466 protein-coding genes, 4 tRNA genes, 1 other RNA gene, 8 pseudogenes and 1 riboswitch (2 of these 480 only partly in view) are annotated in these 454,296 nt (G+C 55.5%); of the genes and pseudogenes, 285 read left to right on the plus strand and 194 right to left on the minus strand.

Annotation, left to right across the window (positions count from 1 at the left end; genetic code table 11):
* Together LBF07_RS18105 and LBF07_RS18110 are read right to left on the minus strand one after the other, a co-directional pair.
* Positions 1-1,986, minus strand: the 5' portion of a protein-coding gene (locus LBF07_RS18105; RefSeq protein WP_126327545.1) for a glycoside hydrolase family 31 protein. Its footprint begins 378 nt before the window's first position; 1,986 of the gene's 2,364 nt are visible here — the first part of the coding sequence; its start codon is at positions 1,984-1,986; its stop codon lies off the left edge, out of view.
* Positions 1,987-2,003: 17 nt separating this feature from the next.
* Positions 2,004-3,305 (minus strand): MFS transporter, encoded by a 1,302-nt coding sequence (locus LBF07_RS18110; protein ID WP_094934345.1) that lies wholly within the window; start codon positions 3,303-3,305, stop codon positions 2,004-2,006.
* A 288-nt stretch (positions 3,306-3,593) separates the two neighbouring features.
* Between LBF07_RS18110 and LBF07_RS18115 the strand changes: the two genes are divergently transcribed.
* Entirely contained in the window at positions 3,594-4,667 is a 1,074-nt protein-coding gene (locus LBF07_RS18115) for a LacI family DNA-binding transcriptional regulator (RefSeq protein ID WP_094934344.1), read from the plus strand.
* Here LBF07_RS18115 and LBF07_RS18120 read toward each other — a convergent pair.
* The 4 genes from LBF07_RS18120 to LBF07_RS18135 all read right to left on the minus strand — a co-directional run bounded on the left by LBF07_RS18120 (position 4,664) and on the right by LBF07_RS18135 (position 10,388).
* Entirely contained in the window at positions 4,664-5,920 is a 1,257-nt protein-coding gene (locus LBF07_RS18120) for a DUF1479 domain-containing protein (RefSeq protein WP_094934343.1), read from the minus strand. The genes LBF07_RS18115 and LBF07_RS18120 overlap by 4 nt on opposite strands.
* 149 nt (positions 5,921-6,069) lie before the next feature.
* Positions 6,070-6,885 (minus strand): Cof-type HAD-IIB family hydrolase, encoded by an 816-nt coding sequence (locus LBF07_RS18125; RefSeq protein ID WP_047061452.1) that lies wholly within the window; start codon positions 6,883-6,885, stop codon positions 6,070-6,072.
* Between the two features lie 166 nt (positions 6,886-7,051).
* Positions 7,052-9,484 carry a formate C-acetyltransferase/glycerol dehydratase family glycyl radical enzyme gene (locus LBF07_RS18130; protein WP_094934342.1) on the minus strand — a complete coding sequence of 811 codons (2,433 nt, stop codon included), beginning with the start codon at positions 9,482-9,484 and terminating at the stop codon, positions 7,052-7,054.
* 4 nt (positions 9,485-9,488) lie between these two features.
* The gene (locus LBF07_RS18135; RefSeq protein ID WP_094934341.1) at positions 9,489-10,388 is read right to left on the minus strand and encodes a glycyl-radical enzyme activating protein; all 900 of its coding nucleotides are present in this window, start codon (positions 10,386-10,388) and stop codon (positions 9,489-9,491) included.
* Positions 10,389-10,516: 128 nt separating this feature from the next.
* On the opposite strand from LBF07_RS18135, the gene fsa reads away from it, so the two are divergent.
* Entirely contained in the window at positions 10,517-11,179 is a 663-nt protein-coding gene (gene fsa, locus LBF07_RS18140; protein ID WP_033145019.1) for a fructose-6-phosphate aldolase, read from the plus strand.
* An 89-nt stretch (positions 11,180-11,268) separates the two neighbouring features.
* On the opposite strand, the gene moeB is transcribed toward fsa, so the two are convergent.
* On the minus strand, positions 11,269-12,021 hold the full coding sequence (moeB, locus tag LBF07_RS18145) for a molybdopterin-synthase adenylyltransferase MoeB (RefSeq protein ID WP_094934340.1): 753 nt from the start codon (positions 12,019-12,021) through the stop codon (positions 11,269-11,271).
* 1 nt (position 12,022) lies between these two features.
* Positions 12,023-13,255 (minus strand): molybdopterin molybdotransferase MoeA, encoded by a 1,233-nt coding sequence (moeA, locus tag LBF07_RS18150; RefSeq protein ID WP_094934339.1) that lies wholly within the window; start codon positions 13,253-13,255, stop codon positions 12,023-12,025.
* Positions 13,256-13,443: 188 nt separating this feature from the next.
* Between moeA and iaaA the strand changes: the two genes are divergently transcribed.
* The 5 genes from iaaA to gsiD are packed head-to-tail and all read left to right on the plus strand — an operon-like array spanning position 13,444 to position 19,666.
* Complete coding sequence (iaaA, locus tag LBF07_RS18155; RefSeq protein ID WP_094934338.1) at positions 13,444-14,382, plus strand: beta-aspartyl-peptidase; 939 nt, start codon at positions 13,444-13,446, stop codon at positions 14,380-14,382.
* An 11-nt stretch (positions 14,383-14,393) separates the two neighbouring features.
* Complete coding sequence (gene gsiA / locus LBF07_RS18160) at positions 14,394-16,265, plus strand: glutathione ABC transporter ATP-binding protein GsiA (protein ID WP_094934337.1); 1,872 nt, start codon at positions 14,394-14,396, stop codon at positions 16,263-16,265.
* A 23-nt stretch (positions 16,266-16,288) separates the two neighbouring features.
* Positions 16,289-17,827, plus strand: coding sequence for a glutathione ABC transporter substrate-binding protein GsiB (gene gsiB, locus LBF07_RS18165; RefSeq protein WP_033145024.1), 1,539 nt, complete (start codon positions 16,289-16,291; stop codon positions 17,825-17,827).
* A 5-nt stretch (positions 17,828-17,832) separates the two neighbouring features.
* On the plus strand, positions 17,833-18,753 hold the full coding sequence (gene gsiC / locus LBF07_RS18170) for a glutathione ABC transporter permease GsiC (RefSeq protein WP_023310911.1): 921 nt from the start codon (positions 17,833-17,835) through the stop codon (positions 18,751-18,753).
* Position 18,754: 1 nt separating this feature from the next.
* Positions 18,755-19,666, plus strand: coding sequence for a glutathione ABC transporter permease GsiD (gene gsiD / locus LBF07_RS18175; RefSeq protein ID WP_024908682.1), 912 nt, complete (start codon positions 18,755-18,757; stop codon positions 19,664-19,666).
* Positions 19,667-19,729: 63 nt separating this feature from the next.
* On the opposite strand, the gene rimO is transcribed toward gsiD, so the two are convergent.
* The gene (rimO, locus tag LBF07_RS18180) at positions 19,730-21,055 is read right to left on the minus strand and encodes a 30S ribosomal protein S12 methylthiotransferase RimO (protein WP_058841665.1); all 1,326 of its coding nucleotides are present in this window, start codon (positions 21,053-21,055) and stop codon (positions 19,730-19,732) included.
* A gap of 376 nt (positions 21,056-21,431) precedes the next feature.
* On the opposite strand from rimO, the gene LBF07_RS18185 reads away from it, so the two are divergent.
* The 5 genes and pseudogenes from LBF07_RS18185 (at position 21,432) to LBF07_RS18205 (ending at position 25,323) form a co-directional block, all read left to right on the plus strand.
* Entirely contained in the window at positions 21,432-22,820 is a 1,389-nt protein-coding gene (locus LBF07_RS18185) for an S-type pyocin domain-containing protein (RefSeq protein ID WP_232062878.1), read from the plus strand.
* A complete protein-coding gene (locus tag LBF07_RS18190; protein WP_126802266.1) occupies positions 22,817-23,074 on the plus strand; it encodes a hypothetical protein in 258 nt (85 codons plus the stop codon). Before LBF07_RS18185 ends, LBF07_RS18190 begins: the two co-directional genes overlap by 4 nt.
* Positions 23,068-23,323 (plus strand): annotated as a pseudogene (locus LBF07_RS18195) (bacteriocin immunity protein). Before LBF07_RS18190 ends, LBF07_RS18195 begins: the two are co-directional and overlap by 7 nt.
* Positions 23,324-23,714: 391 nt before the next feature.
* Positions 23,715-24,098: a biofilm formation regulator BssR gene (gene bssR / locus LBF07_RS18200; RefSeq protein ID WP_023310914.1), complete on the plus strand. Its 384-nt coding sequence runs from the start codon at positions 23,715-23,717 to the stop codon at positions 24,096-24,098.
* Between the two features lie 106 nt (positions 24,099-24,204).
* Positions 24,205-25,323, plus strand: coding sequence for a PQQ-dependent sugar dehydrogenase (locus LBF07_RS18205; RefSeq protein WP_094934335.1), 1,119 nt, complete (start codon positions 24,205-24,207; stop codon positions 25,321-25,323).
* Here the strand turns inward: LBF07_RS18205 and LBF07_RS18210 are convergent, their stop codons facing one another.
* A complete protein-coding gene (locus tag LBF07_RS18210) occupies positions 25,324-25,950 on the minus strand; it encodes a glutathione S-transferase family protein (RefSeq protein ID WP_039261465.1) in 627 nt (208 codons plus the stop codon).
* A gap of 240 nt (positions 25,951-26,190) precedes the next feature.
* On the opposite strand from LBF07_RS18210, the gene dacC reads away from it, so the two are divergent.
* A complete protein-coding gene (gene dacC / locus LBF07_RS18215) occupies positions 26,191-27,396 on the plus strand; it encodes a serine-type D-Ala-D-Ala carboxypeptidase (protein ID WP_032661393.1) in 1,206 nt (401 codons plus the stop codon).
* Between the two features lie 66 nt (positions 27,397-27,462).
* On the opposite strand, the gene deoR is transcribed toward dacC, so the two are convergent.
* From deoR to LBF07_RS18230, 3 genes are all read right to left on the minus strand, one after another.
* Positions 27,463-28,221: a DNA-binding transcriptional repressor DeoR gene (deoR, locus tag LBF07_RS18220; protein ID WP_094934334.1), complete on the minus strand. Its 759-nt coding sequence runs from the start codon at positions 28,219-28,221 to the stop codon at positions 27,463-27,465.
* 67 nt (positions 28,222-28,288) lie between these two features.
* A complete protein-coding gene (ybjG, locus tag LBF07_RS18225) occupies positions 28,289-28,897 on the minus strand; it encodes an undecaprenyl-diphosphate phosphatase (RefSeq protein WP_087822247.1) in 609 nt (202 codons plus the stop codon).
* A 7-nt stretch (positions 28,898-28,904) separates the two neighbouring features.
* Positions 28,905-29,633, minus strand: a complete 729-nt coding sequence (locus tag LBF07_RS18230) for a phosphatase PAP2 family protein (protein WP_094934333.1) — start codon at positions 29,631-29,633, stop codon at positions 28,905-28,907.
* 168 nt (positions 29,634-29,801) lie between these two features.
* Here LBF07_RS18230 and LBF07_RS18235 point away from each other — a divergent pair, with 168 nt between their 5' ends.
* On the plus strand, positions 29,802-31,034 hold the full coding sequence (locus LBF07_RS18235) for an MFS transporter (RefSeq protein WP_032661345.1): 1,233 nt from the start codon (positions 29,802-29,804) through the stop codon (positions 31,032-31,034).
* 67 nt (positions 31,035-31,101) lie between these two features.
* Here the strand turns inward: LBF07_RS18235 and LBF07_RS18240 are convergent, their stop codons facing one another.
* Positions 31,102-31,914 (minus strand): Cof-type HAD-IIB family hydrolase, encoded by an 813-nt coding sequence (locus LBF07_RS18240; protein ID WP_094934332.1) that lies wholly within the window; start codon positions 31,912-31,914, stop codon positions 31,102-31,104.
* Complete coding sequence (locus LBF07_RS18245; RefSeq protein WP_094934331.1) at positions 31,904-33,118, minus strand: MFS transporter; 1,215 nt, start codon at positions 33,116-33,118, stop codon at positions 31,904-31,906. Before LBF07_RS18245 ends, LBF07_RS18240 begins: the two co-directional genes overlap by 11 nt.
* A gap of 81 nt (positions 33,119-33,199) precedes the next feature.
* Here LBF07_RS18245 and LBF07_RS18250 point away from each other — a divergent pair, with 81 nt between their 5' ends.
* Positions 33,200-33,751 carry a TetR/AcrR family transcriptional regulator gene (locus tag LBF07_RS18250; protein ID WP_033145035.1) on the plus strand — a complete coding sequence of 184 codons (552 nt, stop codon included), beginning with the start codon at positions 33,200-33,202 and terminating at the stop codon, positions 33,749-33,751.
* On the opposite strand, the gene LBF07_RS18255 is transcribed toward LBF07_RS18250, so the two are convergent.
* From LBF07_RS18255 to LBF07_RS18275, 5 genes are all read right to left on the minus strand, one after another.
* A complete protein-coding gene (locus LBF07_RS18255; RefSeq protein WP_094934330.1) occupies positions 33,748-34,518 on the minus strand; it encodes an SDR family NAD(P)-dependent oxidoreductase in 771 nt (256 codons plus the stop codon). The genes LBF07_RS18250 and LBF07_RS18255 overlap by 4 nt on opposite strands.
* Positions 34,519-34,636: 118 nt before the next feature.
* Positions 34,637-35,068, minus strand: a complete 432-nt coding sequence (gene arsC / locus LBF07_RS18260) for a glutaredoxin-dependent arsenate reductase (protein ID WP_094934329.1) — start codon at positions 35,066-35,068, stop codon at positions 34,637-34,639.
* 12 nt (positions 35,069-35,080) lie between these two features.
* Positions 35,081-36,370: an arsenic transporter gene (locus tag LBF07_RS18265; RefSeq protein WP_094934328.1), complete on the minus strand. Its 1,290-nt coding sequence runs from the start codon at positions 36,368-36,370 to the stop codon at positions 35,081-35,083.
* Positions 36,371-36,410: 40 nt separating this feature from the next.
* Positions 36,411-36,731 carry a metalloregulator ArsR/SmtB family transcription factor gene (locus tag LBF07_RS18270; RefSeq protein WP_087822251.1) on the minus strand — a complete coding sequence of 107 codons (321 nt, stop codon included), beginning with the start codon at positions 36,729-36,731 and terminating at the stop codon, positions 36,411-36,413.
* A gap of 254 nt (positions 36,732-36,985) precedes the next feature.
* Positions 36,986-38,671, minus strand: coding sequence for an aspartate:alanine antiporter (locus LBF07_RS18275; protein ID WP_029739442.1), 1,686 nt, complete (start codon positions 38,669-38,671; stop codon positions 36,986-36,988).
* Positions 38,672-38,944: 273 nt separating this feature from the next.
* On the opposite strand from LBF07_RS18275, the gene LBF07_RS18280 reads away from it, so the two are divergent.
* A complete protein-coding gene (locus tag LBF07_RS18280; protein ID WP_033145040.1) occupies positions 38,945-39,319 on the plus strand; it encodes an inner membrane protein YbjM in 375 nt (124 codons plus the stop codon).
* A 30-nt stretch (positions 39,320-39,349) separates the two neighbouring features.
* Here the strand turns inward: LBF07_RS18280 and LBF07_RS18285 are convergent, their stop codons facing one another.
* Positions 39,350-39,619, minus strand: a complete 270-nt coding sequence (locus LBF07_RS18285; protein ID WP_006809455.1) for a GrxA family glutaredoxin — start codon at positions 39,617-39,619, stop codon at positions 39,350-39,352.
* Between the two features lie 184 nt (positions 39,620-39,803).
* On the opposite strand from LBF07_RS18285, the gene nfsA reads away from it, so the two are divergent.
* The 11 genes from nfsA to LBF07_RS18340 all read left to right on the plus strand — a co-directional run bounded on the left by nfsA (position 39,804) and on the right by LBF07_RS18340 (position 50,650).
* Complete coding sequence (gene nfsA, locus LBF07_RS18290) at positions 39,804-40,526, plus strand: nitroreductase NfsA (protein ID WP_033145041.1); 723 nt, start codon at positions 39,804-39,806, stop codon at positions 40,524-40,526.
* Between the two features lie 69 nt (positions 40,527-40,595).
* Positions 40,596-41,498 carry a 30S ribosomal protein S6--L-glutamate ligase gene (gene rimK, locus LBF07_RS18295; RefSeq protein WP_033145042.1) on the plus strand — a complete coding sequence of 301 codons (903 nt, stop codon included), beginning with the start codon at positions 40,596-40,598 and terminating at the stop codon, positions 41,496-41,498.
* 188 nt (positions 41,499-41,686) lie between these two features.
* Entirely contained in the window at positions 41,687-42,163 is a 477-nt protein-coding gene (locus LBF07_RS18300; protein ID WP_014169308.1) for a YbjN domain-containing protein, read from the plus strand.
* 351 nt (positions 42,164-42,514) lie between these two features.
* On the plus strand, positions 42,515-43,627 hold the full coding sequence (gene potF / locus LBF07_RS18305) for a spermidine/putrescine ABC transporter substrate-binding protein PotF (protein WP_023335062.1): 1,113 nt from the start codon (positions 42,515-42,517) through the stop codon (positions 43,625-43,627).
* Positions 43,628-43,770: 143 nt separating this feature from the next.
* Positions 43,771-44,904 carry a putrescine ABC transporter ATP-binding subunit PotG gene (gene potG, locus LBF07_RS18310; RefSeq protein WP_024907855.1) on the plus strand — a complete coding sequence of 378 codons (1,134 nt, stop codon included), beginning with the start codon at positions 43,771-43,773 and terminating at the stop codon, positions 44,902-44,904.
* Positions 44,905-44,914: 10 nt separating this feature from the next.
* Positions 44,915-45,868 carry a putrescine ABC transporter permease PotH gene (gene potH / locus LBF07_RS18315; RefSeq protein WP_033145043.1) on the plus strand — a complete coding sequence of 318 codons (954 nt, stop codon included), beginning with the start codon at positions 44,915-44,917 and terminating at the stop codon, positions 45,866-45,868.
* Positions 45,865-46,710, plus strand: coding sequence for a putrescine ABC transporter permease PotI (potI, locus tag LBF07_RS18320; protein WP_094934327.1), 846 nt, complete (start codon positions 45,865-45,867; stop codon positions 46,708-46,710). Before potH ends, potI begins: the two co-directional genes overlap by 4 nt.
* 65 nt (positions 46,711-46,775) lie before the next feature.
* A complete protein-coding gene (locus LBF07_RS18325) occupies positions 46,776-47,249 on the plus strand; it encodes a YbjO family protein (RefSeq protein ID WP_023310935.1) in 474 nt (157 codons plus the stop codon).
* A gap of 40 nt (positions 47,250-47,289) precedes the next feature.
* On the plus strand, positions 47,290-48,417 hold the full coding sequence (gene rlmC / locus LBF07_RS18330; protein WP_064672194.1) for a 23S rRNA (uracil(747)-C(5))-methyltransferase RlmC: 1,128 nt from the start codon (positions 47,290-47,292) through the stop codon (positions 48,415-48,417).
* A gap of 72 nt (positions 48,418-48,489) precedes the next feature.
* A complete protein-coding gene (locus LBF07_RS18335) occupies positions 48,490-49,197 on the plus strand; it encodes a response regulator transcription factor (protein WP_033145045.1) in 708 nt (235 codons plus the stop codon).
* The gene (locus tag LBF07_RS18340; RefSeq protein WP_047061477.1) at positions 49,181-50,650 is read left to right on the plus strand and encodes an ATP-binding protein; all 1,470 of its coding nucleotides are present in this window, start codon (positions 49,181-49,183) and stop codon (positions 50,648-50,650) included. Before LBF07_RS18335 ends, LBF07_RS18340 begins: the two co-directional genes overlap by 17 nt.
* An 80-nt stretch (positions 50,651-50,730) precedes the next feature.
* Here the strand turns inward: LBF07_RS18340 and artJ are convergent, their stop codons facing one another.
* The 6 genes from artJ to LBF07_RS18370 all read right to left on the minus strand — a co-directional run bounded on the left by artJ (position 50,731) and on the right by LBF07_RS18370 (position 55,272).
* Positions 50,731-51,462, minus strand: coding sequence for an arginine ABC transporter substrate-binding protein ArtJ (gene artJ, locus LBF07_RS18345; RefSeq protein WP_021240923.1), 732 nt, complete (start codon positions 51,460-51,462; stop codon positions 50,731-50,733).
* A gap of 194 nt (positions 51,463-51,656) precedes the next feature.
* Positions 51,657-52,325, minus strand: coding sequence for an arginine ABC transporter permease ArtM (gene artM / locus LBF07_RS18350; RefSeq protein WP_033145048.1), 669 nt, complete (start codon positions 52,323-52,325; stop codon positions 51,657-51,659).
* Positions 52,325-53,041 (minus strand): arginine ABC transporter permease ArtQ, encoded by a 717-nt coding sequence (gene artQ, locus LBF07_RS18355; protein ID WP_023310941.1) that lies wholly within the window; start codon positions 53,039-53,041, stop codon positions 52,325-52,327. The genes artM and artQ overlap by 1 nt, the downstream gene beginning before the upstream one ends.
* 6 nt (positions 53,042-53,047) lie before the next feature.
* Entirely contained in the window at positions 53,048-53,779 is a 732-nt protein-coding gene (artI, locus tag LBF07_RS18360) for an arginine ABC transporter substrate-binding protein ArtI (protein WP_033145049.1), read from the minus strand.
* A 19-nt stretch (positions 53,780-53,798) separates the two neighbouring features.
* Entirely contained in the window at positions 53,799-54,527 is a 729-nt protein-coding gene (gene artP / locus LBF07_RS18365; protein WP_023310942.1) for an arginine ABC transporter ATP-binding protein ArtP, read from the minus strand.
* A 226-nt stretch (positions 54,528-54,753) separates the two neighbouring features.
* Entirely contained in the window at positions 54,754-55,272 is a 519-nt protein-coding gene (locus LBF07_RS18370; RefSeq protein ID WP_045403666.1) for a lipoprotein, read from the minus strand.
* A gap of 97 nt (positions 55,273-55,369) precedes the next feature.
* Here LBF07_RS18370 and LBF07_RS18375 point away from each other — a divergent pair, with 97 nt between their 5' ends.
* From LBF07_RS18375 to LBF07_RS18385, 3 genes are all read left to right on the plus strand, one after another.
* On the plus strand, positions 55,370-55,693 hold the full coding sequence (locus LBF07_RS18375) for a heavy metal-binding domain-containing protein (RefSeq protein WP_023310944.1): 324 nt from the start codon (positions 55,370-55,372) through the stop codon (positions 55,691-55,693).
* On the plus strand, positions 55,690-56,520 hold the full coding sequence (locus tag LBF07_RS18380; protein WP_094934325.1) for an N-acetylmuramoyl-L-alanine amidase: 831 nt from the start codon (positions 55,690-55,692) through the stop codon (positions 56,518-56,520). Before LBF07_RS18375 ends, LBF07_RS18380 begins: the two co-directional genes overlap by 4 nt.
* A gap of 260 nt (positions 56,521-56,780) precedes the next feature.
* Positions 56,781-57,404 (plus strand): helix-turn-helix domain-containing protein, encoded by a 624-nt coding sequence (locus LBF07_RS18385; RefSeq protein ID WP_033145052.1) that lies wholly within the window; start codon positions 56,781-56,783, stop codon positions 57,402-57,404.
* An 18-nt stretch (positions 57,405-57,422) separates the two neighbouring features.
* On the opposite strand, the gene LBF07_RS18390 is transcribed toward LBF07_RS18385, so the two are convergent.
* Together LBF07_RS18390 and LBF07_RS18395 are read right to left on the minus strand one after the other, a co-directional pair.
* Positions 57,423-58,037, minus strand: coding sequence for a hypothetical protein (locus LBF07_RS18390; RefSeq protein ID WP_094934324.1), 615 nt, complete (start codon positions 58,035-58,037; stop codon positions 57,423-57,425).
* Complete coding sequence (locus tag LBF07_RS18395; protein WP_094934323.1) at positions 58,037-59,611, minus strand: ExeA family protein; 1,575 nt, start codon at positions 59,609-59,611, stop codon at positions 58,037-58,039. Before LBF07_RS18395 ends, LBF07_RS18390 begins: the two co-directional genes overlap by 1 nt.
* 300 nt (positions 59,612-59,911) lie before the next feature.
* On the opposite strand from LBF07_RS18395, the gene gspC reads away from it, so the two are divergent.
* From gspC to LBF07_RS18470, 15 genes and pseudogenes are all read left to right on the plus strand, one after another.
* Entirely contained in the window at positions 59,912-60,643 is a 732-nt protein-coding gene (gspC, locus tag LBF07_RS18400) for a type II secretion system protein GspC (RefSeq protein ID WP_094934322.1), read from the plus strand.
* A gap of 13 nt (positions 60,644-60,656) precedes the next feature.
* Positions 60,657-62,582, plus strand: a complete 1,926-nt coding sequence (gene gspD / locus LBF07_RS18405; protein ID WP_094934321.1) for a type II secretion system secretin GspD — start codon at positions 60,657-60,659, stop codon at positions 62,580-62,582.
* Positions 62,583-62,594: 12 nt separating this feature from the next.
* Entirely contained in the window at positions 62,595-64,073 is a 1,479-nt protein-coding gene (gene gspE / locus LBF07_RS18410) for a type II secretion system ATPase GspE (protein WP_023310951.1), read from the plus strand.
* The gene (gene gspF / locus LBF07_RS18415; RefSeq protein WP_094934320.1) at positions 64,073-65,281 is read left to right on the plus strand and encodes a type II secretion system inner membrane protein GspF; all 1,209 of its coding nucleotides are present in this window, start codon (positions 64,073-64,075) and stop codon (positions 65,279-65,281) included. Before gspE ends, gspF begins: the two co-directional genes overlap by 1 nt.
* Before the next feature lie 2 nt (positions 65,282-65,283).
* Positions 65,284-65,733, plus strand: coding sequence for a type II secretion system major pseudopilin GspG (gspG, locus tag LBF07_RS18420; RefSeq protein WP_072196680.1), 450 nt, complete (start codon positions 65,284-65,286; stop codon positions 65,731-65,733).
* Entirely contained in the window at positions 65,733-66,218 is a 486-nt protein-coding gene (gene gspH, locus LBF07_RS18425; RefSeq protein ID WP_023310954.1) for a type II secretion system minor pseudopilin GspH, read from the plus strand. The genes gspG and gspH overlap by 1 nt, the downstream gene beginning before the upstream one ends.
* Positions 66,211-66,594 (plus strand): annotated as a pseudogene (gene gspI / locus LBF07_RS18430) (type II secretion system minor pseudopilin GspI). The gene gspH and the pseudogene gspI overlap by 8 nt, the downstream one beginning before the upstream one ends.
* Entirely contained in the window at positions 66,587-67,267 is a 681-nt protein-coding gene (gene gspJ / locus LBF07_RS18435) for a type II secretion system minor pseudopilin GspJ (RefSeq protein WP_039261518.1), read from the plus strand. The pseudogene gspI and the gene gspJ overlap by 8 nt, the downstream one beginning before the upstream one ends.
* Entirely contained in the window at positions 67,264-68,283 is a 1,020-nt protein-coding gene (gene gspK / locus LBF07_RS18440) for a type II secretion system minor pseudopilin GspK (protein ID WP_039261521.1), read from the plus strand. Before gspJ ends, gspK begins: the two co-directional genes overlap by 4 nt.
* A 15-nt stretch (positions 68,284-68,298) precedes the next feature.
* Positions 68,299-69,444 carry a type II secretion system protein GspL gene (gene gspL / locus LBF07_RS18445; RefSeq protein ID WP_094934432.1) on the plus strand — a complete coding sequence of 382 codons (1,146 nt, stop codon included), beginning with the start codon at positions 68,299-68,301 and terminating at the stop codon, positions 69,442-69,444.
* The gene (gene gspM / locus LBF07_RS18450) at positions 69,441-69,926 is read left to right on the plus strand and encodes a type II secretion system protein GspM (RefSeq protein ID WP_094934319.1); all 486 of its coding nucleotides are present in this window, start codon (positions 69,441-69,443) and stop codon (positions 69,924-69,926) included. The genes gspL and gspM overlap by 4 nt, the downstream gene beginning before the upstream one ends.
* Entirely contained in the window at positions 69,923-70,720 is a 798-nt protein-coding gene (locus tag LBF07_RS18455; RefSeq protein WP_094934318.1) for an A24 family peptidase, read from the plus strand. The genes gspM and LBF07_RS18455 overlap by 4 nt, the downstream gene beginning before the upstream one ends.
* 257 nt (positions 70,721-70,977) lie before the next feature.
* Positions 70,978-73,743 carry a glycosyl hydrolase family 18 protein gene (locus LBF07_RS18460; RefSeq protein WP_094934317.1) on the plus strand — a complete coding sequence of 922 codons (2,766 nt, stop codon included), beginning with the start codon at positions 70,978-70,980 and terminating at the stop codon, positions 73,741-73,743.
* Between the two features lie 133 nt (positions 73,744-73,876).
* Positions 73,877-74,329, plus strand: coding sequence for a type III secretion system invasion protein IagB (iagB, locus tag LBF07_RS18465; protein WP_029739471.1), 453 nt, complete (start codon positions 73,877-73,879; stop codon positions 74,327-74,329).
* 142 nt (positions 74,330-74,471) lie between these two features.
* Positions 74,472-76,301, plus strand: a complete 1,830-nt coding sequence (locus LBF07_RS18470; RefSeq protein ID WP_029739472.1) for a chitinase — start codon at positions 74,472-74,474, stop codon at positions 76,299-76,301.
* Between the two features lie 78 nt (positions 76,302-76,379).
* Here LBF07_RS18470 and LBF07_RS18475 read toward each other — a convergent pair whose 3' ends face one another.
* From LBF07_RS18475 to poxB, 4 genes are all read right to left on the minus strand, one after another.
* Positions 76,380-77,393 carry an NAD(P)-dependent oxidoreductase gene (locus tag LBF07_RS18475; protein ID WP_094934431.1) on the minus strand — a complete coding sequence of 338 codons (1,014 nt, stop codon included), beginning with the start codon at positions 77,391-77,393 and terminating at the stop codon, positions 76,380-76,382.
* A gap of 92 nt (positions 77,394-77,485) precedes the next feature.
* Positions 77,486-78,922: an SDR family oxidoreductase gene (locus LBF07_RS18480; protein ID WP_094934316.1), complete on the minus strand. Its 1,437-nt coding sequence runs from the start codon at positions 78,920-78,922 to the stop codon at positions 77,486-77,488.
* Between the two features lie 10 nt (positions 78,923-78,932).
* On the minus strand, positions 78,933-79,934 hold the full coding sequence (ltaE, locus tag LBF07_RS18485; protein WP_033145067.1) for a low-specificity L-threonine aldolase: 1,002 nt from the start codon (positions 79,932-79,934) through the stop codon (positions 78,933-78,935).
* 38 nt (positions 79,935-79,972) lie between these two features.
* A complete protein-coding gene (gene poxB, locus LBF07_RS18490) occupies positions 79,973-81,691 on the minus strand; it encodes a ubiquinone-dependent pyruvate dehydrogenase (protein ID WP_039261536.1) in 1,719 nt (572 codons plus the stop codon).
* Between the two features lie 151 nt (positions 81,692-81,842).
* On the opposite strand from poxB, the gene LBF07_RS18495 reads away from it, so the two are divergent.
* On the plus strand, positions 81,843-82,277 hold the full coding sequence (locus LBF07_RS18495; RefSeq protein ID WP_033145069.1) for a DoxX family protein: 435 nt from the start codon (positions 81,843-81,845) through the stop codon (positions 82,275-82,277).
* A 90-nt stretch (positions 82,278-82,367) separates the two neighbouring features.
* On the opposite strand, the gene hcr is transcribed toward LBF07_RS18495, so the two are convergent.
* The 4 genes from hcr to aqpZ all read right to left on the minus strand — a co-directional run bounded on the left by hcr (position 82,368) and on the right by aqpZ (position 86,920).
* Entirely contained in the window at positions 82,368-83,336 is a 969-nt protein-coding gene (gene hcr / locus LBF07_RS18500) for an NADH oxidoreductase (protein ID WP_094934315.1), read from the minus strand.
* 10 nt (positions 83,337-83,346) lie between these two features.
* Positions 83,347-84,999 (minus strand): hydroxylamine reductase, encoded by a 1,653-nt coding sequence (gene hcp / locus LBF07_RS18505; RefSeq protein WP_094934314.1) that lies wholly within the window; start codon positions 84,997-84,999, stop codon positions 83,347-83,349.
* 144 nt (positions 85,000-85,143) lie between these two features.
* The gene (locus tag LBF07_RS18510; protein WP_094934313.1) at positions 85,144-86,043 is read right to left on the minus strand and encodes a lysine exporter LysO family protein; all 900 of its coding nucleotides are present in this window, start codon (positions 86,041-86,043) and stop codon (positions 85,144-85,146) included.
* 181 nt (positions 86,044-86,224) lie between these two features.
* Positions 86,225-86,920, minus strand: a complete 696-nt coding sequence (gene aqpZ / locus LBF07_RS18515; protein WP_033145073.1) for an aquaporin Z — start codon at positions 86,918-86,920, stop codon at positions 86,225-86,227.
* Between the two features lie 372 nt (positions 86,921-87,292).
* On the opposite strand from aqpZ, the gene LBF07_RS18520 reads away from it, so the two are divergent.
* Positions 87,293-88,951, plus strand: a complete 1,659-nt coding sequence (locus LBF07_RS18520) for an ATP-dependent endonuclease (protein ID WP_033145074.1) — start codon at positions 87,293-87,295, stop codon at positions 88,949-88,951.
* Here LBF07_RS18520 and LBF07_RS18525 read toward each other — a convergent pair.
* Positions 88,948-89,904, minus strand: coding sequence for a VirK/YbjX family protein (locus LBF07_RS18525; protein ID WP_033145075.1), 957 nt, complete (start codon positions 89,902-89,904; stop codon positions 88,948-88,950). The genes LBF07_RS18520 and LBF07_RS18525 overlap by 4 nt on opposite strands.
* A gap of 159 nt (positions 89,905-90,063) precedes the next feature.
* Between LBF07_RS18525 and macA the strand changes: the two genes are divergently transcribed.
* Both macA and macB read left to right on the plus strand, forming a co-directional pair.
* Entirely contained in the window at positions 90,064-91,179 is a 1,116-nt protein-coding gene (gene macA, locus LBF07_RS18530) for a macrolide transporter subunit MacA (RefSeq protein WP_045887634.1), read from the plus strand.
* Complete coding sequence (gene macB / locus LBF07_RS18535) at positions 91,176-93,116, plus strand: macrolide ABC transporter ATP-binding protein/permease MacB (RefSeq protein WP_094935402.1); 1,941 nt, start codon at positions 91,176-91,178, stop codon at positions 93,114-93,116. The genes macA and macB overlap by 4 nt, the downstream gene beginning before the upstream one ends.
* Positions 93,117-93,186: 70 nt before the next feature.
* Here macB and cspD read toward each other — a convergent pair whose 3' ends face one another.
* Positions 93,187-93,408, minus strand: coding sequence for a cold shock-like protein CspD (cspD, locus tag LBF07_RS18540; RefSeq protein ID WP_006809408.1), 222 nt, complete (start codon positions 93,406-93,408; stop codon positions 93,187-93,189).
* 267 nt (positions 93,409-93,675) lie between these two features.
* Here cspD and clpS point away from each other — a divergent pair, with 267 nt between their 5' ends.
* The 3 genes from clpS (at position 93,676) to LBF07_RS18555 (ending at position 97,229) form a co-directional block, all read left to right on the plus strand.
* Positions 93,676-93,996, plus strand: coding sequence for an ATP-dependent Clp protease adapter ClpS (gene clpS, locus LBF07_RS18545; RefSeq protein WP_006174393.1), 321 nt, complete (start codon positions 93,676-93,678; stop codon positions 93,994-93,996).
* A gap of 27 nt (positions 93,997-94,023) precedes the next feature.
* Positions 94,024-96,303 (plus strand): ATP-dependent Clp protease ATP-binding subunit ClpA, encoded by a 2,280-nt coding sequence (clpA, locus tag LBF07_RS18550; protein WP_008499992.1) that lies wholly within the window; start codon positions 94,024-94,026, stop codon positions 96,301-96,303.
* Between the two features lie 488 nt (positions 96,304-96,791).
* Positions 96,792-97,229, plus strand: coding sequence for a hypothetical protein (locus LBF07_RS18555; protein WP_224435048.1), 438 nt, complete (start codon positions 96,792-96,794; stop codon positions 97,227-97,229).
* A 157-nt stretch (positions 97,230-97,386) separates the two neighbouring features.
* On the opposite strand, the gene LBF07_RS18560 is transcribed toward LBF07_RS18555, so the two are convergent.
* A complete protein-coding gene (locus tag LBF07_RS18560; protein ID WP_126327549.1) occupies positions 97,387-98,661 on the minus strand; it encodes an IS1 family transposase in 1,275 nt (424 codons plus the stop codon).
* Between the two features lie 122 nt (positions 98,662-98,783).
* Between LBF07_RS18560 and LBF07_RS18565 the strand changes: the two genes are divergently transcribed.
* Together LBF07_RS18565 and LBF07_RS18570 are read left to right on the plus strand one after the other, a co-directional pair.
* Positions 98,784-100,337 carry a bifunctional UDP-sugar hydrolase/5'-nucleotidase gene (locus LBF07_RS18565; RefSeq protein ID WP_033145078.1) on the plus strand — a complete coding sequence of 518 codons (1,554 nt, stop codon included), beginning with the start codon at positions 98,784-98,786 and terminating at the stop codon, positions 100,335-100,337.
* A 22-nt stretch (positions 100,338-100,359) separates the two neighbouring features.
* Positions 100,360-101,886, plus strand: coding sequence for an aryl-sulfate sulfotransferase (locus LBF07_RS18570; RefSeq protein ID WP_047061489.1), 1,527 nt, complete (start codon positions 100,360-100,362; stop codon positions 101,884-101,886).
* A 170-nt stretch (positions 101,887-102,056) separates the two neighbouring features.
* Here LBF07_RS18570 and infA read toward each other — a convergent pair whose 3' ends face one another.
* The 5 genes from infA to trxB form a co-directional block, all read right to left on the minus strand.
* Complete coding sequence (gene infA / locus LBF07_RS18575) at positions 102,057-102,275, minus strand: translation initiation factor IF-1 (protein ID WP_002211347.1); 219 nt, start codon at positions 102,273-102,275, stop codon at positions 102,057-102,059.
* Positions 102,276-102,559: 284 nt separating this feature from the next.
* Positions 102,560-103,264 (minus strand): leucyl/phenylalanyl-tRNA--protein transferase, encoded by a 705-nt coding sequence (gene aat / locus LBF07_RS18580; protein ID WP_033145080.1) that lies wholly within the window; start codon positions 103,262-103,264, stop codon positions 102,560-102,562.
* A gap of 45 nt (positions 103,265-103,309) precedes the next feature.
* The gene (gene cydC, locus LBF07_RS18585) at positions 103,310-105,031 is read right to left on the minus strand and encodes a cysteine/glutathione ABC transporter ATP-binding protein/permease CydC (protein ID WP_047061490.1); all 1,722 of its coding nucleotides are present in this window, start codon (positions 105,029-105,031) and stop codon (positions 103,310-103,312) included.
* Positions 105,031-106,797 carry a cysteine/glutathione ABC transporter permease/ATP-binding protein CydD gene (cydD, locus tag LBF07_RS18590; protein WP_094935405.1) on the minus strand — a complete coding sequence of 589 codons (1,767 nt, stop codon included), beginning with the start codon at positions 106,795-106,797 and terminating at the stop codon, positions 105,031-105,033. The genes cydC and cydD overlap by 1 nt, the downstream gene beginning before the upstream one ends.
* A 114-nt stretch (positions 106,798-106,911) precedes the next feature.
* Positions 106,912-107,880 (minus strand): thioredoxin-disulfide reductase, encoded by a 969-nt coding sequence (gene trxB, locus LBF07_RS18595; protein ID WP_032638969.1) that lies wholly within the window; start codon positions 107,878-107,880, stop codon positions 106,912-106,914.
* A gap of 544 nt (positions 107,881-108,424) precedes the next feature.
* Here trxB and lrp point away from each other — a divergent pair.
* From lrp to LBF07_RS18630, 7 genes and pseudogenes are all read left to right on the plus strand, one after another.
* Positions 108,425-108,919, plus strand: a complete 495-nt coding sequence (gene lrp, locus LBF07_RS18600; RefSeq protein WP_000228469.1) for a leucine-responsive transcriptional regulator Lrp — start codon at positions 108,425-108,427, stop codon at positions 108,917-108,919.
* Between the two features lie 135 nt (positions 108,920-109,054).
* On the plus strand, positions 109,055-112,765 hold the full coding sequence (locus LBF07_RS18605; RefSeq protein ID WP_094935406.1) for a DNA translocase FtsK 4TM domain-containing protein: 3,711 nt from the start codon (positions 109,055-109,057) through the stop codon (positions 112,763-112,765).
* A gap of 128 nt (positions 112,766-112,893) precedes the next feature.
* Positions 112,894-113,508 carry an outer membrane lipoprotein chaperone LolA gene (gene lolA / locus LBF07_RS18610; RefSeq protein ID WP_023310983.1) on the plus strand — a complete coding sequence of 205 codons (615 nt, stop codon included), beginning with the start codon at positions 112,894-112,896 and terminating at the stop codon, positions 113,506-113,508.
* 9 nt (positions 113,509-113,517) lie between these two features.
* Complete coding sequence (rarA, locus tag LBF07_RS18615; protein WP_033145084.1) at positions 113,518-114,861, plus strand: replication-associated recombination protein RarA; 1,344 nt, start codon at positions 113,518-113,520, stop codon at positions 114,859-114,861.
* Positions 114,862-114,953: 92 nt separating this feature from the next.
* Positions 114,954-116,246 (plus strand): serine--tRNA ligase, encoded by a 1,293-nt coding sequence (gene serS, locus LBF07_RS18620; protein ID WP_008499983.1) that lies wholly within the window; start codon positions 114,954-114,956, stop codon positions 116,244-116,246.
* A gap of 210 nt (positions 116,247-116,456) precedes the next feature.
* Positions 116,457-118,901, plus strand: a complete 2,445-nt coding sequence (gene dmsA, locus LBF07_RS18625; RefSeq protein WP_094935407.1) for a dimethylsulfoxide reductase subunit A — start codon at positions 116,457-116,459, stop codon at positions 118,899-118,901.
* A 10-nt stretch (positions 118,902-118,911) separates the two neighbouring features.
* Positions 118,912-119,040, plus strand: a pseudogene (locus LBF07_RS18630) (4Fe-4S binding protein); the annotation flags it as partial.
* 30 nt (positions 119,041-119,070) lie between these two features.
* Here LBF07_RS18630 and LBF07_RS18635 read toward each other — a convergent pair.
* Positions 119,071-120,191, minus strand: a protein-coding gene (locus LBF07_RS18635; RefSeq protein WP_087451024.1) for an IS3-like element ISSen4 family transposase whose coding sequence is annotated in 2 segments (ribosomal slippage) — positions 119,071-119,933 and positions 119,933-120,191 — 1,122 coding nt in all. Because the reading frame shifts where the segments join, the coding sequence is not laid out codon by codon here.
* A gap of 71 nt (positions 120,192-120,262) precedes the next feature.
* Between LBF07_RS18635 and LBF07_RS18640 the strand changes: the two are divergent.
* The 4 genes and pseudogenes from LBF07_RS18640 to LBF07_RS18655 all read left to right on the plus strand — a co-directional run.
* Positions 120,263-120,754: pseudogene (locus LBF07_RS18640) on the plus strand (4Fe-4S dicluster domain-containing protein); the annotation flags it as partial.
* A 1-nt stretch (position 120,755) separates the two neighbouring features.
* Positions 120,756-121,619 carry a dimethyl sulfoxide reductase anchor subunit family protein gene (locus LBF07_RS18645; protein ID WP_094935408.1) on the plus strand — a complete coding sequence of 288 codons (864 nt, stop codon included), beginning with the start codon at positions 120,756-120,758 and terminating at the stop codon, positions 121,617-121,619.
* 275 nt (positions 121,620-121,894) lie between these two features.
* The gene (locus LBF07_RS18650; RefSeq protein WP_094935409.1) at positions 121,895-123,043 is read left to right on the plus strand and encodes an MFS transporter; all 1,149 of its coding nucleotides are present in this window, start codon (positions 121,895-121,897) and stop codon (positions 123,041-123,043) included.
* A 123-nt stretch (positions 123,044-123,166) separates the two neighbouring features.
* Positions 123,167-123,688, plus strand: coding sequence for an anti-virulence regulator CigR family protein (locus LBF07_RS18655; protein ID WP_023310990.1), 522 nt, complete (start codon positions 123,167-123,169; stop codon positions 123,686-123,688).
* 35 nt (positions 123,689-123,723) lie between these two features.
* Here LBF07_RS18655 and pflA read toward each other — a convergent pair whose 3' ends face one another.
* The 4 genes from pflA to ycaO all read right to left on the minus strand — a co-directional run bounded on the left by pflA (position 123,724) and on the right by ycaO (position 130,027).
* A complete protein-coding gene (gene pflA / locus LBF07_RS18660) occupies positions 123,724-124,464 on the minus strand; it encodes a pyruvate formate lyase 1-activating protein (RefSeq protein WP_023310991.1) in 741 nt (246 codons plus the stop codon).
* Between the two features lie 204 nt (positions 124,465-124,668).
* The gene (gene pflB / locus LBF07_RS18665; protein ID WP_033145088.1) at positions 124,669-126,951 is read right to left on the minus strand and encodes a formate C-acetyltransferase; all 2,283 of its coding nucleotides are present in this window, start codon (positions 126,949-126,951) and stop codon (positions 124,669-124,671) included.
* A 51-nt stretch (positions 126,952-127,002) separates the two neighbouring features.
* On the minus strand, positions 127,003-127,860 hold the full coding sequence (gene focA / locus LBF07_RS18670; protein ID WP_008499974.1) for a formate transporter FocA: 858 nt from the start codon (positions 127,858-127,860) through the stop codon (positions 127,003-127,005).
* 406 nt (positions 127,861-128,266) lie between these two features.
* A complete protein-coding gene (gene ycaO, locus LBF07_RS18675) occupies positions 128,267-130,027 on the minus strand; it encodes a 30S ribosomal protein S12 methylthiotransferase accessory factor YcaO (protein ID WP_094935410.1) in 1,761 nt (586 codons plus the stop codon).
* A gap of 127 nt (positions 130,028-130,154) precedes the next feature.
* On the opposite strand from ycaO, the gene LBF07_RS18680 reads away from it, so the two are divergent.
* From LBF07_RS18680 to LBF07_RS18740, 13 genes are all read left to right on the plus strand, one after another.
* Positions 130,155-130,847: a DUF421 domain-containing protein gene (locus tag LBF07_RS18680; protein ID WP_023310994.1), complete on the plus strand. Its 693-nt coding sequence runs from the start codon at positions 130,155-130,157 to the stop codon at positions 130,845-130,847.
* Between the two features lie 162 nt (positions 130,848-131,009).
* On the plus strand, positions 131,010-132,098 hold the full coding sequence (gene serC / locus LBF07_RS18685) for a 3-phosphoserine/phosphohydroxythreonine transaminase (RefSeq protein ID WP_029739497.1): 1,089 nt from the start codon (positions 131,010-131,012) through the stop codon (positions 132,096-132,098).
* A 69-nt stretch (positions 132,099-132,167) separates the two neighbouring features.
* A complete protein-coding gene (gene aroA / locus LBF07_RS18690; RefSeq protein WP_032658201.1) occupies positions 132,168-133,451 on the plus strand; it encodes a 3-phosphoshikimate 1-carboxyvinyltransferase in 1,284 nt (427 codons plus the stop codon).
* Positions 133,452-133,636: 185 nt separating this feature from the next.
* Positions 133,637-134,320, plus strand: coding sequence for a (d)CMP kinase (cmk, locus tag LBF07_RS18695; RefSeq protein WP_013097305.1), 684 nt, complete (start codon positions 133,637-133,639; stop codon positions 134,318-134,320).
* 111 nt (positions 134,321-134,431) lie between these two features.
* The gene (gene rpsA / locus LBF07_RS18700; RefSeq protein ID WP_008499966.1) at positions 134,432-136,105 is read left to right on the plus strand and encodes a 30S ribosomal protein S1; all 1,674 of its coding nucleotides are present in this window, start codon (positions 134,432-134,434) and stop codon (positions 136,103-136,105) included.
* A gap of 170 nt (positions 136,106-136,275) precedes the next feature.
* Positions 136,276-136,563: an integration host factor subunit beta gene (gene ihfB / locus LBF07_RS18705; protein WP_008499965.1), complete on the plus strand. Its 288-nt coding sequence runs from the start codon at positions 136,276-136,278 to the stop codon at positions 136,561-136,563.
* A gap of 214 nt (positions 136,564-136,777) precedes the next feature.
* Positions 136,778-139,036, plus strand: a complete 2,259-nt coding sequence (locus tag LBF07_RS18710; protein WP_094935411.1) for a ComEC family protein — start codon at positions 136,778-136,780, stop codon at positions 139,034-139,036.
* 36 nt (positions 139,037-139,072) lie between these two features.
* Positions 139,073-140,821 (plus strand): lipid A ABC transporter ATP-binding protein/permease MsbA, encoded by a 1,749-nt coding sequence (gene msbA / locus LBF07_RS18715; protein ID WP_033145094.1) that lies wholly within the window; start codon positions 139,073-139,075, stop codon positions 140,819-140,821.
* A complete protein-coding gene (gene lpxK, locus LBF07_RS18720) occupies positions 140,818-141,795 on the plus strand; it encodes a tetraacyldisaccharide 4'-kinase (RefSeq protein ID WP_094935412.1) in 978 nt (325 codons plus the stop codon). Before msbA ends, lpxK begins: the two co-directional genes overlap by 4 nt.
* A gap of 44 nt (positions 141,796-141,839) precedes the next feature.
* Complete coding sequence (locus tag LBF07_RS18725; RefSeq protein ID WP_094935413.1) at positions 141,840-143,069, plus strand: winged helix-turn-helix domain-containing protein; 1,230 nt, start codon at positions 141,840-141,842, stop codon at positions 143,067-143,069.
* A gap of 45 nt (positions 143,070-143,114) precedes the next feature.
* Positions 143,115-143,297: a protein YcaR gene (gene ycaR, locus LBF07_RS18730; RefSeq protein WP_006174474.1), complete on the plus strand. Its 183-nt coding sequence runs from the start codon at positions 143,115-143,117 to the stop codon at positions 143,295-143,297.
* Positions 143,294-144,040 (plus strand): 3-deoxy-manno-octulosonate cytidylyltransferase, encoded by a 747-nt coding sequence (gene kdsB, locus LBF07_RS18735; RefSeq protein ID WP_023311001.1) that lies wholly within the window; start codon positions 143,294-143,296, stop codon positions 144,038-144,040. The genes ycaR and kdsB overlap by 4 nt, the downstream gene beginning before the upstream one ends.
* A gap of 142 nt (positions 144,041-144,182) precedes the next feature.
* Positions 144,183-145,076 (plus strand): YcbJ family phosphotransferase, encoded by an 894-nt coding sequence (locus LBF07_RS18740; protein WP_094935414.1) that lies wholly within the window; start codon positions 144,183-144,185, stop codon positions 145,074-145,076.
* Here the strand turns inward: LBF07_RS18740 and elyC are convergent.
* The gene (gene elyC, locus LBF07_RS18745; RefSeq protein ID WP_048979731.1) at positions 145,053-145,832 is read right to left on the minus strand and encodes an envelope biogenesis factor ElyC; all 780 of its coding nucleotides are present in this window, start codon (positions 145,830-145,832) and stop codon (positions 145,053-145,055) included. The two genes, LBF07_RS18740 and elyC, sit on opposite strands and share 24 nt — an antisense overlap.
* 123 nt (positions 145,833-145,955) lie before the next feature.
* On the opposite strand from elyC, the gene cmoM reads away from it, so the two are divergent.
* The 7 genes from cmoM to LBF07_RS18780 all read left to right on the plus strand — a co-directional run bounded on the left by cmoM (position 145,956) and on the right by LBF07_RS18780 (position 156,593).
* Positions 145,956-146,735: a tRNA uridine 5-oxyacetic acid(34) methyltransferase CmoM gene (cmoM, locus tag LBF07_RS18750; RefSeq protein ID WP_023311004.1), complete on the plus strand. Its 780-nt coding sequence runs from the start codon at positions 145,956-145,958 to the stop codon at positions 146,733-146,735.
* A gap of 3 nt (positions 146,736-146,738) precedes the next feature.
* Positions 146,739-148,061: a chromosome partition protein MukF gene (gene mukF, locus LBF07_RS18755; RefSeq protein ID WP_033145101.1), complete on the plus strand. Its 1,323-nt coding sequence runs from the start codon at positions 146,739-146,741 to the stop codon at positions 148,059-148,061.
* Positions 148,042-148,746, plus strand: coding sequence for a chromosome partition protein MukE (gene mukE / locus LBF07_RS18760; RefSeq protein WP_206462031.1), 705 nt, complete (start codon positions 148,042-148,044; stop codon positions 148,744-148,746). Before mukF ends, mukE begins: the two co-directional genes overlap by 20 nt.
* Positions 148,746-153,197 (plus strand): chromosome partition protein MukB, encoded by a 4,452-nt coding sequence (gene mukB / locus LBF07_RS18765; protein ID WP_094935416.1) that lies wholly within the window; start codon positions 148,746-148,748, stop codon positions 153,195-153,197. Before mukE ends, mukB begins: the two co-directional genes overlap by 1 nt.
* 178 nt (positions 153,198-153,375) lie before the next feature.
* Positions 153,376-155,199, plus strand: coding sequence for a L,D-transpeptidase (gene ldtD, locus LBF07_RS18770; RefSeq protein WP_033145103.1), 1,824 nt, complete (start codon positions 153,376-153,378; stop codon positions 155,197-155,199).
* A gap of 174 nt (positions 155,200-155,373) precedes the next feature.
* Entirely contained in the window at positions 155,374-155,925 is a 552-nt protein-coding gene (locus tag LBF07_RS18775) for a YcbK family protein (RefSeq protein ID WP_033145104.1), read from the plus strand.
* Positions 155,926-155,945: 20 nt separating this feature from the next.
* Positions 155,946-156,593: an MBL fold metallo-hydrolase gene (locus LBF07_RS18780; protein WP_033145105.1), complete on the plus strand. Its 648-nt coding sequence runs from the start codon at positions 155,946-155,948 to the stop codon at positions 156,591-156,593.
* A 48-nt stretch (positions 156,594-156,641) separates the two neighbouring features.
* Here the strand turns inward: LBF07_RS18780 and aspC are convergent, their stop codons facing one another.
* From aspC to LBF07_RS18860, 15 genes are all read right to left on the minus strand, one after another.
* Positions 156,642-157,832, minus strand: a complete 1,191-nt coding sequence (aspC, locus tag LBF07_RS18785; protein ID WP_069303891.1) for an aspartate transaminase — start codon at positions 157,830-157,832, stop codon at positions 156,642-156,644.
* A 184-nt stretch (positions 157,833-158,016) separates the two neighbouring features.
* Entirely contained in the window at positions 158,017-159,120 is a 1,104-nt protein-coding gene (locus tag LBF07_RS18790) for a porin (protein ID WP_047651295.1), read from the minus strand.
* Positions 159,121-159,726: 606 nt separating this feature from the next.
* Positions 159,727-161,127, minus strand: a complete 1,401-nt coding sequence (asnS, locus tag LBF07_RS18795; protein WP_048976866.1) for an asparagine--tRNA ligase — start codon at positions 161,125-161,127, stop codon at positions 159,727-159,729.
* Between the two features lie 166 nt (positions 161,128-161,293).
* Entirely contained in the window at positions 161,294-162,496 is a 1,203-nt protein-coding gene (gene pncB / locus LBF07_RS18800) for a nicotinate phosphoribosyltransferase (RefSeq protein WP_094935417.1), read from the minus strand.
* A gap of 184 nt (positions 162,497-162,680) precedes the next feature.
* Entirely contained in the window at positions 162,681-163,973 is a 1,293-nt protein-coding gene (locus LBF07_RS18805; protein WP_127851174.1) for a site-specific integrase, read from the minus strand.
* 44 nt (positions 163,974-164,017) lie between these two features.
* Positions 164,018-164,275, minus strand: a complete 258-nt coding sequence (locus LBF07_RS18810; RefSeq protein WP_013097283.1) for an excisionase family protein — start codon at positions 164,273-164,275, stop codon at positions 164,018-164,020.
* Positions 164,259-164,630: a hypothetical protein gene (locus tag LBF07_RS18815; RefSeq protein WP_224435049.1), complete on the minus strand. Its 372-nt coding sequence runs from the start codon at positions 164,628-164,630 to the stop codon at positions 164,259-164,261. The genes LBF07_RS18810 and LBF07_RS18815 overlap by 17 nt, the downstream gene beginning before the upstream one ends.
* Before the next feature lie 2 nt (positions 164,631-164,632).
* Complete coding sequence (locus LBF07_RS18820) at positions 164,633-165,376, minus strand: ORF6N domain-containing protein (protein ID WP_094935419.1); 744 nt, start codon at positions 165,374-165,376, stop codon at positions 164,633-164,635.
* An 11-nt stretch (positions 165,377-165,387) separates the two neighbouring features.
* Positions 165,388-165,966 carry a hypothetical protein gene (locus LBF07_RS18825; RefSeq protein ID WP_094935420.1) on the minus strand — a complete coding sequence of 193 codons (579 nt, stop codon included), beginning with the start codon at positions 165,964-165,966 and terminating at the stop codon, positions 165,388-165,390.
* Positions 165,966-166,388 carry a hypothetical protein gene (locus LBF07_RS18830; protein WP_206462033.1) on the minus strand — a complete coding sequence of 141 codons (423 nt, stop codon included), beginning with the start codon at positions 166,386-166,388 and terminating at the stop codon, positions 165,966-165,968. Before LBF07_RS18830 ends, LBF07_RS18825 begins: the two co-directional genes overlap by 1 nt.
* A 217-nt stretch (positions 166,389-166,605) precedes the next feature.
* Positions 166,606-166,959: a hypothetical protein gene (locus tag LBF07_RS18840; protein WP_206462034.1), complete on the minus strand. Its 354-nt coding sequence runs from the start codon at positions 166,957-166,959 to the stop codon at positions 166,606-166,608.
* On the minus strand, positions 166,952-167,173 hold the full coding sequence (locus tag LBF07_RS18845; protein ID WP_033146318.1) for a hypothetical protein: 222 nt from the start codon (positions 167,171-167,173) through the stop codon (positions 166,952-166,954). Before LBF07_RS18845 ends, LBF07_RS18840 begins: the two co-directional genes overlap by 8 nt.
* Positions 167,174-167,279: 106 nt before the next feature.
* Entirely contained in the window at positions 167,280-167,654 is a 375-nt protein-coding gene (locus tag LBF07_RS18850) for a S24 family peptidase (RefSeq protein WP_206462035.1), read from the minus strand.
* A gap of 66 nt (positions 167,655-167,720) precedes the next feature.
* The gene (locus LBF07_RS18855) at positions 167,721-168,152 is read right to left on the minus strand and encodes a helix-turn-helix domain-containing protein (RefSeq protein WP_006811077.1); all 432 of its coding nucleotides are present in this window, start codon (positions 168,150-168,152) and stop codon (positions 167,721-167,723) included.
* 175 nt (positions 168,153-168,327) lie between these two features.
* Positions 168,328-169,113, minus strand: a complete 786-nt coding sequence (locus LBF07_RS18860) for a helix-turn-helix transcriptional regulator (protein ID WP_102135191.1) — start codon at positions 169,111-169,113, stop codon at positions 168,328-168,330.
* Between the two features lie 49 nt (positions 169,114-169,162).
* On the opposite strand from LBF07_RS18860, the gene LBF07_RS18865 reads away from it, so the two are divergent.
* The 44 genes from LBF07_RS18865 (at position 169,163) to LBF07_RS19080 (ending at position 201,297) form a co-directional block, all read left to right on the plus strand.
* Positions 169,163-169,393, plus strand: coding sequence for a transcriptional regulator (locus tag LBF07_RS18865; RefSeq protein WP_113787975.1), 231 nt, complete (start codon positions 169,163-169,165; stop codon positions 169,391-169,393).
* Between the two features lie 25 nt (positions 169,394-169,418).
* On the plus strand, positions 169,419-169,715 hold the full coding sequence (locus LBF07_RS18870) for a transcriptional regulator (RefSeq protein WP_113787974.1): 297 nt from the start codon (positions 169,419-169,421) through the stop codon (positions 169,713-169,715).
* Positions 169,712-170,623, plus strand: coding sequence for a helix-turn-helix domain-containing protein (locus LBF07_RS18875; protein ID WP_113787973.1), 912 nt, complete (start codon positions 169,712-169,714; stop codon positions 170,621-170,623). Before LBF07_RS18870 ends, LBF07_RS18875 begins: the two co-directional genes overlap by 4 nt.
* Positions 170,624-170,638: 15 nt before the next feature.
* Positions 170,639-171,520, plus strand: coding sequence for an ATP-binding protein (locus LBF07_RS18880; protein WP_113787972.1), 882 nt, complete (start codon positions 170,639-170,641; stop codon positions 171,518-171,520).
* Complete coding sequence (locus LBF07_RS18885) at positions 171,517-172,896, plus strand: replicative DNA helicase (protein WP_206462037.1); 1,380 nt, start codon at positions 171,517-171,519, stop codon at positions 172,894-172,896. The genes LBF07_RS18880 and LBF07_RS18885 overlap by 4 nt, the downstream gene beginning before the upstream one ends.
* 27 nt (positions 172,897-172,923) lie before the next feature.
* Positions 172,924-173,727: an antitermination protein gene (locus LBF07_RS18890; protein WP_206462038.1), complete on the plus strand. Its 804-nt coding sequence runs from the start codon at positions 172,924-172,926 to the stop codon at positions 173,725-173,727.
* Between the two features lie 131 nt (positions 173,728-173,858).
* Positions 173,859-174,410 carry a hypothetical protein gene (locus LBF07_RS18895; protein WP_206462039.1) on the plus strand — a complete coding sequence of 184 codons (552 nt, stop codon included), beginning with the start codon at positions 173,859-173,861 and terminating at the stop codon, positions 174,408-174,410.
* A complete protein-coding gene (locus LBF07_RS18900) occupies positions 174,404-175,345 on the plus strand; it encodes a hypothetical protein (protein WP_206462040.1) in 942 nt (313 codons plus the stop codon). The genes LBF07_RS18895 and LBF07_RS18900 overlap by 7 nt, the downstream gene beginning before the upstream one ends.
* Complete coding sequence (locus tag LBF07_RS18905) at positions 175,251-175,865, plus strand: methyltransferase domain-containing protein (RefSeq protein ID WP_206462041.1); 615 nt, start codon at positions 175,251-175,253, stop codon at positions 175,863-175,865. Before LBF07_RS18900 ends, LBF07_RS18905 begins: the two co-directional genes overlap by 95 nt.
* A gap of 144 nt (positions 175,866-176,009) precedes the next feature.
* Complete coding sequence (locus LBF07_RS18910; RefSeq protein WP_172703114.1) at positions 176,010-176,351, plus strand: phage holin, lambda family; 342 nt, start codon at positions 176,010-176,012, stop codon at positions 176,349-176,351.
* On the plus strand, positions 176,338-176,778 hold the full coding sequence (locus tag LBF07_RS18915) for a lysozyme (RefSeq protein ID WP_206462042.1): 441 nt from the start codon (positions 176,338-176,340) through the stop codon (positions 176,776-176,778). Before LBF07_RS18910 ends, LBF07_RS18915 begins: the two co-directional genes overlap by 14 nt.
* Positions 176,775-177,245 carry a lysis protein gene (locus LBF07_RS24620; protein ID WP_206462043.1) on the plus strand — a complete coding sequence of 157 codons (471 nt, stop codon included), beginning with the start codon at positions 176,775-176,777 and terminating at the stop codon, positions 177,243-177,245. Before LBF07_RS18915 ends, LBF07_RS24620 begins: the two co-directional genes overlap by 4 nt.
* Before the next feature lie 138 nt (positions 177,246-177,383).
* Complete coding sequence (locus LBF07_RS18925) at positions 177,384-177,941, plus strand: hypothetical protein (RefSeq protein WP_206462044.1); 558 nt, start codon at positions 177,384-177,386, stop codon at positions 177,939-177,941.
* A 217-nt stretch (positions 177,942-178,158) separates the two neighbouring features.
* Positions 178,159-178,344: a hypothetical protein gene (locus LBF07_RS18930; protein ID WP_094934640.1), complete on the plus strand. Its 186-nt coding sequence runs from the start codon at positions 178,159-178,161 to the stop codon at positions 178,342-178,344.
* A gap of 66 nt (positions 178,345-178,410) precedes the next feature.
* Complete coding sequence (locus LBF07_RS18935; RefSeq protein WP_135942603.1) at positions 178,411-179,415, plus strand: tyrosine-type recombinase/integrase; 1,005 nt, start codon at positions 178,411-178,413, stop codon at positions 179,413-179,415.
* A gap of 246 nt (positions 179,416-179,661) precedes the next feature.
* Complete coding sequence (locus LBF07_RS18940; RefSeq protein WP_165556467.1) at positions 179,662-180,264, plus strand: hypothetical protein; 603 nt, start codon at positions 179,662-179,664, stop codon at positions 180,262-180,264.
* 198 nt (positions 180,265-180,462) lie between these two features.
* On the plus strand, positions 180,463-182,085 hold the full coding sequence (locus LBF07_RS18945; protein WP_206462045.1) for a TerL protein: 1,623 nt from the start codon (positions 180,463-180,465) through the stop codon (positions 182,083-182,085).
* Positions 182,085-183,554, plus strand: coding sequence for a DUF1073 domain-containing protein (locus tag LBF07_RS18950; RefSeq protein WP_001567575.1), 1,470 nt, complete (start codon positions 182,085-182,087; stop codon positions 183,552-183,554). Before LBF07_RS18945 ends, LBF07_RS18950 begins: the two co-directional genes overlap by 1 nt.
* A gap of 13 nt (positions 183,555-183,567) precedes the next feature.
* A complete protein-coding gene (locus LBF07_RS18955; protein ID WP_066018920.1) occupies positions 183,568-184,176 on the plus strand; it encodes a phage minor head protein in 609 nt (202 codons plus the stop codon).
* A gap of 14 nt (positions 184,177-184,190) precedes the next feature.
* Positions 184,191-185,423: a DUF2213 domain-containing protein gene (locus tag LBF07_RS18960; RefSeq protein ID WP_000873161.1), complete on the plus strand. Its 1,233-nt coding sequence runs from the start codon at positions 184,191-184,193 to the stop codon at positions 185,421-185,423.
* Positions 185,424-185,427: 4 nt separating this feature from the next.
* Positions 185,428-185,931 (plus strand): hypothetical protein, encoded by a 504-nt coding sequence (locus LBF07_RS18965; protein WP_206462046.1) that lies wholly within the window; start codon positions 185,428-185,430, stop codon positions 185,929-185,931.
* Between the two features lie 11 nt (positions 185,932-185,942).
* Positions 185,943-186,884, plus strand: a complete 942-nt coding sequence (locus LBF07_RS18970; protein ID WP_001515079.1) for a DUF2184 domain-containing protein — start codon at positions 185,943-185,945, stop codon at positions 186,882-186,884.
* Between the two features lie 41 nt (positions 186,885-186,925).
* A complete protein-coding gene (locus LBF07_RS18975) occupies positions 186,926-187,315 on the plus strand; it encodes a hypothetical protein (protein WP_001040703.1) in 390 nt (129 codons plus the stop codon).
* A complete protein-coding gene (locus tag LBF07_RS18980; protein ID WP_001125674.1) occupies positions 187,281-187,688 on the plus strand; it encodes a DUF4054 domain-containing protein in 408 nt (135 codons plus the stop codon). The genes LBF07_RS18975 and LBF07_RS18980 overlap by 35 nt, the downstream gene beginning before the upstream one ends.
* Positions 187,685-188,272, plus strand: a complete 588-nt coding sequence (locus LBF07_RS18985) for a hypothetical protein (protein WP_032177174.1) — start codon at positions 187,685-187,687, stop codon at positions 188,270-188,272. Before LBF07_RS18980 ends, LBF07_RS18985 begins: the two co-directional genes overlap by 4 nt.
* Positions 188,259-188,648 (plus strand): hypothetical protein, encoded by a 390-nt coding sequence (locus LBF07_RS18990; RefSeq protein ID WP_016239880.1) that lies wholly within the window; start codon positions 188,259-188,261, stop codon positions 188,646-188,648. The genes LBF07_RS18985 and LBF07_RS18990 overlap by 14 nt, the downstream gene beginning before the upstream one ends.
* Positions 188,623-189,186: a hypothetical protein gene (locus tag LBF07_RS18995; protein WP_032238369.1), complete on the plus strand. Its 564-nt coding sequence runs from the start codon at positions 188,623-188,625 to the stop codon at positions 189,184-189,186. The genes LBF07_RS18990 and LBF07_RS18995 overlap by 26 nt, the downstream gene beginning before the upstream one ends.
* 3 nt (positions 189,187-189,189) lie before the next feature.
* Positions 189,190-190,350: a DUF3383 family protein gene (locus LBF07_RS19000; RefSeq protein ID WP_096149942.1), complete on the plus strand. Its 1,161-nt coding sequence runs from the start codon at positions 189,190-189,192 to the stop codon at positions 190,348-190,350.
* 11 nt (positions 190,351-190,361) lie between these two features.
* On the plus strand, positions 190,362-190,802 hold the full coding sequence (locus LBF07_RS19005; RefSeq protein ID WP_000257260.1) for a DUF3277 family protein: 441 nt from the start codon (positions 190,362-190,364) through the stop codon (positions 190,800-190,802).
* Between the two features lie 3 nt (positions 190,803-190,805).
* Entirely contained in the window at positions 190,806-191,258 is a 453-nt protein-coding gene (locus LBF07_RS19010) for a phage tail assembly chaperone (RefSeq protein WP_096149941.1), read from the plus strand.
* A gap of 23 nt (positions 191,259-191,281) precedes the next feature.
* Positions 191,282-191,446: a hypothetical protein gene (locus LBF07_RS19015; RefSeq protein WP_023229521.1), complete on the plus strand. Its 165-nt coding sequence runs from the start codon at positions 191,282-191,284 to the stop codon at positions 191,444-191,446.
* Positions 191,436-193,445 carry a transglycosylase SLT domain-containing protein gene (locus LBF07_RS19020; protein WP_096149940.1) on the plus strand — a complete coding sequence of 670 codons (2,010 nt, stop codon included), beginning with the start codon at positions 191,436-191,438 and terminating at the stop codon, positions 193,443-193,445. The genes LBF07_RS19015 and LBF07_RS19020 overlap by 11 nt, the downstream gene beginning before the upstream one ends.
* A complete protein-coding gene (locus LBF07_RS19025; RefSeq protein ID WP_016247449.1) occupies positions 193,445-194,032 on the plus strand; it encodes a phage baseplate protein in 588 nt (195 codons plus the stop codon). Before LBF07_RS19020 ends, LBF07_RS19025 begins: the two co-directional genes overlap by 1 nt.
* Positions 194,032-194,334, plus strand: coding sequence for a hypothetical protein (locus LBF07_RS19030; RefSeq protein WP_032666013.1), 303 nt, complete (start codon positions 194,032-194,034; stop codon positions 194,332-194,334). Before LBF07_RS19025 ends, LBF07_RS19030 begins: the two co-directional genes overlap by 1 nt.
* A 2-nt stretch (positions 194,335-194,336) precedes the next feature.
* Entirely contained in the window at positions 194,337-195,404 is a 1,068-nt protein-coding gene (locus tag LBF07_RS19035) for a hypothetical protein (RefSeq protein ID WP_048030025.1), read from the plus strand.
* Positions 195,404-195,757 carry a hypothetical protein gene (locus LBF07_RS19040; RefSeq protein ID WP_087450042.1) on the plus strand — a complete coding sequence of 118 codons (354 nt, stop codon included), beginning with the start codon at positions 195,404-195,406 and terminating at the stop codon, positions 195,755-195,757. The genes LBF07_RS19035 and LBF07_RS19040 overlap by 1 nt, the downstream gene beginning before the upstream one ends.
* Before the next feature lie 137 nt (positions 195,758-195,894).
* The gene (locus LBF07_RS19045; protein ID WP_206462047.1) at positions 195,895-196,680 is read left to right on the plus strand and encodes a hypothetical protein; all 786 of its coding nucleotides are present in this window, start codon (positions 195,895-195,897) and stop codon (positions 196,678-196,680) included.
* Entirely contained in the window at positions 196,661-197,056 is a 396-nt protein-coding gene (locus tag LBF07_RS19050) for a hypothetical protein (RefSeq protein ID WP_224435050.1), read from the plus strand. The genes LBF07_RS19045 and LBF07_RS19050 overlap by 20 nt, the downstream gene beginning before the upstream one ends.
* Positions 197,057-197,119: 63 nt before the next feature.
* Positions 197,120-197,872, plus strand: a complete 753-nt coding sequence (locus LBF07_RS19055; RefSeq protein WP_224435051.1) for a Gp138 family membrane-puncturing spike protein — start codon at positions 197,120-197,122, stop codon at positions 197,870-197,872.
* Positions 197,872-198,225 carry a hypothetical protein gene (locus LBF07_RS19060; protein WP_094935658.1) on the plus strand — a complete coding sequence of 118 codons (354 nt, stop codon included), beginning with the start codon at positions 197,872-197,874 and terminating at the stop codon, positions 198,223-198,225. The genes LBF07_RS19055 and LBF07_RS19060 overlap by 1 nt, the downstream gene beginning before the upstream one ends.
* Positions 198,226-199,425 carry a baseplate J/gp47 family protein gene (locus LBF07_RS19065; protein ID WP_023150238.1) on the plus strand — a complete coding sequence of 400 codons (1,200 nt, stop codon included), beginning with the start codon at positions 198,226-198,228 and terminating at the stop codon, positions 199,423-199,425. It abuts the gene before it with no gap.
* Positions 199,422-200,057, plus strand: coding sequence for a DUF2612 domain-containing protein (locus LBF07_RS19070; RefSeq protein ID WP_206462002.1), 636 nt, complete (start codon positions 199,422-199,424; stop codon positions 200,055-200,057). The genes LBF07_RS19065 and LBF07_RS19070 overlap by 4 nt, the downstream gene beginning before the upstream one ends.
* A gap of 44 nt (positions 200,058-200,101) precedes the next feature.
* Positions 200,102-200,863 carry a phage tail protein gene (locus LBF07_RS19075; RefSeq protein ID WP_206462001.1) on the plus strand — a complete coding sequence of 254 codons (762 nt, stop codon included), beginning with the start codon at positions 200,102-200,104 and terminating at the stop codon, positions 200,861-200,863.
* Between the two features lie 2 nt (positions 200,864-200,865).
* Complete coding sequence (locus LBF07_RS19080; RefSeq protein ID WP_206462000.1) at positions 200,866-201,297, plus strand: tail fiber assembly protein; 432 nt, start codon at positions 200,866-200,868, stop codon at positions 201,295-201,297.
* 42 nt (positions 201,298-201,339) lie between these two features.
* Here LBF07_RS19080 and LBF07_RS19085 read toward each other — a convergent pair whose 3' ends face one another.
* Positions 201,340-201,606, minus strand: a complete 267-nt coding sequence (locus tag LBF07_RS19085; RefSeq protein ID WP_023292714.1) for a DinI family protein — start codon at positions 201,604-201,606, stop codon at positions 201,340-201,342.
* A gap of 424 nt (positions 201,607-202,030) precedes the next feature.
* Here LBF07_RS19085 and pepN point away from each other — a divergent pair, with 424 nt between their 5' ends.
* A complete protein-coding gene (gene pepN / locus LBF07_RS19090) occupies positions 202,031-204,643 on the plus strand; it encodes an aminopeptidase N (protein WP_094934903.1) in 2,613 nt (870 codons plus the stop codon).
* 96 nt (positions 204,644-204,739) lie between these two features.
* On the opposite strand, the gene ssuB is transcribed toward pepN, so the two are convergent.
* Genes ssuB through ssuE form a run of 5 tightly spaced genes read right to left on the minus strand, consistent with a single transcriptional unit; the run spans position 204,740 to position 208,980 of the window.
* Positions 204,740-205,510, minus strand: a complete 771-nt coding sequence (gene ssuB / locus LBF07_RS19095) for an aliphatic sulfonates ABC transporter ATP-binding protein (RefSeq protein ID WP_032658179.1) — start codon at positions 205,508-205,510, stop codon at positions 204,740-204,742.
* Positions 205,507-206,298, minus strand: coding sequence for an aliphatic sulfonate ABC transporter permease SsuC (gene ssuC, locus LBF07_RS19100; protein ID WP_023311016.1), 792 nt, complete (start codon positions 206,296-206,298; stop codon positions 205,507-205,509). Before ssuC ends, ssuB begins: the two co-directional genes overlap by 4 nt.
* A 9-nt stretch (positions 206,299-206,307) precedes the next feature.
* Positions 206,308-207,453 carry an FMNH2-dependent alkanesulfonate monooxygenase gene (gene ssuD, locus LBF07_RS19105; RefSeq protein ID WP_039261601.1) on the minus strand — a complete coding sequence of 382 codons (1,146 nt, stop codon included), beginning with the start codon at positions 207,451-207,453 and terminating at the stop codon, positions 206,308-206,310.
* Positions 207,450-208,412: a sulfonate ABC transporter substrate-binding protein gene (locus LBF07_RS19110; protein ID WP_094934904.1), complete on the minus strand. Its 963-nt coding sequence runs from the start codon at positions 208,410-208,412 to the stop codon at positions 207,450-207,452. Before LBF07_RS19110 ends, ssuD begins: the two co-directional genes overlap by 4 nt.
* Positions 208,405-208,980, minus strand: coding sequence for an NADPH-dependent FMN reductase (gene ssuE, locus LBF07_RS19115; protein ID WP_094934905.1), 576 nt, complete (start codon positions 208,978-208,980; stop codon positions 208,405-208,407). Before ssuE ends, LBF07_RS19110 begins: the two co-directional genes overlap by 8 nt.
* Before the next feature lie 248 nt (positions 208,981-209,228).
* Here ssuE and pyrD point away from each other — a divergent pair, with 248 nt between their 5' ends.
* Positions 209,229-210,239 carry a quinone-dependent dihydroorotate dehydrogenase gene (gene pyrD / locus LBF07_RS19120; protein WP_023311019.1) on the plus strand — a complete coding sequence of 337 codons (1,011 nt, stop codon included), beginning with the start codon at positions 209,229-209,231 and terminating at the stop codon, positions 210,237-210,239.
* A 165-nt stretch (positions 210,240-210,404) separates the two neighbouring features.
* Positions 210,405-210,947, plus strand: a complete 543-nt coding sequence (gene zapC, locus LBF07_RS19125; protein ID WP_023311020.1) for a cell division protein ZapC — start codon at positions 210,405-210,407, stop codon at positions 210,945-210,947.
* On the opposite strand, the gene LBF07_RS19130 is transcribed toward zapC, so the two are convergent.
* Positions 210,944-212,053 (minus strand): YcbX family protein, encoded by a 1,110-nt coding sequence (locus tag LBF07_RS19130; RefSeq protein ID WP_094934906.1) that lies wholly within the window; start codon positions 212,051-212,053, stop codon positions 210,944-210,946. The genes zapC and LBF07_RS19130 overlap by 4 nt on opposite strands.
* Before the next feature lie 98 nt (positions 212,054-212,151).
* Between LBF07_RS19130 and rlmKL the strand changes: the two genes are divergently transcribed.
* From rlmKL to rmf, 6 genes are all read left to right on the plus strand, one after another.
* The gene (gene rlmKL, locus LBF07_RS19135; protein ID WP_094934907.1) at positions 212,152-214,260 is read left to right on the plus strand and encodes a bifunctional 23S rRNA (guanine(2069)-N(7))-methyltransferase RlmK/23S rRNA (guanine(2445)-N(2))-methyltransferase RlmL; all 2,109 of its coding nucleotides are present in this window, start codon (positions 212,152-212,154) and stop codon (positions 214,258-214,260) included.
* Between the two features lie 12 nt (positions 214,261-214,272).
* Entirely contained in the window at positions 214,273-216,180 is a 1,908-nt protein-coding gene (locus LBF07_RS19140) for an ABC transporter ATP-binding protein (protein WP_033145115.1), read from the plus strand.
* Between the two features lie 13 nt (positions 216,181-216,193).
* Positions 216,194-217,447: a membrane integrity-associated transporter subunit PqiA gene (pqiA, locus tag LBF07_RS19145; protein ID WP_048979354.1), complete on the plus strand. Its 1,254-nt coding sequence runs from the start codon at positions 216,194-216,196 to the stop codon at positions 217,445-217,447.
* Between the two features lie 4 nt (positions 217,448-217,451).
* Positions 217,452-219,092 (plus strand): intermembrane transport protein PqiB, encoded by a 1,641-nt coding sequence (pqiB, locus tag LBF07_RS19150; RefSeq protein ID WP_033145117.1) that lies wholly within the window; start codon positions 217,452-217,454, stop codon positions 219,090-219,092.
* Entirely contained in the window at positions 219,089-219,655 is a 567-nt protein-coding gene (pqiC, locus tag LBF07_RS19155; RefSeq protein WP_033145118.1) for a membrane integrity-associated transporter subunit PqiC, read from the plus strand. Before pqiB ends, pqiC begins: the two co-directional genes overlap by 4 nt.
* A gap of 255 nt (positions 219,656-219,910) precedes the next feature.
* On the plus strand, positions 219,911-220,078 hold the full coding sequence (gene rmf, locus LBF07_RS19160; RefSeq protein ID WP_013097261.1) for a ribosome modulation factor: 168 nt from the start codon (positions 219,911-219,913) through the stop codon (positions 220,076-220,078).
* A gap of 71 nt (positions 220,079-220,149) precedes the next feature.
* On the opposite strand, the gene fabA is transcribed toward rmf, so the two are convergent.
* Positions 220,150-220,668, minus strand: coding sequence for a 3-hydroxyacyl-[acyl-carrier-protein] dehydratase FabA (gene fabA / locus LBF07_RS19165; RefSeq protein ID WP_008499931.1), 519 nt, complete (start codon positions 220,666-220,668; stop codon positions 220,150-220,152).
* Between the two features lie 68 nt (positions 220,669-220,736).
* A complete protein-coding gene (locus LBF07_RS19170; protein WP_094934908.1) occupies positions 220,737-222,497 on the minus strand; it encodes a Lon protease family protein in 1,761 nt (586 codons plus the stop codon).
* 186 nt (positions 222,498-222,683) lie between these two features.
* Here LBF07_RS19170 and matP point away from each other — a divergent pair, with 186 nt between their 5' ends.
* A complete protein-coding gene (gene matP / locus LBF07_RS19175; RefSeq protein WP_032658161.1) occupies positions 222,684-223,136 on the plus strand; it encodes a macrodomain Ter protein MatP in 453 nt (150 codons plus the stop codon).
* Between the two features lie 63 nt (positions 223,137-223,199).
* Here matP and ompA read toward each other — a convergent pair whose 3' ends face one another.
* Positions 223,200-224,255 carry a porin OmpA gene (gene ompA, locus LBF07_RS19180; RefSeq protein WP_023311028.1) on the minus strand — a complete coding sequence of 352 codons (1,056 nt, stop codon included), beginning with the start codon at positions 224,253-224,255 and terminating at the stop codon, positions 223,200-223,202.
* Positions 224,256-224,609: 354 nt separating this feature from the next.
* Positions 224,610-225,119: an SOS-induced cell division inhibitor SulA gene (gene sulA / locus LBF07_RS19185; protein WP_033145120.1), complete on the minus strand. Its 510-nt coding sequence runs from the start codon at positions 225,117-225,119 to the stop codon at positions 224,610-224,612.
* 217 nt (positions 225,120-225,336) lie between these two features.
* Here sulA and LBF07_RS19190 point away from each other — a divergent pair, with 217 nt between their 5' ends.
* A complete protein-coding gene (locus LBF07_RS19190) occupies positions 225,337-225,963 on the plus strand; it encodes a TfoX/Sxy family DNA transformation protein (protein WP_033145121.1) in 627 nt (208 codons plus the stop codon).
* Here LBF07_RS19190 and yccS read toward each other — a convergent pair.
* Together yccS and LBF07_RS19200 are read right to left on the minus strand one after the other, a co-directional pair.
* Entirely contained in the window at positions 225,920-228,082 is a 2,163-nt protein-coding gene (gene yccS, locus LBF07_RS19195; RefSeq protein WP_094934909.1) for a YccS family putative transporter, read from the minus strand. The genes LBF07_RS19190 and yccS overlap by 44 nt on opposite strands.
* A gap of 19 nt (positions 228,083-228,101) precedes the next feature.
* Positions 228,102-228,548, minus strand: a complete 447-nt coding sequence (locus LBF07_RS19200) for a YccF domain-containing protein (protein WP_023311032.1) — start codon at positions 228,546-228,548, stop codon at positions 228,102-228,104.
* 123 nt (positions 228,549-228,671) lie between these two features.
* Between LBF07_RS19200 and helD the strand changes: the two genes are divergently transcribed.
* A complete protein-coding gene (helD, locus tag LBF07_RS19205) occupies positions 228,672-230,726 on the plus strand; it encodes a DNA helicase IV (protein WP_094934910.1) in 2,055 nt (684 codons plus the stop codon).
* A 58-nt stretch (positions 230,727-230,784) separates the two neighbouring features.
* On the opposite strand, the gene mgsA is transcribed toward helD, so the two are convergent.
* Both mgsA and LBF07_RS19215 read right to left on the minus strand, forming a co-directional pair.
* Positions 230,785-231,243, minus strand: coding sequence for a methylglyoxal synthase (gene mgsA, locus LBF07_RS19210; protein ID WP_094934911.1), 459 nt, complete (start codon positions 231,241-231,243; stop codon positions 230,785-230,787).
* Positions 231,244-231,323: 80 nt separating this feature from the next.
* Positions 231,324-231,986, minus strand: coding sequence for a DUF2057 family protein (locus LBF07_RS19215; protein WP_033145125.1), 663 nt, complete (start codon positions 231,984-231,986; stop codon positions 231,324-231,326).
* A 173-nt stretch (positions 231,987-232,159) separates the two neighbouring features.
* On the opposite strand from LBF07_RS19215, the gene LBF07_RS19220 reads away from it, so the two are divergent.
* The gene (locus LBF07_RS19220; RefSeq protein WP_023311036.1) at positions 232,160-232,573 is read left to right on the plus strand and encodes a CoA-binding protein; all 414 of its coding nucleotides are present in this window, start codon (positions 232,160-232,162) and stop codon (positions 232,571-232,573) included.
* 36 nt (positions 232,574-232,609) lie between these two features.
* Here LBF07_RS19220 and hspQ read toward each other — a convergent pair whose 3' ends face one another.
* Together hspQ and rlmI are read right to left on the minus strand one after the other, a co-directional pair.
* Positions 232,610-232,927: a heat shock protein HspQ gene (hspQ, locus tag LBF07_RS19225; protein WP_094934912.1), complete on the minus strand. Its 318-nt coding sequence runs from the start codon at positions 232,925-232,927 to the stop codon at positions 232,610-232,612.
* Between the two features lie 60 nt (positions 232,928-232,987).
* A complete protein-coding gene (gene rlmI / locus LBF07_RS19230; RefSeq protein ID WP_094934913.1) occupies positions 232,988-234,178 on the minus strand; it encodes a 23S rRNA (cytosine(1962)-C(5))-methyltransferase RlmI in 1,191 nt (396 codons plus the stop codon).
* A gap of 173 nt (positions 234,179-234,351) precedes the next feature.
* Here rlmI and LBF07_RS19235 point away from each other — a divergent pair, with 173 nt between their 5' ends.
* From LBF07_RS19235 to yccX, 3 genes are read left to right on the plus strand one after another with little or no spacing between them, the layout of a single operon-like run.
* On the plus strand, positions 234,352-234,909 hold the full coding sequence (locus LBF07_RS19235) for a kinase inhibitor (protein WP_094934914.1): 558 nt from the start codon (positions 234,352-234,354) through the stop codon (positions 234,907-234,909).
* Positions 234,910-234,919: 10 nt separating this feature from the next.
* On the plus strand, positions 234,920-235,708 hold the full coding sequence (locus LBF07_RS19240) for an AraC family transcriptional regulator (RefSeq protein WP_094934915.1): 789 nt from the start codon (positions 234,920-234,922) through the stop codon (positions 235,706-235,708).
* A gap of 11 nt (positions 235,709-235,719) precedes the next feature.
* Positions 235,720-236,001 carry an acylphosphatase gene (gene yccX / locus LBF07_RS19245; protein WP_032658146.1) on the plus strand — a complete coding sequence of 94 codons (282 nt, stop codon included), beginning with the start codon at positions 235,720-235,722 and terminating at the stop codon, positions 235,999-236,001.
* Here yccX and tusE read toward each other — a convergent pair.
* The 7 genes from tusE to LBF07_RS19280 form a co-directional block, all read right to left on the minus strand.
* The gene (tusE, locus tag LBF07_RS19250) at positions 235,998-236,327 is read right to left on the minus strand and encodes a sulfurtransferase TusE (protein ID WP_094934916.1); all 330 of its coding nucleotides are present in this window, start codon (positions 236,325-236,327) and stop codon (positions 235,998-236,000) included. The genes yccX and tusE overlap by 4 nt on opposite strands.
* A 69-nt stretch (positions 236,328-236,396) precedes the next feature.
* Positions 236,397-236,948: a LuxR C-terminal-related transcriptional regulator gene (locus tag LBF07_RS19255; protein WP_047061513.1), complete on the minus strand. Its 552-nt coding sequence runs from the start codon at positions 236,946-236,948 to the stop codon at positions 236,397-236,399.
* Positions 236,949-236,958: 10 nt separating this feature from the next.
* Positions 236,959-238,116, minus strand: coding sequence for a CfaE/CblD family pilus tip adhesin (locus LBF07_RS19260; RefSeq protein ID WP_087822289.1), 1,158 nt, complete (start codon positions 238,114-238,116; stop codon positions 236,959-236,961).
* Position 238,117: 1 nt separating this feature from the next.
* Positions 238,118-239,026 carry a CS1-pili formation C-terminal domain-containing protein gene (locus tag LBF07_RS24625; protein ID WP_232926327.1) on the minus strand — a complete coding sequence of 303 codons (909 nt, stop codon included), beginning with the start codon at positions 239,024-239,026 and terminating at the stop codon, positions 238,118-238,120.
* Positions 238,989-240,836, minus strand: a complete 1,848-nt coding sequence (locus tag LBF07_RS24630) for a TcfC E-set like domain-containing protein (RefSeq protein WP_232926328.1) — start codon at positions 240,834-240,836, stop codon at positions 238,989-238,991. The genes LBF07_RS24625 and LBF07_RS24630 overlap by 38 nt, the downstream gene beginning before the upstream one ends.
* 72 nt (positions 240,837-240,908) lie before the next feature.
* Positions 240,909-241,415, minus strand: coding sequence for a CS1 type fimbrial major subunit (locus LBF07_RS19275; protein WP_021240847.1), 507 nt, complete (start codon positions 241,413-241,415; stop codon positions 240,909-240,911).
* Between the two features lie 75 nt (positions 241,416-241,490).
* Positions 241,491-242,234 (minus strand): fimbrial protein, encoded by a 744-nt coding sequence (locus LBF07_RS19280; protein ID WP_165356693.1) that lies wholly within the window; start codon positions 242,232-242,234, stop codon positions 241,491-241,493.
* 309 nt (positions 242,235-242,543) lie between these two features.
* On the opposite strand from LBF07_RS19280, the gene LBF07_RS19285 reads away from it, so the two are divergent.
* Complete coding sequence (locus tag LBF07_RS19285; protein ID WP_094934918.1) at positions 242,544-243,299, plus strand: winged helix-turn-helix domain-containing protein; 756 nt, start codon at positions 242,544-242,546, stop codon at positions 243,297-243,299.
* Positions 243,296-243,772 carry a hypothetical protein gene (locus LBF07_RS19290; RefSeq protein WP_033145135.1) on the plus strand — a complete coding sequence of 159 codons (477 nt, stop codon included), beginning with the start codon at positions 243,296-243,298 and terminating at the stop codon, positions 243,770-243,772. Before LBF07_RS19285 ends, LBF07_RS19290 begins: the two co-directional genes overlap by 4 nt.
* A gap of 54 nt (positions 243,773-243,826) precedes the next feature.
* On the opposite strand, the gene yccA is transcribed toward LBF07_RS19290, so the two are convergent.
* On the minus strand, positions 243,827-244,486 hold the full coding sequence (yccA, locus tag LBF07_RS19295) for an FtsH protease modulator YccA (RefSeq protein WP_023335168.1): 660 nt from the start codon (positions 244,484-244,486) through the stop codon (positions 243,827-243,829).
* 269 nt (positions 244,487-244,755) lie between these two features.
* Between yccA and LBF07_RS19300 the strand changes: the two genes are divergently transcribed.
* Both LBF07_RS19300 and LBF07_RS19305 read left to right on the plus strand, forming a co-directional pair.
* The gene (locus tag LBF07_RS19300) at positions 244,756-246,384 is read left to right on the plus strand and encodes an ABC transporter substrate-binding protein (RefSeq protein WP_094934919.1); all 1,629 of its coding nucleotides are present in this window, start codon (positions 244,756-244,758) and stop codon (positions 246,382-246,384) included.
* Between the two features lie 130 nt (positions 246,385-246,514).
* Positions 246,515-246,602 (plus strand) — tRNA-Ser (locus LBF07_RS19305).
* Positions 246,603-246,849: 247 nt separating this feature from the next.
* Here the strand turns inward: LBF07_RS19305 and LBF07_RS19310 are convergent.
* The 6 genes from LBF07_RS19310 to LBF07_RS19330 form a co-directional block, all read right to left on the minus strand.
* Positions 246,850-247,686, minus strand: a complete 837-nt coding sequence (locus LBF07_RS19310; protein WP_094934920.1) for an alpha/beta fold hydrolase — start codon at positions 247,684-247,686, stop codon at positions 246,850-246,852.
* Positions 247,687-247,936: 250 nt separating this feature from the next.
* The gene (locus LBF07_RS19315) at positions 247,937-248,155 is read right to left on the minus strand and encodes an acyl carrier protein (RefSeq protein ID WP_008499867.1); all 219 of its coding nucleotides are present in this window, start codon (positions 248,153-248,155) and stop codon (positions 247,937-247,939) included.
* A gap of 17 nt (positions 248,156-248,172) precedes the next feature.
* A complete protein-coding gene (locus tag LBF07_RS19320) occupies positions 248,173-249,606 on the minus strand; it encodes an AMP-binding protein (protein ID WP_094934921.1) in 1,434 nt (477 codons plus the stop codon).
* Complete coding sequence (locus tag LBF07_RS19325; protein WP_112778113.1) at positions 249,603-250,721, minus strand: MBOAT family O-acyltransferase; 1,119 nt, start codon at positions 250,719-250,721, stop codon at positions 249,603-249,605. Before LBF07_RS19325 ends, LBF07_RS19320 begins: the two co-directional genes overlap by 4 nt.
* 9 nt (positions 250,722-250,730) lie before the next feature.
* Positions 250,731-250,853, minus strand: coding sequence for a hypothetical protein (locus LBF07_RS24635; protein ID WP_255640238.1), 123 nt, complete (start codon positions 250,851-250,853; stop codon positions 250,731-250,733).
* Positions 250,850-251,986 (minus strand): D-alanyl-lipoteichoic acid biosynthesis protein DltD, encoded by a 1,137-nt coding sequence (locus tag LBF07_RS19330; protein ID WP_033146519.1) that lies wholly within the window; start codon positions 251,984-251,986, stop codon positions 250,850-250,852. The genes LBF07_RS24635 and LBF07_RS19330 overlap by 4 nt, the downstream gene beginning before the upstream one ends.
* 276 nt (positions 251,987-252,262) lie before the next feature.
* Here LBF07_RS19330 and LBF07_RS19335 point away from each other — a divergent pair.
* Positions 252,263-252,350 (plus strand) — tRNA-Ser (locus tag LBF07_RS19335).
* A 44-nt stretch (positions 252,351-252,394) separates the two neighbouring features.
* Here the strand turns inward: LBF07_RS19335 and LBF07_RS19340 are convergent.
* From LBF07_RS19340 to hpxO, 3 genes are read right to left on the minus strand one after another with little or no spacing between them, the layout of a single operon-like run.
* Positions 252,395-253,330, minus strand: coding sequence for a PDR/VanB family oxidoreductase (locus tag LBF07_RS19340; protein ID WP_094934968.1), 936 nt, complete (start codon positions 253,328-253,330; stop codon positions 252,395-252,397).
* 11 nt (positions 253,331-253,341) lie between these two features.
* On the minus strand, positions 253,342-254,376 hold the full coding sequence (gene hpxD, locus LBF07_RS19345) for a molybdenum cofactor-independent xanthine hydroxylase subunit HpxD (protein WP_094934923.1): 1,035 nt from the start codon (positions 254,374-254,376) through the stop codon (positions 253,342-253,344).
* Positions 254,377-254,393: 17 nt separating this feature from the next.
* Complete coding sequence (gene hpxO, locus LBF07_RS19350) at positions 254,394-255,548, minus strand: FAD-dependent urate hydroxylase HpxO (RefSeq protein WP_094934924.1); 1,155 nt, start codon at positions 255,546-255,548, stop codon at positions 254,394-254,396.
* Positions 255,549-255,787: 239 nt separating this feature from the next.
* Here hpxO and uraD point away from each other — a divergent pair, with 239 nt between their 5' ends.
* A complete protein-coding gene (gene uraD, locus LBF07_RS19355) occupies positions 255,788-256,288 on the plus strand; it encodes a 2-oxo-4-hydroxy-4-carboxy-5-ureidoimidazoline decarboxylase (RefSeq protein ID WP_094934925.1) in 501 nt (166 codons plus the stop codon).
* A complete protein-coding gene (gene uraH, locus LBF07_RS19360) occupies positions 256,285-256,608 on the plus strand; it encodes a hydroxyisourate hydrolase (RefSeq protein ID WP_048976712.1) in 324 nt (107 codons plus the stop codon). The genes uraD and uraH overlap by 4 nt, the downstream gene beginning before the upstream one ends.
* On the opposite strand, the gene guaD is transcribed toward uraH, so the two are convergent.
* Positions 256,588-257,907, minus strand: a complete 1,320-nt coding sequence (gene guaD, locus LBF07_RS19365) for a guanine deaminase (protein WP_094934926.1) — start codon at positions 257,905-257,907, stop codon at positions 256,588-256,590. The two genes, uraH and guaD, sit on opposite strands and share 21 nt — an antisense overlap.
* A 99-nt stretch (positions 257,908-258,006) precedes the next feature.
* The gene (locus LBF07_RS19370; protein ID WP_029741848.1) at positions 258,007-259,503 is read right to left on the minus strand and encodes an NCS1 family nucleobase:cation symporter-1; all 1,497 of its coding nucleotides are present in this window, start codon (positions 259,501-259,503) and stop codon (positions 258,007-258,009) included.
* A 144-nt stretch (positions 259,504-259,647) separates the two neighbouring features.
* Here LBF07_RS19370 and LBF07_RS19375 point away from each other — a divergent pair, with 144 nt between their 5' ends.
* The 3 genes and pseudogenes from LBF07_RS19375 to puuE all read left to right on the plus strand — a co-directional run bounded on the left by LBF07_RS19375 (position 259,648) and on the right by puuE (position 262,055).
* Complete coding sequence (locus LBF07_RS19375) at positions 259,648-260,364, plus strand: GntR family transcriptional regulator (RefSeq protein WP_010429412.1); 717 nt, start codon at positions 259,648-259,650, stop codon at positions 260,362-260,364.
* Positions 260,364-261,238, plus strand: a pseudogene (hpxA, locus tag LBF07_RS19380) (allantoin racemase). The gene LBF07_RS19375 and the pseudogene hpxA overlap by 1 nt, the downstream one beginning before the upstream one ends.
* A complete protein-coding gene (puuE, locus tag LBF07_RS19385) occupies positions 261,156-262,055 on the plus strand; it encodes an allantoinase PuuE (RefSeq protein WP_224435153.1) in 900 nt (299 codons plus the stop codon). Before hpxA ends, puuE begins: the two are co-directional and overlap by 83 nt.
* 48 nt (positions 262,056-262,103) lie before the next feature.
* Here the strand turns inward: puuE and hpxZ are convergent, their stop codons facing one another.
* From hpxZ to hpxW, 4 genes are read right to left on the minus strand one after another with little or no spacing between them, the layout of a single operon-like run.
* Positions 262,104-262,490 (minus strand): oxalurate catabolism protein HpxZ, encoded by a 387-nt coding sequence (gene hpxZ, locus LBF07_RS19390; protein ID WP_045354537.1) that lies wholly within the window; start codon positions 262,488-262,490, stop codon positions 262,104-262,106.
* Positions 262,487-263,884 (minus strand): AtzE family amidohydrolase, encoded by a 1,398-nt coding sequence (locus LBF07_RS19395; protein WP_094934927.1) that lies wholly within the window; start codon positions 263,882-263,884, stop codon positions 262,487-262,489. Before LBF07_RS19395 ends, hpxZ begins: the two co-directional genes overlap by 4 nt.
* Entirely contained in the window at positions 263,881-264,069 is a 189-nt protein-coding gene (gene hpxX / locus LBF07_RS19400; protein ID WP_033145148.1) for an oxalurate catabolism protein HpxX, read from the minus strand. The genes LBF07_RS19395 and hpxX overlap by 4 nt, the downstream gene beginning before the upstream one ends.
* A 10-nt stretch (positions 264,070-264,079) precedes the next feature.
* Positions 264,080-265,663, minus strand: coding sequence for an oxamate amidohydrolase (hpxW, locus tag LBF07_RS19405; RefSeq protein ID WP_094934928.1), 1,584 nt, complete (start codon positions 265,661-265,663; stop codon positions 264,080-264,082).
* 143 nt (positions 265,664-265,806) lie between these two features.
* On the opposite strand from hpxW, the gene hpxU reads away from it, so the two are divergent.
* From hpxU to hpxK, 7 genes are all read left to right on the plus strand, one after another.
* The gene (gene hpxU / locus LBF07_RS19410; protein ID WP_094934929.1) at positions 265,807-266,646 is read left to right on the plus strand and encodes a MurR/RpiR family transcriptional regulator HpxU; all 840 of its coding nucleotides are present in this window, start codon (positions 265,807-265,809) and stop codon (positions 266,644-266,646) included.
* Between the two features lie 191 nt (positions 266,647-266,837).
* Entirely contained in the window at positions 266,838-267,620 is a 783-nt protein-coding gene (locus tag LBF07_RS19415; RefSeq protein ID WP_023311064.1) for a transporter substrate-binding domain-containing protein, read from the plus strand.
* 4 nt (positions 267,621-267,624) lie between these two features.
* Positions 267,625-268,290, plus strand: a complete 666-nt coding sequence (locus LBF07_RS19420; protein ID WP_087822307.1) for an amino acid ABC transporter permease — start codon at positions 267,625-267,627, stop codon at positions 268,288-268,290.
* Positions 268,290-268,946, plus strand: coding sequence for an amino acid ABC transporter permease (locus tag LBF07_RS19425; RefSeq protein WP_071884868.1), 657 nt, complete (start codon positions 268,290-268,292; stop codon positions 268,944-268,946). The genes LBF07_RS19420 and LBF07_RS19425 overlap by 1 nt, the downstream gene beginning before the upstream one ends.
* Positions 268,927-269,664: an amino acid ABC transporter ATP-binding protein gene (locus LBF07_RS19430; RefSeq protein ID WP_032638731.1), complete on the plus strand. Its 738-nt coding sequence runs from the start codon at positions 268,927-268,929 to the stop codon at positions 269,662-269,664. Before LBF07_RS19425 ends, LBF07_RS19430 begins: the two co-directional genes overlap by 20 nt.
* A gap of 13 nt (positions 269,665-269,677) precedes the next feature.
* Positions 269,678-270,919, plus strand: coding sequence for an alanine--glyoxylate aminotransferase family protein (locus LBF07_RS19435; RefSeq protein ID WP_094934931.1), 1,242 nt, complete (start codon positions 269,678-269,680; stop codon positions 270,917-270,919).
* The gene (hpxK, locus tag LBF07_RS19440) at positions 270,916-272,178 is read left to right on the plus strand and encodes an allantoate amidohydrolase (RefSeq protein ID WP_094934932.1); all 1,263 of its coding nucleotides are present in this window, start codon (positions 270,916-270,918) and stop codon (positions 272,176-272,178) included. Before LBF07_RS19435 ends, hpxK begins: the two co-directional genes overlap by 4 nt.
* Here the strand turns inward: hpxK and LBF07_RS19445 are convergent.
* A complete protein-coding gene (locus tag LBF07_RS19445; protein WP_029741838.1) occupies positions 272,144-273,145 on the minus strand; it encodes a magnesium transporter in 1,002 nt (333 codons plus the stop codon). The two genes, hpxK and LBF07_RS19445, sit on opposite strands and share 35 nt — an antisense overlap.
* Positions 273,146-273,205: 60 nt before the next feature.
* Positions 273,206-273,375: riboswitch (M-box (ykoK) riboswitch) on the minus strand.
* Between the two features lie 159 nt (positions 273,376-273,534).
* On the opposite strand from LBF07_RS19445, the gene LBF07_RS19450 reads away from it, so the two are divergent.
* The gene (locus LBF07_RS19450; protein ID WP_039261670.1) at positions 273,535-274,038 is read left to right on the plus strand and encodes a DedA family protein; all 504 of its coding nucleotides are present in this window, start codon (positions 273,535-273,537) and stop codon (positions 274,036-274,038) included.
* A 1-nt stretch (position 274,039) separates the two neighbouring features.
* Here LBF07_RS19450 and LBF07_RS19455 read toward each other — a convergent pair whose 3' ends face one another.
* Positions 274,040-274,789: an SDR family oxidoreductase gene (locus tag LBF07_RS19455; RefSeq protein WP_094934933.1), complete on the minus strand. Its 750-nt coding sequence runs from the start codon at positions 274,787-274,789 to the stop codon at positions 274,040-274,042.
* 100 nt (positions 274,790-274,889) lie between these two features.
* Here LBF07_RS19455 and LBF07_RS19460 point away from each other — a divergent pair, with 100 nt between their 5' ends.
* Complete coding sequence (locus LBF07_RS19460) at positions 274,890-275,249, plus strand: helix-turn-helix domain-containing protein (RefSeq protein WP_047061537.1); 360 nt, start codon at positions 274,890-274,892, stop codon at positions 275,247-275,249.
* Between the two features lies 1 nt (position 275,250).
* Here the strand turns inward: LBF07_RS19460 and LBF07_RS19465 are convergent, their stop codons facing one another.
* Both LBF07_RS19465 and LBF07_RS19470 read right to left on the minus strand, forming a co-directional pair.
* On the minus strand, positions 275,251-276,045 hold the full coding sequence (locus tag LBF07_RS19465) for an SDR family oxidoreductase (RefSeq protein WP_033145158.1): 795 nt from the start codon (positions 276,043-276,045) through the stop codon (positions 275,251-275,253).
* Between the two features lie 125 nt (positions 276,046-276,170).
* Positions 276,171-276,614 carry a helix-turn-helix domain-containing protein gene (locus LBF07_RS19470; RefSeq protein ID WP_032658095.1) on the minus strand — a complete coding sequence of 148 codons (444 nt, stop codon included), beginning with the start codon at positions 276,612-276,614 and terminating at the stop codon, positions 276,171-276,173.
* 152 nt (positions 276,615-276,766) lie between these two features.
* Here LBF07_RS19470 and agp point away from each other — a divergent pair, with 152 nt between their 5' ends.
* Positions 276,767-278,008 (plus strand): bifunctional glucose-1-phosphatase/inositol phosphatase, encoded by a 1,242-nt coding sequence (agp, locus tag LBF07_RS19475; protein WP_033145159.1) that lies wholly within the window; start codon positions 276,767-276,769, stop codon positions 278,006-278,008.
* A gap of 33 nt (positions 278,009-278,041) precedes the next feature.
* Here the strand turns inward: agp and LBF07_RS19480 are convergent, their stop codons facing one another.
* Together LBF07_RS19480 and wrbA are read right to left on the minus strand one after the other, a co-directional pair.
* A complete protein-coding gene (locus LBF07_RS19480) occupies positions 278,042-278,269 on the minus strand; it encodes a YccJ family protein (RefSeq protein ID WP_008499832.1) in 228 nt (75 codons plus the stop codon).
* Positions 278,270-278,289: 20 nt separating this feature from the next.
* Positions 278,290-278,886 carry an NAD(P)H:quinone oxidoreductase gene (wrbA, locus tag LBF07_RS19485; protein ID WP_094934934.1) on the minus strand — a complete coding sequence of 199 codons (597 nt, stop codon included), beginning with the start codon at positions 278,884-278,886 and terminating at the stop codon, positions 278,290-278,292.
* Between the two features lie 390 nt (positions 278,887-279,276).
* Here wrbA and LBF07_RS19490 point away from each other — a divergent pair, with 390 nt between their 5' ends.
* Both LBF07_RS19490 and LBF07_RS19495 read left to right on the plus strand, forming a co-directional pair.
* The gene (locus LBF07_RS19490) at positions 279,277-279,447 is read left to right on the plus strand and encodes a general stress protein (RefSeq protein ID WP_023311077.1); all 171 of its coding nucleotides are present in this window, start codon (positions 279,277-279,279) and stop codon (positions 279,445-279,447) included.
* A 117-nt stretch (positions 279,448-279,564) separates the two neighbouring features.
* Positions 279,565-280,488, plus strand: a complete 924-nt coding sequence (locus tag LBF07_RS19495) for a DMT family transporter (protein WP_094934935.1) — start codon at positions 279,565-279,567, stop codon at positions 280,486-280,488.
* Here the strand turns inward: LBF07_RS19495 and rutG are convergent.
* Genes rutG through rutA form a run of 7 tightly spaced genes read right to left on the minus strand, consistent with a single transcriptional unit; the run spans position 280,476 to position 285,910 of the window.
* The gene (rutG, locus tag LBF07_RS19500) at positions 280,476-281,798 is read right to left on the minus strand and encodes a pyrimidine utilization transport protein G (protein WP_048979074.1); all 1,323 of its coding nucleotides are present in this window, start codon (positions 281,796-281,798) and stop codon (positions 280,476-280,478) included. The genes LBF07_RS19495 and rutG overlap by 13 nt on opposite strands.
* Positions 281,799-281,819: 21 nt before the next feature.
* Positions 281,820-282,314 (minus strand): NADH-dependent FMN reductase RutF, encoded by a 495-nt coding sequence (rutF, locus tag LBF07_RS19505; protein ID WP_094934936.1) that lies wholly within the window; start codon positions 282,312-282,314, stop codon positions 281,820-281,822.
* 9 nt (positions 282,315-282,323) lie between these two features.
* Positions 282,324-282,914, minus strand: a complete 591-nt coding sequence (locus LBF07_RS19510) for a malonic semialdehyde reductase (protein ID WP_094934937.1) — start codon at positions 282,912-282,914, stop codon at positions 282,324-282,326.
* A gap of 9 nt (positions 282,915-282,923) precedes the next feature.
* Positions 282,924-283,724: a pyrimidine utilization protein D gene (gene rutD / locus LBF07_RS19515; RefSeq protein ID WP_094934938.1), complete on the minus strand. Its 801-nt coding sequence runs from the start codon at positions 283,722-283,724 to the stop codon at positions 282,924-282,926.
* A 7-nt stretch (positions 283,725-283,731) separates the two neighbouring features.
* Positions 283,732-284,118, minus strand: coding sequence for a pyrimidine utilization protein C (gene rutC, locus LBF07_RS19520; RefSeq protein ID WP_010429508.1), 387 nt, complete (start codon positions 284,116-284,118; stop codon positions 283,732-283,734).
* Between the two features lie 11 nt (positions 284,119-284,129).
* Entirely contained in the window at positions 284,130-284,819 is a 690-nt protein-coding gene (gene rutB, locus LBF07_RS19525; protein WP_033145167.1) for a pyrimidine utilization protein B, read from the minus strand.
* Positions 284,819-285,910 (minus strand): pyrimidine utilization protein A, encoded by a 1,092-nt coding sequence (rutA, locus tag LBF07_RS19530; RefSeq protein ID WP_094934939.1) that lies wholly within the window; start codon positions 285,908-285,910, stop codon positions 284,819-284,821. The genes rutB and rutA overlap by 1 nt, the downstream gene beginning before the upstream one ends.
* 245 nt (positions 285,911-286,155) lie before the next feature.
* Here rutA and rutR point away from each other — a divergent pair, with 245 nt between their 5' ends.
* The gene (gene rutR, locus LBF07_RS19535; RefSeq protein ID WP_023311087.1) at positions 286,156-286,794 is read left to right on the plus strand and encodes an HTH-type transcriptional regulator RutR; all 639 of its coding nucleotides are present in this window, start codon (positions 286,156-286,158) and stop codon (positions 286,792-286,794) included.
* Positions 286,795-286,867: 73 nt separating this feature from the next.
* On the opposite strand, the gene LBF07_RS19540 is transcribed toward rutR, so the two are convergent.
* Both LBF07_RS19540 and putA read right to left on the minus strand, forming a co-directional pair.
* Positions 286,868-287,260, minus strand: a complete 393-nt coding sequence (locus tag LBF07_RS19540; protein WP_094934940.1) for a lysozyme inhibitor LprI family protein — start codon at positions 287,258-287,260, stop codon at positions 286,868-286,870.
* Between the two features lie 51 nt (positions 287,261-287,311).
* On the minus strand, positions 287,312-291,274 hold the full coding sequence (putA, locus tag LBF07_RS19545; RefSeq protein ID WP_094934941.1) for a trifunctional transcriptional regulator/proline dehydrogenase/L-glutamate gamma-semialdehyde dehydrogenase: 3,963 nt from the start codon (positions 291,272-291,274) through the stop codon (positions 287,312-287,314).
* Positions 291,275-291,696: 422 nt separating this feature from the next.
* Here putA and putP point away from each other — a divergent pair, with 422 nt between their 5' ends.
* Positions 291,697-293,205, plus strand: coding sequence for a sodium/proline symporter PutP (putP, locus tag LBF07_RS19550; protein ID WP_039261698.1), 1,509 nt, complete (start codon positions 291,697-291,699; stop codon positions 293,203-293,205).
* 116 nt (positions 293,206-293,321) lie between these two features.
* A pseudogene (locus LBF07_RS19555) lies at positions 293,322-293,742 on the plus strand (DUF3574 domain-containing protein).
* A gap of 70 nt (positions 293,743-293,812) precedes the next feature.
* Here LBF07_RS19555 and LBF07_RS19560 read toward each other — a convergent pair.
* Positions 293,813-294,997: a NupC/NupG family nucleoside CNT transporter gene (locus LBF07_RS19560; protein WP_029740188.1), complete on the minus strand. Its 1,185-nt coding sequence runs from the start codon at positions 294,995-294,997 to the stop codon at positions 293,813-293,815.
* A gap of 251 nt (positions 294,998-295,248) precedes the next feature.
* Here LBF07_RS19560 and efeU point away from each other — a divergent pair, with 251 nt between their 5' ends.
* The 4 genes from efeU to phoH all read left to right on the plus strand — a co-directional run bounded on the left by efeU (position 295,249) and on the right by phoH (position 299,828).
* The gene (gene efeU / locus LBF07_RS19565) at positions 295,249-296,082 is read left to right on the plus strand and encodes an iron uptake transporter permease EfeU (protein ID WP_033145172.1); all 834 of its coding nucleotides are present in this window, start codon (positions 295,249-295,251) and stop codon (positions 296,080-296,082) included.
* Positions 296,083-296,122: 40 nt separating this feature from the next.
* Positions 296,123-297,250 (plus strand): iron uptake system protein EfeO, encoded by a 1,128-nt coding sequence (efeO, locus tag LBF07_RS19570; RefSeq protein ID WP_094934942.1) that lies wholly within the window; start codon positions 296,123-296,125, stop codon positions 297,248-297,250.
* Between the two features lie 5 nt (positions 297,251-297,255).
* Positions 297,256-298,539, plus strand: coding sequence for an iron uptake transporter deferrochelatase/peroxidase subunit (gene efeB, locus LBF07_RS19575; protein WP_094934943.1), 1,284 nt, complete (start codon positions 297,256-297,258; stop codon positions 298,537-298,539).
* Positions 298,540-299,039: 500 nt separating this feature from the next.
* On the plus strand, positions 299,040-299,828 hold the full coding sequence (phoH, locus tag LBF07_RS19580; protein WP_008503509.1) for a phosphate starvation-inducible protein PhoH: 789 nt from the start codon (positions 299,040-299,042) through the stop codon (positions 299,826-299,828).
* A gap of 221 nt (positions 299,829-300,049) precedes the next feature.
* Here the strand turns inward: phoH and LBF07_RS19585 are convergent.
* From LBF07_RS19585 to LBF07_RS19595, 3 genes are all read right to left on the minus strand, one after another.
* Positions 300,050-300,137, minus strand: a tRNA-Ser gene (locus tag LBF07_RS19585).
* A 137-nt stretch (positions 300,138-300,274) separates the two neighbouring features.
* Positions 300,275-300,952, minus strand: a complete 678-nt coding sequence (locus LBF07_RS19590) for an isochorismatase family protein (RefSeq protein ID WP_025755865.1) — start codon at positions 300,950-300,952, stop codon at positions 300,275-300,277.
* Positions 300,953-300,973: 21 nt separating this feature from the next.
* Positions 300,974-301,834 carry a pirin family protein gene (locus LBF07_RS19595; protein WP_094934945.1) on the minus strand — a complete coding sequence of 287 codons (861 nt, stop codon included), beginning with the start codon at positions 301,832-301,834 and terminating at the stop codon, positions 300,974-300,976.
* A 109-nt stretch (positions 301,835-301,943) separates the two neighbouring features.
* Between LBF07_RS19595 and LBF07_RS19600 the strand changes: the two genes are divergently transcribed.
* A complete protein-coding gene (locus tag LBF07_RS19600) occupies positions 301,944-302,849 on the plus strand; it encodes a LysR family transcriptional regulator (protein ID WP_094934946.1) in 906 nt (301 codons plus the stop codon).
* Positions 302,850-303,165: 316 nt separating this feature from the next.
* On the opposite strand, the gene LBF07_RS19605 is transcribed toward LBF07_RS19600, so the two are convergent.
* Positions 303,166-303,303: non-coding RNA, RtT sRNA (locus LBF07_RS19605), on the minus strand.
* A 45-nt stretch (positions 303,304-303,348) separates the two neighbouring features.
* A tRNA-Ser gene (locus tag LBF07_RS19610) sits at positions 303,349-303,436 on the minus strand.
* A 232-nt stretch (positions 303,437-303,668) separates the two neighbouring features.
* Between LBF07_RS19610 and ghrA the strand changes: the two genes are divergently transcribed.
* The 4 genes from ghrA (at position 303,669) to LBF07_RS19630 (ending at position 306,584) form a co-directional block, all read left to right on the plus strand.
* On the plus strand, positions 303,669-304,607 hold the full coding sequence (ghrA, locus tag LBF07_RS19615) for a glyoxylate/hydroxypyruvate reductase GhrA (protein WP_094934947.1): 939 nt from the start codon (positions 303,669-303,671) through the stop codon (positions 304,605-304,607).
* 84 nt (positions 304,608-304,691) lie between these two features.
* A complete protein-coding gene (locus LBF07_RS19620) occupies positions 304,692-305,429 on the plus strand; it encodes a phosphatase (protein ID WP_033145179.1) in 738 nt (245 codons plus the stop codon).
* 21 nt (positions 305,430-305,450) lie between these two features.
* Positions 305,451-306,005, plus strand: coding sequence for a molecular chaperone (locus LBF07_RS19625; RefSeq protein WP_094934948.1), 555 nt, complete (start codon positions 305,451-305,453; stop codon positions 306,003-306,005).
* Between the two features lie 96 nt (positions 306,006-306,101).
* Complete coding sequence (locus tag LBF07_RS19630; RefSeq protein ID WP_075203910.1) at positions 306,102-306,584, plus strand: DUF1097 domain-containing protein; 483 nt, start codon at positions 306,102-306,104, stop codon at positions 306,582-306,584.
* A gap of 43 nt (positions 306,585-306,627) precedes the next feature.
* Here the strand turns inward: LBF07_RS19630 and csgG are convergent, their stop codons facing one another.
* From csgG to csgD, 4 genes are read right to left on the minus strand one after another with little or no spacing between them, the layout of a single operon-like run.
* The gene (gene csgG / locus LBF07_RS19635) at positions 306,628-307,461 is read right to left on the minus strand and encodes a curli production assembly/transport protein CsgG (protein ID WP_025755858.1); all 834 of its coding nucleotides are present in this window, start codon (positions 307,459-307,461) and stop codon (positions 306,628-306,630) included.
* Between the two features lie 26 nt (positions 307,462-307,487).
* A complete protein-coding gene (gene csgF, locus LBF07_RS19640) occupies positions 307,488-307,901 on the minus strand; it encodes a curli production assembly/transport protein CsgF (RefSeq protein WP_008500846.1) in 414 nt (137 codons plus the stop codon).
* A gap of 23 nt (positions 307,902-307,924) precedes the next feature.
* Entirely contained in the window at positions 307,925-308,314 is a 390-nt protein-coding gene (gene csgE / locus LBF07_RS19645; RefSeq protein WP_033145182.1) for a curli production assembly/transport protein CsgE, read from the minus strand.
* A 4-nt stretch (positions 308,315-308,318) separates the two neighbouring features.
* The gene (csgD, locus tag LBF07_RS19650) at positions 308,319-308,969 is read right to left on the minus strand and encodes a biofilm master transcriptional regulator CsgD (protein WP_021240790.1); all 651 of its coding nucleotides are present in this window, start codon (positions 308,967-308,969) and stop codon (positions 308,319-308,321) included.
* 764 nt (positions 308,970-309,733) lie between these two features.
* On the opposite strand from csgD, the gene csgB reads away from it, so the two are divergent.
* From csgB to ymdB, 5 genes are all read left to right on the plus strand, one after another.
* Positions 309,734-310,189, plus strand: a complete 456-nt coding sequence (gene csgB / locus LBF07_RS19655; protein WP_033145183.1) for a curli minor subunit CsgB — start codon at positions 309,734-309,736, stop codon at positions 310,187-310,189.
* A 41-nt stretch (positions 310,190-310,230) separates the two neighbouring features.
* On the plus strand, positions 310,231-310,683 hold the full coding sequence (gene csgA, locus LBF07_RS19660) for a curli major subunit CsgA (protein WP_039261729.1): 453 nt from the start codon (positions 310,231-310,233) through the stop codon (positions 310,681-310,683).
* Positions 310,684-310,744: 61 nt separating this feature from the next.
* Positions 310,745-311,077: a curli assembly chaperone CsgC gene (csgC, locus tag LBF07_RS19665; protein ID WP_033145185.1), complete on the plus strand. Its 333-nt coding sequence runs from the start codon at positions 310,745-310,747 to the stop codon at positions 311,075-311,077.
* Positions 311,078-311,241: 164 nt separating this feature from the next.
* Positions 311,242-311,562 (plus strand): type 1 fimbrial protein, encoded by a 321-nt coding sequence (locus tag LBF07_RS19670; protein WP_094934949.1) that lies wholly within the window; start codon positions 311,242-311,244, stop codon positions 311,560-311,562.
* 106 nt (positions 311,563-311,668) lie between these two features.
* On the plus strand, positions 311,669-312,211 hold the full coding sequence (gene ymdB / locus LBF07_RS19675) for an O-acetyl-ADP-ribose deacetylase (protein ID WP_023311113.1): 543 nt from the start codon (positions 311,669-311,671) through the stop codon (positions 312,209-312,211).
* A 33-nt stretch (positions 312,212-312,244) separates the two neighbouring features.
* Here the strand turns inward: ymdB and mdoC are convergent, their stop codons facing one another.
* A complete protein-coding gene (mdoC, locus tag LBF07_RS19680; protein ID WP_094934950.1) occupies positions 312,245-313,384 on the minus strand; it encodes a glucans biosynthesis protein MdoC in 1,140 nt (379 codons plus the stop codon).
* A gap of 254 nt (positions 313,385-313,638) precedes the next feature.
* Between mdoC and mdoG the strand changes: the two genes are divergently transcribed.
* The 3 genes from mdoG (at position 313,639) to LBF07_RS19695 (ending at position 318,025) form a co-directional block, all read left to right on the plus strand.
* Positions 313,639-315,192: a glucans biosynthesis protein MdoG gene (gene mdoG / locus LBF07_RS19685; protein ID WP_021240787.1), complete on the plus strand. Its 1,554-nt coding sequence runs from the start codon at positions 313,639-313,641 to the stop codon at positions 315,190-315,192.
* Complete coding sequence (mdoH, locus tag LBF07_RS19690) at positions 315,185-317,713, plus strand: glucans biosynthesis glucosyltransferase MdoH (protein ID WP_094934951.1); 2,529 nt, start codon at positions 315,185-315,187, stop codon at positions 317,711-317,713. The genes mdoG and mdoH overlap by 8 nt, the downstream gene beginning before the upstream one ends.
* 84 nt (positions 317,714-317,797) lie before the next feature.
* The gene (locus LBF07_RS19695) at positions 317,798-318,025 is read left to right on the plus strand and encodes a YceK/YidQ family lipoprotein (RefSeq protein WP_094934952.1); all 228 of its coding nucleotides are present in this window, start codon (positions 317,798-317,800) and stop codon (positions 318,023-318,025) included.
* Positions 318,026-318,031: 6 nt separating this feature from the next.
* Here LBF07_RS19695 and LBF07_RS19700 read toward each other — a convergent pair whose 3' ends face one another.
* The 3 genes from LBF07_RS19700 to LBF07_RS19710 all read right to left on the minus strand — a co-directional run bounded on the left by LBF07_RS19700 (position 318,032) and on the right by LBF07_RS19710 (position 320,788).
* Entirely contained in the window at positions 318,032-318,406 is a 375-nt protein-coding gene (locus LBF07_RS19700; RefSeq protein WP_023311118.1) for a MysB family protein, read from the minus strand.
* A 97-nt stretch (positions 318,407-318,503) separates the two neighbouring features.
* Positions 318,504-319,721 carry a multidrug efflux MFS transporter MdtG gene (gene mdtG / locus LBF07_RS19705; RefSeq protein ID WP_094934953.1) on the minus strand — a complete coding sequence of 406 codons (1,218 nt, stop codon included), beginning with the start codon at positions 319,719-319,721 and terminating at the stop codon, positions 318,504-318,506.
* Between the two features lie 140 nt (positions 319,722-319,861).
* Positions 319,862-320,788 carry a Kdo(2)-lipid IV(A) acyltransferase gene (locus LBF07_RS19710; protein WP_023311120.1) on the minus strand — a complete coding sequence of 309 codons (927 nt, stop codon included), beginning with the start codon at positions 320,786-320,788 and terminating at the stop codon, positions 319,862-319,864.
* A 221-nt stretch (positions 320,789-321,009) separates the two neighbouring features.
* On the opposite strand from LBF07_RS19710, the gene LBF07_RS19715 reads away from it, so the two are divergent.
* The gene (locus LBF07_RS19715; protein WP_094934954.1) at positions 321,010-322,059 is read left to right on the plus strand and encodes a rhodanese-related sulfurtransferase; all 1,050 of its coding nucleotides are present in this window, start codon (positions 321,010-321,012) and stop codon (positions 322,057-322,059) included.
* A 41-nt stretch (positions 322,060-322,100) separates the two neighbouring features.
* Here the strand turns inward: LBF07_RS19715 and LBF07_RS19720 are convergent, their stop codons facing one another.
* From LBF07_RS19720 to mdtH, 9 genes are all read right to left on the minus strand, one after another.
* Positions 322,101-322,679 carry a YceI family protein gene (locus tag LBF07_RS19720; RefSeq protein WP_033145193.1) on the minus strand — a complete coding sequence of 193 codons (579 nt, stop codon included), beginning with the start codon at positions 322,677-322,679 and terminating at the stop codon, positions 322,101-322,103.
* A gap of 1 nt (position 322,680) precedes the next feature.
* Complete coding sequence (locus LBF07_RS19725) at positions 322,681-323,247, minus strand: cytochrome b (protein ID WP_094934969.1); 567 nt, start codon at positions 323,245-323,247, stop codon at positions 322,681-322,683.
* Between the two features lie 207 nt (positions 323,248-323,454).
* Complete coding sequence (locus LBF07_RS19730; protein ID WP_032638658.1) at positions 323,455-323,568, minus strand: YceO family protein; 114 nt, start codon at positions 323,566-323,568, stop codon at positions 323,455-323,457.
* 59 nt (positions 323,569-323,627) lie between these two features.
* The gene (gene solA / locus LBF07_RS19735) at positions 323,628-324,746 is read right to left on the minus strand and encodes an N-methyl-L-tryptophan oxidase (RefSeq protein WP_094934955.1); all 1,119 of its coding nucleotides are present in this window, start codon (positions 324,744-324,746) and stop codon (positions 323,628-323,630) included.
* Positions 324,747-324,862: 116 nt separating this feature from the next.
* Complete coding sequence (gene bssS, locus LBF07_RS19740) at positions 324,863-325,117, minus strand: biofilm formation regulator BssS (protein WP_008500827.1); 255 nt, start codon at positions 325,115-325,117, stop codon at positions 324,863-324,865.
* Between the two features lie 274 nt (positions 325,118-325,391).
* Positions 325,392-325,637: a DNA damage-inducible protein I gene (gene dinI, locus LBF07_RS19745; RefSeq protein ID WP_008500826.1), complete on the minus strand. Its 246-nt coding sequence runs from the start codon at positions 325,635-325,637 to the stop codon at positions 325,392-325,394.
* Positions 325,638-325,711: 74 nt separating this feature from the next.
* Positions 325,712-326,758 carry a dihydroorotase gene (gene pyrC, locus LBF07_RS19750; protein WP_033145198.1) on the minus strand — a complete coding sequence of 349 codons (1,047 nt, stop codon included), beginning with the start codon at positions 326,756-326,758 and terminating at the stop codon, positions 325,712-325,714.
* A gap of 126 nt (positions 326,759-326,884) precedes the next feature.
* Positions 326,885-327,445 (minus strand): lipoprotein, encoded by a 561-nt coding sequence (locus tag LBF07_RS19755; RefSeq protein ID WP_023311126.1) that lies wholly within the window; start codon positions 327,443-327,445, stop codon positions 326,885-326,887.
* Between the two features lie 123 nt (positions 327,446-327,568).
* Positions 327,569-328,777: a multidrug efflux MFS transporter MdtH gene (mdtH, locus tag LBF07_RS19760; RefSeq protein WP_039261870.1), complete on the minus strand. Its 1,209-nt coding sequence runs from the start codon at positions 328,775-328,777 to the stop codon at positions 327,569-327,571.
* 236 nt (positions 328,778-329,013) lie between these two features.
* Here mdtH and rimJ point away from each other — a divergent pair, with 236 nt between their 5' ends.
* The 4 genes from rimJ (at position 329,014) to murJ (ending at position 332,855) form a co-directional block, all read left to right on the plus strand.
* Entirely contained in the window at positions 329,014-329,598 is a 585-nt protein-coding gene (gene rimJ, locus LBF07_RS19765; protein ID WP_094934956.1) for a ribosomal protein S5-alanine N-acetyltransferase, read from the plus strand.
* A 9-nt stretch (positions 329,599-329,607) separates the two neighbouring features.
* Positions 329,608-330,264 (plus strand): YceH family protein, encoded by a 657-nt coding sequence (locus tag LBF07_RS19770; protein ID WP_094934957.1) that lies wholly within the window; start codon positions 329,608-329,610, stop codon positions 330,262-330,264.
* Between the two features lie 2 nt (positions 330,265-330,266).
* Positions 330,267-331,190, plus strand: coding sequence for a Gfo/Idh/MocA family protein (locus LBF07_RS19775; protein WP_033145201.1), 924 nt, complete (start codon positions 330,267-330,269; stop codon positions 331,188-331,190).
* Positions 331,191-331,319: 129 nt separating this feature from the next.
* Complete coding sequence (gene murJ, locus LBF07_RS19780; RefSeq protein WP_023311131.1) at positions 331,320-332,855, plus strand: murein biosynthesis integral membrane protein MurJ; 1,536 nt, start codon at positions 331,320-331,322, stop codon at positions 332,853-332,855.
* A 59-nt stretch (positions 332,856-332,914) separates the two neighbouring features.
* On the opposite strand, the gene flgN is transcribed toward murJ, so the two are convergent.
* From flgN to flgA, 3 genes are all read right to left on the minus strand, one after another.
* Entirely contained in the window at positions 332,915-333,340 is a 426-nt protein-coding gene (gene flgN, locus LBF07_RS19785) for a flagella biosynthesis chaperone FlgN (RefSeq protein ID WP_008500818.1), read from the minus strand.
* A 4-nt stretch (positions 333,341-333,344) separates the two neighbouring features.
* Positions 333,345-333,638, minus strand: coding sequence for a flagellar biosynthesis anti-sigma factor FlgM (gene flgM / locus LBF07_RS19790; protein WP_023311133.1), 294 nt, complete (start codon positions 333,636-333,638; stop codon positions 333,345-333,347).
* Between the two features lie 93 nt (positions 333,639-333,731).
* Positions 333,732-334,391 (minus strand): flagellar basal body P-ring formation chaperone FlgA, encoded by a 660-nt coding sequence (flgA, locus tag LBF07_RS19795; RefSeq protein WP_023311134.1) that lies wholly within the window; start codon positions 334,389-334,391, stop codon positions 333,732-333,734.
* A 157-nt stretch (positions 334,392-334,548) separates the two neighbouring features.
* Between flgA and flgB the strand changes: the two genes are divergently transcribed.
* The 11 genes from flgB (at position 334,549) to flgL (ending at position 344,445) form a co-directional block, all read left to right on the plus strand.
* Positions 334,549-334,965 carry a flagellar basal body rod protein FlgB gene (gene flgB, locus LBF07_RS19800; RefSeq protein WP_023311135.1) on the plus strand — a complete coding sequence of 139 codons (417 nt, stop codon included), beginning with the start codon at positions 334,549-334,551 and terminating at the stop codon, positions 334,963-334,965.
* Between the two features lie 3 nt (positions 334,966-334,968).
* Complete coding sequence (flgC, locus tag LBF07_RS19805) at positions 334,969-335,373, plus strand: flagellar basal body rod protein FlgC (RefSeq protein ID WP_008500814.1); 405 nt, start codon at positions 334,969-334,971, stop codon at positions 335,371-335,373.
* Positions 335,374-335,384: 11 nt separating this feature from the next.
* Positions 335,385-336,095, plus strand: a complete 711-nt coding sequence (gene flgD / locus LBF07_RS19810) for a flagellar hook assembly protein FlgD (RefSeq protein WP_029740349.1) — start codon at positions 335,385-335,387, stop codon at positions 336,093-336,095.
* A gap of 26 nt (positions 336,096-336,121) precedes the next feature.
* A complete protein-coding gene (gene flgE / locus LBF07_RS19815; protein ID WP_039261882.1) occupies positions 336,122-337,372 on the plus strand; it encodes a flagellar hook protein FlgE in 1,251 nt (416 codons plus the stop codon).
* A 20-nt stretch (positions 337,373-337,392) separates the two neighbouring features.
* Complete coding sequence (locus LBF07_RS19820; RefSeq protein WP_033145205.1) at positions 337,393-338,148, plus strand: flagellar basal body rod protein FlgF; 756 nt, start codon at positions 337,393-337,395, stop codon at positions 338,146-338,148.
* Between the two features lie 11 nt (positions 338,149-338,159).
* Positions 338,160-338,942 carry a flagellar basal-body rod protein FlgG gene (flgG, locus tag LBF07_RS19825; protein WP_008500810.1) on the plus strand — a complete coding sequence of 261 codons (783 nt, stop codon included), beginning with the start codon at positions 338,160-338,162 and terminating at the stop codon, positions 338,940-338,942.
* Between the two features lie 57 nt (positions 338,943-338,999).
* Entirely contained in the window at positions 339,000-339,698 is a 699-nt protein-coding gene (flgH, locus tag LBF07_RS19830) for a flagellar basal body L-ring protein FlgH (RefSeq protein ID WP_024909015.1), read from the plus strand.
* A gap of 12 nt (positions 339,699-339,710) precedes the next feature.
* Positions 339,711-340,808 (plus strand): flagellar basal body P-ring protein FlgI, encoded by a 1,098-nt coding sequence (locus tag LBF07_RS19835; protein WP_029740346.1) that lies wholly within the window; start codon positions 339,711-339,713, stop codon positions 340,806-340,808.
* Complete coding sequence (gene flgJ, locus LBF07_RS19840) at positions 340,808-341,761, plus strand: flagellar assembly peptidoglycan hydrolase FlgJ (protein ID WP_094934958.1); 954 nt, start codon at positions 340,808-340,810, stop codon at positions 341,759-341,761. The genes LBF07_RS19835 and flgJ overlap by 1 nt, the downstream gene beginning before the upstream one ends.
* Positions 341,762-341,836: 75 nt before the next feature.
* Positions 341,837-343,477: a flagellar hook-associated protein FlgK gene (gene flgK, locus LBF07_RS19845; RefSeq protein WP_094934959.1), complete on the plus strand. Its 1,641-nt coding sequence runs from the start codon at positions 341,837-341,839 to the stop codon at positions 343,475-343,477.
* 14 nt (positions 343,478-343,491) lie between these two features.
* Positions 343,492-344,445: a flagellar hook-associated protein FlgL gene (gene flgL / locus LBF07_RS19850; RefSeq protein ID WP_033145208.1), complete on the plus strand. Its 954-nt coding sequence runs from the start codon at positions 343,492-343,494 to the stop codon at positions 344,443-344,445.
* A 75-nt stretch (positions 344,446-344,520) separates the two neighbouring features.
* Here the strand turns inward: flgL and LBF07_RS19855 are convergent, their stop codons facing one another.
* Entirely contained in the window at positions 344,521-345,735 is a 1,215-nt protein-coding gene (locus tag LBF07_RS19855; RefSeq protein ID WP_094934960.1) for an MFS transporter, read from the minus strand.
* A gap of 145 nt (positions 345,736-345,880) precedes the next feature.
* On the opposite strand from LBF07_RS19855, the gene LBF07_RS19860 reads away from it, so the two are divergent.
* Entirely contained in the window at positions 345,881-346,786 is a 906-nt protein-coding gene (locus LBF07_RS19860) for a LysR family transcriptional regulator (RefSeq protein WP_370642430.1), read from the plus strand.
* 41 nt (positions 346,787-346,827) lie between these two features.
* On the opposite strand, the gene rne is transcribed toward LBF07_RS19860, so the two are convergent.
* Entirely contained in the window at positions 346,828-349,941 is a 3,114-nt protein-coding gene (gene rne, locus LBF07_RS19865) for a ribonuclease E (protein WP_094934962.1), read from the minus strand.
* A gap of 572 nt (positions 349,942-350,513) precedes the next feature.
* On the opposite strand from rne, the gene rluC reads away from it, so the two are divergent.
* Positions 350,514-351,461 (plus strand): 23S rRNA pseudouridine(955/2504/2580) synthase RluC, encoded by a 948-nt coding sequence (gene rluC / locus LBF07_RS19870; RefSeq protein WP_024909023.1) that lies wholly within the window; start codon positions 350,514-350,516, stop codon positions 351,459-351,461.
* A gap of 132 nt (positions 351,462-351,593) precedes the next feature.
* Here rluC and LBF07_RS19875 read toward each other — a convergent pair whose 3' ends face one another.
* Complete coding sequence (locus LBF07_RS19875) at positions 351,594-352,178, minus strand: nucleoside triphosphate pyrophosphatase (protein ID WP_094934963.1); 585 nt, start codon at positions 352,176-352,178, stop codon at positions 351,594-351,596.
* 140 nt (positions 352,179-352,318) lie between these two features.
* On the opposite strand from LBF07_RS19875, the gene yceD reads away from it, so the two are divergent.
* From yceD to LBF07_RS19990, 23 genes are all read left to right on the plus strand, one after another.
* A complete protein-coding gene (gene yceD / locus LBF07_RS19880; RefSeq protein ID WP_014883375.1) occupies positions 352,319-352,840 on the plus strand; it encodes a 23S rRNA accumulation protein YceD in 522 nt (173 codons plus the stop codon).
* A 16-nt stretch (positions 352,841-352,856) separates the two neighbouring features.
* Entirely contained in the window at positions 352,857-353,030 is a 174-nt protein-coding gene (gene rpmF / locus LBF07_RS19885) for a 50S ribosomal protein L32 (protein WP_003857964.1), read from the plus strand.
* A gap of 80 nt (positions 353,031-353,110) precedes the next feature.
* A complete protein-coding gene (gene plsX / locus LBF07_RS19890; RefSeq protein ID WP_060568787.1) occupies positions 353,111-354,145 on the plus strand; it encodes a phosphate acyltransferase PlsX in 1,035 nt (344 codons plus the stop codon).
* Between the two features lie 6 nt (positions 354,146-354,151).
* The gene (locus LBF07_RS19895; protein ID WP_023311150.1) at positions 354,152-355,105 is read left to right on the plus strand and encodes a beta-ketoacyl-ACP synthase III; all 954 of its coding nucleotides are present in this window, start codon (positions 354,152-354,154) and stop codon (positions 355,103-355,105) included.
* 15 nt (positions 355,106-355,120) lie between these two features.
* Positions 355,121-356,050, plus strand: a complete 930-nt coding sequence (gene fabD / locus LBF07_RS19900; protein ID WP_094934964.1) for an ACP S-malonyltransferase — start codon at positions 355,121-355,123, stop codon at positions 356,048-356,050.
* 12 nt (positions 356,051-356,062) lie between these two features.
* Complete coding sequence (gene fabG, locus LBF07_RS19905) at positions 356,063-356,797, plus strand: 3-oxoacyl-ACP reductase FabG (RefSeq protein WP_008500795.1); 735 nt, start codon at positions 356,063-356,065, stop codon at positions 356,795-356,797.
* Between the two features lie 277 nt (positions 356,798-357,074).
* Positions 357,075-357,311 carry an acyl carrier protein gene (gene acpP, locus LBF07_RS19910; protein ID WP_003857954.1) on the plus strand — a complete coding sequence of 79 codons (237 nt, stop codon included), beginning with the start codon at positions 357,075-357,077 and terminating at the stop codon, positions 357,309-357,311.
* A 91-nt stretch (positions 357,312-357,402) separates the two neighbouring features.
* Positions 357,403-358,644 carry a beta-ketoacyl-ACP synthase II gene (gene fabF / locus LBF07_RS19915; protein ID WP_094934965.1) on the plus strand — a complete coding sequence of 414 codons (1,242 nt, stop codon included), beginning with the start codon at positions 357,403-357,405 and terminating at the stop codon, positions 358,642-358,644.
* A gap of 120 nt (positions 358,645-358,764) precedes the next feature.
* A complete protein-coding gene (gene pabC, locus LBF07_RS19920) occupies positions 358,765-359,574 on the plus strand; it encodes an aminodeoxychorismate lyase (protein ID WP_094934966.1) in 810 nt (269 codons plus the stop codon).
* A 2-nt stretch (positions 359,575-359,576) separates the two neighbouring features.
* The gene (gene yceG, locus LBF07_RS19925; RefSeq protein WP_064672281.1) at positions 359,577-360,599 is read left to right on the plus strand and encodes a cell division protein YceG; all 1,023 of its coding nucleotides are present in this window, start codon (positions 359,577-359,579) and stop codon (positions 360,597-360,599) included.
* On the plus strand, positions 360,589-361,230 hold the full coding sequence (gene tmk / locus LBF07_RS19930) for a dTMP kinase (protein WP_087822338.1): 642 nt from the start codon (positions 360,589-360,591) through the stop codon (positions 361,228-361,230). The genes yceG and tmk overlap by 11 nt, the downstream gene beginning before the upstream one ends.
* Positions 361,227-362,231: a DNA polymerase III subunit delta' gene (gene holB / locus LBF07_RS19935; protein ID WP_094934967.1), complete on the plus strand. Its 1,005-nt coding sequence runs from the start codon at positions 361,227-361,229 to the stop codon at positions 362,229-362,231. Before tmk ends, holB begins: the two co-directional genes overlap by 4 nt.
* 10 nt (positions 362,232-362,241) lie before the next feature.
* The gene (locus LBF07_RS19940; protein WP_029739870.1) at positions 362,242-363,036 is read left to right on the plus strand and encodes a metal-dependent hydrolase; all 795 of its coding nucleotides are present in this window, start codon (positions 362,242-362,244) and stop codon (positions 363,034-363,036) included.
* Between the two features lie 297 nt (positions 363,037-363,333).
* Positions 363,334-364,767: a PTS glucose transporter subunit IIBC gene (gene ptsG, locus LBF07_RS19945; protein ID WP_023311158.1), complete on the plus strand. Its 1,434-nt coding sequence runs from the start codon at positions 363,334-363,336 to the stop codon at positions 364,765-364,767.
* 149 nt (positions 364,768-364,916) lie between these two features.
* Positions 364,917-366,037, plus strand: a protein-coding gene (locus tag LBF07_RS19950) for an IS3-like element ISSen4 family transposase (RefSeq protein WP_087451024.1) whose coding sequence is annotated in 2 segments (ribosomal slippage) — positions 364,917-365,175 and positions 365,175-366,037 — 1,122 coding nt in all. Because the reading frame shifts where the segments join, the coding sequence is not laid out codon by codon here.
* Between the two features lie 202 nt (positions 366,038-366,239).
* A complete protein-coding gene (hinT, locus tag LBF07_RS19955) occupies positions 366,240-366,599 on the plus strand; it encodes a purine nucleoside phosphoramidase (protein WP_033145218.1) in 360 nt (119 codons plus the stop codon).
* Position 366,600: 1 nt separating this feature from the next.
* Positions 366,601-366,975 carry a YcfL family protein gene (locus LBF07_RS19960; RefSeq protein ID WP_023311159.1) on the plus strand — a complete coding sequence of 125 codons (375 nt, stop codon included), beginning with the start codon at positions 366,601-366,603 and terminating at the stop codon, positions 366,973-366,975.
* 10 nt (positions 366,976-366,985) lie between these two features.
* The gene (gene lpoB / locus LBF07_RS19965; RefSeq protein ID WP_023311160.1) at positions 366,986-367,633 is read left to right on the plus strand and encodes a penicillin-binding protein activator LpoB; all 648 of its coding nucleotides are present in this window, start codon (positions 366,986-366,988) and stop codon (positions 367,631-367,633) included.
* The gene (gene thiK, locus LBF07_RS19970) at positions 367,614-368,438 is read left to right on the plus strand and encodes a thiamine kinase (protein ID WP_094935717.1); all 825 of its coding nucleotides are present in this window, start codon (positions 367,614-367,616) and stop codon (positions 368,436-368,438) included. The genes lpoB and thiK overlap by 20 nt, the downstream gene beginning before the upstream one ends.
* Positions 368,439-368,449: 11 nt before the next feature.
* Positions 368,450-369,475, plus strand: coding sequence for a beta-N-acetylhexosaminidase (nagZ, locus tag LBF07_RS19975; RefSeq protein WP_069303902.1), 1,026 nt, complete (start codon positions 368,450-368,452; stop codon positions 369,473-369,475).
* 34 nt (positions 369,476-369,509) lie between these two features.
* A complete protein-coding gene (ycfP, locus tag LBF07_RS19980) occupies positions 369,510-370,052 on the plus strand; it encodes an alpha/beta hydrolase YcfP (RefSeq protein ID WP_008500781.1) in 543 nt (180 codons plus the stop codon).
* Positions 370,053-370,290: 238 nt separating this feature from the next.
* Positions 370,291-371,595 carry an NAD(P)/FAD-dependent oxidoreductase gene (locus LBF07_RS19985; RefSeq protein WP_023335290.1) on the plus strand — a complete coding sequence of 435 codons (1,305 nt, stop codon included), beginning with the start codon at positions 370,291-370,293 and terminating at the stop codon, positions 371,593-371,595.
* A 193-nt stretch (positions 371,596-371,788) separates the two neighbouring features.
* Entirely contained in the window at positions 371,789-372,328 is a 540-nt protein-coding gene (locus tag LBF07_RS19990; RefSeq protein ID WP_008500779.1) for a glycine zipper 2TM domain-containing protein, read from the plus strand.
* A gap of 60 nt (positions 372,329-372,388) precedes the next feature.
* On the opposite strand, the gene LBF07_RS19995 is transcribed toward LBF07_RS19990, so the two are convergent.
* Entirely contained in the window at positions 372,389-373,024 is a 636-nt protein-coding gene (locus tag LBF07_RS19995) for a TetR/AcrR family transcriptional regulator (RefSeq protein ID WP_029739866.1), read from the minus strand.
* 244 nt (positions 373,025-373,268) lie between these two features.
* On the opposite strand from LBF07_RS19995, the gene bhsA reads away from it, so the two are divergent.
* Positions 373,269-373,526 carry a multiple stress resistance protein BhsA gene (bhsA, locus tag LBF07_RS20000; RefSeq protein ID WP_023616599.1) on the plus strand — a complete coding sequence of 86 codons (258 nt, stop codon included), beginning with the start codon at positions 373,269-373,271 and terminating at the stop codon, positions 373,524-373,526.
* A gap of 74 nt (positions 373,527-373,600) precedes the next feature.
* On the opposite strand, the gene LBF07_RS20005 is transcribed toward bhsA, so the two are convergent.
* From LBF07_RS20005 to LBF07_RS20015, 3 genes are all read right to left on the minus strand, one after another.
* Positions 373,601-374,566, minus strand: a complete 966-nt coding sequence (locus tag LBF07_RS20005) for a L,D-transpeptidase family protein (RefSeq protein WP_029739865.1) — start codon at positions 374,564-374,566, stop codon at positions 373,601-373,603.
* A 583-nt stretch (positions 374,567-375,149) separates the two neighbouring features.
* Entirely contained in the window at positions 375,150-378,596 is a 3,447-nt protein-coding gene (gene mfd, locus LBF07_RS20010; protein ID WP_094935718.1) for a transcription-repair coupling factor, read from the minus strand.
* Positions 378,597-378,745: 149 nt separating this feature from the next.
* Positions 378,746-379,819, minus strand: a complete 1,074-nt coding sequence (locus LBF07_RS20015; RefSeq protein WP_094935719.1) for an acyltransferase family protein — start codon at positions 379,817-379,819, stop codon at positions 378,746-378,748.
* 256 nt (positions 379,820-380,075) lie between these two features.
* Here LBF07_RS20015 and lolC point away from each other — a divergent pair, with 256 nt between their 5' ends.
* The 5 genes from lolC to cobB are packed head-to-tail and all read left to right on the plus strand — an operon-like array spanning position 380,076 to position 385,014.
* The gene (gene lolC, locus LBF07_RS20020) at positions 380,076-381,275 is read left to right on the plus strand and encodes a lipoprotein-releasing ABC transporter permease subunit LolC (RefSeq protein WP_032668182.1); all 1,200 of its coding nucleotides are present in this window, start codon (positions 380,076-380,078) and stop codon (positions 381,273-381,275) included.
* A complete protein-coding gene (lolD, locus tag LBF07_RS20025; RefSeq protein WP_094935720.1) occupies positions 381,268-381,969 on the plus strand; it encodes a lipoprotein-releasing ABC transporter ATP-binding protein LolD in 702 nt (233 codons plus the stop codon). Before lolC ends, lolD begins: the two co-directional genes overlap by 8 nt.
* Positions 381,969-383,213 (plus strand): lipoprotein-releasing ABC transporter permease subunit LolE, encoded by a 1,245-nt coding sequence (lolE, locus tag LBF07_RS20030; RefSeq protein WP_032657985.1) that lies wholly within the window; start codon positions 381,969-381,971, stop codon positions 383,211-383,213. Before lolD ends, lolE begins: the two co-directional genes overlap by 1 nt.
* Before the next feature lie 53 nt (positions 383,214-383,266).
* Positions 383,267-384,178 (plus strand): N-acetylglucosamine kinase, encoded by a 912-nt coding sequence (gene nagK, locus LBF07_RS20035; RefSeq protein WP_094935721.1) that lies wholly within the window; start codon positions 383,267-383,269, stop codon positions 384,176-384,178.
* A gap of 14 nt (positions 384,179-384,192) precedes the next feature.
* Positions 384,193-385,014, plus strand: a complete 822-nt coding sequence (cobB, locus tag LBF07_RS20040) for a Sir2 family NAD+-dependent deacetylase (RefSeq protein WP_045888802.1) — start codon at positions 384,193-384,195, stop codon at positions 385,012-385,014.
* A 45-nt stretch (positions 385,015-385,059) separates the two neighbouring features.
* On the opposite strand, the gene LBF07_RS20045 is transcribed toward cobB, so the two are convergent.
* On the minus strand, positions 385,060-386,991 hold the full coding sequence (locus LBF07_RS20045) for a methyl-accepting chemotaxis protein (RefSeq protein WP_094935722.1): 1,932 nt from the start codon (positions 386,989-386,991) through the stop codon (positions 385,060-385,062).
* Between the two features lie 236 nt (positions 386,992-387,227).
* On the opposite strand from LBF07_RS20045, the gene LBF07_RS20050 reads away from it, so the two are divergent.
* The gene (locus tag LBF07_RS20050; RefSeq protein WP_094935723.1) at positions 387,228-388,457 is read left to right on the plus strand and encodes an EAL and HDOD domain-containing protein; all 1,230 of its coding nucleotides are present in this window, start codon (positions 387,228-387,230) and stop codon (positions 388,455-388,457) included.
* Positions 388,458-388,503: 46 nt separating this feature from the next.
* Here LBF07_RS20050 and potD read toward each other — a convergent pair whose 3' ends face one another.
* The 4 genes from potD to potA are packed head-to-tail and all read right to left on the minus strand — an operon-like array spanning position 388,504 to position 392,312.
* Complete coding sequence (gene potD / locus LBF07_RS20055; protein WP_094935724.1) at positions 388,504-389,538, minus strand: spermidine/putrescine ABC transporter substrate-binding protein PotD; 1,035 nt, start codon at positions 389,536-389,538, stop codon at positions 388,504-388,506.
* Positions 389,535-390,326 carry a spermidine/putrescine ABC transporter permease PotC gene (potC, locus tag LBF07_RS20060; RefSeq protein WP_094935725.1) on the minus strand — a complete coding sequence of 264 codons (792 nt, stop codon included), beginning with the start codon at positions 390,324-390,326 and terminating at the stop codon, positions 389,535-389,537. The genes potD and potC overlap by 4 nt, the downstream gene beginning before the upstream one ends.
* Complete coding sequence (gene potB / locus LBF07_RS20065; RefSeq protein ID WP_033145229.1) at positions 390,323-391,180, minus strand: spermidine/putrescine ABC transporter permease PotB; 858 nt, start codon at positions 391,178-391,180, stop codon at positions 390,323-390,325. Before potB ends, potC begins: the two co-directional genes overlap by 4 nt.
* Positions 391,164-392,312 carry a spermidine/putrescine ABC transporter ATP-binding protein PotA gene (gene potA, locus LBF07_RS20070; RefSeq protein WP_176690097.1) on the minus strand — a complete coding sequence of 383 codons (1,149 nt, stop codon included), beginning with the start codon at positions 392,310-392,312 and terminating at the stop codon, positions 391,164-391,166. Before potA ends, potB begins: the two co-directional genes overlap by 17 nt.
* Before the next feature lie 237 nt (positions 392,313-392,549).
* Here potA and pepT point away from each other — a divergent pair, with 237 nt between their 5' ends.
* Positions 392,550-393,773 (plus strand): peptidase T, encoded by a 1,224-nt coding sequence (pepT, locus tag LBF07_RS20075; RefSeq protein ID WP_032665021.1) that lies wholly within the window; start codon positions 392,550-392,552, stop codon positions 393,771-393,773.
* A gap of 41 nt (positions 393,774-393,814) precedes the next feature.
* Here pepT and LBF07_RS20080 read toward each other — a convergent pair whose 3' ends face one another.
* The 8 genes from LBF07_RS20080 to rluE all read right to left on the minus strand — a co-directional run bounded on the left by LBF07_RS20080 (position 393,815) and on the right by rluE (position 401,622).
* The gene (locus LBF07_RS20080; RefSeq protein WP_023311180.1) at positions 393,815-394,936 is read right to left on the minus strand and encodes a cupin domain-containing protein; all 1,122 of its coding nucleotides are present in this window, start codon (positions 394,934-394,936) and stop codon (positions 393,815-393,817) included.
* Between the two features lie 91 nt (positions 394,937-395,027).
* Entirely contained in the window at positions 395,028-396,491 is a 1,464-nt protein-coding gene (phoQ, locus tag LBF07_RS20085; protein WP_033145232.1) for a two-component system sensor histidine kinase PhoQ, read from the minus strand.
* Positions 396,492-397,163: a two-component system response regulator PhoP gene (phoP, locus tag LBF07_RS20090; protein ID WP_028019015.1), complete on the minus strand. Its 672-nt coding sequence runs from the start codon at positions 397,161-397,163 to the stop codon at positions 396,492-396,494.
* A 123-nt stretch (positions 397,164-397,286) separates the two neighbouring features.
* Positions 397,287-398,657, minus strand: a complete 1,371-nt coding sequence (purB, locus tag LBF07_RS20095) for an adenylosuccinate lyase (RefSeq protein ID WP_008500757.1) — start codon at positions 398,655-398,657, stop codon at positions 397,287-397,289.
* Positions 398,658-398,676: 19 nt separating this feature from the next.
* Positions 398,677-399,306: a high frequency lysogenization protein HflD gene (hflD, locus tag LBF07_RS20100; RefSeq protein WP_032657965.1), complete on the minus strand. Its 630-nt coding sequence runs from the start codon at positions 399,304-399,306 to the stop codon at positions 398,677-398,679.
* Between the two features lie 26 nt (positions 399,307-399,332).
* Positions 399,333-400,445, minus strand: coding sequence for a tRNA 2-thiouridine(34) synthase MnmA (gene mnmA, locus LBF07_RS20105; protein WP_032657963.1), 1,113 nt, complete (start codon positions 400,443-400,445; stop codon positions 399,333-399,335).
* A 40-nt stretch (positions 400,446-400,485) separates the two neighbouring features.
* Positions 400,486-400,959 carry an NUDIX hydrolase gene (locus tag LBF07_RS20110; RefSeq protein WP_033145233.1) on the minus strand — a complete coding sequence of 158 codons (474 nt, stop codon included), beginning with the start codon at positions 400,957-400,959 and terminating at the stop codon, positions 400,486-400,488.
* A gap of 9 nt (positions 400,960-400,968) precedes the next feature.
* Positions 400,969-401,622, minus strand: a complete 654-nt coding sequence (gene rluE, locus LBF07_RS20115; RefSeq protein WP_094935561.1) for a 23S rRNA pseudouridine(2457) synthase RluE — start codon at positions 401,620-401,622, stop codon at positions 400,969-400,971.
* A 117-nt stretch (positions 401,623-401,739) separates the two neighbouring features.
* On the opposite strand from rluE, the gene icd reads away from it, so the two are divergent.
* The 3 genes from icd to LBF07_RS20130 all read left to right on the plus strand — a co-directional run bounded on the left by icd (position 401,740) and on the right by LBF07_RS20130 (position 403,735).
* On the plus strand, positions 401,740-402,990 hold the full coding sequence (gene icd, locus LBF07_RS20120) for an NADP-dependent isocitrate dehydrogenase (RefSeq protein ID WP_032657958.1): 1,251 nt from the start codon (positions 401,740-401,742) through the stop codon (positions 402,988-402,990).
* A 77-nt stretch (positions 402,991-403,067) separates the two neighbouring features.
* Complete coding sequence (locus LBF07_RS20125) at positions 403,068-403,415, plus strand: DUF1304 domain-containing protein (protein WP_094935562.1); 348 nt, start codon at positions 403,068-403,070, stop codon at positions 403,413-403,415.
* A gap of 74 nt (positions 403,416-403,489) precedes the next feature.
* Positions 403,490-403,735 carry a DUF2543 family protein gene (locus tag LBF07_RS20130; protein ID WP_058840812.1) on the plus strand — a complete coding sequence of 82 codons (246 nt, stop codon included), beginning with the start codon at positions 403,490-403,492 and terminating at the stop codon, positions 403,733-403,735.
* A gap of 290 nt (positions 403,736-404,025) precedes the next feature.
* Here the strand turns inward: LBF07_RS20130 and LBF07_RS20135 are convergent.
* The 3 genes and pseudogenes from LBF07_RS20135 to LBF07_RS20145 form a co-directional block, all read right to left on the minus strand.
* A pseudogene (locus LBF07_RS20135) lies at positions 404,026-405,294 on the minus strand (EAL domain-containing protein); the annotation flags it as partial.
* Positions 405,293-405,990 (minus strand): IS1-like element IS1B family transposase gene (locus LBF07_RS20140; RefSeq protein ID WP_103178130.1). Its coding sequence is split into 2 segments (ribosomal slippage): positions 405,293-405,741 and positions 405,741-405,990, totalling 699 coding nucleotides; the frame shifts between segments, so codons are not numbered across the junction. The pseudogene LBF07_RS20135 and the gene LBF07_RS20140, both read right to left, overlap by 2 nt.
* A gap of 33 nt (positions 405,991-406,023) precedes the next feature.
* Entirely contained in the window at positions 406,024-406,302 is a 279-nt protein-coding gene (locus LBF07_RS20145) for a hypothetical protein (protein WP_342707345.1), read from the minus strand.
* Between the two features lie 235 nt (positions 406,303-406,537).
* Here LBF07_RS20145 and LBF07_RS20150 point away from each other — a divergent pair, with 235 nt between their 5' ends.
* From LBF07_RS20150 to LBF07_RS20160, 3 genes are all read left to right on the plus strand, one after another.
* The gene (locus LBF07_RS20150; RefSeq protein ID WP_094935584.1) at positions 406,538-408,058 is read left to right on the plus strand and encodes a cyclic diguanylate phosphodiesterase; all 1,521 of its coding nucleotides are present in this window, start codon (positions 406,538-406,540) and stop codon (positions 408,056-408,058) included.
* A gap of 113 nt (positions 408,059-408,171) precedes the next feature.
* Positions 408,172-409,656 (plus strand): diguanylate cyclase, encoded by a 1,485-nt coding sequence (locus LBF07_RS20155; RefSeq protein WP_370642431.1) that lies wholly within the window; start codon positions 408,172-408,174, stop codon positions 409,654-409,656.
* A gap of 285 nt (positions 409,657-409,941) precedes the next feature.
* Positions 409,942-410,190 carry a GlsB/YeaQ/YmgE family stress response membrane protein gene (locus LBF07_RS20160; RefSeq protein ID WP_006174788.1) on the plus strand — a complete coding sequence of 83 codons (249 nt, stop codon included), beginning with the start codon at positions 409,942-409,944 and terminating at the stop codon, positions 410,188-410,190.
* A gap of 130 nt (positions 410,191-410,320) precedes the next feature.
* Here LBF07_RS20160 and LBF07_RS20165 read toward each other — a convergent pair whose 3' ends face one another.
* Together LBF07_RS20165 and LBF07_RS20170 are read right to left on the minus strand one after the other, a co-directional pair.
* On the minus strand, positions 410,321-410,419 hold the full coding sequence (locus LBF07_RS20165) for a YoaK family small membrane protein (RefSeq protein ID WP_029739841.1): 99 nt from the start codon (positions 410,417-410,419) through the stop codon (positions 410,321-410,323).
* Positions 410,420-410,464: 45 nt separating this feature from the next.
* Entirely contained in the window at positions 410,465-411,493 is a 1,029-nt protein-coding gene (locus LBF07_RS20170; protein WP_094935585.1) for a sensor domain-containing diguanylate cyclase, read from the minus strand.
* A gap of 310 nt (positions 411,494-411,803) precedes the next feature.
* On the opposite strand from LBF07_RS20170, the gene LBF07_RS20175 reads away from it, so the two are divergent.
* Both LBF07_RS20175 and LBF07_RS20180 read left to right on the plus strand, forming a co-directional pair.
* Positions 411,804-412,058 carry a DUF333 domain-containing protein gene (locus tag LBF07_RS20175; protein ID WP_039262011.1) on the plus strand — a complete coding sequence of 85 codons (255 nt, stop codon included), beginning with the start codon at positions 411,804-411,806 and terminating at the stop codon, positions 412,056-412,058.
* An 80-nt stretch (positions 412,059-412,138) separates the two neighbouring features.
* Positions 412,139-412,444 carry a hypothetical protein gene (locus LBF07_RS20180; RefSeq protein WP_023311247.1) on the plus strand — a complete coding sequence of 102 codons (306 nt, stop codon included), beginning with the start codon at positions 412,139-412,141 and terminating at the stop codon, positions 412,442-412,444.
* Here LBF07_RS20180 and LBF07_RS20185 read toward each other — a convergent pair whose 3' ends face one another.
* Positions 412,445-412,789, minus strand: a complete 345-nt coding sequence (locus LBF07_RS20185) for a DUF488 domain-containing protein (RefSeq protein ID WP_058840809.1) — start codon at positions 412,787-412,789, stop codon at positions 412,445-412,447.
* A 101-nt stretch (positions 412,790-412,890) separates the two neighbouring features.
* Here LBF07_RS20185 and LBF07_RS20190 point away from each other — a divergent pair, with 101 nt between their 5' ends.
* Positions 412,891-413,598 carry a CTP synthase gene (locus tag LBF07_RS20190; protein WP_033145239.1) on the plus strand — a complete coding sequence of 236 codons (708 nt, stop codon included), beginning with the start codon at positions 412,891-412,893 and terminating at the stop codon, positions 413,596-413,598.
* A gap of 32 nt (positions 413,599-413,630) precedes the next feature.
* Here LBF07_RS20190 and LBF07_RS20195 read toward each other — a convergent pair whose 3' ends face one another.
* On the minus strand, positions 413,631-414,818 hold the full coding sequence (locus LBF07_RS20195) for a CynX/NimT family MFS transporter (RefSeq protein WP_094935564.1): 1,188 nt from the start codon (positions 414,816-414,818) through the stop codon (positions 413,631-413,633).
* A 99-nt stretch (positions 414,819-414,917) separates the two neighbouring features.
* On the opposite strand from LBF07_RS20195, the gene LBF07_RS20200 reads away from it, so the two are divergent.
* Positions 414,918-415,709, plus strand: a complete 792-nt coding sequence (locus LBF07_RS20200; protein WP_047061599.1) for a helix-turn-helix transcriptional regulator — start codon at positions 414,918-414,920, stop codon at positions 415,707-415,709.
* On the opposite strand, the gene LBF07_RS20205 is transcribed toward LBF07_RS20200, so the two are convergent.
* The gene (locus tag LBF07_RS20205) at positions 415,693-416,139 is read right to left on the minus strand and encodes a DUF441 domain-containing protein (RefSeq protein WP_024908579.1); all 447 of its coding nucleotides are present in this window, start codon (positions 416,137-416,139) and stop codon (positions 415,693-415,695) included. The genes LBF07_RS20200 and LBF07_RS20205 overlap by 17 nt on opposite strands.
* A gap of 145 nt (positions 416,140-416,284) precedes the next feature.
* Here LBF07_RS20205 and yoaI point away from each other — a divergent pair, with 145 nt between their 5' ends.
* The gene (gene yoaI, locus LBF07_RS20210) at positions 416,285-416,389 is read left to right on the plus strand and encodes a small membrane protein YoaI (protein ID WP_087822389.1); all 105 of its coding nucleotides are present in this window, start codon (positions 416,285-416,287) and stop codon (positions 416,387-416,389) included.
* A 21-nt stretch (positions 416,390-416,410) separates the two neighbouring features.
* Here the strand turns inward: yoaI and LBF07_RS20215 are convergent, their stop codons facing one another.
* The 16 genes from LBF07_RS20215 to LBF07_RS20290 form a co-directional block, all read right to left on the minus strand.
* On the minus strand, positions 416,411-416,911 hold the full coding sequence (locus tag LBF07_RS20215) for a YbaK/prolyl-tRNA synthetase associated domain-containing protein (RefSeq protein WP_033145243.1): 501 nt from the start codon (positions 416,909-416,911) through the stop codon (positions 416,411-416,413).
* Between the two features lie 262 nt (positions 416,912-417,173).
* Entirely contained in the window at positions 417,174-418,316 is a 1,143-nt protein-coding gene (locus LBF07_RS20220) for a phage integrase Arm DNA-binding domain-containing protein (RefSeq protein WP_206462082.1), read from the minus strand.
* Entirely contained in the window at positions 418,291-418,554 is a 264-nt protein-coding gene (locus LBF07_RS20225) for an excisionase (protein WP_008500733.1), read from the minus strand. The genes LBF07_RS20220 and LBF07_RS20225 overlap by 26 nt, the downstream gene beginning before the upstream one ends.
* A 32-nt stretch (positions 418,555-418,586) precedes the next feature.
* Positions 418,587-418,856 carry a hypothetical protein gene (locus LBF07_RS20230; RefSeq protein WP_032675115.1) on the minus strand — a complete coding sequence of 90 codons (270 nt, stop codon included), beginning with the start codon at positions 418,854-418,856 and terminating at the stop codon, positions 418,587-418,589.
* Between the two features lie 66 nt (positions 418,857-418,922).
* The gene (locus tag LBF07_RS20235; RefSeq protein WP_045406579.1) at positions 418,923-419,060 is read right to left on the minus strand and encodes a hypothetical protein; all 138 of its coding nucleotides are present in this window, start codon (positions 419,058-419,060) and stop codon (positions 418,923-418,925) included.
* Positions 419,057-419,569, minus strand: coding sequence for a hypothetical protein (locus tag LBF07_RS20240; protein WP_206462081.1), 513 nt, complete (start codon positions 419,567-419,569; stop codon positions 419,057-419,059). Before LBF07_RS20240 ends, LBF07_RS20235 begins: the two co-directional genes overlap by 4 nt.
* Positions 419,570-419,704: 135 nt before the next feature.
* Positions 419,705-421,240: an IS66 family transposase gene (locus tag LBF07_RS20245; RefSeq protein WP_016239903.1), complete on the minus strand. Its 1,536-nt coding sequence runs from the start codon at positions 421,238-421,240 to the stop codon at positions 419,705-419,707.
* A gap of 49 nt (positions 421,241-421,289) precedes the next feature.
* The gene (tnpB, locus tag LBF07_RS20250; RefSeq protein WP_000609174.1) at positions 421,290-421,637 is read right to left on the minus strand and encodes an IS66 family insertion sequence element accessory protein TnpB; all 348 of its coding nucleotides are present in this window, start codon (positions 421,635-421,637) and stop codon (positions 421,290-421,292) included.
* The gene (locus tag LBF07_RS24765; protein WP_001201739.1) at positions 421,634-422,017 is read right to left on the minus strand and encodes a transposase; all 384 of its coding nucleotides are present in this window, start codon (positions 422,015-422,017) and stop codon (positions 421,634-421,636) included. The genes tnpB and LBF07_RS24765 overlap by 4 nt, the downstream gene beginning before the upstream one ends.
* 305 nt (positions 422,018-422,322) lie before the next feature.
* Positions 422,323-422,733: an ead/Ea22-like family protein gene (locus LBF07_RS20260; RefSeq protein ID WP_206462071.1), complete on the minus strand. Its 411-nt coding sequence runs from the start codon at positions 422,731-422,733 to the stop codon at positions 422,323-422,325.
* Entirely contained in the window at positions 422,730-422,951 is a 222-nt protein-coding gene (locus LBF07_RS20265; protein WP_164954845.1) for a hypothetical protein, read from the minus strand. Before LBF07_RS20265 ends, LBF07_RS20260 begins: the two co-directional genes overlap by 4 nt.
* Positions 422,948-423,778 (minus strand): chromosome partitioning protein ParB, encoded by an 831-nt coding sequence (locus LBF07_RS20270; RefSeq protein ID WP_206462072.1) that lies wholly within the window; start codon positions 423,776-423,778, stop codon positions 422,948-422,950. The genes LBF07_RS20265 and LBF07_RS20270 overlap by 4 nt, the downstream gene beginning before the upstream one ends.
* Complete coding sequence (locus tag LBF07_RS20275; RefSeq protein ID WP_224435053.1) at positions 423,778-424,137, minus strand: hypothetical protein; 360 nt, start codon at positions 424,135-424,137, stop codon at positions 423,778-423,780. The genes LBF07_RS20270 and LBF07_RS20275 overlap by 1 nt, the downstream gene beginning before the upstream one ends.
* 102 nt (positions 424,138-424,239) lie before the next feature.
* Positions 424,240-424,560 (minus strand): hypothetical protein, encoded by a 321-nt coding sequence (locus tag LBF07_RS20280; protein WP_206462073.1) that lies wholly within the window; start codon positions 424,558-424,560, stop codon positions 424,240-424,242.
* Between the two features lie 395 nt (positions 424,561-424,955).
* On the minus strand, positions 424,956-425,336 hold the full coding sequence (locus LBF07_RS20285) for a hypothetical protein (RefSeq protein WP_152921628.1): 381 nt from the start codon (positions 425,334-425,336) through the stop codon (positions 424,956-424,958).
* A gap of 149 nt (positions 425,337-425,485) precedes the next feature.
* The gene (locus LBF07_RS20290; RefSeq protein ID WP_047716542.1) at positions 425,486-426,118 is read right to left on the minus strand and encodes a LexA family transcriptional regulator; all 633 of its coding nucleotides are present in this window, start codon (positions 426,116-426,118) and stop codon (positions 425,486-425,488) included.
* Positions 426,119-426,218: 100 nt separating this feature from the next.
* Between LBF07_RS20290 and LBF07_RS20295 the strand changes: the two genes are divergently transcribed.
* From LBF07_RS20295 to LBF07_RS20350, 12 genes and pseudogenes are all read left to right on the plus strand, one after another.
* A complete protein-coding gene (locus LBF07_RS20295) occupies positions 426,219-426,419 on the plus strand; it encodes a Cro/CI family transcriptional regulator (RefSeq protein ID WP_047716596.1) in 201 nt (66 codons plus the stop codon).
* Positions 426,420-426,534: 115 nt separating this feature from the next.
* Positions 426,535-426,852: pseudogene (locus LBF07_RS24770) on the plus strand (YmfL family putative regulatory protein); the annotation flags it as partial.
* A gap of 307 nt (positions 426,853-427,159) precedes the next feature.
* Entirely contained in the window at positions 427,160-427,372 is a 213-nt protein-coding gene (locus LBF07_RS20305) for a DUF4222 domain-containing protein (RefSeq protein ID WP_046091673.1), read from the plus strand.
* Entirely contained in the window at positions 427,329-428,270 is a 942-nt protein-coding gene (locus tag LBF07_RS20310; protein WP_049015364.1) for a conserved phage C-terminal domain-containing protein, read from the plus strand. Before LBF07_RS20305 ends, LBF07_RS20310 begins: the two co-directional genes overlap by 44 nt.
* A complete protein-coding gene (locus tag LBF07_RS20315) occupies positions 428,267-428,761 on the plus strand; it encodes a hypothetical protein (RefSeq protein WP_045281485.1) in 495 nt (164 codons plus the stop codon). The genes LBF07_RS20310 and LBF07_RS20315 overlap by 4 nt, the downstream gene beginning before the upstream one ends.
* Entirely contained in the window at positions 428,761-429,420 is a 660-nt protein-coding gene (locus tag LBF07_RS20320; RefSeq protein ID WP_049015366.1) for an MT-A70 family methyltransferase, read from the plus strand. Before LBF07_RS20315 ends, LBF07_RS20320 begins: the two co-directional genes overlap by 1 nt.
* A complete protein-coding gene (locus LBF07_RS20325) occupies positions 429,417-429,644 on the plus strand; it encodes a hypothetical protein (RefSeq protein WP_049015371.1) in 228 nt (75 codons plus the stop codon). The genes LBF07_RS20320 and LBF07_RS20325 overlap by 4 nt, the downstream gene beginning before the upstream one ends.
* The gene (locus tag LBF07_RS20330; RefSeq protein ID WP_086527745.1) at positions 429,641-429,961 is read left to right on the plus strand and encodes a LexA family transcriptional regulator; all 321 of its coding nucleotides are present in this window, start codon (positions 429,641-429,643) and stop codon (positions 429,959-429,961) included. Before LBF07_RS20325 ends, LBF07_RS20330 begins: the two co-directional genes overlap by 4 nt.
* Positions 429,958-430,365 (plus strand): RusA family crossover junction endodeoxyribonuclease, encoded by a 408-nt coding sequence (locus tag LBF07_RS20335; RefSeq protein ID WP_206462074.1) that lies wholly within the window; start codon positions 429,958-429,960, stop codon positions 430,363-430,365. The genes LBF07_RS20330 and LBF07_RS20335 overlap by 4 nt, the downstream gene beginning before the upstream one ends.
* Before the next feature lie 70 nt (positions 430,366-430,435).
* Positions 430,436-431,239, plus strand: coding sequence for a KilA-N domain-containing protein (locus LBF07_RS20340; protein ID WP_181367663.1), 804 nt, complete (start codon positions 430,436-430,438; stop codon positions 431,237-431,239).
* A gap of 7 nt (positions 431,240-431,246) precedes the next feature.
* On the plus strand, positions 431,247-432,236 hold the full coding sequence (locus tag LBF07_RS20345) for a DUF968 domain-containing protein (protein WP_206462075.1): 990 nt from the start codon (positions 431,247-431,249) through the stop codon (positions 432,234-432,236).
* 14 nt (positions 432,237-432,250) lie between these two features.
* Positions 432,251-432,616 (plus strand): antiterminator Q family protein, encoded by a 366-nt coding sequence (locus tag LBF07_RS20350; protein ID WP_045888779.1) that lies wholly within the window; start codon positions 432,251-432,253, stop codon positions 432,614-432,616.
* Positions 432,617-432,653: 37 nt separating this feature from the next.
* Here LBF07_RS20350 and LBF07_RS20355 read toward each other — a convergent pair whose 3' ends face one another.
* Complete coding sequence (locus LBF07_RS20355; protein ID WP_045888745.1) at positions 432,654-433,166, minus strand: hypothetical protein; 513 nt, start codon at positions 433,164-433,166, stop codon at positions 432,654-432,656.
* A gap of 21 nt (positions 433,167-433,187) precedes the next feature.
* Complete coding sequence (locus tag LBF07_RS20360) at positions 433,188-434,255, minus strand: hypothetical protein (protein WP_045888746.1); 1,068 nt, start codon at positions 434,253-434,255, stop codon at positions 433,188-433,190.
* 705 nt (positions 434,256-434,960) lie between these two features.
* On the opposite strand from LBF07_RS20360, the gene LBF07_RS20365 reads away from it, so the two are divergent.
* From LBF07_RS20365 to LBF07_RS20405, 9 genes are all read left to right on the plus strand, one after another.
* Positions 434,961-435,356, plus strand: a complete 396-nt coding sequence (locus LBF07_RS20365; protein ID WP_032624437.1) for a phage holin family protein — start codon at positions 434,961-434,963, stop codon at positions 435,354-435,356.
* Positions 435,343-435,624, plus strand: a complete 282-nt coding sequence (locus LBF07_RS20370) for a phage holin family protein (protein WP_022648766.1) — start codon at positions 435,343-435,345, stop codon at positions 435,622-435,624. Before LBF07_RS20365 ends, LBF07_RS20370 begins: the two co-directional genes overlap by 14 nt.
* Positions 435,624-436,250: a glycoside hydrolase family 19 protein gene (locus LBF07_RS20375; RefSeq protein WP_049015383.1), complete on the plus strand. Its 627-nt coding sequence runs from the start codon at positions 435,624-435,626 to the stop codon at positions 436,248-436,250. Before LBF07_RS20370 ends, LBF07_RS20375 begins: the two co-directional genes overlap by 1 nt.
* On the plus strand, positions 436,247-436,471 hold the full coding sequence (locus LBF07_RS20380; RefSeq protein ID WP_049015387.1) for a hypothetical protein: 225 nt from the start codon (positions 436,247-436,249) through the stop codon (positions 436,469-436,471). Before LBF07_RS20375 ends, LBF07_RS20380 begins: the two co-directional genes overlap by 4 nt.
* Entirely contained in the window at positions 436,468-436,740 is a 273-nt protein-coding gene (locus LBF07_RS20385; protein ID WP_049015390.1) for a hypothetical protein, read from the plus strand. The genes LBF07_RS20380 and LBF07_RS20385 overlap by 4 nt, the downstream gene beginning before the upstream one ends.
* Positions 436,741-436,848: 108 nt before the next feature.
* Positions 436,849-437,004 (plus strand): hypothetical protein, encoded by a 156-nt coding sequence (locus tag LBF07_RS20390; RefSeq protein WP_158002600.1) that lies wholly within the window; start codon positions 436,849-436,851, stop codon positions 437,002-437,004.
* A gap of 106 nt (positions 437,005-437,110) precedes the next feature.
* A complete protein-coding gene (locus LBF07_RS20395) occupies positions 437,111-437,338 on the plus strand; it encodes a hypothetical protein (protein WP_045888911.1) in 228 nt (75 codons plus the stop codon).
* 176 nt (positions 437,339-437,514) lie between these two features.
* On the plus strand, positions 437,515-437,874 hold the full coding sequence (locus tag LBF07_RS20400) for a cell envelope integrity TolA C-terminal domain-containing protein (protein ID WP_045888909.1): 360 nt from the start codon (positions 437,515-437,517) through the stop codon (positions 437,872-437,874).
* 242 nt (positions 437,875-438,116) lie between these two features.
* The gene (locus LBF07_RS20405; RefSeq protein ID WP_045888937.1) at positions 438,117-438,755 is read left to right on the plus strand and encodes a hypothetical protein; all 639 of its coding nucleotides are present in this window, start codon (positions 438,117-438,119) and stop codon (positions 438,753-438,755) included.
* Positions 438,756-438,765: 10 nt separating this feature from the next.
* On the opposite strand, the gene LBF07_RS20410 is transcribed toward LBF07_RS20405, so the two are convergent.
* Positions 438,766-439,269 (minus strand): hypothetical protein, encoded by a 504-nt coding sequence (locus tag LBF07_RS20410; RefSeq protein WP_001472855.1) that lies wholly within the window; start codon positions 439,267-439,269, stop codon positions 438,766-438,768.
* A gap of 290 nt (positions 439,270-439,559) precedes the next feature.
* Between LBF07_RS20410 and LBF07_RS20415 the strand changes: the two genes are divergently transcribed.
* The 17 genes from LBF07_RS20415 to LBF07_RS20495 all read left to right on the plus strand — a co-directional run.
* Positions 439,560-440,129, plus strand: a complete 570-nt coding sequence (locus LBF07_RS20415) for a hypothetical protein (RefSeq protein WP_000210383.1) — start codon at positions 439,560-439,562, stop codon at positions 440,127-440,129.
* Positions 440,071-442,194 carry a phage terminase large subunit family protein gene (locus LBF07_RS20420; RefSeq protein WP_001515591.1) on the plus strand — a complete coding sequence of 708 codons (2,124 nt, stop codon included), beginning with the start codon at positions 440,071-440,073 and terminating at the stop codon, positions 442,192-442,194. The genes LBF07_RS20415 and LBF07_RS20420 overlap by 59 nt, the downstream gene beginning before the upstream one ends.
* 8 nt (positions 442,195-442,202) lie before the next feature.
* Positions 442,203-442,466 carry a gpW family head-tail joining protein gene (gene gpW, locus LBF07_RS20425; RefSeq protein ID WP_000483309.1) on the plus strand — a complete coding sequence of 88 codons (264 nt, stop codon included), beginning with the start codon at positions 442,203-442,205 and terminating at the stop codon, positions 442,464-442,466.
* Entirely contained in the window at positions 442,466-444,103 is a 1,638-nt protein-coding gene (locus LBF07_RS20430) for a phage portal protein (RefSeq protein WP_001045359.1), read from the plus strand. The genes gpW and LBF07_RS20430 overlap by 1 nt, the downstream gene beginning before the upstream one ends.
* Positions 444,100-444,966: a S49 family peptidase gene (locus LBF07_RS20435; RefSeq protein ID WP_001052909.1), complete on the plus strand. Its 867-nt coding sequence runs from the start codon at positions 444,100-444,102 to the stop codon at positions 444,964-444,966. The genes LBF07_RS20430 and LBF07_RS20435 overlap by 4 nt, the downstream gene beginning before the upstream one ends.
* Position 444,967: 1 nt before the next feature.
* On the plus strand, positions 444,968-445,558 hold the full coding sequence (locus tag LBF07_RS20440; protein WP_206462076.1) for a hypothetical protein: 591 nt from the start codon (positions 444,968-444,970) through the stop codon (positions 445,556-445,558).
* A complete protein-coding gene (locus tag LBF07_RS20445; protein ID WP_000371937.1) occupies positions 445,558-445,962 on the plus strand; it encodes a head decoration protein in 405 nt (134 codons plus the stop codon). The genes LBF07_RS20440 and LBF07_RS20445 overlap by 1 nt, the downstream gene beginning before the upstream one ends.
* Positions 445,963-446,059: 97 nt before the next feature.
* Positions 446,060-447,109 carry a major capsid protein gene (locus tag LBF07_RS20450; protein WP_001472190.1) on the plus strand — a complete coding sequence of 350 codons (1,050 nt, stop codon included), beginning with the start codon at positions 446,060-446,062 and terminating at the stop codon, positions 447,107-447,109.
* A gap of 1 nt (position 447,110) precedes the next feature.
* Complete coding sequence (locus LBF07_RS20455; RefSeq protein ID WP_001118869.1) at positions 447,111-447,491, plus strand: hypothetical protein; 381 nt, start codon at positions 447,111-447,113, stop codon at positions 447,489-447,491.
* A 4-nt stretch (positions 447,492-447,495) separates the two neighbouring features.
* On the plus strand, positions 447,496-447,855 hold the full coding sequence (locus LBF07_RS20460; RefSeq protein ID WP_000537794.1) for a hypothetical protein: 360 nt from the start codon (positions 447,496-447,498) through the stop codon (positions 447,853-447,855).
* Positions 447,852-448,397, plus strand: coding sequence for an ATP-binding protein (locus tag LBF07_RS20465; RefSeq protein ID WP_206462077.1), 546 nt, complete (start codon positions 447,852-447,854; stop codon positions 448,395-448,397). Before LBF07_RS20460 ends, LBF07_RS20465 begins: the two co-directional genes overlap by 4 nt.
* Positions 448,398-448,400: 3 nt before the next feature.
* Complete coding sequence (locus LBF07_RS20470; protein ID WP_000497745.1) at positions 448,401-448,598, plus strand: DUF2635 domain-containing protein; 198 nt, start codon at positions 448,401-448,403, stop codon at positions 448,596-448,598.
* Positions 448,595-450,097: a phage tail sheath subtilisin-like domain-containing protein gene (locus tag LBF07_RS20475; protein ID WP_001568795.1), complete on the plus strand. Its 1,503-nt coding sequence runs from the start codon at positions 448,595-448,597 to the stop codon at positions 450,095-450,097. Before LBF07_RS20470 ends, LBF07_RS20475 begins: the two co-directional genes overlap by 4 nt.
* A gap of 3 nt (positions 450,098-450,100) precedes the next feature.
* Positions 450,101-450,472 carry a phage tail tube protein gene (locus LBF07_RS20480; protein WP_000896638.1) on the plus strand — a complete coding sequence of 124 codons (372 nt, stop codon included), beginning with the start codon at positions 450,101-450,103 and terminating at the stop codon, positions 450,470-450,472.
* Position 450,473: 1 nt separating this feature from the next.
* Entirely contained in the window at positions 450,474-450,752 is a 279-nt protein-coding gene (locus tag LBF07_RS20485; protein WP_000807719.1) for a phage tail assembly protein, read from the plus strand.
* Between the two features lie 141 nt (positions 450,753-450,893).
* Entirely contained in the window at positions 450,894-452,822 is a 1,929-nt protein-coding gene (locus LBF07_RS20490; RefSeq protein ID WP_001568796.1) for a hypothetical protein, read from the plus strand.
* Positions 452,823-453,237: 415 nt separating this feature from the next.
* Positions 453,238-454,296 (plus strand): IS3-like element ISSen4 family transposase gene (locus LBF07_RS20495; RefSeq protein ID WP_087451024.1). Its coding sequence is split into 2 segments (ribosomal slippage): positions 453,238-453,496 and positions 453,496-454,296, totalling 1,122 coding nucleotides; it runs 62 nt beyond the window's last position; the frame shifts between segments, so codons are not numbered across the junction.

Consider the following 454,296-nt stretch of genomic DNA (forward strand, 5'->3'; position numbering starts at 1 on the left):
CTGGCCGCCCGCATACCACGCGTGGGTGTAAAAATCATACCAGCCGGTGTCGTTATCCGGCAGCCAGACGCGGCGCTCGCGCTGCCCGGATTCGACGACGCTGGCCACCAGCAGGTCGCGGCCCAGCAGGAAGTCATCGCACTCCTCAAACGTCTGCGCATCATGCTCGTGGTCGAGGAAGGTCGGGCGCAGCATCGGCTCGTCGTCGGCGTGCGCCTGCCAGAGCAGGGTATAGAGGTACGGCAGCAGGCGGTAGCGCAGCTCAACCGCGCCGCGAATGGCTGGCGTGACGCCCGGGTACATCCACGGCTCGTTCACGGTGTGGTCATCGTTCCACGAGTGAATGGTAAAGCGCGGGTGCATCACGCCGTTCTGCACCCAGCGCACGAACAGCTCGGCGTCCGGCTTGTCGCCGGAGAAACCGCCGACGTCGTGACCGACGTTGAACAGACCGGACAGGCTCATGCCCAGACCCATGCGGATGTTATAGCGCAGGGTGTCCCAGCTGGTGCGGTTGTCGCCGCTCCAGGTCTGAACGTAGCGCTGCATCCCGGCGCAGCCGGAGCGGGAGATCAGGTACGGACGTTTTTCCGGCGCGAAACGCTGCTGCGCTTCCAGCGAGGCGCGCATCATCAGCAGCGGCATCACCGGGCGAATATGCTTGATGGCGATCTCTTTGCCGAAGCCAAAGCAGCGCGCCTCCCCGTCCCACACTTCATATTCGTTGTTGTCGTTCCAGGTAGAGTCGATGCCCATCTCCAGCAGCTGCGTGGTGACGCCGTTCTGCCACCACTGCACCGTCTGCGGGTTGGTAAAGTCGAGGTGCGAGCCTTCGTCATCCCAGAAGCTGGAACGTTCCGGTGCATCGGTTTCTGAATCGCGAATGAACAGACCGCTCTCCGCCACTTTGTTATAGCGCGGATGGTCCTGCAGCAGGCACGGCTTGATGTTTGCCGCCAGCTTCAGCCCAGCGTCGTGGAAGGCCTGGCTCATCACCTTCGGCTGCGGCACCTTGTCATAGTTCCAGTTAAATACGTAGCGCTTGCCGTTGATAGAGGTATAGCCGGAGGAGAGCTGGAACGAGTCGCACGGAATGGCGTGCTCTTCGCACAGGCGGATGAAGTTCATCAGCTGGTTTTGCGCGTCCGGCGCGTCGGTGTAGTGCATGGTCGAGCCGCTGTAGCCCAGGCTCCATTTCGGTCCGAACAGCGTTTTCCCGGTCAGGCGCACGAAGGCTTTGGTGACGTCCAGCACGCGCGTGCCGGTAAAGATGTAGTAATCGATGTCGCCCGCTTCCGCCTGCCAGCGACGATAGGCGGTGTGGTAGTTGTCGATTTCGTTACCCAGATCCAGCCAGCAGCTGCTCAGGTTGTCGTAGAACAGGCCGTAGCTGACGTCGTCGCGGCGGGCGATAGTGAACGGAATATGCTTGTAGAGCGGGTCGGTGCTGGCCGCGTTGTACCCCATGGCGTCGAGGTTGCGCATCTCATAGCGCTTGCCGTTGCGCTGCAGATCGCCCGCTTTTTCGCCCAGGCCATAGAAACGCTCGTCCTTGCGGCGGCTGAGGTAGTGCGCCACGCCGTCGCCGTGGGCGTTCAGCAGGTAGGCGCTGGTTGGACGGTCGTTGACCAGCGGCTGCCACTCGCCCGCCTCATTGCGGTAGTGCCACTCCAGCCACAGCGGCTGGTGGACCGTTACGCGCAGCTGTTCGGTTGCCACGGTGAGCGTCTCTTCCTGCTGCGTCAGGGTCCAGGCCGGGCAGGAGAAACCGCTTATATCGTCACGACGGCGGCCTTCCCACGGCACGTCTTTTTCCGGCGCGATGCTCCAGGTGCGGTCCAGCGCCAGCTCGCCTTTGCGTTTGATCAGCACGCGGAACAGGTTCTCTTCCAGCACATACAGGCACAGGCGGTGCTGGTTATCGACCAGCAGTTCCAGATGGTTTGCCGACTGCGTATCAAGGGTCCAGTTTTTCAGGGTTTTCATATGCAATACATCCACTATCAGGCGCGCTTGGCGCGACGTTCAGCAATAAATGCTACCAGGAAGACAGCGCCAATCAGGTCAAAGAAGCCCATGGCAATAAAGAGCGGGTTAAAGCCGATTTTGTCGGCGGTCACACCGATTAACAGCGAGAACAGGAAGCTGGCGATCCACGCCGCCGAGCCGCGCATGCCGTTGACGGTCGCCATCTGGCCTTTGTCGAACGACTCAACGACCAGGGCGCTCAGCATGCAGGAGATAATCTGGTGCCCGAAGCCGCCGATGGAGATCAGCACGATGGTGATATACGGGTCGCGGGTAATGGCCACGATGCCCAGCGAGATCATCAGGAACGCGCCCGTCACGGAGCTGGCAACGACCGAGTTAACGCGCGAGCAGCCGAACAGACGGGTGAACAGACGCGTCAGGTAGCCGCTCGCCACGCTGCCGAGGTCGGCGGCGAGGAACGGAAGCCAGGCAAACATCGCAATCTGCTTCAGATCCATGCCGTGCTCTTTGGCGAGATACAGCGGCACCCAGAAGCTCAGCACTGCCCAGGCCGGTTCCGCCATAAAGGCCGGGATGGCGATACCGTAAAAGCGTTTGTTTTTCGAGACGGTTTTCAGCGCGGTCAGGAAGGGCAGTCTCACCGCAGGCGGTTCGTTATCCTGCTTGATGAACGCCAGCTCGTCCTTGCTCAGGTTCGGGTGCTGCTCCGGGTTGTGGTAGAACGCCCACCACAGGATCACCCACAGCAGCGCCAGCACGCCGGTAAACATAAATGCGCCCTGCCAGCCGAACGACGCGTGAGCGAAATAGATGATGGGCGGGGCCAGCATCGCGCCGATGGAGAAGCCTACGCCCGCCCAGCCGGCGGCAACGGGTCGCTCTGATTTCGGGAACCATTCGCCGATGGTTTTGGCGTTTGCCGGGGTAGCGGCGGCCTCAGAGGCACCCATAAAGAAGCGCAGAATAGCGAGGTGCAGCCAGCTTCCGGCGCCCGCGTGAAAAATACACATCAGCGCCCAGATCCCGGCGCAGACCATAAAGCCAATCTTCAGGCCGATGACGTCAATCAGCCAGCCGCACAGGGGCTGGAAAATGGTATAGGCGATCTGGAACGCACCGACGATCCAGGAGTATTGCTCGGTGGTGATCCCGAGGCTCTCTTTCAGTTCCGGGGCGAGGATCCCGAGTGAGTTACGGGTGATGTAGTTAACGGTGACGCCAAGTAAGAACAGCACCAGCACGTACCAGCGCAGGTTCTTGATGACGCGACGGGTTTTGCTTGTCGCTACGGTGTTATTGATGTCCTGACTCATTTTACTCTCCACAAGACGGACGGTAAGGGGACGGAGGTTCAGGTGTCACACGGATTTTTATGCCTTTGATTTATATCCGTTTAAAATGCTTAAGTTGGTATACAACTAGTATGGAAGTTGTGTGACAAGTTCACCTTAAGGAAGAAAATGAGTGGGCAAAAGTGGATTTTGTGCAAAATTTCTCATAACTGACGTATACCCTCTGGCATGATGGCCTTTATGTCAGCTATTGTCTGACCAATACGCTATGAAAATTTTTTCATTCCGCAAATGGAGCCAGATCACAAAATGGACAAAAGGCTAAAAATCACCGAAATCGCGGCCCGGACGCAGCTCTCGATCAGCACCGTGTCGCGAGTGCTGGCGGGAAAAGCGAATACCAGTGAAAAAGCGCGCGCAAAGGTGCTGGCGTGCGCGCGGGAGCTGGGGGTGATGGACGGCATGGCGGCAGGGCGTCTGCTGCTTAACAGCCTGGTGGTTTTTGCCCCGCAGCGGGCGTTTGACGAGCGGTCCGACATCTTTTACTACCGCGTGATCCAGAGCGTGAGTAAAGGACTGGCGTCCCACGATGTGCGTCTTCGCTACTGCGCGCTGGAGGAGAACGACAGCGACGCCCAGCTGTTTCTGGCACGCATGAACGAAGCGGACACTCAGGCGGCAATCCTTCTTGGCATCGACGATCCCCATATCCACGATCTGGCGGTGGACGTGGGTAAACCCTGCATGCTGATTAACTGCCGCGACCGGCACATGCGTCTGCCTGCCGTCGCGCCGGATCATCGCGCTATCGGCGAGCGGGCGGCGGAATATCTGTTCGAGATGGGACACCGTGAGGTGATGAACGTGCTGTGCCTGCGCCGCTACACCATGGAGCTGCGCCTGGCGGGGATCCGCGACGCGTGGCAGTCTCACAACATGAAATTCAACGATAAACGCGATCTGCTTGTAGTGCCCAGCTTCAGCGCGCGCGAAACGGAACAGATGGTCAGCGGCTGGCTCAGTGAAGTGCAGGGGAAGGATTTACCGACCGCGTTCCTGGTCGGCGGCGACTTTATGGCGGCGGGCACCATTAGCGCATTACAAAACCACGGCCTGCGCGTGCCGCAGGACGTGTCGGTGATGAGCATTGACGGCTTTAACCTGGCGGCGATTCAGGATGTTCCATTAACGGCGGTGCACGTTCCGCGCGATGAGCTGGGAACCGAAGCGGTATATATGCTCCAGCAGCGGCTGATGCGCCCGGACGCGCCGGTGGGAACCTTGCTGCTTAACGGCACGCTGGCCGTGCGGGAATCGGTACGGCGGATACGTCAGGGGAAACGACGCACCGCCGTGGAGCGGGAAGGGCTGTACGACAGTTAAACCATGCCCAGCGCGCGCTTACCGTGGATGTTGAGATCGTTCACGGTAAAGCGGTCCTGCCAGCTTTTTTCATAATCCTCGCGCGGGAAGTCTCCCGGCGACGCGCCGGTTTCAAGCGCTTCCTTGACCTTTTTCGCGTAGGCGAGGTTTTTCTCGCACATCGGCGCGGCAGGAATGTACATCACGTTGCCCCAGCCCTGCTGATTTTCCACCGGCGCGACGGAATGGATCACATCGCAGTGCCACCACACGGAATCGCCCGCATCGAGTGCCGGAATGCTGGTCAGCGCCTCGATCAGCAGCGGGTGCCATTTCTCTGAAACCGGCAGGACGCGCCCCGGCGCCACGCCGCACAGCTCGTCTTCCGGCACGTCGTCCAGCAGCGGCCGCAGCAGAATGTAGGCCATCGCTTCCGGGATTGGCACCACGTGCAGCAGCCCCTGACCTGGGATCATATCCGACAGCGCCGTCCAGCCCTGGAAGGTGCGGAACACCGAGCATTTGGTGGTGTTATCGACGGTGTACTCTTCCACTTCGGTACGGTGCGCGGCGTTCCACGGATCGTATTTCTCGACGTTGCCGTCAAACACGCGGGCGAACACCTGTTGATAAGCCGGAAGCAGCCAGCGCTCCAGCGCGCCGGAGTCGGTATGCGCGCCCAGTCCTTTCGAGGTCGTTCCCGGCGGGCGGCGGCGGATACGGTCCGGGTAAATCACGCTCACGTCCGGGTTGAACCACTGCTTGCCGTTGCTCTCGAATGTCCATAAACGGTTCAGGAACGACTGCACCTGCGCCATCTCTTCGCTCTGGCGCGCCTGCATCTGCGCCTGAGACCAGTAAATCGGGTAAATCTCCGGACGAGAGGCCGTCAGGGTGCCGAAGAAGTTATCGCCCGGGCCTTTGTAGACCTCGTCAAACTTATTCAGATCGAGGTAGTCGAGCATCGACTGATCCCACGCCAGCGCCTGCTCGCACGGGAAGTGACCTTTAATCACCGCGCAGCCGCGGCGTTTAACGGCCTCGCGCTGTGAGTCGGTAATGGTGCCGTTTTTCACATCCGCAAACGGGATCACCGGCCAGACGGATTCACCTTTGTTCTTAAGCGCGTTGATTTCCGCCACGCGGGTGGCAATTTTGTCGCTGAGCTTATTAAACACTGCCTGCACGTCGCCGATCTGCGCGCGCAGCTCACGTTTTAACTGACGGATTGCCGCTTTGTGATCCGCTGGCAAAGTTTCACTGGTAAAGGTCATAACTGCCTCGCATCTTTCATTCGAAAGTAAAAGTGTCTACAAGTGATACTTTAAGTTAAAAATAAGTTAATGCAAGTTTAAAAACTTGACGCAAGCCACAGGACGGAAAAAGAGTGAGAGGCCGGAGCGACGCTCCGGCGAGGAAAGGATCAGACGTCGAACGGGGAATGGTTGTCGAGCACGGCCTGGATGACGTTCAGCGCGCCCTGATGGTTGTTGTCGTCGGTGCCGTAGCGGCTGATTTCTTTGATGCTCTCTGCCGCGTTGCCCATCGCAAAGGAATATTTCACCAGCTTAAGCATCTCGGCATCGTTGCCGCTGTCGCCAATGGCCACGCACTCCTGCGGGGAGATTTTCCAGCGTTTCAGCAGACGGCTAATGCCGTTGGCCTTGTGCAGGCCGGGGATAATCAAATCCACGAATCCAAAGCCGCTGGTGACCGGCTTCATGATGCCGTCCAGGGAGACGTGCAGTTTATCCACCAGATTAGGGATATCGCTGTCCGGCAGGTTCAGGGAGAACTTAAACAGTACGTCGTCAATTTCGCGGTAATCGCTGATGCGCTTTAAGCGGTGATAGTGCTTTGACATCAGCGCCACGAATTCTTCAGGAGCCTGGTCGCTGACCCAGGCGCTCTCCAGCCCGCAGGCCACGAAGTTCAGCCCTTTGTCCTTCAGCAGTTCGCCAATCACGATCTGCGATTCATGACGCGTCAGCTCGCCGTGGAAAATTTGTTCGCCGCGATCGAACACCAGCGCGCCGTTTTCCGCCACGAAGGAGATCCTGTCTTTCAGCGCCGGAAAGAAGGAGATGAGCTGGTAATACTGGTTGCCGCTGGCGACAACGAATTCAATATCGCGGGCTTTAAGCTGTTCAAACTGTGCCTGGAAGCGGTCACGATCGTACTGCTTGGCATCATCAAGGAAAGTTCCGTCCATATCGGTGACGATAACTTTAACGGTCATACTGTGCTCCTGGGTCACTGCGTTTTGAAACATTCTAATAACAAGGTGACGGGGAGCACAAATTTAATTTCATTCGAAAGTAAAAGCAAAACGGCAACCGTGGTTGCCGTTGTTAGTGTTTTCTCCCTCTCCCCGTGGGAGAGGGGCGGGGTGAGGGGATATGCCGTTACAGCGTATGCTCAGTACGGGCGATAATATCGTCCTGCGCATCCGGCGACAGGGCGGTGAAGAACGCCGAGTAGCCCGCGACGCGCACCACCAGGTCACGATACTGGTCAGGATGTTTCTTCGCTTGCAGCAGCGTTTCGCGCGAGACGATGTTGTACTGGATATGCCAGCCTTTATGCACCTCGAAGAAGGTGCGCAGCAGCACCATTAGCTTCTGGCGATCGCTGTCGTTTTCCAGCGTCGACGGGTTCAGCTTCTGGTTCAGCAGCACGCCGCCGAGAATCGCTTCCGTCGGCAGTTTACCCACCGAGCCAATTACCGCCGTCGGGCCGAGGTGGTCCGTACCGGAGGCCGGGCTTGCTCCTTCCGCCAGCGGGGTGTGCGCCTTACGTCCGTCCGGCGTGGCCATCGTTGCCGCGCCAAACGGCACGTTTGCGGAGATGGAAGAGGTGCCCGCGTAGTAGTTACCTCCAATCGGGCCGCGGCCGTAGCGCGGGTTGTGGTACTGCTTCAGCTCTTCGATGTAGGTCTGATAGGCGCGCGTCAGCAGCATGTCCACGCTGTCGTCGTCGTTGCCGTACTTCGGCGCGCCGTTGATCAGGCGCTGACGCAGCTGCTCGTGGGTCAGCCCGTCGAAGTCATCCGCCAGCGCCGCCGCCAGCTGCTGTTGACCAATAGTGCCCTGTTCGAACACCAGCTTTTTCACTGCAGCCAGGCTGTTGCCGAGGTTAGCGATGCCCACCTGCAGGCCGGAGACCCAGTCGTACTTCGCGCCGCCCTGCTTGATGCTTTTCGCGCGCTCGATGCAGTCGTCCACCAGCGCCGAGCAGAGAATGTCGTGGACGTTCTCTTCCAGCATGGTATCCACCACGTACTCAATCTCGATAGATTTGCGGGTGTAGTAGCGGATCTGGCTGTCCCACGCCGCCATCACTTCGTCGAAGTTGTCGAAGTTACCGGCGGAGAGCGCTTTCTCCTGCGGCAGGAACACCTTGCCGCTGGTGGCGTCGCGGCCGCCTTCCAGCGCGGCCAGCATCACGCGGGCGAAGTTGATAAAGCTCATGCCGGTGCAGCGATAGCCCGACTTGCCGCCCACCGCGGTTTCGATACAGCCGATGGCCGCGTAGTCGTAGGCGTCGTCTCGTTCAACGCCGAGCTTGATGAATTCCGGAATGACGATTTCATCGTTGTTGAACGCGGGCATCCCGAAGCCGCAGCGGATCACCTGCACGCAGGCGTCGAGGAAGTCGTTGCTCATGCCCGCGTGGTAGCGCACGCTCAGGTTTGGCTGGGTGGAGCGCAGGCGACCGCACGATTCCAGAATCGCGTAGGAGAGCGGGTTCACCGCGTCCATCGGCTCACCGTTGACCAGCTTCTGGCCGCCGATGGTGACGTTCTGGTACAGCGGGCTACCGGCGGAAGCCTTGGAGTGCGAGCCGGAGCGGATTTTGTTCACTTCCAGCAGCTTCAGCCAGCAGCTGTGCAGCAGCTCGATAGCGTGTTCGCGGTCGAGGCTCTGGTTCAACTCGACGTCGCGGCGGTAGTACGGATAGAGATACTGGTCCATACGCGCGAAGGAGACGGAGTGGCCGTTTGACTCAATCTGCAGGATCAGCTGAATGAAGTAGCACAGCTGCAGCGCCTGCCAGAAGGTTTTTGGCGGCTCGTGGGCAATGATGTCGCAGTTTTCCGCCATCGCCAGCAGCTCGTCGCGGCGGCTTTCGCGGGTTTCGGTGGACGCCATTTCACGCGCCAGATCGGCAAAGCGTTTGATGTGCAGGCTTACGGCTTCCAGCACGATATCGATCGCCTTCAGGAACTGATCGCCGTGCAGGTCTTCCAGCACCGTCAGGTTGATGCGCGTGCGGCGCTCGGCCACCTTAGCGCGCAGGCCGTCGAGGCCTTTCTCCAGCACCAGCGGGAAGTTAACGGCCAGGTGCGCGTCGCCGGAGGTCATGTTGCCTTCGGCTTTGATAATGCCGGTTTCCAGCAGGCCTTTCTGCTCGTCGGTGAACATGCCATAGCAGCGGTCCTGCACCGTCTGGCCGCGCCACCACGGGCAGATGTCGTGCAGCACGCGCTTGTTCTCTTCGCTCACCGCAAAGCCCGCGCCCGGGCGGTCCGCCAGATCGTCAATCTCTTTCTCAATCCAGGATACGGTGTATTCCGGGAAAATCGGCGCGGCGCGCACTTCGCTTGCCTGGTTACCGATAATCAGCTCGTCGTGTTTGATCCAGATGGTACGCTCAGCCAGGTGATGCGCCAGCGCCAGAGCGCGGCGTACCGGGATCGGCTTGTCCATGTGCTGCTGGTACATTTCGGTGTAATGCTGGGCGCGCTCGGTACAGACCGGCGGCTTAACGATATGCACCAGCGCCGTTTTGTGCGCCTTAATGCGCTCGCTGAGGGTGTTGAGATTCAGGGTCGTCATAGGTTTATCCTCGTAAGGTCGCGGTTAACCCTTTCTGGCAGGCGTATTGCTGCGCGAAGTCCAGCAGGGCAGGGTTATCCAGCGGTTTGTCAGGGGCAGAGTAAGGTTGGCCGAGCAGGGTGTATTTGTTCATGCCCAGCGTGTGATACGGCAGAAAATGAATATCGTCGACGCCGAGCTCGTCGGCGGCGAAGTTGGTAATGGCGGTGATGGACGCTTCGTCAGCGTTAAAGCCCTGGATCAGCGGCACGCGGATGGTGATTTTTTTTCCGGCGACGGCAAGGCGTTTCAGGTTATCCAGGATCCGCTTAGCCGAACCGTCCGTCCACTGTTTGAACACCTCACCGTCGACGTGCTTCAGGTCGGCGAGGAACAGATCGACGTACGGTAATGACGGCTCGATATAGTGCCACGGCACGTGAAGGCAGGTTTCCACGGCGGTGTGGATCCCCTGTTCGTGGCTGGCTTTAAACAGGGCGTGCGCCAGCTCAGGGTTCATAAACGGCTCGCCGCCGGAGAGGGTGATCCCGCCGCCGCTGCGGTCGTAGAAGGGTTTATCGCGCAGTACGGTCGCCATGATCTCCTCGACCTGCTGCTCTTCACCGCAGACGGTCAGCGCCTGCGTCGGGCAGCAGTCGGTAAGGGCGTAGAGCGTGGCTTCATCAAGCTTCTCGCGGTGGATAACCAGGCCATTCAGCGCGCGTTCGATACAGCCCGGTGCCGCCTGCTGGCACAGGTCGCAGCCGTCAAGGCACAGGCGCGGGTCAAACAGCACGTCCCGGCTGCGGGAGCGGCTTTCCGGGTTCTGGCACCAGCGACAGCCCAGCGAGCAGCCTTTCAGGAACACCACGGTTCTAATACCGGGGCCATCGTGGGTAGAGTAACGCTGAATATTGAAGATCATGATTTCGCCTCTCGTATTGCATATGAAGATTAAATTACTTTCGAATGAAAGTTATCTTGATGCAGGTCAACTACTGAGCAGGTTTTGTCGTGATAGGGTAAGTGCAGGCTAAATTTGAGGGTGACATCATGGAACTTTATCTCGACACATCTGACGTTGCGGCAGTCAAAAAGCTGGCGCGCATCTTCCCGCTGGCGGGCGTAACCACCAACCCAAGCATTGTGGCGGCAGGTAAAACGCCGCTGGACGTTTTGCTGCCAGCGCTGCACGACGCGCTGGGCGGCAAAGGCCGTCTTTTCGCGCAGGTGATGGCGACCACCGCCGAAGGGATGGTGGAGGACGCGCGCAAGCTGCGCGCCATCATTAACGACCTGGTAGTAAAAGTGCCGGTGACCGCCGAAGGGCTGGCGGCAATCAAGATGCTGAAAGCGGAAGGGATCCCGACGCTGGGTACGGCGGTTTATGGTGCTGCGCAGGGGATGCTCTCCGCGCTGGCGGGTGCAGAGTATGTGGCGCCTTACGTTAACCGCGTGGACGCGCAGGGCGGGGACGGGATCCAGACAGTGGTTGAGCTGCAACAGCTGCTGACGCTGCACGCCCCGCAGTCAAAGGTGCTGGCCGCGAGCTTCAAAACGCCGCGTCAGGCGCTGGACTGCCTGCTGGCAGGCTGCGAGTCCATCACGCTGCCGCTGGACGTGGCGCAGCAGTTTATTACCTCTCCGGCCGTGGATGCGGCGATTGTGAAGTTTGAGCAGGACTGGCAGGGGGCGTTTGGACGGATGTCGATCTGACGGGTGCGGCCTGATGCCCTCACCCCAACCCTCTCCCACAGGGAGAGGGAGCAAACACTAAAACGGCAACCTGAAGGTTGCCGTTTGCTTTAACCTCCGCAAACCTCACACCCCGGGTTACGCATCAGCTTCATCTCGCGGAACTGGCAGGTCATCGCGTCATACATTACGATTTTCCCCGCGGCAGGTGTGCCGTAGCGCGCCAGCACTTTGATCGCTTCCATCGCCTGCAGCGAGCCAATCACGCCGACCAATGGCGCCATTACGCCCGCCTCAACGCAGGTCAGGGCGTTCTCGCCGAACAAGCGGCTCAGGCAGCGGTAGCAGGGTTCGCCTTCCCCGTACGTGAAGACGCTGATTTGCCCCTCCATGCGGATCGCCGCGCCGGAAACCAGCGGGATTTTGTGGGCAAAGCAGCCCGCGTTCAGCTGGTTACGGACCGTGACGTTATCGGTGCAGTCCAGCACCAGGTCATGCTGCGCAATCTGCGCGGACAGCGCCTCGTCATCCAGCATCGCGTCAATCAGGGTGAACTGAACGTTGGGGTTGATGCGCGCCAGCGCCGTGCGGGCAGAATCCACCTTCGGCTGTCCAACCGTCGCATCGCTGTGCAGCGTCTGGCGCTGGAGATTTGACACCGACACGGTATCAAAATCCAGCAGCGTCATCCTGCCCACGCCCGCCGCCGCAAGATACTGCGCGGCGGCGCAGCCCAGGCCGCCGAGCCCAACAACCAGCACGCTTGCTGCCTTAAGCGCTTCCTGACCTTCGAAATCAAACCCGCGCAGCACAATCTGGCGGTTGTAGCGCATTATCTCCGGGTCGCTCAGCTCCACCGTCATGTCAGCCTCCGAACAGGTGGTTAAAACGCTCGATCTCAACCCACTCGCCTGCTTCCACATTGCCGCGCTCGCGCTCCAGGACGATAAAGCAGTTACCCTGGCTGAAGGAGCTGAAAATGTGTGAGCCCTGGTGCCCGGTGGTGCTCACTTCGAGCTCTCCGTCCGCGTTGCGCGCCAGAATGCCGCGCTGAAAATCGAGGCGGCCCGGCAATTTTTTCAGGCGCGTGGCGGCGCGCACGCGCTGGCGTTCCGGCAGCGGGCTGGCGCTGTTGCCGGAAAGCTTCGCCAGCAGCGGGATCACCAGCTGGTAGAAGGTGAGTGCCGCCGAGACTGGATTACCCGGCAGGCCACAGAACCAGCTGTGTTGAAGCTTGCCAAACGCGAACGGTTTGCCCGGCTTGATGGCCAGCTTCCAGAAGGCGATCTCGCCCAGCTCTTCAAGGATGGTTTTGGTGTAATCCGCTTCGCCCACGGAGACGCCGCCGGAGCTGATAACCACGTCGGCAGCGTTATCCGCCTCGATAAACGCGGCGCGCAGTTTTTCCGGATCGTCAGGAATAATGCCGAGGTTAATCACCTCGCAGCCCAGCTGCTCCAGCATCAGGTGTACCGCCAGGCGGTTGGTGTCGTATATCTGACCGTCCTGCAGCGGCTGGCCCGGAAGCTGCAGCTCGTCGCCGGTGGAGAAAACGGCCACGCGCACTTTACGGATAACGTCGATTTCAGCCACGCCGAGCGACGCCAGCACCGGCAGCTCACCTGCCGTCAGCTTCTGCCCGGCAGAAAAGACCGTCGCGCCAAGGGTGATATCTTCGCCCTTGCGGCGGATGTTCTGGCCCGCTTTGACGTTCGCGGTAAAACGCACGCCGTCGTCGGTCTGTTCGGTCTCTTCCTGCATTACCACGGCGTCGCAGCCAGCCGGAACCGGCGCGCCGGTCATGATGCGCACGCAGGTGCCCGCAGGCCATTCACCGTTAAACGGCTGGCCCGCAAAGGCTTTACCCGCCACCGGCAGGGCGTTACCCGTCTGGAGATCCGCCAGGCGTACCGCGTAACCGTCCATCGCGGAATTATCAAACCCCGGCACGTTAAGCGGAGAGACGATATCGCGCGCGGCAATACGGCCAAAACAGCGCACGAGGGGCAGCGTCTCAACGTCATGCAGCGGGGAAACTCGGTCAAGCATCTGCGTGAGTGCCGTCTCAAGCGGCATCAGTCCGGCGGTAAAATCCATGGTGGGCTCCTGCGGAGTAACAACGAAAGCGGCCATTATGGCAGAAAAGTGCGGCTAACTGTATGACCCGATGGGTGTACGCTTTACATCACAGTTACGTCTTTCTATATTCAAAAATCATCTGAAGTTTCATCGACGATAATGATATTTATAGAAAAAGCCGCAAATCAGGCTAACGGGTGATGCGAATGGTTAATGCGGTAATCGCAATTCATGGTGGCGCCGGGGCAATCACCCGAGCACAGCTCAGTCCCGAGCAGGAAAAGCGCTATATCGACGCGCTGTACGCCATTGTGGAAACGGGCCAGAAAATGCTGGAAGCGGGCGAAAGCGCGCTGGACGTGGTCACCGAGGCGGTGCGCCTGCTGGAAGAGTGCCCGTTATTTAATGCGGGGATCGGTTCGGTCTTTACCCGGGATGAAACGCACGAGCTGGATGCCTGCGTGATGGACGGCGTCACCCTGAAAGCGGGCGCCGTGGCGGGCGTGAGCCATCTGCGCAATCCGGTGCTGGCGGCGCGTCTGGTGATGGAGGCGAGTCCGCACGTCCTGCTCACAGGGGCCGGGGCGGAGGCGTTTGCCTTCGGGCACGGGATGGAACCGGTATCGCCGGATCTGTTTTCCACGGAGGAGCGCTATCAGCAGCTGCTGGAGGCCCGTTCGGCGGGCATGACGCAGCTTGACCACAGTGCGCCGCTGGATGAAACCACCAAAATGGGCACGGTCGGCGCGGTGGCGCTGGATAAGGCCGGGAACCTCGCGGCGGCGACCTCAACGGGCGGGATGACCAACAAGCTGCCCGGGCGCGTCGGCGATAGCCCGCTGCCGGGCGCGGGCTGCTATGCCAATAACGCGACGGCGGCGGTGTCATGTACCGGAACCGGAGAAGTGTTTATCCGCGCCCTCGCGGCCTACGACATCACCGCGCTGATGGATTACGGCGGTTTAAGCCTCAGCGAAGCCTGCGAGCGCGTGGTGATGGAGAAACTGCCCGCCCTGGGCGGCGTCGGCGGGCTCATTGCGGTGGATCGTGAGGGCAACGTGGCCCTGCCGTTCAACAGCGAAGGTATGTACCGCGCCTGGGGCTATGCCGGTGATGAACCGAGCACGGGCATCTATCGTGAATAAGGGGGCAGCGCGTGCCGCACAGTGAAGAACTGGACAACCGCGAAGTGCTGGCTGTCCATCAGCTCAATATTGCGTTTCAGGAAGAGCGGCAGTTCATCCCCGCAGTAGAGAATTTATCGTTCACGCTCAGGCGCGGCGAGACGCTGGCGATTGTTGGTGAATCCGGATCCGGTAAATCGGTCACGGCGCTGGCGCTGATGCGCCTGCTGGAACAGACGGGCGGGCAAATCAGCAGCGAGAAAATGCTCCTGCGCCGCCGTAACCGTCAGGTCATTGATTTAAATGAGCTGAGCGGTTCGCAGATGCAGGGCGTGCGCGGGGCGGACATTGCTATGATCTTCCAGGAGCCGATGACCTCCCTGAACCCGGTTTTCCCGGTCGGGGAACAAATCGCCGAGTCCATCCGCCTGCATCAGGGGCTGAGCGGCGATGAAGCGCTCAAAGAGGCCCGACGGATGCTGGAGCTGGTGCGCATCCCGGAGGCGCAGGCCATTCTGGGTCGCTACCCGCATCAGCTTTCCGGCGGCATGCGCCAGCGGGTGATGATTGCCATGGCGCTCTCCTGCCGTCCGGCGGTGCTGATTGCCGATGAACCGACGACGGCGCTGGACGTGACGATTCAGGCGCAGATCCTGCAGCTCATCAAAGTGCTGCAGCAGGAGATGGAGATGGGGGTGATATTCATCACCCACGATATGGGCGTAGTCGCCGATATCGCCGATCGGGTGCTGGTGATGCACAAGGGCTGCGCGGTGGAAACCGGCCCGGTTGAGCAGATTTTTCACGCGCCCGTGCATCCTTACACCAAAGCGCTGCTGGCGGCGGTTCCGCGCCTGGGGGCGATGAACGGCAGCGATTTGCCGCGCCGCTTCCCGCTGATTTCTCTTGAGGCGTCTGAGCTACAGGAGGAGGAGCGCGAGCAGGACACCGTGGTGCCGGGTAAGCCCATTCTGGAAGTGCGCGATCTGGTCACCCGTTTTCCGCTGCGCAGCGGCGTACTGAACCGCGTTAAGCGCGAAGTGCACGCGGTGGAAAACGTCAGTTTCGATCTTTGGCCGGGCGAAACGCTGGCGCTGGTGGGGGAGTCCGGCTGCGGTAAATCCACCACCGGGCGCGCGTTGCTCCGTCTGGTGGAATCACAGGAAGGCAGCATTACCTTTAACGGCGAGCGCATTGATACCCTTCCGGACAGCAAGCTGCAGGCGGTGCGGCGGGATATTCAGTTTATTTTCCAGGACCCGTATGCCTCCCTCGATCCGCGCCATACGGTGGGGTATTCGATCATGGAGCCGCTGCGGGTACATAACCTGCTCGACGGCGAAGCGGCCCAGCGTCGCGTGGCCTGGCTGCTGGAGCGCGTCGGCCTGAAGCCGGAGCACGCATGGCGTTATCCGCACGAGTTTTCCGGCGGACAGCGGCAGCGTATCTGCATCGCCCGCGCGCTGGCGCTGAACCCGAAAGTGGTGATTGCCGATGAGTCCGTCTCGGCGCTGGATGTCTCTATCCGGGCGCAAATCATCAACCTGCTGCTGGATTTACAGCGGGATATGGGCATTGCCTTCCTGTTTATCTCGCACGATATGGCGGTGGTCGAGCGCATCAGCCATCGCGTGGCGGTGATGTTTATGGGGCAGATCGTGGAGATTGGGCCGCGAAGGGCGGTGTTTGAAAACCCGCAGCACCCGTACACCCGCAAGCTTATCGCGGCGGTCCCGGTTGCCGATCCCGCGCATCGTCACGGCCAGCGCGTGCTGCTGCAGGATGAAATGCCGAGCAATATTCATAAACGCGGCGAGGCCGTGGAGCGCGTGACGCTGCGCGAGGTCGGGCCGGGTCATTTCGTCGCTCCCCCGCGTCAGGACAACGCTTTTTCGCGGTTATAACTTACAACAGGCAGGAGAACACAATGGTTACATTTGTAGCGCGTAGATGGTTGTTAGCCGCGAGCGTGACGGCAGCCCTGGCCGCTGCCCCCGCGTTCGCTGCCAAAGACGTGGTGGTCGCCGTCGGCTCCAATTTCACCACGCTCGATCCGTATGACGCCAACGACACGCTCTCTCAGGCGGTGGCGAAATCGTTCTATCAGGGCCTGTTTGGCCTCGATAAAGAGATGAAGCTCAAAAACGTGCTGGCGGAGGGGTACACCGTGTCCGACGACGGGCTGGTGTATACCATCAAGCTCAGGACCGGCGTGAAGTTCCAGGACGGGACAGACTTCAATGCGGAGGCGGTGAAGGTTAACCTGGACCGCGCCAGCAATCCGGAAAATAGCCTCAAGCGCTATAACCTGTATAAAAATATCGCCAGCACCGAGGTGGTCGACCCGGCGACGGTCAAAATCACCCTGAAAGAGCCGTTCTCCGCGTTTATCAATATCCTGGCGCATCCGGCAACGGCGATGATTTCCCCTGCCGCGCTGAAAAAATACGGCAAGGAGATCGGTTTCCACCCTGTTGGCACCGGCCCTTACGAACTGCTCACCTGGAACCAGACCGATTTTGTGAAGGTGAAGAAATTCGCGGGATACTGGCAGCAGGGGCTGCCGAAGCTCGACACCATCACCTGGCGCCCGGTGGTGGACAACAACACCCGCGCGGCGATGCTGCAAACCGGCGAGGCGCAGTTTGCCTTCCCGATCCCGTACGAGCAGGCCGCCATTTTGCAGAAAAACAGCAAGCTGGAGCTGGTCGCCAGCCCGTCAATCATGCAGCGCTACATCAGCATGAACGTCACGCAAAAGCCGTTCGATAACCCGAAGGTGCGTGAAGCCATCAACTACGCCATTAACCGTCAGGCGCTGGTGAAGGTCGCTTTTGCCGGCTATGCCACTCCGGCCACCGGCGTGCTGCCGCCGGCGATCGCCTATGCGCAAAGCTATCAGCCGTGGCCGTACGATCCGGCTAAAGCGCGCGAGCTGCTGAAAGAGGCGGGCTTCCCGAACGGTTTCAGCACCACGCTGTGGTCCTCGCATAATCACAGTACCGCCCAGAAGGTGCTGCAGTTTACCCAGCAGCAGCTGGCGCAGGTGGGGATCAAGGTACAGGTCACCGCAATGGATGCCGGACAGCGTGCGGCAGAAGTGGAGGGGAAAGGGCAGAAAGAGAGCGGCGTGCGGATGTTCTACACCGGCTGGACGGCGTCGACCGGTGAAGCCGACTGGGCGCTGTCGCCGCTGTTTGCCTCGCAGAACTGGCCGCCAACCCTGTTCAACACCGCGTTTTACAGCAACCCGCAGGTGGACAAAGACCTTGCCGATGCCCTGAAAACCACCAAACCGGAAGAGAAGGCGCGTCTCTATAAAGACGCGCAGGATATTATCTGGAAAGAGTCACCGTGGGTGCCGCTGGTGGTGGAGAAACTGGTGTCAGCCCATAACAAAGCGTTGACGGGGTTCTACATCATGCCGGACACGGGCTTTAGCTTTGACGATGCGGATTTAAAATAAACCTCATGCTGAATTATGTTTGTAAACGCCTGCTGGGGCTTATTCCGACGCTGCTGATTGTGGCGGTCCTGGTGTTTTTGTTTGTCCATATGCTGCCGGGCGATCCGGCGCGTCTGGTCGCCGGGCCTGAGGCGGATGCCACCGTTATTGACTTGGTGCGTAAGCAGCTTGGCCTCGACCAGCCGCTGTATATGCAGTTCATCCATTACATTTGCAACGTTCTGCAGGGCGATTTTGGTATCTCGATGGTGTCGCGCCGTCCGGTGTCGGAGGAGATTGCCAGCCGCTTTATGCCGACGTTCTGGTTAACGATAGCCAGCATGAGCTGGGCGGTCGTGTTCGGGCTTGGCGCCGGGATTATCGCGGCCGTATGGCGCAACCGCTGGCCGGACAAGCTCGGCATGGCGCTGGCGGTGACCGGCATCTCCTTCCCGGCGTTCGCGCTGGGGATGCTGCTGATGCAGATCTTCTCCGTCGAACTGGGCTGGCTGCCGACCGTCGGGGCCGATACCTGGAAGCATTACATCCTGCCTTCCATGACGCTGGGCGCTGCCGTTTCGGCGGTAATGGCCCGCTTTACCCGCGCCTCGTTCGTTGACGTGCTGAGTGAAGATTATATTCGCACCGCGCGGGCGAAAGGGGTCAGCGAGAAGTGGGTCATTCTCAAGCACGGATTCCGCAATGCGATGATCCCGGTAGTGACGATGATGGGGCTGCAGTTTGGCTTTCTGCTCGGCGGCTCGATCGTCGTGGAAAAGGTCTTCAACTGGCCGGGGCTGGGACGCCTGCTTGTTGATTCCGTCGAGATGCGCGACTACCCGGTGATTCAGGCGGAAGTCCTGCTTTTCTCGCTGGAGTTTATTCTTATCAACTTAGTGGTGGACGTGCTCTACGCCGCCATTAACCCGGCCATCAGGTACAAGTAAGATGCGATTGTTGAACTGGCGACGTCAGGCCGTTTTAAACGCCATGCCGGGGCTAAAACCGGACCACGTCCGCACCCCGTGGTCTGAATTCTGGCGGCGTTTCCGCCGTCAGCCGGTCGCGATGACCGCGGGGCTGTTTGTGCTGCTGCTGATTGCGGTGGCGGTGATTGCGCCGTGGGTGGCGCCGTTTGATGCGGAAAACTATTTTGACTACGACCGTCTGAACGACGGACCGTCGATGCTGCACTGGTTCGGCGTGGACTCCCTCGGGCGCGATATCTTTAGCCGCGTGCTGGTGGGGGCGCAGATCTCGCTTGCCGCCGGGGTGTTCGCGGTGCTGATTGGCGCGGCCATCGGTACCGTGCTGGGCCTCGTTGCCGGGTATTACGAAGGCTGGTGGGACCGCATCATCATGCGCATCTGCGACGTGCTGTTTGCTTTTCCCGGCATTCTGCTGGCGATTGCCGTGGTGGCGATCATGGGCAGCGGCATGGCGAACGTCATCATTGCGGTCGCGGTCTTTTCGATTCCGGCGTTCGCGCGGCTGGTGCGCGGCAATACGCTGGTGCTGAAACAGCAGACGTTTATCGAATCAGCCCGCAGCATGGGGGCCAGCGATGCCACCATCCTGTTCAGCCATATTCTGCCGGGTACGGTGTCGTCCATCGTGGTCTATTTCACCATGCGCATCGGCGTGTCGATTATTTCGGCGGCCAGCCTGTCGTTTCTGGGGTTAGGCGCGCAGCCTCCGACCCCGGAGTGGGGCGCGATGCTGAACGAGGCGAGGGCGGATATGGTGATTGCGCCGCACGTGGCGATCTTCCCGAGTCTGGCGATTTTCCTGACCGTGCTGGCGTTTAATCTGCTGGGGGACGGGCTGCGCGACGCGCTGGATCCGAGGATTAAGGGGTAGGGCAGTGAAATGTGCCGGGTGGCGGCGACGCCTTACCCGGCCTACAACAGAGGAGTGGGAATATTAAACCCGGCTACCCCACAGGTCATACTCGTCCGCATTTTCAACCTTCACGCGAATAATATCACCCGGCTTAACGCTGGTTTCGCCGTTCAGGTACACCGCGCCGTCGATCTCAGGGGCGTCCGCCATGCTGCGGCCAATCGCGCCTTCTTCGTCCACTTCGTCAACGATGACCATGATCTCGCGGCCCACTTTTTCCTGCAGACGCTCGGCAGAGATCTGCTGCTGCAGCTGCATGAAGCGGTTCCAGCGCTCTTCTTTCACCTCTTCCGGCACCTGGTCCGCCAGCTCGTTGGCGGTAGCGCCTTCAACCGGGCTGTACTTGAAGCAGCCTACGCGGTCCAGACGGGCTTCTTTCAGGAAGTCGAGCAGCATCTGGAAGTCTTCTTCGGTTTCACCCGGGAAGCCGACGATGAAGGTGGATCGCAGGGTCAGATCCGGGCAGATCTCGCGCCACTGCTTGATGCGCGCCAGCTGGCGATCAACGGATCCAGGACGCTTCATCAGCTTCAGGATGCGCGGGCTGGCGTGCTGCAGCGGGATATCCAGGTACGGCAGAATTTTGCCTTCCGCCATCAGCGGGATCACGTCGTCAACGTGCGGATACGGATAGACGTAGTGCAGACGCGTCCAGATACCGAGTTTAGACAGCTGTTCGCACAGGCCTACCATGCTGGTTTTCACCGGCTCGCCGTTGTGGAAACCGGAGCGGTGTTTAACGTCCACGCCGTAAGCCGAGGTGTCCTGGGAGATGACCAGCAGCTCCTTCACGCCCGCGTCGGCCAGACGTTTAGCTTCCGCCAGCACTTCGCCAATCGGACGGCTCACCAGATCGCCACGCATGGACGGGATGATGCAGAAGGTGCAGCGATGGTTGCAGCCTTCGGAAATTTTTAAGTAAGCGTAGTGGCGCGGCGTCAGCTTCACGCCCTGCTCTGGCACCAGGCTCAGGAACGGGTTGTGCTTTGGTTTTGGCACGTAGTGATGAACATGTTCCAGCACCTGCTCGTAGCTGTGCGGGCCGGTGATCTCCAGCACCTTCGGGTGCACTTCGCGGATCTGGTCTTCTTTCGCGCCCAGACAGCCGGTAACAATCACTTTGCCGTTTTCCGTCAGGGCTTCACCGATGGCTTCCAGTGATTCCTGAACCGCGCTGTCGATAAACCCGCAGGTGTTCACGATCACCATATCGGCGTTGTCGTAGCTTGGCACCACGTCATAGCCCTCGGTGCGCAGTTCGGTCAGGATGCGTTCGGAATCCACGAGGTTTTTCGGGCAGCCCAGGGAGACGAAGCCGATTTTCGGCTGGTGCGTAACATTGCTCATAGGTTAAAAATTGTTCGATTTTTGGAATGGTCAGGGCAGGGATTCTACAGAGTTTGGGGGGAAATTTGTACTGAAGAATTGTGCTCGCGGCAGGTTTTCGGTGCCAACCGATTCTTCTGATTAAGAAACGATGTTTTGATTAGAACTAATGCCTATTTTATGTCTGGTTATTGCTTGTAAAATGGCCTAGTGGATTATTTTTATAACAAGTAGAGGGACTTATGCAACAGTACAAAAGAGAATTTTCTGAACTAAGGCGGTCACTATGGCATCTGTAAACAGAGGCTGTATTGTTCACGGTAAAAATGTTGGGCTAGACGGGGATAAAACCTCTACAGGCTCACGATGCATAGCCGCACGCCCTGGTATGTCTGTCATGGGAAAGTGGAAACTCTATATCGGCGATAAGACCACACCTTGCCCGAAATGTGGGAAAATCGGAGTCATTGTTAGTGGAGATCACCGACAAACGAACGGCGAAGCGGTCGCCGTTGATGGTTCAATCATCCATTGTGACTGTCCAAGTGGATCGAACTTCCTGATCGCCCCTGGCACTGTGGAGATCAGCGATCCGTTCGGTATGTCAGAACCTCCAGTAAACAATGCTGTTGCCGTTACTGCCCTTAGTGCTCTACCCGTTTTTGCAAAATCATGTTTGCGAGGTGAAGGCTGCACTGACGCAGGAACTGATCAGGAATCTGTTGATAATTTCGGTCATGTTGGCTACTACCGAGCACTTCCTCAACCGGAACAAACAGAATCGGAACCCGTCCAACACGCGCAGGCTGCAAAGAAACTCAAACCAGCCGAACCGACTCCACCACCAGAAGATAACCGCCCGTGGTATAAGCGCCTTTACAGTTCCTCGGATGCCCCGAAAGCGGCTGCGAGCGCAGGGATCGCCACTGATGCAGCAACTGAGGCCGGATACGCAGCAGTGCAAAAAATCGGAGGAAATCTTTCAACGGCTGGTCGCTGGATAGCCCCGAGTCCTCCAACCGTTTTTCTATTTGGCATGTTCTACTCGCCAAAGCTCAACAGTGGCGAACAGGACTACATTGATAAAATGCGCCTTGAGCAGGCCGCACGGAATAAAGAAGATGTTCTGACCCGTGTTCGCTTTCGCTGGGAAGCTGACCAGTTCGGCACCATGAGGCCGAAAGGCTTCCACGTCAGCGCCAGAGGTGGACAGGACAAAGTGCCTGTGCGCATGCTTCAGAAGAACACCACCACCGGGAACTATGAGTTCTGGGAGGATGGCGCAGATAAGCCGACAATCGTTTGGACTCCTGACGATCCGGGATATTCTTCCCCGACCAACACTGGCAACCAGAACAATGTCTATATTCCTCCGAATGTACTGGTTTACCCGGAAAGTGAAATCAACAGCCCGTGGTCAACAGTTAACCCAGCACCGGGAGAACGTTCATTCCGGGATTATATTCTGGTGCATCCAGCAGGGACCTTTGATCCGATTTACGTCTATCTGAATGCGGATCACAAATACCACACAGCACCAAAAGGGACCCCACCATTACCAGCATTCCCTGATGCGAAAAGAGCACCACGTAAGACAGCTATTCAAGGTGGCGGACAACTTCGGGCAAGATGGAAAGATGCCAAAGGTAAAATTTATGAATGGGACTCTCAACATGGCACAGTCGAAGTTTATGATCGTTCGGGCCGCAACCATTTAGGCGAGTTCAATCACATAACAGGTGAGCAAACCAAGCCAGCAGATCCAACCAGAAAGGTAGAAAAGTGATGATAATTTATTCTGTGGAAGTTTTTGATAAACAAAGCGAAGAGTTGGTTTTAGAGGTTGAGATCCCTAAGAGCAAACTGAAAGGAGTTGCTGCTGTCATGGGGTGGGGGCCGGATGACGAAGATGCATTTGTCAAAGGCATCGCAGGGTTCAATGTTAGCCAAAAACAGGCATTGGATTTAGAAAATTTACTCGGCGAAAAATTCTATTCGGAAGACGTTATCGTGCAAATCGCTGGCGGGGAAACATCTTGAAGCGGTCATTCAGTGACTACACAGAAAACGAGTTCCTGGAGTTCGTCCGTAAATTCTTTAACGTTGCGGACATTTCAGAAAGTGAAGATATAAAAACATACTGGAGTTTAAGCACCTGACCGAGCACCCTGACGGGTCTGACCTTATCTACTACCCCCGAGATGACCGTGAAGATAGTCCTGAAGGGGGGGGAAAGAGGTTAAAGCATGGCGTAAAGCCAACGGTAAACCCGGCTTTCGTGAAGAATGAATTTGCGGGAGACAGCATTAAATATTGATTCAAGCGCCGGGTTTTTATCCCGGCTTTTTTTCGCCTAAGCCAGTCATACTGGGGATTAGAAAAAAAGCAGCAATGTATTATTTTAGACTTTCGGGCAGCCCAGGGAGACGAAGCCGATTTTAGGCTGGTGCGTAACATTGCTCATAGGTTAAAAATTCATCAATTATGGAGTTATCAGGGCGGGATTTTACAGCGTATCGCGGGGGATTTATACACTCTTTGCAAGGCGGATGCGCCGGGCAGACGTTGTAACATTGTAAATAATGTTAATCAGTTAATAAAAATTGATCCCAGGCATTAAACTGTACAAAAAATGTACTTATCCTGATTATGCACAATGGCTGACAGAGGAGGAAAGAGCATGACCGTTGACAGACTAAAACGCGATCTGCTTAACAAGCTGATCAACGCCCGAATCGACCTGGCCGCGTACCTGCAGTTGAGGAAGGCAAAAGGGTATATGTCAGTCAGCGAAAGCGAACATCTGCGTGATAACCTGTTTGAACTTTGCAATTTCATGCGTGAAAAAGCACCGACCCTGAAGGCGAAATACGGCGAAAGTGAGCTGATCGCCCTGCGCCGCGCCGCTGAGGTGCTCTCCATCGCTGGGGTATGTTTGATGAACGGACGCCACGACTGCCCGAATTTTATCGCTGTTAACGCGGAGAAGCTTGAAAACTGCCTGACCACGCTCTCTCTATGCATCATGTGCCTGAACGAGCACGAGAAGCTTGAACAGCACTGACCCAGGGGGAGGCAACTCCCCCTTCTGATTAAGCTTTTGTAAAAGTGGTAACGCGCCCGGATGCAGTGGCTAACCTTTATGCCATATGCCGATAAAGGAGCGCGTTATGCCTCGATCCTCGCTAATTTCCCTGCCTGCGCTGTTCATTCCGTTTTCGCTTCTTGCTGCCCCAGAGGCGGTCAAGGTCGAGGTGCTGCAAAACAAACTCGATCATCCCTGGTCTCTGGCGTTTCTGCCGGACAATAAAGGCCTGCTGGTGACCCTGAAGGGCGGTCAGCTCAAACGCTGGCAGGCCGGAAAAGGGCTGTCCGATCCGATTGTCGGCGTGCCGAAGGTCTGGGCAAACGGTCAGGGAGGATTGCTGGACGTGGTCCTCGCCCCGGATTTTGAAAAATCACGCCGCATCTGGCTGAGCTTCGCCGAAGCCGGGAGTGACGGCAAGGCCGGAACGGCGGTGGGCTATGGCCGACTGAGCGACGATCTGACGCGCATTGAAGCCTTCCAGGTGGTGTTCCGCCAGATGCCGAAACTCTCCACCGGGAACCATTTTGGTGGGCGACTGGTGTTCGACGGCAAAGGCTCGCTCTTTATCGGACTAGGCGAGAATAACCAGCGTCCGACGGCGCAGGATCTGGATAAATTGCAGGGTAAAGTGGTGCGCCTCACCGAAGACGGAAAAGTGCCGCCGGATAACCCGTTTGTGAATACCCCCGGCGCGCGACCCGAAATCTGGTCTTACGGCATTCGCAACCCGCAGGGGATGGCGATGAATCCCTGGAGCGACGCGCTGTGGCTGAACGAGCACGGTCCGCGCGGCGGGGATGAGATCAACATCCCGGAGAAAGGAAAGAACTACGGCTGGCCGCTGGCGACGCACGGCATTAACTATAGCGGTCTGAAAATTCCGGAAGCCAAAGGCGAGCACGTTGAGGGAACCGAAAAACCGCTGTTCGTCTGGAAAGTGTCGCCCGCCGTGAGCGGTATGGCGTTTTACAACAGCGACGTCTTCCCGCAGTGGAAAAACAAGCTGTTTATCGGCGCGCTGAAGGAAAAGGACGTTATCGTGCTGAGCGTGGACGGCAATAAGGTCACGGAGGATGGGCGAATTATCGGCGACCGGGATAAACGTATTCGCGATGTGCGGGTGGCGCCGGACGGCTATTTATACGTTCTGACCGACGAGACGGACGGGCAGCTGTTAAAAGTCAGCCCGTCCGGTGCGTAATCAGGTGACCGGGATCATTACCACGTTGCGGTACGCCGGGCGATCGCTCAGCTGTTTTAGCCAGCGCTCAAGGTGAGGGCGCGGCGTCCACTTCAGGCCGAGGTTGGTCAGATTCCAGACGAACGGCGCCACGGCAATATCGCCCACGCCGAACGCCTCACCGGAGAACCAGGCGTGCTTCGCCAGTTCGTCATCCATCATCGCAAACAGGTTTTCACACGCATCCTGAGCGGCATGAATGGCAGGGTAGTCGCGCTCGGCTTCAGGGGTTCTGACTAACCCCATCAGGATCACGCGGTGGGTTGGCGATAGCGTCTGGTTCGCCCAGTCCATCCACTTTTCACCCTGGGCGCGACGGGCCGGGCTTTCCACCCACAGGCGGCCCTGACCGTACTGAGCGGCGAGGTAACGGACAATGGTGTTGGATTCCCAAAGCGTCGCGTCGGTTTCATCATCGCGCAGCAGCGGCACCAGGCCGTTCGGGTTCATGGCCAGATAGTCGGCCTCTTTGTTCACGCCGAACGACATGCCGGCCATGATTTGATTGAACGGTAAATCCAGCTCTTCGAGCGTCCAGAGCACTTTCTTAACGTTGGTCGAGTTGTTCCTGCCCCATAGCGTAATCATATTTACTCCTGATGAGATGTGAATCCGGGTCAGCTTTCGCCATGGTGAGATAAACCTAACAATTACGCAACAGAAGACAAAAAAATCGTCTGAATCAAAGCGTATCTGAATGTTATTGCATAAACTTTAATAACTTTACCCTCGTTGGGTTTCTTTAACCGTTTTAGTGCGCTATTACTCATCGCTTCTTGCGACACGGTGATGTGACGTAATTTTTGAATGGACACTCGGGTGGCATTTATGACGCGTAAAATGACTTCTCTGCGCAGCCTTGCGACAGGCTCTGCGCTCCTTTTCCTGTTTGCACCAACGCTCTACGCAGCTGAACAGGCTGCGCCCGAAGCGCCGCCTGTGGATGCGCGCGCCTGGATCCTGATGGACTACTCCAGCGGTAAAGTGCTGGCGGAAGGCAACGCGGATGAGAAACTCGATCCGGCAAGCCTGACCAAAATCATGACCAGCTATGTGGTCGGCCAGGCGTTGAAAGCGGGCAAGATCAAGCTGGACGATATGGTCACCATCGGGAAAGATGCCTGGGCGACCGGCAACCCGGCGCTGCGGGGCTCTTCGGTGATGTTCCTGAAGCCGGGGGATCAGGTTTCCGTTTCCGATCTGAACAAAGGGGTAATTATTCAGTCAGGAAATGATGCGTGCATCGCGCTGGCCGATTACGTTGCCGGAAGCCAGGATTCTTTCATTGGCTTGATGAATGGCTACGCGCAGAAACTGGGCTTAACCAACACCACGTTCAAAACGGTTCACGGTCTGGATTCGCCGGGACAGTTCAGTACCGCGCGCGACATGGCGCTGCTGGGGAAAGCGCTGATCCACGACGTGCCGGATGAATACGCCATCCATAAAGAGAAAGAGTTTACCTTCAATAAAATCCGCCAGCCGAACCGCAACCGCCTGCTGTGGAGCAGCAACGTTAACGTGGACGGAATGAAAACCGGCACTACGGCGGGCGCGGGCTATAACCTGGTGGCCTCCGCGACCCAGGGCGACATGCGCCTGATTTCGGTGGTGCTGGGCACCAAAACCGACCGTATTCGCTTTAATGAGTCAGAAAAACTGCTGACCTGGGGCTTCCGCTTCTATGAAACCGTGACGCCGATTAAACCGGATGCCACGTTCGTCAGCCAGCGCGTCTGGTTTGGCGACAAGAGTGAAGTCAATCTCGGGGCGGGTGAAGGCGGCTCGGTGACCATTCCGCGCGGTCAGCTGAAAAACCTGAAGGCCAGCTATACCCTGACCGACCCGCAGCTTACGGCTCCGCTGAAAAAAGGCCAGGTGGTCGGGACGATTGATTTCCAGCTAAACGGTAAGTCGATTGAACAGCGTCCGCTGATTGTAATGGAAGCGGTGGAAGAGGGAGGCTTCTTCAGCCGGATGTGGGATTTCGTGATGATGAAATTCCACGGGTGGTTTGGCAGCTGGTTTAGCTAAACCTGATGGATTTTCTCCCTCTCCCTGTGGGAGAGGGGCGGGGTGTGGGCATCAGACCGCACCCCCTTAATACATTAACTTCACCTGCTGCGCCTTCGCGTGGGCCACGATCTCGTCGTCCGGGCGGCAGTCGCTGACGATGGCGTCAAACTGCGCCAGCTCACCCATTCTTGCCGAACGCACCTTGCCAAACTTGCTGTGATCGACCACCAGCACATGAAACTGGGCCGCGCTTAACGCCCAGTGTTTCACCGGCAGCTCTTCCAGGTTAAAGCAGGTCGCACCCTGACGCACGTTGACGCCTGCGGCGGAATAAAACGCGATATCCGGGCAGAGATTGCTGAGCGTGTCCTGCAGGTTGAGCGGCTTAAAGATGGCGTTGCTGGCGTGAAACTCGCCGCCGCAGAGGATCACCCGGCACTCCGGTTTCTCCTGAAGCGCCAGAAAGGTGTTCAGGGAGTAGCACACGGCGGTAAAAGGGATGCTGTTGTCGATGGCTTCGATAATCCACGGCGTGGTGGTTCCGCAGTCAAAAAACAGCGTCTGGTGCGGCTGTACCAGTGAGGCCGCAAGCCGGGCGGCTTTGCGCTTCTCTTCCACCAGGCGCGTCTTCTGGTCGCTGATCAGATAATGGCTGGCGCTACGCGGCTCAAGCACAATATATCCGCCCAGCAGCACGACGGGCGCGCTTTCGCTGTTCAGATCCCGACGAATGGTCATCTCTGAGACGCCGAGGAGGTTGGCGGCTTCCTTAAGATGCAGCTTATCGCTGCGCTTCAGCGCCTGTAGCAGCTGAGCAATGCGGTCATCGCGACGTGTTTCCATAGTTCCTCGGGATAAAAAAGTGAACCCCCGCAGGGCGGGGGTTCAAGTGTAACCTGTCAGGTTGGGGTTAGTCACGTATCCAGCCTTTGCGGATCGGGATAGCGAAAATGGCGCGATAAAGTGAAGACAGCGTGCGGTAAAGCGCTTCGCCAAAGAGGCTCCACAGGATAGCCGCGCTCACGCAGCCAATCAGCCCCACCAGGAAACCGCCCACCATATCCAGCGGCCAGTGAACGCCCAGGTAAACGCGAGACCAGGCGATAGCCAGGGCTGCCACCATCAGGACCGCACCGGACCACAGGCGATGCCAGAACAGGAAAGCCAGCGCGAAGGTAAAGATCACCGTTCCGTGATCGCTCGGGAACGAGTCATCCGGCGCGTGGTGCAGGAAGGTATAGCCGACGCGATCGACAAAAGGACGATCGTGCGGGAAGGCGTGACCCAGAATGTAGCTCAGCAGTACGCTTACCCCGAGCGCCATCGCGACTTTAATCACCAGCTGGCGCTGCGCCTTCACCTGGCTGCGGGGACCCCACAGCCAGAGAATCGCAGCCAGTGCAGGCACGATACTGATCAGATCTTTTGCCAGAAAGGTGGCAAAATCGATCGTCCACTCAGGCGAGGCTGGCGTGGCGTTGATCAGATAAAACAGCTGATAATTCAGATTCTCTAACATAGCGTTATCACTCTTTAGCAAACCGGATGGAAATAAGTCCGTAGACCACCACCTGGGAAAACCAGACCCACCACCCGGCCCACAGGTTGTGAGAGAAAAAATGCGCCCCGCGCATGACCTGGCCGTAGCCCATCGCCAGACCTAACACCACGCCCAGCGCGACGAAGCACCAGGCGAGACGCGGACGCTCGCGCCAGAAGGCAAAAAACAGCCCCATCACCATAAAGCCGCTGGATGCATGACCGCCGGGAAAACAGCGCCCCGGACCGCTGTCAGCAGGGACGGCGCTGAACAGGGGATAAGACATAGCCTTACCGCCATATTCCACCAGATCCCACGGGCAGCTGTGATGGCTCACGCTTTTCAGCACGCCTACCACCAGCGCGCCAACGCCCATCAGAAGCGCCGCCGTCACCAGCCTTGCGTTGCGCTTGTAGGCGCCGTAAAACAGCGCTACGGCACCTAAGCCGATGGCAATGTACTTCGCCAGGCGGTGGTTCAGCAGATCCAGCATGTGGTCCTTCTGCAGCGGAAAGCTCTGCGTTGCCGCGTCATACCAAAAGCCGGTGATCCATTTGTCGAGCGCTTCACTGCGCGATAGCCACGTAAAGACCACGGCAAGGGCAATCAGTACGAAAAGCTGATAACCATAAAAGCGGGTCGGCAAGCGGTAAAGTCGTTTTGTCTTATTTGTCTGTAAGTTAGACAATTCTGAACGGCTGGAGGTGAGTGCCATAATTTGGGATCGTTGACGAGTAATCGCGCTATCATAAAAGTGTCAACTTAAGGAAACCTTAAACGAAGACGATATGTGCTTTATTTCTGTTTATCCTCGATAAATCACTATCTCGGGCTGCGGCATTTCATTAAACTCGTCGCGATTTTGTCATTATAAAGAGATTGCATGTTAAACCGTTCTTCTTCTGGTTCACGTCTGGGTCGTCAGGCGTTGCTTTTCCCTCTGTGTCTGGTGCTCTACGAATTCTCTACCTATATCGGCAACGATATGATCCAGCCCGGTATGCTGGCCGTTGTGGCGCAGTACAACGCGGGAATTGAGTGGGTGCCGACCTCCATGACCGCCTATCTGGCCGGCGGCATGTTTTTACAGTGGCTGTTAGGCCCGCTGTCGGATCGTATTGGCCGTCGTCCGGTAATGCTGACGGGCGTGGTGTGGTTTATCGTCACCTGTCTCGCCACGCTGCTGGCGCAAAACATTGAACAATTTACCCTGCTGCGTTTCCTGCAGGGGGTGAGCCTGTGCTTTATCGGCGCCGTGGGGTATGCCGCCATTCAGGAGTCGTTTGAAGAGGCGGTGTGTATCAAAATTACCGCGCTGATGGCGAACGTGGCGCTGATCGCCCCCTTACTCGGGCCGCTGGTGGGTGCCGCGTGGGTGCACGTTGCGCCGTGGGAAGGGATGTTTGTGCTCTTTGCGCTTCTCGCCGCCTTCGCGTTCTTTGGCCTGCACCGGGCGATGCCGGAAACGGCCACCCGCATCGGCGAGAAACTCTCGCTGAAAGAGCTGGGTCGGGATTACAAAGAAGTGCTGAAGAACGGCCGCTTTGTGGCGGGCGCGCTGGCGACCGGGTTCGTTAGCCTGCCGCTGCTGGCGTGGATCGCGCAGTCGCCGGTCATTATCATCAGCGGTGAAAAGCTCAGCAGCTACGAGTATGGCCTGCTGCAGGTGCCGATCTTTGGCGCGCTGATTATCGGGAACCTGGTGCTGGCACGCCTGACGTCACGCCGCACCGTGCGTTCACTGATTATCATGGGCGGCTGGCCGATTGCGGCAGGGCTGATTCTGGCTGCGGTGGCGACCGTCGCGTCATCCCACGCCTACCTGTGGATGACGGCGGGGCTCAGCCTCTATGCCTTCGGAATTGGCGTGGCCAACGCCGGGCTGGTACGCCTGACGCTGTTTGCCAGCGAGATGAGTAAAGGCACGGTGTCAGCGGCGATGGGAATGCTGCAGATGCTGATTTTTACCGTCGGTATTGAAGTGAGCAAGCATGCCTACGCGATGGGCGGCAACGGGCTGTTCAGCCTGTTTAACCTCGCCAACGGCGCGCTGTGGGTTGGCCTGATGGTGGTGTTCCTGAAAGATAAACGCGTCGGGAACGCCCTGCAACCATAATCTTTTTTCCCTCTCCCCTTTGGGGAGAGGGCCAGGGTGAGGGGTGAGGGCACCAGACCGCACGCGGTCAATTAAACGGTGCCTCCCCGTTCAATACCTTCTCAATCACGTGTAAAACGCCTTCATCGTTATTGTGCGGCGCTTCAAAACGCGCCGCCTCTTTGATGTGCGGTCTGGCATTCGCCATCGCAAAGCTGAACCCGGACTGGCGCAGCATCTCCACGTCGTTGCCGCTGTCGCCGAAGGCCACCACTTCGCTGTCGTCAATGCCCCAGCGCTTTTGCAGGATCCGCAGGCCGTTAGCTTTATGCACGCCGGGGATAATCAGGTCGATACTGCCGTGACCGGTGGTGACGGGCACCATGATGTCGCTCAGCTTTTCATGCAGCAGCGCCTGAATTCGCGGAATTTCATCATCAGAGACGTTAAGCCCGAACTTGAAGAAAATATCGTTCAGGTTATCGAAATCGCTGACCATTTCGAGGCGGTGGTAATACTTCGCCGCGATATCCTTAAAGCCCTCGTCATAACATTTCAGCGTGTACGCGCTGCTTTTCCCGCAGGCGATGATCTCAATGCCCGGAACCTCGTTTAGCACGTTCGCGACGGTCTCGAAATGGGCTTTCGACAGTTCGCCGTTAAAGACATCTTCACCTTCGCTCACGACCCAGCCGCCGTTTTCGGCGACGAACGCAATCTCATGCGCAATCTCCGGGAAAAAGGAGATCAGCTGGTAATACTGGTTGCCGCTGGCGACCACGAAGCGGATTCCTTGCGCCTTCATGCGGGCGTACTGCGCCAGAAAGCGCGGCCGATTATAGGTCTTGGCATCGCTCAGAAAAGTACCATCCATGTCGACGGCGATCAGTTTAACGCTCATATCCCTTCTCCAGTGTCGTTTGATTCGTTTCCGGCTTTGCCACCGCGCGCGCCACCAGCGCCGCGATGATGACCAACCCTAACACCACCAGCATGGCGCTGCGCAGCCCGTAGTGCTCGCCGAGGAAGCCGAGCAGCGGCGGCCCCACCAGGAAGGCGAGATAGCCCGTGGTTGCCACCACGCTGACGCGCGTCGGGGCATCCGGGCCGGTGTCGCTGGCGGCGGAAATGGTCAGCGGGAAGCCAAGTGATGCCCCCAGTCCCCAGAGGATCACGGAAACGCCCGCAATCCAGTCCACGTCCACAAAGATGATCATCGCGATACCCAGGCCGCCGAGCAGGGCGCTGGCGCGCACCACCGCCACGCGGCTGTAGCGGTCGATAAACCAGCCGCCGGTGAAGCGCCCGACGGTCATCCCCAGCGTAAACCCGGCGTAAATCAGCGAGCCGGAGGTCGGGCTAAAGCCGTGACCGTCCACCATCAGCAGCGGCAGCCAGTCGTTGGCGGAACCTTCCGCGAACGCCATCGCCAGCACCACCACGCCGATCAGCATCAGCTGGAAGTCGCGGTAGAAGGGCAGCCCTTTTTCAGCCGAGTGCTGTTCGTCAGCGGAGTTTTTACCGGTGCCGTCCGGGATGGCCCGGATGCCGGTCAGGACCGGAATGATGCACACCAGCGCCGCCAGCAGGATATGCAGATTCGCGCTTACGCCGGTGGCCGTCAGCGCCATCCCCACGCCCGCACCGGCCAGCGTGCCGAGGCTGTAAAAACCGTGCATCATCGGCAGCACGGTTTTATTCATCTCACGTTCGACCGCCGCCCCTTCCACGTTGATGGCAACTTCCGCCGAACCGAAGCTGCCGCCAAATACCGTCAGGCCCAGGGCGAACAGCACCGGCGAGGCAAACCACAGCGCCACGCTTAATATGCCCATCCCGAACACGGCAAAGCACATGGTGGTGCGAATCACCGCTCGCGTACCAAAGCGCTTTACCAGCCACGCGGAGCAGAGGATGCCGCTCATGGAGCCTATCGACAGGCCGAACAGCACGATGCCCATCTCGGCGGTAGAAACGGACAAAATATCGCGAATGGCGGGGGTGCGCGTGGCCCAGGAGGCCATCAGCAGGCCGGGAATAAAGAAGAACATAAACAGCGCCCACAGGCGTCGCTGTAGGGCTTTACGGGGAGAGGTCTTCGTCATTGGGGTAGCACCAGAAGTACAACAATAGCGACAACACTAGCAAGTTTGTGTACATTTGTACACAAACCACGTGAGGAATTTATGAGCAGACCACCGAACGATCCGCATCGCCGGGAGAAGATCCTGCAGGCAACGCTCGATACCATTGCCGAGCACGGCATTCACGCCGTCACGCACCGTAAAATCGCCACCTGCGCGGGCGTGCCGCTTGGGTCGATGACCTACTATTTCGACGGCATGGAGCCGCTGCTGGAGGAGGCCTTCACGTGGTTTACCCGACAGATGTCGCAGCAGTACCGGGATTTCTTCGCCGGCGTCACCGGGCCGGAAATGGCGTGCGAATCTATCACCACGCTGATCCACAGCTCGCAGGTGACCACGCCGCACAACATGGCGCTGATGTATCAGCTCTACGCCTTTATGCACCGCAGCGCGGCGCTCAAAACGGTGATGCAGGACTGGATGAAGATGAGCCAGACCACGCTGGAGCAGTGGTTCGACCCGGTTACCACCCGCGCGCTGGACGCGTTTATCGAAGGGATGACGCTGCACTATGTCACCGACCGGGCGCCGTTAACCCGGGAGGAGATCCGGGCGATGGTGGGGAGAATTGCGGGCGAGGGCGGCCGCTAGGTTGCGCCCGCGGTCATATTGACGGTGGTTCCCGTCATAGCGCCTGCCGCATCTGAGGCCAGAAACGTAATCGTGTCTGCCACCTGTGCCAGCGTCGGCAGGCGATGCGTAAGGGTGCTTTGCGCGGCACCGCTGAGAAACTGCTCAACCGTAATCCCCATCGCCTGCGCCCGGGCGGCGAAAATGGCTCCCACATACGAACCCGCCTGCACCGCGTCTGCTATAGCGTGCGAACGCACGCACAGCACGCGAATATTTTTTGTCCCAAGTTCCGCCGCCAGCGCCCGGGTCAAGGCTTCCGTTCCCGCGCAGCCGACGATATGCCCGAGGTGGCCCGCGATCGTCATGTTCGCGGCAGGCGCGACGACGGTAATAATGACTCCACCATGCTCGCCGCCCATGCGGGGCGACACGGCTTTCGCAATGTTAAAGTAGGCAGCCAGGAAGGGATCAAAACCCTGCCTGAACTCATCAAGCGTTAACGCCTCAAGGCGTTTGCCCTGATCGTGCATAAAGCCCGTGGCGTTGACGACGATATCAATGCGGGCAAGGTCCGGGAGCTGCGAGGAATCATCGAGTGCATCGAACATAAACGTGCTGGCAGACCCTCCGGCGGCGCGAATACGGCTGGCGACCTGCTCCAGCCTGGCGTGGTCGCGTGCGGCGAGGTACACATCCGCCCCTTCACGCGCCAGAGCGTGCGCCACTGAACTGCCGATGGCGCCGCTTCCGCCGAAGATAACGGCGGTTTTGTTCTTAAAGCCCATAGCTGCATACCCTCACCAGGATTAACCCTCAGAAGTATGTGCCGGGTTTCGGCTGATGCAACCTGGCAGATGGGTGGGGTATGCGGCTGGAAGGCCTTACTGCGCCATTATCAACGGGTTACTTTGGCGAGATTTTTTTGCCGCTGGCGTCCACGACGGCTTCGCCATCCTCTTTCGTAAACGCCCCTTTCTGCGCATCCGGCAGGATGTCGAGGACGACTTCAGACGGGCGGCACAGGCGGGTACCCAGCGGCGTCACCACGATCGGACGGTTAATCAGGATCGGCTGCTGCAGCATAAAATCAATAAGCTGGTCGTCGGTGAACTTATCGTCGGCAAGGCCGAGCTGTTCATAGGGCTCCACGTTTTTACGCAGCAGATCCCGCACTGAAATGCCCATCTCGGCAATCAGGGTGGTCAGCTTATCGCGCGACGGCGGGGTTTCCAGATAAAGGATAATCTCTGGCTCCGTCCCGCTGTTGCGGATCATCTCCAGCGTGTTGCGCGAGGTTCCGCAGGCCGGGTTGTGATAAATGGTGATGTGGCTCATATCAGTGGCTCATTACAGTGTGAAGGAGAGACGTAGCGCCAGCGCGGCGAGCGTCACAAACAGGACCGGCAGCGTCATAACGATGCCCGTCCGGAAATAGTAGCCCCAGGTGATCGTCATGTTTTTCTGCGCCAGCACGTGGAGCCAGAGCAGGGTAGCGAGGCTGCCGATAGGCGTGATTTTCGGCCCCAGATCGCAGCCAATCACGTTGGCGTAAATCATCGCTTCCTTGATTAGTCCTGTCGCCGTACTGCCCTCGATGGAGAGCGCGCCAATCAGCACGGTGGGCATATTGTTCATTATGGATGACAGAAACGCGGTGATGAACCCGGTTCCCAGCGTGGTGGCCCACAGCCCGTGTCCGGCCAGGCTATCCAGTACGCCTGTGAGAGAGTCCGTCAGCCCGGCATTGCGCAGGCCATACACCACCAGATACATCCCCAGCGAAAAGATAACGATCTGCCACGGCGCGCCGCGCAGCACTTTTCCGGTGTTTATCGCATGTCCGCGTTTTGCGACAGCGAATAAAATCAGCGCGCCGACGGTCGCGATGGCGCTCACCGGAATGCCGAGAGGTTCAAGCACAAAGAAACCGACGAGCAGAAGGAGCAGGACGATCCAGCCCGTTCTGAACGTCGGGAGGTCGTGAATGGCCCGCGCGGGCTCGCGGAGTTTTGCCAGGTCATATTCCGGGGGGATTTCCTTGCGAAAGAACAGATGCAGCATCACCAGCGTTGCGGCAATCGCGGCGATATCTACCGGGACCATCACCGAGGCGTATTCTCTGAACCCCAGCTTAAAAAAGTCTGCCGACACGATGTTGACCAGGTTAGACACAATCAGCGGCAGGCTGGCGGTATCGGCGATGAAGCCCGCCGCCATCACAAACGCCAGCGTGGCCTGCTTGCTGAACCCCAGCGCCAGAAGCATGGCGATGACGATAGGGGTCAGGATCAGCGCCGCACCGTCATTGGCAAACAGCGCCGCCACGGCTGCGCCCAGCAGCACGATATACGTAAACAGCAATCGCCCGCGACCGTTCCCCCAGCGGGCGACGTGCAGCGCCGCCCACTCGAAAAAGCCGGACTCATCCAGCAGCAGGCTGATGATGATGACGGCAATGAACGTTACCGTGGCGTTCCAGACGATATTCCACACGACCGGAATATCGTTAATGTGAATCACGCCGCTGGCCAGCGCCAGTACGGCGCCGATAGTCGCGCTCCAGCCGATACTGAGCCCTTTGGGCTGCCAGATGACCAGTACCAGCGTAAACAGAAAAATAGCCCCTGCCAGAAACATCTTCTACCCCGTTATATCTGTTTTTGTGAATGTGTTTTGCCTAGCACGAGCCTGAGAGTCGGTTTTTCAGCTTCATGCGCGTCTCTTCCCGCAGGCAGTTCCAGCTGTTGTCGATAACGGTTGCCGCCCATGCAGGCATGTTGGGAGACAAACGGTAATAGACCCACTTCCCCTCGCGACGGTCGATAACCAGCCCGGACTCGCGCAGCAACGCCATGTGGCGGGAGACCTTAGGCTGAGACTCGGTGGTTGCGGAGCAGAGATCGCAGACGCATAGCTCGCCCGCTTCGCGGAGCAGCATGACGATGGCGAGCCGCGTTTCGTCGGAGAGGGTTTTGAATAGCTGGAGTGGGTGGAGCATGGGCGATCCTGCAGGTGGAATGGTTTATATATGTTTAATCATATATGTTTTGATTGCAGGATAGAAGCGGAGATGAGAGGTACGGGAATTTCAGACAACAAAAAACCCATCAACCTTGAACCAAAACGGCGGGGTTGATGGGCTCCACAAATTGGGGACATCAAAGAAAAGCAGTGGCAATAGTTATGACTGCCCCCTGATAAAAAAGTTCTGCGCGTGACGAAAATAATTTTCCCCGCGCGCAAACTTAGGAGTTATCCGAGTCCGGGCCAGATGATAACGATCAGCGTACCCGCCAGGGTCAGCAGCACGTTAGCGATAGCGTACGTGCCCGCATAACCCAGCGCCGGGATGTTGCTGCGTGCGGTGTCGCTGATGATTTCCATGGCTGGCGCACAGGTACGCGCGCCCATCATCGCCCCGAACAGCAGGGCGCGGTTCATGCGCAGCACGTAGGCGCCGAACAGGAAGCAGATCACCACCGGCACCAGGCTGACGATAAGTCCGGAAACCAGCATCTGCCAGCCGACGGCGCCCAGGCTGTGGCCAATCCCGCTGCCCGCGCTTAAGCCGACGCCCGCCATAAACACCATCAGACCGAACTCTTTCACCATGTTCAGCGCGCCCTGCGGAATGTAGCCGAAGGTCGGGTGGTTGGCTCGCAGGAAGCCCAGCATGATCCCGGCGAACAGCAGCCCGGCGGCGTTACCGATGCCGAAACTGAAGTTGCTGAACTGGAAGGTGATCATCCCGATCATGAGGCCAACAATAAAGAAGGCGCAGAAGGCCAGCAGGTCGGTGACCTGGCTGTGAATGGAGATAAAGCCGATGCGGTCGGCAACGGTTTTCACGCGTCGCGCGTCGCCGCTGACCTGCAAAACATCGCCTTTGTTGAGCACGACGTTATCGTCGATAGGCATCTCAATCTGGCTGCGGATCACGCGGTTGAGGAAGCAGCCGTGGTCGGTCAGCTTCAGCTGCGCCAGACGGCGGCCCACGGCGTTATGGTTTTTCACCACGATCTCTTCGGTGACGATACGCATGTCGAGCAGATCGCGGTCGAACACCTCTTTGCCGTTACGGAAGCTCGGGTCGAGACGGGCGTGGGCGTCCGGATAACCCACCAGCGCGATGTCGTCGCCCATCTGCAGCACCGCGTCGCCGTCCGGGTTCGCCAGAATGCCGTTACGGCGGATACGTTCGATATAGCAGCCCGTCTGGCGGTAAATCCCCAGCTCGCGCAGGTTTTTGCCATCAGCCCATGCCACCAGCTCTGGCCCGACGCGATAGGCGCGGATCACCGGGAGATAGACTTTACGTTTGGAATCGGTATCGAGACCGCGCTCGCGCGCGATTTGCTGGGCGCTGGTCTGCAGATCCTGGTGCTGCAGTTTTGGCAGGTAGCGTGCGCCAACGATCAGGCTCACCAGACCAATCAGATAGGTCAGGGCATAGCCCAGGCTCAGGTGGTCGAGCGCGGTAGAGAGCTGCGCGCCAGCCATGCCGGAATGGCGAAGGGTATCACCGGCACCCACGAGCACGGGGGTGGAGGTCATGGAGCCTGCCAGCATACCGGCCGTTAACCCGATATCCCAGCCAAACAGTTTACCCAGCCCTAAGGCGATCAGCAGCGCGCTGCCGACCATCACCAGCGCCAGCATCAGATAATTTTTGCCGTCGCGGAAGAAAATTGAAAAAAAGTTCGGTCCTGCTTCCACGCCAACACAAAAAATAAACAGCATAAAACCTAAGTTGAGCGCGTCCGTGTTAATGCTGAAGTGCTGCTGGCCTAATAATAAGGAGACGACTAAAACGCCAATGGAATTACCAAGTTGAACTGAACCCAGGCGCAATTTACCCAGGCAGAGGCCCAGCGCCAGTACCACAAATAATAACAGGATGTAATTCCCATTTAACAAGTCTGCGACGTTTATATTCACGGAGGCTAACTTCTTGTTTACCAGTAAGTTGTTGAATGAAAGGACTATTTGGGCTACTGTTTTCTGAGCCAGGGAACGCGTTCAACCCTCCCTGTTACCTAATTTATTCCCTAAAACATTAGCTGGCCGATAGTTTAATCGTATTAGCTACTGACAGCTACCTATTATCGCATCACCCTGTGCGTACTTTGGCAAGGATTGCCGCATTGCTTTATCTGACTGGGCGTCTACCCGACGAAGGTGTATTTGATAGAGATAAGTCAGGAGGATAGTTTGAACATTAAACGAAACTGGGCGGGGGTGATCAGCTGCTTTTTGCTGTTTACCGTCGTGTGCATGTCGCTCGCTTTTAATGTGAAGGGGGCATTCAGGGCTGCCGGACACCCGGAGCTGGGGCTGCTCTTTTTTACCCTGCCGGGAGCGGCAGCCAGTTTTCTTTCCCGTAAAGGAGAAGTGGTCAAGCCGCTTATTGGCGCAATGCTGGCGGCACCGCTGTGTCTGCTGCTGATGCGCATGCTGTATGTGTCAACGCGAAGTTTCTGGCAGGAGATGGCGTGGTTGCTGAGCGGCGTCTTCTGGTGCGCCCTCGGCGCGCTGTGCTATTTGTTTGTGTGCAGCCTGATTAAGCATCGACGGCACCACAAATAAAAACGCCCTCCGGGTGAGGGCGTCTTCGCATTACTGGGCGGCAAACAGGCCCAGATGCTCTTTGGCGTAAGCTTCAAAGTCAGTGCAACCGCCGATGTGTTTCTGATCGAGGAAGATCTGCGGTACGGTTTCAACCGGCTTGCCGACGGTTTTTTCGAGATCCGCTTTGGTGATGCCTTCCGCGTGGATGTCCACGTAGCGGAAGTTGAAGTCATCGCGCTCTTCGGTCAGTTTCTCAGCCAGCTCTTTCGCGCGCACACAGTAAGGGCACCCTGGACGACCAAAAATTACTGCAAACATTTCTCTCTCCTCAAAAAACAAGCCTGACGGCGAATAGGACATATAGTGCCCGATAACCTGCCGCCATTAAAGAAGGTTTCGCCTGTCGCTTTGATACAGTAAGGCTATGTTTCGCCAATTACACCGCGCAAATCATTGCCTATACTGGCTGCCATACGGTTTAAGCAAGACAAAGAGAGACAAGATGACGCCAACCATAGACCTGCTCACATCCCACCGTTCCATTCGCCACTTCACCGACGAGCCGATTACCGAGGCGCAGCGCGAAGCGATTATTAACAGCGCCAGAGCGACCTCCAGCTCCAGCTTTCTGCAGTGCAGCTCGATTATCCGCATTACCGACCCGGCCATGCGTGAACAGCTGGTCGCGCTGACCGGCGGACAGAAGCATGTGGCCCAGGCCGCGGAGTTCTGGGTGTTCTGCGCCGACTTTAACCGCCACCTGCAGATCTGCCCTGAGGCCGAGCTGGGGCTGGCCGAACAGCTGCTGCTGGGCGTGGTGGATACCGCGCTGATGGCGCAAAACGCCTTTACGGCGGCGGAGTCGCTGGGATTAGGTGGCGTCTACATCGGCGGCCTGCGTAATAACATTGAAAGCGTGACCGAGCTGCTGAAGCTGCCAAAACACGTCCTGCCGCTGTTCGGCCTGTGCCTCGGCTGGCCTGCGGATAACCCGGATCTGAAGCCGCGCATTCCTGCCGCGATGCTGGTGCACGAAAACCACTACCAGCCGGTCGATCAGGACGTCCTGAATCAATATGACGAAGAGCTGGCGAACTACTACCTGACGCGCGGCAGCAATAACCGTCGCGATACCTGGACTGACCATATTCGTCGCACCATCATTAAAGAAAACCGCCCGTTTATTCTTGATTACCTGCACAAACAGGGCTGGGCGACGCGATAGTCCATTCCGCCTGCGCCTGCCTGCGTATATGATATGCAGGCTTTTTCCATGTCTTCAGAGAGGTGCAGGGTGAAAATTGCCATATTGTCCCGGGATGGAACGCTCTATTCATGTAAGCGCCTGCGAGACGCGGCGGCGAAACGCGGGCATCAGGTTGAGATCCTCGACCCGATGTCCTGCTATATGAACATTGACCCGGCCGCCTCATCGATTCACTACAAAGGCCGCAAGCTGCCGCACTTTGATGCGGTGATCCCGCGCATCGGCTCCCAGATCACCTATTACGGCACCGCCGCGCTGCGCCAGTTCGAGATGCTGGGCAGCTATCCGCTTAACGAATCCGTCGCCATTTCACGCGCCCGCGACAAGCTGCGCTCGCTGCAGCTCCTCGCCCGTCAGGGGATCGATCTTCCGGTTACGGGGATTGCCCATTCACCGGACGACACCAGCGATCTTATCGATATGGTGGGCGGTGCGCCTTTGGTCATCAAGCTGGTGGAAGGCACGCAGGGCATTGGCGTGGTGCTGGCGGAAACGCGTCAGGCGGCGGAGAGCGTGATTGATGCCTTTCGGGGTCTCAATGCCCACATTCTGGTGCAGGAGTACATCGAAGAGGCGAAAGGGCGCGATATTCGCTGCTTCGTGGTCGGCAATGAAGTGGTGGCGGCCATTGAGCGCCAGGCGAAAGAGGGCGATTTCCGCTCTAACCTTCACCGCGGCGGCGTGGCGCGGGTAGCTGATATTAGCGATCGCGAACGGGAAATTGCCGTCAAAGCGGCGCAAACCCTGGGGCTGGACGTGGCGGGCGTAGACCTTCTGCGGGCGACGCGCGGGCCGCTGGTCATGGAGGTGAACGCTTCGCCGGGGCTGGAAGGCGTAGAAAAAACCACAGGTGTCGATATTGCGGGTAAAATGATCGCATGGATCGAGCGTCATGCCACGCCAGGCTACTGTCTGAAAACGGGCGGTTAAATGGTATTGAACGCACTTTTTGCGTAATCTATACCCTAAATAATTCGAGTTGCAGGAAGGCGGCAAGGGAGTGAATCCCCTGGAGCTTACATTAGTAAGTGACTGGGGTGAACGAGCGCAGCCAACGCACATGCAACTTGAAGTATGACGGGTATATGCGAAGTTTTTAATTAAGAGGCTGCACAGCGATGGATTTACAGGTCGTACCTACACTGGATACGTTACGTCAATGGCTTGATGATGCCGGAATTACGTTCTTCGAATGCGATTCCTGCCAGGCGCTGCATCTGCCTCATATGCAGAATTTCGACGGCATTTTCGATGCCAAAATCGATCTCATTAACGACGTGATCCTTTTCTCCGCGCTGGCCGAAGTGAAGCCCTCCGCGCTGCTGGCGCTGGCCTCCGACCTGTCAGCGATCAACGCCAGTTCTTTGACGGTGAAAGCATTTCTCGACATACAGGATGATAATCTGCCAAAACTGGTCGTTTGCCAGTCTTTATTCTCCGGTGCCGGGCTGTCGTTCAAGCAGTTCTCCTGGTTTATGCGCTTGAGCGAAGAGCAAATTTCCATGGTCATGATGGAAGCCAATGCACACCATCTGCTGTATAGCGCGGAAGATGATGCAGAGAATAATGATGCATCTCCCAATTTTCTTCACTGAACCTGTCTGACTTTTGCGCAGTCGCTGCCATAGCGGCTGCAGAAGGCCATTTTTTCTGCTGCTTTTAACCTTTCTTTAAAGAATTTTTCACCTCCCTGAAGGCCGTTTCGGCTTATCACGTAGACATAACCTGCATAAAAAATTGATAAAAGGCGTTTTTTCGTCTGGGCTATAGCCGGAGACACGGGCTACAGTTATTCTTGCGATGCTTAAAAAAGCGAGCGGAAGCTGCCGGGTAAAGAGGTTTCTTTTTATTTTGGGCAGAGCGACAAACTATGCATGATTATTGCATATCTTCAGATTGCACAGTTTTAGTTCGTTTGTTAACGAGCTTTCAGAAGGAATAAAGATATGATCGCCTTGAATAAAAAATGGTTATCGGGTCTGGTTGCGGGTGCTCTGATGGCCGTCTCTGCCGGCACGCTCGCTGCGGAACAAAAAACGCTGCACGTTTACAACTGGTCTGACTATATCGCGCCGGACACGGTGGCGAATTTTGAAAAAGAGACCGGCATTAAAGTGGTCTACGACGTTTTCGATTCCAACGAAGTGCTGGAAGGAAAACTGATGGCGGGCAGCACCGGGTTTGATCTCGTGGTGCCTTCCGCAAGCTTCCTCGAGCGCCAGCTGACGGCAGGCGTCTTCCAGCCGCTGGACAAGAGCAAGTTACCGAACTGGAAAAACCTCGATCCGGAAGTGCTGAAGCTGGTGGCGAAGCATGACCCGGACAACAAATACGCCATGCCTTACCTGTGGGCGACCACCGGTATCGGCTACAACGTGGATAAAGTCAAAGCGGTGCTGGGCCCGGACGTCAAGCTGGACAGCTGGGACGTGGTGCTGAAGCCGGAAAACCTTGAGAAGCTGAAAAGCTGCGGCGTCTCCTTCCTCGATGCGCCGGAAGAGATTTTCGCCACCGTGCTGAACTACCTGGGCAAAGACCCGAACAGCAGTAAAGCCGATGATTACACCGGCCCGGCGACCGATCTGCTGCTGAAGCTGCGTCCAAATATTCGTTACTTCCACTCGTCTCAGTACATCAATGACCTGGCGAACGGCGACATCTGCGTCGCGATCGGCTGGGCAGGGGACGTGTGGCAGGCGGCTAACCGCGCGAAAGAGGCGAAAAACGGCGTGAACGTCTCTTACTTCATTCCGAAAGAGGGGGCGCTGGCCTTCTTCGACGTCTTCGCGATGCCAGCTGATGCGAAGAACAAAGACGAAGCCTATCAGTTCCTCAACTACCTGATGCGTCCTGAGGTGATCGCCCACATCAGCGACCACGTTTACTACGCGAACGGTAATAAGGCCTCCGTGCCGCTGGTAAGCGAAGAAATCCGTAACAACCCGGCTATCTATCCACCGGCGGATGTGTTCGCCAAGCTCTTCACCCTGAAAGTTCAGGATCCAAAAATTGACCGCGTGCGTACCCGCGCGTGGACCAAGGTGAAAAGCGGTAAATAACGGCGTTGGGTATTGTTGCCCGGTGGCGCTGTCGCCTACCGGGCCTCTACAACCCGTAGGCCGGGCAAGCGTTAGCGCCGCCCGGCGATGCGCACCCTGACGGTGCGTTTGCACCAGTACTGATCTATGCCGGAGAACACCCCGTGAATGACGCGATCCCCCGCCCGCAGGCGAAAGTCCGTAAAGCGCTGACCCCGCTTCTTGAAATTCGTAATCTCACCAAATCTTTCGATGGCCAGCATGCCGTGGACGACGTCAGCCTGACTATCTATAAAGGCGAAATTTTTGCCCTCCTGGGAGCTTCTGGCTGCGGAAAATCGACCCTGCTGCGTATGCTGGCCGGTTTTGAACAGCCCACCGCCGGGCAAATCATGCTCGATGGTGTGGATCTCTCCAGCGTGCCGCCGTATCAGCGCCCGATTAACATGATGTTCCAGTCCTACGCGCTGTTCCCGCACATGACGGTGGAGCAGAACATCGCCTTTGGCCTTAAGCAGGACAAGCTGCCGAAGGCCGAAATTACCGCGCGCGTGGCCGAGATGCTGAGCCTGGTGCACATGCAGGAGTTCGCGAAGCGTAAGCCGCACCAGCTCTCCGGCGGCCAGCGCCAGCGCGTGGCCCTGGCCCGCAGTCTGGCAAAACGGCCGAAATTATTGTTGCTTGATGAGCCGATGGGCGCGCTGGATAAAAAACTGCGCGACCGTATGCAGCTCGAAGTGGTGGATATCCTCGAGCGCGTGGGGGTGACCTGCGTGATGGTGACCCACGACCAGGAAGAAGCGATGACCATGGCCGGGCGTATTGCGATCATGAACCGCGGGAAGTTCGTGCAGATCGGCGAGCCGGAAGAGATTTATGAGCACCCGACCACCCGCTACAGCGCGGAGTTTATCGGCTCGGTCAACGTCTTCGAAGGGCTGCTGAAAGATCGTCAGGAGGATGGCCTGGTCATCGAATCGCCGGGGCTGCAGCATCCGCTTAAGGTCGATCCGGATAACTCCGTGGTGGATAACGTGCCGGTCTACGTCGCGCTGCGTCCGGAGAAGATCATGCTCTGTGAGGATCCGCCTGCCGATGGCTATAACTTTGCCGTGGGCGAAGTGGTGCACATTGCCTATCTGGGCGACCTGTCTATCTACCACGTGCGGCTGAAAAGTGGGCAGATGCTCAGCGCGCAGCTACAGAACGAACATCGCTACCGCAAGGGGCAGCCAACATGGGGTGACGAAGTGCGCCTGTGCTGGGATGCTGACAGTTGCGTCGTACTGACGGTATAAGGAGCGGCAAATGAGTGCACTTGAACCTCCAGCTCGCGCAGAAAAGCCGGGCGGTTTTGCCCAGTGGCTGACGCGCTTGCAGATGAACCACGGCCGCAAGCTGGTGATCGCCATGCCGTACGTGTGGCTGATCCTGCTGTTCCTGCTGCCGTTTCTGATTGTTTTCAAGATAAGCCTGGCGGAAATGGCGCGGGCGATCCCGCCCTATACCAACCTGCTGGACTGGGCCGACGGGCAGCTGACGCTGACGCTTAACCTCGGCAACTTCCTGCAGCTCACCGACGATCCGCTCTATTTCGAAGCCTATCTGCAGTCGCTGCAGGTGGCGGCGATCTCGACGCTCTGCTGTCTGGTGATGGGCTACCCGCTGGCGTGGGCGGTGGCGCACAGCAAGCCGTCGACGCGTAACATCCTGCTGCTGCTGGTGATCCTGCCGTCGTGGACCTCGTTCCTGATCCGCGTTTACGCCTGGATGGGGATCCTGAAAAACAACGGCGTGCTGAATAACTTCCTTATGTGGCTCGGGGTTATCGATCAGCCGCTGACGATCCTGCACACCAACCTCGCGGTTTATATCGGCATTGTGTACGCCTATCTGCCGTTTATGGTGCTGCCGATCTACACGGCCCTGACGCGTATTGATTACTCGCTGGTGGAAGCGTCGCTCGATCTTGGCGCCCGTCCGTTAAAAACCTTCTTCAGCGTGATTGTCCCGCTGACCAAAGGCGGCATTATCGCCGGGTCAATGCTGGTCTTTATCCCGGCGGTAGGGGAGTTTGTGATCCCTGAACTGCTCGGCGGCCCGGACAGCATCATGATTGGCCGCGTGCTGTGGCAGGAGTTCTTCAATAACCGCGACTGGCCGGTGGCCTCGGCGGTAGCGATTGTTATGCTCCTGCTGCTGATCGTGCCGATTATGTGGTTCCACAAGCATCAGCAGAAACAGATGGGAGACCACGGATGAACAACTTACCGGTAGTGCGCTCCCCGTGGCGAATTGCGATTCTCGTTATCGGCTTTACCTTCCTGTATGCGCCGATGCTGATGCTGGTGATCTACTCGTTCAACAGCTCTAAGCTGGTAACGGTCTGGGCGGGCTGGTCGACGCGCTGGTACAGAGAGCTGTTTCACGACGATGCGATGATGAGCGCGGTGGGGCTGAGCCTGACCATTGCTGCCCTTGCGGCGACAATGGCGTCGGTGCTGGGCACGATCGCCGCGCTGGTGATGGTGCGCTTCGGGCGTTTTCGCGGCTCAAACGGGTTCGCCTTTATGATCACCGCGCCGCTGGTCATGCCGGACGTGATCACCGGACTCGCGCTGCTGCTGCTGTTCGTGGCCCTGGCGCACGCCATCGGCTGGCCGGCGGATCGCGGCATGCTCACCATCTGGCTGGCGCACGTCACCTTCTGTACGGCCTACGTGGCGGTTGTGATCTCCTCGCGCATGCGCGAGCTGGATCGCTCCATTGAAGAGGCGGCGATGGATCTTGGCGCGACGCCGCTGAAGGTCTTTTTCATCATTACCCTGCCGATGATTATGCCGGCGGTGATCTCCGGCTGGCTGCTGGCGTTTACGCTGTCGCTGGACGATCTGGTTATCGCCAGCTTTGTCTCCGGACCGGGCGCGACGACGCTGCCTATGCTGGTCTTCTCCAGCGTGCGCATGGGAGTCAACCCGGAGATCAACGCCCTGGCTTCCATCATCCTCGGCGTGGTCGGAATTGTCGGATTTATCGCCTGGTATTTGATGGCGCGCGCGGAAAAACAGCGCGTGCGCGATATCCAGCGTGCAAGACGCGGCTGAAGGATTTAAAATTTCCAGTGAAGTGCCGCGCATGACGCGGCACTGTTTTTCAGGGAAGTAAAACATTGGGATTATTAAAAAAATCACGTACTACGCACGCGCGTCCTAACGTACCTGCTCTGGTTCAGGTGGCGGCGCTCGCCATTATTATGATCCGCTGCCTGGACGTGCTGATGATTCTGAACACCCTGGGCGTGCGCGGCATCGGTGAATTCATTCACCGCAGCGTGCAGACGTGGAATCTGACGCTGGTCTTTTTGAGCAGCCTGGTGCTGGTGTTTATCGAGATCTACTGCGCGTTTTCGCTGGTCAAAGGGCGCAACTGGGCGCGCTGGGTCTATCTGCTGACGCAAATTACCGCCGCCAGCTATCTGTGGGCCGCCTCGCTGGGATACGGTTACCCGGAGCTGTTCAGCATTGCCGGGGAATCCAAACGCGAGATCCTGCGCGCGCTGTTTATGCAAAAACTTCCGGATATGCTGGTGCTCTGTCTACTCTTCGTTCCGGCCTCAAGCCGGCGGTTCTTCCGCCTGCAATAATGTGTATAATCGCAGCCCTCGTGATTCTTAAGGTTTTCATATGCAGTGCGCACTCTATGACGCCGGACGCTGCCGCTCCTGTCAGTGGATAGAACAGCCGGTCTCTCAACAACTCACCGCCAAAATGGCCGACCTGCAACAGCTGCTGGCAGCACAAGCGGTGGGCGAGTGGTGCGCACCCGTCAGTGGCCCGGAGCTGGGCTTTCGTAATAAGGCCAAAATGGTGGTCAGCGGCAGCGTTGAAAAACCGCTGCTGGGAATGCTGCACCGCGACGGCACGCCGGAAGACCTGACCGGCTGCCCGCTGTATCCCGCCTCGTTTGAACCCGTCTTTGCCGCGCTGAAACCGTTTATCGCGCGTGCAGGGTTAACGCCTTACAGCGTCGCCCGCAGGCGCGGCGAGCTGAAGTACCTTCTGCTGACGGAAAGCCAACTCGACGGCGGCATGATGCTGCGCTTCGTGCTGCGCTCGGAAGCCAAGCTGGAGCAGCTGCGCGCGGCGCTGCCGTGGCTGCAGGAACAGCTGCCGCAGCTGAAGGTCATTACGGCGAATATTCAGCCGGTGCATATGGCGATCATGGAAGGGGAGAAAGAGATTTTCTTCACCGACCAGCACGCGCTGGCCGAAAGCTTCAACGGCGTGCCGCTGTGGATCCGCCCGCAAAGCTTCTTCCAGACCAACCCGACCGTGGCAAGCAGCCTGTACGCCACCGCCCGCGACTGGGTTCGTGCGTTAAACGTCCATCATATGTGGGATCTCTTCTGCGGCGTGGGCGGCTTTGGCCTGCACTGCGCCACGCCAGAGATGCAGCTCACCGGAATAGAGATTTCTGCCGAAGCAATAGCCTGCGCGAAACAGTCCGCCGCCGGGCTGGGGTTAACGAATCTGCACTTCCAGGCGCTGGACTCCACGCAGTTTGCGACCGGCCAGGGCAACGTGCCGGAGCTGGTGCTGGTCAACCCGCCGCGCCGCGGCATCGGCAAGGCGCTGTGCGACTACCTGAGCCAGATGGCGCCCGAGTACATCGTCTATTCCAGCTGTAACGCCCAGACCATGGCGAAAGACATCGCCAGCCTGCCGGGCTACCGCATTGAACGCGTTCAGCTTTTCGATATGTTCCCGCATACCGCGCATTATGAAGTGTTGACGTTGCTCGTGAAATCTTAAACAAAATGTGAACTCTTCCCCCGCTCGAAATCAGGTAAGCTTACGTCATAAGAAATGATTGAAGGCTTACCCATGAAGCAGATCCTGCTGGTGGAAGACGACCACGATATCGCGGCGCTTCTGCGACTCAATTTAGAAGACGAAGGCTACGCCATCACCCACGAGCCCGACGGGGGCAAGGCCTTACTGCGTCTTGAAAAACAGCCGTGGGATGCGGTGATCCTCGACCTGATGCTGCCCAGCGTTGACGGTCTGGAGATTTGCCGCCGCATCCGTCAGATGACGCGCTACCTGCCGGTGATCATCATCAGCGCCCGCAGCAGCGAGACCGACCGCATTACCGGGCTGGAAACCGGCGCCGATGATTATCTGGCGAAGCCGTTCTCGGTGCAGGAACTCATTGCGCGCATCAAAGCGCTGTTCCGCCGCCAGCAGGCGATGGGGCAGGCGCAAACCGACGGTCAAATTCAGGCCCACGGTCTGACCATCGATCCGCTGGCGCGCAGCGTGCTGCTTCACGGCCAGGTGGTGGATCTCACCCCGCGTGAATTCGAGCTGCTGTACTTCTTTGCCCGTCATCCTGGCGAGGTCTTTTCGCGTCTGGCGCTGCTGGAGCAGGTCTGGGGCTATCAGCACGAAGGCTATGAGCACACCGTTAACACCCATATCAACCGCCTGCGCATCAAGATTGAGAAGGACGCCGCCGAGCCGGAGATTATTCGCACCGTCTGGGGCAAGGGCTATAAATTTGCGGAGCCAAATCATGATGCGCCGCTTTAGCCTGGGCCAGCGCCTGACGCTGCTGTTCATCCTGCTGATGATGCTCTGCGCCACCGTCGCCTGTGCGGTACAGCTCTACACCAGTACGCAGTACGGCAATGCGATGGTGCAGCGGCTGTCGGGCGGGCTGGCGCAGCAGATCGTTCAGCGTGAACCGATTCTGGACGCGCAGGGCAGGGTCGACCGAACGGCGCTCAAGCCGCTGTTCGATCGGCTGATGACCTTTAATCCGAGCGTTGAGCTGTACGTTGTCTCCCCGGACGGCGATATCCTGGCCGATGCCGCACCGCCGGGCCACATTCAGCGGCAAAAAATCGATCTGGCCCCGGTTCAGACCTTCCTGAGCGGTACCGCCATACCGGTTCTGGGCGACGATCCTCGCAGTCAAAATAAAAAGGTCTTTAGCGCCACGCCGCTGCGGCAGGATGGCGAGCTAAAAGGCTATCTGTACATTATTTTGCAGGGCGAAGAGTCAAACGCCCTGGCTGAAATGGCCTGGCATAAGGCGCTGTGGAGCACGGTGCTGTGGTCATTGCTGTGGGTCGCGCTGTTTGGCCTGCTGGCAGGTTTACTGGTCTGGTACTGGGTCACGCGCCCGGTAAAACAGCTGACGGTGGAGGTCGCCGGGCTGGAGCAGGACAGCATCAGCGCTATCAGACAGCTGGCGGCGCAGCCGTTGGACGCGGCGGCCAGGGATGAAGTGGCGATCCTGCGCAACAGCTTTATCGAGCTGGCGCGCAAAATCACCCGCCAGTGGGACCAGCTGGCCGACAGCGATCGCCAGCGCCGGGAGTTTATCGCCAACATTTCGCACGATCTCCGTACGCCGCTGACCTCGCTGCTGGGCTATCTGGAAACCCTGTCGCTAAAATCCGCCACGCTGACGCCGCAGGAGCACCAGCAGTATCTCGCCACCGCGCTGCGTCAGGGGCAAAAAGTCCGTCATCTCTCGCAGCAGCTGTTCGAGCTGGCGCGCCTTGAGCACGGCGGCATTAAGCCGCAGCGCGAGCGTTTCGCGATGGGGGAGTTGATTTCCGACGTGGCGCAGAAGTTTGAGCTCACCGCCCGCACGCGCGAAGTGAATCTGCATATTGACGTGCCGGGACCGCTGCCGCTGATTAACGCCGACGTGTCGATGATCGAACGCGTGGTGACCAACCTGCTCGATAACGCGATGCGCCATACGCCATCTGGCGGGGAAATTCGTCTGGCGGTCTGGCAGGAGAATGAACGGCTTCAGGTCGAAGTGGCTGACAGCGGAACGGGCGTGGATGCCTCGCTGCGCGACGATCTGTTCCAGCGGCCATCGGCGTTGAACACCCAGGCATCGCGGGAGAATCGCGGCGGACTGGGGCTGTTAATCGTGAAACGTATGCTGGAGCTGCACGGCGGTGGGATCAGGCTGATGGAGTCGGTGAGCGGGGCGCGGTTCAGGTTCTTTGTGCCGTTGTGAGAGAGTGCCGGGTGGCGGCTTCGCCTTACCCGGCCTACAGACTACCACCCCCGTAGGCCGGGCCACCCGGCAAAAAAATCTTACTGCGGGAACCACTGCTCGCTGATTTTCTGATACGTACCGTCAGCTTTAATCGCTTTCAGCGCGCCGTTCAGTTTTTCCAGCAGGGCCTTGTTATCCGGACGTACCGCGATGCCCAGACCCGTGCCGAAGTACTGCGGATCGGTCACTTTCTCGGTTGCGGTGCCCAGCTGCGGATTGGTTTTCAGCCATTCGTTCACCACGGCGGTATCGCCGAATACGCCGTCGATACGGCCATTTTTCAGGTCGATAATCGCGTTCTGGTAGCTGTCATAAGCCACGGTTTTCACTTCAGGATGTTTGTCCTGGAGGTATTTCTGGTGCGTGGTGCCGTTTTCCATCCCGATGCGTTTGCCTTTCAGCTGATCGAAAGAGGTATAGGCACCTTTCTTCGCAATCACGACCGCCGAGTTGGCGTAGTACGGGTCGGTAAACGCAACCTGTTTGCTGCGCTCAGGCGTGATGTCCATCCCGGAGATCACCGCATCGTATTTTTTGAATTTCAGCGACGGGATCAGGCTGTCGAAGGCATGGTTGGTAAAGGTGCAGTCGGCCTGCATTTGTTTGCACAGCGCTTTCGCCAGGTCAATGTCGAAACCCACGATCTGGTTGCTGGCATCCAGCGATTCAAACGGCGGATAGGTGGCGGACACGCCAAAATTGATTTTATCAGCTGCGGATGCGCCAGCGGCGAAGGTGGCGAGCAATGCGGCCAGAACTAACTTTTTCATTGTAATACTCCCGTCTGTCTTATTTATGCGCCGTGTCTGCGGCATGGATGTACAATGCCATTTAATGAATTTGTATGCAATATATATGAGTAAATATTTATACTTGGATAAAAAAAAGCGGATAACCAAAAAGTTATCCGCATTGATTAATCACATTTATGCACTTCTTGCCGGGTGGCGCTGGCTTACCCGGCCTACGATCTGCGCTCAAACGCCAGCGCTTTACGCTCGATCAGGCGCATCATCAGCGTCAACAGGCCGTTAACCACCAGGTAAACCACGCCAGCCGCGCCGAACACCATCACGTCATAGGTGCGCCCGTACAGCAGCTGTCCGTGACCCATCACCTCCATCAGGGTGATGGTGTAGGCCAGAGAGGTACTCTTGAACACCAGCACCACTTCGTTGGAGTAAGAGGAGAGCGCGCGCTTAAAGGCGTATGGCAGCAGGATCGCCAGCGTGTCCTTCTTGCTCATGCCCAGCGCTCCGCAGGACTGCCATTGTCCTTCCGGAATGGCGCGGATCGCCCCGTAGAACAGCTGGGTGGTATAGGCCGCACTGTTCAGCGAAAGGGCAATCAGGGCACACAGCCACGGTTCAGAAAGCAGATGCCAGATAACCGGATACTCCTGCAGCGACGGGAACTGGCCCGGGCCGTAGTAAATCAGGAAGATCTGCACCAGCAGCGGCGTACCGGTAAACAGGGTGATGTAGCCGCGCACAATCCACACCAGCACCGGCGTTTTCAGCGTCAGGATGATGGTGAAGATAAGGGCCAGGATCAGCGCCACGATAATGGACGCCACGGTCAGCGTCAGGCTGGTGTGCAGCCCTTTCATCAGCTCGGGGAAATATTCAAGCATCAGCCTGGTCTCCGTTCAAAGCGCGTCGCACGCAGGTCAATACGCTTGAGGATGTACTGACTGAGCAACGTGATCACCAGGTAGATAGCCGCCGCCACAATGTACCAGGTAAAAGGCTCCTGGGTACGGGTGGCGATGCTTTTGGTTTGCAGCATCAAATCGTTAACGCTGATCAGGCTCACCAGCGCGGTATCTTTCAGCAGCACCAGCCACTGGTTGCCGAGGCCCGGCAGGGCATGGCGCCACATCTGCGGCATGACCAGACGGAAGAAGATGGCTGACTTCGACAGACCTAACGCCTGACCCGACTCCCATTGACCCTGCGGCACGGCTTTCAGCGCACCGCGCAGGGTTTGCGACGCGTACGCGGAGTAGAGCAGGGAGAGGGCAATCACGCCGCACAGGAACGGGCTGACGTCGAAGTTTTCAATCTGCATCTGCACCGGGATTTGCGCAAAGCCAAGATTGATCGTAAAACCGTCCGACAGCGTCAGCAGCAGCTGTGAGGAGCCGAAATAGATAAACAGGACCACCAGAATTTCCGGAAGCCCACGCAGCACGGTGACCAGCGCGGAGCCTGTCCAGGCGACGGGGAACCATTTCGCGGATTCCCACACCGCAAAGAACATCGCCAGCACGAGGCCGATAATCAGTGCGCAAACGGCAAGGCCGACGGTCATCCCGGCGGCGCTTGCTAAAGGAAAAATTTCATTCATCAGGAATTACTTCTGGAACCATTTTTTGTAGATGGTTTCGTAGGTGCCGTCTTTCTTCACTTTTTCCAGCGCAGCGTTGAATTTCTGCTGCAGCTCAGTGTTGCCCTGACGAACGGCAATCCCCAGACCGGTACCGAAGTAATCCTTATCGGTCACTTTGTCGCCCACTGGCGCCAGTTTATCGTTGGCTTTCAGCCACTCGGTTACGACCGCGGTATCACCAAATACGCCGTCGATACGGCCATTTTGCAGATCCAGCTTCGCGTTCTGGTAGCTGTCATACGGAACGGTGGTGATTTCCGGATGTTTATCCATGATGAATTTCTGGTGCGTGGTGCCGTTCTGCACGCCAACTTTTTTGCCTTTCAGCTGATCGACAGAGGTGAATTTACCTTTCTGACCAATGAACAGGGCGGAGTTGTCGTAGTAAGGCGTAGAGAACAGCACCTGCTTTTCACGCTCCGGGGTGATGTCCATACCGGCCATCACGGCGTCGATACGGCGGAACTTCAGGCTTGGAATCAGGCTGTCGAACGCCTGGTTGCTGAAGGTACAGGTCGCGTCGATCTCTTTACACAGGGCGTTAGCCAGGTCCACGTCGAAGCCAACAATTTTGTTGTTCGCATCAATGGACTCAAACGGAGGGTAAGAGGCTTCCGTGGCGAAACGAATGGTCTGAGCTGCGGTAGCGGAAAGGGTAACGCCAGCAAGCAGCACGGCAAGTAATACTTTTTTCATTATATTTCCCCTGACACAATCAATGAGATAAATAGTTTTTGAAGGCATCGGTTTGCGGGTTCGCGAAGCAGCTCGCATCACCTTGCTCAACGATATACCCGTTTTCCATGTAGACCACACGGCTGGCGGTTTTACGCGCCACTTCCACTTCGTGGGTGACGATAACCTGAGTAATATTGGTTTCCGCCAGCTCGCGAATGATGCTGACGATCTGGGCGGTAATTTCCGGGTCCAGCGCCGCGGTCGGTTCATCAAACAGCAGTACCGCAGGCTCCATCATCAGCGCGCGGGCAATGGCTACGCGCTGCTGCTGACCACCGGAAAGGTGCAGCGGATAGCGGTCGCTGTAGGGCTTAAGGCGCAGACGATCCAGCAGCTTTTCAGCGCGCGCGATCGCCTGATCCTTGCTTAACCCCAGCACGCGGCACGGCGCTTCAATCAGGTTTTGCAGGACGGTCAGATGCGGCCAGAGATTGTATTGCTGGAAGACCATGCCGACGTTTTGACGCAGTTCGCGAATCGCTTTATCAGACGGCGTTTTAGCGAAGTCAAAATGGTTACCGGCAATTGCCAGCGTACCTGAACGGGGCATTTCAAGCAGATTAAGGACGCGCAGAAGGGAGCTTTTGCCTGCACCGCTTGGGCCAAGCAAAACCAGCGTTTCGCCTTCCGGGCAGTTCAGCGTGATGTCAAACAGCGCCTGGTGTGCGCCGTAGAAGCAGTTAATGCCGTTTAGTTTAATACTCATCGGGGCAGTCTTTACTCATCCAGGCAATCTATAGCAATTGAGGCCGCAGATAGTACCGTTGACAGAATAGTTATGCAATATTTATGCGTTAAAAGTTAAATATAACCCGTGTTTCCTCTTAAACATAGCACAAAATAGCGAACGGTAAGGTCGGCGAGTATAAATGTCGGCATTCCGCATGAAATGCCGCACATTTTACGGGGGTTACCGGGTTGTATCGGCGGGTTTAGCGATTCTCAATCGACTGGCGCAGCGTGCCTGCCGGGGCATGAACGCTGCCGCCAACGTAGCGCACGTCGTCTACCGCCCAGCACTGTCCTTCACGGATCATCAGCACTTCATCCTGCCAGGTTTGGGTTCCCTGCGTCAGCTTCACGCGCAGCGGAATATTACGGGCATCGGTATTTGGGATGGTTGACGCGCTGGCTACTTCGGCGCTGTCCGGCAGCGTGGTGCGGCTGGAGAACGGATCGGATTTCAGCAATGTGTTGTGCTGAGGATCGCGGGTGGCGTCGTTAAGCAGTTTTGCCAGACCGTCGCTCAGATACGGGCGCAGGCCGGTGAGATCGTTGCTGCGGTGCTGAATGCGATAATCATAGAACTGCTGCGCCACGGCGTCCGGGCCGCCCTCAATGCAGGGGCCGCTGCGGGTACCGATATCCTTAAAGGCTGGCGTGACCGTGGTGGTACAGGCGCTGAGCACCAGCGCGCAGGGCACCAAAAGTGTTAAAGCAGAATAGCGCATGTTGATTTCCTTATTTATTAACTATCCTTTCAATCATAGCGTAACGAACCGATAATGCTGTGCCTAAGGCATTGAACGCTAAAGAAGGAGAGAAACCATGCAGTTTTCAACAACGCCAACCCTGGAAGGGCAAACAATAACCGAGTATTGCGGTGTGGTTACCGGCGAAGCCATTCTCGGCGCCAATATTTTCCGCGACTTTTTCGCCGGTATCCGCGATATCGTTGGCGGCCGCTCGGGCGCATACGAAAAAGAGCTGCGTAAAGCGCGCGAAATCGCCTTTAAAGAGCTTGGCGAGCAGGCGGAAGCCCTCGGCGCTGATGCGGTTGTGGGGATTGATATCGACTACGAAACGGTCGGGAAAGATGCCAGCATGCTGATGGTGAGCGTAAGCGGTACGGCGGTGAAAACCCTCCGATGACGCGTTCGTTTGCCACGCTCCTGCTGGCGCTGTTGCTGGCAGGATGCGTCACGGAAAAAGGGATTATCGACAAAGGCGCCTACGAGCTGGACACGCGTCATCAGGCGCAGGCGGCTTACCCGCGCATCAAGGTGCTGGTGATCCACTACACCGCAGATGACTTTGACAGCTCGCTGGCCACGCTGACGGATAAGAACGTCAGCTCTCACTATTTGATCCCGGCTAAACCCCCAGCACCGGACGGTAAGCCCCGCATCTGGCAGCTGGTGCCTGAAAGCGAACTGGCCTGGCATGCGGGCATCAGCTTCTGGCGCGGCACCAACCGGATTAACGATACGTCTGTCGGCATTGAGCTGGAGAACCGCGGCTGGCAAAAAACGTCGGGCGTTAAGCATTTTACGCCGTTTGAGCCTGCGCAAATTGCGGCGCTGGTTCCGCTCGCCAAAGACATTATTGCCCGCTACAACATCAGACCTGAAAATGTGGTGGCCCATTCGGACATCGCCCCGCAGCGCAAAGACGATCCCGGCCCGCTGTTCCCGTGGCAGGCGCTCGCCATGCAGGGTATCGGGGCGTGGCCCGACCCGGCGCGGGTGGCGTTTTACCTGAACGGCAAGCCGCGCGACGAGCTCGTGGAGCCGAAGGTGCTGCTCGATCTGCTGTCGCGCTACGGCTATGAGGTGACCGATAACATGACGAACGCGCAGCAGAAGCGCGTTATCGTCGCGTTTCAGATGCATTTTCGCCCGGCGCGCTGGGACGGCGTGGCCGATCGCGAAACGCTGGCTACCGCGGAGGCGCTGCTGGAGCGCTACGGGCAGGGGTAATCCTTCGGGTTACCCGACTTCACCTTTATAGGGTCTTCTTTTGGACTGATTTTTTAATCACATTCACGTCGTAAATGTTTTATAGTTTCCTCAGTCGAAATTACTCGCAAACGTGGTTGACAATATATCAGCACGACAAATAAGAAATACGGATGTTCTAACGTCTTAGCTTTACTTTACATTTGTTAAATGGACTACGCGTTTATGCGCTGTGATTGCACACGTTCACCTTTTTCAATTTAATATTAATAGGTATAACAATGTTAAGTATCTACAGTAAAAATAGCCGTCCACAAGCAGAACTTGACGCCCTTATCGCGGCAACTGAAGGTTTTGAAGAAAGAACCTTACGCAAATGGCAGCGTATCAGTACCGATAACAACGAAGATATTCATTTTATCGTTAGCGGTGAAGTTGAATTCCGCCGCGAGTCGGATGAACTGTGTATGTTCACCTTACAGAATAAATGTATTTTTGGTCTCTCCTCTATTTATTACAACTCAACGCATATGTACGGCCTGGTTCGTGCCAACACCGTGGTGCGCACCATTAAAAAAGATGATTTTGTCCGTCTGATAAGCGAAAAAAACCTGTGGGAAGCCTTGAGTAAAGTCCTCTCCTGGTACGTTTGCCTGCTCAGCAAGCGTGACGAAGTGCTGGTGGCTCGCAGCGCGTACTCGATTGTTCGCGAGTTCTTGCTGGAAATTAACGAACTGATTGTGCACCATCAGCGCGATATCAATATTTATGACTATATTCAGGAATATACCAGCCTGGCCCGCAGTACCATTATTAAAATCCTAGCCGACCTGAAGAAAGGTAATTATATTCAGGTTGAGAAAGGCCGCCTTATGTATTTATCAGTATTGCCAGAGAAATATTAATCGCTATTTACCTCCTTTTTAACTGAAAGGAGGGCTATGTTTCATTACATTATTTGCCTGCGTTCCTGCCGTGGATTCATCTACAGGAGGCGCGGGCATTTTCCCTTGCGAATAATCTTTTTCCTGCTCTTTTAACGCCTTCATCAATAATGCCTTGATCGCCCCGTCATCAACTGTCTGACCGGTATTATCCCGTTCGGGGATAGCAGAATGGCTCACTTCTGTCCCTGGCAATGTATCCCGGGAAAGATTATTCGGCATTTCACCGTCGGGCGCCTGCTGCCAGTCGGCATCGCCGCTATCAATGGGCATCTCCTGCAGCGGCGGCATCTCTTTTGTTACCGGTTCTGGCTTTGGTTCAGGCTGCGGGAACGGTTTACTGACATAGACATAATGCATATCCGATAGCGTCGTTTCTGGCTTAACGGCGCTCGCTTTTATTGGCTCAGGTGCCGGATGGCGCAGATCCCAGTAGAGATGAGCGTAGAGTCCCGCAGCGATCGTCATCACTATTCCCACCACCCAGAGCAGGGTGGCGCAGACCGCTTTTTTCAGCGAGGGGCGCCGGTAAGAAAACCAGACCGGTGCGTTCAGGGTATAGCTGCGCTGGGCAGCCAGAGTAATCGTCGACATTATGAATGTTTCTCCTGCGCGGTGGGGGTCGCAGATATATTTGCGGACTGAATAAGTACGCTTGGCGTAGTCCTGGTTTCACGCATTAACTGCATCAATGTATCTTCACCCGGAATCCCGTCCACGTGCAGATGCATTTTCTGCTGAAACTCGCGGGTACGTTGCATCAGTTCGGCCGTCCACGCCTTTGTATGGGTTTCAGGTAGATTCAGCGCCAGGCTAAGCTGCTGATCCATCCAGCCCAGATCTTTGGCGCTGCTTTCGGCGCTCACGGCATCTTTCCCCTGCGGCGTAAGGCGGTGCAATTGGGTGTAATTGCCGGTTGCATGCTGGTTAAACCAGCTGCGGCTCACCTGCCAGGTGCGATTATTCATCAGCAGATCCAGCGAGTTATCATCTACTCTGGCCACCACGGCATAGTTCAGGTGATCGCCAGTTTTGATCTCGCCGATCCACGGGTAACCCTCTTTTGCCAGCTCTTCGACCGGAGCGCTGCCCTCCTTACACATCAGGTTGACCTGCCCGGCGTTCTGGCAGAGCGCCTCTTCCATCGTGGCGTCATAACCCCACATGGTATAGAGCTGATGCATCGCATCGGGCTTATTCACCACTTCATTATCGATAACCGGCACCGCTGGGGCGTCGGTTTTTGGTGCCTGCGGTTTCCAGCTGGCCATCACGGGCAGCTGTACCGGCAGTCTGGCGGTAATGGTGGGCATCAATGTCCAGCCGCAGGCGGCAAACAGTACGGAGGCAAAAAGGCCCATAACGGCAAGGCGTTTGCCCTTAGGTTTCGCCGGCAGAACTTCTCCTGCGGCGAGGCGCAGATGGCGCGGCGATACCTGCGCCGAACGCTCGGTCCAGGCGGCTAGCATCGCAAGGTGCGCCAGCTCGTTGAGTTTGCCTGTCTGTCCTTTGGTCAGAACATGCATCCTGCGCATGCGGGCCCGGGTGAACGGCGTCGCGTCGCTGCCATGCGCTTCACACTGGGCCTGAATATAGCTCAGGGACTCGCGGCAGGTGAGGGGCCGGAGCGTGTGATGCGTATGAAGATATTCACGCAACCCGCACTGCTGGAGGGCGGCTTCCTGGTCGGCCGATCCCATCAGCACAACCGACAGAGGCACATCCAGCTCCTGCGCGCGGGTTAACAGCATGGACAGTGCCTCATGGCAATTCGCTTTCATTGACTGAATATGCGAAATGACCAGCACTTTACGCGTGGTTTTGCGGGACAACATCTCGTCCTGCCACTGACGCAGCACGGCATCAATAGCCTGGATCCGGGTTTTGCTCTCTTTAGTGGTGGCGTTGAGTTTATAGAGCAGGCCGCTGGCGCTGAGTTTTGGGAAGGCGTTAATGGCAAGCAGCGTGCCGTCATGCTTTTTCAGCGCATCGCAAAACTGCGACACGAGATAGCTGTCGTCGCTAAAGAGCGCAGTGACGCCTGTTGTCTGGCACTTCTCTTTCAGCAAACCGAACACATCCTGATGATACGGAACAAAAAAATCACCTGACATCCGGGTGATAGCCCGGAAAGGCTGGGTAGTGAAATTAAAATGGCGCATATACATAGCGTATTACCGTCTCTTTGATTCATAGCAAGGAGCCGGAAAAGTAAAGGATATAGGCGAAAGGAGCAATTTGAATACAGGATAAAAATATTCTGTCTGGACCTCTATCATAGGTTTATTTAACGATCAATCTTTTTCTAAATTATTGTTAGCGGCAGTGTGAATGGGCGGGGGCGAGGAAACACATTAGTATTTACGCCACTTACTCATACAGCCCTGTGCTGTGAATTACTGACTGGCAGAAAGGCTCGTTAAAAAATGCGGATGTCATTTGTTACTCAATTGATTATGCCCTGCGTCATGTTTGTGCTGCTTATATTCTGCGGCCAGCAAGGGTATATGGTTTATAAAGATTATAAAAAAGTGACGAACAGGTTGTCTGATTCAAAAAAGACTATGCAAAAAAAAAGTCACGATGAAACCCAGTTTGTGCTTTTTACGCCGGCGGTGATGCCAGCGAAACAGCCAGCGGCGGTGAAAAAGCCGCTCAGTGCGGAAATCGAAGGTATTCTCAGCAGCGATGAAGCCTGGCTGTCCTTTGCGGTGATAAAAACTCCCGCAGGACAAAAGAGCTATCGCGAGGGCGAAATGCTCGCCGGTTTTGACAATGCCTATATTGCCGAAATTCATCCTGATAATGTGGTGGTGAATTATGAAGGCGCGCCGCAGGTTATTTCACTTAAAAAACCGGACTATTTCAAAGGCGGCGTTGACAGCGCCCCGGTAACCAAATCGAAGAAAGATGCAGGGTTAGATAATCTGCATCTGGATGATTATCTGGTGTTAAAACCAATAATCGAAAAAGGCCAGCTGGAAGGCTACAACATTAATCCACGCAATGCGTCGCCTTTCTACAGCCATGCTGGCCTGGAAAAAGGTGATGTGGTGGTAAAAGTTGACGATGTGGATATGACTAAAGAGGCGCAGGCAAAAGAGATTGTTGCCCGCTGGTCAAAAATGAAAGAAGCGGATGTCGTTATCCGGCGTCACGCTCACCTTGAAAATATTCGGGTCAATGTTCTTAACAATTAATAAGTGTACAGACATGAAGAAATTTCCATGGGCGTGCGTAGCGCTGACCGCATTGTCGTTATATTCAGGTTCGCTGTTCGCGGCGAACTTTAGCGCCAGTTTTAAAAATACCGATGTCCGCGAATTTATCGATACCGTCGGGCGTAACCTCAATAAAACCATTCTGGTCGATCCTTCAGTTCAGGGAACGGTGTCGGTTCGCACCAACAACGTACTGACGGAAGATGAATATTACCAGTTCTTCCTGAGCGTGCTGGATCTCTATGGTCTGTCGGTGATTCCGATGGATAACGGGATGGTGAAAGTCGTGCGCTCTTCGGTGGCCCGCATGTCGGGCGCACCGATTGCCGACAGCAAAAACCCTGGCAAAGGCGACGAAGTCATCACCCGCGTGGTGCGGATGGAGAACGTTCCGGTACGTGAGCTGGCCCCCCTGTTGCGTCAGCTGAACGACGCCTCCGGCATCGGCAACGTGGTCCATTTTGAACCGTCAAACGTGCTGCTGTTAACCGGCAAAGCCTCGGTGGTTAACCGCCTGGTGGATCTGGTGCAGCGTGTGGACCAAAGCGGCGTCCAGCGCCGTGAAATCGTGCCACTGCGTTTTGCCTCGGCCAAAGAGCTTTCTGACATGTTGAACAACCTCAACAATGAAGAGCAGAAAGGGCAAAACGCCCCGCAGCTGGCGACCAAAGTGGTCGCCGACGATGAAACCAACAGCCTGGTGATCAGCGGCAGCCCGGACGCGCGTCAGCGCACCCGGACGCTGATCTCCCAGCTCGATCGCGAGCAGAACAACGAGGGCAACACCCGCGTCTTCTACCTGAAATACGCCAACGCCAGCAAAGTGGTGCCGGTGCTGACGGGGATCGGCGAGCAATTGAAGGATAAAGCGGGCGGTGGCAAGAGCAAAGCCGCGCCGATGGCAGGCGATCTGAATATTTCCGCCGACGAGTCTACCAATTCGCTGGTGATCACCGCCCAGCCAAACGTCATGAATTCACTGGAAAAAGTGATCGACAAGCTGGATATCCGCCGTCCGCAGGTGCTGGTGGAGGCGATCATCGCCGAAGTTCAGGACGGTAACGGTCTGGATCTGGGCGTGCAGTGGACCAGTAAACACGGTGGGGTTCAGTTTGGTTCGACCGGCCTGCCGATCAGCCAGATCAAGAAGTCAAAAGTCATTGGCAGCTATACGGGCCTGGCGACCGGTTTCTTTAACGGCGACTTTGGCGCGCTGATGACGGCGCTGTCCACTAACGGCAAAAACGACATTCTGTCGACGCCGAGCGTGGTGACGCTGGATAACAAAGAGGCGTCGTTCAACGTCGGTCAGGACGTTCCGGTCCTCTCCGGTTCGCAGACCACCAGCGGCGATAACGTCTTTAACTCGGTGGAACGTAAAACCGTCGGTACGAAGCTGAAAATCGTACCGCAGATCAACGATGGCGACATGATCCATCTGAAGATCGAGCAGGAGGTTTCCAGCGTGGATAACACCTCGACGGCCGATGCCAGCCTGGGCCCAACGTTCAACACCCGCACCATCAACAACGAAGTGATGGTCCACAGCGGGCAGACGGTGGTGCTGGGTGGGTTGATGGAAAACGTCACCAAACAGTCGGTCTCGAAAGTGCCGTTGTTGGGCGATATTCCGGTTGTGGGTCAGCTGTTCCGCTATACCTCCCAGGACAGCGCCAAACGTAACCTGATGGTGTTTATCCACACCACCGTACTGCGCGACGACGACAACTACGGCGCGGCGTCGAAAGAAAAATATGAGCAGATCCAGGCGCGTCAGCAGCAGCGTATGGAAGAGCACAAGCTGGGCATCGTAGAGAATGCTGATTCACCGATGCTGCCAGTCTATCCGTCCCAGAGCCATGCCGCGCCGGTGAGCGCCAGTGCGCCGGTGTCGTCCCGCAACCCGTTTAAAGAGTAAGGCGCAAGCGACATGACCGAGATGAGTAATGCGCTCTGTACCAGCACCTGGGCGAAAGAGAACGGGGTCCTGTTCTATAACGATGAGGTTTATATCCGCGAGGATGCGCAGGCGTATGCCCTGCTGGAGATGCGCCGCGTGCTGGGGCGCTCCTATGCCCCGACGATCCTGACGGCGGAAGCGTTTGACGAACTGCTGACCAACATCTGGCAGCAGAACAGCGGCGTCTCGCAGCAGCTGGTGGACGACATGGACGCCGATATTGACCTGATGGCGTTAACCGAGGAGATCCCTGACAACGAAGATCTGCTCGATAACGACGAGAACTCGCCGGTGATCCGCCTGATCAACGCCATTATGGGCGAAGCGGTGAAAGAGGGGGCCTCCGATATTCATATCGAGACCTTCGAGCGCACCCTGAGCATTCGTTTTCGCGTTGACGGCGTGCTGCGTCCGGTGCTGCAGCCGGCGCGCAAGCTCGCGCCGCTGCTGGTGTCGCGTATCAAAGTGATGTCCAAACTGGACATCGCCGAAAAACGTCTTCCCCAGGACGGTCGTATCTCGCTGCGCATAGGTCGTAAGGCCATTGACGTGCGCGTCTCCACTATCCCGTCTCAGTACGGCGAACGCGTGGTGATGCGTCTACTGGACAAAAGCAACCTTAAGCCGGACATCAACAAGCTCGGTCTGATTGATGAAGAGCTGGTGAAGTTAAAGGGACTGATTGAACGTCCGCACGGTATCATCCTGGTGACCGGCCCGACCGGTTCGGGGAAAAGCACCACCCTGTACGCGCTGCTGTCGGCGCTTAACGGCCATGAACGCAACATTCTGACCGTGGAAGACCCGATCGAGTATGAACTGGAAGGGGTAGGGCAGACCCAGGTCAACCCGCGCGTGGACATGACCTTTGCGCGCGGACTGCGCGCCATTCTGCGCCAGGACCCGGACGTGGTGATGATCGGGGAAATTCGTGACGGGGAAACCGCGCAAATCGCGGTACAGGCCTCGCTCACCGGTCACCTGGTGATGTCCACGCTGCACACCAACAGCGCCGCGGGCGCTATTACCCGTCTGCGTGATATGGGGCTGGAGTCATTTTTAATCGGTTCGTCGCTGCTTGGCGTCATTGCCCAGCGTCTGGTGCGTCGGCTGTGTCCGCACTGTCGCACGACCAGTCCGCTGGATGACAATGAGAAAGCGCTGTTCACCTTTATGGAAACGCCGCCGAAAGCGATTTATCGCGCCGTGGGCTGTGAACAGTGTCGCCAGAGCGGCTACCAGGGACGCGCCGGCATCCATGAATTTCTGGTGGTCGATAGCGCCATGCGCCGTGCGATCCATGAAGACAAAGATGAGATGTCCATCGAAACGCAGCTTTTCAAAGAGGCCTACAGCCTGCGTGAAAACGGTCTGCTGAAGGTGATCTCCGGCGTGACCTCGCTGGAAGAGGTGATGCGCGTCACCGCCGAGCGCGGGGGGGATGCGTAATGGCCTGGTATGCGTGGTCCGCGACGGACGCCGCGGGGAAAACCCAGCGCGGTACCCTTCAGGCCGAAGGGCCAAAGCAGGTGCGCCAGATGCTGCGCGAACAGAAGCTGATGCCCGTGAACGTTGCGCCGACCAGCGATCCGGCGGCGGGAAAAAGCGCCCGTAAAGGGGCAAAACTGTCGATTCCGGTGCTGTCGATGTTTACCCGACAGCTCGCGACTCTGGTCAATGCCGCACTGCCGCTGGAGAGTGCGCTGAAGGCGATTGCGAAGCAGACGGAAGATAAAACCCTGGTGGCGATGGTGACCGAGATCCGCGACAAAATTGTGGAAGGTCACACGCTGTTCGACGCTTTCAGCCAGTTTCCGCGCAGCTTCGACAAGCTCTACTGCACCCTGGTCATGGCCGGTGAAAAGACCGGTCATCTCGGTGGCGTGCTGGAAAAGCTCGCCGAGTACAACGAGCAGCGCCAGAAGATGAAAAGCAAGCTCACCCAGGCGATGGTCTACCCCATCACCCTGACGGTGGTGGCGATCGCGGTGATCTCCATTCTGCTGGTCGCCGTGGTGCCGCAGGTCATCGACCAGTTCACCCACATGAAACAAGAGCTGCCGGTAACCACCCGCACGCTGATTGCGGTGAGCGACTTTCTACAGGCCTGGGGCATCGTTATCGCCGGCGGCCTGTTCGGAGCGTCGGCGAGCTTTAAATTTTGGATAAAAGTAGAAAAGAACCGGTTTGTTTATCATCGGTGGCTGTTGCTAAAGTCACCGCTGAAAAAACTGGTCTGCGCCATCAACAGCGCGCGCTACATCCGTACGCTGAGTATTTTGCAGGCCAGCAGCGTTCCGCTGCTGGAAGGGATGTACATCGAGATGGACGGGATTGAAAACCTCTATGCCCGGCAGGTGCTTGAGCAGGCGGCGGACACCGTGCGCCAGGGGGCATCCCTCTACAACGCGCTGGAACAGGCGAGAATTTTTCCACCCACCATGCTCTACATGGTGGCCTCCGGGGAGGAGAGCGGCGAGCTGGGCTCGCTGATGGATCGTGCGGCGGAAAACCAGGAATCTGCATTACAGCATCGAATTACGTTAACGCTGTCGGTATTTGAACCGGCACTGGTAGTAACTATGGCGACCGTTGTTTTATTTATCGTTCTTTCAATATTACAACCGCTTCTTCAACTTAATAATATGGTGGGTTAATCATGTCTTTGAAAAAAAATAGCCTGAAGCGTCAGGCGGGGTTCACGCTGCTCGAATTAATGGTAGTTATCGTTATTCTCGGTGTGCTGGCCAGTATGGTTGTGCCTAATTTAATGGGCAATAAAGAAAAAGCCGATATTCAGAAAGCGACCAGCGATATTGTGGCGCTGGAAGGTTCGCTGGATATGTACAAACTCGACAACCATCGCTATCCGACCACCGAGCAGGGGTTGCAGGCGCTGGTGACCAAACCTGAAATTGCGCCTATTCCGAAAGGCTACCGTGACGATGGCTATATTCGTCGCCTGCCGCAGGACCCATGGGGCAATGACTATATTCTGGTCAGCCCGGGTGAACATGGCGCTGTTGATATTTTCTCAGCCGGTCCGGATGCAGAAGCTAATACTGCCGACGATATCAGCAACTGGTCTTTTGATAAAAAAGCTAAGTAATGAATAAGCAACGTGGATTTACCCTGCTGGAAATTATCGTGGCGCTGGTGATATTCGCCCTGAGCGCCATGATGGTGGTCACTACCATTCCATCACGCAGCGGCGCAGATACATTTGGTCAGCAGCTAAAATCCCTCGTTGAATATGGTTCTGACCGTGCGGTAATGGACGGAAATATTGTCGGGCTGGTGATGACCTCGTCAGAATTTGAACTGGTGACGCAGGTTGTAAATAACGGCGAGCGCCACTGGGCACCGTTAAAGTCGGGGCGGATCGCCACCCGCGGCGAGTTTCCTGAGGAGATGCATGTCTCCCTCTCATCGCGAACGCTGGCGGCCACGCTGGACGATGAACCGCAAATCATCTTTTTGCCGGACGGCGAGCTTAGCCGCTTCACGCTCAGCCTCGAAAGCCTGGATAAAAAGCAGCGCTTTCACGTGACGTCACAGGGCTCAGTTCCCGTGGTGGTGGAAAACGATGACTAAACGCAAAACCAAAGAGCAGGGGATGACCCTGCTGGAAGTGATGGTGGCGCTGGTGATTTTCTCCACCGCGGCGCTGGCGCTGATGAACTCCGTCACCCTGAACGTGCGCTTTACCCACAGCCTGTCGGAAACGCTGCAGGCCGGATGGGTGGCGGAAAATTAACTGGCGCAAGCGCAGCTGGCTCAGACCGACTTCCCGGACGCCGAGCAGGTGGGTACCGAAACCATGGGCGGACAAACCTGGACCTGGCATATCCAGCGGGTGAAAACCGCCGAAAATACCTTTGCCGATGAGGTACGGGTTTACAGCGAAGCAAGCGATGCGCAACCGGTGGTGGCGCTTCAGCTCGCCGAACCGGAGGTGGATCGTGAGTAAGGTGCAGCGTCAGCAGGGCTTTACCCTGCTGGAAATTATGATTGCGCTGGCCATCTTCGCGGTGATCAGCATTCTCGCCTGGCAAACGCTCGACGGCGCGATGCGCACCTCGACGGCCAGCGACGAGGCGGCGACAAAAGTGACGGCGCTTCAGCGCACGTACAACCTCCTCTCGCGTGACTTTTATCAGCAACAGGCGCGCGCGCCGCGCAACAGCGGCGAGGTGTTCGTCCAGCAGCAGAATGGTGTGGAAATGACAACCCTGAACGGCATCAGCGGCCAGGTGCAGCTGGAGCGGGTTAGCTGGACGTTAAAGGACAAGCGCCTGTGGCGCAACGTCTGGGCTGCTATCGACGGTCCCGCCAGCGCGCAGCCGGAAGAAGTGCCGATTCTGAGCGATGTGAAAGAGATGAAATGGCGCTTCTGGCACGAAGGTTGGCAGGAAAAATGGACCGACATCGCCCATCAGCCTGATGGCGTTGAGCTGAATCTGACCATGGAAAACGGCGAAACCTGGCGCTGGGTTTTTCTCACTCCCGGCGATATGCCTGAGATCCAGACCGCGCCAAAAGAGACGAATGCGGACCCGGCGCAGCCGGCAGCGGAGCATGCGGCCCAGCCCGTAACAACCCCGCAGCCCGATACGGCAGCCGATCCAGGAGTGAGTTCATGAGCGGCAAAACAGCGCGAAAAGAGCGTGGCGTGGCGCTGCTGGTGGTGCTGATCCTGCTGGTGATGATGTCCGCCCTGGCGGCGAAAATCAGTCAGCAGTTCTGCCGCCACCTGCAAAAAACGCATTATCAGGTCAGCCAGCAGACGCTGCGCTGGGCCATTGCCCGTCAACAGAAGGTACTGGAAAACGTGTTGCAGAAAGCGGCCAGTTCAGAAGGGGCGGGGCTGTCGCCGCAAGGTGACTGGGCACAGCCGCTGAAAACCCACGGGGATAATTACACCGTGGTGAGTCAGGTGGAGGATGCCCGGACCTGCTTTAACGTCAATAGTCTGCTGGGCGGGGACGCGGCGCCAGCGGCCCCGGCCGACCCAACTGCGCTGCCGGAAAAACCGGTCAAAGAGCAGATTATCGAACAGCTGCTGGCTGAAAGTGGCGTCGGTACGCTGGCGGCAGAAGAGATTTACCAGCAGCTGGTGGATTATCTTGACGCCGACGACGTGACGGCGAAACAGGGCCAGGAGGTCGACGCCTGGGCGAGCGTGACGCCCGCCCGCGGTCCGGCGAATCAAATGATGCGCACCATCAACGAAATCAGACTGCTGCCCGCCTTTCCGCAGGCAGCGTGGCCGAAGGTCGGCAAGCTGCTGTGCGCCTTGCCGGATACGGATGGCACCATAAATGTCAATACCTTAACACGCGAACAGGCGCCGCTGCTGGCGGCGGTTTTTACCGGCGTGCTAAACACGGACGACGCTGCCCGCCTGATCGATTCACGCCCGGAGGAGGGGTGGGCGTCGCTGGAGGCATTCAGCAAAGTGCTGGAGAGCAACTATCCGCAGACCAAAGATATCCTGGCGCAGATTCAGGACAGGGTTGCGGTCATCAGTCGCTATTTTCGGGTGGAAACCACCGGCAATACCGATGATTTAACGCTGCGCGTCGTCAGCCAGCTTCACGTTGACAGTGAGGCTGGCAAGGTCGTGACCTGGCAACGCCGCTACCGAATGGTTGAATAAGATAAGTAGATGATAATGAAAAAGGTGCTTTTTATTCGTCCCGACACCCGTGAGGACGGCAAAATCTGGTGGTGTGAATCCGGTAACGATCGGGTGGAATATCTGACGGGCTGGAGCGCACTGAGCGAACTTTCCTGCCACCCGCTTTCTCAGCAGGTGTGCCTGCTGCTGCCGGCGAGCGAGACGATCTTTCGTCATTTTACCCTGCCGAAAAAAGGACTTTCCGCCCAGACGGCGCAGTTCTCGTGGATGGCGGAAGAGACGCTGCTCGGCGAGGTAGATACGCTGCACTGGACGGTGCTGAACAAAAAGGGGCCGGAGGTGGATGCCGTGGCCATCGAGGCTGAACGTCTGCGCCACTGGCTGGAGCTGTTCGCTCAGGCGGGGCTCACGGTGGCCCAGGCGCTGCCGGATGCCTGGCTGCTGCCGGTGAGCGAAGGGGGCACGACGCTGGTGAGCCTGGAGGAGAGCTACTGGCTGCGTTTTTCCCCCGGCAGCGCTGGCGAAGCCGATACGGTCCTGCTGCCGCTGCTGTTGAGTAAATGCCGGGCGGGTGAGGTGTGCTGCTACGGCGATGCGCCGCAGGAGGTACAGGTGGATGAACGGCTGGCGTGGCAGCATCCGCTGGTGCTGATCCAGCCCCAGTGGCAGGGCTGTCGTATCAACATGCTGCACGGGGAGTTTTCCGGGCGCAGCGCCAGCGGTCCGCGTTTTCGCCACGCGAAAAAGGCCCTCGCGGCGGCGGCGCTGCTTTGCGTCGGACTGCTGATCGGCCCCCGCGTTGGTATGGCGTGGATGCTCACTCATCAGCAAAACGAGATCCACCGGGAGATGACCACCGTAGCGCAGCACTATTTCCCGACCCTGCGCCAGACCAGCAACCTGAAATACTACGTCGGGCAAAATATCAGCAAGGCGAAGAAAGGGATCTTCCTGCAGCTCGAAGCGCTGAATCAAATCAGGCAGTCATTGCCGTCGCTGGAGATCAATAACGTGGAATATGACGAAACGCAAAATCAGCTGACGCTGAATGTGAAATCCATGGATAAACAGACCCTGCAGGATTTTGTCGCCCGCAGCGCCGAAACCTTTGAATTTACGATGCAGCCGATTTCCGGCGAGGCGCCTTATACCGCCATTATTACCGGGAGCTATAAATGAAAACGCAAATAGCCCAGTTAAAAAACCGCTGGCAACATTACAGTCCACGCGAGCGTAATTTATTTAAACTCTGCGGCGGGGCACTCTGCTGCGCGATGGTTTATTACGGCGCGATGATGCCGCTCGATACTCTCATCAAAAATAACGAGGCCGTGTTATTTAAGCAGAAGCAGACGCTGAACTGGATGCGCCAGGAAATTGATAAAAACCATCTCCAGTCCAGAATCGTCAATACCCCGAACCCGCGCAGCGTGGTGGAAGAAAGTGCCAAAGTCGTGCACGTCGCGTTGACAAGCGTGCGTCAGGAAGAGCAGTCGCTGACCTTTGATGTCGAGCGCGTCAGCGTTTCTGCCCTGCAAAACTGGCTGCGTGAGATGAACGTCTCTTCCGGTATCCATCTGGAGAAACTCGCGTTGACGCCGGTGGATCGTCAGAGTGACGTGAAAGCGCACATTACGCTGAGCTGGGCGAAAAGCGCATGAGCCCACTAATGCTGTTGCAGCAGGCGAATCTGCCGGGTCTGTGCGTCATGAGCGGAGCGCTGGGCGCGATCCTCGGCAGTTTCCTCGGCGTAGTGGCGGAGCGTATTCCGCCGCTGGTAATGGAAGAAGAGGGGGCAGGCAATCTGCTGTTTCCCGCCTCTCACTGCCCGGAATGCAACCACGCCCTGAGCGCGTGGGAAAATATTCCCATCATTAGCTGGTGTGCGCTGCGCGGCCGCTGCCGCCACTGCCATAGCGCGATTCCGCTGCGACTGCTGCTGGTGGAAGTCTGTAGCGCTCTCTTCTTTGCCGCCAGCGCCGCGCTGGCGCCGTCGTTTTTGGCGCTGATCGCGCTGTGGGTGATGTGGAGTCTGCTGCTGCCGCTGGTGGTGATCGACGCGCGCCATATGCTGCTGCCGGACTGCCTGACCCAGCCGCTGCTGTGGACGGGGCTGATGTTCCATGCCCTGTTCCGTACGCTACCGCTGACCGATGCTATCTATGGCGCGGTGGCGGGATATCTCTCGCTCTGGCTGGTTTACTGGGCATTCCGCCTGCTGACCGGCCGGGAAGGATTAGGCTATGGTGATTTTAAGCTGCTGGCGGCGCTGGGCGCCTGGTGTGGCTGGCAAGCGTTGCCCTCTATTGTGCTGATCGCGGCGCTGGGGGGCATTATCATGCATTGCCTGTTAAAGCCCTTTGAGAATAAAAATAACCTTATTTCCTTTGGTCCATATATTGCATTTTCCGGGCTGGTTGTATTTATCGCGCAAATCCCACATCTCATTTTTTAAATAATGTAGTCAAGTTTTTTTTGAAATTTTTTCATCGGGGGAATGAAAGGCGAAAATAAATTCCCCGCTGTATTCTTCTCTACGCAATAAAACATTTGTCGAAGTTTATGAGTGGAGGAAGGTACAGCGCAATAATAAGCAGGTCTTTCGCGAACCAGAAACGTTCACGATTAATTTATCAGTAAATAACGTTTGTCCATGTTTAATGGAAAAGCATGGGTATTTAATTTCACAAATCGTATTATCAGGATCAAATAATGAAATTTCTGAAGCCTAAATATCTGGCACTCTTCGTTGCAGCGGCTGCAAGCCCGGTGTTCGCAGCCGTGCCAGGTAAAGCAACTATCGCCAGTGGTAATGATAAATTTGCCATTGTCGAAGTTGATCAGTCTGCTACTGCTTACAACAACCTCGTCAAAGTCCATGATGGCGCCGATGTTAAAGTGCAGTGGGATGTCTGGAGCGGCGCGGCGCCGACTTCAGCGAAAGTGTTGCTCGACGGCAAAACCGTCTGGACCGGTGCAGGCAGCATGTCCGGCACGGCAACATTTAAAGTGACCAAAGGCGGTCGCTATCAGGAAACGGTTGAACTCTGCAACGCCAGTGGGTGCAGCACCAGCGCCAGCAAACTGATTATCGTCGCGGATACCGACGGTAGCCATCTGCTGCCGCTTAACACCACCATGCAGGAAAATAATAAAACCCTCTCTAAGCATACCGATAAAGTGGTCGGTGCCTATTTCCCTGAGTGGGGCGTTTATGACCGTAAATTCCCGGTGGATAAAATCCCGGCAGCTAACCTTAACCACATTCTGTATGGCTTCATTCCAATCTGCGGCGGCGATGGCATCAACGACAGCCTGAAAACCATCGAAGGGGGTAACAGCTTCGAAGCGCTGAAGCGCGCCTGTGCGGGCCGTCAGGACTTCCAGGTGGCGATTCACGACCCGTGGGCCGCACTGCAGCAATCCCGGACTGGCCTCGACAGCTGGGACGAGCCCTACAAAGGCAACTTCGGCCAGCTAATGGCAATGAAGAAAGCCAATCCAGGGCTGAAAGTACTGCCGTCTATCGGTGGCTGGACCCTCTCCGATCCGTTCTTCAAAATGCATGACAAAGCGATCCGCGATCGCTTCGTGGCTTCCGTGAAAGATTTCCTGAAAACCTGGAAATTCTTCGACGGCGTGGACATCGACTGGGAATTCCCGGGCGGCGGCGGTCAGAACGAAACGCTGGGCAACCCACAGCAGGATAAAGAGACGTATACCGCACTGATGCGCGAACTGCGCGCCATGATGAATGAACTGTCAGCCGAAACCGGCCGTACCTTTGAACTGACCTCAGCAATCGGTTCAGGCGGCGACAAAATTGAAGACGTTGATTACACCACTGCCCAGCAGTACATGGATCACATCTTCCTGATGAGCTACGACTTCTACGGCGGCTGGAGCAATACCGATCTGGGTCACCAGGCGGCACTGCGTGCGCCGGCGAACAAACCGGATACCAATTACACCACCGAAAACGGCGTCAATGCGCTGCTGGCGCAGGGTGTACAGCCCGGCAAAATTGTCGTGGGGACGGCCATGTATGGTCGCGGCTGGACCGGCGTTCACGGTTACAGCAATAACAACCCGTTCACCGGCACGGCAACGGGCATGGTGAAAGGGACCTGGGAACCGGGCGTGGTTGACTATCGTCAGATCGTTAACGAGTACAAAGGCAAAGCGGGCTGGGAATACAACTATGATGCCACCGCTGAAGCGCCGTATCTGTTTAACAAAACCACCGGCGATCTGATCACCTATGAAGATGCGCGTTCCGCAACGGCGAAAGGTCAGTATGTGCTGGCGAAAAACCTGGGCGGTCTGTTTGCCTGGTCTATCGACTCCGATACCGGAGACATTCTGAACGCGATGAATGAAAGCCTGACAGGCGGCGCTGCGCCGGTTGATCCGGTGGTGACCAACCATGCGCCGGTAGCGACTTCCGCTGACCAGAGCGTAACCGGTCCGGCGACGGTGACCCTGGATGGCTCGGCTTCTACCGATCCGGATGGCGATGCCATTACCTACAAGTGGACGCAGATCTCTGGCCCGTCGGTGACCCTCACCAACAGCACCAAAGCGAAAGCGACCTTCAACGTTGCCGCTGTCACCAGTAACCAGACTCTGGCGTTCCGCCTGACGGTCACTGATGCGAAAGGGTTGAGCAGCACCGCTGACGTCCAGGTCGTGAACAAAGCGCCGAAAGCAAACCAGGCGCCGGTCGTGAACCAGATGGAAGCCGTGACGCTGGAAGCGGGCCAGAGCTACTCTCTGCACGCTCAGGCTAACGATCCTGATGGCGACGCGCTGACCTACTCCTGGAGCGTTCCTGCGAATATGCAGGCGACAGGCGCAGACACCGCGAACCTGAACATCACCGCACCGGACGTGGACGCGGAATCAACGTACACGCTGACCGTGGTGGTAAGCGATGGCAAGTCCAGCGTACAGACTAACGTGCAGGTGACGGTAACGCCTAAAGCGGCGGAAACGCCGTCTGACGAAGGCAATACCCCTTCCGATGAAGGCAACACGCCGTCTGACGAAGGTAACACCCCATCCGATGAAGGCAACACGCCGTCTGACGAAGGTAACACCCCATCCGATGAAGGCACTACGCCGTCTGACGAAGGTTCTGCCACCAATAGCTGCGATAAGCCTGTTGACGCCAACGCCAGCAAATACGCTGCCTGGAGTGCAAGCAAGGTTTACAACGCGGGCAATACCGTCAGCTTCGACAACCTGGTCTGGAAAGCAAAATACTGGACTCAGGGCAACCAGCCGGGCTTCGGTGTGGATGCATGGGAGCTGGTAAGTCAGGTGAAATTCAACTGGCGCTCCGACGTGGTCTATAACGGCGGCGACACCACTACCTACAACGGTTACTCCTACACCGCGAAATGGTGGACGAAGGGTGATAAACCCGGTAGCAGCGATGTATGGGTGAAAAAAGGCCCTGCGGCTGACTGCCAGTAAGTCATAGCCATAACGATGCGGGTAAGTAACTTGCCCGCCATCACGGTCCACGTCCCGAGACGGGCGTGGGCCGTAAATCAGGAAACAGCGCGATAAGCGCGTAAGGAGACAATGAAAAAGAGCCGGACTGAAAATGAAAACGTTATTTTTATTGTTGCTGATAATAAGCCATAGCGTCTTTGCCAACTGCTGGGATAAAGCCGCCAGTTATTACCATGTGGATCCTTATCTGTTGTATGCCATTGCTAATGTTGAATCGGGAATGAATCCCAATGCGATTGGACAGAATAATGATGGAACGCGTGATGTCGGCCTGATGCAGATTAATAGTTCACATTTTTCCGAGCTGGAGCGAAAAGGCATTAATGAGTACCGGTTAATTACCGAGCCCTGCACCTCGATTATGGTTGGCGCATCGATATTATCCGGAATGATTAAAGTTTATGGCTATAACTGGGAGGCGGTCGGCGCCTATAACGCGGGTCTGAAAAAAGAGAATTACCCGCAGCGCATGGTCTATGCCCGTAAGGTCTGGAATAAATATCAGAAATTAAAACGTAGCACCCGTAACCGTTATTATTATTGATTTTTGTTTTTTGAAGAGTACCGACTGGTGTTCTTCATAAAACGAAAACTGCTCCCGGGTTTATTTATTAAATGATTAATAAATAAACCGCGAAACAAATTAACTTTTATATACCCTTAATATAATTAAGAGGACCATTGACATGAACAAAAGAACATTACTCAGTGTTCTTATCGCGGGCGCATGTGTTGCACCGTTTATGGCTCAGGCAACCCAGCTGCAGGCCAGCAGCGAACCTTACACCGTTAAGGCCAGCGATCTGCAGAAGAAGGAGCAGGAGTTGACCAACTTCCCGCTGATGGCTTCAGTGAAGTCAACCATCCGCACGCTGGACAACAGCCTGGTGGAACAAATTGAGCCGGGTAAATCGACAAACCCGGAAAACGTCAAGCGCGTGGAAGGGATTATCAAGGCCAGCGACTGGGAATATCTCTTCCCACTGCGTGCGCCGGAATATACCTACAGCAACTTCCTGAAAGCGGTCGGTAAATTCCCGGCACTGTGCCAGACCTATACCGATGGTCGTAACAGCGATGCCATCTGCCGTAAGTCTCTGGCAACCATGTTCGCGCACTTCGCGCAGGAAACCGGCGGCCACGAGTCCTGGCGTCCGGAAGCCGAGTGGCGTCAGGCGCTGGTTTACGTGCGTGAGATGGGCTGGAGCGAAGGTCAGAAGGGCGGCTATAACGGCGAATGTAACCCGGATGTCTGGCAGGGTCAGACCTGGCCGTGCGGTAAAGACAAAGATGGCGATTTCGTTAGCTACTTTGGTCGCGGTGCGAAACAGCTCTCCTATAACTACAACTACGGCCCGTTCTCTGAAGCGATGTACGGCGACGTCCGCGTACTGCTGGACAAACCTGAGCTGGTGGCGGACACCTGGCTGAACCTTGCTTCCGCGATCTTCTTCTTCGCCTACCCGCAGCCGCCAAAACCGAGCATGCTGCAGGTTATCGACGGCACCTGGCAGCCGAACGATCACGATAAGGCGAATGGTCTGGTTCCGGGCTTCGGCGTGACCACGCAGATCATCAACGGCGGCGTGGAGTGCGGTGGCCCGACTGAGATCGCCCAGTCTCAAAACCGTATCAAATACTACAAAGAGTTCGCCAACTACCTGAAGGTGCCTGTTCCGTCTAACGAAGTGCTGGGCTGCGCCAACATGAAGCAGTTCGACGAAGGCGGTGCCGGCGCGCTGAAGATCTACTGGGAACAGGACTGGGGATGGAGCGCGGATACCCCGTCAGGCCAGACCTACTCTTGCCAGCTGGTGGGTTACCAGACGCCATTCAGCGCCTTTAAAGAGGGTGACTACACCAAATGCGTGAAGCATTACTTCAACGTCAACGTGGTGGGTGAAGACGGCACTTCCGACGGCGGTAGCGTCACGCCAGCTCCGACGCCGACCCCTGTCGACCCAACGGACGAAGGCAACACCACGCCGGTGCCGGACGATAACACCCCGGCTCCGGAAGATAATACGCCAGCGCCGGTAAACCATGCGCCGGTAGCAAAAATCGCCGGTCCGGTGGGGGCGGTTGAAGCGGGTAAATCTGTTTCTCTGAACGCGTCTGGCTCGACCGACGAAGACGGTAACCACCTGACTTATACCTGGACGGCTCCGAACGGGCAGACCGTAAGCGGCGATGATAAAGCGATTATTACGTTCAATGCACCGGAAGTGGCGGCGGCGACGCAGTACCCGATCAACCTTACCGTCAGTGACGGCGAGCTGAGCAGCACTACCACCTATACGCTGAACGTACAGGCTAAGCAGACCAACGGCGGCCAGACCGGGACTTACCCGACCTGGACCTCCAAAACCAAATGGAAAGCAGGCGATATCGTTAACAACCGCGGCCAGCTGTTCCAGTGCAAACCTTATCCGTACAGCGGCTGGTGCAATAACGCGCCATCCTACTACGAGCCAGGTAAAGGGATTGCATGGCAGGACGCGTGGACTGCGCTGTAATCAGCACAACAGCAAAATGACAAACGGCAACCTTCGGGTTGCCGTTTTTTTTCTCATCGTAAAAATGCAGGACCCGATCTACCGATGAAGCTTCCCGTGATCCCGCAGCCACGCCGCCGTGCGCGTAATCCCTTCATCCAGCGTCACGATCGGTTTGTACCCAAGCTCGTTCTCCGCCCGCGAAATATCCAGCGTGAAATCAAAGTTCAGCTTCGATACGCCGTAATGCGTCAGCGCAGGCTCTTTGGCCGATTTACTGCCAAGACGCTCCATGCTGCGGGCAATCATATCCAGCATTGGGTAAGGGACTGAACGGATGCGGCAGTCGATCTGCAGCTCGTCAATTAAACGCTGCACAATGCTGCGCAGCGTGCAGGGTTCGCCGTTCGTGATGTTGTAGGCGCGACCGGAGATCAGCTTATCGCAGTCCGGCTGGCTTGCCAGCCACATGGCGTGAACGGCGTTTTCGTAATAGGTCATATCCACCAGCGCATCGCCGCCGCGCGGCAGCAGCACGCTGCCGTAGTGGTGCATCATCTGCGCCAGGCGCGGAATAAACACTTTGTCGTGAGGCCCGAACAGGCTCTGCGGACGTAAGACCGTAAAACGGGTGTGCGGGTTCGACTGTGCCAGCAGGTCAATCACCTCTTCGCTGGCCGCCTTGCTGCGGGCAAACTCACAGGCAAAGCGAGCCGGACGGAAATCTTCCTGCACGTCACGATGGTGGTGATAGTCGAAATAGAGCGACGGTGACGAGATATGAATAAAGTTGCGCACGCCCCAGGCAACGGCCCATTCGCCCAGACGGCGGGTTGCCCGCACGTTGGCGAGATCGAAGGCTTCCTGGGTACCCCACGGGGAGGTGAAGCTGGAGCAGTGCCACAGCGTGTCGATACCGGCGAGCATCACTTTCGCCTGAGAGGAGACCAGCTCCGTCAGGTCAGCATGGACGAACTCCGCGCCCATTTTTTGCAGCAGTTTTCCCATCGCTTCGTTGCGACCGGTAGCCCTGACGCTGATGCCCTTGTTGCGCAGAAATTCGACCGCATTTCGGCCTAAGCCGCTGGTCGCCCCGGTAACCAGTACCTTCATATCAATCCACTGTGTTGAAAAGAATTTCGTGCGCATTCTTTCGTGAATTACGGCGCTATGCAATGGGAAAGGTGAAAGAAAGAGAGTTTTATTTAGATCTTTTCCGTCTTTTGTTCTGCCCGTTGCGCAATCCGCTTTGCCATCCCGCGGAAGATAAACAGGTGGGCGGGGATCATCAACAGCCAGTAGAACAGACCCGGCATTCCGTGCGGATGCCACCAGGCGCGGACGTCCAGTTCACGACAATCGCCTTTGTCTTTCAGGGTAAAGCAGAGCCGGCCCAGCCCCGGGGCTTTCATACCGAACAGCAGCGCCAGCTGTTTTTCCGGCTCGACGATGATGACCTTCCAGCTGTCGACCGCGTCGCCCACCTCAAGATACGGGCGTGCCGGACGGCCTTTTGCCAGCCTGTGCCCCACCAGCAGATCCATTGCTCCGCGCGTTTGCCAGAGGATATTACCGAAGAAATAACCGTCTTTGCCGCCAATCTGGTTCACCACTTCCCACAGCGCGGCCAGGCTGGCGTGGGTTTTCACCGTGCAGCCCGCCTGTTTCGGGTAATAGCCGTACTCCGGCCGCCAGCGGGCAAACGCCTGGGCGTCGTAACCCCAGTCGCTGGAGTTCACCAGCTGCTCTTCTTCTTTCAGCGTATTGCGCACGGCATCGTCAAAACGGATCAGGTCCTGGGGAATGAGTGCCCGCAGTTCGCGATCGTCCGCCAGTAAATCATGTTTGAGCCCCTGGATCAGCGCTTTGGCGGTCGTCGGCGGCACGGAGGTGATCACATTCAAAAACCACACCGAAATCCAGCGGGTCGGGAAGGGAATGGGGATCAGCCAGCGGCGGCGGCCGCTGACGCGCATGAAATGTTCGAACTGCTCCTGATAGCTCAGCACTTCAGGGCCTGCCGCCTCCAGCACGCGGTGTTGCTCCGCCGGGCGATCCAGCATGGCCACCAGATAATGCAGTAAATTCTCCAGCGCAATCGGCGTGGTGCGCGAGCGCACCCAGCGCGGCGGCGTGAGTACGGGCAGGTTGTAAACCATATCGCGCATCACTTCGAAGGCGGCGGAGCCTGCGCCGACGATGATCCCGGCGCGCAGTTCGGTGACGGGGATATTCGCCCCGCGCAGGGTGTCAGCCGTCAGCTGGCGGGCGCGCAGGTGATCGGACTGCTCGTGTTCGGGCGCCTGGAGCGAGCTTAAAAAAATGACCTGCTTCACCGGGGTTTGCAGCAGGGCGTCGCGAACGTTCATCGCCACCTGCCGCTCGTGGGCGATGAAATCCCCGCCTTCGCCCATGCTGTGCACCAGGTAGTAAAGCGTATCGACCCCTTCCAGCAGGGCGGGAAGTTCCTTCGGCCAGTTGAGGTCAACGCTGTGGCAGGTGACGCCAGGCAAACTGAGTTTTTGCAGGCGTTCGGTATTGCGTGCCGCTGCCAGCACCTGGTGTCCCTGCTGGCTTAACGCCGCGGTGAGATGCTGACCGATGTACCCGCTGGCGCCGAGCACCAGAATTCGTTGCGGCACGTGATGCTCCTTATCGCTGTAAAAACGCCTGCCAGTGTTTCACCACGTCCGCCAGCTGTTCGCGGCTCACGTCGAGATGCATGACCAGGCGCACGACGGGTGAGGCGTTGATCAGCACGCCACGTGATTTCATAAACTCACCCAGCGCGGCGGCGCGGTCATCGCCCACGCGTACGAACAGCATGTTGGTGTCGTGGCGCATCACGTCGGCGCCAATCTCGCGCAGCTGCGCCGCCATCCACGCGGCGTTGTCGTGATCGTCCTTCAGGCGCGCCACGTTATTTTTCAGGGCATACAGCCCGGCAGCCGCCAGAATACCTGCCTGACGCATGCCGCCGCCGGTCATTTTACGCCAGCGGTTGGCGCGCTTGATGTAGTCCGCGTCGCCCACCAGCAGAGAACCCACCGGCGTGCCCAGCCCTTTAGAGAGGCAGATGGTGAACGAGTCGCAGTATTGCGCAATCTCTTTCAGCTCGCAGCCATACTCCACGACGGCGTTAAAGATGCGCGCGCCGTCAACGTGCAGGCCGAGCCGGCGCTCGCGGGTGAATTCCCACGCTGCTTTCAGGTATTCGCGCGGCAGCACTTTGCCGTTGTGGGTGTTTTCGAGGCTGAGCAGCCTGGTGCGGGCGAAGTGAATATCGTCAGCTTTGATTTTCGCCGCGACTTTATCGAGCGGCAGGGAGCCGTCCGGCGCGGCGTCAATCGGCTGCGGCTGAATGCTGCCGAGCACCGCCGCGCCGCCGGCTTCGTAGAGATAGTTATGCGCGCCCTGGCCGACGATATACTCTTCCCCGCGCTCGCAGTGGCTGAGCAGCGCCACCAGGTTAGCCTGCGTGCCGGTCGGCAGGAACAGCGCGGCCTCCTTGCCGCTCAGCTCTGCCGCGTAACGCTGCAGTTCGTTAACCGTTGGGTCATCGCCGTAGACGTCATCCCCGACCGGGGCGGCCATCATCTCTTCGAGCATGGCGCGGCTCGGGCGGGTTACGGTATCACTGCGTAAATCAATCATTTCACATCCCTTTATTTTAAGAGGTCATGCGAAATGTTTTACCTGAGCCAGTTGGTTTTTGCCAGTTCGATCACCTCGTCGCCGCGTCCGCTGATGATGGCGCGCAGCATATACAGGCTAAAGCCTTTGGCCTGTTCAAGCTTGATCTGCGGCGGGATCGCCAGCTCTTCTTTGGCGACGACGACATCCACCAGCACCGGACCGTCGATGGAAAATGCGCGCTGCAGGGCTTCGTCCACCTCTGAGGCTTTCTCCACGCGAATACCGGTGATGCCGCAGGCCTCGGCGATGCGTGCGAAGTTGGTGTCGTGCAGCTCGGTGCCGTCCGTGAGATAGCCTCCGGCCTTCATCTCCATCGCCACGAAGCCCAGCACGCTGTTGTTAAAGACCACGATTTTCAACGGGAGCTTCATCTGCACCACCGACAGGAAATCCCCCATCAGCATGCTGAACCCGCCGTCGCCGCACATCGCCACCACCTGACGCTCCGGCGCCGTCGCTTTTGCGCCCAGCGCCTGCGGCATGGCGTTGGCCATAGAGCCGTGGTTGAACGAGCCGAGCAGTCGACGCTTGCCGTTCATCTTCAGATAGCGTGCCGCCCAGACGGTTGGCGTGCCCACGTCGCAGGTGAAGATGGCGTCGTCGTCCGCGAAATGGCTGATCTGCTGCGCCAGATACTGCGGGTGAATCGCTTTGTCGCTCGGTTTGGCGAGGTCGTCCAGCCCCTTGCGGGCGTCGCGATAGTCGCTCAGGGCCTTATCAAGGAACTTGCGGTCCGTTTTTTCTTCAAGCAGCGGCAGCAGGGCGGCAAGCGTGGATTTGATGTCGCCCACCAGCGCCATATCAACCTTGCTGTGCGCGCCGATGCTGGCCGGGTTGATATCAATCTGAATGATTTTCGCATCCGTCGGGTAGAACGCGCGATACGGGAATTGGGTGCCGAGCAGGATCAGCGTGTCGGCGTTCATCATGGTGTGGAAGCCGCTGGAGAAACCGATCAGACCGGTCATCCCCACATCAAAGGGGTTGTCGTACTCGACGTGCTCTTTGCCGCGCAGGGCGTGGACAATAGGGGCCTTAAGCTTACCGGCGAATTCAAGCAGCTCCTTGTGCGCGCCCGCGCAGCCGCTGCCGCACATCAGGGCGATATTGCTTGAGTACCGCAGCAGCTGTGCCAGCTTTTTCAGCTCCTCTTCCGCAGGCGTCACCACCGGCTGCGGGGCGTGATACCAGTGGGTGCTGGCCCCTTCAGGCGCGGCCTTGAGGGCCACATCGCCCGGGATAACGACCACAGAAACGCCGCGGTTCAGCACGGCTTTGCGCATGGCGATCGCCAGCACCTGCGGGATCTGCTCCGGGGATGAAACCAGCTCGCAATAGTGGCTGCATTCACGGAACAGCTCCTGCGGATGCGTCTCCTGAAAATAGCCGCTGCCGATTTCGGAAGAGGGGATATGGGCGGCAATTGCCAGCACCGGCACGTGGTTACGGTGACAGTCAAAGAGGCCGTTGATCAGATGCAGGTTGCCGGGACCGCACGATCCGGCGCAGACGGCCAGTTCCCCCGTGATCTGCGCTTCAGCGCCTGCGGCGAAGGCGGCAACCTCTTCATGGCGGGTGGGCATCCATTCGATGGTCTTCATCTTGTTGAGGCTGTCGCTAAGTCCGTTCAGGGAATCGCCGGTTACGCCCCAGATACGTTTCACGCCAGCCTGTTCGAGCGTTTTCGCTATATATGCAGCCACGGTTTGTTTCATGGTTGTCCGTCTCCTTTTTGTGATATCGCTTACAAGCTTAGAAGAAAGTCTCCGTATTGCCCGTCGCATGCCCCCAATTAAAAGGTGCTTTTCATGCGCAATTATTCGGCATAATCTGGTGCTACCTCAGTAAAAACAGAAATTATTTCAAATGGTTAAATCATTGTTAATCGCTGTTAATGAAAAGCTATCGTGCGACGATCTTGGCAAACTCTTGTTACGACTTGCCGTCGGCGGGCTGATGCTTTTTCACGGTTTGCACAAGCTTTTTGGCGGCGTGGGCTTTATTAGCGGCATGCTGGTGGAAAAAGGATTGCCGGGATTTATCGCCTACGGGGTGTTAGTTGGCGAAGTGGTGGCGCCGATCCTGATTATTGTCGGGCTCTTTACGCGTCCGGCCGCGCTGGTGCTGGCCTTTACGATGATTGTGGCGTGGCTGATGGTGGGAATGGGTGAAACGCTTGCCCTCGATAAGGTAGGCGCATGGGCGATTGAAAGCCTGGTGTACTTCTTTATCGGCTCGCTGGCGGTCGCGTTTTTAGGGGCGGGGCGGTTTGCGCTGGGTAAAGCGCCCGCGTGGCGGTGAGGTTGTTGTAGGTCGGGTAAACGCAGTGTCACCCGACAAAAAGCCCGGTGGCGCTGACGCTTACCGGGCCTACGATCGAACGCTTACCGTTTATGCGAGGACCAGATCGCCCTGTGGATGGCATGAGCATGCCAGCACGTAACCCTCGGCAATTTCCGCGTCGGACAGCGTCATGGTGCTGGTGACGGTGTACTCCCCGGAAACCACCTTCGTCTTACAGCAGCCGCACACGCCCGCACGACAGGCAGCCACTACCGGCACCTTGTTGCTTTCCAGCGCCTCCAGCAGCGTGGTCCCCACGCGGCCAAAGAAGGTCTGCGCAGGCTGCAGTTTGTTGAAGGTAATGCCGCTGGTTGCCGCTTCCGCCACCGGCGTGAAGAACTGCTCTTTGAAGAAGCGGGTCACGCCAAGCGCTTTCACTTCTTTCTCCACGATATCCATGTACGGCGCCGGGCCGCAGGTCATCACGGTGCGGTTCGCGATATCCGGCACGCTTTGCAGCAGCTCGCGGCTCAGGCGACCGGGCACAAAGCCGTGGGTCGCGTTGTGCTCCGCCACCAGCGTCACCGGATAATCACGCCATTCCCCGGCAAAAATCACATCTTCCGGGGAACGGACGCTGAAGATCGCCTGCACGTTGGCCTGCGGGCGATTTTTTGCCAGCCAGCGGCGCATCGACATAATTGGCGTTACGCCACAGCCCGCCGCCAGCAGCAGGAATTTATCGTCCGTCTTATCGTCACAGGTGAATTCCCCCTGCGCGTCGGACAGCCAGATATAATCCCCGCGCTTGACGTCCCGCGTCAGCCACTGAGAGCCCGCGCCGTCGTCAATGCGGCGGACGGTGAGCGTAATGTACTCGCTCACGCTCGGCGTGGAGGAGATCGTGTAGGCGCGCAGCGTATCCGCCGAATTGCGAACGCTGACCAGCGCGTACTGGCCTGCACGGTACGGATAGTAGTCATGGCACAGCAGCGACAGCGTCCACACATCCGGCGTCTCCTGATGGATGTGATGAACCTGCATCCGCCACGGACATTGTGAGGTTGGCATGGTCATGAATTACTCCTTACGCGCTCAGCAGCTGTTTCATATCATCTTCAACGTTGGTCACGGAACGCAGGCCGAATTTCTCGTTCAGCACCGCCAGCAGGTCTGGCGTCAGGAAGCCAGGCGCGGTCGGGCCAGTCACGATGTTGGTGACGCCGAGAGAGAGCAGGGTCAGGAGGATGACAATCGCTTTCTGCTCGAACCATGAAAGCACCAGCGACAGCGGCAGGTCGTTCACGCCGCAGCCCAGTTTCTCCGCCAGGGTGACCGCCAGAATGATGGCCGAGTAAGCATCGTTACACTGGCCCGCATCGATCAGGCGCGGCAGACCTTCGATGTCGCCGAAGTCCAGCTTGTTGAAACGGTATTTGCCGCACGCCAGGGTCAGGATCAGGCAGTCTTCCGGCACGCTGGTGGCGAAATCGGTGAAGTAGTTACGCTCGCCGCGCGCGCCGTCGCAGCCGCCGACGAGGAAGATGTGGCGCAGCTTTTCACGGCTGACGAGATCGATCAGCGAATCAGCGGCACCCAGCAGGGTTTCACGACCGAAGCCGACGGTAATAAGGTGCGGGATCTCGCTGTACGGGAAGCCTGCCATCTGCTGCGCCTGGGCGATAACCGGACCGAAATCGTCACCTTCAAGATGGCTCACGCCCGGCCAGCCAACGATGCTGCGGGTCCAGATGCGGTCATCGTACGCGCCGACGCTCGGGTCGATGATGCAGTTAGAGGTCATCACGATAGGGCCAGGGAAGCGGGCGAACTCCACCTGCTGGTTCTGCCAGCCGCTGCCGTAGTTACCGATGAGATGCTTAAATTTACGCAGCTCCGGGTAGCCGTGCGCCGGCAGCATTTCGCCGTGGGTATAAACGTTAACGCCGGTGCCTTCGGTTTGCTTCAGCAGGTTGTAGAGATCTTTCAGGTCGTGACCGGAAATCAGAATGCACTTGCCTTCGGTTGCCTTGACGTTGACCTGCGTCGGCGTCGGGTGGCCGTAGGTGCTGGTTTCACCGGCATCCAGAATGCTCATCACGCGGAAGTTCATCTGGCCGATTTCCATTGAGCACTCAAGCAGGGCGTTCATATCGGCAGGCCAGGTGCCCAGCCACGCCATGATTTTGTGGTACTGGGCATAAATCTCATTGTCGTACTGACCCAGAACGTGCGCGTGCTCCATATAGGCCGCAGCGCCTTTCAGGCCGTACAGGCACAGCAGGCGCAGGCCGAGAATGTTCTCGCCAATCGCCGCTTTGTCTTTATTCGGGGTGAATTCTGCCGCCTGACGCTGGAGGTCGCCCAAATCGTCGCTGACCAGCTGAAGTTCTGACATCGGGTTTTCCACGCGAGCGGAGGCATCCGCCTTCAGGCACTGGGCTTTCAGTGCCTCACGCAGGGCAATCGCTTCGCGGGCGTAGCCGACAATGCGCGGAGAGTCGAAGTTAACGTTGGTCAGCGTGGAGAAAAACGCGCGTGGGGCGAAGCTGTCGACGTAGTGGTCGACAATGCCGTATTCGCGGGCTTTGAACGCCCATGCGGAAAGGCCTTGCAGAGCCGCAATCAGCAGGTCCTGCAGGTCAGATGTTTCTGCGGTTTTGCCGCACATACCCTGTGCGTAAGAGCAGCCATTGCCTGCCGGGGTACGGATGGTTTGTTCACATTGCACACAAAACATAATCACACCTGTTAAAGTTATATTTGATATACATGTTTAAGGTTATGCCTGTGCCAGAACGGAGAAAAGGGCTTTCTGCTACAAAATAGAGGGAGATTGATTTAGCGCAATTTTGGCGGCAGGAAACCTACCGCCAAAGAAGTATCAGGCAGAGAAGAAGGCCATCAGGACCGGAACCAGCAGGCTTAAAATAAAGCCGTGCACGATAGCCGCGGGAACCATCTCCAGACCTCCGGAGCGTTGTAGTACCGGCAGGGTAAAGTCCATCGACGTCGCGCCGCACAGACCCAGCGCGGTAGAACGACTGCGGCGAACCAGGCTCGGGATCAGCATGATGGCAATCAGCTCGCGCGCCAGATCGTTAAAGAAGGCGGCGCTGCCGATCACCGGTCCGAATGATTCGGTCAGCAGAATACCGGAGAGCGAATACCAGCCAAAACCGGACGCCATCGCCAGGCCGGTTTTCAGGGGAAGATCGAGAATAAAGGCGTTGATGACGCCCGCCACCATTGAACTGGCAACAACCATAACTGCAACCATCATTCCCCGACGGTTGAGGACAATTTGTTTCAGCGTCATGCCATTATTTCGCAGCTGAATACCGATCAGGAACAGCAGGAAGATCAGCGTATATTCACTTGCCTCAGTCGCGTGCTGTAAAAATGCCCAACCGGTCAGCCCAAGAAGAAAACCGAGCACCACGACGCCGCATAATTTTAATGATTCAAGCGCCATTGCAATTCGTGAAGGGAGTTTTTCCTGATGATGGTGATTTTTCCATGGAATAGTGCGTTCCAGCCACAGCAGCGCGGCAATATTGCACAGCAAAATAACCACCACGGTGACGATAGAATAATGGAGGATGGAGAGTAAATTCGCCGATAAGTTGTCCAGAAATGCCAGGCTAATCCCCATAAAGAAAAGAATAACGTAGACAATCCAGCTCAGGAATCGATTAATGAGCCTTAATGCGGATTCACGATGCAGCGGAATAAGATAGCCCACGATCAAGGGCAGCAAAATGATGAGGAGTCCTGAAAACATGAACAGCCGGTCCTTTTTGAATATCGGTTAAGCGCCAGTGACACTACCCAATAAAGGCTGTTCAGTAAAGCGGCAAAAGAAAGCCGGGCGGCGGCTACGCTTTACCCGGCTTGTGTCTACGTGGGGTGTGCGGCCTGAAGCCCTCACCCCGGAGCTCTCCCACGGGGAGAGGGAGGAAAGATTAATCGCGTTTTTCCAGCAGGGTGCGATACAGCACGCCACCCAGAATACCGCCGATAACTGGCATCACCCAGAACAGCCACAGCTGCTCAAGCGCCCAGCCGCCCTGGAAGATGGCGACGGCGGTACTGCGTGCCGGGTTAACGGAGGTGTTGGTGACCGGAATAGAAATCAGGTGGATAAGCGTCAGCGCCAGACCAATGGCAATCGGGGCAAAACCGGCTGGGGCGTGTTTGTCCGTTGCGCCGTGGATCACCAGCAGGAAGCCGGCGGTAAGCACGATTTCGATCACGATGGCAGACAGCATGGAGTAGCCGCCCGGAGAGTGTTCGCCAAAGCCGTTAGAGGCAAAGCCGCTGGCCGCCGCGTCGAAGCCGGCTTTACCGCTGGCAATCACGTACAGAACGCCCGCCGCGATAATACCGCCAACCACCTGCGCCACAATATAGCCAATCACGTCTTTCGCCGGGAAACGGCCGCCCGCCCATAAACCTAACGTTACTGCCGGGTTAAAATGACCGCCGGAAATATGTCCCACGGCAAACGCCATGGTTAATACGGTTAAACCAAAAGCCAGCGCAACGCCGACAAAACCGATACCTAATTCCGGGAATGCTGCTGCCAGAACGGCGCTACCGCAGCCACCAAATACCAGCCAGAATGTACCAAAGCATTCTGCTGCCAATTTTCTAAACATAACCACCTCAAATAATTATCCGCACGCATTCCCGCGTGCGGGATATATCGCCATAAAGGGATGACGACTCAAAGAGCCCGTATTTTAAAAACCAACAACACCCCTTCGCCACTTAAATAAATTCGATTAATTTGATTTAAGGCAATGTGATGTCAATCCTTGTTCAAACTGGAAGTAAATAGAGCATAGTCCAATTTGCGGGCGGTAGTATCTTGCGAGATGTGGGTTATTTCAAATGAAACCTAATGGATAAATTCTGAATTTTTCGTGCTTCCGCCAGGTTATGGAGGCGGATTGCAGTGTCAAGCCCGTCTGCATCCCGCTATACTGCTGATAACTTGAAGGAAAAAGTGATCATATCGCGGGGGATTTATGCTTCTCGAACGTGTGGAAATTGTCGGGTTTCGCGGTATTAACCGCCTGTCGCTGCAGCTGGAGCAAAACAACGTCCTGATCGGCGAGAACGCGTGGGGTAAGTCCAGCCTGCTGGATGCGTTGACGCTACTGCTTTCGCCCGAGGACGATCTGTATCACTTCGTCCGCGACGATTTCTGGTTCCCGCCCGGCGACGTGACGGGGCGCGAGAAGCACCTGCATATCATCCTGACGTTCCGCGAATCCGAACCCGGACGTCACCGCGTGCGTCGCTTCCGCCCGCTGTCACCCTGCTGGGTGCCTTGCGATGACGGTTTCTACCGGATTTTCTATCGGCTGGAAGGCGAGATGGCGGAGAACGAAGGGGTACTCACCCTGCGTGATTTTCTCGATGAGAAAGCCAACCCGATCCCACTGGACAATATCGACGACCTGGCCCGCCACCTGATCCGCCTGACGCCGGTGTTACGCCTGCGCGATGCGCGCTTTATGCGGCGTATTCGTAACGGTACCGTACCCAATATGCCGGAAGTGGAAGTCACCGCCCGCGAGCTGGATTTTCTGGCCAGAGAGCTGGTGTCGCGTCCGCAGAATCTGACCGATGGACAAATTCGTCAGGGGTTGTCCGCAATGGTGCAACTCCTTGAGCACTATTTTTCCGAGCAGGGCACGTCGGAATCGCGCCACCGTCTGATGCGCCGCCGCTCTCATGATGAGCAGCGAAGCTGGCGTTACCTCGACATCATTAACCGGATGATCGACCGGCCCGGCGGTCGCACCCATCGGGTGATTCTGCTGGGGCTGTTTTCAACGCTTCTGCAGGCCAAAGGCACCGTTCGTCTGGACCGGGACGCCCGGCCGCTGCTGCTGGTGGAAGACCCGGAAACGCGCCTGCATCCCATCATGCTCTCCGTGGCATGGCATCTGCTGAACCTGCTGCCGCTCCAGCGCATCACGACCACTAATTCCGGGGAATTATTATCGCTGACGCCGGTAGAACACGTCTGTCGCCTGGTGCGTGAATCCTCCCGCGTCTCCGCTTTCCGGCTTGGGCCGGGCGGTTTGAACGCGGAAGACGGGCGGCGCATCGCGTTTCATATTCGCTTTAATCGGGCGTCGTCGCTCTTTGCCCGCTGCTGGCTGCTGGTGGAGGGGGAGACGGAAACCTGGGTCATCAACGAGCTGGCGCGCCAGTGCGGCCACCATTTTGATGCGGAAGGCATTAAGGTGATCGAATTCGCCCAGTCGGGATTAAAGCCGCTGATAAAATTTGCCCGCCGGATGGGGATCGAGTGGCACGTGCTGGTAGACGGTGATGAGGCGGGTAAAAAATATGCCTCGACCGTGCGGAGCCTGCTGAATAACGAGCGCGAGGAAGAGCGCGACCATTTAACCATGCTGCCCGCGATGGACATGGAACACTTTATGTATCGCCAGGGGTTCGACGACGTCTTCCACCGAATTGCCATGGTGCCGGTCGATGTCCCAATGAACATGCGGCGGGTGATCGCCAAAGCCATTCACCGTTCGTCAAAACCGGATTTAGCCATTGAAGTGGCGACGGAAGCGGGGAGGCGGGGCGTGGAGGCGGTACCGACCCTGCTGCGGAAGATGTTCTCCCGCGTGCTGTGGCTGGCACGCGGGAAAGCGGATTAGCGCTGGGTCGCCTGTTTCACCTGCTGAATCAGGCTATCCAGCAGCTCGTAGCGGCGGCGATATTCGGAGCGTTTTTTGCTGGCGATCTCTTCCATCGGTTTACGCGGCATGACGAGCGGCAGCATAAAGTTACCGTTGTCCTGCTTTTCACCGCCGATGGAGCTCCAGAAACTGTCGTAATCGGCCAGCAGTTTGCCCTCTTTTTTCTTGCGGTAGCGCCAGCTGCGATAAATGTGGGTAGCGTTACTGACGGCGACAATCTGCTCTACCGGGAACGCGGCGCCGAGCGTCATTGCGGCCTCGACCAGCAGACGTTTCGGGAACAGACCGTGGCAGGCTTTCGTCGCACCCTGGATCAGCTCGTGGGGAACATGCGCTTTTGCACCCTGCAAACCGCCAATGAACAGCGTCGATTTTCCCTCAAACGGGCATAGCGTAAAGGTCATCTCCGCCAGCGCCGTATTTTGACTGTCACAGAAAACGAGGGTAGCTTCTCCCTCTTTATCCATAAACGCGTCGGCACACAGGCGGACGGTAAATTGCTGTTCATCTTTTCCGGTTAAGGTCAGCAGAGTCACGCCCTGTTTTGAAAGGTAACCCTTTGTCAGCGTTGCCGGCAGCTGGCGGCACATCATCTGATAGTGCCAGGACAGCGATTCCAGCGCACGCTGTCGATCCATATTGACCGTCAGCCACGGACGATGAAGGCGACACGGCAGCCCCGGCTGAACCTGGAGCATTTGCATCAGGTGCGGATGTTTCGCAAGATCAGACAGCAGGCGAGCGGTGCTGAGCGGTGTCGCCAGTGAACGCAGCATGAACTTACGTCGGTAGGCGGTTTTTTCCCATGCCAGCCCGGGTGCGATCTCACCAAAAGCCAGGTTTTTGAAGAGCTGCCAGCCGGTTTTTGGCTGCGGCAGGTTTGAAAGTGATGTATCGACGATAGAAGACATGGTAGATCCTGATCCTTTTGGAATATCGCTATTTCAACAGGGGAAATGTCAACGTCTCGTAAACAAATTAGGGCGATTTCGGAGAACAGGGGTTTCGTTGAGGAGTCGTTTAGATAGAATCAACATTTATAATTGCCAGAACATTTATTTGGAATATTTATGAACCTCAAGGGAAAACGCAGAACGCTGTTTCTGCTGCTGGCGGTCGCGGTTTTAGCCGGTGGGTACTGGCTATGGCAGGTGCTGAATGCGCCGGTGCCGCAGTATCAGACGCTGATTGTTCGCCCGGGCGAACTGCAGCAAAACGTCCTCGCGACGGGCAAGCTTGACGCGCTGCGCAAGGTTGACGTCGGCGCTCAGGTCAGCGGCCAGCTGAAAACGCTGTCGGTTGAGATTGGCGACAAGGTGAAAAAAGGCCAGCTGCTCGGCGTTATCGATCCTGAGCAGGCTGAGAACCAGATCCGCGAGGTGGAAGCCACGCTGATGGAGCTGCGCGCGCAGCGTGCGCAGGCGCTGGCAGAACGTAACCTGGCTCAGGTAACGCTGACCCGTCAGCAGGCGCTGGCCAAAACCCAGGCTATTTCGAAACAGGATTTAGATACTGCCACCACAGAACTGGCGGTGAAACAGGCGCAGATTGGCACGATTGACGCGCAAATCAAACGCAATCAGGCCTCGCTGGATACGGCAAAAACCAACCTCGACTACACCAAAATCGTCGCGCCGATGGCGGGCGAAGTCACCCAGATCACCACGCTGCAGGGCCAGACGGTGATTGCCGCGCAGCAGGCGCCAAACATTCTGACGCTGGCTGACATGAGCACCATGCTGGTCAAAGCCCAGGTCTCAGAGGCGGATGTTATCCATCTTAAGCCCGGACAAAACGCCTGGTTTACGGTGCTTGGCGACCCGCAGACGCGCTACGAAGGCGTGCTGAAAGACATTCTGCCGACGCCGGAAAAAGTTAACGACGCTATCTTCTACTATGCCCGCTTTGAGGTGCCAAACCCGCAGGGCGTGCTGCGTCTGGACATGACCGCACAAGTGCATATCCAGCTGACCGGCGTGAAGAACGTGCTGACCATTCCGCTCTCTGCGCTCGGCGAGTCCGCCGGGGAGAGCCGTTATAAAGTGAAAGTGCTGCGCAACGGCGAAACGCGCGAGCGCGAGGTCGTGATCGGCGCGCGCAACGACACCGACGTGGTGGTGGTGAAAGGTCTGGAAGAGGGCGAGGAGGTTGTTGTCAGCGAAAGCCTGCCCGGAGCCGCTAAATGACGGCGCTGCTTGAGCTGAATAACATTCGTCGCAGCTATCCGTCAGGCGACGGTCCGGTGGAGGTGCTGAAGGGCATCTCCCTGCGCGTGGAAGCGGGCGAGATGGTGGCGATTGTCGGGGCATCGGGTTCCGGTAAATCGACGCTGATGAACATTCTCGGCTGTCTGGATAAACCGACCAGCGGTACCTATCGCGTGGCCGGGACGGATGTCTCCACGCTGGGCGGCGACGCGCTGGCGAAGCTGCGCCGGGAACATTTCGGCTTTATCTTCCAGCGTTACCATTTGCTTTCTCACCTGAATGCGGCGCAGAACGTGGAAGTGCCTGCGGTGTATGCGGGCGTCGAGCGGAAAAAGCGACTTGAGCGCGCGCAGATGCTGCTGACGCGTCTGGGGCTGGCGGAGCGGGTGGAGTACCAGCCCTCGCAGCTGTCCGGCGGCCAGCAGCAGCGCGTGAGTATTGCCCGTGCGCTGATGAACGGCGGGCAGGTGATCCTCGCGGATGAACCGACCGGGGCACTTGACAGCCATTCCGGCGAAGAGGTGATGGAGATCCTTCACCAGCTTCGCGATCAGGGCCACACTGTCATCATTGTTACCCACGATCCGCAGGTGGCGGCGCAGGCGGAACGCATTATTGAGATCCACGACGGCGAGCTGGTCAGCAACCCGCCGCCGCGTGAGTCCAGGGCTGCGGCGCCGAAAGAAGCGCTGCCGGCATCAACCGGCTGGGGACAGTTCTCCAGCGGCTTTCGCGAAGCGCTGACCATGGCCTGGCTGGCGATGGCGGCCAATAAAATGCGCACCCTGCTGACGATGCTCGGCATCATTATCGGTATCGCCTCGGTGGTGTCGATCGTGGTGGTGGGCGACGCGGCGAAGCAGCTGGTGCTGGCCGATATTCGCGCCATCGGCACCAACACCATTGACGTCTATCCCGGCAAAGACTTTGGCGACGACGAGCCGCAGTATCAGCAGGCGCTGAAATACGACGATCTGGCGGCGATTCAGAAGCAGCCGTGGGTGAACTCCGCCACGCCTGCGGTTTCGCAGACCCTGCGTCTGCGCGTGGGCAATGTTGACGTGGCCGCCAGCGCTAACGGTGTGAGCGGAGACTATTTCAACGTCTACGGCATGACCTTCAGCGAAGGTGCCACCTTCAACGCCGAGCAGCTGGCGGGCAGGGCGCAGGTGGTGGTGCTGGACGCGAACTCGCGCAGGCAGCTTTTCCCAAACAAAGCCAACGTGGTTGGCGAAGTGATTCTGGTCGGCAACATGCCTGCCACGGTCATCGGCGTGGCGGAAGAGAAGCAGTCGATGTTTGGCAGCAGTAAGATCCTGCGCGTCTGGCTGCCCTACACCACCATATCAGGGCGGATTATGGGGCAGTCATGGCTCAACTCCATCACCGTACGCGTGAAGGAGGGCTACGACAGCGCGCTGGCCGAACAGCAGCTTGAACGGCTGTTAACCCTGCGCCACGGGAAGAAAGATTTCTTCACCTGGAATATGGACGGCCTCTTGAAAACGGCGGAAAAGACCACACGTACTCTTCAGCTGTTCCTCACGCTGGTGGCGGTGATTTCGCTGGTCGTCGGCGGCATCGGGGTGATGAATATCATGCTGGTGTCGGTCACCGAACGTACCCGGGAGATCGGCATTCGCATGGCGGTCGGCGCCCGGGCCAGCGACGTGCTGCAGCAGTTTTTGATTGAAGCGGTGCTGGTGTGTCTGGTTGGCGGGGCGATGGGTATTGCGCTCTCGATGATGATCGCGTTTGCGCTTCAGCTCTTTTTACCCGGCTGGGAGATTGGCTTCTCGCCGGTTGCCATTATTACCGCATTTTTGTGTTCGACCTTTACCGGCATTTTGTTTGGCTGGTTGCCCGCCCGCAACGCGGCGCGGCTGGATCCGGTGGACGCGCTGGCTCGGGAATAACCCGAAAATAAAAATGCCAGCCGATCGGGCTGGCATTTTGACTGCGGGATGTACACAATAAAACAGAGAGCTATGCAACCGTCTCTGCTTCAACGGGTACGATTAGGCTTGCATGATTGCCTTTTGGTCCCTGATGTACATCGAACCGGACGGACTGCCCGGCTTTGAGCGTTCTGTAACCATCCATCTGAATGGTGGAATAGTGAGCGAAGATATCCTCGCCGCCGCCTTCGGGGCAGATGAAGCCAAACCCTTTGGCGTTGTTGAACCACTTAACAGTACCCATTTCCATGCTTCGACATCCTTCGTAAATCTTATAAGTTAAGATGGAATGAACCGGTGGTGGAGTGGGGGCTGTTCAAAACCTCGCCATCTCACGCTTGTACAATTTAGAGAAACGAAAGAAGTCGTCAAGCGTTTGGCGCTGGAGATGGGACAATAATCAACCAAAGTTTGAAGCAGTTAACGCTATTGCAACAGTTTGTGACAGACATCGCGGATGACAGTAATAGATGATTGTTATCTAACATCTGAGGTAGATTCAAAGTGGTTATGCATAATGGGTAAGACCAACGATTGGCTGGATTTCGACCAGCTGGCGGAAGACAAAGTGCGCGACGCGCTAAAACCGCCATCTATGTATAAAGTTATGTTAATGAACGATGATTACACGCCGATGGAATTTGTTATTGACGTGCTACAAAAGTTCTTTTCTTATGATGTAGAACGTGCAACGCAACTGATGCTTACCGTTCATTATCGTGGCAAAGCTATCTGCGGCATCTTCACAGCCGAAGTGGCGGAAACCAAAGTGGCGATGGTGAACGACTATGCGAGGGAGAACGAGCATCCGTTGCTGTGTACGCTGGAAAAGGCCTGATAAGGCATAAAATTGGGGGAGGTGCCTATGCTCAATCAAGAACTGGAACTCAGTTTAAACATGGCTTTCGCCAGAGCGCGTGAGCACCGACATGAGTTTATGACCGTCGAGCATTTACTGCTCGCACTGCTTAGCAACCCATCTGCCCGCGAAGCGCTGGAAGCCTGCTCCGTGGATCTGGTGGCGCTACGTCAGGAACTCGAAGCCTTCATCGAACAAACCACACCGGTGCTGCCAGCCAGTGAAGAAGAGCGCGACACGCAGCCGACGCTCAGCTTCCAGCGCGTGCTGCAGCGCGCGGTATTCCACGTCCAGTCTTCCGGGCGTAGCGAAGTGACTGGCGCAAACGTCTTAGTCGCCATCTTCAGCGAGCAGGAGTCACAGGCTGCCTACCTGCTGCGCAAACACGAAGTCAGCCGCCTCGACGTGGTTAACTTTATTTCTCACGGAACGCGCAAAGACGAGCCTAACCAGGCATCGGATTCCAGCAATCAGGTCAATAACAATGAAGAGCAAGCAGGCGGGGAGGATCGTATGGAAAACTTCACCACCAATCTTAACCAGCTTGCTCGCGTTGGCGGTATCGACCCGCTGATTGGTCGCGATAAAGAGCTGGAGCGCGCGATCCAGGTGCTGTGCCGTCGCCGCAAGAACAACCCGCTGCTGGTGGGTGAGTCAGGCGTGGGTAAAACCGCGATTGCCGAAGGGCTTGCCTGGCGCATCGTGCAGGGCGACGTGCCGGAAGTGATTGCCGACTGCACCATCTACTCGCTGGATATCGGCTCGCTGCTGGCGGGCACCAAATACCGCGGTGATTTTGAAAAACGCTTCAAGGCGCTGTTGAAACAGCTGGAGCAGGACACCAACAGCATCCTGTTTATCGATGAGATCCACACCATCATCGGCGCAGGTGCGGCCTCCGGTGGCCAGGTGGATGCCGCGAACCTGATCAAACCGCTGCTCTCCAGCGGCAAGATCCGCGTGATTGGCTCCACGACCTACCAGGAGTTCAGCAACATCTTTGAGAAAGACCGTGCGCTGGCGCGTCGCTTCCAGAAAATCGACGTGACCGAGCCGTCCGTCGAGGAAACGGTGCAGATCATCAACGGCCTGAAGCCGAAGTACGAAGCGCACCACGACGTGCGTTACACCGCGAAAGCGGTACGTGCGGCGGTGGAGCTGGCGGTGAAATATATCAACGACCGTCATCTGCCGGATAAGGCGATTGACGTGATTGATGAGGCAGGGGCGCGTGCGCGCCTGATGCCGGCCAGTAAGCGTAAGAAAACCGTCAACGTGGCGGATATTGAGTCCGTGGTGGCCCGCATCGCGCGTATCCCTGAGAAGAGCGTTTCTCAGAGCGACCGCGACACGCTGCGCACCCTCGGCAATCGCCTGAAAATGCTGGTCTTTGGTCAGGATAAAGCCATTGAGGCCTTAACCGAAGCGATCAAGATGGCCCGCGCCGGGCTGGGGCATGACCACAAGCCTGTCGGTTCCTTCCTGTTCGCTGGCCCGACCGGCGTAGGGAAAACCGAGGTGACGGTTCAGCTCTCCAAAGCGCTGGGCATTGAGCTGCTGCGCTTTGATATGTCCGAGTATATGGAGCGTCACACCGTCAGCCGTTTGATTGGTGCGCCTCCGGGCTACGTGGGCTTTGACCAGGGCGGCCTGCTTACCGACGCGGTGATCAAGCATCCGCACGCGGTACTGCTGCTCGATGAAATCGAGAAAGCGCACCCGGACGTGTTCAACATCCTGCTGCAGGTGATGGACAATGGGACGCTGACCGACAACAACGGGCGCAAGGCGGACTTCCGCAACGTGGTGCTGGTGATGACCACCAACGCCGGGGTGCGTGAAACCGAGCGTAAATCCATTGGCCTGATCCACCAGGATAACAGCACCGATGCGATGGAGGAGATCAAGAAGATCTTCACGCCGGAGTTCCGTAACCGTCTGGACAACATTATCTGGTTCGATCACCTGTCTACCGAGGTGATCCATCAGGTTGTGGACAAGTTCATCGTCGAGCTGCAGGTTCAGCTGGATCAGAAAGGCGTGTCGCTGGAAGTGAGCCAGGAGGCCCGCAACTGGCTGGCCGAGAAAGGCTACGACCGTGCGATGGGTGCCCGTCCGATGGCGCGCGTGATTCAGGACAACCTGAAGAAACCGCTGGCGAACGAGCTGCTGTTTGGCTCGCTGGTGGACGGCGGTCAGGTGACCGTGGCGCTGGACCAGGCGAAGAACGAACTGACGTACGATTTCCAGAGTGCGGCGAAGCACAAGCCGGAAGCGGCTCACTGAGTTAAACGTTAATGTAAAAAACCGGGCATTTGCCCGGTTTTTTTATGCCTGCCAAGGTAAAAGCAAAACGACAACAGTGTTGTCGTTTTTAGTGTTTTCTCCCTCTCCCTCTCCCTGTGGGAGAGGGTTGGGGTGAGGGCATCAGGCCGCAGAGGAATTTTGCGAGGCGCTTTCCAGTTTCTTTCGAAGTCAGTTGCTGGATAAATCCACAGTAATAAAATGGCGGCGCACCTGCAAAATCAGGTGTCAGGATTGGCGTCCTGATTACACACATATGGAAAGATGTTGCTCACAGCAATGTCACTGGTTTCGTTCACTCTTTTGTTAGCTGCGGTATAATCCGTACCTTCAAATATGGTGGGCTGAACCGGGGCTTCTTTTGAAGCGCCGATTTTCCATATGGTCGGTACGCCAAACCGGTTCAGTCTGCCACCCGAAGTTGGCGTTTCTGGTGGTAGTTTTCAGCATCTAATATGGAAATTATGATTATGAAAAACCAGTCTATCTCCCAGCTTTATAGCGAACTCTCCCTCAACCCCGATCTCCCAACCCTTGCAGAGCGCTGCAAACTGCTCACTGAAATCCTCCTCGACTGCACATCACTCCCACAAACGCAGCCCGTCTGCCGCTGCCTGGGTGCGTATCTGGAAGAAATGAAAGCTGGCCTCACAGAATCAATGCGTGATTTTCAGGTGGTGGAATTTGAGGACGAAGCGGAACAACCGCGACAAAAAGAGTGGTTGCTGGAAGACACCGAAGCACATTGTGATTACTGCCGGGCGTTAAACCACATACTGCTGGTATCGCATTTTGACCGCGATATGTTGCCGCACCTGACGGGACTGCTGCATGACATAACGCATTCGATGGCCGCAGATGTCGTTGCACCTCAAAGTGCAAAAACGGTAATTCACATTATTTCCTGACGTCGATCCGAGGCGTCGGGGGAGTTCCTCTGACGCCAAATGGATTAATCTTCGTAAAAGTGGGTGTTACAGGAAGACGTTAATAACTTTTGATGACAATAAAAAATAGTGCAGTTCGCTTTCAGTTCGCTGCCGTACAGCTCGCGTTATGTAGCCCTTAACGGCCTGAATTTTCCTTTATCTGTTGGTTATAAATACAGCCAAGACCCACTAAATGCTGGCTCACTACCCGCGCCCCAAAGTTATGACACTGTAATGACCATGGATGGGATTTCAGCCAGACAGCAAATGCAGTGCAGGATGCAAGTGAAATCAACGCGGGCTCCGCTGTACTTTGCTGTCCGGTCAGCAGGCCAATCATCTTGCATATCTCGCCATTATCCCAACGCTGCCACACATTTTTCCACCATCCCATTTTCCAGCTACCAGTAAGGCAAAATGCTTTGTCAGAGAGGTTGGCGTTTTCAATATTTTCAGACACAAACCAAAGATCGGTTTTCCCAAGTCGGACTTCTGTTGACCAGGCAGTTATAGCGCCGCCGCGCAAAACGCACTCATGGGCGAGATAATGATCGGTTACACCCGGGAAGCGTCGTTTTAATCTCTGGAAATGACTGTGTATGGTAATGACAGGACGGACCATGCTTCCCCGGTCGTTTCGCTTAAGCTCGGCACTACCGTACTGAATTTCATCAAATTGGCTCCGTTTAAGAAATTGCATCTCTTGCTCCCGAATAAGATCGGTATCGCTCGACGGTAGTATCGAAGAAGGGAAAGACTTAGAACCCTGATAGAGCAATGAATTACCTGCCTTCCAGTCGCAATAGTTGGTTGTTACTTGAATAATTTTGCCGGAGTCAGCATCGGCACTGATCACAACATACAGTTTCTGCCTCGCAGAATGACCCTGAAACGGTATAACCATTGTGGTCGTTGACACCCTTGTTAGCGCAGGGAGTGAAACATGCAGATCGTGTTCGAAACCGTTAACCGCTTGCGCAAGGACCCTTTGGTTTGTCGTTTCACCAGAGTGCACCCCTTGTTCGAGCTGGGAAAGAAGGGTGATATTTTTATTCAGGCCTACAGCATTGTCATAGTGTGGAGTAAATACATAACGGCAGGTGCAACATTGAAAGCGGGGTGTTCTGGCTTTTGTGTATCCATAGCGAATGATGTGCGCTGTAAAACAGCGGGGACAACCTTGTCCTGTATTTCCTAATTTTCGTTGCATGAATTGACTGAACCACTCGTCACATTCTTTGGTATTAAACAGTGGAGGAAGACTGCCACATTTTTGACATTCAAGTGCAGCGTAGCCCAGACGATAAACAGGAAAAACATAATCACTCGCATCTGGTATGCCGAGATTTGGACATGACCAGCTTTTACAAACATTGAGATCTATTTTTGGAGCGGATTCCATGTGCTTCACCAACTGATTCTGTTAGTCGCAAATTTTCGCGTCTCCCTTTTCCATATGTCGTGAGAAGGTTCACAAAATCTGTTTTTTGCTAATCGATAATGAAGTTCTTTCTTTAATTCGAGAGTTAAAAAATGAAAAAAACAGTAATCGCGGTTTTATTACTATCGGGATATGCTTCGCTAAGTCCAGCGCAGGACGTTACCGTCATTTATACCAATGACCTGCATGCACATGTTGAGCCCTATAAACTTCCTTATGTTGCAGAAGGTAAAAGAGCTGTCGGTGGCTTCGCAAATATTGCGACTTACGTCAAGCAAGAAAAGCAAAAGAATAAGGCTACTTTTTATTTCGATGCTGGAGATTACTTTACCGGTCCATACATTAGCAGCCTGACAAAAGGGCGGGCAATCATAGATATTATGAATACAATGTCATTTGATGCTGCGTCTGTCGGCAATCATGAGTTCGACCATGGTTGGGATAATACGCTGATACAGCTCAGCCAGGCTAAATTCCCGATACTGTTAGGTAACGTGTTTTATAAAAATAGTAATGTCCTTTTCTGGAATAAGCCGTATACAATCCTTGAAAAGGATGGCGTTAAAATTGGGGTCATTGGGTTGCATGGCGTGTTTGCTTTCGATGACACCGTTTCATCGTCAATGCGTCAGGGCATTGAAGCGCGTGACGAGGTGAAATATCTCCAGCGTTATCTGGATGAACTACGTGGAAAAGTAGATATAACCGTTGCACTCATGCATGAAGGTTTCCCTGCACGCCAGTCCAGTATCGGCAATACTGATGTCAAACGCGCCCTTGATAAGGATATCCAGACGGCGAAGCAGGTGAAAGGACTGGATATTCTGATTACCGGACATGCGCATGTTGGAACGCCGGAGCCGCTTAAAGTAGGTAACACGCTGGTGCTTTCGACTGACAGTGGTGGGATTGATATTGGTAAACTGGTCCTGGATGTGGATCTAAAAAAACATCACAACAAAATAAAAAGCTTCGAACTTAAGACCCTTTATGCTGATGAATGGAAACCCGATCCGGCAACTCAGAGTGTTATTGATAGCTGGAATAAAAAGCTCTCCGAAACGGTTCGCCAAAAAGTTGGAGAGACGCCTGTTACGCTTACGCGCGCCTACGGGGAATCATCTTCGCTGGGCAATTTATTTACCGATGCAATGCTTGCCGCTGCGCCTGATGCGCAACTGGCGCTCACTAATTCAGGTGGTCTGCGGGCTGATTTGAATGCCGGTCCGATAACCCTCGGCGATGTTATTAGCGCGTTCCCTTTTCCAAATGAGCTAACCGTAATGGATTTGAATGGGAAATCCTTACGAAATCTTATGGAGCATAGTGCGTCACTCACTAACGGTGTTTTGCAGATGTCGAAAGGACTGGAGATGCGCTACGACCAACATAAACCTGTCGGGCAACGCGTTGTGCTACTTACGCTTAATGGCAAGCCAATTGTAGACTCTGAAACCTATCGCGTAGCGACAAATAGTTTCCTTGCTCCTGGTGGCGATGGCTTTACTGCATTCATTGATGGTCAGAACAAACAGGTAAAAGGTGGATATAACCTTTCCAATGCGGTTATTGATTATCTGGTGAAAGGAAATAAGATCATTCCCCAACAGGTGAATGAGATGCGAGTAAAAGAAGTTACACAGTAATAATTAACAACAGGTGAATAATATGGCAATTACCTATCTTGGAATGGAACTCGCCCCTGCTAACAACCAGCTTGCGGTCTATCTGAAGTTTATAATTGATGAGGCGATAACATATTCCTATACGGTACTGGGAAGATCGACTAGCACGACAAGTTTAGACTTTACGTATTCTTCAAATGACATTGTCTCTTTACCTGAGATAAAAATCCCGGTTATTGGACTGTATGCAAACTACCTTAACCAGGTGCAGGTTGTCTTTAAAAACCTTAGCGGAGTGGAAGTTTTTAATCAAACCATCCAGGTAAGCACACAGCAACAACTCTACCGCGATGGGACAATTTTCCATATCGATATTGAGCAAACGGATCCCGCTAACTTCACGACCGTATGGGGAAACAGTTGGTTAATGACTACCAATTGTGATGGCTACGACCGGAACGGCGATCTTCGCTGCTATTATGCTCAGCCCTACCGTAATCAGATGCTAAAAACGCATAATGGTTATTTCTATATCGGCAGTGATGAAGATGAACACTGGTATGGGCGACGCTTTTTCAAAATCGATATTTTGGGCAACGAGATTCTGGAGTTTGATTTACGTGACCGCGATGGTAACCGCTATGCTAACACCCACGATCTGATTTGGGATTCCGCCGATAATCTTTTCATGATTGGTAATGATAACCCGGACCGTTCGACCAATACGATGAGACAGGACGCATCAATTTTAAAATTTGATGAAAAGACAGGCGTGATGCTGTGGGCAAAAAATTATACCCGTGCATTTGATAATACTCAGATCCTGAATAATAGCCCCACAAACGATGCTCACCTTAACTCGCTTTCCTGGATCCCCGCAGGCGAGGCAAATGCTGAAGCGATTGTTGTCCATACTCGCTCTGCAGGCCTGACGTTTGGTATTTCTCCTGCCGACGGCAAGATATTATGGAGTATTAATACCGGGGGATTTAACAGTAATTTCGCAGCAGGACAGGGCGTTACGCAGATAGATACTTCCGGTATTGAGAGTTTTGAAAATGGCGCTCATACCGTATTCGTCACTAAAAATAGCGCTTTTGCTGGGTTAAGCAATGAGACTGAAGGAAAATTTGTTCTTTCGCTCTTTGATAATCGCTCCTGCGTTGATAATGAAGGCAATGCGGTTACTCGAGATATTACACGTGATTCAACGACTGATTCTTACAAAACCGATCCTGCGAGAGTCATGTTCTATGCTGTTGATCTCGTCGCCAATACAGCAACCCAGGCAGGTAGCATTATCCAGTTACCCTCCGATCGTGTTCCTCAGGTCACTGATTTTATGGGGGCAGCAATAGATTATGGTGACTACTATGGCATCTACACCAACCACGCACGCTCTTTCTTTATCAGCGATGCAACTGGCCATATTATTGCCACAATCTACGATCTGATTTGCTCGATGGATGGCTATCCAGAGTTCTCTGGTGAATGCTACCGGGCAAGGTTGTTTGCAAAAGACGAGCTTGATGCTTTGATAAATATAGGTTATCAGGTGGCAAACGGCTGATAGCATAGCCAGACACAGCCATTAAAAGGGCATTGCTGTCGAACAGACAGCCCTGACGCTGAATCGAACGGACAAATAATTGTTCAAATAATAGCCTGCAGCACAAAAAAGTAAGGCCGGGAAAATCCCGGCCTTAATTAATATTCATCTGCCATTACAGGCGAAAACAATTAGCGACTACGGAAGACAATGCGGCCTTTGCTCAGGTCGTACGGGGTCAGTTCAACAGTCACTTTGTCGCCCGTCAAAATGCGGATGTAGTTTTTGCGCATTTTACCGGAGATGTGCGCAGTTACCACGTGACCGTTTTCCAGCTCTACGCGAAACATGGTATTAGGCAACGTATCAAGTACGGTACCCTGCATTTCAATATTGTCTTCTTTGGCCATCTAATCCTCTGGGGTATCACTACCAAGTTTTGAACCGGCAAGATAATGCCGAAATTCATCAATTAAGTAAAGAATTGCGCGATTAAAACGCAGCAAAACAGTTTCGGCGCATTGCCCAAGCGTCACGGTACAACCGAACAGGAAGCGCATTCGTAAAGGGGAGACAACAGGATAAACGTCAGGACGTTATCTGAAGCGAGGGTCCCAAACGGCGGCGGGGCAACAGGCAGAAGCTACTCTGCGGCATAATTATAACACCCTCACAAAAAATATGCGGAAAACATTTAGGCATTGGGCATAAAGAGCGTTCTCGGTATCCAGAAGTCGCGCGGGAGCTTCTCCTGACGGCAGGTATCGAGATGTTCGATGTACTGGCGTCGCGGGATTTCAACAGCACCCAGCGAGGCCGTGTGCTCGTTGAGCACCTGACAATCGATCAGGCGTCCACCGCGCTGGGCAAACGCCTCGCAGAAGACCAGCAGTGCGGTTTTCGAGGCGTTAACCGCACGAGAGAACATCGACTCGCCGCAAAATAGCGTGCCTTGCGCCACGCCGTACATGCCGCCGACGAGTGCTCCGCCTTCCCACACCTCGATGGAGTGGGCGTAGCCAAGCTCATGGAGCTGGTGGTAGGCAGTAATGATATCGCGGGTTATCCATGTCCCTTCATAGCGGTCTTCAGCGCAGCCTTCAATGACCTGACCAAAGGCGTGGTTGAGGGTGACGCGGTAGGGTGATTTCGCATGGAAACGCTTCATGCTGCGGCTCGCGTGAAACTGCGCTGGCCACAGCACGGCACGCGGATCGGGGGACCACCATAAAATCGGATCGCCGGGAGAAAACCAGGGGAATATACCGCGCTGGTACGCCATTAAAAGCCGTGCGGGACTGAGGTCACCACCAAGGGCCAGCAGCCCGTTGGGCTCACGCAGCGCCCCTTCCGGAGAAGGGAACGCGATGTTATGACGAGAAAGCTGGACCAGGCGCATGACAGCAAAACTCCAGTACGCGAGTAAGGACGCTACAAATATAGTCTACAGACGCTGTTTAAACTGGTAGTAGCGACCCTGTTTCGCCAACAGCTCTGCGTGACTACCTTGCTCAATAATGTGTCCGTTGTCCATCACAATTATCCGATCAAAACTCGCCAGTCCGCGCAGGCGGTGTGTGACCATCAGCACGGTTTTGCCGGTCATGACATTCGCCAGCAAATCAAGGATTTGGCTCTCGGTGGTGGCATCCAGCCCCTCGGTGGGTTCGTCGAGCAGCATCAGCGGCGCATCGTGCAGCAGCGCGCGCGCAATTGCCAGACGGCGCAGTTCACCGCCGGACAGCTGACGGCCGCCTTCGCCCAGCCAGCTGTTTAGCCCGTCGTCCTCAAGCAGTTTTTGCAGTCCGACCTGCTCCAGCACGGCGCGAAGCGCATCATCAGAGGCCTCTGGCGCGGCCAGCAGCAGGTTATCGCGCAGTGTGGCGCTAAACAGATGCACGCGCTGCGGAACGACGCTCACCGTCTTGCGCAGGGCCTGCTCGCTGAAATCAGTCAGCAACGTGTTATTAAAACGAATCTGGCCGCGCTGCGGATCCCAGGCGCGGGTCAGCAACTGCAGCAGCGTCGATTTACCGCAGCCGGTACGGCCGAGGATCGCCATCCGCTGTCCTGCATTAACAGAAAGGTTGATACCGTCCAGCGCGTTCTGCGCCTGTTTGTTATAGGCGAAGGTGACATCTTCAAGCGTCAGCGCAACCTGCTCTGGTACCGCGGTCTGCCCGGCACTGAACGTGACTTCAGGCTCCTGCTTGGCAATCTGCGTGATGCGCAGGGCAGAGGCGATCACCTGGCCCAGATGCTGGAAGGCGCCCGTTACCGGGGCCAGCGCCTCAAACGCCGCCAGCGCGCAGAAGACGAAAAGGGCAATAAGAGGACCCGGCTGTGAATTCCCCCCGACATCGCCGGAAGCCAGCCACAGCATGGCAATCACCGCCACGCCGCCGATTAACATCATCAGCGCCTGAGAGAAGGCCGTCAGCTCCGACTGGCGGCGCTGGGCCTCATGCCAGTTAAGCTCCGTACTTTCCATGCGGGCGCGATAGCGCTTGCTGGCGCCAAAAATCGTCAGCTCTGCCTGCCCCTGAAGCCAGGAGGTGAGCTGCTGGCGGTAGTCTCCGCGCAGGCGCGTCAGGTTTTCCCCGGTGGATTTCCCGGCGCGGTAAAACAGCGGCGGCAGAATGATGAGCGTCAGCAGCATGATCCCGCCCAGCGTCAGCGCAACGGAAACATCCAGAACAGACAGCCCCAGCGTGACCACCACAATCACCACAAACGCGCCCACGATCGGGGAAATCACGCGCAGGTACAGGTGATCCAGCGTGTCGACATCCGCAACGACACGGTTAAGTAACTCACCCTGACGAAAACGCGCCAGCCCGGCAGGGGAGAGGGGCAGCAATTTGCTGAAGGTGTAGATGCGCAGGTGCTGCAGCACGCGGAAAGTGGCGTCGTGGCTGACCAGGCGTTCGAAATAGCGACCGGCAGTACGGGTGATGGCGGTACCGCGAACACCGGCAGCCGGGAGCATATAGTTGAAGCTGTATAAACCGGCAAAGCCCGCGACGGCCGAGGCCGACAGGAACCAGCCGGAAAGCGTGAGCAGGCCAATGCTGGCGAGCAGCGTGACAATCGCCAGCACAATCCCCAGCGTCAGCATCCATTTGTGGCGTTTATAGAGCGCAAGATAAGGCAGCAGAGCACGCATCAGATGTCCTCCTGACGGTTCGCCAGCAGGGCGGCAAACGGTCCCTGGGCGGCAACGAGAGAGGCGTAATCGCCTTGCTCAACAATACGGCCGTTCTCCATGACCCAGATCTGGTCCCAGTCGGCAATCCCCTCCAGCTGATGGGTAACCATCAGGGTGGTTTGCTGCCGGGAGGCGGCGTTCAGGGCCTCCATTACGCGCTGTTCGCTGTGCGCGTCCAGGCTGGCGGCGGGCTCATCCAGCAGCATCAGCTGACAAGGATTCAACAACGCGCGGGCAACGGCCACGCGCTGCGCCTGTCCGACCGACAGCCCGGCGGACTGGTCGCCGACCACGGTATCTACACCTTGCGGGAGCAGGGGCAGAAACTCGCTGACCCAGGCGCGGTCGAGCACCGACTGCAGTTCATCTTCACGCGCGTCCGGGCGCGCCAGCAGAACGTTTTCACGCAGCGTTGAGGCTGGAAGCTGCGGGTTTTGTCCTACCCAACTGAGCTGTTTACGCCAGGCGTCTGGATCGAGGTTGCGCAGTTCGGTTTTGTTGATCCGCAGTGAACCCGTGTAGGTCATAAAGCCGGATAGCGCATTCAGCAGAGAACTTTTACCGGAACCGCTGGTGCCGACGAGCACCACCCGTTGTCCGGCAGGTAAGGTAAAGTTCAGCGGACCCGCGAGCACTTTGCCTTCGGGTGACAGAATAGAAAAGTCCTGCGCTTCAATGGTCACGGGATCTTTAGCATTCAGCGTCACGTCACCCCGCTCCGGGTGTGCCAGCGGCGTTTCCAGGAATGTTTTCAGGCTATCGGCTGCGCCAACCGCCTGCGCTTTGGCGTGATAGAAGGTCCCCAGATCGCGAAGCGGTTGGAAAAACTCCGGGGCCAGGATCAGCGCCAGGAACCCGGCAGAAAGGGTCACCGCCGTGCCGTAATGGCCGAAATCCAGCGCGCCAAGGTAGGAGAAGCCAAAGTAGACCGCCACGAGGGCAATCGACAGCGAGGTAAAGAATTCCAGAACGCCGGAAGATAAGAAGGCAAGGCGTAAAACTTCCATAGTGCGCTGACGGAAGTCCTGCGATGCCAGGCGAATATTTTCGGTTTCTGCTTCACCGCGGCCAAAAATGCGTAACGTCTCCATGCCTCGAAGACGATCGAGGAAATGACCGCTCAGGCGACCCAGTGCCAGGAAGTTACGGCGGTTGGCATCCGCTGCCCCCATGCCGACCAGCGACATGAACAGCGGGATCAGCGGGGCGGTGCCCATCAGAATCAGCGCAGCCATCCAGTTCACCGGGAAGATGGCGATCACGATCAGCAGCGGAACGAAGACGGCAAGGGCCATTTGCGGCAGATAGCGCGCATAGTAGTCGTGCATATCGTCAATCTGCTCAAGGATCAGCGTCGCCCAGCTACCGGCCGGTTTACCCTGGATCCACGCGGGCCCGGCTTCCTGAAGACGATCGAGCACCTGGCGGCGGATCTCGTAGCGGATGTGCTGTCCGGCGTGAAAACCGACGCGCTCACGCAGCCACACCACCCAGGCGCGCAGGATAAAAATCAGGATCAGGACAATAAAAGGCAGCAACAGCGCTTCGCGCGGGATGTTCTCCATGATCATATGATTAAGAATGCGGGCCAGCAGCCATGCCTGGGCAACAATCAACAGACCGCTAACGAACCCCAGGAGACGGGAAATCGTAAGCCAGCGGCGGGAAATAACGCTTTGCTGTTTCAGCCAGCGTGTTAACTCTTGTTGACGGGTTTTTTCCATTGCGTACTTTGCAGGTGACGTTATTAGAAATTGGGCAGCGCAATGTTACAACGGGGAGACAATAAAGGCGACTTATCGCCGCCTTTATTTACGTTTGTTACTGACTTGTAAAGATTATTTACCTTGTTCAGCCAGTCCATCGAGGTAGCGTTCAGCGTCCAGCGCGGCCATACAGCCGGTGCCAGCAGAGGTGATCGCCTGACGATAAATATGGTCCATTACGTCGCCAGCCGCGAACACGCCCGGGATGCTGGTCTGGGTCGCGTTACCGTGAATGCCGGACTGCACTTTGATGTAGCCGTTTTCCAGCTCCAGCTGACCGTCGAAGATCGCGGTGTTCGGGCTGTGACCGATCGCCACGAAAAGACCCGCCACTTCAAGCGTTTCGACGTTATCGGTGTTCTGGGTATCACGAATGCGCAGACCGGCAACGCCCATCTGGTCGCCCGTCACCTCTTCCAGGGTACGGTTGGTGTGCAGCACGATGTTGCCGCTGGCCACTTTATCCATCAGACGTTTGATCAGGATCTTCTCCGCGCGGAAGGTTTCGCGACGGTGGATCAAGTGCACTTCAGAGGCAATGTTCGCCAGGTAGAGCGCTTCTTCCACTGCGGTGTTGCCGCCGCCGATGACCGCGACTTTCTGATTACGGTAGAAGAAACCGTCACAGGTTGCGCAGGCAGAGACGCCGCGGCCTTTGAACGCTTCTTCAGATGGCAGGCCGAGGTAACGGGCAGAGGCGCCGGTGGCGATGATCAGCGCGTCACAGGTGTATTCGCCGCTGTCGCCCGTCAGGCGGAACGGACGGTTCTGCAGATCGACCTTATTGATGTGGTCGAACAGAATTTCAGTTTCGAATTTAGCGGCATGCTCGTGCATACGTTCCATCAGCAGCGGCCCGGTCAGGTCGTTCGGGTCCCCTGGCCAGTTTTCCACTTCGGTGGTGGTGGTCAGCTGACCGCCTTTTTCCATGCCGGTGATGAGTACCGGGTGCAGGTTAGCGCGTGCAGCATAGACCGCTGCGGTATATCCCGCAGGTCCAGAACCAAGGATTAGCAGCTTACTGTGTTTGGCCGTGCCCATGAGATCCCCATTGTTGTTGGCAGACATTTGGCTGGATTGTAGGGAATTTGTTGTCGTAAAAAAAGAGCGCAGCAATTTTGATATCAATCTGTGTAATAGCCACGGGCGATGAATGAGGCGCTATAACATCACGCTTTCGCCTGAAAACCGGTCGTTTGTAAGGCAATAAAATGAGGATTAATACCCTGCCGTAATGAATATCCGGCATGTTGTACTAAAAAACGATGTTTTGCTTTGACAATCCCCTGCGCTTTTGCGAAAACATTCAAGGAAGAAAAAAAACCGCGTTAACCGTATGCCGCATAGGCATGCACGTAAATGCCATTTTTACCGGGTCAGTGAAATCTACGCATGGCGTGGACAGACGCCATACGTGATGTCGGTGACTGCCTTAGGGCAACGGTCTTCTTACCAACAGAACCCGAATCCGCATCGCGTCTAATACAAAACCAGGCGATGTGATGACTAACGGGTACAGGCTCTGAACAGTGATGTGCACAGGGTCCAGGCAGGAGTAGGGAAGGAATACAGAGAGACAATAATAATGGTAGATAGCAAGAAGCGCCCTGGCAAAGATCTCGACCGTATCGATCGTAACATTCTTAATGAATTGCAAAAGGATGGGCGTATTTCCAACGTCGAGCTTTCAAAACGTGTGGGACTTTCCCCGACGCCGTGCCTTGAGCGTGTGCGCCGACTGGAAAGACAGGGTTTCATTCAGGGCTATACTGCTCTGCTGAACCCGCATTATCTGGATGCCTCACTTCTGGTATTTGTTGAGATTACTCTGAATCGTGGTGCGCCGGATGTGTTTGAGCAATTTAACGCCGCTGTACAAAAACTTGAAGAAATTCAAGAGTGTCATCTGGTGTCCGGTGATTTCGACTACCTGTTGAAAACCCGTGTGCCTGATATGTCCGCCTACCGTAAGCTGCTGGGGGAAACCCTGCTGCGTCTGCCAGGCGTGAACGACACCCGTACGTATGTGGTGATGGAAGAGGTCAAACAGAGCAATCGTCTGGTTATTAAGACGCGCTAACACGGAACAGGTGCAAAATCAGCGTAGTTTGATTACACTCCTGTTAATCCATACAGCAACAGTGCCGGGGAGTCCCGGCGCTGTTGTCCGTTTTAGCAAAAAGGCAGGATATGCCTGATACCTGGAGAGCCTTTTTTGAGCCAGGAATACACTGAAGACAAAGAAGTCACACTATCGAAGCTAAGCAGCGGACGTCGTCTCCTCGAGGCTTTGCTGATTGTTATTGCCCTTTTTGCCGTCTGGCTGATGGCAGCCTTACTCAGTTTCAACCCCTCAGATCCCAGCTGGTCACAAACTGCATGGCATGAGCCTATCCATAATTTAGGCGGTGTCCCCGGTGCCTGGCTTGCGGACACGCTGTTCTTCATTTTCGGTGTGATGGCCTACACCCTTCCCGTCATTATCATTGGCGGATGCTGGTTTGCGTGGCGTCATCGTCAGAACGATGATTACATCGACTATTTTGCCGTGTCGCTGCGCCTGATTGGCGCGCTGGCGCTGATCCTCACCTCGTGCGGGCTGGCGGCAATCAATGCGGATGATATCTGGTACTTCGCCTCTGGCGGAGTGATCGGCAGTTTACTCAGTTCTGCGCTGCAGCCGATGCTGCACAGCAGCGGCGGCACGCTGGCGCTGCTGTGCATCTGGGCGGCCGGGCTGACGCTGTTTACCGGCTGGTCCTGGGTGAGCATTGCTGAGAAGATCGGAAGTTTTATCCTCACCATTCTGACTTTCGCCAGCAACCGTACCCGCCGTGACGATACGTGGGTTGATGAAGACGAATACGAAGATGAAGAGGAAGATGACGCGCCTGTGCAGCGTCGCGAGTCTCGTCGTGCGCGTATTTTGCGCGGCGCGCTGGCGCGTCGCCAGCGTGTTGCTGAAAAATTTGCCAATCCGCTGGGTCGTAAAACCGATGCGGCGCTCTTCTCCGGTAAGCGCATGGATGAAGACGAGCAGGTGGCGTATCGCGCTGCGGGTGTCGCCGTCGATCCTGACGATGTGCTCTTCTCCGGCAGCCGGGCCACTCCGGGTGACTTCGACGAATACGATCCGCTGTTAAATGGCCATTCGGTTACCGAGCCGGTTGCAGCCGCCGCAGCCGCGACGACCGCTGCGCAGGCGTATGCCGCGCCTGTCGGGGCCGTGACGCCATCCGCGCCGGTTTCGCCGCCGGAATCCGTTATTCAGCAGCCTCAGGTTGACTGGCAGACTGCGCCAGGCGTTCACACGCCGGAGCCGGTTATCGCGCCTGAACCTGAAAGCTACATCCCTGTGCAGCAGGAGCAGTGGCAGCAGCCATATCAGCCGCCGCAGCCTGCATATGAACCGCAAGAGTCCCCGCACTATGAACAGCCTGTGGCCCAACCTTATCAGGAGTATGTGCCTGAACCGGTTGAACCTGTGCAGCCTTATGTAGAGCCGCAGCCTGAACCTGAAATCGTGGAAGAGGTAAAACCCTCTCGTCCGCCGATGTACTATTTTGAAGAAGTTGAAGAGCGTCGCGCGCGTGAACGCGAGCAGCTGGCGGCCTGGTACCAGCCTGTGCCTGAACCGGTGCAGGAGCCGGTGACGAAAGCGCCTTCTGTTTCCGTTCCACCGATCGACCCGACGCCTGCAGTCGCACCCGTAGCGGAAAGCGTGAAGCAGGCTACCGCGGCCGCTGCCGTGGCTGCACCTGTTTTTAGCCTGGCAACCAGTGGCGCGCCACGTCCTCAGGTGAAGGAGGGGATTGGTCCGCAACTGCCTCGCCCTAACCGCGTTCGCGTTCCAACCCGCCGTGAGCTTGCCTCTTATGGCATCAAGCTGCCTTCCCAGCGTATGGCGGAAGAGAAAGCGCGCGAGCCTGAGTACGAAGATGACGCCGATGAAATGCAGCAGGACGAGCTGGCCCGTCAGTTCGCCGCGCAGCAGAATCAACGCTACGGTGATGAATACCAGCACGATGAACCGGTGCTGGAAGACGAAGATGACGCGGCTGAAGCAGAACTGGCACGCCAGTTCGCCGCCACCCAGCAGCAGCGCTATTCCGGTGAACAACCGGCTGGTGCAAATCCGTTCTCGCTGTCTGATTTTGAATTCTCGCCGATGAAGGATTTGGTGGATGATGGCCCTAGCGAGCCTTTATTTACCCCGAGCGTGATGCCGGAAGCTGAGCCTGTGCGCCAGCAGCCAGCACCACAGGCCTATGCGCAGCCGCAGCAGCCTGTTCAACAGCCGTATGCGCAGCCGCATCAATCTGTTCAGCAACCGCAGCAGCCACCACAGCCGTCGCAGTTCCAGCAGCCTGCGCCTCAGCCGCAGGAAAGTCTGATTCACCCGCTGCTGATGCGTAACGGTGACAGCCGTCCGCTGCAGCGTCCAAGCACGCCGCTGCCGTCTCTGGATCTGTTAACGCCGCCGCCGTCAGAAGTGGAGCCGGTCGATACTTTCGCGCTGGAGCAGATGGCGCGTCTGGTTGAAGCGCGTCTGGCTGACTTCCGCATCAAAGCGGACGTGGTGAACTACTCGCCGGGTCCTGTGATCACCCGTTTTGAACTGAACCTGGCGCCCGGCGTTAAAGCCGCGCGTATTTCCAACCTGTCCCGCGACCTGGCGCGTTCTCTCTCGACCGTGGCGGTACGTGTGGTGGAAGTAATACCGGGCAAACCGTACGTTGGCCTTGAGCTGCCGAACAAGAAACGTCAGACCGTCTACCTGCGAGAAGTGCTGGATAACACCAAATTCCGCGATAACCCGTCCCCGCTGACCGTGGTGCTGGGTAAAGATATCGCTGGCGATCCGGTAGTCGCGGATCTCGCCAAAATGCCTCACCTGCTGGTAGCGGGTACCACCGGTTCCGGTAAGTCTGTCGGTGTGAACGCCATGATCCTCAGCATGCTCTATAAAGCGCAGCCGGAAGATGTGCGTTTCATTATGATCGACCCGAAAATGCTCGAACTGTCGGTCTACGAAGGCATCCCGCATCTGCTGACCGAAGTGGTCACCGATATGAAGGACGCCGCCAACGCCCTGCGCTGGAGCGTCAACGAGATGGAACGCCGCTACAAGCTGATGTCTGCGTTGGGCGTGCGTAACCTGGCCGGGTATAACGAGAAAATTGCCCAGGCTGTGCGCATGGGGCGTCCGATCCCGGATCCTTACTGGAAGCCGGGTGACAGCATGGATGCTCAGCATCCGGTGCTGGAAAAACTGCCTTATATCGTCGTGCTGGTTGATGAATTCGCTGACCTTATGATGACCGTCGGTAAGAAAGTAGAAGAGTTGATTGCCCGTCTGGCGCAGAAAGCGCGTGCGGCCGGTATTCACCTTGTGCTGGCGACCCAGCGTCCTTCCGTGGACGTTATCACTGGTCTTATCAAAGCGAACATCCCGACGCGTATCGCCTTTACCGTATCCAGTAAAATTGACTCCCGTACCATTCTTGACCAGGGCGGCGCAGAGTCGCTGCTGGGTATGGGTGACATGCTCTATTCAGGCCCGAACTCCACCTCTCCGGTGCGTGTCCACGGTGCGTTCGTCCGCGATGAGGAAGTTCACGCCGTCGTGCAGGACTGGAAAGCGCGCGGTCGTCCGCAATACGTTGACGGTATTACCAGCGACACGGAAAGCGAAGGCGGCGGCGGTGGCTTCGACGGCGGCGAAGAGCTGGATCCGTTATTCGATCAGGCGGTTAACTTCGTTACCGAAAAACGCAAAGCGTCCATCTCAGGCGTGCAGCGTCAGTTCCGCATCGGCTATAACCGCGCAGCGCGCATCATCGAGCAGATGGAAGCGCAGGGCATTGTGAGCGAGCAGGGGCATAACGGTAACCGCGAGGTGCTGGCGCCGCCGCCGTTTGATTAACCTTCAGCGATTGCAAAGAAGGGTAAATCAGCCAAAATTAAGCATTTTCTTCTGTCGCCTGCCTTCGGGCAGGTCCAGAATAGAAGACGGAAACCCCATATCGGGAAGACGTATTTTAAGGAATAACAATGAAAAAAATCGCCATCGCCTGTGCATTACTCACCAGTTTTGTCGCCAGCAGCGTCTGGGCTGATGCAGCCAGCGACCTTAAAAGCCGACTGGATAAAGTAAGCAGCTTCCACGCCAGCTTCACGCAAAAAGTGACTGACGGCAGCGGCAACGCGGTGCAGGAAGGTCAGGGAGATTTGTGGGTAAAACGCCCAAATCTGTTCAACTGGCACATGACCCAGCCGGATGAGAGCATCCTGGTGTCTGACGGCAAAACCTTATGGTTCTTCAACCCGTTCGTTGAGCAGGCAACGGCGACCTGGCTGAAAGATGCCACCAGCAATACGCCGTTTATGCTGATTGCCCGTAACCAGTCCAGCGACTGGCAGCAGTACAATATTAAACAGACGGGTGACGAGTTTGTCCTGACGCCGAAAGGCAGTAACGGCAACCTGAAGCAGTTCACCATTAACGTAAGCACCAACGGTACGATTAATCAGTTTGGCGCGGTTGAGCAGGACGATCAGCGCAGCAGCTACCAGCTTAAATCTCAGCAAAACGGCGCCGTTGATGCATCGAAATTCACCTTTACCCCGCCGCAGGGCGTAACGGTGGACGACCAACGCAATAAGTAAGAGGCGTGAGTGGGCAATCTGTCGCTCGATTTTTCAGATAACGCGTTTCAACCTCTGGCCGCCCGTATGCGGCCAGAAAATTTAGCGCAGTACATCGGCCAGCAACATCTGCTGGCTGCCGGTAAGCCATTGCCGCGCGCCATTGAGGCCGGGCATCTTCACTCCATGATCCTCTGGGGCCCCCCTGGCACCGGCAAGACTACGCTTGCAGAAGTTATCGCCCGCTATGCCAACGCGGACGTTGAACGTATCTCGGCGGTCACCTCCGGCGTGAAAGAGATCCGTGAGGCGATCGAGCGTGCGCGGCAGAACCGCAACGCCGGGCGGCGTACCATCCTCTTCGTGGACGAAGTCCACCGCTTCAACAAGAGCCAGCAGGATGCCTTCCTGCCGCATATTGAAGACGGCACGATCTTCTTCATCGGTGCGACCACCGAAAACCCATCGTTTGAACTGAACTCGGCGCTGCTTTCCCGCGCGCGCGTTTACCTGCTCAAATCGCTCACCACCGAGGATATCGAAAAGGTTCTAACCCAGGCGATGGACGACAAAGCGCGCGGCTACGGCGGGCAGGATATCGTTCTGCCTGACGACACGCGTCGTGCGATTGCCGAGTTGGTCAACGGTGATGCGCGGCGTGCGCTGAACACGCTGGAAATGATGGCCGATATGGCCGAAATCGACGATGCCGGGAAGCGGGTGCTGAAACCGGAACTGCTCACCGAGATTGCGGGGGAGCGCAGCGCGCGTTTCGATAACAAAGGCGACCGTTTTTACGACCTGATCTCGGCGCTGCATAAGTCCGTGCGCGGCAGCGCGCCGGATGCGGCGCTTTACTGGTACGCGCGCATTATCACTGCGGGCGGCGATCCTTTATATGTCGCGCGTCGCTGTCTGGCGATTGCGTCAGAAGATGTCGGCAATGCCGATCCTCGCGCCATGCAGGTTGCGCTGTCGGCCTGGGACTGCTTCACCCGCGTTGGACCTGCGGAAGGCGAACGTGCCATTGCGCAGGCGATTGTTTATCTGGCCTGCGCGCCGAAAAGCAATGCGGTTTATACCGCCTTTAAAGCGGCGATGTCCGACGCGCGTGAACGTCCGGACTACGATGTGCCGGTTCACCTGCGTAACGCGCCGACCAAACTGATGAAAGAGATGGGGTATGGGCAGGAGTATCGTTACGCTCATGATGAACCCAATGCCTACGCTGCCGGGGAGGAATATTTCCCGCAGGAGATGGCACAAACGCGCTATTATCACCCCACAAACAGAGGTCTTGAAGGCAAGATTGGTGAAAAGCTCACCTGGCTCGCCGGACAGGATCAAAATAGCCCTATAAAACGCTACCGTTAGTTCAATCGTTGCGGTAATGTTGGCAATGTATCCTTGTGGCCGCAGGCTGTGGTCACATTTTCCTATTTTAATTCGATAAGCACAGGATAAGCATGCTCGATCCCAATCTGCTGCGTAATGAGCCAGACGCAGTCGCTGAAAAACTGGCACGCCGGGGCTTTAAGCTGGATGTAGATAAGCTGCGCGCTCTCGAAGAGCGTCGTAAAGTTCTGCAGGTACAAACTGAAAATCTGCAGGCAGAGCGTAACTCTCGATCGAAATCCATCGGCCAGGCGAAAGCGCGCGGGGAAGATATTGAGCCATTACGCCTGGAAGTGAACAAACTGGGTGAAGAACTGGATCAGGCGAAAGCTGAGCTGGACGTTCTTCAGGCCGAGATTCGTGATATTGCCCTGGCTATCCCGAATATTCCTGACGACAGCGTGCCTGTCGGCAAAGATGAAAACGACAACGTTGAAGTGAAACGCTGGGGTACGCCTCGTGAGTTTGACTTCGAAGTGCGCGATCACGTGACGCTGGGCGAAATGCACGCGGGCCTGGACTTTGCGGCAGCGGTTAAGCTGACCGGCTCCCGTTTTGTGGTGATGAAAGGCCAGATTGCCCATCTGCACCGCGCGCTGGCGCAGTTCATGCTGGATCTGCACACCGAGCAGCATGGCTACAGCGAAACCTACGTGCCGTATCTGGTCAACCACGATACGCTGTACGGTACAGGCCAGCTGCCAAAATTTGCCGGCGATCTGTTCCATACCCGTCCGCTGGACGAGGAAGCAGACAGCAGCAACTACGCGCTGATCCCAACCGCTGAAGTGCCGCTGACTAACCTCGTGCGTGATGAGATCATCGATGAAGACGACCTGCCAATTAAGCTGACGGCACATTCACCGTGCTTCCGTTCTGAAGCAGGTTCTTACGGTCGCGACACGCGCGGTCTGATCCGTATGCACCAGTTCGACAAAGTTGAGATGGTGCAGATCGTCCGTCCTGAAGAGTCCATGGACGCGCTGGAAGAGATGACCGGCCACGCTGAGAAAGTGTTGGAGCTGCTGGGCCTGCCGTACCGTCGTATGGCCCTGTGCACCGGTGATATGGGCTTTGGCGCCTGCAAAACCTTCGATCTGGAAGTGTGGGTGCCTGCTCAGAACACCTATCGTGAGATCTCCTCCTGCTCTAACGTCTGGGATTTCCAGGCGCGTCGTATGCAGGCACGCTGCCGCAGCAAATCTGACAAGAAAACCCGTCTGGTGCATACCCTGAACGGTTCTGGTCTGGCTGTGGGCCGTACGCTGGTTGCCGTGCTGGAAAACTACCAGCAGGCAGACGGTCGTATTGAGATCCCTGAAGTGCTGCGTCCATACATGAAAGGCCAGCAGTACATCGGCTAATTCTTTGCCTCACAACAAAAAAGCGCCTTTGGGCGCTTTTTTATGCCTCTGAATTGACACGACGCAATACCCCCTCCCTCTAAAGTAGTAATACTCCTCCGAATGAAAGTCAGCATAAAAAGCTGATTACGTAAAAATTCGTTGTATATAAAACTACATAGCGGTTTGCGCCGCCACTCTTTTCTTTGTGAGCAACCAAAGTGAGTCTCTATGAAAATCAACGCGCCTGAAGCATTAATGGCTGCCGAGGTCACTCGCCGTGGGTTGATGAAAACCACGGCAATAGGCGGCCTGGCCGTAGCCAGCAGCGCCTTCACGCTTCCTTTTACCCGACTGGCCTCAGCGGCTGATGCACTATCCCCAGCCTCAGCTCCGGAAAAAGTGGTGTGGAGTGCCTGTACCGTAAACTGCGGTAGCCGTTGTCCGCTGCGTATGCACGTAGTGGATGGCGAAATAAAATATGTCGAAACCGACAATACCGGGGACGATAACTACGATGGGTTACATCAGGTTCGCGCCTGCTTGCGCGGCCGCTCCATGCGTCGTCGCGTGTATAATCCGGACCGCCTGAAATATCCGATGAAGCGCGTCGGTAAGCGTGGGGAAGGGAAGTTCGAGCGGATTAGCTGGGATGAAGCCTACGACATTATCGCCACCAATATGCAGCGCCTTATCAAAGAGTACGGCAACGAATCCATCTACCTGAACTACGGCACCGGGACGCTCGGCGGTACGCTGACCCGCTCCTGGCCACCGGGTAAAACGCTGGTGGCACGTCTGATGAACTGCTGCGGTGGTTATCTTAATCACTATGGTGACTACTCATCGGCGCAGATTGCTGCTGGCCTGAACTACACATACGGCGGCTGGGCGGACGGCAACAGCCCGTCCGATATCGAAAACAGTAAGCTGGTCGTGCTGTTTGGTAACAACCCGGGCGAAACACGCATGAGCGGCGGCGGGGTAACCTACTACCTGGAACAGGCCCGCGCCAAATCCAATGCCCGCATGATCATTATCGATCCGCGCTATACCGACACCGGCGCCGGACGTGAAGACGAGTGGATCCCAATCCGTCCGGGTACCGATGCAGCGCTGGTCTCGGCGCTTGCGTGGGTAATGATCACAGAAAATCTCGTCGATCAGCCTTTCCTGGATAAATACTGCGTCGGCTATGACGAGAAAACCCTGCCAGCCAGCGCGCCTGCTAACGGTCATTATAAAGCCTATATTCTCGGGCAGGGCAGCGACGGCGTGGCGAAAACGCCCGAGTGGGCGTCCACCATCACCGGTATTCCGCCCGAGCGTATCGTTCAGCTGGCGCGTGAGATTGGCTCGGCCAAACCGGCCTACATCAGCCAGGGCTGGGGACCGCAGCGCCATGCGAACGGCGAAATCGCGACTCGCGCCATCTCCATGCTCTCCATTCTGACCGGCAACGTCGGTATTCACGGCGGTAACACCGGCGCGCGTGAAGGCTCGTATGAAGTGCCGTTTGAACGTATGCCGACGCTGGATAACCCTGTTCAGACCAGCATCTCCATGTTTATGTGGACCGATGCGATCGAACGTGGTCCTGAAATGACCGCCCTGCGCGACGGCGTGCGCGGCAAGGACAAGCTGGACGTGCCGATCAAGATGATCTGGAACTATGCCGGTAACTGTCTCATCAACCAGCACTCCGAAATCAACCGCACCCATGAAATCCTGCAGGATGATAAGAAGTGCGAGATGATTGTGGTCATCGACTGCCACATGACCTCCTCGGCGAAATATGCCGATATCCTGCTGCCGGACTGCACGGCCTCTGAGCAGATGGATTTCGCGCTGGACGCCTCCTGCGGCAACATGTCCTACGTGATCTTTACCGACCAGGCGATTAAACCGCGCTTCGAGTGCAAAACCATTTATGAGATGACCTCTGAGCTGGCGAAACGTCTTGGCGTTGAGCAGCAGTTTACCGAGGGGCGTACTCAGGAAGGGTGGATGCGCCATCTGCATGAACTCTCCCGTAAGGCGGTCCCTGACCTGCCTGATTTCGATACCTTCCGTAAGCAGGGTATGTACAAACAGCGCGATCCGGAAGGGCACCACGTGGCGTACAAAGCGTTCCGTGAAGATCCGCAGGCGAACCCGCTGACCACGCCGTCGGGCAAAATCGAAATCTACTCAGAAGAGCTGGCAAAAATCGCGTCGACCTGGGAGCTGCCGGAAGGGGACGTTATCGATCCGCTGCCGATCTACACGCCAGGTTTCGAGAACTATAACGATCCGCTGACGGCGAAATTCCCGCTGCAGCTGACCGGTTTCCACTACAAAGCGCGCGTGCACTCCACCTACGGTAACGTCGACGTACTCAAGGCCGCCTGCCGTCAGGAGATGTGGATCAACCCGATGGATGCCAAAGCACGCGGCATCAGCAATGGCGATCGCGTGCGTATCTTCAATGGCCGCGGCGAGGTGCACATTGAGGCCAAAGTGACGCCGCGCATGATGCCAGGCGTGGTGGCGCTGGGGGAAGGGGCCTGGTACAACCCTGATGCCAACCGCATCGACCAGGCGGGCAGTATTAACGTACTGACCACGCAGCGTCCGTCGCCGCTGGCGAAGGGCAACCCATCCCACACAAACCTTGTCCAAGTTGAAAAGGTTTAAGGAGTAGCCGATGACAACCCAGTATGGATTTTTTATTGATTCCAGCCGTTGCACCGGGTGCAAAACCTGCGAGCTGGCCTGTAAAGATTACAAAGACCTGACTCCTGACGTCAGCTTCCGCCGCATCTACGAATACGCGGTGACCTGCCCCCACGATTAGATACAACACTCAGTTAGTAACGTCGGAATCTTCATTCTCAGAATGACCCTTTCTCCAGCCCGCTGCAAATTCAGACGGTGTCTGATAATTCAGCGTGGAGTGCGGGCGGCATTCGTTATAATCCTGCCGCCAGTCATTAATAATTTTCCTGGCATGAACGATATCGCTGAACCAGTGCTCATTCAAACATTCATCGCGAAATCGTCCGTTAAAGCTCTCAATAAATCCGTTCTGCGTTGGCTTGCCCGGCTGGATTAAGCGCAACTCAACACCATGCTCAAAGGCCCATTGATCCAGTGCACGGCAAGTGAACTCCGGCCCCTGGTCAGTTCTTATCGTCGCCGGATAGCCTCGAAACAGTGCAATGCTGTCCAGAATACGCGTGACCTGAACGCCTGAAATCCCAAAGGCAACAGTGACCGTCAGGCATTCCTTTGTGAAATCATCGACGCAGGTAAGACACTTGATCCTGCGACCGGTGGAAAGTGCGTCCATGACGAAATCCATCGACCAGGTCAGATTGGGCGCCGCCGGACGGAGCAGCGGCAGACGTTCTGTTGCCAGCCCTTTACGACGTCTTCTGCGTTTTACGCCCAGGCCACTGAGGTGATAAAGCCGGTACACGCGCTTATGATTAACATGAAGCCCTTCACGGCGCAGCAACTGCCAAATACGACGGTAGCCAAAACGCCTGCGCTCCAGTGCCAGCTCAGTGATGCGCCCTGATAAATGCGCATCAGCAGCCGGACGGTGAGCCTCATAGCGGCAGGTCGACAGGGATAAACCTGTAAGCCTGCAGGCACGACGTTGCGACAGACCGGTCGCATCACACATCAACATCACGGCTTCCCGCTTCTGGTCTGTCGTCAGTACTTTCGCCCAAGAGCCACCTGAAGCGCCTCTTTATCCAGCATGGCTTCGGCAAGCAGCTTCTTGAGTCTGGCGTTCTCTTCCTCAAGCGACTTCAGGCGCTTAACTTCAGGCACCTCCATACCGCCATACTTCTTACGCCAGGTGTAAAACGTGGCATCGGAAATGGCATGCTTGCGGCAGAGTTCACGGGCGGGTACCCCAGCTTCGGCTTCGCGGAGAATACTGATGATCTGTTCGTCGGAAAAACGCTTCTTCATGGGGATGTCCTCATGTGGCTTATGAAGACATTACTAACATCGGGGTGTACTAATCAACGGGGAGCAGGTCAGCCGGGGGCGACTGGCAGGAAGATAACGGCGTCTGGCATCAGAACGTCTTTGCCTATTACCTGTCGATTGCCTGTAACCACTGTGAAGATCCGGCCTGCACCAAGGTCTGCCCGAGTGGGGCGATGCACAAGCGTGAAGACGGTTTTGTGGTGGTGGACGAAGATGTCTGCATCGGCTGTCGGTACTGCCACATGGCGTGCCCGTACGGCGCGCCGCAGTACAACGCCGCCAAAGGTCATATGACCAAATGCGACGGTTGCCACACCCGCGTGGCGGACGGCAAAAAGCCGATTTGCGTCGAGTCCTGTCCGCTGCGCGCGCTGGACTTCGGTCCGATTGAAGAGCTGCGTCAAAAACACGGTCAGCTTGCCGCAGTGGCACCGCTGCCGTCTGCGCACTTCACGAAGCCGAGCATTGTGATTAAACCTAACGCCAACAGCCGTCCTACAGGTGACACCACCGGCTACCTGGCAAATCCGAAGGAGGTGTGAGATGGGAAGTGGATGGCATGAATGGCCGCTGATGATCTTCACGGTCTTTGGCCAGTGTGTGGCGGGCGGTTTCATTGTGCTCGCGCTGGCGCTGCTGAAGGGGAATCTCAACGCTGAACAGCAGCAGCGTTTAGTGTTGAGCATGTTTGGCCTGTGGGTGCTGATGGGGATTGGGTTTATCGCCTCTACGCTGCACCTGGGTTCGCCGATGCGCGCGTTTAACTCTCTGAACCGCGTGGGGGCCTCATCCCTCAGTAACGAGATTGCCAGCGGGGCAATTTTCTTTGCCGTCGGTGGGCTGGGCTGGCTGCTGGCCGCTTTGAAGAAATTGCCTGCGGGTCTGCGCAGCCTGTGGCTGATCGTGACCATGGTGCTGGGCGTGGTGTTCGTGTGGATGATGGTGCGCGTCTATAACACCATCGATACCGTTCCAACCTGGTACAGCGTCTGGACGCCGATGAGCTTCTTCCTGACGATGTTTATCGGCGGACCGCTGCTGGGCTACCTGCTGCTGCGCGTGGCGGGCGTAGACGGCTGGGCAATGCGTTTGCTGCCGGCTGTTTCGCTGCTGGGGCTGGTGGTGAGTGCGATGGTCACCCTGATGCAGGGGGCAGAACTGGCAACCATTCACAGCTCTATCCAGCAGGCTTCTGCCCTGGTGCCGGACTACGGTTCTCTGATGGCCTGGCGCATCGTTCTGCTGGTCGCGGCGTTGGTATTCTGGATCGCTCCTCAGCTTAAAGGTTATCAGCCCGCGCTGCCGCTGCTGTCACTGGCCTTTGTGCTGGTCCTGGCGGGTGAACTGATTGGCCGCGGTGTGTTCTACGGCTTGCATATGACCGTTGGTATGGCTATCGCCAGTTAACGTTGCATTGAGTTATATCAAGCCGGGCCTGAGTGCCCGGCTTTTTCTTTTTTCGATCATGAAATTTTTCGACTGTCGTTTTGTTTTAATTTCGCCCATTAATAAATAAAAACAGACACATAATTAATATCTACAGCAGGCGTGGCATTAGCAGGATAAGTTTTTTAAATCGACAGGGAACATATTGTGCGAGGCGGCTAAATCAGTGGATTGACTTTGGTTTTGCCAGTGGCATGATGCGCACGAAATCTGAACTTCCTCACGGTTTTTAATCCATGACCACCTATACCCGGCCAGTGCTTCTGTTGCTTTGTGGCCTGCTTCTGTTGACCCTGGCGATCGCAGTGTTAAATACGCTCGTCCCGCTATGGCTCGCCCATGAAAACTTACCGACCTGGCAGGTGGGTATGGTCAGCTCGTCCTTTTTTACCGGGAACCTGCTGGGTACGCTAATGACCGGGAGCCTGATTAAGCGCTTTGGCTTTAATCGCAGCTATTATCTGGCTTCGCTGATTTTCGCCGCCGGGTGTGCCGGGCTGGGCCTGATGGTCGGCTTCTGGAGCTGGATGGCATGGCGCTTTATCGCAGGCGTAGGCTGCGCGATGATTTGGGTGGTGGTTGAAAGCGCGCTGATGTGCAGCGGCACCTCCCGCAACCGCGGACGCCTGCTGGCGGCCTATATGATGGTTTACTACGTCGGCACCGTGCTGGGGCAACTGATGGTCAGCAAGCTGCCAACCGATCTGATGAGCGTTCTGCCGTGGGTAACGGGCATGGTGCTCGCCGCGATCCTGCCGCTGCTCTTCACGCGCATTGTGAACCAGAACAGCGAGCATCAGGAAGCGACCCACGTCTGGCCGATGCTCAGACTCCGTCAGGCGCGCCTGGGCGTTAACGGCTGCATTATCTCGGGGATTGTACTGGGCTCGCTCTACGGCCTGATGCCGCTCTATCTGAATCATCAGGGCGTCAGCGATTCCGGAATTGGTTTCTGGATGGCGGTCATGGTGAGTGCGGGGACCGTCGGGCAGTGGCCGATTGGCCGTCTGGCGGACCGCTTCGGTCGTCTGCTGGTGCTGCGCGTGCAGGTCTTTGTGGTCATTATGGGATGCCTTGCCATGCTCAGCAACGCCGCGATGGCGCCTGCGCTGTTTATTCTCGGGGCGGCCGGCTTTACGCTCTATCCGGTCGCGATGGCCTGGGCCTGTGAGAAAGTTGAACATCACCAGCTGGTGGCAATGAACCAGGCGCTGTTACTGAGCTATACCATCGGCAGCTTATTAGGGCCGACGTTTACCGCGATGCTGATGCAGAATTACTCTGATAACTTATTGTTTATCATGATCGCCAGCGTATCGTTTATTTATCTCTTAATGCTGCTGCGCAAAGTGGGAGAACACCCAACGCCTGTGGCTCATGCCTGATTAATTAAAAGCCTGTCGATGACAGGCTTTTTTGTCCCTGTCACAACTAAGAGTTTTACTTATTGTTTGTTTATTGCGCCAGGCGATAATTCATGTGAGTCCTACCACTATAAGGCAGCAATCATGTCTATTCGTCGTTTTTCCACTACCGCACTTGCCGTAGTGTTGTCTTTAACGTTTGCAACGGCTCCGGTCATGGCTAATCCTGGAAACGGGAATGGCGGTGGTCACGGAAACGGTGGCGGGCAAGGTAATGGCGGTAATCATGGTAACGGAAATTCTGGTAACCATGGCAATAAGCAAAATAACGGTCAGGATAACCCTGGAAAATCGGATAAAAGCTTTAAAAGCAGTAAAGATGTCGGTAACGATGTCGACGCTCGCGTGAGCTTCGATCATGCCCGCCATCTGGCGCTGAATTATGGCCTAACGGGCTATGACTCTCTGCCTCCGGGTATCGCGAAAAACCTGGCGCGCGGTAAGCCGTTGCCTCCGGGCATTGCGAAGAAAACCGTGCCGGCCTCAATGCTGGGTCAGCTTCCTTCCTACCCTGGCTATGAATGGCGCGTGGTCGGAGACGACCTGGTCTTAATTGCGCTGAGTACAGCCATTGTGACGTCCGTTATTAACGGCGTCTTTAAATAGAATATAAAAAGGCCCGGTTTTCACCGGGCTTTTCTTTAATACATCACCTTGTGGCCGTACTGTTCAAGAATACCTTTGACGCGTTCCATCGTCTCTTTTTTTGGCGGCTTCACGCCATCAAGTTTGTACTCTTCGCCCATCGCCACCCATTTATGTTTACCCAGCTCGTGATAGGGCAGAAGCTCGATTTTCTCGACGTTGCCCATGTCGCGGGTAAATTCCCCCAGGCGGTGCGCGGAGTCGTCATCATCTGACCAGCCGGGAACCACCACGTAGCGGATCCAGGTTTTGATGCCTTTATCGGCAATGTATTTGGCAAATTCCAGCGTGCGGTGGTTTGAGACGCCAACCAGGTTCTGGTGGATCTCATCGTTCATCTGTTTAAGATCGAGCATCACCAGATCGGTCACTTCAAGCAGCTCGTCGATAACCGGATCGTAGCGGCGCACAAAGCCGTTGGTGTCGAGGCAGGTATGAATGCCTTCTTTATGGCAGGCGCGGAACCAGTCGCGGACAAATTCGGCCTGCAGAATGGCTTCACCGCCGGATGCGGTGACGCCGCCGCCGGACGCGTTCATAAAGTGGCGGTAGGTCACCACCTCTTTCATCAAGTCTTCAACGGTCACTTCTTTACCGCCGTGCGTATCCCAGGTGTCACGGTTATGGCAGTACAGGCAGCGCATCAGGCAGCCCTGGAAAAAGGTGATGAAACGGATACCCGGGCCATCGACGGTGCCACAGGATTCAAAGGAGTGAATGCGACCAATAATTGACATTGCGGTGATATCTCCAGCATCGGCCCGTCCGGGGCCTGAGTATGCACAGCTCAAAGCCGGCTGTGTTGAAGTCTGTTTTGGCTGATATCCATAGAGTATAGATAGCGGACAAAAGAGACTGAGGTGGAGAGGGTGCTAAAAAGGCCCCACTGACGTGGAGCCTTTATTGTACGCTTTTTAACGCGTGATTTCAGTCAATTCCAGTTACATGGACTGAGTGAAAGTACGGGTGATAACGTCCTGCTGCTGTTCTTTAGTCAGGGAGTTAAAACGTACTGCGTAGCCAGATACGCGGATGGTCAGCTGAGGATATTTCTCAGGGTGTTCCATCGCGTCGAGCAGCATTTCACGGTTCATGACGTTCACGTTCAGGTGCTGACCACCTTCGATGGACGCTTCGTGGTGGAAGTAACCATCCATCAGACCCGCGAGGTTAGTTTTACGCACTTCGTCGTCTTTACCCAGCGCGTTTGGCACGATAGAGAAGGTATAAGAGATACCATCTTTCGCGTAAGCAAACGGCAGTTTAGCAACGGAGGTCAGAGAGGCAACCGCACCTTTCTGGTCACGACCGTGCATTGGGTTAGCACCTGGGCCAAATGGCGCGCCAGCACGACGACCGTCTGGGGTGTTACCGGTTTTCTTACCATACACAACGTTAGAGGTGATGGTCAGAACAGACTGAGTCGGGATAGCGTTACGGTAAGTAGTCAGTTTCTGAATTTTCTTCATGAAACGTTCTACCAGGTCAACCGCCATGTCATCAACGCGAGAGTCGTTGTTACCAAACTGCGGATACTCACCTTCGATTTCGAAGTCTACAGCCAGGCCGTCTTCGTCACGAATTGGTTTAACTTTCGCATATTTGATTGCAGACAGGGAGTCAGCAGCAACGGACAGACCAGCGATACCACACGCCATGGTGCGGATAACGTCACGGTCGTGCAGCGCCATCAGAGAGGCTTCGTAGCTGTACTTGTCGTGCATGTAGTGGATTACGTTCAGCGCAGTGACATACTGTTTAGCCAGCCAGTCCATGAAGTGATCCATACGTTCCATCACTTCGTCGAAGTTCAGAACGTCGCCTTTGATCGGCTCAGACTTAGGACCAACCTGCATTTTCAGTTTTTCATCAACGCCGCCGTTGATTGCGTACAGCATGGTTTTCGCCAGGTTTGCACGCGCACCGAAGAACTGCATTTGTTTACCAACAACCATTGGGCTTACGCAGCAAGCGATAGCGTAATCGTCGTTGTTGAAGTCCGGACGCATCAGGTCATCGTTCTCGTACTGCAGAGAAGAGGTATCGATGGACACTTTAGCGGCGAATTTCTTGAAGTTCAGAGGCAGTTTTTCAGACCACAGAACGGTGATGTTCGGCTCCGGAGAAGGACCCATGGTGTAAAGGGTGTTCAGGAAGCGGAAGCTGTTTTTGGTTACCAGAGTACGGCCGTCAACGCCCATACCACCGATTGATTCTGTTGCCCAGATTGGGTCACCAGAGAACAGCTCATCGTATTCAGGAGTACGCAGGAAGCGAACCATACGCAGTTTCATGACCAGGTGGTCAATCATTTCCTGAGCGTCTTGCTCGGTGATTTTGCCTGCTTTGATGTCGCGTTCGATGTACGCATCCAGGAAGGTGGATACGCGACCGAAGGACATTGCTGCACCGTTCTGAGACTTAACAGCGGCCAGGTAGCCGAAGTAGGTCCACTGGATAGCTTCCTGAGCGTTGGTAGCCGGACCAGAGATATCGCAGCCATATTTTGCTGCCATCTCTTTGATCTGACCCAGCGCGCGGTGCTGTTCAGCGATTTCTTCACGCAGACGGATAGTCGCTTCCAGGTTTACGCCGTTTTCCAGATCGGACTGCAGGGAAACAAACTGCGCGTACTTGTCTTTCATCAGGAAGTCGATACCGTACAGCGCAACGCGACGGTAGTCACCGATGATACGGCCACGGCCATACGCATCTGGCAGACCAGTCAGAACGCCAGATTTACGGCAGTTCAGAATGTCTTTGGTGTAAACATCGAATACGCCCTGGTTGTGGGTTTTGCGGTATTCGGTGAAGATTTTTTTCAGCATTGGGTCCAGCTCGCGGTTATACGCTTTGCAGGAACCTTCAACCATTTTGATACCACCGAACGGGATGATTGCGCGTTTCAGTGGTGCTTCAGTCTGCAGACCAACGATTTTCTCAAGGGCTTTGTTGATGTAGCCAGCATCGTGAGAAGTGATGGTGGAAGCAACGGAGGTGTCAAAATCAACTGGCGCGTGAGTGCGGTTTTCCAGTTTAACGCCTTCCATTACGCTGTCCCACAGCTTGGTGGTCGCGTCAGTTGCGCCAGCCAGGAAGGATTCGTCACCTTCATACGGGGTATAGTTTTTCTGAATGAAGTCACGTACGTTTACTTCATTCTGCCAGTCACCTTTCGCAAAACCTTCCCAGGCTGTGGCTAACTTTTCATTAAGCTCGGACATGTAACACCTACCTTCTTAAGTGGATTTTTTATTTACTGCCTGAGAAAACCATCAATGATGATCGTCGCCACGCAGGTAAATGACCCAGTATGTCAACCCAACTAACAGACCCCCACCGATAATGTTCCCGATAGTGACAGGGATCAGGTTATCAGTAATGAAATTCATAATAGTCAGGTGAGAGAAACTTTCCGGGGATGAACCAACTGCGGTCCAGAACTCCGGGCTTGCAAAGTCGCGGATGACAATGCCCATTGGGATCATGAACATATTCGCGATACTGTGCTCAAAGCCGCTGGCAACAAACATCGCAACCGGCAGAACCATAATTAAGGCTTTGTCCATCAGGCTACGACCCGAGTAGCTCATCCATACAGCCAGGCAGACCATCAGGTTAGCGAGGATGCCGAGAGCAACGGCTTCGATAAATGTGTGGTGCATTTTGTGGTCGGCGGTTTGCAGGACGTTAAGGCCCCAGCCACCGTTGGCGGTCATGTACTCGCCAGAAAGCCACATCAACAAAACAAAGAGCAGACAGCCAACCAGGTTACCCACGTAGACGTTAAGCCAGTTGCGTGCCAGCTGACCCCAGGTAATTCTTCCGCTGGCCTTTGCCACGACAATCAGCACCGTTGAGGTGAAGAGGTCGGCGCCGCAGATGACGCAGAGAATCAGACCCAGTGAGAAGCAAATGCCGCCAATCAGTTTGGCCATGCCGAAAGGCATTCCGGCAGTACCGGTGGTGGCGGTGATGTAGAAGACGAAAGCGATAGAGATGAACACACCAGCCGTGATCGCCAGATAGAACGTCTTCATCGGGTGTTTCGTTGCTTTATAGACACCCGCTTCTTCGGCAACTTTGGCCATCGCAGCAGGGAGTAAAAGATCAAAAGGGTTGTCAGCTTTCACACTAACTCTCTCTTTATTAAGTCGGCGACGAGATACTAACAAAGCATTATAGAAGAGAAATTGATATAGATCATATCTCGCCTGGCTTATAGGCCCGCAGTGTGTATGGTTTTACAGCAAATGCGGAGTAAGTATTTGATTATCCGTATAAAAATAAATTTTAAAAGTTATGAAAAGAGTTGAATTTTTTCGTTCAGCCACCTCTGACACAGTTAATTAATATGGAGTATTTACCATAAAAAGTAACAGTAAAGCCCAGGTAAATATTATTATATTTACCCATGTTTAACTTTATTATTACAATCAACAGTCATTGCCGAAGAAAATAAAAAACGGGGCAATGAAATTGCCCCGTAATATAGCCCAGACGATTGAATACGCCTACAGCTGGTAATGTTATGTGCGCTTATTTTGACCAGTAAGCGGCTTTTGCTTTCTGCAGTTTTTCGTAGGCCTTCAGCAGCGACTGATGCGCCGGGAAGGCTTTCAGATCGCTATCAACAGCCTGCAGGCCATAGAACGGCTCTTCGCCGCTCAGGGCTGCACTGGCTGCTTCTACGGCCTCAGCTCCGTACATCCGCACGAAAGCATTCAGGTATTGCAGCGGCTCGCGATCCTCTTCCTGGGCCAGCAGCAGCAGGGTTTGCAGGCAGCGGTAATAATTGGTGCGCTCGGCAGAGAAGACCGACTGGTTGAATTCCATGGTCCACTCGGTCCAGGCCAGGGCCTGATCCAAATCGCCACCCGCCAGGGCCAGCATCGCTTTCAGCTCACCGATGCGCAGGGTATACCAGCCGTTGTCTTTACCGGTCGCCAGGCCCAGCAGTTCGCGTACGCGGGTAAAGTCATCGTGGCCTTCTTCGTCCAGCTGGGCGATCAGGTTCAGATAATCTTCTTTCTCCCACTCGCTGCCCGGCAGAGCCAGCAGCGTTTCGCGCAGGTGCGCGCCCATGCTGTTATTGGCCAGCCACAGATCTTCAGCCGGGTAGATGTCGGACATGCCCGGAACGATAATGCGGCACGCGTAGACGCCAAGATGTTCGTAGTCGGCAATGTAGACTTCCCGATCTTCCGCGTTGAAGATGGCCATCAGCGTGGCGAACTCTTCTTCCGTGGTCCCGGCAAAGCTCCAGTCCACGAACGGATAGTCGGCGACCTGCTTGAACATATCCCAGGAAATTAAACCGCTGGAGTCGATGAAATGGGTTTCAAGGTTGGTATGCTCGGCCACTTCTTCATCGTCAAACGTTGGCGGGGTGAAGACGTCGAGATCTTTCAGGCTACGGCCCTGCAGCAGCTCGGTAACGGTACGCTCCAGCGCCACGCCGAAGTCAGGGTGCGCGCCGAATGAGGCGAAGCAGGTACCGTTGGTCGGGTTAAACAGCACGACGCAGATAACCGGATACTTACCGCCCAGCGAGCCGTCATAGGCAAAGATTGGGAAACCTTCGGCTTCCAGCTTGGCGATGGACTCCACTACGCCCGGGTAGCGCGCCAGCACGTCTGCCGGAATTTCAGGCAGGCTGATGGATTCGGCAATAATGCGGTTTTTGATGTGACGCTCGAAGACTTCAGACAGACCCTGCACGCGCGCTTCATTGCGGGTGTTTCCGGCGGACATGCCGTTGGATACATACAGGTTGCCGACGATGTTCATCGGGATATAGACGGTCTGCTCGTCAGACTGACGGGTAAAGGGCAGGGCGCAAATACCGCGATCGTCGTTTCCGGACTGCAGATCGATCAGCATGCTGGCGGTCAGTTCGCTGTCTGGATCGTAGAAGGCACGCAGGCGCGCGTCGAGAATACCTTCCGGCAGCTCGTCATCTTCGGTCAGCGGGAACCATTTTTCATTTGGATAGTGAACGAACGGGCCGTTAGCGATGGTTTCGCCCAGCCAGAAGTCAGCGAAGAAATAGTTGGTGGACAGACGCTCAAAATACTCACCCAGCGCAGAGGCCAGTGCCGCTTTTTTTGTCGCGCCTTTACCGTTGGTAAAGCACAGGGCACAGTCTTTATCGCGAATATGCACGGACCAGACGTGAGGTACCGGATTGAGCCAGGAGGCTTCTTCGATGTTAAAACCCAGGTCGGTCAGTTTCTGTTGGAAGCGAGCGATGGAATCTTCCAGAGCGGCGTCTTTGCCGGGGATAAACGTTTGAGTCATGGCGTTCACTTTTATCGTACGTAAAGCGCGCAATGATACGGGTTTTGCGTGACGGGTGCTATCTTCGGCGAAAATAAAAGGCTGGGCTATGCTTAGTGGCAGTAACTGACTGTTAAGGCATAGAAAAATGAAAGCATTTGATCTCCAGCGGATGGCGTTTGATAAAGTTCCTCCTGAATTTCTGGGCGAAGTGGCGCTGCGCAGCCTGTATACCTTCGTCCTCGTCTTCCTGTTTCTTAAAATCACCGGCCGCCGAGGCGTGCGGCAGATGTCGCTCTTTGAGGTGTTGATCATCCTGACGCTGGGCTCGGCGGCGGGTGACGTCGCCTTTTATGACGACGTGCCGATGGTGCCGGTGTTTATCGTTTTTGTCTCACTGGCGCTACTTTACCGTCTTGTCATGTGGCTGATGTCGAAAAGCGAAAAGCTGGAAGATCTGCTTGAAGGGAAGCCGGTCGTTATCGTCGAGGACGGACAGCTGGCCTGGGAAAATGTACAAAGCGCCAATATGACCGAGTTTGAGTTCTTTATGGAGCTTCGCCTGAACAGCGTTGAACAGCTCGGGCAGGTGCGTCTGGCGATCATGGAAACCAACGGGCAGATCAGCGTCTATTACTATTCTGACGACGAGGTGAAGCCGGGACTGTGTATCCTGCCGGATATGCTCATTGAGCGTTTCAGAACCGTACCGGAATCAGGCGAGTATGCTTGCGTAAGATGTAGCCATGTTGTCGCGATGCAGCCGGGGGATCGTCAATTATGCCCCCGCTGTGCAAATCCGGAATGGACGAAGGTTAGCCGGGCCAAACGCATCACCTGACAGCCATTTTGTCGGTTTTGTCCTGGCGAGGCGGCAGATTGTTTTGTGTGACGCGGGGCACATTTCGCGGGTCATAAGTTTTAGATATTGCGGCGCGTGTCACTGAATGATAAAACCGATATCCACAGTTATAACTTATGGCTTTTAGCGTGGTGAGGGGAAATGGCTCAAGTCTTTAATTTCAGTTCAGGTCCGGCAATGTTACCGGCAGACGTGCTTAAACAGGCTCAACAGGAACTCTGTGACTGGAACGGTCTCGGTACGTCGGTGATGGAAATCAGCCACCGTGGTAAAGAGTTTATTCAGGTGGCGGAAGAGGCAGAAAAGGATTTTCGCGATCTGCTGAATATTCCCTCGAACTACAAAGTATTGTTCTGTCACGGCGGTGGACGCGGCCAGTTTGCAGGCGTTCCGCTGAATATTCTCGGTGATAAAACGACGGCTGACTACGTTGACGCAGGTTACTGGGCGGCAAGCGCGGTTAAAGAAGCGCATAAATACTGCACGCCGAATGTTATCGACGCCAAAGTGACCGTTGACGGTCTGCGCGCCGTGAAGCCAATGAGCGAGTGGCAGCTTTCCGATAACGCAGCGTATCTGCACTACTGCCCGAACGAAACCATTGACGGGATTGCCATCGACGAGACGCCAAACTTCGGTAGCGATGTCGTGGTTGCCGCCGACTTCTCCTCCACCATTCTGTCTGCGCCAATTGATGTCAGCCGCTACGGCGTTATCTATGCGGGCGCGCAGAAAAATATCGGCCCGGCCGGTTTGACTATCGTCGTTGTGCGTGAAGACCTGCTGGGTAAAGCACATAAATCCTGTCCTTCGATTCTCGATTACACCGTGCTGAACGATAACGATTCGATGTTCAACACCCCACCAACGTTTGCCTGGTATCTCTCCGGCCTGGTCTTCAAATGGCTGAAGCAAAACGGCGGCGTGGCGCAGATGGACAAGGTCAATCAGCAGAAAGCTGAACTGCTGTATGGCGTGATCGACAAGAGCGATTTCTACCGCAACGATGTGGCGAAAGCGAACCGTTCCCGCATGAACGTGCCGTTCCAGTTGGCGGACAGCAGCCTGGACAAAGTATTCCTGGAAGAGTCCTTCGCGGCAGGTCTGCATGCGCTCAAAGGTCACCGTGTCGTTGGCGGCATGCGTGCCTCCATCTATAACGCGATGCCGCTGGAAGGCGTTAAAGCCCTGACGGATTTCATGATCGACTTCGAACGTCGTCACGGTTAATTTGCTGTTTTTCACCCCCGCAGCGTCCCTGCGGGGTTTTTATTATGTTGAGTTGAGAGTTTAGTTTTCATGGAATCCCTGACGTTACAACCTATCGCGCGGGTAGATGGCACCATTAATCTGCCTGGTTCAAAAAGTGTCTCGAACCGCGCTTTGCTGCTGGCAGCTCTGGCAAACGGCACCACCGTCCTCACAAACCTGCTGGACAGCGATGACGTGCGCCATATGCTCAATGCGCTGAAAGCGTTGGGCGTTCATTACACTCTCTCCGACGATCGTACCCGCTGCGAAGTGACCGGCAACGGCGGCGCGCTGCGTTCGGGCGAAGAGCTTGAGCTGTTTCTGGGCAACGCGGGTACCGCGATGCGCCCGCTGGCGGCGGCCCTGTGCCTGGGGAGCAACAACATCGTGCTGACCGGCGAGCCGCGCATGAAGGAGCGTCCGATTGGTCACCTGGTGGACGCCCTGCGTCAGGGCGGCGCGCAGATTGAGTATCTGGAGCAGGAAAACTATCCGCCACTGCGTCTGCGCGGCGGTTTTACCGGCGGTCACGTCGAGGTTGACGGCAGCGTTTCCAGCCAGTTCCTGACGGCACTGCTGATGACCGCGCCGCTGGCACCGCAGGATACGGTTATCACCATTAAAGGTGAGCTGGTCTCCAAACCGTACATTGATATCACGCTGCACCTGATGAAAACCTTCGGCGTTGAGGTGGAAAATCAGTCTTATCAGCGCTTCGTGGTGCGCGGGGCGCAGCAGTACCAGTCTCCGGGCAACTACCTGGTTGAAGGGGATGCGTCATCCGCGTCTTACTTCCTGGCTGCGGGGGCGATTAAAGGCGGCACGGTAAAAGTGACCGGTATTGGCCGTAACAGCGTGCAGGGCGACATCCGTTTTGCGGACGTGCTGGAAAAAATGGGTGCCATTGTCACCTGGGGCGATGACTTCATCTCCTGTACCCACGGCGAGCTGAACGCCATCGACATGGACATGAACCATATCCCGGATGCGGCGATGACCATTGCCACGGCGGCGCTGTTTGCCAAAGGCACGACCACGCTGCGTAATATCTACAACTGGCGCGTAAAAGAGACGGACCGCCTGTTCGCAATGGCGACAGAGCTGCGAAAAGTCGGTGCCGAGGTGGAAGAGGGCGAAGACTACATTCGCGTGACCCCTCCGGCAAAACTGCAGTTTGCGGAAATCGGCACCTACAACGATCACCGCATGGCGATGTGCTTCTCGCTGGTGGCGCTGTCAGACACGCCTGTCACCATTCTTGATCCGAAATGTACCGCGAAAACCTTCCCGGACTACTTCGAACAGCTGGCACGCATTAGCACGCTGGCCTGATAACGCCTTGCCGCATCGCCCGATGCGGCATTTGCTTACGCTTCATTACGAACACCTCCGCTCATTTCTTCTACACTCTGCTTCAATCATTCCGTAATTTGCACGCAAAGGTAACAGTTGCGCACGTTGGCGCGTATAATGCGCGGCGTTCATGTAAACGGTATGCCTTATTTAAGGAGAAAAAGATGACGGCAGTTGCCCCGGTAATCACCATTGATGGGCCGAGTGGCGCAGGGAAAGGTACTCTGTGCAAAGCGATGGCGGAAGCATTGCAATGGCATCTTTTAGATTCGGGAGCAATCTATCGCGTGCTGGCGCTGGCCGCGCTGCATCACCATGTGGATGTCGCGTCTGAAGAAGCGCTGGTTCCGCTGGCTGCGCATCTGGATGTGCGTTTCGTATCGACCGATGGCAACCTGGAAGTCATCCTTGAAGGGGAAGACGTGAGCGGCGAAATCCGTACGCAGGAAGTAGCTAATGCGGCCTCTCAGGTCGCGGCGTTCCCGCGCGTTCGCGAGGCGCTGTTACGTCGTCAGCGCGCGTTCCGTGAAGCCCCGGGTCTGATCGCTGACGGACGCGATATGGGAACCGTGGTATTCCCTGATGCACCTGTGAAAATTTTCCTCGACGCCTCTTCGGAAGAACGTGCTCAACGCCGCATGCTTCAGTTGCAGGAAAAGGGGTTTAGTGTTAACTTTGATCGCCTTTTATCCGAGATAAAAGAGCGCGATGACCGCGATCGTAACCGCGCCGTCGCCCCACTTGTTCCTGCAGAAGATGCATTAGTTCTGGATTCAACCAGTTTAACTATTGAGCAAGTGATTGAAAAAGCGCTACAATATGCGCGCCAAAAACTGGCACTCGCGTAATCGCGACCGATTTAGCAGTACCCCCGCTGCAAGGGATTGACGGCGGGTATGTGAAACAACCCCATCCGGCACGGAGCCAGGTGGACGTTAATATTAACCTGAAGATTAAACATGACTGAATCTTTTGCTCAACTGTTTGAAGAATCCTTAAAAGAAATCGAAACCCGCCCGGGTTCCATCGTTCGCGGTGTTGTTGTTGCTATCGACAAAGACGTAGTACTGGTTGACGCCGGTCTGAAATCTGAGTCCGCCATTCCGGCAGAGCAGTTCAAAAACGCCCAGGGCGAGCTGGAAATCCAGGTTGGTGACGAAGTTGACGTTGCTCTGGACGCAGTAGAAGACGGCTTCGGTGAAACCCTGCTTTCTCGTGAGAAAGCTAAACGTCACGAAGCATGGATCACGCTGGAAAAAGCTTACGAAGAAGCTGAAACTGTGGTCGGTGTTATCAACGGCAAAGTTAAAGGTGGCTTCACTGTTGAGCTGAATGGTATTCGTGCGTTCCTGCCAGGTTCTCTGGTAGACGTTCGTCCAGTTCGTGACACTCTGCACCTGGAAGGCAAAGAGCTTGAGTTCAAAGTAATCAAGCTGGACCAGAAGCGTAACAACGTTGTTGTATCCCGTCGTGCCGTTATCGAATCCGAAAACAGCGCAGAACGCGATCAGCTGCTGGAAAACCTGCAGGAAGGCATGGAAGTCAAAGGTATCGTTAAGAACCTCACTGACTACGGCGCATTCGTTGACCTGGGCGGCGTTGATGGCCTGCTGCACATCACCGACATGGCATGGAAACGCGTTAAGCACCCAAGCGAAATCGTGAACGTGGGCGACGAAATCACTGTTAAAGTGCTGAAGTTCGACCGCGAGCGTACTCGTGTATCCCTTGGCCTGAAACAGCTGGGCGAAGATCCATGGGTAGCTATCGCTAAGCGTTACCCAGAAGGTACTAAACTGACTGGTCGCGTAACCAACCTGACTGACTACGGCTGCTTCGTTGAAATCGAAGAAGGCGTTGAAGGTCTGGTACACGTTTCCGAAATGGACTGGACCAACAAAAACATCCACCCATCCAAAGTTGTTAACGTTGGTGATGTAGTGGAAGTGATGGTTCTGGATATCGACGAAGAACGTCGTCGTATCTCCCTGGGCCTGAAACAGTGCAAAAACAACCCATGGCAGCAGTTCGCGGAAACCCACAACAAGGGTGACCGTGTTGAAGGTAAAATCAAGTCTATCACTGACTTCGGTATCTTCATCGGCCTGGACGGCGGCATCGATGGCCTGGTTCACCTGTCTGACATCTCCTGGAACGTTGCAGGCGAAGAAGCAGTTCGTGAATACAAAAAAGGCGACGAAATCGCTGCAGTTGTTCTGCAGGTTGACGCAGAGCGTGAGCGTATCTCCCTGGGCGTTAAACAGCTCGCAGAAGATCCGTTCAACAACTGGGTTGCACTGAACAAGAAAGGCGCAATCGTAAACGGTAAAGTGACTGCAGTTGACGCTAAAGGCGCAACCGTAGAACTGGCTGACGGCGTTGAAGGTTACCTGCGCGCTTCTGAAGCTTCACGTGACCGCGTTGAAGATGCCACTCTGGTTCTGAACGTAGGCGACGACGTTGAAGCTAAGTTCACCGGTGTTGACCGTAAGAACCGTGCAATCAGCCTGTCTGTTCGTGCTAAAGACGAAGCTGATGAGAAAGATGCAATCGCAACTGTTAACAAACAGGAAGATGCAAACTTCTCTAACAACGCAATGGCTGAAGCTTTCAAAGCAGCTAAAGGCGAGTAATATCAGGTTCTCAGTATCATTTGCGCTGTAACGCATTTACAGCGTGAAGGATGAGGAGCAAACTTGACAGATTGCAGGATTCGTCCTGTAATCAATAACAAAGGGCGGCTACGGCCGCCCTTGTTTAATGAGCTGTTCAGCTAATTGGTTTGAAAGGAACCGGAGGAATCATGACCAAGTCAGAATTGATTGAAAGACTTGCCAGTCAGCAACCGCATATCCCTGCCAAGGCAGTGGAAGATGCCGTAAAAGAGATGCTGGAGCATATGGCCTCCACTCTTGCCCAGGGCGAGCGCATTGAAATCCGCGGTTTCGGTAGTTTTTCTCTGCACTATCGTGCTCCACGTACCGGGCGTAACCCGAAAACTGGCGATAAAGTCGAGCTGGAAGGTAAGTACGTTCCACACTTTAAGCCGGGTAAAGAACTGCGCGATCGCGCCAATATTTACGGTAACTGAGTTTAGCCAGTCGGTTAAACTGGGTTCGAAAGAAAGCACCTGCGGGTGCTTTTTTTGTCTCTGTCGCTTTCATTCTGAAGATACCCCGCATTTTCCGTTTCGTTTTCTGCAAACCGATAAAAACAGCACAGCGCGCGCTGTAAAACGCATTCTTACCATCTGACAATTCCTTCTACCTGATTACATACTGCCCCTCTGAAACAGGGAGGTAGCAATGGGAATTCCCGCGCTTAGTATCTGCGCCATTCTGGCGATAGCCCCGTTACTCTGGTTACCTGAACTGCCATCACGTCATACCGTGTGGATAATGATTGTTGGCGGGATCGTGCTGGCCGCACGGCGAAACGTACGACTGAAGTATGCGGGTATCACGCTGTTATTTTGCGTGTGGGGTATTTTGGCTGCGAAGGAGAGCGTCTGGTCGATGCAGCATTTAACCACGGGGGCCGTGCAGGCTGAGGTAGCGATCACCGCCACAGATGGCGCAACGCAGCATCAGGGAAACATTCTTAGCGTTGATGGCAAGCGCTGGTGGGCCTCTACCGGCATAACGCTGTATGGCAATTATCTGCCACAGAAAGCGTGTGCCGGTCAGCGCTGGACCATGACGCTCAGGCTCAGGCCTGCCCACGGCGAGCTGAACGACGGCGGTTATGATTCTCAGCGCAGCGCTTTTGCCCGCCACCAAACGCTGAGCGGGCGTTTCACCCGTGCGGAACTCGTTGATGGACGCTGCAGCCTGCGAGCGCAATATCTCATGTCACTGCAAAACCGCCTTTCTGCTTACCGATGGGGGGCGGTTATCCTCGGACTGGGAATGGGTGAACGTCTGGATATGCCCCGGGAAATACAAGACCTGATGCGCGAAACCGGGACGCTGCATCTGATGGCGATTTCGGGACTGCATATCGCGCTGGCGGCATCCCTCGCCTGGTTACTCGGACGTGGGCTACAGTTTTTATTACCCAGCCACCGGATCCACTGGCAAATGCCTCTTCTGGCCGGGTTATGCTTTGCCGCTTTCTACGGCTGGCTTACCGGTCTTCAACCGCCTGCGCTACGAACGGTCATCGCGCTTGCTGTGCTTGCAATGTTGCGGATCGCTGCCCGTCAGTGGTCTCCCTGGCAGGTGTGGGTCTGCTGTATCGCGGCGATCCTGATAAGCGATCCCTTAGCCATACTCTCGCAGAGTCTGCTCTTATCTGCATTTGCCGTCGCCGCGCTGATTTTCTGGTTTCAGTGGATGCCTCTTCCTGGCTGGCGCAGGGCACGACATCTACGGCCGCTGCTGAACCTGATCTATCTGCAGGTGGGCATGCTGATGATGCCGTTACAGGTTCTGATTTTCCACGGCTTCAGCATTTCTTCTCTGGTCGCGAATCTCTTTGCCGTTCCCCTGGTGACGTTTGTCTCCGTGCCGCTGATTCTGCTCGGTATGCTGCTTCATCTGTTGCCGTTGGCGGCACCTGAAAGCGTTGTCTGGTTCGCAGCCGATAAATCACTTGCGGGGCTGTTCTGGCTCCTCATGCGCCTGCCTGACGGCTGGCAAAATGTCGACCAACGCTGGCAGTACATGACATTACTGCCCTGGCTTATCATCATTGGCTGGCGCTTTCGTGCCTGGAAAACCCTTCCAGCCGTTTGTCTTGCAGGAAGTGCCTTACTGACATTTCCTCTGTGGCGAACGGAAAAAAGCGAGAGCTGGACGCTGCATATGCTGGATGTGGGTCAGGGGCTGGCGATGGTCATTGAACGGCAGGGGAAAGCCATTCTCTATGATACCGGGCTCGCCTGGCCGGGCGGGGATAGCGCGCAGCGGTTGATTATCCCGTGGCTTCGCTGGCATCACCTGCGGCCTGAAGGCGTTATTCTCAGTCATGAGCACCTCGACCATGCGGGAGGACTCGCATCGTTGCAAAAAGCGTGGCCTGACGCGTGGGTAAGAAGCCCATTGCGCCAGGCGGGGCATCGCCCCTGTTTTCGCGGGCAGAGATGGAAATGGCAGGGACTCTCCTTCACCGTCCATTGGCCCCCCGAAAATTACCCGGCGCAGGGAAACAACCATTCCTGCGTGGTCAAGGTGGACGACGGTGAGCAGAGCGTTCTGCTAACGGGGGACATTGAAGCGCAAGCGGAACAGGCTATGCTTAGCCATTACTGGCGTTATCTGACGTCTACGCTTATACAGGTGCCCCATCATGGCAGCAATACTTCGTCGTCATTGCCGCTGGTACAGCGGGTGGAAGGTCAGATCGCCCTGGATTCAGCGGCCCGCTATAACGCATGGCGATTCCCGTCGGCAAAAGTTGTTCGACGTTATCGAAAAGAGGGGTATATCTGGCACGATACCCCTCATTCTGGACAAATATCGGTGACATTCTCGCAACATCACTGGCAAATCCGGCGCTTGCGAGAGCAATTTTTACCCGTTTGGTATCATCAGTGGTTTGGCGAGCCCGTCGATAACGGGTAGAATATGCGGCTATTTCAACGAATGCTGGTTTTTTGAATGCATAACGACAAAGATCTCTCCACGTGGCAAACCTTCCGCCGACTCTGGCCGATGATTGCGCCCTTTAAAACAGGCCTGATCGTGGCGGGAGTAGCGTTAATCCTCAACGCAGCCAGCGATACTTTTATGCTATCGCTTCTCAAACCGTTACTGGACGACGGTTTTGGTAAAACGGATCGCTCAGTGTTGCTATGGATGCCTCTGGTGGTTATCGGACTGATGATCTTACGCGGCATCACCAGCTATATCTCCAGCTACTGTATTTCCTGGGTATCAGGGAAAGTGGTGATGACCATGCGCCGTCGCCTGTTCAGCCACATGATGGGCATGCCGGTCTCGTTCTTTGACAAGCAGTCTACCGGGACGCTGCTGTCCCGTATTACCTACGACTCAGAGCAGGTTGCCTCCTCGTCCTCAAGCGCGCTGATCACCGTTGTGCGTGAGGGCGCGTCAATCATCGGCCTGTTCGCGATGATGTTCTATTACAGCTGGCAGCTGTCGATCATCCTTATCGTTCTGGCACCGATAGTTTCTATTGCTATCCGCGTCGTCTCAAAGCGCTTCCGCAATATCAGTAAGAATATGCAGAACACGATGGGGCAGGTGACGACCAGCGCGGAACAGATGCTGAAAGGGCATAAAGAAGTTCTGATTTTTGGCGGTCAGGACGTCGAAACCAAACGCTTTGATAAAGTCAGCAATAAAATGCGTCTGCAGGGGATGAAAATGGTCTCGGCCTCTTCCATCTCTGACCCGATTATTCAGCTGATTGCGTCACTGGCGCTGGCATTCGTCCTCTATGCGGCAAGTTTCCCTAGCGTGATGGAGACGCTGACGGCGGGTACCATCACCGTGGTCTTCTCCTCAATGATCGCCCTGATGCGTCCGCTGAAATCCCTGACGAACGTGAACGCCCAGTTCCAGCGCGGGATGGCCGCCTGTCAGACGCTGTTCAGCATTCTGGATTCCGAACAGGAAAAAGATGAAGGTACTCGCGAGATTGAGCGCGCCCGTGGTGACGTTGAATTCCGCAATGTCACTTTCGCCTATCCTGGACGTGAAACGCCGGCGCTGCGTAATATCAACCTGTCCATTCCGGCGGGTAAAACCGTGGCGCTGGTGGGCCGTTCCGGCTCGGGTAAATCGACCATTGCCAGCCTGATCACCCGTTTCTACGATATTAACGAAGGTGAGATCCTCCTGGACGGTCATGACCTGCGGGAATATACCCTGCAGTCGCTGCGTAACCAGGTGGCGCTGGTTTCCCAGAACGTGCACCTGTTCAACGATACTGTGGCAAACAACATTGCGTATGCGCGCACGGATGAATACAGCCGTGAGCAGATTGAGAATGCCGCGCGTATGGCCTACGCAATGGACTTTATCAACAAGATGGATAACGGTCTGGATACGATAATCGGTGAGAACGGGGTGCTGCTCTCCGGCGGTCAGCGTCAGCGTATCGCCATTGCGCGTGCGCTGCTGCGCGATAGCCCAATTCTGATTCTGGACGAAGCGACCTCCGCGCTGGATACGGAATCTGAACGCGCTATTCAGTCTGCCCTGGATGAGCTGCAAAAGAACCGTACCTCGCTGGTGATTGCGCACCGTCTGTCGACTATCGAGCAGGCTGACGAAATCGTCGTGGTTGAGGACGGTATCATTGTTGAACGCGGAAGCCATGCTGATTTGCTGGAACACCGCGGCGTTTACGCCCAGCTTCATAAGATGCAGTTTGGCGAATGATTGCACGCATCTGGTCCGGTGAATCCCCGCTGTGGCTCCTGCTTTTGCCGCTCTCCTGGCTCTACGGCCTGGTGAGCGGCATTATCCGTCTGCTTTACCGTCTGGGGCTGAAGCGCGCCTGGCGCGCGCCGGTTCCGGTTGTGGTGGTCGGTAATCTTACGGCGGGCGGCAACGGTAAAACGCCGGTAGTGATCTGGCTGGTGGAGCAATTGCAAAAACGCGGTATCCGCCCGGGGGTGGTATCGCGCGGATATGGTGGTAAAGCGGCGCGTTATCCGCTGCTGCTGACGGCGGAAACCACGACTGCCGAAGCGGGTGATGAGCCGGTATTGATTTTCCAGCGCACCGGCACGCCGGTTGCGGTCTCCCCGGTGCGCAGCGACGCCGTTCAGGCACTGCTTGCCGAACACGCGGTACAAATTATTATCACTGACGATGGCCTGCAGCATTACGCCCTGGCGCGTGATAAAGAGATTGTGGTCATCGACGGGGTTCGCCGCTTCGGTAACGGCTGGTGGCTGCCGGCCGGCCCTATGCGCGAACGCGCTTCGCGTCTTAAGTCCGTTGATGCGGTGATTGTGAACGGCGGTGAGGCAAAAGCGGGTGAAATCCCGATGTACCTGCAGCCGGGCCTGGCGATCAACCTGGTGACGGGTGAACGCCGGTCGGTTGCTGAGTTGCCTTCACCGGTGGCGATGGCGGGGATTGGACATCCGCCGCGCTTCTTCGCGACGCTGGAACAGTGCGGTGCCCGGCTGGAAAAACGCGTTCCGCTGGCCGACCACCAGGCGCTGGTGGAAGGGCAGGTCGACGCCCTGACCGTACCCGGGCAGTCGCTGATCATGACCGAAAAAGATGCGGTGAAATGCCGTGCCTTCGCGAAAGAAAACTGGTGGTATCTGCCGGTTGACGCTGAACTCAGCGGCGAGCAGCCGGAACGTTTGCTCAAGGAACTGATTGCGTTGGTGAAATAAACGCTTACGCGGTTCTGGTGGCGCTTTGACTGACAGGATAACGCATGTCTTTACCGCAACTCTCGCTTTCAGCCGCACGTCATTTACACCTTACCGCGCAGGGGCTGCTTAAAAAGCCCCGCCGCCGCGCGCAGCCTGCCGATATTCTCTCGACCGTCCAGCGCATGTCGCTGCTTCAAATTGACACCATTAACATTGTGGCCCGTAGCCCTTACCTGGTGCTGTTTAGCCGTCTGGGAAATTATCCTTCGCAGTGGCTGGATGAGGCGCTCAGCAAGGGGGAGTTAATGGAGTACTGGGCGCACGAAGCCTGCTTCCTGCCCCGCAGCGATTTTGCCCTGGTTCGCCACCGTATGCTTGCCCCTCAAAAGATGGGCTGGAAATACCGTCAGGCGTGGATGCTGGAACATGCTGCCGAAATTGAGCAGCTTATCGCGCATATTCAGGAAAACGGTCCCGTACGCTCCGCCGATTTTGAACACCCGCGCAAAGGCACCAGCGGCTGGTGGGAGTGGAAGCCGCATAAACGTCATCTCGAAGGGCTGTTTACCTCTGGCAAAGTCATGGTGATTGAGCGGCGTAATTTTCAGCGCGTCTACGACCTGACGCATCGCGTGATGCCGCACTGGGACGACGAGCGTGACCTGCTTACCCAGGAGGCGGCCGAGGCTATCATGCTCGAAAACAGCGCCCGCAGCCTGGGAATTTTCCGCCCGCAATGGCTGGCTGATTATTATCGCCTTCGCCAGCCCGCGCTGAAACCGCTGCTGGATATCTGGCAACGCGAACAGCGCATCATCCCCGTCACGGTGGAAACGCTGGGCGAAATGTGGCTGCATGCGGATCTCCTCCCGCTACTGCCTCTGGCCCAGGAGGGGAAACTTCAGGCAACCCACAGTGCGGTGTTGTCGCCTTTCGACCCGGTCGTCTGGGACAGAAAACGCGCCGAGCAGCTGTTCGATTTTAGCTACCGGCTGGAATGTTATACCCCAGCGCCAAAGCGCCAGTATGGTTACTTTGTTCTCCCGCTGCTGCATAAGGGGCAACTGGTCGGGCGTATGGACGCCAAAATGCACCGCAAGACCGGCACGCTTGAAATCATTGCGCTTTATCTGGAAGAGGGCGTCAGGGTGACGGCGAGCCTGGAAAAAGGGTTAACGTCCGCCATTAGCGAATTCGCGCGCTGGCAGGGTGCCCGCGACGTGACGCTGGGCCGGGTGCCCGACGGACTGTTTACATCCTGTCGAAGTGGCTGGGAAACAGGCACTCCCTGAAAAGGGAATGTGTTAAGCTTTAGCGATTACCCATACGGAGGAACTATGGATCACCGTTTACTTGAAATTATTGCCTGCCCGGTTTGCAACGGCAAACTCTACTACAGCCAGGACAAACAGGAGCTGATTTGCAAGCTGGACAGCCTGGCTTTCCCGCTGCGTGACGGCATTCCGGTGCTGCTGGAAAATGAAGCTCGTTCCCTGGTGGCAGAAGAGAGCAAACCATGAGTTTTGTTGTCATTATTCCTGCGCGTTATGCCTCAACGCGTCTTCCGGGTAAACCGCTGGTGGATATCAACGGCAAGCCGATGATTGTGCATGTCCTTGAGCGTGCGCGTGAATCCGGTGCCGATCGCGTGATTGTTGCTACTGATCATCCTGACGTTGCCCGTGCGGTTGAGGCGGCTGGCGGTGAGGTGTGCATGACCCGCGCCGATCACCAGTCCGGCACCGAGCGTCTGGCGGAAGTGGTTGAAAAATGTGGCTTCAGTGATGATACGGTCATCGTTAACGTGCAGGGCGACGAGCCGATGATCCCGGCGGTGATTATCCGTCAGGTGGCAGAAAACCTGGCTCAGCGTCAGGTCGGTATGGCGACGCTCGCGGTACCCATTCACCACGCTGAAGAGGCATTCAATCCCAATGCGGTGAAGGTGGTCATGGATGCCGAAGGCTATGCGCTCTATTTCTCACGCGCCACGATCCCGTGGGATCGCGATCGCTTTGCGCTCTCTAAAGAGACAATCGGTGATACTTTCCTGCGTCATATCGGGATCTACGGCTATCGCGCCGGTTTTATTCGTCGATATGTTACCTGGGCGCCGAGTCCGCTGGAGCATATCGAAATGCTGGAGCAGCTTCGCGTGCTCTGGTACGGCGAAAAAATTCACGTTGCCGTTGCCAGCGAAGTGCCTGGAACGGGCGTTGATACGCCGGAAGATCTTGAGCGCGTTCGCGCCGAGTTGCGCTAATATCGCCTGCATCCCTCCTGTCGGAGGGATGTTCTCTCCCTCGATAATTCCTCTTTCTTTTTCCTAATTGTTCTCTTCCGGGTGACATCTCCCTTCAGGACGCTCATTATAAAAGCAGTAGTCTTAATGGGGGTAATCTCATATGGAACAGCTGCGTGCCGAACTTAGCCATCTGCTGGGTGAGAAATTAAGCCGGGTCGAATGCGTGAGTGAAAAGGCCGATACCGCGCTTTGGTCGTTGTATGACAGTCAGGGCAACCCAATGCCGCTGATGGCCAGAAGTTTCACCTCGCCGGGCGTTGCCAGGCAGCTGGCATGGAAAATGTCGATGCTGGCGCGGGAGGGAACCGTCCGTATGCCGACGGTGTACGGCGTGATGACCCACGAGGAACACCCCGGCCCGGACGTGCTGCTGATTGAGCGTTTACGCGGCGTGCCCGTTGAAGCGCCCGCGCGCACGCCGGAACGCCGGGAGCAGTTAAAAGACCAGATTGTCGAGGCGCTACTGGCCTGGCACCGTCAGGATAGCCGAGGGCTTGTCGGTCCGGTCGACAGCACTCAGGAAAACCTGTGGCCGCTGTGGTATCGCCAGCGGGTGGAAGTGCTGTGGGGAACGCTTAACCAGTTCAGCAATACCGGTTTAACCATGCAGGACAAACGTATTCTGTTTCGCACCCGCGAGTGCTTACCGGCGCTATTCGACGGTTTTAATGACAACTGCGTGCTGATTCACGGTAATTTCACCCTGCGCAGCATGCTCAAGGACTCCCGCAGCGATCAGCTTCTGGCGATGCTTGGGCCGGGGATCATGCTCTGGGCTCCGCGCGAATACGAGCTGTTCAGGCTCAGCGACAGCGGGGCGGCGGAAGGTCTACTGTGGCACTACCTTCAACGCGCACCCGTTGCAGAAGCGTTTCTCTGGCGGCGCTGGCTTTACCTGCTCTGGGACGAAGTCGCGCAGTTGGTTAATACCGGACGTTTTAATCGCGCAAATTTCGACCTGGCAACAAAATCACTCCTGCCCTGGCTCGCCTGACGATCCTTTCAGCCACTGCCAGAGGCGCCCGAGCGTCTCATAACCGACGCGATCGCTATGCATCAGCCAGGCCGGGGATGGGATCGCCCGTTCCCACGGGTTAAGCGGCGCGTCGATGGCCATCTGGTTTGCCGGTGCGGGCAGCGGGTGCAGGCCTTGCTTCTGGAAGAAAATCATCGCGCGGGGCAGGTGTGAGGCGGAGGTCACCAGTAAGAACGGGACATCGCCAATTGCCTGCTTCACTGCGGCAGCCTCTTCTTCGGTGTCTTTTGGGCTGTCCAGGGTGATAATCGAGGAACGCGGCACGCCGAGGGATTCTGCGACCCTGGCGCCCGCTTCAGCCGTACTCACCGGGTTCGTTTTGGCTGCCGCGCCGGTGAAGATCATTTTTGATCCCGGGTTCGCCAGCCAGAGGCGAATGCCTTCGTTTAGCCGTGGCAGGCTGTTGTTGATCAGGTTTGAACTGGGCGCCCAGTCAGGATCCCAGGTATATCCGCCGCCCAGCACCACGATGTACGCCACTTTCTGATTTCCCTGCCATGTTGGGTACGTGTTTTCGATGGGGCGTAACAGACCATCCGCGACCGGCTGCAGGCTCAACAGCAGCAGGACAAACCAGCCGAGCGAGATAAGCGTTTTGCCACTCTTCTGAAAGCGACTGAACCACACCAGCGCCAGCCCCAGCGCGATGGTGATGAGCAGCAGCGGAAGGGGAAGCATCATCCCTCCAATGTATTTCTTAAGGGTAAAAAGCATCCTTTTTGGTTCCTTTTTTGACCATATAGCAGGTGATTACCCGTGATATTACACCAGAGAGGTTCATTCTCCGCGCGGGTGTGACAAAATAGCGGTTTTGCAGTTAGCGAGTGGAACTTCCCAATGCGGGATCGCAATTTTGATGACATCGCGGAAAAGTTTTCGCGCAACATTTATGGCACCACGAAAGGTCAGCTCCGTCAGACGATCCTCTGGCAGGATCTGGACACCATTCTGGCTACCTTTGGTGGTCAAACGTTGCGCGTGCTGGACGCCGGTGGCGGTGAAGGGCAGACGGCGATAAAAATGGCCGAGCGCGGTCATCACGTCACGCTTTGCGATCTTTCTGCTGAAATGGTCGCCCGCGCGACGCGTGCTGCAGAAGAGAAAGGTGTGAGCGACAACATGCATTTTATACAATGCGCCGCTCAGGACATCGCACAGCATTTGGAAACACAGGTTGATCTGATATTGTTTCATGCGGTGCTGGAGTGGGTTGCCGATCCGCAAAGCGTGTTACAAACCCTGTGGTCTATGTTGCGCCCGGGCGGCACGCTGTCGCTGATGTTCTACAATGCTAACGGCTTCCTGATGCACAACATGGTTGCAGGAAACTTCGACTATGTGCAGGTCGGGATGCCCAAAAAGAAAAAGCGCACGCTTTCCCCGGACTATCCGCGCGATCCACAGCAGGTTTATGGCTGGCTGGAAGCGATTGGCTGGCAGATCGTCGGGAAGACGGGCGTCAGGGTGTTTCATGATTATCTGCGTGAAAAACACAAACAGCGTGACTGTTTTGACACCTTAACAGAATTAGAAACGCGGTATTGCCGTCAGGAGCCTTTTATCAGCCTTGGCCGCTATATTCACGTCACCGCGCACAAGCCGCAGATGCAAGGATAACCTATGAGTGAATTTTCCCAGACAGTCCCCGAACTGGTTGCCTGGGCCAGGAAAAACGATTTCTCCATCTCGCTGCCGGTAGACAGACTCTCTTTCCTGCTGGCGGTTGCCACGCTGAACGGCGAACGGCTGGACGGTGAAATGAGCGAGGGTGAACTGGTGGATGCGTTCCGCCATGTCAGTGATGCGTTTGAGCAAACCAGCGAAACCATTAGCGTGCGTGCTAACAACGCAATCAACGATATGGTGCGTCAACGTCTGCTGAACCGCTTTACCAGCGAGCAGGCGGAAGGAAACGCCATCTATCGCCTGACGCCGCTGGGCATCGGCATCACCGATTACTATATTCGCCAGCGTGAATTTTCTACGCTGCGTCTTTCCATGCAGCTCTCGATCGTGGCGGGTGAGCTTAAGCGCGCCGCCGACGCGGCGGATGAAAACGGTGACGAATTCCACTGGCACCGTAACGTCTACGCGCCGCTGAAATATTCGGTGGCCGAGATTTTCGACAGTATCGATCTCACCCAGCGCCTGATGGACGAACAGCAGCAGCAGGTGAAAGACGATATCGCCCAGCTGCTTAATAAAGACTGGCGAGCGGCCATCTCCAGCTGTGAACTTCTGCTGTCAGAAACCTCCGGCACGCTGCGTGAGCTCCAGGATACGCTGGAAGCCGCAGGGGACAAGCTGCAGGCTAACCTGCTACGCATCCAGGATGCGACGCTGGCACACGACGATCTGCATTTTGTCGACCGCCTGGTGTTCGATCTGCAGAGCAAACTCGATCGCATTATCAGCTGGGGCCAGCAGTCGATCGACCTGTGGATCGGCTATGACCGACATGTGCATAAATTTATCCGTACCGCGATTGATATGGATAAAAACCGCGTCTTTGCTCAGCGTCTGCGTCAGTCGGTGCAGACCTATTTCGATGCGCCATGGGCGCTGACCTACGCCAATGCCGATCGTCTGCTGGATATGCGCGACGAAGAGATGGCGCTGCGCGATGAAGAGGTGACCGGTGAACTGCCGCCGGATCTGGAATACGAAGAATTTAACGAAATTCGCGAGCAGCTTGCGGCGATGATTGAAGAACAGCTCGCTGTCTACAAAACCAGACAAGTGCCGCTGGATCTTGGGCTCGTGGTGCGCGACTATCTGGCGCAATATCCACGCGCGCGCCACTTTGACATTGCCCGCATTGTGGTAGACCAGGCGGTGCGCCTGGGCGTTGCGCAAGCAGATTTTACCGGCCTGCCGCCGAAGTGGCAGCCAATCAACGATTACGGAGCCAAGGTACAGGCGCATGTCATTGACAAATATTGAACAAGTGATGCCAGTTAAGCTGGCACAGGCGCTGGCGAATCCGTTATTTCCGGCGCTGGACAGCCAGCTGCGTGCCGGTCGTCACATTGGATTAGACGAGCTGGATAATCACGCCTTTATGATGGACTTCCAGGAGTACCTGGAAGAGTTTTACGCGCGCTACAACGTGGAGCTTATCCGCGCGCCGGAAGGGTTTTTCTACCTGCGCCCGCGCTCCAAGACGCTGATTCCGCGTTCCGTGCTCTCTGAGCTGGATATGATGGTCGGCAAAATTCTTTGCTACCTCTACCTCAGCCCGGAACGTCTGGCGAATGAAGGGATCTTCACCCAGCAGGAACTTTACGACGAGCTGTTGACGCTGGCAGATGAGAGCAAGCTGCTGAAGCTGGTGAACAACCGCTCCACGGGGTCGGATCTTGACCGTCAGAAATTACAGGAAAAAGTTCGCTCTTCCCTGAACCGTCTGCGCCGTCTGGGGATGGTCTGGTTTATGGGCCACGACAGCAGCAAATTCCGCATTACGGAATCTGTCTTCCGCTTCGGCGCCGACGTGCGCGCGGGCGATGACGCGCGTGAAGCGCAGCTCCGCATGATCCGCGACGGTGAAGCGATGCCGGTGGAAAACCATTTGCAGCTCAATGACGAGCATGAAGAGAATCTGCCGGATAGCGGGGAGGAAGAGTAATGATTGAACGCGGTAAATTTCGCTCACTGACGCTGATTAACTGGAACGGCTTCTTTGCCCGAACGTTCGATCTGGATGAGCTGGTCACGACGCTCTCCGGCGGTAACGGTGCGGGTAAATCCACCACCATGGCGGCCTTTGTTACGGCGCTGATCCCCGATCTGACGCTGCTTCACTTCCGTAACACCACCGAAGCGGGAGCCACAAGCGGCTCCCGTGATAAAGGTCTGCACGGTAAGCTGAAGGCCGGTGTCTGTTATTCGGTTCTGGACGTCATTAACTCCCGTCATCAGCGCGTTGTGGTGGGCGTGCGCCTGCAGCAGGTCGCCGGTCGCGACCGTAAAGTGGATATCAAGCCGTTTGCGATCCAGGGGCTGCCGACCTCCGTGCAGCCGACGGCGCTGCTGACGGAAACCCTGAACGAACGCCAGGCGCGCGTGCTGACGCTGCAGGAGCTGAAAGACAAGCTTGAAGCCATCGAAGGCGTACAGTTCAAGCAGTTCAACTCGATTACCGACTACCACTCGCTGATGTTCGATCTGGGCGTGGTGGCGCGTCGTCTGCGCACCGCATCAGACCGCAGCAAATACTACCGCCTGATTGAAGCGTCTCTGTACGGCGGTATCTCCAGCGCGATTACCCGCTCCCTGCGCGACTACCTGCTGCCGGAAAACAGCGGCGTGCGTAAGGCCTTCCAGGATATGGAAGCGGCGCTGCGCGAAAACCGCATGACGCTGGAAGCGATTCGCGTTACCCAGTCTGACCGCGACCTGTTTAAACACCTGATCAGCGAAGCCACCAACTACGTGGCGGCGGACTACATGCGCCACGCCAACGAGCGCCGCGTGCATCTCGATCAGGCATTAGAATACCGTCGCGAGCTGTTTACCTCCCGTAAACAGCTGGTAGCGGAGCAGTACAAGCACGTTGAAATGGCGCGCGAGCTGGGCGAGCACAACGGTGCTGAAGGCGACCTGGAAGCCGATTATCAGGCCGCCAGCGATCATCTGAACCTGGTGCAGACCGCGCTGCGTCAGCAGGAAAAAATCGAGCGCTATGAAGCGGACCTCGATGAGCTTCAGATTCGTCTCGAAGAGCAAAATGAAGTGGTGGCCGAAGCCGCCGACATGCAGGAAGAGAACGAAGCCCGCGCCGAAGCGGCCGAGCTGGAAGTGGATGAGCTGAAAAGCCAGCTTGCCGATTACCAGCAGGCGCTGGACGTGCAGCAAACGCGAGCGATTCAGTACACCCAGGCACTGCAGGCATTACAGCGTGCGAAAGAGCTGTGCCATCTGCCTGACCTTACGCCGGACAGCGCCGACGAATGGCTGGATACCTTCCAGGCCAAAGAGCAGGAAGCCACCGAGAAACTGCTCTCCCTTGAACAGAAAATGAGCGTCGCGCAAACGGCGCACAGCCAGTTTGAGCAGGCTTATCAGCTGGTAGTTGCTATTAACGGCCCGCTGGCGCGTAGCGAAGCCTGGGACGTTGCCCGTGAACTGCTGCGCGACGGTGTGAACCAGCGCCATCTGGCCGAGCAGGTTCAGCCGCTGCGTATGCGTCTGAACGAACTGGAGCAGCGCCTGCGCGAGCAGCAGGAAGCCGAGCGTCTGCTGGCGGAATTCTGCAAGCGTCAGGGAAAAAATTACGATTTCGACGAGCTTGAGGCCCTGCATCAGGAGCTGGAAGCGCGTATTGCGGCCCTGTCCGATACCGTATCAAACGCCAGCGAACAGCGTATGACCCTGCGTCAGGAGCTGGAGCAGATTCAGTCCCGTTCGAAGACGCTCCTGGAGCGTGCGCCGGTCTGGCTGGCGGCTCAAAGCAGCCTGAACCAGCTCAGCGAGCAGTGCGGCGAGCAGTTCGAATCCAGTCAGGAAGTGACCGAATACCTGCAGCAGCTGCTGGAGCGCGAACGTGAAGCCATCGTTGAGCGTGACGAAGTGGGCGCCCGCAAGCGCGACGTCGATGAAGAAATTGAGCGCTTAAGCCAGCCGGGCGGGTCAGAAGATCCGCGCCTGAATGCATTAGCCGAGCGTTTTGGCGGCGTGCTGCTGTCCGAGATTTATGACGACGTTGGCCTGGACGATGCCCCGTACTTCTCCGCGCTGTACGGTCCATCCCGCAACGCGATTGTGGTCCCGGATCTGTCGCTGATTTCTGATCAGCTTGCCGGCCTGGAAGATTGCCCGGAAGATCTCTACCTGATCGAAGGGGATCCGCAGTCGTTCGATGACAGCGTATTCAGCGTCGACGAGCTGGAAAAAGCGGTGGTGGTGAAAATTGCCGACCGTCAGTGGCGTTATTCCCGCTTCCCGGAGCTGCCGCTGTTTGGCCGCGCCGCGCGCGAAAGCCGCATCGAGAGCCTGCACGCCGAGCGTGAAACGCTGTCTGAACGTTTTGCGACCCTGTCGTTTGACGTGCAGAAAACCCAGCGTTTGCACCAGTCGTTCAGCCGTTTTATCGGCAGCCATCTCGCCGTAGCGTTTGACGCGGATCCGGAAGCCGAAATCCGCAAGCTCAATACCCGCCGTGGCGAGCTGGAACGTGCGATTGCCAGCCATGAAAGCGATAACCAGCAGAGTCGCGTTCAGTTTGAACAGGCGAAAGAGGGCGTCGCTGCCCTTAACCGCATTCTGCCGCGCCTGAATCTGCTGGCGGATGACACGCTGGCTGACCGTGTGGATGAGATCCAGGAGCGTCTGGATGAAGCGCAGGAAGCCGCGCGTTTCGTTCAGCAGCACGGCAATCAGCTGGCGAAGCTGGAGCCCGTCGTGTCTGTCCTGCAGAGCGACCCGGAACAGTTCGAGCAGTTAAAAGAAGATTATGCTTGGTCGCAGCAGGTGCAGCGCGAAGCGCGCCAGCAGGCGTTTGCCCTGACGGAAGTGGTGCAGCGTCGGGCCCACTTTGGCTACTCCGATTCGGCTGAAATGCTGAGCGGTAACAGCGATCTGAACGAAAAACTGCGTCAGCGCCTCGAGCAGGCGGAAGCGGAACGTACTCGCGCCCGCGAAGCAATGCGCAGCCACTCCGCTCAGCTGAACCAGTACAACCAGGTGCTGGCCTCGCTGAAAAGCTCCTTCGACACCAAGAAAGAGCTGTTAAACGATCTGCAGAAAGAGCTTCAGGACATCGGCGTTCGTGCCGACAGCGGGGCAGAAGAGCGCGCGCGTATTCGTCGTGACGAGTTGCATTCGCAGCTCAGCAATAACCGCGCGCGTCGTAATCAGCTGGAAAAAGCGCTGACCTTCTGCGAAGCCGAAATGGATAACCTGACCCGTCGCCTGCGCAAGCTGGAACGCGACTATCACGAAATGCGCGAGCAGGTCGTGACCGCCAAGGCGGGCTGGTGCGCGGTGATGCGCATGGTGAAAGACAATAACGTTGAGCGTCGTCTGCACCGCCGTGAGCTGGCGTATCTCTCTGCCGATGAGCTGCGCTCCATGTCGGATAAGGCGTTGGGTGCGCTGCGTCTGGCGGTGGCGGATAACGAACACCTGCGCGACGTGCTGCGCATGTCGGAGGATCCGAAGCGTCCGGAACGTAAAATCCAGTTCTTCGTGGCGGTTTACCAGCACCTGCGCGAGCGTATTCGTCAGGACATCATCCGTACCGACGATCCGGTTGAAGCCATCGAACAGATGGAAATCGAGCTGGGCCGTCTGACGGAAGAACTGACCTCCCGCGAACAGAAGCTGGCGATCAGCTCCCGCAGCGTGGCGAACATTATTCGTAAAACCATTCAGCGCGAGCAGAACCGTATCCGCCAGCTGAACCAGGGTCTGCAGAGCGTGTCGTTTGGCCAGGTGAACAGCGTGCGCCTCAACGTCAACGTGCGTGAGGCCCACGCGACGCTGCTGGAAGTGCTCTCAGAGCAGCACGAGCAGCATCAGGATCTGTTCAACAGCAACCGTCTGACCTTCTCCGAAGCGCTGGCGAAGCTGTATCAGCGCCTGAACCCGCAGATTGATATGGGCCAGCGTACGCCACAAACCATCGGTGAAGAGCTGCTGGACTACCGTAACTACCTGGAAATGGAAGTTGAGGTAAACCGTGGCTCAGATGGCTGGCTGCGTGCGGAATCCGGGGCGCTCTCTACCGGTGAAGCGATCGGTACCGGGATGTCAATTCTGGTGATGGTCGTACAGAGCTGGGAAGATGAAGCGCGCCGCCTGCGCGGCAAAGATATCTCGCCATGCCGACTGCTGTTCCTGGATGAGGCGGCGCGACTTGATGCCCGCTCGATTGCCACGCTGTTCGAGCTTTGCGAACGTCTCGATATGCAGCTCATTATCGCGGCGCCGGAGAACATCAGCCCCGAGAAGGGCACCACCTACAAACTGGTGCGTAAGGTGTTCCAGAACAGCGAACACGTTCACGTTGTGGGGCTGCGCGGCTTTGCGCCGCAGCCGCCGGAGTCGTTGCCGGAAACCACGGCGGACGCTTCCTGAAGCGTCTTCTGACCCGAAGCGGCGCACTGGCGCCGCTTTTTTTTTAAACTTAACTTGTGCTTGGGGCTGCGTTATCTTTAAACTTCTTTACATAAGGTAAGGCAACAGCTTAGCCGTCTACCTATAATGAAAGAAAGCCCCAGCGTGATGGGCATGTCGTGATAACAGGGGGCAAGGGATGTTGCTAAAGAAAGAATGTGGTCGTCAGCTGTCTGCGCTGAGTTTATGCCTGGCAGTGATGTTTGCTCCGCTGTTAACCGCCCAGGCCGACGAGCCTGAAATTGTGCCGACTGACAGCTCGGCAACGACAGGCGCGCAGCCAACGTCGTTGTCCCAGCCGCTGGAGCAGTCTCCGGCGACGGCTATCATGGCCGGAATTAAACCGCTGCCGGAAGGCATCGACGCGGAATCGCTCAGCCAGCAGCTGCAGTCGGAGCTGCCGTCAGGCTACACGCCTGTCTATATCAACCAGCTCACGCTCCTCTATGCTGCCCGCGATATGAAACCGATGTGGGAAAATCGCGATGCCGTGCGCGCCTTCCAGCAGCAGCTGGCAGAGGTTGCGATTGCAGGGTTTCAGCCGCAGTTTACAAAGTGGGTTGAGCTGTTAACCGATCCTGCCGTCACCGGGCAGGCGCGGGACGTGGTGCTTTCCGATGCCATGATGGGCTACCTGCAGTTCGTGGCGGGTATTCCGGTCAACGGCAACCGTTGGCTGTACAGCGATAAGCCGTACAAGCTGGCGACGCCGGCGCTGTCGGTGATTAACCAGTGGCAGCTCGCGCTGGACAATGGCGAACTGCCGCGCTTTATTGCCAGCCTGGCACCGGCGCATCCACACTATGCCACTCTGCACCAGTCGCTCCTCACGCTGGTGGGGGACACGCGTCCATGGCCGCAGATGCGCGGCACCGCGACGCTGCGTCCGGGGCAGTGGAGCAGCGATGTTCCTGCCCTGCGCGAGATCCTGACGCGTTCTGGTCTTCTTGACGGCGGGCCAAAGATTGTTCTCCCGGGTGACGATCCACAAAACGTCGCCGTCAGCCCGTCAGCGCCAGTTAAAGAGAAGAAAGCCGTTGCCCTGAGCAACAAACCCGCTGCTTACGATCGCGAGCTGGTTGCGGCCGTTAAACAGTTCCAGGCCGCTCAGGGGCTGGGGGCCGATGGCGTCATTGGCCAGACGACGCGCGACTGGCTGAACGTATCGCCTGCGCAGCGGGCAGGGGTGCTGGCGCTCAATATCCAGCGTTTGCGCTTGCTGCCGGGAACGCTCTCTACCGGAATTATGGTTAACATCCCGGCGTATTCCCTGGTCTATTACCAGAACGGCAGCGAAGTGCTGGCGTCCCGCGTGATTGTCGGGCGTCCGGATCGTAAAACACCGATGATGAGCAGCGCGCTGAATAACGTGGTGGTTAACCCGCCGTGGAACGTACCGCCGACGCTGGCGCGTAAAGACATTCTGCCGAAAGTCTGGAACGATCCGGGTTATCTGGAGCGTCATGGCTACACGGTGATGCGTGGATGGAACAGTAAAGAGGCCATCGATCCTTATATGGTCGACTGGTCGACCATCACAGCGTCGAATCTGCCGTTCCGCTTCCAGCAGGCTCCCGGAGCGCATAACTCTTTAGGGCGCTACAAATTCAACATGCCGAGTTCAGAAGCGATCTATCTGCACGATACGCCGAACCACAATCTGTTCCAGAAAGATACGCGCGCGCTGAGTTCTGGCTGTGTGCGCGTGAACAAAGCTTCAGAGCTGGCCAATATGCTGTTGCAGGATGCGGGCTGGAACGATACGCGTATCTCGGATGCCCTGAAGCAGGGGGATACGCGTTACGTGAATATTCGCCACAATATTCCGGTCAATCTTTACTATCTGACGGCATTTGTGGGTGAGGACGGGCGTACCCAGTATCGTACAGATATTTACAATTATGATCTCACCGCGCGATCCGGCGCACAAATTTTGCCAAAAGCGGAACAATTAATCAGGTAAATGAAGCAGTTCGGGAAAAATGATTGTCGTAAGTTAGGGTGAATAGGGGGCAATATCGCTGTAAGCCGCGTATTCACTGGGGTTGGGCGCCTTGACGTACCTGGTTTTGCCAGTTAAGGTGCCCTTCGTGCGCTAAGCATATTACGATTTCTTTTACCTGTAGACCTGATTATCATGGACAAATTTGACGCTAATCGCCGCAAACTGCTGGCGTTAGGTGGTGTTGCGCTTGGCGCAGCGGCCATCTTGCCGACGCCAGCATTTGCCACCCTCTCGACACCTCGTCCGCGAGTTTTAACGCTCAACAACCTGCATACCGGTGAGTCGCTAAAAGCGGAGTTTTTCGATGGCAGAGGCTATATTCAGGATGAATTAGCAAGACTTAACCATTTTTTCCGTGATTTCCGCGCGAATAAAATAAAAGCCATCGATCCAGGACTGTTTGATCAGATTTTCCGCCTTCAGGGCCTGCTGGGCACCAGCAGGCCGGTGCAGCTCATTTCTGGCTATCGTTCGATTGATACCAATAATGAACTGCGCGCCCACAGTCGCGGGGTAGCCAAAAAAAGCTATCACACGAAGGGACAGGCAATGGATTTCCATATTGAAGGCGTTTCGTTAGCCAATATTCGCAAAGCCGCGTTATCTATGCGCGCAGGTGGTGTAGGATATTACCCCAGCAGCAACTTTGTGCATATTGATACCGGTCCGGTTCGGCACTGGTAATAACGAAACACAGGAGCAGTATGAACTATCGTATTATTCCGGTTACCGCGTTCTCCCAGAATTGTTCATTGATCTGGTGCGAACAGACTAAACTGGCCGCGCTTGTCGATCCCGGCGGTGACGCTGAGAAAATCAAGCAGGAAGTCGCCGACAGCGGCGTGACGCTCATGCAGATTTTACTGACGCACGGTCACCTCGACCATGTGGGTGCAGCGGCTGAACTCGCTAAACACTACGGTGTGCCGATCGTCGGTCCGGAAAAAGAAGATGAGTTCTGGCTGCAGGGGTTACCCGCCCAAAGCCGCATGTTTGGCCTTGATGAGTGTCAGCCCCTGACGCCCGATCGCTGGCTGAACGAAGGAGAGCGCGTTAACGTAGGGAATGTGACTTTACAGGTGTTGCATTGTCCTGGGCATACGCCAGGCCATATCGTCTTCTTTGATGACCAGTCCCGTTTGCTGATTTCCGGCGATGTGATCTTCAAAGGTGGCGTAGGACGCAGCGATTTTCCGCGCGGCGATCACGGGCAGCTGATTCAGTCGATTAAGCAAAAGTTATTGCCGCTGGGCGATGACGTTACGTTTATCCCTGGACACGGTCCGATGTCGACGCTGGGCTACGAACGGCTCCATAATCCGTTCCTTCAGGATGAGATGCCTGTCTGGTAACCAGAATAAAAAAAGCCTGCATAACGCAGGCTTTTTTATGGACGCAAATTACAGTACGGCGACAATCGCTTCGCACAGTGGCGCCATGTTGTCAGGCGTCATGCCAGCAACGTTCACGCGGCCAGAGGCCACGGCGTACACGCCAAACTCTTCACGCAGACGCAGAACCTGCTCTTTGGTCAGGCCGCTGAACGAGAACATGCCGTTCTGTTTGATAATAAAGCTGAAGTCGCGGTCCGCGCCTTTCTCAACCAGTGTGTTCACAAACAGCAGGCGCATGCGCTGAATACGTTGACGCATATCGTTCAGCTCTTGTTCCCAGATAGCGCGCAGCGCATCGTTGCTCAGGATAGTGGCAACAACAGACGCACCGTGTGCCGGTGGGTTAGAGTAGTTAGCGCGGATAACCGATTTCATCTGGCTGAACGCACGATCGACGGTCTCTTCGTTAGCGGCAACCAGCGTACAGGCACCCACGCGCTCATTGTACAGACCGAAGTTCTTGGAATACGAGCTTGCGACAATCAGCTCCTGGTGAACGGCTGCGAACGCACGCAGGCCTTCGGCATCTTCTTCCAGACCACGGGCAAAGCCCTGGTAGGCAAAGTCAAACAGCGGCAGCCAGCCTTTTTCAACGGACAGCTTCGCCAGGTGTTGCCACTGCTCAAGCGTCGGATCGATACCGGTTGGGTTGTGGCAGCAGCCGTGGAACAGAACCACGTCACCTGCCTGCGCTTCGCTCAGGCTCGCCAGCAGGCCGTCAAAGTCGAGAGAGTGGTTTGCCGCGTCGTAGTATGCATATTCACGCACTTCCAGACCCGCAGAGTTAAACACGCTCTTGTGGTTCGGCCAGCTTGGGTTGCTCACCCATACGCGCTTAACAGAGGTGTTTTTCGCAAGGAAATCCGCCGCTACGCGCAGCGCACCGGTACCGCCTGGGGTCTGTGCTGTACGGGCACGTTTGTCACTCACAATTGCGCTGCCTTTACCGAACAGCAGCTCCTGGGTGCAGCGACCAAACTCAGGGATACCATCAATACCGAGGTAGTTTTTGGTGGTTTCGTTTTCCAGCAGATACTGCTCAGCTTTCTTAACGCTGGTCAGTACCGGAGTTTTGCCGGTTTCATCTTTATATACACCAATACCCAGGTTGATTTTGCCAGGGCGGTCGTCGGCACGAAACAGATCGGCCAGGCCCAGAATAGGGTCGGCAGGAGCGGCGGTAATGTTCTCAAACATGACGAAGTTCCATTGTGATTACAGAAGTGAAATCCGCTATCAGGTTAACGGTAGATTTACAAAATGCCAACCGTTTGCGACGAAAAGCGTGCGGCTTTTCAAAAGTCGCCATTATTTTCTGTCACGCATAAAAAAACAGGGCCGAAGCCCTGTTCATTAAGCATATAACAAAGTGGTGTACTGATTAGAACTGGTAGGTTACGCCAACGGTAGCCTGGTTGTCAGAGCCAACCCAGCTGGTGGACGCATCTTTGTCGTCCAACAGGTTGAAGCGGTAGTCACCGTACACGTTGAAGTTCTTGTTGAAGTAGTAAGTCGCACCAGTGGTGATGTATTTCGCCAGGTCACGGTCGCCGATGCCGTTCAGGTCTTTACCTTTGGACTGAACGTAAGAAACGGAAGGACGCAGGCCGAAGTCGAACTGGTACTGAGCGATAACTTCAAAGTTCTGGGTCTTGTTAGCGATGTTATAAACATTACCATCATCATTCGGAACATAGTTTTCGCCGCTGTTACCCAGGCGGCTCATGTTGCGAGTCTCTGCATAAACGGTCGCCAGGTAGATGTTGTTCGCGTCGTATTTCGCGCCAACAGCCCAGGATTCAGCTTTATCGCCTTTACCATCTTTTTTCTGCTCAAGCGTACGGTTAGCGGTACTGTAGGCACCGATCAGACCGAAGCCTTCACCGAACTCGTAACCCAGGGACAGGCCAACACCGTCGCCGTTTGCTTCATTCAGGTTTTTACGATCGTTTTTACCCTGGTATTGAACGCCAAAGTTCAGACCATCAACCAGACCGAAGAAGTTGTTGTTACGGTAGGTCAGCAGGCCAGTAGAACGGCTGGTCATGTAGTTATCAACATAGCCGCCACCCCAGGTTTCGCCAGAGAAGGACGGAGCCATATCGGTGTAGGATTCTACGTCGTAAACGATACCGTAGTTACGACCGTAGTCCAGAGAACCCGCGTCAGCGATTTTCAGGCCAGCGAAAGCCAGACGAGTTACGTTAGTCTGATCGCCTTCAGCTGCACCGGCGCGTGCACGGTATTCCCACTGACCGTAACCGGTCAGCTGGTCGTTGATCTGAGTTTCGCCTTTGAAGCCGATCTGGCCGTAAGAGGAGTCAGCGTTTTTGTGTACGCCAGAAGTGGTGAAGCCGTGTTCGCCCACAACTTTACCGTAGAAGTCCAGTTTGTTGCCGTTCTTGTTATAGATTTCTGCAGCGTTAGCTGCACCGGCTACCAGCAGGGCAGGGATTACCACTGCCAGAATATTGCGCTTCATCATTATTTATTACCCTCATTGGTTTTTTTATGACACTCGCCACTGCCGTCAATAAATTCTGTCAATAAATATTTCCGGAACTATTGATGAGAGTTTGGTGTCTTTATGTATCTGACAGGCATCTTTCCATTCGGCGAAGCGTTTCGCTAGCCTGAAAGTGCTACAATTCTCAAGATTAAGTAACCGAAAGAAAATATGTGTAACCAAATATGTATTTTTCGGAACTTTGTGAACCATCTCAAACTTCAGAACACCCTGGCGAATTAAACAGCAAATCCTATCCTATATATATGAATTCCTTATGATTAATTGAGATAAAGGCGATTCATATAAACAGACGCTAAACGGCTCGTTTTTTCTTATGACTGTGAAAGGCCTTCCGGATGGCTGTAAAAGTGGTTGAAATTTGTGCTATCGCTTGAGGGTGTAATAATCGCAATAAGAATGGGGTTTATTTTTTGTGGCTGGATATTTCGCGGAAACAAAACGTAACAGGTAGTGGTTGTGACGGGGGGAAGGTTTAAAGACGCTGACTTTGCGCTGACGAAAACTGACAATACAGAATAAAATAATGGCCAGCATCTGCTGGCCATTTCAGTCTTTTACCGATTAGAAGCTGGCGTTACGTGGAGTTCGTGGGAACGGGATCACGTCTCGTACGTTCTGAACACCGGTAACGTAGGCAATCAGACGCTCGAAGCCCAGACCAAAACCGGCGTGCGGTACGGTACCGTAACGGCGCAGATCGCGGTACCAGCTGTAGTCAGCGGGGTTGAGGCCCATCTCTTCCATACGCGCGTCCAGCACGTCAAGACGTTCTTCACGCTGAGAGCCACCGATGATTTCACCAATGCCCGGCGCCAGTACGTCCATCGCTGCCACGGTTTTACCGTCTTCGTTAAGGCGCATATAGAAGGCCTTAATGTCTTTCGGGTAGTTTTTAACGACAACCGGCGCTTTGAAATGCTTCTCGGCCAGATAGCGTTCGTGCTCAGACGCCAGGTCAACGCCCCAGTAAACCGGGTTCTCGAACGTCTCACCGCATTTCTCGAGGATCGCCACCGCGTCGGTATAGTCCACCTGCGCAAAGTCGGCAGAGACAAAACGCTCCAGACGCGCTACAGCATCGCTGTCTACGCGTTCTGCGAAGAATTTCATGTCGTCAGGACGCTCTTCCAGCACCGCTTTGAAGACATACTTCAGCATGGCTTCAGCCAGACCCGCAACATCGTCGAGGTTGGCGAAGGCCACTTCAGGCTCCAGCATCCAGAATTCCGCCAGGTGACGGCTGGTGTTGGAGTTTTCGGCGCGGAAGGTTGGGCCAAAGGTGTAGATCTTAGACAGCGCGCAGGCGTACGTTTCGCCGTTGAGCTGACCAGATACCGTCAGGAAGGCTTCTTTACCAAAGAAGTCTTTGTCATAGTCCACTTTACCTTCAGGCGTGCGCGGCAGGTTTTCCATGTCCAGCGTCGAAACGCGGAACATCTCACCGGCACCTTCCGTATCGGACGCGGTGATCAGCGGGGTAGACACCCAGAAGTAACCCTGCTCATCGAAGAAACGATGCAGCGCCTGCGCCAGCGTATGACGCACGCGCGCCACCGCACCAATCAGGTTGGTACGCGGACGCAGGTGGGCGACTTCACGCAGATATTCGATGCTGTGGCGTTTTGCCGCCATCGGATAGGTGTCCGGATCTTCAACCCAGCCGGTGACTTCAATGGCAGAGGCCTGAATTTCGAAGCTCTGGCCCTGACCTGGTGAAGCCACAACCACGCCGGTAACAATGACGGAGCAACCCGTTGTCAGTCGCAGAACGTCATCATTGTAATTGGGCAGAGAATTATTAATGACGGCCTGTACAGGATCAAAGCAGGAACCGTCATAGACGGCGAGGAAGGAGATGCCAGCTTTAGAATCTCGGCGGGTACGCACCCATCCGCGCACGGTGACTTCCTGGTCAACGGCGACACGGCCCTGGAGTACGTCGGCTACAGGCACAACGCTCATAATATTCTCTCTGTTAATAGTCGGAAAAAATAAACACTTGTCCACCCTTATGGGGGGATATCTATGTTACCTGCCATCCGCTATCAGACAAGTAAATTTCGCAGTCAAAAGAGAAGAATTGAGAAATAAATAAGAAGAAGGGAGCCATAAAGGCTCCCGTAAGCGCTTAACTGGCTTTTTTGATCAAGGGGAGATCGAACGCTTTGCGCAATGCGCGGACAAACGCTTTGTCATGGCAGATGGTTTTACCCGGGCTGTCGGAGAGTTTCGCCACCGGCTTGCCGTTACATTCCACCAGTTTGATGACGATATTCAGAGGTTTTACCTGAGGTATATCGCAGGTCAGACGGGTACCAATCCCGAAGCTCAGGTTCACACGGGTGTTGAAATGACGATAGAGGTCGAGCGCTTTCGCCAGGTCGAGATTATCCGAGAAGACCAGCACCTTGCTCATCGGGTCAATGCCGAGTTTCTCGTAATGGGCAATGGCTTTCTCGCCCCATTCAACCGGATCCCCGGAGTCGTGCCGTAATCCCTGGTAACGTTCAGCGAACTCGGGACCAAAGTCGCGCAAGAAAGCATCCATCGTAATACAGTCGGTGAGGGCAATTCCGAGCTGATTCGGGTACTCTTCAAGCCATGCGGCCAGTGCCGCGCGCTGGCTGTTAGCCAGATCGGGGCTGATCTGCTGATGCGCCTGGAACCACTCGTGTGCCTGGGTACCCATTGGCGTCAGGCTGAGGCGTCGTGCCAAATCGTAGTTGCTGGTGCCCACGAACCACGGCTCCTGCTGCAGACGTTTAACGATGGCCTCCTGAACGTCACGCGAGAAACGGCGACGCGTGCCAAAGTCCATCAGGCGGAAGCGGGACAAGTCCAGCCCTTCGGTCAGCGTGGAGAAGGCTGCGAGTTTATTTTCCAGCGCGGCGACCGCCTGCTCGACGCCTTTTTCCGGCGAACGGTAGCGGTGAGCCAGTTCACTGATCACCGCCAGAAGCGGCACTTCCCACATGATCACTTCCCGCCACGGACCTTCAAGGCGAATATCCAGCTTGCCATTATCGTTAACCACGCTGACCTGCTCCGGCTTATAGCGGAAATCGCGCAGCCAGTTCAGGTAGTCGGCTTTGAAGAAAGGCAGGCCAGAAAGCCACTGATATTCCTCGTCCTGCAGCGTCAGATGCTGCATAGCATCGACCTGTTCACGAATGGCGTCTGCGTAGATACCGAGCAAGTCGTCACCACGACAGCGGAATTCCGCCGCGACGTGAACGTCATAGTAATGGTGGAAAACGGCTTGCTGCATATGCAGTTTATACGCGTCGGTATCCAGCAACGTATGGAGAACTGGAGAAGCGAATTGAGTCATAGGTGCGCAGTAGCATCCTCTCACAGGAGCGTTTAGTACAATAAACAACTCCGGAGTATACCTTGTTTAGTGATTTATTGAACCCCGATCACAACATAAGCGCGTTTTATGGTCGAGGGCATTTTGTGCCCCGTGTTATACAAATGTAGCAACAGGGCTGCTAACCACTTGAATTTAGGGTTTTCTACTGCGCTACTACCATGCTTTGGGGCAGTGATGGGGCAATGTGTGAAAGTGCCTTGTTGAGCAGAGTAACCTGTTCGCCGCTCTTCTCTGACATCCACTTTCCATACACCTTGTAAACCATCTGTGCATCTGTATGCCCCATTTGGGTTGCTATAAAGTTTGGGTTCGCCCCGGCTGACAATGACCAGCACGCATAGGTATGCCGTGACTGATACGCGTTGCGGTACCGTATACCGGCGCGCTTGATTATCGGGCCCCAAATTTTATTAATCGAATTAACCGCGTAATGATATCCTCTTCGTGACCCACGCTTGACGCATTGAGGGCTGAAAACGAAAGTGCATGGATGTATGACTGACTGGCCATATTCACGCAAATTCACTTCAACCTCATGCTGCCGGCCAAGGCGCGTCAGTTGGGCCTGATTCCTGAGGGCATCAATAGCTGGTTGTATGAGATAAATCACCCTGTCAGTGCCTGCCTCGGTTTTTGGCAGGGTGAACTCATACGTTTGGGTAAGGTTACGCTTAACCGTAATAGTTCCCGCAGTGAGATCGATGTCTTCCCATGCAAGACCACATAATTCCCCATGCCTCATTCCGGTATAAACGGCGACGGTCCAGAGATTTCGCATCTGCTGGTGGCCGCATGCCTGAATGAACCTGATGAACTCGTCTGTCGTGAGTGGATCTGGTTCGTCTTTTGCCTTCCTGAGACGGTTAATTCCGCTAAACGGGTTTTCCTTTGCGTAGCCGTTATCAGCTCCAAACTGGAAGATCTCGGCCATCAGCATCATGTAATTATTCACCGTGGAAGACTTCCGGCCTTTTACCTGTGTCCGGTGATCCTTCTTCATTACATGGAAGCCCGTCAGCAACTCCTTCCTGACATACAGCAAATCTTCAGTGGTAACCGCAGAAACCATTTTATTTTCGCCGATGCGCGGAAGCATGTTTTTTATGATGGATTCGTACCTACTCATGGTGTTAGAGCTGATCTCCATTCTCTTCAGCTCTGACCATCTTTCGGTAAGCTCCAGCACAGTAATTTCCTTTCTATCCTGACCGAACCGGGCAAGGTTCGGTGAGTTTGGGAATTTTTCTGCATAGTTAAAATTCCCCATCCTTATCGCAAAACAAACCGAAGAACGCAGTTCACCAGCTATCTTGCGATTTTTTGCAGTGTCAGGGACACCGAGGTTTTCCCTGACACGTTTACCTTTATACAGAAACCAGATGCGGAGCGAACCGCCGTGGTTTTCGACGCCTGTCGGGTATGATGCATTAGCCATTGATCCCTCCTGACGTCCAGGAGCGTGGACGAGTGTACTGCTTTTCATGCTGTCTTCGCACCTGGTTGATTTTTTTTCTGCGCCTCGATCCACTGATCAACGGCTTTCCTGTTGTACATGCATTCGCTCGAAGGCTTGGGATTACCATCTGGTGAAATGTGCAGGTACTCGCGGCCCAGCATCCAGGATTCTTTTCTGGCGCGGGTGATGGTTCCGGGCTTGAGCCCGGTAACCGCAATCAGAACCTTTTCGCTAACCCAGTCATTCGGCACCAGAAGAACGATTTCAGCACTGGTTTGCATGGATCTCCTCCATTTTCTCTTTAGCCAGACGCACGCAACGCGCAAAAGAGGAGGGCGTTATAATTTCGCGCAGAGCCTGAACCAGGAATTCGTTGTGCTGCTGGTGCAGCTCCAGGTTGCGTTCTTTTTCCTCATGACGCAGGACTGCCAGACGGGCTGTGATGATTCGACGCTTCCCTTTGATCAGCCGCAGCGCGTTCTCTGCCTTTTTGCGCCATGTACTCCAGTCACTGCTGCTGTTCGATTTCGCCAGCTGCTCTTCAATACTGAGCTGTGCTTCTTCTGCGTTAACAAGCTGCTTCAGGCAATCGCTGATAGTGTTCAGGTTGTCTGTCTCCACGAAGAATTTGTGCATTCTTAACCCTCCCACCCAATCGCCTGGAACAGGCCCATTTTAGGGTGATACCAGCGGGTGCCGCGCGGTTCAGCTTCTGACATCATCTGGCGAAATGCGGCCATAAACGGCTCCAGTTCGACAATAGCCCTACGTGACAACAGCCCGTCTGGAGTCATAAATTCGTGCGTGTCTGTCGGGATGCGGTAGGCATTGACCAAATTCCGGCACTTGGCGTCACTCATTCCGCTTTTGGCTACCACCTGGCGGTAACCGACATATCCGGCGCGCATTGTCCCGCGTTTGATGTTCTCCACAGCTTCTGTGACCGTTTCGATCTGCTCTTCAACATGATTAAGGCGCTTCTGCTGGCGAACGGCGTCGGCGGCCATTGCAGCGATCATCTCGATTTCCGTCAGCGGTGCGCGAGTGCGGAAATAGCTGTTAACCAGTTCGCGCTGAACCAGCCAGGCAAGATCATCGTTAAATGGCTTCGTCAACATCAGATAGCCTGATTCGAAAAGCACAATCCCTGACGGTGCAAATTTAGAGAATGTACCTTCCGGGAGGTCCGTACGTATTACGTCCGCACCTAATTCGGCATAATCCACACCGTTGATGAAATGCTCACGGTTTCGGTTGAATGCTGCACGAGCGGTTCCTTCCGGTCGCTGGTGGACTTCATCAATCATCGCCAGCGTCACAACGCGCTGACCGCGATATTCGACTGCCGGCAGCTGTTTGTTATTGATCGTTACAGTGTTCACTTTCGTCCTCCTCAGTGTATAACCGGCATGTCAGGCATACCTTCTTTCTGAATCTGTTCAATGAAGCTGTCATGCAGGAGATTAAAACCTTCCCGCCCCATTTTTGAGAGTCGAAGCCCGTTCTCAGCGTCCGTATCTAACATGTCCCGGTACATGCGCAGCGCCATCTGCTGGCCGAGTTCCTGACCGTATTTCTCAATAGCTAACCCTTCCACATGGCTTGAGAGTGCGAACCGCTCTGGCGCAGGATAAACACTGATTGAACCGTGCTTTCCGGAGTAGATAACTGCGGTGTCAAACCCTCCAGAATCGTTGGCAACCTCAACTGTGCCGTTCTTTGCCTGCTCCTCGGTAATGAAGACGGCAACAAGCATCCAGCGCCAAATGATGATTTCGCTCTCGATGCCCGGGGTAAACCAGCCGCTTTCAATCGCTTCCATGATGCAAGCCAGCAGATCTAATCCATCCGGAATTCGTTTGTCATAGTTGCCATTGTCGAGCTGGCGAACCGCGACGGAATAACCAATGACGCGGTTACCAAAACGGATGCCTGTTGATGTCGGCTCCGGAGTAAAGGCTGAATTAACCATCACTGAACTCCTTTCGGCTTGATGGCCTGCAGTGCATCAACCTCTTTAACGAATCGGTCATGCATCGCGTCCCATTTCTCACACCATTTCTCCATTTCTCGCTTGCGCGCCAGGATGCGACGCAGACGGCGAACACAACGCTGGTGTGCCATGAAATACTCGGTGGTTACGCCGCCACGCTGCCAACAATTCAGCTCTGGATTGAGTGGGTGGACTGCCTGCACATCCGGGTGACGCTGCTCGAAGCCGGAGCGATAAAATGCTTCTGAAGTCATAAAGAACGCCAGATAGCGGATCGCCGTATCTCGCGTGAAGCATTTTTTTATACGTCCGTGGCGTACTGCTACGAACAGTGGGCCAACAGGCGTATCGTGTTTCTGTAATGCCAGGTCAATCATGCTCACGGTGCGTTTATCGTTCATTTCCGATCCTTAACTTTGCTGTAACGTTCGTGACTCATTACTTCCCAGTTCTTTCCGCCATCGCGGGAGAGTAGTCGCCAGCGATGATTAACCTTGAGGCTCAAATTCCCGGAGCCGTGCATACGGCAGGGATGGATGCGCCTTGCCCTGAACTGGCTTAAAACGTGTGCCGCTTTGAGGTGAACCCACTCAGGAATTCGTATCGCTGTCAGCGCCATCAGATCCGGGCCTCCACTTTTTGTTTTTTGACGAACTCAACCAGCTCAGAAATGAGCTCGTCGATTAATTCCTTTCCGCTATCTGTGAGAAATTCACCGCTGCCATTAACATCAACAGCGCTGCTGTAAATTCCCTTGATAGCTTTTAGGCCTTCGACATTCCCGTACTCACTAATCGCGAGCCTTTCGAATTTTCGTAATAATCCATCGAGAAGAATCTCTGTTAACTCGACCGTGTTAATACCGCCTTTATTAAGATTTATAACAATGCAGTTACTGCCTGTTTTACGCTGGTGGCGTAATAACGCTGCTTTTAAAATTCGGCGGCGATATGTCTCGATTAATTTATCCATTGCGCTGCTCCTCCTCCAAACCCATAACTATTTCCTCTTCTTTTTCGGTCCAGTCATGAATATCAGCGGCTAGGTCATAAACAAGAGCGCAAATTGCTTTAAGTTGGAAGTGATCGAGCTTGTCGTGATATTCAAATAATGTTTGCGATAGACCAGACAGTTGCTCAGCTTTGATATTCACACTCTGAATATCTTGTCTTTTTAAGACGATCATAATTACCGTCCATATGCTTTTTTAAGATAAAGACGAGCGATTACCTCGTAACCGCTGGCCGCATAAAGGCATGCTGTTCTATATGCCGATTTATCAATGATGAAAGTCATACGAAGCGCCTCACAGCCAAAGAAGCGACTACCCGACCGTGAATACGCATGTCTTTTTGCTCACCCGAGTTAAGCGTGAAAGTTTGGTAGTGGAGATTGTCAGAAATAATCTTTAATGCCCCGTCCGGTAAGGGTTCAATTCGCTTGATGAAAAGAAAAACATCTCCCGTAAAAACATAGATGCCGGGGGTAAGAACGCGGCCTCCACAATCAACGAAAGCTACAACCTCACAGGGTTCGATAGTCGGCTGCATTGAATCACCTTCCATCCGGCAGCTTTGTACGCGGTTGCCAAAGTCATTGATGTTGTCAGATCCGAACAGCATTTGAGGCGTTTTAACTGGCTGATTAACTGCGACGGAATTTTGCATTTTCATTTCCTAAGGGTGAGTTTGTCCCCACCAAGAAAGGTGTTAATTAAATAATGTTAATTAATTTTAAATTTTGTCGGCTTGCTTGCAGATGGTTTCTTGCAAGTCGTCTAATTTTTCATAAACGATAGTTAGTGTACCGATAGCCGACAATTCCGGAGGCATGCAATCCATAGCGTTAGATAAAGCCATTCTGCAATTGCCAATATCAGCAGACCATGAGTTAAGTTGATTGGACGTTATAATACTTGTTGGTTCTGTAAATTCACCGCACTGCTCGTTTCCTGAAATGAGCCACAGAACATCAGAATGAAGAATGTTAGCCAATTGGATTAACTGGTCAGCAAACGGAACAGTTTTTTCCGTTTCCCAGTTGTTAATGGTTTCGGTTGTTAAACCAAGATGATCAGCCAAAAAATCCTGAGAGAGTCGAAGCGAAGATCTTTGATTTAATATTCTTTTGCCGATGGTTTTGGCTACGGTGATTTGAGTATTCATTTCATTGGTTCCATTGTTTGCCGATGAATGAACTTTATCTCAAAGATAAATTTTGGTAAATATCTTTTTGATAAATTATGATAAATTAATAGTTATGCCTTTGATATATATGGTAAATTATTTTGTGCAGGGCATAAAAAAACCAGCCGAAGCTGGTTTTTTATATGTATGAGTCTCAACCCAAACGGTTGTATGACATTTGCCATCTACCGACAACTAAGCCCTGAATGTGAAACTCGCTTTGATCAGTTTCAGATACAAACCATTTTTCGTAAGTTGAATTATCGCTGATGACTACCAGCTTGTCCTTAAGCAGCTGTAAGCGTTTGATATGAAAGTTGTCACCATAAACGAACGCATAAATCCCATCACCTATCAACCGGTTTACCGTAACGTCTATAACGACAAGATCCCCAGGGAAAATAGTCCCGAGCATGCTATCTCCGACAACCGTGCAGATTTTCAGGGAGGTAGGGCTACGCCCACCAAACATCCTTTTAGCTTCCTCTGGATCAAGTTCAATCGATTTAACTATTTCAGGATAGTCCATGTTCATCCTGCCACTTCCGCAACTGAACTCAGTGTCCATCACCTCAATTCGGTATTGTTGCTGATTTTTTGTCAGTGGATTTATGAAAAAGTTAGGCTTGGTACCAGATGCATCAACATCTGCTCTCTTTGAATCCATCCAGCCATGGGGCAGGCCCATACTTGACTCAATTCTCCTAGCTATTATGTCGCCAATGTTACGAGAGGCGTTAGAGCCAGATAACTGACTCAGTTGAGAAGGGGGTATACCAATTTTTTCAGCAATTTGTGCCTTGGTATAACCTTCCACGATGTACTCACCAATCAACCTGTTTAGGTTCTGGCGTCGAATGTTTTTTATGTCCATGACCAAATACTCCCACTTTTTAGCAATATGATAAATACCCAATTTGATAAATTTATCTTGCCTCATAGTTATCGTAAAGATAAACTTTACCAAAATGATAAATTGAGGTGTGGGTATGGAAAACGAACTTCTTTCCTGGCGTCGTGCTTCCACTAAAGAAGAGTGGCACGCTTTGGCAGTTAAGAGCGGTACATCAACAGGATATTTGAATCTTATTGCCTACGGATACAGAAATGCGTCACCAAAACTTGCAACTTCTATTGAAGCAGCAAGTAGAACTTTTGTGGGTAAAAAAACCCTCAAGCGAGAAATGCTTGTTTTCCCACATCCGGGCAATGAGGTGTGACATGTCACTGCATGCTGGAGGAATCATGAATCACTCTGACTTCGTACGTAAACATTCATTCGATAACCCACTTCAGCGGTTGGTCATGCTTCGCATTTTGATGGGCGGATCTATGGATGGAGAAGGGGAGCGAGTAATCGATCATCAGGTACTGTACGAATTCTGTTGCTGTTCAAAGCAGGCAATGTTTAAGGCGATCAAGGCCCTTGAACGTGCAGGTTTCCTGAAAGTGAGAAAAATTGGTGCTCTCGATACCGGGCTTGCAGTTCGTGTTGAGCCAGCTCGCGGCTACACAATCACGCCAGTTCAGGAGTTTGTATGAGTAGCAAAATTCTCGGTAACGTCTGGGACGCGTGCGCCGCGCATGACATTAAGGGAGCCAAACTTGTGATTATGGCACGCCTGGCTGACTACTCGAATGATGATGGTGTCTGCTATCCGAGTGTTGAAACTATTTGCCGCCAGCTGGGGCTCGGGGAAAGCACGGTCAGGACCGCCATTGCAGAACTGGAGTCTTCCGGTTGGCTGCGTCGTGAATCACGCCGTAAAGGTAATCGCAACACGTCCAATCTTTATCATTTGAATGCCGAGCGTCTCGAGGCTCTGGCACGCATTGAGAAGGATAAAGTGGCAGCGCTGAAACAGCAGCGCAGGACTAACGGGTTTCACCCGTCAGAATCTGACCCTTCAAAATCTGAACCGTCAGATTCTGGATGTTCAAACGGTTTTCACCCGTCAGATTCTGACAAAAATGGCGTTTTCACCCGTCAGAATCTGACCCCAGATCCACAAGTAAATTCAAAACAAGAATCACAAGTAAATTCAAAACAAGAATCACAAGAGCTTGGCGTGTGTAGCAAAGCCTATTCTGAAAATCGCTCTTCCAAAGAGAACTATTCCAACGAGTTCGAGCAGGCCTGGCAGGCATACCCTAAACGTGCTGGCGGTAATTCTAAAGCTGCTGCCTGGAAAGCCTGGAAAGCTCGAATCAAAGACGGTGTTACCACTGTGGCAATGCTGGCTGGCGTAGATCGCTACGCGGCATATGTCCGCGCAACCGGTAGCGCCGGAACGCAGTACGTGAAACAGGCGGCGACGTTCTTTGGTCCCGATCGGCATTTCGATGAGTCATGGCAGGCGCCTGCAGTTGCGGTAAGCGGTCGATCTGGGGGACTGCCGGTTTCGGGGTTTAGTGAACAAGACTATGGCCAATCAGACTGCAACTGGTAAGCAGGAGGAATCACAATGCTGAGTATTAAACAACGCGAAGAAAGGGAAGCCCTGGTGGCAAAGCGCGAAGGGCTTCGTGAAGAACTGGCGTTTGCTGTGGAACATAAAAAACCGTGGCAGTGGGGAAGCTGGGAATCGGGCGAAGTCCACGCTGCCGCTTGTGAAAAACATGGTGGTTATCAGCGCATTTCCCTCACTGGGAAAGCCTATCGTGGCGTTGAAAATGTTAAGCACTCCCAGTGCCCGGAGTGTGTGAAAGCGGAACTCGCTGGCATTGAATCCAGTCTGCGTACATTGCGAGTAGCCGACCTGATAGACAATGCCGGGATCGCACGACGGTTCGAAGCATGTGAATTCGATAACTACCAGGTCATCAATCAGGATGCCTCCAAAAATCTCGCGGCTTGTCAGCGTTATGCCACCAGCTGGCCTGAACGCCTTAAAGCTGGAACTGGGCTCGTTATGACAGGAAATTGTGGTACCGGCAAAAACCACCTGGCAGTGTCTATGGCGAAAAGCATCATCCGCGATCATCTCGCTAAAGTGGAAATCACTGATGTTATGCGGCTAACCCGAGCGGTGAAAAGCACGTGGCGCCACAATGCTGAAATGACGGAGGAAGATGTCATTGAGCGCTTTGCTTCACTGGATCTGCTGATTATCGACGAAGTGGGCGTTCAGTTCGGCAGCCCGACTGAAATGACCATCCTGCAGGAAATTATCAATGCCCGGTACGAAAGCATTTTGCCAACAATCCTGATCAGCAATCTCACATTTGACCAGCTGAAAGAGACAATTGGAGAGCGAATCGTGGACCGGGTTACCGATGGTGGCCGCAACCGTCTGGCATTTGGCTGGGGAAGTTTCCGTGCCATCGCGTCAGGAGTTGTAGCATGACTCCTGTCTGGAAAAATGAAGATCTGGAAGGTGCGGTGATCGGCGCAATTTTTCTGCGTGGAGCCGACCCTGAGGTACTGGATATTCTTTCCAGGGTGCCGGCCACCGCTTTCTCGGTACCGCAGTATCGGGAAATATATACTGGGATCTGCCGTCAGGCGCGTGGAGCTGGCGTTATTGACCCTGTACTGCTCTGCGAAAACATGCCAAAGCACAGCGCAATCATTATGGATTCGAGCCGTATCGCATGGGCCAAGTCGGCGCTTGTGTCATACGTTGCCACGCTTGAGCGTAATGCAGCTGTTCGTGATGCCGAAGCTGTGATTGAAAGGGCGCTGGCTGATCTCCGGAGTGCTCACAATGGTGATGCGGCTTTATCGGCATTCAGGGCTGCACAGAACAGCATTGCCGCAATTTCTCTCGAAGAAAAGACCGTTCAGCCAGTTCATATCGACGACATTCTTCCTGCCGTAGTGGATCGGGTAGATGCACGCAACCGTGGACTTGAAGAAGCCAGAAGCCTCATGACAGGTATCGAAGAGCTGGACGCAAAGACTGGCGGCATTGAACCAACAGACTTGGTGTTTATCGCTGCGCGGCCGTCGATAGGTAAAACTGAATTGGCGCTGGATATCATCGACAAGGTTTCTGAGCAGGGCCGTGGTGTGCTGTTCTTCAGCATGGAAATGCCTAATATCCAGATCGGAGAGCGAATGGTATCTGCTGCCGGCGGCATGTCGGTTTCACGCCTGAAAAAGGCTGCTGATTTTGATGATGAGGACTGGGCCAGGCTGACAAACGGTGTAGAACGGCTGACTGGTCGTAGCATCTGGATGGTTGATTCCACCGATCTGACAGTAGATCAGATTCAACAGATAGCTACCCGCCTACAGCTGGCGCATCCGGAAATAGCGCTGGTGGTCGTGGATTACCTGGCACTCATCAAAATTGAAAGCACTGCACGATATGACCTTGCCGTCGGTGAGGTGTCAAAAGGACTCAAGCGTCTGGCTAAATCCAATAAAACTCCGGTCCTTGCCCTGAGCCAGCTTTCTCGTGGCGTTGAGTCGAGACCCAACAAACGACCGATGAACTCAGACCTCAAAAACTCGGGTGAGATTGAGGCTGATGCTGATCTGATCATGATGCTATACCGCGATGAAGTTTATAACCCTGAGTCGCCAGCGAAGGGGATCGCGGAAATTAACGTGACCAAACAGCGCAACGGTGAATTGGGTACGATCTACCGTCGATTCTATAACGGGCACTTCATGCCAATTGACCAGGAGTTAGCAAAGCAGCGTTCGGCGCCACAGCAGAAAGCTCAGACTAGACGTTACTCAAAAGAAAGGCATTCCAGCAATGCAGACTATTAAAAACATCAAAGCAACGAGGGCAACCTTATGAAACTGGAAGCATCGCTCAAACATTTTAGTCCTCAGGGAATGCACATCAGCGATGACGTGAAGGGAACTTCTCCGGACCGCCTTACAGGAACAGATGTAATGGCAGCGATTGGCACCACCAGCAGCCGTGCGCGCTTCGGCCTGGCGGCGTTCTTCGGTAAAGCGGGAATCAGCAAAACGGATGAACAGCTCGCAGTTCAGGCGCTGGCGCGATATGCGATGGATGCCGCACCGAAGAATGTTCGCAAAGCAGCTGGTGGGCAGTTCGGATGGTGCATGCAGATGCTGGCGCAGTTTGCCTTTGCTGATTACTCCCGTTCGGCCGCCACCAGCGCGACGTGTCACAGCTGCAGCGGCAGCGGATTAACCTCTCAGTATGAGGATGTGATCAAATATCCTGGAGTCTTCAACTCTGACGGAATGGAAATCGTACCGCCGAAAATCAAGCACGAACTGGTCAAGCGTAAATGCGCGGCATGTAACGGTAAAGGTGAGCTGCTGGCCCGATGCCGTTGCGGCGGAAAAGGTGAGGTGCTCGACCGCAAAGCCACAAGCGAGCGCGGCGCGCCGGTGTTTAAAACCTGCGAGCGCTGCAGCGGAAACGGATTTTCTGGGGTGCCGTCTACTGCAGCCTATAAAGCGATACTGAAGCGAGTCCCGGATCTGCACGTCAGAACGTGGACCCGTAACTGGAAACCGTTTCTGGAGGGGCTTGTCGACGTCTGCTACAGAGAAGAACAAAAAGCAGACTCGGCGTTTCAGGACGCAACGAGCTTTCGTGATGATGTGAACAAAATTTAGCATATTAGCCACATTAAGCTTGATTTTGTCCGAACTTGTCGTGTATGCTTCAAATCGTAGGTTATTGCGCCTGCACGAAATCAAACCCGCCTCCGAGCGGGTTTTTTTATGCCTAAATTTGGTCGCCGCGAATGAATACATTCATCATTTGTGCATCTGGCCCGTCTCTCAATAAATCAGATTGCGAACTTATCTCCGGATCGGGGCTGCCGGTTATTGCTGTTAACTCCACCTGGCAAGCCGTGCCTGATTGTGAATACATTTACGCGGGTGATCTGCGCTGGTGGGATGCAAACATCGATGTTCTGCCGTCCTCAGCCTCTCGCTGGACCTGTAATTACCAGGCTCATAAACGCTATGGGCTAAATCTGTTTGATACAGATACCCGGTGGGCCTTCAACTCCGGGCAGCGCTCGATTCTGTTTGCTGCCAGCCTGGGGGCGAAAAACATCATCCTGTTAGGGTTTGACTGCTCCATTAATTGCGGCAGTCACTGGCATGGTGATCACGTCGGGCTGGATAACCCTACAGCAGAGAGTGTCACGCGATGGCGCGGGGAGTTTGCCAACACCGCCAGAGCGCTGGCCGGTAAGGTGAATATCATCAACAGTAGCCGCCAGACAGCGCTTAAGTGCTTCCGGCGTCTCGGCCTCAATGAGGCTTTACGCGAGGTGGCATGTTAAACGTTCCTCTATTCATTGAAGGCATGCTGGGCATGGGTGACAACATCTACCAGCGCGCTTTCGTTAAGCAGTTGCCAGCCGGTACTTATATCCGGACCGCCTGGCCCGAACTGTATGAAGATTTGCCCGTTCTGCCCGTTCGCAGTTTTACAACGCTCCGCACGCAGCGCAAAAACGAATACCGGACGCAGGCCGCTTTTCACCTGCCGCCAGATATGCGCCAGACAAAACGGATTTTCTACGGTCCGGATCATCTACGGCGCGGTTCAATATTTGACGCGATGCGCCAGCAGTTTGGCACCGAGCCGTCAGAACTCGACTTGCCCTCTTACGGACCCGCTGAATTTACGTCTGAAAAGCCGATCGCGGTAATTCGTCCGGCTACTGTTCGCAGTGAATGGCGCAGTGACTCCCGTAATCCTGATCCGGATTACCTGTTGCAGGCATCCCGGCTACTGAGAAAGCATTTCTGCGTAATCAGCGTGGCTGACCTGCAGGAGGGGGAGGAGTGGGCCGTCGGCGAACTTCCCGAAGCAGATCTTCGCATGCACTCCGGCCAGCTCAACTTCAAATCGCTGATGCGCCTGATTGAGCATGCCGCCGTGGTGGTTACGCCGGTGGGCTGGGCGCTTCCTGCTTCTATTGCCTATAAAACGCCGGTGTATGTTGTCGCTGGTGGGCGAGGTGGTCACAACGCCCCGGGAATCGTAACCGATCCGGCGATGGACCTTTCTCGTGTTGGCTGGGCAATTCCCGACAATTACTGCCGCTGTGAAGCATGGGATCACCACTGCGACAAGCGGATTTCAAATTTCTCCGATAAATTCGAGGCCTGGCTCCATGAAGTCGTTTTATCAGGAACTGGAAAGCGGGCTGGTATTTTTACCGGAGCTGGGGATCGGACGTTACCCTGTTCCGGCATCACGCCCGTATGACGAGCAGTATTTCGCAAAGTATCAGCAGCTGGCCGACACCGAAACGGGCAGAGCTTTAACGCAATCCCGTATTGAGCTGGTGGAGCGCCATTTTCACGGCCCTGTTCTCGACGTTGGTATCGGTGCCGGTCAGTTCGTTTCTACCCGACCGGGAACGCTTGGGTATGACGTTAATCCGGCTGGTATGGCCTGGCTGAACGAGCGGGGCGCATTCGCTGACCTCTACGCCAGTCAGTGGCGCGCGCTGACGATGTGGGATGTACTGGAGCACATCGACGAGCCGGAGCTGGCGGTACAGCAGGCCAGTGAATATGTGTTCGTGTCGATCCCGATTTTCACTGATGCCGGAGACATTCTCCGCTCCCATCATTTCAGAAAGAACGAGCATATCTGGTATTTCACTGATGAAGGTATCAGGCGCTGGTTTGCAGAGCAGGGCTTCGAATGCGTGGAACACAACAAAATCGAGTGTGAGCTCGGGCGCAAAGATGTTGGTACTTACGCTTTCAGGCGTACTTGAGTTAACCCTCATTTTGCCCGCTTCGGCGGGCTTCTTTTTCAGGCTACGGGAATCATCCTCGACGTGCCTTCTTGTTAAATCGTCCCGAGGGCCTGACCCCTTTTAAACACACAGCCCCCGCTTTTAAGCCGGAGGTTAGAGACTATGAAAATGCATAACGATCCCCACTCCTGGACGGAGTTTATCGAACTACTCCACAGCTGGTGGCGTGGCGAAACGCCGATGGGTGCCGTATTGCTATCGGTTGCCATGGCCGCATTGCGAATCGCTTACGGCGGTGGCGGATGGAAGAAAATGCTCCTTGAGGGGGCGATCTGTGGGGCTCTGACCCTTACTGCTGTGTCAGCCCTTGATTACTTCAATCTCCCACAGTCCCTGTCGATTGCTATCGGTGGCGCGCTCGGATTTGTTGGTGTAGAGCAGGTGAAGGTTATGGCTGCGCGGGTGTTTAATTCTAGGTTTGGAGGCGGCGATGCAAACCAGTGATAAAGGCATTGCCCTGATCAAGCAGTTCGAAGGCTGCGAGCTCACCGCGTACCAGGACAGCGTCGGAGTGTGGACGATCGGATACGGATGGACTCAGGCTGTCGACGGTAAACCGATCCGCGCCGGGATGACGATTAAACAGGAAACGGCAGAGCGCCTGCTGAAAACCGGACTGGTCAGCTACGAAAGTGACGTGTCCCGCCTGGTTAAAGTGGGCCTGACTCAGGGGCAATTCGATGCTCTGGTGTCGTTCACGTACAACCTAGGAGCCCGGTCTTTGTCGACATCGACTCTCCTGCGCAAACTCAACGCCGGTGATTACGCTGGCGCTGCCGATGAGTTCCTGCGCTGGAATAAAGCTGGCGGCAAAGTCCTGAACGGGCTGGCGCGTCGGCGCGAGGCGGAGCGCGCTCTGTTCCTGTCGTGATTGGCTCGCTGGTAAGGCGTTACTGGCTGCAACTGCTGGTGGTGGCGTTAATCAGCGTGCTGGCGTTCTTCGTGAACCACTACCGCGACAACGCCATCACCTACAAAGACCAGCGCGATAAAGCCACGGGGAAGCTCATCCTGGCGAACGCCACCATCAAAGACATGCAGACCCGCCAGCGTGACGCAGCGGCACTGGATGCTAAATACACAAAGGAATTAGCCGATGCGAAATCTCAGCTTGAAGATCTGCAGCGTTGCGTTAGCAATGGCAAGTGTGGGCTGCACGTCAACGCCAGATGTCCCGCGAACGGAACGGCCAGCACCAGCAGCATGGGCGATGCTTCCGTCCCCCGACTTACTGACTCCGCTGAACGGGATTATTTCACCCTCAGAGAGCGAATCGTCACAGTGACGAAGCAGGTCGGTTATCTGCAGGACTACATCAAAGAACAGTGCCTGAAATAACAGCCTCGCAGTAGCGGGGCTTTTTATTGCGCTTCGCATGCGCATTCCAAAGAGAGACTTTCAGTCGTGAGCCTGGGCAAGCCGTTCGCTCTTGGCGGCTCTGCCATGCGACAGGCTCACATCTAAAAGGGTAATTCCATGAAGACCATTAAGCATTGGTGGGTAAAACTCTATCAGCACACTCAGCATCCATCCCTGGCGGCGATATCTTCAAATTGGGTTTCAAAGAAGCTGATCGCGGAAGGTTATTCGAAAGACAAAGTTACTCTTCCTCATCGCGACGGATTTATCGAGCTGCTGACAGACCCATATGGCGATGAGCTAACAACTCTCCGCGCCGATGTCGTCGACAGCATTGTGTGTACGCCGGTTTACGAAGGCGAAGAAGAGGTAAAATCTGATTCTTACACGCTCGAAAATATTAAAAATGCACTTTCAAAAAATACTCATTTGCTGAAGAGCGAATTCTTCACTATTGAGTGCGCTCTCCCGACTCCTGAAGAGCTTGATAAAATCTTTGCTCAGCTCTGCGAAGAGTTTGAGGGGGTTCCCTTGTCCTGTCCTACTTTTTCAACGTTTTTTAATGAAATTGTTGAGCGCACGAAAGGGCTCAATGCCATGAAAATGAATGTGAATCCTGAGTGCATGTTTAGCCAGAATGCGCTGCGCGGGAAAAGCATTAGGCCAAAACACTAACACTCTCGGCATTACAGAAGCCCTTCACTGAGGGGCTTCGATAATGATCTGTGTAACCCCGCAAGGATGGTGATCACATCTTGCTGACGGGTAAGCCGTAAGTGGCTAAGCACTACTGCTTTCGATTGAGAACTGCAACGGCCAGATTGATGCCATTAGGCAGATAGAAGAACAACGAGCCTCGCAGTAGCGGGGATTTCACAATGAGGATGAGAAAGTGGAAAAAGAACAAAGCAATGCACCGCGTTATGACCAGGCCAGTTTTGAAGCAGCAGCAAAGCCGCTGATCCAATGGCTGAACGAAAACGCCAATCCTCACGCATCGGTCATCGTTGATTGCACCAGTGCAGTGCTCTTTACCGGGGAAATTGCAGTCAACACGAAAGAGTTCCTGAAAGACTGAGCAGGCATTACAGGAGCCCTTCACTGAGGGGCTTTGATAATGTTTTTTGAGTGAGGATTGTTCAGCATGGCTTCGATAAAAGAATCCACTGATGCCATTGGACAATCAAAATATTACGTCCACTGGAAGGATGAAAAATCCGGTCATGGACGCCGCCGCATTTTTAAGAATATTGATGATGCCGCACATCTTTTCTGGCAAAAACAGAATATCGAGCTGGATTGTCGAACTGCCAGCTGGACCGGAATAGACCATTCCTGGACTTTCCGAAAATTAATTCTGTTTTATCTGGGGTATCAGGCCGGCAAGCTGGAAAAAAATATCATTCGGTTGTCGTCATATACGAAATGCCGTCACGATCTTCTCGCTGTAGACGGGCCGATACTGGAAAAAAATATTCTCCATATCAGCCATCGCGATATCGTTGATTCGGTTCGCACCGGCTGCCATCGCTGGATTCGTTCGGCTTTCTTCCTGCTGGTGGAAAAGCGGCTCATCACTTTTAACCCTGTTGACCGTCCCGCGCGCCGGAAGCGTCGACCCATCACCATTCCGCCATCATCATCGGTCAGGGAGCTACTGAATAACGCGCCAGTTCGTGAGCGTATCGCGTGCTGGCTCGGGATTTGTGGCCTGCGCATCGGTGAGGCTCTGGCGGTTACTTATAACGACGTGTCAGCCGACTGGATCGACATCCGGGGGCATGTTGTTGACGGCGTTATACATGAGGGGCTGAAAAGAGGAGTGGAGCGCCGGGTACGGATGCCGCGTGAGCTTTTCGCGTTGCTGGATAAAAGTAAACTCGGTACCTCTGAGCCTCTTATCTGCAACCAGTTTACCGGCGCATGCCTCGCTACCAGCTACGGCACTCAGGGCGTTCTCGTCAGAACCCTGAACGACTATGGCATTAAGCGATTCCATCATCTTCGCCACTTTGCTGTATCTCGGCTGGCAAACAAAGGCGTCGATATCCTGAAGGTTTCCCGACTTATTGGGCATTCGAACATCAAAACCACAATGGACGTTTACGGTCACCTGTTCGGTGAAGTGGTGGAGATGGATTTGGACTGAGTTATCCACATAGTGGAAATATTAGGGCGATCCACTATCTCCCCATTCTGCGCGGCCTCCGGGCATCAAATCGCAGTTTTTACGGAAAATGGATAACTCCGCATTTTTTGACGTTTTTACTTCCGCACTTAAACCCAGCAGGCTTGCGGCCCCGGAGCAGATTTTTTCTCAGAATTATTCCGCACGCAAAATGCGGGAAAATAACTTTGAACAAAATATAAACAGCACCCGATTTCAGGTAAGCGTATGGCCCGTAAAAATAGCTTTAAGAAGGCCTACGTCGGTATCGTTATTGATATGGCTCTGGCCCGTAACAAGATCTCAAACCGTATGGTTGCCCAGCGACTGGAAATTGACGAGGCGACTATCCGCAACTGGCGCAAGGAACACGCCGACTTTAATCGTGCCTTTACCGAGGCTCGCGAAGTTCTGATGGAAAAGATTAACAACGTTGCAGGTAAAAGCCTGGACGTTCGGAAGCGAAAGATTGTCACCAAATCCTCGGATGGACTGAAAACAACTGTCGAGGATGTTTTACCAACGCACAATGATGTTGCGGTATTTGCCAAAGCTCTTGGACTCGGCCGCAGTGTTTATGGGGAAGAGGACCGTCAGCGTGATGTGCTTCGTGAGGTGATGAAGCACAAGGTGGATGGTAAATACACCGCGCTGCAGGCGGCGCAGCTGCTTGAGGCTGAGGGGATAAAGGTTCCGGCAACCCTGCTTATGGAGCTTGGAGCGCCGAAAATTTTCGAATCGTTCACCAATATGGACGAGGCAGCCAAAGCCGACGCGGCGAACCTGTCCCCGCATGAGGCCGCAGATATCTACAAAAAACTCATGGGCTGAAAATTGCAAAAACAGGCGTTTCGAACCGAAAAAACGCTATGCACTTTTTGACCCGTTTTATGCACGTTTTATTCATCCCGATTTGACCACTTTTCTGTTCAAAACAGAGGCTTCACCGTGTTTGCGTGATGGGTGCTGTTGCGCCAGTGCGGGTAACGACCATTATGTTAAATCGGGGCGTTTTTGAGGAATTTTTCTGTGCCGATCCCGTTCCCCTTTGACTTCCGCAAACCGGACTATACCGCCGTGTTTGAGTGGAGAATGGAGAGGCTGGAGCGGATCAGGAAAGCGCCTGAAATGCTTCCGGCACTCCGTGAGTTTTACCGCACTAACCCGGCCCAATTCATCATCGACTGGGGCATGACGACAGACCCGCGTAACCTCGATTATGGACTGCCTGCGACCATCCCGTTTTTGCTGTTCCCCCGCCAGGAGGAATGGATTAACTGGATCATGGACAGGCGCGCCAGTCTTGAGCATGGACTGACAGAAAAAAGCCGCGAAATGGGGCTGAGCTGGACCTCTATCGGTCTGGCTTGTTCGCTTTGCCTGTTCAACAAAGAAATGGTGATCGGGTTCGGTTCCCGTAAAGAGGAATATGTCGACAGTACCGGCGACCCGAAAGCACTTTTCTGGAAAGCGCGTAAGTTTGTCGAGCTACTGCCGGTAGAGTTTCGCGGTTCATGGAGTGACAAAAAACATGCTCCTTACATGCGCGTGGAGTTCCCGGAAACGGGCGCGGTCATTAAGGGAGAGGCTGGCGATAACATTGGCCGTGGTGACCGTACCACACTTTATTTCGTGGATGAGTCGGCATTCCTCAAACGACCATTACTCATCGATGCTGCGCTCTCTCAGACGACCCGCTGCCGTATAGACCTCTCATCCGTCAATGGCATGAATAACCCGTTTGCCCGTAAGCGCCACAGCGGAAATATCCCGGTGTTTACGTTCCACTGGCGAGATGACCCGCGCAAGGATGAAGAGTGGTATCGCAGGGAGTGCGAGAAAATCGACAATCCGGTGGTGGTGGCGCAGGAACTTGACCTGAACTACAGCGCATCTGCGGAAGGCGTCCTGATCCCGTCCGACTGGGTACAGGCTGCCGTCGACGCGCATATCAAACTTGGTATTCAGCCAACGGGCAAGCGACTGGGCGCGATGGACGTCGCCGACGAAGGCCGGGACAAAAATGCCTTTTCGACCCGTCACGGCTTCCTTCTGGAGAACGTGCGTGAATGGTCCGGCGTTGGCAGCGACATTTACCAGTCTGTTGAGAAGGTCTTCGGCTTTTGCGAACAGGACAACCTCGAAGAGTTTCGCTTCGACGAGGACGGCCTGGGTGCTGGCGTTCGCGGCGATGCGCGCGCCATCAACGAACTGCGTTACGCAGCGCGCCGACCGTCAATACTCGCCACACCGTTTCGTGGTAGCGGCGCGGTATTTGATCCGGACGATGAAGCGGTGCGCGGGGACAACGGACAGGCCGCACGCCTGAACAAGGACTTCTTCGCCAACGCCAAGGCCCAGAGCTGGTGGTGGCTACGCAAGCTTTTCCAGAACACCTATCGCGCCGTGGTTGAGGGCATGGCCTACAACCCGGACGAAATCATCTCAATCAGCAGCGCCATGGCGAGCAAAGACAAACTCATCATTGAGCTGTCGCAGCCGACCTACTCCATTAATGGCGTGGGGAAAATCGTTGTTGATAAACAGCCTGATGGCACCAAGTCGCCGAACCTCGCCGACTCGGTGATGATCAGCTACGCGCCAATGAATTCAGCCCTGAACATCTGGGAGCTGCTAGGGAGACAGGCCTGATGGCACGAAACAAGCAATCCTCTCAGCGAACGGCACAGGCCACCGCTGACGGCTACGAGAACTTCGTCGCCCGCGTTGGGATGCAGACGCCTAACCAGCATTCAGCATCGACCTACCGGGCGAACTTCACCAGCCGCAACCGCATGCTGGTGGAATGGTCATATCGCGGTTCGTGGGTTATCGGTGAAGCGGTCGACGCTATCCCGGACGATATGACCCGAAAGGGCATTCGCATCACTTCGGAGATTGACGCCAAAGACCGTGGCACCCTCGAAGCGCAACTGGATGAGTTGCAGATCTGGGATGCGCTGAACGACGTGCTGAAATGGTCGCGCCTCTACGGCGGCGCGGTCGGCTTCATCATGATCGAGGGGCAAGCACCAATGACCCCGCTGCGACTCGAAACCATTGGCGAGGGCAAGTTTAAGGGCATTCTCCCGCTCGACCGCTGGATGATTAACCCGGTGCTGACACGCCGCATTAAAGAGATGGGGCCGGACCTCGGCAAGCCTGAGTTTTACGACGTGGTGACCACCGCAACGGGCATTCCGGCCTGGCGCATCCATCACAGCCGCCTGATCCGCTTTGATGGCGTCACGCTGCCATTCCAGCAGAAGATGACCGAAAACGAATGGGGAATGTCGGTTGTAGAGCGTATCTGGGATCGGCTTACTGCGTTCGATAGCGCTACTGTCGGCGCGGCGCAGCTGGTCTATAAAGCGCATCTGCGTACCTATAGCGTGGAGAAGTTGCGCGAGCTTATCGCGCTTGGAGGCCCGGCGTTCGAAGCGTTGCTGAAGAACATCGACCTGATCCGCCAGTTCCAGAGCAATGAAGGTATGACGCTCATGGACTCGCGGGATAAGTTCGAAACCCACCAGTACAGCTTTAGTGGTCTGGATGACATTCTTTCGCAGTTTGCTGAGCAGATCAGCGGTGCCGTTGGTATCCCGCTGGTACGCCTGTTCGGTCAATCCCCGAAAGGCTTCTCTACTGGTGATGCAGACCTCGCCAACTATTACGACCGGGTGAGCTCATTGCAGGAGCGCCGCTTACGGCTGCCGATGCGCCGGATACTGGACATTATGCACCGCTCGGAACTCGGAAAGCCGCTGCCGGACGATTTCACGTTTGAGTTTAACCCGCTATGGCAAATGTCAGACGTTGACCGATCAACGGTGGCCGTAAACACCACCAACGCGATCAGTACCGCGCTGGGCGACGGATTGATGACGCGTAAGGCGGCGATGACCGACCTGCGCGAAAACTCTGACGTCACCGGCATCGGGGCATCCATTACCGACGAGGATATCGAGAATGCCGAAGACGAAGCGCCGCCAGGCATCGGCGAACTTGGCGACAAACCGCCAGAGCCGCCAGGCGGAGATCCGATATCGAACGAGCCTACGGCAGATAGCGCGGGCGGTCGGGGATATCGTAAATGGTCGCTACGATGGTTCAAACGATAGTGTCACCGAAATAATGGATGCGCTGGAGCGCTACAGCGAAATCATCACTCCCTGGGCGACTAAGGTAGCTGAGAACTTCACCGCAGACATAGCGCGCCAGAATGAAAAGCAGTGGCGTCAGCACAGCCGGAACATCAGCTCAGAGCTGCGCAACATGGTTGACCGCGCCCCGGTAGGCCAGGTGATGAAATCCATCGTTGCCGAGCAAATTAAGTACATCAAATCGCTGCCTCTTGAGGCTGCCGATCGGGTGTATGACATTCAGAACAAGGCCATCGAGGCAGTTGTGACTGGTGGCCGCGCTGAGCCATTCGCGAAAGAGATAGCTGCGTCAGGTGACGTGTCACGCTCACGAGCGAACCTTATCGCCCGTACCGAGCTTGGACGCGCAACCGGCGCGCTCGATCAGGCGCGTGCGCTGTCAATCGGTTCGAATGGTTATATATGGCGTACAGCCGAAGATGGCGACGTCCGGCATTCTCATCGGGAGATGGAGGGTAAGTTTGTCGAATGGGGCCGACCTCCAACGCTTGACGGCATGACCGGTCACGCTGGCGAGCTGCCGAACTGCCGCTGTTACAAAGAAATCGTCTTCCCCAACCCTCATTCTTATCTCGCCTGAATCGCAGGTAAACCATGAAATATTTTTTCAATACCCGGCTGGGGGAAACCCGCTATCAGCTGGCTGACGGCTCGCTGCTGTGCAAAGACGTGCCGATAGGTCGAACGGGTAAGCAGCTATACGGCGCTGCCGATCTGCCAAACCTCAAACCCGACAAGCTCGGTGAGATAGTCGTAACGCGCTCTCCTGAGCAGGTATTCCATCCGGCCACGCTCGCCTCATTCGAAGGGATGAGCATCACGATCCTGCATCCTGAAGATGAAAACGGGAATGTGCGGCTGGTAAATCCCGAGAACTGGAAAGAGCTTGCTGTCGGGCATCTTCAGAACGTGCGGCGCGGGACTGGTGACCAGTCTGATTTGATGCTGGCAGACCTTATCGTCAAAGACGAAAGCGCCATTCAGCTTATCGAAGATGGTCTGCGCGAAGTGTCGTGCGGCTATGACGCGGAGTACGAGCAGACCGAGCCAGGTAAAGCCGAGCAGGTCGATATTACCGGAAACCATGTGGCTCTTGTCCCTAAAGGCAGAGCCGGAAATCGTTGTGCAATTGGAGACAGAGACACAATGGCAAATCAAAAGAAAAGCTGGTGGACCCGCATGCGCACGGCCATCAAAACGGGTGACGCTGACACCATGAACGAACTGCTGGACTCTGCGCCAGCGGCGGTAACGGGTGACGAAGGGGATCTGCCGAGCGGCGTTAACCTCAACATTAACCTTTCACCGCAGCAACCATTGCCGGACAAAAAGCCGGAAATGGGCGGAGAGCCAACCGGCGACGGCGAGGACGATATCAAAACCTTGCTCAAAGCCCTGCTGGCTAAGCTCGAAGGAACTGCGACGGGCGATAACGACAATAAGCCTGACGAAAAAGACAAAAAAGATCCGACCGGCGACGGCGAGGACGACGAAGAGGAAACCACGATTACCGGTGACTCTGCCTATCGTGCCGAGGTTATCGTCCCGGGTATCGATCTGAGCCGTAAGGTGAAACCGACCGCGTTCAAACGTGATGTGCTGGCTGCCGCTGACAAAACACTGGTTCGCCAGGTTGTCGGTGATGCGGATATCCGCAAATTGCCCAAGCAATCGGTAGATATGGCGTTTAACGCCGTGTCAGAGATTGCCAAAGGGCGAAACACCCGCAGCACCACGGGCGATGCACAACGTCCAAATATGGGCATGACCAGCATCGCTTCCCTGAACAAACAAAACGCCGACTTCTGGTCTAACCGCAAAGGATAATCCAATGACTGCATATCTGTACCGGATGCCTGTTGGCATTGCCGGGGCTATCTCTCGCCCGCAGGACTTAACCGTCGAACCGGTGATCCTTAAATCCGCTAACGCCTTCGCTGCCTATGGTCTGGCTGGCAAATATGACGCTGACGGCTTTTTCGTGCCGCTGGCGGACGGTGACACCGCCGACAAGGTGAAGGGGATCTACGTTCGTCCGTATCCGACCACATCGCAGCCAGACATGGTTCGCCAGGTGGGGACGGATAAGAACTTCCCGGGTGACGCCATGAAGCGTGGCTACATGACCATTAATCTCGGTTCTGATTTTGATGCCAGCACCATCAAAAAAGGCGACCCGGTATACGTTGTCGTCTCCACTGATGAATCCATCAAAGTGCCGCTGGGCGGCTTCATGTCCACGTCCGTCAGTGGCAAAAACGTGGCGCTGACCAACGCCGAATTCACAGGGGCCGGTGACGCTAACGGCAATGCAGAAATCTCCTGGAAGATTTAAGGAACAGACGAATGATTACTTTTGATCAGGCAACCGTTGATAGCTCTGGTGCCTTTCTCATCGGGGAGCTGGAGCGACTCGACCAGACGCTGAACCTGCCGCTGGTGGGTTACACCTGGACCCGCGATATTCAGCTGCGTGAAGACGTTTCTATCGCAGATGACATTTCCAGCTGGACTAACACCAGTTTTGGCGCTGCTGGTACTGGCGCAAATCCGAACGGTAAAAACTGGGTAGGCAAAGACTCCACCGCTATTGCTGGCGTGAACGTGGATATCAGCAAAGACGGCAATCCACTGAACCTCTGGGGTATGGAACTGGGCTGGACCGTTGTAGAGCTGGCAGCTGCTCAGCAGGTAGGCCGCCCGATTGATACCCAGAAGTACGACGGGATGCAGCTCAAATGGCAGATGGACAACGACGAGCAGGTTTACATCGGTGATGACGCACTCGGCCTGAAAGGTCTGGCAAACCTCGTCGGTGTGACGCTGAACAACGCGCCGAAGACCTGGGCGAACTCAACCAACGACGAGATCCTCGATAGCGTGAACAGCATTCTGTCTAATGCCTGGGCAGCATCCGGTTATTCCATCGTGCCTTCTGATCTGCGCATTCCGCCAGAGCAGTATTCACTGCTGGCGAGCCGTAAGGTTTCCGAAGCGGGTAACCAGTCACTGCTGACCTATCTGGCTGTGAACACTATCGCTTTCCACCAGAACGGCGTTCCGCTTGAAATCAAAGCGGTCAAATGGCTGAAAGGGCGTGGGGTTGGCGGTAAAGACCGTATGATCGCCTACACCAACGACAAGAAATACGTGCGCTATCCGCTGGTGCCGTTGCAGAGCGTTCCTGTCCAGTATCGCGGTCTGTATCAGATTGCGACCTACTACGGCAAGCTCGGTGCGGTTGAGCCAGTGTACAAAGAAACCCTGTCCTACGTGGACGGTATCTGATAACCAGAACGGCCCCGAAAGGGGCCAGAAGGGAACTGAAAATGGCGAAAGAAAAGCTGGTTACCATCCATGTTCACACCCCGTTTACGCTGACGCTCGGCGATCAGTCAAAAAGGGAGTTTGGCCGGGGACGGCATAACGTACCGGAAGAGGTCGCGTCGCACTGGTTCACCCAGGCGCACTCCGAGCTTTCCGAAAGCGTGATTAGCGACACCGATGATCTGCAACCCATTATCGACAGCCTGCAAGCTCAGATTGCCGACAAAGATAAGCAGATTATCGATAAAGATCAGTTGATTGCCGATCTGCGAGAAGCGCTGCTCAAGCTGCAAGAGCAGAACGACAGCCTGCAAGCGCAGATTGCTGCCGCCCAGACTGGCGGTAATGGGGCGAAAGATGCCAAAGAATCAAAGCCTGCCAACAGTAAGTGATTTTCGGCGCGACTTTCCACAGTTTGCTGACCCTGCCAAATATCCCGAAGCACAAATCCAGTTTCGTCTGAATCTGGCTGATGTGCTGCTGAGCGAAAACGTCACCGGCAAAGAGTTGTTTCCGTACTTTGTCGAGTTGTTCGTGGCTCACTACATGACGCTCTGGGCGGCAGATAGCCGGGCAATGCTCGTCGGCGGCCCGGGTGGCTCAACCAATGGTGTTCAGTCCTCCAAGTCCGTTGACAAGGTAAGCGTCAGCTATGACACCAGCGCGACGCTAAACCCTGACGCAGGCTTCTGGAATAACACCCGATATGGCGCTGAATTTTATCAGCTGATCACGATGTTCGGTGCGGGAGGTCGCCAGCTATGAGTTTCAAAAGTGGTGTAACAACGAGGGTTGATAACGCTCAGGCCATTCTGGATGCGCTCCGGTCGCTAACCAAAAAGGATGTGCTGGTGGGCATCCCGGAAGAAGACAGCGAGCGTGAGGATGTTCCGTTTGGTAATGCCGGGATCGGTTACGTCAACGAATACGGCTCACCAGCGCAAAACATACCCCCACGCCCGCACCTGATCCCCGGCGTTAAATCCGTAGAGGAACAGACGGTGCCGCAGCTCAAAGCAGCGGCGCAGGCTGCGCTTGATGGAAATGCGGCGGGTGCGGAAAGAGCGCTTAACCGCGCCGGAACGCTGGCCGCGAATGGCGTCAGGCGTTACATGACCATTACCGGCTTTACACCGCTTGCTGATAGCACCGTTGAAGCACGCGCGCGTCGAGGGCGCAAAGGGGCGAAAGCTGAGTTAGCACGCAGATCGGCAGACGGAAAGCTTAATGCTATCAACCCAGATTCTGGTCAATTGATAAGCAATGAGAATGTAAGGCCGTTGATTGATACCGGACAGTACCGCAGAGCCATTACCCATATTGTGAGGGATAAAGATGCCGAATCTTGATGTGACGGACGTACTTTTTGACCCCGATTTTTGCGACTTCAACCTGTGGGTAACGCGTCGCGCGCAAACGGTGGACGAGGACGGGATCGGCAGCGACAGCGAAGTTAAAACGCAGTTTGCCGGAGTTGTTACCGTTGACCGCTCTCTCGAAAACCGACGTATGCAGTCCGGCCAGGTTATCAGTGGCGCGATTCTCATCGTGACAACTGAGCGGCTGACGCAGGGGCAGACTGGCCGTGACGCCGATATCGTGACGTACCAGAACCGTGATTATCGTGTGACATTCGTTGACCCGTACACGGCTTACGGTGCTGGCTTCGTCCAGGCACATTGCGAATTACTGCCGTTTGATGGGGGAACTCCCGTTGAGCAATAACACCAGCACAGAGCGCGGCTGGCTGACACCCACCAGCGGCGATCCGGATTATGACGAAGCGCTAGACAGGCTGTTAAGCCAGTGGATGCGCAATGTTTCCGGCTTGCCGTCTGGAATGGTTCGTCCGCGCTGGCAGAAAAATCAGCCGCCACTGCCACCCGTTGAAACGAACTGGTGCGCGTTTGGCGTTACCGGGTTGCTCATTGATAACAACCCTGCATTCACCAATCAGACCGACGAGGGCGCTCAGCTCTGGCGGCATGAAACGTTCGAGTGCATGGCGTCGTTCTATGGCCCGGCTGGTATGTCTTATGCGTCCCGTTTTCGCGATGGCATATCTGTGCCGCAAAACAATGCTGAGCTGAACGCGCTTGGTTTGTCTCTGGGCGACTATACCGGTCTGACCCCTTTCCCCGAACTTATCAACCAGCAATGGGTTCGCCGCTACGACATGACGGTGCGCCTGCGCCGGAAGGTTGTGCGCGAGTACGGTATTAAATCGCTGGTGGAAGCGCCAGTCACCTTTTTTGGAGAATAAACTATGACGCAGGGCTTACCTGTATCCAACGTTGTAAACGTTGATGTGATCATCTCGCCGAAAGCGGCTACTGGTCGTAACTTCGGCGCGCTGCTGATCCTCGGTTCTTCCACTGTCATTCCAGTGCAGGAACGCGTCCGCCTTTATGCGTCCGTTGAGGACATTGGCGAGGACTTCGGAGTCGACAGCCCGGAATATGAAGCGGCGCAGGTTTTCTTCAGCCAGTCGCCGAAGCCGACGCAGGTTTATGTTGGCCGCTGGGCGAAGACGCTGACCTCTTCCGAAGGTGGAAGCGTGGAAACCATCGTGCAAGCTGTTAATGCCTGCCTGCAGTATACCAACTGGTATGGGCTGGTTGTCGCTGATGATGTTGCTGATGGCGATGATGTGCTTGATGCTGACGACGTGATTGAGGTTGCTAAACTCATCGAAGCGTCCAGCCTGAGCCGCATTTTCGGGGTAACGTCAGCCGACGCTGAGATCATCAGCACGACTTCGACGACCGATGTTGCGTCTAAATTAAAGGCCGGTAAGTATTCCCGTACCTTTATTCAATATTCCACCAGCAGCCCTTATGCGGCGGTTTCAGCTTTCGGTCGCGCGTTTACTGTCAATTTCAACGGCAGCAATACCACCATTACCCTGAAATTCAAACAGGAACCGAGCGTAACCTACGAAACGTTGACGGTAGGCCAGGCGGCTGCGGTGGATACGAAGAATGCGAACGTGTTCGTGTACTACGCCAACGACACGGCGATCCTGCAACAGGGTGTCATGGCGAACGGTGACTTCTTCGACGAGCGCCACGGGCTCGACTGGTTGCAGAACTACGTTCAGACCAACCTCTATAACCTGCTTTACACCAGCACCACCAAAATTCCGCAGACTGATGCCGGTGTGACCCGTCTGCTTTCCAACGTTGAACAGTCTATGGATCAGTCCGTCACGAACGGTCTGGTAGCGGCTGGCGTATGGAACGGTGGCCCGATTGGGCAGCTGGATTCCGGCGACACGCTGACAAAAGGCTATTACGTCTACGCGCAGCCGATTTCCGAGCAGGCGCAGGCAGACCGTGAAGCACGTAAGGCACCGGTTATTCAGGTGGCCTGTAAGCTGGCGGGTGCGGTTCATTTCGCTGATGTGCAGATCAACGTCGTTCGCTAAGGAGAACATGAATGGCTACTTATTCTTTTATGGACGTCACGGCGTCCCTCTCCGGCCCGACCGGCGAGATTGATCTGGGCTACGGTTCCGCCAGTTCAGAGGAGGGGATCACCGTTGCAATGGGCGGCCCCAAAAATACCATGACCATCGGCGCTGATGGCGAAGTGATGCACAGCCTGCACGCGGACAAAAGCGGCACGGTAACCGTCAACCTGTTGAAGACCTCGCCGACAAACAAAAAGTTGTCGCTGGCGTACAACGCGCAGAGTCAGTCCTCAGGTACCTGGGGAAACAACGTCATTGTGATCCGAAACAAGGTGAGCGGAGACATCATCACGGCGCGCAGCGTGGCGTTCCAGAAACAGCCGGATAACGCCAACGCTAAAGCCGGTAATACGATGCCCTGGGTGTTTGACTGCGGCAAAATCGATCAGGTTCTCGGAGAGTTTTAACAGATGGAATGCTCAATCAAAGGCCACGATTACCGCGTGGCAAAACTCAGCGTTTTTGACCAGCTGAAAGTGACCCGCAAACTGCTGCCGGTGCTGGCGGGCATGATGTCAGATTTCGGGAGCATTCGCTCCCTTCTGCCTGCTGATGGCAAAATCGACAACGTGAAATTCGATAAACTACAACCGGTGTTTGAAACCCTGCTGCCGTGTATCGCTGAAAAACTGTCTTCCCTGACCGAAGAAGACACCAACGCGATTATTCATCCGTGCCTGGCCGTTGTATCACGCAAGCACATGGACAGATGGACGCCGGTATTCAACAGCGGTCAGCTGATGTTCGATGATATCGACCTGCTGACCATGCTGCAGCTGGTGGCGCGGGTGGTCGCCGATTCACTGGGAAATTTTTTGCCCGTGAGCCCTACCAGCGCGACGCCGGGCCAGCCTCAGGGTTAACCCTCAACAGCCTGCCTGACGGGCTGTCTTATCTCCTTGACCCGGTTGACGCCGGGTTAATCCCTTATTACGCGCTGAAGGATGGATCAGTCGATCTGTGCGATATCGCGCTGATGAATGACCACCTGGCCGTTAAGGCAGACAACCAGCGCCGTATTGAGAAATGGAGAGAGGATAATGAACGCTGAGACTATTAAAGATTTCCTCGTCTCGCTCGGTTTTGATATCGATGAAGCAGGCGCGTCAAAGTTCGACTCTGTTCTCGCCGGTACGACCGCAAACGCCATCAAAATGGGGCTGGCCGTCGAAGGTGCCGCGCTTACCGTGGTGGCCTTCACGGCTAAGATCGCCTCGGGGCTGGATAATCTCTACTGGGCGTCACAGCGCACCGGCGCGACGGTTCAGGGGATTCAGTCTATTGGCTATGCGGTTTCGCAGGTGGGCGGCAGCGTTGACGCGGCGCGAACCTCTCTGGAAAGCCTCTCCCGGTTTGTTCGTAACAATCCCGGCGCGGAAGGCTTCCTGAATCGCCTGGGCGTACAGACCCGTGACGCCAGCGGCAACATGCGCGACATGGCCGCTATCTTTACGGGTGTCGGCCAGAAGCTCAGCAGCATGCCGTATTACCGGGCTAACCAGTATGCGCAGATGCTGGGCATTGACGAAAATACCCTGATGGCAATGCGCCGGGGTGTGGGCGGTTTCTCCGGGCAGTACAGCGCAATGGCGAAAGCTATCGGCTTCAATGCTGACGAGGCGGCCAGAAGCTCCAACAAATTCATGACCTCCCTGCGCGAGTTCGGCGCGATGGCAGGCATGGCCCGTGACAAAATCGGCTCTAATCTTGCTGGTGGCCTGGCGGGTTCGCTGGACACGCTGCGCCGCCACATCCTGGATAACTTCCCGCGCATCGAGCAAACCCTGACGAAAGCCATAAAAGGCATTCTGGCGCTCGGGGACATTATCGGACGGCTATTCTTCCGGCTTATTGAGGGGACATCCAGCCTTATCAACTGGTGGCAATCGCTGGATAAGCAAACGCGGGAGCTGATCTCGTTGTTCGGCGCGCTGACGATTGCGCTGCGCATTCTGAACAGTACGTTCTGGATGTCGCCGATTGGCCTCATTACCGCGCTGGCGGCGGGGATTGCCCTCCTGTGGGAGGACTATCAGACCTGGAAGGAGGGCGGTGACAGCCTTATCGACTGGGGCAAGTGGAAACCGGAAGTCGACGCCGCTCTGAAGATGGTTCGTGACCTTAAAACGACCGTTAACGACCTGGCGAAAGCGCTGGCGAAGCTGCTCAATATTGACCCCAAATCATGGTCCCTGAAGTGGGATTTCAGCAACTTCATCGACCAGATGGGCGAGTTCAGCAAAATGCTGAATATGATCGCCGACCTGCTCAACGCCATTAAAGATGGCCGCTGGGCTGATGCCGCCAGCATCGGCAAACAGATGCTTAATCAGGGCAGCGAAAATCCGTCAGCGATGCCGATGGTTACTGACAGCGCCAACGGTACCGCCGACTGGATTAAAGAGCACTGGGGATTCGATCCTCGCAGCGTGGGCCGAACGGTGCGCGGCTGGTTTGGTGATGATGAACCTGAACAGCTCGGCCAGTCAGTCAAGCGGCCACAGCCAACCAAAGCAGGCTCTGAACTGCTGGGATGGATGCAGCCGATGCTTACCAACCTGGAACAGCTCTACCGGCTTCCGGAAGGTTTGCTGCGCAGTGTGGCCATCACGGAATCGGGCGGTAATCAGTTCGCCGTTTCAGGCGCTGGAGCTAAAGGTCTGTTTCAGTTTATGGACGGCACGGCGCGCGACATGGGGCTGCGCGGGAATGATGTTTTCGACCCGGAGAAGGCCGCGCAGGCAGCCGCAAAGTATCTCTCACAGCTGCTGCAGGCGAACGGCGGTGACCTGAGCAAGGCGCTGGCCTCTTATAACTGGGGGATCGGGAACGTGCAGAAGCACGGGATGGCCCTTATGCCTCAGGAAACCCGCAACTACATTCCGAAGGTGTTAAGCAACATGCCCGCGCCCGGTGCTCAGGTACAGCAACAGAACACCTATCACATCTACGGTGGTGGTGACCCGCGTTCTGTCGGTACCGAGGTCGAGCGTCGGCAGCAGTCGGCAAACGCCCAGGTTATGCGTGGCAATCAAACGAAGGTGGGCTAATGGATATTCTCTCTACGCTCTTTCAGCAGCAGAGCCGAAAAATAGGGATGATTGTCCCCAGCGTGGTTGTTTCTGAGAAGCATACCGACACGCTGGAGATCACAGAGCACCCTGTCGAGGTCGGGGCCGCTATTGCTGACCATGCCTACAAAAAACCGTCTGAAGTGGTGATGGAGGTCGGTTTTGCTGGTGGCGGTTCGTTGCTGGATTTTGCCAGTAACCTGACGGCTACCAGCCTGCTCGGTCTGAGTCCCCAGCAGACGTATCAGGAGATACTCGACCTGCAGGCGAGCCGTATTCCTTTCGATGTGGTGACCGGCAAACGGCTGTACAGCAACATGCTGATCCGCGCGCTGGAAGTGACGACAGACAAGACAACCGAAAACGTCCTGTCTGCCGTCCTCACCCTGAGGGAGGTTCTTATCTCGCAGACGCAGCAGATTACTGTCGCGGATAAAACCAACATGAAGGACGGGGCCAGCACGTCGGCGGTACTGAATACCGGCAACAAAACCACAAAGCCGCCAAATACCTCGCTGCTGAAAAGCATCACGGGTAACGCGGCGTCATTACTGGGGCTCGGCTAATGGCAATTCAGGAAATCCCGCTGACAGCGGATAACCAGCAATTCAGCATCATCCTGGCGGGGACCACCTGGCGGATTAGTATCACCTGGCGCGATCTGTACTGGATTATGGACCTGCAGAACGACAGAGGGGAGCCGGTGATCTCCGGTATTCCTCTCGTCACCGGCGCTGACCTGCTGGCGCAGTACGCCTATATGGGGCTCGGATTTAAGCTGGTGGTGGTCTGTGACGACAGCACACAGGATTACCCGACGAAAACCGACCTGGGCGGCCGCAGTCATTTACTGGTATCAACGGAGTAAACATGTCACAGAACTGGATGAGACATTTCGAGCTGCAGCTCGTGGACGAGAACGGGCAGGGTATTGAGCTCAGCGATTTTAAAGTGACCTTTACGATCGACTGGTTCAACATCAGCAGCGCGTCGCGGGTGGGTACGTTCAAAATCTACAACCTGTCAGCTGATACGGTGAACCGCATCACCGGGCAGGAGTTTTCGAAAGTGCGGCTGATTGCCGGTTACGACGGTATCGCGCCGGAGGTGTCGGCAAGCGACGTCGGGACCGTGCGCGAAGTCGACGCGGCGGACGTGGGCCAGAGTGATGGCCGGAACTACGGTCTGATTTTCAGCGGCGAAATTCGCTACTCGGTCACCGGTAAAGACAGCCCTATTGATTCCTACGTCCTGATTCAGGCAGCCGATACGGATCTGGCTTTTGCCACCAGCATAACCTCGCAGACGCTGGCAGCCGGTTACACGGTCGCAGACGTGAACCGAGCGCTGATGAAAGACTTCGAGGCCAAAGGCGCGACCGAAGGCCTGACGCCTGAAATGCCTGCTACCGTATTCCCCCGTGGCCGGGTGCTGTTTGGCATGACACGGCATCTTATGGATAACGTGGCCGGACAATGTGGGGCAACATGGCAATTCGTTGACGGCCAGCGGCAGATGGTGGCGAATAACGAATATGTTCACGATGCGATTGTGCTCAACAGCGCCACCGGGCTTATCGGTATGCCACAGCAGACCATCGGCAACGGCGTAAACGTCCGCGCGCTGATTAACCCGAACATCCGGGTTAACGGGCTCATTCAACTGGATCAGGCTTCCGTGTATCGCACCGCGCTGTCGAACAACGATATCGCTATGGCTGGTGGGCAGATCACCGACCAGAACACGGACGGAAATATCACGCTCAGCGGCACCACGGCGCAGCCTGCCAGCATCGCAACGGATGGCGTTTATATTGTGCGCGGGATTATGTACACTGGCGACACAAGGGGCCAAGCGTGGTATATGGATATGATGTGCGAAGCGCGTGGCGCGGCGGATCTCCGTTCGGCGTCGTCTTTACAGCGGGAGGTAGGATAGTGAAAAAGTGGATTGTTATCGGACTCTGTTTCCTTCCGGGGTTAGCGTTTGCCGCAAATCCAGGCGGCATCACGCTTCAGTGTGGTGGTTATAAATTAGAGTTGATCCCTGATTCACTGTTCAGGATTAATGGTGAGACAGTTACCTCCCAGAAAATTAAAACGCTGGGCAACGGAAACGGAATGAAGGCAGACATGGGCCTCATGCCAGCCAAAGACGGTAACAATTACGGTTTCGAGTTTATTCGCCGTCCGGGTACCGAAACGCGTTTCCTGAACGTCCAGCTGCTGCAGAACAGCATGGACGCGCCGAAAATCATCGGATCTTTCCCGTGTAAAAAGGTTGTGGGGTAGTCTATCAACCCCCTTGAACTAACTGAGTTTATCTTGATGAGCTAAAGTAAGTTTACCTTATGCCGATAAGATTGATGATTGACTAAACTGTGTACACGCACATAGAATTCTAAACCACCTTGTAAGAGTGAGCGGATATGGCTGGTTGTGTACCTAAGGAAAAAGCTGGCGAGTTGATTGAGCTGTATGGCGACATGCTAGAAGCAGGCACGCCTGTAAATGAGCTCGAGTATCGTCGTGCTGTAAGGGATTTGGAGAAAGAGAATACAGCTAATGCTGTAAGTGCTCTTGGTATACTGCACGCTGCTGCTGGTAAGTTTGATAAGGCATATTCAGTCTTTGAGACCGCTCTTTCTTATGTTGATGATCCTGCAATCGCTGCAAATTATATTTATGTAACTAAATATAACAATGATGCAATTAGGCTTCGTGATAAATCATTAGAATTTGTCGAAAAGTTTCAGACGAAGAAATTCACTGCATTAGCTTTCTCATCTGCATATCGTTTCGGTTACAGAGATTTGCTTATTAAATATATTGATCAGCATATCAAACTTCTTTCCGACGAGGAGGGCAGGGAATTGGCAATATTACAGAAAGCAGAATTATTGTCAGAGATTGATGATGCCTATAATTCTACTGGATGCTCTCCAGAGCAATTTAATTTGCTCGCGGAAATCGTAGCGACAGTAGCTAAGGACTTTTCAGCAGAAACTGGTTTGCTTGAAGTCAGCCGAAATGGCAATAAATGCTATGTGGCTGATATAAAAAACAAAGATCCTAAATCGATCGCTCAAATGAATTTTGCATTAGCTGAAGCTGTATGCATGGAGCCTCGGTTAGACGACTGTGAGTTAATAGCTCGTTTCTCTGCGCCGAGAATTCTTCATACGGGGGTTAGCTATGTCGATAAACAGTATTGATTTCTTTAATGTAGCCAAACAATACAGTTCAATGGCAGATGAGGCTTCATGGCGAAGCGCTATTTCCCGGGCATATTATTCGATGTACCATGAAACTATGGCCAGTCTTACTTGTGTCCCGAAATATTCAAGCAACCACCATGGGAACCTCATTGGATATATGACAACACCGGCAGAATGTAAAGGTGAGCCATATGATTCTCGTACTATGCGACTGCTTGGTTACAACCTAAAGCAATTGCGTGATGCCAGAAATGAAGCTGATTACCATATCGCAGATATTTCAGTTTCAAAAGAGATGGCTGAGACAGCAATTGCGTCTGCTGAATTGTATTTCTCAAAGTGGACTGCATTAAAATCAGCTAAAGCATCTTAGTCGCTTTCCATGTTATATCGAACCCGCCGCCTGGCGGGTTTTTTGCTTTCTGGAGCCTACCAAATGGCAGTATCAGACCAGACCCGCAGCGGCGACCTTGCCGAAACATTCAAATCTGAGCGGGACACAACAAAGAACCAGATCCGCGTCGCTTTGCCTGGCATCGTTCAGTCATTCGATCCCGGCACGGTGACAGCGGTTGTGCAGCCTGCTATCCGTTCGGTTGAAACAGATAACGACGGGAACCGCATTACCAAAAATTACCCGCTGCTGGTGGATGTACCGGTGGTATTTCCGCGCGGCGGCGGCTGCACGCTAACGTTCCCGGTGAAAGCCGGTGATGAATGCCTGGTGATTTTTGCAGATCGCTGTATCGATTTCTGGTGGCAGAACGGCGGGGTACAGGAGCCTGTCGACGACCGGGTGCATGATTTATCGGATGCGTTCTGTATCGTCGGGCCGCAGTCTCAGGCGCAGAAAATCAGCGGAATCAGTACGGGGGCCGCTCAGCTGCGCAGCGACGACGGAAGCACGTTCTTTGAGCTCAACCCCACTACGCAGAAAATTAAAATCGTAGCGCCAGGCGGTCTGGATGTAGTTACCCCGCAGGCCGACTTCTCGGCGAAAGTTACCATTCACGGGCTCCTGTCCTGGCTGGGTGGAATGGTGGGTTCTGTCGCTTCTGGCGTTGCATCCAAAATCACCGGCGCTGTCGAGTTTATCGGTACCGTTAAAGCTAACGGCAAGTCAATTGATGATACGCACACGCACGGCGGGGTTCAGCGAGGCGGAAGCAACACAGACGGGGTGAACTGATGCGATACAGACGTGAAGACGCCGAGGGGGATTACACCTTTGGCAGCGGCGATGATACCTGGCTGATTAACTCACCGGAGGCCGTGGCGCAGGCGGTAAAAACGCGATTCGAATTGTGGTATGGGCAATGGTTTCTCGACACCACCGAGGGGACTCCGTGGATTCAGTCCGTACTCGGTAAGCAGAAGCCGGAAACCTACAACCTGGCGATCCGTAAGCGCATCCTCGAAACGCGGGGCGTTAAATCCATCCTCTCTTTCAATACGACAGTGAACACGACGACGCGCCGCGTCCAGTTCTTCGCTGAAATCGACACCATCTACGGAACAACGACAGTAACCAGCGAGGCATAAATGGCCCTCAATTTGGACACACTCGGCTTATCGGCAACGGTAACCGCTGAGGGGATCAGTGCGCCTGATTACCAGACGATACTCGATACCCTGACGAGCTATTTCCAGCAGATTTATGGCAGTGACGCTTATCTGGAGCCAGACAGCAAAGACGGCCAGATGGTGGCGCTGGTGGCGCTGGCTATCCACGATGCCAACAACACGGCCATCTCCGTTTATAACTGCTTCTCACCTGCTACGGGTTACGGTGCAGCACTGACGAGTAACGTAAAAATTAACGGTATCGCGCGCCGGGGGGCGACGAACTCTACCGTGGATCTCGTTCTGACCGGTACTGCCGGGACATCCATCACAAACGGTACTGTGAAAGACACGAATAACGTGATCTGGCGACTTCCTGCCTCGGTGACGATCGGTGTCGGTGGTACCGTGACGGTAACTGCTACCTGTTCAAACAGCGGAGCGGTTGCGGCGCTGGCCGGGACGATTACCACTATCAACACGCCGACCCGTGGCTGGGCATCGGTAACCAACCCGGCGGCGGCCACCGTAGGCGCACCGGCTGAAACCGACGCAGAGCTGCGCATCAGGCAGGGGCAAAGCGTCGCTCTGCCGTCACTCACACCGTTTGAAGGTGTCGACGGTGCGATCGCCAACGTTGCAGGCGTGACGCGTCACAAGCTCTACGAGAATGATACTGGTGCAACCGACAGCAACGGGCTGCCTCCGCACTCTATTTCCGCGATTGTTGACGGTGGCGATGTTACCGAAATAGCCCAGACAATCCGGGGAAACAAAGGGCAGGGAACGGCAACTTACGGGACGACCTCTGTCACGGTACCGGACACTTACGGCAATCCTCATGTAATCAGCTTCTCGCGTTCTACTGATGTCCCGATTTATGGGCATATCACCCTGAAGGCATTCACCGGCTACACGTCGCAAATTGGCGTACAGATTCAGCAGGCCGTCGCGGATTACATCAACGGGCTGACGATCGGTGACGATGTGCTGCTGAGCAGGATTTATTCTCCCGCTAACCTCGGCGTAGTGAGTGGCGGCAATGCGCGCTACTACGACATACAGGAGCTGCTGATTGGCAAATCAGCCGGTAGCGTCGCGGCGGCAAACATCATCATCGCCTACAACGAATCCGCGTCGTGTAAACCCGAAAACATTGTTCTAACGGTGACGTCATGAGCAAGTACACGGACTTAATCACCAACTATCACGCCACGAAGCCGAAATTTTTTGATCACGTCGACCTGAGCACGCGGCCACTGATTGATATCACCGGCGCCACCCGGGGGCTGGTAAGCGCTTTCGATATTGATACCGCTGTCGGCGTCCAGCTCGATACGCTCGGCCTCTGGATTGGTCGCAGTCGAATCGTCAGCCAGCCTATAAGCGGCGTTTATTTCAGCTGGGACACTGACGGGCTAGGATATGGCCAGGGTGTATGGCAAGGCCCGTATGACCCCGATTCAGGTTATACCACGCTGAGCGATGCAACCTACCGCATCGTTCTTAAAGCAAAAATCGCTATCAACAACTGGGACGGCCGCAATGATTCGCTGCCTTCCATCCTTGACGCTGCGACCGCAGGCTCTGGCCTGAAGATGCAAATCATCGACAACCAGGACATGACGATCTCGGTCTGGGTTTTTCCCGAGACTGACATTTCTGAAGTGTCTCTAGAACTGATCGCCGCTATTAAACAGGGCTATCTCACCGTTAAAGCTGCTGGCGTATGGGCCGGTGACGTGGAAACGCCTTCGGTAGAAACACCGTCAGAAGGCTCTAAATTCTTTGGGTTTGATATGGATAACTAATACATCGGCGGGTTCGATGTTGGAGCATGGGGGACTTTACTCTAATGGCAACAAATAACTTTAAAGCATTCGCGCTTGATCCTAACGCTAACGTTATGTCACAGGCTGACTGGGAGGCGCTCCCGGCGCGGCTGTCTGGCTTTATTAGTGGGCCAGCAAAATCAGCACAAGTGAACAAAGCTATCCGGCAGGCCAGCTTTATAGCTGCAGCGCTGGCGCAGTACACCGCCAACAAAAGCGGTCTGGATGTACTTGATGATGGTGACCTGAACGGGTTTATCGCCAAAATGTCCGCCGCGTTCGGTAAGGATTTCCAGGCGCTTGACGCCACGCTGACGGCACTGGCCGCACTGAATACCGGTGCAAATAAACTCCCGTATTTCACCGGGGCAGACACTGCTGCGCAGACCGACCTCACTCAGGTAGGTAGAGACGTCATAGGTCAGACAACTGTGGATAACCTTCTCGCATACCTCGGTTTGAAAACAGCAGCGAAGCGCGATGTTGGTACGGCAGCAAATCAAATTCCCGACATGAGCGCATTTGTCACAGCCGGAACAACAAATGGTTACCAGAAACTACCAGGAGGGCTGATTGTGCAATGGGGAAGGGCTCTCATTCCTGCTGGTGGAGTTTTCGTTGGTTACCCAATCCCATTCCCGTCACTTACATATGTTGTTTTGCTTGGTGCTGTTGGTGCGACAGCGACAAACATTACGGCAAATAACTATCAAAATAATGGTTTCAATTTTAACGCAAGTGCCGCGACAGTGGTTGAACAGGCTTGGATGGCAATCGGGAGGTAAACATGTACGTATATAGCAAAGTTAAAAATGCATTCTACCCATTATCAATGAAGCAGAATTACATTGATGCTGGAACATGGCCTGAGGATGGGATTGAGGTTGATGATTTGATATTCGCAGAATTCCAGATAACTCCAGCGGGAAAAATGCGTGTTGCAGGAGAGGATGGTTTACCAGCATGGGCTGACATCCCACCGCCATCTCATGATGAATTAGTTGCACAGGCTGAAGCAGAAAAGCAGTCCAGAATTGACTCGGCGAATGATTACATGAATGGCAAGCAGTGGCCTGGTAAAGCTGCTATTGGACGCCTGAAGGGGGATGCGCTGGCTCAGTATAATTTGTGGCTGGATTACTTGGATGCTTTGGATGCGGTAGACACGTCGAAAGCTCCGGATATCACCTGGCCGACACCGCCTGCAGACGACGCATAAATAAAAAAGGCTGTCGGGGGTATGCCGGCAGCCTTATTCACATCACAGACCGACCTGGCGAACTGTCGGGAACTCAGATACCAGCCACATATCGGATTCTTCAAACATTTCCTCCAGCATGCGGTTCAGTTTTTCCCGATCGCTTTTGCTGGCATCGCTATTCAGGCCGTTTGCCTGCATCGGCTTCACCTTCACTTCGGCATCAGGGAAAATCTGGTGCACCCGCTTCGTCAGCTCGGCCAGAATGATCTCTCTGGCCCCTTCGAGCCCCTCAACATTTCGCTTGTCATAAACCAGTTCTACGAACATACGTGCTCCGCTAATCACTGTTTGAATATACAGTATTTTTGCTTTGGCGGGTTTGTCTGTCAAGGCATGAGCCGCTTGTTTTCAAATTTTGGGGAACATACTGCTGGCGTGTTTGTTTTCGATTTGCCCTGCAGGGCTGATGTGGTCTGGCGTTGACGAGAATTATGCGTGGGGCATGGATGGGGCAAAAGTGGTATGTGAAGTTCGTTAAAGTTCGTTAATCAAGCTTTATCTCGATCTCGCTCATCCCTTGTTTAAAGCGCTCCTGGACGATCTTTATCGATTTTAAAAACTATGAGTTCATATTATACAAATGTAGCAAAAAAGGGTTTTGACCCTGAAAAGATGAACATTCTGCATAGCGCGTTTTGCGCAACAGGAATATATTGAAACGTTACTCGACAAACGATGCATAAGGTTTTCTATGACACAACAGCCACAAGCCAAATACCGCCACGACTACCGTGCGCCGGATTACCTGATTAGCGAAATCGATCTGACTTTTGACCTGGATGCCACAAAAACCGTTGTCACGGCGGTGAGCCAGGTGATGCGCCATAGCGCAACTGCGGTGCCGCTGCGTCTGGATGGTGAAGACCTGACGCTGGTCTCCCTGCATATTAATGATGAAGCCTGGTCGGACTATAAAGAAGAAAACAACCAGCTGGTCATCGACAACCTGCCGGAACAGTTTACGCTGCGCATCGTGAATGAAATCAGCCCGGCCGCCAACACCGCGCTGGAAGGGCTTTACCAGTCGGGCGTGGCGCTGTGTACCCAGTGTGAAGCGGAAGGGTTCCGCCATATAACCTGGTATCTCGACCGTCCAGACGTCCTGGCGCGCTTCACCACCAAAATCATCGCCGATAAAACCCTGTATCCCTTCCTGCTCTCCAACGGCAACCGCGTAGGCGAAGGCGAGCTGGAGAATGGCCGTCACTGGGTGCAGTGGCAGGATCCCTTCCCGAAACCGTGCTACCTGTTTGCGCTGGTGGCGGGGGACTTCGACGTGCTGCGCGACACCTTCAAAACGCGCTCAGGCCGCGAGGTGGCGCTGGAGCTGTTTGTTGACCGCGGCAACCTTGACCGCGCGCCGTGGGCGATGACCTCACTCATCAACTCCATGAAGTGGGACGAGGAGCGCTTCGGCCTCGAATATGACCTCGACATCTATATGATCGTCGCCGTCGATTTCTTCAACATGGGCGCAATGGAGAACAAAGGCCTTAACGTCTTTAACTCCAAATACGTGCTGGCGCGTACCGATACCGCAACGGACAAAGACTACCTTGATATCGAACGCGTTATCGGCCACGAATATTTCCACAACTGGACCGGTAACCGCGTCACCTGCCGCGACTGGTTCCAGCTGAGCCTGAAAGAAGGCCTGACCGTCTTCCGCGATCAGGAGTTCAGCTCCGACCTGGGTTCACGCGCGGTGAACCGCATCAACAACGTGCGTACCATGCGTGGTCTGCAGTTTGCGGAAGATGCCAGCCCAATGGCGCACCCGATCCGCCCGGATAAAGTCATCGAGATGAACAACTTCTACACTCTGACGGTGTACGAGAAGGGCGCTGAAATTATCCGCATGATCCACACCCTGCTGGGCGAGGAGAACTTCCAGAAAGGGATGCAGCTGTATTTCGAGCGTCATGACGGCAGCGCGGCCACCTGCGACGATTTTGTGCAGGCGATGGAAGATGCCTCTAATGTCGATCTCTCTCACTTCCGCCGCTGGTACAGCCAGGCCGGTACGCCAATTGTCACCGTCAAAGACGACTACAATCCGGAAACCGAGCAGTACACGCTGACCATCAGCCAGCGCACGCCGCCGACGGCGGAGCAGGAAGAGAAATATCCGCTGCATATTCCGTTCAGCATTGAGCTGTACGATAACGAAGGCAAAGTCATCCCGCTCCAGAAGGGCGGCCACCCGGTACACCACGTGCTGAACGTGACCCAGGCCGAGCAGACCTTTATCTTCGATAACGTCTACTTCCAGCCGGTACCTGCGCTGCTGTGTGAATTCTCCGCGCCGGTGAAGCTGGAATACAAGTGGAGCGATCAGCAGCTGACGTTCCTGATGCGTCACGCGCGTAACGACTTCTCCCGCTGGGACGCGGCGCAAAGCCTGCTGGCGACCTACATTAAGCTCAACGTAAACCGTCATCAGCAGGGCCAGCCGCTGTCGCTGCCTGTCCATGTGGCTGACGCGTTCCGCGCGATCCTGCTGGATGAGAAGATTGACCCGGCCCTGGCCGCTGAAATTCTGACCCTGCCGTCAGCGACTGAAATCGCCGAGCTGTTTGACATCATCGACCCGATTGCCATCGTGGCGGTGCGTGAAGCGCTGACCCGTACGCTGGCTGCTGAGCTGGCCGATGAGTTCCTGGCTATATATAACGCCAATAAGCTTGATGCTTATCGCGTTGAGCACGCGGACATTGGCAAACGTTCTCTGCGCAATACCTGCCTGCGCTATCTGGCGTTTGGTGAAACCGAGCTGGCGAACACTCTGGTGAGCAAGCAGTACCACGAAGCGGATAACATGACCGGCGCCCTGGCCGCGCTAGGTGCAAGCGTTGCCGCTGAACTGCCGTGCCGTGATGCGTTAATGCAGGAGTACGACGACAAGTGGCATCAGGATGGCCTGGTGATGGACAAATGGTTCATCCTGCAGGCGACCAGCCCGGCGGCCGATGCGCTCAGCAACGTGCGCAGCCTGCTGAAGCATCGCTCCTTTACCCTGAGCAACCCAAACCGCGTGCGTTCTCTGATTGGCGCGTTTGCCAGCAGCAACCCGGCCGCGTTCCACGCCGAAGACGGCAGCGGGTATCAGTTCATGGTGGAAATGCTGACCGAGCTGAACAGCCGTAACCCGCAGGTGGCGTCGCGCCTGATTGAGCCGCTGATCCGTTTGAAACGCTACGATGCGAAGCGTCAGGCGAAGATGCGTGCCGCGCTTGAGCAGCTGAAAGGGCTGGAGAACCTGTCTGGCGATCTGTACGAGAAGATTGCTAAAGCCTTAGCGTAATAAAAAATTGCCCGGTGGGCAGGTAAAAGCAGAACGGCAACCTCGGTTGCCGTTTTTAGTGTTTTCTCCCCGTGGGAGAGGGCCGGGGTGAGGGCATCAGGCATTAGCCTTGGCTCGCTGTAACTCCGTCCCCCCGCGCTTCATCACCCGATCCAATACCTCAGCTTCCAGCTCCGCCAGCCTTGCCGAGCCCACGCGGCGAGGGCGCGGAAGATCCACCGTCAGATCCAGACCTATTTTCCCGTCCTCTATTAACAGCACCCGGTCAGCCATCGCGACGGCCTCGCTCACGTCATGCGTCACCAGCAGTACCGTAAAGCCGTGCGCCTGCCAAAGGGATCCAATCAAATCCTGCATTTCGATCCGCGTCAGGGCGTCGAGCGCGCCGAGCGGTTCATCAAGCAACAGCAGGCCCGGACGGTGAATCAACGCCCGCGCCAGCGCCACGCGCTGCTTCTGCCCGCCCGAGAGGGCGGCAGGCCATTCACCCGCACGATTTTCCAGCCCAACGGCGGCCAGCGCCTGGCGGGCTTCATCCCGCCAGCTGCCCTTAAGACCGAGCCCGACATTGTCGATAACCGTTTTCCACGGCAGCAGGCGTGCATCCTGAAACATCATGCGGGTATCGTCCTGAATATTCGAAAGCGGCGTCGTTCCTGCCAGAATGTCACCGCCGTTGGGGGCTTCCAGTCCGGCCAGAAGACGTAGCAGGGTACTCTTGCCGCCGCCGCTGCGCCCGACAACGGCCACAAATTGTCCGGCGGGAATATGCAGATCCAGCCCGTTAAGAATGGTGTTTTCGCCGTAGCGTTTGGTCACGCCGTTCAGCAGTAACGGCGTTCCCTGGTTCAGTCGTGCAGTATTCATGCTTTCGCCTCCTGAAGGGTATAGGCCGGGTTCCAGCGCAGCCAGCTGCGCTCCAGCCACTGGGCGCTGACGTCGGCGAGCTTGCCGAGCAGGGCATACAGAATGATGGCAACCACCACCACGTCCGTTTGCAGGAATTCGCGGGCGTTCATCGCCAGATAGCCAATACCTGAGTTGGCCGAGATGGTCTCCGCCACAATCAGCGTCAGCCACATCAGGCCGAGCGCAAAACGCACCCCGACCATAATGGAGGGCAGGGCGCCCGGCAGGATCACGTGTATAAAGAGGGAAAAACCCGATAAGCCGTAGCTGCGCGCCATCTCCACCAGACCGCGATCGATGTTGCGTATGCCGTGCCAGGTGTTGATGTAAATCGGGAACAGTGTGCCCAGCGCCACGAGGAAGATCTTGGCGCTCTCATCAATGCCAAACCACAGGATAACCAGCGGGATCAGCGCCAGATGCGGCACGTTGCGCAGCATCTGAATGGAGGTATCCAGCAACCGCTCGCCCCAGCGGGAAAGGCCGCTGATCAGGCCCAGAACCAGACCGATGCTGCCGCCGATGGAAAACCCAATCACGGCGCGCCAGGAGCTGATCGCCAGATGCTGCCACAGCTCACCGCTGACGCTCAGCGACCAGAAAGCTTCTACGACGCCCTCCGGAGAGGGCAGAATGCGGCTCGACAGCCAGCCGGTGGACGACGCGAGCTGCCAGAGAGCCACAATGCCGACGGGTAAAAACCACGGCGCGGCGCGCAGCAGCCATTTTTGGGAGGTGGCAGACATGGTCACTCCTTAGCTCTGTGCGGCTTTGCGTGGAATAAACTCGTTCGCCACGGCTTCGCCCTGAAGCTGAAGCCGCTGCGGCTGCGGAATCTCCGGGATGGCGACATCCAGATGCGGGAATAACAGCTCGCCCACCTTGTACGCCTCTTCCAGATGCGGATAACCGGAGAGAATAAAGCTGTCGATACCCAGGTCTGCGTATTCATTAATCCGGGCGGCTACGGTCGGTCCGTCGCCGACCAGCGCCGTGCCCGCACCGCCGCGCACCAGGCCAACGCCCGCCCACAGGTTCGGGCTGATCTCCAGGTTCTCGCGCTTGCCGTTGTGCAGGGACGCCATTCGGTGCTGTCCGACGGAGTCGGTTTTCGCAAACGCGGCCTGCGCCCTGGCGATGGTCTCATCGTCCAGGTGGGAGATCAGGCGGTCGGCGGCCTGCCAGGCTTCTTCATTGGTTTCCCGCACAATTACGTGCAGGCGAATGCCGAAGCGCACCTTGCGCCCATGGGCGGCCGCTTTGGCGCGTACTTGGGCAATTTTTTCTTTCACCAGCTCAGGCGGTTCGCCCCAGGTCAGATAGAGATCGACCTGTTCTGCCGCCAGATCCTGGGCTACGTCCGACGATCCGCCAAAATAGAGCGGCGGTCGCGGCTGCTGCACCGGCGGGAAGTAGAGCTTCGCGTCACGAACGTGAATATGCTTGCCTTCAAAGGTGACGGTTTCACCTTCCAGCAGACGTCGCCAGACGCGGGTAAACTCGGCGGAGGCTTCGTAGCGCTCGGTATGGTCGAGGAACACCCCATCGCCCGCCAGCTCCTGCGGATCGCTGCCCGTCACCAGGTTAAACAGGGCGCGACCGTTGGACAGCCTGTCCAGCGTTGCCGCCTGACGCGCCGCCACGGTGGGGGAGACCACGCTCGGGCGTAAGGCAACCAGGAACTTCAGGCGCTGGGTGACCGGGATCATCGACGCGGCGACCAGCCAGGCATCTTCACATGAACGTCCGGTCGGGATCAGCACTCCGGTGAAACCGATTCGGTCCGCCGCCTGCGCAATTTGCTGCAGGTAGCCGTGGTCAACCGGGCGCGAGCCCTCTTCTGTACCAAGATAGTGTCCATCACCGTGGGTGGGTAAAAACCAGAAAAGATTCAGACTCATGATTTAGCTCCTTCTTTGCCTGCGGGCTGCCAGATGCGTTCGCGAATAGTGACCTGTTTTGGCACCAGGTGGTTTTGATAGAAAAGGTCAGCCGTTTGTTGCTGAAGCGCGGCGACGTGCGCGTCCACGGGCGTAATGGTGGTCGGCGGACGGTGGTTGAGATAGCTCGCGATCACCGGCTCAGGTAAGCCCATGGTTTTCGCCAGCAGGGCAATGCTCTCCTGACGCTGGGTCTGGGTCAGCGCATCGGCCTGAGTAAAGGTATCCAGTACGCCCTGAATAAATGCGCCGTTCTTTTCCGCATAAGGACGCGCGGCCAGATAGAACGAGCCGGTCTGCTTCAGTGTGGTACCGTCTTTCAGCACGCGAACGCCGCCCTGCAGCAATGCGGCGGAGTAGTACGGATCCCAGATGGCCCAGGCATCAACGTTCTTCTGCTGGAACGCGGCGCGGGCGTCGGCAGGCGTCAGGTAAACGGGCTGAATGTCAGTGAACTTCAGCCCGGTTTCCTGCAGGGCACGCAGCAGCAGGTTGTGCGAGCTGGAACCTTTCTGGAAAGCCACTTTATGCCCTTTGAGGTCCGCGACGCTTTTAATGTCGCTGTTTTCAGGCACCAGGATCACTTCGGCCTTCGGTTTGGGCGGCTCAACACCAACATAGACGAGGTCCGCTCCCGCCGCCTGGGCGAATATCGGCGGAATATCACCCGTGCTGCCGAGATCGATACTGCCGACGTTCAGGGCCTCCAGCATCTGCGGGCCAGCCGGGAATTCCACCCAGGAGAATTTGGTGTCCGGGAAGCGTTTTTCCAGCAGCTGGTGGCTTTTCGCCAGCACCATGCTGACGCTGCCTTTCTGATAGCCAATGCGCAAACTTTCCGGAGCCGCTTCTGCGGCATGGGCCAGCGAGGTAAGCGCCATCAGACCTGCCAGTCCGATGCGGGTTAACGTTTTAAGCATGTGCGACTCCTTGAGGCTGACCAAACGCCGGGGCCTGGATATCCCGGCGGTGCAGGGCATGCCAGAAGGTTTCCAGGGCAGTATCGAGGCGGGTTTGCAGGTTCGGCGTAAAATGAGGTTTATGTTGATAATCGATAACCTGGGAGTCATCTGCGAAAACGCCGTGGAGGATCTCCTGCGCTTTCAGCGCGTTCAGCACCGGCTTCAGGGCATAATCCACGGCCAGTAAATGGGCAACCGTACCGCCCGTTGCCAGCGGCAGCACGACTTTGCCGTCCAGGGCGCGTTCCGGAAGCAGATCGAGCAGGGTTTTCAGCGCCCCGGAAAAAGAGGCTTTATAAATAGGTGTTGCCACAATTAAGCCGTCAGCGCCGTTAAGCTGCTCGATGAGCGTTTTCAGCGCTGGGCTGTCGAAGCGGGCGTAGAGCAGATCTTCAGGTTCGAAGTTATGCAGGTTCCAGTGGCACACTTCCACATCCAGGGCATTGAGTTTTTCGCGGGCATATTCCAGCAGGGCGCTGGAGCGCGAAGGGAATCGTGGACTTCCGGCCAGGGTAATGACGCGCATACTTCCTCCTTATAACCAATTGTTTGCTTTTATCTAACATTCATAACAATTTTCAGGAGTGTGACACCGCGCGGTTATTCCACTAAATGATTTATCTGCAATTAAAATGCGAAAAAGTGCATAAGAAATAGACGGGGAGGTAAACGATTGCGTTTTACGCTGATTTTTTGCCGCAGGTCAATTCCCTTTCGCGCGTGGATCGCCCATAATCCCCTCCCGGTTTGCACACCGGGAATCCAGGAGAGTTCATGTACTACCCCTTCGTTCGTAAAGCCCTTTTCCAGCTCGACCCTGAGCGCGCTCATGAATTTACATTCCAGCAATTACGTCGTATTACCGGAACGCCGCTGGCCGCTCTGGTGCGTCAGAATGTGCCGGAAAAACCTGTGCAGTGCATGGGTCTGACCTTTAAGAATCCGCTGGGTCTGGCGGCCGGTCTGGACAAAAATGGCGAGTGCATTGATGCCCTGGGCGCGATGGGCTTTGGCTCCATTGAAATCGGTACCGTCACGCCGCGCCCGCAGCCGGGAAATGACAAGCCGCGCCTGTTCCGCCTGGTTGAAGCCGAAGGGCTGATCAACCGCATGGGCTTTAATAACCTCGGTGTTGATCACCTGGTTGAGAACGTAAAAAAAGCCCATTTTGACGGAATATTAGGCATCAATATCGGTAAAAATAAAGACACGCCGGTAGAGCAGGGTAAAGATGACTATCTGATTTGTATGGAAAAAGTCTACGCCTATGCCGGTTATATTGCGGTGAATATTTCTTCACCCAATACTCCGGGTCTGCGTTCCTTACAATATGGCGAAGCGCTGGACGATCTTCTGAGTGCCATTAAAAATAAACAAAATGAACTCCAGACGATCCACCATAAATATGTTCCGGTCGCGGTTAAGATCGCCCCGGATCTTTCTCCTGAAGAATTGATCCAGGTTGCCGACAGTTTGGTTCGCCATAATATTGATGGTGTTATTGCGACCAATACCACTCTCGATCGTTCCCTCGTGCAGGGAATGAAAAACTGTGACGAAGCGGGTGGGTTAAGTGGACGTCCGGTGCAATTAAAAAGTACCGAAATTATTCGCGCCCTGTCTGCGGAATTAAAAGGACGTCTGCCGATTATTGGCGTCGGCGGCATTGACTCAGTGATTGCTGCGCGCGAGAAGATGGCGGCGGGTGCATCACTGGTGCAAATCTATTCCGGCTTTATTTTTAAAGGACCGCCGCTGATTAAAGAAATCGTTACTCATATCTAATCTTTTCTCTTAATCAGACAACCAGGGCTTTATTTCCAGCCCTGGTTGTTTTATATTCCGTCACTGTTGCTTATTTAGTCATTATAGTCTTTTATTAATGGTGTTATAAACGAGGCGGCAAACAGGACATTTTTAGTACAGGACGTTTGGGGACGGGAGAGACACATGCGAATTAAACCTGACGATAACTGGCGCTGGTATTTTTGCGACGAGCATGACCGAATGATGCTCGATTTAGCCAATGGCATGTTGTTTCGTTCTCGTTTTGCCCGCCGAATGTTAACCCCGGATGCATTTTCCCCGTCGGGCTTTTGCGTTGACGATGCGGCGCTTTATTTCTCCTTTGAAGAAAAATGCCGCGATCTGGTACTCTCTAAAGAGCAGCGTGCCGAGCTGGTATTAAATGCGCTGGTGGCTATCCGCTTCCTGAAACCGCAAATGCCAAAAAGCTGGCATTTTCTTGCGCATGGTATGAGCTGGACCCCGGCAACGGGTGACGCGGCCAGCGTCAATCTGAGCGATACCGCAGAAGAGGTGAGCCTGCTGGTGGTTGAGCCTGGTGAAAATGCTGCGCTCTGCCTGCTGGCACAGCCCGGCGTAACCATTGCCGGGCGGACGATGCAGCTTGGCGATGCCATTAAAGTGATGAATGACCGGCTGAAGCCGCAGCTGCGCGTAGATTCCTTCAGCCTTGAACAGGCGGTTTAAGCTTCCAGCTGTACGGACGTTTTCGGTATGCAGCTACAGCACAGAATTGTGCCGTCATTTCCAATTGCCGATTTTTTCAGCGCACTAACCTCTCCATCCACCAGCCTGATGCGGCAGCATCCGCAAATGCCTGCGCGACAGGAATAGGGTACGCGAATACCTGCCTGCTCCAGTTGCTCAAGCAATACCTGCTGGTTGTTGCCACGGATGACGTTGCCCTGCCAGTGAATATCTACCGCAGAGGCGACATTTGTCACAACGTCGACCATTTCTTCTTCCTGACCCGAGCCGTACGCTTTTGCAAGCCCTCTGGCAAGAATTTCTACCTCATCACCGACGCGGATTGCACCGCTGGAGCGAGGGATCAGGTTCTGGCCGAAATCCACATCGCCGTTGTCCTGCGCGGTGCGGAAAGACTGCAGCGTCTTCAGCGGTTCGCCGGAAGGGTGCTTCTGGCCTTTCTCAGGGCTCACCGTGGTGAAAATGCAGCGGCTGCAGGGTTTTACGACATCAAAGATGACGCTGCCGATGCGGATCACTTTCCAGGTGTCTTCTTCCCAGGCGTCGGCGCCCGTGACCACCAGGTTCGGACGGAACTGTTCCATCTGAACGCTGGCCTTGCAGCGGACTTGTAAATCACGCAGCGAGGCTTCGTTAGTCAGCAGGAACGGGAAACCATCGGCGAAGGAGAGGGGAACGGCGTCGTGGCGCTTCACGCGACGCGTCGGTTCAGGACCTACCCAGCGCAGCTGCACGTCGCGGGAGAAGAAACCGCTCAGCCAGCGGTTAATTTCATCCGGGGCGATTCGCGCGGTAAAATGATTGCCCCACACTTCCGTTGGCGCATCGACAGGCGCAAAATCAGCAAAGCGAATGACCGCGCTGGAACCGTCCGGCGCGGTAAGGTGCAAACCGTCATGAAGCGGGGAAGGGGTAAAGCGAACCATCTGCGGGAACTGGCGTGCGGTGATGAACGTGCCGTCAGGCTCGGTGACCATAAAAATACGATCGAAGGCGAATCCGCTCATGTCGGCCAGCGCGTGAGAGACGCCGATGCCGCGCATGGATTTCACCGGATGAATAAAAAGCCTGGATAACGTCGCCACTGCACACTCCCACAAATGAAAATAAGCCTTCAACTTTATGACATACACGCCATATTAGCTATAATGCGCGACAATTTTCTAAGAGTAAAAGTGACGATATGAATTCTCTGTTTGCCAGTACGGCCCGTGGGCTGGAAGAGCTGTTAAAAACTGAACTGGAAAGCCTGGGCGCGCAAGAGTGCCAGGTGGTTCAGGGTGGTGTCCATTTTGAGGGCGACACGCGGCTTATTTACCAGAGCCTGATGTGGAGCCGTCTGGCGTCGCGCATCATGCTGCCGATGAAGGAGTGCAAGGTCTATAGCGACCTGGACCTCTATACCGGCGTACAGATGATCGACTGGACAGAGATCTTCACGCCTAATGCCACCTTTGCGGTGCATTTCAACGGCGTGAACGACGAGATCCGCAACAGCCAGTACGGTGCCCTGCGCGTCAAAGACGCCATTGTGGACTGCTTCACGCGTAAAAATAAGGAACGTCCGAACGTCGATCGCGAAAATCCGGATCTGCGTATTAACGTCTGGCTCAACGGCGACACGGCGAGTATTTCTCTCGATCTGAGCGGCGCGGGCCTGCACCTGCGCGGCTACCGCGATCGTACCGGTATGGCGCCAATTAAAGAAACCCTGGCTGCCGCTATTGTGATGCGCTCCGGCTGGCAGCCGGGCACGCCGCTGCTCGATCCGATGTGCGGTTCCGGTACGTTGCTGATTGAAGCGGCCATGCTGGCAACCGACCGCGCGCCGGGCCTGCATCGCGGTCACTGGGGCTTTAAAGGCTGGGCCCAGCACGACGAAGCGCTCTGGAAAGAGGTCAAAGACGACGCGCAGACCCGCGCGCGTAAAGGTCTGGCGGAGTATACCTCCCACTTCTACGGTTCGGACAGTGACCCGCGCGTAATCGAACGCGCGCGCAGCAACGCCCGTCGCGCCGGTATCGGCGAGCTGGTCACCTTCGAGGTGAAAGACGTGGCGAACCTGACCAACCCGCTGCCAAAAGGCCCGTACGGTACCGTGATCAGCAACCCGCCATACGGCGAGCGTCTGGACAGCGAGCCGGCGCTGATTGCCCTGCACAGCCTGCTGGGGCGCAATATGAAGGACTACTTCGGCGGCTGGAACCTGTCGCTGTTTAGCGCCTCGCCGGAGCTGCTGAGCTGCCTGCAGCTGCGTGCCGATCGCCAGTTTAAGGCGAAAAACGGCCCGCTGGACTGCGTGCAGAAAAACTACCATCTGGCGGAGAAAGCGGCGGACAGTAAGCCTTCCGGCGTGGCGGAGGATTACGCCAACCGCCTGCGCAAGAACCTGAAAAAATATGAAAAGTGGGCGAAGCAGGAAGGGATTGAATGCTACCGCCTGTACGACGCCGACCTGCCGGAGTACAACGTGGCGGTTGACCGCTACGCGGACTGGGTGGTGATTCAGGAATATGCGCCACCGAAAACCATTGATGCGCAAAAAGCGCGTCAGCGCATGCTGGACGTTATCGCGGCCACCATCGCCGTGCTCGGCATTGCGCCGAACAAGCTGGTGCTGAAAACCCGCGAGCGTCAGAAAGGAAAAAATCAGTATCAGAAGATGGGCGAGAAGGGTGATTTTATCGAAGTGGGCGAATACAACGCTCGCCTGTGGGTCAACCTGACCGACTATCTGGATACCGGCCTGTTCCTCGACCACCGTATCGCGCGTCGCATGCTGGGCCATATGAGCAAGGGCAAAGATTTCCTCAACCTGTTCTCCTATACCGGCAGCGCGAGCGTGCATGCGGGTCTGGGCGGTGCGCGGAGCACCACCACGGTGGATATGTCCCGCACCTATCTGGAGTGGGCGGAGCGCAACCTGCGTCTTAACGGGCTGACCGGACGTCAGCACCGACTGATGCAGGCCGACGTGCTGGGCTGGCTGCGTGATACTGACGAGCAGTTCGACCTGATCTTTATCGATCCGCCGACCTTCTCCAACTCCAAGCGCATGGAGGATAGCTTTGACGTTCAACGTGATCACCTGCGCCTGATGACCGACCTGAAGCGCCTGCTGCGTAAGGGCGGTACCATTATGTTCTCGAACAACAAACGCGGCTTCCGTATGGATCATGACGGCTTAGCAGCCCTGGGACTGAAAGCACAAGAAATCAGCCAAAAAACGCTGTCTCAGGACTTTGCCCGTAACCGTCAAATTCATAACTGCTGGTTGATTACCGCGGCCTGAAAGGAAAAATAAATGTCTTTAATTAGTATGCACGGCGCGTGGCTCTCTTTCAGCGACTCGCCGCTTCTCGATAATGCAGAGCTGCATATCGAAGATAACGAGCGCGTCTGTCTGGTGGGCCGTAACGGCGCGGGTAAATCCACGCTGATGAAAATCCTCAACCGCGAACAGGGGCTGGATGACGGTCGCATCGTTTACGAGCAGGATCTGATCGTCTCCCGTCTCCAGCAGGACCCGCCGCGTCACGTGACCGGCAGCGTTTACGATTTCGTGGCGGAAGGCATTTCTGAGCAGGCCGAATACCTGAAGCGCTATCACGAGATTTCGCATCTGGTGATGACCGACCCGAGCGACAAGAACCTCAACGAACTGGCGAAAGTGCAGGAGATGCTCGATCACCACGGTCTGTGGCAGCTTGAAAACCGCATTAACGAGGTTCTGGCCCAGCTTGGTCTGGAAGCGGACATGGAGCTGTCGGCGCTCTCCGGCGGCTGGCTGCGTAAAGCGGCCCTGGGCCGCGCGCTGGTCAGCGGGCCGAAGGTGCTGCTGCTGGACGAACCGACGAACCACCTGGATATCGAAGCGATTGACTGGCTGGAAGGCTTCCTGAAAACCTTCAGCGGCACCATCATCTTTATCTCGCACGACCGTTCGTTTATTCGCAACATGGCGACGCGTATTGTCGATCTCGACCGCGGCAAGCTGGTCACCTATCCTGGCGATTACGACACCTATCTGCTGGAGAAAGAAGAAAACCTGCGCGTGGAAGAGCTGCAGAATGCGGAGTTCGACCGCAAGCTGGCGCAGGAAGAGGTGTGGATCCGCCAGGGCATCAAGGCCCGCCGTACCCGTAACGAAGGCCGCGTGCGCGCTCTGAAGGCAATGCGCCGTGAGCGCAGCGAACGCCGTGAAGTGATGGGCAGCGCCAAAATGCAGGTGGAAGAAGCGTCCCGTTCCGGCAAGATTGTCTTCGAAATGGAAAACGTCAACTATCAGGTTGATGGCAAAGTGCTGGTGAAAGATTTCTCCGCCCAGGTGCAGCGCGGCGACAAAATTGCGCTTATCGGCCCGAACGGCTGCGGTAAAACCACGCTGCTGAAGCTGATGCTGGGCCAGCTGCAGGCCGACAGCGGCCGCATTCACTGTGGGACTAAGCTGGAAGTGGCCTACTTCGACCAGCACCGCGCGGAGCTGGATCCGGACCGCACGGTGATGGATAACCTCGCCGAAGGCAAGCAAGAGGTAATGGTAAACGGCAAACCGCGCCACGTACTGGGCTATCTGCAGGACTTCCTGTTCCATCCGAAACGTGCGATGACCCCAGTGCGTGCGTTATCTGGCGGAGAGCGTAATCGTCTGCTGCTGGCGCGTTTGTTCCTGAAACCAAGTAACCTGTTGATTCTCGATGAACCAACGAACGACCTGGATGTCGAAACGCTGGAATTGCTTGAAGAATTGATTGACGGTTATCAGGGGACCGTAATGCTGGTCAGCCACGATCGTCAGTTCGTGGATAACACCGTAACCGAGTGCTGGATCTTCGAAGGTGAAGGGCGAATTGGACAATACGTAGGTGGTTATCACGATGCAAAAGGGCAGCAATCGCAGTCTCTGGCGCAGAAACAGTCAAAGTCCAAAATAAGTTCAGAACCTGCTGTAACAAAAGCAGAAACTGTCAAGAAAACCTCGGCTAAACTAAGCTATAACCTGCAGCGCGAACTGGAGGGGCTACCGCAGCGTCTTGAAGAGCTGGAGGCCGCGCTTGAGGATCTGCAAAAACAGGTCGCTGATGCGTCATTCTTTACCCAATCGCATGACTATACTCAGAAAGTACTGGCTGAACTGTCCGCGGCTGAAAAAGCCCTGGAAGAAGCATTTGAGCGCTGGGAGTACCTTGAGTCTCTGAAAAACGGCGCATAGACAGGGATAACATATGTGTGACCAGCACCATGCCGACAGGCATATTTTATGCTCGCAATGCGATATGCTCGTGGCGTTGCCAGAGCTTGGTCACGGACATAAAGCCCTGTGTCCACGTTGCGGCGCAACGTTGACAACCGAGTGGGACGCGCCGCGGCAGCGTCCCACTGCTTACGCTCTGGCAGCATTGTTCATGCTGCTGCTCTCCAATCTCTTCCCTTTCATCTATATGAAGGTGGGAGGGATAACCAGCCAGGTGGATCTGCTTGAAATCCCGGGCGTGATGTTCTCGGAAGATTACGCCAGCCTCGGCACCTTTTTTCTCCTGTTTGTCCAGATAGTCCCGGCTTTTTGCCTGGTCGTTATCCTTTTGCTGGTCAACCGCGTCAGGATGCCCTCATCATTGAAAATCCGGCTCGCGCGTATCCTTTTTCAGCTTAAAAGCTGGGGCATGGCCGAGATCTTTCTGGCGGGCATTCTGGTCAGTTTCGTGAAGCTCATGGCGTACGGCGACGTGGGGATCGGCAGCAGCTTTGTTCCGTGGTGCCTGTACTGTGTCCTGCAGCTGCGTGCCTTCCAGTGCGTGGACAGACGCTGGGCGTGGGATGATATCGCCCCGGCACCGACGCTTGCGCAGACGGTAAAAGTCGGCGTGCCCGGCATTCGTCAGGGGCTGCGTTCCTGCCCATGCTGCACCGCCGTGCTGCCCGCCGATCTCGACGTTTGTCCGCGCTGCGAAACGAAGGGTCACGTACGCCGTAAAAATAGCCTTCAGTGGACGATGGCCCTGCTGGTCACCTCCATCATGCTGTATCTGCCTGCCAATATTCTACCGATCATGATCACCGATTTGCTCGGCGATAAAATGCCCTCGACGATCCTCGCCGGGGTGATCCTGCTGTGGGGCGAAGGTTCCTATCCTGTCGCCGGCGTGATCTTTATCGCCAGTATTATGGTGCCAACCTTAAAAATGATCGCCATCGCCTGGCTCTGTTGGGATGCGAAGGGTCATGGAAAACGCGACAGCGAACGCATGCACCTGATTTATGAAGTGGTCGAGTTTGTCGGACGCTGGTCAATGATTGACGTGTTTGTCATCGCCGTTCTCTCTGCACTGGTGCGGATGGGCGGTTTGATGAGTATTTATCCCGCGATGGGGGCTTTAATGTTTGCACTGGTCGTGATTATGACCATGTTTGCGGCCATGACCTTCGACCCTCGTTTATCGTGGGATCGTGAGCCTGAATCAAGCCATGAGGAAGAGTAAGAGCATGGAAAATAAGAGTGGAGAGGCGAAAGTGCAGAAGGTCAAAAACTGGTCGCCGGTGTGGATTTTCCCCATCGTGACCGCGCTGATCGGTGCATGGATCCTGTTTTATCATTACAGCCATCAGGGACCGGAAGTCACGCTGATAACCACCAATGCCGAGGGGATTGAGGGCGGTAAAACGACCATCAAAAGCCGTAGCGTGGATGTGGGCGTGGTCGAAAGCGCAACCCTGACCGACGATTTAACCCATGTGGAGATTAAGGCGCGCCTTAATGCCGGCATGGAAAAACTGCTGCATGGCGATTCCGTTTTCTGGGTGGTTAAACCGCAGGTGGGGCGCGAAGGGATCAGCGGCTTAGGGACGCTGCTCTCCGGGGCCTATATTGAACTGCAGCCCGGCACGAAGGGCAGCCAGCCTGGGCAATATCAGCTTCTCGACTCACCGCCGCTTGCGCCGCCTGATGCCAAGGGTATCCGCGTGATCCTCGACAGCAAAAAAGCAGGCCAGCTTACGGCGGGTGACCCGGTACTGTTCCGCGGCTACCGCGTCGGTTCCGTTGAAACCAGCACCTTCGATGCGCAAAAGCGTACCATCAGCTATCAGCTTTTCATCAATGCGCCAAACGATCGTCTGGTGACCAGCAACGTTCGCTTCTGGAAGGACAGCGGGATCGCGGTCGATCTTACGTCGGCGGGGATGCGCGTAGAAATGGGTTCCTTAACCACGCTGTTTGGCGGTGGGGTGAGCTTTGATGTGCCGGAAGGGCAGGATCTGGGGCAGCCGGTTGCCGAGAAAACGGCGTTCAGACTCTTTGACGATCAGCGAAGCATTCAGGACGCGCTTTATACCGATCACATCGACTTCCTGATGTTCTTCAAAGATTCCGTCCGCGGCCTGCAGCCGGGCGCGCCCGTTGAGTTCCGTGGTATTCGTCTTGGTACGGTTGGGCAAGTTCCGTTCTTTGTTCCGGGCCTGAGCCAGATGCTGGACGATGATTATCGTATTCCGGTGCTGATCCGCATCGAGCCGGAACGTCTGCTTAACCAGATTGGCGAGAATCAGGATATTGCCACCCATATCAGTCAACTGATGGACCGCGGTCTGCGTGGATCCTTGAAGACGGGTAATCTGGTGACCGGTGCGCTGTATGTGGATATGGACTTCTACCCGAAAGCACCGCCGATTACCGGTATTCGTGAATTTGGTGGCTACAAGATCATCCCAACGGTGAGCAGCGGTCTGGCTCAGATCCAGCAGCGTCTGATGGAAACGCTGGATAAGATCAACAATCTGCCACTGAATCCGATGATTGAAGCGGCGACGAACTCGCTGAGCGAAAGCCAGGCAACGATGCGTCGCCTGCAAACCACGCTGGATAACATCAACAAGATCACTGCGAGCCAGAGCATGCAGCAGCTGCCGCAGGATATGCAGAAAACGCTACGTGAGCTGAACCGCAGTATGCAGGGCTTCCAGCCGGGTTCAGCGGCGTACAACAAGATGGTGGCAGATATGCAGCGTCTTGATCAGGTCTTGCGTGAACTGCAGCCGGTGCTGAAAACGCTCAACGAGAAGAGCAATGCGCTGGTGTTCGAAGCGAAAGATAAAAAGGATCCTGAGCCGAAGAGGGCAAAAGAATGAAAAAGTGGCTATTGATGGTTGGCGCTCTGCTGTTAACGGCGTGCAGTTCAGGGGTAGATAATAAAAGCTACTATCAGCTGCCTGTGTCTACCCACAGCGGTGGACAAAGCACGGCCAGCCAGGGAAACCGCCAGCTGTGGGTTGAGCAGGTTGCCGTGCCGGATTATCTGGCAGGAAACGGCGTGGTCTATCAGACCAGCGACGTTAAATACGTGATTGCGACGAACAACCTGTGGGCCAGCCCGCTGGATCAGCAGCTGCGTAACACGCTGGTGGCCAATCTGGGCAGCCAGCTTCCGGGCTGGGTTGTCGCGTCGCAGCCGCTGGGTAACGACCAGGATACGCTTAACGTCACGGTCACGGGCTTCCACGGCCGCTATGACGGTGCGGTGGTGATCAGCGGGGAGTGGTTGCTGAACCATCAGGGGCAGCTGATTAAGCGTCCTTTCCATCTGGAGCTGAAGCAGCAGAAAGATGGCTATGACGAAATGGTGAAAGTCCTGGCTCAGGGTTGGGCACAGGAGTCGGCCAGCATCGCGAGAGAAATTTCCCGTCTGCCATAAGTAAAATTCATCATCAAAAACCGCAGTTGGCCTGTCGCTGATTGCGGTTTTTTTTCGTTTTCACTTCAGATTGTTACTTGTGCCACGTCACAATTTTTGTACAAATGAACTTCCGGCTAGCTCACAAATATGACACCCGTATGAATTTTGAACATTGACGATGCGACTAATTCGGGGTATTCGTTATCTGTGCCTGTGCATTGAGTGCAGACACTGTTTTCTTTCCACCAGACAAAAGAATGAGGGAAACGAGGCATGAAGAGACAGAAACGAGATCGCCTGGAACGGGCTCATCAACGTGGTTATCAGGCCGGCATCGCTGGACGTTCTAAAGAAATGTGTCCTTATCAGACGATAAATCAAAGGTCACAATGGCTTGGAGGCTGGCGAGAAGCCATCGGCGACAGGGCACTCATAGCCTGATAACGTCTCTTTCAAAAAAGAAACCTCCGCAATGCGGAGGTTTCGCCTTTTTGGGGGTGCCAAAAGCACGATCAGAAAGCTGAAGTATCCTGGAACAGGCCAACTTTCAGGTCGCTTGCGCTATAGATCAGGCGACCGTCGACCAGCACTTCGCCATCTGCCAGGCCCATAATCAGGCGGCGGTTAACGATGCGCTTGAAGTGAATACGATAGGTCACTTTCTTCGCCGTAGGCAGAACCTGGCCAGTGAATTTTACTTCGCCCACGCCCAGCGCGCGGCCTTTACCTTCGCCGCCCAGCCAGCCCAGATAGAAGCCAACCAGCTGCCACATGGCATCCAGGCCCAGACAGCCAGGCATTACCGGATCGCCAATAAAGTGGCAACCGAAGAACCACAGGTCCGGGTTGATATCGAGTTCTGCTTCTACGTAACCCTTATCGAAGTTGCCGCCGGTTTCGGTCATTTTCACGACACGGTCCATCATCAGCATGTTCGGGGCCGGTAACTGTGGGCCTTTAGCGCCAAACAGTTCACCGCGACCAGAGGCAAGAAGATCTTCTTTTGTATAGGATTCGCGTTTATCTACCATGTTCTCAGTAAGCCTTATTTTAGTGAAGGACGCAGGATAGCTAACACGTGTACGCTGAACAAGTCCGATCAGTTCGAACTAAACCAGCCCAGCCAGCGTAACGGCCATGGATAACGATGACGAGAATCCTGCTGTGTCGCCTGAGCTATGCGCTCCTGGATAGTCTGCATCAGGGTGGTTTGCCCTTCGCCATCCCAAACCAGATTTGTCAGTAAGGGTAGCGCATCCTCAATCCCTTCGATGGCCCAGATGGTGAATTGCTCTTGCTCAACCGCATCCAGAATATCCTGGCTGAGGCTCAAATGGCGTGCGTTGGGAGCAGGAATAATCACACCCTGTTTGCCGTTTAAACCGCGCTGCTGACAGATAGAGAAGAAGCCTTCAATTTTTTCGTTGAGGCCTCCCACTGGCTGTGCACGACCGAACTGGTCCACCGAACCGGTGATCGCGATGTTCTGATTGATGGGCACTTCCGCCAGGGCGCTGATTAAGGCGCACAGCTCGGCCATAGAGGCGCTATCGCCATCCACTTCGCTGTAGGACTGCTCAAACGTCAGCGAGGCGGAGAAGGGGATCTGTTGCTCAAGCTGCAGCTCTGACATCAAAAACGCCTGCATGATCATCATGCCTTTCGCGTGAATGTTGCCGCCCAGCTCGGCTTTTCGTTCAATATCGGTGAACTCGCCATCGCCAATGTGCACAACGCAGCTGATACGGGACGGCTCCCCGAATGCGCGCGGATGGCCAGGAAATTCAATCACCGACAGGGCGTTGATCTGCCCGACGCGTTCGCCTTCGGTTTCCACCAGAATTTGTTCCAGCAGAATTTCATCCTGCATACGGTCGGCAAGATAGCCTTCTCGCCACTCACGCTGAGCCAGCATCTGAGTGAGCTGTTCTCCGCTGAACGCCCCGTTACCGCTAATCACACCCACTTCACGCAGCTGTTTGCCGATCCAGAGCGGGCAAAGCGGCAGCGTTTCCTGGTCACCGGTGTAGCGTACCGCTTCGCGGATTAAGCCCGGCCACGCGTCAGCCGCAGGGGTTGGCAGCGCAAAACGCTCAGCAACGGCCATCACCCACTGGCACCACTGCGCCATATCGTCGGCATCGGCAATCTGGATATTGTCTTCGTATTCGCTATACACCGCCTGCTCAGCCAGTTCCGGCTCCATTTCCTGGAAGTCCGCCAGCGATTCGCGGTCGCCCGTCAGCACGACGGTCAGCGACAGCGGCATAGACGGAACAGAGACAGGCAGAGGACGAGACTCATCGTAGCCGACCCAGTCGAAACGCTTCTGGTTGACGATAGTTTTCAGACGCATCCACAGCAGCGGCTGCGAGAGCAGGGTACGCAGTGAGATGATGAGAACACCGCCATTTGCGCGATGAACCAGCCCCGGCTGCAGCGAAAGTTCGCCGTTAAACTGGCGCAGACAACCAAAGAGTTGTTCCGCCTCGACCCAGTTAGCGGTAATCACTTCGCCCTTAGCGGCAAAACGGCCATCGGCCTGCGCCGTTGGTTCGAAAGTGACATCATGTCCCGCAATACGATACTGGCCGCCAAAAACTGCGTTCGCTTCCGGCTTCAGCTGGCGCACGGCATCACCGAGCAGCGTCAGGTATTCCGCTTCTTCCGGGGCCTTGAGCAGCATGAAGGGCGCTGTTGCCCATGGGCTTAACACCTGCTCCAGCGCATAATGCAAACGAGGCTGCGTATCGCTAAGGATGAATTCGTGTTCTTTTGCGAGTTCGGGCTGTGCAAACAGTTCCTGGTAACTTTCGGTATCCGGAACAAGGTCACGCCATGCAAGTTTCGTAATGGTCAAAGTTGATGTTTTTTAGTCAGATGTAAAAGCGTGGAGTATACCGTAAGCGGGGGGCTGTACCCAAGCAGGATTGGGGATTTCGACAGGGCGATTGGCTGCATTCACTCACAGGATATGATTTCTTTTCAGCAGATTGCTAAAAAACTGATATTCTGAACAGAGTTACGTGGTAACACTGAGATCGCAATGAAATATCAACAACTGGAAAATCTCGAAAGCGGCTGGAAATGGAAGTACCTGGTCAAAAAGCACCGTGAAGGGGAGCTGATCACCTGCTACGTCGAAGCCAGCGCTGCGCAAGAAGCCGTGGATATTTTGCTGACCCTCGAAAATGAACCGGTACAGGTTAACGGCTGGATCGAGAAACACATCAATCCCGCGTTGTTAAACCGGATGAAGCAAACTATCCGCGCGCGACGCAAACGGCATTTTAATGCTGAGCATCAGCACACTCGCAAAAAATCAATCGACCTGGAGTTCGTTGTCTGGCAACGCCTGGCTGGGCTGGCACAACGACGGGGCAAAACGCTGTCGGAAACCATCGTGCAGCTGATTGAGGATGCCGAACATAAAGAGAAGTACGCCAACCAGATGTCGACGCTGAAGAACGACCTTCAGGCTCTGTTGGGTAAAAAATAGATTTTTCTTTTCTTCAGACAATAAAAAACCCCGCATGGCGGGGTTTTTTTATAAGACGATAACTTATGCCGCTGGCTGAGTTACAACGTCTTTGATGCCTTTAACTTCGATCTCTACGCGACGATCTGGAGCCAGGCAGTCGATCAGTGCAGCGCGAGCTTTCACGTTGTCACAGGTGTTGCCAGTAACTGGGTTAGATTCGCCCATACCACGTGGGGAGATCTTGTTAGCTGGGATACCTTTAGAGATCAGGTAATCAACAACAGACTGAGCACGTTTCTCAGACAGTTTCTGGTTGTAAGCGTCAGAACCGATACGGTCGGTGAAGCCCAGAACCACTACGGAACCGTCTTTAGGATCCAGGTTGCTCAGCTGGGTGTACAGCTGATCCAGTGCCTGCTGGCCTTCTGGTTTCAGAGTCGCTTTGTTGAAGTTGAACAGAACGTCAGACTTCAGAGTGAAGTGCTTGGTCTGTACTTCTGGAGCTGGAGCCGGCGCTGGAGCAACAACTGGAGCTGCTTCTTCCTGCTGGCCGAAACGGTAGGAAACACCTACGCTCAGCATGCCGTTGTCTGGACGAACACCAACGGTGTTGCCGTCGCCGATGTTGTTAACCCACTGGTATTCCAGACGGGTAGCGATGTCACGGGTCATAGCCCACTCAACGCCACCAGCGAATACTGGGGAAACACCGGTGTCATGGTTGTCACCAGAGATGTTGTTGCTGGAATCTGCGCGCCATACCATGCCGCCCAGACGGGTGTACACGTCCAGATCGTCAGTGATTGGGTAGCCCAGTTTAGCGGTCAGCTGAACGCCCTGTGCTTTGAAAGCGCCGTTAATGGTGTCGCCTTTGTATGGCATACGACCTAACCAGTCGTAACCCATTTCAAAACCAACATACGGGTTAACCTGATAGCCACCGAACGCACCTGCACCAAGCTGGCTCTCGTGAGTTGGGCCATCATTGTTCAGGCTGCTGTTGTACCAGCCAGTGTCGTGGAACTGAGACCAGCCCAGTTTACCACCTGCATACCAGGTATTATCTTTCGGAGCGGCCTGCGCTACGGTAGCGAAGCCAGCCAGTGCCACTGCAATCGCGATAGCTGTCTTTTTCATTTTTTGCGCCTCGTTATCATCCAAAATTCGCCATGAAAGTCTCAGGAGAGAATCACGGTTAAATCCTTCACCGGGGGGCGTGGTCAAATATAAATCTACCGATATCTTCGGCTTAGGCCGAGCACCCCTGGCGATGTAAAGTCTACAACGTAGCTGAAAACTTACAAGTGTGAAGTCCGTCAGGCATATGAAAAAAAAAGTTCCGTATACCGATTATTTAACATTTTTCGAACGAATTTTGTGCAATAAAATTAAGGAGAACCGCACCAGACAAGCCTTGCCGCAATTTTCAGGCCGGGAACTTTAATGCCATCTTGTGGTCAAAAAAAATTCCAGGAAAAATCTTAATTTCACTCAATGATACAAATTTGAGTGAATTTTTAGCCCAGAAAGTTGTCCTCTGCGGTAAGAATCCGATCGAACCGGACGCATAATGAACCCGATCGCATTCCCTTCTTCGGCTGCTTCAGTCAGACGGAAATGTTCCTCTTCCGTCAATTCTTCCGGTAACCATCCAATCACCACGCTGTAATTTCCGGTGCGTAACGCGCGGATCATCGACTCAACGGTGTCGCACGGCGGGAGCTGATTAATTTGCATGACCTTAGTAAGCGGAAGGCCTGCGGACTGAACCCACTCACGGCTCAGTTTTTGCTGAGGCGTGAGCCAAAGCTGCCAGCGCGATTGCTGACCAAGCTGTTGTAATAACGGCAACAACAGAAGTTGCGTCAACAGGGGCTGGTCTTCACGATAAACCACTTCACTGATAAGCCCCGTGGAAACACGCTCGACGGAATTCTGCGCGACATTGCCTGCGGTAGAAGAGAGAGAGGTTGAGCGATTTGCATAGCCTGAAGTGTGCATATTCATTCCAGCCCTGTAGTTACTGTATGGATATACAGTAACCCCTGTATGCATAAAGATCAACCTCATTTTCGGAAAGCGACTCGCAAAATTCATTCAATGTTGATGTCCCTCGAAAAATCATCTTGCTCATCGGCAATAAGTTGCCTATTTTCCTGCTAACGGATCCGCTAGTAAGAAATTTCGTTGTTACTTTATGATTTTGAAGGGAAATATCATGAAAAAGATATCTTATGAACGGATTTATAAATCCCAGGAATACCTCTCCCCGTTGGGCGAGATTCATCATCGCGCGCTGTTTGGAGGCTATACCCTGGCGGTGGATGATGCGGTTTTTGCCATGGTGTCAGACGGAGAGCTTTATCTCCGCGCCTGTGAGGAGAGTGCGAAATACTGTGTAAAAAATGCCTCCTCTTTTTTGACGTTGATGAAGCGAGGCCGCCCGGTGCTGCTCAACTATTATCGTGTGGATGACGGATTATGGCAGGACAGGGAGCGGTTGCTTCAGCTCTCCTCGTTTGCGCTCAGTGCGGCAAGAAAAGAGCGCTATCAGCGCCATCAACGAAACCGACTCAAGGATCTGCCAAACCTGACCTTTCAGCTTGAAGTCTTGCTCTTTGAAGCTGGCATTACCAATGAGGAAACGCTGCGGGCGCTGGGTGCCAGAGCGAGCTGGCTGAAGATGCGGGCAAAAAACAAAGCGCTCGGTATTAAGGTTCTCTTCGCACTGGAAGGGGCTATCGAGGGGCTGCATGAGGCGGCACTCCCGGCAGGCATTCGCCGGGAGCTGACGGAGTGGTTTAATGCGCTGCCTGAGCCACAGGAGAATCACTCCTCCAGGTAGCGATTTGCTGTTGCAGCCGGCAAATTTCAGGCAGCAGAGCGATAAGCAGGCCTATTTGCTGAAGCACCAGCGGCGCTTTGCTGTCGTTTTCTGGGTCAAGATGCGCAATGCGTTGAGCCAGTTCATCCAGCGCCTGTTGAACGCGCGGCTCATCGGCCGGTCGGTGATGAAGTGCGTCATCAACGTAGCAGACGGCGTCATCGAGCAGGTTGAGAATGCCCGGGTTGGTGAGTTTCTCACGGTGGGCACCCAGCGTCGAAATATAGCTGGTGAACGTATGGTTCAGACAGAGCAGGCGGAACGCAGTCTCACGAATCTCCGCCGTGGCGCGAGGCTCCGTTGACATGTTAGAGACAACGGAGGCCAGTTCTGCATCACTGTTGTGCGCGTCGCGACGGGCTATCCGGTAAGCCAGGCGGTTATCGCGCCCCTGGTGGTACTGCTCCAGGATTGCGTCAAGGTATCGACAGTTGGCGTTCATTGCCCTGTCTACCACGCGCGGCAAATTGCGGAAACGCCAGTCCGGCCAGATAAAGCTGACCGCAGCCCAGGCAATCGCACAGCCAATCAGGGTATCGATCACGCGGGGCAGGGCAACTTCAAACCCTTCACCCAGCAGGTTAAAGCAGAGCAGCACCAGCAGCGTGATGAACATGGTGGCGTGGGCGTACTGCACGTTGCGAAACGCGAAGAACAGCACGCCGGTGATCACAATCAGAATCAGTTGACCTTCAACGGAGGGCACGAAATAGAGTACCGGAAGGCCGATCGCGACGCCGACCAGCGTGCCGATAATACGCAGCGCAAGACGGTGTCGGGTGGCGTTATAGTTCGGCTGGCAGACGAACAGGCTGGTCAGCAGGATCCAGTAGCCGTGGTGCAGCCCGGTTATCTGGATAAAGGCATACCCCACGCACAGCACCAGCGACATTCTCACCGCGTGGCGAAAGAGTGCCGACTCCGGCGTAAAGTTACGGCTCAGACGCAGCCACATATCGCTAACGCTGTGCACGCTGTCATCAGCAAGCTGATTTTCCACCTCACTGCCCGGCAGCGCCATCGCCTGTTCGGACTCAATGGTCGCCAGCTGAGCATCAATCGCCCGCAGGTTGTTCAGCAGAAAGCCCAGCGCTTTGATGTGCTCCGGTGACGTTCCGCTGGCCTGAACGCGGTCGAGCGCCGCATCAAGATGGCTGAATACGCGTTCAAAGCGGGGGTCATGCTGATAGGGCGTACGCAGCAGAATGGAGCGCGAGAGCTGCTGACACGCCTGAGACTGCATGGACAGCAGGCGCTGGAAGCGGAACATCACGTCGCTGTAGCGGAACTTCTCGCGCAGGGCCGCGTATTGAACGTGCGAGGAGCTGGCACGTTCGTGAATGTCCTGGGCGGCAAAATAGTAGTGTAAGGTCCTTCGCGTTCCGCGCTGACCGCGATCGCCGCGCAGACGGGTAAGCAGAGAGGCTTTTGTCTGGTTAAGGGTGGCGACCAGCTGGCCATTTGCCAGCGCCAGATCGTAGAGCGGAGCCTGGCTTTCTTCCTCGATATCCGGGTCGAACAGCCGGGATTTCAGTTCCAGATAGTGGGCTAACTGCTCAAAGCTGCGGGCAAGGTTATCCTGCAGCGGGCGAACCGGGAAGATCAGATGACCGGTTAGCGTCAGCAGGTTATACCAGATGGCGCCCAGCAGCAGGAGAACCGGCTGCTGGTACCACTGGTCATAGAGGGAAACGCCCAGCATGGTGTAGATAGCGATCAGCAATGCACCAAACGCGATGGTGGCATAGCGCTGCCCGAGGCCGCCCAGCAAAATAAACCCGCTGGTTGAGAGCGTAAGGCCCAGGGCAAACAGCCAGGGCCACGGGAAAAGCAGCTCAACGGACGCTGACGCAATGAAAAAGCAGACGAGCGTAATGACCAGGTTACGTAAACGTCCGGCCAGACGATCGTCCAGGTCCGCCAGCGCCCCGGCCACCACTCCCAGCGTAAGCGGAATGGTGAGCTTGACATCATTCAGCCACCAGGGCAGGGCAACCGTGCCGCAAAGGGCGATAAATATCCTGACGTTGTATAGCCAGGTGCTGTTCCAGGTATAACGGCGAAGCAATGGGCTTAGCATAAACGCGGCCGGTCCTTATTTACTGAAAACGACGACGCGCGTTTGCTTCACGCGCCGCCTGGGCCACTTCTACCGGAACAACCCTGCGACCGACGGGCCAAAGGGCGATAGCGGCGATCTTAAAGTTCGCTATCCCCACCGGAATACCAATAATCGTGATGCACTGTGCAATACCGGCAAAAATATGCATGATGCACAGCCACCAGCCGAAGAAAATCAGCCACAGTATGTTCAGCAGGGTTCCGCCCGTATTCATCAGGGCGTTTTTGCTCTCCGGATTGAGCTCGTCAACGTGGATAGCTTCATTCCCGTAGGGGATTAAGGAGAGTTTTGTGATTTCCCAGCAGGAACGGGTCAGGGGAAGCGTGAAAATCAGGACGATGCTCACCAGCGTGGCAAAAAGCCAGGAAAGGGTGGTGGCAAAACCGCCCAGCACAAAATTCAACACATTCAGAACGGTACGCATAAACCCTCACTTCCTTTCGATAAAATTAACGCCCAATGATTGTAACGTTTTTTTAGGCTGGAGCACCTTAAAACTGGCAGTTAAACTGTCAGGTAAATTATCTCTTCGTGGATTTGGCGGAACATGGAACTGAAAGCAACGTCGTTAGGCAAACGCCTGGCGCAACACCCTTACGACAGGGTGGTTCTCCTTAATGCCGGGGTGAAAGTCTCCGGGGAACGCCACGAATACCTTATTCCGTTTAATCAGCTTCTGGCTATCCACTGTAAACGCGGGCTGGTGTGGGGCGAGCTGGAGTTCGTTCTGCCTGACGATAAAGTCGTGCGTCTTCACGGCACCGAGTGGGCGGAAACCCAGCGTTTCCATCATCACCTGAACGCACTGTGGCAGCAGTGGAGCCAGGATATGAGCGTAATTGCCGCCCAGGTGCTGCAGCAGGTGCTGGACGATATCGCGAAGAGCAACGCACAGCACGCGTGGCTGACCCGTCAGCAGACCGCCGGGCTGCAGCAAAAGATCCGACAGGCACTCTCGGCGCTGCCGCTCTCCGTGACGCGTCTCGACGAGTTTGACAACTGTCGCGACGCCTGGCGCCAGTGTCAGGCCTGGCTGAATGATAAGGATAAAAGCCGTCTCGCCCATAACCAGGCCTGGATGGACGCTATGCTCACCCAATACGCCGACTTTTTCAGTACGGTGGAATCTTCACCGCTCAATCCGGCCCAGGCGCGCGCGGTGGTCAACGGCGAGCAGTCGCTGCTGGTGCTGGCGGGGGCCGGTAGCGGTAAAACGTCGGTACTGGTGGCGCGTGCCGGCTGGCTGCTGACGACCGGAGAAGCGGTAGCCGATCAAATACTGCTTCTGGCCTTTGGCCGCAAGGCTGCTCAGGAGATGGACGAACGCATCCAGGAACGTCTGCACACGCGGGATATCACGGCCAGAACCTTCCATGCCCTTGCGCTGCATATTATTCAGCAGGGCAGTAAAAAAGTGCCTTCCATCAGTAAGCTAGAAAACGACGCGCAGGCGCGTCAGGCGCTGTTCATCAAAACGTGGCGCCAGCAGTGCAGTGAGAAAAAGGCGCAGGCGAAAGGGTGGCGTCAGTGGCTGGAGGAGGAGCTCGGCTGGGAGGTGCCAGAGGGCAGCTTCTGGCAGGATGACAAACTGGCGCGTCGGCTGGGTTCGCGACTTGACCGCTGGGTCAGCCTGATGCGAATGCACGGTGGAACGCAGGCAGAGATGATTGAAAGCGCGCCGGAGGCGATCCGCGATCTGTTCTCGAAACGGGTCAAGCTGATGGCTCCGCTGCTGAAAGCCTGGAAAAACGCGCTGAAAGAGGAAAATGCCGTCGATTTCTCCGGTTTAATCCATCAGGCCATCATCATTCTTGAGAAGGGACGTTTTGTCAGCCCGTGGAAACACATTCTGGTGGATGAGTTCCAGGATATCTCTCCGCAGCGTGCTGCACTGCTCTCGGCGCTAAGGGCGCAAAATAAACATACGTCGCTGTTTGCGGTGGGTGACGACTGGCAGGCCATCTATCGCTTCAGCGGGGCGCAGCTCTCCCTGACGACCGCGTTCCACCACTATTTTGGCGAAGGGGATCGCAGCGATCTGGACACCACCTACCGCTTCAATTCACGCATTGGTGAGATCGCCAACCGCTTTATCCAGCAAAACCCGCATCAGCTGGCCAAGCCGCTCAATAGCCTGCGCCCAGGGGATAAAAAAGCGGTCACCCTGCTGGCAGATGACCAGCTGGAGCCGCTGCTGGACAAACTCAGCGGCTACGCGAAGCCCGATGAACGTATTCTGGTGCTGGCGCGCTACCATCACCTTAAGCCCGCAGCGCTGGAAAAAGCCGCCACCCGCTGGCCGAAACTGCAGCTTGAATTTATGACAATTCACGCCAGCAAAGGGCAGCAGGCTGACTATGTGATTGTGCTGGGGCTGAAAGAGGGCAGCGACGGTTTCCCGGCCCCGGCCCGCGAGTCGGTGATGGAAGAGGCCCTGCTGCCGGTGCCGGAAGATTTCACGGATGCCGAAGAGCGGCGTTTGCTGTATGTGGCCATCACCCGCGCGCGGCATCGCGTGTGGCTGCTGTTCAATAAAGAGGAGCCATCCGTGTTTGTCGATATCCTGAAGAGTATTGATGTGCCGGTGGCGCGTAAGCCATAACGATGTCAGGAAAGATTTTCCAGGCCGGGTAAGGCGTAGCCGCCACCCGGCAAAAAAGCTACTTCAGTCTCTCGGAAAGATAACGCTGATAGTCCGGAATAAGGATATCAACCGGCGAGTTAAACTGCGGCGATTCGATGATGAAATCCGCCGTCGACAGGTTCGTCGCCACCGGAATATTCCACACCGTCGCCAGGCGCAGCAGCGCTTTAACATCCGGATCGTGCGGAACCGCGTTCAGCGGGTCCCAGAAGAAGATCAGCACATCAATTTTCCCTTCGGAAATCTGCGCGCCGACCTGCTGATCGCCGCCCATCGGCCCGCTCAGCATGGCATTCACCTGCAGACCCGTTTCGCGCTGGATCAGGTTACCGGTTGTGCCGGTCGCCGACAGGGCGTGCTTTTCCAGCGAAGGCTGATGGCGGCGAACCCAGTTAAGCAGCATTTGTTTACAGTGATCGTGCGCCACAAGAGCAATGTGTTTGCGCTCAGGCAGCGTGCGTGTTGTCAGTTCCATAATCATATCCATCAGGTTAACTGACTACACGATGACGGGAACCGTCTGACGCTGCAAGAGAAAGGCGTAAAAAATGTGGCTTATGATGAAGGTTGTTGTTTTGCCCACTGTAAAAACCGGGCCCGCGTGTCGGGATCGGCCTGCTGGAACCAGAATTTAAGGCGCTGTTCCGTCAGGGTCTGGGACTGGGGAGGAATAACGTCCAGTTCAGAGACGCCGGATAAAAGCGTACTGTCATCCGCCATCATGGTGGCAAACTGCGGAAGCGATGCGCGTTTTCCCGCTTTGTTATAGGTCTGGGTCGCGGCCTCGTAATCCGGGCCTTTCGGCGAGGTCGTTAACGCCAGAATATCCAGCTTCACCGGAATCGGCATCGCATTCCCGTCCAGCAGTTCAACGCGGGGTGAAGCGTCGAAGGCCGCAGATTCCTTCTCCGTTTCAAGGCGAGGCAGGGTGATGTTCACCTGACTGATTTGCCGGGTATTAAAGCTGACGATCAGCGGCGGGGAAATGTACATCCGTTGCTCGTGATTAGCCAGACCGATCGACTTTTCTACCCGAAAGACCAGCTGATGCGGCCCGTTATCTAACTCGATGCTGTCTGCACCGCGCAATAACGAGCTGGAGACCTTTTTTCCGTCCAGTACAAGAAGATCAATGTCGGTAGAGAGCCGGAGCGTGGTAGCAAAAACGCAGACCGGCATCACTAACGCAATCAGGGCAGTGGCAATACCGGTTTTCATAGAAGGCTCCCGTCAGAAATCCTGTCGCCGCATTAATGTATCTAAATTTTTCGATAATCACGTTTACTAACATATAGACATATTTCGCCGTTTTGCCCTCATGCATCTGTATGGGATGGATGGTTGAGATGTGCGGTTTGGCGTACACTTTTAAAAAAGCCAGGAGAAAAACCATGAAAGAGAACGATATTGCCGAGATTCTGACATCCACGCGTACCATTGCGCTGGTGGGCGCGAGCGATAAACCCGATCGTCCCAGCTATCGGGTGATGAAATACCTTCTCGATCAGGGCTATCACGTTATCCCGGTCTCGCCAAAAGTGGCGGGGAAAACATTGCTGGGCCAGCAGGGTTACGCCACGCTCGCGGAGGTGCCGGAAAAAATTGATATGGTCGATGTCTTCCGTAATTCCGAGGCGGCGTGGGAAGTGGCGCAGGACGCTATCGCCGTAGGGGCGAAAACGCTGTGGATGCAGCTGGGCGTGATTAACGAGCAGGCCGCCGTGCTGGCGCGGGATGCGGGGTTGAAGGTCGTCATGGATCGCTGTCCGGCGATCGACATCCCCCGTCTGGGGCTGGCGAAGTAATAAAAAAAAGCCCGTTATCGGGCTTTTTTTACACGCTTAGTTCCGCAGGCGCGGAGCCTGTAACTGTTTGCGGATAGTCTGAGCAAGTTCATCCATTGTGGGTTGCTCCGGATGCTCTTCCTGCAGCTCGCTACTCAGCTGCGCTTCGGCCAGATAGGTGTGAACGGGTTGTCCATCATCACCTTCCATTACCACGTGGTACCAGGGCGCGGCGCGAAGCTCTGCGTTCACCGCCAGCTCGTCTGCTAACGGTTCATCAAGGGAATACTCCGGGTCGATATCCACGACCACACCCAAATACCCTAGCAAAGTGTGGCGGACCTGCTGGCCGATACCGAATTTGCTGGCAATCATAGTCACCTCCCGGGAAATACGACTTACACGTTATGTGCGGGCAATATTTCTCTTTTCAAGTTACATGACGCGACAGGCAAACCCTTTCAGATACAGTCCTTCCGGGTAGGTAGCAATCACGGGGTGATCGGCTGCCTGACGGAACTGCTCTATAAATTGTACATCACGACCAGCATCTATTGCGGCATCGGCGATGATTTTCTGAAATAAATCTGTGGTCATCAGGCCGGAGCAGGAGAAGGTGAGCAGAACCCCGCCCGGGTTCAGCAGCTGGATAGCCAGCATGTTGATATCTTTATACCCGCGGCACGCGCCCATCAGCTGGCTTTTGTTTTCCACAAACTTCGGCGGATCCATCACGATGACGTCGAACTTCTCGCCCTGATCGCGATATTTACGCAGCAGCTTGAACACGTCATCGCGGACAAACTCCGCTTTGCTCAAGTCCAGCTTGTTGAGCTCGACGTTCTGTTTTGCCACGTCCAGCGCTTCCTGCGAGGTGTCCACGCTCACCACCTGAGCACAGCCGCCCATCAGCGCCGAAACGGCAAAACCGCCGGTATAGGAGAAGCAGTTCAGCACGCGTTTGTCGGCAACGTACTGACGCGTAGCCAGACGGCTATCGCGCTGGTCGAGGTAGTAACCCGTTTTGTGCCCGCCCTGAATATCCACCAGCAGCTTCATGCCGTGCTCTTCAATCGGCAGCAGGGCCGGTGGCAGTTCGCCCGTTACGGGCCCCTGAGTCAGCTCCATGCCTTCTTTTTTGCGCACCGCCACATCGCTGCGGTCGTAAATGGCGCATTCCGGGAACAGCATTTGCAGCGCGCTGATCAGCGCTGCACGCTGGTATTCCGCTCCGGCGCTCAGAAGCTGCAGCACCAGGAAGTTACCGAAGCGATCGATGGTCACGCCCGGCAGGCCGTCGGACTCACCGGCAATCAGGCGGTAGCTGTCCAGCCCGTCGCGTTTTGCCAGCCAGTCGCGCCACTGCTGCGCCTGCTGCAGGCGGCGAACGAAGAAGTCGATGTCGATGATTTCATCTTTATCAAACGTCCAGACGCGAGCGCGGATCTGGGACGCTGGCGAGTAGGCGCCTCGCGCTAACCATTTCCCCTGATGGTCAACGATATCAATGGTTTCACCGAGGCTGGCTTTGCCTTCCATACGGGCAACCGCGCCGGAAAAGACCCAGGGATGACGGCGCAGTAATGATTTCTCGCGCCCTTTGGCTAACACTAAACGTACACTCATAATTTGCTGTTCTGTCGATTTCAGGAAATGGCGCGTAGATTACCACATTCAGCAAGGCGCAATCATCTGCGGATACCGTTGAGCGTTTCGGCACAAAATCAAATCGCTTAGGCACATTACGATATTGCCGCTGGGTTTAGAGTGGGGCTTCCGGTACAGCAGAGGGAGCACCCATGAAAAAGCGCAGTGTGATAGCAATAGCCGCTCTGGCGGCGATGAGTTTTCAGGTTTTAGCAACAACGCCTTTCGGCATCACCAGCCAGGATATTTCCGGCGAAAGGCGGCTGGCGCAACAGCAGGTATTTGAGGGGTTTGGCTGCCACGGTGGGAATATCTCACCGCAGCTGGCATGGAAAAATCCGCCTGCCGGTACGAAAAGTTTTGCCGTCACGGTATATGACCCGGATGCGCCTACCGGCAGCGGCTGGTGGCACTGGACCGTAGCCAATATTCCGGCGAAGACAATGACGCTGCCCGCTGACGCCGGTAACCCGAACGGCGAGAAATTACCTGCCGGCGTTGTGCAGGGGCGTAATGATTTCGGCTATTCTGGATTCGGCGGCGCATGTCCACCCGAAGGGGACAAGCCTCACCGCTATCGGATTACCGTCTGGGCCCTGGACGTGGATAAACTGCCCGTCGACAACAATGCCAGCGGCGCGCTGGTCGGTTTTATGCTCAATAGTCACGTTCTGGCAAAGGCTCAGTTAACAGCAACCTACAGCAGATAAGGATGGCAGGGTGCAGGAGTTTCATTTTCGACATAACCATCTTACCGCGGGTGAAGTGACTGCCAGCAAAATGCATCGCCTGCACCAGGTTAAGCTCTTTTTTCCGGCTATTTGTCATATCACTCGCGGCACTAAGGTGATAGTTCAGGATGATAACCGCCTGGAGGCGACACGGGATGAGCTCATTATTATCCCGGCCAATACGGCGATGGAGATTATCAATCAGCCTGTAAACGGTCTGTTTCACTCGGATTTGCTGATGTTATCCCCGGAGATCGTCGCCGAGTTTAAGGCGCATTACCTGAAATCCTGGCCGCGCACGACGCTGCATTCGCTCTGCGCCCCGCTGAGCGAGGGGTTGGCGTTTATGTGGGACAATCTGCTGCACGCCGTGCGTCAGGATTTACCGGAGGCGCTACAAAAGCATCAGGCTTTCGGCCTTTTGCTGGCCCTGCTGCACGATGGCGTGGCGGGTCCGCTGCTTGTTGAGCGAAACAGTAACCTGACCGAGCAGGTGCGGCAGTTCATTATGCTGTCGCCCGCCAGAGACTGGACCGCGCAGGACGTTGCCAGCCGTCTGGCCTTAAGCGTGCCGACGCTGCGCAGACGCTTGCGTGAAGAATCGCAGAGTTTTCGCCAGATCGTGGAGGAGGTGAGGATGGCCGTTGCTTTGTCACAGCTCCAGTCAACCCGATTACCGATTGGTGAAATCGCATTACAATGTGGGTATCTTTCCAGCTCTCGTTTCACCGCCCGTTTCCGGCAGCACTATGGCTGTTTGCCGAAAACGCTACGTTAAGGAGAAGAAAAATGTCCAAAGTCTGCATTATTGCCTGGGTTCACGGCGTTGTTCAGGGCGTGGGGTTCCGCTACAGCACCCAGCGCGAAGCGGTTGAGCTTGGGCTCACGGGATACGCGCGAAATAGGGACGACGGCAGCGTTGAGGTGGTCGCCTGCGGCGAAGCGGAGCAGGTCGACAAGCTGGTGGCGTGGCTGAAAGCGGGCGGGCCGCGCAGCGCACGGGTTGATAAGGTGTTAACGGAACCGCATCAACCCGGGCGCGAATACGTAAACTTCGGGATTCGGTATTAAATACACTTCACCGGCTTAGGCAGGCCGGCAATTTTGGTGGCCTGTTTTGCCGGGCCTTTCGGGAACAGACGATACAGATAGCGGCTGTTGCCTTTCTCTTCTCCGAACTTATTGGCCATGGCTTTGACCAGCATGCGGATCGCCGGAGAGGTGTTGAATTCAAGATAGAACTCGCGAACAAAACGCACCACTTCCCAGTGTTCGGGGGAGAGGGTAATCCCTTCGTTTTCCGCAATTTTCTCCGCCAGCGGCTCGCTCCAGAGCGTCGGATCTTTCAGATAGCCTTCGCTATCGGTCTCAATTTCCTGGCCTGCAAAAATGAACATAATCTTCTGTCGTCTGTGAAAAAAACGGCGACAGTGTAGCAAAAAAGCCGCCGAAGGATAAGCCGTGCCCTACAGGAGCAGTTGCAGCAGATTGTTGGCATTAAGCTTTTTCAGCGCGTTGCATTTATGGGTCGAAACCTGCTTCTCAGACATACGCGTCACGATGGCAATGTGGCGTACCGGCAAGCCGGTAAGCATCAGATCGAGCACGTTGAATTCAAGGCCGGTAAGACAGCAGTCAAGACTTCGGACGCGGCGAGGCTCTTTTGCCAGCAAATATGCCGCATCAGCGACGGCGATCCGGTCATCGATGATATAAAGGGTCAACGTACTGAAACGCTTGCGTAAATGCGTCGCCAGCGCCCACCCCTTTTCATTGCAGACCAGATACAGGCTGCCTTGCCAGCGGGCGGCTTCCAGTCTGAGCAAAATGTTAATCAGTGCCTGATGCGTACCCGCCACGGAAAAACGACAGCGTACGACAACCACGCGGCGGGTAAGCAGCGCTGGCTGCCATTGCACGGTGTCGCTTTGGACCTCTGGCTGAACGCCCCGACGCAGCAGCGCGTAGCGCAACCCTTCGGCGTAAAATCGATTATTGTCGAGAATAGCGTAACTCACGGTGACCTCGTTATAACGTGCTGGGCGTATAGATAACGCGCAGCGTGCCGGTATAGTCGCCCGCGTTTTTGCTGCTGGCGGCAAACGCGGGGGTTTTCAGGATAATAGGGGCAGGAATGCACAATACGCTCTCGCGTCCGCCGGGCAGCACGACCTGACGCAGATGCTGCGGATCGTTCGTGCCTTGCCAGACCAGGGTTTTACCGTTCGCGACGGCTTCGGTTGCGCCTGTTATTGGATTGGTGACGGAGACCCGATAATCGAGACGATCCCGCGCATCGGTCTGGCTACCGCCGCGTCGCCTGATTGAAAACGCGCCTTCGGCACGATCCGCTGAGGGGAGTCCGTCATCCTCAAAGCGAAGATAGGCGCGGGTGCTGCTGCTGTTATTACCGTCGTACAGGCACATATCCAGCGAGTTTTCACCCTGGATCTCACTACCTCCCGGCCGCCCCGGGAAGTTGGTCAGGTTGAGGTTAACGATAGGCGTAGAGTGCGGAAATGCCGGCAGATAAATCTGCTGATTACCCGGATCGACCACCTCAATGCGAATGTTTGCCTGCCACCTGGCGATGGTGAGGTAGCCAGGGCATCCGACGTTGACGTCATTGAAGTTTCCGCCACAGTCGGCGCTCCCCCATTGACGCAGGTTCTGCTTCAGCGTTGCGGTCCAGATCCCCGGCAGGGCGAGCTTATCCAGTTCGCTTTTCACAATATAGAAATCGAAATAGGGCTCTCTGTTCCAGGCGCTGAGATCGCCCGTTCCCCCTGTGACAAAACTGGCGAAGGTAAAGACTTTATTGTTGATAAACATGTAGTGATCGCCATATACCTTGATATCCACCGTCTTGCTGGTGAGGGCATGCGTGAAACGTAAATTGATGGCATAGGGCGCGGCCGGGTTAGCTGAGAACCAGACCGGTGAGTTCATGCAGGCCCCGTTCGTGGTATCAGTTCGGGACTCACAGGTCAGGGTATTACGTCCCCACTTTTGCGGGTCGGCGAGGTCATAGCCGCCCGATTCATGAAACCAGATATCGAAACGCGCAGGCGGTGCCGTACGATCGAAGCTGATCCCAACGCTGGTGTTTCGTCCCGCAGGGGCGCCCGCCAGCGCCTGGCCTGTCCACAGGCTTAAGAATAGTAATATAAAGAAGCACTTAATCACATCATTTCCCTTTAGTGAGGTTGTCGGCGTTCATGGCAGTTGGACCGGCAGGTACCGATCGTCCGGCGAGCATCAGCTGCGCCTGCTGCTGGACGGCATCCGGCAGGGCGGAGAAGGTTAACTCCCGGCAAGGAATTGAGCCGACATAGCGCACCACGTCGCGCATACTTTTCACGTTGAGTTCGCACTGATAAAACTGCTGCTGGCGCACCAGGTAGAGGTTATGCAGCAGGGCATCGCTCTGGGCGCTGAATCCGCCGTTGCCGAGATCGCTCCAGCCGTTAACGTTCAGCGGCACGCCACCGATAAACGGCGAATGACGCTCGTCGGTTAACTGGCCGAGCCAGGTGTAGCTTGCGGTGGTTTGCACATCCCGACGCAGCAGTTTGCCAGGCACCATAAACAGCGTTCTGCTGCCTGAACCTTGCGTGATCTCACTGCTGGCTCCCCGGGATACGTCCAGCGATTCGTTAATCGTCAACGTTGTCTGCTGGTAGCCCGGCACTGCGAAGAGGGCGCGGCTATTGCCCGGAATGTCTGCGCTCCCGCTGTTATCCAGCGACACGGCAACGCTCGGAGCCTGGGTATCTTCCGGTGTGGCAACGTTAACCGCGACGGCGGAAGCAGGACGACCGTCGCTCCAGCGTCCCAGCCACAGGCCAGAACGCGACAGCGCAAGGGTCGAGCTGTAGTTGCCGCTGCTGCTCAGCGTATGGCGCCTGTCCTGACGATCCCAGGCGTCGCTGACGGTCAGGCTGCCGTTGCCGTATCGCCCGCCCTGGCGCGTATAGGCTGAGGTATTCAGCGAGTCGCTGTTAATGCCCGACGCGCTCAGACCATACTCGTTTTCGCCGCGTGCATCGGCGTACCAGTTATGCGCCACGTTGTAGCTCAGCTGATTTTTTTTCACGCTGCTGGTGCTGCCAGGTCGCGCCCATAGAGGTATAGCTCGAGGCATCACCCTGACGGTTATGCGCCATGGACAGGCTCACGCTCAGGTAGCCGCCTTTGTCCCTGCCGTCGCGGGCGTCATCGTGACGCATGAACAGGTTAATGCTGCTGTTAATGTTGAGGCCTCGGGTGCTAAAGGCATTGCTCAGCCCTCCCTGCCAGGCGCGCGAGCGCGAGCGGGTCATATAGACCGATTCCCACGGCAAACCCGCATCGTGGCGATCGTCGCTGTCCGGGAGCTCCCGACGTGAAACGTACCGTCCTTCGTTGCGGTTATCCGAATATCCGAGGCTCGCATACCAGGCGCCGACAGGGACGGAAAACATCACCGAGAGGGTGCGATAACAGCCGTTCACGGCGTCAAACCCCGCGCTTCGGGTGTTGCAGTTTTCCGCTGATAGCGCGTTGCGATAGAGGCTCAGTGAAAAACCGTCGTTGTAGCTGATTTGCTGAATATTGCCGCGCTGGCCTTCGCTGCCGTAAAGGTAGCTAAACCGGGTACTCAGCACGCCGTCGATCGGGCCCGCGTTGAAGCCCCGGCTCCAGTCGAGCGCATTTTCCATGAAACGCTGGTTTTTCTTTATCGTTGCTCCGCTGGTCAGCGCCAGGGTCGGGGTGACGGGCAGGCGCACACCCGCCTGCGCAACCGCGCTGCGTTCTTCGTTCCGATCGCTATTGTCGGTTTCACCCGCCTGCAGGAACCACTCGACGCGGTCAAATGGCGTAATGCCGGTTCGGGTAAACGGCACCTGCTCGGTACGCGTCAGCCGGTTATTTTCATAGACCGACAGCGTGACGGTGTAGCTCCCGTCCGGAAACGAGCGCGTGTCGAGGGTTTGCGCCCCGGCATTCAGGTAAAAGCTGGCCAGCAGCTGATTGCCACGGCGGGCGTCGATACGCGCGTCATGGGAAAGCAGTACGGTGACAGGCGTTCCCTTTGACTGCTGAACCGGATTAATCCACGCCCGTGTTGAACCTGTGAGCAGACCGCGAATTTTGCCCAGCGGCAGCTGGCTGAGGTTGATATTCCCGCCGGCATTACTGAACAGATCGCGGGTATCCATCTCGCCCAGCTGGACATAGTACTGACGCAGGATATCCTGGCGGAACCAGGCGTTGTTGACGGTTATCTCCTGCTGCTGCTGACGCCGTGAACGCTGTCCCAGCCAGGTCCAGTCGAGGTTAACATAGCCGTCCTGCGTGAGCGCCAGCGCGCCATTGCCCTGTACGGTAGCCGACTGATAATCCCTGTCGGCAACGAAGTTAATATTCTGCTGATGGATCAGCGCATTCTCGGTGTCCTGCGTGGGCTGATACCACTGATTTTCCGCGGTGGCTTTAGGCAGAAATTTCTTGTCCAAAAACAGGCTAATACGGGCGTTATTCTCATCATAGATAATGGCCGCGCGGTCGGTATCAATGTAATCGCAGCCCGCTGCGGAGCCGTTGCTGCTGCAGGCCTGGTTGCCGTTACGGGCAAGCGGAACGGCCAGCGCGGCAGACACGGTGCCAACGAGAGCAGGGTCGTCGTTAAACCGGCGTTTGATGGCCGCCACAACGGTTTCAGGTGCGACAAAACTGACCGTTTCAAGCGTGATATCCGTTTCAAAAAGTCCAAGCGACTCGCCGTAGAGGTTGACCTCTGTCCACAGGCGCTGCGTTTTCGCCAGATCTTCAAAACCTGCCGGGACGGCCATCCCGGCGCAGGCGAGTTGGATGGATGCGGGTAACAAAGCAACAAAGAGGAGAGTATTTCTGTGAAACGCCATGAACGAGCCTCGACATCATCCTGACGTCAGAGGGTGGGCACCCTCTGACGTTATTCCTTAGGTGCTGTGGTGTTACGCACCGCCTTCCGTGGTAGTCGCCTGCGTCAGCATCAGGCTGACAACGCCGCTGTACTGACCGGTTTTCAGAATGCCTTTGGTGGTCTGAGAAATGGTCAGCGGCAGTACCGCTGAACCGTTTTCAATGCTTCCCGGGAACAGTTCGGTACCGGTATATTCCACATCGGCGGTAGAGAGGGTTTTATCGCCCAGCTTCACCGTCATTGGAATGGTCTCGGCACCGTCGGCATTTGCCAGCTTCGCGGCGCTTACCAGACGGACTTTCACGTTGCTGGTGGCGGAGTTAGACCACACCTTGGTATTCAGGCGATAGCTTTCCAGACCGCGGCCAGGCAGATACTGCATATCGATGCTTGCCGGCAGCGGCGTGTTATCGGCCTGGGTCATGTCCAGCTGTGAATCAACGCTGGCGTTGACGGTAATATCTTTTTGGATCGCCAGCGCGCTAACGGACGTGGTCATCGCGGCAACAATCATCAGAGGTTTAAAGTACTTACGCATTGATATCTCCATATTTACAAATGAGCACCCTGGCTCTTTAAACAAACCCTTTGGGGTCTTTACGGTAACGTCGTGTTATTGCACGACGGGTAAATCAGCTTCTTCAGCGGTTTTATTCACCCAGTTGAAGTAGCGGAATTTATATTTCTGGCCTTGTGTATTTGTGAGCGTTTTTAATGTCCGTTCGGTGTCCGGATAAATCGTCGCGTCTTCTTTAATCCATTTACACGATGAATCAGCGTCACAAATACCGAGCTCTCTCAGCGGCACGCGCAGCGTACCGTTGTTTTTTAACGTACCCCTGCGAGGGTCTATCGAGAGTGAAACCACGCTTTTTTCCGGTGCGAGGTGGATCAGAGCGCCCCAGATTACGTTGACGCCCAGTGTCGCCGTCGCAGCCGGGCTTTCTGCCTTGCCGGGAATAATGCTGTCAGGCTGCTTTACTCCTTCAAAATAGACTCTCCAGGTGGTCTCTTTTTCCGGTGGCGTAAGCGATACCAGACGAACGACGCGCATGGCGCCTGCCGCGAGGGCAAATTTTTCGGGCGTGACAACAACGCCGCCTTCTTTCCACGAGGCCACATCAATCTCTTTTTCCTGGGCCGTGCCGGGATTAAGAATTTTCTTTTGCCTCACCCGAATGAACTGAATATCATCCGTTTTCGACGCTACCTTAATTTGTGCCGCACCGGACCTGTCCACATTCAGTTCCATGGGGTACACGCTCATATTGGCCATTGCCATTTCTGAGAAAAATGGCAATGACAGCGCGGCGGCACAAAAGGCGGTTGTCATGTTCACTCTATTTTTCTGTTTCACATTCAGTCTGCCTGCTCTGAGTTCATCGGCGGCGCGTTAACACCAGGACACCGTCTGCTTTCGTATTGCTTCAGGGCAGGGAAACTTTAACCAGAACAGCGGTTTGTGAAAATTTGTATTAATTAACTCGTTAAATACAGGTTTTTATCCTGCTTTTCTGTCTTTAAGGTTGTATAGTTAAGCGAAAATACCGCGACCAGGGATAGGAAGAAAATTCCTTCTGATGAAAAAATAAGCAGGTCAGGAGGCGGTTTTCATGTCGATGTACCAGGGATTAAAAAAGCATGCGGTAACAGCCGAGAATAAAAGATGTTTTTTATATGCAATAATTCGTTGTTATTCGATCCTGAAGCACATGCAATAAGTCTTGTTGGACAACCAGAATCTGTATTAACGCTTTCGGCGCCAGCCGTGCGGCTTTTGCAGGAATTTATAAAACACAAAGGGCACGACCTGAGCCGGGAGGAATTGATCACTCGCGTGTGGGAGGAATTTGGCTTTACGCCATCGGGAAATAATCTCAATAAAGCGGTAAGCGAATTACGTAAAAGCTTCCAGTCTCTGGGAGAGGCGCACGAATTTATTGTGACCGTACCCCGTTACGGATTTCGCTTCGATGCTGAGGTGATTTTTCAGCCTGGAGAGAATATTCCATCCGTCGATCCGCAGCCCTCGGTCGCACCGCAAGAAGTAAAGCCTCAACGCGCCTCCATGAAAAAATGGGCGATTGTGGCCGTATTGATCGTCGCTGCGCTGGGGACGAGTCTCTACTTTAGCCGACAGCAGGGGATTTTCATTCCGGCGAAACTCAAGCCGGTTAAGGAAAAAATCGCGCGTTGCAGCATCTGGATTATCAACGATCACGGACGACCGCTGGTGCTATCGAAATTAGCGGAGCGGCTGGAGGCTAATAACGTGGCGTGCGGACGGGAGGCGTACGACATTTATTATTTCAGCGCCCGTTTTACTATTTCCGCTGCAGATGAGGTGTTTATTGGTGCCTGTCCGGTCAGCAAAACCAGCCTGTGTAAAACCATACGTTATAAAAGCGGGGCACAAAAATGAAAATAAAACTTCTTTTTGGCGTGGGCGGTGTCCTGGTTGGTTGTTCGCTGGCATTTTTTTACTATTCCGGCAGCGTGGGTAAAAAGGATGTGCTGGCCTGCAGCACTGAATTTAATTTCACGCGCAATGAGGGGAAAGCCAGTGAAGTGAAGGTCAATACCGTTGCCCAGTTCTATTTTCATCGGGACGGTACCGGGTTGACCACCTATAAAGGCGCGGCAAGGGCTGGCGGGCAATGTTTGATCGTTGACAGGGATGTGGATTTTACCTGGCAGCAGCGGGACGATGATAACGTCATCGTATTGAGCTACACCAAAACCTGGCGTCGGCACAATGACAATACGCCTGATGCTCAGTGGGGTAGCTTTGCCAATCCGACCGCACGCTACTACCTTACAATCTCTGAACTCTCGCCTTCCGTGTGGCTGATTCAGGACCGGCGCTATCCCACCTATATTTGCCGGGGTGAGTAGGGCATAAAAAAAGGAGAATGCCACAGGCATTCTCCTTTTTCGTATCTGTTGTGCTTAATCCCGGCTGGCGAAGCCCAGGATGCTCAGCAGGCTGACGAAGATGTTGTACAGCGACACATACAGGCTCACGGTGGCGCGGATATAGTTCGTCTCGCCGCCGCGAATGATGTTGCTGGTTTCGAACAGGATCGCGCCTGAAGAAATCAGAATAAACACGGCGCTGATCGCCAGATGCAGGGCAGGCAGCTGCAGGAAGATGTTTGCCACCATGCCCACCAGCACTACCACAACACCCGCCATAAGCATACCGCCGAGGAAGGACATGTCCTTACGCGTGGTCAGCACGTAGGCCGAGCAGCAGAAGAACACCAGCGCGGTACCGCCCAGCGCCATGCCGATAAGGTCACCCATACCGGCAGACAGATACGCATTTAGCATCGGCCCCAGGATGTAGCCCAGGAAGCCGGTGAAGGCAAACGCGGACAGAATACCAACGGGCTTGTCAGCGGTTTTGTAGGTCAGGAACATCAGACCATACATACCCACCAGCGTCAGGATCAGCCCCGGAGACGGCAGCATCAGCACGGTGCTGGCGGTGGCGGTGATCGCTGAGAAAGCCAGCGTCAGGCTGAGCATGAAATAGGTATTGCGCAGCACCTTGTGGGTGCTGAGTAGCGATGTGCGGTCGCGTGAAGAAGTAATTATACGATCCATGAGTCACTCTCTTATGACAGATGTAATTAGTGGAAAGAATAGGAAACGGCACGCCAGTCTCAAAGTGGTTTTACCCATCTTTACTCAGCACGTTAGCGCTGGAGGTGGTTATTTCTTCTGCAGAAATCCGTTTCGCCAGTATGAACAGCGGTTTGCGACAATTTACCAGATCAAGCTCTTATAGGTTACTGAAAAATATTGCGTTATTACCATTCGAACGCTAAGAGTTATTTCCGGATCGTCATAAAACAGACTATAAGGCGAAGGAAATGAAACCACAAACACGCACTCACTTTACGCTCTCTTTGTTAACCGCAGGGATCCTGTGCGCCAGCACGGCAGCCTGGGCGGCTAACGTGCCGGCAGGAACCGCGCTGGCCGACAAACAGGAACTGGTCAGAAACAACGGCAGTGAACCGGCTTCGCTCGACCCGCATAAAGTCGAAAGCGATGTCGAATTCAATATTATCAGTGATTTATTCGAAGGGCTGGTAAGCGTCTCCCCGGCAGGAGAAGTCCAACCGCGACTGGCGGAAAAATGGGAGAACAAGGACAACACCGTCTGGACGTTCCATTTGCGCCCGGGCATCACCTGGAGTGACGGCACGGCGATTACCGCTGAGGATGTGGTCTGGAGCTGGCAGCGCCTGATCGATCCGAAAACGGCTTCGCCGTATGCCAGCTATCCGGGCAACATGCATATCGTCAACGCGGCCGATATTGCTCAGGGAAAAAAAGCGCCCGATACGCTGGGCGTAAAAGCGATTAACGACACCACGCTGGAAGTGACGCTCACGCAGCCAAACGCGGCCTTCCTCGCGATGCTGGCGCACCCGTCGCTGGTGCCGGTGGATAAAGTGCTGATTGGCCGCTTCGGGGATAAGTGGACCAAGCCGGAGCATTTCGTGAGCAGCGGGGCGTATAAGCTGTCGCAGTGGGTGGTCAACGAACGCATCGTTGCAGAGCGCAACCCGCGCTACTGGGATAACGCGCATACCGTGATTAACAAAGTCACCTACCTGCCCATCACGTCCGAGGCCTCGGATGTGAACCGCTATAAGGCGGGCGAAATTGACATCGTGTACACGGTGCCGATCAACCAGTTTACCCAGCTCAAGAAAACCCTCGGCAGCGAGTTGGACGTTTCACCTCAGCTTGCGACCTATTATTACGAATTCAATACCACCCGGCCGCCGTTTAACGACGCGCGCGTGCGTAAGGCGCTCAACATGGCGCTGGATAAAGACATCATTGCCGGAAAAGTATTAGGGCAGGGGCAGCGCCCTGCGTGGCTCATCAGCCAGCCGGATATTGGCGGCGTGAAGTTACAGAACCCGGATTACGCCAGCTGGCCGCTGGACAAGCGCATCGCGGAGGCGAAAAAGCTGCTGAACGAGGCCGGATATAACGCCAGCCATCCTCTGAGCTTCAACCTGCTCTACAACACCTCTGAATCGCACCAGCGCATCGCGATTGCGGCCAGCTCCATGTGGAAGAAAAACCTTGGCGTGGAGGCAAAGCTGCAAAACCAGGAGTGGAAAACCATGCTGGATACCATGCACACCCACAACTTTGACGCGGTGCGGTATGCGTGGATTGCCGATTACGACGATGCGGCGACCTTCCTGAATAACTTCCGCACGGGCGACAGCGAAAACACCAGCCAGTACAGCAATCCGGACTACGATCGGGCGCTGCTCAGTGCCGCAAAAGCCAAATCAGCGGAAGAGCGGGGTAAGTTCTACCAGCAGGCGGAAGATCTGCTGGGGCGTGATGTGCCGGCCATTCCGGTTTATCACTACGTCCGCACGCACCTGGTGAAACCGTGGGTAGGCGGATTTACGCCGGATAAGCTGGGGTACTATTTCACGAAAGACATGTACATCAAAAAACACTAGGCCTGTGCTGATAAAATCGTCGATGTGTCGTCAGTTCAACCGATTAAACACGTTTTGACTATTTTTACAGCGAACGAGTGCAGCCACTCTTTACAGCTCGCGGTGAGGTGTTTATAGTTCGCCTCACTTAGGAAGTGTGGCCGAGCGGTTGAAGGCACCGGTCTTGAAAACCGGCGACCCGAAAGGGTTCCAGAGTTCGAATCTCTGCGCTTCCGCCAGATATAAACCCCAGGTTACTCGTTAACCTGGGGTTTTTCTTTTGGATTGACCGATCCGCCTCACGCTATTAAGACTCCGCTTTTTCCCTGTAAAAAACAGGCGTTATCATTCACCCCGTAAATATATTGCTATTTCTCACCGAGGCGGGTGGCGTTCATGCATTGAACTGGCAATTTAGCGATATCGTTGCGGATGCAGGAATGTAGGCCGGGTAAGCGCAGCGCCACCCGGCAATAAAGGCGACGTTTAAGAGCGGATAAAGGCCAGAATGTCCGCGTTGATGGTATCCGCGTGCGTGGTATGCATCCCGTGCGGGAAGCCCGGATAAATTTTCAGTACGCTGTTCGCCAGCAGTTTATCCTGCAGCAGGGCAGCGTTTTTATACGGCACGACCTGATCGTCATCGCCCTGCAACACCAGAACGGGAACCGTGATGGTTTTCAAATCTTCCGTCTGGTCGGTCTCTGAAAACGCCTTAATCCCCTCGTAGTGGGCCTTGGCGCTGCCGATCATCCCCTGACGCCACCAGTTCTGGATCGTACCCTGTGAAACGTCCGCGCCCTCCCGGTTAAAGCCGTAGAAAGGGCCGCTGGCGACGTCGAGGTAAAACTGGGCGCGATTAGCCGCCAGCGCTTTGCGGAAGCCGTCGAAAACCTCGATGGGCGTTCCGCCGGGGTTACTGTCCGTTTTGACCATCAGCGGCGGGACGGCGCTGACGAGCACCGCTTTGGCGACGCGCCCCTGCGGTTGCCCATACTGCGCAACATAGCGGGCGACCTGTCCGCCGCCGGTGGAGTGACCGACGTGCACGGCATTGCGCAGGTCCAGGCTTTCAACCACGGCCGACGCGTCGGCCGCGTAATGATCCATATCGTGGCCTTCACTCACCTGGTCCGAACGCCCGTGACCGCGACGATCGATAGCGATAACGCGATAGCCTTCAGCGAGGAAGAAGAGCATCTGGTTATCCCAGTCATCGGCACTTAGCGGCCAGCCGTGGTGGAAAACAATGGGTTGAGCCTCTTTTGGGCCCCAGTCTTTGTAGTAAATATTGACGCCGTCTTTCGTTGTTACGAATGCCATACCGCAGACTCCTCTGTTAAAGGCAAAACGTTCCCCGGCTGAGCGCACAGCGAATCATTAATGCCTTAATTAAGTTGGCTTTTTTCTGTTTCCCGTACCGACAGTACTCCTAAAGTGTAGGAGAAATAGTAAAAGCAGTCGGTTTCATTCCTGTGAAAGGGGCAGGACAGCGTTCAGGGGGAGGGGGAACGAATGAAGGCTCCGGAGAGATCCTCCTGAGCCTTCAGGGCAGCATTAACAGCAGGGGCGTTTAGCGGTTTTCTTCAATATAGCGGGCCAGGTCCGCCGGGGTTTTTAGCACCGTCGCCACGTCAGTTGGAGGGATCATGCAGCCGTAAACGTCCTGCACTTCCAGCACCATATCGACCGCCAGGATGGAGTCGAGAATGTCGGATTCAATCAGTTCATCGTGAAAGCCCACCTTGCGGGATAACACTTTTTCGAACAGGGCGAGAATTTCTTGTTCCATAATTTTTCCTGGAGTCATTAATTTGTGCGGGCGTAAGCGTCCAGCAGCTTGCGGTCAATTTTGCCGTTAGGATTCAGCGGCAAAGCGTCTTTTACGATAATTTGTGAAGGCACCATATAGTGCGGAACGACCTTCGACAGCGATGTTTTGATGGTGTCCGGCGCCATATCCGTCACGCAGAACGCGGCAATGCGCAGTACGCTGCCGCAGGATTTCATCAGCGGCAGGACCACCGCTTCGTTGATGCCGGACATGGCCAGCAGGCGGTTCTCGATCTCGTTGATTTCAATACGGTAGCCGTTCAGTTTGACCTGGCTGTCGTTGCGGCCCTGACAGTAGATCAGCCCCGCCTCATAGCCCAGATCGCCGGTCCGGTAGCCGCGAAACGCTTCATCTTCCCGACGGAGTAATTTCGCCGCGTTCTCCTGCGGCAGGCCGAGATAGCCGCGCATGACGTTTTTACCCCAGATAATCAGCTCGCCGTCGGCGGAAATTTCCATTTTGCTCTCAGGCATCATGACCCCCACCGGCAGCACGGCGCTGTCGCTGTTCAGGATCGCATCCGTGATTTCAACCACGGTCGTCGCAATCGTCGCTTCCGTAGGGCCATACGAGTTAATGATTTTGGCCTGCGGGAAGCGGCGGCGAAGCTGTTTAACCAGCGCTTTATTGAGCACTTCACCAATGAAGATAAAGACGTTGAGCGCGGGCAAATACTCGCTGTTGAACTGCGGGGAAAGCAGCTGCTGGTAAGCAAAAGAGGGGGTTGAAACCCAGGCGGAGACCGCGTTGCTTTTCAGTCGCTCCAGCCAGTTCTCTTTCTGAATGTCCTCTTTGGCGTTCAGCACGATGTGTCCGCCCATCGCCAGATTCGCCAGCAAAGGGATCAGGGAGAGGTCAAAGCTGAATACCGCGTGGTTCATCAGGACCGGTTTTTCCGGCAGTGAAAAGTCCTGGCTGACCCATTTCATGAAGTGCCATACGCTTTCACGCCCAATCTGCACGCCTTTAGGTTTACCGGTGCTGCCTGAAGTAAACATGATGTAGGCCAGATCCTGCTCCTCCAGTACCTTGCCCGGTTCCCCGGTGGCGATGAACTGCCGGGTCACGACGTCGTAATAGTAAGGGGCGCTGGCCAGATGGCAGATCTCCCGAAGGCGCTCCTGCGGATAGATGCAGTCCACCGGGATGTACGGAATGTTGTGCAGCAGGCAGCTATAAATCGCCACGGCGAACTCGGCCTGCTGGTGTCCGTACAATACGACCGGCGTACCGGCAACAGGCTGGCAGCGCTGATAGCGCTGCGCCCAGTCCGTCACGGCAGCGGAAAGCTGTAGCCAGCTTAAGGCTTCGTCGCTACCGCTGATGGCCAGCTGCTGCGGGGAGGCGGGATCGCATAATGCCGCACGTAAGAAATCCTGCAGTTCCTGAAGATCGGAGTGATTTTTCATAGAGGTGACATTCCACTAAAGATGTAAAGGGATCCTGCGGCGCTTCCCAGCGTCAGAATTCGCCCTAAAAACGCAACGGCCGGATACTGCAGGCCGCGGTGCAATGCCGGGCTGCGTTTGGCTGACCACAGCAGCATATTGTGAGCGACGGAAATCGCGCCAAACAGCGCGCCGCTGATGACGTAATGGCGTTCCAGGCCATTCCATGCCCCCATGCAGAATAAGGTGCAAAAAATACCGATATTTTGCGCCAGCGTTTTGTTCTGACGGAAAAAGTTGAATTTCATCAGGTTCATATAAACGGGCATAAAGACCACATCGCGCAGCCATTCAGACAGGCTGATGTGGAAGCGGCGCCAGAAATCCTGCGGGTTCTTTGCCAGAAGCGGCATGTTAAAGTTTGCCGGAATGCTGAGCCCAAACAGGCGGCCCGCGCCGATGGCCATATTGCTGTAGCCCGCAAAATCAAAGTACAGGTAGGTGCTGTAGGCAATCGACATCACCACGCCCACGGTCAGCGTAAACGGCTTATGGCTCCAGGGCTGCACGACAAGCGAATCAATCAGCATGGCAAACAGGAACTTCTGGACAATGCCGGTAATGATTTGCTCCAGCGCGACTAAAAACTGTTCGCGGTTAAGGGCAAATACGGGCTTGCTGACGTCACTCATCCACGTCCGCCAGCGGTACATTGGGCCGGCCAGGATAATAAAGGGCATAAACAGATAACAGAAATAGTGCAGGAAATTCTGACCTTCTTTTTTACTGCGATAGAGCAGCACGTCCAGCGCGCGGAACGTCATAAAAGAGAGGCCGATCATGCCCCAGTGGTTATTTAAATGTAATTTCACCAGCAGCAGCGGCAATAATGTCAGAATGACCGCCTGCCACGTTTTTAACCATCCCTTCTCTTTTAGCGTGGCAAAAACATAAAAGCTGAAAAAAACGGCGACGGGGACAATATAATCCCCCTGAAATATATATCCCCATCCCAGCGCCGTCAGCACCGACAGCGCAGATAACCAGGTCAGACGATGGCGTAATACGCGATTAACCAGCGCAAACGCCAGCGCGGATGAAAACAAATAAACAAAAAACATTCCTGAGCTGTACATCATTCGGCCTCAGAACTTTTGATATTCAAAATGCAGCTGCATACTCATGCTGTCATCGACAGAGGTCCACGCGACGATGGTGATCGCCAGCAGGAGATAAAGTAAAAAAAGACGGATCGCGATTTTCATCATTTAAAACTCTGTGCAATAAAGCGAATCATAGGAACCCAGGCCAGTTCGGAAGGGTGCAAACGATCCCAGTTCCAGCCATTCTGATAAGGCATGGCGTACATATCTAAATAAGGGATCTGGTTCTTTTCCAGAATGGTTTTTATTTGTTTATCAACCGGGCGGAAGGTATCGGTATTGTAAAGCGCCCAGGGGTTAACCGGGTCGACGATAGCAATCACCTGCACGTGGTGTTCTTTAAGCAGCTGGACGGTTTTACTGAAGGCGGCGATTTGCGCAGGCACAACCGGCGTGTCATCCCACTGCTGCCGCGTACTGTCCTCCTCGTAAATCGTTTTGTCCATCCACAGGGTGGCCGCGCTCTGCTGGCGTTTTTTATTTAACTCGCGCGCATTCGCCAGCTCTTTATCCCAGTCGGGGGCAATGTGGGCGGCTGGCTGCTGCGGCCAGGGCTGTACCGTCTGGGGCGTGATGTTGAGCAGCGCCAGCCAGTCGTTTTTTATCAGGGTGCAGACGTTGGCAAACTGGAAGCTCAGCTCGTCCCACATCAGATCGGGGTGCCAGCCAAAGACCCGCATTTGGCCGAAGGTTAAATGGCTTATTTCTTTACTATCAATATGCTTTAAATAATTAACCAGCAGCGGGCGCGCCTGCGGATCCTTCATCAGCGGATTAAAAATAGAGCCGGGGAAATTATCGGCATAGATAGCCGGTGGCAGCCCTTTTGAATAAAAGCTGTCAGGAGCTAGAAGCAAAACAACTTTACTGTTTGCGTTAAGGCTATTTTTAAAACGAGAGAACAGTAAAAATTGCGTTTCATCATCGACGAACGCATCGCCATACGCCACGACGGGTTTGTGCAATTGCTTATTAAAGTAATTATATACAGCGTAATGTTCATCTTCTGAGGTGGCCACCTCAGACGCGCCAATGAAGAAAATAGCATTCCCTTCTAAGGCATGGGAAATAGTCGCAATTTTTTCCGCTTGTTCTTTCGGCGTGCCCGCCATTGATTTAATCAGCGGCTGGAAGGTGAGGGGCGGATTGAAGCTCGTCACCAGCGGGTGAACACAAAGGAACAATATGGCCAGGGTCGCCATCAGGATATGTAAGCAAAGCGTATTTTTGATTTTCATCATCAACCAGTAACACTGCATGGCAGTAATTTCTAAATCTGCGGGTACTCAGATTTATAACAATTACACAACAAATGACCGTTTATTTTTGTGGCATTCTATACCAGAGCGATTTAAAAGGATGAGCGTTGCTGTGTAACGGTATGTACAAGGGGGCTGTGACCGGTGCGCGGCAAGCGCCTGGGTGATTTTTGCGCAGTCAAACGCCGGCGGGTGAAAATAGAAAAATTCCTGCTTTACAAGGGGCTAATAGATGTTTATAGTGCGCCTCACTTTGGAAGCGTGGCCGAGCGGTTGAAGGCACCGGTCTTGAAAACCGGCGACCCGAAAGGGTTCTAGAGTTCGAATCTCTACGCTTCCGCCAAATTTGAAAACCCTGCGATAGCAATATCGCAGGGTTTTTTCGTTTTACAGGGCAATCACCAGCTCCCCGGAATGGCTCCGCGAACAGCACAGCGCCACCTGCTGGTCCGTCGCGCTTTTTTCCGTCTCCGACTGCACGCTATCCCGATGATCCACCACGCCGTCAATCACCGGCGTCAGGCACGCCCCGCAGATCCCCATTTCGCATGACAGCGGCACGTCCACGCCGTTTTCCTGTAGTACCTGAGCGATGGTCTTATCCGCAGGCACCGGCCAGCGCTCCCCGGTGGAGGCGAGTTTGACCGTAAAGATCTCGCCCGCGTCACCGCGTGCGGCAGGGACCGCGGGCTGAAACGCCTCGCTGTGGAGATGGCCATCATCCCATCCCCTGGCCGTCGCCACGTCTCGCACTTTTTCCATAAACCCTGCCGGGCCGCAGATCCAGGCGTGAAGCCCCGCCTCAGGCGCGGGCAGATGTTCTGCCAGCGCCGTGCGCGGGCTGGCGGTATGAATCTGGCACTCACCTAACCGGGAGAGTTCGCGCGCAAAGGCCGCGCTTTCGCGGCGTTTGACGTAATAGTGCAGCGTAAACGGCGTTCCGGCCGCCTTCAGCTGCAGGGCCATCGCATACAGCGGCGTAATGCCAATGCCCGCCGCCAGCAGCAACACCCGCTCAGCCTGATGCAGCGGAAACAGATTGCGCGGGGCAGAGATCGCTAATTTCTGCCCGGGTCGCAGCGTCTCGTGAACGTAGCGCGATCCGCCGCGCGAGGCGGTTTCCCGCCCCACGCAGATAAGATAGCTCTCGTCTCCACACGCACCGGTCAGGGAATACTGGCGCACCGCGCCGCAGGGCAAGTGCACATCAATGTGTGCGCCGGGCTGCCACGCCGGCAGCGCGTTACCGTCTTCAGCCACCAGCCTGACGGCGAGGCTTTTGTCGCCCTCGCGCCACAGCCCGTCAACAATTACGCTCAGCATATCGGCCTCCGTCATACGAGGAAAAATTCGCCAAAGCCCATCTTCTTCAGTCCCCGACGGTAGGCAATTGAGCTTTTATCGGCGGGAATATGGGCTTCCAGCGTCAGATCCAGCGGCAGACTTTCCGGGCGCTGGGTTTCGACCATCAGGCGATCCTCCTCAAAAATGCGCAGATTGAAGGCATGCACATCCTCCACCGGAATATGCAGGTCAAAGTTACGCGCGATAGGGGCGAACATGCGGGTGACGCGCGATGACACGGGCGACGCGGCGTTCATGATGACCAGTCGCGATTCTCGCGGAAAATGAATCGTCAGGGTGGCGGTAAACGGCAGATGCATTTCAAAATGGCGCAGCCACTGGAACCCTTCCGGCGCCTGCACGGGTGAACTGGCGGGATAGTTGCTCACGGAGCTCCAGTAATCGGCAACAAAACCGAACGGCGTCTCCTGCGGCTGATAGGTGGGGACCCGCTGATTATTGGGGTCGGCAAAGGTATCGGTGTGGATCCAGGCAAAGTGCGCCACGTCCAGAAACCCCTCTACCTGACGACCGGCAAAGCCGTTCACCTCAAACGCCGGGCAGTTGATCTGCTGAAATCCGTCGTCATCCCAGTGCGGCATGGTGGGCAGCGGCACAGGATTGTCCGGGTCAAACGCCAGGCAGGTCCAGATCAGGCCGAAGCGCTCCTCCACGGCGTAGTTAATCAGGTTCAGCTTCGCCGGAACGGGCTGGTCGGGGCTGGACGGAATACGGTTGCAGCGCCCGTCTTCTCCAAAGCGTAAGCCGTGGTAGGGGCAGATAATTCCGTGCTCGTCGTGAAAGCCGAGCGTCAGCGGCACGCCGCGGTGCGGGCAGACGTCACGGGCGACCACGACCTGGTCGTTAATCCGGTAAATCACCAGCTGTTCGTCCAGCAGGGTCGCCTTAACCGGCGCCGGGCCGACGTCGCAGGCGCGCGCGACCGGATGCCAGCATTTCGCCAGGCGCAGCCAGTCCTCTGGCTCAAACGTGCAGTGGGCGGGTGGAGTCGGTTCTCTTTTCATCGTTGTCCCTCTTGCGTTCAGCCTAACGGGCCGCCCTGAATGGTCTCGCACAGACCGTTGATGATGCGCTCACCGGTCTCCTCTTTGAGCTCCTGATACCAGGCCTGCGTCAACGCCATGTCTTTCCCGTGGGTGACGTCGCAGCGTTTACGCGCCTTCAGCACCAGGTCGCGCACCCGGTCGCAGCGCAGCGCTTCGTACTGGCGCAGCGCCAGCGTAATGCTGTGGTTTTCACGCAGGCACTCACCCAGCACCACGGCGTCTTCCATCGCCGCACAGCCGCCCTGGCCGATATCCGGCGTGGTGCTGTGCGCGGCATCGCCGAGCAGCGCGACGTTGCCGCGCACCAGGCTGTCGAACGGCTCAATGTCGTGGATTTCAATGCGGTTGGTCGTTTCAGGATCCAGCGCCGCGATAAGCTTCTGCACCGGCGGGGCCCAGCCGCGGAAGTAGCCCGTGAGGTCGGCGCGCAGGGTGGTGCGATCCTCCGCCAGGCCCGCGGGCAGCGGCACGTCAAAAAAGAAGTAGAAGCGTCCGCCGGAAACGGGCATCAGCGACACGCGTTTGCCTTCGCCAACGAAGGTGGTCCACTGGTGCGCCGGGGCGATCTCTTCGTCAATCTTCACCAGCCCGTTCCAGTTCACGTACCCGGCGTAGCGGCGCTCCGGGGTATACCCCAGCACGTACGGGCGCACGGCGGAGTGGCTGCCGTCGGCGGCAATCAGAAAATCGCCGGCTGCCGTGGTGCCGTCGGTGAAGGTCACGCTCACGCCCGCGTCGTCTTCGCTTACGCGTTCGACGCGCTTGCCGAACTGCACCCTGTCGCGCCCCCAGAAGTCCAGCATTTCGCGCTGAAGCTCAGCGCGCGAGACGGGGCAGGGGCGCCCGCCGGTACGCTCAACCAGCGGGGCAAGGCTGAAGCGGGTCAGAGTCTCGCCGCGCCGGTAATCCTTGTAGGCCATAAAACGCATCGGCCCGCCGTAGGTCTCGATGATGTCGCCCATGCCGAGGTGCTGCATGCATTTCACGCCGTTAGGCCAGATGGAGATGGCCGCCCCGACGGGCCTGATCTCTTTGACGGCTTCAAACACGGTACAGTCGATGCCCGCTTTCTTCAGCGCGACGGCGGCGCTCAGGCCGCCAATACCCGCACCAATGACGATTGCTCTCATGCTTCTCTCCTTTTGCAGGGTGTAAAGACATTCAGCAATTTGCGTACCAGGCTGCAGAGTGGTGAAAACGGCGTTGTGAGAGGTGAGTTTGCACTGCTAAGGTGCGCAAACGCGGTGAGCGTGCCTTTTTTTGAATCAAAAATTTCCAGTTGAGCTATACGGAATCGACTGTTTCACGCCCGCGCTCAGAGTGGCGTGGTTTGTGCAACAACCAGGAAGAAGACAATAAAGGAGACGCTATGATCGCACTGCACGACTTCAATCATCTTCCCCACGAAAAGGCGTTAGCGCTGATTCACCCCTGCGTGGCGCTCCCCGGCTGGGCCGATGCGCTGGTTCGCTGGCGACCCTACGCCAGCCGGGACGAATTGTTCAGTACGGCAAACGCGCTGACGCAAAACTGGGACGAAGCGGCGCTGGCGCAGGCCCTGAGCGCCCATCCACGCATCGGGGAAAAGCCCGCAGGTTCACAGGCGGAGGCGGCGCTGTCGCGCCAGGAGCAGGGCGCGGTGAATGAAGGCGATGCTGCCCTTGCCCGGGCGCTGCGCGAGGGCAATGCCCGCTACGAGGCCCGCTTCGGACGCGTGTTTCTGATCCGCGCGAAGGGCCGCAGCGGCGAGGAGATTTTACAGGCGCTGCACGCGCGGCTGGAGAACAGCGACGCGCAGGAAGTCCGTGCCGCGCTGGAACAGCTGCAGGAAATTACGCTGCTACGGCTGGAAGGAGTTATTAGCGAATGAGCACACTCAGCACCCATATTCTGGATATCTCGACGGGCAAACCCGCAGAGGGCGTGACGGTTCATCTACAACAGGACGGGAACACGCTGGCCTCGGGCGTGACCAACGTCCAGGGACGCATCGCCGCGTTCGTTCCCTCTCTGCCCGCAGGCCGCTATCGGCTGGTGGCGGAGATCGGCGCGTGGTTTAGCGAAACCGGCCGCGACACGCTATACCCCTGCGCGCAAATTGATTTTGTGACGGGAGAAGCGGCAGACGAGCATTTCCATCTGCCGTTTGTGATTGCGCCCGGCGGATGGTCAACCTACCGGGGAAGTTGACCACACCCGCTCGCCGTTGACCCAGGTCTCGCTGATGTTGCGCTCGTCGCCGAGGGTCATCAGCACAAAAAGCTGCTCGTAGATATCCTGACAGCGGCGATTGCGCAGGCGCTGCAGCGGCGTCACGTCAGGGTCGATCACCACGAAATCCGCCTCTTTGCCGGGCGCGAAGTTGCCAATCTTATCGTCGAGCCTGAGGGCGTGCGCACCGCCCAGCGTGGCGTGATAAAACGCCTCGCTGGCGCGCAGGCGGTAGCTCTGAAGCTGGCCGACCTTGTAGGCCTCCCCCAGGGTGCGCAGCATGCTGAAGGTGGTGCCCGCGCCGACGTCGGTGCCGATGCCCATCCTGACCTTGTGCTGCCAGCAGGCGGGCAGGCGAAACAGCCCGCTGCCGAGAAACAGGTTAGAGGTGGGGCAAAACGCCACCGCCGAACCGGTGTCATGCAGGCACTGCCACTCGCTGTGGTGAAGGTGAATCGCGTGGGCAAACACGCTGCGCTCGCCGGTCAGCCCGTAGTGATGATACACGTCCAGATAGCGCTCGTGTTCCGGCCAGAGGCCGCTCACCCAGGCCACTTCGTTGGGGTTTTCGCTCAGATGGGTCTGCATCCAGGTATCCGGGAACTCCTCTCTGAGCAGGCTGACCGCGGCGAGCAGCTCGGGGGATGAGGTCGGGGCAAAGCGCGGGGTAATGGCGTAGCCCAGCCGTCCCCGGTGGTGCCAGCGCTGGATCAGCGCCCGCGTCTGCCGGTAGCTCTGCTTCGCGTCTTCGCTCAGATAGTCCGGCGCGTGTCTGTCCATCATCACCTTTCCGGCGATTAGGCGCATGTTGAGGCGCAGGGCTTCGGTAAACAGCGCCTCGACCGATTCCGGATGCAGCGTGCAAAACACCAGCGCGGTGGTGGTGCCGTTGCTTACCAGCTGCTGAATGAAAAATTCGGCGATCTCTTTCGCGTAGGCTTCATCGGCAAACTGGCTCTCCACCGGGAAGGTGTAGGTGGTCAGCCACTCCAGCAGCTGCTCGCCAAAGGCGCCGATCATCTCCGTTTGCGGATAATGGACGTGGGTATCGACAAAACCGGGCAGCAGTAGCTTACCGCGCAGGTCGGTGTAGCCCTTGTGGGGGTCAAGATACTGCTCGCCCTCCTGCCACGGCATGTGCGCCAGAATTTTCCCGCCCTGTATAAACAGCAGCCCGTCCTCAAGGTAGCGCGCGTGTTGGGCAATCGCGTCTGCGCTGTCGCAGACCTGGGCAATATCAAAAAATGCACCGCGGATCGCTGTCTGGTAATCCATCATGATTCCTGCCTTAGTGTTTGCGTAGCGGGGTGAGAAGGCGCAGCAAGAACGGTGCCAGAATGAACGGGCCGCAGCTAAGCTGCGGCCGGAAGGAGGAAGTTACTCTTTTTGCGTCGCCACGCGGGAGCTGAACGACGTCGCGCCCGCCGTCTCGCGATCTTCCCGCGCCAGCCAGCGGTAGGTCACGCCGCCGAGGAAGACGCCGATAAACCAGCTGAAGTTCGCCACCTCATGCAGGGCCGGGATGAAGCTAATCACCAGGCCCACGGCAACGGACGGGATCAGCGCGCCAATGGCTTTCGGGTTGAAGCCGTTGCGGTACCAGTATTTGCCCTTTGGCGTGTCGTCGAACAGATCGTCAACCGACACCTTGCCGCGCTTAATCAGGTAGAAGTCGGCAATCAGAATGCCGAACAGCGGGCCGATGAACGCCCCGAGCACGTCCAGGGTGTAGTGGATAAGCTCCGGCGAGTTGAACAGGTTCCACGGGGTGAGCAGGATCGAGCCGACGGCGGCAATCATGCCCCCGGTGCGGAAGCTGATTTTCTGCGGCGAGCAGTTAGAGAAATCAAATGCCGGGGAGACGAAGTTCGCGACGATGTTGATCCCGATGGTGGCGGTGATCATCGTCAGCAGGCCAATCGCTACGGCCAGATCGTTGCCCACGCGGCTGACGGTTTCGATCGGGTCGGTGATCATGCGGCCAAACAGCGACTGGGTGCCGGAGACAATCACCACGGTGACGATGGAGAACAGCAGGAAGTTAAACGGTAGCCCCCAGCGGTTGCCGCGGCGGATCTCGCCCATGCTTTTGCCGTAGCGGGAGAAGTCGCCAAAGTTGAGCAGCGGGCCGGAGAAGTAAGACACCACCAGCGCGGTCGCGGTGATCATCTGCCAGGTCTGCTCCCCCGCGCTCAGGGATTTGCTGGCGAGAGTGAAGGAAATGCCGTCAAAACCGGTCTTGTATACAATCCAGCCTGCGAGGGCCAGCATCACCACATAGACCGCCGGACCGGCGATATCAATAAAGCGCTTGATGGCGCTCATGCCGTGCCAGAAGACCATCGCCTGCAGCACCCACATGATGGCAAAGCAGATCCAGCCGAGATGCGACAGGCCCAGGAATGCGCCGGTAGTGAGCGAAGAGAGCGACGGCCAGAACTTGAGCGCCACCAGCATCAGGGCGTTGGCGGCCAGGTAGGTCTGAATGCCGTACCACGCGAAGGCGATCAGCCCGCGGATCACCGCCGGAATATTGGCCCCGAACACGCCAAACGCCTGACGGCTGATTACCGCGTAGGGCACGCCCGCCATCTGGCTCGGTTTGGCTACCAGGTTGGCGCACAGCTGCACGATGCAAATCCCCACCAGCAGGCACAGCAGCACCTGCCAGCTTGCCAGCCCGAGCGTAAAGAAGCTCGCGGCGACAACATAACCCCCCATGCTGTGAACGTCCGACATCCAGAACGAAAAGATGTTGTACCAGCTCCAGTTCTGGTCACGCGTCGGTGCCAGATCCTCATTGCAAAGACGTGGGCTGTAAACCGCACCGGAATCAGCGGCCGTACCCTGCTGCGCGTTTTGACTGTTTGGCATGAAACCTGCTCCTGTGAATGAAAACCCGTTAAGCGGGAGTGCAGACGGTGTTGCAGGATCCAGGCCAAAATAATAAATCTTGTATGCAATATTTTATTTTTATGTATACGATTCGATAACGAAGAGTAAAAGACGGAGTGGTGAATGAACAACATAAACGCCCTGCAGACCGCGCCAGACCTGCATGACAAAGACGAATCGATCTTTCAGGCGCTGATGACCGCGATTGTCGAACATCAGCTGCTGCCGGGGAGCAAACTGCCGGAGGAGGCGCTGGCCGAGGTCTTTGGCGTAAGCCGCACGGGCATCCGCAAGGTGCTTCAACGACTCGCGGCTGTGCAAATGGTCACCTTAACGCCCAAGCGTGGTGCACACGTTGCCAGCCCGACGGTGGAAGAGGCGCAGCATATCTTCCGCACCCGCGCGCTGCTGGAGGTCGCCAACCTGCCGGACGTGCTGGCCCGCTGCCAGCCGCCGCACCTTGCCGCGCTGGAGGCCATTATTCGTCAGGAGCAGCAGGCGCACGAGGCGTACGACGGCCCGGCGGCAATCCGCCACTCCGCCAATTTCCACATTCAGCTGCAGGCCATCTCCGGCAACCAGGTGCTGACGGAGATGGTGACCGGCCTGAGCCAGCGCTCCTCGCTGGTGATTGCCACCTGGGGCGCGCCGTGGCGTCAGGGGTGCCGCTGCAACGATCACGAACAGCTTGTGGATCTGCTGCGCCAGAAGGCGCTCCAGCCGCTAAGCGATGCCTTAATGCACCATTTTGAACATATCGTCGCCAGCCTCTGCTTCGAGCGGGCGGGCGAGTGCCTGCCCGATTTTGCCCGGCTGTTTGCCGGCCACAAGGAGTCGTAATGTCATCTGTCTGTATACAAGTGATCAACCCCAACACCAGCCTCGCGATGACGGAAACCATCGGCGCGGCGGCCCGCGCGGTGGCGGCGCCTGGAACGGAGATCCTCGCGGTCTGCCCCAGCGCGGGCGTGCCGTCTATAGAAGGCCACTTTGATGAGGCCATCGCCGCCGTGGGGGTTCTCGAACAGGTTAAGCTCGGCAGAGAGCAGGGCGTCGATGGTCACGTCATCGCCTGCTTTGGCGATCCGGGCCTGCTGGCGGCGCGCGAGCTGGCGCAGGGGCCGGTGGTCGGTATCGCCGAAGCCGCCATGCATATGGCGACGCTGGTGGCGACGCGCTTTTCGGTGGTCACCACGCTGCCGCGCACGCTGATTATTGCCCGCCATCTGCTGCACCAGTATGGCTTTCAGGACAGGTGCGCGGCGCTGCACGCTATCGATCTCCCGGTGCTGGCGCTGGAAGACGGCAGCGGTCTGGCGCAGGAGAAGGTGCGCGCGCGCTGTATACAGGCGCTGAAAGAGGACGGCTGTGGCGCCATCGTGCTGGGCTGCGGCGGCATGGCGACGCTGGCGCAGGAGCTGACGCGCGAGCTGCGCGTGCCGGTCATCGACGGCGTCAGCGCGGCGGTGAAGATGGTGGAATCGCTGGTGGCGCTGGGGCTGTCGACCAGCAAGCACGGGGATCTGGCGTTCCCCGAGAAAAAAGCGTTAAGCGGACATTTTCAGGCACTGAATCCATTTTAATTTTTGGGGGTGGCAATGGGGCTTTTTGAACAGGATTACCCGCGGGATCTGCGCGGCTACGCGGGCAACCCGCCGCACGCGCGGTGGCCGAATCAGGCGCGTATCGCCGTGCAGTTTGTGCTCAATTATGAGGAAGGGGCGGAAAACCACGTTCTGCACGGCGATGCCGGATCCGAGCAGTTCCTGTCGGACATTATCGGCGCGGCCAGCTACCCGGATAAACACATGTCGATGGACTCCCTCTACGAATACGGCAGCCGCGCCGGGTTCTGGCGGATCCACAGTGAATTTCAAAAGCGCGGCCTGCCGCTGACGGTCTTTGGCGTAGCGATGGCGCTGGCGCGTCATCCTGAGATCGTCGAGGCAATCAAGGCGGCGGATTATGACGTGGTGAGCCACGGCTGGCGCTGGATCCACTATCAGAGCATGGATATCAGCCAGGAGCGCGAACACCTGCACAAGGCGGTGCACGTGTTGACCGACCTGTTCGGCAAGCCGCCGACGGGCTGGTACACCGGGCGCGACAGCCCCAACACCCGCCAGCTGGTGGTGGAGCACGGCGGCTTCGACTATGACAGCGACTACTACGGCGACGATCTGCCCTTCTGGACGGAAGTGGCCTGCAGCGACGGCACCCGTAAACCGCACCTGATCGTGCCGTATACGCTGGATGCGAACGACATGCGCTTCGCCACCGCGCAGGGGTTTAACACCGCCGAGCAGTTTTATACGTATCTGAAGGACAGTTTTGACGTGCTGTACGAAGAGGGGGAAAGCGCGCCGAAGATGATGTCCATCGGCATGCACTGTCGCCTGCTGGGGCGGCCGGGGCGTTTTCGCGCGCTGCAGCGGTTCCTCGATTACGTGCAGCAGCACGAGCGGGTGTGGGTCTGTACCCGCCAGCAGATTGCCGACCACTGGCGGGATGTGCATCCGTTTAAGAAGTAAGTGTGCCGTGTTTAGCCGGGTGGCGGCTGCGCCTTACCCGGCCTACGACTACGACATCAAACTCACCTGTGCCGCCACGATCCGCCATCCGTAGGCAAACCGCACCCACGTCTGCTGCTGGCGGCCAATGCGTTCCGTCCCCTCGCGGGTAAACTCGGTGCTGCACACGGCATAATCCTCACCGAAGGTGGTGATAACGGTGTGACGCAGCGTCCGTTGCAGCCCGGCGGCGGGGCGCGCCGCCCGAAAGGCGCGGATTTCATCAATCCCGTACAGGTTTTCACCCGCCCCCAGACGCACCGTGTTTTTGTCGTGCCAGAACAGCTCGTCCAGCACCGCAACGTTGTTGCTGACCAGCGCGTCTTCATAGCGATAAAACGCGGCGGTCACCTCGGCAACCACCCACGGCAGGTTAATGTCATCGTGATTCATCATGCGGCCACCTCCGCCGGACGGGCGTCGGCGATGCCGCTCTCTTCCAGCACGCGCGCGACGCGCAGGCAGGCCTGCTCGTTAAACGGCGCGGCAATCAGCTGCAGGCCAATCGGTGCACCCTGCGCGGTACGCAGCGGAACGGTGGTCACGGGCAGGCCCAGAAATGAAATCGGCTGGGTCAGCATCCCCATGCTGGCGCGGATGGGGAGCGGCTGACCGTTAATCTCCATGGTCTGCTCACCCGCGAGCGTCGCGCTGCGCGGCGTTGCCGGAGCGATCAGCACGTCGGCCTGCGCGAACAGGGTTTTAAACGCCTGTCGGGCGTGCGCGCGAAACCGCTGGGCCTGAATGTACCAGGCGGAGGGGATCATCGCGCCTGCCAGCAGGCGTTCCCGGGAGTGCGGCTCAAAACGCTCGGGCTCGCGGCGAAGCGCGGGCAGGTACTGGTTTCCCCCTTCGGAGGCGCTGATGATAAACGCCGCGGAGCGCGCCAGTTCGGCGTCCGGGAACTGCAGCTCATCCTGCACGTCGAGCGCCTTCGCCGCCCGCGCCACGGCGTCTCTGGCATCCGCGTCGCACCAGGTGGTGAAGTAGCCGCCGAGCACCGCGCAGCGCAGGCCGTCAAGCCCGCGCTCAAGCAGGGGGCGCGTCTGCTCGCGCGAGCTCTCTGCCTGAAAAGCGTCGCTGCTGTCCCGCCCCTGCAGCGCATCGTAGACGGACGCCAGGTCGCACACGCGGCGGGCAAAGGGGCCGATATGATCGAGGCTCGCGACAAACGGATGGCTGCCGGATCGCGACAGGCGGCCAAAGGTGGGCTTCAGGCCGTAGATGCCGCACAGGGAGGCCGGAACGCGAATCGAGCCGTTGGTGTCGGTGCCGAGCGAAAAGTGCACCAGCCCGGTGGCCACGGCGGCGGCCGAGCCGCCGGAAGATCCGCCCGCAATGCGCGCCAGATCGTGCGGGTTACGCGTCGTGCCGTAGTGGCTGTTTTCGGTCGTGAAGCCGTAGGCGTAGGCGTCCATATTCACCATCCCGGTCAGCAGCCCGCCCGCGCTGCGCAGCTGGCGCACCGCGAAGCTGTCAGCGGCCGCGGCGGGGCGCTGGCTGAACAGCTCTGCCCCGGCAAGGGTGGTGTGGCCGGCAACGTCGAATAGGTTTTTTACCGCGTAGGGCACGCCCGCCAGCGGGGGCAGGGGGCGCTTTTCGCGGCGCAGGGTATCGATGCTCTCGGCCTCGGCGAGCATGCGCGCTTCCGTCACGGCGGTCCAGGCGCCGATCTGCGGGTTAACGCGCGCAATCGCCTCCAGCGTCTGGCGGGCAATCTCGCGAGCGCTCAGCTCGCCCGCGCCCAGCGCATGCTGGATCGCGCTGATACTCATCTCGTGTAGCCTCATGCTTTGTACACTCCTGCGATCTCCAGACGGTCATCGAGCGGCAGCGCCATCAGCGGGGCGGCCATGTTTGCTATGCGGCTGAACTGCACCTGCAGCTCGGCGCGGCGGGCATCGTCCAGCGTCACGCCGAGCACGGACTCCATTTGCGCCAGATACGCCTGCCAGTCGGGTTGTTGTGTCGTCATAGTTTTCTCCTCAGAATCCGGCGGCCGCGCCGTTGCTGCGCGGGTCAAATGCCCCTTCGAACAGCCCGTTGGGGTGGCGGACAATCGCGCCCGCGTGGCCCATCGCTTCGCTGAAGTCAGGGAACATTTCCACCTCGTGCCCGAGTGCCTGAAGCCGTGAGACCGTCTCAGCGGTAAAGCGTCCTTCCAGCTTTAACGTGTCCGAGGTTTGTCCCCAGGTGCGCCCCAGCAGCCAGCGCGGGCGGGAAATGCTCTCCTGTAAAGGCACGCCCTGAATCGCGTAGCGGGTAAAAAGCGCGGCCTGGGTTTGCGGCTGTCCGTCACCGCCCATCGATCCGTAGACCATCACGCGACCGTCCTTAAGACGCGCCGCCGCCGGGTTCAGGGTATGGAAGGGCTGCTTGCCCGGCGCGAGGGCCAGAAGATGATTGGGATCGAGGCTGAACGATGCGCCCCGGTTCTGCCAGACGATGCCGGTGTCGGGCAGCACCACGCCGCTGCCGAACTCGTGATAGATACTCTGGATAAAGGACACGGCAAGCCCGCTGTTATCCATCACACCCATCCACACCGTATCGCCGGGGCCTTTTCCGGTCCCCCACGGCGCGGCGCGGCCGTCGTCAACCCTGTCGGCAAGCGCCTGCAGGGCGGCGGGATCCAGCAGACCCTGAATATCGGTTTTCAGCTCGCGCGGGTCGGTAATGTGGGCATCGCGCAGGCCAAAGGCCAGCTTGGTGGCTTCAACGATGCGGTGAATGGTGTCGGCGTCGTCGGCCTCGGCCATGTTCAGGCGGTCGGTGATGCCGAGTATCGCCAGCGAGACCAGCCCCTGCGTCGGCGGGGCGTGGTTAAAGATCACCCCCTGCTGATGCTGCAGCCTCAGCGGCGCGGTGCGCCGGGCGACGTGCGCGCGTAAATCGGCCAGCGTCACGGGCAGGCCCAGCGTCTCCATGCCGTGCGCCAGCACGTCCGCCAGCGGGCCGCGGTAAAAGCTGTCCAGACCGTCTTCCACCAGGCGCGTCAACGTCGTGGCCATGGCGGGCTGGTAAAAGCGGCTCCCGACCTGCGGCGGCTTACCGTCCACCAGCCAGGTTTCCGCGAAGCCGGGGATGTCCTTCAGCTCGTCGAATTTGCTGGCCGTGGCGTGGGCCTGAGAGGCCGTAACCGGCGTGCCGTTCTGCGCATAGTCAATGGCGTCGGCCAGCAGGCGGGCCAGCGGCAGCGCCTTGCCGGTCAACTCGCGCGAGACCTTCAGCGCCTCGTCCCAGCCGCTCACCGTGCCGGCGACGGTCAGCGCCGCACGGGGGCCGCGATGGGGGATATGCGCCAGACCGTCGTAGGCGGCGAGCGTCGCGCGCGATCCCGCCGCGCCGCTGGCATCAATGGCGACAGGTTCGCCTTCCGGCGGCACGATAAGCCAGAAGCCATCGCCGCCCAGCCCGTTCATGTGCGGATAAACCACGGCAACGGTGGCCGCCGCGGCGACCATCGCCTCTATCGCGCTGCCGCCTTCGCGCAGTACCGCCAGCGCGCTCTGGCTGGCAAGATGGTGGGGCGCAACGGCCATGCCGTGCGTGGAGACATTACTTTGCATAGAGAGTCCTCGTAACCCTGAAAGTCACAAGGCGCTGCAAAAGCTGTTCCAGTTCTGAAAGAAAAGTTTCAGTAAACTGGCACGTATAATGAATACGCATAATAAAAGGTACAATGTGATGAAACAAAAGTTACAGAGGCGCTATGGAACAACTGGATGAACGTCTGAAAGCACAGTACCCGTCGCTGTCGCCGCAGGAGCAGCGGGTGGCGGACTTTATTTTCGATCATTTTGACGATCTCATTAGCTACAACAGCGCCGAGCTGGCGCAGCTGAGCGGGGTGTCGAAAGCCACGGTTAGCCGTCTGTTTAAGCGTCTGGGCTATGAGAAATATAAGGACATGCGCGACGAGCTGCGCACCCTGCGCCAGAGCGGGATGCCGCTCACCGATAACCGCGACGCGGTGCAGGGCAATACGCTGCTGGCGCGCCACTATAAGCAGGAGATGGCGAACCTGACCCAGTGGGTCAACGCCCTCGACGCGCAGCAGTTTGCCGACGCGATGGCCTGCATGGTGAAGGCGCGGCGCATCGTCATTATCGGCATGCGTAACGCCTATCCGGCGGCGCTGCACCTGCGCCAGCAGCTGCTGCAGGCGCGCGGTCAGGTGCTGGTCCTGCCGCAGCCGGGGCAGAGCCTGAGCGAGGAGCTGGTGGATTTAACGCCGGACGATCTGGTGGTCATGATGGCCTTTCGCCGCCGACCGCGCATCATCCGCCCGCTGATGCAGCAGCTTCAGAGCCGCGGTATTCCGGTGCTGCTGATGTGCGAGCCGCAGGCGCACAGCCTGTTTCCGCTGGCGAGCTGGCAGCTCTGCGCCCCGCTGGACAGCGTCTCGGCCTATGACAGCTACTCCTCGGTCAATAGCCTGATTAACCTGCTGGCGAATGCCTTCCTGCATGACAGTCTCGATAAAGGCCGTCCGCGCATTAACGAGATTGCCTCCCTTTACCAGCAGCTGGACGAACTCGAACAGCGATAATGGGGCATCAGGCTGGTGCTTTGCATTAAAATGGTGCATCTGACGGGTCGGGAAAATAGACGTTTTTTCGACCCGTCCGCGTTTTATCAGGCTTCGCAAGAATATTTTCCGCTTCGCCCTATCTGGCACATTAGTTGCAAAATCACACTCAAAGAATCTTTTGTTTCATGTTAACGTTACGGGGAAGCACCATGAAAAAATTGTTGATTGCACTGGCCGGGGCCGCATGTCTCTTCACACAGCTGCCGGCAAAGGCTGACCAGCTTCAGGATATCGAGAAGCGCGGCACCATTCGCATTGCCGTTCCGCAGGACTTCCCGCCGTTTGGCTCGGTGGGGACCGATCTGCAGCCGCAGGGCTATGACATCGACATGGCGCGCTATCTGGCCAAACAGATGAAGCTCAAGCTGCAGCTGGTGCCGGTGACCAGCGCCAACCGCGTGCCGTACCTGCAAACCGATAAGGTGGATCTGGTCATTTCCAGCCTCGGTAAAAACCCGGAGCGCGAGAAGGTGATCGACTTCAGCCGCGCCTACGCGCCGTTCTTCCTCGGCGTGTTTGGGCCGAAAGGGGCCGAGCTGAAAGACGCCGCCGCGCTGAGCGGAAAAACCATCGGCGTGACGCGCGGGGCGGTGGAGGATATGGTGCTGACCGGCCTGGCGCCGAAAGACGCGGACGTGAAGCGCTACGAAGATAACAACACCACGCTCTCCGCCTACCTCTCCGGACAGGTGCAGTACGTGGCGACCGGCAACCTGGTGGTGGCGGCCATTTCGCGCCAGAACGCGGATAAAGCTCCCGTGCCGAGCTTTATGCTGAAAGATTCGCCGTGCTTTATTGGCCTGAAGAAAAACGAACCGGCCCTGAAGGCAAAAGTGGACGCGCTGATTGAGCAGGGCATCAAGGACGGCACGCTGAACGGCCTGTCCGAGCAGTGGCTGAAGGCCCCGCTGCCGGCCAACCTTGGCGCCTGAGCCGATGACTGAGCAACTTCATTTCTCCGCGCTCTGGCCGCACTGGCCGGAGCTGCTGGCGGGGCTGTGGGTCACTATTCAGCTGACGGTGATGGCGACCGTCGGCGGGCTGGCGATAGGGATTTTCGGGGCGGCGATCCGCAGCGGACGCACCACCTGGTTCAGCCGGATCTGGGGCGCGTACGTGGAAATCATCCGCAACACGCCGTTTGTGGTGCAGCTGTTTTTCATCGTCTTCGGCCTGCCGAATCTCGGGCTGAAGATGACGGCGGGGGAAGCGGCGCTGCTGGCCATGGTGGTGAACCTGGGCGCCTACAGCACCGAGATTATCCGCGCGGGCATTCAGGTCACGCCGAAAGGGCAGTGGGAAGCCGGACGCGTGCTGGGGCTGACCCGCCTGCAGACCTTTATTCGCGTGGTGCTGCCGCCCGCGCTGCAGCGCATTTACCCGGCGCTGGTGAGCCAGTGCATTATCGTGATGCTCGGCTCGTCGGTGGTGTCGCAGGTCTCGTATGAAGAGCTGACCTTCGCCGCCAACCTGATCCAGTCCAGAACGTTTCTGAGCTTTGAGGTTTATCTGGTGACAACCGGGATTTACTTAGCGCTGTCGATTACCCTGCGCCAGCTGATGATGGCGGCGGGACGCAAATGGCTGGGGGTGCAGGCATGATGACCACCTTTACCGACTGGGACATTATTCGCAACCTGCTGCTGGCCGGGCGCTGGACGGTGCTGCTGTCGCTGGTGGCGTTTGTCGGCGGGGCGGCGGTGACGCTGCCGCTCCTGCTGCTGCGCCTGACGGGCGGGCGCACGGTCAGGCGCATCATCCGCGGCTATATTGAGCTGTTTCAGGGCACGCCGCTGCTGATGCAGCTGTTCCTGGCCTTCTTCGGCGTGGCGCTGTTCGGCATCGACGTCTCGCCGTGGACCGCCGCCTCGCTGGCGCTCACCTTCTACACCAGCGCGTTTCTGCTCGACATCTGGTTTGGCAGTATTCGCGCCTTGCCAAAAGGGCAGTGGGAAGCGTCGCGCTGTCTGGGGCTGACCTTCGGCCAGACCCTGTTTCGCGTCGTCGCCCCGCAGGCGCTGCGCATCGGTATCGCCCCGACGGTCGGCTTTGCCGTGCAGGTGATCAAGGGCACCGCTCTGGCGTCGATTATCGGTTTTATCGAGCTGACCAAGGCCGGGACCATGCTGACCAACGTGACGTATCAGCCGTTTAAGGTTTTTGCGCTGGTGGCGCTCGGCTACTTTATTCTGTGTTATCCGCTGTCGCGCTACAGCCGCTATCTGGAGACGAAATTCAATGCCTCTCATCACCATTAATCAGGTGCAGAAGTACTACGGCGATAACCACGTGCTCAAGGGCGTCGATCTGGATATCGACATGGGCCAGGTGATCTCCATTATCGGGCGCAGCGGATCGGGCAAAAGCACGCTGCTGCGCTGCATCAACGGCCTGGAAGGCTATCAGGACGGCAGCATCAAGCTGGGCGGCATGACCATTACCGACCGGGATTCTCAGGCGCGCGAAATCAGCCGCTCGGTCGGGATGGTGTTCCAGAGCTTCAACCTGTTCCCGCACATGACTGCGCTGGAAAACGTGATGCTCGCCCCGCGTCGGGTGCTGAAGAAAAGCGCCGCCGAATGCCGCGAGCTGGCGCAGCAGATGCTGGAGAAAGTGGGCTTAGGCGATCGTCTGGATTACTACCCGTCGAGCCTCTCCGGCGGCCAGCAGCAGCGCGTGGCGATTGCCCGCGCGCTGGCGATGTCGCCGAAAGTTTTACTCTGCGACGAGATCACCTCCGCGCTCGACCCGGAGCTGGTGGGCGAAGTGCTCAAGGTGCTGGAGCAGCTGGCGGCCGAGGGGATGACGCTCATACTGGTTACCCATGAAATGAATTTTGCCCGCGAAGTGGGCGACCGCGTGGTGTTTATGCACCAGGGGAAAGTCTGGGAGCAGGGCGACAGCAAAACGCTGTTCGCCAACCCGCAGACCACGGAACTGAAGCAGTTCATCTCCTCCGTGCGCGGCCTCAACTGATAAGGACTTAACAATGGATATCGCACGCTTTCCGCAAATCAACCCGCCCCAGCGCCTGCTGATGGGGCCGGGCCCGATCAACGCCGACCCGCGCGTGCTGCGCGCCATGTCGAGCCAGCTGATCGGCCAGTACGATCCGGCCATGACCCACTACATGAACGAGGTGATGGCGCTCTATCGCGGGGTGTTCCGCACCGAGAACCGCTGGACGATGCTGGTGGACGGCACTTCCCGCGCGGGGATTGAAGCCATTCTGGTCTCCGCCATTCGCCCGGGAGATAAGGTGCTGGTGCCGGTCTTTGGCCGCTTTGGTCATCTGCTGTGCGAAATTGCCCGCCGCTGCCGCGCGGAGGTGCATACCATCGAGGTGCCGTGGGGCGAGGTGTTTACCCCCGACCAGGTGGAGGATGCGATTAAGCGTGTTCGTCCGCGCCTGCTGCTGACCGTGCAGGGCGATACCTCCACCACCATGCTCCAGCCGCTCGCCGAGCTTGGCGCGATCTGCCGCCGCTACGACGTGCTGTTTTATACCGACGCCACCGCGTCGCTCGGCGGCAACGCGCTGGAAACCGACGCCTGGGGACTGGATGCGGTATCGGCCGGGATGCAGAAGTGCCTCGGCGGCCCGTCGGGCACCTCGCCGATCACCCTGAGCGCGCGCATGGAGGAGGCGATCCGCCGCCGCAAATGCGTTGAGGAGGGCATCCGCACCGACGCCCACCGCGACGGCGACGATGAGATGATCTACTCCAACTATTTCGATCTCGGCATGGTGATGGACTACTGGGGACCGGAGCGTCTTAACCACCATACCGAAGCCACCACCGCGCTATTTGGCGCCCGCGAATGCGCGCGTCTGATCCTGCAGGAAGGGCTGGATAACGGCATTGCGCGCCATAAGCTGCACGGCGATGCGCTGCTGAAGGGCATTCAGGCGATGGGGCTGGAGACCTTTGGCGACCTGAAGCACAAGATGAACAACGTGCTGGGCGTGGTTATCCCGCAGGGCGTCAACGGCGACCAGGTGCGTAAGCTGATGCTGGAGGATTTCGGGATTGAAATCGGCACCTCGTTTGGCCCGCTGCACGGCAAAGTGTGGCGCATTGGCACCATGGGCTACAACGCGCGCAAGGACTGCGTGATGACCACCCTGAGCGCCCTCGAGTCGGTCCTGAACTACCTGAAATTCTCCACCACGCAGGGTGCCGCCATGCAGGCCGCGTGGGACCACTATCGCCGCGAGACGCCGCAATGAGCCCGGCGGCAGAACGGGTAATGGCGCGCGCCGACGCGCTGGCCGCCATCAGCGAAACCCCGGATGCGCTGACGCGGGTCTATCTCTCCACCCAGCATCTGCAGGCCAACCAGCTGGTGGGGCAGTGGATGAGCCAGGCGGGAATGACCGTCTGGCAGGACAGCGTGGGCAACATCTGTGGACGCTATGAGGGCGCGCAGGAAGGGGCGCAGGCGGTGCTGCTCGGCTCGCATCTCGATACCGTGCGCAATGCCGGGCGCTACGACGGCATGCTCGGCGTGCTTGCCGCCATTGAGGTGGTGGACAGCCTGCACCAGCAGGGGGTGCATCTGGCGCAGGCCATCGAGATTGTCGGCTTTTGCGACGAAGAGGGAACCCGCTTCGGCATTACGCTGTTAGGCAGCCGGGGGCTGACGGGCACCTGGCCGCAGGGCTGGCTGGAAAAAGCCGACGCCAGCGGGATCAGCGTGGCGCAGGCGATGACCCTGGTGGGGCTCGATCCTGCCCGCGTGCTGCATGCCGCGCGCCGTCAGGAGGATTTCAGCGCCTATCTGGAGCTGCATATTGAGCAGGGGCCATGCCTTGAGCAGGAGGCGCTCTCCCTTGGCGTGGTGGAAGCCATTAACGGCGCGCGCCGTCTGAACTGCCGCTTTACCGGCGAGGCCGGGCACGCGGGAACCGTGCCGATGCTCCACCGCAGGGACGCGCTGGCCGCCGCCGCTGAGTGGATGGTTATCATTGAAAACGCTACCCGACAGCAGGGCGGCAACCTGGTGGCGACGGTTGGCGAGCTGCGCTGTCTGCCGGGGGCGGTGAACGTGATCCCCGGCGAGGTTCAGCTCTCGCTGGATATTCGCGGGCCGCAGGATGCGCCGCTGGACCGGTTGCTTAACGACCTGCTGGAACATGCCCAGGCGATCGCATCGCGCCGCGGTCTGGACTTCAGCGCCGAGGAGTTTTACCGCATTGCCGCCACGCCGTGCGATATCCACCTGCAAAAGGTGCTGGGGGAGGCCGTCACTTCGGTACAGAGGCGCTCGCTATCGCTGCCCAGCGGTGCGGGCCACGATGCGATTGCCATCGCGGAACGCTGGCCGGTCGGCATGCTGTTTGTGCGCTGCAAAGGGGGCGTCAGCCACCATCCGGCGGAATCGGTGATGGCTGAGGATGTCGCCCTGGCGATTGAGGCGTTTTCGGGAGCGGTGATCCAGCTGGCGGACCGCGTTACTCCAGCCCCAGCGTATATTGCGCGATCTTGAAGTAGATAATCAGCCCGGTGCCGTCGATAAGCGTCGCGATAAACGGCGCGGAGACGACCGCCGGGTCAATGCCGCAGCGCTTGAGCACCATCGGAATGACGGACGACACGATCGCACTCCAGAGCGTAATGCACACCAGCGTCAGGCTGACGATAAGCGTAATTTCCAGCCCAATCCCCATCATCCAGGCGCGAATGCACCCGGCGATACCGAGCGTGGCGGCAATCATCAGCGAGGTGGTCATCTCTTTACGCAGCACGCGGCCAACGTCGCGCAGGCGGACTTCCCCCAGCGCCATGGCGCGCACCAGCGTGGAGGTGATCTGCGTCCCACTGTTGCCGCCCGTGCCGATCAGCAGCGGAATAAAGAACGCCAGCGCGATGGCGGACTCCAGCGCCTCTTCAAAATGCTGGATCACCGAGCTGGTGTAGGCCTCCGCGACAAACAGCAGCAGCAGCCAGACGGAGCGTTTCTTCCACAGGCTATACGGGCTGGTGTCCAGATAGGGCTTCTCCAGCGGCAGCGTCGCCCCCTGAAGCTGGGCGTCTTCGGTGACGTCATCTTCCAGCAGATGGGCGATTTCGCGCTCGGTCAGGCAGCCGACGAGCTTGCCGTGGGTGACCACGGGCACCACATCCGCGCCGCCGTGCGCCAGCAGTCCGGCAACGTCGGCACGTTCATCCTCCGGTTTGACCTGCAAAAACTGCGAAATCATCAGCGATTTCACCGGCTGTACCGTATCGGCGGTTTGCAGCAATTTACGCACGGCAATCATGCCCGCCAGGCGGCCATTGTCTTCAATAAAAATATGAGACGGAATATCGTCGTCTTTTAATTTTTCGAAGAATTGCTCGCGCGCCAGCGCCACGCATAATGAAATATCGAGGACAATAAAATCGGTATTCATATATTGCGCGATCGCGCTGTCATTGAATGCCAGGTTCTGGTTGTGAATAGCGTAAGACATAGTGAATTCCCTTTGAATAATAACATCTCTCAGGGGCGAGCAAGACAGGGCATGTCGAAGAGGAGATCCCCACGTCCTGGGTTCAGCACTGTACACCGTATCCCACGAGGGAAGTTATACTGACAAAGCCTTGATTCGACAGTGCCTGTTTTACCCTGTGTCGGTTCTCTCGAACCTACCAGAGCGATAACGTGTATTTGTACAGGAGCCTCGCCATAACGAGATCGTTGTAAAACGTGAGGAATAATACGCTTATTTAAATTTACCGCTCAGAAAATTAAATAATGTTTAAGAACGGTTTAGACGATTTTTATTAATAAAATGTTGAGGGTTTATTTAGGTTAATTCATTTCTAATGGAGGATTAAATAATCAACGGAGGAGAGGATAATGGCGTGGTTTGATAATCTGCTGAATCATTTTGCGCTGTATCCGGCACATCTTTTCGCGCTGTTATTTGTGATGGCGCTGAGTAAATCGACGGTGCTAGTCTCCTCCGTGCTGCCGCCCGCCTCGGTGATGCTGCTGGCGGGCATTACCGTCAGCCAGGCGAGCATGCATCCTGCGCAGGCGTGGCTGGCCGTGGTGTTGGGGGCAACGGCGGGTTCGGTGCTGAACTACCATATCGGCCAGCTGATGGGGCACACGCGATGGATGACCCGCTTCTCGGCAAAGCACGCCGGTAAAATGCTGCGGGTGCAGCATCAGCTGCAGAAAAACGGGGTGCTGGTCCTGTTCACCGCGCGTTTTCTGGCGGTGCTGCGCTACATCGTGCCGCTGGCGGCGGGCATGCTCAGGCTGAATGCAGTCAAGGTCTACGCCGTCAGCCTGCTTTCCGCCTGCGCATGGGCGGCGCTGTATGTCGGCATCGTCACCGGCATCAGCGCCTTTTGAATTACAAACTCCCCATTCCGCCGTCAACCAGCAGCTCCGTTCCCACCGTGTAGCTCGACTCGTCGGACGCCAGATAGAGCGCGGCTTTTGCCAGCTCCGTCGTCGAGCCCATTCTGCCGAGCGGCACCAGCTTGATGATCTCCGCCATCATCGCGTTAAGCGCCTCGTCGCTTAAGCCCGTTTTGGTAAACGCCGGGGTCTCCACCGGACCGGGGCTCAGGCCGTTGACGCGGATCCCGCGCGGCAGCAGCTCCGCCGACAGCGTGCGCGCCAGCGACAGCAGGGCGGCCTTGCTCGCGGCATACACGCTGCTGGTGGGCAGGCCGATGCGCGCGCTCACGGAGCCGCAGAGGATCACCGACGACGGGTTATTCAGCAGCGGCAGCAGCGCCTGAATTAAAAAGAACGGCCCCTTCAGGTTGATGCCAATCAGGCGGTCCCAGGCATTCTCCTGCCAGGCTTCCAGCGGCGCGTGCGTCACGTCACCGGCGTTGAGAAACACCGCGTCCAGGCGTGGCCAGCGGGCGGCGAGGGTTTCCGCCAGCGCTTTTTGCGAGGCGATATCTCCCGCATCGGTCGGGATCACCCAGGCCTTATCGCCAAGAATACGTTCTGCTTCGGCGAGGGTGTCCGGGTTGCGTCCGGTCACGGCGACGCGCGCGCCTTCGGCGATAAACGCCTGCGCGGTGGCAAGACCGATTCCGCTGGTGCCGCCGGTAATCAGCGTATATTTATCTGTTAAACGACCCATGTTCTTCTCCTGAAATGTCTCTGGAGAAAGCACTATAGAAACGTTAGTATCGAAAGGAAACCAGGTACCAAATGGATACTAAAGAGGCAAGAGGTGTGCTATGGCAGAAATGCTGGAGGTGTGCTGTGAAAAAAAATCTGAGGCGTATACCTGCCCGATGACGCAGTTTGTGAACCTGATTTCCGGTAAATGGGCGATCCCCATTTTGTACCGTCTGATTGTGTTCAACACGCCCGTACGCTTTGGCGATCTGCTGCGGGCCGCCACACCCATCACGCAGAAAGAATTGACCAAGCAGCTGCGCCTGTTTGAGCAGCGCGGGCTGGTGACGCGGACGGTCTACCCGGAGATCCCGCCGCGCGTGGAGTATCAGATCACCGCGCTGGGGTTAACCCTGCAGGACGCACTCTCCCCGCTGGCCGCCTGGATGAGCGAGTACGGCGACCAGCTTGAGCGTTAGGCTACTGTTTTGCGTAGCGCGGTGCCGGAATGCCGGTGCGCGCGCTGTTGAACAGCTCAAGACGCGCCGCTTCGTAGCGATCCCACAGGCCGGCGTCATGCATCGGCGGGATGGTGATCGGTTCACCCTGATCCAGACCCGCCAGCGATGCATCCACCATATCGTCGGTGGTCATCACCGATCCTTCCGGCAGATCGTTTACCGTGACGCCCGAATGGCTCCAGATTTCCGTCGCCGTGGCGGCGGGCAGCACGGCCTGAATGCGCACGCTGCTGTCGGCAAATTCTTCCTGTAACCCACGGGTAAAGCTCAACACCCACGCCTTGGTGGCGCTGTAGAGCGCGCTGCCCGCCCGGACGTGCAGGGCCAGCACGGACGCGATATTGATCAGCGTGCCGCGATTGTTCTGCGCCAGGCGGGGCAGGATGGCGTAGGTCAGACGCATCAGCGCCGTGGTGTTCAGGGTGTTAATGGCCTGATGCTGCGCCACATCGCCCGCGAGGAACGGCGCCATCTGCGCGGTGCCCGCGTTGTTAATGAGCGTATCAATGGCGGTATTGCTGCGCAGCGCCTCTTCCACGGCGCGGATCCCGGCTTCATCGGTAAGATCGGCCACCAGAATATCGACGGCCACGCCGTAGCGCGCGCGAAGGTCGGCGGCAAGGGTGTTCAGGCGATCTTCGCGACGGGCGACCAGCACCAGGTTAGCGCCGCGCGCGGCAAGGCGATCGGCATAAACAGCACCAATTCCGGAAGAGGCGCCCGTAATCAGGGCGGTGGTGATTTGCGTAGTCATCGTGTGTTACCTCAGGGCAAAGTGGGTTATTTGGTTTCAAGATGAAACTGAATAAACTCTCTGTCATTTGGTTTTATAATGCAACTATATTTGCGAGCATTTTGTGCTGTTGCCGTCGGGAACGATCAGGATGGGAGTTTTGCCACGATCTCTTCAGGCGTCAGTTCGCGGCCATCGTCGGCGATAAGCGCCAGTTTGCGCAGGGGTTTGCGCTGTTCGGTATCGACCAGCACGGTGCCGCATTCGTTATCCGCAAACAAAAATTCATTGCCCCACTGGGAGAGGGCAACCAGCACCGTTTGCAGGGCACGCCCTTTATCGGTCAGGACATACTCCTGCCAGGCGCTGCCGTCGGACGCGGGCTGAAGCCGGAGGATGCCTTCGTCGACTAGCAGTTTCAGCCGCGTGGTCAGCATGTTTTTCGCGATGCCGAGGCTTTTCTGGAACTCGCCGAAGCGCTTAATCCCGCGCAGCGCGTCGCGAACAATCAGCAGCGACCACCAGTCGCCGATGATATCCAGCGAACGGGCGACGGGGCAGGTGCTCTCTTCGAGGCGGGTACGTTTCACGGTCAATTCTCCGGTGGGGTGTGGTTTTATTATAAAACTTATTGGTGCACACCGTAAGCACGTTAATCATCAGTTTGAGAAATGCTTCCCGGAAAATTGTCACCAATCTGTCACACTGAACGCGACATTTTAAAACGAGTGAGGAATTAGGGATGAAAAAAGCACTACTCGCGCTGGCAGTCGCCGGTTCCATTTCAGCAACGTTTGGCGTGCAGGCGCAAGAGACGCCGGAAGGGTATCAGCTGGAGCAAGTTTTAATCATGAGCCGTCACAACCTGCGCGCGCCGCTCGCCAATAACGGTAGCGTGCTGGAGCAGTCCACGCCGAAGCAGTGGCCGGAGTGGGAGGTGCCGGGCGGTCAGCTCACCACCAAGGGCGGCGTGCTGGAAGTCTATATGGGCCATTACATGCGCGAGTGGCTGGCGCAGCAGGGGATGGTGAAGACGGGAGAATGTCCTGCTGCGGATAGCGTTTATGCTTACGCCAACAGCCTGCAGCGTACCGTCGCGACCGCGCAGTTCTTCATCACCGGCGCGTTCCCGGGCTGCGACGTTCCCGTGCACCATCAGGAAAAAATGGGCACCATGGATCCGACCTTTAATCCGGTGATTACCGATAACTCGCCGGAATTTCGCGAAAAAGCGCTCAAGGCGATGGAGTCCGAGCGGCAGAAAATGCAGCTGGGCGAAAGCTATAAGCTGCTTGAGCAGATGACGAACTACGCGGATTCCCCGTCCTGCAAAGAGAAAAAGGTCTGCTCGCTGGCTGACGCGAAAGATACCTTCAGCGCCGACTATGAAAAAGAGCCTGGCGTATCCGGGCCGCTGAAGGTGGGTAACTCGCTGGTGGACGCGTTCACGCTGCAGTATTACGAAGGCTTCCCGGCCGACCAGGTAGCCTGGGGCGAAATCAAAACCGACCAGCAGTGGCGCGTGTTGTCGAAGCTGAAGAACGGCTATCAGGACTCGCTGTTTACCTCCACCGAAGTGGCGCAAAACGTGGCGAAGCCGCTGGTGAAGTACATTGATAAAACGCTGGTCACCGAACAGGCAAAAGCGCCGAAAATCACCCTGCTGGTGGGGCACGACTCGAACATTGCTTCCCTGCTGACGGCCCTGGATTTCAAACCCTATCAGCTGCACGACCAGCAGGAGCGCACCCCAATTGGCGGCAAGATTGTTTTCCAGCGCTGGCATGACAAAAATGCCAACCAGGAGCTGATGAAAATTGAGTATGTCTACCAGAGCTCAGAGCAGCTGCGTAACGCCAGCGTGCTGTCGCTGCAGTCGCCCGCGCAGCGCGTGACGCTGGAGCTGAAAGGCTGCCCGGTGGATGCGAACGGCTTCTGTCCTGTCGATAAATTCAATGCGGTGATGAATAACGCGGCGAAGTAAAAGAGAACCCCCCGCTGCGGCGGGGGGAAACGCTTAGACGTTTTTACGTTCGATGGTTTGCTCGCCCCAGAAGAGCGAGTCTTTATCCGTTTTTTCGAAGGCGCGCACCAGCACCTCATCGTTACCTTCCTCCCAAATCTGCTCGGCCAGCTTTTCATCGTACTTCGCGACTTCAAAGATAGCTTCGGCAATCTCCGGAGAGGTGTTGCGTAAACTTGCCCATTCGCCCACGTGGTGAGCTTTGGATTCTTGAGTTGGCATGCTTGTCCTCCTGTTGGGTGTTAGCCGTTCAGTTTTTTGGCCAGACCCGCGACGTATTCACCCTGATAGCGGGCGATAGACAGTTCTTCATTGCTTGGCTGACGTGAGCCATCCCCACCGGCAATGGTGGTTGCGCCGTAAGGCGTACCGCCACGCACCTGGGAAATGTCAAACAGCTCCTGGGCGCCGTAGCCAATCGGCACAATCACCATCCCGTGATGAGCAAGGGTAGTCCAGGTTGAGGTAATCGTCTGCTCCTGACCGCCGCCGGTGCCGGTAGAGCTGAATACGCTGGCGAGTTTGCCGTAAAGCGCCCCGGATGCCCAAAGTCCGCCGGTTTGATCGAGGAAGGTGCGCATCTGGCCCGACATATTGCCGAAGCGGGTCGGGGTGCCGAAGATGATGGCATCATAGTCCGCCAGCTCCTGCGGGGTGGCGACCGGGGCGTTTTGCGTTTTCCCCCCGGCTTTCAGGAAGGCTTCCGCATGCATGGTTTCCGGTACGCGTTTCACCACAACCTCAACGCCATCAACCCTGTTCGCACCTTCTGCTACCGCGTGAGCCATGGTTTCAATGTGTCCATACATGGAATAATAGAGCACCAGAACTTTTGCCATTTTGCATCACTCCTCGTTGGTTTTTCTGACAGCGGATCGCTGCGTTCTTTTAAAGATATGCCATCACAGCCAGACTGCAAAAATGAACGGCATTTCTTTGATTTATAACAATATGGTTACAAAAAGGCTTTGTAGCAAAATGAAACAACTTTTTGGCAGCAGATTTTTGAAATGATAAGAAAGGTTTATGAATCGCCGCCGCGTCATCTCACCCGAAAGGCTGAGTTCATGTTGCAGAATATTACCTGCGGCTTGCCGGATAGCGGCATTCCACTAAGCTTAGTTTCACGCGGCACAGATAAAGGCACTGTCCTTGTGTTGCGAGGTGAAAGAATCCTCTTTTACTGAATGCAATATGATGTCTAATGTTTCACATTCTGGAGGTTAGAGATGGCAAACCATCGTGGTGGTTCAGGTAATTTCGCAGAAGACCGTGAAAGAGCATCAGAAGCAGGCCGTAAAGGTGGCCAGCATAGCGGGGGCAACTTCAAGAATGACCCGCAACGCGCATCTGAAGCTGGCAAGAAAGGGGGGAAAAACAGCCACGGCAGCAGTAAGTAACACGCCGGGTTGAACCCCTGCCGCCGGGATCTCCCGGCGGTTTTTTTATTTCTGCAACATTGAACTGTAACCAAAGGCAACGCACACTAGAGAATTGATCTTAACCGCGAGTGCCGCATGTCTGTTTCACGCTTCAAATTCTCCGTTAAACCGCAGGAAGCCATCCTGATTCTCATCACCATGTTCTGGGGCGGGACGTTTCTGGCCGTTCAGTACGCGGTGACCCTCAGCGATCCGTTCTTTTTTGTTGGCCTGCGCTTTGCGACGGCGGCGCTTGCCGTGGGGCTGATTTCGCTTAAAACGCTGCGGGGGCTGACGCTGAAAGAACTTAAGGCCGGCGTGGCGATTGGGGTGGCGATAGCGATGGGCTACAGCCTGCAGACATGGGGATTGCAGACCATCTCCAGCAGTAAATCCGCGTTTATCACCGCCATGTATGTGCCGCTGGTGCCGCTGCTGCAGTGGCTGTGCCTGGGGCGGCTGCCGGGGCTGATGTCCTGTATTGGCATCGTGCTGGCGTTTATCGGCCTGATCTTACTGGCCGGGCCGGAAAACAACCTGCTTGCGCTGGGGCCGGGCGAAATCATCACCCTGATTGGGGCGATTGCCATTGCGGCGGAAATTATTCTGATTAGCGCCTGGGCGGGCAAGGTCGACGTCAAGCGGGTAACGGTGGTGCAGCTCGCCACGGCGTCGCTGGTGGCGTTTGCGACGATGGTGCCGGCAGGGGAGTCCGTGCCGCCGATGTCCACCGGCCTGGTGGTGGTCGCACTGGGGCTGGGTATTTTCAGCGCCATTATTCAGGTCACCATGAACTGGGCGCAGCGCAGCGTATCGCCAACCCGCGCGACGGTGATTTATACCGGTGAACCGGTCTGGGCGGGGATTTTCGGACGCATTGCAGGTGAGCGTTTGCCGCTTCTGGCGCTGGTGGGAGCGGCATTTATTGTCGCCGGGGTGCTGGTGAGCGAGTTAAAGCTCAAACGGAAGAAAAACGCGCTGCCAGAAAATGACAGCGCGACGTTAAATCACGAATCCTGATGCACTACGGCGCCCTGCGGCGCGGCGGCCATCCGGCGGCTCAGCAGGGCGTTAAGCAGGATCGCACCGAAGGTCGCCGTGCCAATCCCGCCAATCGTAAACCCGCCCAGCGTCAGGGCAAAATCGCCTGCGCCCAGCACCAGCGTGACCGCCACCATAATCAGGTTACCGTTCTGGCTGAGATCGACGCGATGCTGCACCCAGATGCGCGCGCCGGCTACGGCGATCAGTCCAAACACCACAATCGATGCCCCGCCGATAACCGGGGACGGAATGGTGTGGATCAGCGCGCCGAACTTCGGTGAGAAGCCGAGCAGCATCGCCATCACCGCCGCCGCCACGAAGACCAGCGTCGAGTAGACCTTGGTTACCGCCATCACGCCGATGTTTTCAGCATAGGTGGTGACGCCGCTGCCGCCTACGGAACCGGAGAGCATGGTCGCCAGACCGTCACCGACGAACGCGCGGCCCATGTACGGATCCATGCTGCGCCCGGTCATCCCCGCAACCGCCTTCAGGTGGCCTAAGTTCTCTGCCACCAGGATCACCGCCACCGGTGCGATAAGCATCATCGCCTGGGTGTTAAAGGTGGGCGAGGTCATTTTCGGCAGGCCGAACCAGGCGGCCTGATGGAGCAGCGTAAAGTCAACCGGCTTGCCCAGACCGAAAACGTTGGCCAGCAGGGCGTAGACCAGACAGGCGACAATCAGCCCAACCAGGATCAGCAGCCGCTGGATCATGCCGCGCGTGAACACCGCCACCAGGCCGATGCACAGCACCGTGATCACCGCCATCCAGCTTTCAAACGGCGAGGCGGAGACGCTCCTGACCGCAATCGGCGCGAGGTTGAGGCCAATCGCCATCACCACGGCGCCCGTCACGACGGGAGGCATCATTCGCTCTATCCAGCGCGTGCCGATTTTCATCACCACCAGACCAATCAGGGTGTACACCAGGCCGCAGGCAATGATGCCGCCGAGGGCCACGCTCAGGTTGGGGTTGATCCCCTGGCCGTTAAACCCGGTGGTGGCGATGACGACGCCGACAAAGGCGGCGCTGGATCCGAGATAGCTGGGCACGCGCCCGCCGGTGACGAAAAAGAACAGCAGCGTGCCGATACCCGACATCAGAATAGACAGGTTGGGATCGAGTCCCATCAGCATCGGCATCAACACCGTGGCGCCAAACATGGCGACCGCGTGCTGAACGCCCATCACCATCGTCTGCCCGAGCGGGAGACGTTCATCCGGCGCGACCACGCCTGCTTCTGTGGAGGTCGATTTCAACTGCCAGTGGGGAAATCCGAACATGGTCTGTCTCCTTAAGGCGGGTTAACAGGCGGGTCGCATAAGCGCGTGATAGCCGCGGTCAAACCACACCAGCCCTTGCGGCGCGGGGTGGCGAATAATCGAAATAATGTCGCAAAACAGAATGTCGTGGGTGCCGACGCTCACCACCTGGCTGATGCGGCAGTCAAACGAGGCCAGCGCATCTTCCAGGCGCGGACAGCCCGTGTCGCCCGTCTGCCAGCGGGCGGCGGCAAAGCGTTCCGCCATCGGCGTTTTCCCGCCAAACAGGTTAGATAAAGGCTCCTGTCCGGCGCTCAGGGTATTCACGCAAAGGGTGCGGTTTTCGCTAAACGTTGGCCAGACGGACGCACCGCGGTTCAGGCACACCAGCAGGGTGGGCGGTGAATCCGTGACGCTGCACACCGCGCTGGCGGTGAAGCCTGCTATCCCCGCCGGGCCGTCGGTGGTGATGATGTTGACCGCCGCGCCAACGCAGGCCATGGCGTCGCGAAAGGTTTGTTTATCCGGTGATGTCATCATCGCTCCTTACGCCAGCCCGCAGGCATCGTCGAAGTCCAGGCGCGGCAGGCGCCCGTAAAGTTTGCGGGTATCGCCATAGCCTATGTTGATCAGCAGATTGCTTTTAAGCGTCGTGCCGGTGAAAAAGGCTTCGTCGACCTTCTGGCGGTCAAATCCCGACATCGGGCCGGTGTCCAGCCCCAGGGCGCGACAGGCGAAAATCAGGTAGGCGGCCTGCATTGAGCTGTTGCGAAAGGCGGTCTCTTCTGCATGCGCGGGGCTGGTGGTGAACCAGCTCTTTGCATCGCCGTGCGGGAACAGCTCGGGCAGGCGCTCGTAGAATTCACCGTCCCAGGCGACAATCGCCGTGACCGGGGCGGTGAGCGTTTTCTCGAGATTGCCGCTGGAGAGCGCCGGGCGCAGCTTCTCTTTTCCCTCCGCGCTTCGCACAAACACAATTCGCGCCGGGGAGCAGTTGGCGGACGTGGGCCCCCATTTCATCAGGTTGTAGATTTCGCGCAGCGTTTCGTCGCTGACGGGCATAACCTGCCAGCCGTTATGGGTGCGCGCGCCGGTGAACAGCGTTTCCAGCGCGGCGGGGGTAATGGCTTCGCTCATTAAAGCTCCTTATAAAGCGGGTTCCGGGCTGTGCAGCAGGCTGGCCAGCCCGTTCAGCAGCAGGGTGTTGAAGGTATCCGGCTCGGTGACGTTGCAGGCATGCCCGCCCTGGCGCATCACCACGCTGCGGCTGTGCGGGATCGCCGCCTGCAGTTCCGACGAGCAGACGGAGGGCACCAGCATGTCGTCGGCAGAACAGATAATCTGTACCGGGCAGCGAATGCGCGCGGCATGGCGGCTGAAGTCGGCCTTTTTCAGGGCGCTGAGCCTGTGCAGCAGGTTGGTTTTGCCCTGGAAATGGGCCAGCGCCAGCGCTTCTTCGGCCTCCAGACGGGGCGCGCGGGCGGCCATCCAGTCCGCCGGGTAGAGAAACAGCGGCTGCGCCTCGACCCACGCCTGTGCGCCGCCGTAATGCAGCAGGCGCTCGCGGATCTGAAAGCAGCGGCGGGTGTGGGCGTTGAGGGTCAACCAGCCGTTGACGCACACCAGCGCGGTGAGGGCGTCGGGCCTGTCGAGGGCCAGCTGCAGGCCGACCAGCGCCCCCAGCGCGTGACCCACGACGCTGTAGCGGACAATCCCGGCTTCAGCCAGCGCCTGGGCCAGCTCGTCCGCCATCTGCGCAAGGCTGTACCCTTCCGGCAGGGTGGCGGGGTTATTGCCCGTTCCCCGCTGGTCATAGCACACCACCTGATACTCCGGCTCCAGCGCGGCCAGCTGGGGCAGCCAGTAGCTGCCGCTGCCGCCGAGACCGGAAATAAAGACCACCACGGGCGCGCCCTCGAACGGGGGCGGCGAGACGGAAAGTTTCATACCTGCCTCACTTCGCGATGTGCGCAACGGTGGCGATCTCAACCAGCGCCTCTGGCTTCACCAGCCCGCACTGAATGCAGAACCGCGCCGGTTTATCGCCGGGGAAGAACTCGGCGTAAATCTCGTTAATCGCGGCGTAGTTTTTCCAGTCGGTGATAAAGATGCTGTTGAAGGTCACGTCCTCCATCGTGCCACCCGCCGTTTCGATCACGGTTTTGATCGTCTCCAGCACGTGGCGGGTTTGCGCCTTTGGGTCGTTGATAAACACCACGTTGTTGTCTTTATCAAACGGCAGCGTGCCGGAGACATACACCACGCCGTCGGCGAGGGTGCCGGGCACAAACGGGGCAATGGGCGTGCTGGTGCCCGGCGGAATAATCACGGATTTCGGCATCAGATGTCTCCTCAGGCGATACGGGCTAGCGGGGGAGTCAGGGCGTCGCAGAAATCATTGACGTTACTGACCCAGCCAAAAAAGGTTTCGATGTTGAACAGGGCCGCCTTCTGGGCGAATTCCGGCCCGGCCTGGTGGGTCGCGTCTTCCAGCACCACGCCAAAATACTCGAGGAAAAAGCCGTCGCGCAGGGTCGACTCCACGCAGACGTTGGTGGCGATGCCGGTGAACACCAGATGACGAATGCCCCGGCTGCGCAGCAGGCTGTCGAGAGGCGTGTTGAAAAAGCCGCTGTAGCGCGGTTTGGGCAGGACAATATCGCCCGCCTGCGGTACCAGCTCATCCACCAGCTGATAGTCCCAGCCGCCTTTCGCCAGCAGCTTGCCCTGCAGTTCGGGCCGTTTACGCATGGTTTTCAGGGCGTTCGACTTGTGGAAGTTGGGCGAGCCGGGGCCGCCTGCCTCGACGTACTGGTCATCCCAGCCGTTCTGGAACCAGATGATGAGCATGCCCGCGGCGCGCGCGGCGGCGACGGCGGTTTTAATGTTCTCGATCACCGGCCGGGTGGCGGAGACGTCGAACCCCGCCAGATCCAGATAACCGCCCTGGCTGGCGTAGGCGTTTTGCATGTCCACCACGATCAGCGCGCTTTGCTGGGGCGCGAAGGTGATAGCTTCCGGGCGTGCGTTAAGGGTTGTCATTACGCCACCTCCTTCGTGACGGCAGGAATGTGGGCGCGGCACTGCATCAGCGGCTGGATGCGCTCGCCGAAGGTCTCCACGCCGGTGAGGAAATCGTCGAAGGTCAGCAGAACGCCTTCCGCACCGGGAACGGCCGCCACTTCGTCAAGCATTCTGGCGACGCTGGCGTACGAGCCGACCAGCGTGCCCATGTTGATATTGACGGCGGAGGTCGGGTCGGCCATCTGGCGAACGTTGGTATCCGCCCCGGAGCGGGTATCCTTCTGGCTCTGTTCGGTGAGCCAGCTCAGGGCCTCCTCGTCGGCGCCGTCCTTATAGCGCTCCCATTTGGCGCGCGCGGCGTCGTCGGTCTCGTCGGTGATCACCATAAACAGCACGTAGGAGCCCACGTCGCGCCCGGTTTTGTCGGCGGCCTCTTTCATGCGCGCGGCGGTCGGGGCGAAGGCGGCAGGCGTGTTCACGCCTTTACCGAAGCAGAAGTTGAAGTCGGCGTATTTCGCGGAAAACTCCATCCCCGCGTCGCTTTGTCCGGCGCAAATCACCTTCATCGGCACCGACGGCTGCGGGCTGACGCGGCAGTCGTTCATGGTGAAGAAATCGCCCTTGAAATCGCTTTTGCCGGTCCCCCACAGGTCGCGCAGCACCTGCACGTATTCGGTCAGGTAGTCGTAGCGACGCGAGAAGTAATCGTCACCCGGCCAAAGCCCCATCTGCTCGTACTCCGGTTTTTGCCAGCCGGTGACCAGGTTGACGCCAAAACGCCCGCCGGAGATGGAGTCGATGGTGGAGGCCATGCGCGCGACGATCGCCGGGGGCAGGGTGAGCGTGGCGGCGGTGGCGTAGATTTGGATCCGCGAGGTGACCGCGGCCAGCCCGGCCATCAGGGTAAAGGACTCCAGGTTGTGATCCCAGAATTCGGTTTTGCCGCCGAAGCCGCGCAGCTTGATCATCGAAAGCGCAAAGTCGAAATGGTAGTGCTCCGCTTTCTGCACGATGGCTTTATTCAGCTCAAAGGTTGGCATGTATTGCGGTGCAGTGGTCGAGATAAGCCAGCCGTTGTTGCCGATGGGTACAAATACGCCAATTTTCATCACGAACCTCTCTTCATTACGTCGCAGGTGTAACGGTGTTTTTGCAAAGGCAGTGCCAGTTTTGAAAATGGCAGTGTTATTAATGTGTTAATCAGAGGTTGGTGGATTGATGCGGCTAAATGTGGACTAACTGGTCAAAAACATTGCACAGAAAACAGGCATTCATGCGCGATCGGAGTGCAGGATGTCGTGGCGAGTCGGGGGTTTTGCTATGCTGAGGGCAACGCAGAATAAGGAGAGCGGGAATGACACAAGGCGCAGTGAAAACTCCAGGTAAACGTTCGCAGGCGGTGAGCGCCAAGAAGCAGGCGATCCTCAGCGCGGCTCTGGAGACTTTTTCGCAGTTTGGTATTCACGGCACGCGCCTGGAGCAGGTGGCGGAGCAGTCCGGCGTATCCAAAACCAATCTGCTTTACTATTACCCGTCGAAAGAGGCGCTCTATGTGGCGGTGATGCAGCAGATCCTCGATATCTGGCTGGCGCCCCTCAAAGCGTTCCGCGCGGAGCTGGCCCCGCTGGTGGCGATCAAAGAGTACATTCGCCTGAAGCTGGAGGTGTCGCGCGATTACCCGCAGGCGTCGCGACTGTTTTGTCTTGAGATGCTGCAGGGCGCGCCGCTGCTGCAGGCGGAATTAACCGGAGATTTAAAGCAGCTGGTGGACGATAAGTCGGCCATTATTGCCGGATGGGTCGCCAGCGGAAAACTGGCCCCGGTCGACCCGCATCATCTGATCTTTATGATCTGGGCCTCCACCCAGCATTACGCTGACTTTGCGGCCCAGGTTGAGGCGGTGACCGGTAAAACGCTCCAGGACGAGGCGTTTTTCCACAGCACCCTGGAAAACGTGCAGCGGATGATTATCGAAGGGATCCGCCTGCGCTAGTTTCCCCTCACCCCAGCCCTCTCCCTCAAGGGAGAGGGGGCCGTCCGTGCAGGTATTATTTTGTGGGGATCCCTCAGCCCGGCGGGAGAGGGCAGCTTAAGTCGCCCTCTTCACACTGCATCAGCGAGGCCAGAAACGCCTCGCGCTCCACGGTTTTCTCCGCCAGGCACTGATTCACGATCATCGGCTGAACGCTGCCGCCTTCCGTCCCCGAACCGATAAACGCACAGTCCGCGTCGCGCAGGGCAATCCAGGCCTGCTGCGCCTTTTTCAGCAGCTCGCGCTGAGGGGCTTCCGCACGCTTGACGGCGGCCTGATAGGTCTGGTTGAGCTTTTTGTCGGCAGCCTGGTACTGCTGCGCGCTACAGGTATTCAGCTCAAGCTGGGTGGTCGCTTTGTCGCACTCGTCGGCCAGCGCGCTGGCGCTCAGCAGCAGTGCCGCACTGGCGATAAGATATCGTTTCATATACTCCCCAAAAAAATAAGGCTCCGTCTCCGGAGCCTTATTAACACAGCGTTAGCCTATTGTCATCAGGCTGGCGTTACCGCCTGCCGCCGCGGTGTTGACGCTGAGCGAGCGCTCCACGTACAGACGCTCCAGCAGCAGGTTGGTTTCCCCGCGCGCAAAGCCCTGCACGGAAACGATGGCGCCGCTGCGGGCCGCAACCTGCTCGCACAGTTCGCGCAGCTGATCGGAATCACCGTGGTAGATCACCGCATCAAACGGCTGGGTCAGCAGGTTATCGGCTTTCGCGAAGCGAATGCGGGCCGAGACCGCCTTCGGCAGCTGTTTGGCGAGATCGCGATGCAGGGCATCTTCCGGCCACAGCACTTCACAGCCGGTTGCCATGGCGGCGGCCAGCTGCACCAGCGCGTCCTGCTCGTTATCGGCCACGCACAGCACGCGCTCGCGCGGCATCAGCGTCCAGGTGTTGCGCTCGCCGGTTGGCCCCGGCAGCAGACGCTGCGTGCCCGCCTGCGCCAGCTCACCGTACTGCTTCGCGACGGCACGCAGTTCAGGACGTTTTTCTGCCCATGTAATGAGCGCCTCCAGCGGCTGGGTCAGCACGGTTTTCAGCTGCGCATCCACCGGATAGTCCGCATCCTGGCGTGCCAGGGTGACGCCCAGGGCGTTCTCCGGACGGTTCGCCAGCAGGCGGTACAGGTAGAGCGGACCGCCCGCTTTCGGACCGGTGCCGGAAAGGCCTTCGCCGCCGAACGGCTGTACGCCCACGACCGCGCCAACCATGTTGCGGTTAACGTACAGGTTGCCCACTTTGGCGCTGCCGGTGACCTGCGCGATAGTCTCGTCGATACGGGTATGCACGCCGAGCGTCAGGCCATAGCCGGAGGCGTTGATCTGCTCAACCAGCTCGTTCAGGTTGTTACGGTTGTAGCGCACCACGTGCAGCACCGGGCCGAAGACCTCTTTTTTCAGCTCGTCGAAGCTTGCCAGCTCAATCAGCGTTGGCGGCACAAAGGTGCCGGTCCGCCATTCGCGGGCATCTTCGCTGTTCTCGCGCACCGCCTGGAACACCGGACGGCCTTTCGCGCGCATGGTCTGAATGTGGTTTTCGATGTTGGCTTTGGCTTCCGCGTCGATCACCGGCCCGATATCGGTGGTGAGACGGCCCGGGTTGCCCATGCGGCATTCGGCCATCGCGCCGCGCAGCATCTTCAGCGTGTGGTCCGCCACGTCGTCCTGCAGGCACAGCACGCGCAGGGCGGAGCAGCGCTGACCGGCGCTGTCGAACGCGGAGGCCAGCACGTCGACCACCACCTGCTCGGTGAGTGCGGAGGAGTCAACGATCATGGCGTTCATCCCGCCGGTTTCCGCGATGAGCGGCGTAGGACGGCCCTGCGCATCCAGACGGGTGGCAATATTGCGCTGCAGCAGAGACGCCACTTCGGTCGAACCGGTGAACATCACGCCGCGCACGCGGTTATCGGAGGTCAGTTTGGCACCGACCGTTTCACCGCGGCCCGGCAGCAGCTGAATCACGCCCGCCGGCACGCCGGCTTCCAGAAGAATGCTGATGCCCTGCGCGGCAATCAGCGGGGTCTGCTCTGCCGGTTTTGCCAGCACGCTGTTGCCTGCGGCCAGCGCGGCGGCAATCTGGCCGGTGAAGATCGCCAGCGGGAAGTTCCACGGGCTGATACAGACGACCGGACCCAGCGGACGGTGGGTTTCGTTATCGAAATCATCGCGCACCTGACCGGCGTAGTAGTGGAGGAAATCAACCGCCTCGCGCACTTCGGCAATCGCGTTGCTGAATGTTTTACCCGCCTCGCGCACCAGAATGCCGATGAGCGACTGCATCTGATCTTCCATCAGCACCGCCGCGCGCTCCAGAATCGCGGCGCGCTCCTGCGGCGGCGTGGCAAACCAGATAGGGGCGTTGTTCACCGCGCTGTCAAGCGCCTGATCCACTTCCGCTTCGGTCGCTTCTCGCGCGTAGCCGACGATATCCTTCGGCTCGGCCGGGTTGATCACCGGCTGCATTTCTCCGTCTGCAACGGGCTGCTCCAGCATCGGTTTAGCCTGCCACTTCTGCAGCGCGCTGTTGAGCAGGGCAGAGGAGAGGGACGCCAGACGGTGTTCGTTGGCGAGATCCAGACCCGCCGAGTTGACGCGGCCTTTGCCGTACAGCTCGCGCGGCAGGGCAATCTTCGGATGCGGCAGTCCAACCTGGCCTTCCTGCGCCGCCATCTTCTCAACGGCCTGCACCGGGTCGGCCACCAGTTCGTCCAGCGGCAGCGTGGTGTCGGCGATGCGGTTAACGAAGGAGGTGTTCGCGCCGTTTTCCAGCAGACGACGCACCAGGTACGCCAGCAGGGTTTCGTGCGTTCCCACCGGAGCATAGATTCGGCATGGGCGGTTCAGCTTGCCGTCCGCCACTTTACCGGTGACCTGCTCGTACAGCGGTTCACCCATGCCGTGCAGGCACTGGAACTCGTACTGGCCCGGATAGTAGTTTTGCCCGGCCAGGCTGTAGATCGCCGCCAGGGTGTGGGCGTTGTGGGTAGCGAACTGTGGATAGATCAGGTTCGGCACGCCGAGCAGCTTTTTCGCACAGGCGAGGTAAGAGACGTCGGTGTAAACCTTGCGGGTATAGACCGGATAGCCTTCCAGCCCTTCCATCTGGGCGCGTTTGATTTCGCTGTCCCAGTAGGCGCCTTTTACCAGACGGATCATCAGGCGACGGCGGCTGCGGCTTGCCAGGTCAATCAGGTAATCAATGACGAACGGGCAGCGCTTCTGGTAGGCCTGGATAACGAAGCCAATACCGTTCCAGCCTGCCAGCTCCGGCTCGAAGCACAGTTTTTCCAGCAGATCGAGGGAGATCTCCAGACGGTCGGCCTCTTCGGCGTCGATGTTAATGCCGATGTCATACTGGCGCGCCAGCAGGGTCAGGGACTTCAGGCGCGGGTAGAGTTCTTCCATCACCCGGTCGTACTGCGCGCGGCTGTAGCGCGGGTGCAGGGCGGAGAGCTTAATGGAGATGCCCGGGCCTTCATAAATACCGCGACCGTTGGACGCTTTACCGATGGCGTGGATCGCCTGCTGGTAAGAGACCATGTAGGCCTGCGCGTCGGCGGCGGTCAGGGCCGCTTCGCCCAGCATGTCGTACGAGTAGCGGAAACCTTTATCTTCCAGCTTGCGGGCGTTCGCCAGCGCTTCGGCAATGGTTTCCCCGGTCACAAACTGCTCGCCCATCAGGCGCATCGCCATGTCCACGCCTTTGCGGATCAGCGGCTCGCCGCTCTTGCCGATGATGCGGTTCAGGGAGCGGGAGAGGTTGGCTTCGTTATGGGTGGAGACCAGTTTGCCGGTAAACAGCAGGCCCCAGGTGGCGGCATTGACGAACAGCGACGGGCTGCGGCCAATGTGTGAATGCCAGTTACCGTTGCTGATCTTGTCGCGGATCAGCGCGTCGCGGGTGGCTTTATCCGGAATACGCAGCAGCGCTTCCGCGAGGCACATCAGCGCCACGCCTTCCTGAGACGAGAGGGAAAACTCCTGCAGCAGACCCTGAACCATCCCGGCGCGGCCGGTGGCGGTTTTCTGGTTGCGCAGCTTGTCGGCTAACTGATACGCCAGGCTGTGCGCCTGTGCGGCAATGGCTTCCGGCAGGCGAGCCTGCTCCAGCAGCATCGGCACGGCGTCGGTTTCGGCACGGCGGTAGGCGCCGGTAATGGCGGCACGGCTGACGGACTGCGGCAGGATCTGCTCGGCAAATTCGAGGAACGGCTGATGGTTCTCGTCGCCAGCGGCTGGAGCCTCCTCGCTTTCGTTCGCCGCGCCGGCCAGTAGGGCAGGCAGCTCCGGCAGACCCTCATCGCTCTCAAGTCTTTCGAGATAGTTAAAAATCGCCTGCTTAATTAACCAGTGCGGCGTGCGGTCAATGCGGGTTGCTGCGGTCTTAATCCGTTCGCGGGTAGCGTCATCCAGCTTAACCCCCATGGTGGTCATACCCATGCCAAAGCTCCTGTTGTTCTGTAATAGCGTTCTGTTGATAGCGTGAAATATCCACCATGTTGCAACTTTGTGCAACCGTGTTAAATGTGACCTGGTTTGCAACCCGGAAAATGAATGGATTGTTAACGAATGGTTAGCTGTAAAAACGCGCTGGCTTTTGTGCGGGAAGCCTGGTTTTATGCGGTGGTTAACACTTTTCAAAGGTGCAACCCGTAAAAGCGTGAGCGAGTGCAACCTATAGGAAACTCGTATCAAACCGGGGATGAAATTGATGTAAATGCAGTGTTAAATCGTTTGTCAGCGGAAGGCGCATACGGCAGGATAGCGCGCCCAACCGAAACACAAGATACATTCACCTCGTTCCGGTGATCATATAACAAGGCAGCCCGGATGGTTGTCGCTCGACATTTTGGAGAATTTGAATGGCTATTAGCACACCGATGCTGGTGACATTTCTCGTTTATATTTTTGGCATGATCCTGATAGGGTTTTTGGCGTGGCGTTCTACAAAGAACTTTGACGACTACATTCTGGGCGGACGCAGTTTAGGCCCGATGGTGACCGCACTCTCTGCGGGCGCCTCCGACATGAGCGGCTGGCTGCTGATGGGGCTGCCCGGCGCGATTTTTATCTCCGGTATCTCGGAAAGCTGGATCGCCATCGGCCTGACCGTCGGCGCATGGATCAACTGGAAGCTGGTGGCAGGCCGTCTGCGCGTGCATACCGAGGCCAACAACAACGCCCTGACGCTGCCGGATTACTTCACCGGACGTTTTGAAGATAACAGCCGCATCCTGCGCATTATCTCTGCGGTGGTTATCCTGCTGTTCTTCACCATCTACTGTGCCTCCGGCATCGTGGCCGGCGCGCGTCTGTTCGAAAGCACCTTCGGCATGAGCTACGAAACTGCCCTGTGGGCCGGTGCGGCGGCGACCATCCTCTATACCTTCGTGGGCGGATTCCTGGCGGTAAGCTGGACCGACACCGTGCAGGCGAGCCTGATGATCTTCGCTCTGATCCTGACTCCGGTGATTGTGATTTTCACCGTTGGCGGCTTTGGCGAATCGCTGGAAGTGATCAAGCAGAAGAGCATCGAAAACGTCGACATGCTGAAAGGGCTGAACTTCGTGGCCATCGTCTCGCTGATGGGCTGGGGTCTGGGCTACTTCGGTCAGCCGCATATCCTGGCGCGCTTTATGGCGGCGGATTCCCACCACACCATCGTTCATGCCCGTCGCATCAGCATGACGTGGATGATCCTGTGTCTGGCAGGGGCGTGTGCGGTCGGCTTCTTCGGCATCGCGTACTTCAACAACAACCCGGCGCAGGCGGGCGCGGTCAACCAGAACGCCGAGCGCGTGTTCATCGAGCTGGCGCAAATTCTGTTTAACCCGTGGATTGCCGGTATTCTGCTCTCCGCAATCCTGGCGGCGGTGATGTCCACCCTGAGCTGCCAGCTGCTGGTTTGCTCCAGTGCGATCACCGAAGACCTTTACAAAGCCTTCCTGCGTAAAAATGCGAGCCAGAAAGAGCTGGTGTGGGTAGGGCGCTTTATGGTGCTGCTGGTGGCGCTGATTGCCATCGCGCTGGCGGCCAATCCGGAAAACCGCGTGCTGGGCCTCGTGAGCTACGCGTGGGCGGGCTTTGGCGCCGCGTTTGGTCCGGTCGTGCTGTTCTCCGTCATGTGGTCACGTATGACCCGTAACGGCGCGCTGGCGGGGATGATTATCGGTGCGCTGACCGTTATCGTCTGGAAACAGTTCGCGTGGCTGGGCCTGTACGAAATCATTCCGGGCTTCATCTTCGGCAGCATCGGCATCGTGGTGTTCAGCCTGCTGGGTAAAGCCCCGTCTGCCTCCATGCAGAAACGCTTTGCTGAAGCCGACGCGCATTACCACACTGCGCCGCCGTCTAAGCTCCAGGCAGAATAATTTTTCTCGCAGCACAATGCAGGCCGGGTGAGCGCAAGCGCACCCGGCTTTTTTCTTGCCAAAATCCGCAATTTCCTGTGATATCCATGTGCTTATAACAATGAGGATAGCGAAGCATGACAATCAAAACAGGGGTAATGGCAGCGGCACTATTGATGCTCGCTGGCTGCACGGCGCCATCGAAAACACGCGGCTGTAGAGACCTGCAAAGCGGATAACCAGATGCAGCAAACCACGCTCTATTTCGGCTTAAATCGTCCTGCCGGGGCGCAAATCACCAGCAACGAGTGGCAGCAGTTTGTTGACCAGGACGTGACGCCGCGTTTCCGCGATGGCTTAACGGTGTTTGACGCGCGCGGGCAGTGGCTGGGGAACGACGGGAAAGTGGCGCGTGAACCCAGCAAAGCGCTGATGCTGATCCACGGTAAGGATGCGCAGAGCGAGAAGAACATCGAAGCGTTACGCGGGATTTATAAATCACGCTTCGCGCAGGAGTCGGTGATGCGCGTCGACCAGCCGGTGTGCGTGCAGTTCTAATAAAAACGGCGGGAAATCCCGCCGTTGTTGTTTTGTAGGCCGGGTAAGCGAAGCGCCACCCGGTATTGCATCAGAGCACCAACCCCGCAAAGCTCGCCGACAGCAGGCTCACCAGCGTCGCGCCGTACACCAGACGCAGACCAAACCGCGACACCACGTTCCCCTGCTGCTCGTTAAGGCCCTTAATCGCCCCGGCCACAATGCCGATGGACGCGAAGTTCGCGAAGGACACCAGGAAGACGGATAAAATGCCCAGCCCGCGCGGGGACATCTGATGCGCGATTTTTTGCAGCTCAATCATCGCCACAAATTCATTCGCCACCAGCTTGGTCGCCATAATACTGCCCGCATTTAAGGCATCGCTCAGCGGAATACCCACCAGCCACGCCAGGGGGTAAAATACATAGCCCAGGATCTGCTGGAAGCTCATGCCAAATACGCTGGAGAAGAGGGCGTTAACGGCGCTAATAAGCGCGATAAAGCCGATCAGCATGGCCAGAATAATCATCGCCACCTTAAAACCGGCCAGAATATACTCGCCGAGCATTTCGAAGAAGCTCTGCGATTCATGCAGTTTTTCCAGCTTGATATCCGGCTCCGCTTCCGGGCGCGCCGGGTTGATGACGGAGAGAATAATAAAGGTGCTGAACATGTTCAGAATCAGCGCCGCGACGACAAATTTGGCGTCGAGCATGGTCATATAGGCGCCGACAATCGACAGGGAGACCGTCGACATGGCCGTGGCCGCCATGGTGAAGAGACGACGAGAGGAGAGATCGCCCAGCACGCCTTTGTAGGCAATGAAGTTTTCCGACTGGCCGAGGATCAGCGAGCTCACCGCGTTAAAGGATTCCAGCTTGCCCATACCGTTCAGTTTTGACAGCAGCGTGCCGATGACCCGAATAAAAATCGGCAGGATCCGCCAGTGCTGAAGAATACCAATCAGCGCGGAAATAAAAATAATTGGGCAAAGCACGCCGAGGAAAATGAACGCCAGCCCTTTTTCCCCCATTCCGCCAAAGACGAAATTGGTCCCTTCCGAAGCAAATTTCAGCAGTGACTCAAAGAAGCCGGAAACATATTTAATCAGGAATAACCCGCTTTCGGCGTGCAGGAAAAAGAACGCCAGCGCAATTTCAATAACAATCAGCTGTAAAACATAACGAATGCGAATTTTTCGGCGGTCGAAACTTACCAGCCAGGCAAGCGCGAGAATAATGACCAGCGCCAGCAGGAAATGGACAATTTTAAACATAATTAATTTTCACCAGGTGTTTGAGGCGGATATTTAGCCACAGCCCCGTACCAGCGTAAATGGGCATTTTCGTTATAACTTATAAACCTGAACGTAACGTATGTAACTATTACCAGACTCGGCGTTTACAACTCGTCATCAAAACACCACACATTTCGCTTGTGTTTCTTTTCGCCGTAATGATAATCACTATCACAAGAATTTACCTTTCTTTGCATCAGTTGACCGCGATAAACATTTAAGGTGTCGGCATGTTTGTTCCATTTCTCATTATGTTACGTGAAGGGCTTGAAGCTGCCCTTATCGTGAGCCTCATCGCCAGCTATCTGAAGCGAACCCAGCGCGGACGCTGGATTGGCGTCATGTGGGTCGGGGTATTCCTTGCCGCGGCACTTTGTCTGGGCCTCGGTATCCTCATCAACGAAACCACCGGGGAGTTCCCGCAGAAAGAGCAGGAGCTGTTTGAGGGGATCGTCGCCGTAATTGCGGTGGTGATCCTGACCTGGATGGTGTTCTGGATGCGTAAAGTCTCCCGTAACGTGAAGGTGCAGCTGGAGCAGGCGGTGGATAACGCGCTGCAAAAGGGCAATAACCACGGCTGGGCGCTGATCATGATGGTCTTTTTTGCCGTCGCGCGTGAAGGCCTGGAGTCCGTTTTCTTCCTGCTGGCGGCGTTTCAGCAGGATGTCGGTATCTGGCCGCCGGTTGGCGCGATGCTCGGGCTGGCAACCGCCGTTGTGCTGGGCTTTCTGCTCTACTGGGGCGGTATTCGCCTGAACCTGGGCGCCTTCTTCAAGTGGACCAGCCTGTTTATTCTGCTGGTGGCGGCTGGGCTGGCGGCAGGGGCGATTCGCGCCTTCCACGAGGCGGGCCTGTGGAACCATTTCCAGGACGTGGCGTTCGATCTCAGCAACGTGCTCTCCACGCACTCTCTGACCGGCACCCTGCTCGAAGGTATCTTCGGCTATCAGGAAACGCCGAGCGTCAGCGAAGTGGCGATGTACTTTATTTATCTGGTTCCGGCGCTGGTGCTGTTCGCAATGCCGCCGCGTACCGGCACGCAGGCGTCGCGCGTTACGCCATAATTTTTGTTTTAGTTACAACATACTTTTAAAGGGAAGAGTCATGGCAATTCAGTTCCGTCGTAGTGCGTTATGCGCAGGCATTGCCGCGCTGTTCGCTTCTGCATTCTCCGCCTGGGGCGCGGATGTACCTCAGGTTAAAGTCACCGTTAATGATAAGCAGTGTGAGCCGATGACCCTCACGGTGAACAGCGGCAAAACCCAGTTCATTATTCAGAACCACAGCCAGAAGGCGCTGGAGTGGGAGATTCTGAAAGGGGTTCTGGTGGTGGAGGAGCGTGAAAACATCGCCCCTGGCTTCAGCCAGAAGATGACCGCCAACCTGCAGCCGGGCGAGTATGAGATGACCTGCGGTCTGCTGACCAACCCTAAAGGGAAGCTGATCGTCAAAGGTGAAGCGACGGCCGATGCGGCGAAAGGTGCTGCGGTGCTGAGCCTGGGCGACGCGATTACGGCGTATAAAGCCTACGTCACGAAAGAGACGGCGGACCTGGCGGCGGCAACCAAAGCCTTTACCGATGCGGTGAAGGCCGGTGACATCGAAAAAGCGAAATCCCTGTATGCGCCAACCCGTCAGCACTACGAGCGCATCGAGCCGATTGCCGAATTGTTCTCTGACCTTGATGGCAGCATTGATGCCCGCGAAGATGATTACGAGCAGAAAGCCGCCGATCCGAAATTCACCGGTTTCCACCGTCTGGAGAAAGCCCTGTTTGGCGTCAACTCTACCAAAGGGATGGAGAAATACGCCGAGCAGCTGAACGGCGACGTGCTGGAGCTGCAAAAGCGCATCAGCGAGCTGGCCTTCCCGCCGTCAAAAGTGGTGGGCGGCGCGGCTGGTCTGATTGAAGAAGTGGCCGCGAGCAAAATCAGCGGCGAAGAAGATCGCTACAGCCATACCGATCTGTGGGACTTCCAGGCCAACGTCGACGGCGCGCAGAAAATTGTTAACCTGCTGCGTCCTCAGCTGCAGAAAGAGAACGGCGAACTGCTGGCCAAAGTGGATGCCAACTTCAAAAAAGTCGACACCATTCTGGCGAAGTATCGTACCAAAGACGGGTTTGAAACCTACGACAAGCTGACCGATGCCGACCGTAACGCGCTGAAAGGCCCGATTACCGCCCTGGCGGAAGATCTCTCTCTGCTGCGCGGCGTACTGGGTCTGGACTAAGCACGATGAATAAGCATAGCGATAACGATGTGGTTGAGCCTTCACGTCGTCGATTGTTAAAAGGAGTAGGGGCGCTGGGGGGCGCTCTTGCTCTGGCCGGTGGCTGTCCGGTAGCGCATGCGGCGAAACCGCAGAGCGCGCCCGGCACGCTGTCACCCAATGCCCGCATGGAGACGCAGCCGTTTTATGGCGAGCATCAGTCGGGCATCCTGACGCCGCAGCAGGCGTCCATGATGCTGGTGGCCTTTGATTCGCTGGCCAGCGATAAAGCCGATCTGGAGCGCCTGTTCCGCCTGCTGACGACGCGCATCGCGTTTCTCACCGCCGGCGGACCGGCACCCGATACGCCGAACCCGCGTCTGCCGCCAATGGACTCCGGCATTCTGGGGTCGTTTATCGCCCCGGATAACCTGACCATTACCGTTTCGCTCGGTGAGTCGCTCTTTGACGCGCGCTATGGGCTGGCAAAACAGAAGCCGAAAGCGCTGCAGAAAATGACGCGTTTCCCGAATGACTCCCTGGACGCGGCGCTATGTCATGGCGACCTGCTCCTGCAGATTTGCGCCAATACTCAGGACACGGTGATCCACGCCCTGCGCGATATCATCAAGCACACGCCGGATCTGCTGAGCGTGCGCTGGAAGCGGGAAGGGTTTATCTCGGACCACGCCGCCCGCAGTAAAGGGAAAGAGACGCCGGTGAACCTGCTGGGCTTTAAGGACGGTACGGCCAACCCTGACAGCCACGATGGTGCGCTCATGAAGGAGGTGGTGTGGGTCACTGCCGATCAGGGCGAACCGGCGTGGGCGGTGGGCGGCAGCTATCAGGCGGTGCGGATTATCCAGTTCCACGTGGAGTTCTGGGACCGTACGCCGCTGAAAGAACAGCAAACGATCTTTGGTCGCGATAAGCAAAGCGGCGCGCCGCTTGGCATGAAGAACGAGCATGACGTGCCCGACTACGCCAGCGATCCCAATGGCGATACCATCGCGTTGGACAGCCACATTCGTCTGGCTAATCCGCGCACCAAAGAGACGCAGTCCAGCCTGATGATGCGTCGTGGCTACAGCTATTCGCTCGGCGTGACCAACGCCGGACAGCTTGATATGGGGCTGCTGTTCGTCTGCTATCAGCACGATCTGGAGAAAGGCTTCCTGACCGTGCAGAAGCGGCTCAACGGCGAAGCGCTGGAAGAGTACATTAAGCCTATCGGCGGCGGCTATTTCTTTGCCCTGCCGGGCGTGCGCGATCGGAACGCGTACCTCGCTCAAGGTCTTATTGAAGCCTGATAATTGTCCCCGCAACCGTTCGCGGGGACATTATTTTTTCATATGACTATCCTCCTGTTATATTTCTGTAATATTTCTATATGAGACTGATTTCACCTGTAGGGACAGTCTTAAAAGTTGCATTCAGGTAAAATAAATGTTGCATTTATGATAACTCCTGATGTACTTAAGATAAGACAGCGGTAGTTCCCGGCAGTGATGCTGAATCACTATGGAGATCGCGAATGGTTGCGTCCTGTACTGGACAAGGTAAACATAACAACCGCAGCACCCGGCGCGGAGGCTCAGACTCCGGCAGCGATTTCCTCACCACTAAATTCTCCCCCCTTCCTCAAGAATCTGATTCGACCGACGTGCAGAACGGTGCGCGTAGCTGTTCCGTATCGTTATCCGATAAAGCAAGCAATGGCTTACAAGGAAGCCAACCCTCTGATGTTCGTGCGCATAATCGTGCCGAAGCTGGCGCGTGTGATGAATACCAACAACTCAAGGTGCTATCCATGGGAAGACAAAAAGCAGTGATCAAAGCTCGTCGCGAAGCAAAACGTGTGCTGAGACGGGATTCACGTAGCCATAAACAGCGTGAAGAAGAATCGGTCACCTCGCTTGTGCAGATGAGTGGCGTAGAAGCAATTGGCATGGCCCGAGACAGCCGTGATAATTCTCCAATTGTGGCGCGCAATGAGGCTCAGGCGCACTACCTGAATGCTATCGAGAGTAAACAGCTCATCTTTGCAACCGGTGAAGCCGGATGCGGGAAAACCTGGATCAGTGCAGCCAAAGCGGCGGAAGCGCTGATTCATAAGGATGTGGAGCGCATTATTGTTACCCGTCCTGTACTGCAGGCTGATGAAGATCTCGGCTTCCTGCCCGGAGATATTTCGGAGAAGTTTGCTCCGTACTTCAGGCCCGTCTATGACGTGCTGGTGAAGCGACTGGGTGCATCCTTTATGCAGTACTGCCTGCGACCAGAGATTGGCAAGGTGGAAATCGCGCCGTTCGCCTATATGCGCGGACGTACATTTGAAAATGCGGTCGTCATTCTTGACGAGGCTCAGAACGTGACCGCTGCGCAAATGAAGATGTTTTTAACGCGCCTCGGGGAGAACGTGACGGTTATCGTTAACGGCGATATTACCCAGTGTGACCTGCCATCCGGCGTGAAATCCGGACTGAGCGACGCGATGTCGCGTTTTGAGGAAGATGAGATGATTGGGGTGGTACGCTTCACCAAAGATGACTGCGTGCGCTCGGCGCTTTGCCAGCGCACGCTACAAGCGTATTACTGAGTGTGCAGTTGCGTTCAAGGCCCGGGAAACCGGGCTTTGTTTTATGTGCAGGCATGTTGTCGGGTGGCGCTGCGCTTACCCGACCTACAATACCCGTAGGCCTGGTAAGCGCAGCGCCACCAGGCATAAAGAGCGCAGGGAGTTTCAAGGTTCGAATCCCCCCTTTCGGAGAATATAAAAGAAAAAAGCCCGTACTTTCGTACGAGCTCTCATCTCGAATATGGCGGTGAGGGGGGGATTCGAACCCCCGATACGTTGCCGTATACACACTTTCCAGGCGTGCTCCTTCAGCCACTCGGACACCTCACCATATTTTTTTGCTGCCTGACCGCTTGGGGGGCAACGGGGCGCTACTATAGGGAGTTGCGCTAACACGGTCAAGCAGATTTTCTGTATTCGTGCTCGTTCGGTTAAGCCTTAATCAGCTCTTGTCGCAGCACGGGTAATTAACGCTGTGAATCGAGCACTTCGCTGTTTTTAACTACTTCCTGTGCTTTGCCGTAGCTTTCGATCAGCAGCTGGTAAGCCGGGAATATGTGGGTATACACCTCAGCCCACTCGGCTGCGTCCTCACGGTTCCAGGTTCTCTGGATCTCAGAGGCCACCGCCGCCGTATCCATCGGAACCACACCGGCCTGCACCACGCGCGCCAGGGTGATCTCCTGCGCCATTTTGCTGTAGGTGCCGGAGGCATCAATCACCGCAAACACCTTATAGCCGTCCGCCACCGCGCTGATTGACGGGAAGGCCATGCAGACGCTGGTGATAGTGCCCGCGATAATCAGCGTCTTGCGCCCGGTCGCTTTCACCGCAGCAACAAACTCCGGGTTATCCCAGGCGTTGATCTCGCCTTTACGGGCAACATACTGCGCATGCGGCGCGTTGGCGTGGATCTCCGGGATAAGCGGTCCGTTCGGTCCCTGCGGGACGGACGCGGTGGTGATCACAGGGATCTTCGCCAGAGTCGCGATTTTTGCCAGCGCAGCCGCACGGGCACGCAGTTCCGGCATTGGCATATCCCCAACGGTCTGGAACAGACCGCTCTGGTGATCGATAAGCAACATCACCGCATCGTTCACATCAATAACCGGACGTGCGCCATTAAAATTCGCAGGTGTAGACATTATCTTCTCCTTTTATTAATTTCAGATCTGGCCGAAGCGGCCGGAGTTAAAATCACGAATGGCTTCGTTGATTTCGCTTTTACTGTTCATCACAAACGGGCCATAGCCCACGATGGGTTCATTCAGCGGCTCGCCGGCCATCAGCAGCACTTTGGCATCGCTGTTCGCCTCCAGGTGCAGTTTGTCGCCTTCCTGACTCAAAACGACCAGCTGGGCTTCACCCGCCTGCGTTGTACCGTTCACCGTGGTGTTGCCTTCAAGCACGACCAGCGCGGTGCTCCAGCCTTCGGGCTGATTGAGCGTCAGATGGCTTCCCAGGTTCAGCGCGATGTCCCAGACTTTGAGCGGTGAGAAGGTGTGCGCCGGGCCGGTTACAGCCTCGTAGCGACCGGCAATAACCCGCAGCGAACCGCTGTTATCCGGTAGCGTCACGACCGGGATCGCATCCTTGGTAATGCTCTGGTAGCCGGGTGCCGCCATCTTGTCTTTGGCCGGCAGGTTGACCCAAAGCTGCATCATTTTCAGTTCTCCGCCTTTCTGCGAGAACGCGCTGGAGTGGAACTCCTCGTGCAAAATGCCTGCACCTGCCGTCATCCACTGCACGTCGCCGGGGCCAATGACGCCGCCTTTGCCCGTGGAGTCGCGATGCTCTACTTCACCGGAATAGACGATGGTGACCGTTTCAAAACCCCGGTGAGGGTGTTGGCCTACGCCGCGTTTCGCCCCATCTGCCGGAAAGGTGTACGGGCCCGCGTAGTCCAGCAGCAGGAACGGGCTCAGCGGCTCGCCGTGGGTTTGGTAAGAAAACATCGAACGGACCGGGAAACCATCGCCAACCCAGTGCTGGCGGGGAGCGGTATAAACGCCTGTTACGTTTTTCATGATTAACTCCTGATGTTCTGTTGATGTAATTAGCTTATATTCAGAGTTAATACTCCGGTAGATAGTGAAAATGGCATTCACTGTTCTGAAAATGGAACGATGAGGATTTATGCAGGATCTCAATGACTTCGTCTGGTTTGTAAAGGTGGTGGACTACGGCGGCTTTGCGGCGGCGGGAAGGGCGCTTGATCTGCCAAAGTCCAGGCTAAGCCGCCGGATAGCGCAGCTGGAAGAACGCCTTGGCGTGCGGCTTATCCACCGAACAACCCGACAGTTTACGGTGACCGAGGTCGGGCAGACCTTCTACCAGCACTGTAAAGCGATGATGGTGGAGGCCGAGGCCGCGGAGGAAGCCGTGGCGGCACTGCAGGCTGAACCGCGCGGTGTTGTCAGGATTACGTGCCCGATAACTCTGTTGCATGTCCACGTGGGTCCGATGCTGGCCAGATTTATGGCGCGCTACCCCGGGATTAATCTTCAGCTTGAGGCGACCAACCGGCGGGTAGACCTGGTGGGAGAGGGGGTTGATATCGCGATCCGCGTTCGCCCGCGTCCGTTTGATGACAGCGATCTGGTATTAAGGGTGCTGGCTGACAGGGGACATTGTCTGGTCGCGGGTCCGGCGTTGATTCAACGCATGGGAGAACCCGTCGTGCCGTCTGAACTCAGTGCCTGGCCCGGGTTAAGCATGAACGAGGGGAAACATATTCATAAATGGGAGCTGTCCGGTCCCGGAGGTGCCAAAGCGGAGATCCATTACCATCCTCGATTGATCACCACCGACATGCTGGCGCTACGTGAAGCTGCCATGGCAGGCATCGGCGTGGTGCAGCTGCCGATTTTGATGGTCAAGGACCAGCTGGCGACGGGGGAACTGGTACGGGTGCTGGATGCGTGGGAACCCCGACGGGAAGTGATTCACGCGGTTTATCCTTCGCGGCGCGGCCTGCTGCCGTCCGTCAGGACGCTGGTGGATTTTCTGACCGAAGAGTATGCGCGGATGGTGGAAGAGTAACACTTCCCTCTCCCCTGGGGAGAGGGGCAGGGTGAGGGGCTCAGGCCGCACCGAGCTGCATATAGCGCCGGGGGGGATTGACTCGCTTCGCTCGCGGTTACTCGGCCCATCCATGGGCCTCGCCCCTTTGGGCCAACGCAGGCGTTGTTCAAAAATGCTCCCGGCGTTTTTGTGCGGGCAGCCTGTTCGCTGCGCTCTCAGTCTGTCCAACTGGCCGTCGGCAGTTGTCGAACCCCGGTCGGGGATTCTCATCCCCCGCAGGCATGCAATATGCGAAAGAAAAGCCCGCATTTTCATGCGAGCTCTTCTTTAAATATGGCGGTGAGGGGGGGATTGACTCGCTTCGCTCGCCCTGCGGGCAGCCTGTTCGCTACGCTCTCAGTCTGTCCAACTGGCTGTCGCCAGTTGTCGAACCCCGGTCGGGGATTCTCATCCCCCCGCAGGCATGCAATATGCGAAAAAAAAAGCCCGCATTTTCATGCGAGCTCTTCTTCAAATATGGCGGTGAGGGGGGGATTCGAACCCCCGATACGTTGCCGTATACACACTTTCCAGGCGTGCTCCTTCAGCCACTCGGACACCTCACCATATTGTCATCCCGTTGTTGCCGGGACGGGCGCTAATGTAAGGAAAAGCCGAACTGCCGTCAACTCACTTTTTCAGTAATTTAGCGCGTTTAGACAAACTTCAGGCAACATGATTCTTAAATGTGCTGAAAGCGTATTTTTTATCAGCAACACAGTCGCGCTATAAATTTGTTATGCTGACCGTCCAGTGAAAAAGCAAAATAAATCAGCGCAATAAAAGGCAGGAATGACTATGGATATACTTTTCTATCACCCCACTTTTGATACGGCATACTGGATCAAGGCGCTTTCGGCGGCGTTACCCGGCGCACGCGTTCGCGAGTGGAAGCGTGGCGATAATGAACATGCTGACTATGCGCTGGTCTGGCATCCTCCGGTAGAAATGCTCCAGGGCCGCAAGCTGAAGGCCGTTTTTGCCCTGGGAGCCGGCGTGGATTCCATTCTGAGCAAACTGAAGGCACACCCTGAAATGCTGCCGGAAGATATCCCCCTTTTCCGCCTGGAAGATACCGGAATGGGCCAGCAAATGCAGGAATATGCCGTGAGCCAGGTACTGCACTGGTTCCGCCGCTTCGATGACTATCAGGCCTTTAAACAGCGAGCCCACTGGGAGCCGCTGCCGGAGTACCGTCGCGAAGACTTTACGATCGGCATACTCGGTGCGGGCGTGCTGGGCTCAAAAGTGGCCGAAGCGCTTGCCCCGTGGGGATTCCCGCTACGCTGCTGGAGCCGCAGCCGCAAGGATTATCCGGGCGTTGAGAGTTTTGCCGGAACGGATGAGCTTCCTGCATTCCTGAAAGGGACACGCGTGCTTATTAACCTGCTGCCAAACACGGCGGAAACGGTAGGGATCATCAATGAAGCCCTGCTCAATCAGCTCGTCGACCAGAGCTACCTGATGAACCTGGCGCGCGGGGTACATGTCGTGGAAGGCGATCTGCTGAAGGCGCTGGACAGCGGAAAGCTAAAAGGCGCCATGCTGGATGTCTATAGCCGTGAGCCGCTGCCTTCGGAAAGCCCGCTGTGGGCGCACCCGCGCGTGGCGATGACCCCGCACGTGGCTGCCGTGACGCGTCCGGCAGAAGCGGTGGCGTATATATCCCATACCATCAGCGAAATGGAAAAGGGTAACGCGGTCACCGGTCAGGTCGACAGACAGCGCGGCTACTGAGAGAAACCCGGCGTTCGCCGGGTTTTTGCTAATATTCACCGCTGATAACTGCTATCCTTTGGAAAAACCGCAGAGGAGAGAGAGATGTATCCCGTTGACCTGCATATGCACACCGTCGCCAGCACCCACGCGTATAGCAACCTCCATGATTATATCGCCCAGGCGAAGCTTAAAGGCATCAAGCTGTTCGCGATCACCGATCATGGCCCGGACATGGCGGATGCGCCGCACTACTGGCATTTTGTGAATATGCGGATCTGGCCACGTCTGGTGGACGGCATTGGGATACTGCGCGGCATTGAGGCGAACATCAAAAATACCGACGGTGAGATCGACTGCACCGGCCCGATGCTGACGTCTCTTGACCTTATCCTCGCCGGTTTTCATGAGCCGGTTTTCCCGCCTCAGGATAAAGACACCAACACCGCGGCGATGATTGCCACCATTGCCAGCGGCAATGTGCACATTATCAGCCACCCCGGTAACCCGAGGTATCCGATTGATATTCAGGCTGTCGCGCAGGCGGCAGCGAAGCACCGCGTGGCGCTGGAGATTAATAACTCCTCTTTTGTGCACTCGCGTAAGGGCAGTGAAGCCAACTGCCGCGAAGTGGCTGCCGCCGTGCGTGACGCAGGTGGCATGGTGGCGCTGGGCTCAGATTCTCATACCGCGTTTACGCTGGGCGATTTCAGCGAGTGCCTGAAAGTGCTGAATGATGTTAACTTCCCGGAAGCGCAAATCCTGAACGTGACCCCACGCCGCATGCTCGATTTCCTAGAGTCGCGCGGAATGGAACCGATAGCCGAATTTGCCGATCTTTAATTGTGTAATGGAATCATAAAAATGAACGAGTTTTCCATCCTCTGCCGCGTGCTGGGTACGCTCTATTATCGCCAGCCGCAAGACCCGCTGTTGGTTCCGCTCTTTACGTTAATTCGTGAAGGCAAACTGGCGCAGAACTGGCCGCTGGAACAGGATGATTTACTGGAACGTCTGCAAAAAAGCTGCGACATGCAGCAGATTGCGACGGACTACAATGCGCTGTTCGTTGGCGATGAGTGCCGCGTTTCGCCATACCGTTCAGCCTGGCAGGACGGGGCAACGGAAGCGGAAGTCCGCGCGTTCCTCTCCACGCGCGGTATGCCGCTGAGCGATACGCCAGCCGATCATATCGGTACGCTGCTGCTGGCGGCATCCTGGATCGAAGACAACGCCGGTGATGATGAGAATGAAGCCATCGAAACCCTGTTCGAAACGTACCTGCTGCCGTGGGTCGGGACATTCCTGGGTAAAGTCGAAGCGCATGCCACCTCGCCGTTCTGGAGAACGCTGGCCCCGCTGACCCGCGACGCTATTGCGGCAATGTGGGATGAGCTGGAAGAAGAGAACGAAGGGTGATTTAGATCACATAAATTCTGCAACTCAACATTTCAACTTGCACGTAATGTGCTTCTGATCTCATTTCTATAGTGCGCATCTGCTAAGATGCGCGCCATGAATATATTACTTTGTATCGCAATAACGACAGGTATTCTCTCCGGGCTCTGGGGATGGGTAGCCGTGTCTCTCGGATTGCTCAGCTGGGCCGGGTTCCTCGGCTGCACCGCCTATTTCGCCTGTCCGCAGGGGGGCGTCAAAGGGCTCTTTATCTCTGGCTGCACGCTGATGAGCGGTGTTATCTGGGCGCTGGTGATCATGAAGGGCAGCGCGCTGGCGCCACATCTGGAGATGCTGGGGTACGTCATGACGGGTGTCGTTGCCTTTTTAATGTGCATCCAGGCTAAGCATCTGCTGCTTTCATTTGTGCCGGGGACCTTTATGGGGGCGTGCGCGACCTTTGCAGGGCAGGGTGACTGGAAGCTGGTGGTTCCCTCCCTGGCGCTGGGGTTGCTGTTTGGCTATGCCATGAAAAACAGCGGTCTTTGGCTGGCGTCGCGACGGGGAAAAGCGCAAAACATCACTGCGGTGAGCGAATAAAAAAAGGCGAGATAATCATCTCGCCTTTTTTATGCGCTTCCTGTCAGGATTCCGGAGGGACTGACATATCGCGGTATTTCACCAGGATCGGGTTCTGCACGTCTGCTTTGTTTTGCAGATCCCACAGCCCGCGGTCAATACCGTCGTTGATTAAGAAGATCACGCCGGTTTCAATGGCTGACATCAGGCACATCATGACCGGCTCGTTAGAGGTGTAGCCAATTTCACCTTCCAGCAAACGCTGGTAATCGATGAAGCGGAATACCCCAGCCTGCACTTCATAAGACAGAATGGTTTTGCTGGTGTTCACCGAAGAGAGCACTTCGCCTGTACTGACGTTAACCACACGCAGGTTGACGGCGATTTGGTCAAGCTGGTACTGGGTATCCGCACCGATACCGAAGTAACGAGCTCCTGCACCACCCGACTTAACGTTACTTTCGTAGCCAATAATCGATCCTTCGATCATCACGTTCGCTGCCGCCAGAGATTGCAGAGGCATGCGGTTATTGTCCGCGACGGTGCCATTTTCCTGAGCGGCACGAATGATTTTGCGTTCATTCAACAGGTTCTGGAGCCCCTGACGTTCCAGCGGAATAAACCAGTGCGAATCCTTGAGCGCGGTAACCAGCATGGCGGTGGCGCTTTGCGGCACAGCCGTGGAGAAGTTACTTGCCGGGTAAGGTTTGAATTGCCCGGTTTCATCCTGAATGTTGTATACGGAGACAAATATTTTCCCCGTAGGTGAAGGTAAATGCGTTAAATCACGATAACTCTGGGCCCGAGGCATTAATGTCGGTTTTGCAGCTTCTTTAGGTGGAGCAGTTAAACAACCGCTCAATAAGCACACTGCAACAAATATCAGGAAGCGCTGCATGATCGTTGTCCTTATTTAGCTATTGTTTAAAAGTCAGTTGAATTACTTTGTAGACCGGAAACCTGAATGGTGGAGATTCTTCCGGTTTTACGATCGGTCACGTTCAACTGAAGCTGTCCGTCAGTATTGGCGATATCAACGATAAAGTCGTTGGTCACCATGCGGCCGGGTTTACCGGTATTAATGTTGGTCAGTAACCCCCCTAAAATCTGCGACTGAATAGCTTGAGTGAAGTTGTCCAGTGCGGACGGGGTATCAACGCTAAAATCCTTTAAGCTGGGATCCTTATAGGAGTTTTGCGCCTGGGCTTCGTTCAGCAGGAACGCGCCGTTATTAGGGTTACCGCCAAAGTTAGGGTTACGGAACTGAAACGTCATGTTTCCGGCCCAGCTTATGGGTGTTATCAGCATTATCGAAACAACTGCATATGCAATACGCATGACAGCCTCCGCATATCGGTTCGCTAGAACTCGTCTTTTGCTAAATCGCTGGTGCTTAATAGGGCTTTATCTATTTGCAGGCGATTAATAGCGTCTTCTGATTGTGCCAGTGCTAAGGCTACGTTTTTATCGAAGTCTATTTTGGTCGGGAATAAAAACGTTTGATAAATAACGTACTGATTAGCCGTTATTGTTATCCAACTTCCCCATCGTGCACTGGGCCGCTCGTTGATTGTTATATTTCCGGTGTAGGTACTGTCCCATTTGTCACTGAAGGCACGGTAAAAACTGTGCCCGACCGATGAGACAGTGTGGTCTGTTAACAATCCGGGAACTTCGACCTCGACGGCCTTCAGATTCCCGGCAGCGAGCAGGAAACTCGCTGCGGCGATCCAACTCAACGTGCGCTTCATGTGATTAACGCCTGAGGTTATCGTTTGCCCACGAAACAGCCTGAGTTCGGTTTTTAACAGCTATCTTCTTGAAAAGATTATAAAGGTGCGTCTTTACCGTATTTTCGCTGATAAATAACGAACGGGCGATTTCAATATTTGAAGCACCAATGCGTAACTTGTTCAGGATCTCTTTCTCACGGTGCGTGAGCAGCGCGGACTCTGAACTGTTATAGCGATAATTTCCAGAGTGCGTGATGAGATAGCTGGCAAGCTTTTGCGAAAAATAACACTCTCCGCGTAATATACCTTGCAGCCCCTCTACCACCCGGTCTTCTTCTTCCGTGACGTAGAACACGCCATTGATATGCGGCCAGCTTTCAATATCTCTGAAAGGATATTCATCAGGCGTATTCAACAATAGCACGCGGATATTATTGTTTTTCCTGCTTAAAATATCTTGCCAGTAATGGATAAGCTTTTTATCAGCTTCCATCATATCGAAAAGAATGATGCTGCCAGGTGCAATATCATCAAAAGAACGTTGAATATTATGCAATTTCCCGTTCAGTGATAAAGATTGCTTTAAATGTTGTAATAACGCTGTCGCTTGCAAAGAAGGTTTTGTGATCAACAGTAATGTATGACCATGTAAACTATGGACTTCATTATACATGATGAAACCCCACTTTTTTTTGGCACCTGGCAGCTGTCCTCCTGTTTATTAGAGGACACCAGAAGTACTGACAGATGTTGCACTGCTGTGTGTAGAATCAGACCATAACCTCCACAGGGAGGTAAATATAAAACCAATTTCGTACATCTAATTTCAATCTAGCTTTTACGAAGTTTAAAGCAAGTGTTAAACGTGTAACAGAATGTAAAAATCAATATTAATTTGTGAAAACTACCTGTTGTTAATGGGAATAATTGATGAAAAAGTTGTACATATAAATAGATGTGCACAGATTTTAAAAATCATACAAATATTTTTATGTAATTGATTTTTGAGATTATTTGTTATTTTTACGCAGCAGTAATTAAGTATGAGTTTCAGATTATTTCTAAGCCCATGAATGGGCTGCTGCCTGGCTTAAGAAAACAGGCGTCGTGTCACGCACTGAGAAAAATGATCTCCAGCCGTTACGTTTAAACAACGCGGGATGACGCCTGGACAGCCTTCATCCCGTTGTACAACCCGATCGCAAGACCTGCTTAATAAAAAATATAAGCTGACCTGATTAAAGTGATTTTTGATGTAAATTACGACTTTGTGGTGAGCCGATAAATAAAAATAAGCCGCGCGGGTGAGATATTTAAAATGTTTCAGCGGACATACTCTTCACCGTAACGACGCGTTAACACAATACGAGTCGTTTTAACAAGTAGCATTGTTATAGGGTTATGGCGTGATTAAATAGCCAGGTCCAGGGTGACAACATGAAAAACACATCGTTAATTATGATGTTTACATTACTGGGTGCGCCTGGATTTGTAACCGCAGCGAATTCAGATTTGGCAAATGCTGAATATAACTTTGCGGTTAACGAATTAAGTCTTTCATCACTCAATCAGGCAGCCATTATTGGTCAACGGGGCGTTTTCAATAACGCTGAGGTTAGCCAGGACGGTTCAAGACTCTTATCCATTGTATCTCAGGATGGGGCGGGTAACAGAGCGAGAGTTGATCAATCAGGGAGTTACAATTTAGCCTGGATCGATCAGAGCGGTAACGGGAATGATGCAGGTATTACGCAAGATGGATACGGTAATAGCGCGAAAATTATCCAGAAAGGGTCGGGTAATAGAGCAAATATTACGCAGTACGGTACGCAGAAAACCGCAGTTGTAGTGCAGAAACAGTCGCAAATGGCGATTAACGTTATTCAACATTAGCGCGTTCGCGACGACTTTAATCAATCCGATGGGGGTTTACCATGAAATTTATCAAAGTGGCAGCACTTGCAGCAATCGTAGTTTCTGGTAGTGCTATGGCGGGTTCTATTAATCAGGGCGGATGGGGTCATGGACATGGTCATGGTGGATATAGTGGCCCAAATTCAACCCTGAATATTTATCAGAACGGTGGCGGTAACTCCGCGGTTGCCCTGCAGACAGACGCCAGAAATTCCGTCCTGAATATTAGCCAGACAGGCGGCTTTAACGGTGCTGACGTTGGTCAGGGCTCTGATGACAGCAAAATCAACCTGACCCAGAAAGGTTTTGGCAACAGTGCGACACTTGATCAGTGGAACAGTAAAAAATCCGTTATGAACGTTAGCCAGTCCGGCGGCTTTAACGGTGCACTCGTAGACCAGACTGCGTCCAACTCGACTGTTAACGTTACCCAGATCGGTTTTGGTAACCACGCGTCAGCTCATCAGTACTGATACTGAAATCTGTGCTACAAAAAAACAGGGCATCAGCCCTGTTTTTTTTCGGGAGTTCATCATGAATACCTTAATTCTACTCGCCGCGCTTTCCAGCCAGATAACCTTCAAAACGTCACAGCAGGAAAATATGACCACCATTGTTCCTCAGGTCACTCTGGCGCAGTCGTGTGATTGTCAGGTTCAGATTGTTTCTGTGCGAGAAGGGCAGGGGGGACAAAGTTCTTCCCGGCAGCAAAACACCCTTTTTATACCCGCTAATCAGACGATTGATTTAATGCGCCTGAGTTTAAATATTAATGCGGGAGACACGGTAAAAATCGTTGTCACCGTTTCAGACGGTAAATCGCTACATTTATCACAACAGTGGTCGCCAGCGGAACGTTCGCTATGAAAACCCATTAAATCAATAGGTTGTGAATGTGGCGGGTCTGGGCCGTTGAGCTATGCTGATATCAGGGACCAGGTCGTTATGTTCCGTAACGTGAAACTTCGTTTGCAATAATAAATGAAGCGCGTTTACCCCTCATGGACGATTTTCATTGAGGAGTACCTATAATGAACAACTATTTTGCTCGACTCATGGCAGGTCTGGGTCTGGTCGTTTCTGCTTTGAGTATCCCGGCTTATTCGGCCACGGTTGTTGACGGCGGTGTCATTCATTTCCGCGGTGCTATTGTTGCCGACCCCTGTGAAGTCACTCCCCAGAAGCAACAGTTTGCCATGTCATGTCCAGATAATAACCGTATGCAAACGCGTATGGTCAGCTATGAAGAGGCGCTTAGCGGGAAAGTGAGCGACTCAAACGTGGCAACGCTCAATATGAAATACCTTAATCCTGAAAAAACGCTCGCGGTTGTTGAAATCCAGTATCGCTAATGCGCGCTCTCCCGCCCTGCGGTGGATGAGGATTTTTTCTGATAGTTTTTTCTCCCGGTCTCCTCTGCGATACACTTAAGAAAATGGCGGGTTGCAGAGGGGCTTTATGAAACCGCAAATTGAAATTATTCATGGCGATATTACGACAGTGCACGTCGACGTTATCGTCAATGCGGCCAATCCCTCCCTGATGGGGGGAGGCGGCGTGGACGGGGCTATCCACCGGGCTGCCGGACCGCAGCTGCTGGAAGCCTGTAAAACCGTGCGGCAACAGCAGGGCGAATGTCCTCCCGGTCACGCGGTGATTACGCTGGCGGGCAATCTGCCTGCGAGAGCGGTAATTCACGCGGTAGGGCCGGTCTGGCATGGCGGTGATCAGCACGAAGCGAGTATTCTGGAAGAGGCTTACCGGAACTGTCTGCGACTGGCCGCCGACAACGGTTATAAAACGATGGCATTTCCGGCCATCAGCACCGGCGTGTATGGTTACCCTAAGGCTGCTGCCGCAACGATCGCCGTTGAAACGGTTTACCGCTATTTGTCGCTAAAACCGCTGCCAGAGAAGGTGATTTTTGTCTGTTTCGACGACGACACCACGCATCTTTATCAGCGGCTTCTGACTCAGCGCAGACAAGAACTGGAGAGCTGATGCAAACGCGGCGCATCTGATGCGCCGCGTGATTTATGAGGCTTTTGCCTGTGGTTTTCCTGAAAAGAGGAAGCGCAGGAGCGGGATCCGCAGATGGATTTCGTAGAGTACGATTGCCACCCCTACAACAAACACCAGCCCGGTAAAGAAGCCCAGCGTGTTGGAGGCGATGTGCGGTGTGATGTAAGCCCCGAAGAAAAGCGTCAACGGGTGATGCACCAGATAGATAAACAGTGATGCATTAACGAAGTAGGTCACGCGGCTGGACTTAAAGTTCAGCAAGCGGTGGCCCAGCGCGAATACCACATTCACCATCCACAGCCCCAGCAGCATAGTGATCACGCTTTCCGTTTCATACATCCAGGCGTCGCCGCTGCCGTAGCGCTGATTCAGCAGATAGGCCGCGAACGCGAGGCTTGCCCCCAGCGCGCACCACGGTGACGGGGTGACAAACAGCGATTTAAGCTTCGGATGAATAAAGGCCAGCGCGCCGATTAAAAAGAACGGAATGTAGAACAGGGACTGCATCACCACAAAATTAAATAACCCGTCGCTCAAAATCGGCGGATAGACGATAAGCAGCGTCCGTCGCACGGCGGCATAGGCAATCCCCAACAGCAAGAAGAGCACTGACAGTTTGCCCATCGTAACGTTGGCGAAGAAGATGTCGGCTTTTGTACTCAGACGGTGGCGCAGGCGGCTGAAAATCAACAGGCTCACCGTTGTGAGCACCACCAGCACCAGCAGGAACCACAGGTGAGACACCAGCTCCCAGACCAGCGTATTGTACTTTTCATACAGCGACAGATTCGGCCAGTTCTCCGCTTTGCCTTTAACGTATTGCAACATAATGAACTGAGGCAGCGTCAGCAGTGGAATCGCGGTCAGCATGGGGATCCCCACGCGCTCTACGCGCACTTTCCACCAGCGCTTGAGCGGGTATCGCAGAAACAGCATGTAAGAAAAATAGCCGGATATGACGAAGAATACCTGCATACGGAAGGCGTGAATAAAGTCATTAAACAGCGTCAGCCACCAGGAGGGCATCTGGCTATTCACATGCCAGGTGTGGCTTGAGTAAATCAGCGAAATGTGAAAGGGGATCCCCAGTAGCATCAGCCAGGCCCTGATCGAGTCGAGGAAATATTCACGTTCTGTTGGTGTTGTGCTCATATAACGTTGTGCATTCTCAGACTTTTCGTCTTATCCCTAAGACTCATAATGGTTACATTCGAAGCCAACCCTACACCAAGACCGACACCCTGTCTCCAGGATAAGCACGCAAAGTGAATAGCGGGTTCTTTCATTTGCTTATTCCATGAGCCAGCAGCTGAACAAAGCAGTGATAATGTTGTCGGATTGCCTGAGTTTCCATTAAAATGGATCGGATCGATATAAGCACACAAAGGGGGAAGTGCTTACTTATTATGAAACATAAACCACAGATGATGAAAATGCGTTGGTTGGGTGCTGCAGTGGTGTTATCACTGTATACCTCATCGGCACTGGCCTTTAACATCGACGATGTCGCAAAACAGGCAAAATCGATGGCAGGCAAGAGCTACGAAGCGCCGAAAAGTAACTTGCCCTCCGTTTTCCGCGACATGAAGTATGCGGACTATCAGCAGATCCAGTTCAATCACGACAAAGCGTACTGGAGCAATATTAAAACCCCGTTCAAGCTTGAATTTTATCATCAGGGTATGTACTTCGACACGCCTGTTGCCATCAATGAAGTGACGGCAACCGCGGTACGTAAGATCAAGTACAGCCCGGATTACTTCAATTTTGGCAATGTGCAACACGACAAAGATACGGTGAAAGACCTGGGCTTCGCAGGCTTTAAGGTGCTTTACCCGATCAACAGCAAAGATAAAAACGACGAAATCGTCAGCATGCTTGGAGCCAGCTATTTCCGCGTTATCGGCGCGGGGCAGGTTTACGGGCTTTCTGCGCGTGGTCTGGCTATTGATACCGCGCTGCCATCAGGTGAAGAGTTCCCGCGTTTCCGTGAGTTCTGGATTGAACGTCCAAAGCCAACGGATAAGCGTCTGACCATTTATGCGCTGCTGGATTCCCCGCGTGCAACCGGTGCCTATCGCTTTGTAATTATGCCGGGTCGTGACACGGTAGTTGACGTGCAGTCCAAGGTTTACCTGCGTGATAAAGTGGGCAAACTGGGCGTTGCGCCACTGACCAGTATGTTCCTGTTCGGGCCGAACCAGCCGTCACCGGCTACCAACTTCCGTCCGGAACTGCACGACTCCAACGGTCTGTCTATTCATGCCGGCAACGGTGAGTGGATCTGGCGTCCGCTGAATAACCCGAAACATCTGGCGGTTAGCAGCTTCGCAATGGAAAACCCGCAAGGTTTTGGCCTGCTGCAGCGTGGTCGTCAGTTCTCCCGCTTTGAAGATTTGGACGATCGCTATGACCAGCGTCCAAGCGCCTGGGTCACGCCAAACGGTGACTGGGGTAAAGGCAAGGTCGAGCTGGTAGAGATTCCAACCAACGACGAAACCAACGATAACATCGTCGCTTACTGGACGCCGGATCAGCTGCCGGAAGCCGGTAAAGAGATGAACTTCAAGTACACCATTACCTTCAGCCGCGACGAAGATAAGCTGCATGCGCCGGATAACGCGTATGTAATGCAGACTCGCCGCTCAACGGGTGATGTGAAGCAGTCTAATCTTATCCGTCAGCCTGACGGTACCGTGGCGTTTGTCGTGGACTTCACAGGCCAGGATATGAAGAAACTGTCGCCGGACACCGCCGTTGCCGCTCAGGCCAGCATCGGTGATAACGGTGAGATCGTTGAGAATACCGTGCGTTACAACCCGGTAACCAAAGGCTGGCGTCTGACCCTGCGCGTGAAAGTGAAAGATCCGAAACAGACCACTGAAATGCGTGCTGCGCTGGTCAGTAACGATCAGCCGCTGAGTGAAACCTGGAGCTATCAGCTACCTGCCAATGAATAATACATCTGAATATATTGATGCCATGCCGCTGACGGATATCGAAAAAGCGGCACTGCCAAAGAGCGACATCCGCGCGGTTCACACCGCGCTGGATGGTGAACATCATACGTTTTCCCGTGATGATGATACGCCGCTCGGGTCAGTCAAGGCGCGTCTGGAGCAGGCCTGGCCGGACTCGCTGGCGGAAGGGCAGTTGATTAAAGACGATGAAGGACGCGATCAGCTTCAGGCGATGCCGAAGGCCACGCGTTCCTCTATGTTCCCCGACCCATGGCGCACCAACCCGGTGGGCCGCTTCTGGGATCGCCTGCGCGGGCGTGATGTGACGCCGCGCTATCTGTCGCGCCTGACGAAAGAAGAGCAGGCGTCCGAACAGAAATGGCGTACCGTGGGGACAATCCGTCGCTATATCCTGCTGCTTCTGACGCTGGCGCAGACGGTCGTCGCGACCTGGTACATGAAAACTATCCTGCCTTACCAGGGCTGGGCGTTTATCAACCCGACGGACATGATGGGCCAGGATCTCTGGGTCTCCTTCATGCAGCTGTTGCCGTATATCCTGCAGAGCGGCATTCTCCTGCTGTTCGCGGTCCTCTTCTGCTGGGTCTCGGCCGGTTTCTGGACCGCGCTGATGGGCTTCCTGCAATTGCTGATGGGGCGTGACAAATACAGCATTTCAGCGTCAATAGTCGGGGATGAACCCCTTAATCCCGAGCACCGTACCGCGCTGATTATGCCTATCTGTAACGAAGACGTTGACCGCGTATTTGCGGGCCTGCGTGCGACCTGGGAGTCCGTGAAGGCGACAGGCAACGCGGAGCATTTCGACGTTTACATCCTGAGCGACAGCTACAACCCGGATATCTGCGTGGCGGAACAAAAAGCGTGGATGGAGCTGATTGCAGAAGTGCAGGGCGAAGGCCAGATCTTCTACCGTCGCCGCCGTCGTCGCGTGAAGCGTAAAAGCGGCAACATCGATGACTTCTGCCGTCGCTGGGGTAACCAGTACAGCTACATGGTGGTGCTGGATGCTGACTCCGTCATGAGCGGAGACTGCCTGAGCGGTCTGGTGCGTCTTATGGAAGCCAACCCTAACGCCGGTATCATTCAGTCCTCGCCAAAAGCGTCCGGAATGGACACCCTTTATGCGCGCTGCCAGCAGTTCGCCACCCGTGTTTACGGGCCGCTGTTTACGGCCGGTCTGCACTTCTGGCAGCTGGGTGAGTCGCACTACTGGGGCCATAACGCCATTATCCGCGTGAAGCCGTTCATTGAACACTGTGCGCTGGCGCCGCTGCCGGGTGAGGGTTCGTTTGCCGGCTCTATTCTGTCGCATGACTTCGTAGAAGCGGCGTTGATGCGTCGTGCTGGCTGGGGCGTCTGGATTGCCTACGACCTGCCGGGATCCTACGAAGAGCTGCCGCCGAACCTGCTGGACGAGCTTAAGCGTGACCGCCGCTGGTGTCATGGTAACCTGATGAACTTCCGCCTGTTCCTGGTAAAAGGGATGCACCCGGTTCACCGCGCGGTGTTCCTGACGGGCGTGATGTCTTATCTCTCCGCACCGCTGTGGTTTATGTTCCTCGCGCTCTCCACTGCGCTGCAGGTTGTCCATGCCCTGACGGAGCCGCAATACTTCCTGCAACCGCGGCAGCTGTTCCCGGTGTGGCCGCAGTGGCGTCCGGAGCTGGCGATTGCGCTGTTTGCTTCCACCATGGTGCTGCTGTTCCTGCCTAAGCTGCTCAGCATCATCCTGATCTGGTGCAAAGGCTCGAAAGAGTACGGCGGTTTCTTCCGCGTGACCCTTTCACTGCTGCTGGAAGTGCTGTTCTCCGTCCTGCTGGCGCCGGTACGTATGCTGTTCCACACCGTGTTTGTGGTCAGTGCGTTCCTGGGCTGGGAAGTGGTCTGGAACTCACCGCAGCGTGACGACGACTCCACGCCGTGGGGTGAAGCCTTTATGCGCCACGGTTCTCAGCTGCTGCTGGGTCTGGTGTGGGCTGCCGGGATGGCGTGGCTTGATCTGCGCTTCCTGTTCTGGCTGGCGCCGATTGTCTTCTCGCTGATCCTGTCGCCGTTTGTGTCCGTGATTTCCAGCCGTTCAACGGTGGGGTTGCGAACCAAACGCTGGAAGCTGTTCCTGATCCCGGAAGAGTATTCCCCGCCGCAGGTGCTGGTGGATACCGATCGTTACCTGGAACAGAACCGCAGTCGCTCGCTAGATGACGGCTTCATGCACGCCGTGTTTAACCCGTCATTCAACGCCCTGGCGACGGCAATGGCAACCGCGCGTCACCGTGCCAGCCAAGTGCTGGAGATTGCCCGCGATCGTCACGTTGAGCAGGCGCTTAACGAGACCCCGGAAAAACTCAACCGCGACCGTCGTCTGGTGCTGTTGAGCGACCCGGTGACAATGGCGCGTCTTCACTACCGCGTGTGGTCCGCTCCGGAGAAATACTCTTCGTGGGTGAACTACTATAAGGACGTGAAGCTGAATCCGCTCGCTCTGAAGGCGAAGTAAGCAGTTAAGTAAGGCGGGTTAGCGAAGCGCCACCCGCCAGATAAAATACCGGCTTAATCGCCGGTATTTTTTTAGAGGTTAAAGATGAGAATAATCATCGTCGTTATGATTGCATGCCTGCTCAGCGGCTGCGGCAGTATTATCAGTCGCACCATTCCAGGGCAGGGCCACGGAAATCAGTATTACCCGGGCGTGAAATGGGATCTTCGTGATTCCGCGTGGCGCTACCTGACCGTGCTCGATCTGCCGTTCTCGCTGATTTTCGACACGCTGTTGCTGCCGATCGATGCCAGCCACGGCCCTTACGAATAGCGTAAATTAACGCTCGTCCCACTCGTCGGCTGCGGTTTGACCTTCTTCCGTATCCAGCGGCGGCTCGAGCTGAAACTCCCCCTCATCCCACTCGTGCAGGGTATTCTCTTCCAGCCATTCCTGCCGAAGTTCTATTTCGTCATAGTCGCCATCAAAGACGGCCTGCGCACCTTCACCACTTAATATCGGCAAACATTCCCCTTCTTCACCTTCATCGGCAAAGAATTCGGCCTGCCACATAATATCCCCATCCTGCAGAACGTATTTTTGGATATTAAGCTGTTGCACGTCAGCATCTTCTTCTTCAACGCCGGGGTTGTCGGCGAGGAACTCTTCACGAGCGGCATCAATAGCTTCTTCCAGCGTGGCGTACATGGTCATTGGTGTCTCCCTGTTTTCCAGAAGGTTTCAGGGAAAGAATAGCTGAATATAAGATTCTGCAAGTATGAATGCGAAAATAAGCTATCAGGCGTTCGTCTTATTCCGTCACGGGCCGCAGCGCGCGGGATAGACTGAACCATGAATAGATGGCATTAAACAGCACGACGCCCGCCGTCACGATAAAGACGGCGCGAAAACCGAAGCTGGCGGAGATCCCGGCTCCGAGCAGCGGTCCTGTGACGTTACCGATATCGCGGAATGACTGGTTATAGCTGAAAATACGCCCGGCGATCTGGTTCGTGGAGTTGTAGATCAGCAGGGTCTGTACGGCGGGCAGCAACGCGCCATCAGCGGCACCCAGTAAAAAGCGCAGGACGCCCAGCTGCCATGGCGTTTGCACCATAGACATCGGGATAAGCAGCAGGACGGAAATGACCAGCGCGAAGATCAGGATTTTCTCGGGACCAACGCGGTCTCCCAGTTTACCCAGCCTCGGGGCGCTCAGCAGCGCCGCCACGCCGGGCACGGAGGCAATCAGCCCGCTGATGAACGCAATATTGCTGACGTTACCCGCCAGATCGCGAACGTACAGCGTCAGAATAGGGGCAATCGACCCGGTAGCCACCTGGATAATCATTGTCGTCACGAACAGGCTCAGCACCAGTCTGGGATTTTTGAGCGAGGTCAGCACCTCTCTGGCGTGGAGCATCTCTTTTTTGGCGACAGGCGTGAAGTTTTCCCGGATACAGAGCAGGGTGACGATAAAGCACAGGAACAACACGCTGGCGGTGATAAAGAAGACCGGCCGCAGGCCGTAGTTATCCGCCAGTAATCCGCCGGCCAGCGGTCCCAGCAGAGCACCGCTCACGCCGCCGGTGGAGAGTGTTCCTAGCGCCCAGCCGCTCTTATGGCGGGGGATTTGCGTGGCTATCAGGGCATTCGCGTTGGGAATAAATCCTCCCAGCAGGCCCAGCAGCGCGCGCAGGATCAGAAACTGCCAGACGTTCTGCGCCACGCCCATCAGCGCCATGATAATGGCCATCCCCAGCGCCGAACGAAGCAGCATGATTTTACGTCCCTTGCGGTCGGCAAGGCCGCCCCAGAAGGGCGAGGCCATCGCGGAAAAGAGAAACGTGATGCTGAATACCAGACCGGACCACATATTGAGCGCGCTGTGGCCCGTTACGCCAAGCTGTTCGACGTAGAGCGGCAGGAAGGGCATGACCAGGCTAAAGGCCGCGCCGGTAAGAAAACAGCCAAGCCACGCAACCGCGAGGTTACGCTTCCAGTTTATGGGGGCATCTGAGGGTGACATAACTATCCGCATAATGAGGTGCAGAGCACCTGAAGCATAAAGTAATAAGCCTGCTAATTATGCGCCTGGGTTATGATTGCCGCAATGACGAGGAGCTTTTAAAGCTAAAACGGCATGCGGCCCTGAAGACCGCATGGGGATTAATAGCGGGACGGCGTGCCTTGTGGACGCGTTTTAAAACGGCGGTGCAGCCACATATACTGCTCGGGCGCCAGCATGATGCACTTCTCCACAACGCTGTTCATCCAGCGCGCGGTGGTTTCCGCATCGTCAAGCGGTGGCGCAAGCTCCGGTTCCAGCATCATTAGCTCGTAGCCTGAACCATCCGGCTTACGACGAGGGACGAAAGGCACGATGGCAGCTTTAGACATCCGCGCCAGCATCCAGGTACCGGTCGTTGTGGCGGCCTCTTCAACGGCGAAGAAGGGGACAAATACGCTGGCCTGTGGGCCATAGTCGTGGTCGGGGGCATACCAGACCACTTCACCGGATTTCAGCGCGCGGATCATCCCCTTCAGATCCTTACGGTCGATCATGCTTTTGTTGGAGCGCATGCGGCCGTTGGTCTGGATTAAATCGATGACCGGGTTATCGTTAGGACGATAAACGCCAATGCCCGGCGCCTGCATGCCGAACATGCGCGCCCCGATTTCCAGCGTCAGGAAATGAACGCCGATCAGCAAAACGCCCGTCTGGTTGGCCTGAAGCGTATGCACAGGCTCCATGCCGGTTCCCGTCACCTCGCTCCAGCGGGCCATGCGTTTGTCCGGCCAGAACCACGCCATACCGGTTTCCATGAGCCCCATCCCGACGGATTCGAAATTCTTCGCGACCATATCGTGACGCTCTGGCTCGCTCATCTGGGGAAAACACAGCTCAAGATTGCGGTACGCGATTCTGGCGCGACGCTTCATAAAAAGTTGCGCGAAGCGGCCCAGAAATTTACCCAACCGAAAAATAACAGGGTAGGGAAGCTGTACCAGAAGCCATAAAAAGCCGATGCCAAGCCAGGTCAACCAATAGCGGGGATGCAAAAGGGCGGCAGTAAATTTTGGTAACTGGGTCATGTCTTTCCTGTGTTCAAACGTCCTGTTTTGCTAGTGTCTCATTTTTTGAGACATAGCCAAAATATCTGCTTTCGAAGCGTGCACGAATACAGCAATTGTTAAGCCTGATTAATCAGGGTGTGTGAAATGTAGCGTAAATTGTGGGGATGTAAATTGGTTTTGTTTGCTATATGATGCCGACCGATTTTTAATTCTCTCTAACGATTCCAGGACTGTACACCATGCCAGTGTTACACAACCGCGTGTCGAATGAGATGTTGAAAGCGCGTATGTTGGCTGAAACCGAACCGCGCACAACCATCTCTTTCTATAAATACTTCACGATCGACGATCCGCAGGCGACCCGCGATGCGCTTTATCAGGCGTTCACGGCCCTGAACGTCTTCGGCCGCGTCTACCTTGCCCGTGAAGGCATCAACGCGCAAATTAGCGTACCGGAAAGCAAAGTCAGCGCTTTCCGCGAGTGTCTTTATCAGTTCGATCCGGCCCTCGACGGCTTGCGCCTGAACATTGCCCTGGACGATGACGGGAAATCCTTCTGGGTGCTGCGCATGAAGGTGCGTGAACGCATCGTGGCGGACGGTATCGACGATCCTGCGTTTAACGCGGCGGATGTCGGTGAATATCTCAAGGCTGCGGAAGTGAATGCGATGCTGGACGATCCGGATGCCGTGTTCATTGATATGCGTAACCACTATGAATACGAAGTGGGGCATTTCGAGAACGCGATGGAAATCCCGGCCGATACCTTCCGCGAGCAGCTGCCCAAAGCGGTTGAGATGATGCAGGAACATAAAGATAAAAAGATCGTTATGTACTGCACCGGCGGTATCCGCTGTGAGAAAGCCAGCGCGTGGATGAAGCACAACGGCTTTAATAAGGTCTGGCATATTGAAGGCGGCATTATCGAGTACGCCCGCCGCGCCCGCGAGCAGGGTTTACCGGTGCGCTTTATCGGGAAAAACTTTGTCTTTGACGAGCGTATGGGTGAGCGTATCTCGGAAGACGTTATTGCCCACTGCCACCAGTGCGGCGCACCGTGCGATACCCACACCAACTGCAAAAACGACGGGTGTCATCTGCTGTTCATTCAGTGCCCGGCCTGTGCCGAGAAGTTTAACGGCTGCTGTAGCGAACTGTGCAGCGAAGAGAGCATCCTGCCGGAAGAAGAGCAGCGTCGCCGTCGCGCAGGACGTGAAAACGGCAACAAGATTTTCAATAAATCACGCGGCCGTCTGAATACCAAACTGGGTATCCCTGACCCGGAATGATAATAACGCCCGGCACGGCGAAAGCCTGCCGGGCGAATCTATTATGATTTCTGCTGTACACCTTCAACGGAAATAATCAGCTCAACGTCCTGAGACGCCGGGCCTAAATCCGTTGTGATATTAAAATCTTTCAGGTGAATTTTACCCGCCGCTTCAAAACCTGCGCGTTTACCGCCCCACGGATCGTCACCCTGACCCAGTAATTTAGCATCCAGCGTGACCGGTTTTGTTACGCCGTTAAGCGTCAGGTTGCCGGTAATATTCAGCTTATCACCCTCTTTTTTCACTTCCGTGGAGGTGAAGGTAGCCTGCGGGTATTTCCCGACATTGAGGAATTCCCCACTGCGCAGATGTTTATCACGTTCAGCATGATTAGTATCCACGCTGTTGGTATTAATGGTTACGTTGACCTTATCGGCGGCAGGATTCTTCTCGTCAAAGGTGAATGTGCCGTCAAAATCTTTAAAGGTACCGTACAGCCAGCTGTATCCCAGGTGCTGAATACGGAAATTGACGAAAGCGTGCTGGCCCTCTTTATCAATTTTATAATCAGCCGCCACGGCGGAACCGGCGGTGAATAACAGAGAACCCAGGGCGATACCCAGCAGGTGTTTTTTCATTTTATGCTCCAGAGTCAACTGACGAGCGGCCAAGCATGCGCTTTAGCGTATCGTCTTTATCAATAAAATGGTGTTTGAGGGCGGCAAGCCCGTGCAGCACGGACAGGATCACGACGCCCCACGCAAGCCAGAGGTGAACGACCCCGGCGGTGTCAGCCTGAGCGCCCGCATCGCTGAGCGTTGCCGGGACGTCAAAAAGGCCAAAGACGCTAATCGGCTTACCGTCCGCCGTTGAGATAAGGTAGCCGCTGATCAGAATGGCGAAGAGCAGCGCATAGAGCGCGATATGCGCGGCAACGGCACTGACGCGGGTAAATTTGCCGTGGGTCTTCGGCGCCGCGGGCGGCGGGGAAATATGTCGCCAGATCACGCGAAAAACCAGACCCAGCATCAGGAGAACGCCAATGCTTTTATGTAACTCCGGTGCCTGGTGATACCAGCCGTCGTAATAGCTGAGCGTGACCATCCAGAGTCCAAGGCCAAACATACCGTAGACGGCAATAGCAAATATCCAGTGCAAACCTATGGATATTATTCCGTAGCGCCGGGAGGTGTTACGCAGTTGCATCAGAATGTCCATTTTCATATTAACCGAAGGGTAAAAATGAATGGGAAGATGTGACATTGCAACTGAAATAATTGTCTATTGATTTTTATTTTATTTATTTCAGCGCTTTTGAACAGGATCGATAAAGGTAATTCAATGTCTTCGTGCAAGTAAAATAAAGAGCTTCAATAAAGCTAAATTAATGTCAATTATTGTCAGTAAGAGTTTTCAATAAAATACAATGTAAACAAAATCAATAATAGCCAGCAGCGCCCACAATAAGATATAGAGCATGAAATGCTCGCGAATATTATTCATCAGAAAGCTAACGATCCTGCGCATAACGCCCCGTAATGCAGTGTGAATGAAACGGGCCCCGGAACGTCCGAAGCCCGTGCGGATTATCTGTTAAAACGCGAGAGTGAGAAGGGCGTCAGATCAAACTGCGGCGCGATGCCCTGGCCAAACTGTGCGGCGATCTCGCCCAGCACGGAAGCGAACTTAAAGCCGTGGCCGCTCAGCCCGGTGATCAGCAGGACGTTGTCATGTCCTGGCAGGGTATCAATGATAAAGTCTTCATCCGGCGTGTTGTCGTAGGTACAGGCCGCGCCATACAGCAAGCCACCGACGCCCGGAAGAATAGTGCGCAGGAACGAGAAGGCTTCTGAACCATCCTGTGGACAGGCGCCAAAAGGCTTGCGTTCGTCAGGAGAGGCGATAGCCTGGCCACCGTTGTGTTTACCGATTTTCAGCGCGTCTTTCTCGGAAGGGAAACCGTAGAACTGATCGCCATTCGGCAATTCGCCGGTGAAGGCCGGGAATTTATTCTGCGCGCTGTAGCGACCATCCGACTGGAACCAGGAGAAGACCTTCCGCACCGGCTGGATTGGCAGTTCCGGCAGCAGGCGAGTGACCCAGGTTCCTGCGCTGACGAGCAGGCGGGACGCTGAATAGTCGCCGTCAAGAGTCGTTACCGTGACGCCATTCTCGTCATGGGTGATGGCCTCCACCGGACAGTTAAACAGCTGCGCACAGCCGGCCTTAGCGGCAAGATCGATCCAGGTTTTGATCGCCGTTTCACAATGCAGCACGCCGGAGTGGGCCTCAAAGAGGCCGATGTAATCGTCCGGGACGGTAATTTCAGGCCAGCGCGCGGTAATGCCCGTTGCGTCCAGCTTCTCAACATCCAGATTAAAGGCTTTTGCACTGCGCTCGACGCCGGCGAGAAAATCAGAATGAGCAGGGCCAAGGTTGACGACGCCGGTACGCTCGAAAATACGCTCTTCGGTCTGTGTCGCCAGTTCATCCCACAGCGTCTGGGCGCGAAGCACCAGCGGCACATAGCGCTCGCCTTCTCCATACGCATGGCGCATGAGACGGGTATCGCCATGATGGCTGCCCTCCGAATGAGGAGGAAGGTGGGCATCGATCATCAGGACCTTCAGACCTGCCTGTGTTGCGTAATAACCGGCGGCGGAACCCACGGAGCCGCTACCAATAATGATTAAGTCGTATCTCATATGCATCTCATAAACTGATGTTTTGTTAGCAGAGTAATTAACAACGCGGGGTTAGACAAGGGAGAAATAAATAAGGCACCGCGTGGGTGCCTGTAGAGAGAAAAGTGGGCATAAGCTTAGTGCCGTTTATACTCATTTTCCTGATAGTCGCCAGATTCTATTTTTGCAATACCTGCCTCTAAAATAGAAATAAACTGACGGGCGACGTCTGTTGTTAGCCACAGCGTCTGTCCAACTTCCGCTTCTTCACGGTTGAGTTGATTCGGGGTCTGGTAGTGCAAACGCAGCATCAGCGCATCGTAGCTATCTACGGTACTGATATCCCAGCCAACCAGTGGATGGGTCTGGATCACTTCACTATTCTTTTCCATTATAACCCCCTTAATGCGTGTTAGAAGACAACGGCTCTGAGGTTCAATGCATGTTTTTCTGAAAGCATCTTCAGTATACCAAGTAATAAGGGTTCCAACGGGAAAAATAAACAGGTGGCAACACATTTTTCTGCTTTTTAGGATTGTTCGAACAATAAAACACCATCTCGTTCACGATTTTTAAAGAAGATGCCGAATTAATTTGAACTTGCAGGATTTTTAGACAAAAAAAAGCCGGGGCGACCCGGCAAAAAAACACAATGAGGGAGCAGTGTTAATCTGTGATAAACCAGTCGTCTGCGCTTTCCCACGTTTCCTGCAGGATTTCGCTGATGCGATCTTTATCTTCTTTCGCAGCACCAATGACGGAGAGGTTGTTCGCCGCGGCGTAACGCACCGTTACGGCACCCGCGTTGTCGGGAAAGGTGTTGTTAATACGGCGGGATAATTCGCCTGCCAGTGCATCAAGCGCGCCGGCAGGCAGAACAGTTGTTTTGGCTATGGTGACTTCAATACGCATAAATGCCCCCTGTGTAATATACTGTTTATTTATACAGGTATATTATCGATTTGACAACAAGGGGCATTGATTTTTTAACGTTTTACCGTCCAGTTAACTGTTTCGCCCGCCAGGAATGGGATCAGCGTGTCATCCGTCAGCGCAATGGACTCCTCAACGTGGCTCGCTTTACGCTCCAGTTCGATGAAGGTATCGTTGACCGGCAGGCCGTAGAAGCGCGGGCCGTTAAGGGAGCAGAACGCTTCAAAATGTTCGAGCGCGTTCATCTCTTCAAAGACGGTCGCGTAGCTGGCCAGTGCCGTTGGGGCGTTGAAGCAGCCTGCACAGCCGCAGCTCGCCTCTTTGCGGTGGCGGGCGTGAGGTGCGGAATCGGTGCCGAGGAACGCGCGGGAGAACCCGCTGGCAACCAGCTCGCGCAGCGCCTGCTGGTGGATGTTGCGCTTGAGAATAGGCAGACAGTACAGGTGAGGACGCACCCCGCCCACCAGCATGTGGTTACGGTTAAACATCAGGTGCTGTGGCGTAATGGTCGCGGCGATAAGATCGTTGCCGTCGCGTACATACTCTGCCGCGTCTTTGGTGGTGATATGCTCAAAGACCACTTTAAGCGCGGGCAGGCGCTGGCGCAGAGGCTCCATTACGGTCTCGATAAAGCGGGCTTCACGGTCGAAGATGTCAATCTCGGCATGCGTGACTTCACCATGGACCAGTAGCGGCATGCCCAGTTTCTGCATGCGTTCCAGAACCGGCATGATGGCATCAATGCTGGTGACGCCGTGGCTGGAGTTGGTGGTGGCATTTGCCGGGTAGAGTTTCGCCGCCGTAAATACGCCTTCGTTAAACCCGCGCTCCACTTCGTTCGGATCCAGCGAGTCGGTAAGATAGCAGGTCATCAACGGGGTAAAATCGTGTCCCGCAGGAACGGCATCCAGGATGCGCTGGCGATAGGCCATCGCGGCATCGACGGTGGTGACTGGTGGAACCAGGTTAGGCATGACAATCGCGCGGCCATAAATTTCGCTGGTATAAGGCACGACGGTTTTCAGCATATCGCCATCACGCAGATGGATATGCCAGTCGTCAGGGCGGCGGATTTTAAGAACCTGGGGTTGTGCAGTCATGGAAGCTCCGGCTTGTCAGGAATCAGTCATAAGGATGGCTGTTTTTGCCGGACACAAATCATAAGCGGAAACGTTTTCGTTTGCACACTTTTCCGTAAAAAAAAGGGCGCCGCAGCGCCCTTCAGGTTAATCGGTGAAAGGAATGATAATTTCACCCGGTTTCACCTCAATGCCTTTTGCATATTTTTTCGCCAGAGCTTCACCCTTGCTTTTGTCTTCGCTTAAGACGTACGCGGGCTGCTGGTTAAAGTAATTTCGCAGCGACTGGTTCAGATAGGGCATCAGGGTTTGCAGAACCGGTGCCATCTTGTCCGGCGACACCTGCGCATCGACGACTTCCATCTCCTGCAGGAAAATCGCCCCTTTCTCTTTGTTGAAAACGGGCAGGGCCTTCAGCTTGAGCTTGATGTTGGCCTTCTGATTGCCAAAGAGGGATGACATATCGAGATCCGCATCACCGGCCAGGGTGACTTTGTTTGGCTCTTCACGACCGATCTGGCTGGTCAGGTTCGTCAGGACGATATGCGCGTCCGCCAGTCCCGGCACGCCAATGTCTTTAGAGAAATTGTTATGTTTTTCCAGCGCCTGATTAATTTCCTGTTCACTGACGGTATATTGCGTGAGCTGGTTACAGCCAACCAGCAGGCCGCTGACTACTAATGCCGCGGCAAAGACAATTTTCTTCATAGTGTTCCTCAACGAAAAATCGGCGCTTCTGTCCTGTTACGCCAGTATGTCAGTGTGAATTGGCAGAAACCAGCAGAAAAAACTGAGAAGTGGGGCGGGAGGGGCTCCCGCCCGAGGGAAAGGCTACGCGCCAGGCTCGAGCATCCCGCTCGCGCTGCGCTTCGGGCTGAACTGCCACCACAGGGCAAGGAGCGTCATAAAGCCCACCGCGCCGAGCATCATCCACGGGAGTTCGGGCTGGCTTAACGCTTTGCCGGCATCAAACAACCAGCCGCCACCCGCGTAACCTAATGCGCCGCCAAGCGCCAGCCCCAGCCGGCTGAAACCCATATAGCTGCCGCGCGCACGCGCATCCGCAAGCGAGGCGCTCAGCGTTTCACGGGCAGGCTCGGCGATGATCGAGCCAATATAGAACGTGCAAATCAGCGTAAACAGCTGCTGGAGAGAGTTCACCAGGCCGATCGGCATCATGCTCAGCGTCATCAGGAACAGCCCGGCCATCAGGCGATGCTCCAGACGAAAGCGCCGCTCGCTCCAGCGGGCAATCGGATAAAGCAGCGTTAACGACAGGCAGGCTTCGATGGCGTACATCCATTTAACGGCTGCAGGGGTCCCCGCGATGTCGTTAACCATGATCGGCAGCATCAGCATGACCTGTACAGCCAGCATGTAGTATCCCGTCAGGGTCAACACATAGGTGACAAAACGCCTGTCGCGCAGGACGCGGCCAAGCCCTTCCCGGACCGGCGCTTTGACCGTCGACAGTTTCCAGGCGGGCAGGAACAGGCCATTGAACAGCGCGCACAGAATAAAGAGCACCGCCCCAGCGGCGCAGACCAGACGGAAGTCATACTGCAGCAGCCAGCTTCCCAACAGGGCGCCGATAACCGCCCCTGCACTGTCCTGCATCATCAGAATCGAGAAGAAACGGCCGCGGTGCTGGGGGCGAATAAGCTTTACCACTAGCGCGGTGCGTGGCGGATCGAACAGCGTGCCGCCGATACCGGAGAGGAAACAGGAGAACCAGAGCAGCCAGGGCTCCTGGGCGACCGCCATCGTGGCAAAGCCTGCCGCGCGCAGCAGCATACCGGTAACGATCATCGGTTTAGCGCCGAAGCGGTCGGCAATGGCCCCGCCAAAGACGCCCAGACCCTGCTGGACAAACTGGCGTAGCCCCAGGGCAATGCCAACCATTAATGCCGCCCAGCCCATCTGATCGACAAAGCGGATCGATATCAGCGGAAAAACGACAAAAAAGCCGAGCACGACCAGCATGTTATCGACGAGCAGGAAATATTTACCCAGGCTCCTGGCCTGTGATACGCGGGACATTTTCCCTCCAGGGAAAATAAGAAGGTGAGCACGCTAACATTCTGCGGTGTCGCCGCGTTTTTTCCCACCCCCGTGGGTGACAATATTTTTTTATCAAAAGGGTGCTTTGATAGAGAGTTCTCATCGAAAAATGTGAAAAGAGGTGAAAATGGTATGTCACTGTTTTCACAGACGGCGCAGGCGCAGGTATAGTAAAGCTAATGGGTCAGCAGAAGTGACGGGAAGGAGTGGTATCGATGTTTGGCTATCGCAGCAATGTGCCAAAAGTGCGTCTGACAACGGACAGGCTGGTCGTTCGTCTGGTGCATGAGCGTGATGCCTGGCGTCTGGCGGATTATTACGCCGAGAATCGCCAGTTTTTAAAACCCTGGGAACCCGTTCGGGATGAGAGCCATTGTTACCCTTCCGGCTGGCAGGCGCGCCTCAGCATGATTACGGAATTTCACAAGCAGGGCAGCGCGTTCTATTTTGCGCTGCTGGATCCCGAAGAGAAAGAGATTATCGGGATCGCTAATTTTTCAAACGTGGTGCGCGGGTCGTTTCACGCCTGCTACCTTGGCTACTCCATCGGCCAGAAATGGCAGGGGCAGGGGCTGATGTACGAGGCGTTAACGGTGGCGATCCGCTATATGCAACGCACGCAGCATATCCATCGCATCATGGCGAACTATATGCCGCATAATCAGCGCAGCGGCAATTTGCTGGCCCGCTTAGGGTTCGAGAAAGAGGGTTACGCCAAAGACTATCTGCTGATAGACGGAGAGTGGCGCGACCACGTTCTGACGGCGTTAACCACCCGGGACAGGACCGCAGGTCGTTAAGGAGAAAAGATGAAGTATCAGCTAAACGGTACAGAAGCGCGCGCGATTGGGTGCTTACTCGAAAAGCAGGTTACCACGCCGGAGCAGTATCCGCTCTCCGTCAACGCCGTGACCATGGCCTGCAACCAGAAGACCAACCGCGAGCCGGTGATGAACCTCAGCGAGCATGAGGTTCAGGACGTGCTGGATGCGCTGGTAAAACGCCACTACCTGCGCACCGTCAGCGGCTTCGGCAACCGCGTGACCAAATACGAACAGCGCTTCTGTAACTCCGAATTCGGCGACCTGAAGCTGAGCAGTGCGGAAGTGGCGGTCATCACCACGCTGCTGCTGCGCGGGGCGCAGACGCCGGGAGAGCTGCGCACGCGCGCTTCCCGTATGCATGAGTTCAGCGATATGCAGGAAGTTGAGCAGACCCTGGAAGGGCTGGCCTCACGTGAAGACGGCCCATACGTGGTGCGACTGGCGCGCGAGCCGGGCAAACGTGAAAGCCGCTATATGCATCTGTTCAGCGGCGACGTCGATGTCGCTACCGCTACCGTGGAGAGCGACGCGGGATCCTCAGCAAGTAATGACACTCTTGCCGCGCGCGTAGAAGCGCTGGAAGACGAGGTCGCCGGGCTGAAACAGCGCCTGGATGCGTTGCTGGCACATCTGGGAGACTGACGGTGAAAAAATTACGCGTAGGCGTGGTGGGGCTCGGCGGCATCGCGCAAAAAGCCTGGCTGCCTGTTTTAGGTGCAGCAACGGACTGGACCCTGCAAGGGGCATGGTCACCCACCCGAGAAAAGGCAGAACGTATCTGCGAAACCTGGCGCATTCCGTATGCTGCCTCTCTGCAGGATCTGGCCCGCGAGTGTGATGCTGTTTTTGTGCATACCTCAACGGCAACCCACTATCAGGTGGTAAGCGAGCTGCTCAATGCGGGGGTTCACGTCTGCGTGGATAAGCCGCTGGCGGAAAATGTTCAGGATGCCGAACGGCTGATTGAGCTGGCCGCGCGCAAAAAACTGACGCTGATGGTGGGCTTCAACCGCCGCTTCGCGCCGCTTTACCAGCAGCTGAAGGCGCAGTCGGACACGCTCGCCTCGCTGCGGATGGATAAACACCGCACCGACAGCATTGGGCCAAACGATCTGCGCTTCACCCTTCTGGATGATTATCTGCACGTTGTGGATACGGCGCTGTGGCTGAGCAACGGCCATGCGCAGCTGAAGAGCGGTACCCTGTTAACGAATGACCAGGGGCAGATGGTCTACGCGGAACACCACTTCGCCGTTGAGCATCTTCAGATTACCACCAGCATGCACCGTCGGGCGGGAAGTCAGCGTGAATCCGTGCAGGCGGTGACCGAGGGCGCGCTGTACGACATTACGGACATGCGCGAGTGGCGGGAAGAGAAGGGCAACGGCGTGGTGACGCTCCCGGCGCCAGGCTGGCAGAGCACCCTCGAGCAGCGCGGTTTCGCAGGATGCGCCCGTCACTTTATCACCTGCGTGCAAAATCAGACGGTTCCTGAAACGTCCGGCGAGCAGGCCATTATGGCGCAGCGCATTGTGGAAAGGCTCTGGCGCGATGCCATGAGCGAATAACTCGCTGTAACATCTGCGGATAGTAATTCGTTGAAATCCGGTTAGACTAAGCGCCGCTTGTTGGCTTTGCCGGGTGGCGCTTACGCTAACCCGGTCTACAAATCCGTATGGTTCTGGAAATTCACGTTAATGAACTTATTAAAATCGCTGGCGGCCGTCAGCTCGATGACCATGTTTTCCCGCGTGCTGGGTTTTGCGCGCGACGCCATTGTGGCAAGGGTATTTGGTGCTGGGATGGCCACGGACGCCTTTTTCGTCGCGTTCAAATTGCCGAACCTGCTGCGTCGTATTTTTGCTGAAGGGGCGTTTTCCCAGGCATTCGTGCCCATTCTGGCGGAATATAAAAGCAAGCAGGGTGAAGACGCGACGCGCGTCTTTGTTTCTTATGTCTCCGGGCTGCTGACGCTGGCTTTGGCGGTGGTGACCGTACTCGGGATGCTGGCCGCGCCGTGGGTGATTATGGTGACCGCGCCCGGTTTTGCCGATACGGCTGACAAATTTGCGCTGACCTCGCAGCTGCTGCGCATTACTTTCCCCTATATTCTGCTCATCTCGCTGGCCTCGCTGGTGGGGGCGATCCTGAACACCTGGAACCGCTTCTCTGTTCCGGCGTTTGCGCCGACGTTTCTCAACGTCAGCATGATCGGTTTTGCCCTGTTCGCCGCGCCGCACTTTAACCCGCCGGTGCTGGCGCTGGCCTGGGCGGTCACCGTCGGCGGCGTGCTGCAGCTGGCGTACCAGCTGCCGCATCTGAAAAAAATCGGCATGCTGGTGCTGCCGCGCATCAATCTCAAAGATGCCGGGGCGATGCGCGTGATCAAGCAGATGGGGCCCGCTATTCTCGGCGTCTCCGTCAGCCAGATCTCGCTTATCATCAACACCATCTTTGCCTCTTTCCTCGTGTCCGGCTCGGTTTCCTGGATGTACTACGCCGACCGTCTGATGGAGTTCCCGTCCGGGGTGCTGGGCGTCGCGCTGGGGACCATCCTGCTGCCGTCGCTGTCGAAAAGCTTTGCCAGCGGCAATCATGATGAATATTGCCGCCTGATGGACTGGGGTTTACGTCTCTGCTTCCTGCTGGCCCTGCCAAGCGCGGTAGCGCTGGGTATTCTGGCCAAACCGCTGACGGTGTCGCTCTTCCAGTACGGGAAATTCACCGCCTTTGATGCCGCCATGACCCAGCGCGCGCTGATTGCCTACTCGGTCGGCTTGATGGGGCTGATCGTCGTCAAGGTGCTGGCGCCCGGGTTCTACTCGCGTCAGGACATCAAAACGCCGGTGAAAATTGCCATCGTGACGCTGATTATGACCCAGCTGATGAACCTGGCGTTTATTGGTCCGCTGAAGCATGCCGGTCTGTCGCTGTCTATTGGTCTGGCGGCCTGTCTGAATGCCGGGCTGTTGTACTGGCAGCTGCGCAAGCAGGATATTTTCACGCCGCAGCCGGGGTGGGGAAGTTTCCTGGTACGTCTGATCGTTGCGGTACTGGTGATGTCAGCCGCGCTGCTCGGCATGATGTACGTGATGCCGGAGTGGTCCCTGGGCACCATGCCTTATCGCCTGATGCGGCTGATGGCCGTGGTAGGCGTCGGGGTCGTGGCTTACTTTGCCACGCTCGCGGTGCTGGGGTTCAAAGTGAAAGAGTTTGCCCGCCGTACGGCATAAACGCCAAAAGGGGAGTTCACCTTATGGTGCTCCCCGCTGCATGATTTGTCGCACAGGCGTCAAATCGAAATCTTTTTAACTCCCGCAATACGCGCAGTCGCTGTTTGACCATCCGCACCGTACAGTCCGGTTTCTTTATGCGGTTTCAATACCTCAAGCGCCTGCTGATTACGCTCAATCTGACCTTCCAGTAGCCAGCCGTTGTGCTGGTTAAGGTCGCGCAGGTGCTGGGTTTTTTCGGTAATGGTTTGCCAGCGCTCAATAATATCGTCATTGGCGCTACGCTTAGGATCCTGCTCAGCGCGGCGCTGCTGCTCCAGATAATCCAGCGTCGCCAGTAGCGAACTCTTATCTTCAGTAATACGCTGCAGCGCGCTGCCGTTGATGTGACCGGAAGAGAGATGCTGCTGTTCAGCGTCCATTACCGTTTTCAGGTCGTTAAGAACAACCGTCATTTGATCCAGTATTTCTGACAGTCGACTCATACGGTTAGTTACTCTGTAAGAAACTCTGTGCTTCCTGAATCAGGGCGTCAGCGATTTTGCTGGTGTCCATTTTCAGCTCACCGTTACGAATAGCCGTTTTCAGCGCTTCAACACGTTCCATATTGATATCGTTGCTGCCTGGCTGCATCAGTTTTGCCTGCGCGTCGCTCAGGGTCACGCTGGTGCTGTTGGACGTTGACGGTTTTTCCAGACGCGTTTTCTGCGCAGGAGCGTCATTCGTTTCGCGAGGTTGTACAGCGCTTACCGGCTTCAGGGCTGATGTACGATCAATGCTCATAGTGTTGTCCTCATCGAGGGTTCGCGGCGTTTGCGCCTGACATCATCATTAGTGGAATATTTATCGGCACGCGCCGCGAAATCTTTAAAAAGATTATAGGTTAATCAGAATATTCCCATCAGAATCGACGGTTCCGCTCACCACCTGGCCTGAGGACATTCTGACGCGGGCGTTTTGCGCCACCGCGGCATTGTTTAACGCTTTCCCTTCACTGTTGATGCTAAAGCCATCTCCGTTGGCCACCACCATCACCTGTTGACCCGCTTTTACCCGCCATGACTGACGCAGCATTGAGAGCTGTATCGGCTGGCCGGGTGCGACATCGCGCAGGCTGACGGCGTCCTGTGCCTGGTTCATTTCCAGCATGGTGCGTGGAGGCAGCTGATCCAGACGGCCGCGCTTTAACGTCACGCTGTTCGTCTGCAGCACGCTGCCGCGCGCAATGGGCACGGCGGCGACAACATAATTGCCCGTCGCCTGAACTGCAACCTGTAAATAGCGTTTTTCGTTCGCGCAGCGTGCCAGCACGTTCACATTTCCCCACAGCCGGGTGGTTCCCGTCACGCTGAATGACGGTTGGTCACAGGTCGGGTACAGATTCGGTGGGGTGCGCACGGTAACGTTAACCTCATCGCTAAAGCCCGCCAGCTTTTCAGCAAAAAAAGCCGTCAGCCGATCCTGTAAGCCTTCAGCCTGCACCAGAGGGCTAAAGAGCAAGAAAGTTGCCACCAGGCCACGTTTTAACGTTTGCATCGCAAGTTCCACCGTTTCCAGAGTTGAATGAATTCTACCTGCAGTGGTTTTGCATCAACGCAATAAATAGCGACGCATTTTGCGCTTATTCCGTCGATAGGGGAGACCGGGTGAGATTTAAGCTGTGAACTGAAATTTTGCCATCAGCGGAGGAGACATGCTCGATAAACTCGACGCCGCGTTACGTTTTCAGCAGGAAGCGCTCAATTTACGCGCCCAGCGGCAGGAGATTTTAGCCGCCAACATCGCTAACGCCGATACCCCAGGGTTTCAGGCGCGCGATATTGATTTTTCCAGTGAACTCAAAAAGGTGATGGAGCGTGGACGTGCCGAAGGAACGGGTGTTGCACTTGCCATGACATCCTCTCGCCATATTCCTGCTCAGGCGATGACCGCGCCAGCGACCGATTTACTTTACCGCATTCCCGATCAGCCCTCACTCGACGGTAACACCGTGGATATGGACCGGGAGCGTACCCAGTTTGCCGATAACAGTCTGAAATACCAGACGGGCCTGACCGTACTCGGCGGACAAATCAAAGGCATGATGAACGTCCTGCAGGGGGGGAACTGATAGATGGCCTTGTTGAATATTTTTGATATTGCCGGTTCGGCGTTAACCGCGCAGTCCAAACGCCTGAACGTGGCTGCCAGTAACCTGGCGAACGCCGACAGCGTAACCGGACCAGACGGCCAGCCTTATCGCGCCAAACAGGTTGTCTTTCAGGTCGATGCTGCGCCGGGCGCGGCGACGGGCGGCGTGAAGGTGTCTGATGTGGTAGAGAGCCAGGCGCCGGACAGACTGGTGTATGAGCCGGGTAACCCGCTCGCGGATGCCAGCGGATACGTGAAAATGCCAAACGTGGATGTGGTGGGTGAGATGGTGAACTCCATGTCGGCTTCCCGCAGCTACCAGGCCAACGTTGAAGTGCTGAATACCGTGAAGAGCATGATGCTCAAAACGCTCACTCTCGGCCAGTAAAGGAGACATGCATGTCCATCGCCGTAAATGTGAATGATCCTACGAACTCGGGCGTTAATAACACGAAGAGTACGACGGGTTCTAACTCCCTCACCGGGAGCAATGCCTCCGATCTTCAGGGCAGCTTTCTGACGCTGCTGGTGGCGCAGCTTAAGAACCAGGATCCCACCAACCCAATGCAGAACAACGAACTGACCACGCAGCTTGCGCAGATCAGCACCGTGAGCGGCATTGAGAAACTCAACACCACCCTCGGCTCCGTCTCCGGGCAGATCAACAGCGCCCAGTCTCTGCAGGCGGCAAGCCTGATTGGCCACGGGGTGATGATCCCGGGAACCACGATTCTGGCGGGCACCAGCACCACTGAAGGCAACACCACAACGACCACCACGCCGTTTGGCGTTGAGCTCCAGCAGGCGGCTGAGAAGGTCACTGCAACGATCATGGATGCCAATAACGTGGTGGTTCGCACCATTGATATCGGTGAGCTGAAGGCGGGCGTTCACACCTTTACGTGGGATGGCAGCCTGACCGACGGCACTAAAGCACCAAACGGTTCTTACAAAGTAGCGATCAGCGCCAGCAACGGGACGACCCAGCTGGTGGCGCAGCCGCTGCAGTTCGCGCTGGTCCAGGGCGTGATTAAAGGAAGCGACGGCAACAAACTGGATTTGGGAACCTCTGGTTCCACCACACTCGACGAAGTTCGGCAGATTATCTAAGCCTTAACACTTATCAGGAGTAAGTCATGGCCTTTTCTCAAGCGGTCAGCGGCCTGAATGCTGCGGCCACCAACCTGGACGTCATTGGCAACAACATCGCCAACTCCGCGACCTATGGTTTTAAATCCGGTTCTGCTTCATTTGCGGACATGTTTGCCGGTTCCAAAGTCGGCCTGGGCGTGAAAGTTGCGGGCATCACTCAGGACTTTACCGACGGCACCACCACCAACACCGGTCGTGGTCTGGACGTTGCTATCAGCCAGAACGGTTTCTTCCGTATGGTCGATTCCAACGGTTCTGTGTTCTACAGCCGTAACGGCCAGTTCAAGCTGGACGAAAACCGTACGCTGGTTAACATGCAGGGCATGCAGCTGACGGGCTACCCGGTAGCTGGAACGCCTCCAACCGTTCAGACCGGTGCGAACCCTCAGGCGATTACTATCCCGAATACCCTGATGGCGGCGAAATCAACCACCACCGCGACGCAGCAGATCAACCTGAACTCAACCGATCCTGTTCAAACTGCCCCGTTCGATGCGACCAACCCGGATACCTATAACAAAAAAGGGACCGTGACCGTATTCGACAGCCAGGGTAACGCCCACAACATGTACGTCTACTACGTGAAGACGGCCAACAATAAATGGGATCTTTACACTCAGGACGGCAGCGTTGCGGGTTCTACAGCAGCGAAAGCGGCGCAGATGAACTTTGATGCGAACGGTAACCTGGCGGGTGTCTACAACTACGACGCTGCGGGTGTACTGAGCGCAACGCCAAACGCCACGCCGGCCATTAACATCACCACGGGTTCTGTCAGCGGTGCGACGGCGGCGACCTTCTCCCTGAGTTTCCAGAACTCCATGCAGCAGAACACCGGTGCAAACAGCGTTGTGGCAACCAATCAGAACGGCTACAAGCCTGGCGACCTGGTGAGCTACCAGATCAACGACGATGGCACCGTGGTGGGAAGCTACTCTAACGAACAGTCTCAGGTTCTGGGCCAGATCGTGCTGGCAAACTTCGCGAACAACGAAGGCCTGAAATCTGAAGGCGACAACGTCTGGTCTGCCACTCAGTCCTCCGGCGTGGCGCTGCTGGGTACCGCAGGCACCGGTAACTTCGGCAAGCTGACTAACGGCGCGCTGGAAGCTTCCAACGTGGATATGAGTAAAGAACTGGTGAACATGATCGTCGCGCAGCGTAACTATCAGTCGAACGCGCAGACCATCAAAACCCAGGACCAGATCCTCAACACGCTGGTTAACCTGCGTTAAGCGGCTAACAGGAAAGCGCAATGGATCACGCAATATATACCGCGATGGGCGCGGCAAGTCAGACGCTCAATCAGCAGGCCGTTACCGCCAGCAACCTGGCAAACGCCTCTACGCCGGGCTTTCGCGCGCAGCTTAATGCGCTGCGCGCGGTGCCGGTTGAAGGGCTGTCCCTGCCGACCCGTACGCTGGTGACGGCATCAACCCCTGGCGCAGATATGACGCCAGGGCAGATGGACTACACCTCACGCCCGCTGGACGTTGCCCTGCAGCAGGACGGCTGGCTGGCGGTGCAAACGGCCGACGGCAGCGAAGGCTATACCCGTAACGGCAATATCCAGGTGAGCGCGACGGGCCAGCTGACGATTCAGGGTCATCCGGTAATGGGGGAAGCGGGTCCGCTGACCGTGCCGGAAGGCTCTGAGCTGACTATCGCCGCGGACGGTACCATTTCGGCGCTGAACCCGGGCGACCCGGCCAATACCGTTGCGCCCGTCGGACGTCTGAAGCTGGTGAAAGCGGAAGCCAAAGACGTGCAGCGCGGCGACGACGGCATGTTCCGTCTGACCCAGGCGGCGCAGGCGACGCGTGGCGCCACGTTACAGGCCGATCCGAGCATCCGCGTGATGTCCGGCGTTCTGGAAGGCAGCAACGTCAAGCCGGTCGAAGCCATGACCGACATGATTGCCAGCGCCCGTCGTTTTGAAATGCAGATGAAGATCATCAGCAGCGTGGATGAAAACGCGGGCAAGGCTAACCAACTTCTGGCTATGAGTTAACAGGACTCCTTATGATCAGTTCTTTATGGATCGCGAAAACTGGCCTGGACGCCCAGCAAACCAATATGGACGTGATTGCCAACAACCTGGCAAACGTGAGCACCAATGGTTTCAAGCGTCAGCGTGCCGTTTTCGAAGATTTGCTTTATCAAACTATCCGTCAGCCGGGCGCGCAGTCTTCTGAACAGACGACGCTGCCGTCGGGTCTGCAGATCGGTACCGGTGTTCGTCCGGTGGCCACCGAGCGTCTGCACAGCCAGGGCAACCTGTCTCAGACCAACAACAGTAAAGACGTGGCAATCAAAGGCCAGGGCTTCTTCCAGGTGCAGCTGCCTGACGGGACCTCTGCCTATACCCGCGACGGTTCGTTCCAGGTCGATCAGAACGGCCAGCTGGTGACGGCGGGCGGTTTCCAGGTTCAGCCTGCGATTACTATCCCGGCGAACGCCCTGAGCATCACCATCGGACGCGACGGTGTGGTCAGCGTGACCCAGCAGGGACAGGCCGCGCCGGTTCAGGTCGGGCAGCTCAACCTGACCACCTTCATGAACGATACCGGTCTGGAAAGCATTGGTGAGAACCTCTACACCGAAACGCAATCCTCCGGTACGCCGAATGAGAGCACCCCGGGCCTGAACGGCGCGGGCCTGCTGTACCAGGGTTATGTTGAAACGTCCAACGTGAACGTGGCGGAAGAGCTGGTGAATATGATCCAGGTCCAGCGCGCGTATGAAATTAACAGTAAAGCAGTGTCGACGACCGACCAGATGCTGCAGAAACTGACGCAACTCTAAGGTGTAGCCCGGTGCGGTAAACGCCGCACCGGCTCCCTGTTTTCGAAGATGAAGGCAATGCAAAAAAACGCGGCGTTTCGTTATCCGATACTGACTGTTCTGGCTGTCACCCTCAGCGGGTGTGCTTTGATCCCGTCTAAACCATTGGTCCAGGGTGCGACGACTGCCCAACCCGTTCCTGGCCCCGCGCCAGTGGTAAACGGCTCCATTTTCCAGACCGCGCAGCCGATTAATTACGGCTATCAGCCGCTGTTTGAAGATCGCCGCCCGCGTAACGTCGGCGATACATTGACCATTGTGCTGCAGGAAAACGTCAGCGCGAGCAAGAGCTCGTCGGCGAACGCCAGCCGCGATGGCAAAACCAATTTTGGCTTCGATACCGTGCCACGCTATCTCGAAGGGCTGTTCGGCAACGCGCGTGCTGATGTGAACGCGTCCGGCGGCAATACCTTTAACGGCAAAGGCGGCGCGAACGCCAGCAACACCTTCAGCGGTACGCTGACGGTCACGGTTGACCAGGTACTGGTTAACGGCAACTTACACGTTGTGGGTGAAAAACAGATCGCCATCAACCAGGGCACTGAATTCATTCGCTTCTCGGGCGTGGTTAACCCTCGCACCATCAGCGGCACCAACACCGTTCCATCCACCCAGGTGGCGGATGCGCGCATTGAGTACGTCGGTAACGGCTATATCAATGAAGCGCAAAATATGGGTTGGCTGCAGCGCTTCTTCCTTAATTTATCGCCGATGTAAGCGAGGTGACCCATGTTTAAATCGATCTTCGCCGTGGCGCTCGCGCTGGTGGCAACGTTTGCCCAGGCTGACCGTATTCGCGACCTCACCAGCGTTCAGGGCGTTCGTGAAAACTCCCTGATTGGCTATGGCCTGGTGGTCGGTCTGGATGGTACCGGTGACCAGACGACCCAGACGCCGTTCACCACCCAAAGCCTGAACAACATGCTTTCCCAACTCGGCATTACCGTGCCGGCGGGAACCAACATGCAGCTGAAAAACGTGGCCGCGGTAATGGTCACCGCGTCCTACCCGGCGTTTGCGCGTCAGGGGCAGACCATTGATGTGGTGGTCTCCTCAATGGGTAACGCCAAAAGCCTGCGCGGCGGTACGCTGCTGATGACCCCGCTGAAAGGCGTTGACAGCCAGGTCTATGCGCTGGCGCAGGGGAACATTCTGGTTGGCGGTGCGGGGGCATCCGCAGGCGGAAGCAGCGTGCAGGTGAACCAGCTGAACGGTGGACGTATCACCAACGGTGCGATCATTGAGCGTGAACTGCCGACCCAGTTTGGCGCGGGCAACACCATCAACCTGCAGCTTAATAATGAAGACTTCACCATGGCGCAGCAAATTGCCGATACCATCAACCGCAGCCGCGGCTACGGTAATGCAACGGCACTCGATGCGCGCACCGTGCAGATCCGCACCTCCACCGGCAGCAGCAACCAGGTGCGCATGCTGGCGGATATCCAGAATATGGAAGTTAACGTTCCGGTCCAGGATGCGAAAGTGATCATCAACTCCCGTACCGGCTCGGTGGTGATGAACCGGGAAGTGTCGCTGGACAGCTGTGCCGTGGCGCAGGGTAACCTCTCCGTGACGGTAAACCGCTCCGCGAACGTGAGCCAGCCGAATACGCCATTTGGTGGCGGTCAGACGGTGGTGACGCCGCAAACGCAGATTGATATGCGTCAGAGCGGCGGGTCGCTGCAGAGCGTTCGCTCCAGCGCCAACCTGAACAGCGTGGTGCGCGCCCTGAACGCCCTGGGCGCAACGCCGATGGATCTGATGTCCATCCTGCAATCCATGCAAAGCGCGGGCTGCCTGCGCGCCAAACTGGAAATCATCTAATGCTGACCGATAGCAAACTGTTGACCAGTGCAGCCTGGGACGCCCAGTCGCTCAACGAACTGAAAACCAAAGCAGGCAAAGACCCGGCGGCGAACATCCGCCCGGTCGCCCGCCAGGTGGAAGGGATGTTTGTACAGATGATGCTGAAAAGCATGCGCGAAACCCTGCCGAAAGACGGGATGTTCAGCAGTGATTCAACGCGTCTCTACACCAGCATGTATGACCAGCAGATTGCGCAGCAGATGACCGCCGGTAAAGGCCTCGGTCTGGCTGACATGATTGTGAAACAGACCGAAGCCGCGCAGGGCATTCAGCCTCAGGAACAGACGCAGCAGGTGCCGATGAAGTTCGACCTGGAAACGGTGACCAGTTATCAGAACCAGGCTCTGACGCAAATGGTGCGTAAAGCGATGCCAAAAGCCACGGGCAGCGGCGATGAGCCGCTCTCCGGTGACAGCAAAGACTTCCTGGCGCAGCTTTCTCTGCCCGCGCGCCTTGCCAGCGAACAGAGCGGCGTGCCGCATCACCTGATTCTGGCGCAGGCCGCGCTGGAGTCGGGCTGGGGCCAGCGTCAGATCCGCAAGGAAAACGGCGATCCGAGCTTCAACATCTTCGGCGTGAAGGCCACCTCCAGCTGGAAGGGGCCAACAACGGAGATCACGACCACCGAATACGAGAACGGTGCGGCGGTGAAGGTCAAAGCAATATTCCGCGTCTACAGCTCCTATCTGGAAGCATTGTCCGATTACGTTGGCCTGCTGAGCCGCAATCCGCGTTATACCGCCGTTACGCAGGCGGCGACGGCGGAGCAGGGCGCTCAGGCCTTACAAAACGCGGGCTACGCGACCGACCCGAACTATGCGCGCAAGCTCACCAGCATGATCCAGCAGCTGAAATCCATGGGCGAGAAGGTCAGCAAAGCCTATAGCACAGATATTGAAAATCTGTTCTGAAAGTTCTCAAGTCCCGGTGGAGGTTGCCGATAACCTTCATCAGGACTCGTGTCTGAACGTATAAAAGGAACCCCCATGTCCAGTTTGATTAACAGCGCCATGAGTGGCCTCAGTGCCGCGCAGTCGGCACTCAATACCGTCAGTAATAATATTTCAAGCTATAACGTGGCAGGTTACACCCGCCAGACCACGGTGCTGGGTGCATCTAACAGCACGCTGACCGGCGGTGGCTGGGTGGGTAACGGGGTTTATGTCTCCGGTGTCCAGCGTGAGTATGACGCCTTCATCACCAACCAGCTGCGCGCCGCGCAGACGCAGAGCAGCGGTCTGACGACGCGCTATCAGCAGATGTCAAAAATTGACGATGTGCTCTCCGATACCACCAATTCGCTCTCCACCACCCTACAGGACTTCTTCAAAAGCCTGCAAACCCTGGTGAGCAACGCGGAAGACCCGGCAGCACGTCAGACGGTGCTGGGTAAAGCGGGCGGTCTGGTCAATCAGTTCAAAACCAACGATCAGTATCTGCGTGACCAGGATACGCAGGTCAATACCGCGATTGGGACCAGCGTGTCTCAGATCAACAACTATGCCAAACAGATTGCGAACCTGAACGATCAGATCTCCCGTCTGACCGGCGTCGGTGCGGGCGCATCGCCTAACGATCTGCTCGACCAGCGCGATCAGCTCGTGACTGAACTGAACAAAATCGTGGGCGTGGAAGTGTCTGTTCAGGATAGCGGTACGTTTAACATCTCTTTCGGCAACGGTTACAGCCTGGTGCAGGGCAGTAAAGCCAGCCAGCTGGCGGCCGTGAAGTCCAGCGCCGATCCGGCTCGTACGACTATCGCCTACGTCGATGACGTGGCGGGTAATATTGAGATCCCCGAGAAATTTATCACCACCGGTTCTTTAGGCGGTTTACTGACATTTCGTGCTGAAGATCTGGATAAAGCCCGTAACAGCCTGAACCAGATGGCGCTGGCCTTTGCCGACGCGATGAACACGCAGCATGAAGCCGGTTTTGATGCGAACGGTGATGCGGGCGGTAAGCTGTTCAACTTCGGTTCTCCGGCGGTCCTGTCCAACAGCAAGAACGGCGGCTCTGCCGTTGTTACGGCTTCTGTGGCGGACAGCAAACAGGTCCAGGCGACAGACTATAAGCTGCAGTTTAACGGCACTGACTGGACGATCACCCGCACGTCAGACAAAACCAGCTTTACGATGAGCCCGGATGCCAGCGGCAATCTGTCGTTTGATGGCCTTAACGTCAACGTGAGCGGCACGGCAAATACCAAAGACAGCTTTACCGTGAAGCCTGTTTCCAACGTCATCATGAACATGGATCTCGCGATCAGCGACGAGTCCAAACTGGCGATGGCATCTGTGCAGAACGGCGGCGAAAGTGACAACCGTAACGGCCAGAAACTGCTCGATCTGCAAAACGGCAAAGTGGTGGGTGGAAATAAAACCTTCAACGATGCGTATGCCTCTCTCGTCAGTACCGTCGGTAGCTCAACGGCGTCACTGAAGGTGAGCAGCCAGACGAAAGCCAACGTGGAAACGCAGTTAATCAAGCAGCAGCAGACCATCTCTGGGGTAAACCTCGACGAAGAGTATGGCAATTTGCAGCGTTATCAGCAGTATTACCTGGCCAATGCCCAGGTGCTACAAACTGCCAGTACGCTCTTCGATGCAATTATCAACATTCGTTAAGGTTGAGGTGAACAATGCGTATTAGCACCCAGATGATGTATGAGCAGAACATGCGTGGGATCACCGATTCCCAGAGCAGATGGCTGAGCTACGGTGAGCAGATGTCCACCGGCAAGCGCGTCAATCGTCCTTCGGACGATCCTATCGCCGCGTCGCAGGCCATCGTTCTGTCACAGTCTCAGTCGCAAAACAGCCAGTTTGCGCTCGCGCGTACCTTTGCAACGCAGAAGGTCTCGCTGGAAGATAACGTGTTAACCCAGGTCAACACTGCGATCTCAAGCGTGCGCGAGAAGCTCGTTTATGCGTCGAACGGCACATTAAGCGATGACGACCGTCTTTCTCTGGCAACCGATATTCAGGGGATCCGCGATCAGCTGATGAACCTGGCCAACACGACGGATGGTAATGGTCGTTTTATCTTTGCGGGATACAAAACCGAGAGCGCACCGTTTGATGCCGCGACCGGGGATTACAACGGCGGCGCTGAGGCCATCACGCAGCAGGTTGATACGGCGCGAAATATGACCATTAGCCATACCGGCCAGCAAATTTTCGAAAGCATTACCAGTAATGCGGAACAGCTGCCGGGCGGTGGATATGGCCAGACCAACATGTTCAAAATCCTGGATTCTGCTATTGCCTCGCTGAAGACACCGATTGAGAACGATCCGGCTGCCGCAACGGCGCAAAGCCAGGTGATTGCCAATGCGCAAATCGGCATCAAAAACTCCCAGAACAATGTCCTGACGGTCGTTGCGGATGTGGGAACCAAGATGAACGAGCTGGAAAAACTCGACACGCTGGGTGATGACCGCGCGCTGGGTCAGACCAAGCAGATGAGTGACCTGGTGGATGTTGACTGGAACGAAGCGATTTCCTCTTACACCATGCAGCAGGCGGCCTTGCAGGCGTCTTATAAAGCGTTTAGCGATATGCAGGGCATGTCTCTGTTCCAGCTGAACAAATAACATCTTGACCTCTTGGAACATGTCTTGAAACTGGGCATGTTTTACTGCCCAATCCGTCTGGATTGGGCATTTTTTTTATGCAACTTCTGCTGATGCGGAGGTGACTCGTGCGCTTTCTATCAGACGGATTGCCAGCGCAATGACGCCACAGACCGTCGCCAGCGCGACCACGCCCGTCCAGCCGGCCAGCGAGTAGATATTGCTGCCTAACGCGGAACCCAGCGCCATCCCGATAAAGACCACCGTAAAGAGCAGGGCGTTGAGACGACCGCGCGCCTGCGGTTCAAGGCTGTATACCAGGTTCTGGTGAGCGACCAGGCTGGACTGCAGACCCAGGTCGAACCCGACGGCGGAGATGGCGATCAGAATCAGCTGTCCATGAACGCCCAGCGCGGGCATCAGGAACATCAGGGCGAATGAGACGGTCACAAGAGCGGCACCAAGCTGCGTGACTTTTCCTGCGCCTAGTTTGTCCGCCAGACCCCCTGCCAGCGGGGCAGCTAACGCACCGGCGGCACCTGCAATACCAAAACCACCCGCTACAGCGCTACCCAGGTGATAGCGTTCCAGCAGCATGACCGCAAGCGTAGACCAGAAGGCGCTAAAGGCAATCGACAGGAAGCCCTGAGCCAGCGCCGCACGGCGCAGCGCCGGATAGCGACGCCACAGATGCTCCATTGAGCGCATCAGCGCGGGGTAGCTCAGCGTGGAGTGAATGGCAAAACGGGGAAGCACAAACCACATCATCACCCCGACGAACGCAATGCTCGCCGCCGCCAGCTGGTACATGACGCGCCAGCCAAACGCTTCGCCCACCACGCCGCTCACGGTTCTGGATAATAAGATACCCATCAGCAGCCCGGTCATTACCGTGCCCACGGTTTTCCCCTGTTTACCTTCCGGTGCAAGGATGGCTGCGGCAGGGACGATATCCTGTGCCATGGTGGCGGCCATGCCGATGAGCAGGCTGGCCAGCAGCAGAGAGTGGATCTGCCCGGTCAGGCTACAGCCGAGAAGAAACAGCGCCAGCGCCGCACTCTTTATCAGGATTAACGTCCTGCGGTCGTGGCGATCGCCGAGCGGCAGCAGGAACAGGATCCCCAGGGCATATCCCGCCTGGGTGAGCGTCGGGACCAGGCCCATTCCTTCGATACTCAGGTGAAGGTCTGCGCCCATCAGCGGCAGCAGAGGCTGGGCATAATAGATAGATGCCACGCTGAAACCTGCACCTATCGCCAGCATTAAGATTACCCAGCGGCTCACGGCATGGGCTGCGGTTGTTGTGTTCATAAGATGTTCCTCATTCGTCGTGTGAGGCTATTTTTTATCAGTACGCCTTGCGACGGTAGCGGGCCCGGTGGTAAAACGCTTATACGTTGAACGTATAAGTGAAAATGCGATGAAAAGAGCTGAGCGTATAGACAGGGTGGAGTTAATGCGGACGTTTGTTCGTATTGTGGAGGCGGGCTCCCTCTCAGCGGCGGCACGGCAGCTGGCCACTACCCAGGCCACGGTAAGCAGACGGTTACAGTCGCTTGAAACCATGCTGGGCGTGCGCCTGATGTTGCGCACCACCCACACGACGCGGCTGACGGATGACGGCGAGCGCTGTTATCAGCACGCCCGTCGGGTGATTGACAGCTGGCTGGCGCTGGAAGATGAGGTGGGGCAGACGGAAGATGAGCCGGTAGGCGTGCTGCGGGTGCGCGCTCCTCACGCGTTTGGTCAGGACCAGCTTCTGAAACCCGTAACCGAGTTTTTGCAACGTTATCCGCAGCTTTCGATTGAGTGGATGCTCAACGATCGGTCGGCGGATTTTCTAGGCGACAACCTTGACTGTGCGATTCGGGTGGGCGTGGAAGTCGATCCGGCGACCGTGTCCGTGCTGCTGGCCGAAGTGCCGCGCTCGGTAGTGGCTTCACCGGCACTGCTGGCCCGTTTCCCGACGGTTACCACGCCGGAGGATTTGCAGCAGTTTCCCTGGATAGCAATCAGCTCATTCTACCAGCGCCATGTGGTGGAGCTTTTTCACGATGCATCACCCGCCACCGCGCGGATTGCTATTACGCCACGGCTGAGCACCGACAGCCTGTATGTCGCACGTAACACGGCGCTCACCGGGCTTGGCGTGGCGGTGGTATCCAGCTGGACGGTACAGGATGATATTCGGGAAGGTCGGCTGGTGCATTTGCTGCCAGAGTGGCAGCCAGCGGCGTTACCGGTGCATCTGGTTTACCCCTGGTCCCGCTATTATCCGGCACGCTTGCGGCGTTTTCTGGAGTTGATGCGCCAGGTCATGCCGGAGGTCACCGGGATGAGAAAGCCCGTGCAGCAGCCATAAAAAAAGCCGACCATAAGGTCGGCTTTTTACTTTCAGCGTCGTTATTCGACAGACTGCGGACGCGTCGCCGGTGCAGTCGCCTGATGCGTTGCACTGTGGCCGCCTGCAGCGCCTTTACCGTCGAAGCTGAATGCCGGGCGTACCCAGTCGCTGTGACGCGGGGCTTCCGGCACGTAATCCGGTGCCGGGGCGCGCGTCATTGGTGCTGTCGCCACGTGGGCTGCTGCTGGCGCAGAGACAACCGGCTCAGGTTTCACCTCTGGCGCTTTCGCTTCTTCGACAACCGGTTCAACCTGAATCTCAACGTCCTGAACGACTTCTTCAGTGGTGGTTTCAACCAGGGTTTCAGCGGTGTCTTCCACTGCGGCTACAGGTTCAGCCTCTTCAGCGACTTCCTCAGCCACCACGGCATCTTCTTCGGCGATAAGCTGCGGTGCGGCATCAACCGGCGCGGCAATTACTTCTGGATGGGTGGTTTCAACTTCCACTGCGTGAGGTGCTTCAGCTTCAACAACCTCAGGTTCAACCACGGTTGCCGCTTCAGTCACGACAGCTTCTACCGCGGCTGCAATCACCTCTTCGGTTACAGGCTGTTCTTCAACAACCTGCTCCGGGCGAGCAACCGGGTAGCGGATCCAGACTTTGCCGGAGGCCATTTCTGGTGAAGCACAGGCAATGGTCAGCGGCATTGGCGACTGAGTCGGGTAACGCTCGTCACGATAGCGACGACGGCGCTGGCCGCTGACGCGCAGATGACGTGGAGAACGACGTGAACGGCGCGGCATACCGGCGTTATCACGGTTTTCACCATTATCATCCTGCTCAACGTTGTTTTCAACGACCGCTGGCAGGTCAACTTTTGCCACTTGTGTACCGGTTGCGATCTCGCTGGTTTCAACCGCGATAGCGCCTGACTCTTCGGTTGCTTCAGAGGCGAAGCGAACTTTCTGAGAAAGCTGGCGCTGCTTACGACGCGGCATAACCTGAGTACGTTCTTCCTGCTCGCCGTCCTGCTGTTCAACAGGCTCTTCGCGGTTCAGGTTTTTGACTTCCTGCTGTGCCTGACGCTTCTCGTCGTTACGGCGACGGCTGCGTTCACGGCGCGGCTGCTGGTCGTCACGCTGTTTGCTCTTCTCAGACTCATCGCCCGCCTGCTGGCGAATTTCACGATCTTCAACATTCGGCTGTTGTTTCTCGCGACGGTTGCGACGGTTGTCTTCGCGTTGCTCACGGCCTTCGCCATTCTCAGAACGGTTGTCACGGTTGTCACGACGCTCGCTGCGGTCATTGCGATCGCTGCGGTCGTTACGATCGCGGCGGTTGTTCTGACGCTTACGGCGATCCTGCTGACGCTCTGGCTTGGCTGCTTTTGGCTCTTCTTTCGGCTGCTCTGGCTGAACTTCTTCTTCAGCAAACATCTTCTTCAGCGCGCCAAAGAAGCGGCTCAGCAGACCCGGTTGCGCCGGCTGAGCTTTCGCTACCGCGGCTTCTGGTTTCTGCGCTGCAGGTTTGGCAGCAGGTTTTTCCAGAGCTGCTTCCGGTGGTGCTTCAGGCATGATGAAGGTCGCTAACGCAGGCTGCTCTGGCAGTTTGCGCTCGGCTGGCTCTTCATCGGAAGGCAGAGACATCTCTTCTTCATGCAGCTTCGGCAGCAGGTAGCTGAGGGTGGTCGTCTCTTCGCCCTTACGCACGCGCAGCACGTGATAGTGTGGGGTCTGCATCTGGTCGTTTGGCACGATGATGCAGCGAACGCCACCCTGACGCGCTTCAATCGCACTTACCGCTGCACGTTTTTCGTTAAGCAGGTAAGAGGCAACGGGCACCGGCACAATGGCGTGAACCTCTTTGGTGTTCTCTTTCAGCGCTTCTTCTTCAATCAGACGCAGAATGGAGAGGGACAGCGATTCGTTATCACGCACGGTACCGGTGCCGGAGCAGCGCGGACAAACGTGATGGCTGGACTCGCCGAGAGACGGGCTCAGACGCTGACGGGACATCTCCAGCAGGCCAAAGCGTGAGATATGGCTAATCTGGATACGCGCCCTGTCCTGACGCACCGCTTCGCGCAGACGGTTTTCAACCGCACGCTGGTGGCGTACCGGGGTCATGTCGATGAAGTCGATAACAATCAGACCACCCAGGTCGCGCAGGCGGAGCTGGCGGGCGATTTCATCAGCGGCTTCGAGGTTAGTGTTGTAGGCAGTCTCTTCGATATCGCCACCGCGCGTTGCACGCGCGGAGTTGATGTCGATAGCGGTCAGCGCTTCAGTGGTATCGATAACGATAGAACCGCCGGATGGCAGACGCACTTCACGCTGGAAGGCGGACTCAATCTGGGATTCGATCTGATAGTGGCTGAACAGCGGGATTTCACCGGTGTACAGTTTAATTTTGCTGGTGAAATCCGGACGACCCAGCGCGGCGATGTGCTGGCGCGCCAGCTCAAGCACTTTCGGGTTATCGATCAGAATCTCACCGATGTCCTGACGCAGATAATCACGGAAGGCACGCACAATAACGTTGCTTTCCTGGTGGATCAGGAACGGAGCAGGGCGGCTTTCGGCTGCTTTCTGAATGGCTTCCCAGTGCTTCAGACGGAAGCTCAGGTCCCACTGCAGCGCTTCGGCTGATTTGCCAACGCCTGCGGTACGCACGATAAGCCCCATGCCATCAGGCAGTTCGAGGCTTGCCAGCGCTTCTTTCAGCTCGGTACGGTCATCACCTTCGATACGGCGAGAGATGCCACCCGCGCGCGGGTTGTTAGGCATCAGAACCAGATAGCTCCCTGCCAGGCTGATAAAGGTGGTCAGTGCGGCACCTTTGTTGCCACGCTCTTCTTTATCAATCTGAACGATAACTTCCTGGCCTTCACGCAGAACATCTTTGATGTTTGGGCGGCCATGGGCATTGTAGTTTGCGGGGAAATATTCGCGGGCGATTTCTTTCAGAGGGAGGAAACCATGACGCTCAGCACCGTAATCGACAAATGCAGCTTCAAGGCTTGGTTCAATGCGGGTGATTTTGCCTTTGTAAATGTTCGCTTTTTTCTGTTCGTGTCCAGGACTTTCGATATCCAGATCGTACAGACGCTGCCCATCCACAAGGGCGACACGCAACTCTTCTTGCTGAGTTGCGTTGATTAACATTCTTTTCATCGTAACTTACTCGTTATTCTTACATTGACGACAAAGCTGCGGGCAAGGTGACGCTTTCCGGGGTATGAACCGATGGCCTCGTGTCTGTTCACGTCGCCAACCTCACGGTTGTCGCTCGCTTAAGAGGCGCAGAGTGTCGGTTGCCTGTATTTCATACGGAAACACAGCGCAATTATCAGGGGAATTGCCTGGGTAGAACTCTCCAGAGAACAATCCTTATACCGGGAAGTACTGCAACCCGCAGCCCGCTAACTGCCTGAAAGATCAATACGTCTTACGCCATTGCTGCGTGGATGATCGGTCAGACAAAATTGGTCATTCCGTCAACATCCTTACTTAACCAGGATTTAACACGGAAAACAGCCTCATTATTCCACTGCTCGCCGGGTTATAGCAAGATGACTTTTACCAATTATCACCCGGTTACTCACAGTTTCTTCACTTCAGAATGGCGATTGGTTTAATAACCACCAAATCGGTTGCGCGAAACGGGGAGCTGGCCGGATAAAAGTAAATATAAGCATAGAAAAATGAGTGGCGCTAATGGCTGACGATATTTAGAATCGCCAACCATGAAAACAGAGACTCCAGCCGTAAAAATGGTTGCCATCGCCGAAGATGACGCGGGGCAACGTATCGATAACTTTTTGCGCACCCAGTTGAAAGGTGTACCAAAGAGCATGATTTACCGCATCCTGCGCAAGGGCGAGGTGCGGGTGAACAAAAAACGCGTGAAGCCCGAGTACAAACTCGAGGCGGGCGATGAAGTACGTATTCCGCCGGTGCGCGTTGCGGAACGTGAAGAAGAGACCGTTTCACCGAAGCTACAGAAAGTGGCGGCCCTGAGCGATGTGATCCTGTACGAAGATGACCACATTCTGGTGCTCAATAAACCGTCAGGAACGGCTGTTCATGGCGGTAGCGGTCTGAGCTTCGGCGTGATTGAAGGGCTGCGTGCCCTGCGCCCGGAAGCGCGCTTCCTTGAACTGGTGCACCGTCTTGACCGTGACACCTCTGGCGTACTGCTGGTGGCGAAAAAGCGTTCTGCGCTGCGTTCTCTGCATGAACAGCTGCGTGAGAAAGGGATGCAGAAAGACTACCTGGCGCTGGTGCGCGGTCAGTGGCAGTCCCATGTAAAAGTGGTGCAGGCGCCGCTGCTGAAGAACATTCTGCAAAGCGGCGAACGTATTGTCCGCGTGAGCCAGGAAGGGAAACCGTCTGAGACGCGCTTTAAAGTTGAAGAGCGCTATGAGTTTGCCACGCTGGTGCGCTGCAGTCCGGTGACCGGTCGTACTCACCAGATCCGCGTGCATACGCAGTTCGCAGGGCACCCTATCGCCTTTGATGACCGCTATGGCGACCGCGAGTTTGATAAGCAGCTGGCGGGGACGGGACTGTCGCGTTTGTTCCTGCATGCGGCAGCGCTGAAGTTTACCCATCCTAATACGGGAGAAGTCATCCGTATTGAAGCACCGCTGGATGAGCAGTTGAAACGCTGTCTTAAGGTTCTGCGCGGCTAAGGTAAACGTAAAACGGCAACGAATGTTGTCGTTTTTAATGTTTGCTCCCTCTCCCTGTGGGAGAGGGCCGGGGTGAGGGCATCAGGCCGCAGTTTAGTAGGCCCATGCAAGCGAAGCGCCGCTGGGCAAAAGTCACATGGTCAGCGGATTACACTCTTCTCGCCTAAACATCTGACATAGGGCGATCAGCGGTAACCCCACCAGCGTGTTGGGATCGCGACCGTCCAGCTTGTCGAACAGCGCAATCCCCAGTCCTTCGCTTTTAAAGCTCCCCGCACAGTTCAGCGGACGTTCCCGGCGCACATAATCCACAATCTCTTGCTCGCTGAGATGGCGGAAGTGTACGTCGAACGGCTCGCATTCGGTTTGCAGATGACCGGTGGCAGAGTTATAAAGCGCCAGGCCGGTATAAAAGGTCACGATAGTGCCTCGCGCGCGCAGAAGCTGCTGGCAGGCGTTCTCCTCCGTATGGGGCTTGCCGGTGATTTCGCCGTCCAGCACGCAAACCTGGTCTGAGCCTATAATCAAATGTGCGGGATAACGTGCGGCCAGCGACTGCGCTTTCTCTTTAGCAAGACGCATCACCAGATGACGCGGTGATTCGCCCGGCTGTGGCGTCTCATCAACCTCTGGCGCGGCGCATTCAAACGGGATCCCGAGCTTTTCCAGCAGCATTCGGCGGTAGGGAGACGTGGAAGCAAGGACGAGATTTGGCATATTTTTATCACCAGATATAGCGTATCGATGCCAGCCATTTTAAACTACAGGCCGCAATGTGTGCGAATAATTGGCAAAAGGCAGCTCTGGTTGCCTTTTTCTTTGACTCTATGACGTTACAAAGTTAATATGCGCGCCCTATGCAAAAGGTAAAATTACCCCTGACTCTTGATCCGGTTCGTACGGCTCAAAAACGCCTCGATTACGAAGGTATCTATACTTCCGATCAGGCTGAGCGTATTGCCGAATCCGTAGTCAGTGTGGACAGTGATGTAGAATGCTCCATGTCGTTCGCTATCGACAACCAGCGTCTCGCCGTTTTAACCGGTGATGCAAAGGTGACGGTAACGCTCGAGTGTCAGCGTTGCGGGAAACCGTTTGTACAGCATGTTCACACAACGTATTGTTTCAGTCCGGTTCGTTCTGACGAACAGGCTGAAGCACTCCCGGAAGCGTATGAGCCGATTGAGGTTAACGAATTCGGTGAAATCGATCTTCTGGCTCTGGTTGAAGATGAAATCATCCTCACCTTGCCAGTAGTTCCGGTGCATGATTCTGAACACTGTGAAGTGTCCGAGGCGGACATGGTCTTTGGGGAACTGCCTGATGAAGCGCAAAAACCAAACCCATTTGCCGTATTAGCCAGCTTAAAGCGTAAGTAATTGAGGAGTAAGGTCCATGGCCGTACAACAGAATAAACCAACCCGTTCCAAACGTGGCATGCGTCGTTCCCATGACGCGCTGACCGCAGTTACCAGCCTGTCTGTAGACAAGACTTCTGGTGAGAAACACCTGCGTCACCACATCACCGCTGACGGTTTCTACCGCGGCCGCAAGGTTATCACTAAGTAATCACGCGCAAGCGTGATTAGGCTTAGTGAGGATTTCCCCGTGCAAACGGGGAATTTACCGAACCAGGCTGCGACGATACCTTGACACGTCTAACCCTGGCGTTAGATGTCATGGGGGGAGATTTTGGCCCTTCCGTGACAGTGCCTGCAGCATTGCAGGCACTGAATTCTAATTCGCAACTCACACTTCTTTTAGTCGGCAATCCCGACGCAATCACGCCATTACTCGCAAAAGCTGACTTTGAACAACGTTCGCGTCTGCAGATTATTCCTGCGCAGTCAGTTATTGCCAGTGATGCCCGACCCTCGCAGGCGATTCGCAATAGTCGTGGCAGCTCTATGCGGATAGCGCTGGAGCTGGTGAAAGAAGGGCGAGCTCAGGCTTGCGTCAGCGCGGGAAATACCGGCGCGCTGATGGGGCTGTCGAAATTGCTGCTCAAACCTATTGAAGGTATTGAGCGCCCTGCGCTGGTAACGGTGTTACCGCATCAGCAGAAGGGCAAGACGGTGGTGCTCGATTTGGGCGCTAACGTCGACTGTGATAGTACTATGCTGGCTCAGTTTGCCGTGATGGGATCGGTGCTGGCAGAAGAAGTTGTCGGGATCAACACTCCCCGTGTTGCGTTACTGAACATTGGTGAAGAAGAGACCAAAGGCCTGGACAGCATTCGCGAAGCAGCTGAATTGCTCAAACAGGTTCCCTCCATCAACTATATTGGTTATCTCGAAGCCAATGAGTTGTTGACGGGTAAAACGGATGTTCTGGTGTGCGATGGCTTCACCGGAAACGTCACGTTGAAGACCATGGAAGGGGTCGTACGCATGTTTCTTTCTCTGCTGAAATCTCAGGGAGAAGGCAAAAAAAGCGCCTGGTGGCTGATTTTATTGAAGCGTTGGTTACAAAAGAGCCTGACGCGGCGATTCAGTCACCTCAACCCCGACCAGTATAATGGCGCCTGTCTGTTAGGATTGCGCGGCATCGTGATTAAGAGTCATGGCGCCGCCAATCAGCGAGCATTTGCTGTCGCGATTGAACAGGCAGTGCAGGCGGTGCAGCGACAAGTCCCTCAGCGGATTGCCGCTCGCCTGGAATCTGTATTAGCTAAAAGTGACTGAGCGTACATGTATACGAAGATTTTAGGTACCGGCAGCTACCTGCCAAAACAAGTGCGTACCAACGCCGATCTGGAAAAAATGGTAGATACGTCTGACGAGTGGATTGTCACGCGCACAGGTATCCGTGAACGTCGTATTGCCGCGCCAGACGAAACCGTGTCGACCATGGGTTACGAAGCCGCACAGCGTGCTATCGAAATGGCGGGCATTGATAAAGAACAGATTGGTTTGATCGTGGTCGCCACGACGTCTGCCACGCATGCTTTCCCAAGCGCGGCATGCCAGGTGCAGAACATGCTCGGCATTAAAGGCTGTCCGGCGTTTGACGTCGCTGCCGCGTGCGCAGGCTTCACCTATGCGCTGAGCGTTGCCGATCAGTACGTGAAATCCGGTGCCGTTAAATATGCGCTGGTGATCGGTGCTGACGTGCTGGCGCGTACCTGCGATCCAACCGATCGTGGAACGATCATTATTTTTGGTGATGGTGCGGGTGCAGTGCTGCTGGGGCAGTCCGAAGAGCCAGGTATCATCTCTACGCATCTGCATGCTGATGGCAGCTATGGCGAACTGTTGACCCTGCCTAACGCCGATCGCGTTAATCCGGACAACTCGATTTACCTGACTATGGCAGGGAACGAGGTGTTCAAGGTGGCGGTAACCGAGCTTGCACACATCGTTGATGAAACGCTGGAAGCGAATAACCTTGAGCGTACCGCACTCGACTGGCTGGTGCCGCATCAGGCGAACCTGCGTATCATCAGCGCGACCGCGAAAAAGCTGGGCATGTCGATGGATAACGTTGTGGTGACGCTGGATCGTCACGGCAACACCTCTGCGGCGTCGGTACCGTGCGCATTTGATGAAGCGGTACGCGATGGACGAATCAAACGGGGCCAGCTGGTCTTGCTTGAAGCCTTCGGTGGCGGGTTCACCTGGGGTTCCGCGCTGGTTCGTTTCTAGTATAAGGAATAAAAAATGACGCAATTTGCTTTTGTGTTCCCGGGCCAGGGCTCTCAAACCGTTGGGATGTTGTCTGAAATGGCAGCACGCTATCCGGTAATTGAAGAGACTTTCCGTGAAGCTTCTGATGCACTGGGTTATGATTTATGGGCGCTGACCCAGCAGGGGCCGGCCGAAGAACTGAACAAAACCTGGCAGACCCAGCCAGCGCTGCTGACCGCGTCCGTTGCGCTGTGGCGTGTCTGGCAGCAGCAGGGCGGTAAAGCGCCAGCGCTGCTCGCGGGTCACAGCCTGGGTGAATACTCTGCGCTGGTGTGTGCCAGCGTGATCGCGTTTGCTGACGCGGTACGTCTGGTTGAACTGCGCGGTAAATTCATGCAGGAAGCGGTGCCGGAAGGCACGGGCGGCATGTCTGCCATCATCGGTCTGGATGATGCTGCAATTGCAAAAGCGTGTGAAGAATCTGCTGAAGGCCAGGTTGTCTCTCCGGTAAACTTCAACTCTCCGGGCCAGGTGGTTATTGCCGGTCATAAAGAAGCGGTTGAACGTGCGGGTGCGGCCTGTAAAGCAGCGGGTGCTAAGCGTGCGCTGCCGCTGCCGGTCAGCGTGCCGTCTCACTGTGCGCTGATGAAGCCTGCTGCCGAAAAACTGGCGGTTGAGCTGGAAAAAATTACGTTTAACGCACCGACGATTTCCGTTGTGAACAACGTCGATGTGAAATGCGAAACCACGCCGGAAGCGATCCGTGACGCGCTGGTTCGCCAGCTCTACAGCCCGGTACAGTGGACTAAAACCGTTGAGTTTATGGCCGCTCAGGGCGTTGAGCACCTGTATGAAGTCGGCCCAGGTAAAGTCCTCACCGGTCTGACAAAACGTATTGTTGACACCCTGACAGCCTCGGCAATTAACGAGCCGGAAGCGATGTCAGCGGCACTCTCGCAATAAAAGAGGAATACCATGAGTTTTGAAGGAAAAATCGCCCTGGTCACTGGCGCAAGCCGCGGTATCGGGCGTGCAATTGCTGAAACACTGGTTGCGCGCGGCGCGAAGGTGATTGGTACAGCAACCAGCGAGAATGGCGCTCAGGCCATCAGCGAGTATCTGGGTGCAAATGGTAAAGGTCTGGTACTGAATGTGACCGAACCTGCATCTATCGAATCTGTTCTGGAAAATATTCGCGCAGAGTTTGGTGAAGTGGATATTCTGGTAAACAATGCCGGGATCACTCGCGATAACCTGTTAATGCGAATGAAAGACGACGAGTGGAACGATATCATCGAAACCAACCTGTCATCTGTATTCCGTCTGTCAAAAGCGGTAATGCGCGCTATGATGAAAAAGCGTCATGGACGTATTATCACTGTCGGTTCTGTGGTTGGTACCATGGGAAATGCTGGTCAGGCTAACTACGCTGCGGCGAAAGCAGGTCTGATTGGTTTCAGTAAGTCGCTGGCGCGTGAAGTCGCGTCCCGCGGTATTACTGTAAACGTTGTTGCTCCGGGCTTTATTGAAACGGACATGACGCGTGCGCTGACTGATGAGCAGCGTGCGGGTACGCTGGCGGCAGTTCCGGCGGGTCGTCTTGGCGACCCTAAAGAAATCGCCAGTGCGGTTGCATTTTTAGCCTCTGACGAAGCGGGTTACATCACTGGTGAGACCCTCCACGTCAACGGCGGGATGTATATGGTTTAACCACGAGATACACTAAATCATTCTGGTTGGATCAAGGCGGCAAGACCGAGAAGCCTGGGAGCATAGATTACTATGTGACCGGGATTAGAGGGCGCAGCCAACGCAGAGGCAGCCTGGATGATGACGTGTAGAAAAATATTTGCGTTATTAGGGCAAATGGCCTCAAAATAACGTAAAATCGTGGTACGAACTGCCGGGATTTAGTTGCAAATTTTTCAACATTTTATACACTACGAAAACCATCGCGAAAGCGAGTTTTGATAGGAAATTTAAGAGTATGAGCACTATCGAAGAACGCGTTAAGAAAATTATCGGCGAACAGCTGGGCGTTAAGCAGGAAGAAGTTGTGAACTCCGCTTCCTTCGTTGAAGACCTGGGCGCAGATTCTCTTGACACCGTTGAGCTGGTAATGGCTCTGGAAGAAGAGTTTGATACTGAGATTCCGGACGAAGAAGCTGAGAAGATCACCACCGTTCAGGCTGCCATTGATTACATCAACGGTCACCAGGCGTAAGTGAACATCTCCAGGCGGTCATTCGACCGCCTGAGTTTTATCTTTTTTAGTCCCACGAATCTCTTTTTTTATCCCTCCCTGGAGGACAAACGTGTCTAAGCGTCGTGTAGTTGTGACCGGACTTGGCATGTTGTCTCCTGTCGGCAATACCGTAGAGTCCACCTGGAAAGCTCTCCTTGCCGGTCAGAGCGGCATCAGCCTAATCGACCATTTCGATACTAGCGCCTATGCAACGAAATTTGCTGGCTTAGTAAAGGATTTTAACTGTGAAGAGATCATCTCGCGCAAAGAACAGCGCAAGATGGATGCCTTCATTCAATATGGAATTGTCGCTGGCGTTCAGGCCATGCAGGATTCTGGCCTTGTGATTACGGAAGAGAACGCAACCCGTATTGGCGCCGCTATCGGCTCCGGGATTGGCGGTCTTGGCCTGATCGAGGAAAACCATACATCTCTGATGAATGGCGGCCCGCGTAAGATCAGCCCGTTCTTCGTTCCGTCCACGATTGTTAACATGGTGGCGGGTCACCTGACCATCATGTTCGGCCTGCGTGGGCCAAGCATTTCTATCGCGACTGCCTGTACGTCTGGCGTACATAACATCGGCCAGGCCGCGCGCATTATTGCGTACGGCGATGCAGATGCTATGGTTGCGGGCGGTGCTGAAAAAGCCAGTACCCCACTGGGTGTCGGCGGTTTTGGTGCGGCGCGTGCGCTGTCTACCCGCAATGATAACCCGCAGGCGGCGAGCCGTCCGTGGGATAAAGACCGTGACGGCTTCGTGCTGGGCGACGGGGCGGGCATGATCGTACTGGAAGAGTACGAACACGCGAAAAAACGCGGCGCGAAAATTTATGCTGAAATCGTTGGTTTCGGCATGAGCAGCGATGCTTACCACATGACGTCTCCTCCTGAGAACGGCGCGGGTGCTGCGCTGGCGATGGAAAACGCGATTCGTGATGCGGGTATTACCCCAGCACAAATTGGCTACGTGAACGCGCACGGTACTTCTACACCTGCAGGCGATAAAGCTGAAGCTCAGGCGGTTAAGTCTATCTTCGGCGAATCTGCCAGCCGCGTAATGGTGAGCTCCACCAAGTCCATGACCGGTCACCTGTTGGGTGCGGCGGGTGCAGTAGAGTCAATCTTCTCCATCCTTGCGCTGCGCGATCAGGCTGTTCCGCCAACCATCAACCTGGATAACCCGGATGAAGGTTGCGATCTGGACTTCGTTCCTCACGAAGCGCGTCAGGTTAGCGGTATGGAGTACACCCTGTGTAACTCCTTCGGCTTCGGCGGCACCAACGGTTCTCTGATCTTCAAAAAGATCTGATCCTGACGTCCCGATAGCTTTTAAAAAGGTCCGCTTGCCGGGCCTTTTTTATTAAGCCTAATCTTCTTGTCGGCTGCATGACATCCTGCCAGACTAAATGCCCACGCATAAGGAGCCACCATGTTTTTAATCAATGGCCTTGAGCAGGACACGCTGCCTGCCAGCGACAGGGCGATACAGTTCGGTGATGGTTGCTTTACGACGGCGCGCATTCTGGACGGCGATGTCTGCCTGCTGGAGGCGCACATTCGACGCCTGCAGCATGGCTGTGAAAAGCTCATGATCCCCTTTACGCACTGGGACACGTTGCGACAGGAAATGTGCCAGTTGGCAAGCGGGAAGGACAGCGGCGTACTCAAAGTCATCATCAGCCGCGGCAGTGGAGGCCGGGGTTACAGCGCCGCATCGTGTATCAACCCTACGCGTATTCTCTCCGTTTCTGCTTATCCCGCGCATTACACTCGCTGGCGAGAAGACGGCATCACGCTGACGCTGAGCCCAGTACGACTGGGACGAAACCCGATGTTGGCCGGGCTTAAGCATCTCAACCGCCTCGAGCAGGTGCTCATTCGTACTCATCTTGAACAGACGGACGCCGATGAGGCGCTGGTTCTTGACAGCGAAGGGTTCATTACGGAATGCTGTGCGGCTAATTTACTCTGGCGGCAGGGGGAAGAGGTGTTCACTCCGTCGCTGGAACACGCTGGCGTAAATGGGTTAATGCGTCAGTTTTGTCTGCAACAGCTGGCACGCTCTGACTTTCGCGTTGTCGAAGTTAGCGCAGGAGAAGCGGCGCTACAGACCGCCGATGAAGTCATCATCTGCAATGCGCTGATGCCTGTTGTACCCGTCCGTGCGTATGGCCAACAACGCTGGTCTTCGCGCGAGCTGTTTCAGTTTTTAGCCCCGATATGTGAGCAAACCAGATAGTCATGAAAAAAATGTTGCGCGTTGTCCTTATCCTCATCGTTGCGCTGGGCGTCGCCGGCGGAGCAGGCGTATGGAAAGTTCGCCAGCTGGCTAACAGCAAGATCCTGGTTAAAGAGGAAACGATCTTTACCCTGAAAGCGGGAACCGGCCGTCAGGCGCTTGGGGAACAGCTCTATGGCGACAAGATTATTAATCGTCCACGCGTATTCCAGTGGCTATTGCGCGTGGAACCTGAGCTGTCACATTTCAAAGCCGGTACCTATCGTTTTACGCCGGGAATGACCGTCAGAGAGATGCTGCAGCTGCTGGAAAGCGGTAAAGAAGCCCAGTTCCCACTGCGGTTTGTGGAAGGGATGCGCCTGAGCGATTACCTCAAACAACTGCGTGACGCGCCGTATATCAAACATACCTTAAAAGACGATAGCTATCAGACGGTGGCAGAAGCGCTGAAGCTTGAACATCCGGAATGGGTGGAAGGCTGGTTCTGGCCAGACACCTGGATGTACACGGCAGGCACGACCGATGTGGCTATCCTGAAGCGGGCGCATAAAAAAATGGTTGCCGCCGTAGATGCCGCCTGGGAAGGGCGGATGGAAGGATTGCCTTACAGCGATCCGAACCAGTTCGTCACCATGGCCTCGATCATCGAGAAAGAGACGGCCGTCGCTGCTGAGCGCGATCGGGTGGCGTCAGTATTTATCAACCGTCTGCGCATCGGCATGCGTCTGCAAACCGACCCTACCGTAATCTACGGCATGGGTGAGAGCTATACCGGCAAGATCTCAAGAAAAGATCTGGAGACGCCAACGGCGTATAATACCTACGTGATTAGCGGTTTACCGCCGGGCCCGATCGCCACGCCGAGCGAGGCGTCGCTCAAAGCCGCCGCGCATCCGGCTAAAACACCGTATCTCTATTTTGTGGCTGATGGAAAAGGGGGGCATACCTTTAACACCAACCTTGCCAGCCACAATCGCTCTGTTCAGGACTATCTGAAGGCACTTAAGGAAAAAAATGCGCAGTAAATACATTGTCATTGAGGGACTCGAAGGGGCGGGTAAAACCACTGCCCGCAACGTGGTGGTGGATACGCTCAAAGCGCTTGGCGTGGGGGACATGGTATTTACCCGCGAGCCGGGCGGCACGCAGCTGGCTGAAAAGCTGCGCAGCCTGGTACTGGATATCAAATCCGTCGGCGACGAAGTTATCACTGACAAAGCCGAAGTGCTGATGTTCTACGCGGCGCGCGTTCAGCTGGTTGAGACGGTGATCAAACCCGCCCTGGCCGAGGGCAAGTGGGTGATCGGCGACCGTCACGATCTGTCGACTCAGGCGTATCAGGGCGGAGGACGCGGCATCGACCAGACAATGCTGGCAACGCTACGTAATGCCGTACTGGGTGATTTTCGCCCCGACCTGACGCTCTATCTGGATGTGACCCCGGAAGTGGGTCTCAAACGTGCCCGCGCGCGCGGCGAGCTGGACCGCATTGAACAAGAGTCGTTTGATTTCTTTAACCGCACCCGTGCGCGCTATCTTGAGCTGGCCGCACAGGACAGCTCAATTTGTACCATCGATGCGACGCAGTCTCTGGACGACGTAACGCGCGACATTCAGCACACCATTACGCAGTGGGTGCAGGAGCAGCAGGCATGAAATGGTATCCATGGTTGCGCCCACACTTTGAACAGCTGATCGGCAGCTATCAGGCGGGTCGGGGGCATCATGCGTTACTGATTCAGGCGTTGCCAGGAATGGGTGATGATGCGTTGATTTATGCCATCACCCGTTTTCTGATGTGTCAGCAGCCGGAAGGGCACAAGAGCTGTGGTAAATGCCGTGGCTGTCAGCTGATGCAGGCGGGCACGCATCCTGACTACTACACCCTTGAGCCTGAGAAGGGTAAAAGCGCGCTCGGTATCGATGCCGTGCGTGAAGTCAGTGAAAAATTGTATGAACACGCGCGACTGGGCGGCGCTAAAGTGGTCTGGCTTAAAGACGCCACGCTGCTTACCGAGGCGGCGGCTAACGCCCTGCTTAAAACCCTGGAAGAGCCGCCGGTTAAAACGTGGTTTTTCCTCTCATGCCGTGACCCGGGACGATTACTGGCAACGTTGCGCAGCCGTTGTCGTCTTCATCACCTTGCAGTACCTCAGGAATCGTGGGCGCTGAGCTGGCTTGAACGAGAGGTGACAACGTCACCTGAAAGCGCGCTGTCCGCCTTACGCCTGAGCAGCGGCGCGCCCGCGGCGGCGCTGGCACTACTGCAGCCTGACGTATGGTCAGAGCGAGAAACGCTCTGCCGGGCCGTAGATGCGTCGCTGAACAGTCACGACTGGCTAAGTTTACTGCCTGCGCTTAACAGCGATCGGGCCGTTGATCGTCTGCACTGGCTGGCCTCCCTACTGCTGGATGCGCTCAAAATCCAGCAAGGTGCAACGCTTCTGACTAACCCGGACGCGTTGCCGCTGGTGAATACGCTGGCGAACCGCCTCTCAGGGAAGATTCTTCACGCGATGCTCCATGACATCTGCCAGAGCCGTGAACAGCTTTTAACCGTGACGGGTCTTAATCGCGAGCTTTTACTGACCGACCAGTTACTGCGTATCGAACATTACCTGCAACCCGGCGTCACACCGCCAGTTTCCCATCTCTGAGAGAGACATTATGTTTTTAGTCGACTCACACTGCCATCTTGATGGCCTGGATTATCAATCCCTGCATAAAAACGTGGATGACGTGCTGGCAAAAGCCGCTGCCCGCGATGTGAAATTCTGTCTTGCGGTGGCGACGACGCTGCCGGGCTACCGCTCCATGCGTGAGCTGGTGGGCGTTCGCGATAACGTGGTGTTCTCCTGCGGCGTGCACCCGCTGAATCAGGACGAGGCCTACGATGTTGAGGATCTGCGCCGACTGGCAGCAGAAGAGGGCGTGGTAGCGATGGGCGAGACCGGGCTGGACTATTTTTACACGCCGGAAACCAAACCGCGCCAGCAGGAGTCCTTCCGCAACCATATTCGCATTGGTCGGGAACTGAATAAGCCGGTTATCGTCCACACCCGCGATGCGCGTGCGGATACTCTGGCTATCCTCCGGGAAGAAAACGTGACGGATTGCGGTGGCGTACTACACTGTTTCACAGAAGACAGAGAAACGGCGGGGAAGCTGCTTGATTTGGGGTTTTATATCTCGTTTTCGGGGATCGTGACGTTCCGTAACGCTGAGCAGCTGCGTGATGCTGCACGTTATGTTCCGCTCGATCGCATTCTGGTGGAGACGGATTCTCCGTACCTGGCACCGGTACCGCATCGCGGTAAAGAGAACCAGCCCGCTATGACGAGAGATGTGGCTGAGTACATGGCCGTACTGAAGGGCGTCAGCATCGATGAGCTGGCCCGCGTGACGACGGAAAACTTTTCCACGCTGTTCCATATCGACCCCGCCCGCCTGCAATCTGTCTGATACACCTGTTTTTTTTAGGCTCGTAATTAATAAGTAAAGCGAGTAAAGTTCACCGCCTCATTTGGGGCGGTGAGTGTGTATTTAGACACATCTGGACATGCTTTTTGTAAATAACTGAAAGTTTTTCGACCGCCTTAAGCTGAAACGTGATAGCCGTCAAACAAACTCAGAGGGAATTATTTTACTCTGTGTAATAAATAAAGGGCGCTTAGATGTCCTGTCCACGGCACGGTACTCCCCCCGGGCCAATGCGTGAAAGCGTAAAAAAAGCACAAATACTCAGGAGCACTCTCAATTATGTTTAAGAATGCATTTGCTAACCTGCAAAAGGTCGGTAAATCGCTGATGCTGCCAGTATCCGTACTGCCTATCGCAGGTATCCTGCTGGGTGTCGGTTCTGCTAACTTCAGCTGGCTGCCAGCCGTAGTGTCCCACGTGATGGCCGAAGCAGGCGGTTCTGTCTTTGCTAACATGCCACTGATCTTCGCGATCGGTGTGGCTCTGGGCTTCACCAATAACGACGGCGTTTCTGCGCTGGCTGCAGTGGTTGCCTACGGCATCATGGTGAAAACCATGGCTGTGGTTGCGCCGCTGGTTCTGCATTTACCGGCAGAAGAGATCGCCGCGAAACACCTGGCGGACACCGGTGTTCTGGGCGGTATCATCTCCGGTGCGATTGCAGCGTATATGTTTAACCGCTTCTATCGCATCAAGCTGCCTGAGTATCTGGGCTTCTTCGCGGGCAAGCGTTTCGTTCCGATCATCTCTGGTCTGGCAGCGATTTTCACTGGCGTGATCCTGTCCTTCATCTGGCCACCAATCGGCTCTGCTATCCAGACCTTCTCTCAGTGGGCTGCTTACCAGAACCCGGTTGTGGCGTTTGGTATCTACGGCTTCATCGAGCGTTGCCTGGTACCATTCGGTCTGCACCACATCTGGAACGTTCCATTCCAGATGCAGATTGGTGAATTCACCAACGCAGCAGGTCAGGTATTCCACGGCGATATCCCACGTTACATGGCGGGCGACCCAACTGCAGGTAAACTGTCTGGTGGCTTCCTGTTCAAAATGTACGGTCTGCCAGCAGCTGCGATTGCTATCTGGCACTCTGCTAAGCCAGAGAACCGTGCAAAAGTGGGCGGTATCATGATCTCCGCAGCGCTGACCTCGTTCCTGACCGGTATCACCGAGCCGATCGAGTTCTCCTTCATGTTCGTTGCGCCGATCCTGTACGTTATCCACGCGATTCTGGCGGGCCTGGCGTTCCCAATCTGTATCCTGCTGGGTATGCGTGACGGTACGTCCTTCTCTCACGGTCTGATCGACTTCATCGTTCTGTCCGGTAACAGCAGCAAACTGTGGCTGTTCCCAATCGTGGGTGCGTGCTATGCCGTTGTTTACTACACCATCTTCCGCGTGCTGATTAAAGCACTGGACCTGAAAACTCCGGGTCGTGAAGATGCGACAGAAGACAGCAAAGCTGGCGCTACCAGCGAAATGGCTCCGGCACTGGTCGCAGCGTTCGGCGGTAAAGAGAACATCACTAACCTGGACGCGTGCATCACTCGTCTGCGTGTGAGCGTTGCCGACGTGGCGAAAGTAGACCAGCCGGGTCTGAAAAAACTGGGCGCAGCGGGCGTAGTTGTTGCAGGTTCTGGTGTACAGGCAATCTTCGGTACCAAATCCGATAACCTGAAAACCGAAATGGATGAGTACATCCGCAGCAACTAAGTTGTGACCTGGGGAGACTAAGGCAGCCGAATGGCTGCCTTTTTTATTTGTGTCTTAAAAAACGCCACTGAGACGCGATGACCTGCTCCCCGTTGATTAGTACACCCCGATGTTAGTAATGTCTTCATAAGCCACATGAGGACATCCCCATGAAGAAGCGTTTTTCCGACGAACAGATCATCAGTATTCTCCGCGAAGCCGAAGCTGGGGTACCCGCCCGTGAACTCTGCCGCAAGCATGCCATTTCCGATGCCACGTTTTACACCTGGCGTAAGAAGTATGGCGGTATGGAGGTGCCTGAAGTTAAGCGCCTGAAGTCGCTTGAGGAAGAGAACGCCAGACTCAAGAAGCTGCTTGCCGAAGCCATGCTGGATAAAGAGGCGCTTCAGGTGGCTCTTGGGCGAAAGTACTGACGACAGACCAGAAGCGGGAAGCCGTGATGTTGATGTGTGATGCGACCGGTCTGTCGCAACGTCGTGCCTGCAGGCTTACAGGTTTATCCCTGTCGACCTGCCGCTATGAGGCTCACCGTCCGGCTGCTGATGCGCATTTATCAGGGCGCATCACTGAGCTGGCACTGGAGCGCAGGCGTTTTGGCTACCGTCGTATTTGGCAGTTGCTGCGCCGTGAAGGGCTTCATGTTAATCATAAGCGCGTGTACCGGCTTTATCACCTCAGTGGCCTGGGCGTAAAACGCAGAAGACGTCGTAAAGGGCTGGCAACAGAACGTCTGCCGCTGCTCCGTCCGGCGGCGCCCAATCTGACCTGGTCGATGGATTTCGTCATGGACGCACTTTCCACCGGTCGCAGGATCAAGTGTCTTACCTGCGTCGATGATTTCACAAAGGAATGCCTGACGGTCACTGTTGCCTTTGGGATTTCAGGCGTTCAGGTCACGCGTATTCTGGACAGCATTGCACTGTTTCGAGGCTATCCGGCGACGATAAGAACTGACCAGGGGCCGGAGTTCACTTGCCGTGCACTGGATCAATGGGCCTTTGAGCATGGTGTTGAGTTGCGCTTAATCCAGCCGGGCAAGCCAACGCAGAACGGATTTATTGAGAGCTTTAACGGACGATTTCGCGATGAATGTTTGAATGAGCACTGGTTCAGCGATATCGTTCATGCCAGGAAAATTATTAATGACTGGCGGCAGGATTATAACGAATGCCGCCCGCACTCCACGCTGAATTATCAGACACCGTCTGAATTTGCAGCGGGCTGGAGAAAGGGTCATTCTGAGAATGAAGATTCCGACGTTACTAACTGAGTGTTGTATCTAATCGTGGGGGCAGGTCAGCGAGAGCGGTCACTCTTCAGTCAGCTGATGAACATTCAGGAAAGAAATCGAGGGAGGAGGTTGAAAGGACAGGAGAAACTCGCTCATACTCTTGGATTGTGTCACACACCGATCCCGGGAGTGTGTTTACAGCGGACGCATTGCGCCAGATTAAACAAAAAAGGAAAAGGTCATGGCTGAAGAAACGATTTTCAGTAAAATTATCCGCCGCGAAATCCCGTCGGATATCGTCTATCAGGATGAACTGGTGACGGCTTTCCGGGACATTTCCCCTCAGGCCCCGACGCACATCCTTATCATTCCCAATATTCTGATTCCGACTGTAAACGACGTAAAAACCGAGCATGAAGTGGCGTTAGGTCGTATGCTGACGGTGGCTGCCAGAATCGCTGAACAGGAAGGGATTGCAGAAGACGGTTACCGTCTGATCATGAACTGCAACCGTCATGGTGGCCAGGAAGTTTACCATATTCACATGCATCTGCTGGGTGGACGTCCTCTGGGGCCGATGCTGGCACATAAAGGTCTTTGACATGCTGAAAGGGCGTATTGCAGCGCTGGTAATGGCGATGATGATTGTGGGGTGCAGCTCGCGTCCGGCGATCCCCGTGAATGATGAACAGACGCTGGTCATGGAGTCCTCCGTGCTTGCCGCGGGCATCACGGCGCAACAGCCCGCGTTGACCATCAGTGAAATCAACTCATCTGCCTCCTCTACGCTCTTTAATGAAAGACATGAACCGGTGACGGTCCACTACCGTTTTTTCTGGTATGACGTAAGAGGTCTTGAAATGCATCCGCTGGAGGCGCCGCGCAGCGTCACCATTCCGGCCAGGTCGTCGGTAACGCTCTATGGCAGCGCCAACTATCTGGGTGCGCATAAGGTGAGACTTTATCTTTATCTCTGAGGGGTGAACCTTGATTAAAAATTTGAGCCGCTATGCGCTCGTGACAGCTTTCGCTCTGTTTCTTGCAGGGTGTGTGACCCGAACTGAACAGCCTGCGCCTGTGGAAGAGGCTAAACCGGGTACTGAACAGCCGACGCCGCCAACGCAGCAGCAGCCAACCGTGCCGTCTGTACCGTCTATTCCGGCGCAGCCAGGCCCGATTGAACATCCGGACCAGACGTCACAGCCCACGCCGCGCGTGCGCCATTACGACTGGAACGGGGCGATGCAGCCGATGGTAGGCAAAATGCTGCAGGCGCAGGGCGTGACGGCGGGCAGCGTATTGCTGGTCGACAGCGTGAACAACCGTACCAACGGTTCGCTAAACGCGGGTGAAGCGACGGAAACCCTGCGCAATGCTCTGGCTAACAACGGCAAGTTTACGCTGGTCTCGGCTCAGCAGCTCGCCGTCGCCAAACAGCAGCTGGGCCTGTCGCCGCAGGATAGCCTCGGTACCCGCAGCAAGGCGATCGGCATTGCACGTAACGTTGGCGCGCAGTATGTGCTTTACTCTAACGCCACCGGTAACGTGAATACCCCAGCCCTGCAGATGCAGCTGATGCTGGTTCAAACAGGCGAAATTATCTGGTCAGGTAAAGGTGCGGTTACGCAACAATGACGGCACGCGTGAAGAGATTCTGACGCGCTATTTTCCTCAGTACCGCCTTATCGCGCCGCAGGCCCATTCCGGGCTTGGCGGCGCGAGTTGCATTATAGAACAGGGCGAACGACGTCTGGTCTTGCGGCAAAATCACGATCCCGACGCGCCTGCCTCCCATTTCCGTCGTCAGTTTCGTGCCCTGAGACGTCTTCCGGCGGATCTCGTACCTGCCCCTCGTTTTTTCAGACAGGGCTGGATGGCCGTCGACTATCTGGAAGGTGAAGTTAAAAGCGCGCTGCCGGACACGCCGGAGCTTGCGGCGGTGCTGTATCATCTGCACCGGCAGCCACGTCTGGGGTGGCGAACGACATTATTCCCGCTGCTGGAACATTACTGGCAGCAAGCCCTGCCTGACAGGCGTACTCCAGTGTGGCTGGCACATCTCAGGCGGCTGCGTAAAACGGGCGAGCCGCAGCCGATTCGGCTCACGCCGCTGCATATGGATGTTCATGCCGGGAATATTGTTCATACGCCAGCGGGGATCAGGCTTATCGACTGGGAGTATGCCGGAGATGGCGATGTGGCGCTGGAGCTGGCGGCCGTCTGGACGGAGAGTGAAGCCGCGCGGCAGATGCTCATCAGGGAATACGCCCGGGTAGCGCATATTGACCCCGACGCGCTGAGGCGTCAGGTCAGGCGCTGGCGACCCTGGGTCATCATGTTAATGGCTGGCTGGTTTGAAATGCGCTATCGGCAGTCCAGAGACAAACAATTTATTGCGCTGGCGGACGATGCCTGGCGTCAGTTACAAACGAAAGGATAAGAGAGGTGGATGTGGGTCCAGTCATGTTGGATGTAGAAGGGTTTGAGCTGGATGCGGAGGAGCGTGAAATTCTGGCGCATCCGCTGGTGGGTGGCCTGATCCTGTTTACCCGCAACTATCACGATCCGGCGCAGCTGCGTGAGCTGGTGCGTCAGATCCGCGCCGCGTCGCGTAACCATCTGGTGGTGGCCGTCGATCAGGAAGGCGGGCGCGTGCAGCGTTTTCGCGACGGTTTTACCCGTCTCCCGGCAGCCCAGTCATTCGCCGCGCTGCTCGGCACGGAAGAGGGTGGAAAACTGGCGCAGGAGGCCGGCTGGCTGATGGCCAGCGAAATGATTGCCATGGATATCGACATCAGCTTTGCCCCGGTGCTGGATGTAGGGCATATCAGCGCTGCCATTGGCGAGCGCTCATACCATGAAGACCCGCGTATTGCGCTGGCAATGGCAACCCGGTTCATCGACGGCATGCACGATGCAGGAATGAAAACCACCGGGAAACACTTCCCGGGTCACGGGGCGGTGACGGCGGATTCTCACAAAGAGACCCCGCGCGATCCGCGCCCGGAAGCGGAAATTCGCGCCAAAGATATGTCGGTTTTCCAGTCGCTTATCACCTATAACAAGCTGGATGCCATTATGCCCGCGCACGTGATTTATAGCGACGTCGACCCGCGTCCTGCCAGCGGTTCTCCGCACTGGCTGAAAACCGTTCTGCGTCAGGAACTGGGCTTCAACGGCGTGATTTTCTCTGACGATTTGTCGATGGAAGGGGCCGCGATCATGGGCAGCTACGCTGAACGCGGTCAGGCATCGCTGGATGCAGGTTGCGATATGATCCTGGTCTGCAATAATCGTAAAGGTGCCGTTAGCGTGCTGGATAACCTGTCGCCGATCAATGCAGAGCGTGTTACACAATTGTATCATAAAGGTTCATTTAGCCGTCAGGAGCTGATGGATTCGGCGCGCTGGAAGACGGTCAACGCCCGGCTTGAAGACCTGAATGAGCGCTGGCAGGCACATAAAGCCAGCCTGTAAACCCTCCCGGAAGGCGTAGCGTGGTGAGAAGACGATGATCATCTATTTACACGGTTTTGACTCAAACAGTCCTGGTAATCATGAGAAGGTGCTGCAGCTGCAGTTTATCGATCCGGATGTACGGTTGATCAGCTACAGCACGCGTCATCCGAAGCATGATATGCAGCATCTGCTCAAAGAGGTGGACAAGATGTTGCAGCTCAACGTCGACGATCGCCCGTTGATTTGCGGCGTAGGGCTGGGCGGCTACTGGGCGGAGCGGATTGGCTTCCTGTGCGACATTCGCCAGGTGGTGTTCAATCCTAACCTGTTCCCGAACGAGAACATGGAAGGCAAAATTGACCGTCCGGAAGAGTATGTCGATATTGCGACCAAGTGCGTGAGCAACTTCCGTGAGAAAAACCGCGACCGCTGCCTGGTGATCCTTTCCCGTAATGATGAAGCGCTCAACAGCCATCGGGCAGCAGAGCTCCTGCATCATTACTATGAGATCGTCTGGGACGAAGAACAGACCCACAAGTTCAAAAACATCTCCCCGCATCTGCAGCGTATCAAAGCGTTTAAAACGCTGGGTTAATCAATTTCCCGCATGCATCAAAGCCCGGCCGCGAAAGCGTGCCGGGCTTTCTTTTTGACCAGAATTGTCTACTTTTAAGCCATCAAAACTTGACGCATATCAATTTTGGTATGACCAATGCGCCTGACGTGGTATTCTCAATGCACCTGAATGGTTTCAGTGCTGTAACCTGTTGTTAATTAAGGGTTATTTTTATAACTTTTAATTAACAATTGGTTAATAATTTGAGGGGGTCACGTTGACTACGCCATTGAAAAAGATAGTGATTGTAGGCGGTGGTGCTGGCGGGCTGGAGCTGGCTACACAGCTAGGCAAGAAGCTGGGTCGCGGTAAAAAAGCCAAAATTACGCTGGTGGATCGTAACCATAGCCACCTGTGGAAACCGCTGCTGCACGAAGTGGCGACCGGTTCTCTGGATGAGGGCGTGGACGCGCTCAGCTATCTGGCGCACGCCCGTAACCATCATTTCCAGTTCCAGCTGGGCTCGGTGGTGGACATCAACCGTGAAAGCAAAACCATCACCCTGGCAGAGCTGCGCGATGAAAAAGGGGAGCTGCTGGTTCCCGAGCGTAAACTGGCGTACGACACGCTGGTCATGGCGCTGGGCAGTACCTCCAACGACTTCAACACGCCGGGCGTTAAAGAGCACTGTATCTTCCTCGATAACCCGCACCAGGCGCGTCGTTTCCATCAGGAAATGCTGAACCTGTTCCTGAAGTACACCAGCAATATGGGTGCGAACGGTAAGGTGAATATCGCTATTGTCGGCGGCGGCGCGACGGGCGTTGAGCTGTCAGCGGAGCTGCACAATGCGGTGAAGCAGCTGCACAGCTACGGTTACAAAGGGTTAACTAACGAAGCGCTGAACGTCACGCTGGTTGAAGCCGGTGAACGCATCCTGCCTGCGCTGCCTCCGCGTATTTCCGGTGCGGCGCACAATGAGCTCACCAAACTGGGCGTGCGGGTGCTGACGCAAACCATGGTGACTAGCGCCGACGAAGGCGGCCTGCACACCAAAGACGGCGAATATATCAAAGCGGATCTGATGGTCTGGGCGGCAGGTATCAAAGCGCCTGACTTTATGAAAGAGATCGGCGGTCTGGAAACCAACCGCATTAACCAGCTGGTAACCGAGCCAACGCTGCAAACCACGCGCGATCCTGAAATCTTTGCCATCGGTGACTGTGCCTCCTGCGCGCGTCCTGAAGGTGGATTCGTGCCGCCGCGCGCGCAGGCCGCTCACCAGATGGCAAGTCTGGTGCTGCACAACATTCTGGCGCAGTACAAAGGCAAGCCAATGAAAGCCTATGTCTACAAAGACCACGGTTCACTGGTGTCGCTGTCAAACTTCTCTACTGTCGGCAGCCTGATGGGCAACCTGATGCGCGGCTCAATGATGGTAGAAGGGCGCATTGCCCGCTTCGTGTATATCTCCCTGTACCGCATGCACCAGATTGCGCTGCACGGCTACTTCAAAACCGGGCTGATGATGCTGGTGGGCAGAATCAACCGCGTGATCCGTCCGCGTCTGAAGCTGCACTAATCTTTCACTCCCTCCGGGCCCTCCGGAGGGAGTTTTTAGCATTTCATGCTGTAGATCACAGTTTGACTGCTTAAGAGTTCTCCTAAATACAATATATCTCCTCTCAACGCCCCTTTTTTGATCCTTTATCTTATTGGCGAAGCCGTGCCTCCATTGCAAAATTGTTACCAATAGCAACAAAGGAGGAAGTCCCGTGAATAAATCAATGTTGGCGGGTATAGGGATTGGCGTCGCGGCTGCGTTAGGTGTGGCTGCCGTTGCCAGTCTCAACGTATTAGATCGCGGCCCGCAGTATGCACAGGTGGTTTCTGCTACACCGATTAAAGAAACCGTAAAAACGCCTCGTCAGGAGTGCCGTAACGTCTCCGTGACGCACCGTCGTCCGGTGCAGGATGAAAACCGCATTGCCGGTTCTGTTCTGGGTGCGGTAGCGGGTGGCGTTATTGGTCACCAGTTTGGCGGCGGCCGGGGTAAAGACGTGGCGACCGTGGTCGGCGCGCTGGGTGGCGGCTATGCCGGTAACCAGGTGCAGGGCGCGATGCAGGATAATGATACCTACACCACGACTCAGCAACGCTGCAAAACCGTCTATGACAAGTCGGAAAAAATGCTGGGCTATGACGTGACGTACAAAATTGGCGATCAGCAGGGCAAAATCCGCATGGATAAAGACCCGGGCACGCAAATTCCACTGGATGGAAACGGCCAGCTGGTTCTGAATAACAAAGTGTAAAAAAGATGTTCTCTGAATTTAGCTCCTCATGCGCTCAGGCTGAGGAGCTTTTTTTTTGCTTCAGATTTTCAGTAGCTCAGGCCACAGCCGCAGCGTGGTTTCGCTAATATGCTGCAGTTTTTCCAGCGTGGCTCCTTCACGGGCGCTGATCGACATCCCCTGCAAAATACAGCTCAGGTATTGCGCCAGCAGCTGAGGGTTGCATTGCGCCGGGATTTCACCGCGCTGCTGGCGCTGAGCCAGAAATGCGCTGAGGGTCTCTTCCTGCATGGCATGCCGGGATTTCACCGTATTGGCAATCTCTTTAGAGGACGCCGCAAGGGTGGCAGAGGTGTTAATCATAAAGCAGCCCGCAGGCGTCTCTTTACTGGTAAAGCAGGTCGCGACGGCGGTGAAATAGTCCCGGAGCGCCTGTTCAACGCTTTTCTCTTCGCAGAACAGCTGGGCTTCGTGTTTCGCCGCAAAGCGCGAAATGTATCTGTCCAGCACCGCCCTGAACAGCCCCTCTTTATTAGTAAATTCGGCATACAGCGTCGGCGCTTTGGCTCCGGTGGCTTCTACCAGATCGGAAAGCGAGGTTGCTTCATACCCATGTTGCCAGAAGAGAGTCATGGCCTTATCAAGCGCTGCATCCCTGTCAAACACTTTTGGTCGGCCACGGCTTTTCTTCGCACAACTCGTGACATCGGTTGTCATTTGCCGTTGGTCCTCTGTTGGTTTGGTGAATGACCATTATAAAAATAAACGCAACCTACCACCAGTGCAGAATGCTTAAAAATAAATTAATCATATATCTATGAAAAATAACAATTTTAAAATTAAGTTAACGCTCGTTATAAAATTATGTTGACGCGTGACATGGATCACATTTATGATTTACCTATCGATCGTTAACTAAATGATTAACGACCTCCAAATTCATCTGCTAAAGGTAAACATCATGAAAAACGTAAAAACTCTCATCGCTGCCGCTGTCCTGAGTTCACTCTCTTTCGCAAGCTTTGCTGCTGTACAGGTGCAATCCACCCCTGCCGACCAGCATAAAGTCGGGACAATCTCTGCGTCTGCAGGTACTAACCTGGGTTCCCTGGAAGATCAGCTGGCGCAAAAAGCGCAAGAGATGGGTGCAAAATCTTACCGCATCACCTCAGTGACCGGTCCTAACACTCTGCACGGCACTGCGGTCATCTACAAATAAGCCGGGCATAAACCCTCATTTATGCCGCTGCAATAAAAACGCCCTGCTGAGCAGGGCGTTTTTTTATTTCCGATTTACATCGACTGCGGGACGACATCGTGATGCCGGGTGACATCGGTCGGCATGCCTGACCGGGCTTCCATCGCACGCTCCATCACCACGCTGTTGGTATTCGCATTCGTTTTGAAGCTTACCATCGCGGCATTCAGGTTGATGGGCAGCGTCTGCGGATCGTCACCAATGTTTTTCGATAACGGCTGATGTATCTCAACCAGCCGCACGCCGCCGGGCTCCTCTGAAACTTTAATCGGCGTATTGATAATATTCACTTTGGTTCCCGGCGTAACGACGTTAAACAGCGTTTTGATATCGTCATCGCGCAGACGAATACAGCCGGAGCTGACGCGCATGCCGATGCCAAAATCCGCATTCGTTCCGTGCAGCAGGTAGACGCCGCCGTATGCCGCCAGGCGGATCGCGTGGTGCCCCATCGGGTTATCCGGGCCTGCCGGAACCACAGCAGGAAGATCGATCCCCTGGGCCTTATAGCGGGCACGAATGTTCGCCGTTGGGGTCCAGGTTGGATTCGCGCGTTTATCCGAGACGGTGGTGACCATCGTCGGCGTCAGCGTGTCGCCGCCCAGCTGACCAATACCGATAGGGTAGACGGTGACTTCATTTTTACCCGGCGGGTAATAGTACAGACGCAGTTCGGCCAGGTTTATCACCATCCCCTCGCGCGGGGCGTCCGGCAGGATAGTCTGTAACGGGATGGTCAGTACGCTGCCCGCGCGCGGGACGTACGGGTCGACGCCGGGGTTCGCCTGCAGCAGGGCCAGAAAACCGACGTTATATTTTTTGGCAATCGCTTCCAGTGAACCACCATTATTTTCAACCACATGAAAGCGGTTTTCACCCACCACCTTGCTGCCGGGAGGGGGAAGGGGCCAGGTGTTTGCCCGAGCGGGAAGCGCAACCGCGACGGTGGCTGCCAGCGCAAACAGAGTCATCCAGCGAGTAAAACGCGAAGAGGTCATCATCACCATAATCCATGTAAATGATAAGGTTATTGTTTTGTAAGGCGTTAAACATAATTATGGCGAATGGGTGTGTCGGGAAGATCGGGTGAAGTGCAAAGAGTTTGTAAATTGTCCCCCGTAGCGCCGGGCTAACAGGGGGAAGGGATCCCCATAAAATAATGCCTGAACGGACGACCCTCTCTCCCTTGAGGGAGAGGGTTGGGGTGAGGGGGAACATACGGCTCTGGTGGTCATTCCGTTCACTTCATGTTCCTTGCTACTCTTTAACGACATAACCGGTGAACGAGCCAGGGTGGCTCAATCGCCACCACCCTGGTGACCCGGGCTCCCGGCAGTAAATCGCCGCTTCGCGGTGCCCTCGGCTTATTCCTTCCGGCTTATCGGGGACGGGCGGAGGCAACGTCCATGTAAAGCCCGCCCTCCCGGCGCATCCCTGCGCCTCGCCCCGGCCTGCAAGGAAACGCCTCAGCGATTTACAGCCGGACCAGGGGGGCGCTGTAAGCTGTTCATTCCCGGAAGCAACTTTCATCGCTTCCGGTTAATAAACTACATGAAACTCCTCAGCTAACAGGGGGAAGGGAGGTTATGCGATCGCGTTCTCTTCCAGCTGGCGCATAAAGTTACGCACCCAGTCCATACGGGTTTTGCGCTCCGTCAGTTCCTGGGTAAATTTGAGACGTGTTGGACCATCCAGACGGAAATGCTGCGGCTGTTTTTGCAGCAGGCCGATCAGCCACATCGGGTTGACGTGATTCTTCTCGGCGAATTCAATCACGCCGCCTTTTTCATTGCCTTCAAGCTTGCGGATCCCCAACTTTTGCGCCTGCTGGCGCAGCCTCGCGATATCCAGCAAATTTCTCGCCGGATCGGGCAGCAGACCAAAGCGGTCAATCAGCTCCACCTTGATCTCTTCCAGCTCGTTCTCCTTCTTCGCGCTGGCGATGCGCTTGTAGAACGACAGTCGGGTATTCACGTCCGGAATAAAATCGTCCGGCAGCAGGGAAGGCATACGCAGCTCGACCTCAGTCTGCTGGCTGGTGAGATCTTCCAGCGACGGCTCGCGTCCGGCCTTCAGGGCATCAACCGCGTTCTCCAGCAGCTCCATATAGAGCGAGAAGCCGATGGTCTCCATGGAGCCGCTCTGGTCTTCACCCAGCAGTTCGCCGGCACCGCGGATCTCGAGATCGTGCGTCGCCAGCGCAAAGCCAGCGCCCAGGTCTTCCAGCGAGGCGATGGCTTCCAGACGCTTTTGCGCGTCGGTGGTCATCGCTTTCGGATGCGGCGTCAGTAGCCAGGCGTAGGCCTGATGGTGCGAACGCCCGACGCGGCCGCGCAGCTGGTGAAGCTGCGCCAGACCAAAGTGATCCGCACGCTCAATGATGATGGTGTTCGCCGTCGGAATGTCGATCCCGGTCTCAATGATGGTGGTGCACACCAGCACGTTAAAGCGCTGGTGGTGGAAGTCGTTCATTACCCGTTCCAGCTCGCGCTCGCGCATCTGCCCGTGACCGATAGCGATGCGCGCTTCCGGCACCAGCTCCGCCAGCCTGTCCGCGGCTTTCTGGATGTTTTCCACGTCATTGTAGAGGTAGTAGACCTGACCTCCGCGCAGCACTTCACGCAGAATGGCCTCCCGCACCACCAGATTATCGTACTCGCGAACAAAGGTTTTCACCGCCAGACGGCGCGCCGGCGGCGTGGCAATAATCGACAGATCGCGCATGCCGCTCATCGCCATGTTGAGGGTTCGCGGGATTGGCGTTGCGGTCAGGGTGAGGATATCGACGTCGGCGCGCATCGCTTTGATTCGCTCTTTATGACGCACCCCGAAGCGGTGCTCTTCGTCGACGATCAGCAGCCCCAGATCTTTCCACTTCACGTCGCTTTGCAGCAGCTTGTGGGTGCCGATCAGAATATCGATTTTGCCTTCGCTGGCCTGTTCGAGGATCTGCGTCTGTTCTTTGGTGCTGCGAAAACGCGAGAGCATCTCGATACGTACCGGCCAGTTGGCGAAACGGTCGCGGAAGTTATCGAAGTGCTGCTGAGCGAGCAGGGTGGTCGGCACCAGCACCGCCACCTGCTTGTTGTTTTCCACCGCAAGGAAGGCGGCGCGCATCGCCACTTCGGTTTTGCCGAAGCCGACGTCGCCGCAGACTAAGCGGTCCATGGCCAGCGGCTGGCACATGTCGCTCAGCACGGCGTTGATGGCCTGGGCCTGATCCGGCGTGGTTTCAAACGGGAAGCTGTCGCAGAACAGCTGGTACTGTTCTTTATCGTGCTTAAAGGCGAAGCCCTGTTTGGCCGCGCGCTGGGCGTAGATATCCAGCAGCTCGGCCGCCACGTCGCGCACTTTTTCCGCCGCCTTCTGGCGCGCGCGCGCCCAGGCGTCGCCGCCCAGCTTGTGCAGCGGCGCATTCTCTTCGGCGCCGCCCGCGTAGCGGCTGATCAGATGCAGAGAGGAGACCGGGACATACAGTTTGGCGTCGTTGGCGTAGGTGAGCATCAGGTATTCACCTTTGATGCCGCCCGCTTCCAGCGTGGTCATCCCCTGATAGCGCCCAACGCCGTGTTCCAGGTGAACAATCGGCTGGCCAGGATGAAGCTCGGCCAGGTTACGGATCAGCGTGTCCGGGTTGATGGTCCGACGGCTGTCCTGACGGCGGCGCGCGACGCGCTCGCCCAGCAGGTCGCTTTCGCAAATCAGCGCCAGGTTGTTGAGCGTGTCGATGAACCCGTGCTCGGCGGCACCAATCATCAGATAACGACCGTTTCCGGTCGCTTCGCTCAGACGCAGGATGCGCTTCGGCGCCACCTTAATGCGTCCCAGCAGCTCACCTAACGCTTCGCGGCGGCCTTCACTCTCAACGGAGAACACCACCGGGCCGGTGAAGGACTCCAGGAACTTGCGCAGATTATCCAGCGGGGATTTCTGCTGCGCCTGAACGGCCAGGTCCGGCAGCGTCCGGAAGGCGAGGTTGGTATTGGCGGCCTTGTCGGCAAGCGAATCGGTTTTCAGCTGCATGCGCGGCCAGCGCTTCAGCTCGGCGTTGAGCTCGTCGGTGCGCAGCCACAGCGCTTCCGGCGGCAGCAGCGGACGCATTGGGTCAACGCCACGGTTTTCAAAACGGGCGCGGGTTTCGCTTTCAAAGCGGCTGGCGCTGGCGTCGATATCCCCGGTGTTGACAATCAGCGTGTTCGCCGGGAAGTAGCTGAACAGGGCAGGCAGCGGCTCGTTGAAGAACAGCGGCTGCCAGTATTCGATCCCGGCTGGAAGCGTGCCTTTACTGACCTGCTGATAAATATGTTCCGCGTCGCGCTTCACCTCGAACTTATCGCGCCACTGGCTGCGGAACAGCTCGATAGCGGTTTTGTCCGTGGGGAACTCATGCGCGGGCAGTAAATTGATCGACTCGACTTCCTCCAGCGTGCGCTGCGTGTCGGCGTCGAATACGCGCAGGCTGTCGATTTCATCATCAAAGAAATCCAGACGATACGGCTGGTCGCTGCCCATCGGGTAAAGGTCAAGCAGCGCGCCGCGGGTCGCGTATTCCCCGTGCTCCATCACCTGGTCGACGTGGCGATAGCCGGCACCGTCAAGCTGCGCGCGCAGGGCATCACGGGAGAGGCGCTGGCCTTTTTTCATCACCAGCGCGTGACCGTGCAGATAGCTGTGCGGACAGACGCGCTGCATCAGGGTGTTCACCGGCACAATCAGCACGCCGCGCTGCATGGTCGGCAGCTGATAGAGCGTCGACAGGCGCGAGGAGATGATCTCCTGATGCGGAGAGAAGCTGTCATACGGCAGCGTCTCCCAGTCGGCCAGGCTGAATACCAGGCTATCGGTGAACTGGCGAATTTCGTCGTGCAGGCGCAGGGCGTTTTGCATATCCGGGGCAACCAGAATCACCGGGCCTGGGTGACGCTCGGCGATTTCCGCCACCAGCGTGGCGCACGCCGCGCCCGTGAGTTCACCCAGCTGGCGCTGGTCGCCCGCTTTGACAGGCAAGGAATAACGATAGTGTTCAAGCATGGCTATGTCAGAGTCTCTTATGGATATACCAACAGTATTGGGGCATATCACTGATACGCAATGTCTTTATTATCCTCGATCGTTTTACATAAGCAAATCGTAACCGCACGGCGGGGCTAAACGCCCCCGAAACGGGGGCGGAGAGGGCATTAACGCGTTGAAGGTGACAGGGGCAGCGTAGACGGAGGAGAGAAGAAAACGTCTCCAAAAAGCGCGGTGGAGATTTTACGCACTCCGAGCCCGGCAAGGGTACAGATAAGCAGGCTGGCAAACGGGTAGACCAGCATCAGGGTGAGCTCTGCCCAGACCGGCCAAGAGGCGGCATTCATTTCGCCAATCAGGAACAGGCTAAAGGCCTCAATCAGGATGCGGTGGGTGGTATAAATCGCAATGGTATTGGAGCCAATCACATTCAGCAGATTGTTCGGGTTAACGGCGTAGCGCTGCTCAAGGCTGTAGAATAGCTTCATGATCAGCACAATCGACAGCAATGAGAGCAGCAGCGGAACGTTAGCAAACCACAGCACCACGGAGACGGCGGCGAAAGCCCCGGTTGCCAGCCAGATGCGGCGCAGGTTGACGCTTTTCATCCACGCCATCAGCGCTGCGCCATACCACGCCCCGAGGCTGTAGTAGATCATGTTGCGGACCACGCTGTTCATCCCCCACCACGGCAGCGGCATGAAGTTAATCGCGATGCTCGCCAGCGCCAGCAGTCCCAGAACCGGCAGCTTCCAGCGGCTCAGCAGTTTACACAGCGTGAAGTAGACCACCAGGGCATACAGATACCACAGGCTGGTGCTGGCGGTGATCATCCCCAGCACAAAGCCTGAGAACGAGTCGGCGTAGGCCGCGTTCGACGCGGTGGCAAGCTCACGCTCGGGCGCCAGCCAGGCGTTCAGGTGGGTCAACGCCTGCCATTGCAGGACGCCCCACAGCGCCAGGACCCAGACAATGCTCCAGATCCGCTTGTCGAGACTGGTTCGCCAGTCCACTTCGTCAATATAACGACGGATCAGATAGCCGGAGATAAAGAAGAAGACCGGCATACGAAACGGTGCGAGATAGAGGTTAAAATAGACCCAGCATTTGGCGAGAAGGCCGGAGAGCGGGTGTTGTAGCCCGATCAGATGCGGATAAAACGTGATAACCGAATGATAGATAACCACCAGGCAGATACACAGCCCTTTTATCTGGTTAATCCATAATGCTTTTTGCTTCATTATTCGCCACTACCTTATTGCCATAAACGAACGAGCAATTGTTGTAAAACGAAGCCGGGATGTAATGGGTAACAGTCTGTATCCGGTGGTTTTTCGGAAAAGGTGGAGGTTGCGAGGTGAGTATTCAGACAATAGCACTCTGATTTATCTGAATTTTTCGGAAGAATGATTACCAAAGCTTACTGTTTCAGTCATTTACGCTTAAAGGATTCGCTTATATACTCGTGGGTCTGCTATCAGCAAACAGACGGATTTCATGTATCAACCTGTCGCACTCTTCATAGGCTTACGTTACATGCGTGGGCGCGCCGCGGACCGCTTCGGTCGCTTTGTCTCCTGGCTTTCGACTATTGGCATTACGCTTGGCGTGATGGCACTGGTGACGGTACTTTCCGTCATGAATGGCTTTGAGCGCGAGCTGCAAAACAACATCCTGGGGCTGATGCCGCAGGCCGTTCTCTCATCATCCAACGGTTCGGTTAACCCGCAACAGCTGCCGGAAAGCGCGGCGAAGTTACAGGGCGTCACGCGCGTCGCGCCGTTGACGACCGGCGACGTGGTGCTGCAAAGCGCCCGCAGCGTGGCGGTCGGCGTGATGCTGGGTATCGACCCGGCGCAAAACGATCCGCTGACGCCGTATCTGGTTAACGTGAAGCAGACCGATCTGGAAGCCGGGAAATACAACGTGATTCTGGGTGAACAGCTTGCCGGACAGCTTGGCGTCAACCGCGGTGACCAGCTGCGCGTGATGGTACCTTCTGCCAGCCAGTTTACGCCGATGGGGCGCCTGCCAAGCCAGCGCCTGTTCAACGTGATTGGTACCTTTGCAGCCAACAGCGAAGTCGATGGTTACCAGATGCTGGTTAACATTCAGGACGCTTCACGCCTGATGCGCTACCCTGCAGGGAATATCACCGGCTGGCGCCTGTGGCTCGACGCGCCGCTGAAGGTCGATACCCTCAGCCAGCAAAAACTGCCGGACGGCACCAAATGGCAGGACTGGCGCGAGCGTAAAGGCGAACTGTTCCAGGCCGTGCGGATGGAAAAAAATATGATGGGGCTGCTGCTGAGCCTGATCGTGGCCGTGGCTGCATTTAACATCATTACCTCGCTGGGCCTGATGGTGATGGAGAAGCAGGGCGAAGTCGCCATTCTGCAAACCCAGGGGCTCACGCCGCGCCAGATCATGGCGGTGTTTATGGTGCAGGGGGCCAGCGCAGGCATCATCGGCGCGCTGCTCGGCGCCGTACTGGGGGCCTTGCTTGCCAGCCAGCTTAATAACTTAATGCCGATCATCGGCGCGCTGCTCGACGGCGCGGCGCTGCCGGTGGCTATCGAGCCGCTGCAGGTGGTCGGTATTGCGCTGGCCGCGATGGCCATTGCGCTGCTTTCTACGCTTTATCCTTCCTGGCGCGCTGCCGCCACTCAACCCGCTGAGGCTTTACGTTATGAATAAGATCCTGTTGCAATGCGACAACCTGTCCAAACGCTATCAGGAAGGCACTGTGCAAACCGACGTGCTGCACAATGTGAGCTTCAACGTGGGCGAAGGCGAGATGATGGCGATTGTTGGCAGCTCCGGCTCGGGCAAAAGTACGCTGCTGCACCTGCTGGGCGGGCTGGATACGCCAACCGAGGGCGACGTGATTTTCTCCGGCCAGCCGATGAGCAAAATGTCCTCCGCGGCGAAGGCCGAGCTGCGCAACCGCGAGCTGGGCTTTATCTACCAGTTCCACCACCTGCTGCCGGATTTCACGGCGCTGGAAAACGTGGCGATGCCGCTGCTGATTGGCAAAAAGAAACCGGCAGAAATTAACGCCCGCGCCAGCGACATGCTGAAAGCGGTAGGGCTGGGCCATCGCGGTAACCATCGTCCCTCTGAGCTTTCCGGCGGCGAGCGCCAGCGCGTGGCGATTGCCCGCGCGCTGGTCAACAACCCGCGTCTGGTGCTGGCGGATGAGCCTACCGGTAACCTGGATGCCCGCAATGCGGACAGTATTTTCCAGCTTCTGGGCGAGCTGAACGCCTCGCAGGGCACCGCGTTTCTGGTCGTAACCCACGATCTGCAGCTGGCAAAACGCATGGGGCGTCAGCTTGAGATGCGCGACGGCCATCTGAACGCGGAACTGACCCTGATGGGAGCAGAGTAATGGCGTCACCGTTATCGTTACTCATCGGTTTACGTTTTAGCCGCGGCCGCCGTCGCGGCGGCATGGTGTCGCTGATCTCCGTCATCTCGACCATCGGTATTGCGCTCGGTGTGGCGGTGCTGATTGTCGGCTTGAGCGCCATGAACGGCTTTGAGCGCGAGCTGAATAACCGCATTCTGGCGGTAGTGCCGCACGGGGAGATCGAGCCGGTTAACCAGCCGTGGACGAACTGGAGCGATGCGCTCGCCAAAGTCGAAAAGGTGCCGGGCATTGCCGCGGCCGCGCCCTACATTAACTTTACCGGGCTGGTGGAGAGCGGGGTAAACCTGCGCGCCATTCAGGTAAAGGGGGTTAACCCCGCCCAGGAAGCGCGTCTCAGCGCGCTGCCAAACTATGTGCAGAACGGCGCGTGGGCCAACTTTAAGGCCGGCGAGCAGCAGATCATCATGGGTAAAGGCGTGGCCGATGCCCTGAAGGTGAAGCAGGGCGACTGGGTGTCGATCATGATCCCGAACGCCAGCGCCGACCACAAACTGCAGCAGCCTAAGCGCGTGCGCCTGCACGTCACCGGTATTCTTCAGCTGAGCGGTCAGCTTGACCATAGCTTTGCGATGGTGCCGATGGAGGATGCGCGCCAGTATCTCGACATGGCCGACAGCGTGACGGGCATTGCCATTAAGGTGAACGACGTCTTTAACGCCAACAAACTGGTTCGCGACGCGGGCAGCGTGACCAATAACTATGTCTACATCAAAAGCTGGATCGGCACTTACGGCTATATGTACCGTGATATCCAGATGATCCGCGCCATCATGTATCTGGCGATGGTGCTGGTGATTGGTGTCGCGTGCTTTAATATCGTCTCGACGCTGGTGATGGCGGTCAAGGACAAGAGCGGCGACATCGCCGTGCTGCGTACGCTGGGGGCGAAAGACGGTCTTATTCGCGCCATCTTCGTCTGGTACGGTTTGCTGGCGGGGCTGTTCGGTAGCCTGTGCGGCGTGGTGATTGGCGTGGTGGTTTCCCTGCAGCTGACGCCGATTATCAACGGGATCGAAAAGCTTATTGGTCACCAGTTCCTGTCGGGTGATATCTACTTTATTGACTTCCTGCCGTCGGAACTGCACTGGCTGGACGTTTTTTATGTGCTGGTTACAGCACTTTTACTGAGTCTGCTGGCAAGCTGGTATCCGGCGCGTCGCGCAAGCCGAATTGATCCGGCGAGGGTATTAAGTGGCCAGTAATTACGTCATGATCTAGCGGCTTTCGGGCCGCCAGGTTAAAAGAGGAATGCGTTATGTATTACGGATTTGATATTGGCGGCACCAAGATTGCGCTCGGCGTGTTTGATAAAGACCTCAGGCTACAGTGGGAAACCCGCGTTCCCACGCCGCGCGAAAGCTACGACGAATTTTTAACCGCGATTGCCGCGCTGGTGGCTCAGGCCGATGAACGCTTTGGCGTGAAAGGCAGCGTCGGCATCGGCATTCCGGGTATGCCCGAAACCGACGACGGCACGCTGTATGCCGCCAACGTGCCTGCCGCCAGCGGTAAATCGCTCCGCGCCGATCTCTCTGCCCTCCTTGAACGCGACGTGCGTTTAGACAATGATGCTAACTGCTTTGCGCTCTCCGAAGCCTGGGACGATGAGTTCCGTCAGTATCCGCTGGTGATGGGGCTGATCCTCGGCACCGGCGTCGGCGGGGGAATTGTGATCAACGGGAAGCCAATCACCGGGCGCAGCTACATCACCGGCGAGTTTGGTCATATCCGTCTCCCGGTGGATGCCCTGGAAGTCGTGGGGCGCGATTTCCCGCTGACCCGCTGCGGCTGCGGCCAGCACGGCTGTATTGAGAACACCCTCTCCGGTCGCGGGTTTGCATGGCTTTACGAACACTTCTATCATCAGAAACTTGAGGCCCCTCAAATCATTACCCTGTGGGAGCAAGGGGATGCGCAGGCGTGCGAGCACGTCGAGCGTTATCTGGATCTGCTGGCGGTGTGTCTGGGAAATATTCTCACCATCGTCGACCCGGATCTGCTGGTGATCGGGGGAGGGCTGTCAAACTTTACCGCGATTACGGAACGTTTGTCCGGGCGTTTGCCCCGACATTTATTGCCGGTTGCCCGTGTGCCGCGTATTGAACGCGCGCGACACGGGGACGCAGGAGGCATGCGCGGAGCCGCATTCCTTCATCTCACCGATTAGTTTACGAGGTTTCTATGCTGTCGCGTCGCCAGGGTCGACTCAGCCGTTTTCGCAAAAACAAACGCCGCTTGCGTGAGCGCTTGCGCCAGCGGATTTTTTTCAGAGACAGAATAATGCCAGAAGCGATGGATAAACCCAGAGTGGTGGTGCTGACCGGGGCGGGGATCTCCGCCGAGTCAGGAATTCGAACCTTCCGCGCGGCGGACGGGCTGTGGGAAGAGCACCGCGTGGAGGATGTAGCCACGCCGGAAGGCTTTGCCCGCGATCCGGATCTCGTCCAGGCGTTTTACAACGCCCGCCGTCGTCAGCTTCAGCAGCCTGACGTCGCGCCGAATGCGGCGCATCTGGCGCTGGCGAAGCTCGAAGAGGCGCTCGGCGATCGTTTTCTGCTGGTGACGCAGAATATCGATAACCTGCACGAGCGGGCCGGTAACAAGAACATCATCCACATGCACGGCGAGCTGCTCAAGGTTCGCTGCGCCTGGAGCGGTCAGGTGCTGGACTGGCAAGAGGACGTGCTGCCTGAGGATAAGTGCCACTGCTGCCAGTTCCCGTCGCGCCTGCGTCCGCACGTGGTCTGGTTCGGTGAAATGCCGCTGGGAATGGATGATATCTACAGCGCGCTGGCGATGGCCGACGTGTTTATCGCCATCGGCACATCCGGTCATGTTTATCCGGCGGCGGGATTTGTCCACGAAGCGCGACTGCACGGTGCGCATACGGTAGAACTCAATCTTGAGCCAAGCCAGGTGGGCAGCGAGTTTGAAGAGAAACACTACGGTCTGGCAAGCACGGTCGTCCCGGAGTTTGTCGACAAGCTGCTGAAAGGGCTATAACGGCAATCGCGTGAAAAGGCACCCGTCCAGCGGGTGCCTTTTTATTTATGAATGGAAGAACGCCAGCGTCTTCTCGAGCGATTTAGCCTGCTCATCCAGCGAGAGCGCCGCCGCAGAGATCTGCTGAACCAGAGAGGCGTTCTGCTGGGTCGTGCTGTCCATCTGGTTAACGGCGGTGCTGACCTGGCTAATCCCGCGATTTTGCTCGTCCAGCGCCTGAACGATATCGTTGATGACCAGATGCACATGCGACACCGCTTCAATCACCTGTTTCATCATCACCCCGGTTTCATTGACCAGCTCAACGCCTTTGCTGACGCGCCCTGAGGACTCGGCAATCAGCTGAGAGATCTCTTTTGCCGCGTTAGCGCTTCGCTGGGCAAGATTGCGCACTTCCCCAGCGACTACCGCGAAACCGCGCCCCTGTTCGCCAGCCCGTGCCGCTTCAACGGCAGCATTCAGCGCCAGGATATTGGTCTGGAAGGCGATGCCGTCGACGATGCTGTTAATCTCGCCGATCTTACGCGCGCTCTCATCAATTTCCCCAATCACCACGACCACGTCGTTCACCAGCGTTTCGCCATGCCCGGCGAGGCTCGCGGCGCGATCGGTCAGCGTGGTCGCCTTGTGGGCGTTGTCGGCGTTATTCTTCACCGTGACCGAAATCTCTTCCATGCTGGCTGCCGTTTCAACAATCGCAGCCGCCTGTTCCTCGGTTCGCGAGGCGAGGTCCAGGTTGCCCGCCGAAATTTCGCTGGTGCCGCCGTGTACGGAGTGGCTGGCTTCGCTGATATTGTCGACGATGCGCTTGAGCTGCATCTGCATGGTGTGCAGGGCATAAAAAATGCTGTGGGTATCTCCGGAACGCACCGGGATGGTGTTGTTCAGATCTCCCCTGGCAACGGCCAGAGCGATCCCGGCGGCCTCCGAAGGTTCGCCCCCAACCGGACGGTCAACTTTGCGGGTGAAGATCTGTGCCATGACCAGGCTAACCGCCACGATGCTTAACACCATCATGATGATGGCTTTCAGTAAAAATGCGCGCGCTTCGGCCATCACTTCGCTGACCGGCGTGATAATGGCGAGTTTCCACGGCGTCTGGCTGTTACCGACGGCGATGTCCTGCCAGGTGATGAACACGTCCTCCTTCAGCAGCGGATCGTTGATGCGGGTGACGTCATGACCGGCAATCTGACCGGCGTAAGGCTTGCCCGCCGCGCGCTGGTCCGGGCTGGACACTACGTTATTACCCGCTGAGAGGAGCAGGGCATAGCCCGTGCCGTTCCACGGTTTAATCGCGCCGATCGTCGACTGCAGCGTGGCGAGAGAGAAGTCAGAGGTGACCGAGCCCAGAAACTGACCGTCACGCATGATGGGGGCGGCAATCGAGGTGAGCATCACGTCCACGCCGTTGTAGGGATAGATATAGGGCTCGATGATCACATCTTTATGGCGTTGTTTCGGCAGCAGATAATAATCGCCGCTGCCGGGCATTTCGATATCCGTCAGCAGGTGTAATGCCGGTTTGCCGGTGGCGTCCCGGTCAACGTAGCGGGCGTAGCGCCCGGCAGGATCTTCACCGCTTTGACCGGCCCAGACGGCATCTTTATCGTCGAACGCGTTAGGCTCAAAGGCCATCGACATGGAGAGAAACTGCGGGTGAGCCGAAAGGTAGTGGATGAGCAGCTGGTTCAGGCTCTGGCGATCGGTTACGCCCGCCTCGCGCAGCGCCAGGGCGCTGTTGCCCATATCCCGGGCGGCAGTCAGGGCAGAATCCAGCTGTTTACTGACCTGCAACGCTTGCACCTCGGCAATCTGGCGGATATGCTTTTTGGCCAGAACCTCCTGCTGGGCCATCCACTGCCACATCATAAACCCGATCGTTGCCGTAAAGCCCACCGTTACGGTGAGGAAAATGGACAATAGCATCAACGTCTTGACTCTTATTTTTTTTCTTTGGACCACGGCGTCTTTCATTCTCATCTCCCGTAATATCGTGCATGTCGGGCAGGCACATATTCCTTATCGGATATTTTCTTTTCTTTCTGTAGAGCGCCAGGGATATTTAATTTAAATTTTGATTTGTAAATCCAGTTAATTAGTGTGGATGCTTTTATTTTGTGCATTCAATCAAAATAGTGCTCGATAAAGCTCGTTATCGTCGTGTAGAAAGAGGATGCTAATAAATATAAAGTTGTAGAGGAGGATGGGATATGTACGGATTTATTGCGCGACAACCCATTTTTAACCCTGAGATGAAGACGGTGGCCTATGAGCTGCTCTTCAGAGATGGGATGACAAACCGTTTTCCGGATGTGTCGGCGGAATATGCCACCTCCAGGATGATATCAGATCAGTTTTTATGCGTGCCGTCCCAGCGCATCGCCGGGGCACATACGTCGTTTATTAATTTCCCTTCGCGGATGGTCATAGACCGCAGTGGAGAAGCGCTGGATAAAGAGAGCGTGGTCATTGAGATCCTGGAAGATGCTGTGCCGGGAGCGGAGCTGTTGCAGGCCGTCAGGGAGATGAGTGCGGATGGTTATCAGTTTGCGCTTGATGATTTCACCCTTGCTCCAGAATGGGATGCTTTTTTACCCTATATTTCAATACTGAAATTTGACGTCAGAAATTATACCTTAGCGCAAATTAAACAGTATCTGAAAGAGCGTAAACATTTAACCGGGCATATTAAATATCTCGCTGAAAAAATTGAGACTAAAGAGGAATTCAGCCAATACAGGGAAGAGGGATTCTCGCTGTTTCAGGGCTATTTTTTCTGCCGTCCGGAGGTCATTAAATATAAACGGCTATCGCAAAATCAGCTGGCAATTTTTCGGCTGCAAATGGAGGTCGGACGCAATAAACCCGATTTTCGGATCGTCGAGTCGTTGATTAAAACCGATCTCACGCTGTCCTATAAGATTATGCGCTACATGAAGCACACCGCATTTAAACATATCGGTGCCTGTAATTTCAGCAAGTTAACCCTGAGCGAAGTCCTCAGATACCTCGGGGAAAACCAGCTGAGACGGTTTGTTGCCGTCGTGGTCCTCGCCAGTGCGGGCAATGACACCGTCAGCGAGCTTTACCCGCTGAGCATGATGCGCGGCAAGTTCTGCGAGCTGATCGCAGAGACGATGAACGAACCGACGCTGGCTGAAAATGCATTCATGTGCGGCCTGTTTTCTCTGCTCGATACCCTCCTCGAACAGCCGATGGCCGAGTTGATGAAGCAAATTGCGGTCCCGCAGAGCGTGAGCAATGCCCTGTGCCATCAGGAGGGACGGTTAGCCGATATGGTGAGCCTGTGCCGATACTATGAACAGCAGCAGTGGGACGAGGCGACCCGGGTTCGTCAGGCGCTGGGTCTGTCGGATGAGGATGTGGTTGAGGCGATGAGAAAGGCGACAATTTGGGCAGGGGAGAATGCGGTCAGTTAATCCTCCTCACGCCGCACGTACGGCGTGAGGAAGAACGCGATACCGTTTATCGGCCCGCTTTTAATTTCTGGTAATACTCTTCGTAGAGGCGGCTGGCGTCACCGACATCGTTCTGCCATTCACCTTTGCTGATGGTTTCGGCATCCGGATAGAGCGATTTATCGTTAGCCACTTCAGGCTTCAGCAGCCTGCGTGCGGCGAGGTTTGGCGTGGGGTAGCCAATCGTCTCGGCAACCTGTTTCGCCACGTCCGGGCGCAGCAGGAAGTTAATCAGCTTGTGCGCCCCTTCAACGTTTTTCGCGTTGGCGGGGATCGCAAGGCTGTCCATCCAGAAGATCCCGCCTTCTTTCGGCCAGACCACCTCAAGCGGCGTACCGGCCTGGCGGGCGACATACGCGGAGCCGTTCCACACCATCCCCAGGTTCACTTCGCCTTCCATATACGGGTTTGCCGGGTTATCAGAGTTGAACGCCGCCACGTTAGGCATCAGCTTTTTCAGCTCGTTATACGCCGCTTCAATCTCTTTGGGGTCCGTCGTGTTGCCCGAGTAGCCCAGCTTGCGCAGCGCGACCTGGAACACCTCACGCGCGTCGTCGGTTAACAGCAGGCTACCCTTGTATTCCGGTTTCCACAGGTCGGCCCAGCTTGTCACTGTTTTCGGATCGACGGCATCGCTATTCACGCCAATCGCGGTTGCTCCCCAGATGTACGGAATGGAGTAGTCGTTATTGGGGTCGAACGGCTTGTTGAGCATCTCTGGATCGAGGTTTGAAAAATTGGTTAGCTTCGTTTTGTCGATCTTCTGGATCATGCCCTCTTTGCGCATTTTGTCGACAAAGTAGGTGGAAGGCACGACCAGATCGTATGCGCCGTCTTTGTAGGTTTTCAGCTTGGCGTACATGGTTTCATTCGACTCGTAGGTCGAGTAGATAACCTTGATGCCCGTCTCCTTCGTGAACTGTTCCAGCAGGCCCGGCGGCACGTACTCGGTCCAGTTGTAGAAGTAGAGCGTTTTGCTGTCATCAGCGTGCGCGGTACCCATGCCAAGCACCAGTGCCGCAGCGGCGAGCATTTTTTTCATTTCATTGTCCCCTGAGATTTTGTTTTATCACGAGCAATAACCTGGCTGGCGATCACCAGAACCAGCGAAAACACCAGCAGAATGGTCGCCAGCGCGTTCACCTCCGGTGAGACGCCGACTTTCACCATTGAATAGATCTTCAACGGCAGAATTTCATAGCTCGGACCGGTGACGAAGGAGGACACGACCACGTCATCCATCGACAGGGTGAAGCTAAGTAGCCATCCGGCCGCCACGGCGGGCATCGCCAGCGGCAGGATGATTTTGCGCAGGATGATCGTCTCGCTGGCGCCCAAATCTTTCGCCGCCTCCAGCATGCGCACGTCGAACCCTTTCAGGCGCGCGAAGACGGTCACCACCACAAACGGCAGGCAGAAGGTGATATGTGAGAACAGCAGCGACCAGAAGCCAAGCTTTACGCCCAGCAGCATAAACAGCACCAGCAGCGAAATGGCCATCACGATGTCCGGCGACATCATCACCACAAACAGCATGCCGCTGACGAACGGTTTGCCGCGAAAGCGATAGCGGTACAGCGCCACGGCGGTGAGCGAGCCAATCAGCGTCGCGAAGGTGGCGGAGAAGATCGCCATCGTCAGCGAGTGCTGAGCGGCCTGCAGGAGGCTATCGTTGTTCATCAGCAGGCTGTACCAGCTGGTGGTAAAACCCTGCCAGTTAATCCCGAAGCGTGAGCTGTTAAACGAGTTCACGATCAAAATAACGATCGGGATATAGAGATAGGCATAAATGGCGGTCATAAAACCGCCGCGAAGCAGTCGACCGATCATTCGAGTTCCACCTTTTTATTCAGCAAGCGTGAGGCGCGCCAGTAGACCAGCAGCATCAGGCCCATGATCACCGTCAGCGTAATGCTGGTCGCGGAGCCGAACGGCCAGTCGCGGATGTTCAGGAACTGGCTCTTGATCACGTTACCGATCAGCAGGTTTTTCGCGCCGCCCATCAGATCCGACACGTAGAACAAGCCCATCGCCGGGAGCATTACCAGCAGACAGCCCGCGATAATGCCGGGCATGGTCAGCGGGATAATAATGCGGATGAAGGTCTGCAGCTTGTTAGCTCCCAGATCTTTTGCCGCCTCCAGCAGCGGTTTATCCAGCTTCTCGATGCTGGAGTAGAGCGGCATCACCATAAACGGCAGCAGGATATAGACCAGGCCGACAATCACCGCGCTCGGGGTAAACATGATGCGGATCGGCGTATCAATCACCCCCAGCCACAGCAGAAACTCGTTGAGATAGCCTTTAGTGCTAAGGAAGATTTTCAGCCCGTAGATGCGGATTAACGAGTTGGTCCAGAAGGGAACAATCAGTAAAAACAGCAGCAGGGGTCGCACCTTTTGCGGCAGGCCCGCGAGGAACCATGCGAAAGGATACCCCAGCACCAGACAGGCAAGGGTGGCAATCAGCGCCATGTTGAGCGAGTGCAGCAGCACGTCAAAATAGAGCGGATCGAGCAGGCGCGCGTAGTTGTCCAGCGTAAAGACCAGCGAAACGAAGCTAGCGTCGTCGCGGGTCAGAAAGCTGGTGGCAACGATCATCAGGTTGGGCAAAAAGACAAACAGCACAAGCCAACCGACGATCGTGGCGATCACCACATTCTGGAATTTACTTGTGTTCTTCATCAGCCAGCACAACCTCCCAGCTTTCTACCCAGTTGATAACCATTTTCTGGTCGAGAGAGTGGTCGAAGTCAGGGTCGTCTTCGTTAAAGAACTCGCTGACCATCACCATCTTGCCGTTCTCCAGCTCGACAACGGACTCCAGCGTCATCCCTTTGTAGTTGCGCTCGCGGATATAGCCGATTAACCCTTCAGCCTCGGTATTGCCGTGAATTTCATCGACGCGCAGATCTTCCGGGCGCAGAAGAACGTTGAGCTTTTGTCCCTTTTCGACGGGGAAATTCACCGTGATATTGCACTCGCGTCCTTCGACGCTGGCGCGCACGCGCTGGTCGTCCAGACGCTCAATCACCGTGGCGTCGAAGATATTGATCTCGCCAATGAAGCTGGCGACAAACAGATTCTTCGGCTCTTCGTAGATTTCGCGCGGCGTGCCGTCCTGCTCGATTTTGCCGTCGCGCATTACCACGATGCGGTCGGACATAGTCAGAGCCTCTTCCTGATCGTGGGTGACGAAGACAAAGGTAATGCCGAGCTTGCGCTGCAGGGCTTTAAGCTCGTTCTGCATCTGCTTGCGCAGCTTGTAATCCAGCGCGGAGAGGGATTCATCCAGCAGGAGCAGGCGCGGCTTGTTGACCACGGCGCGGGCGATGGCCACGCGCTGCTGCTGGCCGCCGGAAAGCTGATTGGGTTTACGCTGGGCAAACGTCTCAAGCTGCACCATGCGCAGGGCGTCGATGACGCGCGGTTCGATCTCATTCGCCGGCGTTTTTTGCATCCGCAGGCCAAACGCCACGTTTTCAAACACGGTCATGTGCGGGAACAGGGCGTAGCTCTGAAAGACGGTGTTGACGTGGCGGTCTTCGGCAGGAACTTGGGTGATGTCCTGGTTTTCAAGATGGATATGGCCGTTATCGACGCTTTCCAGCCCGGCGATAAGGCGCAGTACGGTTGTTTTGCCGCAGCCCGAGGGGCCAAGCAGCGTCAGAAACTCACCGTCATTGATGGTCAGAGTGAGGTCGGAAATAACGTCTTTACCATCAAAACTTTTACGAATTCGTTCCAGTTGCACCAGCGGTGAACGTGAACGGGATTGTGTATTCAATTTTTGCGCTGTCCCATATAGACGCCTCAGGCAGCAGACTGAAGCGGGGTTTGTGTGTAACCACCTTGGTGACTCGTAATGAGGGCGGACATTCTACGGCAATCCCCTGCGATCGCCAAACCTTGTCACTGATTCATAAGCTACATTTACTAACGCATAACCATATAAACGGAAAATATTCTCGTTTGCGGGATAAAAGTGACCTGACGCAATATTTGCGTTTTGATGCTTACTGATAATGTTGTCACGAAAAGTGAGGGTGACTGCATGGATAAATTACTTGAGCGTTTTTTACAGTACGTTTCGCTGGATACCCAATCTAAGCCGGGTGTTCGCCAGGTGCCGAGCACCGAAGGCCAGTGGAAGTTATTAAACCTGCTTAAAGAGCAGCTTGACGCCATGGGGCTGGTCAACGTCACGTTAAGCGAAAAAGGCACTGTGATGGCAACGCTGCCGGCGAATGTCCAGGGGGATATTCCGGCGATTGGCTTTATCTCCCATGTCGACACCTCTCCGGATTTTAGCGGTAAACATGTGAACCCGCAGATTGTGGAAAACTACCGCGGCGGCGATATTGCGCTGGGCATTGGCGACGAGGTGCTCTCGCCGGTGATGTTCCCGGTACTGCACCAGCTGCTGGGCCAGACGCTGATCACCACCGACGGTAAAACGCTGCTGGGGGCGGATGACAAGGCGGGCATTGCGGAAATTATGACGGCGCTGGCGGTGCTGAAGGGCAAAAATATCCCGCACGGGGATATCCGCGTGGCCTTTACGCCGGATGAAGAGGTCGGCAAGGGCGCGAAGCACTTCGACGTGGAAGCTTTTAACGCGCAGTGGGCCTATACCGTCGACGGCGGCGGCGTCGGTGAACTGGAGTATGAAAACTTCAATGCCGCGTCCGTCACGATCAAAATTGTCGGCAACAACGTTCATCCCGGTTCGGCGAAAGGCGTTATGGTGAACGCGCTGTCGCTGGCGTCCAGAATTCATGCAGAAGTCCCGGCGGAAGAGAGCCCTGAACAGACCGAAGGGTATGAAGGTTTCTATCACCTGACCAGCATCAAAGGCACCGTGGACAGCGCGCAGATGCACTACATCATCCGCGATTTCGACCGCAAAGCCTTTGAGGCGCGCAAGCGTAAGATGATGGAGATCGCCAAGAAGGTCGGTAAAGGGTTACACCCTGATTGCTATATTGAGCTGATCATTGAAGACAGCTATTATAACATGCGCGAGAAGGTGATGGCGCATCCGCATATTCTCGATATCGCCCAGCAGGCGATGCGCGACTGCGATATTGAACCTCAGCTGAAGCCGATTCGCGGCGGCACCGACGGTTCTCAGCTGTCGTTTATGGGGCTGCCGTGCCCGAACCTGTTTACCGGTGGCTACAACTACCATGGCAAGCATGAGTTTGTGACGCTCGAAGGAATGGAAAAAGCGGTGAAGGTGATAGTGCGGATAGCGGAGTTGACCGCGAAGCGGTAAGAAAAGCCCGGTGGCGAAGCGCCACCGGGAATTAAGGCGACTCAGTCCTCAAAGAACCAGTACCCGCTGTTGACCAGCGCGGCGAGCATCGCGAGGAAGGAAGGATCTTCCAGCGCATCGCCAAAGGTGTCGGCAGTCAGCACCAGATGGCTGGCAATGGCTTCCAGCGCCGGACGGTGCGGAGAGTCCAGCTTCTCGCCGTTGACGAACACCTCTTCACCAATGCGCAGCACGCGCAACCCGCCCAGACGCGTCAGCTTGTCGCCCTGCTGAAGCGCATCATAAATCTCGTCAGCCTGATAAGGTGGCTCCGGCGGCGCAACGTCCAGCTCATGACGAGACTGGCTGATAAACTCACCAAACCACTGTTTGAAATGTTCCGGCTCGTTGATCAAATCCAGCATCATGCCGCGAAGCTTATCGAGTTCTTCTGGCAGAATATCCGCCGGATGCTCGCGCGCAGGCACATCAGGGTCGCTGTAACGATAGCTGCCCAGCTCGCGTTGCAGAACATAGTCGGCAAATCCGCTGATCATCTCGCGGCCGCTCGGCGCGCGGAACCCCACGGAGTAGTTGAGTGAGTTTTCCAGGGAGTAGCCTTCGTGAGGGAATCCCGGCGGAATGTAGAGAATATCACCCGGCTCCAGCTCTTCGTCGATAATCCCTTCAAACGGGTCAACCTGCAGCAGGTCCGGATGCGGGCAGTGCTGCTTCATTGGCACTTTTTCACCCACGCGCCAGCGGCGGCGGCCCGTACCCTGAATGATGAACACGTCGTACTGGTCAAGATGCGGACCTACGCCGCCGCCCGGCACGGAGAAGGAGATCATCAGATCGTCCATGCGCCAGTCGGGCAGGGCGCGGAACGGACGCATTAGCGCGGCAGTCGGCTCGTGCCAGTGGTTGACCGCCTGCACCAGCAGCGACCAGTTGTTTTCACCGAGGTGATCGTAGCTCTCGAAAGGACCGTGGCTAACCTGCCATTTCCCGTCCTGGTGGCTCACCAGACGGCTGTCGACTTCGTTTTCCATGGCCAGACCTGCCAGCTCGTCAGGCGAGATAGGGTCGACAAAATTGCTGAATCCGCGTTTCAGAACCACCGGGCGTTTTTGCCAGTAACGTTCAATAAACTCGGGCCAGTTAAGCGTTAAGTGATAATCCATATATTTTTATTCCGCAGGCTCTTACTGACTCGGATTATAACGGAAGCTCAGCCCCCCGGCTGCGAGATCCTCGCATTTTTCACATAACGGGTTAACTATCGTTCAATGTGGGCTGCTGGCGGCCAAAAATAACCTCCATTCTGGCGCCGCCCAGCAGGCTTTCGCTGGTTTCGATTTTCCCGTCGTACTGGTCGACAATCTCACGGGCGACGGCTAACCCGACGCCCTGGCCAGGACGTAGCGTATCGGCGCGCTGACCGCGATCGAACACCACATCGCGTTTATTTCGAGGGATCCCTGGGCCATCATCCTCAACGATAATATGCAGTTCGGTTTCCGTCTGACGCGCAGACACTTCCACGAACTCCAGACAGTATTTGCAGGCGTTATCCAGCAGGTTACCCATCACTTCCATGAAGTCATTTTTTTCACCCACAAAGCTTATCTCTGGCGAGATATCGAGGCTGATGTTCACCCCTTTACGCTGATACACCTTGTTGAGGGCGGACGTGAGGTTATCCAGAAGCGGGGCTACCGGGTGCAGCTCGCGGCTCAGAAGCGCGCTGCCGGAACGCATGCTGGCGCGGTGCAGGTAATAGCCAATTTGCTGTGAAATACGGCTGATCTGTTCCAGCATCACCGGCTCGGCATCATCGACGCTCAGCTTCGAACTGCGCATTGAACGCAGGGTACTTTGCATGACGGCCAGCGGTGTTTTCAGGCTGTGGGTCAGGTCGGTAAGGGTGGTACGGTATTTATCGTAGCGTTCGCGTTCACTTTTCAGCAGGCGGTTGAGGTTACGCACCAGGCTGGTGAGCTCACGGGTGGTTTCCGGGTTCAGCTTCTCGCGATGATGTTCTTCCAGCTCACGAACCTCTTTCGCCAGTGACTCAATGGGGCGCAAGCTCCACCACGCCGCTACCCACAGCAGCGGGATCACCAGCAGGAGATTCGCAGCCAGAACGTAGATGAACCAGCTCCAGACCATATAAGAACGCTTCAGCTCGACCGGAATGGTGTCGATCACCACGATGGTCAGCTGCGGCATGTTCAGCGTCGCCGGATAGAGGTTAATCGCGACGGAGTGCGTCATCTCCGTTTCGGCGTTGTCGGCGCGGATCTCGTTCAGCTTTTGCTGCAGGGAGCGATCTTCACGGATCAGCGAGCTGGTGGTGTTGAGATCGGCTTCAATTTCATGAAACCCGTTGGTTTTGAGCCAGTCCGGACGAATGCTTTTAACCAGCCAGGGGATATCACGCTGCGCCCACAGTAATTTCCCTTTTTCGTTATAAATCAGGGCCAGCGTTGGGCTCTGCTGGTTGAGGTTTTCCGGCATTTCGACGGTGATTCGGTTATTTTCCCATTTCGCCAGGGTATAAAACAGATTGCTTTCGCCGCGTAACAGTCGAAAGGTGGTTTTATCAAAGCTGACGCTGTAGCCCACCAGGGCGACCATGCCGTAGGAGAGCGACAGCACCAGCACGACGGCGGCTGTTGCCAGTAAGAAACGAACCCGCAGCGAGAGGGGCAGAATGTGGCGTAAAATCCCTCTCATTTAGCGTAATTCGAACAGGTAGCCCTGGCCACGGACGGTGGTAATCACATCCTGCGGATACTGCGCCTGAATTTTCTTACGCAAACGTCCCATCAGCACGTCAATGGTATGGCTCTCGCGCAGTTCAGCATCAGGATAAAGCTGGAGCATTAAGGAATCTTTGCTCACCACTTTGCCATTGTTACGGATCAGCGTTTCCATAATGGTGTATTCGAAGGCGGTGAGCTTAATCACTTCATCATTGATTGCTAATTCCCGGCGGGAGAGATCGACCTGGAATGGTGGGATGGAAATAACCTGTGAAGCCAGCCCGCTGTTGCGGCGTAACAGCGCCTGCATGCGCGCCGCCACCTCTTCAATATGAAACGGCTTGGTGACGTAATCGTCTGCACCCGCGCTGAGCACTTCGACCTTATCCTGCCAGCCTTCACGGGCGGTCAGAACCAGAACCGGCAGGGAGACATCGTGGCTGCGCCAGCGGCGAATTAACGACAGACCGTCTTCGTCAGGCAACCCTAAATCGACAATGGCGATATCCGGCAGGTGTTCATTGAGATAATAATCGGCTTCTTTTGCATCTTCAGCATCGTCCACCTGATGTCCCATCTCCTGAAGCTGAACCTTCAGGTGATGGCGTAGCAATGCGTTATCCTCAACAACCAGTACGCGCATCATCTCTTCTCCCTAAATAATTGGTATGAATAGTTTAACGCTGATTATGTTGTTGTGGGGATAAACATTGAGTAAACCGGGGAAAAGCATCCCCCTTTTCGGGCGAAAAGGGGGAGAGGGGCGTTACTTCAGCTCGTCGACCATGGTGATAGCGCGGCCAATGTAGTTCGCCGGGGTCATCGCCTTCAGGCGCGTTTTCTCTTCTTCCGGCAGCGCCAGACCGTCGATAAACTGCTTCATGCCTTCGGCGTCAACGCGTTTGCCGCGGGTCAGCTCTTTCAGCTTCTCGTACGGTTTTTCGATACCGTAACGGCGCATCACGGTCTGGATTGGCTCCGCCAGCACTTCCCAGTTGTGATCCAGCTCGTCCAGCAGACGGTCACGGTTCACTTCCAGTTTGCTCACGCCTTTCAGGGTGGACTGGTACGCGATCAGCGCGTAGCCAATGCCCACGCCCAGGTTACGCAGTACGGTGGAGTCGGTCAGGTCGCGCTGCCAGCGGGATACCGGCAGTTTGCTTGCCATATGCTGCAGCACGGCGTTCGCCAGGCCCAGGTTGCCTTCGGAGTTTTCGAAGTCGATTGGGTTCACTTTGTGCGGCATGGTGGAAGAGCCGATTTCACCGGCGATGGTTTTCTGCTTGAAGTGGTTCAGGGCGATGTAGCCCCACACGTCACGATCGAAGTCGATCAGGATGGTGTTGAAGCGCGCGATGCAGTCAAACAGTTCGGCGATATAGTCGTGCGGCTCAATCTGCGTGGTGTACGGGTTCCACTGAATGCCCAGAGAGGTCACGAACTCTTCGCTGAACTGGTGCCAGTCCACTTCCGGGTAAGCGGCGATGTGGGCGTTATAGTTACCGACCGCGCCGTTGATTTTGCCGAGGATCTCAACCTGCTCCAGCTGACGGTACTGGCGCTCCATACGGTACGCGACGTTCGCCATCTCTTTACCCATCGTGGATGGGGTGGCTGGCTGGCCGTGGGTACGGGAGAGCAGCGGAATGTCGCGGTATTCCACGGACAGCGCTTTTACCGCGTCGATGATTTTACGCCAGTAAGGCAGCACCACCTCTTTACGCGCGGTGGAGAGCATCAGCGCGTGAGACAGGTTGTTGATGTCTTCAGAGGTACAGGCGAAGTGAATGAACTCAGACACGGCATGCAGCGCAGGGACGCTTTCCACTTTCTCTTTCAGGAAGTACTCAACCGCTTTCACGTCGTGGTTGGTGGTGCGTTCAATGGTTTTAATGCGCGCGGCGTCTTGTTCGCTAAACTCGGCAACGATTTTATCAAGGTAATCGTTTGCCTTTTCGTCAAAAGCAGGAACTTCCTTGATTGCTGCCTGGGCGGCCAGCTTTTGCAGCCAGCGTACTTCAACCTGAACACGGAACTTCAGCAAACCATATTCGCTGAAGATCCCGCGCAGCGCGCTGACTTTATCGCCGTAGCGTCCATCGACAGGGGATACGGCGGTCAGTGAGGATAATTCCATAATTCGCAACTCCGGGAGGTTAACAATGAGCAAGAATTTGTTTTGCCTGAGTGGTCAGGCGATTACGAGAAAACATTAACTGCAGGCGGCCACCGCCCACCTGGTGCCACAGCACGGCGGCGCGGATACCTGCCAGCAGGGACGCGCGCACTTTTGCCTGTACCTGCGGACTTTGCAGCACGGCAGGGGATCCGGTGACCTGAATACGCGGCCCCAGCGGGCTGATGACGTCAACATAAATGCCGGCCATAGCGCTCAGCAGCGTTTCGGACTGCAGATCAAAATGGTCAAGTTGGCGCTGCAGCCCGGCAATACGATCGCCCAGGGTATTCATTGCGCCTTTTGCGGCGCTCAGCTTACGCTCCAGCACCATCAGGCTCAGCGTGTAGCGGGTCAGCTCCGCGTTTAATCCCTGACGGCTGCTGGCGTTAAGCACGCCGAGCAGGGTTTCAAGACCGAGACGAAGATTAGTTTCACTGCCGCCGAACACGCCCAGGGTCGAGCCGGGGTTGAGATCGATAACGCTGTTCAGTGAAACGTGCAGGGCATCTGCGTCGCAATGACCCTGATGCGCCAGCTGTTGCACCAGACGGGCTGACTGGCAAATTCCCGCCAGCGCCAGGGTGATGTCATAGTAGTTCTTCGCCACACGCTCTCCTTTATGTGTGAATCGTATTAAACAGCAGGCAGCGGCAGGCGCTGTTCAATGATCCCGCCGCCCAGACAGATTTCGCCGCTGTAGAAGACAGCAGACTGACCCGGGGTGACGGCCGCGACCGGCTCGTCGAAACGCACGTCAATGCGATCGTCATCAAGCGCGGTAATGGTGCAAGGAATATCGGTCTGGCGGTAGCGTGTTTTCACCGTGCAGCGCAGGGTGCCTTTCAGCGGCTCACGATCGACCCAGTGAAGCTGCTGCGCGATAAGGCCAACGGACATCAGACGCGGATGATCGTGACCCTGGGCAACAACCAGAATATTGTTTTCGACGTCTTTGTCGACAACATACCATGGATCTTCGCTACCTTCTTTGGTCCCGCCAATACCCAGCCCTTTACGCTGGCCGAGCGTGTGGTACATCAGCCCCTGATGCTGGCCAATCTCTTCCCCGTCGACGGTGACAATTTTACCCGGCTGAGCAGGCAGGTAACGTCCCAGGAAATCGCGGAATTTGCGCTCGCCGATGAAGCAAATGCCGGTAGAGTCTTTTTTCTTCGCGGTGATGAGGTCCAGCTCTTCGGCGATTTTACGCACCTGCGGCTTTTCCAGCTCGCCGACCGGGAACAGGCTCTGGGCGATTTGCTCGTGGCTCAGCGTATAGAGGAAGTAGCTTTGATCTTTGTTGCCGTCCAGACCGCGCAGCAGCTGGCTTTTGCCATTCACGTCTGCGCGACGCACGTAGTGACCGGTCGCGATGTAGTCAGCGCCCAGATCTTCCGCGGCGAATTCCAGGAAGGCCTTAAATTTGATCTCTTTGTTGCACAGAATATCCGGGTTCGGCGTGCGGCCCGCTTTGTACTCTTCCAGGAACAGTTCAAAAACGTTGTCCCAGTATTCTGCGGCAAAGTTAACGGTGTGCAGTTCAATGCCGAGCTTATCGCATACGGCCTGCGCGTCGGCGAGATCCGCTGCGGCGGTGCAGTATTCCTCGCCATCATCTTCCTCCCAGTTCTTCATGAACAGGCCCTCCACCTTATAGCCCTGTTGCTGTAACAGGTAGGCGGAAACGGAGGAATCGACACCGCCGGACATGCCGACGATCACTTTTTTCTGGCTGTTATCTGACATGGAATACTCACGACATTGAACTTCAAGGCGGCGTATTCTATCACGCCCCCCCACCATTGACACCCTCTGTAAACGGCCAGTTAAATGCGCCGATGACGTCCAGCGGTAAGCGGCCAGCAGACTGCCAGCAGCGAATGCTTTCCGCAACCAGCGGCGAGCGCAGGTTTGGCGCGTTCAGGATCTCGTCGGCGGTGACCCAAAGACAGCGATCGATATCGTCATCCTGCGGCTCTGTGGCGCACGTTTCGCTAAGCTCAACGGCGAATAAAAAGCGCAGAAACGGGGTGTGATCCGGCGCGATCCACTGGTGCATACGGATGAAGTGCTGGGGCTCAGCGTGAATACCGGTCTCTTCCCACAGCTCGCGTTTTGCTGCCTGCAGCAGGGTTTCATTGGCTTCAAGGTGTCCGGCAGGCTGGTTCCACAGCGCTTTGCCGTTAATGCTCTCTTCAACAACAAGGAATTTACCCCTGGCGTGGACCACGCAGGCAACCGTGACATGAGGTTTAAACATAGTGACTCCTTAAGGGGTGACGTCGCGCCATTCGCCGTTTGCCAGCGTTTCCAGGGTGTAGCTGCCCATGGCGTAGCGAATGAGACGCAGGGTAGGGAAGCCGACGTGTGCGGTCATGCGGCGAACCTGGCGGTTGCGGCCTTCATAAAGGGTGATTTTGAGCCAGCTTGTCGGGATGGATTTGCGTTCGCGAATCGGCGGGTTGCGCGGCCACAGCCACTCCGGCTCATTCACGCGTTCAATACCTGCGGGCAGGGTTGGGCCGTCGTTCAACGTCACGCCGCTGCGTAGTGCTTCTAGTGTCGCGTCATCCGGCTCGCCTTCCACCTGGACGAAGTAAATTTTGCCGGTGCGTTTGCCCGGCTGCGTGAGCTTTGCCTGCAACGCGCCGTCGTTGGTTAAGACCAGAAGGCCTTCGCTGTCGCGGTCCAGGCGCCCGGCCGCGTAGACACCCTGAACAGGAATGTAGTCCTTCAGCGTGCTGCGCCCGGCTTCATCGGTAAACTGCGGCAAAACATCGTAGGGTTTATTGAACAAAATAACCCGCTTCGGCTGGGTTTCCTGCGGTCTTCTGGCGGCTTGTCGCGAGCTGAATCGCTCAACCCGGTGTTTTGTAAAAGAAGTTTTCTTCATGGTATTTTCAGGCGTTATCAATTGCCGCATTATAGCCTAATAACGAAGACCTTTCATGGCGCAGGACAATCAGGTACTATCGAAGGGCTCATTACAATTTATTAACATAAGATCAGTAACAACCAGAAGCGCTCGAAGGAGAGGTTAATGGAAAGCAAAGTAGTTGTTCCGGCGGAAGGTAAAAAGATCACCCTGCAAAACGGCAAGATTAACGTTCCTCACAATCCGATTATCCCGTTCATCGAAGGTGACGGTATCGGTGTAGACGTTACCCCGGCGATGCTGAAAGTGGTTGATGCCGCTGTTGAGAAAGCCTACAAAGGCGAGCGTAAAATTTCCTGGATGGAAATTTACACCGGTGAGAAATCTACTCAAGTTTATGGCCAGGACGTCTGGCTGCCAGCAGAAACGCTGGACCTGATCCGCGACTACCGCGTTGCTATTAAAGGCCCACTGACGACGCCAGTTGGCGGCGGTATCCGTTCCCTGAACGTGGCACTGCGTCAGGAGCTGGACCTGTACGTGTGTCTGCGTCCGGTTCGTTACTATCAGGGCACCCCAAGCCCGGTTAAGCACCCTGAACTGACCGATATGGTTATCTTCCGCGAAAACTCAGAAGACATCTACGCGGGTATCGAATGGAAAGCGGACTCAGCTGACGCAGAAAAAGTGATTAAATTCCTGCGCGAAGAGATGGGCGTGAAGAAAATTCGCTTCCCTGAGCATTGCGGTATCGGCATCAAGCCATGCTCTGAAGACGGTACTAAACGTCTGGTGCGTGCGGCCATCGAATACGCGATCACCAACGACCGTGACTCTGTGACTCTGGTTCACAAAGGCAACATCATGAAGTTCACCGAAGGCGCGTTCAAAGACTGGGGCTACCAGTTGGCGAAAGAAGAGTTCGGCGGTGAGCTGATCGACGGTGGCCCATGGCAGAAGATTAAGAACCCGAACACCGGCAAAGAGATCATCATTAAAGATGTGATCGCCGATGCGTTCCTGCAGCAGATCCTGCTGCGTCCTGCAGAATACGACGTAATTGCCTGTATGAACCTGAACGGTGACTACATCTCTGACGCCCTGGCAGCTCAGGTTGGCGGTATCGGTATCGCCCCTGGCGCGAACATCGGTGACGAGTGCGCCCTGTTCGAAGCGACCCACGGTACTGCACCTAAATACGCGGGTCAGGACAAAGTGAACCCAGGCTCTATCATCCTGTCCGCAGAGATGATGCTGCGTCATATGGAATGGTTCGAAGCCGCAGACCTGATCGTTAAAGGTATGGAAGGCGCGATCAACGCGAAAACCGTAACCTATGACTTCGAACGTCTGATGGAAGGCGCTAAGCTGCTGAAATGCTCAGAGTTTGGCGACGCGATTATCGCGAATATGTAATCCAGATTCTGGGTTAAACAAGAGCGGGGGCCTGAGGGTTCCCGTTTTTTTTGCCTCTGCCTGCGGGAGACAACACGATGTTAGCCACCGTCCTTATCGCTGTCGTTGTATTCATCCATCTTTATATTCTTGTGCTGGAAATGTTCCTGTGGAATACCAAAACAGGGCATAAGGCCTTTAATCTGCGTCCTGATTTTGCGCGCGAGACCCGCGTGCTGGCCGCGAATCAGGGGCTGTATAACGGTTTTCTGGCGGCCGGTCTGCTCTGGAGCCTCTGGCTCGGGGAAAAGGGGATTCAGGTGGCCATCTTCTTCCTTACCTGCGTGCTGATCGCCGGACTCTTTGGCGCAGCCACCGCCAGCCGAAAAATTTTGTATGTACAGGCCGCGCCCGCTCTCGCAGCGCTGCTTGCGTTACTCATCTGAAGCAATGCTTTGGTTGAGATAGGGCGTCCGATATACTGATGGCTTTACCCTTACAGGTTAGCGACGAGACTGTTATGAACAACGATATCCCACTGAAATATTATGACATTGCCGATGAGTACGCGACGGAAGCCGCTGAGCAGGTCGCTGAGTCAGAGCGCGACGCGCTGGCACATTATTTCCAGCTGCTGCTCACCCGTTTATCGAATAATGAGGAGATTAGCGAGGAAGCCCAGCAGGATATGGCCACTGAGGCCGGGATCCGTGCGGGTCGCGTTGATGATATTGCGAACTTCCTCAATCAGTGGGGAAATGAATAGTCTGCTTCAAAAACCGTTATGCTGATGCTTGGCGATACAGCTCAGCATCACGCTATCGGACCACATGCATTTTTTCCGCAGAATATGCGACGCGGGGGCGTCGATAAACAGCGCGAAAATAACGGTCAGACAAAAGAGTACCACTGGGAATAGTAAGGATAATTTCACGTTTTTAACCAAAATAAGAGTGTGCTTCAGGGTAATCTACCGTCTGAATGTGACGACTATATGTTTTTGCGTAAAAAATAGAAATGCCCGACTGGAAAAAAACGGACGCGCAAGGCTTCGGGTTACGGTGCGACCCCGGTGAGTCGCTTCGCCAGCTCGCTCCGGGTGAGTGCTTTTGAAAAATACCATCCCTGAATCAGCGCATCGGGATATCTGCTTGCAATAAAGCGATATTGAATTTCATTTTCCACGCCCTCGAAAACAAGCGTTTTATTCAATCTTGCAAGGGCATCGCAGAAGATTGCAAAGATGTTTTGCTTATAATGCTCGCTGATGCCGTCCACCAGCGACTTATCAATTTTGATTTCATCATATTCAAGCAGCGAAAGGCGGGCGAGGTTCGAGTTCTGCACGCCAAAATCATCTATTGATATTTTAACGCCGAGCGATTTCAGCTCCTGACAGAATCCCTCGAGGATATCTGCCGTGGAAACGGCTTTCTCAGAAAGTTCGACCTTCATCAGGGAAAGGGGAAGGTGATTGGCAAAACACGCACGACGCAAAATGGTAATGAACTGTCCATCTTCAATTTCCTTGTGCCCAACGTTTATTGAGACTATCAGCTGGTGTTTTATCGCCAGAGGGGCAATTTCGGAAAGGGATTTTTCGATAATATTACTGTAATATTTTTTATACAGACCGATCTTCTTAATTAATGGGATAAACAGCTCCGGAGAGACGTCCCCGTGTTTTTGGTCGCGCCATCTCGACAGAACTTCTACACCCACGATTTTTTGATCGTGAATACGAATAATGGGCTGATAGTTAACGCTTATGGTATTCGTGAGGACGGCTTTTATCAGCGTACGTTCCAGAGAAAAACGGTCTTCATAGATACGGAAGATAAATAACGTTATCGCAATCCAGATAAAACAGAGAATGACCGCGAGAAGCGCAAAGATAAACGGAGGTAACGAGGCGAGCCCGGCGTCGTGATGCTGCACGATGACGCACAGGTCCCAGAAGGCGCTGCACTGTGTCAGGGTCAGGGTAAACAATGTCGAATGCAGCCAGCTCTGCTGATTTAGCTCCGTGGCGGCCGAAAAAAAGACTCTGCCGAAGTCTTTGGTGGTAGCACTGAGCGAATAGCTTGCGGTGACCGGGGTGAATTTATCGTAAGCATAGCGGGAGGTGAAGATAATAATATTATTATAAATTGCCGCATTGCCCGTGAAAAAGTCTTTTCTCGAAAACTGGGCCAGGAGAAAGCCCCTCGGCGTTTTATGCAGTTCTGCAGGAAGTGCAACGGGCGTCGCGAGTTTCCCCCAAAAAGCGGTACAGACTATTTTTCCCTTCTCAATAAAGCCGATATCGGGTAATGACTCCAACTTATTGATAGTGTTTTATGTTCAGATAATGCCCGATGACTTTGTCATGCAGCTCCACCGATTTTGAGAACGACAGCGACTTCCGTCCCAGCCGTGCCAGGTGCTGCCTCAGATTCAGGTTATGCCGCTCAATTCGCTGCGTATATCGCTTGCTGATTACGTGCAGCTTTCCCTTCAGGCGGGATTCATACAGCGGCCAGCCATCCGTCATCCATATCACCACGTCAAAGGGTGACAGCAGGCTCATAAGACGCCCCAGCGTCGCCATAGTGCGTTCACCGAATACGTGCGCAACAACCGTCTTCCGGAGCCTGTCATACGCGTAAAACAGCCAGCGCTGGCGCGATTTAGCCCCGACGTATCCCCACTGTTCGTCCATTTCCGCGCAGACGATGACGTCACTGCCCGGCTGTATGCGCGAGGTTACCAACTGCGGCCTGAGTTTTTTAAATGGCGGAAAATCGTGTTGAGGCCAACGCCCATAATGCGGGCGGTTGCCCGGCATCCAACGCCATTCATGGCCATATCAATGATTTTCTGGTGCGTACCGGGTTGAGAAGCGGTGTAAGTGAACTGCAGTTGCCATGTTTTACGGCAGTGAGAGCAGAGATAGCGCTGATGTCCGGCAGTGCTTTTGCCGTTACGCACCACCCCGTCAGTAGCTGAACAGGAGGGACAGCTGATAGAAACAGAAGCCACTGGAGCACCTCAAAAACACCATCATACACTAAATCAGTAAGTTGGCAGCATCACCGCGATATCGGCAAAATAAAGATTATTAAGCTTAATTTGTCTGTAGCGATCGAGGCTGGTTTTATCACATCCCTGCGTCGTGATGCTTTTGAGACCCAGCGCCACGCTTTGGGACACGTCTTCTGAATAATGTAAAAGGGTACGGGATATTTCACGCTGTTTACTCTTCTGCTGACCGATGATTACAGCATTGACCGCATAAAGAGACAGGAAGACCAGAAGCGTCGAAACGATAGCAATGGCAATGAGCTTTTTCATTTTCCAGATATCCAGTCCGCTCCCTGATTTCACAAATCTTAACACAGCCAGGGCAAGGAACAAGCCTGATAGTCACGTCATGTGAGTAAATGCCGGCAGGTGAACTCATACGAAAGTATCAGTTTTTTAAGACAATTCTCAGCTAAGCTATTTTCATTGTTATATGCAATACCGGGATAGCACAGGCTCTTCTACCAGAACATCCATGCTTGTTTTTTCTATTAAGGAAAACATCGTGCGCAACGTGATGATCCCTATTCTTAGCGCTCTGTTTCTTTTTCTGAGCGGCATTTTGATTATTAACTGGCAGCTATGGCAGATGGCGAAGCTGAGTAATAGTCATACCGCCACGGCCAGCACCCAAAAAATAGAAAACATTCTGGCTGAAGCAGTCAGTGCGGCCAGCACGGCAAAGCGCGTTGCGGCTCAAGGGTGTACCAGTAGCGGACAGCTGGCGCTGGGGACAGAGGCAGCGCTAAAACCGCATCTGCGCGCCATCATGATCGAGCTGCAGGGGAAAATCATCTGTACTTCCCTTCCCGGGAATGGCGTGTTGATTATTCATCCTGAGACGTTACCTGCCGAAAAATTGATGCTGTTACCCGGCAATCGACTGGTGAACGGCATTCCGGTGCTTATCTTCCAGATGCCCATCGCGGGAGGGCGCGTCATTGTCAGCATCAGTGACGCGCATTTGCAGGACGTCATTGCAAGTGCATCGAACAGCGTGGATCTGGGGCTGGTTGTCGGCGAAAGCATGCTTGTTCGCAACGGCGATGTGAGGGGCTGGAAAGCGGCCTCCTGGACGGGGTCGCTTACGGCATCAACGCAATTTCCCTTTAGCCTGGCCTGGCAACCTCCTGCCTTTTTCAGCCTGACGCGGCTTTTGCAACAGGGATGGAGCCTGATACTGCTTATTCTCGCGCTATCGGTGGCGGTGGGCATTTTGATTCGCCGATACAAGGGGAAAAGCACCTCATTTGAAGACGATTTGCGTAAAGCGATTTTGCAGGGGGAGATCGAGCCTTATTACCAGCCGATCGTGAACGGCGATACTGGCGGGCTGTACGGCGTTGAGGTCCTGGCAAGATGGAAGCATCCAAAGTCAGGCTTTATCCCGCCGGATGTCTTTATTCCTATTGCCGAACGTAGCGGGTTGATTATCCCGCTGACCAAAGGATTGATGGCGAAAGTGGTGGCCCAGCTTAAGCCGCTTTTGCCTAAGCTACCGGACGGGTTTCATATCGGGGTGAACATCAGCGCCAGGCATATTAATGCGCCTTCATTTATCGGTGACTGCCGCGTCTTCGGGAAGGGGTTTCAGGGTAAAGAGGTCAAACTGGTTCTCGAGGTGACCGAGCGTGAACCGCTGGTTGATAATCCTCACCTTGTGGAAAACCTCAACATGCTGCATAACGCCGGCTTTGTTATTGCCCTGGATGATTTTGGTACGGGTTATTCCGGGCTGTCATGCCTTAATGCGCTGGCCATTGATTATATTAAAATTGATAAAAGCTTTGTGAACCGGGTTTCAGAGGAAAAGGACTCAACGATCCTGCTGGACTGCGTCATTGACCTGGCGAAAAAACTCTCTTTGCGCATTGTCGCTGAAGGTGTAGAAACAAAAGAGCAACTGGAGTATCTCAACCGTAATGAGATAACCCTGTTACAGGGATATTATTTTGGTAAACCCGTCTCCTATATCGATTTTATTAAAGTTATTTTATCTAAACCCCGGGAGACCGTTAGTTTGTAAAACGAAATAAAGACGAGCTTCTGTTGTATGCTTAAGTGCAATTCATTTTCCTCTTATCCCGAGCTTTGTTACAGTGACAAGAGTTGTCAGCCAGGGATGTCAGGCGTGATAAGGTGGAAAAGCTCGTGCATGTGAAAAATACTTTTTACACAACAACCATTACCGTCATCATTGTCTCATTGATCATCTCGCTGTCGCTTGCCGTCCAAATTGCCACGTCCAGACAGCAGTCAATTCAGCAAATTAATACCAGCGTTGCTAACCTGAGCCATACCCTTGATGTCTACACCGAGGGGATCATGCGCCAAAGCGAAATGTTAATTACTACCGTTTCCGACATAATCGAAATTTATGGCATGACGCCGCAACAGGCGACCAATATTCAGCGGATGATAAATAATCAGGATAATCTTCTTACCCAGATTAATAATGTGGTTGTATACGACGCTCAGGGCGATATCTTTACCGCGTTGCACGAAACTTTTACAGGCCCACGCAAAGGATCGGACAGGTCATTTTTTATCTATCACAAGGAAAATAAAAATCAGCAGATTTTTATTGGTGAGCCCGTGGTCAGCAGAACCAATGGCAAATGGGTCATTACCATTAGTCGTCGCCTTGAAACCCACACCGGGGCATTTAACGGTGTCGTGGTGGTGACGCTGGGTATCGAGAATTTTCTCGCGCTTTACGGGCAGATTAATATTGGTCACCTGGGCGTCATTGGCTTAACGACACAATCCGGCGTGCTGCTGGTCCGTCACCCCTTTAAAAATACCTACGTCGGCACGATTTTTTCTGATTCACCCCTCTTCAGGAAATACCTAAAGGTACAAAATACCGGGATAGCCAGTTCCGTTTCGCGGTTTGATAAAATCGAACGCATTTACGCCTATGAGAAAAACCGACGCTACGGGCTGGTGACCACCGTGGCCGTCAGCATTGATGAAGCCCTCGCTCCGTGGCGCAAGCAGGCTATTCAGCTGGCGCTGCTCATTTTCGTTTTCACTGCGATACTTATCGTCGCGTCATACTTCCTGTATTCCGACTTATCCAGAAAAACCAGAGATAATAAGGCGCTGAAGATTATCGCTTCCGAGGATGCGTTGACCGGGCTGTACAACCGTCGCATTTTTGATGAAAGAATCCTCTCGGAAATCGCGACTTGTGCCGCGCATGACGCAGCGATTTCGATACTGATTGTGGACGTGGACTACTTCAAAAAATACAACGATAACTACGGCCATCCGGAAGGGGACCGGTGTCTGACGCTGCTGGGAAACAGTCTCAGGGAGAGCCTTACCCGTGATAATCAGATTGTAGCGCGCTACGGCGGAGAGGAGTTTGCGCTGATATTGCCTGATACGGATATCCAGGAGGCGCTTCGACTGGCGCAGACGATCATTCGCAACGTGTTCTCCCTGCAAATCGCGCATGATTTTAGCCCCTTCGGGCGGGTGACGGTAAGCGTCGGGATTTCTACCGCGCGTGCGGTCGACATCGCGGGCAGCCAGCAGAATATCATTATTGCCGCTGACCAGGCGCTCTACCAGGCAAAACGCGCAGGACGTAACCGGTACGCGTTTGTTGGGGTATGAACAGAAAAAAAAGCCCACTCAGGAGTGGGCAAGAAATACTGGAAGCAATGTGAGCAATGTCGTACTGAATACCTGAGTGTTACGCTCAACTATTCAGTGTTGAGAAAGATAATCTTTCTCAACAAAAGATGCAACCCCACAGTTTATGCGGCAGGCTCTTTTTGTTGATGAATAATTGCGCACTCTCTCATTGTGATGCCTATCACAAATTTCCTTTCTGAAATCCTGTGCTATTCTTTTTTGTGTCGTTGATTTAATGACAAAAACCATACAGAGAGGAAAGTTATGGGAATTTTATCCTGGATTATCTTTGGGCTTATTGCGGGTATTCTGGCGAAGTGGATCATGCCGGGCAAAGATGGCGGTGGGTTTATCGTCACCGTAATACTGGGTATTATCGGCGCGGTAGTCGGCGGCTGGATCAGTACGCTGTTCGGTTTTGGCAAAGTCGATGGCTTTAACTTCGGCAGTTTCGCTGTCGCGGTGATTGGTGCGCTGGTTGTTCTGTTTATCTACAGAAAAATCAAAAGCTAAGGCTTACAAGCGTTAAAAAAGGCTGCCAGATGGCGGCCTTTTTACGTAGTGGCGTTTACCACCAGCCAAGCTGCGTGCCGGCAAATGCCGCGATGGCAACGATCAGCATAACGAGGGTCGTTTTTCTCATTTATGCCCCAGGCGCCGCGTAACCACCGACAAAAAACCATGCTAAAAAAATCACCGCCGTTATAAAAATAACGACCGGGAAGAGGATCCCTATTCTCATATCATCACCTGTTTCGGTTTTTGTAACGCCGTAGAGTGTACGGGGTTAATCGATAGTGAGAAAGCGTGTTTTGCTTTTTCCTTTCTTATCCTGATACATCGCGACATCTGCGTCGCGTAATGCGCTGTCCGGATCGGTTATCTGAGGGTCCACTTCGATAACGCCGACGCTGGCTCCGGGGTAAATGAGGTTGACGCTACCCAGCCAGTATTCACCGGCAATACAGGCGCTGAGACGCGTTTTGAGCAGCGTGACCTGCGCGTTATCTCCTTCGCTGTGGGATGTGCTCAACGACGCCACCAGAAACTCATCGCCGCCCAGCCTGCCAATGATATCGTCCTGCTGTTTTTCTTCCGTCAGACGCTTGCCCACTTCAATCAGGAACTGGTCGCCAGCCTCGTGGCCGTAGCGATCGTTAATCAGCTTGAAATCATCCAGATCGATGAACGCGATGACGGTGTTACGTTTAAGGTGACGCGCCAGGGAAAACAGCGTGGTCAAATCTTCAAAAATGGCGCGACGGTTGGGTAAACCGGTAAGGGCATCCGTGTAAGAGTGCGCGATGAGGGCTGCGTTGGCTTCGCGAAGCTGGTTTACCAGCGACTCTTTCTGAATGGACTGGGCAATCAGACCGGCGAATAACTTCAGAACCTGTTCACCGCGCTCGCTAAGCGGCTTTCTGGCCGTGCTGGTGGCACAAAGCGTTCCGTAGAATGAACCATCCGCAAGATGGACAGGAATACTCATGTAGGTCGTAATGCCGAGCGCTTTCGCCGCCTCGCACTCCGGCCAGCGTTCGGGAACGTCGTTGCTGAATACGGTGTCGCTATCCAGCGCGCGCTTGCACAGTGTTTCATCCCATGGGACGCTCAGCCCCTCAGGAATTGTCATCTGCTTGCTGTTGCGGGCGTAGAGGATATGCTGCAGTCGGGCTTCGATATCTACCTTGGTGAGGTAAGTCGACTCCATGTCAGTCACAATCTCCAGCATCTCCAGCAGCTGGCGAACGAGACCTTCAAGGGATTGTTCAGTGGCGAGGGTTTCTGAAACACGGGCAAGGATAATATCCGACATGACGTAGAATGACTCCCAGGCAGAAGACGTCTGCATCTGCATGTTATGCTGAATTTTTAGACTTCAGGCATAGTAAAACATGAATAAAAAAAATTTAATATATGCAGGGAGAGGGCATCAGCAGTGAAAAAAAGGCCCCGTTGTTGAGACCGGGGCAAAGACATCTTGATTACGGAATGATGTTCTCTGGTCATATCGAGAACATGCCACACTATAGTGTTGAAAAGTGCAGTTAAAATGGAGAAATTATGGAGAAAGGGGCGATGACCCGTTAACCTTAGATTGTCATGATGTCACAAGGATCAATGAGATGAGATTTCTGCTTCTGGCGCTGGCGCTTCCCCTGGCTGCCTGCACCGCGAAAACAACCCCACCCGATGCGCCGAAACCACCGCACGCTATCGGTATGGCGAACCCGGCCTCCGTGTACTGCCTGGAGAAAGGCGGGGAACAGATCCCGGTTCAAAGCCCGCAGGGCGTACGCACGGAGTGCAAACTACCGGGGGGCGAAGTGATTGATGAATGGACGCTCTACCGTCGCGATCGTCCGCAACCTGCCAGGTGACAGACCTATAGTGCCTGCGATACACTTCTCTTTAGGATTATTCTTAGCCAGTTCCTGGCTACCCTTACCGTGAGAGAAGTATGTTTCAGCTTAAACCGGGCAGCATGGCGATGATCATCGGTGCCCGCACGGCGTCAGGCCGTCGCAATATTGGTAAATCTGTTGAGCTGTTTGGCCTGTGTCAGCCCGGCCTGCGTTTCGTTAACCCGGTCAACGGCGTGATGACGCAATTACCCGCTACCGCCGATCGCGCGCTTTGGCTGGTGACGGGCGATGTTTACGCCTTTGACAATCAGCACGGCTTTGCCTTTGTCCGCGCCGAACATCTGATGCCGCTCACCCCCGATGAAGCGCCGCAAATGCTTGACGAGCTGGCGATCGGCTGATCAGAGATGGCGCAGCCAGTCGGCTAATACCAGGGCGTGATTTTGCTTCGTGTCTTTGGCAGCAAAGAGCAGGGTGACGGTCTGCCTGTTCGCCAGCGTCGCCAGACGCATTCCCTCGTCAGCATGCTGCGCCAGCTCTTCCCGATAGGCTTTGCTGAAGGCGGCGAAATCAATGGTTTCGCTATGAAAGGCCTTGCGTAATTCATTCGAGGGCGTGAGCACTTTGCACCATTCATCATAGGCGAGGTCCGTTTTTTTAACCCCGCGCGGCCACAGTTTGTCCACCAGTACCCGATAGCCGTCGTCCGGACCAGCCTGCTCGTATACGCGTTTGCATTGAATCATAATTCCACCCTCCCAATTTAAGGTATTGTGATAATTGCAGAAGATCGGTAGTTTGAGGTTCCTTATGTTATCTGATAATACTCTGGCATAAGGAACCTTTCATGGAACACCTCCCGGTTAAAACGACGCTGCGCATTGCGCTGGTAGGCGATTACAATCCCAGTGTTATTGCGCATCAGGCGATCCCGCTGGCGATTGACGACGCCGCCGCAGTCCTTGACCTCACCGCCGATTACGACTGGCTTGCCACCACTGAGCTGACAAGCCCTGAAGATCTGGTGGGCTACGATGCCATCTGGCTGGTGCCTGCCAGCCCCTATAAAAACACCGAGGCGGCCTTTATCGCCGCGCGCTACGCGCGTGAAAACGGCGTACCGTTCCTGGGCACCTGCGGCGGATTCCAGCACGCGCTGATTGAGTATGCGCGCAATGTGTTGGGCTGGGCCGATGCGGCACATGCCGAGACGGATACCGAAGGCACCATGGTGATTGCGCCGCTGACCTGCTCGCTGGTGGAAAAAACCGATGCCATTGAGCTGCGCAAAAATACGCTGATCGCGAAAGCGTACGGCAAGCCGGAAATTGAAGAGGGCTATCACTGTAACTATGGCGTGTCGCCGGCGTTTGCACAGGCGCTGGAAAGCGGTGACATGCACGTTACGGGCTGGGACGAACAGGGGGAAATTCGCGCCGCAGAACTGGTTACGCACCCGTTCTTCGTGATCACCTTATTCCAGCATGAGCGTGCCGCGCTGGAAGGCCGTCCGGTCGTGCTGGTGCAGGCGATGCTGCGCGCGGCTCGCGGGTAGGAAAAGGCAGACCCGATGGTCTGCCACAGTCTTTAACGGGGCGCGATCTCCCGGTCTCGCCCGGCAAGCACGCCGCAGAGTGCCATTATCACGGCGGCCAGAGCGCAGCCCAGAAGCGGGATTTGCCAATTTCCCGCGCTATCGTGAATTTTCCCCATCAGCGGAGGGCCGCAGGCGGCGAGCAGATAGCCAATCGACTGCGCCATGCCGGACAGCGCCGCAGCCTGGTGCGCGGAGCTGGCGCGCAGACCGATGAACGTCAGGCCGAGGATCATCGTTGCTCCGGAGCCAAAGCCAAACACCAGCGTCCACATCACCGCCATGTCAGGCATAAACCATAGCCCTGCCGCGCTTACCGCGCACATCAGCGCCACCGCGCCGGCGATCCCCCGCTGGTCTTTCAGACGGTGAAGAACCAGCGGAACGGCAAGCCCCGGCACGGCCGTGGCCAGCTGCAACAGCCCGTGCACCGAGCCGGCCTGCGCTTCGCTGTAGCCGTGGCTGAGCAATATCGCCGGAAGCCAGCCGATGATGACGTAGTAAATCAGCGAGTTAATCCCCAAAAAGAGCGTCACCTGCCAGGCGAGGGCCGAGCGCCAGATGGCGCGATTATGCAGCGCGCCAGCGCCCGTTACCGTCGCAACGTGTTTCTGACGCCACTGCGGCAGCCAGAGCAGCAGCGCGACCAGCGGAAACGCCATCAGCATCAGCAGCGCGCCATGCCAGCCTGCGCTACCCTGCGCCAGGGGAACAATCATCGCTGAGCCAAGCGCCGCCGAGACGCCCATCGTCAGGGAATAGGCCCCGGTGAGTCGGGCTACCTGGCCCGGGAAGTCACGCTTAATTAATCCGGGTAACAGCACGTTCCCGAGCGCAATTCCGCAGCCGATGACCGCGGTTCCGATGAAAAGCAGCGCGGCGGAAGGCAGCGAGCGAAGTGCAATTCCGGCGCAAATCAGCAGCAGGGCGACAAACAGGCTGCGCTCCATGCCGATACGTCGGGCAACGCCTGCGGCGAGCGGCGAGACAAGGGCGAAAGCCAGCAGGGGCAGGGTAGTCAGCAGACCGGTTTGCGCCGTGCTTAAGCCATAATCAAGACGAATAGTGTCGAGCAGCGGAGCTGCGCCGGTAAAGGTGACGCGAAGCGTAGTGGCAATCATCAGGATGCCTGCAATCAACAGCGCGCCGTGTTTTCCTGAGGTGCGAATAGCAGTAGTCATTATGTTCTCATACGTTCAAGCGAGCGCACACAATACCGATTTTCGCGGCGGTTTAAATCAGGCTAAAATGACAGTTTATCGCTAAAATCGGACAAACTGATGATTGGTCTGGGACTGGACGGCTATGATCCCGATAGCCAGCACGACGCGGCCGTCGCATTTCGCATCCGCGTGGTGGCGGAGGAACAGTATATTCCCCGGCATCATCACCGTAAGGGGCAGCTGATTCTGGCCCTCGGCGGCGCGATCACCTGCGAAGTGGAAAATGCCATGCTGATGGTTCCGCCCCAGTACGCCGTCTGGATCCCCGGCCAGATGCCGCACAGCAACAGGGCCACCCCGGGCGCGCAGCTCTGCTTTTTGTTCATTGAACCGGGGGCGGCAAGCTTGCCCGACCGCTGCTGCACCCTGAAAATCTCCCCTCTGGTGCGGGAGCTGATTTTATCCCTGGCGGAAAAATCGCGTGAACAACTCTCTCTTGCGGCCACGTCGCGCCTGGTAGACGTTCTGTTTGACGAGCTGCCGCTCCAGCGTCAGGAGCATCTGCAGCTGCCCGTCTCGCCCCATCCTAAAATTCGGCTGATGAGCGAGAAAATGGCGGAAGAGCCCGCCGCCTGGCAGACGCTGACGCAGTGGGCGAGCCACTTTGCCATGAGCGAACGCAACCTGGCGCGGCTGGTAGTGAAAGAGACCGGTTTAAGCTTTCGCCGCTGGCGTCACCAGCTGCAGCTGATCGTGGCGTTACAGCATTTGATCGGTGGGAAATCGGTACAGCAGGTGGCACAGACACTCGGCTACGACTCTACCACCGCGTTTATCACCATGTTCAGAAAGGGACTGGGCCAGACGCCGGCGCGTTATATGGCCAGCCTGACTACGACTTCCCGATAAACAGAGAGACAAGGCCAGCCGCAATCAGCGGCCCCACAGGAACGCCGCGAAAGAGCGCCACGCCCAGCACGGTGCCCACCAGCAGACCCGCCACCAGCGAGGGCTGGCTGCTCATCAGCGTAACGCCGCGCCCGCCCAGCCACGAAACAAAAATCCCCACCGCGATCGCCACCAGCGATTTCCAGTTTACAAACGAGTGCAGCAGGGTTGAAGCGGGAAGCGTGCCGCTGGCGATGGGCGCCATTACCCCGATGGTTAAAATAATGATCCCGATGGTGAGGCCCTGTTTTTCTATCCACGGGAAGAAGGTATTTAACGGGGTCACGCGAACAATAATCAGCACCAGAATCGAGATGGCGACGGTGGTGTTATGGCTGACAAAGCCGAGCGCGGCGAGTGCCAGAAGAATGAGCAGAGTAGGGTCAAACATAGGGAATCCTTGCCAAAATAATCAACTTGCTTTCTGTACGCGCAAACGCGGCGGAGGACAGTTTTAAAAAGATTATATTGCTGTCATAACCTTGTCATTTACGCGGATTAAAACGAAGGCAGATATCGCAAAAGGGGTCGCCATCATGAACGATCACATGTTTGTTGAAACGCTGATTATCTCCTCATCGTTTTTCGCTATTGCCATTATTCTCGTCGCCTCCGTGCTGTTTCTGGAAAGAAAAGGCTGACAGGGGCGTCAGCCATCGCGGTTACGCTTTGTGGAAGGTCACCAGCTCAGGACGGGCGATGCGCAGGTAATCCTGGGTATCCATAATCACGGATTTCTCCAGTAAACCGGCGTTAAAGGCGATTTCGTCAAAGCGCTCGAACAGCAGCGGGTCGGCAACCAGTGCCAAATCAGGATGGAAGCTAAAGGGCGGGATAGCGCCGAAAACGCAGGCGGTCAGGGTATCGACCTCGGCCGGGCTGGCGAGGGAGGCCTTCAGCCCGCCAAAATGGCTGGCAAGCTGGCCCAGGTCGGCCTGCAGATCGGCGGCGAGGATCGCCAGAACGTGTTTTTTTACGCCGTTGCCCTTCACCTTGCAGACCAGGGCTTTGGCGCCTTGCCGCAGATCGGTCCCGCGAATTTCACTTACCGCTTCACATTTCCCGACCGCCGCATGCTCCATAACGCGAAACCGCGCGCCCTGCTCGGTGAGTAAGGTAATCAGCTGCTGGTGGGTTCCTGCCCCAATAACGTCGTCAGTCATAACGATTTCCCGGTGATAATCCATTTTGCAGGGTTCTACATTAGCACGGGATGAACGAGGTCGAAAGAAAACAGCCAGCGGGTTCGCTGGCTGTTGGATTATGCGTTGCTGGTAGCAGATTGCTTGTGGAACAATTCGATGATTTTTATTTTATTGTTTTATAAGGTTAATTTTTCTTCCCCAAATCATCCCCAAAACAAATCCCCAAAACTCATGTAGCACCAGCTTTTCCTTTGGGGCTATCTAAAGGTTATCTATCTCGCTAAATAACAAGTTTGTTCCATTCCAGACCACGATCATCTCCATACATTGTGCTCATCGCTTCAGTTTTATGCCCAAGCAGAGTTTTGACATCAATACCCTGCGCTTTATAGGTTCTAGATGAAAGCGAACGCTGTTCGTGAAATGGGGGCAGGGCAATACAATCCTTTGGCCATGCAATATTTGCTTTATCTCTTGCTTCCTTGAAATACTTCGATATTGTTTTCCCTGGAACGTGGGAACCAGCTTTACCGTAAGCATGATGTTTCACATGGTGTATCAGATATGGGCTCACAACTCTGTCTCGACACTTGCTTATTACTTCCGAAAGCGTCACGCCAATAGCATCACACCGTAAATTTAAAGGAATAGCTAACTTCATTCCTGTTTTACTCTGGGTTATATGAAGATGGTTATCCCATATATCACTGAACTTCATCGCTACAATGTCCCCAATACGTTGACCAGTCACCAAAGCCAAAAGCATGGAGTTCTGAGCGCATGGTGGCAATGTTCCCGCGCTTTCATAGATTAGCTTCCATTGTTCGATACTGAGCCTGCTTCGCTTTACCTTTGCTATCGGATTTTTAACTGCTAAAGCAGGATTGTAGCCGGGTTCAACCTCACCAGCATGTTGAGCCTCTTTAAATACGTCGTTAAGCACGCTCCTAATCAGCTGACCCATTCGATGTTTACCTTCAGACTTATATTCATCAATAATTTTTGCGATTAACTTCGTGTCAACATCTTTTAGGCGAACGTTAGGAGCTCTGTCAGCCAGAACTTGAGCACATAACCTCCTAGATTTTACGGTCGGTTTTTTTATTTCTCCGTCACGCATCCTTTCCATCTGAATATCTACGTACCTTTTTATCCAGTCTGCGACTCGAATTCCTTTCTCTTTCTTATCTGTCTTCTTAATGGCCATATCGATAAGAGCGAAGGATTGACGTGTTTCCTGCTCAGATGTTATCCGATTTAACTCCGTAGCAGCAGCTTTGGCTGCCTCTTCATCTGTTCCAAAACCAACAAATGTTCCAGTGACAGGGTGGCGATATTGCCAGTAGATTTTTGATGTACGTTTATCCAACTTGCAATACAGGTTAGGTATTTTAACGTTATGCTTTCTGGGGCGAGCTGCCATTTATTGCTTTCTCCACTAACTGGCGAGCCTTGTCTGATAATGATGATGAAATATCAACATTGCTTACCATGCCAATAAAACGAGCGTCCTCATCTATAACCCAGCGGCGACCTTGCTTTAAAGCTGGTGGGAAAGTTTGCTTGGTCTTGGCTATTTTGTTTAGTGCTGAGTTGCTTAATGGATATTTGAACCCATTAGGACCCGAAGCCCACTCATGTAGTGTTACTAACTGCCCCATATGTTGCTCTCCACTTAACCGGCTGCACCCGGCTATCTCTTATAGAAAATGCAAGATGAACAACCACCACGAAGCCCATCATTGCAGGTACGACATCTTTTTGTTTCGGTGTAATAGAGCTGGTGGACCATCTCCTTCGGCATGAGAACCGGCATCGGCACGCGGATAACCAGCTTTTTGAGCCTGTCGATTTCTCCGGCCAGTTCCAGCAGACGGGAGCGGCAATCTTCCGCCTCCTCGCGCCACCAGGCCACGTCGGCTTTAAGGCGGCGCATGCGCCGTTGTTTGAGTTTGCTCACCATGGCAGCCGCCCAATACCCTGAAGTGCTCCGATGACCAGCAGCACGAACGTCACGAAATCGAATGGGTTAGCCATGATTAAACACCCCTTTAATCGCACCCCAGGCAAGCTCAAGCAGAGATGCCCAGGCAACGTAAAGGTGAACACCGGCGGCTAAACCAAAGCCAATTATCATTGCGTATTTAAAAGCTTCGGATTTACTCACGGCTTCACCTCCTGCTGCAGTGCTGCTGCAATCATCCGGCGATAGACATCATACGTTCCAAATTGCTCATCACCAGCCTCAAGCATTTCATGGGTGGGTTCTTCTGGCACCAGCACCCAACCATCCGGAATCACCTGAGCGTTTCCATCGGAACCCTGAAGCATGGCGGCGCGGCAGGCGTTCCAGCCATTGTTGTAGCTCCACAGCAGCGGGTGGTCATCACTGTCGATATCATCCTCCAGGGCATCAGGCACAGCTACCGGCGCTGGCGGGGCGGTGTAGACCTCTCTGACCGGGAGTTCCTCGTTAAATCTATAGTGATCAACATCCTCCTTCTTGATGCTTACCCAATTACCGCCATACTTTTTGACTTGCCATCCTGCAGGCTCCGCTTCGAGCGATGCCAGCGCGATACGCGCCAGCGCCGAAGCCTCACCACATTGAACGTGGTCAGTTTCGATAATTTGCTGCAACTGCTCTTTGGTGAATTCTTTGGTAATAGTGCTCATGGGTTAGTCCTCGATGGTCGGCATGAATGACAGGTCAGCAAAGAACTCGCCAAACCCAAAGCACACTGAATAAGCAAGGCGACCGTGATGCTTGGTAAGCGTGCAGTGAGAACCGTATTGACGAAGTGAAGCTGGTCAGGCAGGCAGAGTAACCCGCCACGGGAGCAGAGCACCCACCCGGTTCACAGGCCAGTCGGCGATGACATCAAGTACATAATGCAGATAGCGTTCCGGATCCACGCCGTTTAATTTGCACGTCCCGATAAGACTGTACAGTGACGCACCGCGCTCACCACCATGATCCGAGCCGAAGAACAGCCAGTTTTTTCTCCCCAGACTGACCCGTCGTAGGGCGTTTTCGGCAATGTTATTATCCACCTCCACCCAGCCATCTTCTGCATAGCGGATCAGCGCCGGCCACTGGTTCAGCGCATACCCGAACGCCTTCGCCAGTTCTGAGTGCCTTGAGAGGGTTTTCTGTTTCTCCCGCAGCCACCCCTCCAGTGACGCCAGCAGCGGCAGCACTTTTTGGTGCCGGACTGCCTGCCGTTCCTCTGCTCTTTTACCTCTGAGCTCCGACTCGATGGCATACAGCTCGCCGATCCGTTTCAGCGCCTCCTCCGTCAGGGCTGACGGGGTACGGACGTGAACATCGTGGATTTTTCGGCGGGCATGGGCCCAGCACGCGGCTTCCTTTATATGGCCGTCGCGGTAGAGCTCGTTGAACCCGGCGTAGGCATCAGCCTGCAGTACGCCACTGAAGCCTGCAAGATGGGTCTGAGGGTGGATACCTTTTCTGTCCGGGCTGTAAGCGAACCACACTGCGGGGGCCAGCGCTGATCCGGCGTTGCGGTCGTCTCGAACGTACGTCCATAAGCGCCCGGTCTTCGTCTTCTTATTGCCCGGCAACAGCACCGGGACAGGCGTATCGTCAGCATGGAGTTTGCCGTCGGTCAGGACATAGTGCTGAAGGGCTTCATCCAGCGGTGCCAGCAGACGACAACACGCATCCACCCAGCCCGACAGTACAGAACGACTCAACACTACACCCTGGCGGGCATAGATCTCCGACTGGCGATACAGCGGTGTGTGCTCTGCATACTTTGAGGTCAGCACTCGGGCCAGCAGCCCCGGTCCGGCGATCCCCCGTTCGATGGGGCGCGAAGGAGCCGGGGCCTGAACGATGCGATCGCACCGACGGCAGGCATGCTTTTCACGGACTGTCCGGATAACCCGGAAGGCGCTGCGCATCAGCTCCAGCTGTTCGGCGGCATCCTCACCCAGGTAACTCAGCGAACCACCGCACTCCGGGCAACACGGCTCAGTCGGCAGCAGCCGCTTCTCATCCCGTGGGAGTGACTCAGGGAACGGTTTGCGGGTGCGGGTCTGACGCAGCGGGCGCTGCACTGCCGGGTCATCCACCCGGCCGGTCAGCGTATCGCTTTCCTGCTGCAGCAGGTTCAGGTCAGCTTCCATTTGCGCGATACGGCGGGATACCTTTTCGGAACGACTGCCGAAGTTCATCCGGCGCAGCTTATCCAGTTGCGCCTGCAGATGGTCTATTTCGCGTTCCCGGTTGCTCAGCTTTTCCTGCAGGGCGTGGATCAACGCTTCCTGTTCGGCCAGGCGCTGTTTCAGCAGAAGGATGTCGTCAGAAGAGGTGTCGTTCATAAGCCTGTATTTTACCAGGCTTATTCTGCGACAACCAGGATAAAGAGCGCTACAACATGGTCAGGGATGTCAGTAACCGCTTTGGCTGTCGCCAGTCGATACCTTCCATCAGCATCGCCAGTTGCGCCGGCGTCAGGAACACTTTGCCATCGCGGGCTGAGGGCCAGGCGAAGCGACCACGTTCCAGTCGCTTTGTCAGCAGGCACAGACCATCGCCGGTGGACCAGAGCAGTTTTACCTGACTGCCGCTGCGTCCCCGGAAGATGAAGACGTGGCCGGACATCGGGTCATCTTTCAGCGCGGTCTGCACCTTTGCGGCGAGGCCATTGAAGCCGTTGCGCATATCGGTGATACCGGCAACCAGCCAGATTTTTGTGCCTGCGGGAAGATTTATCATACAGGCCCCCGCATCAGTTCGCGCAGGACAGTGCTCATGAGTTCAGCAGAGGGATGAGTCAGTGTTATTTCTCCTCCCCGACATTTTATGTGGCAGGTAGCGGGAGGAGAGCAGGATGGTAGTTCGAAGGTTGGGAGAGAAGAGCCCGCCTGAAGCTGCACGGGTATCAGGGCAGGAAGCGACGATGAGTTTTTTCGGGGCCGACAGACCCGCCCTTCACGCTGCCAGAGCCTTATCCATTTAAAGAGCAGGTTATCATTGACGTCATGTTTCCGGGCCAGTGCGGCAATACTGCCTTCTTCTTCAAGAGCCAGCCTGACCAGTTCCATTTTGAATTCAGGGGAATAGTGTTTCCGGGGAAGTCTTTCTTTAGCGCGCATGAGGTGTCCACCTGCAAAATAAGTGGGTGCTTAAGTTACAGGATCCTGGATTCGGGACCAGACGGTACTCAGACGACGCTTACGATGCTTGTAGCCAGGGTTGGTGATATCGGTAGTTGCATACGTCGCGGTGATTTCTGCAACGACTTCCTCTGGTTTTGATGGAGTCTCTACCTATGGGATGCAAATCAGATCAAAGTCACGCGCCATTGTCCCGTGAATAGCCATCGCATAGCCGTGCTTACGGGCTATCTCTGCCAGTGCTGGGTATAGAGCGCAGTAAACTGGTGCCAGGTTAGCTGGTTTCATGACGCCTCTCCTTTCCCGGCTGCGGCGGCGCGTTCCGCGTCCCACTTCTGCATGTATTCTTCGATATCACTCCATTCCTCACCAGAACCAGCCAGCGCATCAATTACTGACTGGCGTTCACTGTGCTGTTCTTTACGCTCCAGCTCAGCAATCCGCTTCTCTGCTGCCTCAGCGCGTTTCTCTGCTGCGATTCGATGCTCCAGACCTTGCCCCTGGCAGATATCAATCAGGCGCTGTTTCTCCATAAGTTCTGCGTTGAGCTTCTCTGCGGCTTCCAACTCATCTAGCAGTGCCAGCACGGTGGACGGGGTTAGAGCCTCATTGAATTCATCGCGATCATAACCCCAACTATCGGATTCTGCTCTCTCCGCCGCTTCACGCAGCTCCTGTTTGTCGATGTTGCTCATTGGGCGGCTCCGGGCTTGCGAGTTAACTGGTTGATGTAGCGCTGGAGTTGATTCCAGATACCTACATGCACGTTATGGGCATCCACGCAGATATTGTGAATCTCCGCATCCTTCACCCCGCGCACGCCGACCATGCCGACTTCATTAAGCTCATTCATTTTTGAAGCGCTGACACGCTGAGCCTTGCGCATACGGTTGACTATTTTGCGATGTGTCATGACTGCACTCCTTTGCGATGTTGGGAGGCTATAGCTTTATGCTCATCAATAATTTGCGATGCTTCTGCATGGGCCAAACCTTCGAGGGAGATAACACCTGTGTCACTTATCCCGGCCAGGCTAATAAGTTCAACAAGGCGGCGCGCTTTCTTAACGCTAATTTCTGGCGCTATAACGCTGCGGGTGACTTTCTTCTTGCCCTTTGCGGCAGCAGAAGCTTTATCCTTCTGAAGAACCTCACCGGCCTTTTCTCCGAACTCTTTTATTCGGTCAACAGCCACATCTACGGACACGGTCCCAGACTTAACTTCTTTCTGAACGTCGTGGTTAGCAGTGCTAAGAAGCAGAAGCTTTTCGACAGTAGGAACAGACTTGTTGACCAGTTTTGCGATATCGCTGGTGGTCTGGTTGAAGGCGTTATGTAGTTCCTGAATAACTGCAGCCTGTTCCATATCTGAGAGCGGAAGTTGATTGTTGCTGGTCATGATGCGCGCCAGGCGCTGCACATCGCTACCGTTGAACGGCATGATGTGTATGCGGTCTACTGGCTTACCAGCTTCTGCACAGCGCGCATAGCAGCGACGCCGACGGTGGCCTTCAACAACCCACACTCCACCTTCATCACGGGCGATAACCTCCAGCGGGGGAACGGAGCCACCGTTCATCAGGTAGTTGAACAGGTCATCATCAGCCTGGCGAGTGCGTTCATCGTCTTCACGCTTGTTGAAACCTTCACGAACGTGGATATCTGAAAGAGCGATAAACATCCCGGTATCGGTGCGCTTAATTACACCGGCCTTGGTCATTTGCTTGAATGAGTTAGCCATTAGAAAACAACCTCGTTATTCAGTGAAATGACGACACGAGGCAGCTCACGGAGTTCTCGCTGAGCTTCCAGCAGGTTCATGTTGGTAGGCGTTTTGGTGTGGCGCTCTTCTATGCGGTCGCACTCTTTGGCCCAGCTGGTGACATCCTCACGTAGCGTAGCGTTCTGCTCAGCTAGTTCTTTCCGCTGCGCCATCGCTTCACACAGCGCGACGCTGGTATAGTCAAGGCGGTTAGCCAGTTCGTTAACCATCCAACCATAAGCGGCAGGAAGGAGAGGGGCGGCCTTGCGAGCTGCGTCAATAAGCTGCTCTCTGGTCATGCGTGGTTGTAACTCGGTGACGTTCTGTGTGTTCGTCATGGTTAGTTTCTCCGTGTTTTACGCGCTCTGCACAGCGCTGAATTTTGGTTGCACGAGTCCCGGCACTTAAATGCTGCCAAATTCGTATTTATTCATTAGGTATTAAAAATATTCGCGATTATCAGAACGAACGCGTTCGAGAATAATTTTTGCTTCATCCAAGGTTGGTGCAAGCAAGGCTTTCTCTATCGCTCGGGCAAAATTAATCGCATCGCATTCGTAGCTGTCTGCCCGTGATTCCCAATCAGATGCCTCTTCTTCAGCAGACGAAATACGGTCATCGTATTCATATTCCAGTTCGTGGCGAACCTCAGCGCGAAGACTTTCACGAATAATGTCTGAAGCTTCTTCAAGTGGAAGAATGACCAGTAAATTTTCGGGCTGATAAGTACCATACTTAACCGCCAAATCATTTGCAGACATGCTACCTCCAGAAAAAGCGCCCGCCGTTGAGCGGGCTAATAACATTTTTCCAATCCAACCAGAACAGGCTCATCGTCTCCTGTTGGTTGAGATGGCGTTATTACCATCACCAAGCACCCGGAGGATGCTTGAGGCTGGCAGCCATAATCGACACTGCAATGCCGACACGTTACTTCTCCACAATTGAGAGCGCGTTCTCCTGAGTTGATCTAACGACTGAGGCCTCTCAAGGAACCGGCTGAACGCGCTTTCAGTTGTGAAAAGGGGCGGTCGACACTAAGGGATTTCAAACTGCCGACCGCCAAGACTACACACAGCAATGAAACTTTTGCCTGTCTTTTCACCACATCAGGCTCGGTGGTATTCTTGGAGTTCTCACACAACCAAGAAGGATATTACAAATGGACGAAGTTAAGTTCTCTTGCCCAGAATGCAGTGGCGAACTCTTCGATAGCACCGCGATACCTGAAGGTTCTGACAGTTTTGCGGGAGCTGTCTGTGGAAATTGTGGTCACGTTGTAACTGAAGACGAGAGCTCTCAGTTCGATGATCAGCTTGCCAATGATTACTTCGACAATCTCACCAGGAACCTTTTCGATTAATGGCAAGTAACGCTTGCTGACCGCCTCAACAACCTGCGTTTGAGCTTTCAAGGCGCTGCAATCTACATGCAGCGTCAATTCGACATAGCCACAGCTCTTACACTTATTGCTAATAGGCGCAAAGGTCTCGCCGGCTGGCAACTTAATCGTCTTTCTGTTTGCGCTAGTGCTCATACTGGCTACCCACAATGTTCGCTGTTGATGTCGTTAATATTAGAAATCTTACATTTGTAGTCAAGTTCATTTTGTAAGTTAACTTACTTTTTTCGTTGTGGGCATAAAAAAGCCCGCATGAACGGCGGGCTTATGGATGTGGCGTAAACCTAGAGATCAATGATGATTTGTTTAACTATCCCAATCAGGTTTGTGTCCTGATTTACCTCTATCGGCTTAAATGCAGGATTGAGAGGTATTAGGTAAGAAAACGGGGGGTCTATCGCTAATTTTTTTAAAGTCGCCTCTCCGCCAGATACCGTTTGAGCCACAACAATCTTGCCGTTTGCCTCATCCACAAAGCCGAACTCCGGTTCTACAATCACAATAGAGCCCTCAGGTATGCTTAGCTCATGACTGGATGTCATTGAATCACCCTTAACTCTTAAGGCAAACGCTGAGTCAGAAAGCTTTCGAGTCGTCTTTACCAGCTCATTCCCTGGGTTGCCAATTACCTCCGTCCAGTTTCCAGCCTGCACCCATGACAACAGAGGAATCTCCCTGGCTGACATTAAGTTGATGTTAATGCCATTTTCGATATCACCTGAACCAAAAACTAACCACTCAGGTGAGCACTGTAAGCATTTGCAAACCAATATCAAATTCTCGCCAGAAAGCTTGGTTAAATCGCTTTCCCACTGAGTTACAGCAGACGCGCTTACTCCTGCCCACTCGGCAACATCGCGCTGAGTAAGTTTTTTCTGCTTTCTTCTGAATCTAAGTCTGCTGCCAACGGTATCCATAAAATCTCCTCGGAACGCACGTTAGCAATCTTACATTTCATTGACGTAAGTATGCTGACCATATACGATGTAAGAATGCTAACTAATGAGGATTCAAATCATGCATAAAGGAACAGTCGTCGAATACTACGGCGGCATTTCTAAAACCGCAGTAGCTCTTGGGGTGACTCATAGCGCCGTTTGTCAATGGGGAGATGTTATCCCAGAAAAGCAGGCTCTTTTCATCGAAAGAATTACTAACGGAAAGCTGAAATACGACGCCTCTCTTTACAGCAAATTTAACAACTCCCAACAGAAGTAGTAACCACAGAGATAAGGGGTTAGCCGTGGGCAATGAACACTGGAAAGTAGAAAAACAACCAGCCTGGCTGGTGGCCGCAGTCCGTAAGACGATTGCAGCTTTACCGGGTGGATATGTGGAGGCTGCCGAAATCCTGGACGTAACCCAGGATGCTCTGTTCAACCGTCTACGCACTGGCGGAGATCAGATCTTCCCTATGGGTTGGGCTATGGTCCTGCAAAAGGCTGCTGGTGTGAGTTATATCGCCGATGTGTTCTCTCGTGAAACCGATAACGGGATCCATGTTCCTGGCGCTGTACCAGATGATGAGAACGAAGAGATTGGGATGAAATTGGCTGAGCTGGTGGGTCGGCTTGGCGAGTTAGTCAATGCATACCGCCATTACATCGAAGATGGCGTTGTAGACAAAGGCGAATGGCAGAGCCTTAACGATATCGCATATCAATTCAGGGTCACCCTCATGACATTCCTGAACTTGATCTCTCGAGTTTATTGCCTGCCAGAAATGAGTGACGCCCGCGAGTGTGCAGCTCCGGGCGTCTTGGCGTGTCGTATCAGTGGAGAAACTAACGCATGAACAGTGTAACGGTAAACAACCGTCTCCCGCAACTCCGTGGTATTCCCGTTGTTGGAACCTCGTCGTTTCGGTATGAGCGGATGGTATCAGGCCGCTGGGTTCCATGTAACCACAGTAGGGCTAAGGCGATTGTGGGCGTCTGGCGTCGGAAGGGGAGAGCGCTATGCGAGAACTTAACCGGCGTTTCAGAGATCACTATGGCGTCCCGGTCCGCGTCATCAGATGGGAGCCAGAGACTCGACGCGTTATATACCTTCGCGAAGGGTACGATCATGAGTGCTTCAGCCCTCTTGAACAATTCCAGCGTAAATTTACAGAGTTAAAGGACTACCATGAGCCTGTTGATGCCATCCCGGCCGATAGTGATAAACCCTGACCTTGCATACAGCATTGGCCTGAACGAGGCCATTGCGTTGCAGCAGGTTAACTACTGGCTTAAAGAAACCACCTCCGGACTGGAGCGTGACGGCGTGCGCTGGATTTACAACACCAACGAGCAGTGGCTGGAGCAGTTCCCGTTCTGGTCTGAGTCTACGCTGAAGCGCACATTCACCCGCCTGAAGAACCTCGGCGTGCTCAAAGTTGAGCAGCTGAACAAGTCTCAGCGCGACATGACGAACTACTACACGATCAACTACGAAAGCGAGCTTTTAGATGATGTCAAAGTGACCAAATCGAAGAGTTCAAAATGCACTCTTCCATCAGGTCAAAATGAACCGATGGAAGAGGTCAAAGTGGAACGCTCCATCGGGTCAAAAAGAACCGCTCTCATCAGGTCAAAATGCACTGATGTTCTTACAGAGAATACAACAGAGAATACTACAGATATTAAAAAACCTATTTGTCCGGTTGCGCCGCAACCAGACGACATCGATCCGGCAATTCGTGTCTTATCCCATTTCAACGAGGTTACTGGATCGTCATACGGGAAGGGCGGGCGCAATAAAACCGTTTTGGGATACATCAGGGGGAGACTGTCAGAAAACTACAGCGCTGAAGACCTGATGCTGGTGGTGGACTATCTCACAGCAAAATGGGCTGATGATCCAAAAATGGATGATTACCTTCGCCCGAGCACTCTCTTTGGTCCAGAAAATTGCGTTGAGTATTTTGACAAGGCTCAGAAATGGCAAAAGCGCGGAAGGCCTGCGTGTGTCAAAGGGCGTTGGCAACTCGGCGGTAGCGCTGACCAAAACTTTAAGGCCAACTTCCAGAACGTTGATTACAGCGTTCCAGCCAACTCAGGTTTCCGTGTTTCCGGAGGTACTCAATGAGCTTTCTGAAAACAATTCAGTTATTCGTAGCCAATAACCCTGGACTGACGAACAAAGAGATCGCTGCAGCACTCCCGGAGTATGCCTTGCACAGTGTTCAGCGTGCGGTATGCCGCCTGGTCATGCTTAACCGCGCTGAGCGCAAAGGTGTGCGTCCTAACTTCCGTTACTACGCAAAGGCACCTGTTGGTCCAATTGGGCCTATTGTCCCGCGCTACCCGGTAGAAAAAGCTGAAGTGATGCCTGAGCCAAAACAGGAAAGCGCACCAAACCCTGCTGTCATTGCGATGATGGACAAGGCTAAAGAGTTATCTGACAAGGGACTTTATCTGCGTGCTGCTACGGTTCTGATGGAGGCATTCAATCGATCAAAGAACGAAACCATGCGAGCCAAAATTCTCAAAGAGCGTAAGCGCTGCCTGAGTATGGCACCGAGGGTTAAAACCACCGGTGATGGCTGGTGTCTGGCTGGCCGAGCGAGGAACGTCTGATGAAATACTCACTGATTTATGCTGACCCAGCCTGGGAATACGGCAACACCGTCAGCAACGGCGCGGCTACTAATCACTACGGCACAATGAAGCTTATCGACATGAAGCGTCTTCCGGTCTGGGACCTTGCTGCCGATGATGCTGTTCTGGCTATGTGGTTCACCGGCACACATACTCGCGAAGCGATTGAACTGGCTGAAGCATGGGGCTTCAAGGTCCGCACGATGAAGGGCTTTACCTGGGTGAAGTTCAACCCGCTGGCGGAGCAGCACATCAACAAAGCTCTTCAGGCTGGTCGAGTGGAGGACTTTTACGACTTCCTCGACCTGCTGAACGTACAGACCCGCATGAACGGCGGCAACTACACCCGAGCCAATACCGAAGACATGCTGATCGCCTCCAGGGGGAATGGACTTGAACGGCAGTGCGCCAGCATCAAGCAGGTAATCTACAGCCCACTCGGGGAGCACAGCCAAAAGCCAGCCGAGGCGCGTTTCCGTCTGGAGAAGCTTTACGGGGACGTTCCGCGAATCGAACTGTTCAGCCGCTGTGGTGCGCCTGGCTGGGACCACTGGGGTAATCAGGCCGAGTCAGCTGCAGTCGAGTTGATTCCCGGTGTTGCTGTTCCTGTCACAAATAACCGGGAGCATGCAGCATGATAAAACTATCAACCGAGCAGGAGAACGCGGTTCGTGACGTTGCCCGTCAATGCTCAGATGCCATTAAAAAAGCCCTGAAGAAAAAGCCTAAGCCGAGTTGGAATGTCGTTGTACCTCCGATCCTGAAGGAGTACCACGAGAAGGTTAAACCGATGGGCGTAAGCCTGGTGATGTTCAACAGCGTAATCGGGCGCCTGAACGGGCGTTATGGAGTCGAGTCATGATCGAATTAACGCCGCGCCAAAGTGAAGTATATGAAGCTATCAAGGTTCACATCGAAAGGGTTGGCTTCCCACCAACATTGTCCGAACTTGCTGAACTGATTGGTTGCTCATCGCAGAACGCTGCTGCTGAGCATGTGAAGGCGCTAAAGAAAAAAGGTTACCTATCCATTGCTCCTGGCGCTGCCAGGGGCATTACCGTCGTCAAAACAGAACTGGATGCTGATCCGGTAGCGATCATTAAAGGTCTGTTATCCGGTGGAGACAAGGCAAGAGTTAACGCTGTTGAATGGCTGAAAAAACAGGGAGTGACTGTATGAAACTGGTGCTCCCGTTCCCTCCGAGCGTAAACACCTACTGGCGAGCCCCGAATAAGGGGCCGTTAAAAGGCCGCCATCTTATCAGTGAGAAAGGCAGGGCATATCAGAGTGCGGCATGTGCAGCGATTATTGAGCAGCTGCGTTGCCTTCCAAAACCATCATCGTCACCAGCTGCGGTGGAGATACTTCTCTTTCCACCAGATGCACGCCGCCGCGACATCGACAACTACAATAAAGCGCTATTTGACGCGCTGACACATGCAGGCATCTGGGAGGATGACAGTCAGGTTAAACGTATGCTGGTGGAGTGGGGGCCAAAAGTACCCGGTGCGCGCGTCGAAATATCGATCTGCCGCTATGAACAAAAAGATGTTCAAAGTAGCAATGCATTGGTACGCGCATGAGTGGTAAATTAAAAAGTGTCAGCGAAGCGGGAGTGCAGACCCGCTCGCATTACAACAAGTGGAGAAACACATGAATCAGTTATTCGTAATTGATGGCGTTTCCGTACGCCGTGATTTTGATGGACGTTACTGCCTTAATGACTTGCACCGTGCAGCTGTAGCCTCAGGGGCTAATGAGCGAAGCAAGGAGCCAGCTAAATTTCTCTCTAGTCCTCAGACGGTTGAACTTGTTCAAGAGTTGACCGATACCCAAAATCTGGGTAACGCTCCGGTTAACACCATTCGCGGTGGCCAGGAACAAGGAACCTACGTATGCAAAGAGCTTGTTTATGCATATGCGATGTGGATCAGCCCCAAATTTAATCTGAAGGTAATTCGAACATTTGATGCGACCCAGACGGGAACGCCACTTCCACAAGCAACTGATAAAATTCAGGCGGGAATATTGCTGCTGGAATCAGCAGCCAGAACACTGAACCTTTCAAATTCTTCGAAACTTGGAGCTTATCAAAAGCTCCAGCAGGTAGCGGGTCTTCCAGATCTGATGCCGCATTACGCGATCGATGCTCCATCTGGCGCGCAGGATGGGTCCAGTCGTCCGACTCAATCACTTAGCGCTCTGCTTAAATCCAAAAACATCCGCATCACCGCCAATCAGGTTTATCACATGATGTCCCGCTTTGGGATCGTGGAACAAAAAGAGCGAAACAGTCGTTCAGGCGTTAATGGCGTTAAAAAGTTCTGGTCACTTACCGCCAAAGGCTGCATGTACGGCAAGAACATCACAAGCCCTGCAAACCCACGAGAGACACAACCGCACTTCTTCGAGTCGAAGTTTGCGGAATTGCTCAAAATTATCGACATCATAGCCTGAGGTAACTGTGAGAGCTTTACTAACACCTGAAGTTGCCCCGATCGCCGGGGTAGTCATCTTTCGCCCCGGAAACGATCTGTTGTGGTTATTTCGTCAGGGAAGGGTGGTAATTGAGAAGCCGTCAGAAGCAATTCAGCACCTGCCGTCAGGTCTTATCCCAGAAGCCCACCAGCCACTGACAGATGATATCAGTATTCAGGCTATTTTTGAGAACGATCGGGTTATACAGCGAGCTGGCGGCCTTAGCAGTCTTGATAGGTGGCTAAAACGTAAGTTCGAATGCCAGTGGCCGCACGCGGACTGGCACGCAAAAGACTTTACGGTGATGCGCCATGTTCCCGGCAGTATTCGTCTTTGCTACGGATGTGATAACCAGCTACGTGAGCAAACAACCGAGAGGCTGGCAGGAATTGCCAGACAAAACCTGGTATCCTGGCTGCTGAAAATGGTGAATGGTCAATTAGGCTTCAGTGATGACCACACCCTGACGCTGCCGGAGTTCTGCTGGTGGATGGTACGCAACGATCTGGCTGACCTTATTCCTGAATCAGTGGCGAACCAGGCACTCAGGATTAAGCCTGAAACGCACAGCTCAGTGATGCGTGAAAGCGACATTGTTCCGTCATTACCGGCAACCGAAATCCTGCAGGAGAAAGCGAAGAAGATAGTGGCGGTGAAGGTAGATCCGGAGACGCCGGAGTCCTACATGCTGAAGCCAAAGCGCCGCCGCTGGGAGAACGAGAAATACACACGCTGGGTGAAGTCGCAACAGTGCAGTTGCTGCAATAACCCGGCAGACGACCCCCACCACCTGATAGGCCACGGGCAGGGTGGAATGGGTACTAAAGCGCATGACCTGTTTGTGATACCGCTGTGCAGAGCGCATCACGACGAGTTGCACGCTGATCCTGTGGCATTTGAAGCGAAGCACGGCGACCAGCTGGTGCTGTTGTTTCGGTTTTTAGATCGTGCGCTGGAAATCGGCGTATTAGCATGAATAGTGGAGAAAACATGCGTGACATCCAGATGGTTTTAGAGCGTTGGGGTGGATGGGCTGCGAGTGATAGTTCTGGGGTTGATTACTCCTCGATAGCTGCTGGTTTCAAAGGACTTCTTCCCCCAACAAGCAAATCCCGCCTGTCATGTACTGATGACGATGCCCTAATTATCGAGGGGTGTTTAGCTCGACTTCAAAAACGTAAGCCCTATGAACATTCGCTCTTGGTTGCACACTATCTATATGGCATCTCGAAGCGGAAAATAGCCAAAGCGCGAAAGAAGGACGAGAAGCTGATACGCATTGAGATACAGATGGCTGAAGGGTTTATTGAAGGTTGCCTTAGTATGCTAGAAATCAGACTGGAAATGGATGAATAGGATGATGACGCATTAAACATATTTGAAGGAAGCCTGATTAATCGGGCTTCTTATTCATGCTTTCTACAATATCTTTTTTCCTCTTTTCAGTCTCCGCTCTATGTATGAGAATGCTTTTAAATCTTTGCGCTTCATCCATGTTCGCCTTTATAAAGAAAAAAGTATGCAATGAAGAAAGCACTAAGCCGCCAGTTAAAGTGAAAAATGAAATAAAATATTTTGAGGCTGCATTTATACTGAAGAATCCAATCGCAACCACGACTGCGGAAATAACATGGTAAGCTAATATCGCGCTAAGTCTTTTTCGTTTTAAAGATATTATTGGCCTCAATCTCCTGAGTTCATCCGAGGTGAGAGATGGATGCTCGTCAGTCTCAGGGATTTTGAACAACGCTTGGATGCAATAGCTTGAGCAGAATAACAATAATGTAAGTATAATCCATGGGGTAGGGGCAAGCTTTAAATTCGTATTGCAAACGATGAAATAAAACAGAGTAGAACCCAAGGAGAAGGCTAAAATAAATTGACATAAGAATGATTTGTAACTCATTTTAACCTCCTTATTGCTGAACTATTTAACTGCGACTTCACCTGCACCAATCTTGGCGTGAAGCCATTTGTGCATCTGTAAATATAAATGATTTTCGTCTATTAGTCCATTATTATATTGTACGTTAATTGAACCAGATAACTTCAAATCACCACCTTTAATAGTTCCGCCTCCCTTAAGAGTTATTTCAATGTCATCTTCATCCATGTTGCGTAAAGAGGTTGCTAGAGTATCCATTAGCAATTGCCCATCTTTATTAGTTTTTCTAAAGTAAGTAATTTCCAAATTAACTTGTAGGTTTGATTCGTCCAAAGAGTCCTCCAGCTTTAAATCATCAAACCATTTTTCACCGAATGCTGCCTTTAATATATTCCCACCTTTACCAGTAGGCATGAATTTCATTTTTCTTACTTTTTGAACATTCCCCTCAACAGGAATGTTCGGGGTTCTAACAATCTCAACTGAAGTATCATGTTTACTTTTTATAGGTACACTCCCCAAGTTAATTTTGCTTACTGGGTTTTTCTCAAGTTTTTGAATGGTCTCTTCAGTTGGTTTGTCTTTCAGCATTAAAATACTGTCATCTGAAAATGAACTTCCAAAGCTATGAATAAGCCAATTAAGGTGAGTCTCTAAGTCTTTCGATCTCAAGGCGCTAGACTGTACAATTATAAGGTGATTTTTAAGTACGCCAAAATATAATATAGAGTCAATGAATTCTCTTTTAATCTTCTCTTTGTGCTCATCTGAAACATTCTCATCAGCTTCAAGCTTTATTTGTTCAGAAGTGATGGCATTGATATCGTAGAAACTTACATCATCACTTATAGTCATTAATGCTTGGCTTTTTCCTTGCTCAAATAGAATTAACTGACCAAATAAAATCGTCTGGTAAGTACTACTTCTGTTTATTAGGCGATATCCACTCGAACTATCCGATGGAGTGATCTGCTCACGCCTCATACCAACCTTGGGAGCAGTCCCATCTGCAGAGATTATCGATTCCAGAATCGACTGAAGGTCAGCTTCGCAGTTAGCTATTGCAGCTCTTTTGTAGTGAATCGCTTTTTGACGATTTTGCCTTAACATCCATAATCCTTAATGATAACCAAATCAGTAACTACCAGCTCAAAAGCCATAAGAACTGGCACCATTTCAAAAACGATATAAGAAAAATGATAAAAAATCATTAGCGCGGTCCGCATTTTATCATTTACTGTGTTAAGAGTGGTTTCTACGCCACGGACTTAAAACGATTCCTAAACCTCGCCTCGCCGGGGTTTTGTCATTTTTAGAGGCTGCCTGCGGGCGGCCTTTTTTGTTTCCCCTCGTTCTGAGAGGACTCATGGCGATGATGTATTGACCGCTAGAATGGATTAGTTGTAACTTATTATTGTGGTGAATCCTTTCTAAGCGAAAGGGCGTTCCAGTCAACTGCTATCTGCAGGTATGCGCGCGGCTTTGCTGACTGGGGTAGAGTCACCGGGAGGCACCCGGCACCATGACAACAACAATACAGTTTCAAATTCCTTGAGAGCCTGCCGTAAAAAGCAGGCCTTTTTTTATGAATTTGCAAACTGCTGCTACGCTTGAAATGTGTGTTGAAGGTAATTGCCTGATGGTTCTCCTGAACCGTTGTGAACCAGCCCGATACTGTCTCACTCAGGTCAGTTAGCAAGACTCACGACTACCTACCTTACTTACTAATAGTCACTCATTAGCCCGCCTTCAAAAGCGGGCTTTTTTTATTCCCCTCATCACTGAGAGGATTCACGGCAATAAGAGGGGGACTAGATGTCCGATCCTGTTTCTGGCACGACAGTAGCGGCTGGTGGTCTGATGGGGGCCAGCGTGTTCGGCCTGGCAACCGGCATAGATTACGGTGTGGTGTTTGGCGCATTCGCTGGTGCGGTGTTCTACGTCGCTACGGCGGTTAATATCAGCCGCCTTAAGCTGGTGGGCTACTTCATCACCTCATTCATCTTCGGCGTTATCGGCGCGCCACTGCTCGGCTCTTACTTCTCCAAATGGACGGGGTATAGCGACAGGCCACTTGATGCGCTGGGCGCGGTAATCGTAGCCGCTATTGCTATTAAGCTGCTGACGTTCGTCAACAGTCAGGATTTGGGTAGCCTGTTTGGAATTCTCTCGCGTTTACGTGGTGGAGGGGCCAGCAATGGTAACAAGTGATCCGAGTGCGATGGCAAACGCAATTATCTCTGCTGTGATCGTTATTGCACTGATGTTCTACCAGCGCGGCGGGGCGAGACATCGCCCTCTGATATCGCTGATGGCGTATTTCACGGTGCTGGTATACGCCAGCGTCCCTTTCCGTTATTTGTTCGGCCTGTACCATGAATCGCACTGGTTCGTGGTGCTGGTGAACGTCCTGATATGCGCCGCCGTTCTATGGGCTCGGGGAAACGTTGCGCGCTTGGTTGACGCACTGAGGCACTAATGAACCAATCACAATTTCAAAAGGCGGCTGGGCTAAGCGCCGAGTTAGCTGCGCGCTGGTTTCAGCCAGTGAGCGATGCGATGAAAGAGTTCGGCATCACCAAGCCGGTAGACCAGGCGATGTTCATTGCTCAGGCTGGGCATGAGTCGCTAGGTTTCACCCGACTACAGGAAAACTTCAACTACAGCGTAGTGGGGTTGGCAAACTTCATTCGAGCAGGACGCATCACACAAGACCAGGCTAATGAGCTTGGCCGTCGACCTGAAGAACGAGCATTACCGATTGAGCGCCAGCGTGCCATTGCAAACCTGGTCTACAGCAAACGCTACGGTAACAATGCGCCTGGTGATGGATGGAAATACCGAGGGCGTGGACTCATCGGCATCACGTTCCTTGATAACTATCGTGACTGCGGAAATGCCCTGAAGGTAGATTTGGTTCAACAGCCTGAGCTGTTAGCTGAGCCCATTTATGCAGCCAGAAGCGCAGCGTGGTTCTTTGCTACTAAGGGATGCCTGAAGTATTCCGGCGACCTGATACAGGTGACGAAGATTATTAACGGCGGCACGAACGGACTTGAAGATCGTCGCGCACGCTTCGGGCAAGCGAAAACGGTGCTGGTATGAAAAAGTGGCTGCGCATCTTACTCCCGCGATGGGAGACAGATACGGTTGTTCTTCAGGCACAAGGTAATGAGCTTCATATCGTCTGCAGCTACGAAGATATCGATCCCGGCGAGATGTTTGACGGTATGTGTGAGCTCAAGACCTTCACCTGGCTGAACTGGTCTTTCCCGTCAGGGGAACCCATGAACGTTCGATCCTTTGAACCGAAGGTGGAAGCATGAGCACAGTGCAGTTAATCATCACGGTAGCAGTAGCCATTCTTGGCGCTATCGCCGCAGCTTTTGGCATTGGTCATTCACGCGGTGCCAGTAAAGCGGAAGCCAAAGCAGACCAGCAGCGCACTGAAGACAAGGCCGCTGCCACTGAAGCAGCAGCAGAACGCCGGGTACAAGCCACCAAAGAGGCCAGCAATGTACAACAAACTGTTAACCGTATGCCTGATGACGATGTTGATCGCGAGCTGCGCGGAAACTGGACCCGCAAAGGTTGAAGTCATCGACACCAGCTGTGACTGGGTAAAGCCAGTCTACCTGACTGATCACGACATCAACGTTATGGACCGCCAGACGAAGAAAGACATCCTGGCGCATAACAAAGCGTGGCAGGCGAATTGTCAGAAACAAAAAGAAGTGAGGTCAAAGTGATCGCAACCATCGGAACAATTCTGGTCTGGTTGATAATGGGCATTGCGGGTATTGGTGCTATTTTCTGTGCCTTCATTGGCTTGCTGTTTCTCATCAACTGGCCTAAATGAACTCTCCGCCATAAACCTCGTGACAACCCGCGCTGCCCCATCGAACAGGGTAACCAATAGCCTCGCAATAGCGGGGCTTTTTATTAGCAGAAGAAGGAGAAGAAGCGTGTTAACAGTAAAAGTGATGTCGCCGGGCGGCGGCGAAGAGATTCATTGCGGCCTGAGCGTTGGCTTTAATCCCAAACAGCAGAGCATCGCGGTATCTGGAATGGACAAAAATGTTTTCCTTAAACCCGGTGAGGTCGCCTACGTGATGAACCAGAACGGGAAGACGGTATCTCGTTACGAGCATATTTACCGTCAGGAAGTGCTGCATAACGCGGTGGAATCGTAGCCATTACAAAGCTCGCCTGCTGGTGGGCATGTCGTGCTGTAGAGCGTCTAGTTGCCGACTGTTAAGCATTACATCAGGCCCTGTGTAGATGCCTGCAATACAAAGCAAGAATAGCTCGTTCATTCTTCGTTTGTATATATGTTATAACTTCGGAAACATTTAGTAAGGAGCGCAGAATGAGTAAGTTTTTATGTTTCCTCGTATTATTCCTGGTGGGATGTCAGGGGCCAAAACAACAAACATTAACACCAAAGCAGAGACAGGAGTTCCCCATAATCAATCAATGGGCTGTAAAATTTAAAGAGGCAGTTGAAAGTAGATTTCCATATGCCAGTAGATATGTCGGAGATACATGCACTATCCGTGTTCATCAGCCGAAAGGAACAAATAAAATCAACAATATGCATGTAGTAGAAGGGAACCCGGAATTGTGTAAAGCGGCAGTTAAAGCTATACAGACCGCCAGTGATGATGGTTTATTACCCCTTACGCCGGACCTTATCGGTGAGGAGTTTCCGTTGGATTTCAAACCATAGACGCGTCTCAGAACCACTATAACTTTTGTATTGCCTTCACCATCGCATTACAGCAGGCATTCACTGAGTGCCTGCGATAATGACGAATTGTGGTGTACGTGTTAATCGTCAAATAAGAAGGAAAAGGCGAGCGCACCTTTACGATGGCTATCCGGTTAAAGATCGGCACACCCGAGCTAATACGTACATCACAGTCCCATCAAGTAGTGGGCTTGATAATGGCAATACTTACGGAGACTGTTATGGCGACGCTTAAAGACCTTTCCAGTCAGTTAAGACAGCTGCAGAAGCAGATACCGTTTGCGACTGCCCAGGCGATGACTAAAGTGGTTCGCCAGATAGAGGTAGCCCAAAAAACAGCATTTGAGCGGCATCTGGATAATCCAACACCTTTTACAGTTAAATCGGTAGGGTCAGTTGGTGCCAGGAAAAACAGCCTTCGTGCAAAGGTGTTTGTTCGTGATACTGCTGCTGGCTACCTAGAACCTTTCGAGTTCGGCGGAGAGCATAAGCTCAATGGTAGTGCTTTGCTTAACCCGAAAGACATAAAGCTTAATAAATACGGCAACCTGCCGCGTAATAAGCTCTCTCAGCTCAAAGCAAAGGAAAATGTATTCGTAGGTGAGGTGGATGGCGTTAACGCTGTCTGGCAGCGTAAGAAACCGATGAAAGCTAAGAAGCGACGGGCCAAGCGCTCCGCTAATGGGACGCGAAGACCGAAACGTAAACAGCGTTCTCCAAAGCTTTTGATCCGGTTTGGTGATGCGCTACCTGTGACTCCAGTGCTGGGGTATATGGATAGGGCCCGTACCATGGCGAACGCACTGCTACCGTCTGCTTTAAATCAGGCGATAGCAGAAGCCATCAGGACGGCAAAATAAAAGCAGTAACTTATAAGTTAATTTCGCAAGCTTTTATGAAGCTGTTTACTGCAGTTGTCGATCCAGAAACATTGGCTGACATGGAATGCTGGTTTCCGCCATCCTTTGTTTGCACACCAACTAACACTTTGGATTTCGCCCCCTGAAGCTGCTTAAGCACTGTTTTTAGTTGGTCCGCGTCATCCGATTGAATCTGGAGGCTCTGAACATTACGTCTTGAAAGGGTAGCATCGAGCTTCACTGCGGTATTCCCGTCGACCTTCATTATCAGGTCCATTGGTACCTCTGATAGTGATTCGGTGCTTTTATCCATTTCAACGTATGCCGCCGATAGCTTTTCTTTAGTGCAGTCAAACACAATGGCGCCATTGTCGGATGAAACCTCGCCAAGCATCATTGCTTTCTTACCACCAGAGAAAAGGTCATCTTCAGTATTAGTTACCCACTGGGCATGAGCAATTGGTGATGCCAGCACTGCGGCTACGAAAGTTATTTTGATTATATTGTTACCCATTACATTCTCCTTGTATTGAATAGGAATAATCATAGTCGGAGCGAATGGTCGAAGCCATTAAAAAAATGGGTCCTTCCTGAGACTTTTGTAAGGTACGGGCATTGCGCGCCGCGGTGTTTTCCTAGCTACAACTTTCAGATTTGTGTCCCATGTCCCACCTCTGGCGATCATTACGGACACCTCGCCAGCTCTGGCTATTCCAGTTTATTCCAGTGGGACATTCTGGTGGGACATGGCAAAAATGTCCCAGGCGAATGTCCCACCCCAGAAAATGTCCCAGGTGATGTCCCATGACCACGATGAACCAGAGTCAGTACGCACAACATTCAGGTGTGGATCGCAAAACAATTGGCCGGTGGATTAAAGCCGGGCGCTTCATTGTGATGGACGGAGACCTGATTGACGTAGAGGCCAGCGATGCGGCATTGAAGAAAAACCGCGATGGCAAAGACCCGCGCGCCTCGAACGCGAAGAAAAAGAAAACTCCCGTCGTTAGCGATAACGATGATGACGGTGATGAAATCAATAAAACTGTCCGCCAGATAATGCTCACTGAAGGGGCAGATCTTTCGAGAGAGGAAGCGGGACGTATCCGCGAGAATTACATGGCCCTGCAGGCAAAGCTGCAGTATGAAAAAGACAGCGGCCAGCTTATTGAGCTGACAGCAGCCGAGGAGGTTTTATTCAACGCCTTTCGCCAACAGCGTGATGCCTGGCTTAACTGGCCGTCCAGGGTGGCGCCGCTAATGGCTGCTGATCTGGATGTACCGGCGGACAGGATGACAGAGGTGCTGATTGAACATGTCCACAAACACATCTCAGTCCTCGGAGAGCCAGAGTTTAACCCGGCAGAAGATTGAGCGTCTTGAATTAAGCGTCCGCAAAGGCTGGACACCCCCGCCGCGTATCAGTGTGCCGCAGTGGGCAGATGACTATCGTAAGCTGGCAAAAGAGGCTGGGAGCACTTCGGGAAACTGGGAAACATCGACGGTAGAAATTGCCCGCGGACCGATGCTTGCCGCGACGGAGTCCGGGGTTCATATCATCACTGTAATGTGCTGTACCCAGTTGATGAAGACAGCACTGCTGGAAAACCTTTTTGGCTATTTTGCCCACCTCGATCCTTGTCCGATACTGCTGCTGCAGCCGAAAGAAGAAGCCGCTGAACAGTTTTCGAAAGAGCGTATTAGCCCGCTGGTAAGGGTGACGCCGGTACTGCGTAAAATCATCGGTGATTCGAAACAGAAAAGCTCGAAAGAAACCATTCTTTACAAGGCATTCACTGGCGGATTTCTGGCGCTGGCGGGTGCTGGTAGCCCTGATAACCTTGCGCGTCGTCCGATTCGTGTCCTGCTGGCGGATGAAGTGGACAAGTACCCGATAACCCGCGAAGGCGATCCAATTGCGCTGGCCGAAGAGCGTACAGCGACATTTGGCCTGACCTGGCTGTCTGTACGCGCCTGTTCGCCGACGGTGGAGGATGAGAGCCGCATTGCTGACAGCTACGCCGACTCCGATCAGCGCCGGGCATCTGTGGTTTGCCCGCACTGTGGCCACCGCCAGTTCCCCGACTTTTTCAAACACGTTCAGTGGCCGAAAGAGGGGGATAAACACCTGACTAAATCGGCGATGCTCTATTGCGAATGCTGTGGTAGTGGCTGGTCCGAAGGACAGCGCCTCAGAGCTCTGCACACTATCCGATGGCATCAGACGCGCCCATTTGAGTGCTGCGGGGAGAGGCATTCACCGCTGATGGATTATGACCTTGCCTGGCGGGCGGCAGACGAGGGCAGTGTTGAAAAGGTCTGGCAATGGTCAGAGTCGGAACGGCATGCGGTCTATCGGGCAATCTGCCCCTCCTGTGGAAAGGAGGCAGTCGATAACCACCACGCCGGGTACCAGGCATCCAAGCTTTTCAGCCCCTGGCAAAAAGATAAGCCGTCGGATATTGCGAAAAAATATATCGATGCGAAGGGCGATCCGGATAAGGAACAGGCGTGGTGGAATACCCAGATGGGGCTACCACACCGACCTAATCATGGGAAACAGCTCCCTGTTGATGTTCTGCTGGCGCGCCGGGAAATATTTCCGGCCGTCGTTCCGGACGGGGTGGCATTGTTAACAGCTGGAGTTGATACCCAGGACGATCGCTTCGAAATTACGATCACCGGCTGGGGGAGAGATGAAGAATCGTGGTCGGTCGCGCATGACGTTATTTATGGTGACCTTGAGACGGAAGAACCCTGGAAGCGACTGGATGCATACCTGAAACAGATCTGGCGACGTGGTGACGGGCGCGGCCTGAATATCATGGCAACGTGCATGGACTCCGGCGGCCACCATACGCAGAAGGTATACGAATTCGCTAAAGAGCGTCTTGGCCGTCGTGTCTGGGCAATTAAGGGGGAGTCTGCACAGGGAGGCAAACGCAATCCTGTCTGGCCGACCAAACGACCATCATCGAAAAGCAAAGCCAGTTTCCGCCCTGTCATTCTGGGGGTTAACTCAGCGAAAGACGTGATACGCGGTCGCCTGCATCTTGAGCCACCCAAACCTGGCGCCGCCGCTGCGGGTTATATGCATTTTCCTGACGATCGCGATCTCGGGTACTTCAATCAGCTGCTGGCGGAGCGACTGGTTTACAAAGTCATTTCCGGGCAGCGGTACAGTATCTGGGAAGCAATACCAGGACGAGCTAACGAAGCGCTTGACTGCCTCGTTTACAGCTATGCCGCGCTGTGCGGTCTCAAACATATGGGGTTAAAACTCAACGTCCGGGCCGCCAACCTCGAAGCCGATCCGGATAAGTTCCTGCCAGCGCCAGTTGGACAGGAAGAAAAAATCAATTACGAGCTGCCGGGTGCGGTTATTGAAGAACCAGCGCCGGTCAAACGTAAGCGAATATCGCAACTCCTGCCGAAATAAGGAAAATCATGTTCAACCGGAACACCAGCCTGCTTGCCGGCGCAATGACTGACGATCAGCTCAGGGATGCGCTTGCGAAAGCTCAGCAGGCGTACATTGATTTAGCAACCGGGAGCCACGGTGTTTCGTTTTCCTATACGCAGGGAGACGGGACGCGATCAGTGTCCTATCAGCAAAGCACCCTGGCTGATCTGCTGGCCCTGATTCAACTTCTGCAGGCGCAACTGGGGATTATCTCTCGTCCCCGGAAACCAGCGAGGTTTAGATTCTGATGAATAAAGTACAGATACTGGGCTCTGATGGGCAGCCGTTGCGACAGCAGCGTCCCTCTATGCTGGTGGGGGGGAGCCGCGTACCTTATGACGCAGCTGACTCTTTCAGCGATCAACTGGCGAACTGGCAACCCGCGCTGTGGTCCCCGGACAATGAAATTAACATTTACCGGGATCGCATCGTGTCCCGCGCACGCGATCTGGTCCGTAATGACGGCTGGGCAAACGGTGCGGTCACACGTCTGCTGGATAATGCGGTTGGTGCCAACTTCCGCCCCATCATGAAACCCGATTACCGTGTTCTCAGAATGATCACCGGAAACAAGGCGTTTGATGCGTCCTGGGCGGAAGAGTACGGAAAAGCACTGGACGGGCACTGGCGGACCTGGAGTAACGATCCTGGCCGGTATTGTGATGTTGAACGAAAACTCACCGTGTCGCAGATGTTGCGCCTGGGATTTCGTCACAAGCTTATTGACGGGGATGCTCTGGCCATTCTCCAGTACAGAACTGACAGGCTTGGTCCCGGAAGAGGGCGTTACGCCACCACGGTGCAGATTGTCGATCCTGACCGCCTCAGTAATCCTCAGCAGAATTTCGATATGCCAAATGTCCGTGGTGGCGTTGAAATTGATGCGGACGGTGCGCCGGTTGCTTACCACATCAGGGAGGCCCATATCGGTGACTGGTGGAGCGGGGCTAAAACCATGACGTGGCAGCGTATCCCGCGTGAAACTGACTGGGGCCGCCCGCATGTGGTTCACGATTTTGATCATGAGCGTGGCGCGCAGCACCGCGGTAACGGCATCCTGACTCCGGTTATTCAGCGTCTGAAAATGCTGGTGAAGTATGACCAGAGTGAGCTTGAGGCAGCAATTCTTAATGCCATATTCGCCGCTTACATTGAGTCACCCTATGACCCTGCGATGGTTCAGTCTGCCCTGGGCGAGACCTATGACGAGTCGGAGTTAGGCACTTATCAGGACGGGCGTGTTGAGTTCCATAACGATCGGCGTCTGACACTTCAGAATGGTGCCCGAATGCCCATTCTTTATCCTGGTGAGAAAATCACGACGGTTAACGCGGCGCGGCCCTACAGCAATTTTGAAGTCTTCGAATCTGCTGTTCTCCGTAATTTTTCTTCAGGAACAGGGTTGTCCCCACAGCAGGTCACCCAGGACTGGTCTGACGTTAACTACAGTTCTGCACGCTCCTCGTTGCTGGAGGCATGGAAAACACTGACTCGCCGCCGGGACGATTTTTCTACCGGCTTCGCTCAGCCCATTCTCACCGCCTTTGTTGAAGAAGTTCACGACAATGAGGATTTACCCCTGCCCGCAGGCGCACCTGATTTTGTTGACGCCAGAGCCGCGTATTCTCGCGCGCGCTGGATGGGGCCAGGGCGCGGCTGGGTGGATCCAGTTGCAGAGAAAAAAGGCGCCATTCTTGGTCTGGATGCCGGACTTTCCACCCTCGAGATTGAGGTGGGTGAAAACGTCGGTGAAGACTGGGAAGAAGTGCTTGATCAGCGCCAGAGAGAAATTGAGTCATGTCTTAAACGCGGATTACCGCTTCCGAGCTGGGCACAGGCTGACCAGTTTGCGAGCCAGACCATTACCGATCCGGAGGAAAAGTGAATCTACCCCATCTGGCCCAGCGATTATTTAACACCCCGCTGGCGCTGCACCCGAGTAAAGCCGAAGTCATCATGGCATCCGTAATGGACCGATTTGGTATCAGTAAAATCGAATCTTCTCTTGCCATGGAGGATGACTGGTACGGATATGACGATAACCGGGGACGTGAATCCCGTAGTGATCCGGGTTATGACAATGTGCTGGGTGTCGCCGTCATCCCGATATGCGGAACGCTGGTGCAAAAACTGGGCAGTCTGCGTCCGTACAGTGGAATGACAGGGTATGACGGCATTCGTCAGGCGTTTCTTACTGCGATGGAAGATCCCGACATTTCGGGCATTTGCCTGGATATCGACTCACCCGGCGGCGAGGTCGCTGGATGCTTCGATCTGGTTGATGTCATTTACGGCTCCCGGGGGAAAAAGCCTATCCATGCCATTCTGACGGAAAGCGCTTATTCCGCTGCGTATGCCATTGCCAGTGCAGCGGACCGGATTTCTGTTCCGCGCACCGGCGGAGTGGGTTCTGTGGGTGTGATCACCATGCACCTTGACTGGACGCAGCGGATTAAAGATGACGGTCTTAAAGTTACGATCATCACCTATGGATCCCGCAAGGCTGAAGGTTCGCCGCTGAGAGAGTTGTCAGATGAAGCGCTGGCCGCCATCCAGCAGGACATTAACACCATGGGCGAATTGTTTGTGAACACTGTTGCCAGAAACCGGGGGATTAGCGCAAAGGTTATAAAAAGTACCCAGGCCGCCTGTTTTATGGCTGCTGATGGCGTTGAAATTGGACTGGCTGATGAGGTGTGTCCTCCTGACGCTGCGTTCAAAAACTTACTTGAAAAAACAGGAGCCTGAAATGGCAAAGAAAAAGACGTTTAGTTTTGCTCACCTCATTGGTCTTGGCCCTTCCGCTTCTGAGGAAGAAGAGGATAAAAAAGCCAAAAAAGCGAAAGCCCGTCGCGCGGAAGAGGATGAGCGCGAAGATGATGCCGATGATGATGAGCGCGACGACGACGCGGAAGAAGACGAACGCGACGATGATGCTGAAGATGACTGCGATGATCCGGATGCGTCAGAAGATGATGATTCTGAAGACGACGGCGACGACGATCGCAAAGAGAGTAAGGCGGTAAAAAATGCACGCGCTGCTGAGCGTAAACGCTGCGCCCGTATTTTCGGCAGTAAGCATGCAGCTGCGAATCCTTCACTGGCCGCGTCACTGGCTTTCAATACCGGGATGAGTTCTGCGGCAGCAATTAATGTCCTAGCCTCTTCGGCTCCGGCCGCAGCCGCATCTCAGCCATCCCGTAAACGCTCTCTCGATCAGCGTATGCAGGAAAGCCACCAGGTCCGGCTTAATCCGGATAGCGGACAGAAAGAGACCGGAAAGTCTGCGATGGTAAGTAAAATGACCGGCCTCTACAACTCCACAAGAGGAGAGAAATAATGGATCAGTTTGGTCAGAATGCGTTTGCGCCTGGCATGAAGAGCGCGCTGTTTGTTCCGGATCAGCTTGTCGCTGGCACGCTCCAGCTGGTGACTGACACCGGGATCATTACGGGCGGTGCCTTTAAGCGTGGTACTGTCCTGGGCCTGGTGGCTGCCAGCGGGAAATACACGCAATGTGTGAAAACGGCTGAAGATGGCAGTCAGTTACCCGTTGCTATTCTGGTTGATGATGTTGATGCATCGTCTTTCGATCAGAACGGCGGCCTGTATCTGATGGGGGAATTCAACCAGCACCGAATTATTTTTGATAACTCCTGGACGACCGCTGACCTGAAAAAAGCGCTCCGACCGCTGGCTATCTTCCTGAAAGACAGTGACCAGGCACCTGTAACCACCTCCTGATTTCCCCCACGGCTCTCCTGACGAATGCTTTAACCGGCAGGGGCTGGCTCGTTTAAATTTTTTGCCAGCTGCGGCTGGCACTATCAAGAGACTGAATATGGAAAATATTTTTGATACCAGCGTGCTGGTGCAGGTTGTTCCTAACCTGAAAACCAGTCAGAACTGGCTGCTCGATCGCTTCTTCCCGAATGTCGTAACTTACGAGACTGAAGAAGTGGCGATTGATGTTGATGTCGGCCTGCGTCGTATGGCGCCGTTCGTCTCCCCGCTGGTGGAAGGTAAGCTGGTCGAATCCCGTAAATACCAGACCAATACCTTCAAACCGGCATACATCAAAGATAAGCGCGCGCCGGACCTGCGCAAACCTATCCGCCGCCAGATTGGTGAGCGTATTGGCGGGGAATATACCGCTGCCGAGCGCGAAATGCTGAACCTTCAGTTTGAAATGACTGACCAGATTGACATGATCAACCGTCGTCTGGAATGGATGGCGGCGAGTGCGCTGGTGTCTGGGACCGTAACCGTCGCCGGGGAGGGCTATGAAACTAAGGTGGTGGATTTCGGGCGTGCTTCGGATCTGACCATCACTCTTAGCGGCTCGGATAAATGGCCACTGACCGTTGCAGCTGGCGCTACCAATACCCAGCCATCAGATGACATTGAAATCTGGCAGACTACTTTCCTGAAAGAGTCCGGCTCTGTCGCCACGGATCTGGTCTTTACGAATAAGTCATGGCGTGCATTCCGACTGGATACCACCATCAAGGATAACGCCATTACATTCCCGGCGCTGAGCCCGTTTGGTAACCAGATTAACGCCGGCCCACAGGTAATGAAGGGCGCAATTTATAAAGGGCGCTGGGGTAACTTTGACCTCTGGTTATATAACGACTGGTTTATTGACCCGCTGGATAACGTCGAGAAGCCTATGATCCCCGATGGCGCTGTCATTATGAGTGGTGCCGATCTGATGGGTACCCGCGCCTTTGGCGTTATCCTGGACCCGGCTTTCAACTACGGTCCGCTGGCTTATGCGCCAAAATCCTGGGTGAAAGAAGATCCAGCCCAGCGTCTTATCCTGATGCAATCCTCCCCGCTGGTTATTCCGAGCCGGGTAAATGCATCCCTCTGCGCAACGGTGGTCTGATATGGCAAAACAACCTAATACCGGGCTGGCTGATGATCTGAATGCAGAAGGATCTGCCAAAGACGGCCTGAGCGTTGACGACCTGAATGCTGGCGATAACACCCAGGAAAAACAGCCTTTGAGCAAAACAGATGATGCCGAATTGTCTGTTGATGACGATGGTGGTGACGAAAAATCCGGAGACACTGAATCGCAGGAGTATGTGGTGTTGAAAGGGAATTGCATTCGTCATGACGGGGAGATGTACCGCGAAAATATGCGCATCCCTGTAACCGGCAAAGATGCTGAGCGTCTTCTGCAGTCCGGCGTTATTGCTGATGTTGATGTGCTTCGTAAGCGAGTTCTTGCTTCTCAGCCATCAGTTTCAGTTACGACAGGGTAATGACATGGGCGTGGACTGGGATTCTCATCTTCTGAGTCCGCTGCATGATGTCTTTGGCGATGAGCACGAGTACCGTCCACGTAACGGTACTCCTTTTACAATTAACGGGATTTTTGACCGTGGTTATGCGCAGGTTGCTGAAAACCTTGATGGCGATTCAGAAATTAACACCTCCAGCCCGATGTTGGGTGTGCGCGATGCTGAATTTCGCAAGCTGGGTAAATCGCAACCTGCTGTATCTGACCGGGTATTTATAAAGACGGTCGGTGGTCACATCATCAATCAGTTATTTGTTGTGTCAAACGTCGAACCCGACAGTCATGGCGGATCTCGTCTTGTCCTCAATGTGGTAAAACCGCGATGAATTCAGCAGCGATTCGGCAAATGGTTGTCACTGCACTAACCGGGACAACCAGCGCGGGCGACCGCGTATTCTCTCCACGCGACTGGTCAACTTCACCAGATATGTATCCTGTGTTGTTGGTTCAGACGCCTTTTGAACAGAAAAAACCACAGGGGCGTAATACCCCTGCTTTTACCACCCTCACCACTGTCAGGATCACTGGGCGCGTTCAGGAGTATGACGGCGATACAGTGGATGATGGAGCCATGCGGGCAGAGCTGGCGCTTGAAAGCCTTCGCGAGCAGGTGGAGCGCGCGGTGATCAACAGCTACGAACTGACGCGGAATATTCAGAAATACGCGGAAGTTCGTTCAACCATCAATGTTGATTCAGAAGGAGAGGCCCATATGGGGCAGCTTCTTTTCGAGATCGACATAGAGCATTACCAGGGGCCGGAAGATTTTTATCCTGTCCAGTCGGTTCCCCTTGAGGGCATGGATATTGCGGTCGACATGCCAGACGGCACAGTTAAACCGGGTATCAGCCTCAATCTTCAGGAGTAATCCATGTTTGTTAAGCCGAACAACGGGCTCAGCGTTCGCTGCCCCGTCAAGGGCATCCCATTGCCTAAAGAGGGTGCTGAAGTACCTGACAATATTTTCTGGCGTCGCCGTCTGAGCGATGGGGACGTGATCCTCTCTAAAAAGGATGAGGGCGCGCCAGAGAAACAATCATTACCTAAAAAAGCGGGAGAAAATGAATGACCGTACCTTTCGCTCGTGTTCCCGATAACCTGCGGGTAGGGCTTTTCTTCGTTGAGTTTGATAACTCAATGGCGAATAACGCCACTGCCACGCAGCGCACCCTGCTTATCGGTGGGATGCTCAGTACCGGCTCAACCCTCCCTGGTATTCCGCAGCGAGTTTCCTCTTCGGATACCGTCGGTGAGCTGACAGGAAAAGGGGGAATTCTGCAGGCCATGATGGCGGCGTATCAGAAAAATGATACCGCAGCCGAAGTCTGGATCCTGCCGCTGGAGGAAGACTCCGATTCCATGGTGGCTGCAACCGGCACCATTAAAGTGAGCAGCGCACCGACGGCAACCGGAGTGATCTCCCTTTATATTGCTGGTGAGCGCATTCAGTTGACCGTTGTAGCAACAGATACGGTGGCAGCGATCGCCACCTCTCTGGCCGCGGCGATTAACGCAAAAACCACGCTACCTGTAACCGCCAGTGCGACTACGGATACCGTAACCCTGACCGCGAAGAATCTTGGTGCTACGGGTAATGGGATCGACATTCGCCTGAACTTCCTCGGCTTACCTGGAGGCGAGTCCACACCTGCAGGCCTGGAACTGACGATTACTGCTATGTCTAACGGAGTCGGGGCTCCGGATATTACCGGCGCGCTGGCAAACCTGCAGGATCGGACATTCGATTTCATCATCAACCCTTACGACGATACAACCTCGTTGAATGTGATGAAGGAGTTCCTGTCAGACACTGGCGGTCGCTGGGCATGGGACAAGCAGCTTTATGGCCATTCCTTTGGTACCACCACCGGGACTTACGCCCAGCTCGGTACCAAAGGTGAGCTGCGCAATAACCAGCATGAGACCCTGCTGGGCGTAAATAAATCGCCGTCCCCTTCCTGGGCATGGTCTGCAGCTTACACCGGCGCAGCTGCGGTGAGTCTGCGTAATGACCCCGGCCGCCCGCTACAGTCGCTCGCTGTTCAGGGGGTGCTTGCGCCAGAACTGCAGGATCGCTTTGAGCTGACCGAGCGTAACAATCTGCTGTACAGCGGCATTTCGACATTTACGGTCGATGACGATGGCACGGTGCGCATTGAAAACCTGATCACCACCTACCAGAAAAACAGCTATGGCGATGCAGATGACAGTTATCTGGAAGTGGAGACGCTGTTCAGCCTGATGTTTGTGACCCGCTACCTGCGCACAGCGGTGACCAGCAAGTTTGGCCGTATGAAGCTTGCTGCGGATGGAACCCGATTTGCACCTGGCGCGGCGATCGTCACGCCAAACATTATCAAGGCCGATCAGATTGCCGAGTACCAGACTCTGGTATGGAACGGTTATGCGCAGGATGCGGAGGCATTCGCAAAAAATATCATCGTCGAGCAGAACGCCAAAAATCCGAACCGCGTCGATGTGCTGTGGCCGGGAACCCTCATGAACCAGTTGCGCATTTTCGCGCTGCTCAATCAGTTCCGCACTCGGGCTGAATCAACAGGAGCTTAAACGATGGCAGGTGATACTACTAACCGCCTGGCGGGAACCGCCTATGTCACTGTTAACGGTGTGACGGTAATGGTGGAGGGCTCGTTTAAATACCAGGCTGCCACCGTAAACCGTACCACCCTGACAGGGATGGATGGTGTGCACGGATATAAGGAAAAACCTGTGGCGCCATACATTTCTGCCCGACTGCGTGACAGTGGCGGAACGAATGTGCAGGGCTTTAACCAGCAGACGAACGTCAACGTGATCGCCGAGCTGGCTAACGGGAAAACTATCATTGGCCGTTCACTCTGGACGGTCAACGTCCAGGAAGTGGAAAGCGAAGATGCAGTATTTGATGTTCGCTGGGAAGGCCGCGACGTAACGGAGAACTAAGATGGCTGAGATTGAACGCGTTAAAACCATTCCATTAACCGTAGCGCTGGATGATGCTGCGGAGAAGACCACTTATACGCAGCTGGAGCTGAAAGCACCCACGCTAAGCCAGGCTGAGCAGTTTTACGAGAAACAGGCTGCGTCAACGTCGCTCGCGGCGATGCGCCTGCTTATTGCGCTGGTTTCCGGTACGCGTGAAAGCGTACTGCAGCCGATGGATTTTCTCGACTTCCGTAAGTGTGAGGAGTATCTGCTCAGTTTTTTGACCTGGAAGCCCTGACAACCTGGCAGGAAATGGCCGCTGACGTCACCTTCTATTTCCGCTGGTCTGAGGACAGGGCGTGGGGAATGACCCGCGCCCGGCTGAAATGGTGGGTGGCGCAGGCATCCCGGATAAACAAGCTTAGGAAACCTGAAGACGATGAGTAATTCTTTTGATTTTGAGCTGGTGGCCAGCGACCAGGTTAGCGAGGCTATAGACCGCATTAATGAGGCTGTCCGTGACCTGGAGCCGAAGCTAGATAAAACTAAAGAAGGGCTCAAGTTAGGCGGTCAGGAAACAGCCGACGGACTGAGCGGTTTTATTTCTCGCCTCGAGAATATGTCGAAGAGCGCGCGGGATAACGTGCAGTTTATTGGCGACATGGTTCCCCCACTGAAAATGGTGGGGGAGCTCACGGGGAAGATGGGGGCGCTGGGGTTAGCCGGTGCTGCCGGCTACGGACTGAAACAGGTCGCTTATGGATTTCGGGAGGCATCCCGTCAGGCCTATAATCTTGATGTCTCGGCAAAAAATGCGGGAATGCGCGTTGACGATTTTACCCGACTTTCCGGGGCAATGCGTATTCTTGGGGCAGACAGCGAGAGCGCTAATGCATCAATAGAAGGTATTTTCAAAGCATTCAATGAGGCTGCCAGTGGTAAAAACGAGGGGGTTATGGCAGCGATGGCGCAAATTGGTGCTCAAATCCAAAAAAACAGCGATGGTTCAGTAAATACCCTTAAAACACTGGAGTCTATCGCAAAAATTTTTCCAACCTTGCGACCTGAACAGCAGAAGTCCGCCGCTGATGCACTTGGGCTGACGCCCGAATTGCTGGCGCTAATGCGTGACGGTGAGCGCATGAAAAAGCTGCTGGCGAAATCGGATGAATTTGGTCTGACTGTGGATCCGGCACTAAATCAGCAATTGAGTGAAGTGAACGGCACTATGAATGAGCTCAGCGCATCCTGGGATGGTCTGTGGCAACGTTCAAAAAACAAGGCACTTAAGACCATTCTTTCGGATGGTTCAGTCAAAGACGGCCTTGAAGGTGTTACCGATCTGTTCACTAATGGTGATTTTACTGGGCTGTCTCATGCTCTCGGTTTTATCAACAGCAATGATGCTGAGAAACTACGGCGCATTCAGAACGATAAGGAACTTTATAACAGCTTACCCCGCAGTGAACGTGGGCAGGTTGACGCGGGTTTCATGACTGATGCTGTAAGAAAGCGGTACGATGCGAATTACCGCGCGACCGATTCTGCGATTCAATTGCAGAATGACTTATCCGCTATCAGCCAGCCACAATCCAACGTTGCACGCGGCAATGTTCCTTACGGGGAAACAAGGAATAACGCAATTGGCTTCAGAAATAATAATCCCGGTAATTTGAGGGCTGCAGCAAACGCAACGGGTAAAAATGGCGGATTTTCTACCTTTGCGAATGATGCCGACGGAAGAGCTGCAATGGCGAGACAGCTGATGTTGTATGGTGACAGGGGGAATAATACTCTGGATGGGATTATTCATACCTATGCTCCGCAATCAGAGAATAATACTCGTGCATATATTGATTCCGTATCAAAAAGTACTGGGTTTGGAGCGCAGCAGCGTATTAATCTCCACGATCCTGATGTGTTAAAAACACTGATGGCAGCAATGATTAAACATGAAAGCGGAGCACAGCCGTATACCGAAAATGAACTGAGCGATTCTGTCCGGACGGCCATCATTGACGATCGGTGGAAGGGTTTACGTAGCCCGGAAGTTCTGGCTCAACAGCGATATGATATTATCTCAGGTTCGCAAACTGGAAATCGTGACTCCAGCACTCTTAGTAACCCGAGTGATGAAACTGATATTCTCTCAGGCTCGCAGAACAGAAATCGGGAATCCATCATTCTGAGTGATACGGGTAAGAAAAGTGATGAAAGTGTACTCGGCGACAATCTGGCTAAGTCTCTTAAAGAGGCAATGTCAGAACAACCACTTAAGCTCGAAATCACAATGGTTAATGATAAGGGTGAGCGAAAAACCTATAATGCGGAAAATAATGGCAGAATAACAACGGCCATGAATTACTGATCACTGTCGTCATTTCGTTAAGGAAGAAGTTATGAATGAAAAAGTTTTTGGAGCAAAAGCCATTTAGACTCCAAAGGTTTTTGCGCTTGTTTACCTGGTAATTGGCATTTTCCTCGTTTTTTCTGTTGTCTCAATGAATTTCACGGCGATTACGATATCGGTGGTAAGTGCATTGCTTTTACGTGTGCTTTATGAGTTCCTAATGAACTCATTCAAGGCGTCTGAGCATCTTTACAGGATCGCCGAATCTCTTGACCGTAATGGATCCAGCGATAAATAGATAAGTCATTTCAGTGCATATGTAAACCGCCGACATGGCGGTTTTTTTATTTCCGGAGGCGTGATGACCTGCTCCCCGTTGATTAGTACACCCCGATGTTAGTAATGTCTTCATAAGCCACATGAGGACATCCCCATGAAGAAGCGTTTTTCCGACGAACAGATCATCAGTATTCTCCGCGAAGCCGAAGCTGGGGTACCCGCCCGTGAACTCTGCCGCAAGCATGCCATTTCCGATGCCACGTTTTACACCTGGCGTAAGAAGTATGGCGGTATGGAGGTGCCTGAAGTTAAGCGCCTGAAGTCGCTTGAGGAAGAGAACGCCAGACTCAAGAAGCTGCTTGCCGAAGCCATGCTGGATAAAGAGGCGCTTCAGGTGGCTCTTGGGCGAAAGTACTGACGACAGACCAGAAGCGGGAAGCCGTGATGTTGATGTGTGATGCGACCGGTCTGTCGCAACGTCGTGCCTGCAGGCTTACAGGTTTATCCCTGTCGACCTGCCGCTATGAGGCTCACCGTCCGGCTGCTGATGCGCATTTATCAGGGCGCATCACTGAGCTGGCACTGGAGCGCAGGCGTTTTGGCTACCGTCGTATTTGGCAGTTGCTGCGCCGTGAAGGGCTTCATGTTAATCATAAGCGCGTGTACCGGCTTTATCACCTCAGTGGCCTGGGCGTAAAACGCAGAAGACGTCGTAAAGGGCTGGCAACAGAACGTCTGCCGCTGCTCCGTCCGGCGGCGCCCAATCTGACCTGGTCGATGGATTTCGTCATGGACGCACTTTCCACCGGTCGCAGGATCAAGTGTCTTACCTGCGTCGATGATTTCACAAAGGAATGCCTGACGGTCACTGTTGCCTTTGGGATTTCAGGCGTTCAGGTCACGCGTATTCTGGACAGCATTGCACTGTTTCGAGGCTATCCGGCGACGATAAGAACTGACCAGGGGCCGGAGTTCACTTGCCGTGCACTGGATCAATGGGCCTTTGAGCATGGTGTTGAGTTGCGCTTAATCCAGCCGGGCAAGCCAACGCAGAACGGATTTATTGAGAGCTTTAACGGACGATTTCGCGATGAATGTTTGAATGAGCACTGGTTCAGCGATATCGTTCATGCCAGGAAAATTATTAATGACTGGCGGCAGGATTATAACGAATGCCGCCCGCACTCCACGCTGAATTATCAGACACCGTCTG

The organism is Enterobacter cloacae complex sp. ECL352 (assembly GCF_020149545.1).
Classification (GTDB): domain Bacteria; phylum Pseudomonadota; class Gammaproteobacteria; order Enterobacterales; family Enterobacteriaceae; genus Enterobacter; species Enterobacter asburiae_B.

Coding starts and splice junctions, on each gene's coding strand:
- LBF07_RS18110 (WP_094934345.1), bottom strand. CDS start 3,305: ATGAGTCAGGACATCAATAACACCGTAGCGACAAGCAAAACCCGTCGC.
- LBF07_RS18115 (WP_094934344.1), top strand. CDS start 3,594: ATGGACAAAAGGCTAAAAATCACCGAAATCGCGGCCCGGACGCAGCTC.
- LBF07_RS18120 (WP_094934343.1), bottom strand. CDS start 5,920: ATGACCTTTACCAGTGAAACTTTGCCAGCGGATCACAAAGCGGCAATC.
- LBF07_RS18125 (WP_047061452.1), bottom strand. CDS start 6,885: ATGACCGTTAAAGTTATCGTCACCGATATGGACGGAACTTTCCTTGAT.
- LBF07_RS18130 (WP_094934342.1), bottom strand. CDS start 9,484: ATGACGACCCTGAATCTCAACACCCTCAGCGAGCGCATTAAGGCGCAC.
- LBF07_RS18135 (WP_094934341.1), bottom strand. CDS start 10,388: ATGATCTTCAATATTCAGCGTTACTCTACCCACGATGGCCCCGGTATT.
- fsa (WP_033145019.1), top strand. CDS start 10,517: ATGGAACTTTATCTCGACACATCTGACGTTGCGGCAGTCAAAAAGCTG.
- moeB (WP_094934340.1), bottom strand. CDS start 12,021: ATGACGGTGGAGCTGAGCGACCCGGAGATAATGCGCTACAACCGCCAG.
- moeA (WP_094934339.1), bottom strand. CDS start 13,255: ATGGATTTTACCGCCGGACTGATGCCGCTTGAGACGGCACTCACGCAG.
- iaaA (WP_094934338.1), top strand. CDS start 13,444: ATGGTTAATGCGGTAATCGCAATTCATGGTGGCGCCGGGGCAATCACC.
- gsiB (WP_033145024.1), top strand. CDS start 16,289: ATGGTTACATTTGTAGCGCGTAGATGGTTGTTAGCCGCGAGCGTGACG.
- gsiC (WP_023310911.1), top strand. CDS start 17,833: ATGCTGAATTATGTTTGTAAACGCCTGCTGGGGCTTATTCCGACGCTG.
- gsiD (WP_024908682.1), top strand. CDS start 18,755: ATGCGATTGTTGAACTGGCGACGTCAGGCCGTTTTAAACGCCATGCCG.
- rimO (WP_058841665.1), bottom strand. CDS start 21,055: ATGAGCAATGTTACGCACCAGCCGAAAATCGGCTTCGTCTCCCTGGGC.
- LBF07_RS18185 (WP_232062878.1), top strand. CDS start 21,432: ATGGGAAAGTGGAAACTCTATATCGGCGATAAGACCACACCTTGCCCG.
- bssR (WP_023310914.1), top strand. CDS start 23,715: ATGACCGTTGACAGACTAAAACGCGATCTGCTTAACAAGCTGATCAAC.
- LBF07_RS18205 (WP_094934335.1), top strand. CDS start 24,205: ATGCCTCGATCCTCGCTAATTTCCCTGCCTGCGCTGTTCATTCCGTTT.
- LBF07_RS18210 (WP_039261465.1), bottom strand. CDS start 25,950: ATGATTACGCTATGGGGCAGGAACAACTCGACCAACGTTAAGAAAGTG.
- dacC (WP_032661393.1), top strand. CDS start 26,191: ATGACGCGTAAAATGACTTCTCTGCGCAGCCTTGCGACAGGCTCTGCG.
- deoR (WP_094934334.1), bottom strand. CDS start 28,221: ATGGAAACACGTCGCGATGACCGCATTGCTCAGCTGCTACAGGCGCTG.
- ybjG (WP_087822247.1), bottom strand. CDS start 28,897: ATGTTAGAGAATCTGAATTATCAGCTGTTTTATCTGATCAACGCCACG.
- LBF07_RS18230 (WP_094934333.1), bottom strand. CDS start 29,633: ATGGCACTCACCTCCAGCCGTTCAGAATTGTCTAACTTACAGACAAAT.
- LBF07_RS18235 (WP_032661345.1), top strand. CDS start 29,802: ATGTTAAACCGTTCTTCTTCTGGTTCACGTCTGGGTCGTCAGGCGTTG.
- LBF07_RS18240 (WP_094934332.1), bottom strand. CDS start 31,914: ATGAGCGTTAAACTGATCGCCGTCGACATGGATGGTACTTTTCTGAGC.
- LBF07_RS18245 (WP_094934331.1), bottom strand. CDS start 33,118: ATGACGAAGACCTCTCCCCGTAAAGCCCTACAGCGACGCCTGTGGGCG.
- LBF07_RS18250 (WP_033145035.1), top strand. CDS start 33,200: ATGAGCAGACCACCGAACGATCCGCATCGCCGGGAGAAGATCCTGCAG.
- LBF07_RS18255 (WP_094934330.1), bottom strand. CDS start 34,518: ATGGGCTTTAAGAACAAAACCGCCGTTATCTTCGGCGGAAGCGGCGCC.
- arsC (WP_094934329.1), bottom strand. CDS start 35,068: ATGAGCCACATCACCATTTATCACAACCCGGCCTGCGGAACCTCGCGC.
- LBF07_RS18265 (WP_094934328.1), bottom strand. CDS start 36,370: ATGTTTCTGGCAGGGGCTATTTTTCTGTTTACGCTGGTACTGGTCATC.
- LBF07_RS18270 (WP_087822251.1), bottom strand. CDS start 36,731: ATGCTCCACCCACTCCAGCTATTCAAAACCCTCTCCGACGAAACGCGG.
- LBF07_RS18285 (WP_006809455.1), bottom strand. CDS start 39,619: ATGTTTGCAGTAATTTTTGGTCGTCCAGGGTGCCCTTACTGTGTGCGC.
- nfsA (WP_033145041.1), top strand. CDS start 39,804: ATGACGCCAACCATAGACCTGCTCACATCCCACCGTTCCATTCGCCAC.
- LBF07_RS18300 (WP_014169308.1), top strand. CDS start 41,687: ATGGATTTACAGGTCGTACCTACACTGGATACGTTACGTCAATGGCTT.
- potF (WP_023335062.1), top strand. CDS start 42,515: ATGATCGCCTTGAATAAAAAATGGTTATCGGGTCTGGTTGCGGGTGCT.
- potH (WP_033145043.1), top strand. CDS start 44,915: ATGAGTGCACTTGAACCTCCAGCTCGCGCAGAAAAGCCGGGCGGTTTT.
- potI (WP_094934327.1), top strand. CDS start 45,865: ATGAACAACTTACCGGTAGTGCGCTCCCCGTGGCGAATTGCGATTCTC.
- rlmC (WP_064672194.1), top strand. CDS start 47,290: ATGCAGTGCGCACTCTATGACGCCGGACGCTGCCGCTCCTGTCAGTGG.
- LBF07_RS18335 (WP_033145045.1), top strand. CDS start 48,490: ATGAAGCAGATCCTGCTGGTGGAAGACGACCACGATATCGCGGCGCTT.
- LBF07_RS18340 (WP_047061477.1), top strand. CDS start 49,181: ATGATGCGCCGCTTTAGCCTGGGCCAGCGCCTGACGCTGCTGTTCATC.
- artJ (WP_021240923.1), bottom strand. CDS start 51,462: ATGAAAAAGTTAGTTCTGGCCGCATTGCTCGCCACCTTCGCCGCTGGC.
- artM (WP_033145048.1), bottom strand. CDS start 52,325: ATGCTTGAATATTTCCCCGAGCTGATGAAAGGGCTGCACACCAGCCTG.
- artQ (WP_023310941.1), bottom strand. CDS start 53,041: ATGAATGAAATTTTTCCTTTAGCAAGCGCCGCCGGGATGACCGTCGGC.
- artI (WP_033145049.1), bottom strand. CDS start 53,779: ATGAAAAAAGTATTACTTGCCGTGCTGCTTGCTGGCGTTACCCTTTCC.
- artP (WP_023310942.1), bottom strand. CDS start 54,527: ATGAGTATTAAACTAAACGGCATTAACTGCTTCTACGGCGCACACCAG.
- LBF07_RS18370 (WP_045403666.1), bottom strand. CDS start 55,272: ATGCGCTATTCTGCTTTAACACTTTTGGTGCCCTGCGCGCTGGTGCTC.
- LBF07_RS18375 (WP_023310944.1), top strand. CDS start 55,370: ATGCAGTTTTCAACAACGCCAACCCTGGAAGGGCAAACAATAACCGAG.
- LBF07_RS18380 (WP_094934325.1), top strand. CDS start 55,690: ATGACGCGTTCGTTTGCCACGCTCCTGCTGGCGCTGTTGCTGGCAGGA.
- LBF07_RS18385 (WP_033145052.1), top strand. CDS start 56,781: ATGTTAAGTATCTACAGTAAAAATAGCCGTCCACAAGCAGAACTTGAC.
- LBF07_RS18390 (WP_094934324.1), bottom strand. CDS start 58,037: ATGTCGACGATTACTCTGGCTGCCCAGCGCAGCTATACCCTGAACGCA.
- LBF07_RS18395 (WP_094934323.1), bottom strand. CDS start 59,611: ATGTATATGCGCCATTTTAATTTCACTACCCAGCCTTTCCGGGCTATC.
- gspC (WP_094934322.1), top strand. CDS start 59,912: ATGTTTGTGCTGCTTATATTCTGCGGCCAGCAAGGGTATATGGTTTAT.
- gspD (WP_094934321.1), top strand. CDS start 60,657: ATGAAGAAATTTCCATGGGCGTGCGTAGCGCTGACCGCATTGTCGTTA.
- gspE (WP_023310951.1), top strand. CDS start 62,595: ATGACCGAGATGAGTAATGCGCTCTGTACCAGCACCTGGGCGAAAGAG.
- gspF (WP_094934320.1), top strand. CDS start 64,073: ATGGCCTGGTATGCGTGGTCCGCGACGGACGCCGCGGGGAAAACCCAG.
- gspG (WP_072196680.1), top strand. CDS start 65,284: ATGTCTTTGAAAAAAAATAGCCTGAAGCGTCAGGCGGGGTTCACGCTG.
- gspH (WP_023310954.1), top strand. CDS start 65,733: ATGAATAAGCAACGTGGATTTACCCTGCTGGAAATTATCGTGGCGCTG.
- gspK (WP_039261521.1), top strand. CDS start 67,264: ATGAGCGGCAAAACAGCGCGAAAAGAGCGTGGCGTGGCGCTGCTGGTG.
- gspL (WP_094934432.1), top strand. CDS start 68,299: ATGAAAAAGGTGCTTTTTATTCGTCCCGACACCCGTGAGGACGGCAAA.
- gspM (WP_094934319.1), top strand. CDS start 69,441: ATGAAAACGCAAATAGCCCAGTTAAAAAACCGCTGGCAACATTACAGT.
- LBF07_RS18455 (WP_094934318.1), top strand. CDS start 69,923: ATGAGCCCACTAATGCTGTTGCAGCAGGCGAATCTGCCGGGTCTGTGC.
- LBF07_RS18460 (WP_094934317.1), top strand. CDS start 70,978: ATGAAATTTCTGAAGCCTAAATATCTGGCACTCTTCGTTGCAGCGGCT.
- iagB (WP_029739471.1), top strand. CDS start 73,877: ATGAAAACGTTATTTTTATTGTTGCTGATAATAAGCCATAGCGTCTTT.
- LBF07_RS18470 (WP_029739472.1), top strand. CDS start 74,472: ATGAACAAAAGAACATTACTCAGTGTTCTTATCGCGGGCGCATGTGTT.
- LBF07_RS18475 (WP_094934431.1), bottom strand. CDS start 77,393: ATGAAGGTACTGGTTACCGGGGCGACCAGCGGCTTAGGCCGAAATGCG.
- ltaE (WP_033145067.1), bottom strand. CDS start 79,934: ATGATTGATTTACGCAGTGATACCGTAACCCGCCCGAGCCGCGCCATG.
- poxB (WP_039261536.1), bottom strand. CDS start 81,691: ATGAAACAAACCGTGGCTGCATATATAGCGAAAACGCTCGAACAGGCT.
- LBF07_RS18495 (WP_033145069.1), top strand. CDS start 81,843: ATGGTTAAATCATTGTTAATCGCTGTTAATGAAAAGCTATCGTGCGAC.
- hcr (WP_094934315.1), bottom strand. CDS start 83,336: ATGACCATGCCAACCTCACAATGTCCGTGGCGGATGCAGGTTCATCAC.
- hcp (WP_094934314.1), bottom strand. CDS start 84,999: ATGTTTTGTGTGCAATGTGAACAAACCATCCGTACCCCGGCAGGCAAT.
- LBF07_RS18510 (WP_094934313.1), bottom strand. CDS start 86,043: ATGTTTTCAGGACTCCTCATCATTTTGCTGCCCTTGATCGTGGGCTAT.
- aqpZ (WP_033145073.1), bottom strand. CDS start 86,920: ATGTTTAGAAAATTGGCAGCAGAATGCTTTGGTACATTCTGGCTGGTA.
- LBF07_RS18520 (WP_033145074.1), top strand. CDS start 87,293: ATGCTTCTCGAACGTGTGGAAATTGTCGGGTTTCGCGGTATTAACCGC.
- LBF07_RS18525 (WP_033145075.1), bottom strand. CDS start 89,904: ATGTCTTCTATCGTCGATACATCACTTTCAAACCTGCCGCAGCCAAAA.
- macA (WP_045887634.1), top strand. CDS start 90,064: ATGAACCTCAAGGGAAAACGCAGAACGCTGTTTCTGCTGCTGGCGGTC.
- macB (WP_094935402.1), top strand. CDS start 91,176: ATGACGGCGCTGCTTGAGCTGAATAACATTCGTCGCAGCTATCCGTCA.
- cspD (WP_006809408.1), bottom strand. CDS start 93,408: ATGGAAATGGGTACTGTTAAGTGGTTCAACAACGCCAAAGGGTTTGGC.
- clpS (WP_006174393.1), top strand. CDS start 93,676: ATGGGTAAGACCAACGATTGGCTGGATTTCGACCAGCTGGCGGAAGAC.
- clpA (WP_008499992.1), top strand. CDS start 94,024: ATGCTCAATCAAGAACTGGAACTCAGTTTAAACATGGCTTTCGCCAGA.
- LBF07_RS18555 (WP_224435048.1), top strand. CDS start 96,792: ATGAAAAACCAGTCTATCTCCCAGCTTTATAGCGAACTCTCCCTCAAC.
- LBF07_RS18565 (WP_033145078.1), top strand. CDS start 98,784: ATGAAAAAAACAGTAATCGCGGTTTTATTACTATCGGGATATGCTTCG.
- LBF07_RS18570 (WP_047061489.1), top strand. CDS start 100,360: ATGGCAATTACCTATCTTGGAATGGAACTCGCCCCTGCTAACAACCAG.
- infA (WP_002211347.1), bottom strand. CDS start 102,275: ATGGCCAAAGAAGACAATATTGAAATGCAGGGTACCGTACTTGATACG.
- aat (WP_033145080.1), bottom strand. CDS start 103,264: ATGCGCCTGGTCCAGCTTTCTCGTCATAACATCGCGTTCCCTTCTCCG.
- cydC (WP_047061490.1), bottom strand. CDS start 105,031: ATGCGTGCTCTGCTGCCTTATCTTGCGCTCTATAAACGCCACAAATGG.
- cydD (WP_094935405.1), bottom strand. CDS start 106,797: ATGGAAAAAACCCGTCAACAAGAGTTAACACGCTGGCTGAAACAGCAA.
- trxB (WP_032638969.1), bottom strand. CDS start 107,880: ATGGGCACGGCCAAACACAGTAAGCTGCTAATCCTTGGTTCTGGACCT.
- lrp (WP_000228469.1), top strand. CDS start 108,425: ATGGTAGATAGCAAGAAGCGCCCTGGCAAAGATCTCGACCGTATCGAT.
- lolA (WP_023310983.1), top strand. CDS start 112,894: ATGAAAAAAATCGCCATCGCCTGTGCATTACTCACCAGTTTTGTCGCC.
- serS (WP_008499983.1), top strand. CDS start 114,954: ATGCTCGATCCCAATCTGCTGCGTAATGAGCCAGACGCAGTCGCTGAA.
- dmsA (WP_094935407.1), top strand. CDS start 116,457: ATGAAAATCAACGCGCCTGAAGCATTAATGGCTGCCGAGGTCACTCGC.
- LBF07_RS18645 (WP_094935408.1), top strand. CDS start 120,756: ATGGGAAGTGGATGGCATGAATGGCCGCTGATGATCTTCACGGTCTTT.
- LBF07_RS18650 (WP_094935409.1), top strand. CDS start 121,895: ATGACCACCTATACCCGGCCAGTGCTTCTGTTGCTTTGTGGCCTGCTT.
- LBF07_RS18655 (WP_023310990.1), top strand. CDS start 123,167: ATGTCTATTCGTCGTTTTTCCACTACCGCACTTGCCGTAGTGTTGTCT.
- pflA (WP_023310991.1), bottom strand. CDS start 124,464: ATGTCAATTATTGGTCGCATTCACTCCTTTGAATCCTGTGGCACCGTC.
- pflB (WP_033145088.1), bottom strand. CDS start 126,951: ATGTCCGAGCTTAATGAAAAGTTAGCCACAGCCTGGGAAGGTTTTGCG.
- ycaO (WP_094935410.1), bottom strand. CDS start 130,027: ATGACTCAAACGTTTATCCCCGGCAAAGACGCCGCTCTGGAAGATTCC.
- LBF07_RS18680 (WP_023310994.1), top strand. CDS start 130,155: ATGAAAGCATTTGATCTCCAGCGGATGGCGTTTGATAAAGTTCCTCCT.
- serC (WP_029739497.1), top strand. CDS start 131,010: ATGGCTCAAGTCTTTAATTTCAGTTCAGGTCCGGCAATGTTACCGGCA.
- aroA (WP_032658201.1), top strand. CDS start 132,168: ATGGAATCCCTGACGTTACAACCTATCGCGCGGGTAGATGGCACCATT.
- cmk (WP_013097305.1), top strand. CDS start 133,637: ATGACGGCAGTTGCCCCGGTAATCACCATTGATGGGCCGAGTGGCGCA.
- rpsA (WP_008499966.1), top strand. CDS start 134,432: ATGACTGAATCTTTTGCTCAACTGTTTGAAGAATCCTTAAAAGAAATC.
- ihfB (WP_008499965.1), top strand. CDS start 136,276: ATGACCAAGTCAGAATTGATTGAAAGACTTGCCAGTCAGCAACCGCAT.
- LBF07_RS18710 (WP_094935411.1), top strand. CDS start 136,778: ATGGGAATTCCCGCGCTTAGTATCTGCGCCATTCTGGCGATAGCCCCG.
- msbA (WP_033145094.1), top strand. CDS start 139,073: ATGCATAACGACAAAGATCTCTCCACGTGGCAAACCTTCCGCCGACTC.
- lpxK (WP_094935412.1), top strand. CDS start 140,818: ATGATTGCACGCATCTGGTCCGGTGAATCCCCGCTGTGGCTCCTGCTT.
- LBF07_RS18725 (WP_094935413.1), top strand. CDS start 141,840: ATGTCTTTACCGCAACTCTCGCTTTCAGCCGCACGTCATTTACACCTT.
- ycaR (WP_006174474.1), top strand. CDS start 143,115: ATGGATCACCGTTTACTTGAAATTATTGCCTGCCCGGTTTGCAACGGC.
- kdsB (WP_023311001.1), top strand. CDS start 143,294: ATGAGTTTTGTTGTCATTATTCCTGCGCGTTATGCCTCAACGCGTCTT.
- LBF07_RS18740 (WP_094935414.1), top strand. CDS start 144,183: ATGGAACAGCTGCGTGCCGAACTTAGCCATCTGCTGGGTGAGAAATTA.
- elyC (WP_048979731.1), bottom strand. CDS start 145,832: ATGCTTTTTACCCTTAAGAAATACATTGGAGGGATGATGCTTCCCCTT.
- cmoM (WP_023311004.1), top strand. CDS start 145,956: ATGCGGGATCGCAATTTTGATGACATCGCGGAAAAGTTTTCGCGCAAC.
- mukF (WP_033145101.1), top strand. CDS start 146,739: ATGAGTGAATTTTCCCAGACAGTCCCCGAACTGGTTGCCTGGGCCAGG.
- mukE (WP_206462031.1), top strand. CDS start 148,042: ATGTCATTGACAAATATTGAACAAGTGATGCCAGTTAAGCTGGCACAG.
- mukB (WP_094935416.1), top strand. CDS start 148,746: ATGATTGAACGCGGTAAATTTCGCTCACTGACGCTGATTAACTGGAAC.
- ldtD (WP_033145103.1), top strand. CDS start 153,376: ATGTTGCTAAAGAAAGAATGTGGTCGTCAGCTGTCTGCGCTGAGTTTA.
- LBF07_RS18775 (WP_033145104.1), top strand. CDS start 155,374: ATGGACAAATTTGACGCTAATCGCCGCAAACTGCTGGCGTTAGGTGGT.
- LBF07_RS18780 (WP_033145105.1), top strand. CDS start 155,946: ATGAACTATCGTATTATTCCGGTTACCGCGTTCTCCCAGAATTGTTCA.
- aspC (WP_069303891.1), bottom strand. CDS start 157,832: ATGTTTGAGAACATTACCGCCGCTCCTGCCGACCCTATTCTGGGCCTG.
- LBF07_RS18790 (WP_047651295.1), bottom strand. CDS start 159,120: ATGATGAAGCGCAATATTCTGGCAGTGGTAATCCCTGCCCTGCTGGTA.
- asnS (WP_048976866.1), bottom strand. CDS start 161,127: ATGAGCGTTGTGCCTGTAGCCGACGTACTCCAGGGCCGTGTCGCCGTT.
- pncB (WP_094935417.1), bottom strand. CDS start 162,496: ATGACTCAATTCGCTTCTCCAGTTCTCCATACGTTGCTGGATACCGAC.
- LBF07_RS18805 (WP_127851174.1), bottom strand. CDS start 163,973: ATGGCTAATGCATCATACCCGACAGGCGTCGAAAACCACGGCGGTTCG.
- LBF07_RS18810 (WP_013097283.1), bottom strand. CDS start 164,275: ATGCAAACCAGTGCTGAAATCGTTCTTCTGGTGCCGAATGACTGGGTT.
- LBF07_RS18815 (WP_224435049.1), bottom strand. CDS start 164,630: ATGCACAAATTCTTCGTGGAGACAGACAACCTGAACACTATCAGCGAT.
- LBF07_RS18825 (WP_094935420.1), bottom strand. CDS start 165,966: ATGGTTAATTCAGCCTTTACTCCGGAGCCGACATCAACAGGCATCCGT.
- LBF07_RS18830 (WP_206462033.1), bottom strand. CDS start 166,388: ATGAACGATAAACGCACCGTGAGCATGATTGACCTGGCATTACAGAAA.
- LBF07_RS18840 (WP_206462034.1), bottom strand. CDS start 166,959: ATGGATAAATTAATCGAGACATATCGCCGCCGAATTTTAAAAGCAGCG.
- LBF07_RS18845 (WP_033146318.1), bottom strand. CDS start 167,173: ATGATCGTCTTAAAAAGACAAGATATTCAGAGTGTGAATATCAAAGCT.
- LBF07_RS18850 (WP_206462035.1), bottom strand. CDS start 167,654: ATGCAAAATTCCGTCGCAGTTAATCAGCCAGTTAAAACGCCTCAAATG.
- LBF07_RS18855 (WP_006811077.1), bottom strand. CDS start 168,152: ATGAATACTCAAATCACCGTAGCCAAAACCATCGGCAAAAGAATATTA.
- LBF07_RS18860 (WP_102135191.1), bottom strand. CDS start 169,113: ATGAGGCAAGATAAATTTATCAAATTGGGTATTTATCATATTGCTAAA.
- LBF07_RS18865 (WP_113787975.1), top strand. CDS start 169,163: ATGGAAAACGAACTTCTTTCCTGGCGTCGTGCTTCCACTAAAGAAGAG.
- LBF07_RS18870 (WP_113787974.1), top strand. CDS start 169,419: ATGAATCACTCTGACTTCGTACGTAAACATTCATTCGATAACCCACTT.
- LBF07_RS18875 (WP_113787973.1), top strand. CDS start 169,712: ATGAGTAGCAAAATTCTCGGTAACGTCTGGGACGCGTGCGCCGCGCAT.
- LBF07_RS18880 (WP_113787972.1), top strand. CDS start 170,639: ATGCTGAGTATTAAACAACGCGAAGAAAGGGAAGCCCTGGTGGCAAAG.
- LBF07_RS18885 (WP_206462037.1), top strand. CDS start 171,517: ATGACTCCTGTCTGGAAAAATGAAGATCTGGAAGGTGCGGTGATCGGC.
- LBF07_RS18890 (WP_206462038.1), top strand. CDS start 172,924: ATGAAACTGGAAGCATCGCTCAAACATTTTAGTCCTCAGGGAATGCAC.
- LBF07_RS18895 (WP_206462039.1), top strand. CDS start 173,859: ATGAATACATTCATCATTTGTGCATCTGGCCCGTCTCTCAATAAATCA.
- LBF07_RS18900 (WP_206462040.1), top strand. CDS start 174,404: ATGTTAAACGTTCCTCTATTCATTGAAGGCATGCTGGGCATGGGTGAC.
- LBF07_RS18905 (WP_206462041.1), top strand. CDS start 175,251: ATGAAGTCGTTTTATCAGGAACTGGAAAGCGGGCTGGTATTTTTACCG.
- LBF07_RS18910 (WP_172703114.1), top strand. CDS start 176,010: ATGAAAATGCATAACGATCCCCACTCCTGGACGGAGTTTATCGAACTA.
- LBF07_RS18915 (WP_206462042.1), top strand. CDS start 176,338: ATGCAAACCAGTGATAAAGGCATTGCCCTGATCAAGCAGTTCGAAGGC.
- LBF07_RS18925 (WP_206462044.1), top strand. CDS start 177,384: ATGAAGACCATTAAGCATTGGTGGGTAAAACTCTATCAGCACACTCAG.
- LBF07_RS18935 (WP_135942603.1), top strand. CDS start 178,411: ATGGCTTCGATAAAAGAATCCACTGATGCCATTGGACAATCAAAATAT.
- LBF07_RS18940 (WP_165556467.1), top strand. CDS start 179,662: ATGGCCCGTAAAAATAGCTTTAAGAAGGCCTACGTCGGTATCGTTATT.
- LBF07_RS18950 (WP_001567575.1), top strand. CDS start 182,085: ATGGCACGAAACAAGCAATCCTCTCAGCGAACGGCACAGGCCACCGCT.
- LBF07_RS18955 (WP_066018920.1), top strand. CDS start 183,568: ATGGATGCGCTGGAGCGCTACAGCGAAATCATCACTCCCTGGGCGACT.
- LBF07_RS18960 (WP_000873161.1), top strand. CDS start 184,191: ATGAAATATTTTTTCAATACCCGGCTGGGGGAAACCCGCTATCAGCTG.
- LBF07_RS18965 (WP_206462046.1), top strand. CDS start 185,428: ATGACTGCATATCTGTACCGGATGCCTGTTGGCATTGCCGGGGCTATC.
- LBF07_RS18970 (WP_001515079.1), top strand. CDS start 185,943: ATGATTACTTTTGATCAGGCAACCGTTGATAGCTCTGGTGCCTTTCTC.
- LBF07_RS18975 (WP_001040703.1), top strand. CDS start 186,926: ATGGCGAAAGAAAAGCTGGTTACCATCCATGTTCACACCCCGTTTACG.
- LBF07_RS18980 (WP_001125674.1), top strand. CDS start 187,281: ATGCCAAAGAATCAAAGCCTGCCAACAGTAAGTGATTTTCGGCGCGAC.
- LBF07_RS18985 (WP_032177174.1), top strand. CDS start 187,685: ATGAGTTTCAAAAGTGGTGTAACAACGAGGGTTGATAACGCTCAGGCC.
- LBF07_RS18990 (WP_016239880.1), top strand. CDS start 188,259: ATGCCGAATCTTGATGTGACGGACGTACTTTTTGACCCCGATTTTTGC.
- LBF07_RS18995 (WP_032238369.1), top strand. CDS start 188,623: ATGGGGGAACTCCCGTTGAGCAATAACACCAGCACAGAGCGCGGCTGG.
- LBF07_RS19000 (WP_096149942.1), top strand. CDS start 189,190: ATGACGCAGGGCTTACCTGTATCCAACGTTGTAAACGTTGATGTGATC.
- LBF07_RS19005 (WP_000257260.1), top strand. CDS start 190,362: ATGGCTACTTATTCTTTTATGGACGTCACGGCGTCCCTCTCCGGCCCG.
- LBF07_RS19010 (WP_096149941.1), top strand. CDS start 190,806: ATGGAATGCTCAATCAAAGGCCACGATTACCGCGTGGCAAAACTCAGC.
- LBF07_RS19020 (WP_096149940.1), top strand. CDS start 191,436: ATGAACGCTGAGACTATTAAAGATTTCCTCGTCTCGCTCGGTTTTGAT.
- LBF07_RS19025 (WP_016247449.1), top strand. CDS start 193,445: ATGGATATTCTCTCTACGCTCTTTCAGCAGCAGAGCCGAAAAATAGGG.
- LBF07_RS19030 (WP_032666013.1), top strand. CDS start 194,032: ATGGCAATTCAGGAAATCCCGCTGACAGCGGATAACCAGCAATTCAGC.
- LBF07_RS19035 (WP_048030025.1), top strand. CDS start 194,337: ATGTCACAGAACTGGATGAGACATTTCGAGCTGCAGCTCGTGGACGAG.
- LBF07_RS19045 (WP_206462047.1), top strand. CDS start 195,895: ATGGCTGGTTGTGTACCTAAGGAAAAAGCTGGCGAGTTGATTGAGCTG.
- LBF07_RS19050 (WP_224435050.1), top strand. CDS start 196,661: ATGTCGATAAACAGTATTGATTTCTTTAATGTAGCCAAACAATACAGT.
- LBF07_RS19055 (WP_224435051.1), top strand. CDS start 197,120: ATGGCAGTATCAGACCAGACCCGCAGCGGCGACCTTGCCGAAACATTC.
- LBF07_RS19060 (WP_094935658.1), top strand. CDS start 197,872: ATGCGATACAGACGTGAAGACGCCGAGGGGGATTACACCTTTGGCAGC.
- LBF07_RS19065 (WP_023150238.1), top strand. CDS start 198,226: ATGGCCCTCAATTTGGACACACTCGGCTTATCGGCAACGGTAACCGCT.
- LBF07_RS19070 (WP_206462002.1), top strand. CDS start 199,422: ATGAGCAAGTACACGGACTTAATCACCAACTATCACGCCACGAAGCCG.
- LBF07_RS19075 (WP_206462001.1), top strand. CDS start 200,102: ATGGCAACAAATAACTTTAAAGCATTCGCGCTTGATCCTAACGCTAAC.
- LBF07_RS19080 (WP_206462000.1), top strand. CDS start 200,866: ATGTACGTATATAGCAAAGTTAAAAATGCATTCTACCCATTATCAATG.
- LBF07_RS19085 (WP_023292714.1), bottom strand. CDS start 201,606: ATGTTCGTAGAACTGGTTTATGACAAGCGAAATGTTGAGGGGCTCGAA.
- pepN (WP_094934903.1), top strand. CDS start 202,031: ATGACACAACAGCCACAAGCCAAATACCGCCACGACTACCGTGCGCCG.
- ssuB (WP_032658179.1), bottom strand. CDS start 205,510: ATGAATACTGCACGACTGAACCAGGGAACGCCGTTACTGCTGAACGGC.
- ssuC (WP_023311016.1), bottom strand. CDS start 206,298: ATGTCTGCCACCTCCCAAAAATGGCTGCTGCGCGCCGCGCCGTGGTTT.
- ssuD (WP_039261601.1), bottom strand. CDS start 207,453: ATGAGTCTGAATCTTTTCTGGTTTTTACCCACCCACGGTGATGGACAC.
- LBF07_RS19110 (WP_094934904.1), bottom strand. CDS start 208,412: ATGCTTAAAACGTTAACCCGCATCGGACTGGCAGGTCTGATGGCGCTT.
- ssuE (WP_094934905.1), bottom strand. CDS start 208,980: ATGCGCGTCATTACCCTGGCCGGAAGTCCACGATTCCCTTCGCGCTCC.
- pyrD (WP_023311019.1), top strand. CDS start 209,229: ATGTACTACCCCTTCGTTCGTAAAGCCCTTTTCCAGCTCGACCCTGAG.
- zapC (WP_023311020.1), top strand. CDS start 210,405: ATGCGAATTAAACCTGACGATAACTGGCGCTGGTATTTTTGCGACGAG.
- rlmKL (WP_094934907.1), top strand. CDS start 212,152: ATGAATTCTCTGTTTGCCAGTACGGCCCGTGGGCTGGAAGAGCTGTTA.
- LBF07_RS19140 (WP_033145115.1), top strand. CDS start 214,273: ATGTCTTTAATTAGTATGCACGGCGCGTGGCTCTCTTTCAGCGACTCG.
- pqiA (WP_048979354.1), top strand. CDS start 216,194: ATGTGTGACCAGCACCATGCCGACAGGCATATTTTATGCTCGCAATGC.
- pqiB (WP_033145117.1), top strand. CDS start 217,452: ATGGAAAATAAGAGTGGAGAGGCGAAAGTGCAGAAGGTCAAAAACTGG.
- pqiC (WP_033145118.1), top strand. CDS start 219,089: ATGAAAAAGTGGCTATTGATGGTTGGCGCTCTGCTGTTAACGGCGTGC.
- rmf (WP_013097261.1), top strand. CDS start 219,911: ATGAAGAGACAGAAACGAGATCGCCTGGAACGGGCTCATCAACGTGGT.
- fabA (WP_008499931.1), bottom strand. CDS start 220,668: ATGGTAGATAAACGCGAATCCTATACAAAAGAAGATCTTCTTGCCTCT.
- matP (WP_032658161.1), top strand. CDS start 222,684: ATGAAATATCAACAACTGGAAAATCTCGAAAGCGGCTGGAAATGGAAG.
- ompA (WP_023311028.1), bottom strand. CDS start 224,255: ATGAAAAAGACAGCTATCGCGATTGCAGTGGCACTGGCTGGCTTCGCT.
- sulA (WP_033145120.1), bottom strand. CDS start 225,119: ATGCACACTTCAGGCTATGCAAATCGCTCAACCTCTCTCTCTTCTACC.
- LBF07_RS19190 (WP_033145121.1), top strand. CDS start 225,337: ATGAAAAAGATATCTTATGAACGGATTTATAAATCCCAGGAATACCTC.
- yccS (WP_094934909.1), bottom strand. CDS start 228,082: ATGCTAAGCCCATTGCTTCGCCGTTATACCTGGAACAGCACCTGGCTA.
- LBF07_RS19200 (WP_023311032.1), bottom strand. CDS start 228,548: ATGCGTACCGTTCTGAATGTGTTGAATTTTGTGCTGGGCGGTTTTGCC.
- helD (WP_094934910.1), top strand. CDS start 228,672: ATGGAACTGAAAGCAACGTCGTTAGGCAAACGCCTGGCGCAACACCCT.
- mgsA (WP_094934911.1), bottom strand. CDS start 231,243: ATGGAACTGACAACACGCACGCTGCCTGAGCGCAAACACATTGCTCTT.
- LBF07_RS19215 (WP_033145125.1), bottom strand. CDS start 231,986: ATGAAAACCGGTATTGCCACTGCCCTGATTGCGTTAGTGATGCCGGTC.
- LBF07_RS19220 (WP_023311036.1), top strand. CDS start 232,160: ATGAAAGAGAACGATATTGCCGAGATTCTGACATCCACGCGTACCATT.
- hspQ (WP_094934912.1), bottom strand. CDS start 232,927: ATGATTGCCAGCAAATTCGGTATCGGCCAGCAGGTCCGCCACACTTTG.
- rlmI (WP_094934913.1), bottom strand. CDS start 234,178: ATGAGTGTACGTTTAGTGTTAGCCAAAGGGCGCGAGAAATCATTACTG.
- LBF07_RS19235 (WP_094934914.1), top strand. CDS start 234,352: ATGAAAAAGCGCAGTGTGATAGCAATAGCCGCTCTGGCGGCGATGAGT.
- yccX (WP_032658146.1), top strand. CDS start 235,720: ATGTCCAAAGTCTGCATTATTGCCTGGGTTCACGGCGTTGTTCAGGGC.
- tusE (WP_094934916.1), bottom strand. CDS start 236,327: ATGTTCATTTTTGCAGGCCAGGAAATTGAGACCGATAGCGAAGGCTAT.
- LBF07_RS24630 (WP_232926328.1), bottom strand. CDS start 240,836: ATGGCGTTTCACAGAAATACTCTCCTCTTTGTTGCTTTGTTACCCGCA.
- LBF07_RS19275 (WP_021240847.1), bottom strand. CDS start 241,415: ATGCGTAAGTACTTTAAACCTCTGATGATTGTTGCCGCGATGACCACG.
- LBF07_RS19285 (WP_094934918.1), top strand. CDS start 242,544: ATGTTTTTTATATGCAATAATTCGTTGTTATTCGATCCTGAAGCACAT.
- LBF07_RS19290 (WP_033145135.1), top strand. CDS start 243,296: ATGAAAATAAAACTTCTTTTTGGCGTGGGCGGTGTCCTGGTTGGTTGT.
- yccA (WP_023335168.1), bottom strand. CDS start 244,486: ATGGATCGTATAATTACTTCTTCACGCGACCGCACATCGCTACTCAGC.
- LBF07_RS19300 (WP_094934919.1), top strand. CDS start 244,756: ATGAAACCACAAACACGCACTCACTTTACGCTCTCTTTGTTAACCGCA.
- LBF07_RS19310 (WP_094934920.1), bottom strand. CDS start 247,686: ATGGCATTCGTAACAACGAAAGACGGCGTCAATATTTACTACAAAGAC.
- LBF07_RS19315 (WP_008499867.1), bottom strand. CDS start 248,155: ATGGAACAAGAAATTCTCGCCCTGTTCGAAAAAGTGTTATCCCGCAAG.
- LBF07_RS19320 (WP_094934921.1), bottom strand. CDS start 249,606: ATGAAAAATCACTCCGATCTTCAGGAACTGCAGGATTTCTTACGTGCG.
- LBF07_RS19325 (WP_112778113.1), bottom strand. CDS start 250,721: ATGTACAGCTCAGGAATGTTTTTTGTTTATTTGTTTTCATCCGCGCTG.
- LBF07_RS24635 (WP_255640238.1), bottom strand. CDS start 250,853: ATGATGAAAATCGCGATCCGTCTTTTTTTACTTTATCTCCTGCTGGCG.
- LBF07_RS19330 (WP_033146519.1), bottom strand. CDS start 251,986: ATGAAAATCAAAAATACGCTTTGCTTACATATCCTGATGGCGACCCTG.
- LBF07_RS19340 (WP_094934968.1), bottom strand. CDS start 253,330: ATGCTGAGCGTAATTGTTGACGGGCTGTGGCGCGAGGGCGACAAAAGC.
- hpxD (WP_094934923.1), bottom strand. CDS start 254,376: ATGAAAAGAGAACCGACTCCACCCGCCCACTGCACGTTTGAGCCAGAG.
- hpxO (WP_094934924.1), bottom strand. CDS start 255,548: ATGAGAGCAATCGTCATTGGTGCGGGTATTGGCGGCCTGAGCGCCGCC.
- uraD (WP_094934925.1), top strand. CDS start 255,788: ATGATCGCACTGCACGACTTCAATCATCTTCCCCACGAAAAGGCGTTA.
- uraH (WP_048976712.1), top strand. CDS start 256,285: ATGAGCACACTCAGCACCCATATTCTGGATATCTCGACGGGCAAACCC.
- guaD (WP_094934926.1), bottom strand. CDS start 257,907: ATGATGGATTACCAGACAGCGATCCGCGGTGCATTTTTTGATATTGCC.
- LBF07_RS19370 (WP_029741848.1), bottom strand. CDS start 259,503: ATGCCAAACAGTCAAAACGCGCAGCAGGGTACGGCCGCTGATTCCGGT.
- LBF07_RS19375 (WP_010429412.1), top strand. CDS start 259,648: ATGAACAACATAAACGCCCTGCAGACCGCGCCAGACCTGCATGACAAA.
- hpxZ (WP_045354537.1), bottom strand. CDS start 262,490: ATGATGAATCACGATGACATTAACCTGCCGTGGGTGGTTGCCGAGGTG.
- LBF07_RS19395 (WP_094934927.1), bottom strand. CDS start 263,884: ATGAGGCTACACGAGATGAGTATCAGCGCGATCCAGCATGCGCTGGGC.
- hpxX (WP_033145148.1), bottom strand. CDS start 264,069: ATGACGACACAACAACCCGACTGGCAGGCGTATCTGGCGCAAATGGAG.
- hpxW (WP_094934928.1), bottom strand. CDS start 265,663: ATGCAAAGTAATGTCTCCACGCACGGCATGGCCGTTGCGCCCCACCAT.
- hpxU (WP_094934929.1), top strand. CDS start 265,807: ATGGAACAACTGGATGAACGTCTGAAAGCACAGTACCCGTCGCTGTCG.
- LBF07_RS19415 (WP_023311064.1), top strand. CDS start 266,838: ATGAAAAAATTGTTGATTGCACTGGCCGGGGCCGCATGTCTCTTCACA.
- LBF07_RS19420 (WP_087822307.1), top strand. CDS start 267,625: ATGACTGAGCAACTTCATTTCTCCGCGCTCTGGCCGCACTGGCCGGAG.
- LBF07_RS19425 (WP_071884868.1), top strand. CDS start 268,290: ATGACCACCTTTACCGACTGGGACATTATTCGCAACCTGCTGCTGGCC.
- LBF07_RS19430 (WP_032638731.1), top strand. CDS start 268,927: ATGCCTCTCATCACCATTAATCAGGTGCAGAAGTACTACGGCGATAAC.
- LBF07_RS19435 (WP_094934931.1), top strand. CDS start 269,678: ATGGATATCGCACGCTTTCCGCAAATCAACCCGCCCCAGCGCCTGCTG.
- hpxK (WP_094934932.1), top strand. CDS start 270,916: ATGAGCCCGGCGGCAGAACGGGTAATGGCGCGCGCCGACGCGCTGGCC.
- LBF07_RS19445 (WP_029741838.1), bottom strand. CDS start 273,145: ATGTCTTACGCTATTCACAACCAGAACCTGGCATTCAATGACAGCGCG.
- LBF07_RS19450 (WP_039261670.1), top strand. CDS start 273,535: ATGGCGTGGTTTGATAATCTGCTGAATCATTTTGCGCTGTATCCGGCA.
- LBF07_RS19455 (WP_094934933.1), bottom strand. CDS start 274,789: ATGGGTCGTTTAACAGATAAATATACGCTGATTACCGGCGGCACCAGC.
- LBF07_RS19460 (WP_047061537.1), top strand. CDS start 274,890: ATGGCAGAAATGCTGGAGGTGTGCTGTGAAAAAAAATCTGAGGCGTAT.
- LBF07_RS19465 (WP_033145158.1), bottom strand. CDS start 276,045: ATGACTACGCAAATCACCACCGCCCTGATTACGGGCGCCTCTTCCGGA.
- agp (WP_033145159.1), top strand. CDS start 276,767: ATGAAAAAAGCACTACTCGCGCTGGCAGTCGCCGGTTCCATTTCAGCA.
- LBF07_RS19480 (WP_008499832.1), bottom strand. CDS start 278,269: ATGCCAACTCAAGAATCCAAAGCTCACCACGTGGGCGAATGGGCAAGT.
- wrbA (WP_094934934.1), bottom strand. CDS start 278,886: ATGGCAAAAGTTCTGGTGCTCTATTATTCCATGTATGGACACATTGAA.
- LBF07_RS19490 (WP_023311077.1), top strand. CDS start 279,277: ATGGCAAACCATCGTGGTGGTTCAGGTAATTTCGCAGAAGACCGTGAA.
- LBF07_RS19495 (WP_094934935.1), top strand. CDS start 279,565: ATGTCTGTTTCACGCTTCAAATTCTCCGTTAAACCGCAGGAAGCCATC.
- rutG (WP_048979074.1), bottom strand. CDS start 281,798: ATGTTCGGATTTCCCCACTGGCAGTTGAAATCGACCTCCACAGAAGCA.
- rutF (WP_094934936.1), bottom strand. CDS start 282,314: ATGACATCACCGGATAAACAAACCTTTCGCGACGCCATGGCCTGCGTT.
- LBF07_RS19510 (WP_094934937.1), bottom strand. CDS start 282,914: ATGAGCGAAGCCATTACCCCCGCCGCGCTGGAAACGCTGTTCACCGGC.
- rutD (WP_094934938.1), bottom strand. CDS start 283,724: ATGAAACTTTCCGTCTCGCCGCCCCCGTTCGAGGGCGCGCCCGTGGTG.
- rutC (WP_010429508.1), bottom strand. CDS start 284,118: ATGCCGAAATCCGTGATTATTCCGCCGGGCACCAGCACGCCCATTGCC.
- rutB (WP_033145167.1), bottom strand. CDS start 284,819: ATGACAACCCTTAACGCACGCCCGGAAGCTATCACCTTCGCGCCCCAG.
- rutA (WP_094934939.1), bottom strand. CDS start 285,910: ATGAAAATTGGCGTATTTGTACCCATCGGCAACAACGGCTGGCTTATC.
- rutR (WP_023311087.1), top strand. CDS start 286,156: ATGACACAAGGCGCAGTGAAAACTCCAGGTAAACGTTCGCAGGCGGTG.
- LBF07_RS19540 (WP_094934940.1), bottom strand. CDS start 287,260: ATGAAACGATATCTTATCGCCAGTGCGGCACTGCTGCTGAGCGCCAGC.
- putA (WP_094934941.1), bottom strand. CDS start 291,274: ATGGGTATGACCACCATGGGGGTTAAGCTGGATGACGCTACCCGCGAA.
- putP (WP_039261698.1), top strand. CDS start 291,697: ATGGCTATTAGCACACCGATGCTGGTGACATTTCTCGTTTATATTTTT.
- LBF07_RS19560 (WP_029740188.1), bottom strand. CDS start 294,997: ATGTTTAAAATTGTCCATTTCCTGCTGGCGCTGGTCATTATTCTCGCG.
- efeU (WP_033145172.1), top strand. CDS start 295,249: ATGTTTGTTCCATTTCTCATTATGTTACGTGAAGGGCTTGAAGCTGCC.
- efeO (WP_094934942.1), top strand. CDS start 296,123: ATGGCAATTCAGTTCCGTCGTAGTGCGTTATGCGCAGGCATTGCCGCG.
- efeB (WP_094934943.1), top strand. CDS start 297,256: ATGAATAAGCATAGCGATAACGATGTGGTTGAGCCTTCACGTCGTCGA.
- phoH (WP_008503509.1), top strand. CDS start 299,040: ATGGGAAGACAAAAAGCAGTGATCAAAGCTCGTCGCGAAGCAAAACGT.
- LBF07_RS19590 (WP_025755865.1), bottom strand. CDS start 300,952: ATGTCTACACCTGCGAATTTTAATGGCGCACGTCCGGTTATTGATGTG.
- LBF07_RS19595 (WP_094934945.1), bottom strand. CDS start 301,834: ATGAAAAACGTAACAGGCGTTTATACCGCTCCCCGCCAGCACTGGGTT.
- LBF07_RS19600 (WP_094934946.1), top strand. CDS start 301,944: ATGCAGGATCTCAATGACTTCGTCTGGTTTGTAAAGGTGGTGGACTAC.
- ghrA (WP_094934947.1), top strand. CDS start 303,669: ATGGATATACTTTTCTATCACCCCACTTTTGATACGGCATACTGGATC.
- LBF07_RS19620 (WP_033145179.1), top strand. CDS start 304,692: ATGTATCCCGTTGACCTGCATATGCACACCGTCGCCAGCACCCACGCG.
- LBF07_RS19625 (WP_094934948.1), top strand. CDS start 305,451: ATGAACGAGTTTTCCATCCTCTGCCGCGTGCTGGGTACGCTCTATTAT.
- LBF07_RS19630 (WP_075203910.1), top strand. CDS start 306,102: ATGAATATATTACTTTGTATCGCAATAACGACAGGTATTCTCTCCGGG.
- csgG (WP_025755858.1), bottom strand. CDS start 307,461: ATGCAGCGCTTCCTGATATTTGTTGCAGTGTGCTTATTGAGCGGTTGT.
- csgF (WP_008500846.1), bottom strand. CDS start 307,901: ATGCGTATTGCATATGCAGTTGTTTCGATAATGCTGATAACACCCATA.
- csgE (WP_033145182.1), bottom strand. CDS start 308,314: ATGAAGCGCACGTTGAGTTGGATCGCCGCAGCGAGTTTCCTGCTCGCT.
- csgD (WP_021240790.1), bottom strand. CDS start 308,969: ATGTATAATGAAGTCCATAGTTTACATGGTCATACATTACTGTTGATC.
- csgB (WP_033145183.1), top strand. CDS start 309,734: ATGAAAAACACATCGTTAATTATGATGTTTACATTACTGGGTGCGCCT.
- csgA (WP_039261729.1), top strand. CDS start 310,231: ATGAAATTTATCAAAGTGGCAGCACTTGCAGCAATCGTAGTTTCTGGT.
- csgC (WP_033145185.1), top strand. CDS start 310,745: ATGAATACCTTAATTCTACTCGCCGCGCTTTCCAGCCAGATAACCTTC.
- LBF07_RS19670 (WP_094934949.1), top strand. CDS start 311,242: ATGAACAACTATTTTGCTCGACTCATGGCAGGTCTGGGTCTGGTCGTT.
- ymdB (WP_023311113.1), top strand. CDS start 311,669: ATGAAACCGCAAATTGAAATTATTCATGGCGATATTACGACAGTGCAC.
- mdoC (WP_094934950.1), bottom strand. CDS start 313,384: ATGAGCACAACACCAACAGAACGTGAATATTTCCTCGACTCGATCAGG.
- mdoG (WP_021240787.1), top strand. CDS start 313,639: ATGAAACATAAACCACAGATGATGAAAATGCGTTGGTTGGGTGCTGCA.
- mdoH (WP_094934951.1), top strand. CDS start 315,185: ATGAATAATACATCTGAATATATTGATGCCATGCCGCTGACGGATATC.
- LBF07_RS19695 (WP_094934952.1), top strand. CDS start 317,798: ATGAGAATAATCATCGTCGTTATGATTGCATGCCTGCTCAGCGGCTGC.
- LBF07_RS19700 (WP_023311118.1), bottom strand. CDS start 318,406: ATGACCATGTACGCCACGCTGGAAGAAGCTATTGATGCCGCTCGTGAA.
- mdtG (WP_094934953.1), bottom strand. CDS start 319,721: ATGTCACCCTCAGATGCCCCCATAAACTGGAAGCGTAACCTCGCGGTT.
- LBF07_RS19710 (WP_023311120.1), bottom strand. CDS start 320,788: ATGACCCAGTTACCAAAATTTACTGCCGCCCTTTTGCATCCCCGCTAT.
- LBF07_RS19715 (WP_094934954.1), top strand. CDS start 321,010: ATGCCAGTGTTACACAACCGCGTGTCGAATGAGATGTTGAAAGCGCGT.
- LBF07_RS19720 (WP_033145193.1), bottom strand. CDS start 322,679: ATGAAAAAACACCTGCTGGGTATCGCCCTGGGTTCTCTGTTATTCACC.
- LBF07_RS19725 (WP_094934969.1), bottom strand. CDS start 323,247: ATGCAACTGCGTAACACCTCCCGGCGCTACGGAATAATATCCATAGGT.
- LBF07_RS19730 (WP_032638658.1), bottom strand. CDS start 323,568: ATGCGCAGGATCGTTAGCTTTCTGATGAATAATATTCGCGAGCATTTC.
- solA (WP_094934955.1), bottom strand. CDS start 324,746: ATGAGATACGACTTAATCATTATTGGTAGCGGCTCCGTGGGTTCCGCC.
- bssS (WP_008500827.1), bottom strand. CDS start 325,117: ATGGAAAAGAATAGTGAAGTGATCCAGACCCATCCACTGGTTGGCTGG.
- dinI (WP_008500826.1), bottom strand. CDS start 325,637: ATGCGTATTGAAGTCACCATAGCCAAAACAACTGTTCTGCCTGCCGGC.
- pyrC (WP_033145198.1), bottom strand. CDS start 326,758: ATGACTGCACAACCCCAGGTTCTTAAAATCCGCCGCCCTGACGACTGG.
- LBF07_RS19755 (WP_023311126.1), bottom strand. CDS start 327,445: ATGAAGAAAATTGTCTTTGCCGCGGCATTAGTAGTCAGCGGCCTGCTG.
- mdtH (WP_039261870.1), bottom strand. CDS start 328,777: ATGTCCCGCGTATCACAGGCCAGGAGCCTGGGTAAATATTTCCTGCTC.
- rimJ (WP_094934956.1), top strand. CDS start 329,014: ATGTTTGGCTATCGCAGCAATGTGCCAAAAGTGCGTCTGACAACGGAC.
- LBF07_RS19770 (WP_094934957.1), top strand. CDS start 329,608: ATGAAGTATCAGCTAAACGGTACAGAAGCGCGCGCGATTGGGTGCTTA.
- murJ (WP_023311131.1), top strand. CDS start 331,320: ATGAACTTATTAAAATCGCTGGCGGCCGTCAGCTCGATGACCATGTTT.
- flgN (WP_008500818.1), bottom strand. CDS start 333,340: ATGAGTCGACTGTCAGAAATACTGGATCAAATGACGGTTGTTCTTAAC.
- flgM (WP_023311133.1), bottom strand. CDS start 333,638: ATGAGCATTGATCGTACATCAGCCCTGAAGCCGGTAAGCGCTGTACAA.
- flgA (WP_023311134.1), bottom strand. CDS start 334,391: ATGCAAACGTTAAAACGTGGCCTGGTGGCAACTTTCTTGCTCTTTAGC.
- flgB (WP_023311135.1), top strand. CDS start 334,549: ATGCTCGATAAACTCGACGCCGCGTTACGTTTTCAGCAGGAAGCGCTC.
- flgC (WP_008500814.1), top strand. CDS start 334,969: ATGGCCTTGTTGAATATTTTTGATATTGCCGGTTCGGCGTTAACCGCG.
- flgD (WP_029740349.1), top strand. CDS start 335,385: ATGTCCATCGCCGTAAATGTGAATGATCCTACGAACTCGGGCGTTAAT.
- flgE (WP_039261882.1), top strand. CDS start 336,122: ATGGCCTTTTCTCAAGCGGTCAGCGGCCTGAATGCTGCGGCCACCAAC.
- LBF07_RS19820 (WP_033145205.1), top strand. CDS start 337,393: ATGGATCACGCAATATATACCGCGATGGGCGCGGCAAGTCAGACGCTC.
- flgG (WP_008500810.1), top strand. CDS start 338,160: ATGATCAGTTCTTTATGGATCGCGAAAACTGGCCTGGACGCCCAGCAA.
- flgH (WP_024909015.1), top strand. CDS start 339,000: ATGCAAAAAAACGCGGCGTTTCGTTATCCGATACTGACTGTTCTGGCT.
- LBF07_RS19835 (WP_029740346.1), top strand. CDS start 339,711: ATGTTTAAATCGATCTTCGCCGTGGCGCTCGCGCTGGTGGCAACGTTT.
- flgJ (WP_094934958.1), top strand. CDS start 340,808: ATGCTGACCGATAGCAAACTGTTGACCAGTGCAGCCTGGGACGCCCAG.
- flgK (WP_094934959.1), top strand. CDS start 341,837: ATGTCCAGTTTGATTAACAGCGCCATGAGTGGCCTCAGTGCCGCGCAG.
- flgL (WP_033145208.1), top strand. CDS start 343,492: ATGCGTATTAGCACCCAGATGATGTATGAGCAGAACATGCGTGGGATC.
- LBF07_RS19855 (WP_094934960.1), bottom strand. CDS start 345,735: ATGAACACAACAACCGCAGCCCATGCCGTGAGCCGCTGGGTAATCTTA.
- LBF07_RS19860 (WP_370642430.1), top strand. CDS start 345,881: ATGCGGACGTTTGTTCGTATTGTGGAGGCGGGCTCCCTCTCAGCGGCG.
- rne (WP_094934962.1), bottom strand. CDS start 349,941: ATGAAAAGAATGTTAATCAACGCAACTCAGCAAGAAGAGTTGCGTGTC.
- rluC (WP_024909023.1), top strand. CDS start 350,514: ATGAAAACAGAGACTCCAGCCGTAAAAATGGTTGCCATCGCCGAAGAT.
- LBF07_RS19875 (WP_094934963.1), bottom strand. CDS start 352,178: ATGCCAAATCTCGTCCTTGCTTCCACGTCTCCCTACCGCCGAATGCTG.
- yceD (WP_014883375.1), top strand. CDS start 352,319: ATGCAAAAGGTAAAATTACCCCTGACTCTTGATCCGGTTCGTACGGCT.
- rpmF (WP_003857964.1), top strand. CDS start 352,857: ATGGCCGTACAACAGAATAAACCAACCCGTTCCAAACGTGGCATGCGT.
- LBF07_RS19895 (WP_023311150.1), top strand. CDS start 354,152: ATGTATACGAAGATTTTAGGTACCGGCAGCTACCTGCCAAAACAAGTG.
- fabD (WP_094934964.1), top strand. CDS start 355,121: ATGACGCAATTTGCTTTTGTGTTCCCGGGCCAGGGCTCTCAAACCGTT.
- fabG (WP_008500795.1), top strand. CDS start 356,063: ATGAGTTTTGAAGGAAAAATCGCCCTGGTCACTGGCGCAAGCCGCGGT.
- acpP (WP_003857954.1), top strand. CDS start 357,075: ATGAGCACTATCGAAGAACGCGTTAAGAAAATTATCGGCGAACAGCTG.
- pabC (WP_094934966.1), top strand. CDS start 358,765: ATGTTTTTAATCAATGGCCTTGAGCAGGACACGCTGCCTGCCAGCGAC.
- yceG (WP_064672281.1), top strand. CDS start 359,577: ATGAAAAAAATGTTGCGCGTTGTCCTTATCCTCATCGTTGCGCTGGGC.
- tmk (WP_087822338.1), top strand. CDS start 360,589: ATGCGCAGTAAATACATTGTCATTGAGGGACTCGAAGGGGCGGGTAAA.
- holB (WP_094934967.1), top strand. CDS start 361,227: ATGAAATGGTATCCATGGTTGCGCCCACACTTTGAACAGCTGATCGGC.
- LBF07_RS19940 (WP_029739870.1), top strand. CDS start 362,242: ATGTTTTTAGTCGACTCACACTGCCATCTTGATGGCCTGGATTATCAA.
- ptsG (WP_023311158.1), top strand. CDS start 363,334: ATGTTTAAGAATGCATTTGCTAACCTGCAAAAGGTCGGTAAATCGCTG.
- hinT (WP_033145218.1), top strand. CDS start 366,240: ATGGCTGAAGAAACGATTTTCAGTAAAATTATCCGCCGCGAAATCCCG.
- LBF07_RS19960 (WP_023311159.1), top strand. CDS start 366,601: ATGCTGAAAGGGCGTATTGCAGCGCTGGTAATGGCGATGATGATTGTG.
- ycfP (WP_008500781.1), top strand. CDS start 369,510: ATGATCATCTATTTACACGGTTTTGACTCAAACAGTCCTGGTAATCAT.
- LBF07_RS19995 (WP_029739866.1), bottom strand. CDS start 373,024: ATGACAACCGATGTCACGAGTTGTGCGAAGAAAAGCCGTGGCCGACCA.
- bhsA (WP_023616599.1), top strand. CDS start 373,269: ATGAAAAACGTAAAAACTCTCATCGCTGCCGCTGTCCTGAGTTCACTC.
- LBF07_RS20005 (WP_029739865.1), bottom strand. CDS start 374,566: ATGATGACCTCTTCGCGTTTTACTCGCTGGATGACTCTGTTTGCGCTG.
- mfd (WP_094935718.1), bottom strand. CDS start 378,596: ATGCTTGAACACTATCGTTATTCCTTGCCTGTCAAAGCGGGCGACCAG.
- LBF07_RS20015 (WP_094935719.1), bottom strand. CDS start 379,819: ATGAAGCAAAAAGCATTATGGATTAACCAGATAAAAGGGCTGTGTATC.
- lolC (WP_032668182.1), top strand. CDS start 380,076: ATGTATCAACCTGTCGCACTCTTCATAGGCTTACGTTACATGCGTGGG.
- lolD (WP_094935720.1), top strand. CDS start 381,268: ATGAATAAGATCCTGTTGCAATGCGACAACCTGTCCAAACGCTATCAG.
- lolE (WP_032657985.1), top strand. CDS start 381,969: ATGGCGTCACCGTTATCGTTACTCATCGGTTTACGTTTTAGCCGCGGC.
- nagK (WP_094935721.1), top strand. CDS start 383,267: ATGTATTACGGATTTGATATTGGCGGCACCAAGATTGCGCTCGGCGTG.
- cobB (WP_045888802.1), top strand. CDS start 384,193: ATGCTGTCGCGTCGCCAGGGTCGACTCAGCCGTTTTCGCAAAAACAAA.
- LBF07_RS20045 (WP_094935722.1), bottom strand. CDS start 386,991: ATGAAAGACGCCGTGGTCCAAAGAAAAAAAATAAGAGTCAAGACGTTG.
- LBF07_RS20050 (WP_094935723.1), top strand. CDS start 387,228: ATGTACGGATTTATTGCGCGACAACCCATTTTTAACCCTGAGATGAAG.
- potD (WP_094935724.1), bottom strand. CDS start 389,538: ATGAAAAAAATGCTCGCCGCTGCGGCACTGGTGCTTGGCATGGGTACC.
- potC (WP_094935725.1), bottom strand. CDS start 390,326: ATGATCGGTCGACTGCTTCGCGGCGGTTTTATGACCGCCATTTATGCC.
- potB (WP_033145229.1), bottom strand. CDS start 391,180: ATGAAGAACACAAGTAAATTCCAGAATGTGGTGATCGCCACGATCGTC.
- pepT (WP_032665021.1), top strand. CDS start 392,550: ATGGATAAATTACTTGAGCGTTTTTTACAGTACGTTTCGCTGGATACC.
- LBF07_RS20080 (WP_023311180.1), bottom strand. CDS start 394,936: ATGGATTATCACTTAACGCTTAACTGGCCCGAGTTTATTGAACGTTAC.
- phoQ (WP_033145232.1), bottom strand. CDS start 396,491: ATGAGAGGGATTTTACGCCACATTCTGCCCCTCTCGCTGCGGGTTCGT.
- phoP (WP_028019015.1), bottom strand. CDS start 397,163: ATGCGCGTACTGGTTGTTGAGGATAACGCATTGCTACGCCATCACCTG.
- purB (WP_008500757.1), bottom strand. CDS start 398,657: ATGGAATTATCCTCACTGACCGCCGTATCCCCTGTCGATGGACGCTAC.
- mnmA (WP_032657963.1), bottom strand. CDS start 400,445: ATGTCAGATAACAGCCAGAAAAAAGTGATCGTCGGCATGTCCGGCGGT.
- LBF07_RS20110 (WP_033145233.1), bottom strand. CDS start 400,959: ATGTTTAAACCTCATGTCACGGTTGCCTGCGTGGTCCACGCCAGGGGT.
- rluE (WP_094935561.1), bottom strand. CDS start 401,622: ATGCGGCAATTGATAACGCCTGAAAATACCATGAAGAAAACTTCTTTT.
- icd (WP_032657958.1), top strand. CDS start 401,740: ATGGAAAGCAAAGTAGTTGTTCCGGCGGAAGGTAAAAAGATCACCCTG.
- LBF07_RS20125 (WP_094935562.1), top strand. CDS start 403,068: ATGTTAGCCACCGTCCTTATCGCTGTCGTTGTATTCATCCATCTTTAT.
- LBF07_RS20130 (WP_058840812.1), top strand. CDS start 403,490: ATGAACAACGATATCCCACTGAAATATTATGACATTGCCGATGAGTAC.
- LBF07_RS20145 (WP_342707345.1), bottom strand. CDS start 406,302: ATGAAAAAGCTCATTGCCATTGCTATCGTTTCGACGCTTCTGGTCTTC.
- LBF07_RS20160 (WP_006174788.1), top strand. CDS start 409,942: ATGGGAATTTTATCCTGGATTATCTTTGGGCTTATTGCGGGTATTCTG.
- LBF07_RS20165 (WP_029739841.1), bottom strand. CDS start 410,419: ATGAGAATAGGGATCCTCTTCCCGGTCGTTATTTTTATAACGGCGGTG.
- LBF07_RS20170 (WP_094935585.1), bottom strand. CDS start 411,493: ATGTCGGATATTATCCTTGCCCGTGTTTCAGAAACCCTCGCCACTGAA.
- LBF07_RS20175 (WP_039262011.1), top strand. CDS start 411,804: ATGAGATTTCTGCTTCTGGCGCTGGCGCTTCCCCTGGCTGCCTGCACC.
- LBF07_RS20180 (WP_023311247.1), top strand. CDS start 412,139: ATGTTTCAGCTTAAACCGGGCAGCATGGCGATGATCATCGGTGCCCGC.
- LBF07_RS20185 (WP_058840809.1), bottom strand. CDS start 412,789: ATGATTCAATGCAAACGCGTATACGAGCAGGCTGGTCCGGACGACGGC.
- LBF07_RS20190 (WP_033145239.1), top strand. CDS start 412,891: ATGGAACACCTCCCGGTTAAAACGACGCTGCGCATTGCGCTGGTAGGC.
- LBF07_RS20195 (WP_094935564.1), bottom strand. CDS start 414,818: ATGACTACTGCTATTCGCACCTCAGGAAAACACGGCGCGCTGTTGATT.
- LBF07_RS20200 (WP_047061599.1), top strand. CDS start 414,918: ATGATTGGTCTGGGACTGGACGGCTATGATCCCGATAGCCAGCACGAC.
- LBF07_RS20205 (WP_024908579.1), bottom strand. CDS start 416,139: ATGTTTGACCCTACTCTGCTCATTCTTCTGGCACTCGCCGCGCTCGGC.
- yoaI (WP_087822389.1), top strand. CDS start 416,285: ATGAACGATCACATGTTTGTTGAAACGCTGATTATCTCCTCATCGTTT.
- LBF07_RS20215 (WP_033145243.1), bottom strand. CDS start 416,911: ATGACTGACGACGTTATTGGGGCAGGAACCCACCAGCAGCTGATTACC.
- LBF07_RS20220 (WP_206462082.1), bottom strand. CDS start 418,316: ATGGCAGCTCGCCCCAGAAAGCATAACGTTAAAATACCTAACCTGTAT.
- LBF07_RS20225 (WP_008500733.1), bottom strand. CDS start 418,554: ATGGGGCAGTTAGTAACACTACATGAGTGGGCTTCGGGTCCTAATGGG.
- LBF07_RS20230 (WP_032675115.1), bottom strand. CDS start 418,856: ATGGTGAGCAAACTCAAACAACGGCGCATGCGCCGCCTTAAAGCCGAC.
- LBF07_RS20240 (WP_206462081.1), bottom strand. CDS start 419,569: ATGAGCACTATTACCAAAGAATTCACCAAAGAGCAGTTGCAGCAAATT.
- LBF07_RS20245 (WP_016239903.1), bottom strand. CDS start 421,240: ATGAACGACACCTCTTCTGACGACATCCTTCTGCTGAAACAGCGCCTG.
- tnpB (WP_000609174.1), bottom strand. CDS start 421,637: ATGATAAATCTTCCCGCAGGCACAAAAATCTGGCTGGTTGCCGGTATC.
- LBF07_RS24765 (WP_001201739.1), bottom strand. CDS start 422,017: ATGCGCGCTAAAGAAAGACTTCCCCGGAAACACTATTCCCCTGAATTC.
- LBF07_RS20260 (WP_206462071.1), bottom strand. CDS start 422,733: ATGAGCAACATCGACAAACAGGAGCTGCGTGAAGCGGCGGAGAGAGCA.
- LBF07_RS20265 (WP_164954845.1), bottom strand. CDS start 422,951: ATGACACATCGCAAAATAGTCAACCGTATGCGCAAGGCTCAGCGTGTC.
- LBF07_RS20270 (WP_206462072.1), bottom strand. CDS start 423,778: ATGGCTAACTCATTCAAGCAAATGACCAAGGCCGGTGTAATTAAGCGC.
- LBF07_RS20275 (WP_224435053.1), bottom strand. CDS start 424,137: ATGACGAACACACAGAACGTCACCGAGTTACAACCACGCATGACCAGA.
- LBF07_RS20280 (WP_206462073.1), bottom strand. CDS start 424,560: ATGTCTGCAAATGATTTGGCGGTTAAGTATGGTACTTATCAGCCCGAA.
- LBF07_RS20285 (WP_152921628.1), bottom strand. CDS start 425,336: ATGAGCACTAGCGCAAACAGAAAGACGATTAAGTTGCCAGCCGGCGAG.
- LBF07_RS20290 (WP_047716542.1), bottom strand. CDS start 426,118: ATGGATACCGTTGGCAGCAGACTTAGATTCAGAAGAAAGCAGAAAAAA.
- LBF07_RS20295 (WP_047716596.1), top strand. CDS start 426,219: ATGCATAAAGGAACAGTCGTCGAATACTACGGCGGCATTTCTAAAACC.
- LBF07_RS20305 (WP_046091673.1), top strand. CDS start 427,160: ATGCGAGAACTTAACCGGCGTTTCAGAGATCACTATGGCGTCCCGGTC.
- LBF07_RS20310 (WP_049015364.1), top strand. CDS start 427,329: ATGAGCCTGTTGATGCCATCCCGGCCGATAGTGATAAACCCTGACCTT.
- LBF07_RS20315 (WP_045281485.1), top strand. CDS start 428,267: ATGAGCTTTCTGAAAACAATTCAGTTATTCGTAGCCAATAACCCTGGA.
- LBF07_RS20320 (WP_049015366.1), top strand. CDS start 428,761: ATGAAATACTCACTGATTTATGCTGACCCAGCCTGGGAATACGGCAAC.
- LBF07_RS20325 (WP_049015371.1), top strand. CDS start 429,417: ATGATAAAACTATCAACCGAGCAGGAGAACGCGGTTCGTGACGTTGCC.
- LBF07_RS20330 (WP_086527745.1), top strand. CDS start 429,641: ATGATCGAATTAACGCCGCGCCAAAGTGAAGTATATGAAGCTATCAAG.
- LBF07_RS20335 (WP_206462074.1), top strand. CDS start 429,958: ATGAAACTGGTGCTCCCGTTCCCTCCGAGCGTAAACACCTACTGGCGA.
- LBF07_RS20340 (WP_181367663.1), top strand. CDS start 430,436: ATGAATCAGTTATTCGTAATTGATGGCGTTTCCGTACGCCGTGATTTT.
- LBF07_RS20350 (WP_045888779.1), top strand. CDS start 432,251: ATGCGTGACATCCAGATGGTTTTAGAGCGTTGGGGTGGATGGGCTGCG.
- LBF07_RS20355 (WP_045888745.1), bottom strand. CDS start 433,166: ATGAGTTACAAATCATTCTTATGTCAATTTATTTTAGCCTTCTCCTTG.
- LBF07_RS20360 (WP_045888746.1), bottom strand. CDS start 434,255: ATGTTAAGGCAAAATCGTCAAAAAGCGATTCACTACAAAAGAGCTGCA.
- LBF07_RS20365 (WP_032624437.1), top strand. CDS start 434,961: ATGTCCGATCCTGTTTCTGGCACGACAGTAGCGGCTGGTGGTCTGATG.
- LBF07_RS20370 (WP_022648766.1), top strand. CDS start 435,343: ATGGTAACAAGTGATCCGAGTGCGATGGCAAACGCAATTATCTCTGCT.
- LBF07_RS20375 (WP_049015383.1), top strand. CDS start 435,624: ATGAACCAATCACAATTTCAAAAGGCGGCTGGGCTAAGCGCCGAGTTA.
- LBF07_RS20380 (WP_049015387.1), top strand. CDS start 436,247: ATGAAAAAGTGGCTGCGCATCTTACTCCCGCGATGGGAGACAGATACG.
- LBF07_RS20385 (WP_049015390.1), top strand. CDS start 436,468: ATGAGCACAGTGCAGTTAATCATCACGGTAGCAGTAGCCATTCTTGGC.
- LBF07_RS20400 (WP_045888909.1), top strand. CDS start 437,515: ATGAGTAAGTTTTTATGTTTCCTCGTATTATTCCTGGTGGGATGTCAG.
- LBF07_RS20405 (WP_045888937.1), top strand. CDS start 438,117: ATGGCGACGCTTAAAGACCTTTCCAGTCAGTTAAGACAGCTGCAGAAG.
- LBF07_RS20410 (WP_001472855.1), bottom strand. CDS start 439,269: ATGGGTAACAATATAATCAAAATAACTTTCGTAGCCGCAGTGCTGGCA.
- LBF07_RS20415 (WP_000210383.1), top strand. CDS start 439,560: ATGACCACGATGAACCAGAGTCAGTACGCACAACATTCAGGTGTGGAT.
- LBF07_RS20420 (WP_001515591.1), top strand. CDS start 440,071: ATGTCCACAAACACATCTCAGTCCTCGGAGAGCCAGAGTTTAACCCGG.
- gpW (WP_000483309.1), top strand. CDS start 442,203: ATGTTCAACCGGAACACCAGCCTGCTTGCCGGCGCAATGACTGACGAT.
- LBF07_RS20430 (WP_001045359.1), top strand. CDS start 442,466: ATGAATAAAGTACAGATACTGGGCTCTGATGGGCAGCCGTTGCGACAG.
- LBF07_RS20440 (WP_206462076.1), top strand. CDS start 444,968: ATGGCAAAGAAAAAGACGTTTAGTTTTGCTCACCTCATTGGTCTTGGC.
- LBF07_RS20445 (WP_000371937.1), top strand. CDS start 445,558: ATGGATCAGTTTGGTCAGAATGCGTTTGCGCCTGGCATGAAGAGCGCG.
- LBF07_RS20450 (WP_001472190.1), top strand. CDS start 446,060: ATGGAAAATATTTTTGATACCAGCGTGCTGGTGCAGGTTGTTCCTAAC.
- LBF07_RS20455 (WP_001118869.1), top strand. CDS start 447,111: ATGGCAAAACAACCTAATACCGGGCTGGCTGATGATCTGAATGCAGAA.
- LBF07_RS20460 (WP_000537794.1), top strand. CDS start 447,496: ATGGGCGTGGACTGGGATTCTCATCTTCTGAGTCCGCTGCATGATGTC.
- LBF07_RS20465 (WP_206462077.1), top strand. CDS start 447,852: ATGAATTCAGCAGCGATTCGGCAAATGGTTGTCACTGCACTAACCGGG.
- LBF07_RS20470 (WP_000497745.1), top strand. CDS start 448,401: ATGTTTGTTAAGCCGAACAACGGGCTCAGCGTTCGCTGCCCCGTCAAG.
- LBF07_RS20475 (WP_001568795.1), top strand. CDS start 448,595: ATGACCGTACCTTTCGCTCGTGTTCCCGATAACCTGCGGGTAGGGCTT.
- LBF07_RS20480 (WP_000896638.1), top strand. CDS start 450,101: ATGGCAGGTGATACTACTAACCGCCTGGCGGGAACCGCCTATGTCACT.
- LBF07_RS20485 (WP_000807719.1), top strand. CDS start 450,474: ATGGCTGAGATTGAACGCGTTAAAACCATTCCATTAACCGTAGCGCTG.
- LBF07_RS20490 (WP_001568796.1), top strand. CDS start 450,894: ATGAGTAATTCTTTTGATTTTGAGCTGGTGGCCAGCGACCAGGTTAGC.